Genomic DNA, 456,483 nt, shown 5'->3' with positions numbered 1-456,483 from the left:
CCGAGCGTCGGGGCATCGGTGAGCTCGGCGACGTCGTCGAGTGACTTCACCCGGGTGTCGAGGAGCTCGCGCACCACGGCCAGGGCGAAGCCCAGCAGCAGGCCGGCCACCAGTCCGAGAGCCAGGTTGCGGCTCGGCCGTGGGGACACCGCGGAGGTGGGGAGCGAGGCCGCGTCGACGATGGTCGCCTTGATGGGGGCCTGGGTCTGCCCGGCCGGCGTCTCCAGCTCACGGACGAGGTCGGTCAGCTGCTCGGCGTACGCCTGGGCGACCAGCTGGGCCTGGCGCGGATCCGGGCCGGTGACCGTGACCTCGAGGTTGACCGTCTCCAGCACCACCTGGGCGCTCACCGCCGCGGTCAGCACGGCCGGCGTCACCTCGATCCCGGTCTCCTCGATGACCCGTTGCGCCAGCTCGCGGCTGCTGATCAGGTCGGCGTACGACTTGACCCGCTGGGCGGAGAACTGGCCGCCCTGCAGCAGCTGGCCGTCATCGCTCTGCGAGGTGGTGACGAACAGCCGGGCCGTCGAGGCGTACTGCGGCGTCTGCACCGCCGTCAGCACTCCCGCCACCGCGGTCGTCACGACCGCGATGACCACGATCGACCGCCACCGCCGGCGCAGCACCTTGAGGTAGTCATGCAGGTCCACGGACAGCTCCCCCGGCAGTCGTCGGCACTCTTCTCACCATCACCCGGCACATGCGCTCTCCACGGCGCGAGCGCCGTTCTTCCTCTCGATCGTCGGTGTCACCTGGACCTGGGTCGGGCCGTCCTGACCGGGTCCGCTCTCCATCGCCCAGGCCAGGTCCACGCTCTGGCCCGGCGCGAGCTGGACGTAGGTCATCGCGACCGGGCGTCCGCCCTGGTCGGCCTCGATCACCTCTGACGGGACCCCGTTGAACTCGACGTCGGTGACCGAGCCGTCGGTGGGCCCGAAGACGCGCACCGCCATCAGCTGCGTCCCCGGGCGGGAGCCGTAGGCGCCGCCGCCGGTGACGTAGTCGGGCAGGGATCCCGCGTCGGGCGGGGCCACGGACCGGATCCGCGCCTTCGCGAGGTAGCGCTGGGTGGACCCCCGACAGGTCGTCGCGGTCACGTCGACGTCGTAGCGCAGGTAGTAGGACATCTTGGCGCCGGTCATGTCGTCGACCGTCACGCCGACCTGGGGGCTGCGGACCCGCGGATCGGTCACCAGCTCGCCGGCGATCGTGGTGCCGGCGAGCTGCTGCTGCACGGCCGCGTCGAAGGAGTGCACGAACACGCGCCGCTCCCGCACGGCGCGGGCGAGGGCACGCAGGATCGCGGTCGGGTCGTCGGCACCGGCGGTGAACCGGTCGAAGGTGGCGGCCGCGACCGCCGCGAAGAAGGCGTCCTGCGCGGCCGGGTCCGGCACCCGGAGGTAGGTGGCGTGCAAGAGCTGCTCGACCGCGTTGTCGCCGGTGATCTCGATGCCGTCGACCACGACCGGACCGGTCGCCTCCAGGAGGTAGCCGATCCCCACGGCGTCGAGCAGCACCACGCCGTCGACCGGTCGGCCGGGGAACCGCTGCTCCCACCGGGCTCGCAGCAGGTCCGCGGCCCGCGGGACGTCCGGCGTCATGGTGGCGTTGACGAAGTAGGTGCCGAGCACGTCGCCGTAGAGCGCGTCCTCGGCGGCGGTCAGGGGAAGCACCGGTTCCGCGGTCTTGCCCAGGGCCGCGCCCGCCACCTGGCGACCGAGCCGGAGCACACCGTCCGTCGCCTCCACGGAGCTGACGGCACCGGCCAGGCCGCCGGTGCTGCGGATCTCGGCGTTGTTCTCGAAGACGACCAGGTGGCGCCGGGCGCCCTGGTCGCCCAGCATCGCCGGCAGCACCCGGGCCGCTGTCTCGGCCGAGGCGAGCGCGTCGGAGGCGCGAGAGACCTGGTCGCGGAACCTGCGGAACCGCTGCTCGAGGCGGCCGACGAAGCCCGACGGATCGACCTGGGCGAGATCGTCGTCCGCGGAGCCGAACGCGACCCGGGCCTGGTGCACCGGCTCCGCGACGTCCGCGACCGCCTGCTGGTCGACGGCACCGCCCCGGGGCAGCAGCTGCTCGAAGCGGTCCGAGGCCGCCACCAGCGGCTCCACGCCGTCGTCGGCCAGGTCGGCGAGTACGACGCTCGTCGTGCGGACGCCGGCGGCGTCGTCGCCGACGAACGGGAGCCGGGTCAGCAGACCCCAGGTCGGGCCCGACGTGCGCTCGGCCGCCTGTCGGCTCGACGTGCGCAACCCGGCGACCTCACGCTCCATCGCGTCGCTGTCGCGGGCGACGACGGCGGACTGGATGCGCTCGGCGTGCCGGACGGCGTTCGCGAGGTCGGCGTTGACCTGCCAGGCCGTCCAACCGGCCCAGAGCAGTCCGAGCACGAGGATCGCTCCCGCCGCGAGCAGCACCGCTCGCGGGCCGCGCAGCCGCGACATCCGTCCACCTCCTGTCGTCCGGGCATGGGTGAGGGTCCCGGCCGGTGTGGCCCGGGACCCTCAACCTGAGTTCAGCTACGCGCGGAGCGCGTCACTTCACCTTGACCTTGAACTTCTTGGTGGTGTCCTTGAAGACGCCCGTGCCGTCGACGGTCGCGGTGCACTTCCACTTGCCCTTCTGCGCCAGCTTCGGGCCCTTGAACTTGCCGTTGGCCTGGATCGCACCGAGCTTGACCTTCTTGGTGCCGGCGCTCTTGCACACGACCTTGACCGTGCCCTGCGGCACGACGTTGCCGGTCGCGGTGACGACGACCTTGACCCTCTTGCCCTTCTTGATCGCCTTCTTCACGGGCGCGGCCTGGACGTCGACGGTGCCCGGATACGGCGCGGCCTGCGCCGGAGTGGTGGCTCCCACGAGTCCGAGCGTCATCAGTGCGGCGGCCAGCAGGCTCAGCACGATCTTCTTCATTGGGAGGCTCCCCCTCAAGCAGTTGTGGACAAAGCAGTGAGACCCCGTCCTGTGCGGAGCCGATGGCAAACGTGCCACAGGGCGGCGGGGGTCAGCGCGCTCGTTCGGGGCGGCGTTCGCAAATCGTCGAGCGGGGTCGCGGCCGGCTGCGGGAACGGCCGGAGCGGTCGCCGAAATGCGAACTGGCTCCGTATTTTTGCGCAGTTCTGGATCGCTCCGACGGAAAACCGACAGCGTGACCGAACGCCCACCTCCAGCGACACGCATCGACATCGAGGGCCTCGACGCCTGGACGGACGCCTGCGCCCAGGCCTACGTCCCGCTGCGGATCGACGCCATCGGGGAGGACTTCCGGGGGGCCATCCGCGAACGCGCCCTCGGCAGCCTCGGCATCACCCAGGTCGCCTCCACCCCGGTCACCGTGACCCGCACCGCTCGCTCGATCGCGAGCGACCCCCGTGACACGTTCATGCTCGGCATCTTCCTCCGGGGCGCCGGGACCATCGTCCAGGACGGCCGGGTGGCGACCTACACCGGAGCCGGCGGCTTCCTGATCGACGGCGACCGGCCCTACAGCATGCGCTACGAGCACCACAACGACCTGCTGGTGCTCCGGCTCCCGCGCCCACGGATCGGCCTGCGCGACCGCGACCTGCGCGAGCTGACCAGCGTCCACATCCCCCGGGACTCCAGCGGCCTCAACGTGCTGCGCCGCTATCTCGCCGGACTGGTCGCGATGAGGACGCCGCTGACGGACGTCGAGGAGCACCAGGAGGTCGCCGTCGAGCTGACCCAGGCCCTGCTCCACCCGATGGTCTACACCGAGCGGTCCCGCGCCCTGCTGAGCGGGGCAGCGATCCTGGCGAGCGCGCGCTGGTTCATCGAGCAGAACCACACGGATCCGCGGCTGACCGTCGACGACGTCGCCCGGCACTTCATGATCTCCCGGCGCTACCTGGAGATGCTGTTCACGAAGACCGACGGCGGCGGCCCCGCGACCTACCTGCGCCGCGTCCGGCTGAGCCGCGCCGCCACCCTGCTCGCGAGCCAGCCCCACCTGAAGATCCGGCAGGTCTCCGCTCAGGTCGGCTTCAGCGACATCAACACCTTCACCCGCGCCTTCAACCGGACCTACGAGGCCACCCCGAGCCGGTGGCGGCGGGTGCAGCTCGTCCAGCCCCAGCCGCGGCTGCCCCACCGCCCGCCGGACCTGCTGACCGACCTCGACCACCACGACTGGACGTCGCCGACCTTCCGCAGGTGACGACGGGGCCCGAGTCCGGATCAGGAGATATCAGGGAGTCTCGTGACCGGACCCGGGCCTCTCGCTCACCGCCCCCCAGGCAGCGAGCCGGCACGAGCGCTCGACGTCGACGCGTGCTGGCCGACCCGGACCCATCCGAGGAGGTCGAGATCGACAGCTGTTGTGGGGACGTCGCGTCGGAGCGTCGAGCGTTCGGCCGCGTCGTCCCGAAATCTAGGGAGCGCACGCGGGATGTCCACCTCCTCGCCGCGCATCCGTACGCGAATCGTCGACGCGCAGGTCTCCGTCGGCTGCGAATCGACGTTCTGCGAAGTGGCGTCGACGATAGGCGAATACCGCGACACGCTGTCACCTACACTTCCGGCCAGTTGGTTCTGGATCTTTGGGGGGATCGGATGACCGCGACCAGCCGACATGTCGTCACCGAGATCGACGAGTGGGTCAGCCGCTGCAGCTCTGCCTACGTACCGCTGCGGGTGGATGTCGCCAAGCCCGCGTTCCGCGGTGCGATCCGCGAGCGGTCGATCGGCGACCTGAGCGTCTGCCAGGTCGCGGCGACCTCGTCGGTCGTCAGCCGCACCGCCGCCCACGCCTCCGCCGATCCCCGCGAGTCGCTGATGTTCACCGGGGCCCTCGCCGGGACCACGGTCGTCGTACAGAACGGCCGGGTCAGCGAGCTCGGCGCCGGCGGCTTCTACCTGATCGCCAGCGACCTGCCCTACGGCCTGCGGATCCCACGCCACAACGACCTCGCCAGCCTGCGCATCCCGGTTTCGGCGCTGCAGCTGCGCCCCGACGAGCTCGGCGTCCTCGGCGGCGCCACCCTGCACGGCGGTGTCGAGCAGGCCCGGATCCTCGTGTGCCGGATCAGGGAGCTGGCCGCCGCGCCCGCCCCGGCCACGGCCGAGGACGAGCGGGTCACCGTCGAGCTGGCCCGGGCCGTCCTCCACGTGCTGCGCTACGGCGAGACCTCCCATCCGGTGCTCAGCGGACCCGCGATCCTGGCCAGCGCCCGGTGGTTCATCGACACCCACCACGCCCGGGCGAGCCTGACCATCGACGAGGTCGCCCAGCGGTTCGTGGTGTCCCGGCGCCACCTGGAGAGCCAGTTCGCCCGGACCGACACCACGCCCGCCGCCTACCTGCGCGAGGCCCGGCTCCGCCACGCGTGCGACCTGCTCTCCCAGGAGCCGTCGACCAGCGTCACCGCGATCGCCGCCCGGGCCGGCTTCTCCGACGTCAACACCTTCATCCGCTCGTTCCGCCGCGAGCACGGCGCCACTCCCGCGCAGTGGCGGCGCGACGACCGGACGCAGGAGCAGGACCCGGGGCTCGCGGCGACCGGGTGAGCCGCGCCGCCCCTCGGGTCGGCCGGTCGCTGGTGAGGGTCTCCCACGTCGGCGCCGTCGCGGCGTGTCCGGGTGGGGGATTCACCACGGGATGTAGGTGAATGACCACTTCTGTAGCGGAACCCCGCTACAGAACCACGGGTTCGCCTACATCCCGTGGTGAATACCCACCCGGATCAGGAAGCAGGGTCGACGACCCGACCCCGACGGCCGGGTGCACCTAGCCGATCGTCGCGGCGTCGATCACGAAGCGGTAGCGCACGTCGGAGGCGAGCACCCGCTCGTACGCCTCGTTGACCGCCTCCGCGGAGATCACCTCGATCTCGGAGCCGATCCGATGCTCGGCACAGAAGTCCAGCATCTCCTGGGTCTCCGCGATGCCGCCGATCATCGAGCCGGCGAGCGTGTGGCGGCCGTAGATCAGCGACATCGGCGCGACACTGAACGGGCGCGGCGGGGCGCCGACGTTGACGATCGCGCCGTCGACGGCGAGCAGCCGCAGGTAGGCGTTCGCGTCGAGGCTGACGCTCACCGTGTTGACGATCAGGTCGAACTCGCCGGCGAGCACCTCGAAGGTGGCCGGGTCGGAGGTCGCGTAGTAGCGGGCCGCGCCGAGCCGCTCGGCGTCCTCCTGCTTCTTCAGCGACTGCGACAGCACGGTGACCTCGGCTCCCATCGCGGCGGCGATCTTGACCGCGAGGTGCCCCAACCCGCCGAGGCCGAGGACGGCCACCTTGCGCCCCGGGCCGGCGCCCCAGCGCTTCAGTGGTGAGTACGTCGTGATCCCCGCGCACAGCAGCGGCGCCGCCGCCGCGGGGTCGAGGCTCTCGGGCACCGACAGCACGAAGTGCTCGTCGACGACCACGTGGGTGGAGTAGCCGCCCTGGGTGGTGCTGCCGTCGCGGTCGGTCGCGGCGTAGGTGCCGACGCTGCCGTTGAGACAGAACTGCTCGTCGCCACCCAGGCAGTTCACGCACGCGCGGCACGCGTTGACCAGGCAGCCGACGCCGACCCGCTCGCCGACGCGGTGGCGGGTCACCTCCGCGCCGACCTCGGCGACGATGCCGACGATCTCGTGGCCCGGCACCACCGGGAAGGGCTGCGGACCCCAGTCACCGCGGACGGTGTGGATGTCGGAGTGGCAGATGCCGGCGTACTCGATGGCGATGAGCACGTCGTGGGCACCGACCGCGCGGCGCTCGATCGCGGTCCGCTCGAGCGGGGCCTTGCTGGCCGGCGCGGCCCAGGCGGCCACGCGGGTGCGGTCGTAGGTCATGGTCTTCTCCTCGTCAGGGTTTCTTCTTGAGTGAGTCCGCGAGCGCCAGCGCGTCATCGGACAGGCGGCGCGCGCGGGCGTCGTCGCCGTCGGCCACGGCCTGCCAGTAGTCGATCTTGAGCTGCACGTAGCGACGGCGTACGGCGAGCTGCTCGGCCTCCGCCGCCAGCCGGTCCCGCTGCGCCGCGAGCAGCTCGATCTGCTGTCCCGCCGCCGCCCGGCCCGCCGCTCCGTTCTCGACGTACTGGCGCATGTCGCTGATCGACAGCCCGGTCGCGTTGAGGCAGGCCACCCAGGTCAGCACGTCGAGGTCGCCCTCCGTGTAGACCCGGTGCCCGCTGCTCGCCGAGCGGCCGACGGGTGACACCACCCCGACCGACTCGTAGTAGCGCAGCGTGCTCGCCGGGAGCCCGGTCAGCGCCGCCGCCTCCTTGATCGAGAAGGTCCGGCCTGCGGTTCGCGTGCTCACTTCGTCGAGGCTAGGAACTTCGAGTACTTGAAGTCAAAGGTGGCGTGGGACACCCCGCACCGGAGGCCGGGCGCGGGTCAGGCGGGGTCGACCACGATCACGAGCAGCCGGCGCGGGCCGTGGACGCCCTCGACCCGGTCGAGCTCGATGTCGGAGGTCGCGCTGGGTCCGCTGATCCACGTCTGGGGGCGGTGGGGGTCGAGCAGCGCGAAGGCGTCGGGTACGTCGGGCACCACCTGGCCGGCGTCGACCACGCAGACGTGGTGGTCGGGGACGAGGGTGATCGCGCGGCGGCCCTGGTCGGGCTCGTGGTCGAGCACGATGGTGCCGGTCTCGGCGATGCCGACCCGGCAGCGGGTGACGACGGCGTCGACGGCGTCCAGCTCGGTCGCGGAGAGGCCGGTGTCGGCGATCGGGTCGGGAATGCCGGCGCGGACGTCGTCCGGCAGTCCCGCAGGCACGACCACCCGGGCACCGGCGGGGAGGGCGGCCGCGACCGCGGCGGTCAGGTCGTCGGGCGAGCAGCGCACCACGGTGGCGCGGTAGTCGGCGACCCGCTCGGCGAACAGCGCCACGAGGTCGCCGGGGGCGGCACCAGCACCAGCGCCGGCGGGCGCGACGACGGGGGCGTCCGGGAGGTCGCCCCCGACGTCGAGCAGCGCGGCGCGGACCCGGCCGAGGATCTCGGCGCGGGCGCTGTTGTCGGCACCGTTCTCGGCGCGGTTCACGGGCGCTCCCCTCCGTCGGTGCGTCGCCACCAGTCGCGGAACGACTCGGTCGGCGGGGCGGGCAGGTCGCGGGCGTCGGTCCAGGCCGAGCCGGGGCCGGGGAGCCGGCCGAGCGACGTACGCCCGCGGCGGCGGAGCAGGCGGCCGGCGAGCGAGGACAGCCGCTCGGCCCGGTCGAGGCGCCTCGCGTCGCCGAAGGCCCAGCCGGCACCGCGGAAGGCGACCGCCTCGGGCTTGGGGACGCGGTCCTCGCGGTGTCCGTCGACGACCTGGGAGCGCAGGTGGACCAGCACCTCGGGGATGTCGATGCGGACCGGGCAGGCCTCGAAGCAGGCGCCGCAGAGGGAGGAGGCGTAGGGCAGCGCGTCGGTCTGCGGGTCGCCGGTGCCGCGCAGCAGCGGGTTGAGGATCGCGCCGATCGGCCCCGGGTAGACCGAGCCGTAGGCGTGGCCGCCGGTGCGCTCGTAGACCGGGCAGACGTTGAGGCAGGCCGAGCAGCGGATGCAGCGCAGCGCCTGGCGGCCGACCTCGTCGGCGAGCGCGCGGGTGCGGCCGTTGTCGAGGAGCACGACGTGCACCTCCTGCGGGCCGTCGCCGGGCGTGATGCCGCTCCAGGTCGAGGTGTAGGGGTTCATCCGCTCGCCGGTGGAGGAGCGCGGCAGCAGCCGGAGCAGCGGGTCCAGCTCGGCCCAGGTGGGGACGACCTTCTCGATGCCGACGATGCTGACCAGGACCTCGGGCAGGGTCAGGCACATCCGCCCGTTGCCCTCCGACTCCACGACGACGAGGGTGCCGGTGTCGGCCACGGCGAAGTTGGCGCCGGAGACGGCCATCCGGGCGCGCAGGAACTTCTCGCGCAGGTGCTCGCGGGCCGCGCCCGCCAGCACCGCCGGCTCGTCGGTGAGGTCCGCGGGCGCGGGACGGCCCACCTCACCCATCCGCCGGGCGAAGATCTCGCGGATCTCGGCGCGGTTGCGGTGGATCGCCGGTACCAGGATGTGGCTCGGCAGGTCGCCGCCGAGCTGGACGATCAGCTCGGCGAGGTCGGTCTCCCAGGCGGCGATGCCGGCGGCCTCGAGCGCCTCGTTGAGGCCGATCTCCTGGGTGAGCATCGACTTGACCTTGACCACCTCGTCGACCTCGTGGGCGCGGGCCAGGCCGACGACGATCCGGTTCGCCTCCTCGGCGTCGCGGGCCCAGTGCACGACGGCGCCGTGGGCGGTCAGCGACTCCTCGAGTCGCACCAGCTGGGTGTCGAGCGCGAGCAGCGCCCGCTCCTTGACGGCCGCGCCGGCCAGGCGCAGCTCCTCCCAGTTGTCGACCTCGCCGACCACGGCGGCCCGCTTGCCGCGGATCACGCCGGTGGCGTGGGCCAGGTTGTGGCGCAGCTGGGTGTCGGCGAGCGCCGCGCGGGCGGCGGAGGGGAAGGCGGGCATGCCGACGAAGGTTCCGGTCATGCGGGCTGCTCCTCGGTGGAGGCGAGGATCTCGGCTAGGTGGAGCACCCGGACGCCGGCCCGCCCCCGCCCGAGCACGCCGCCGATGTGCATCAGGCAGGAGTTGTCGCCGGCGACCAGCACCTCGGCGCCGGTCTCCCGGACGTGGCGGGCCTTGTCGGAGCCCATCGCCACGGAGGTGTCGGCGTTCTTGAGGGCGAAGGTGCCGCCGAAGCCGCAGCACTCCTCCGCCTTCGGCAGGTCGACCAGCCGCAGGCCGCGGACCCGCTCGAGCAGCCGGCGCGGCCGGTCGCCGACGCCGAGCATCCGCAGGGAGTGGCAGGTGGGGTGGTAGGTCACCGAGTGGGGGAAGTAGGCGCCGACGTCGGTCACCCCGAGCACGTCGACGAGGAACTCGCTGAGCTCGTAGGTCCGGGGCGACGTCTCGGCGACCGCGGCCGCGAGCCCGGGGTCGCCGGAGCGCTCGGCGACCAGCCGGTGCTGGTGGCGCGCGGACCCGGCGCAGGAGCCGGACGGGGTCACGACGGCGTCGTAGCCCTCGAAGGCGCGGACGAAGGAGCGCACCGCGGGCACCGCCTCGTCGAGGTAGCCGGTGTTGACCATCGGCTGCCCGCAGCAGGTCTGCGCCTGGGGGAAGTCGACGTCGACGCCGAGCCGGCGCAGCAGGCGGACGACGGCCTGGCCCGTGCCGGGGAACATGGCGTCGTTGACGCAGGTGACCATCAGCGCGACCCGCATGCCGCCCACTCTCCCACCTCTTGGCTCTTGAAACGATTCATACCGTACCGCCGAAACGGCCCAACCGCGAGTCACGCGGTTGGGCCGTTCCGCCGTCGTGGCGCTCGGAGATCAGCGCCGCTTGACCTTGGCGGTCCTGGCGCTGGTCACCGTCGCGGTCTGGTGGCCCGGGAGGGACACCGTCACGCGCACGCTGATCCGCTTGCCGCTGAGCTTCGCGGCCAGCCGCAGCGAGCTCGCCGTCGCGCCCTTGACCGCCTTCTTGCCCGCGAACCACTGGTAGCTCACCGTGGCTCCGGCCGGCACCGCCAGGCTCGCCGTCAGCCGCTTGCCCACCCGGGCCTTGCCGGAGACGACCGGGGCGCCGAGGGCCAGCTCGGCCGCGGTCACCGGACCGACGGCGGCGGAGTCGGCGACCCCGCTCCCACCGGCCTTGCTGGCCGTGACCCGCACCGAGAGCCGGGTGCCCAGGTCCGCCACCCCGACGACGTACGTCGAGCCGGTCGCGCCCGGGATCGGCTTCCCGTCCCGCAGCCACTCGCGCGAGAGGTCCAGCCCCTTGGTGTTCCACGAGCCGTCGGTCGCGGTCAGGGTGGCGCCGTACTGCGCGAGCCCCGTCACCTGGGGAGCCACCACCGCGGCGATCTGGTCGACGTCGGCGAGGGTCACCGTGGTGCGGTGCACCGCCTCGGTGTTGCCGGCGAGGTCGGTCGAGGCGTACTCGACGACGTGGTCGCCGTAGCCCTCGACCTGGACCGGGCTGTCGTCCGCGCGCTGCCACGCGCCGCCGTCGATCCGGTAGCGGGTGGTGGCCACGCCGCTCAGCGCGTCCTCCGCGGTGAGCGCGAGCCGCGCCCGGTCGGACCCGTCCACGCCACTGCCCCGCTCCATCGTGAGGACCGTGGTGGGCGGCGTCAGGTCGATGCCGACCTTCAGGGTGCCGACCGGCGACCGGTTGCCCGCCGCGTCGGTGGCCCGGTAGGAGACGGTGTGCTCGCCCTCCGCGGCGATGCCGACCGGACCGGCGTAGGCCTGCCAGCCCGCGTCCTGGCCGACCTCGACGGCCGGCGCCGGGTCGCGACCGTCGGCGGCCGCCACCTCGACGGTGACCGGCGAGGCGTACCAGCCGCCCGTCCCCGGCACACCGCCGGTGACGGTGGCCGAGACGTCCGGCGCCCGCGTGTCGTCGCCCAGCGGCAGCACCCACATGTCGGCGATCGACGGGTCGAAGTAGCCGGAGGCGTCGAGCGGGTACTCGTACTTGATCCGCGCCGTCCCGTCGGCGGGCAGCACCGCCGGGTCGTCGACGAGCAGGTCGTAGACCTTGATCCCGGCGCCCGGCTCGCTGCGGGGCACCAGCTGGGTCTTCACCAGCACACCGTCGACGTAGACGTTGTACTTCTTGGTCCGCGCGCCGTCGTAGGTCTCCAGGTTGCGGATCACGAACGGCTCACCGGCCGGCACGCTCACCTCGACGGAGTACCAGGAGCCGGGGTAGGCCGAGTGCGCGTAGCGCCGGGTGTAGCCCGCCTCGCTGTTGGTGCCGCTGCTCGCCGAGGCCTGCAGCCCGTGCGCCTGCTCCGACGCCGAGGCGCCGAAGTCGACGTGGTCGACGGCCTGCGCCGTGGGCGGGTGGGGCAGGTCGACGGTCACGCTCGTCGCCTTGGACACCGTCGTCCGGCCGGCCTGCCGGACGTCGACCGTGAGGTCGACCTTCCCGCCGACCAGGTCGAGCGGCACCGCCACCGGCACCTTCGCGGTGACCGTCTCCCCGGCGGGGACCACCGTCTCGGCGGAGGGCACCGCCCGCCAGCCGGCGGGCAGGCCGCGCACCGCGGCGGACACCCGGGTGTCGCGGTCGCCGGCGTTGTGCACCGGAACGTCCAGGACGACCCGCTCGACCGGGTCCTCGCCGGTGGGCTCCGCCGTGATGTCGCCGATGCCGAGACCGGAGTCGACCCGGACCCAGTCCGCGGTGGCGTCGTCGACCGTGTAGTCGTGGCCGTCCAGGGTGAAGGAGACCTGCACCGTGGCGTCATGGCCTCCGGCGGCCGCGTTCGCCGGGACCCGCAGGGTCACCGGGAGCTCGGCGCTCGCGCCGGGTGCGAGGTCGGCGAGCGCGACGCTCGCCGGCGTCCAGCCGTCGACCTCGACGGTCGCGGTCAGGTCGGAGACCTCGGCGTCACCGTCGTTGGCGACGACGACGGCCCCGGTCACCTCGCTCCCCGCCGCCACCGGTGCGTCGACCGGCGGCAGGCTGACCGCCAGGCCGTTGGTCGACATCACCAGGCGGGCGAGCGCCTGCTCGACGGCGGCCAGACGACGGTCGACGTCGCCGCGGACGGGTCCGTCCACCTCGCTCCCTCCGAGCCAGGTGCGCAGGTCGCGGATCGCGTCGAGCGCGGTCACCAGGTGCTCGGCGACGGCATCGCCCTCGGCGGTGCGGGCCGCGAGCACCTCGTCCCGGGCCTCGTCGAGGCCCTCTGTCAGGTGCGTCCCGTCGGCGTCGGCCAGGTCACCGGCCGACACCGTGTCGCCGACGTGCTCGCGGGCGGCCGCGATCAGGTCGAGGACCGTCCCCAGGGGCGCGTCGGACGCGGTCACGGTGAAGTCGTAGCTGCCCGACCCGACGGTCACGACGACCTCGCCGTCGGCGCTGCTGACGTCCTGGACGCCCGTCACGTCGGGGAGGAGGTCACCGCCCTCGGTGACGGCCCAGGTGTTGGCCGCGGGCAGCACCACCTCGGCGGTGGTGTTGACAGGTACGTCGACCGCCAGGGTGAGGTCGTCTCCCTGCCGCTTCCAGTCGGTGGCGATGGTGCCGTAGACCGAGTCGTACTCGCCACGGGCGTCGCTCAGCGCGCCGTCCACGGCCGGGGCGACCCGGAACCTGCGATAGCCCGGCTCGAGCGGGCTGATCCCGCCGATATTCTGGTACATCCAGTCGCCGACCGCGCCGTAGGCGTAGTGGTTGAAGGAGTTCATGCCGACGTCGCCGAAGGAGCCGTCCGGGTTGATCGAGTTCCACCGCTCCCACATGGTCGTGGCGCCCATCGCGACCTCGTAGCCCCACGAGGGGTAGTCCTCGTGCAGAAGCAGCTCGTAGGCGAGGTCGTCGCGGTCGATCGAGGTCAGCGCGGGGAGCAGCCACGGCGTCCCGAGGAACCCGGTGGTCAGGTGGTTGTCGCTCGCGGCGAGCTTGGCCACGAACTTCGCGGCCACCGCGTCCCGCAGCTCGTCGGGCACCAGGTCCATGCCCAGCGCCATCGCGTAGCCGGTCTGGCTGTTGCCGGTGACGGTGCCGTCGGCCGCGACGAACTCCGCGCCGAACGCGGCCCGGACGTCGGCCGAGAGCTGCGCGAACCGCGCGGCGTCGGCGTCCTCGCCGATGGCCGCGGCCATCTCCGCGAGCATCCGGGCGTCCTCGGCGTAGTAGGCCGTGCCGAGCACGCCCACCGGGGTCGGGTCGTCGAGGTTGAGCCAGTCGTTCCAGTTGCCGCGCGCGGTGTCGATCAGGTCGGCACCCGCCCCGGCCTCGACCAGGTCGAGGTACTTGGTCATCAGCGCGTAGCTCTGGCGCACGATCGCGGTGTCGCCCTGCGCCTTGAAGACGGCGTACGGCACCGTGATGCCGGCGTCGGACCAGCCGAGCCCGGTGCCGAGGTCGATGCCCGGCGGGACCGGGGCGATGCCCGGCAGGTTGCCGTCGTCGTACGCCGCGTCGCTCAGGTCCGTCATCCACTTGGAGAGGAACGCCCGGGTGTCGCGCAGGTAGCTCGCGGTCGGGGCGAAGACGTTGATGTCACCGGTCCAGCCGAGTCGCTCGTCGCGGGCGGGGGTGTCGGTCGGGATCGAGACGAAGTTGCCGCGCTGGCCCCACGAGATGTTGCTGAGGAGCTGGTTGAGCATCGGGCTGGACGTCTCGAGGTCGCCGGTGGCCGGCAGGTCGGAGCCCCACACCACGCCGGTGACGTCGCTCGCGGCGGGCGGCGTGCTGGCGCCGGTGATCTCGACGTAGCGGAAGCCGTGCTGGGTCAACGCCGGCTCGTAGGTGACCGTGCCGCCGGCGCCGAAGGTGTAGTAGTCCGTCACCTTCGCGGCGCGCAGGTTGGCGGTGTAGAGAGTGCCGTCGGGGTTGAGCATCTCGCCGTAGCGGACCTTGACGGTGGTCCCGGGCTGGCCGGTCAGCACCATCCGCGCGACGCCGACCATGTTCTGGCCGAGGTCGTAGACGAAGGTCCCGGGCGTCGGCTCGGTGCGCTCGACGACGTCGAGCTCCTGGGTCGTGCGCACCGGCTCGTCGGGCTGGGGTACGACGAGCGCCGTCGCCGACTCGCGGGCAACCGCGGGCGTCCAGCCGCTGTCGTCGTAGCCGGGCTGGTCCCAGCCGGGCTGGGCCAGGCGGGCGTCGAAGGTCTCGCCGTCGATGTTGTCCGCCGCGAGGTACGGGCCGGCGTGGGTGGTCCAGCCGTCGCCCGAGTCGACCCACTGGCTGGTGCCGTCGGTGTAGTCGATGCGCAGCCGGGCGAGCAGCGAGAGCCGGTTGCCGTAGACGCCCGGTCCCCACATGCCGACCTTGCCGCCCCACCAGCCGTTGCCCATGGTGGCGCCCAGCCCGTTGTCACCCTCGCGGACCTGGTCGGTGACGTCGTAGGTCTGGTGCTGGAAGCGGGTGTTGTAGTCGGTCCAGCCCGGGGCCAGGTGCTGGTCGCCGACCGGCTCGCCGTTGAGCGTCAGCTCGTAGATGCCACGGGCGGTGGCGTAGATCCGGGCGCGCTCGATGGTCTTGCCGCTCTCGGTGGCGAAGTCGGTGCGCAGCAGCGGCAGGTTGTCGTCGGGCGAGCGCCAGAGGAACTCCTGGTTGCCCTTGACCTCCAGGCCGTCGCTCACCAGGGTGCCGCCCTTGAACGGGTTGCCGTCGGTGAAGTCGGTGTCGAGCAGCACGGTGCCGTTCTTGGCCTGCACGTGCACGGCGTGGACGGTGAACGCCTCGGTGCCCTCGGTCGCGACCGAGGTCCGGAAGCCGACGAAGCCCTGGGCGAAGTTCGTCCGGGTGCGGGAGTCGATCTGCTCGCCGTCGATCGAGGTGGTGATGGTGTTGCCGTCGACGGTCACGCTCATCCGGTGCTCACCGGTGCGCAGTTCGTCGGCGGTGATGATCGAGCTGATGTCGACGTCGCCGAGCGAGGCGTAGCTGCCGTTGATCTTGGTGTGCGGCCGGAACAGGGCCTGGTTGCCGACGGCCTTGACCTGCCACATGTAGCCGTTGTTGGTGTTCGCGCTGCGGATCATCGCCGCGAAGACCAGGTTGTCGAGGGTGAAGTCGAAGTCGGCCGTGTAGTCGGTCCACTTGGCGGCCTCGACGTCGGCGGGCGCGCCGACCCACTCCGCGTCGCCCCAGTCGCTCGCGTCCAGCAGGCCGGTCTCGAACCAGGTCGGGTCGCTCCACCCGCCGGCCTGGCCCGCGCCGTCCCACACCCGCACCCGCCAGCTGTAGCGGGTCTGCGAGGCGAGCGTCGGGCCGCCGTAGGCGATGTCGAGCTGGTCGTCGGAGTCGACCTTGCCGGACGACCAGACCTTCGCTCCCCCGTCGGCCTCCGACACCTCGAGCTCGTAGGCGCTCTGCACCGCGCCGCGGGCCGCGGACGTGGAGCGCCAGCCGAAGACCACGTCGTCGGCGCCGACGCCCAGCGGCGTGGTGCGGCCGTTGGTCTGCAGGCCGGTGACGGCGAGGCCGTCGTCGACGGCGGCCGGCGCTGCCACGGCGGGCGCGGTCCCGGCGAAGGGCGCTCCCGTCAGCATGCCGAGGGTGAGGGTGGCTGCCGCGACCGTGGAGGTCAGGAGCCGGCGGCGTGGGGTCATGGGGGGGTCCTCCTGGTTGAAACGTTGCAATCCGCAACCTAGAAGGGATGTGACCGTCGCCACAAGGCCGTTGTCCGGATCCGGACGGCCGACTTTGCTGGCCGGGTCGGCTCAGCCTGGACCCAGGCTTGGACATCGCGCGGACAGGTGACGTCTGCTGCCTGTCATGACACGCACGCTGACGGGGTGGGTGTCGTTCGATGGGCGAGCGAGCAGGTCTTCGCTCCGCGGTCTTGCCTCGGTCGCGATGTAACACGTTGTTCGCGGGGGTGGTGGGTGTGCGACCGCTGTAACACGTTGTCGGCTGCTCCTCATGACGCGCGTCGCCTGTAGCGGACCCGTACGGCCCCCATTGCGCGACGTCCCGGGTCCGGAAGGGCAGCGGACACCGTGTTACAGCGCGCCCCATCCGAGCCGCCGAGCGGCCCCTCCCCCGCACACCGTCGCCGTACGACGTCTCGAGACGCTCGCGTCGATCTCATCCGTTCGCGCGATCTCCCCGTTCAGATCAGGCCCAGCCGGACGGCGTGCACGACCGCCTCGATCGACGAGTCGACGCCGAGGTCGTCCGCGATGGTGCGGATCCGACGGCGCACCGTCCGGTCGGACATGCCGAGCCGGCGGCCGATGGCGTCGATGGTCAGCCCGTGCGCGAGCAGGCTCAGGATCTCGAGGTCGAGGTCGGTGGGCGCCCACTCCTCGTCCTCGCCGCCCGCTCGCCGCACGGCGACCATGTCACCCGACTCGTCGCTCGGCCGCGTCCCAGTCGAGCCCGTCGCGCGGCTCGAAGCGCCTGACGTCGTACGAGCGGCGGATCAGGTCGCGCATCGCCGGCAGGTCCGGCAGGTCGGCGCCCAGGGCCCGGCCCTGGACCAGTACGTTGCCGAGCGCGGCCGCCTCGACCGGTCCGGCGAGGACCGGCAGGCCGCAGGCGTCGGCGGTGAGCTGGCAGAGCACCTCGTTCTGGGAGCCGCCGCCGACCACGTGCACCACGGTGGGCGAGCTGCCGGCCAGTGCGGCGGCCGCGCGGACGTGGCGGCGGTACGCGACGGCGAGGCTGTCGACGATGGTGCGGGTGATCGCGACCGGCGAGTGCGGGACGACCTCGCCGGCCTCGGCCGCCAAGGTCGCGATCCGCTCCGGCATCGGGTCGGCGGCGGTGCTCGGGAAGAGCAGGCGCGGGTCGTTGATGTCGACCACCGTGCGCAGCGGCTCGAACTCGGCGGCGGCCGCGATCAGCGAGCGCAGCTCGACGTCCTGGTAGCGCCGCTCGGCCCACGAGCGCAGCGACTCCGAGAGGACCCACAGGCCCATCACGTTCTTCAGGAAGCGCACCGTGCCGTCGACGCCGATCTCGTTGGTGAAGTCGGCCCGGCGCGCCTCCTCGGTCAGCACCGGCTCGGTCAGCTCCAGGCCGACGAGCGACCAGGTGCCCGAGGAGATGTAGGCGAAGTCCCCACTCTCGGCGGGTACGCCGACCACCGCCGAGGCGGTGTCGTGGGAGCCCACCGCCACCACCGGCACCTCGGCCGGCACGCCGAGCTCGGCGGCGACCTCGGGCAGCAGCGGCCCGAGCAGCGAGCCGGGATCGCGCAGCGGCGGGAGGATCCCCCACGGCAGCCCGAGCTCGCGGCACAGGTCGACCGCCCAGGCGCCCGTGCGGACGTCGTAGAGCTGGGTGGTGGAGGCGTTGGTGCGCTCGGCGCCGACGGCGCCGGTGAGCCAGTAGCCGAGCAGGTCGGGCAGCAGCAGCAGGCTCTCGGCCGACTCCAGCGCGGCGCTGCCGCGGGCGGCCACCAGCTGGTAGAGCGTGTTGAACGGGAGCTGCTGGATGCCGGTGGTGCCGTAGAGCCGGGCCGCTCCGACCTCGGCGACGACCTTGTCGGCGACCCCGTCGACCCGGGCGTCGCGATGGCTGAAGACCTGGCCGAGCAGCTGGCCGTCACGGTCGAGCAGGCCGTGGTCGATCGCCCACGAGTCGATGCCGATCCCGTGCAGCGGCCCGGTCCGGGCCACCTCGCCGATCCCCTTGAGCACCTCGCGGTGGATGCCGAGCACGTCCCAGAACAGCGAGCCGCGGACCCGCACCGCTCCATTGGGGAAGCGGTGCAGCTCGTTGATCTCGACCCGCTCGTCGCCGATCCGGCCGGACATCACCCGCCCGGACGTGGCGCCGAGGTCGACCGCGGCGACCCGGACCGGGCCGCTCATCCGCGCGACCTCATCGCAGGAAGGCGGCCGCGACCCCGGCGTCGACCGGGATGTGCAGGCCGGTGGTGTGGGTGAGCTCGGGACCGCAGAGCACGAACACCGCGTTGGCGATGTGGTCGGGCAGCACCTCGCGCTTGAGGATCGTGCGCTGGGCGTAGAACTTGCCCAGGTCCTTCTCCTCGACGCCGTAGACCGCGGCCCGGTTGGCGCCCCAGCCGCTGGCGAAGATGCCGGAGCCCTGGACCACGCCGTCGGGGTTGACGCCGTTGACCTTGATCCCGTGCTCGCCGAGCTCGGCGGCCAGCAGCCGGACCTGGTGCGCCTGGTCCGCCTTCGCGGCGCCGTACGCGACATTGTTGGGGCCGGCGAAGATCGAGTTCTTGCTGGAGATGTAGACGATGTCGCCACCCAGCTGCTGCTCGATCATCACCTTCGCGGTCGCCTTCGCGACCAGGAAGGAGCCCTTCGCCATCACGTCGTGCTGGAGGTCCCAGTCGCGCTCGGTGGTCTCGAGCAGGGAGCGGGAGAGCGAGAGGCCGGCGTTGTTGACGACCAGGTCGATCCCGCCGAAGGCCAGCGCCGCGGCGTCGACGGCCGCCTGGACGGCCGCCTCGTCGCTGACGTCGACCTGGACGCCGACGGCGACGTCGGCGCCGCCCAGCTGGGCGGCGGCCTCCTGGGCCTTCTCCAGGCTGAGGTCCGCGATCACGACGCACGCGCCCTCGGCGGCGAGCTTCGCCGCGGTCGCCTTGCCGATCCCGGAGGCGGCGCCGGTGACGAACGCGACCCGGGTGGCGAGCGGCTTCGGCTTCGGCATCCGCTGGAGCTTGGCCTCCTCGAGCGCCCAGTACTCGATCCGGAACTTCTCCGCCTCGTCGATCGGCGCGTACGTCGAGAGCCCCTCGGCCCCGCGCATCACGTTGATCGCGTTGACGTAGAACTCCCCCGCCACGCGGGCGGTCTGCTTGTCCTTGCCGAAGCTGAACATCCCGACGCCGGGGATCAGCACGATGAGCGGGTCCTTGCCGCGGATCGCCGGCGAGTCCGCCACGGCGTTGCGGTCGTAGTAGCCCTGGTAGTCCTCGCGGTACGCCGCGGCCAGCTCGTGCAGCCGGGCGATGCTGTCCTCGACGCTCGCGGTCGGGGGCAGGTCGAGCACCAGCGGCTTCACCTTGGTGCGCAGGAAGTGGTCGGGGCAGGACGTGCCGAGCGCGGCCAGGCGCGGGTGCTCGCTGCTCGCGAGGAAGTCGAGGACCACCTCGGAGTCGGTGAAGTGGCCCACCATCGGACGGTCGGCGCTCGCGATGCCGCGGATCGTCGGGGCCAGCGCGGCGGCCCGGGCGCGCCGCTCGGCGTCCGGCAGGGCGGCGTACCCGTCGAGGGCGGGACCGAACGGCTCGGCCTTGGCGTGCTCGGCGATGTAGGCGGCGGCGGTGTCGATGATCCACAGCGAGTTGGCCTCGGCCTCCTCGCTGGTGTCGCCCCACGCGGTGATGCCGTGGCCGCCGAGGATGCAGCCGATGGCCTGCGGGTTCTTCTCCTTGATCTCGGCGATGTCGAGGCCGAGCTGGAAGCCCGGCCGGCGCCACGGCACCCAGACCACCTTGTCACCGAAGACGGTCGTGGTCAGCTCGGGGCCGTCGGCGGCGGTCGCGATCGCGATGCCGGAGTCGGGGTGGAGGTGGTCGACGTGCGCGGCGTCGACGAGGCCGTGCATGGCGGTGTCGATCGACGGCGCCGCACCACCCTTGCCGTGCAGGCAGTAGTCGAACGCGGCGACCATCTCGTCCTCGCGCTCCACGCCCGGGTAGACGTCGACCAGGCTGCGCATCCGGTCCAGGCGGAGCACCGCCAGGCCGGACTCGGTCAGCGTGCCGAGGTCGCCGCCGGATCCCTTGACCCAGAGCAGCTCCACCGGCTCGCCGGTCACCGGGTCGGTCTCAGTGCCCTTGGCCGAGGTGTTGCCACCCGCGTAGTTGGTGTTCTTGGGATCGGCGCCGAGGCGGTTGGAGCGCGCGATCAGGTCAGCTGCTGCGGGGTTGGTCATCGTCTCTCTCAGTTCCACGAAAGCTGGGTGCCGCCGACGCGGGCGGCCTCGATCTGCGCCTGGTAGCCGGACTCGGCGTACGCACGCATCGGGTCGGCCGGCAGCCCGCGCTCCTCGCGCCAGGCGGCGAGGTCGGCGCGGACGTCGGTGTAGAAGGCGTCCATCAGCACGCCGTTGGCGCCGAGCACGTCGCCGGCACTCTGGGCGGCGTCGAGCGCCGCCCGGTCGACGAGCAGCGCGCGGGCGGTCATCTCCTGCACGTTGAGGACCGAGCGGATCTGGCCGGGGATCTTGTCCTCGATGTTGTGGCACTGGTCGAGCATGAACGCGACCTCGCTGCGCCCGTCGGGGTTGGCCGGGCCGTAGCCACCGCCGCGGATCACCTCGACGAGGATCCGGAACAGCTGGAACGGGTCGGCCGCGCCGACGATCAGGTCGTCGTCGGCGTAGAAGCGCGAGTTGAAGTCGAAGGAGCCGAGCTTTCCGAGGCGCAGCAGCTGCATCACGATGAACTCGATGTTGGTGCCGGGGGCGTGGTGGCCGGTGTCGAGGCAGACCACCGCTCGCTCGCCGAGCGCGCTGACCTGGGCGTACGACGTACCCCAGTCCGGGACGTCGGTGTGGTAGAAGGCCGGCTCGAAGAACTTGTACTCCAGCACCAGGCGCTGCTCGGCGCTGAGCCGCTCGTAGATCGCGGCGAGAGACTCGGCGAGCCGGTCCTGCCGGCCGCGGAGGTCGGCCTGGCCGGGGTAGTTGCTGCCCTCGGCCAGCCAGATCTTCAGGTCGCGCGAGCCGGTGGCGTTCATGACGTCGATGCACTCGAAGTGGTGGTCGATCGCCTTCTGGCGGACCTTCGGGTCGACGTGGGTCAGGGCGCCGAGCTTGTAGTCGTCGTCCTGGAAGGTGTTGGAGTTGATCGTCCCCAGCGCGACGCCCTGCTCGGCGGCGTAGGCGCGCAGCGCCGCGTAGTCGTCGACCTTGTCCCACGGGATGTGCAGCGCGACCGTCGGCGCGAGGCCGGTCAGCCGGTGCACCATGGCGGCGTCGGCGATCTTCTCCTCGACCGAGCGCGGGGTCCCCGCGCTGCCGAAGACCTTGAAGCGGGTGCCGGAGTTGCCGAACGCCCAGGAGGGGAGCTCGATGGCCTGGCCCTCGAGCTGAGCCGCGATGGCGGCGAAGTCGGTCATGAGTGGTGGCTTTCTGCGCGTGCCGTGGTGAGCTGGTCGTCGAGGTTGAAGACCTCGTGGAGCAGGACGAAACCCTCGTCGGGCGCCCCGTCGAGCTGGGTGAAGTACGGCGCCATCTCGGCCTGCCACCGCGCGTTGACCTCGGTGGCGGCCATGGCGGCCTGAGCGGCGACCAGGTCGTCGGCCTCGACGTACCCGATCAGCAGCCCGTCGTCCCGCAGGAACAGGGAGTAGTCGCGCCAGCCGGTCTCCTCGAGCGCGGCGAGCATCTCGGGCCACACGGCCCGGTGGCGCTCGGCGTACTCGTCCATCCGGTCGGGACGGACCTGGAGGCTGAAGCAGTAGCGGGGCATGGTGGGCCCTCTCCCTGTTCCTGCGGTGGCGGGATCAGAAGTGGAACTGGTCGATGTTCTCGGCGTTGAACCGGAACGGGTCGCCGAGCAGGACGGTGCTGTCCTCGCCGACCGTGAACTCGCCCAGGTCGCCGGCCTCGAAGGTGTCACCCTGCTTGCCGGTGATGTCGCCGTCGGCCAGCGCCTTGCCGGCGTACGCCGAGAGGTAGCCGAGCTCCTCGGGGTTCCACAGCGCGAACTCCTTGACCGTGCCGTCCTTGACGTAGTCGCGCATCTGGTCCGGGGTGCCGAGACCGGTCAGCGCGACCTTGCCCTTGGCGGCCGAGGTCGACAGGTAGCGGGCGGCGGCGGAGATGCCGACGGTGGTCGGCGAGATGATGCCCTTGAGGTTCGGGTGGTCGGCGAGCAGCGCGGCGGTCTTGTCGAACGACGTCTGGTCGTCGTCGTCGCCGTAGACGGTGTCGACGAGCTTGATGTTCGGGTGGTTGGCCTGCAGGTCGGACTTGATCAGGTCGATCCACGCGTTCTGGTTGGTCGCGTTGGCGGCGGCCGACAGGATGGCGATCTCGCCGCTGTCGCCGATCTGCTCGGCGATCATGTCGACCTGGACCTTCGCGATGCCCTCGGCGGTGGCCTGGTTGATGAACAGGTCGCGGCACTCCGGGTCGGTGTCGGAGTCGAAGGTGACGACCTTGGTGCCGGCGTCGCGGGCGGCGTTGAGCGAGTCGCACAGCGCGGTCGGGTCGTTGGCCGAGATGACCAGCGCGTTGACGCCCTGGGCGGCCGCGGTGTCGATGTAGGAGACCTGCGCGTCGGGGCCCGCGGTGTCGGGACCGACCTCGGCGTACTTGCCGCCGAACTCCTCGACGGCCTTCTTGCCGCCGGCGTCGCTGGTCTCGAAGTAGGGGTTGCCGAGGTTCTTGGGCAGGAAGGTGACGGTGGTGGCGTCGCCCCCGCCGCCGCCCGAGCCGCCGTCGTCGTCGCTGCTGCCGCATGCGGCCAGGCCCAGGGTGGCGACCAGCGCCAGCGCTGCACCGGCAGCGAACCGCGTGGAGTGGATCCTCATTGAGCTACCTTTCGGGTGTGGTCGCCGTTGTCCGGCGTCTTCGTGGTGACCTCGGGGGACACCGCCCGCCGCGGAAGCAGAGCCCGGATGCGCGGCAGGAAGTTGGAGGCGATCACCGAGCCCACGAGCAGCAGGCCGATGATGATCTGGATGACCTCGGAGCCCTGCCCGTCGAGCTGGAGCGCCGAGTTGAGGACGGCGATGAGGAGCACGCCGGCGATCACGCCGTGCAGGGCCCCGCGGCCGCCGAAGATGGAGACGCCGCCGAGCAGCACGCCCGCGATCACCTTGAGCTCGAAGCCCGAGCCGGTGTCGGTCGCGACGGAGTTGGACTTCAGCGCGACGTACACGCCGGCGAGCGCGGCGACCGCGCCGCTGAGGGTGAACAGGATCAGCTTGGTGCGGGCGACGTTGACCCCGGAGAAGCGGGCCGCCTCGTCGCTCAGGCCGATCTCGAACACGCTGCGGCCGAAGCTGGTGAAGTGCAGCAGCAGGCCGAAGAGCACCGCCAGCACGATGATGACGAGCACGATGTTGGGGTACTGCGTGCTGCCGATCCGGTCGGTGGGCCAGGTACGCAGCGCGCCGGGGAAGCCGGAGATCCGCTTGTCCTGGATCAGTCCCTCGGCGAGGCCGCGGTAGAGCGCCAGGCTGCCGATGGTGACGGCGAGCGACGGCAGACCGACGTAGGCGACGAAGAAGCCGTTGAGCGCGCCGAGGAGGGCGCCGACGGCGATCGCGACCAGGGCGGCGGCGGGCACCGAGAGGTCGTGGTCGACGACGAGCACACCGGTCACGGCGGCGCTGGCGCCGAGCGTGCTCGCCACCGACAGGTCGATCTCGCCGGTGATGATGATGAGCGTCATCGGCAAGGCCATCAGCAGGATCGGCGCGTACTCCTTGAGCAGGTTGTAGACCGTCAGCGGGCCGTCGAAGTACTGCACGTTGCCGAGGGCGTACACGAACACCACGACCAGCGCCACGATCACGGCGGCCTCGCGGTTGAGCAGCAGCCGGGCGAGCGGGCCGCGGGAGTACGCCGGGTAGGTGCGGGTGGCCCGCTCGGCCTGCGGCGCGTCGGGAGTCAGGGTGGTCATGCGTGGTCCCTCGCTTCCACGAGCTGGCGGGTGCGGCGCAGGCTGAGCACGCGGTCGAGGACGATCGAGCCGATGATCAGCGCGCCGACGACGGCGCCCTGCCAGAACTCGCTGATGCCCAGGATCGGGAGCGCGCGGTTGATGGTGACGAGGAGGAAGGCGCCGATCGCGGCGCCCCAGACCGTGCCGCTGCCGCCGAAGATCGCGACCCCGCCGATGACGACGGCGGCGACGGCCTGCAGCTCGATGCCGGAGCCGGTGCCGGAGAACGCGGTCGCGTAGCGGGCGGCGGAGAACACTCCGGCGAGTCCGGCCAGCGCGCCGCAGAGGACGAAGGCGCCGAACACCCGGCGCGCGGCGGGCAGGCCGTAGAGGTCGGCGGCGTCGGGGTCGGAGCCGATCGCGTAGAGCTCACGGCCGCCGCGGGCGGTGTGGAGGTAGTAGCCCACGGCCGCGACGACGAGGACCGCGATGACGGTCAGCACCGGGATGGTCAGCACCTGCTGGGTACCGAGCTTCTCGAAGTGGGCCGGGTAGTCCTGCGCGTTCATCCGGTCGCTGCCGACCTCGTGGGTCAGCGCGCCGCGCAGGACGTACATCGTGCCGAGCGTGATCACCAGCGCCGGCACCTTGAACAGGGTGACGAGCAGCCCGTTGAGGGCGCCGATCACGGCACCGACGGCGAGCCCGGCCAGGAAGACGACGATGACCGGGGTGTCGGGGTTGGCGACGAAGATCTTGCCGGTGACGTACGCCGTGATGCCGAGCGTGGAGCCCACCGACAGGTCGACGTTGCGGGTGACCACGACGACCATCTGGCCGACCGCGAGCAGCAGCAGGATCGACGGCGCGAGCAGGGTGTCGCGCCAGCCGTCGGCGCTCAGCACGAACGAGCTGCGCCGGGTCGTGGCGAGCAGGAGCAGCAGAGCCAGCACGATGACGATGGCGAGCTCGCGGGAGCGGAGCACGGTGCGCACCGCCCGGGTGACCGCGCTCTCCTGGGAGGGGGCGAGGGTGGACGTGCTCATGCGGCCGGCTCCTTCGTCGCGGTCGTGGAGCGGGTGGCCGCGGCCATCACGTTCTCGGGGGTGGCCTCGGCGCGCGCGATGTCGGCGGTGATCCGACCCTCGCAGACGACGAGCACCCGGTCGGCCATGCCGAGCACCTCGGGCAGCTCGGAGGAGATCATCAGGATCGCGACGCCCTGACCGGCGAGGTCGGAGAGCAGGCGGTGCACCTCGGCCTTGGTGCCGACGTCGATGCCGCGGGTCGGCTCGTCGATGATGAGCAGCTTCGGGTCGGTGGCGAGCCACTTGGCGATGACGACCTTCTGCTGGTTGCCACCGCTCATGGTCGCCGCGCGCATGTCGAGGGCGCTGGTCTTGACCTCGAGCCGCGCGGCCCACGGCGCGCTCGCCCGGTTCTCGGCGCGCGCGGTCAGCAGGCCGGCCTTGGCGAGCCCGCCGCGGATCACCGAGGCGATGTTCTTGGCGACCGAGCCGTCGATGACCAGTCCCTGCTGGCGACGGTCCTCGGGGACGAAGGCCATGCCGGCCCGGATCGCGCGCCGGGGGTCGCGGCGCGGCACGGGACGGCCGGCGAGGGTGACCCGGCCGGCGTCGTACGCGTCGACGCCGAAGACCGCGCGGGCGATCTCGCTGCGGCCGGCGCCGACCAGTCCGGCCAGGCCGACGATCTCGCCGGCGCGGACCTGGAAGGAGATGTCGTGGAACTCGCCGCGCGCACTGAGGCCCTCGACGTCGAGGACGACCTCGCCGATCGGGGCCGGGGTCTTGGGGAACAGCTCGGCGACCTCGCGCCCGACCATCTTCGCGACGATCTCGGACTCGGTGGTCTCGGCGATCCGGGAGGTGGCGACGTAGGCGCCGTCGCGCATCACGGTGACCGTGTCGCACAGGTCGAAGACCTCGTCGAAGCGGTGCGAGATGAAGACCAGGGCCCGGCCCTCGTCGCGCAGGCTGCGGGCGACCGCGAAGAGCCGGGCCACCTCGTTGCCGCTGAGCGCCGCGGTCGGCTCGTCCATCACGAGCAGCTTCGCGTCGAGGGAGATCGCCTTGGCGATCTCGATCAGCTGCTGGTCGGCGATCGAGAGCCCGTTGGCGACCCGGCGCGGGTCGATGCTCACGCCGAGCCGGGCGAAGAGCGCCTCGGACTCGGCGTACATCCGGGGGCGGTCGATGCGCCGGCCGCCGCGCAGCGGGTGGCGGCCCATGAAGATGTTCTCGGCGACCGAGAGGTCGGGGAAGAGCGTCGGCTCCTGGTAGATCACCGCGACGCCGGCGGCCTTGGACTCGGCCGTCGAGGCGAAGTCGACCGGCCGGCCCTGGAGCTCGAACTCCCCCGCGTCGCGGCGGTGGACGCCCGCGACGATCTTGACCAGGGTCGACTTGCCGGCGCCGTTCTCGCCGACCAGCGCGTGGATCGAGCCGGGGTCCACCTCGAGCGTCCCCGAGCGCAGGGCGACGACCGCGCCGAACGACTTGGCGACACCCCGCAGCGCGAGCGTCGGGACGACGCCGGGCTCGGGCACGGCGCGCTCCTCGTGGTCGGACATCTCACTCCTCGTTCTCGGCATTCGACTATTGAAAGGTTTCAATAGCGAATGCCCCGACGCTAGGTGACGACGCTCACAGGCGTCAAGACATGACTCGCAACTTTCTTGAAACGAATCAATAATGAGACGTGCGGGCCGTCGGAGGTCCTAGGGTGAGGCCAACCCACCAGGAGGAAGCCGTTGAGCACGAGCGAGGTGCAGCGCAGCGTGTCCGTCAAGGACGTCGCCTCGGCCGCCGGAGTCTCGGTCGGCACCGTGTCCAACGTGCTCAACCGGCCCGAGAAGGTCTCCCCCGCCACCCTCGAGCACGTCCAGGAGGTGATCGCCGAGCTCGGCTTCGTGCGCAACGACGCCGCCCGCCAGCTGCGGGCCGGCACCAACCGGGCCGTCGGCATGGTCGTGCTCGACGTCCGCAACCCGTTCTTCACCGACGTCGCGCGCGGCGTCGAGCTCAGCCTCGGCGAGCACCGCCGCCCGCTCATCCTCGGCAGCTCCGGACAGGACGCGCAGCGCGAGTCGACCTATCTCGACCTGTTCGAGGAGCAGCGGGTCAGCGGCCTGCTGATCACCCCCGTCGGCAAGGTGCTCCCCCGGCTGCGCCGGCTGCGCGAGCGCGGTACGGCGGTCGTGGTGGTCGACCGGCGCACCGGAAGCCGGGAGTTCTCCTCCGTCGCCGTCGACGACCTGCGCGGCGGCCGGCTCGCCGCCCGGCACCTGCTCGACTCCGGGCGCCGGCGGCTCGCGCTGCTCGGCGGCCCCCGCGGCCTGAGCCAGGTCAAGCACCGCCTCCGCGGCGCCCAGGAGGCCGTCGACGCCGTCGCCGGCGCCCGGCTGGACTTCGTCGAGACCGCGACCATGGACGCCGCGGCCGGGCGTCAGGGTGCCGAGCAGCTGATGTCCGGCTCCCGCCGGCCCGACGCGATCTTCGCCGCCAACGACCTGATCGCCCTCGGCGTGCTCCAGGCCCTCACCCTCGCGGGGCTCCGGGTGCCCGACGACGTCGCCATCCTCGGCTACGACGACATCGACTTCGCCGCCTCCGCCGCCATCCCGCTCAGCTCGGTCCGTCAGCCGCGGGAGGAGATGGGAGCGGTGGCCACCGGGCTGCTGCTCGACGCCATCGCGGACCCCACCGCGCAGGTGCGCGACATCGTGCTCGAGCCGGAGCTCGTCGTACGCCGGTCGACGGGGGGCTGAGCGACACTCAGCGGAAGGCGGCCTCACCCGTCAGCGCGCGGCCGATGACCAGCTGGTGCACCTCGCTGGTGCCCTCGTAGGTCAGCACCGACTCGAGGTTGTTGGCGTGCCTCATGATCGGGTACTCCAGGGTGATCCCGGCGGCGCCGAGGATGGTGCGGCACTCCCGCGCGATCGCGATCGCCTCGCGCACGTTGTTGAGCTTGCCGAGGCTGACCTGGTCGGGGTGCAGCCGGCCGGCGTCCTTGAGCCGGCCCAGGTGCAGCGCGAGCAGCATCCCCTTGCCGAGCTCCAACGACATGTCGGCGAGCTTGGCCTGGGTGAGCTGGTAGGCCGCCAGCGGCTTGTCGAAGATCTCCCGGTCCTTCGCGTACGCGATGGCTGTGTCCAGGCAGTCGCGGGCCGCGCCGAGGGCGCCGAACACGATCCCGAACCGGGCCTCGTCGAGGCAGGAGAGCGGACCGCGCAGCCCGCGCACCTCCGGGAAGGCCGCCGAGTCGGGGAGGCGGACCCCGTCGAGCACCAGCTCGGAGGTGACCGACGCGCGCAGCGACATCTTCCTCTTGATCTCCGGCGCCGAGAAGCCCTCGGTCGACGTGGGGACGACGAAGCCGCGGATCCCCTCGTCGGTCTGCGCCCACACCACGGCGACGTCGGCGACCGAGCCGTTGGTGATCCACAGCTTGTTGCCACTCAGCACCCAGCCGTCGCCGTCGCGGACCGCGCGGGTGCGCATGCCGGCCGGGTTGGAGCCGAAGTCGGGCTCGGTGAGGCCGAAGCAGCCGATCGCCTCGCCGGCGGCCATCCGCGGCAGCCACTCCTCCTTGTGCTCCTCCGAGCCCCACTTCCAGATCGCGTACATCGCCAGCGAGCCCTGGACCGAGACCAGCGAGCGCAGGCCCGAGTCGGCGGCCTCGAGCTCCAGACACGCCAGCCCGTACGCCGTCGCGCTGGTCCCGGCGCAGCCGTAGCCCTCGAGGTGCATCCCGAGCACGCCCAGCTTGCCGAGGTCGCGCGCCAGCTCGCGGGCGGGGATCGTCGCGGACTCGTACCACTCGGCGAGGTGCGGCTTGATCCGCGCCTCCACGAAGGAGCGGACGGTGTCGCGCATCGCGATCTCCTCCTCGTCGAGCAGGTGGTCGATGCCGAAGAGGTCGAGCGGCGCCTGGGCCATGGAGGTCACTTCCTGTCGGGTCGAGCGGTTCAGAGGAATGCGGAGATGCCGGTCTCGGCCCGGCCGATGAGCAGCTTCTGGATCTGGCTGGTGCCTTCGTACAGGGTCATCACCCGAGCGTCGCGCATGTACTTCTGGACCGGGTACTCGTCGACGTACCCGTAGCCGCCGAGGGCCTGGATCGCCAGGTTCGCGGCCTTGACCGCGGCCTCGGACGCGAAGTACTTCGCCTTCGACGCCTCGGTGGCGAAGGGGATCCCGCGCTCGATCAGGTCGGCCGCGCGCCAGGTGAGCAGCCGGGCGGCGTCGGCGTCGACCGAGATCTCGGCGATCATGTCCTGGATCAGCTGGAAGGACGCGAGCGGGCGGCCGAACTGCCGGCGCTCCTTGCTGTAGGACACCACGGCCTCGAGGCAGCCCTGGATGATGCCGACGCAGCCGGCGCCGACCGAGACCCGGCCCTTGTCGAGCGACTGCATGGCCAGCTTGAAGCCCTGCCCCTCCTCGCCGACGAGCGCCGAGGCGGGCACCCGCACCCGGTCGAAGCCGAGCTCCGCCGTCGCCTGGCCGCGCAGGCCGAGCTTGCCGTGGATCTCGGTGCGGGTGAACCCCGGGGCGTCGGTAGGCACCAGGAACGCCGACACGCCCCGCGGGCCGGGCTCCCCGGTCCGGGCGAAGACCAGGCACACATCGGCCCAGGTGCCGTTGGTGATGAAGATCTTGCTGCCGGTGATCAGGTAGTCGTCGCCGTCGCGGACCGCGCGGGTCTTGAGGTTGCCGGCGTCGGAGCCGGTGTCGGGCTCGGTGAGGCCGAAGCAGCCGAGCCTGGTGCCGGTCGCGATGCCGGGCAGCCACTCCTGCTTCTGCTCCTCGGTGCCGTGCTCGAGGACGATCTTGCCGAACAAGCCCATCGAGACCGACACGATGCCCCGCACCGCCGAGTCGGCGCGGCCGAGCTCCTCCATGCCGATGCAGTAGGTGATGTAGTCGCCGCCGATGCCGCCGTACTCCTCGGGGATGGTGAGGCCGAAGAAGCCGATCTCGCCCAGCTTGGGGATGATCGCGGTGTCGACCGACTCCCGGCGGTCCCACTCGGCGCGGTACGGCACCACCTCGTTGTCGAGGAACTCGCGGGCCAGCTTGCGGAAGCCGAGCTGGTCCTCGGTGAGGGTCAGGTCCATCAGTCGTCTCCCTGCTCGTGCTGCTGGTCGTAGGTGTAGAAGCCGCGGCCGGTCTTGCGGCCGAGGTGGCCCGCCTCCACGAGCGCCCGCACGGTCGCGGACGGGGCGTCGGCGGGGTCGCCGGTCTCGGCGTACCGAGCCTGCTTGGTGAGGAAGCCGATGTCGATCCCGGTGAGGTCCATCAGCTCGAAGGGGCCCATCGGGTAGCCGAGGGCGGTGCGGCAGGCGGTGTCGATCGCCTCGACGGAGGCGTAGCCGCCCTCGAGCAGCCGGATCGCCTCGTCGCGCACGGCGTTGACGATCCGGTTGGCGACGAACCCGGGGATCTCCTTCTCCAGGACGACGGGCAGCTTGCCGATCCGCTCCACGAAGCCGACGGCGGTGGCCAGGGTCTCGGGCGACGTCTCCGGACCGCTGACCACCTCGACGCACTTCATCACCAGCGCCGGGTTGAAGAAGTGCAGGTTGCAGAACCGGTCGGGGCGCGTGGTGGCCGCGGCCATCGCCGAGGGCACGAAGCTCGACGAGTTGCTGGCCAGGATGGTGCGCTCCGGACAGAGTCGGTCGAGCTCGGCGAACAGCTCGCGCTTCACGTCGAGCTTCTCGACGACCGCCTCGACGACGAGGTCGACGTCGGTCACCGCCGGCAGCTCGGTGGCGAAGTGGAGCCGCGCGAACGCCTCCCCCACCTCCTCCGGGGTACGCCGGCCCTTGACGATCTGGCGCGCCATCCGCTCGCGCAGCTCGCGCTCGGCCCGGGCCAGCGAGGCGACCTCGATGTCGTGGAGCGCGACCTGGTGCCCGGCCAGGGCGGCGACCAGCGCGATCTGGGCGCCCATCGCGCCGGACCCGACCACCAGCACCCGCTGCGTGCCGCTCATCGCGCGCTCCAGCTCGGCGTGCGCTTGGCGAGGAATGCCTCGGCGCCCTCGCGCTTGTCATCGGTCGTGTAGAGCAGCGCCTGTGCCAGCCGCTCGACGACCAGCCCGGTGCGCTGGTCGGCGTCCATGCCGGAGCGGATGACCAGGGTGGCCAGCCGGACGGCGAGCGGACCCTTCGCGAGGATCGTCCGCGCGACCTCGCGCGCGGTGTCGAGCAGGGCGTCGGGCTCCGCGACCCGGGTCACCAGCCCCGCGGCCAGCGCCTCCGCGGCGGTGAGCATCCGCCCGGTCAGCACCAGGTCGATCGCCAGCCCGGTCCCGACCAGCCGGGCCATCCGCTGGGTGCCGCCGGCGCCCGGCAGCACCGAGAGGTTGGTCTCCGGCAGGCCGAACCGGGCGGAGGTGGCGGCGATCCGGAGGTCGCAGGCCATCGCGAGCTCGCAGCCGCCGCCGAGGGCGTAGCCGTTGACGGCGGCGATGGTCGGCTTCGGGTAGGCCTCCACCTCGTCGTACAGGCGCTGCATGTCGGACGCGAGCCCGGTGTGCAGGTCGTAGTCGCGCAGCTGGGCGATGTCGGCGCCCGCGACGAAAGCCCGGTCGCCGGCGCCGGTGAGCACCAGCGCACCGACGGCGTCGTCGTCGCGGAAGGCGTCGAGCACCCGGCGCAGGTCGTCCTGCACCTGGCGGCTGATCGCGTTGCGCACCTCCGGCCGGTTGATCGTCACCAGCGCGACGCCGTCGGCGACGTCCACCAGCAGGGTCTCGAGCTCCATCACGCCTCCTCCGGGAGCAGGGCGACGCCCTGCCCCACTCCGATGCACATCGTCGCAAGTGCCCGTCGCACGCTCACGAGCCGGCCATCCGGTCGCGGAGCTGGAACTTCTGGATCTTGCCGCTCGGCGTGCGGGGCAGGTCCTCGAGGACGACGAGCCGCTCGGGCCAATACTGCTTGGCCACGCCCCGTCCGGCCAGGAAGCGCTGCAGGTCCTCGAAGCTCAGCTCCGTCCCCGGCCTGAGGACCACGCACGCGCAGGCCCGCTCCTGCAGCCGCGGGTCCGGCGTGGCCACGATCGCCACCGCGTCGACCGCGGGATGCTCGTAGAGCGCGTTCTCGACATAGGCGACCGGGATGTTCTCGCCACCGCGGATGATGACGTCCTTGGTGCGACCGGAGATGCGCAGGTAGCCGTCCTCGTCGATGTACGCGAGGTCGCCGGTGTCGAACCACGCCTCCCCGCCGTCGTCCGCGGGCACCAGCAGGCTGCGGGTGAGGTCCAGCCGCTCGGCGTACCCGACGAAGAGGAAGGGCCCCCGCACCTGCAGCGCGCCCTCGGTGCGCGCGGGCACGACGGCGCCGTGCTCGTCGACGACCCGGATCTCCATGCCCGGCCAGGGAAAGCCGTCGGTCTCCACGATCTTCTCCTCGGGGTCGCCCGGGATCCCGATGGTCACCAGGCCCTCCTCGGTCTGGCCCCAGCCGCCGACGACCACCAGGCCGGGCAGCGCCTCCCGCGCGGCGCGGACGACTGCCGGCGGGATCGGGGCGCCCATGCAGCAGAACCGGACCAACGACGAGAGGTCGTGCTCGGCCAGGTCCGGCACGTCGAGCAGGTCGTGCAGGAACGGCGTCGCGGCGGAGGTGTAGGTGATCCGGTGCTGCGCGACCAGCTCGACGAAGGCCGCGGGGTCCCACACGTCCTGCAGCACGCAGGTCGCGCCGTTCTGCACGTTGAGCCGGGCGCCGTAGAGGAAGCCGGTCAGGTGGGCGAGCGTGGAGGCCATGTGCAGCACGCTGTCGCCGGTGATGCCGAGCCGGACGGGCAGCGGGTCGTTCGCGGCGACCATCGTGTTGTGGGTGTGCATCACCCCCTTGGGCTCGCCCGTCGTGCCGCTGGTGAAGATGAGCAGGGTGACGTCGTCGGCGTCCGGCCGCAGCGGCGCGAGGACCGCGGGGTCGGCCCGCTCCTCCCAGGCGGTGTCCACCAGCTCGTCCCACGACGGCTCGCCGACCACGAGCAGGTCGACCGGCTGCTCCCAGCCGGGCCGCAGCCGCTCGATCATCTCCGGGTAGTCGAAGCCACGGAACTCCCGGGGCACGACGACCATCCGCGACCTCGCCAGGCCGACCATGTAGCCGACCTCGCGCTCGCGGTAGATCGGGATCAGCGGGTTGCTGATCGCCCCGATCCGGGTCGCCGCGTAGTGCAGGACCACCCACTCGATCCGGTTGGGGAGCTGGAAGGAGATCACGTCACCCGGACCGACACCACGCTCGAGGAGGCCGAGGGCGACCCGGTCGACGAGCCGGCGCAGCTCGGCGTACGTGATCGAGCGGCGGCTGTCGACGAAGGCCACCTTGTCCGGGCTCGCCGCGGCGTGCTCGTCGAGGAAGTCGGTGATCGTGCGGCCGCGCCAGTGGCCGGCGGCGGTCTCCCGGGCGATCCGCTCGGGGGTGAGAAGGGTGTCGAACACGACGGGCTCCCTGGTCAGGAACGGATCAGGACATGGTCAGGCCGCCGCTGACGCTGACGGTCTGGCCGGTGATGAAGGCGGCCTCGTCGGAGGCGTAGAAGGCGACGGCGTTGGCGAGGTCCGCAGGGAGCCCGAGACGGCGCATCGGGATCGCCTTGGCGAGCGCCTCGCGCAGCCGCTCCCCGCCCATCGAGGCGAACAGCGCGGTGTCGGTCGGGCCGGGGCACACGCAGTTGACCGCGACGCCGGCCCGCGCGACCTCGCGGGCGGTCGCCTTGGTGAAGGCGATCACGCCGCCCTTGGCGGCGGAGTAGACCGCCTCGCCCGACGAGCCGACCCGGCCGGCGTCGGAGCCGAGGTTGACCACGCGGCCGCCACCCTGGGCGATCATCAGCGGCAGCACCTTCTTGGAGGTGTTGAGGACGCCGTACAGGTTGATCGCGATCACCCGGTCCCAGGTCTCCGGCTCCGAGTCGACGAACGGCTCGGCCTTGTCCCAGCCGGCGTTGTTGACCAGCACGTCGACCCGGCCGAAGCGCGCCACGACCTGGTCGACCATGGCGTCGACCGACGTCCGGTCGGTGACGTCGGTGGCGATGCCGATCGCGCCGGCGCCGATCTCCTCGGCGGTCTCCTTCGCGCTCGCCTCGTCGATGTCGGTGACCACGACGGTCGCGCCCTCGGCGGCCAGCTTGACGGCGATCGCCTGGCCGATGCCCTGACCCGCGCCGGTGACGATCGCGATCTTGCTCTCGAGCTTGCCCATGGTTGGCTTCCTTCCGATCAGGGTGCGTAGGCGCGGCCGAGCAGGCCGCGGGAGATGACGAGCTTGGAGACCTGGGCGGTGCCGTCGCCGATCTCGAGACCGATGACGTCACGCAGCCGCTGACCGACCTTGTGCTCGGTCGAGTAGCCGACGTGGCCCAGGGTGAGCAGGGCCTGGTGGATGACCTCGGTGGCGAGCTTGGGCGCCCAGAACTTGGCCATCGCCGCCTCGGCGCTGTGCTCGAGGTCGTGGTCCTTGAGCCAGAGCGCCTCGTAGCAGACGTGGCGCGCGCCCCTGAGATAGGTCGCGAACTCCGCCAGCGGGAAGCTGACCCCCTGGAACCGGCCGATCGGCTGCCCGAACGCCTCGCGGTCCCGGGCCCACTGGGCGGCCTCGTCGAGCGAGACCTGCGCGGCGCCGAGGCAGAGCAGGCCGATGATCGCGCGGGAGTAGTCGAAGCCCTGCATGACCGACACGAAGCCGTCGCCCTCGGCGCCGATCAGCTCAGTCCGGGTGACCCGGACGCCGTCGAAGTGGACCGAGGCCCGGCCGATGGCGCGGCTGCCCAGGTCGTCGAAGGCGCTGCGGGTGACGCCCGGGGTCGTCAGGTCGACCCAGAACGCCGAGACGCCGCGGGCGCCGGGGCCTCCGGTGCGGGCGAGGACCACGGCCCGGTCGGACGCCATGCCCAGGGTGATCGAGGTCTTCTCGCCGCTGAGCAGCCAGGCGTCGTCGCCGTCGGGGACGGCGCGCAGCTCCAGGCTCGCGGCGTCGGTGCCGTGGCCGGGCTCGGTGATCATGATGCACGGCACCGTCGCGCCGGACGCGATCCCCGGCAGCCAGGCGGCCTTCTGCTCGGCGCTGGCGTTGCGGACGATGATGTCGCTGATCAGCGCGGTGTTGATGATCAGGTAGCCGGCGTTGAAGTCGGCCCGGCCGACCTCCTCGGCGGCGATCCCCGCGACCACGGCGGTGGCGTCCTGGCCGCCGTACTCCTCGGGGATGCGGAGTCCGGTCAGGCCCATGCCCGCCATGTCGAAGGCGAGCTGGGGGCGGAACTCCGCCGCCCGGTCGTCGGCCTGGTAGTGCGGCGCGAGCACCTTCTCGGCCCACCGGCGCAGCTCGGCGCGGAAGGCCTCCTGGTCTTCGTCGAGTCCGTAGTGCATCTCAGTGCCAGTTCACGTGCGGCGCGAAGTCGGCCGGGCGCTTGTCGGCGAAGGCGGTGGCGCCCTCCATGCCCTCGGGCGAGACGCCGAAGATGTCGAGCGCGGTCATCGCCATGTTGGAGAAGCCGGCCTGGTGGTCGGTGTCGGCGTTGAAGGACTGCTTGAGGAAGCGGATCGCGGTCGGGCTGAGCACGGCGACCTCCGCGACCCACGCCTTCGCCTCGGCGAGCAGGTGGTCGGCGGGGACCACCTTGTTGACCAGGCCCATCTCGAGCGCCGCCGCCGCGTCGTACTGACGGCACCAGAACCAGATCTCCCGGGCCTTCTTCTCCCCCACCACCCGGGACAGGTACGCCGATCCGAAGCCCGCGTCGAACGAGCCGACCCGCGGCCCCGCCTGGCCGAAGCGCGCGCCCTCGCTGGCGATCGAGACGTCGCAAAGCACGTGCAGCACGTGACCGCCGCCGACCGCGATGCCGTTGACCGCGGCGATGACGGGCTTGGGGATGTCGCGCATCACCTTGTGCAGCTCGCCGATCCGGAACCGGCCCAGCTCACCGGGTCCGTAGTCGCCGGTCTCCGCGCGCTGCTTGACGTCGCCGCCGGTGCAGAACGCCTTCTCGCCCGCGCCGGTGAGCACGACCGCGCGCACCCGCTGGTCGGACCAGGCCAGGTTGAAGGCGCTGATCAGCTCGTCCACGGTCTGCGACCGGAAAGCGTTGTAGCGCTCGGGACGGTTGATCGTGACGATCGCCGCCGCGTCCTCGACGACGTAGGTGATGTCGCCGAACTCGTGCTCCATCAGGTCGCTCATGCCGACCCCTCCTCGCAATGTGAATGTTCGTTCATCTGCGATGAACGTAGGTTCATTTTCCCCGGATGTCAACGCCTCCGCCCCGATCGGCCGTGATTGAATGAACCCACGTTCACTCGACCGACCCGGAGGCCGTGACGATGACCCAGGCACTCGACCCCGACGCCGCGGCACGCGAGGCGCGCGCCCAGCAGCGCAGCGAGCAGCTCCTCGACGCCGCCGCGCGGCTGATGGAGCGCGAGGGCTCCCACGGTGTGTCGATGCAGGCGCTCGCCGCCGAGGCGGGGGTCAGCGTGGGCCTGATCTACCGCTACTTCGGGAGCAAGGACGAGATCCTGCTGGCCGTCATCGTCCACGTCCTCGACGACTTCGCCACGACCGTGCCCGCGGCGATGACGACGGTGGGCGACGACCCGGTCGAGCGGCTGGCCGCCGCCTTCCGCGGCTACTGCGAGGTCATCGACCGCCACCGCCACGCCGCCGTGCTGACCTACCGCGAGGGCAAGTCACTCGACGAGGCCGGGCGCCAGCGGATCAAGGACCTCGAGGTCGAGACCACCGAGCCCCTGCGCCGCGCCATCGCCGACGGGATCGCGGCCGGCGTGCTGCGCCAGGTCGAGCCCGAGCTGGTCTCCGCCAACCTGGTCCTGCTCGCCCACGCGTGGGCGCTCAAGCACTGGTACTTCGAGCGCACCCTCGGCTTCGACGACTACGTCCGCCAGCAGTTCGCGCTCGCGCTGCACGGGATCGTGGAGCCCCGGCAGAAGCGGAGGTACGCCGCACTGCTGCAGGGCTGATCGCTCGCCCCCGACCACTCATCCCACGCCGAGGTCGCGCAGCTCCCGCCGGCTCGTCAACCCCAGCTTGGCCAGCACGTTGCGGATGTGGAAGGCGACGGTGGGCTGGGCGATCCCGAGCCGGTCCGCGATCTCGCGGTTGGTGTGCCCGACCGCGGCGAGCCGGGCGATCTCGCGCTCCCGCGCGCTCAGTGACGCGAGCGCGCCGGAGGACTCCGACTCCGGCTCCCGCTGCAGCAGCAGGTGGGCCGCGTCGGCGAGCCGGGACCTGCCGAGGGCGGCGAGCTCGGTGGCGGCGCGGCGCAGCAGCCGGCGAGCCGCCGGGCGGCTGCCGCCGGACTCGAGGAGCAGCCGGCCGGCGTCGTACGCCGCCAGTGCGGCGGTGTGTCCGGGCGGGCCCGCGGCTGCCCGGCGGTAGCCGCGCAGCGCCTGGTTGGTGAGCCCGTAGGCCTCCGCCACCCGGCCCTCCAGCCAGTCCATCGACGCGTAGACGGGATGGAAGCCGACGCCGGCGAGACCGCGGAGCTCGGCCAGCTCGGCGTCGGCCTGCTCCGCGCGGCCGAGCGCGCACAGGGCGGCCACCCGGTAGGACCGGATCGACTGGCTGGCCAGGCGCAGCCCGGCCAGCCGCTCGGGCGCCAGCAGGTCGACGATCAGCTCGGGCTCACCCGTGGCGAGGGCGTGCTCGACGCGGTGCAGCAGGTCCAGCTCGGCGCCGAAGGTGTCGTAGTCGGTGACCGTCACCTCGGCCATGATGGCCAGCTCGCGACGGTAGGCGTCGTGGTCGCCGCGGGCCGCGGCCAGCACGGCACGCAGCTGGTAGTAGAGCGGCCGGGCGGAGACGTCGGTGTCGTCGAGGATGGTGGCCTGGGTGTCGTCGACGATCGCCCGCGCCTCGGCGTACCGGCCGAGCAGCCAGCGGGTGTAGGCCGCCATCACCTGGCCGTGTCCGATCGACCAGCCCACCACCCCCGATGCCTGCAGTCGCAGCACTCGCGCGAAGTCGGCGTCGGCCTGCTCGATCTGCCCCATGCCGACCAGGACCGAGCCGCGGCAGACCAGCGCGTCCGCGAGCGCGGGACCGTCGGCGGCGACGTCGATCTCCCGGTCGAGGAGCACGTAGTCGTCGAGCAGGCGCTCGATCTGGCCGGTCATGCCGGCCGCGATGACCGAGAGCGCCCGGCAGCGCAGCGCGACCTCCTCGGCGCTGGGCAGCACCGCGAGGCGGCGGTCGGTCGGCGGCTCGTCGCCGGGCCCGATCGCGCACGCCGCCGTCAGGGCCTGGTCGACCAGGCCGAGCAGGGGCGCCGGATCGCCCGTGGTGAGCTGCACCAGCACCGCCAGCATCGCGGTGTGCATCCCGATCAGGGCGGCGTCCGGGTGCTCGGCGGGCGTGGGCGGGTCGGCACGCAGCTCGGCGACGAAGTCCCGGGCCCAGCCGACGTCGCCGGTGATCTGGCGGGTCTGCAGGAGGGCGAGGTCCCGCACCGGTCCCGGCGGCATCGCCTCCAGCCGCGGGATCAGGTCGATCACCAGCGGCGACACGACCAGACCGGCGGCCAGCACGCACACCTCCTCCACGAGGCCGTCCGCGAGCGCCGGGTCGCCACCGGCGTCGGCGACGGCCAGCGCGGCGCGGAGGTAGGACACGGCCCGCGGCCCCTGGCGCGCGGCCACCGCGTCGGCCACGGCCCGGCGCACCTCGGCCAGCAGGACGTCGCTCAGCCCGGTCGCGGTCACCGCCGCCGCCTGGAGCCGGCAGGTCAGCGCCCGGTGCGGGTCGGCGAGCCGCTCCGCCGCGGCGACCAGGATCTCGGTCTGCCGGGCCGGGGCGAGCTGGGCGACGACATCGGCCGCGAACAGGTCGTGGAAGGGCGCGACGGCCGGATCGCCCCCGGCGTCGGAGGCCACCAGCAGGCCGGCGCGCACGGCGTCGTCGACGACCCGCGCGGGGACCACGTCGCCGGGCAGCACCGCGGCGAGCACCTCCTCGAGCTGCGTGGCCCGGATCGGGTCGCGCAGCGTGGCCGCCACCTCGACCGCCGCCATCAGGTCGGCGGGCTGCTCGGCGGCAAGGCCACCGAACGGGTTCTCCGGGAGGAAGCGGAAGCTGACGTCCTCGTCCCAGTGCGAGCGGTGGGTGCGGCGCAGCGCGCTCGCCAGCTGGTCGACCAGCACCGGCAGCCCACCGGACAGCTCGCGGAGCCGGTCCGCGAGCCGCAGCGAGACCTCGATGCCGTGCACCTGCGACAGGTAGGCCCGCAGCGAGGCACCGCCCAGCTCGGGCATCCGCAGCCGGCGTACCTCCTGCCAGCCGGCGGGGTCGCCGCCGGTGATCCGGTCGGCGAGCGCGTCGGTCGCGCCCGGGTGCCCGGCGAGGACCACGACGATGCCGGCGTGCGCGAGCCGGCCGAGGACGAACCGCAGGACCCGGACCGACGCCTCGTCGACCCACTGCGCGTTGTCGACCACGATCACCTGGCGCCGCCGCGGACCGGCCGCGTCGCCGAGCGCGGCCACCAGCGCTCGCGCCACGTCCAGGAGGGAGGGCTCCTCCCCCGGCCGGGCGATGCGTACGCCGGCGGCGTGCCCGAGCTTGTCGGCCAGCGCATAGGGCATCGGCTGCTCGAAGGCGTCGGCGGAGACGACGATGGCCCGGGCCCGGCTCGCGGAGGCGACGAGCTGGCGCAGCCAGACGCTCTTGCCCGCACCCGAGAGACCGGTGACCGCGATCAGGACCGACCGGTGCTCGACGTCGGCCAGCGCCCGCCGCGCGCTCTCCCAGGCCGCGCTCGGGTAGTCCGAGGCGGCGAGCGCGGGCAGCACCGACGCCGGCACGTCGCGGCCGGCCACGGTGAGACTGCGTCCCAGCCCCGCGGAACGACTCATGACGGTCCCCTCCGGACCATGCGCTCCCCTCCCTCCCCCGGCGTCGAACCTATCCGAACCGGATGGGTTTTCCGGCCGAGCCCGTCCCGACGACGAGGTCCTGCCTAGCGTCCCTGCCGGGACGACCCGCGGTGGCGGGCGGGGAGGAGTACGTCGATGAGCAGGTCGAGCAGCGCCGGGATCCAGGCGCGCGTGGGCTGGCGGAGCCGGGTCGTCGTCGTCGGCGCGCTGGGGCTGGTGGGCTCCGGCGCCGTGGTGGCCGCGCTCACCGAGCCGGCCCGGGCCGCGGCCATCCAGCAGTCGTGGACGACGGCCGGGCACCACGAGTTCGTCGTACCGAGCGGCGTGACCACGCTGACCGTGACCGTCTCCGGTGCTGGCGGCGGACGGGGCGGCAACGGCCACGGCGGGTCGGGCGGCCAGGGCGGGCCCGGCGCGCTCGGGACCTTCACGATCACCGTCGCCGAGGGCGACGTGATCGGCGCCGACCTCGGCGCGACCGGCCAGCGCGGCGGCGACTCCGACAAGGACGACGCCGGGTCCGGCGGCTGGGGAGCCAACAGCCGCGGCGGTGCGTCCGGCGGCACCGGCGCGACCGTCGCCGGCGCCGACAACGCCCGAGCCGGCGGCGGCGGTGGCGGCGCCTCGACCCTCACCGTCAACGGCGTCGACGTCGTGATCGCCGGTGGCGGCGGTGGAGGTGGCGGCGGCGCCGCCGACGGCGCCACCGGCCACGAGTCCGGAGGGCAGGGTGGCCCCGGCGCCGGCAACGGCCAGTCCGTCCCCTCTCCCGGCGGCGGTGGCGGCAGCGCCGGCAGCAACGGCGCCGGCTGGGGCACGGGCGGCGGCGACGCCAGCTCGGGCTCGGGCTCCGCGGGCGGCGGTGGCGGCGGCGGTGGGTACCGCGGCGGCAGCGGCGGGAACGGCGGCACCTTCGGGATCGGCGGCGGCGGCGGGGGCGGTGGCGGGAGCAACTGGTCCGTCGGCAGCGCCTCCGTCACCCAGGTCGGCGGCTGGAGCGTCCAGGACGTCGTCGCCGACGGCACGGTGCGGATCCTGGCCCGGCAGCTCTTCGCGACCGGCATCACCGTGACCGCGCCGCAGGGCGTCGTCACCGGCCAGTCCTTCACCGTGCCGGTGAGCGTCGCGGCGGCGGCCGGCGGCCAGGGCCCGACCGGCAGCGTCACGCTCGACGCGATCGGCAACGGCGGCTCCACGCCGCTCGGCACGGTCACCCTCGCCGGCGGGGGCGCCACCGTGCTGGTCCCCGCGGGACTGCCGGCCGGCGACTATACTCTCGCGGCGAGCTACACCCCCGACGGCGCCAGCGACTCCTACCCGTCGACCGGGCAGGCCCAGCTGAGCGTCGCCCGGGGCGCCACCACGGTCGACCTCGGCGTCCCGGACGAGCCGGTCGTCGTGGGCAGCCCGGTGACCTTCACGGCCCAGGTGCGGCGCGCGGCGCCGAGTGTCGGCGTACCGACGGGGACGGTCAGCATCCTGGCCGACGGCGTCCCGCTCGGGAACCCGGTGCCGATCGACGCGACCGGGGCCGCGACGTACTCCACCCGCGGGCTGGCCGCGCAGGTGCACCAGATCACCGCGGCGTACTCCGGGGACGACCGGTTCGACGCCTCGACCAGCGCCCCCAAGGCGATGGCCGTCAACCGTGGCGCGGTCACGATCACCCTGTCGTCGCCCTACAACCCGGTGGTCGTCGGCGCGGACGTCGTCGTCCGGGCCGCGGTCGCGCAGGCCTCGACCAGCGCCCCCGTCCCCACCGGCACCCTGCGCCTGTACGACGGCACGACCGCCACTCCCCTCACCGATGCGGTGGCGCTGGACCACCAGGGCGTGGCTCGCTTCACGGTCCCCGGGCTCGCCGTCGGCGAGCACCGGCTGTTCGCGGTCTACTCCGGCGACGGCAGCACGCACCAGGAGGTGTCGTCGTTCCTGACCCAACAGGTGCTCCAGCGCACCGGCACCCCCACGCTGAAGATCTTCACCGGCTCGCTGATCGTCGCGAAGGGCAGGTCCGTGCTCATGAAGGCCCGGCTCACGCCCGACGGCGGCGACCTCCCGCTGCCAGCCGGCACCGTCACCTACTACGACAACGGCAAGGCGCTGGGCGCTCCGTCACCGGTCTCCAGCACCCGCTGGGGTGGCGCGGTGCTCCGCAAGCTGCGCCCCGGACCGCACCGGATCACGGCCCGCTACACGCCCGAGGCCGGGTCGCCGTACCGACCGACGACGAGCAACGTCGTGGTGCTCTCGGTCCGGCGCACCCCGCCGGCCGTCGTCCTGGACGCGAAGGTGCGCGCCCTCGGCGGGGACCGCTACCTGGTCCGGGTGGCCGCCGAGCGTCGTACGACGGGGCGCGCGGTCGGCGGCCTGGTCCGGGTCCGGCTCGGCGACGACGCCGTCGTCGCGCGGGTGTCGCTGCGCCACGGCCGGGCCCGGTTCGTGGTGACCGCCCCGTCGGCGGACGCGGGCTTCGTGCTGCTCACGCTGCGCGGTCGGCACGGTGGGCTGCGGGCGGAGCGGGCGCTCGCGCTGCGGTGAGGCTCACGCTCACCGGCCCGAGACCGCGATCCTCGCGTCGAGGATCGCCTGCTCGATGCTGCGCGGCGCGTAGGCGTCGCCGACGGTGAGCACCGGGAGGCCGGCCTCCGCCAGCGCCGCCCCGAGCTCGCTGACCGGCAGCGGCGCCGCGATCCAGACCAGCGTGTCGACCTGCTCCAGGACCCGCGTCGAGCGGGCATACCCGCTGCGCACCACGAGCCCGCCCGGGGTGGACCCGACGACGCGGGTGACGGGCAGGAACTCGACGCCGAGGTCGCTGAGCGCCGCGTACTCCAGCCGCCAGTTCGTGACCTCCAGCGCGGCGCCCGGGTACTGCTCGGGCGTCAGGTAGCGCACCCGGCAGCCGCGTTCGGCCAGCACCCGGGCCACGTTGAAGCCGGGCCAGTCCGCGACGGCGTCGTAGACGACCACCTCACCGGAGCCCACCGCTCCGTCGAGGACCTCCGCGAGCCCGACCAGGGGAACGTCCTGCTGGAGCCGGGCGAGCGCCGAGGCGGTGAGCTCGGCGTCGGGGCTGGGCACAGCCGGGTGGACGGAGCCGGTCGCGACCACGACCAGGTCGGGGTCGAGCGCCGCCACGTCAGCGGTCCGGGCGTCGACGCCCGTGCGGATGTCCACTCCGTGGTCGGCGCACTGGCGCTCCAGCCACTCCACGACGGAGCCGAGCTCGCCGCGGTCGGGCGTGCGCGCGGCGGTCGCGGCCTGGCCACCGACCTTGGTCCCGCGCTCGAGCAGGGTGACGCGATGCCCACGGACAGCGGCGACCCGTGCCGCCTCGAGGCCCGCGGGACCGCCGCCGACCACGACCACGCGGGCGCCACCGGCGCCCGCCGGGACCTCCTCGGGAAGGTCGAGCTCGTGACCGACACGGGGGTTGTGGATGCACCGGATGCCGTGGCCCTTCTCCAGGCTGTCCATGCAGTTCATCGCTCCGACGCACGGCCGGATGTCGGCGGTGCGCCCGGTCCGCGCCTTCTCGGGGAGGTGGGGGTCGGCGATGAGCGCCCGCGCCATCACGACGGCATCGCACGCGCCGGCCTCCAGCAGGTCCTCCGCGGTGCGCGGATGGTTGACCCGGCCGACCATGAAGACGGGCACGTCGACCACGCTCCTCACCTGACGGCCGTACTTCTGCCACAGACCGGGAGCGAAGGTCATGTTGGGGATGTTGCGAGCGGTGTTGAGCGCGTCCGAGTAGTGGCCCATGGTGAGGCTGACGTAGTCGAGGCAGTCCCAGGTGCCGATCGTGCCAATCACCTCGGCCATGTCCATCGCGTCGGGCTCGCCCTTGTCGAGGCCGGCCGCTGTCAGCCGCGCACCGACGGCCAGGCCGGGACCGGCGGCCTCGCGGACCGCGCGGGTGATCAGCTCGGCGAAGCGCAGCCGGTTGTCGAGCTCGCCGCCCCAGTCGTCGGTGCGCCTGTTGGTCGTGGGTGAGATGAACTGCTCGACCAGGTTGCCGTGGGCGAAGTGCAGCTCGATGCCGGACAGCCCGCCCTCCCGGCACCGCCGCGCGGCCGCGGCGAAGGCGTCGACAATCGCCAGGATCTCGGGCTCGGTCAGCTCGTGGGCGACCCGCCAGCGACCGCCGAGGTAGCTGGCCGGGACGCTGGACGGGGCGACGTACACCTCGGCGCCGCGACCGGTGTACTCCCCCTGGCTGCCCGGGTGGTAGAGCTCCGCGCTGTAGTGCGCGCCGTGCTCGCCGACGGCCTTCGCCACCGCCCGGTACGCCGGGACGACCTCCTCGTCGGCGTTGTAGAGGTCGAGGTAGTCGCCCGTGACCGAGGTCGCCTGCGACACGATCAGCGCCGCTCCCCCACGAGCCCGCTCCCGGTGGTACTCGACGAGCTGGTCGGTGTAGCGGCCGGACCGCGCGAAGCCGGTCTGGTGGGCGGAGTTGACGATCCGGTTCCGCAAGGTGAGCGGGCCGACGCGCAGCGGCGAGAACAGGATCGGGTATTCGGGGTGGCGCTCGTCCACGGGTCACCTCGGGTGCTGGTCGTCGGGCCGCGGGGGCCGCACAGATCACACTGAATGCAATAGTGCATTCAGTGAGACATACAGTAGGCTTCAGCAGCCCCGACCGCAACTCGCCCGAAAGGCGCAGCCCGATGACCGAGCCTCCGCTCTCCCTCACCGAGGAGGCACACCGTCGCATCCGGTCCGACATCATCGAGGGCCGGATCCGGCCGAACGTCCACCTCGTCGCCAACGACCTCGCCCAGCAGCTGGAGATCTCCCGCACGCCGATCCGCGAGGCGCTGCAGCTGCTCGCCAGCGAGGGACTGGTGGTCGCGACGCGGCGCGGGTTCGTCGTCCGCGAGCACTCCCCCGAGGAGATCCGCCACATCTACGAGGTACGCGCCGCACTCGAGGAGATGGCGGCCCGGCTCGCGGCCGAGCGAGCCACCGCCGACCACATCGCGACTCTGGAGCAGCTCGGCGCCCACACCAAGGCGACCGCCGGCGGCCCCCGCGAGGTCATCGTCGACCTCAACGACGCCTTCCACGAGGCGATCATGGTCGCGGCCCGCAACCCGCGCCTGCGCAACATCAACCAGCGCAACTCCGAGCACTTCTTCAACTACAACATCGCGAAGCTCTACTCGCACGAAGAGGCGGCGCAGGCGATCGCCGAGCACGCGACCATGCTGAAGGCGATCAAGAAGCGCGACGGCGACGCGGCCGCGAAGGCCTCCCGCGAGCACGTCATGAACGCCCTTGAGGTCACCCTCCAGAAGCTGCGGTAGGCCGCCTCACGCGGCGCCCAGGTAGAGCCGGCCGACCGTCGGGTCGTCGAGGATCTCCGCCGCCGGTCCGTGCATCGCGAGCTCACCCGCGACCAGCACGACACCGAAGTCGGAGATCTCCAGCGACTGGACGGCGTTCTGCTCGACCAGGAGGACCGTCACGCCGTGCAGGTCCCGGGTGTCGCGGACGGCGTCGAACATCGAGTCCATCATCGCCGGCGACAGGCCCGCGGAGGGCTCGTCGAGCAGCAGCGTGGTCGGGCTCGTCATCAGCGCCCGAGCCAGCGAGAGGAGCTGGCGCTGGCCTCCCGACAGCGACTCGGCCCGCACCCGCCGCCTGGCCGCCAGGTCGGGATAGGTGTCGAGGAGCTCGGCGATCCGCTGGCGACGCTGCCGGCGCGGGAGCCGGGCCCCGCCGACCTCCAGGTTCTCCAGGATGCTCAGCGGGCCGAAGACGTTCGCCACCTGGGGCACGAACGCCACCTTGTGCTCGCTCACCCGTCGGTGCGCGGACACGCCGCGAACCTCGGCGCCGTCGACCACGATCGAGCCCGTGGTGTGGGGCGTCTGCCCGATGACGGACCGCAGGAGGGTGCTCTTTCCCGATCCGTTCGGCCCGATCACGGTGGTGATCGCCTTCGTGGGCACGTGCACGTCGACATCTCGTACGACGGGCACGTCCTTGACGTAGCCGGCGGTCACGCCGCGCAGGTCGATGCTCATCAGGCTTCCTCTCGTTCCGCGTGGCCGGCCATGGCCCGGCTCCCGCTGCGGCCCAGGTAGGCCTCCAGCACCTCGGGGTGGTCGGCCAGCTCGCCCGGTGCGCAGCAGGCGATCATCCGGCCGCGGTCCAGGACGTAGACCCGGTCGCAGGTGTCGGCGATGAACCGCATGTCGTGCTCGACGGTCAGCAGCGTGACGCCCTCGGCCTGGATGGTCCGCAGGTGCTCGGCGAGCTCCACGCGCAGGGTGGGGTTGACGCCGGCGGTGGGCTCGTCGAGCAGCAGGATCTCCGGCTCCCCCATCAGCGCCATGCCGAGGCTGAGCAGCTTCTGCTGGCCACCCGACAGCTTGCCACCCGGGTGGGACGCGAGCCGGTCGAGCTTGATCCGCTCGAGGATCGACCAGGCCCGCTCCGTGGCCTCGGCCTCCTCGGCCCGGACCCTGCCGCGGGCGAACAGCGAGCTGCGGATCGTCTCGCCGACCGCGAGCCGGCCGCCGACGAGCATCAGGTCCAGCACGCTCATCCGGGTCGGCAGGTGGGCGTGCTGGAAGGTGCGCACCAGGCCGAGCCCGGCGACCTCCCACGGCTCCTTGCCGGTCACCTCGGTGTCGCGCAGCCGGACCCGACCCGCGTCCGGCCGCTCGAACCCGGACGCGACATTGAGCAGCGTGCTCTTGCCCGAGCCGTTGGGTCCGACCAGTCCGACGGACTCGCCCGCCGTGACCTCGATGGAGGCGCCGTCGAGCGCGGCGATGCCGGCGAAGTGCTTCTTGACTCCGTCAACGACGAGCATGGGCTGCCCTCACCTTCTCCGGGACGATGCCCTCGGTCCGCACGAGCAGGAAGCCGAGGAGGACGACGCCGATGACCAGGATCCGGATGCCCGCTGCCTGGTCCGGCGAGACGTCGATCCAGTCGCGGACGAAGCGGGTGCCGTCGTACAGGACCGTGATCAGGACCGCGCCCACGACGGCGCCGGTCGTGTTTCCCAGCCCGCCGACCACGACCATCGTGAAGATCAGGAAGGTGGCGAACGGCAGCAGCTGGCTGGGACCGATGAAGGAGATGTACATCGCGTAGAACCCGCCGGCCACCGAGGCCAGCACAGCGGACAGCGCCATCACCCGCGCCTTCGCGCTGACCACGTTGTGGCGCAGGCTCGCCGCCAGGTCGGGGTTCTCGCGGATCAGCACGAGCACCCGCCCGTACTGGCTCATCCTCACCCGGCGGGCCACGACATAGCTCGCGGCGAGCAGCGCCAGCACCGTGGCGAAGGTGGCGGCGTCCCGCGCGGTGCCGGACAGGCCGGTCCAGATCCCGGTGACGGCGCTCAGCCCCTGCGCCCCGCCGGTGAGCCCCTCCTGGTTGAGCGCGACCAGGCGGACCAGCTCGGCGAGGGCCAGGGTCGCGATGGCCCAGTAGTCGCTGGCGAGGGTGCGGCCGAGCCGGCCGACCAGGGCGCCGGCGAAGGCCGCCAGGACCGCGCCGACGACGAAGCCCACGAACCACGGGACGTCATGCCGGTCGAGGATGGCCACGCTGTAGGCGCCGATGCCGACGAAGGCGACCTGGCCGAAGTTGAGCAGGCCGGTGACCCCGACCTGGAGGTTGAGACTGAGGGCGTTGATCGAGTAGACGGCGGCGAGGATGCCGACGCCGAGCAGGTAGTCAACCACGACGGACGGTCCTTCCCATCAGGCCCTGGGGGCGGAGTGCGAGCATGAGGACGAGCAGGACGAAGCCGACGGCGGGCCGGTAGCTCACCTCGAGGTGGTAGCCACCGCCGAACAGGGCGCCCCAGTCGACCTGCAGCACGACCGACTCCGCGCAGGCCAGGGCGTACGCCGCGATCATGGCGCCGGCGATCGAGCCGAGACCGCCGACGATCGCCGCGGCGAAGACCGGGAGCAGCAGGTTGAAGCCCAGCTCGATGCCGACGGCGGAGTCGATGGCGAGCAGGATCCCCGCCACGGCGGCCAGGCCCGCGGAGAGCAGCCAGACGACGTCGACGACCCGCCCGCGGTTCAGGCCGGACACGTCGGCCAGCTCGGGGTTGGCGGCGACCGCGCGCACGGCCCGGCCCAACGAGGTGAACTTCAGCAGGAGCAGCAGGCCGGCCAGCAGCGTCACGGCGATGACGACCAGGCGGATCTGGCTGGGAGTGATCAGGACGCCGTGGACGTCGATGCCTCGTTCGAGCGGCGCCGGCAGGTACTGCGGCCGCGAGCCGTAGACCAGCTGGAGGACCGCCCGGCTGACGATGGCCAGCGCCAACGACCCGATGAGGGCGATCATCGGCCCCGAGCCGAGGAGCCGGCGGAACAGCAGTCGGTACAGGACCACTGCCAGGACCGCCACGATGGCGACGCCGAGGACGGCGCTGGGCAGCAGGCCCAGGCCCGCCCCGGTCAGGGCGACGACGGCATAGCCGCCCAGTGTGGCGAACTCGACGTGCGCCACGTTGGCGAAGCGCAGCGTGCCCTGGACCAGCGTCAGCCCGACGGCGAGGAGGGCGATGATGCTGCCCCGCACCGCGGTGTCTAGAAGTACTTCAGCCATCGTTGCTCCTCAGCTCGGTGGTCGGTCGTCCCCCATCACTGGGGGACGATCTCGCCGTCCTTGACCTCCGCCACGACGTACGGCTGCTCGGACCGCTGGCCGTCGGCGTCGAACGCGATCGGGCCGGTGGCACCGTCGTAGGTCTTCGACACCTCGGTCAGGGCCGCGGCAATGGCCTTGGCGTCGGTCGAGCCTGCCTGGTCGATGGCCGCCGCCAGCAGCATCACGGCGTCATAGGCGTAGCCGTTGAACGAGGAGATGAACTTCTCGCCGTACGCGTCCTCGTAGTAGTCGGAGTAGTCCTTGCCGTCCGCCGACGTGGAGTTCACGTCCATGCCCAGGCGGCCCTCGACGGACTTGGGGTCGGCGTCCGGGACGTCCTGGGACAGATAGATGTCGAAGACCGGCTTCTCGGTCATCCCGAGCTCGTACATCTCCTTGTTGATGACCGTGCCGTCCTTGCCGTACGTCGTCACGACGTACGCGTCGGGCTTGGTGTCCTTGAGCCGGCCGAGCTCCTGGCGGTAGTCGGCCTGGCCCTCGGTGTAGAGGCCGGTCGTGGTGACCGTGCCGCCGAGCTCCTCGAAGGCGTCGGAGACCGAGGAGACGATGCCCGTGCCGTAGGAGTTGTTGGGCGCGAGGATCGCGATCGAGTCGTAGCCCTTGTCGCGCAGCGCGCCGGCGGTGAACGCGCCCGCGACGTCGTCGAGGCCGATGGTCGAGAACTGGAGCTCACCGGTGGTGCGCAGCTCGATGGAGGAGCTGCCGGGGTTGACGCCCACGACGCCCTGGCTCTCGAGGTACTGCTGCATCGGGATGGAGTTGCCCGAGGAGTACTCGCCGATCACGGCCGGGACCTTGCTGACGCTGACCAGCTTCTTGGCGGCCTGGATGGCGGCGTCGGCGGTGCCCTGGGAGTCCTCGATGTCGACGACGAGCTTCTTGCCCAGGACGCCCTCGCCCTCGTTGATCTTCGCGACCGCCAGCTCGATGCCCCGCTGCTGGTCCTTGCCGATGGTGGCGTTGGTGCCGGTCAGGGGAAGGACGGCGCCCAGGGTGATCTCGCCCTGGAGGGCGTCATTGGCCGTGGGCAGCTCGGCCTTCTTCGTGCTCTCGTCCGACCCACAGGCGGACAACGAGAGCGCCAGCGCGAGCGGGACCACCAGGCCCAGGGCTCGAGCCTTGGTTCGGCGACGGTGCATCTCTCCTCCTTCGTCGAGAATGCAGAGGCTCTGCATTCGCTGCGTGCGAGTCCCTACTGGGCGGACCCGTCTTCCCGAGTGCTCAGGGGCAGTCGCCGTTGACGGTGAACCCACCGTCGACGGGGAGTACCTGCCCGGTGATGTACGACGCCGCGTCGGACGCCAGGAACACCGCGACCGCGGCGATCTCGTCGGTGCTCGCGAGACGGCCCATCGGGATCCGGCCGACCAGCGCCTGCTGGTCGAGGCGACCGGAGTCGAAGCCGGACCGGACCATGTCGGTCATCGTCCAGCCGGGGGCGATCGTGTTGACCCGGATCCCGCGCTTGGCCCACTCGAGGGCCAGGGTCCGGGTGAGACCGGACAGCCCGGCCTTGGCCGTGGTGTACGACGCCCGGCCCGAGATGCCGGCGAAGGCCGCGACCGAGCCGACGTTGACGATCCGCCCCCGTCCCGCGGGCAGCATGGCACGGGCCGCGGCGCGCGAGCACCAGAACACTCCGTTGAGGTCGGTGTCGATCACACGCAGCCAGTCCTCGTCGGCGTAGGTCTCGGCATCGCCGCGCACGATCACGCCGGCACAGTTGACGAGGACGTCGGTCGCGCCGAGGGTGGCGTGGATGTCGTCGAACGCGGCGTCCACCGATGCCGGGTCGCTCACATCCAGCTGCCGGGCGTGCGCCGCGAGTCCCCTGTCGGTGAGCACGGCGACCTCGGCGTCCAGCGCCGCTCGGTCCCGGCCGGTGAGGACGACCTCGTGGCCGGCGTCGGCGAGTTGGCGGGAGATCGCCCGGCCGATGCCCTTCGCGCCACCGGTGACGACCGCGACGGAGCTCATCGCCCCTTCCTCCGGGTACGCACCACGAAGGGCCGCATCTCCAGGGCCGGCCGCCGGCCGGCCATCAGGTCCGCGAGCAGCAGGCTCGACCCGCACGCCATCGTCCAGCCCATGTGACCGTGACCGGTGTTGTAGTACAGGTTGGCGTGCCGTGGCCCGCGCCCGATGATCGGCGGGCCGTCGGGGGTCATCGGCCGCATGCAGGACCGGACCTGCGCTGTCGACCAGTCGGCCGCGCCCGGGAAGAGCTCCCGGGCGGTGGCGAAGATGTTGTCGAAGTCGCTGGTGACATAGCTGCGGTCGTAGCCGTCGAACTGGGCCGTCGAGGAGATCCGCAGGCTGTCGCCGAGCCGGGACCACGCGACGAGCGTCTTCTCGTCGACGCCGCCGACGGTCGGCGTCGCGGAGTCGTCCTCGACCCGGGCGGTGATGGAGAAGCCCTTCGCGGGGAAGACCGGGATGCTCTGGCCGATCGTCCGCGCGAGGATCGGGCTCTGGATGCCGGCGGCGAGGACGAACCGGTCCGCGGCGATCTCGCCCTGATCGGTCACCACCGCCGTGATCCGGTCGCCGCTGCTCAGCAGCCGCTGGACGGTGACGCCACTGCGGAAGCGCACGCCGTACTTCTCCTCGCAGACGGCGGCCAGCTCGGCGGTGAACCGCTCGGAGTTCCCGCTCCCGTCGCCGACGCCGTGGATGGCGCCCGTGACGACCTCGGCGGCGCTCTTGAACGCGGGGTCGAGGGCGACCAGCTCGTCCGGGCTGAGACGCTTGACCTCCTGGCCGTGCTCGGCGAGCAGCGCCATCCGCTCCAGACCGAGCTCGAGCTCGCGCTCGTCGCGGTACAGGTAGACCGCTCCCTTCTTGACCACGTCGTACGCGAGCGACTCCTCCTCCTCGAGCCGGTACATCTCGGCCTGGCTGTACTGGGCGAGGCCGAGCTTCACGACGGTGTTGGCGCGCGCCCGCCTGCTGGTGCACTCCCGCATGAACTGCAGGCCCCACCACAAGAAGCGCGGGTCGAGGCTCAGCTTGACCCGGATCGCGGTGGCCTCGCCCATCAGCGACCTGACCAGCATCCTGGGCGCCTGCGGAGAGGCCCAGGCGAAGGAGTGGCTGGGCGCGATCAGGCCGGCGTTGCCGCCGGTGGCGTCGGTGCCCAGGTCGGCTGCCTTCTCCAGCACGGTGACGTCGTGCCCGTCGCGCGCGAGGTAGTAGGCCGTGGTCACGCCGACCACGCCTCCTCCGATGACGACTGTCTTCATGGTGTCGCGTCCCGCCCCGTGCTCAGCCGCGGGCGATCGCGGTCGCCTGCACCTCGACGACGAGGCCGCCGAGGAGCAGGCCGGCGACCACCGCGGCGCGCGCGGGCCGGTGCTCGCCGAACCGCTCGGCCCAGGCCCGGTTGAACGCGGGGAGCTGGTCGAGGCCGGTCACGAAGACGGTGGCGGTGGCGATGTCGTCGAGCGTGCCGCCGACCTCGGCCAGGATCCGCGCCATCCGGTCCAGGACGACCAGGGTCTGCTGGTAGGCGTCTCCGTGGTGGACGACCTGGTTGTCGTCGTCGAGCGCCACCTGGCCGGCGAGGAACACGAACCCATTGGCGACCGTGGCCTGGGAGTAGGGGAACAGGGCCGGGCCGAGGCCGGCGGGGGTGACGATCTGGATGTCGCTCATGGGTCTTCTCCTGGTGTCGGTTGGATGGCTTGTCAGTAGGCGCCGGTGTAGGTCCGCGGCGCGACGGCGTGGTGGACGTAGTCGATGAAGGACGCCCAGTCGTAGACCGGAAGCCCGGTGGCGGCGCGGATCGCCGCGGAGTAGGCAGGCAGGTCGGAGCATTCGACGACGATCGCGCCGACGTCGGGGTGCTCCTCCTGCAGCCGGCGCGCGCCTTCGACCACCTCGGCCGCGAAGCGGGCCGGCTCCATCCGGCCGACCTCGTCGAAGATCACCTCGCGGAAGTGGGGGAAGTCCTCCAGGCCCTGGACGACGATCCGCCGGTGGTCGGCGAACCCGACGTCGGCGAGCAGGTCCTCGGTGACGGCCCGTGAGTTGGCGGCCAGGACGCCGACACGTCGGTCGCGGCCGACCAGGTGGGTCACCAGGTTGAGCTGGAGCAGGCTGGAGAGGAAGACCGGGATCCGGACGGCGTCCGCGACGACGCCCTGGTACCCGGCCATGAACCCGCAGTTGGACGTGATCGCGCGCACCCCCTCCGCCTCGAGCGCGCGGGCGGCGTCCACCATGAGGTCGGTGAACTTCGCGCCGTCGCCACGCAGGATGTCGGCGCCGATCAGGCCGTCCACCTCGACGTAGCGCATCGGGAAGTCGAAGGTGGCCGCGTGGTTGAGGTCGCCGGGGACGAACGGGATGTTCCACTGGGCGCAGAGCATCCCGATCGGGTAGCCGTTCGCGACCGTCCCGGGACGGGCGTGCACGACGGCGGGAAGCGGCTCGGTCATGACCGGTCCCCGTTCGCGGCGGGGCGCCGGGCGCCCGGGACGTGCACGGGCCGGCCGAGCCCGACCAGGGCCGCCTCGTGATGCATCTCGGCCAGGGTGGGATGGGCGTGGATGGTGCCGGCGAGGTCCTCGAGGTGGGCGGACAGCTCGACCGCGAGCGCGGCCTCCGCGATCAGCTCGCTGGCGTGGGGACCGACGACGGTGGCCCCGAGCACGATGCCGGTGGCCTCGTCGTAGACGTACTCGAGGAAGCCGGCACCCTCGCCCAGCGTGCGCGCGCGTCCGGACGCGGCGACCGGGAAGGTCGCCGTGGCCACCTGATGGCTGGCGGCGGACGCCGAGGCCGCGGTGTGGCCGGCCTGGGCCACCTCGGGATCGCTGAACACGACGGCGGCGATCGTCGTCGGGTCGAAGGCGTCGGGGTGACCGGACAGCACGGCGGCCGCGACATGTCCCTCCGCACTGGCCTTGTGGGCGAGGGCGGGGCCGGGAGTGATGTCGCCGATCGCCGCGACCCGCGGCGTCAGGAGCAGGTCGGCCCCGACGGCGAGGCGGCCGTCGGCTCCGGGGCTGACGCCCAGCGCCGCGAGGCCGAGGTCGTCGGTGTTGGGTGTCCGGCCGACCGCGACGACGACCAGCTCGACGTCGAGCTCGACCGCGCCGTCGACGGTCCCGACCTGCAGCGCGCTGCCGGTGTCGCCGGTGACCTTCGCGCCGGTCAGGACCCGGACGCCGAGCTCCTCGACCCGGTGGGCGACCAGTCGTCCGATCTGGGGATCCATGGTCGGCAGCAGCGTCGGCTGCGCCTCGACGATGCTCACGTCGGCGCCGAGCTTGGCCAGAGCCGTGCCGAGCTCGAGCCCGATGTAGCCGCCACCCACGACCGCGACCGACCCCGGGACCCGGGTGAGGCCGAGCGCCTCGGTCGAGGAGACGATGCGGACGCCGTCGAAGGGCAGCAGCGGCAGCTCGATCGGACGCGAGCCGGTCGCGACGATGCACGACGTGAACTGCAGATGCGTGGGCGGCCGGTCGGCGTCGGTCACCAGCGCCCCCTGGTCGGGCCGGGTGAAGCGGAACCAGCCGCGCCGCACCTCCACGCCGGCGCGCCGGAGGAGCCGACGTACGCCGTCGTTGAGGCCGTCCACCACCTCCTGCCGCCACTCCTGGAAGCTCGCCAGGTCGACGGGATCGGCGGTCACGGCCGGTGCGCCCCGGGCGGCCCAGGCCGGTTGGGCGTGCACGTGGGCCGCCAGCTCGATCAGCGCCTTGGACGGGATGCAGCCGACCCGCACGCACACGCCGCCGAGGCCGTCCTCGCCGTCCGCGTCGACCAGCACCACCTTGCGGCCCAGCTGGGCCGCGGCGATCGCGGCGACGTAGCCACCCGGTCCGCCGCCGACGACGAGCAGGTCGACGCCCTCGGGCATCTCTCCAACAACCATGGGTCCGGATCTCCTAGGACAGCAGCAGCAGGGGCTGGGCAACCGCGTCGGCGACTGCGTTGACGAACGCGGCGAGGTGGGCGCCGTCGTTGATGCGGTGATCGGCCGCGACCACGATCGGCAGCACGGGCCGCACGACGGGCTGGCCGTCGACGGCGACGACCTTCTCGGTGATCCGGCCGAAGCCCGCGATCGCGACCTCGGGCGGCCGGATCACGGGATTGCCCAGCCAAGTGCCGAACGAGCCGAAGTTGGTCACCGTGAACGAGCCGCCGGTCAGCTCCTCCGGCGTCGCCGTGCGGCTCCGGGCCCGCTCCGCGAGCCGTTCGACCTCGAGCGTGAGCTCGGTCAGGCCGAGCCGGTCCGCGTCCCGGACGACCGGGACGATCAGCCCGTCGTCGGTGGCCGTGGCCATGCCGAGGTGGACCCCGGCGTACGTCGTCAGGGTCTCCGCGTCCGCGTCGTAGGTCGCGTTCATCGACGGCTGGATCGCGAGCGCCCGGATCACGGCCTTGAGGAGGAGCGGGAACACGGACAGGCGCACCCCCTGCGCCTCGAACCCGGGCTGGAGCGCCGCGCGGGCGGCGAGGAGCTGGGAGGCATCGACCTCCCTGAACTCCGTGACGTGCGGGATGGTGAGCGCCGCGGTCATCGACCGGGCGATCGAGCGGCGCAGGCCGCGCAGCTCGACCACCTCGTCGGCGCGGGTGCGGGCCGGACGTCCGGTGGCGGCGGCCGGCCGGGTCTGCTCCTGCCGTGCGGCGTCCAGGTCGGTGGCGAGGATCCGGCCGTGCGGACCGGTGCCGACGACACCGGCGAGGTCGATGCCGCGGCGCACGGCGAGCCGGCGGGTGTGCGGGCTGGCCAGCGGGCGACGGTGGGGTGCGGCGGGCCGGGCGGGCTCGGTCGGGGCGGTCGGCGCGCTCGGGGCGGTCGGCGCGATCTCGGCCGGGTCGCCGATCACGGCGAGCAGCTCGTCCACCTGGGCGATGCCGCCGGCCGGGACGCACTGCCGGAGCAGGGTGCCGGTCGCGGGCGCGGGGATCTCGACGATCGACTTGTCGGTCTCCACCTGGACCATCGGCTCGTCCTCGGTGACCCGAGCACCGACCTCGACGAACCAGGAGAGCACCTCGGCCTCGGCGATGCCCTCGCCGACGTCGGGCATGCGGAACTCGACCGGTCCGGTCACGGGGCCACCTCCATCAGCGCCCGGACCTCGCGGACCACGCGGGCCCGGCTCGGGACGTACGCCTCCTCGATCCCGGCGAGCGGGTAGGGCGTGTCCGGGGCGGAGATCCGGTGCACGGGGGCGAGCAGGTCGTAGAAGCACTCCTGCTGGATGGTGGCCGCCAGCTCGGCGCCGAAGCCGCCGGTCAACGGCGCCTCGTGGAGCACGACGGCCCGCCCGGTGGCGGAGACGGCCGCGGCGATGCCCGCGACGTCGAGGGGGACGAGCGAGCGCAGGTCGAGCACCTGCGCGTCGATGCCGCCGGCCGCCAGGTCCTCGGCGGCCTGGAGCGCCAGCTGGACCGCGGCGGACCAGGCGACGATGGTGAGGTCAGCGCCCTCGCGCACGACCCGCGAGCTCCCGAGCGGCACGACGTACCGCTCCTCGGGGACCTCGTCGCGCTGGAGGCGGTAGCCCTTGAGCGGCTCGAGGTAGAGGACCGGGTCGTCGGTGTCGAGCGCGGCGTTCAGCAGGCCCTTGGCGTCATGGGCGCTGGCGGGCGCGACCACCTTGAGTCCCGGACAGTGGGCGTAGAACGCCTCGAAGGCGTCGGAGTGCAGCTCGGGGGTGCGGACGCCGCCGCCGAAGGGCGCGCGGATCACCATCGGCACGGAGTGCCGGCCCGCCGAGCGATAGCGCAGTCGAGCGACCTGCTGGCCGATCTGGTGGAAGGCCTGGTGGCCGAAGCCGAGGAACTGGATCTCGACGACGGGACGCAGGCCGCTCAGTGCCAGCCCGAGCCCGGCGCCGACGATCACCCCCTCGGCGAGCGGCATGTCGACGACCCGGTGCTCGCCGAACTTCGCCTGCAGGCCCTCGGTGGCACGGAAGACGCCGCCCAGGGTGCCCACGTCCTCGCCGATGACCATGACCCGCTCATCGCGCGCCATCTCGTCCGCCAATGTCTCGCGGATCGCCTCGACCATGGTCTTGACGGGCATCGCTCAGGCCTCCTGCATCTGGAGCCAGGCGGCGCGCTGCTGCTCGAAGCGCGCGAACGGCTCGGCGTACACGTGGTCGAAGAGCGCCTCGGCGCCCGGCGCAGGCGTCGCCTGCGCGACACCCAGCGCGCGATCGACCTCTGCGACGCACCGGGCCTGGATCTCGGCGTACCCGGCGTCGGCGAGGGCGCCCGTACGCCGCAGGTAGGACTCCACCCGCGCGAGCGGGTCGGTGCCCTCCCAGGCGGCGTGGTCGGCGTCGGTGACGTACTTGGTCGGGTCGTCCGCGGTGTTGTGCGCCCCGGCACGCCAGGTCAGCGACTCGACGAGGGTCGGCCCCTCCCCCGCCCGCGCCCGCGCCACGGCCTCGACCATCACCGCGTTGACCGCGAGCAGGTCGTTGCCGTCGACGTACGCGCCATGGATGCCGTACCCCGCGGCGCGGTCGGCGAAGGTCCGCGCCGCCGTCTGCTTGGCCCGGGGCGTCGAGATCGCCCAGCCGTTGTTCTGCAGGAAGAACACGACCGGGGCCTTGGTGACGCCCGCCAGGTTGAGCGACTCGTGGAAGTCGCCCTCCGAGGACGCACCGTCCCCGACGAAGGTGGTCACCACACCGTCGCGTCCCTGCTGCCGCAGCCCCCACGCGACGCCGACCGCCTGCGGGAGCTGAGCGGCCAGGGAGATCTGGATCGGGAGGATGTTGACGTCGTCCGGAATCACGCAGCCGCGCGGATGACCCATGAAGTAGAGCGCGAAGTTCTCCAGCGGCATGCCGTGGCGCAGGATCGCCGGCAGCTCCCGGTACTGGGGCGCGATCCAGTCCCGCGCCGGGTCGAGCGCCGAGGCCGCACCCACCACGGACGCCTCCTGACCACGCACCGACGAGAACGTCCCGAACCGACCCTGCCGCTGCAGGCTGGTCGCCTTCTGGTCGAAGGTCCGCGTCAGCAGCATCCACTCGAAGGCCTCGAGCACGGCCGCATCGCTCATCGCCGTCTCCCCGAGCAGCGCCCCCGAGCTGTCGAGGATCCGCAGCGGCTCGACCGGCTCGCTCGGCGGTGTGAATCTCGTCATGCATGCACTGTTGCATGCATTGCTGGATGTAGGCAACCACCTGACCGAGAGTTTTCGTGCCGGAAACATGCGGTCGCACGGCGGCTCGGCCCCTGCCCGGAGCAGCGGGAGACGCGAGAACCGGCGGGCCGGAGGCGACCTGCCGGTTCTCGCTACGTGGTGGTGGAGGGGGCTCGACTACCTCTTCCCCGGCGTCGGATCAGCCGCGCTCAGCGGCGAGATACCCGTCGAGGTTGCTCAAGGTCGAGGCGAAGGCGGCGGCGTGATCCTCGGACGAGATGCCGTCCGGCACGTCCGTCGCCGTGATGGTGACGAGGGTCCCGTCCGGCGCGGGCTCGAGGGTCCAGGTCATCGTCATCGTCCCGGCCAGCGCGGGATCACCGGAGACGAAGTCCGCCTCCTCGACGAGCCGGTACGGCTCCTCGACGCTGACGAACCGCACGTCCACCACGTCGGTGTTGGCCGCCGACTTCCCCTGCTGCGCGGGGTCGTCGTACGCCAGGACCATCCGGTAGCCACCGCCCGCTCGGGCGTCGAACCAGGTGAAGCGCCCGGACATCCCGTCCGGCGGCAGCCACTCGACCCGCGCCTTCTCATCCACGAGCGCGGCGAAGACCCGGGAAGGCGGCGCGGAGACCACCGCCCGCGCGACGTCGGTGTGGCTCATCCCGGCAGTGTAGGTGGCACCGTGCCACGGACCGGTGGCATCGTCTCCGCCGACGGATGGACCACATCGAGGGAGAGAGGCACGACAGGTCGACATCGGCGACCGACTTGCCCGCTGACGCATTGGCCTGGTCATAGGCGATCTGGGTGCCGCCGGCGTCGAGCTGTTACAACACCTCGGGGGTCTGCTGCAGCAGGCCCCCGACCAGCTGATTCAGAACGCTCGTGCTGCCTCGAGCAGCAGACGAATCGCGGGACGCGCAGCGCGTGGGTAGTCGTCGGGCCGAACAAGAAGCTGGGCCTGTCCAGCGGCAACATCTTCCTCCATCACCGCCAGGACGCCGCGGGCCCGCTTCTTCGCGTCCGGATCGTTCCATTCGTTATAGGCGATCCGTGCGCGCCGCACGGCAGCCGCTGCATCGTCGATGTAGACATACTCGTCGCCAATCGGGAGCCGTTGCCTCGTCAAGTCGATGCCCGTTCGAAATGACACGTCGACCAACTTGGCCCGCGCGAAATCGTTGCCCTCGAACTCGTTGATCCGTCGGCCCGCGATGGCCTGCTTGTCGGCAGGAACAGCACCGTTGAAGACGGCCTTGGCTAGCCGGCCCGAGAAAGTACAGCCCACCAACTGCACGGCGAAGCAAAACCAATGCTCGATGCGGGTGTTCTCGAAGGTGCAGTCAACGAACCGGGCATTTCCACCAGCACCCATCGACAACTTCGCACCGTCGAACCTGCAGCCCACGTACTCAGACACGATCCGGCCTGCACCGAAGGACGCCGAATCGATTACCGCGCGATCGAAGATGCAGCGATCGAACCGCGACCCCTCGGCAGAGAACTGCGTCAGGTGTCGTCCGCTGAAGTCAGCTTCAACGAGATGCTGGTTGGCCAACACCACGCGGTCAGCATCGACAATGTCGACGTGGCCGGTTCTTCGAACTCGAAATTCCATATCAGCAGGTCGGGAGGATACAGGTGCAGATGGTGACGTTGGCATAGCCGGGTCTTGCTAGGTGAGCGCCGACCTGGCCAGGTGGTAAGGGTCCCTGGGAGTGGTGGGGTTTGAGGGACCACGGCGGGGCTGTCTGACGTAGGCGGCCATCGGCGGGATCTTCGGTGTGTAACGGCTAAGCACGCACTGAAGGAGAACCACCGATGGCCTTGCCCCAGTCTGCCCTGTCCGAGCTCCTCGAGGCGTTCCGCACCGGCGACGGCGTGGACCTGATCCGTGAATCGGTCCGCGTCGCGCTGCAGGAACTGATCGAGATCGAAGCGACCGAACGCATCGGCGCCGCACCCTACGAACGCACCCCTGACCGCGTCACTGACCGCAACGGCCACCGCCCACGGATGCTGACCACCAAGGCCGGCGACGTCGAGCTGCGCATCCCCAAGCTGCGCAAGGGCTCGTTCCTACCCGTCATCCTCGAACCCCGCCGGCGCATCGACCAGGCCCTGTACGCGGTCGTGATGGAGGCTTATGTCCACGGTGTCAGCACGAGGAGTGTCGACGACCTGGTCGAAGCGATGGGCTCCGACTCGGGGATCTCCAAGTCCGAGGTCTCTCGGATCTGCGCCGGCCTGGACGAGCAGGTCGGTGCGTTCCGGACCCGACCGCTGGACCACATCGAGTTCCCCTACGTCTTCCTCGACGCGACCTACCTCCACGTCCGCAACACCACCTCCCAGGTCGTGTCCATGGCCGTCGTGGTCGCCACCGGGATCGCCGCTGACGGCTCACGCGAAGTCCTCGGGCTCGACGTCGGTGACAGCGAGGACGAGACCTTCTGGCGGGGGTTCTTGGCCACCTTGAAGCAACGCGGCCTGTCGGGTGTGAAGCTCGTGATCAGCGACCAGCACGCCGGCCTGGTCAAGGCCCTCAAGCGCTCGTGACAGAGCCCCGCGGGGTGGTGGGCTTTGAGGTGATCCTCGGTGCCTACTCGCCGCTATCGATCGCGGCGATGGGTCCAGTATCGCTGTCGGGGTAGAGCAGCGCCATGGATCCTTCGGACAGGTAGCGCCGATCGCCGGCTTGCCACTCGTCGTGCATGTCGGCCAGGACCGCTCCGACGAGCCTGATCACCGCGGCGGGGTTGGGGAAGATCCCGACCACGCGGGCGCGGCGCTTGATCTCCTTATTGACCCGCTCGAGTGGATTGGTCGACCAGATCTTCTGCCAGTGCGCGCGCGGGAACGTGGCGAAGGCGAGGACTTCCGGCTTGGCCTCGTCCATCAACGGCCCGATCTTGGGGAACGACTTCGCGAGCTGGTCACGGACCTCGTCCCACGCGGTGGCGACCGCGTCAGCATCGGGTTGCGCGAACGCGGTGCGGAACACCGCGGCGACCATGTCGACGTGTGACTTGGGCACGTGGGCCAGCAGGTTGCGTGCGAAGTGCACCCGGCAGCGTTGGTGGCCGGCGCCTTGGAACGACCGCTTGAGTGCCTTGACCAGGCCGGCGTGCTGGTCACTGATGACCAGCCGCACGCCGTGCAGGCCGCGTTGCTTGAGGCTGGTCAGGAACCCGCGCCAGAACGTCTCGTCCTCGCTATCGCCGACATCAAGGCCGAGAACCTCGCGTGAGCCGTCAGCGGCGATCCCGGTGGCGACCACCACCGCCATGGACACCACTTGGGAGGTGGTGTTGCGGACGTTGAGGTAGGTCGCGTCCAGGTAGACGTAGGGGAACTCGATGTGGTCCAGCGGCCGGGTCCGGAACGCGCCGACCTGCTCGTCCAGCCCGGCGCAGATCCGAGATACCTCCGATTTGGAGATCCCCGAATCGGAGCCCATCGCTTCGACCAGGTCGTCGACGCTCCTCGTGCTGACGCCGTGGACGTAGGCCTCCATCACGACCGCGTACAGGGCCTGGTCGATGCGCCGGCGGGGTTCGAGGATCACGGGCAGGAAAGAGCCCTTGCGCAGTTTGGGGATACGCAGCTCGACGTCGCCGGCCTTGGTGGTCAGCATCCGTGGCCGGTGGCCGTTGCGATCAGTGACACGCTCAGGCGTGCGTTCGTAGGGTGCGGCGCCGATGCGTTCGGTTGCCTCGATCTCGATCAGTTCCTGCAGCGCGACGCGGACCGACTCACGGATCAGGTCCACGCCGTCGCCGGTGCGGAACGCCTCGAGGAGCTCGGACAGGGCAGACTGGGGCAAGGCCATCGGTGGTTCTCCTTCAGTGCGTGCTTAGCCGTTACACACCGAAGATCCCGCCGATGGCCGCCTACGTCAGACAGCCCCGCCGTGGTCCCTCAAACCCCACCACTCCCAGGGACTCTTACTCGTTCCAAGGCGCTGGGCACCAACGGTGCCGCGTGCACTTCGCCCGCAACCTGTTGGCTCACGTACCCAAGTCGCACGTCGACATGGTCGCCGCGGTGTTCCGGACCGCGTTCGCCCAACCCGATGCTGACGCGGTCGCCACCGCGTGGGACGAGGTCCGTGACCAGCTCGTGAAGTCGTTCCCCAAGATCGGGCCGTTGATGGACGAAGCCAAGCCAGAGGTCCTTGCCTTCGCGGTGTTTCCGCGCGCGCACTGGCAGAAGATCTGGTCGACCAACCCGCTCGAGCGGGTCAACAAGGAGATCAAACGCCGGGCCCGCGTGGTCGGGATCTTCCCCAACCCCGCCGCGGTGATCCGGCTCGTCGGAGCAGTGCTGGCCGACATGCACGACGAGTGGCAAGCAGGCGATCGGCGCTACCTGTCCGAAGGATCGATGGCGCTGCTCTACCCCGACAGCGATACTGGACCCATCGCCGCGATCGACAGCGGCGAGTAGGCACCGAGGATCACCTCAAAGCCCACCACCCCGCGGGGCTCTGTCCCCACGAAACTCTTGCCCAGTCTCGCGGGGTCCGGAATCGCCGACTTCGCTCCGCTCCAGGGGTCATATCCAGGTGATTCCTCCCCAACGTGGGAAACCCATGCGCCGCGATTTTCCGGTTCAGGAGTGAGGACGGTCCCCGAGACCGAGGTCGCGGTCTTCGTGACTCCGCATCCCAGGTCGTCCTGACACGCCGGCCGGGCCGTCGGGGTCGGTCATATTGACCGGGTTGCCGTTGACGTATGTGTGGGTGTTGGCGGTCAACGGGTCGGTCCCGACCGACAGGTCGGTCGAGGGCGAGGCAACCCGGTAGGAGTCGGGGGTGGTGAACGCTGCGATGTCGGGTTCGTAGGTCCGGGTGCCCATCTGGTAGGTCCCCGTCGACCCGTCACGGGTCAGACCGCGGGCCCGCTTCTTCGCGTTCGGATCGTTCGATTCTTTGTAAGCGATCCGTGCGCGCCGCACGGCAGCCGCTGCATCGTCGATGTAGACGTACTCGTCGCCAGTCGGGAACCGTTGCCTCGTCAAGTCGATGCGCGCTCCGAATGACACGTCGGCCAACTTGGTCTGCGCGAAACCGTTGCCCCCGTACTCGTTACAGCTGGGAATTAAGGGGCAGCATCGGCGAGACGACGACCTCCCGCCTCTGCATCTGCTCTCAGTTGTTGCACGTCATAGGAGCCTGTTGCGACTGCGTCCAGCGCTATTTCAATCGCTTGCAAAGCGTCTTGAACGAGGTCGGATCCTAGAATGCGGAGATCCGCGCCAGAAGCACTGGGGTCGAGATCTGGGTTTGCCTGAAGCATCGCGTAGTCAGCGATTTCGTAGACCTGTCGCGCCGCCCAGCCGGCCTCTTGAGGATCGTTCGTGAGCCAGGTCCGGATCGCGTATGCCGCCGCTGCGGCGGCGTTCTGTCCGTAGCCCAATTCTCGAGTCCAGGAGTCCTCGTCGCTGGGAACCATGTCCTCGGCTTCCGCCTGCAGGGAAAGCAGGTCTGTCCGTGCGACCTCTCCAGATGCGACTGCCCAGGCAGCGTCAACGATTCTTGCGAGCCTTGGGCCAACCTCCGGCGTCGCCACAGAGCTCGAGTAGCGTTCAAACATCTGCAAGAGACGCTGGGCGCACGCGGCGGCAAAAGCGGTCTTCGATCGTCGGTCCAGGCCTGTGAGCCGGCCGATTAGGTCGCGCTCGTCGTAGATCCGCACCGTCACCTCTTCCACCATGCTGTCGTCAGGCTAGTGACTGTCGCACCTGTCGACTTCAAGTACTCGACACACACGCCGCGCAGATCGGGCGGTAGTGACCTGGAGTCACGTACGCCATCGCGTCGTTGGAGCAGAGCAACCTAGGTCCAGGTTGCGTCGCTCGGCTCATGGCCCAGCTAGATCGCGTGCCTCGTCCCATCCCATTCCGCCATCCATGAGCTCGGCTTCTGGAGTGGATCCGGCAGTCAGGTGCGACCGCAGCCAACGCAAGGTGGTCAGAGTCGCACTGTGGTCGGATCAACAGTCTCCGCGTCCCACACGACCCCGTCGCCGTCGAGCAGCCAGGTCGGCGCCTCAGTAGTCCGCGCGACCGCATCTGAGAGACGGATGGCGAGGTCTGGCCAGCGACATTCGAAGGGGCAAGCCGTCACGTTTCGCATGTCAGGGAGCTCCACACCCGTCGCCGCACTGAACTCCCCCTCATGGACCTCCCACTCAGTGCCCTCTGAAACCCGGTCGTACAGGGTGAAGAGACGACCTTCGTCTGAGACCTGCACGAGACGATTCCCGTCCCCGTCGACTGCTTCCACTCCACCCAGCATCACGAGAGCAGACGATGCGCGGATGAATAGACCATCGTCTAGCGCTATCAAGAAGCCGCCTCTCATCCGAACTCCTTAAGGTAGGCGATCAGTTCATCCTGGGATCTCAGGATTACGATTCCTTCGCTGGCGGCGTTACGCCAACCTGCGTCACTGATCCCTGGAGCGTAGCCAATCGTCGGAACTCCGGTTGTCCTCTGAGTCTTGTCGATCTGCCCCGTGAGACCTCGTGCGTTCCCGCTCTTGACTTGCACCAGGAGGTTGCCCAAGTCGATGTCAACCTCTCTGGAAAGGCCGTTCGACATCGGCCGCATGCCGTTGACACCGACCACTCGTCCGGGAAAAACGGCCTCGATCGCGTTCGCCGTACCGGCGACGTAGGGGTCCTGCGAGGCGAATAGGCGACCTGCGCTAGCGCCATTTTTGATACTCGTCTTGGCGACGGTCTTGGTGCCGCCTTTGACGATGGCCTTCGTCACAGCCCGACGCACGACGCCTGCAACGAGTCCGGGCCCCCAGCTGCAAAACCATTCGCACGTCTTGGTGACCGCCGAGTCCGGGTTGGCACCCGTCGCGTCGTAGAACTTGTCCTTCAGGGATGTTCTGCCCAGTTCGAACCCCGGGAAGGGGACTGACAGTCCGGGGGCCATCTGGACGTTCGACACCGTCATGCGCGGGACAAGCGCTTCGAGTTCCAGGAGGCCGCCGATTGTTCCTGACGCCGCGTTGTTCAAGAATCCTCCGACCCCGTGGTCGAAGAAGCCCTCATTGGTCTGAATAGTCCCGTGGATGGTCTTCGCCATCCTGTACCGGTCGGCGTTCCGTGCGTCTGTTTCTCGGACGACGAGTTCCTTGTGGGCGGCCGCTTCCTTCGCGACGCCTACGGAGCTGCACGACTTCGAGTTCGGGTTCGAGACGCACGGAGAAACGTCGTTGCCCCAGGGATCGACGGCGCCGTGGCCATCGGGGTCGATCATGTTGACCGGGTTGCCGTTGACGTAGGTGTAGGTGTTGGCGGTCAGCGGGTCGGTCCCGACCGAAAGGTCGGTCGAGGGCGAGGCGACCCGGTAGGAGTCGGGGGTGGTGAAGGCTCCGGTGTCGGGGTCGTAGGTCCGGGTGCCCATCTGATAGGTCCCCGTCGACCCGTCGCGGGTCAGGCCGCGGTACCAGGCGGCGTTGCCGGTGGTGTTCTTCTGACTGCCGTTCGCGCAGATCCCGTTGCCGCCCGAGTCCGGCTGGTACGGGTTGCCGTAGGGGTCGTAGACCACCCCGCAGCCCAAGACACCCGTGCCGCCGGTGCCGCTGGCGGGGGCGGTGGTGATCGCGGTGACGTTGCCGTGACCGTCGGTGTCGAGGAATGCCTTGCCCGCCGACGCGTTGGCCTGGTCGTAGGCGTATTGGTTGCCTCCGGCGTCGAGCTGGTACAACACCTCGGGCTGGGTGAACGCGCCGTTGACCGCGTTGTACTGCCCCACCACCGTGGTGGTGAGTCCGTCGTAGACGTCCTTCGTGGTCGTGTTCTGCCCGGCCTCGTCGGAGCCGGTGACGGTGATGGCTCGTTGCCGGTCCAGCCCGTCGTAGGTGTAGCTGGTGGTCGTGTCCTCCCCCGCGGGGCATGGGGTGGTGGTCGAGTCGACGGTGACCTGCTTGACCCGGTCGAAGGCGTCGTAGGTGTTGGTCACACAGCCGTCGGTGTGGAGCAGACCGTCGTCGTTGTAGGTGTAGGTCCGCTTGTCCCCATCCCCCGATACCGGGCCGTTGACGAAGTTGATCGAGTTGTCGAGCCGGTAGTCCCAGATGGTCGGGTCGCCGGAGTCGACCTTCTGAGAGGTCCGGTTGTTGTTGCGGTCATAGCCGTACGTCGTGACCTTGGCCGTGCCGGGTGAAGGCGCGTAGGTCCACTTCGTCAGCTGCTGGGCGGGGCTGTACTCGTAGTTCGACGCATAGGTCCCGACAGTGCCGGAGACCGCTTGGGTGACGATGTTGCGGTTGTTGTCGTAGACGTACTCGTAGTCAGCGATCTCCGTGTCGGTCCCGCCCGAGGAGAAGACCGTTCGGGCCCGGGCGAGCGCGTTGTTGGGATGCCAGGACCACTCGTTGACATGGGCACCCGACCCGGATGGCGTCGAGGCGTTGAGGAGCCGGCTGGCGGTGTCATAGGTGTACGTCGTGGTCTCGCCGAGGACCTGGGACGTCATCGACTGCGCCAGCCCGGCCTGGTTGTAGGCGTACGACGTGGTCTTCTTGTTGCCTTCGGTGGCACCGTCTGGTCCGGTCTGGTCCGAGCGGACGGTGACCTGTCCGGCGCCGTCGTAGGCGTAGGTGTTGGTGTTCGCTCCGGCAGAACCGGTGCCGGAGTCGGTGACGGTGCGGACCTTGCCGTCGAGGTAGTAGCTGACGTCGGTGGTGACGTCGCTGATCGGGTCGGTGACCTGGAGCAGTCCTCCGTGCTGGGCGTAGCTGCTGCGGATCGTGCGTCGTGCGCTGCCGGCGCGGCCGGTCTGCTCGCGGACGCGGCCGTTGTCGCCGTACTGGATCCGCATCGCGCCACCGGAGTGCCAGTTGGGGCTGCCGCGGTAGCAGTCATCGACGTCGATGTCGCCCAGGGTGCTGGAGCACTTCGCGGTCTCGGTGACGGCCTTCAACCCGGCCGGCGTGTACTTGTACCGCACGGATCGGTAGGCGCCGTTGTTGATCGGGGTGTGGGTGTAGGCGATGAGGTTGTCGTCGGTGAAACTGTTGATGACGGCCCGGGTGCCGTCCTTCTCGGCGTTGGGGTTGAGGACCTTGATCGGGTTTCCGGCGTCGTCGTAGGTGTAGACGGTGGTCGCGAAGTCGCTGGCGTCCGGGCCGGGGGCGTCGATCGAGGCCAGCAGGTCGTCGGTGGTCCAGGTCTGCAGCGTGTGGTCGCCCTCGGGGTTGAGGGTGTCGACCAGGTTGCCGTTGGCGTCGTAGGTGAATGTCGTGATCTCGGCGACGGTGTGGACACCGTCGGTGTAGCCCTGGCCGGTGGTCTGTGCGACGAGGCCGTCTCCGGTGTAGCTGGTCTGCGGCCCGTAGCCCTTGGCGTTGACGGTCTTGGTGGTGCGCCCGACACCGTCGTAGGTGGTGGTGGCGACGTCGACCCGGCCGCTGCCGCCGGTGTTGGTCGGGTCGGGGCCGGTGACCTTCGCGACCAGGTTGTCGCCGGTGTAGGTGTACTCGAGGTAGCGGTTGTCGCCACCGGTCGAGGTGGGCAGGTACTGCCGCAGGACCTTGCCGACCGGGTTGTACGTCGCGCGGGTCGAGCAGACCCCGACCGTCGAGGCGTACGCCGAGAGCCCGCGAACCTGGTCGGTCGTGGGACCTGTCGGGCACTGGGTGGTCTGCTGGTTCCCGCCGATGCCGCCGTCACCACCGGCGCCGACAGCCGAGATCGACGCGGTGGGGCTGCCCGCGGCGCTGTCGTAGCGCGGCGAGTAGGTCGCGACCGGGTTGCCGTCGAGGTCGTAGTCGATGCGCCGAGCGGTGTTGGCGTTGGGTGCGGTCAGGGACGCGACGTCGCTGAACGCCTGGGGCGGCAGCACCGCGGTGATCACGCCGTCGGCGTTGTACAGCGCCCGGGTGCGGGTGTTCGACATGCCGTCGAGACCGGGGGCGGCCCAGGCGGTGTGGTCGCGGGCGGGGTCGGCCTGGGTGGTCAGGGCGCCCTCGAGGGTGTCGAGGGGCCGGTTCGCGGCGTCGTAGGAGATCGCGGTGACGGAGGCGCTGTTGCCGCGGAAGGCCTCAGGCGGAACGCTGCCCGTGCCGTTGGTGAGGGTGCCGGCGTCGATGCGGATCCGTCCGTCGGCGCCGTTGCCGCCGTTGCGGTTGTTCGCGCCGGGACCCCCGGTGCCGCCGCTGACGTTGAACACGGCGGGTGAGGCGAGCTCGACCTCGTCGGCCTCGACCCAGATCCCGCCGCCGGCGCCACCGCCACCACCGGCGGAGTTGGCTCCGGTGGGTGCCGAGCCGTTGGCTCCGGCGACGGTGATGGTGCCGTTGACGACGAGCCTGTCGGCGACGATGCGGATGTAGCCGCCGCCGTTGCCGCCGCTGCCCCCGACGCTGAGCGCGCCGTTGCCGCCACCGCCGCCGCCACCGCCGGAACCCTCGAGGTAGTCGCCGCCGACGCCGGAGAGGTCAGCGGTGCCGGAGGCGAGGCCGGGAGCGCCGACGGCCGAGCCGGTGCCCATGCCCGGCGACCCATCGGTCTTGTGGCCGCCGCCTCCGCCGCCGGTGCCGGCGAGCGCCAAGTTGGTGGTGCCCCGCTTGCCGCCGTGGCCGGGGTTGGGGTTGGCCGCGTCCTGGTTGGCCGCGCCGCCGGTGTCGCCCTTGCCGGCCATGGTGATCACGCAGCTCGAGCAGACCGTGACGGTGCCGGAGGCGGAGAAGACCAGGCCGCTGCTCGTGCCGGTCGTGGTGACGTGGGCGCCGTTCTGCAGGGTGACACTGCCGTATTGCGCGCCGTCGGGGATCTGGAACGGGTTGCCCGCTCCGTGCGCGACGCCGTCGGTCGAGCCCGCGCCCGTGATGCCGTCGACGACGAGGTCGCCGTCGGCGCCGGTGCCGGTGTTGGTGAATCCCGGGGCGTTGATCGCGGTGACGTTGCCGGAGTCGTCGTAGGTCCAGGTCGTGGTGTTCGACTGGGTGGCGCTGCGGGGAACGGTCTGGCTGGTCCGTCGCCCTTGGAGGTCGTAGGTCGTGGTGGTCTCGTGACCGTTCGGGTCGGTGACGGAGACGGTGTTGCCGTCGGCGTCGTAGCGGTAGCCGGTCTGGATGGACTTCGCGGTGGCGCCGTCCATCCGGTACTTCGTCGCCGAGACGGTGCGCCCGGCCCGGTCGATGACGTAATGGGTCGAGTACCGACCCGTGCTGGTGCAGCTGCCGCCCGCCGCCTGCTCGCGGGGGCTGCAGGCGTCGAGGACGTTGCCGTCGCGGTCGTTGTTGAAGCGGCTGGTCAGCACGACGCCGCTGGCACGCGGGGCGTCGACCCGCAGGGTGCGGCCGGCGGCGTCGAACCAGGTCCGGGTCGTCTGCGAGGCACCGTCGGTACCGGTGATCGGGCGGTCGACCCCGTCATACGTCGTCGAGGTGATGCACACCCGTTCGCCGGCCTGTGCGGTGGTCCAGTCGGTTCCCGACGCGGTGCCCGTGCACTGGCCGGTCGTGGCGGTGTCGCGGGTGATCTTGGTGGTGAGTGGCCGGTTGACGGCGTCGAAGGTGGCCAAGGATGCGATGCCGCGGGCATCGACGGTCTTGACCGGGTTGCCGAACGGGTCGTAGCTGATCGAGGTCACCGTGGCGGTGGATCGGTGCTGGGCGCCGCTGGTCCAGACCGGGCGACCGGAGGCGTCGTAGCCGGTGGTCTTGTCGTAGGCGGCGGTGAAGGTCTCGTTGCCGCGACCGGAGCGGACTCGTCGTACCTGGTTGAGGGGGTCGGTGGTCTGGGTGGTGAGGTTGCCGGTGGCGTCGCGGGTGCCGCGCATCGCCCAGCCGGGTTGCGTGTAGGGCGAGATGATCAGCTTCGAAGGGGCCGGTGTGGTGGTGGTGATCGGGTTCTGGCCGTCGGCGCGTTGCCGGTTGAAGGTCGATCCCCAGACCTTGATGGTGCCGGCGCTGTCCGCGGCGGCCCAGGTGGACCAGCCGCCGGCAAGCGCGACCTGTCCGGTGAGGGTCGGGATGGCGACGGGGTTGGTGGAGGTGCCGATGACGGCGCCGCCGAGCTGGGCGGATCCGTTGGTGCCCCAGCCGCGGACGGTGCCGTCGGCCATGAGCGCGGCGGCGCCGCCGTTGGCGCCGACGATCTGCTTGACCGGGCCGGCGGGGGTGCCGTCGCCGAGGGTGGTGATCCGGGTCGGGCTGGTGCGCTGGGTCATGTCGCCCAGGCCGAGGTTGCCCGAGGCGTTGGCGCCCCAGGACCAGGCCTTGCCGTCGCGGGTCAGCGCGTAGGAGGTGTTGACGCCGCCGGAGACGGCGCGGACGCCCTTGATGCCTGAGGTGATCTCGGTGGGGGTGTTGCGTGCGGTGGTGTCGCCGTGGCCGAGCTGGCCGTTGCCGTTGGCGCCCCAGGTCCAGAGGCTGCCGTCGGTCTTGACGGCCAGGGAGTGCTGGCTGCCGGCGCCGATGGTGGCGACGTTGTCGAGGACCTTGACCGGGGTGGTGACATCCGAGCCGCCGGTCGTGCCCTTGCCGATCTGTCCGGTGGCGTTCGATCCCCAGGCCCAGACGCGTCCTTGGGCGTCGAGCGCGAGGATGTGGCAGCCGCCGGCGGCGATCTGGATGATGTCCTTCAACACGCTCGGGGCGAGCTGCACGGGTGTGGACTGGCCGGGACCGGCCCACCACACCGCGCCGGAGCCGGTGAGGAAGTAGCTGCGGGCGCACCCGAGCTGGGAGCCGGTCGCGCTCTGGGCGACCTGGACCACATTGCTCAGCCCGACGGCCGGGACTGCGCTGGGGCGCGTGGTGGTGGTGCCGTCGCCGAGCTCACCGGAGGTGTTGACGCCCGAGCCGGACACCGTGCCGTCGGGCATGACGGCCACCAGCGCGGTGTTGGACACGCTGAGCGAGTCCGAGGTCACCGGGGTGGCGTTGACCTGGTCGATGTACGCCGGTGAGGGCGGCGCGTCGGCACTCGACCAGGTGGCGCTCAACGGCAGGCCGTTGGTGGCGTTGCGCTCCCAGGTGCGGGCGACATTGCCGGCGGCGTCGTAGGCGAAGACGGTCTTCTTGCCGGTCGGGTCGATGACAGCCTTGAGCCAGCCGCCGGCCGACACGGAGCCGGACAGGTCGCAGTTGGCTCGGGCGGTTGCGGTGTCGCAGGCGGTGGTGTCGTCGTAGTAGCGGTACTCGGTGACCTCGGAGAGGTTGCCGGCGTTGGCCTTCGGCGACTTCATGAGCGTGCGCTGACCGGCACTGTTGTACTCGTAGGTCGTGCAGGCGTGGGTGTAGCCGGAGCTGGTAGGCGCGGCCGGGCTGCCGGCCGGCAGGCCGGAGGTCGGCGACTGGCAGGCGCCCGCCGACACTCCCGCCGACGATGGGGCGTCTACCTCGCAGACCAGACCGGTGTTGCCCTTGGTCGCGGTCCCGCAGATCGTCGTGTCGGCGGGCTTGTTGGTCGAGGCCAGGGTCCCGTTCGGCGGCAGGTCGCGGCGGATCGTGGTCAGGTAGTCGCCCCAGCTGTCGTTCGGGTTCTCCGCGGCGGGGGCGTTGCCGCGCGGCGAGAGCTCCTGGATCTGGTCGGTGGTGGCGTAGAGGGTGTCGGCTTCGACGGGATCGCCACCGCCGAGGCCGGCCTTGAAGTGGTTGACGATCCGGCCCGCGGGCAGGACCGAGGTGTACAGCGCGAGCTCGTCGAGGCTCGACCCGGGCCCGCCCCGTCCGGTGGAGCCGGCCGAGGACGCAGCAGCGAACGGGCCGGTGAGGTCGTCGTCGACCACGACGACCGACTGCTTGACTCCGTCGACCCAGATCGCCATCCCGGTGGTGGAGCCGGAGCCGTCGTAGGTGTACACCACGTGGTGCCACTCGCCGTCGGCGATCGAGGCGTTGCCGGCGATGGCTGCGGCCTTGCCGTTGGCGGTGTCCGAGCTGAGGTACATGATCGGGCGGCCGCCGTAGTTGCGGCCGACCTCCGCGTACGCCGCCAGCGTGCCCCAGGCGAAGGTGCGTTGCGGCTGGGTCGTGTCGGTCGTCTTCTGCCACGATTCGACGCTGAACGCCGAGGAGGTGCCGGTGCCGTTGGCGAAGCCGTTGAGCGGGTTGACCACGGCGCCGTTGCCGGTCGTGGACTCGTTGATGGCGGGGTTGCCGGCGATCATGCCGGGCGCACCGAGGGTGACGCCGGCCTGGTAGACCCCGTTGGGGCCGGTGCGCGCCGTCATCGTGGTGCCGGAGGTCTCGCCGAGTCGCCAGTAGGCATACGGGTTGTCGGCGTCGACTGCGGCGACGTACTGCGATGCGACACCGCTGGAGTCGATCTCGCCGTTGCCACGCACGTAGTTCGTGACGACTCGCTGGTCGCCGTTCGCGTCGAAGTACTGGTCGTGGGTGCCCCAGGTGGTGATCGCGGAGTTCGCGTCCGTCCACGGCTGCCCGGCATCGAGCAGGGCCTTCTTGCGCAGCGGCTGGCCCAGGGTGCCGTAGGTGTACGCGATCGCCTCGTCCTGGACGGAGACGCCGTCCACGGTGGCGGTGCCGGCCTCGCCGGGAACGAGGGGCGCGTTGCTGGGCTTGGCTCGGCGGACGGTCTGACACAGGTTGTGGTTCATCGGCGCATTCGCCGGCAGGCTGCACGACTCGATCCCGCCGTCAGCGCCCAGACCGTCCCAGAAGTAGCCGCTCTGGCGCAGGGTGAGCCCGCCGGAGTCGCCTTCGTCGATCTCACCGACTCGTCCCCACTCGTCGATGCCGGTGTACCTGATCCGCTGACAGCTCGGGTCCGTGCCGGTGGCGCAGGCGTCTACCTGGTCGGGGCTGCCGATGTCGGCGGTGACCTGCAGCGGCGGCGCGTCGTCGTCGCTGGAGTGGTTGGTCCAGGTGTACCGGGTGGCGAGGCCCTTGCTGCCGCCGCCCGAGGCGTTGCCGCGACGGTCGGTGACCTCGAGGACGCGGTCGGGACCGATGGGAGCGGCGGTGTAGGCGAAGGTCGTGGTGTTGCCCAGCGCGTCGGTGGCCGAGCAGAGCTGTCCGGTGGTCTTCGCGTTCGCATCGGAGCCCGGACATGCCTGAGTGGCGGTGGAGTAGGTGTAGCTCCACGACGGCCGAGCCGCGGTGCTGCTGCCCGGGGCGCCGTTGAACGGCGGCAGCGGGTTGCCCGGTTCCCAGACCTGCGCGAGATAGGGGGTGGGTCCGTCGTGACGGATCAGGTACGACGTGACGCGCTTGGCGGAGTCGGTGACCGTGACGAGCTGGTAGCCCGTCGGTGCCGCGCTGTTGTACTTGATCGTCAGGGACGGGCACGTGGTGCCCTCACACGGGTCGCCGTCGAGCTCGGTCGTGTAGATCTTGGTCGGGCCGTGGAGGTCGCCGTTGTACCGGTACCTGAGCTGCTGGCCGGCGGGATCGGTGACCGAGATGATCCGGCCGAGTGTGTCGTAGTCGTAGCGGACCCGGTCGGGGCGGACCAGGGACCAGCCGACCTGGATGAACCCGTCCGAGGCGGGGTTCGCGCAGCCGCTGGCGGCGGTGCCGATGTAACGGAACAGGTACATGTTCGACCCTGGAGGCCCGGTGTACGCCTGGTCGATGCAGAGCTTGTCGTAGCTCTTGCCCGGCAATGTCGAGACCAGGTCGTGCAGCAGGGTCTTGGGGTTGAGCAGCTTGAGGATCTGCTGCAGCAGGCCGCCGCTCGTGCCGTCTCCGCTCTGGGTGAGGTCGATGGGCAGGTTGACGTCACCGATGGTCGCGCCGAGGGAACGCAGCTTGAAGGTGTGCCGGGTGCCGTCGCGGTCGAAGTAGGGCATCGACAGGGGCTGCAGGACGGTCTGGATGTTCGGCAGGATCGGGATCCCGCCGACGCCGAAGCCGCCCGCGAACGCGCCCGTCTCGCCGAGGTCGAACTGCCAGCCGATGCCCAGCGGGTCGCCCAGGGAGTCGCCCTGGTGGCCCTGGGAGTTGTAGAACCGGTTGACTCCCAGCGCGAGCCGGCCGCGCGCCTGGACCGGGGCCGCGTCGGTCTGCTGGACCACGAGGTTGCCATTGGCCACGTTGACGCTCGCGACGCCGCCGTTGCCGAGGTCGGTGGAGTCATAGGTCCACCAGTCCTCCAGGCCCAGGCCACCGCCGCACACGGTGATCTGGGAGTAGACCTGGGCGGAGGCGCCGGTGAGGTCGGAGGCGATCGCCGGGATGTCGATGAGGTCGCAGCCGCGTTGGGTGCCGACCACGGAGGCCAGGAAGTCACCGACCCGGCTGCCGCCGATGGGGATGTCGATCTGGTTGATGGAGGCCGTCAGGTTCTCAACCACGCCGCACAGCACCGTCACCACGGGGGGACAGGCCGCCACCGGGCTGCCGTCGACCTTGATCAGGGTGCCGACCGCGAGCAACGTGCTCTGCAGCGCGGAGGTGAGCGTGAAGCCATTGATGGGCGCAGTGCCGGTGTTGACAGCGGTCACCTCGATCTCGGCGACATCACCCGTCCAGAAGACCGGGTCCTCGCCGGCAGCACTGGGGTCGTCGGAAGCGCTGGTCACCTCCATCTCGAGCACCGGAAGCCCGGTGTCGTAGGCCCAGGTCTCGTCGAGGAAGGTCGTTGCGGTCGTTCCGCCGAGACCGCCGAACATCACCAGCTGTCCCTGGCCGTCGGAGGCCATCGACATGCCGGCCCGGCCGGTCGGGGAGGCGATCCCCACCGCCGTGGCCCAGTCGTCGCCGGTCCACGCCCAGGTGTCGTGATGCAGGGTCGGGGTCGTGCCGTCGTAGGAGAGACCGCCGAACATCACCACGGCGCCCTTCGACGGGTCGACCCCGGACCCGGCCGGAACCACGCCGAGTCCGGCGTCCAGCGTCATCGCCATCGAGGTGCGCGCCGAGGGGTGGTGGGTGGGGCTCTTCGCGGTCCACGTCGACGCTGTCGGTCCCAGGATCCAGGTGTCGCCGACCGTCGCGCAGGTCCCCGAGCCGCAGCTGGTGGCGCCGCCGAAGAGCAGCAGCTGGTTGGTCGACGCCGAGTACCCGAGGCCGCCGTCGAAACGGGCTGCCGGCGCGCCGGTGACCCCGTGTGCCTGGACCTGCGTCCAGGCCGTGGTCGTGGTCGGCGGGGTGCCGGTGGTCTTGAGCTGGAAGGTGTCGTTGCGCGCACCGGAGGCGTTGACGCCGCCGAACACGACCAGTGCCGCGCGGGCAGCGTCGTACGCCATCATCGCGCCGGCCCGCGCGGTCGGCGCGGTGCCGGTCGGGGTGACCTGCGCCCAGGTCGTGCCGTCCCACGCCCAGACGTCGTTGAGCCACCCGCTGGCGCTGGACTGGCCACCGAAGAGCACGAGCTTGCCGAGGTTCGCGTCCCACGCCATCGTGGCGCGGTAGCGGGCCGGCGGGCTGGTTGCTGGAGTCTTCTGGACCCAGGTCGTCCCGTTCCACACCCAGGTCTGCGCCAGCGCGGTGCCGCTGCCGTTCCGGCCGCCGAAGCGGACGATCTGCTGGCGGGTCTTGTCGTAGGCCATCGACGCCTCGGTCGAGGCGACCGGCTGGCTGGCCGGGTGGAGCTGCACCCAGTTCGGCGACAGGTACTCCCCCGCCCCCGGCGCGGCAGCGGTGCGCGCTACTGCGGGGACCGCGTTGGCCGGAGCATCGACCACCACGTCGCCGCTGGTACGCCGAGCACGTCCCGCCGGCGCCGGCGTTGCCGAGCCCTGCTCGGACGCCTGGGGATCGGGCGTCTCGGCCCCCTCCGATGGGTCGACCGGGTCCGATGGGTCGACCGGGTCCGATGGGTCAGCCGAGGGCTGACCGGACGGATCCCCCTCCGGTGCAGCGCCGGGGTCGCCGGTCGGACCATCCGCGGGGCCCTCGGGCGTCTTCGGCTCGGGGACAGACTCGTAGCCGTCGGCCAGGGTCAGCGGATCGACCGCGGGAAGGTCGTCCGCCTGGCGGGTCTCGGCGTACACGCAGACCTCACGGTCCCCCTTCTTGCCGTCGCCGAGCAGCAGGTCGAGCGGACTGGCGCCCTCGTTCTCGGCACCGTCGACGGCCTGGCCGGAGCCCGCTGCGGGCTGCTCCTCACACACCTTCTTCGACTTCGCGCCCGGGCGCCTCGCCTCGTCGGACGCAGGCTCGACCGGGTCGTTGAGCCGCACTCCCCGGTCGGCCTTCGGCCGCTTCATCGCGTCCAGGGCGTCGAGCTCGACGTCGTAGGCGTCCCCGGCTCCGGTGAGTGGGGCTCGGTCCGCAGGCGGGTTGTCGGTCACCAGGACGACCGTGACCACGCTGCCCACCAGGACCGCCGCGGCGGTCGACGCCACCGCGATCCGCCTGCCGACGGTCGCGCCGGCCGGACCGAGAGCGCGCCGCAACGCATGCGCTGCCGAACGCAGAATGGCGATCAGAAGCCGAACGATCTCACTTGTACGAGCAGCCATGGGGGTGGTCCCCTCCCGCGGCCCCGGCCCCACATCGCACTCGCCCGAGCACAACCGGCGTCACATCAGGGCAGAGATGTTCATAGGGCCTACAAAAAGTGTCAATGACCCAAATTGACTAGGACCGTTCCGGCGTGGCCGAGACGGCAGTGTTCTCCGCGGACCGAGATCCCGTGGCCGAAACCCCCTAGATTCGGGGCGATTCGCGATCGTCGTACGTCGCGCACCTTGACAAGCCCCGTGTTCATGGGCGTTCCTTGATGCTCGGAGCGACGAACGTCGACATGGGGCTCCGCCTCGAGGAGGAACCCATGTCACGAGGGCCGCGACGCACGTGGGCCCGCTCGGAGCAGCGCACGATCCGCCAGAGCGTGGCCCTCGCTGTACTCAGCGCGGCCGCGATCACGATCGCGTCCGTGGCGGCCGCGACCGTCACGCTCGGGTCCGTCGATTCGTCCGGAACAACCGCGCATCCGACCGATCACGGGAGTGATGCGTCATCACCCAGCAACGAGGTTCTCGCCGCGCTGCCGACGACAGCCACCGAGCCACTGGCGAACAGCGTGGCCTGGGTCAGCGTCAGGGCGCGGCGGCACACCACAGCGCTGGGCGCCGAGATCCCGCCCGAGGCAACCGCCGCCTACCGACGCGCCGAAGCCGTGATCGCCAGCGCCGCCCCGGCCTGCGGCCTCTCCTGGACCCTGCTGGCGGCAGTCGGGCGGGTGACCACCGAGCACGGCAGAGCCGAAGCACCCATCGTCGGACCACTCGTCCGCGACCGAGACCGAGCCCCCGTCTCCGACACCGACGCCGGCCTCCTCGACCACGACCCGGTCCACGACCGTGCCATCGGCCCGATGCACCTCACCCCCACGATGTGGGCGCAGGTCGGCGTCGACGCGGACGACGACGGGGTTCGCGACCCGCAGGACCTCGACGACGCCGCGCTCGCCGTGGCCGTCCTGCTCTGCAGCTCCTCGACCGACCTGAGCAACGCCGCGAACCTGCAGGCAGCACTCTCGAACCTCAACCAGAACCTCGCGTTCGCGCGGCGGGTGCTCACCGCCCAAGCGGCCTACCAGGCAGCGGAAGCCACGCAGCAGGAGCCGACCGTCCTTGCGGTCGAACCGCCCGGCGTCGTGGAGCCCACACCGGAGCCGACCGTCCGCGCCGTCGAGTACTGGCTGGAGACAGTCGACCATCGCCACTGGTCGGAGCTGCGCCAGTCCCACGACCCCGTCCCGCCGACCCCGCCGACCGCACCGACCACACCGACAGCAACGACGACGCCGACGGCGGTGCCGACCGCAGAGCCGTGCGAGCCGGTCGAGCCCGCGACCCCCACCCTCCCCCCATCGGACGGACCGACCGCCTTGCCGACGAGCGCGTCTCCCTGCATCGAGGCTCCGCTCGACGTCGGCCCTCGGCCTACGCTCCCGACACCGGGAGCGCGACGAACACCTTGGTAGCGGGCTCCACGGTCTCCCAGGTCCCGGCGAAGCCCCGCGGGACGAAGAATGCCTCGCCCGCGCGGAACTCCCGCCGCGCGCCCGAGAGGTCGACGAGCGCGACGACACCGGTGAGCATCACGCAGACCTCGTCGTACGGATAGTCGTCGAGCCGCAGGGAACCCGGCCGGCCCTCCCAGGCGCCGCCGAAGGGCCGTGTCTCGTCGTCGCCGAAGGCCCGCCACTCGGTCTCCTCCCAGCCGGGTGAGGCGGCGCCCACCTCCCACTCGGGTACGACGGCCGAGCCGGTGCCGACGGCGATCGTGCGGATGTCGGCGACGGTGCGGGGCTGGGTCATCGGTCCTCCTGGCGTCCGGCGAAGCGGCGCAGCACGTTGTGGGTGATCTGCTCGGTGAACGGGTCGCGGTGGATGAGGCCGCTGACCCACTCGGTGGTGCCGGCGTTGAAGACCTCGCCGGCGCCGCGGCGGAAGGTGGCGACCATGCCGGCGCCGTATCCGCTGCGGAAGCGCTCCGGGACGTCGTCGCCCCAGACCGCCCGGAGGAGCTGGTGCATCTCGTCCATCGGCGCGCCGATCGGGACCTCGCCCGCCCACCGGTCGATCTCGCCGAGGACGGCCGGGGTCATCGCGACGATCTCGAGGTCGGCGGGCGCGCCGTCGGCGCCGGTCGGGTACGGCAGACCGTGGCGGAAGGTGTAGTCGACGCCGTCGACCTCGAAGGCGGCCACGCAGACCGGGGCCGCGCCGAACACGTCGCCGTAGAACAGGTCGGTGCCCTCGAGCGCCCAGTGCTCGGGCCGGTAGACGGTGTAGCCGCCGCTGCTGCGCGGGGTGGTGGCGCCATACCGCGCGTAGGCGCCGCCGAGGCCGGTCAGGCCCATCGTGGACGCCGCGGGACGCCCGACGAACGGCGCGTCCCAAGTCGTGGTGACGCGGGTCGGGTTGATGGCGAGCAGTGGGTCGAGGTTCGGGTCCTTGTAGCAGGTCTGCCGGCCCTCGTCGTCGAGCCGGACCTGCCAGACGTAGTTGCCGGCGAACCGGGCGAGGTGACCGCCGGCGTCGACGAAGCGGTCGACGACGTCGCGCATCTCCCAGGTCCAGTACTCGTCGTGGCCGACGAACACCGCGCATCGGTAGCCGTCGAGCGCCGTGGGGTCGTCGTGCAGGTCCTGCTGCGTGAGGTGGTCGAGCCGGTAGCCGTTGCGCTCGGCCCACACCACGAACGGCCGCTCGTAGGTCGCCCAGAAGGCGTCGCTGTGATGGCGCGAGTAGCCGTGCGTGATCGCCCACTCGTAGGTGGGATGACGGGGACGGTAGCCCGGCCCGGGCGTCGTCGGGTTGGCATTGCGGGGCGCGCCGTCGGGCAGCCGCAGCATGCCCCGCGCGACCGGCCGCCGGCTCGACAGCACGGGGGCGGGGACGTCGGCGTACGGGTCGTCGCCGAGGCCGCGGTAGTGGTTGGCGCCGCCCCAGTCGTTGTACGCCGCCAGCGTCCCGGTCGTCAGCACGAGTGCGATGTCGGCGCTCGGTCGCGCCGCTCGGACCACGAAGAAGCCCTCCCGCTCGTGGCGACGCCCGTCGACCTCACACCCCACGACGACCAGGTAGAAGCCGCTCGACCAGTGCGCGGCGACGGGGATCCGCACCGCGACCGGCCATCCGCACCCCACCGCGTAGGCGTCCTCGGGCGTCGGATGCGCGACGCCGGGGAGGTCCGCCGCCGACCACACCTCGACCGGGTCCGCGCCGTCGCGCAGCACCCGGACGTCGTACGTCGGCGCGGTGGTGTGGACGCTGAGACCGACCTCGTCGCCCGGGAGACAGCTGTAGCGGTCGGCGTAGCACCAGATCTCGGGGGTCGTCGGATCCGCCCCGGGCCGCTCGACCGGGAAGCCGGGGATCGACCAGGCGTAGCGGGCGACACTCATCGGGCAGCCACCACCCCGCGGACGAGGCCCGCGACGAAGGCGACCGCCAGGGGCAGGTTGATGAGCAGGTTGTCGCGAGCCCCGAGGCCGGTGAGCAGGCCCATCTTGGAGCAGACCAGGTAGAGGACGACTCCGAGCACCACCGTGGCGAGAGCCGGTGCGACCAGGCGCTGCCAGATGCTCTCGTCGCTGTGGTTGCGGGCGAAGAAGCTGATCACCGCCACCGACGTGAGGATCTGCAGGAAGAGCACGCCGACGAGGGTCGGGGTGTTCGTCCAGATCACGACCTGGGTGTAGGGGTCGAGGTCGGAGAGCCCGAAGCCGATCAGGGCGAGGAGCACGATCGCGGACTGGACGACGACCGCCCGCGACGGGCTGCCGTTCTCGCCTGTCGTGCCGAGCGAGACGGGCAGCAGCCGGTCGCGGCCCAGCGCGAACAGGTACCGGGCGCCGGCGTTGTGCAGCGCGAGCACACCCGCGACGAAGCTGGTCACGATGAGGACCTGCATCACGTCGGTCAGGAAGCCGCCGAGGAAGGCCTGGTTGACGGCGAAGACCAGCTGGGACGGGTCGCCGGCCAGCGCGGCGCCGAGCGCGCCGGGACCGATGGCCATCAGCAGCACCCAGGACACGACGGTGTAGGTGACGGCGAGCAGCCCGACGGCGAGATAGGTCGCCCGGGGCACGGTCCGGCGTGGGTCGCGCGCCTCCTCGGCGTACACGGCCGTCTGCTCGAAGCCGATGTAGACCACGAAGGTGATCACGAACAGCGACCCCAGCACGCTGGCGTCCCAGGTCGACGGGTCGAAGCCCCGCAGCGAGAGGCCCTCCGGAGTGCCCTTCGCGAGGATCGCGACCACGAGCGCGAGGAGCAGCCCGAGCTCGCCGGCCAGGAGCAGGGCGAGGACGCGGGCGCCGACGTCGACCCGGCAGTACGACACCACCGAGACGATCGCACCGAGCGCCACCGCGCACACGCCCCAGGAGAGCCGGATCCCGGCGAGGTCGTCGAGCGTCGTCGATGCGAACAGACCCGCCGCGGCGCAGAAGCCGATCTCGCCGAGGGTGTAGGCGACGTACGCGACGAGGGCGGAGCCGGCGCCGACGGTACGGCCGAGCCCTCGGCTGACATAGGCGTAGAACGCCCCGGCGTTGCGCACGTGGCGCGACATCGCGCAGAAGCCGACGGCGAAGAGGGCGTAGACGAGGCCGGCGGCGAGATACCCGACCGGCGCGGTCTGGCCCCCGACGAGGAACGCGAGCGGCGCGAAGCCCGCCATCACGGTCAACGGTGCCGCGGCCGACACCACGAAGAACACGAGGTGCCGTGCACTGACGGCGTCGCCGCGGAGCCCGCCACCGGTCTCCGCGGCTGCTGTGGTCGATTCCATGGGTCTCCTTGCCGGCCGTTTGCCTATCGATCGATAGGCGACGGCGACACTGTAGGACCACCGCTCCCGCTTTGTCTATCAGTCGATAGACTGAAGCCATGGCGCGCTCGAAGGTCACCCCGGAGCAGATCCTGCGCGAGGCCGCGCGCCTGTTCGCGACGAAGGGATTCCACGGCACGTCGACGCGCGAGATCGCCGACGCCGTCGGCGTGCGCCAGCCGTCGCTCTTCCACCATTTCGCGACCAAGCACGACATCGCCCGCGCTCTCTACGCGTACGACCACGAGCGCTCACCTGGCCTGCGCGGCGCCCGCGAGCTCCCCGAGGGCACGCCGGCGTCCGTCGAGTTCTACCAGTCCGTCCGCCGCGAGATCCTGGTCGAGATGACCAGCGCCTACGACCTGCGCGGCCTCTACCTGAGCGCGCTGATCGACGAGCCCGAGTTCCGCGAGTGGCGCACGGCGTACGACGCCGCGATGGCCCGATCGCGCGACGTCATCGAACGCGGCGTGGCCGACGGGGAGTTCGTCGCGACCCGAGCCGACGTCGTGATCGAGATGCTCGACGCCACGATCAACCAGGCCGTCCGCTGGTCCGGCCGGCCCCGCGACCCCTCCGCGCCCGACGACGTCGCCGTCCTCGCCCTGCGCCTGGTCATCGCCCGCCCCAGCCGGATCCCAGCGATCCGCCGTCAGGCCGATCGACTGCTCGCCGCCGCCGGGACGCCCTGGGCCGACCAGCTCGCGACGCAGCTCGGCTGAGCGCGACCCGGGTCCGCCACCCGCGCCGGGGCGTAGGTTCATGACATGACATCACCGGTCACCGATGCACAGATCCAGGACCTGGCCGCGACCGCGACCCCCGCGAGCGTCTGCGTGCTCACCTGGACCGCCGACCGACACCAGCAGGGCGCCGACGCGACCGAGCTGGAGCACCAGCGCCGCATGGTCACCCTGCGCGCCGACGGCGTCATCGCCGTCCTCGTCCCGGTCCTCTCGGACACCCTCGCCGGCATCGCGGTGCTGACCATCGGCGTCGAGGAGGCCGACGCGCTGTTCGCCGAGGATCCCTGCGTGCGGGCCGGAATGATGACCTACGAGGTCCACGCCTGCCTGACGTTCCCCGGTGATGCGGTTCCTCGGCCTGCTTGACGTGTCTGGGCGCCGAATGCCCGTGGCATGCTTCCCCGCCCGGCGGGCCGGGACGTGGAATCCTGCTGCCATGTCCTTCCCGACGGCAGTCGAACCAGACAAGGTGGGCACCTATCCGGCCACCGCTCACGCGGGCGGCGGCTATGTCTGGGACGAGGTCCTCGAGTACCGGGTCTGGTGTCACCCTGATCAGGGTGCCGACGACACCTCCGATGGTGACGACTACTTCTACGCGTTCAGCACCTACGAAGATGCACTGGCCCATTCCGAGGCCACAATCGGGGCCGAACCGCCCCTCGCGCTCGTGCGTCAACGGGAGTACATCGACGAGACCGGCGACGGCGCCTTTCGGCATGTCGAGCGGGAGCGAATCACCGAGTGGCCCGTCCCGTTCCTGTCCAGGCCGAGGCGCGACGATCGCACCATCCCAGAGTTCCTCGCTCCCGATGCGCCGGAGAACAAGTTGGCCATCCTGCGGGGCGAGGCCCCACGTCCGCAGACGGGTTAGGTTCGCAACATGGCTGACAGCCACCGAGTAGTCGCCGGACGCATCGCGACCTTGCTTCGCGAACGCGGACAGATCCCTTCAGAGCTGCAGTCAGTGGTCGGCGACCTGTGCGCGGCTTGGGAGGCCGGGATCCCGGACGATGCCTTGCTGACGAGGTCGAAAGTCGCCCTTTGGAGATACCTGGATCGCGGGGACGGCGGGTCGACCGCGATCGGAGACTCGGCGGATCGGTCGGTGCGCGCGGCTCTGTGTCTCGCCGAGCCAGCGGGGCGGAACGACCCGAAGGATCTGGAGGAATGGGCACACGCGATGCTCGATCCGAGGTAGGCCACCTAGACCTGCCGCTATCAGTTCCTGCACTCCGCTGCGTGTGGTGGATCAGGCGCACCCCACGCAGCGATCTCCTGCAGCGCTGAGGTCAGCCATCGCCTAGCCTTCTCCTCGTGGCGACCCGGAGCTCTCTTGCCGCCTTCATCGCGGCCATGGTCGCCTTCGCGACGGCTGGTTGTACCGGATCGGTGGAGGCGAAACACACTCAGGAGAGCACATCGGACGACGCGCGCGTGACGGCGACTCCTCGAGCCTTGGCGGCGTCCGTGCTGTCACACCTCGAGCCGGAAGACGTCGCTGACGTGCGCGGGAGTGTGGACGACTCCGGCCTGCGGGCCTCGATCACCACCCACGACACGGCGGTGGAGTCGATCTTCGTCCAGGTGAGTCATCCCTTTCCTGGAAGCGACTCCTGCGGCAACGACTCTGGGTTCGAGCAGGTCGCCTGCGCCGAGGGCGCGGAGTTCAGCGAGATCGTCGTCAGCGACCGAGTCCGGCCCCACTCCCCCACCTACATCGCGCGAGCACAGTCCGAGACGAGGGGCCACGTGTTGATCGAGGTGTGGGGAGGACCGGGACCTGAGGTCGAGCAGCTCGTCCGAACGCTCGTCGACGATCAGCTGATCGGCTTCACGACGTCTCCAGAGCTGATCGCGGAAGGGGACGCGATCTCAGAGTTCGATGATCTGGAGATCGTCACGGAGCTGAAGATGCTCTCCTGAGCGGGCGCAACAAGGTGCCCTCGTCGGGCATGTCGCCCTCCACCGAAGAGCCAGCCAGGTCCTAGCTGGGACGTTTCAGTCGTTCCCCGCGGTCGTCTCACCGAGCGCGTGAGCGAGGCGGGTGACGACCTCGCTCACAGCGAAGTCCCAACCAGTCAACCGCGACCCACTCCAGTTGATGCCGACCCGAAACCCACCTCGATCGAGGTCGGGCAACTCCACGCTGCGCCAGTGGTCCAGAGGCATCGACAATGCCCGAAACTGCGAACCCCACAGCGTCGCGGCCCGCCGCGCCCGCGCTTCACTCGACCAGTACGGGAACGCGCGCTGCCCGGACTCGGAGATTGGCGCTGGACTGCCGTCCTCGTCCCGCACCCACCAGACCAGGTTGGTCCGAGCCACATCACGGAAGAAGGCCGCCGCTTGGGCGCCGCTTGTGCTCATGCCGGCAGTCTGCCTGAGACCGACCACCGGCTCCTGCCGCGACCTGCACGGACGCGGTGAGCCTCGGTTTCTAGGGGGACCGGGAGACCGATGCCGCTGAGGCCAAGTCCTCGATGCGCGATCGGACACCGGAAAGGGCTGTCGAGTAGTCGGAGAGCCACACGTCTGCCCGGGCCCAGTCAGCCACGCTATCGATGACCCACTCGCCCGCCTCGTTCCCGGACTCCCCGGCCGCCTGCTGCAGGAAGTACAGCAGGTCCTGGCACGCCGCAAGAGCAGACACGAGCCAGCGCTCGTCCCGAGTACGGGCGCAGCGGAGTCCGAACTGAAGAACGTTCAGAAGGTCTGATCGCCAAGACTCAGGCACGTCGAGGTCGACACCGACCAGCTCGTCGCGGTCTCTCACCCGCAGCTCCAGATCGCGGGCGTCATCATCAGTGCCTACTACCTGCCACGTCTCCGCTACCAGTTGCTTCACCTCGGAAGCGGCACGTCGACCTATCGGCGAAGTGTCTAACGAAAGAACCGGCTCCAGGGCCCAAGCGAGCCCCGTGCAAAATGTCAGACGTCGCGCTTCCGGGATCGTTGCACTGACAACGGCGAGGTCCACGTCGGGATTCTCGTCCGCTCCCTCCGTCCGCGCCAGTCGTCGTTGGCACGGATAGCATCGGCCCGTGCGGATGAGGGGCTTACCGGGCGGTCCCCGGTGGCGGCGGGGTCGCGTCGTCGGCTTCGTCACGGGCGGTGAGCCGGCGGAGGGCTGCGACTCGGTGGCGCTGTTGGTCGCAGGTGACGCAGTCTCAGACCTGGAGTCACGGGCGGCGATGCTCGGTGTCTGGCATCCGCACCTGTGGCCGCAGGGGACTCCGTCCCGCGCAGAGGCCGATCGAGCATTGGACGATCCACGAGGCTTCATCTGGCGCATCGGCGCCGAGCGCTCCTGGCAGTCGTCAGCGTCCTGGCCCGCCACCATGTAGGACCGCGCAGTGCACTCGACGTGCCCGCTCCTATCGCGGTCCCCGCGGTCATGCCGATTACCGCACCTATCTCCCAGGTGTCGAACTGCTCAGACCCGCGGACTACAGGGTGGACGAGCGAACGACGTAGCGGCCCGGAGACACCACGACGGGGCATGATCACCTGTGTGGGTGGCGCGCGCCGGTTGCTGTCGATGACCAGAGAATGGCCCTGGGGTCTCGCGGTGCTCGGCGATCCTGGTTCCGTCGAGGGACTACCGACGACGCTCGACCAGAACGGGATCGCGGCCGGCCGCTCGGTGGTTGCCGTGGGCATCCAGCACGCCGTCGACGGTGAGGCGATCGCAGAGGTGTGGGTCGACTACGCAGATGAGGACATGGTGTGCATCCACGACGACGAGTTCGTGGCTGCCAGTGGCACCCTGATCCTGTCGGACGCTGGCAACGAGGAGCAGCGCGCAACCGGGATCGCCACAGGACCACTCCGACTCAGGGTCCTCGTCGACGAACCCGGTTCCCCCGGTCGGGTCGTGTTCGTCTTGGGCGAGCCGGGGTCTCGGTGACGCCGTCGCGGGCGGACCGGGCCGCATCGGCCCCGAACCGCGCGGTGATGCCGAAAGACGGATCTTCGCACGACACTGGTCAGGTGACTCAACGGCCAACCGACGATGCAGAGAGGGCCGTGCCCTGCGTACGGTGCCGATGTCGACCACGGCACTGAGCCGACCGACACGTCTCGGATTGTCTGCTACTGCGGAAACCCGCGCTTCTACGACTACAAGCACGCCGAAGGCACCTGCCCCTGCCAGGACTGATCGATCGCACGTGCCGGAAACGCGAGAACCGGCAGGTCAGAGGCGACCTGCCGGTTCTTGCTTGCTGGTGGAGGTGAGGGGATTCGAACCCCTGACCTTCTCATTGCGAATGGCTTTCCGGGCCTTGACGGGTCGGATTCACGCCTACAGAGCAGGCGAATCAACGCATGAAACCGCACGGATTGCACCCGCGGGGTACGCCGGGGGTAAGCGCCTTCGCCCGATCAGCTCGCCGAGGGTGGATCCTGTAGCCGGGTCAGCCTCACCGTCAGGCTGGCACCGCGATCAGCGCATCTCCTCGGCCTCAAAGACCCGAGACTGATCCGGGCGACCGCGCCGACGCAAACGGAGTTGGCCAGCGATGACACTCCCTCTTGGCCACCATTCCCGTCAGCTCGGCGGCAGAAGTGGGATCCCCACAACAAAGAAGACCATGGTGGCCAAGACCATCACGCCGACGACAACGCCGACTGCGCGAGCAGACCGTTCGCTCATGACGCACGCTCCGACGATTCGGCCCCATGCTCGGCGAGAACAGCTCTCGACCTCCACCTCCGAGCGCAATCCCGATGATTCAACGTCGTGCTCATGCTGCATCGACCGCGCCCAACTTCACGATGTGACACCCACGGGTGACCTGTCCGCTCATCGAGCGACGATGCACGAACTGGCCTGGCTGCCGACTCAACGGGATTGCATCACACCTGCGGTCGCTGTCCGGTCGAAGAGGACGTGAACCACAAGGAGACGATGAGACCGGCACGCCAGCGCACCCGCGCGGGCGGCCCGTCGGGCGCACTGACGACGCCATCAGCAGGCCCCGAGAGCCACGGGGACATCGAGAAGTCTGTCGTTCGCCGGCGGTCCAAGAACCGGCGCGCTGGGGCCCTACTCTCGACGGTCGGCTTGAAGCTCGGGATGGCAATCAGCGGGGCGCTGTTCATCGCGTTCCTGCTTGCCCACATGTACGGCAACCTCAAGGCGTTCAACGGCCACAGCGCGTACAACTCCTACGCCGAGCACATTCGAGAGATCGGCGAACCCCTGGTCCCCTACGGCGGACTGTTGTGGCTGCTGCGCATCGGCCTCGCGTTGGCACTCGTGGTCCACGTCAGCGCAGCTGTCGCACTGTGGCGTCGCGCCCAGCGGGCCCGTCCCGTCGCCTATGTGCATCGGCCCCGTCGCACGTCAACTCTCTCGTCTCGCACGATGCGGTGGGGCGGCGTCAGCATCTTAATCTTTCTCGTCTGGCACCTTGCGAACTTCACGATCGGCAAGGTCAATGTGACAGGTGGTACGACGGACGACCCCTACGTCCTCCTCGTGGACACCTTTCGGACCTGGTGGCTGACGCTGATCTACCTGCTTGCTCTCGCGGCTCTTGCCATGCACCTCTGGCACGGGACGTGGTCGGCGGCTCAAACCTTGGGTCTGACCAACACCGGTCGGGCGCGCTTCGTCGCTCAACTCATCGCGGCGGCAAACGCGACGGTCGTCGTTGGTGGCTTCTCCCTCTCGCCGATCTTCATCATGGTTGGCGTCATCCGATGAGCGGGCGCGCCGCCGTAGCGAACGGGTGATCAGAAGACGTCGCCGTGGTGCTCGGCGTCCTCAGCGTTGCGTACGCCGGCCACCGCTGCACGAAGGGCTTGAAGGCGGACCTCATAGGCGTCACGAATGGGCTCGTCCGCCCCAGCAGGATCCGAGCTGACCTCGACCTCAGCCAACTCAGCGTCGATATCTTCTTCAATGCGGGCCAGCGAGGTCTGGTCCGCATTTGTTTCGTCCTTCATCACCTCTCCCATCTGCTCGACCGCCACCCGGTCGCCCGTAGCCGGTCAGGCGAGTGACCTCGCCTGAGTAGCCGACCGAACAGCGTCGTCACCTGTGACATCAGGCTGCGATGACATGGCTCACAGTGGACGGCACTTGTAGACGACGCTCAGTGCCAAGATCACTCTGCGAGAACAGATGCGATGTCCCGACGAGATCGAATGCCGAGCTTCGTGAATACCTTTCGAAGGTGAAATTCGACGGTGTGCGCGCTGATGAACATCTGGCCACCAATCTCGGGGTTGGTCAGGCCCGCTGCAGCTAGCTTCGCGATCTGCAGCTCCCGGACCGTCAGTGGCACGCCCGTGGCCGCTACCCTGCCGCCGTCCCTCGTCGAGACTCCCACCGCGGCGAGCCCATGTCGAGCGCGTTCCGCGAACCCAGACGCACCCATCTGACTCATGGCGGCGTGGGCGTGCAGCAGGCGGATGCGTGCGTCCGTACGGCGGCCCTGACGCCGTAGCCACTCGCCGTACGACAGGTGTGCACGTGCGGCCAGCATGCGCACCTCCGTACGCTCCATCTCTGAGACCGCCGCGGCGTAATGCTCATCGGCTCTCGTGGCGTCTTGGCTCATCATGGCGCTCACGAGATGAGAGGTTCCTCGGGCCCAAGCAGTCCCACTGTGATGGGTCACCTCCAAGAGGTGCGCCGCGGCACCCGTCGCATCCTCGAGTCTGCCCAGTCGAGTTGCTGCTTCGACCAACTCGAACATCGACCACGTGGACAATCCCATCTCGCCGGGGTTGGCCACGCCCCGTCGCGCAGCGGCAAAGGCACGATCGAAATCACCCATGCCGTTGTACAGGACAGCCGCGGCCCACGCCGTCGCTGTCGAGACCTTGCCTTCTCCGTCGAGACGGACGTCGTGGGTCACCGCGTCGATGACCGAACGTGTCTCGCTTTCGTCTCCCCGCCACGGCGCTGTGACTAGGGCGCCGTAGTTTGCGAAGAAGGAACTCCCCGTGACCTCCCCCAGCGTCACCGACTGCTGGACCAAAGCCTCCGCAGTGCCGAGGTCTCCAGCAAAGATGCGGTTGGAGAGCCGTAGCAGCAACGCCGACGGAAGAACGGCGAGCGCCCCTGCCTCGTTTGCCACGTCAAGGAGCTCTCGCGACAGTGACGACCATGCCTCGAAATTCCAAGAGTCGTGGGCCATCCGACATGCCAAGGGGTACCAGCCAAGCTTCTGGTCGACAGTGAGGCCGCCACGTTGGTGACCATCCAGGCCTTGACGTAGGAAACTCACCCCATCGCCGTACCCCTTGACGACGACGCGAGCCAAACCCTCGAGCATCGAGGTCGCACCCGGAGGCCCGTCGATCGCTGGCATGGCCAGAATAGCCGAGGCGACGTCGCGCAGCCCGGCGTCACCACCGATGGTTCCGGCGGTCAGCGCAGCATGAATCGCATCGCGGTAGGTCTCGGTGGCGAGGGCGGCGTCCGAACGTTCTAGCCGCTTCGCCGCTGCCAGGAGAGTTGGCAGTCCGGTAGCTGCGCTTTGCGAAGCGAAAAGGATCCGTCCCCTCACCAGATCCGCCTGGGCGCGGTCATGATCAGACAATGGTTCGAGTTGGATGCCGTCGAGCAAGTCGATCGCTTCGTCGTATTCGCCCGCTTGGCTCTTCGCCTGAGCAGCGGACAAGGCACGCGAGCCACGGCGCCGTGGATCTGGCGTGAGCTCAGCCGCCCTCTTGAGGAATGCGGCAGCGGCAGCGACACCTCCCCTGCTTCGGGCCCGGGTGGACGCCTGTTCCAGCGCTGCGGCCACCGTCTCGTCAGGCCCCGGCGCGGCATTCGATAGGTGCCACACTCGACGATCGGGATCGAGGTCAGGGTCCGTCGCGTCAGCGAGGGCCCGGTGGACGAGTTGGTGCTCCTGCTGACTGCCAGACCGGAGCGCCGCCGAGCGAACCAGCGGATGTCGAAACCGGATCAACATGCGGGTCGAGACGAGGTCCGCTTGTTGTGCCTCTGCGCTCGCCTCGTCGAGGTCGACATCGATCGCCTGTGCTGCGCGGCGGAGCAGCGCCGTGTCACCGACCGGCTCCGCAGCAGCGAGAAGCATCATGAGTCGCGCATCCGAGGAGAGGGCTTCCAGCCGACGCTGGAACTCGTTCTCCAGCTGGCTGGCCAGAGGGATCTCGGCAGAGCGAGGAGACGAATCCAGATTGCTGACCAGTCCGCGCGGCAACTCCAGGAGGGCGAGCGGATTGCCCCTTGCTTCAGCGAGCACGCGTTCGCGCACCTGGGGGTCCATGCGTCCTGGAGCCGAGGAGGCCAGGAGCGTTCGCGAGTCCCGATCGTTCAACCCACCAATCTCCAACCGCGGCAGGTCCTGCAGGGGATGCCCGTCCACTGGCTCACGCATCGCGAAAAGGATCAGCAGCCCTTCGGCCAGCACTCGTCGAGCGACGAAAGCCAGCGTCTGTGCCGAGACTTGGTCCAGCCACTGCGCGTCGTCGATCAGGCAGACGAGCGGACCGTCATCAGTGGCCGTTGCGAGAAGGTTCAAGACAGCGAGGCCGATCAGGAATCGGTCGGGCGGGTCGCCGGAGCTGAGGCCGAACGCCACCTCGAGCGCGATCCGCTGTGGAGCAGGCAGTGTCCGATATCGGTCAGAGAAGGGCGCACAGAGCTGATGGAGACCTCCGAAGGCCAGCTCGGACTCTGCCTCCGACGCCGTCATCCGCGCGACGCGACAATCAGAGGCCTGCACACCGACATACTCCAAGAGGCTGGTCTTGCCTATACCCGCCTCGCCGTGCAGAACCAGCACGGAGCTACGCCCCGCGCGGGCATCGGACAACAACTTGTCGAGGTCGGCGCGTTCCGCTCGTCGACCAATGAGGCTGCCGGGCTCCGGGCTCAGGGGCTTGGTGCCGCCGGTACCAAGCCGGTCCGCGTCACAACCTGAACGCAAGCCGTTCAGCGCAGTAGGCCCTCGGTCGGTCATGCCGCGCTCGAAATCGCGCCGCTGGCCGCACGGGACCGGGATTCAGGTTCCGTCCGACTCAATTGGTCGAACAGCTGTTGCTCGAGTCCTGCAAAGTTGCCGAACCGGGCTGCTACGAGGAAGGCGGTCACCAGGCGAGCATGCCTGTCGGGATCAACGTCGCGCCTCTGCCCGCCTCCGATGCGGACCTGGGCTCGCCGTATCAGCTGTCGCACGTTGACCAGGCTGGTTCCCAGGAGGTCGGCGAGGTCACCGTATTCGTAGTCGAAGCTCTTGCGCAGAACGTATGCCGCCAGCTCCGCCGGCGTGAGCCTCGACATCAACAGTTCAAGTGACTCCTCGACGGCGCTGCGCTGCCTGAGCTGCCACTCCATGTCGTCCCCGACCTTCAGCTGACCCTCCATCGGTGAGTCACACGGACGCTCGTGCCGCTGCCGCGCCGATTGGATCACGTTGATCGCGAGACGGGTGGTCGCCGTGGTCAGGAATGCTGCCGGGTTGCTGATGACCGTCCGGTCGGTCCGCTGCCATCGCATCCAGGCCTCCTGCACCACGTCCTCTGCCTCGGCAACGTCTCTCGTCACCCGCAACGCAATGCTGAACAGACCAGGCCGCACTGCCATGAAGGATTCCAACGCCTCGCGCAACTCAGCGGCGCTGGCGTCCCCGAAAGGTGATTCGTCCAAGTTCGGTGCAGACATCGGGTGCTCCTTGATAGATCCAGCGACGCCCAAGAGGGCTTGGATCCACCTTCTGTTCCATCGCCTGCGACTCGCGCCCCGCAAGTCCGTAGTTGCCACCGTGGTCTCAATGGCCTGGACCCCCTGGGGCCGCGGGGTCGCTGACCGGTCGCCCCGAGACTCGACCGACTGCACCCTGCACCCGCTTCCCGCGTGCCCTCAGCCGTGGGATCCAACGGCTGCAGCGACGTCCGCCGGACCAGGGTCGAGCCGTCCTCTGCGCGACGATGCTCGGCGAGTGCCGCTGCCATCGTCCGGCGATTGAGGCGCCTGCCCGGTGACGCCACCAGCCGACAGGCTCGAAAGCCCTGCTCCGAGCATTGATGGAAGCTCTCGGCGCGAGCCGATGCCCAGTTTCGTGTACACCTTTCGGAGATGCCACTCCACGGTGTGCGTACTGATGAACAACTCCGCGCCGATTTGCGGGTTCGTCATTCCCGATCCTGCAAGAGACGCGATTCGCAGCTCCTGGGGAGTCAGAAAGCTTATAGGCGACATGTCGCGGACCTGCACGTGCTCGCCTGTCGCTTCCAGTTCGCGTTTGGCTCGTTCTGCAAAGGCTCGTGCGCCCATCCTGTCGAACATCTCGTAGGCAATCCGCAACTGCTCCCGGGCGCGGGCCCGCCGGCGAGATCTGCGGAGGTGTTCGCCGAACAGGAGGTGGGTCCGAGCCACCTCCACCATGACTTGATCGCGCGTAAGTTCGTCGATGGCGATCTCGTACAACTCGTCTGCTCGCAGCTCCTCGACAAGGGCGCGGCTGCGCGCGCCGATTCCTCGCGCCCAGCCCGAGTTGGCTGCGTCCGTCAGCTCGGCGAGGCGGGCGAGCGACGCCCGTGCCTGTTCCATCTCACCGCAGCGGACAGCAGCTTCGACGTGTTCCACGAGGGAGAGGCCGGTGAAGTTGAACCCGTCGTGCTCGATACCGATGCGAGCAGATTGGAGAGCCAGCTTGTACTGCGCCAAGCCGTTGTAGAGCACTCCTTGCACGTAGCCGGTCACACCGAGGAGAGACACCTCTCCGCGTTGTGCCGCGTTCGTTTGGGCCTCACGCACGATGCGGGCCGCCGCGTCTTCGTCGCCCTTCCAAGCTGTGAGGACCAGTGCCGCGTAGATGTGAGGAGCATTTCCGGTCGCGAGGGCCAATGTGTCAGCTTCATCGATCATCCGTGCCGCTGCCGCGAAATCGCCGCGATGGATCTGCACCCCGCCGGCATAGATGAGGGCAGGAGGAAGTACGCCGAGGGCACCCGCATCGCGCGCCAGACGTACGGCGCGGGAGGCGAGCGCATCCCAGGTCGGAAGATCCCAGCCGTAGTGGATGAACGACTCGAGCGCAACCGGCACCAGCAGCAGCCAACGCAACGTCTCTTCACGCGTGGTGAGGCTCTCGCTCAGGAAGGGTTCGCGGGATCTCTGCAGAACTGGAACTCCCACCCGCGGACCGTCAGACAGGAGGGAAGATATGCCGTCGAGCAACAGGTCAGCCGGCTTCGACCCGGAGGACGGCGCGCCAGAATCCCGTGCGGCGACGGCCGCAGCACGTGCCCCCGACGGCCCGTGCACTCGTCCGGCGAACACGGTCGCGCTGATTGCCTCGAGGTAGGTCTCACGGGCCGAGTGGGACGAAACTGCCGCAAACTGTGATGCTGCTTCGAGGAGCAACGGCGCTGCTTCGTCGCTCCGGCTGCGCGTGAACAGCACGCGAGCACGCAGGCGTGCCAGGCGAGCGCTGTCGAGAGGACTCAGCGGACACATGTCCGCCAGCGCAGCCAAGTCCGTGGCACTCTGAGGCGCTGCCGCGGAGAAGTGTGCCTCCGCCGCCGCCAGAGCACGGCGGCCGCGAGCCCAGGGCTCAGGTGTGAGCTCAGCCGCACGCTCGAGAAGTGCGGCCTCGGCAGCCATGCCACCTCGCTGCCGTGCACGCTCAGCAGCGTGCTCCAACCCGGCAGCCGCCTCTTCGTCCCACCCGTCAGCTGCTTGGGCAGCGTGCCACGCGCGGCGGTCCGGGTCGAGGACAGGGTCGGTTGCTTGCGCCAGCGCGCGATGGGCGGCGCGGCGCTCCGCCGGGCTGGCTTGATGGTAGACCGCGGACCGAGCTAGTGGATGACGGAACCGAACGAAGTCGCCGAGCTCGATCAGGCCCGCCGCCCGCGCGGGCGCAGCGTCCAGCGGAACCTTCATCGCCTCAGCCGCCCGAACAAGCAACCGCGGGTCGCCCACTGGCTCCGCTGCGGCGATCAACAGCAGCGTCCTCGTCTCCGATGGGAGGGCTTCCATCCGTCGGACGAAGTCACGCTCGACACGGGCAGAAACGGATCCCTGGGCCTGGCCACGCGAGCTCGGGTCGAGACCGTAGGCGAGTTCTGCGGCGTTGCGACCGCGGGTGAACTCCAGCAGTGCGAGGGGATTGCCCGACGCTTCCGCGACCAGACGGTCCCGCACCTGCGGGTCCAGCCGGCCCCCGACTGAGGCCTCCACCAGCGCTCCGGCCGCGCCGGGGTCGAGGCCGTCGATGCGCAAGGCCGGTAACGCCGAAAACGCCGCGCCTCCGTCAGGGTCCCGGACCGCGAACACCATCCCCACAGACTCGGCGAGGAGGCGCCGTGCAACGAATTCCAACGTTTGTTTGGACACCTGATCGAGCCACTGGGCATCGTCGATGATCGCCAGAACCGGCCCGGACTCCGATGCCCGCGTCAGAAGGCTCAACACCGCCAGTCCTACGAGAAACCGATCTGGCGGTTCGCCCGCCGCGATGCCGAACGCAACCCTGAGGGCGTCGCGTTGAGGTGCCGGGATCTCGTCGACGTCTGAGAGGAACGAGGCACACAACTGGTGGACACCGGCATACGCCAGCTCCATGTCAGCTTGGACACCACTCGCCCGAACGAGTGTCATCCCGGCAGCGACGGATGTCGCGTACTCCAGGAGTGCAGTCTTTCCGACACCCGCCGGCCCACGCAGCACCTTGACCGCGGACCTGCCGTCCTTCAGGTCGGCTAGAAGAGCATCCAAGTCCGCACTTTCATCCTGCCGTCCGAAGAACAACGGCGACGGGCTGGCGCGCACCGGGCACCTCCTCGCGGATGATCAGCGTGCCCCGACCCGCTCGGCGACCGCTTCGTCACAACGCTAGCCCGAAAAAGCAGAAACTGCGACATTTCTTAGCGCAGTTTACGCCAGCGGTCAGGCCCGCGAGAGCGGGAGGTCGCGAGCGGAGTCGCTCCGACAAGCGCTACCCGGGCCCCGGCACCCGCCTGCGAGGATTGATCGCAGCATCCGCAGTCGCCGCGGCCACCGCGACCAGCGACACGAGAAAGATGGCGCAGGTCATTCCCAGGTGGGACGAGCCAACCACGGCAGCGCCGAGCACAACCCCGACGAAGACGGTCATCAGCGGGGCCCACCGGCTCCTTGTCTGAGGAACTCGCAGCAGTTCCACTGTGGCGATGACGACACCCACTGGCACCGCCACGGACGCGACGGCGACGTTCGCAGCAATCGCTTCGCCATGGGCTGCTCCGGCAGACACAACGACCTCGAGACCCGCACCAAGTGCGGCCAGCCCGACGAACGGCAGGTAGTACCCGTATCCCCAGATGAACGACCAGTGGCGTCTTTCCTGAAGCCCCTCCCCTGCCGACGCCGCGAAGCACAGCGACCACAACGCGGCAATGATCACCAGGCTGCAGCCTGAGACGCCCGCCAAGCTGGCGTCCCCCGTGCGGTCTATGACAGGCACCACGGCGTTCGTCGCCGCGAAGACGCTTTCGCCTAGCAAGATGATCGTGAACAGTGAGTACCGCTCGGCGATGTGGTGCGGGTGCCAGTTCGTAGGCCCCGCCCGCTCTGCCCAAGCTGGGACGAGCATTTCCAGAACAACGAGTGCGCAGAACGTCCAGAGCGCACCATCGCCCGTAGCCAACCGCGTCAACCAGAGCACTTCCAGAGCGGCGATGCCGACGGCATAGCGAAGTGCCGTAGAACGGCCTTCGGCGTGTTGCACGGCAGCTCTCAACCACAGGCTGAGCAGGCCGACTCGCATGATGACGTACCCGAAGGAAACAGCCGCGTAGTCTCCATCGAACGCGTGCCCCACCCCTGCCGCGAGAACGAGGACCCCGCCGATCTGGAAGAAGACCGCCAAACGGTAGGGGAGATCGTCGGTGTCGTAGGCCGACGCGAACCAGGTGAAGTTCATCCAGGCCCACCAAATAGCGAAGAACACCATCAGGAAAGGGAGCACGGCCGAGAGTCCATGCCCACCGAGCGTCGCGTGCGCGAGCTCGCCCGCCGCCTGTCCGACGGCGACGACGAATGTCAGGTCGAACAGCAACTCAAGCGGCGTGGTCGTCCGGTTGGGTTCGTCAACGGCCCGCGCGCGCATCGGGCGGTGGATCGCAGTTGCCTTGTTGGACACACTTCTCCTCTCGAACCGGGATGAAGAAGCCGATGCCCGACTGATTGGCGGGCACCGGCTTTGGCTCCGCTCGGGGTGCGAGTTTCGCGAAACCGAATCAGGTCACTTCTGCGCCGCGACCCAGTCGGCGTAGGTGGTCGTACCCACCTGCGAACCGGGGCCAGGAACAAGGCTCTCGTCGGTCAGGGTCGTGCCGAAGTACCTTGCGCCGGCATCGGGCACGACCTGCCGCGAGTCGCCGACACGCTTGAGACCAGCCGCGATGAAGTCACTCATCCGGACCTTCTCGGGCCCGCCGATTTCCATCACGCCCTTGGTCGCCTCCCCGGCAGCATGACGCGCCACGGCAGTCGCGACGTCTTCCGCCGCCATGGGCTGGAAGTATGCGGTCGGCAGGTGCACCTGGCCGTCCACCGTGGCCGAGTCAGCAATGGCCTTGGCGAACTCGAAGAACTGCGTGGCACGAACGATGCTGAACGCCACGCCCGATTCAGTGATCAGCTTCTCCTGAGCGACCTTCGCCCGGAGGTATCCGCTCTCCGGGAGCCGGTCGCACCCGACGACCGACAGCGCAACGTAGTTTGCGACGCCAGCGTCCTTCGCGGCCGCGAGCAGATTCGTCGTCGACGTCGTGAAGAAGTCGAGGACGTCCTGATCCGCGAAGGACGGCGAGTTCGACACATCCACCAGCACGTCTGCGCCAGCAACAGCCTCCGCAACACCCTCGTTCGTGATGGTGTTGCACCCGGTCTGGGGAGCGGCCGCAACCGCATCGTGGCCGTGCGCCCTCATCTTCTCGACGACCTTCGAGCCGATCAGTCCCGTTCCGCCAATGACGACTACCCTCATTGGATTACCTCTTTCTGTCTGCCGAGTCTCATCGGGAGAACCCGAACACCCGGACGACCGACCGATCCGAGGCTTTGTGACAGCGGATCCATTCCAGAGACCGAACGCCGGCCGTTCGGCTCGCGATAGTTGCTTGGAGATGGGCGAAGGCGACGAGTGGGTCCAATCGCTCTCTGCTTCCGGCCTGGCCGCATCCGCTGCCCCGGTGAAACCCGGTGAGTCTCGTCCTTACCGGCGACTCGACCTTCGACCATCACCGGGTCTCGACCGCCAACGACCCCTCGGTTGTGACGGGAAGCTGCTCAGCGACCGTCACACCAGCTCAGGGACGCCGGTCGGTGCTGATGAAGCGTCGTCGCCCGGCACATGGAAAGCCACTCCGTGACCAGGACCATCGAAACAACATTCAGGAGAGCCAACGTGCATCCATCACTCAGCCCGGGTGGGACCTTCCCGGACTACCAGCTCCCGGACCACACAGGGGTCCGAAGGCGTCTCAGCGAGATCCAAGGCGACGACCCCATGATCCTCACCCTCGCTCGCGGCGGCTACTGCCCGAAGGAGCACCAACAGCACCTCGATCTCGCAGCCTTCTATCCGAAGATCGCCGTCGCCTACACCAAGGTCGCGACGATCACACCAGACCGTCCTCGGGCGACACAAGAGTTCCATGACGCGGTGGGTGCCCAGTGGCCATTCCTCTCAGATCCCCACCGAACCGTCCAGAAGGATCTCGGCATCGAGGAGTACACCGATGCCGCAGACAATCCGATGATCCCGCACACACTCGTACTGAGCCCTGGGTTGGTCGTCCACACGAGCTACAACGGCTACTGGTTCTGGGGCCGTCCGTCGACCACTGAGCTCTGGCAGGATCTCCGAACGGTCACGAGGAACATTCGGCCCGATTGGGACTTGAACGCTCCAGGCTTGCGCGAGCAATGGGAAGCGGGCGATCGGTCTTCGTTCTATGGCTGGACGCCACGATCCTGAACGATTCGGGACTGCGCCACGGCGTCGCACGCCGCGTCACCCGAGGCGCATCCTCCACGCGGCTCCACGTGGCTAGCGGCCTCCGAGCCAGCCGCGCATGCTCTCTAGAGCAGAACCCGCCGTTTCCACATCAAGTCGCTTCGCCAGATCAGCAATTGTCACCGATGCCAACGAGTCGCGCCAGGCGTCCTCGGCCGCCGCCATGACGCGAGCAATACCGCACGGCCGAAGGCAGGCCTCTTCCGGAACCGCCAGTGGCCCTCTCTGGCGCACCTCGGTGCACTGGAAGGCAGGGTCCTCGCCCTCGATCGCCATCACGATCTGCAGAACGGTGATTTCTCCAGACCCGCGGGTCAGCTCATAGCCACCCACTCTGCCTTCTGTCGCCCGCACCAGCCCCGCGCGGGACAACTGCTGAAGGTTCTTTGCCAGGTAGGTGCGGGAAACCCCGTGAAACTCAGCCAACCGTGCCGTCGGCACCGGTCGGTCGGCCTGGCTGAGCACGACGCAGCAATGCACGGCCCACTCAACGCCGCCCGACATCTTCACCCCAAGAGGGTACCCGGATCACGGATGTCCGGGTTCACTACACGCACGGCGCAACTTTCAATCCGCGGGTTGACTCTGGCGCCTTGACTCAGAATCGGACCTGCCCGCCATTCGGTTCGGGGCCCAGGCCATCGTTCAGACGCGAAGGTCAGGGGCGACGTACTCGAAGGTCGGCGCGGCGTAGGTCCCGTCGCCGAGCGGCATCGTCATGAGTTCCTGGGCCTGTGCCTTGAGACCGAGCATCGCCTTGGTGGCTGTGCCCAGCATCGAAGGATCCCCGTTGAACGCCTGCTCCAGCATCCAGAGCAACGTGCAATAGGCGTCATTGAAGCGGTGCTGGGCCTGCTTGACGTCGTCACTGACACCCGCGTCTGCCACGCGCTGGTTGGAACGAAGCGGGCGGATGCCGTCCCAGTCCACATCGAGGAGCGGACCTGTCGGCCCAGATTCCGGGGTGTCGCCCAACTGGTACTGACGCGCCTGCCTCAGCTCTTCGAATCGGTACTAATGCGCCACTTCGTCGCGGTCGGGATGGAACATCTGACGGTCGTTGTCCCAGACGCCCCGGGCAGATGAACCTTCCCCCTGCTCGACGATCTCTGCCAGAGCATCGAGCGCAGAATCCAGATCTGAGACGGGGACGACTCTGCCTGCGCCGCCGTAGGGATAGGACGACCCGATCTGCCGAGAGAGCTCCCCAGTGAAGACCGTATCCTCACCCAAGCTCTCACAGAGGTAGCGCAGCCCAACCTCGATCGCGGCGTAGAACTGTCCGATGGTCTCGTATCGATCTGCCTCGGGTACCGCTCGTGGCGGGGAAGGGTGCTCGATCATCAAGAAGTCCTCGAGACCCTGAGGCCCGAACGACCTCAGCTCCAGAGTGAGCGCCGGGGCACCATGCGGCAACGTCCGTGGATACCCCGGCACGAGACGAGCCGCGTCGAGGACCGGGGCCCCACCGACAGCGTTGAGCAGGTTCGCCGCCAAGGTGAGGTGCAGCATCTCTTCGACGACGACACTCTGCACGACCTCTGCTGCGTTAGCGTTGCGCGCAACATCGAGCGAGTAGAGGGCGCAGAGGTAGGGCGGAATCGTGGCGTGCTCGAGCTCGATTGCCCACTGCACATGCTCACGCAAGTCGTGGAGCGAGCCGATCGGCCGCACTTCGGCATCACCGCGCGTGCCACCGCGCAAGTCCGTACTGTCCATGGTCATGAATCTCCAGCCGGTCGAGGGTCAGTACGTCCGACCGACGGAGTGACAGCGATGTGACAGCCCGAATCGGTCACTCTCCGCGTTGGAGCCAGCAACCCCTTCACACCGGTCAAGACACGCGTGCGCTGGGACCACTGGCGCGCCGTCACCAGGACATCTCGTGCTGGCGAGCCTGGCGCTCATGAGTCGCTGGCGTGCAGATCTCGGAGAACTGACGTGAGAAATGGACCAAGGGTTGCGAATCGGCGCGATGCCCACAGTCGACGACGTTCCCGACCATGATCGTGTGGTCGCCACCTGGCAGAGCCGCAGCAAGGTCGCACACGAAATAGGCGATGGCCTCGCGAAGCACCGGGACGGGGTGGCCGCCTACCAGCGGCACGCCGGCGAACTTGTCGGCAGAGGGCGTGGCGAACTTGATAGCGAGGTCCTCCGCATGTGCGCCGAGGACGTTGACAGCGAAGCGGCCCGAGAGCTCGATCGCCGATCGAGTCGGCAGTTCGGTCCGGAGGCAGGTCAGCAACTGCAAAGGGTCCAGGGACAGGGACGTGACGGCGCTGGCGGTCATGCCGGCATGACCAGATTCCGTCGTCGTGGTGATCACGGTGACGCCGGTGGCGAAATGCGAGATGGCATCACGGTAGGAAGACTCAAGGCGCAGGGGCGCCTTCTCGAACATCGACATTCGACTACTCCTTGCTGATTGGTAGGGGCGAGGCCAGGTCGCGGCGCTCATCAACAAAAGACGGGCAGCCATCGTCGAGGCGGCGTCGGCTGCACTTGCGCCTCGTCTCCGCGTTGGTTGGCGTGGCAAGGCGGTTGGTCGAGGGGGTCCGCCGTCCCGCCCGGGCGGACCCCCTCACTCGGCATCGCTGTCCCTAGCTGGCGGAAGGGGCGAGAACCAAGTCGAACTGCACCTGCAGAGGCGGGTCGTCCTGTTCCGTCGGCTTGACGGTGATGACGAGGGACTCGTCGACGCTGAACACAGTGTCCGAGTCCAGGTACGGACTCTCAGAGTCGAACAGATGCGTGACCAGCGTCTGGTAATCAGGCGCCGACACCTTGATATGGATGTGCGCCGGTCGCATCGGGTGTCGGCCGAGGTGCTCGAGAAGGCTCCCAACCGGTCCATCATCGGGAATGGCGTAGGCCACGGGACGAACAGTGATGAACGAGAACCGGCCCGCGTCATCAGTGCGGAAACGACCGCGAAGGTTCTGCGGATCCTGTTCGACGTCCTGGACGGCATACAGCGCGTTGGTCGCGTTCTGCCAGACGTCCACCACCGCGTCGGCGACCGGCGTGCCATCCGGCCGACGCACGACGCCGTCGACTCTGAGCCGCGCGCCGGCGTCTGGAGACTCCACGATCGAGTCACCATATTCGCGCCACTTGGAGCCCTCGACGTAGAAGGGACCCAGGACGGTGTTGGCGGTCGCACTGGCGTCGCCGGATGTCAGCTCGGTCTGGCTCGAGACGCCCAAGACGTCGGACAGCAAGATCATCTCCTGCCGCTCACTCGTGCTGATCTTCCCCGCCGCCGTCAGGAACTCGATCCCCACCTCCCATTCGTGATGGGTCAGACCGACCTCTCGCACGAAACTGTGGAGGTGGCGGATCGCTGCAGTGATGAGTTCGTGAAGGCGCGGATCACTAGGTGCGAGTGACTCCAGAACTCGCTCCGTGAGGCGTTCACTACGGTCGTTGCTCATTGCTCTTCCTCTCGATCGTGTCCAGGCCCCGACGCCGCGCCGATGCCCCGAGGGAGGCGATTCGGGTGCCCGAGCAACTCATGCCGGTCAGCGGCGTTGCTGACCGGCATGAGCGTGGTGGGTCAGCGACTGGCCACTGCCGCCTCGGTGTCGAGCGCGTCGCCGATGTAGCCGTCGTGCACGTCCTGTCCCCGTGCATACTCGGGCTGGTAGCGAACACTGGCGTAGTTGGACTTCTGCTCCGCCTCGGCAGCCCGCCGGCCGAGCTCAGCGGTGTCTCCGAGATCGAGGACCTGGCGGGCCAGCTCGGTGAGCGGGCCGTCGACGTGGTACTCGGTGCGCTGCATCGTCAGCATGTTGATCAGATAGATCGGGGTGCCGTTGAACTTCTCGAACATCTCGTGCCGCGCGCCCCACTCGGTGAGGAAGCGCTCGCTGATCTGGCGGAAGATCTTGATGCGATCCCGGGCACTGATCTCCGCGCCCTTGAGCGCCTCCTCGAGCTTCGGGCCGATGTAGGGGTCGTCCAGCTCGCGCTTGGTCGGCTGGATGACGATTCCGCGTCCACAGAAGTCGATCAGCTGGTTCACCATCTCGTGCTGGTGCTCCAGGTAGTGTGCCCGACCGAAGTCGATGAAGATGTTGTTGGGCTTGTAGAGGCCACCAGGAGTGGCGAAACCGGTCTCCTCGGCAGCCAGCATGAACGCCCGGCAGGTCTCGCGGTAACGGATCATCTCCGCGAGCTGCGACTGCACCACCGGGTTGTTCTGCGTGCCCAGCGCCTGGGTGATCAGCAGGGCAAGACCCACCATCAGCTCGGCGTGAACCGTCTGGCGGATCTGGGTCTCCAGGTGTACCCAGTCGAACTGGCGCTGCGGGTACCACTTCGAGTGATCGGGGTTGCCAATGTGCTGCACCTGGTCCCAGGTGATGAGAACGTCGTCGAAGTACACCATCCCGTCGAGCTCGTCGCCGATGGTCGCCAGGGGCCGGTCGTAGGGGTCGGCATCGGGCTGTGCCCGAGATTCCCGCGCAACGATCGATACACCCGGCGTCGCCACGGGCAGCAGAGCGTAGATGGTTTGCTCCGGCGTCTGCCCCGGGCGCCAGAGGTTGCCCACCAGCAGGTAGTTGACGAAGGGCAGAGAGGTTCCGATCGCCTTCCATCCGCGCACGACGATGCCCTCGTCGTTCTCCTCCACGATACTGAGCATCGGGGTCTCGCCGAGGGCGTCCTCACGCCCGCGGTCGTACTGCACGTCGACGAACATCGGAGACAGTGCGAGGTCCTGCGACGTGACCATGTCCCACTGCCGCTGGATGTTGCCCGACAGGTCACGGTGGCCGTTCTTGAAACGCGAGTTCTCGGCCCACGGAGCCTGGTCATCGACCTGGGTGAACATTACGACGTTCATCCCCATGGGCGGCCGAGTGAAAATGCCGCCCTTGAAGTGCCGGAACATGAACTCGGCGTACTTGCGACGGCGGACGGCGCCCTCCTTGTCGCGAGGAAGGAACCAGTGCATCGACTGCCGGTTCCCGGCCTCGTCGATAAAGGTCGTGATGTCCTGATGCTCCGGGTCGAGGTGGAGGTCGTAGTACTCCGCGATGGCGTGCGCGTACCCCTTGGTCTTGGGATGCGTGGTCACGTCGTCGATCAGCTCGCCGCCCACGTAGACCTTCCGGCCGTCGCGTAGCGACTCCAGGTATTCCTGCCCTGTCCTCACTGTGAATCTCCTTGCTGCTCAGTTGCTGTTTTCATCTGTCGCTGGAAGGTGGCCAGGTCCCAGTAGTCCTCGGACTGCTCGATCTGGCCGTCACGGGTTCGAAGCACATGAACCCCTCGGAGTTCGAGCCGCTGGCCATGCGCCGGCAGGCCTCCGAGTGCTCCTTGGAGCGTCCCGGTCAGCACGTACTGCCCGAAGACGACGCCGTGGTCGCTCGCGACTCCCAGACACCGCCAGTGGGCGTCGGGAAAGGCGTCGAGAAAGCCACGGAGCCCTACCGCGATCGCTTCCGGCGAGCGCTGAACGCGCTGCGTGGCCACGTCCTCGTGATGACCGCCGGCGGTGTAGAGCGACGCTGCCGCATCGGCGTCGTGACCGTTGTAAGCGCGGTAAAGCGCCTCAAGGACCTGGTGTTCTCCTGCCATGAGGTGAACCGTGCATGGCTGGAGTTAACGGTCGCGAAAACACTCAGCGACGAAGGCGATCGAACAGCTGCGTGGTGGTTTCGGACGGCTCGACGCCGAGCTCCTCCAGGGCCTGCCGGCACCGCCGGTATGCCGCTAGGACTCGATCGGCGTCGCCGAGCGCACTGCCGACCTGCATCAGGAGCCGCCAAGCGCTCTCCTGGTAGGGGTCACGCTCTAGCAACGTCTCGATCAACATGTCAGCTTCTCGGTAGTTTGCGTCCGCGTAGGCCAGCTGCGCTGCCTGCAACCGCGCACGGTTTGCGACGCCGGCGATCTCCTCGCGCCGTCTCAAGACCCATGAGGCGTCAACTCCGGGCAGATAGACGCCGCTGTCTACCGTCCTCAGCGCACGTTCGAGGGCAGCACGCTTGTCAGACCCACGCAGACGCGAAGCCTGGGCCAGCTCCAACTCGAGTGTCGCCGACTCCGTCGTGAGTCCGACCGGACTGGAGAACCGCAACCGTTCGCCCGTGAACGTCGGGCCCACACCCTGTGGAAGTACCTCACGGAGCCGGTGGACAGCCTGCCTCAGGTAGGACTTCGCGGAATCGTCGTCACGTCCGTCGAACAGCACGTCCAACAGCTCTTCGCGGGTTGCGGTATGACCGACGCGCGTGGCGAGATAGGACAGCAGAAGCAGACTCTTGGCGATCCGGGGGCGTACCTCCCGGCCGTCGACGAGCAGCTTGACCTGACCGAACTCTAGGAGACTGACCGAGGGCCCCGAGTCAGGAGACACACGGACCTCGGCCTCCCCCAGTGCCGCCGCGATCTCTTGCCATGGAGACTCCCCGACCACGTCGGCGTCGAGTCGCCGGCTGGCGACAGCCGGGTAGTCGGACAACGCGGTGAGCAGCTGATGGTTCGAACCCTGCAGCACCGACGCCGAAAGAGCCCGGTCAGCAGCTTGGTCGGCAGCGTCGGGGTTGTCGAGTCGCCATTCGGCCTCGGCCAGGTAGACCGCTGCAGTAGGAAGGTCGAGCAGCCGTTCGGCTGCGCTCATGCTCGCAACCGCCCGCCGAAGCATTGAACGAGCACTGGCGGCGTCGCCCGCCTCCAGGTCAGCTAGACCGCTCCACAGGTCGATGGCTTCGGCGATGAAGGAGTATTGGCGCGCGCCAACCTGGTCAAGCTGCTGAAGTAGTCTGCGCGCAGCAGCCACGTCGTGCGCGAGTCGCAGCTCGAGTTTCACCTCGATAAGCATGCTGAGCCACTCGAAGACGACCGAGCCGCTTGCCCGAATGTGTTCGCGCCCCCGCGTCAGGGCTGCTCGAGCTTCATCGGGCGAACCGAGATCGATCATCAGCTCGGGGGCGACGATCCCGTGAAGCCAAGCCGGAGAACGCCGGCCACCCTCTGCGGCGCGGTAGAGCTCCGAGGCCTCTCGTAGACGTCCCATGGCACGAAGCGCGCCGATCGTCCAGGGCGCCGAGATTGCGGCCGCCCAGGACGATCGCTGCACGTCCAGCACATGACGAAAGCGGCCGTGGGCGTAATCAACTCTCATGACCAGTCCATCGAGCGGCCCCCCTGTGAGGTCAGGAGAAGAGAAGGAACCAGCTCCCGGTCGATCGACCAAAGCCATCAGGTACTCGACAGCCGCAATGTCAGTCGTGGGCGGCGCGGCAGCGATGACTGAACGGGCATCGTCGACACGTGCGAGGTGCCAGTAGGACCACGCCATCATGCTCGCGGCCCTGGATGACCGGCTCGCCAGCTCGTCGCGGTAGCCCTCAGCCGCGGCTCGGTCAGCGACGGCGACGGCATTCTGGTAGTTCTCTCGGCTGATGGCGAGCATGAGCTCGCCTTCGACCAAATGCTTCGTTCCCTGGCCTCCAGGCCCAGCCAGAACTGAGATCCAACGATCGGCAACCCAGAGGTCCAGTCGATCGATGACCGCGGGCAGGGCAGCCTCAGCCGCCGCGACCGCGCGCTTCAGGTCACCGACCGCAATGAATTGGTCGACCGCCTCCTCTGGGTGCCCTTCGGCGTCGAGCAAAGCTGCATAAGCCTTGCGAGCATCGGCTACGCGAGCGGGATCGAGGCGGTCAAGACGCGTAGCCAGGTACTCGCGAAAGCGCGGATGGCACCGCATCCGGTAGGTACCGGGGAGCCAACTCACCGGGAGATGTTTCGAGCGTAAGTCGACCAAGATCTGCGCGGCGCGCGTCTCACCTAATGCGACCGCGCGGTCGGGCGTGACCTCGTCTAGAAGCGAGGTGATGGCGAGAAACTCCCGCTGATCCGACGTCAGTCCTGCCAAGATCTGCGACGCGAGGTACCCGTGCAGCGGATCGACTTCACCTCCAGTCCCGCTCACATGCTCGCGAGACCGCCACGCCTCGAAGAGAACACCCGTCACCCAGCCGCCAGTCGCTTCGACTACACGATGAGGATCGGCAACCGTAGAGCCTGCTCTCTCGAGCGCGAGAGCTGCTTCCTCGGGGGTGAAGGCAAGAACTTCCTCGCCTACGAACGCAACGTCGTCATAGCCCGCAACGGCGGCGAAGTCGAGGGGCAGGTCAATCCGGCTGAGCAGAATTACGCGCAGCGCTTGTGGCGCGTAGCGGAGGAACGCCGCCAGCGCCGCAAGCGCCGTCTCCGCATCGTCGCCCGCCAAATGCTCAAGCCCGTCGACGACGAGTAGGACGGGTCGGTTCAGCGAGTCTGCGAGCAGTCCACCGGCTTCCACATGAGTGAGTCCCGCAGCAAGTGCCCCCGAGGCGACGCCCGCAGTTCCCGGAGCGGCTTGCTGCAAAGCTGCCTCGAGGTACACCAGCAAACGGCCGGCGGCCTTCTCACTGGAGTCCAGCGTCAGCCATGCCAAAGGTCGCGACGACCTGGCTGCGGTTTCCGCCACAGCTGTCGTCTTGCCAGATCCGGATGTCGCACTGATCAGGACGACGCGATGCGACTCGCTGAGCTCAGCAAAGAGCTTTGAGATCCTGGGACGCGGCACCACCCGATCCCCTACCGGTGGGGGCATGAGCTTCGTGCGGATGATCCCCTCAAAGGGTTCCACGCGCCCGACCTTAGTGCCCCTGAGGCCTTTCGGGTCGGTTAACACTTTCGCATCATGGTCGTCGCATGCGGTTCGTTCTTGACCTCGACACTCCCCGCGTCGTCTTCGGACAGGGCACTCTCGAACAGACAGGTACAGAGGTGGAGGCCCTCGGCGGAACTCGGGCAATGCTCATCGCGGGAGCTCACGCGACCGACGCTCGATCCCGACTGGTTGATGCGCTCAACTCGACCCTGGTCGGAGTGTTCGACGAAGTCGTTGAACACGTCCCCGTCGACGTCGCCCGCCGCGCGATCGAGCGCGCCGGTTTCCTCGGCGCCGATCTGATCATCGCGCTCGGCGGAGGTTCGGCCATCGGCACAGCCAAGGCGGTAGCACTCAACACCGGAACTCCGGTCTTGGCGATCCCGACGACGTTCGCAGGCAGCGAGATGACATCGATTTGGGGGATGACCGAGAACGGTGCCAAGCGAACGGGGCTCGACGCCAAGGTCCGCCCGCGCACGGTCATCTATGACACGGACCTGGTGCGCAGCCTGCCCCAACGCCTCGCTTCGCTGAGCGGCATGAACGCACTGGCGCATTGCGTGGAGGCCGTCTACTCCCCGGACGTGTCGCCCTTGGTCCGGATGGCTGCCGTCGAGGGCGCGGGGGCGCTTCTATCCGCCCTTGACTCGGCGAGTGCTGATGGCCGGGCGACCCTCTTCTACGGATCCTGTCTCGCTGGGCTCGCGCTCAACAACTCCACGATGGGACTTCACCACAAGCTCGCGCACGTCATCGGGGGCCAGCAGAACTTGCCGCACGCAGGGCTGCACTCGGTATTGCTTCCTTATGTCGTGGCGTACAACGCCTTCGCCGCACGGGACCAGCTAAGGCCGCTCATGAAGCTCGTCGCGACGCCGGATCTCGCCGGCGAGATCTGGACTCTCGGCCGCAAGGTCGGGAACGCCCGAGGCCTTGCAGAGATTGGCTTCGATGAGGCACTGACCGACGATGTGGTTCGTGCGGTACTGGCGAACCCGCCGATCAATCCGCGACCTGTTGACGAGACCTCTCTACGTGAACTCCTGGCGGCCGCGGCGAACGGCGCCGCCCCCACGGAGATGCAGTTCATGCCCTGAGCCGCGCGTGCAGCGCAGCGTTGGCGGCCGGCGCGCATTTTCCGGCACTGCCGCCGCCCCGGGGCGGACACCCAGAGCACCCCGGCGTGCCATCTCCGGCGAGTCAGAGCTCCTTGTTGAAGGAGATGTAGTTCCGGTGGCCACAGTCGAACGCCGCCGGCAGATCGACCCCACCACCGTCGCCAACGGTGACGACCACTGGCTTCCGCTGGACGCGCGCGACGTAGATCCCGGGCGGCGGCGTGACGAAATCGTCCGAGATCATGACGTTGCGGGAGTCCGTCCTTGAATAGGGAAGGGTCAATGGCGCACCCATCAGCGACCGTGCCTCGACGATGGACCCGCCTTCGACCAAGTCTCGAATCCGTGTCGAAGAAACAGCGGCGTTGTGATGCACACGCAGGCCGACGGAGTCGACCGCCAGCGCTCCTTCCTCGAAAGTCGCCGGCGTTCCGGTTCCACCACGCCCGAAACGGAAGTTCTCGCCCACTCTCACAGACCTGCACCCAAACTGCTCTCGCAATGTCGATGCGAAGTCTCCGGCGCTCACCGTCGACCATGCCCTGTCGAACTCGATGAGTACCACCCGTCGAACCCCCAGCCGCTCCATCCGGCGCAATCGCGTGGGCAGATCGCTGATCAGCTTCTTCGGGTTCTTCGTGGACAGCACGTTAACGGGAGGCTGGTCAAAGGTGACCACGGTGCCGCAACCACGGATGACACTTTGATGCCCAACGTGAACCCCGTCGAAGGTACCGATAGCAACCCGGCTCAACGACTCGCCAGAATCGCTCGACGGTAGGCATTGGAGCTCCCATGCAACAGCCTCGCCGTCGCTCGGTGGCGTCGAGAACTTTCGCACCTCCATGCCGTCCTCCTCGTTGATCCGGGAGCACTGACTGTCGCGCCTGACCGTTAACCGCGCGCAAATGCTCAGACGCAGCGATGACGTGGCTTCGACGCGCGTCGTAAGTGGCACACACCTCTTGCATTCTCGGCGCGGAAACGTCCGGCGTATTGCCCTGCAGCGTCCGAAGCTGCCGCGTCCCCCTCCGCCAGAGGAAGTTCCCGTCGCGTCCCTGATCGCTCGAGCAGCTGACGGTGCCTTAGGAGACCAGGAGGGGTGCAACCAGCACCCACTGGATCAAGACGGGCAAGCGATGAGCAACAACGAGCACTATCCGGAGCAACCAGCCCTGTGGGACGAATCCACACCGGACTCAGCGCCGATGCGCAGACGCACGCGACCACGCCCGGAGGCCACTCCCCCGCCCCAGCCGACTGCTGCCCCGGACTCCCCACGCCACCCCGGTGGCGAGCGCCTGTGGACGGCGGCCGACGTGGCGGCGTACCTCGGCGTGCCCGTCAAGACGGTCTACGCCTGGCGCAGCCGAGGGCGCGGGCCGAAGGGATTTCGCATCGGCAAGCACCTCCGCTGGCGGGTGGCAGCGGTCTTCGAATGGTCCCTGGACCAGGAGCGGAACCAGTGATCATCGAGAAGGCCTGTCCCCGATGCGGCCGGCCGTTCTTCGTCTCGGATCGACCCAAAGCCGGACGCCCTCGTCGCTGGTGCAGCAGCGCTTGCCGGAGGCTCGCCTCCGAGGAACGTCGAGCTGCTCAAGCGGGCCACACGGCGATCACCTATGTCACCGAACCGGTGAGCATCGAGCAGCATGTCAGCGCCGTTCTCGACTCCCCCAGCGCCTGCCGACGCGTCCTCCGCGAGCTCAACGACCGCAGTGCTCGCGGTGAGCTCGCGGACGCGAAATGGAGCTCAGTCGCAGACGAAATTGCTCGCCTCCGTCGGCCGAACGCCGGGAGCCGCTGGGTTCGTTGAAGCAAACTGCCGGACGTTTCGCGCGGCGCGATTGGCTTCGCACGGCCACGCTCACGCGCGCTCCGCCGCCCGAAGTTCCGCTGCTTTGAAAGCCGTCGCGCGGTACGCCGACAACTGCTCAAGCAACTCCCTGGCCGCGTCCGGCGGCACTGGCGGCCCTTCGAGCTGGCGGAGCCAGTCGACAAGCTTGCGGCCATCCACGAACTGCACCCCGTCCATCTCCCGACCGTCGTTCACCAGCTCCCGCGCCGCACCCCAGAGAACCACGGCGGCATCCACCGTTACCGGTTGCGCGCGTGCCCGATGCTTCGCTCCGCGCTCTGCCTTGAGCATGGACCTGGCGAGTCCCTGCGCCCTGATGGCAGCCTTCTTCGCGGATGCGGTCATCTCCGCAACGGCGTTCGCGTCGATCGAGCTGCGCCACTTGGAGTCGAGTACGACGATGCCACCCGATCGCGTGACGACCACGTGGTCGAGGTCGCCACCCTGCAGCGTGATGCTGTCGACCCAGCCCCAAACGAGCCGCCGTCGCTTCGCCTTCTGCAGCTCTGACCGCGTGTTGTCCTCGCCCCATGCACCCCTGAGCTGCCATATCGCCGCAGCCTCGTGCGCCATGAATGCCGAGTTGACGAGGTGCAGAGCCGCAGCGACAAGCCCGGCATGGAGGAGTCCGATGACGTACCACCGGACGGGTAGGTCGCTGGTTGCTAGGGGCACTGAGATCAGTGCCGCCGCGAGGACGAACCCCGCCAAGAGGAACGCGACGATGCCGAGATTGCGGCGCAGCCATCGGCGCCGCAGCCTCTTCAGTTCTCGTCGCGGGAACGGCTGGAACGAGCGCATCTGACCTCCTCGGCCTTTCGATCATGGAACCCGATGCGCTTACTGCTCGTCCGGAGAATTGGTCAGGACGGCGGCGCTTGATGCCGACGCGCGGCCGTATCGGCGGCGACTCGATGCTCGGCGCACAGCACCTCGACCAAACCACGGATCGCCCTCCTCTCGCCAGGTTCCCCGCAGACCTCACGGGGCTCTGGCCGCTACCAGCACGGGCAATGGCGGCGGTAAGACGCACCTCTGGGGAGCGCGCGATCAGCCGCTGCATTTCCGGGCACCACTTTGGCGGAGTACGTGACGACGCTAAATCCCGCGACGACCAGTCCGGATCACAGGAGAATGGACGAATGCGCGACGTACTCGACCACGATGAGATCACTAAGCTGCTGAGCCGAATCATGCGCGGCTCCAGGCGGGTAGAGCGCTCCTCTGACGATTGGTTGGCCCCCATCGGCATGCCGCGCTTCAAGGGACCCGGCGGTTCGGGGGAGCCGGTCTTGTTTAGCATCGATCGCGACTTCGACATTGAGTTCGACCAATCCGCCCAGGAGACCACGCGGGTGCTCGCGCTCCTGCTCCAGAGTCAGCTTGCGGCTCCCGAGCAAGCCGACGCCCACTATGTCGAGCGAGAGATAATGTCGGCGATCGGGGAGGTCAAGTCCGGTGCTGCGAAGGACAAAGGGCTTGGTCAGCGACTCGCCGACCGAGTCGCGAAGCGCTTTGCTCGTTCGGTCACGGTTGTGCCTGTGGGTGGCCTCGACTTCCTCGGTGTCGAAGAAGTCGCGAAACTGCGTGACCGGGTTCTGTTAGGCCCGTTCAACGACGCCACCGAGTCAGTATTCGACTCCTTCGCCAAGGAGTTCACTGGGCACTCCTTTCACTTCACCTCTGACGTCTGGTGGACCGAGAACGTTCTCGCGTTCCGCAGTGAACCGGCCCTCTTCGAAGACGGCCCACCAGGCGAGGGCATCGGACTCATCGCTGTCGCCATCGATTCCGTCGACGTCGGCGCCGGTATCCGGGCCATGGAACTGGTTGAAGCCCTGCTGGGTGCCATGTGGATCATCGATCAATGGCCAGAGCCCTTCGCGTCGGCGCCGCCGTGGATCCTTGGCACGCCATCCACCACTGAGTACCCCCGTGAGCCGACTTCGCATGAGGACGGCTCCCTGCCGGTCAGCCTCATCCAGGTGAGCACCAGGGCGACTCGCGTCGACGCCATTGATTTCGACACCCCACAGCCTCACGTCGACGTGGCTGCGGTGCTTGCGCAGCCCACCACCCTCGTGGATCTCGTTGCTCGCGCCGAGGCTCCGGTCGCCGAGCAAGGACTAGCCCGCAGGCTGGCCGCAGCATGCCGCCTCGCACGCCTAGCCGGCCAGGACTCCGCTCGGGATGTCGAGATCCTTCACCTTGTGGTCGCCCTAGAGGCGCTTGTCAGCGACCACGCGACCGGGCCTGGGGTCACGGCGCGTTTCGTCAAGCGCGTTCTCGCCCTCCTCCCGGCCGACCGACGCGACGCCGCGGCTTTGGAGGCGCTTTACAACCTGCGCAGCGAGGTCGGTCACCAAGGCTTCAGCGCCGACTCTCGCACGAGGGTTTCCAAAGCTGCAGCGTTCGGTCAGAACACGCTCTATCGCTGCATACTCGCCTTCGCGGAACTGGTAGATCGTCACCAGTTCCGGTCTGAGTCGGACCTCTTGGCATGGCTTGACCGCACCGCGCCGGACGCCAAGGACCCGTTCGCCTGATCCCGGATCGACAGACCGCACTAGTCGCCACGGCGATGCAGATCTGAGGCGCGACATGTGCGAGTCGGCCCCCTCGTGATGATTCTCGAGCAGCTCAGTCTGTTCGACACTACTCACGAGGGACGGTCATCCGGATGAGTGCGTTCAAGTGCGCACCGAAAGGCGGCGAACTGACCGGATCTAGGTCGATGCGGAGGGGTGACTGCTGGCTGCACGTACCGTTGGCCCGTGGTCAGTCGAGTACGTCGTCAGCACGTCATCTCGCAGTTCTACCTGAAGGGGTTTGCCAACGAGTCGTCCCGGATCAAGCGCATCGAGCTGCCTGGAGACGAGCCGATCGTCCTTGCTACTTCAGATGCGTCGGTCATCAAGGACTTCTACACGGTCGAGCTACTAGATGGGACTCCCTCGGACATGTTCGAGGAGTTCTTCGGCACCTTCGAGGGACCGGCCGCGACGGCTTTGCGTGCTGTAGGTCATGGGACCTGGCCGCTTCAGCCGGTTGATCGTGAGGCGCTGGCGGCATGGGTTGCACTGCAATATCTCCGCGGCGAGGAGATCCGTCACGGCCAGACTGCGTTGGACGCCTTCCACATTCGGATTCTCGTGGGGACCTCTGGCAAGGAGTCGTTGCGGCGCCTGATCGAAACCCGTGAGGGGGTGAGGCTAAGTGAGGAGCAACTCGACTGGGAGTGGACGGATCTGACAAAGCCGGGCGGACCCACTCTTGAACCCGACCCCGGGGACCATATGGACTTCCTGCTCCGCACCTTGCCGGGGCTGACTGCGCACCTCATGTCGTGGCACTGGACGCTCCTGAAGTTCGAGGACGTCGCCCTCGGTACCAGTGACCATCCAGTCTCCCTCGTCGCTGGCGACGACCATCCGGCCGGGATGGGCTTGGGCATCATGACCGCCGCTCTGTTCTACATTCCGTTGACCCAGAGCCTTGGGATGACGATCCAGCCGCGAGATCGATTCCCCGCCGCCCTGGGCTTTGTGCCTGACCAAAAACACGTTGCCGACCCCGAGCACGCCAAATCGTTTAACCAGCAGACCGCCTGGAGCGCCCGGCATTACGTCTACTGCCACCCCGACGCGGATCCGTTCGCCGCTCCCGTCGTGTTGCCCTCACCGCGGCGGCATGGTTGGACTGACGCCGGGGCGGATCGCATGATCCGCGAGGAAGGACTCTTCGGCAGACTCTCCGACGAGCAGCTTGCGGCAATGCCGAAGGTGCTGTCCGAAGACGACGGTCCGGAGCGCGAAGGAATGTCGCTAGGCGATCTGACCTGGCCGATCCCGCGCCGACTCGGATCTCGGCCCGAGACCGTTGTGCCTGCGGCGGGAGATGAGAACCTGCCCGGGGGGTGAGGCGCTCCACACGACCGCATCGATGTGACGGTTCGGCTCAGGACGGAGCAAGCCGTCAAGGCGCCGGCGCGGCATGAGGTTGCGTTCTTGGTCGACCTAGTCCGAGTCCAGCACATCGCCAGGCGCGCACGCGTACATGGGGCATCCCTTGGGGGCGAGCGGATCGCGCTAGACCGGTGCCCCATCGCACGCGCCGCTCAGCGAGAGTCCGGGCTCCGGCCGAGCCGCATCCGATTGGCGCCTGGACGGTTGTCGCCGCCAACATCTCGGAAAAAGCCGTTAGCCTGCTGGCTGCGTGAGGCACACTGGCACCGTGTCGAACACGTGTTCGAACAATGGAGGGTGCGGGTGGCCACGAACAGTGCGATCGAGTGGACCGAGGTCACCTGGAACCCGGTCACCGGGTGCGACCGGGTGGCTGCTGGCTGTGACAACTGCTACGCCCTGGCGCTGTCCAAGAGGCTCAAGGCCATGGGTGCCGAGAAGTACCAGAACGACGGGGATCCCCGCACCTCGGGGCCGGGCTTCGGCGTCACAACGCACCCGGGCTCGCTCGAACAGCCCTTCAAGTGGAAGTCGCCGAAGCTCGTGTTCGTGAACTCAATGAGCGACCTGTTCCACGCCAAGGTGCCGATCGCGTTCGTGCGCGAAATCTTCGACGTCATCCGTGAGACACCTCAGCACACGTACCAGGTCCTCACAAAACGAGCGCACAGGATGGCGCGCTTCGCCGACAAACTCGACTGGCCTGACAATCTCTGGATGGGCGTCTCTGTCGAGTCGTTCGATGCCGTCGACCGAATTGACCACCTCCGGGCCACGCCAGCTGCGGTCAGGTTCCTCTCCTGTGAGCCGCTCATCACTGCGCTTCCCAACCTCGACCTCACAGACATCGACTGGGTCATCGCCGGCGGCGAGTCTGGCCCTAACGCCCGAGCGATGGACCCCGAGTGGGTTACGGACATCCGCGACCAGTGCATCAATGCCGACGTCGCCTTCTTCTTCAAGCAGTGGGGCGGGCGCACGCCGAAGGCCAACGGCCGCGAGCTCGAGGGTCGCCTATGGAGCGAGATGCCGACTCTAACTACGATTTGAGTGCGGTCCCGCGGCGGATTACGTGCCCGTGCGGCTTGCTGGCCTTGGTCACGAACTCGACCTCCTCATCCTTAACGAGCTGACGCAGCGCAGCCGAGAACGCGGTCTCCTTGGCTTCGCCGTAAACCTCGCCGAAGATCAGTTCCACGCGCTGCACGACGGGATGATCGGCACCATCCGCGCACAGGGTGCGCAGATTTTTGGTGATCGTGGCGATCGCCTTTGCGTGCTCGCGCTCGAGTTGATCGGCGACGGTGTCGAACAACATGCCCTCAAGTTCATCCTCGTCCGGGCCGATGAAGGTCAGCCACTTCTCTCGCGCTTTGGCAGCCGCCGCGCCGAAGACCCAGAATCCGTGAGGGTTGGCCGTGAGAAAAATGAGGAAGTACACCGGCTGGTGATGCACCTGACGTCGCACCGGCGCAACGGCCCAGGCGAAGTTCGTTCCTGCGGTGAGGCGCTTGGCGTACTCCACCGCAACAGCCTCGGCAGCCGCCTCCCATGTCTTTCCGCCAGACTTAATGTGCGCCTCTAGCGCGACCTCACGCCACCATTCTCCTCCGCAGACAAGATCTGCCTTGGCCACGCCTCCGAGGTCCAGTTGGCCCTTTTTGTACTGCCCGCCGGCGCGGCGAATCAGGTCGGCGTTGAAGTTCATCAAGAACTCGGTGGCCGGCCACCGACCTCGCTTCCGGAGCAGAGGTTCGAGCGTCGTGAACGGCAGGACGGCGCCACACGGGTCGAGGAACATGAAGAGACTGGCGCCAGCCGCGTGCTGGTACACCTCGTCGAGAAAATCCTCGCAGTCGCCGTGCCGCGTCTCGATCTCGATCCCTCTGGCGCGGTACTCGTCGGCCACGCCGTCGAGCTTCTCCCAGTCCGCGTGATTCTGCTCGACGAGGAAGATGTCGATCTGCGTCGTGTTCTTGACCTTCTGGGCGCCGACCATCATGTGCTCGGCCGAGGCGGCCTTGCCGCCATCGAATCGTCCCCGCCCGGCGAACCCATCGAAGAGGACCGACCTCTTGGGATGGAGCTTGCTAGCCGTCATCGTGGCGAACCTGATGGCGTACTGCTCCAGGATCCCGTGCTTGTAGACGGATTGCGGCTTTGGCTGGTCGAGCAGCCCGGCGTCAGTGCCCTTCGACATCGTCTCCCCTTTGCCCAGGCGCCCTCATGGGCGTCGCTGGTGCTCGTCAGGTTAAGGCGAAGGTATGGGGCTCCGCAGACATTCTCGTCGGGTGGCTTTCCAGATGCAGGACACACGCCTACCTCCTCGATGAGAAGTCCGTCGGGGGAGCAATGCAAGCGCTGGGCGCCGGCTTCCGCGGCCTAGCTGGAATCGGTTGCCGACCCTGCGTTGCAACTAGGACAGAGGCCGGTGACCTGCGCCGGCGTCCCCTGTGCGGCTCGATGAATACGGCGGCTACAAGACTCAGGCTCGGGACCAAGGGCGTCTACCCGCCCATGCGCGAGGTCGCGCTCGAGGTGAACGCGGAGCGCCGGATCAAGGACTCCGGCAGCCTGGCTGACCCGAGCGCTTAGTACCTGCACGTGCGACTTTGCACTGACCCGAAGTGCGTCACGCACACCAGCGAGCGCTCGGCCAACACGCTCGTCTGAGAAACGGAAGGCCCACCGAAATGGCCGACCAGTACCAAGTCGGGGTCAAACACAGGAGTCCTGAGCGTGCCCCAGGCAAGAGTCGAGCCCGGGACCTTTCGCTTAGGAGGCGTCACGTCGACGACTAGCGTCTTAGTGGGCGGAAAGCCCGCAGCGCATCGGCGACCGCCCAAACTCCCATTCGCGCACTTCGTGCGTACCAGGGACCTGTTCTGCGCTTCGGTGGTCCGCAGCGGCGTGGAGCATTGCAGGAGATTCACCGTCGGCATCTGATCGCTCGAGCCCCGATCGCTTCCTTAGGTGACTGTCAGATGTCTCGGGCGGCGGTCGTCGCTCTCGGAGTCGGAGGTGACCAGATGGAGACGGTGGAGGAGATCCTCACCAGCAGCGAGGTGGCCCGGTGGATCCGGGTGTCGGAGTCGACGCTGTGCCGGTGGCGGCAGCGCGGGATGGGACCGCGGGTGACGTGGATGACGTCGACCTGTCCGCGATACCGTCGCAGCGACGTCGAGCAGTGGCTCGCGCGGGCGTCCTGAGCAGCAGACTGCGAGAGCGGTCATGATCGAGAAGACCTCGGGCGGTCGGTTCCGGGCGCGGTTGAAGAGCGGAAGACAGTTCGTCGCGAGCCGGACGTTCGACACGAAGCGTGAGGCGACCGACTGGCTCGCCCGGGAGAAGGCTGCACTCGACGGCGGGATGGATCCACGTGCCGGGCGCCGGCCCGTCCGGACGTTGCTCGAGGAGTGGTTGGCCGTCCGGGAGTTCACGGTCGCGGCGAAGACCTACCGCAGCGACCAGGCCCTGCAGCGGCTGGTGCCGACGAGCATGCAGGCAATGCAGGTCGGCGCCGTCTCGGAGCGGGAGATCGCGCGGTCGTTCGAGACGCTGACCCAGCGCGGACTCAGCGAGCGCTCGGTGATCCGCTATCGCGCCAGCCTTTCCACGTTCTTCGCCTGGTGCGTGCGGGAGAAGGCGGTCGTCCGCAATCCGGTGACCGCGACGAAGGTGCCGCGGTCCTCGGAGGAGCCGACGGAGATGCGGCCGTGGACCGAGGCCGAGCTCGAGGCCACCTACGACCGGTGGAAGGCGCGGGATCCGCACCTGGCTGATGTGCTGCTCGTGTTGGGCTGGACCGGGATGCGCTGGGGCGAGGCGCGCTCGGTTTTGGTCGAGGACGTAGTCGACGTACCCACGCCTGGGTTGCTGGTGCGTCGCTCGCAAACCGAGGGTGGCGCGGTGAAGGCCACCAAGGGGCGACGTGGGCGGCGGGTGCCCGTCGCCGATCGCGTCCTCCCGATCATCCAGCGCATGGCCGAGGGCAAGGAGCCGACCGACCTGCTCATCACCACCGGTGGGGGCGCTCAGCTGCATCGCACCGCGGTGCTGCGCACGGTCAAGTGGGACCAGACTGCCGGCGGCCGGCGCATCCACGACCTGCGCCACACGGCAGCGTGCCTGTGGCTGGCTCGGGGCGTGGACCCCGGCACCGTCCAGGCATGGATGGGGCACGAGTCGATCGCGACCACGAACCGCTACCTGCACTTCCTCGGCACCTCGGCTGACCAGGCCGGTCTGGACCGGCTGAACGACCCCACCCGTGGCCCCGCCCTGAACCCCGAGCCCGAGACGGAGGCGACTGACCGCCTCGGCCGAAGCATCCGGGAGGCCCTTCGCGGCTCCCCCGCCGGCCGGGGGTACGCCGGGGGTAAGCGAGACGGCCCAGCGCGGTGAATCCCGTCCGTGGAACTCCAAGCCCAACAAACCCGAAAACGCGAGAACCGGCAGGTCAGAGGCGACCTGCCGGTTCTTGCTTGCCGGTGGAGGTGAGGGGATTCGAACCCCTGACCTTCTCATTGCGAACGAGACGCGCTACCAACTGCGCCACACCCCCAAGCGAGGAGCAACGCTAGCACCCACGTCCCGCGCGCTCCGAATCGGGATGCTCAGTTGCGGTCCTCGTCGGCGTGACCGGCGGGCCGGGGCTGGTCGTCGCCGTGGGCGCCGTGGTCGACGTCGGAGCTGCCGCGCGGCTTGGGCGGGTCCTCGAAGGTGGTGGCCTGGCCGCGGGCGGAGTCGCCGGAGAAGGGGCTGTCCGTGATGGCGCGCTCGGGGTCCGGGTTCTGGGTGTCGGGCGAGACGGCGGTGGCGGAGTCGGCCTGCCTCTTCTCCTGCTCGCGCGTCTGCTGGGCCGCCTGGCGGTCGGCGGCGGTGCCCTCGTCGGGGGTGCCTTCGTCGTGGTGGCTCATCCCCGGGCGTTACCCGCGGGCGGAGCGGGCAACCGGGAGGTCAGCTGCCGGTGGCGCGGCGCCGGTCGGCGTCGGCGGCGGCCGCGTCCTGGGCGCGCTGGGCGTCGGCCTCGCGGGCGAGCTGGGAGTCGGCCTCGTTGCGGCCCGAGCTCCACACGCCGGTGGAGTCGAGGTCGATGGTGCGCACGGTGCGGCCGGCCGGCGCCTTGGTGACGTACGTCGGCAGCGGGGCCGGGACGGGCGTCCAGCCCCCCGCGGGGGTGTCGGGGGTGCCGGGCTCGTCGAGGAGCTCGGCGGTGACGACCGGGATCTCGTCGGTGTCGTCGCGGGTCTCCTCGACCTCGTCGACCTGGTCGGTGGCCTCGTCCTCGGCCGCGATCGCCTCGTCCGCGAGCGTCGTACGACGGCGCCGCACCGACGCGCGGGCGGCGCGCTCGCGCTTGACCATGAGCCGGCAGGCGACCAGCCAGGCCGCCATCAGCGCGGCGGGGGCGGCGAGCCAGGGCCAGGCGACGACCTTGCCGATGGCGAGGGCGGCGACGACCACGAGCGCGAGCAGGAGCAGGTTGAAGACCCGGCGGCGGCGGGCGGCGGCCCGGCGCGCGGCCGGGCGGTCGACGGGACGGGCGGGACGGGCGGCACGCGGCGCAGGGGTGGGCGCCGCGGGCTCCTCGACCCGCGCCGACGACTTCCCGGACGACTTCCCGGACGACTTCTCCGGGCGGCCGGTCGCGACCAGCTCGGCCTCGGTGGACGACACCGCGTCCCGCCGGGCGAGCACCCGCAGCCGGTCGGAGAAGCCGTCGACCGAGCGGCTGGAGGCGTCCTCCTCGTGGCGCCGCAGCGCCATCGGGATGAGGTAGACCGCCCACGCCACGAACAAGGCGACGAAGATCAGCGAGCTCAGGTCCACACCGAGAGGTTAGGAGCGCTACCTCAGTGCGGGGCGCATGTCCATCGGTGTGTCACAGATTGATTCGTGTGACTCATGTGATTTCGCGGTCCAGCCGGACCAGGACCCCCCGGGGCGCCTCCTCGCGGGTGACCGCGAAGATCCGGTGGTCGCGCCACTCGCCGTCGATGTGGAGGAAGTACGGCGCGTAGCCGACCTCGCGGATGCCGAGCTTCTCCACGACCCGCAGCGAGTTGGAGTTCTCGGGGCGGATGCAGATCTCGATGCGGTGCAGGCCGCCGAGGAAGAAGCAGTGGTCGATGACCATCGCGACGGCGCGGGGGATGACGCCGCGGCCGGCGAACTGCTGGTCGATCCAGTAGCCGACCGACGCGAACTGCGCCGAGCCGCGCACGATGTTGTTGACGCTGACCTGGCCGGCGAAGACGCCGTCGACCTCCACCACGAACGGGTACGTCGTCCCCCGCCGGGCGGCGCGCCGCAGCCGCTTGACCAGGGCCCGGAAGGAGGTCGGGCGGGCGTCGGAGCCGGGGGGCGCGGTGGCGTCCCAGGGCCCGAGCCAGGTGGCGTTGCGGCGCCGGGCGGTGCGCCAGGCGCGGGCGTCGGAGCGGGCGATCGGGCGCAGCCGGACGACGGGGTCGGTGCCGGAGATCAGCTCGTTGGGCCAGGCCCGGCCGGGGACGGCGACGGTCATCCGCTCGCGGGGCGGCTCGCTCAATGGTCACTCCCGACGATCTGCTCGACGGCGTGCACCAGCACCGGCTCGAGGACGGCGAGGGCGTCCTTCACCCCACCGCGCGAGCCGGGCAGGTTGACCACCAGCGCGCGACCGGCGACCCCGGCCAGCCCTCGGGAGAGGACCGCGGTCGGGACGCCCTTGGCGACGCCGGCGGCGCGGATCGCCTCGGCCAGGCCGGGGACCTCGCGGTCGAGCAGCGGCCGGGTGACCTCGGGGGTGCGGTCGGTGGGGGTGAGCCCGGTGCCGCCGGTGGTCAGCACCACGCGGGCGCCCGAGGCCACGGCCTCCGCGATCGCCTCTCCCACCGGCTCGCCGTCGGGCCGGACGACCGGCTCCCCCACCGCGAAGCCCCAGGAGCGGAGCGCGGCGACGATGAGCGGACCGGTGGTGTCGTCATAGACGCCCGCGGCGGCGCGGTTCGACGCGACCACCACCACGGCCGGGAGGGGGGCGCTCACCGCGACCAGTCCCCCGACTTGCCGCCCGTCTTGGTCTCGACCCGGACGTCGGTGATCACCGCGCCCTTGTCGACCGCCTTGACCATGTCGACGACGGTGAGCGCCGCGACCGAGACGGCGGTGAGCGCCTCCATCTCGACGCCGGTGCGGTCGGTGGTCCGCACCGTCGCGGCGATCTCGACGGCGTCGTCGGCGACGCTGAGCTCGACGGTCACCCCGGAGATCGACAGCGGGTGGCACAGCGGGATCAGGGCGGGGGTCTGCTTGGCGCCCATGATCCCGGCGATCCGGGCCACGGCGAGCGCGTCGCCCTTCGGCACCCCCTCGCCACGGAGCAGGGCGACCACCTCGGCCGAGACGAGCACCCGGCCGGACGCGGTGGCGACCCGGTGGGTCACGTCCTTGGCCGACACGTCGACCATCCGCGCGGCGCCGGAGGCGTCGACATGGGTCAGGCGCGGCTCAGCCATCGAGGCCCTCCTCGGGTCGGGGATGCAGGGCGAGCACCTCGACGAGGGTGCCCGCGGGCAACAGCCTCCCCGAGGGCGGTACGACGAGCAATCCGTCGGCCGCGGCGAGCAGCCGCTGCGAGTGGCCGGCGTGCCCGGGCAGCGGCGCCACCGCGCCGGAGGCGTCGGCCAGCACGGCGGGCAGCAGCACGGTCCGATCGCCGGCCTGGACCGGCTCGGCCAGAGGTGCGCGACCAGGCAGCCAGGGGATGCCGCCGAGCGCGTGGATGAGCGGGTCGACGTAGAGCCGGAAGGCGGCGTAGGCGGCGATCGGGGTGCCGGGCAGGGTGACGACCGGGACCCGGCGCCCGTCGGAGGCGACGACGGCGCCGCAGCCCTGGGGCCGGCCGGGCTTCATCGCGACCGGGCCGAACCAGAACGCCGGGTCGTCGCGGAGCGCGGCCTTGACGACGTCGTGGTCGCCGGCGGAGATGCCGCCGGTGGTGACCACGACGTCGGCCGCCTCGGCGGCGGCGGCGAGCAGGGCACGGAAGCCGGCGAGGTCGTCGGGCGCGGGGCCGAAGGCGACGGCCTCGGCGCCGGTGGCGCGGGCGGCGGCGACCAGGGTGGGCGAGTTGCTGTCGGGCACCTGGCCCGCCACCAGCTCGGCGCCGGTGGAGAGCACGGCCAGCCGGGGGCGCGACAGGACGGCGACCGAGGTCGCGCCGACGGAGGTGAGCAGGCCGAGCTGGGCCGGGCCGAGACGGGCGCCCGCGGCGAGCGCGACCTCGCCGGCGCGGACGTCCTCGCCCTCGCGGCGGATGTGGCGCCCGGCGTCGGCCCGCCGGTCGATCTCGACCGGATCGGTCCCCGACGTCCACTCGAAGGGCACGACCAGGTCGGCTCCGGGCGGCACGGGGGCGCCGGTCATGATCCGGACGGCCGTGCCGGGAGCCAGCGGCGCCACCGCGTCACCCGCCGCCACCACGCCCGACACCGGCAGCGACACCGGTACCGCGGCCACGTCGGCGGCGCGCACCGCGAAACCGTCCATCGCGGCATGGTCGAACGGTGGCACCGACAGCCGGGCGACGACGTCCGCGGCGAGGAACCGGCCCTGCGCGTCGGCGAGCGGCACGACCTGCGGCGCCAGCGGAGTGACACCCGCGAGCACCCGCGCCCGGTGCTCCTCGACCGAGGAGGCCGGGTCAGTCATCCGACCCCGACAGCACCTCACCGGCCGGGACCCGCTGCGCGCCCTTCGCGTCCAGCTCGACCTTTCCGACGACCTGGACGCCGTGACCGAAGGTCCAGTCGCCCTCGACCTTGAGCGCGGTGGCCTTGGCCAGCGACGGCGCGCCCTCGGGGAAGCGCTTGTCGAACTCGCCGACGACCTTGTAGTGGTCGGCGTCCAGCTCGACGTACGGCACGTCGGCGGCGACCTGGGTGAGCGCGAAGTCGGCGCCGATCTCGTAGACGTCGGAGCGCAGCACCAGCAGGTCGTTGGTGGTCTTGACCGGGATGAACCGGTCGCGGCCGACCTCGATCAGCCGGGCGCCGTCGAACACCTCGATCGCCGCGCCCATCGCGGTCTCGATCTGGACCACCTCCGGCGAGGCCGGGTCCGCGGGGTCGACGTGCTTGACGTTGCGGATCAGCGGCAGCCCGAGGATGCCGTCGCGGCCGTCGAGCACGGACTTCATGGCGTGCAGGTCGAACCACAGGTTGTTGGTCGAGGTGAACCGGTGCCGGTCCAGGTCGGCCAGGGCCGCGCGGTCCTCCGGCAACGTCTGCGCCGTCTCGCGCAGCACGATCCGGCCGTCGGTCCGGCGCCGGGCGAAGTGACCGCCCTTGCGGTCCGAGGCGGTACGCCGCACCGCCTCGATCGCGAACGGCGCCCCGCTCGCCGCGAACCAGCCCGCGACCCGCGGGTCGGGAACGGCGCCGAGGTTGTCGGAGTTGGACACGAAGACGTAGCGGTAGCCCTGCTCGATCAGCCGGTCGAGCAGGCCGGTGCCGCGCAGCGCGGTGTAGAGGTCGCCGTGCCCGGGCGGACACCACTCCAGGTCGGGCTCCTTGGGCCAGGTGACCGGGCTCAGGTCGGAGGTGAGGAGCTTGGGCTCCTTGTTCTGCAGGAAGTCGAGCGGCAGGCCCTCGACCGCGAGGTCCTCGTAGCGCCCGAGGGCGTGGAGGGTGTCGGCGGAGGTGCGGAAGGAGTTCATGAAGATCAGCGGCAGTCGGGCGTCGTAGCGCTGGCGCAGGTGCAGCGCCTGGCGGGCGATGATGTCGAGGAAGGACAGCCCGCGCCGCACGCACAGCAGGGACTTGGCCCGCTCCATGCCCATCGAGGTGCCGAGCCCGCCGTTGAGCTTGATCGCGACGGTGCTGCCGATCGCGTCGGCGGCGACCTCGTCGGAGACCTCGACGTCGGCGAGGCTCTCGATGTCGACCGGCTCGATCGTCGACTCCGGGATCATCCCGGTCTCGCCGTGCTCGAGCAGCCGGTAGTAGTGCGCGAACGTCTCGATCGCGACGGGATCGACCCCCGCGTCGAGCATCTTCGCCCGCGCCTTCTCGAGGCCGCCACTGCGACCACTCATACCCATACTGCCGATCGTAGGCTTCCTGCGTGACAGGTCCACATCCGCTCCAAGGAGCGGCCAAGCTCGCCCTGCGCGACCAGCTCCTCACCGCCCGCCGGCGCCGCGCGCTGAGCGAGGTCGGCGCCTCCGCGCGGGCCGTCGCCGACCACCTCCTCGCCAGCCCGGAGGTACGCCGGGCGGCCACCGTCGCGGCGTACGTCTCGGTCGGCACCGAGCCCGGCACCACCGCCCTGCTCGACCTGCTGGTCGACGCCGGGAAGCGGGTGCTGCTGCCGGTGCTGCTGCCCGACAACGACCTGGACTGGGCGGCGTACCACGGCCCGACCTCGCTCGCCCCCGCCCGCCGCGGACTGCTGGAGCCGGTCGGCGACCCGCTCGGGGTGGAGGCGGTCGCCACCGCCGACGTCGTGCTGGTGCCCGGCCTCGCGGTCTCCCGCACCGGGATGCGGCTGGGCCGCGGCGGCGGCTCCTACGACCGCGCGCTGGGCCGGGTGCCGGTCGGCACCTTCACCTGCGTGCTGCTGTACGACGACGAGGTGCTCCCCGACGTGCCCGCCGAGCCCCACGACCGGCCGGTGACCGCGGCCGCCACCCCCGCGGGCGTCGTGCGGTTCAGCCCTCGGGGCTGAGCACCAGCACGTCCTCGGCCGACGCCTCGACCGCCTTCTCGGAGAAGGCCCAGGGCAGCGTCTCGCCGCGCGCCCACAGGTCGGTCTGGTCGGTGTAGTGGGGGTGGAAGGCGTGGCCGGAGACGCCGGTGAGGTTGATCCACCGGGCCGCGTCGAGGTCGTCCAGGGGCACGACCATCCGCATCGAGGGCGCCGTCGCCACCTGGTAGCCGGTGCGCGCGTCCCAGGACGTCGCGTTGACCAGCGAGCCACCGCCGCCGACCTCCCAGCCGCCGCGGTTGAAGAGCCGCTCGACGATCCCGATGCCCGACTCCCCCAGCGTCGAGGAGCGCAGCTCGAGCTCGTGCAGCGCACCCCAGGTCCACTCCTCCGCGTTGGGCGACTCCAGGGCCGTGAGCTCGTCGCGGGCCGCCATCATCGCGTCCCGCAGGATGTCGGAGCGCCGCTCCACCTTGTCGTCGGTGCGCACGTCGTCCCACCACGGGTTCTTGCCCCGGGGCAGCAGCGCGCTGACGACCGCGAACCACCGGTCGCCACCGTCGGGCTGGATCACCGACGGCAGCTCGTCGGAGAACGTGCGGGCCAGGACCTCGCGCCACACCACGTTGAAGTACGCCGCGGCGGCGCTGTCGGCGTCCTGCTGGTAGTTCCAGGACTTCAGCAGCCGCTGCCCGTCGGAGTAGTAGCCGCGCGGCAGGTCCACGTCGAGGAGGTACGGCGTGAGTGCCTCCCCGATCGCGCTGCGGTCGTCGAGCTGGATCGCGGTCATCCCCTCGACGCTCAGCTCGTCGTCGGCGGCGAGCAGCCGGTTGATCCGGTCCGAGCGGTAGCCGAGGTCCCAGTCCGAGGTGAGGTACGGCGGGTAGCGGGTCGGGTCGATCACCGCCTGGTTGGCGGTGGCGATGATCCCGGAGTCCGGGTCGAGGACGCTGGGCAGCGCGTCGTACGGCACGAACTCGCCGGTCCAGTCGGTCTCCTTCAGCCAGCCGGCCGCCGGCAGCCGGCCGTCGTTGCCGGGCCGGCGGACCGGGACCACGCCGGTCGCCTGGTAGCCGATGTGGCCCTCGGTGTCGGCGTACACCACGTTCTGGCCCGGAACGGCGAACGAGGAGAGCGCCTTGCGGAAGGAGGTCCAGTCGGAGGCCCGGTCCAGCGCGAGCAGGGCATCGGCGGTCGGCCGCGGCGTGAGCGCGGTCCAGGCCAGCGAGATCGCGGGGTCGCCCTCGTCCTGCGCGGCGGCGACGTCGTCGACCTGGTCGAGCAGGCCGTCCTCGGTGATCTCGAGGCCGTCCTCGTCGGCGAAGCGGGCCAGGTCGGACAGCAGCGGGCCGTGACTGGTGGAGCGGACGGTGAGCTCGACGTCCTCGCCGTCACGCACCTCGATCCGCTCGGTGCGCCGGGTCAGCGGGAGCTGCTGGCCGTCGTACTCCCAGGTGTCGCCGGTGACCCGCTCGACGTACAGGTCGGTCACGTCGGGGCCGAGGTTGGTGAAGCCCCAGGCGATGTCGCGGTTGTGGCCGATCACCACCCCGGGCACCCCGGAGAAGCTGAAGCCGGCCACGTCGTAGGGACACTCGGACGACAGCGTGCGGCAGTGCAGGCCGACCTGCGTCCACACGCCCGGCAGCGAGATGCCGAGGTGGGGGTCGTTGGCGAGGATCGGCGCGCCGGTGTCGGTGTGGTCGCCGTCGACGACCCAGGCGTTGCTGCCGATGCCGTCGCCCTGCCCGAGCAGCGGAGGCACGCCGGCGAGCACCGCGCGCACCCCGGCGAGGGCGCGCACCGTCGCCGGGTCCCCGAGCGGCGGCCGGCCGAGCGAGCCGCCGGCGCCGGTCGCGTCCTGCGCGAACACCCCGCCGACCAGGCCGCCCTCCTGCACGATCGGGGCGTGCTCGGCGTACGGGTAGCCGGGATAGAGGTCCTTGGCGCGATCGGCGCCGACCGTCGCGGTCGCGACCGCGCGCCCGATCTCCTCCTCGAGGTTGCCGCGCAGGTCCCAGGCCATCGCCTTGAGCCAGGCGACCGAGTCGACGGCGGTCCACTGCTCGGGCTGGTAGTCGAGGCCGGTGATGCCGAGCAGGCTGTACTCCAGCGACATCTGGGACGTCGAACGGCCCTCGAGATAGGCGTTCACGCCCTCCGCATAGGCGTCCAGCGCGCTGCGCGTGGCCGGGCGCAGCAGCGCCACCTCCTTCTCGGCGACGTCGCGCCAGCCGAGGGTGCGCACCACCAGGTCGGTCTCGAGGCCGGACTCGCCGAAGAGCTCCGAGAGCCGGCCGGCGGTGGCGTGGCGGCGCACGTCCATCTCGAAGAAGCGGTCCTGGGCGTGCACGAAGCCCTGCGCGAGCATCAGGTCGTGGGTCGAGTCGGCGTAGATCTGCGGGATGCCGTGGTCGTCGCGGAGCACCCGCACCTCGCCGTCGAGGCCGCTGATCGACAGCTCGCCTCCGGTCTGCGGCCACGAGCGGCGCACGCCCACCACCGCGGTGGTGAGGCCGGCGACGAGCACGAGGACGAGGAGTACGCCGAGGGCCACCGTCCAGCGCAGCCACCGGGGCCAGCGGGCGCGGGCCGGGGAAGGAGAGTCGAGGTCCGCCATGGTGGGCGCCATTGTGCCGTGCGGTTGCCTCCTGACGTAGCATTGGCACTCGCCCGGCAAGAGTGCTAGGGCGAGAGTGCCAAGCGAGGAACGTCGATGCCCACCTACCAGTACCTGTGCACCGAGTGCGGTCACGCCTTCGAGCAGGTCCAGAAGTTCAGCGACGACGCCCTGACCACGTGCCCCGAGTGCAGCGGCAAGCTGCGCAAGGTGTTCAACTCCGTCGGCGTCGTGTTCAAGGGATCCGGCTTCTACAAGACCGACAGCAAGTCGTCGAGCAGCACGTCCACGCCGGCGAGCGCGCCCGCCGCGTCGTCGAGCGAGTCCGGCGGCTCCTCGTCGGGCTCGTCGGGCTCGTCGGGCTCGTCGGGCTCGTCCTCCGCGAGCGCGCCCTCCGGCTCGTCCAGCTCGAGCTCGGCCGCCGCCTCCGCCTGATCCCGGCCGAGCCTGTGGAGGGCGCCGGCGGCCGGCGCCCGGGCGGCCTACGGTCGCCCGCATGGACTCCCCTGCCCGTCCGCCTGCCCGTGCGCCGCTGCGGCGGCTGCGTGACGCCCGCGACCGGCTGCGCCGCCGGCTGCTGCGCCGCCGGCGGCTGATCGCCGCGGTGCTGCTCGGCCTCGCCGCCGCTGTCACGGTGCGCTCGCTCGCGCCGCCTCCGCCCGCGCTGGCCACCCTCGTGGTGGCGGCGCGCGACCTGCCGGCCGGCCGCGCGCTCGCCGCGGGCGACCTGGTCGAGGTCGCGGTGCCGCCCGACGTCGTACCGGACGGGACGGCGCGGCACCCGGTCGGGCGCCGGCTCGCGGCCCCGCTGCGCGCCGGCGAGCCGGTCACCGATGTGCGGCTGGTCGGTCCCGGCCTGGGCGCCGCGCAGCCCGCCGGCACCGTCGTCGTACCGGTCCGGCTCTCCGACGCCGGCCAGGTCGCGCTGCTGCGTCCCGGCGACCGGATCAGCCTGCTCGGCACCGACACCCAGGCCGGCACGACGGAGCTGCTGGCCGCCGGGGCGACCGTGCTCGCCGTACCGGATCGCTCATTTGCGAACGACGGCGCGCTTCCGGGACGACTCGTCGTCCTGGCCCTAGATTCGAGTGTCGTGTACCACGTGACGGCCGCCTCCGCTGCCGAATACGTGACTTATACATGGAGTCGCAGTTAGTTTCTGGGGCCAAGAGAGCGTTCCCACCTCCACCATCACTCTCGGGAAAGAGGAGAGACACATGTCCGGGTTCAAGAAGTTCATCCTGCAGGGCAACCTGGTCGACCTGGCCGTTGCCGTGATCATCGGTGCCGCGTTCGGCACCGTCGTCAAGACCTTCACCGACGTCCTGCTGGCCTTCATCGGCAAGGCCGCCGGCGCCAAGGAGATCGGCGCGATGTTCATCGCCGAGGTCGACGTGGCGCCCTTCATCAACGCCGTGATCGCCTTCCTGATCCTGGCGGCCGTCGTCTACTTCCTGGTCGTCGCGCCCTACACCAAGGCGAAGGAGCGCTTCTTCCCCGACCCCGAGCCCGGCGAGACCGAGCTCGACCTGCTCACCCAGATCCGCGACTCGCTCGCGGCCCGCGCCTGAGCCGCAGCACCGACAGGCCGAGGGCCGGTGGGGGCGTCCCCACCGGCCCTCGGCGCGTCCGTCGCCGGGCCCGGCCGATCGCTCAGCCGGCCACCGCGAGCGACGCGCCCCGCCCGGCGACGCGCTGCATCCGCAGCATCAGCGCCGCCGACGGCACCGTCCCGCCGTTGACGTACGCCGAGAGCCGTGACGGCGAGGTACCGATCCGGTGCGCGAACTCGCGCTGGGTCAGGCCGCTGCGGTCGACGTACCCACGGACCATCTCGCTCACCACGCGCCGCTCGTTCGACACCTCGATGACCTGGCGCACCTCCTGGATGCACCGCACGGCGTCGGCCGCCTCGGCGCCGAGCAGGTCGACCGCATCGGCCACCAGGTCGTCCTGGTCGCCCCACGGGCGGGCCAGCAGCGGCGCCAACGCGGCGCGCAGGGTGGTCAGCTCGCCGGCGATCCGCGGGCCGTCGTGCGGCTGCAGCCCGATGGCGACCAGCCACGCGGCGTACTCGTGCAGCCGGAGCACGAGGGTGTCGGCAGCCCGTTCGCCGCGCGCGAGCAGGCGACGCAGCCGGGGCTCGTCGCGCAGCAGCTCGAACAGCGCGTGCACCCGTCGCGCGCCGGTGCTCCCGGCCCGCTCCAGGCGCAGGTGCCGGCGGGCGAGGCCGTGCTCGCCCAGCTGCCGGACCAGGCCGTCGAGCTCGCGCAGCCCGGCGGCGTCCGGGTGCCGGGCCAGGCGGTCCAGGTTGGTCGTCACGGCGTCCGCGACCCCCACAGGCCCGGTCGTCTCGGTCATGGTGTCCCCTCGGAGAATGCAACACCCGAGAACGTGCGACGCAGGAGCGTCGCAATCCTACAAAGGCGTAGCATCGTAGGTGAGGTCACCCTAACCCACGCCGCCGGAGCAGTCGCGAGGGGGTCCGGATCACGTCGGCACGGGCAGGTCGTCACCGCTTCCACACGCCGAATACGGAGCCGGCGGACGAATGGATTGCCTCAGCGCGCGACTGTGGCGCGGCTCACGTCGGCCCCGGAGTCAGTCGCCGTGGTGCGGCGGCACCTGGGCCTTGAGCCAGCGCTCGCTCGCGCTCTCCCGGGACGCCGGCGCGTCGTCGTCGCGCTCGTCGGAGGTCACCGCCGGCTCGACGTCGCCGAAGATCTCGGCCAGCCGGCGCCGCCGCTCCCAGTCGGTCTCCCGCTGCTCGCCCACGACCGGCCTCAGGTGCACAGGCCGGCGGCGGCGCGGCCGGAGCTGCTCAGGCCCTCGGACACCGGCGGGGCAGGAGTGCCGTCGGTGGCGGTGTCGCTCGGCGTACCGCTGGGGGTGCCGGTCGCGCTCTCCGTGTCGGACGGCGAGGTGGTCTCGGACGGGCTGGTGGTGCCCGTCGCGGACGCCGAGCCGTCGGGCTTGTCGCCGGCGCTCAGCGCATCCTTGAGGAACTCCGGGGTGAGCCGCTTGTCCCTGCGGACCAGCTGCCACAGCTTGTCGACCTCGGGGGTCCACTCGATGCCGGAGCTGACCTTGTCGGAGTAGACCCACGGCGTGGTGATGAACTTGATGTTGTCGGCGCCGATGCCCTGCGCGGTGACGGCGAGGTCCGCCATCTGCGCGATGCCCTTGAAGTCGGTCTGCAGGCCCGTGGTCGCGGCGTTCATGAAGCCGACCAACCGGTCCGGACGGGCCAGCATGCCGGCCGTCAGCGCCTTGTTGATCATCGAGCCGATGAACGCCTGCTGGCGACGGGTGCGGTTGGGGTCGGTGCCGTCGCCGATCCGGTAGCGGGCGCGCACGTAGGTGAGCGCCTCGTTGCCCTTGATCTCGCGGGTGCCGGCCTTGAGATGGATGTTGCGCACCTCGTCGTCGATGTCGTCGGGGATGCACACCTCGACGCCGTCGAGGGCGTTGACCATGTCCTTGAACTGGCCGAAGTTCACCACGACGTAGTTGTCGAGCGGGATGCCCGTGACCTGCTCGAACTGCCGGATCGTGCACGCCGGGCCGCCGTAGGAGAACGCGGCGTTCCACTTGTCGTACGCCGTCGCGGCCCGGATCTCGGAGCCGTCCTCCTTGTAGCAGGTGGGCCGCATCACCGCGGTGTCCCGCGGGATGGAGATGCCGTAGGCGAACTTCCGGTTGGCCGAGAGGTGGAACAGGATCGTGGTGTCGGAGAGCCCGTTGGTCGACTCGCCGTCGACCGCGCAGCCGTCGCAGTCGCGGCTGTCGGAGCCCATCACCAGGATGTTCATCGGCTCCTGCGGACCCGCGACGTCGACCTTCTCCGGCCGGTCGTCGCCGAGCTGCGCGGCCAGGTCCTGGCGGTCGATGTTGCCGTTCCAGTTGTTGTAGATCAGCACCACGCCGACCCCGGTCGCCAGCCCCAGGGAGAGCAGGCTCGCGAGGATGACCTTGAAGACCACCTTGCCCGGCTGGGGCGCCTTGCGCCGCCCGGCCACCCGGCGGGCGCCGCCGCTCCTGCGCGCCGGCCGCTCACCCCGCGGTCGGCGCCGGTCGCGATCGGCCCGCGAGGTCGGCACCCGGCGCGCACGGCTCCCGGGCGCGCTCGCGCGCCTGGTCTCATCGTCCAACGTCATGGATCACCTGGTCGTGTGGCCGCTCGCAGCGGTTGGTCTGTTCTCGACGCTGCCGAGTCAGCGGCCGATCGGCACCCGGTGGTACCACGCCCACCGTACGGTCCGCATCAAGTGCGGCGGCGAGTCGGCCCCATTCTCACCACTCTCCCCCACGACGACCCAATCCGGGCCGGCGCGGGCGGACCTGACAAGATGGCTCCCACGCCCCAGTAGCTCAGTGGATAGAGCAGCCGCCTCCTAAGCGAAAGGTCGCAAGTTCGACTCTTGCCTGGGGCACCCTTCCGAGCCGTTCCGGCCGGGAACCCGACCTCGCCCGGGCTCTCAGGGCCGTCGGTGGAACCGGACGTCGCCGCTCGGCAACCGCTCCGCACGGTAGGCCCGGTCATGGATGCGGTGATGGTGGTGCGAACACAGACTGACCGCGTTGCCCAGATCGGTCCGCCCACCCCACGACCACGGCTGAAGATGATGAGCCTCGGTCCACACCGCCGGTATCGTGCAGCCCTCGGCCCGACACCGCCGATCCCGCACCCGCAACGCCCGCCGCTGCGCCCGCGAGAACAACCGCCGACGCCGCCCCAGGTCGAGCACCTCACCCCGACCACCCAACACCACCGGCACGATCCCCGCCCCACACGCCAACCGCCGCGCCTGCGCCGCCGAGATCGACTCCACCCCATCACCGCCGATCACCTCAGCGGACCCGAGCTCGGCCCACAGCGCGGCCAGGTCGATGGTGACCAGCACCGTCGTCGCGTCCCCACCATGCTCGGGCAACCGCGCCGGATCGAGCCGCTCCAACAACGCCGCGAACGCATCCGCGTAGGCACGATGCCGCGGCAGCCGCTCAACACCGCGCCCAACACCAGGGCCGTCACCAGGGTCTTCACGGCCGGTCCGGCGCGGTGAGGTGAACGCCTGCAGGTAGTGCTCCAGCCGCTGGGTCACCGGCGTGGGCAACACTCCCGCGACCCGGGTCCGGCCATCACCCAGATCATGGAACCGCAACGACGCCGTCTCCCGCGCCCGACGCTCCTCATCCTCCAACCGGCGCCCCTCCTCGGCCTCCACCACCTCCGGCGCCACCACCTCCAGGATCCGGCGCCCCAGCCGCTTCAGCTCCCGCGGCGGATGATGCGCGGCATAGCCCACCAACGTCGCCTCCGCCCGCGTAGCCAGCTCCGGACCCAGACCCGCCGGCAGCTCCTCGACCGCCCGGGCGATCACCCGCGCCTGCGCCGCCGACACCGTCCCCTCACGCATCCCGGCCGCCACCACCGCACGCTGCTCCAGCGCCCGAGCGAGATGGACCTCGGCACGCGCGGCCCGCGGATCCGTCCGCGTGGCATGAGCCCACCACGCCGCCACATCCCGAGCACCGCGCTCGACCGCCACATCACCAGCGACCGCCAGCACCCGCGCCTCGAGCTCGGCCAACTGCGCCCGCGCCCCGGCCAGATCGACCAGCACCCGCTCCTTCTCCGCCACCGACAGATACGCCGGCTGCGCGTCAGCGACCTCCGCCAACGCCTCCCGAACCCGGGCAGCGCACACCACCAACGGATGGGACGGGGCAAGAACAGCAGTGGACATCAACACTCCCGAGCAGGCGCGACAACACGGTCTCGCCCTGCACGGAGGAACCCCTCGGGCTCAGCGGTCGTGACGCACCACACAGGTGCGCGCCCTGTCCGGCAACGCTCGGCCTCAGGTCCCCGGAACCACTCGAAGCATCCCGCCGTACGGCCTGACGCCACCCTACCACAGACTCGAACACCTGTTCTAGTCCACGACGAACGGGCATCGCAGATCACGCGAGGTCGAAGCCCTCATCGAGCCGCCAGCACCGTCACGTGGTTCGCGACGGCCAGCCCGCCCATGTTGTGCACCGCGCCGAGCCGGGCGCCGTCGATCTGCACGCCGGGGAAGGTCCCGGTGAGCTGCATGGCGACCGACACGTGCTGCGAGACCCCGGTCGCCCCGACCGGGTGGCCCTTGGACTTGAGGCCGCCCGAGGGGTTCACGGGCAGCACTCCCCCTGGCAGCACCAGGCCGTCGGCCAGGGCGCGGTGCCCGGAGCCGCGCGGGGCCAGGCCGAGCACCTCGTACATCTGCAGCTCCGCGATCGTGAAGCAGTCGTGCAGCTCCACCAGGTCGAGGTCCGTCGTGGCGACGCCGGCGTCGCCGAGCGCGCGATGCCAGGCGAGCTCGGTCGCGGCGAACGCGAGCGGGTCGCGCCGCGCCCGCGGCAGGTGGTCGCTCGCGAACGCCCAGCCCGCGACCCGGACCGCGTCGTGCCGCGTCGACGTGGGCTCGAGGCCGAGCACGAGGGCGGCGGCGCCGTCCGACACCGGCGAGCAGTCCGTACGACGCAGCGGCGCGGCCACGACCGGGTTGCGGTCCGAGGTGGTCGAGCAGAACTCCTCACCGAGATCCTTGCGCAGGTGGGCGAACGGGTTGGCCGCACCGAGCCGGTGGCTCTTGGCCGCGATCGCGCCGAGGGTGTCGGCGACCGGCCCGTAGCGGCGCTCGTACTCCAGCGCCACCTCGGCGAACAGCCCGGCGAAGCCGGTGCTCGACTCGCCGCCGGCCAGGTCGTAGTCGGCGCCCAGCAGCGCGGAACCCACCGTGGAAGCCGGGATCCCGGTCATCTTCTCGACGCCGACCACCAGCACCCGCCGGGCCCGACCGGCCAGCAGGTGGGCGAGACCGGTGTGCACCGCGGCGGACCCGGAGGCGCAGGCGTTCTCGGTCCGCAGCGCCGGTACGCCGAACAGCCCGTCGTCGATCTGCAGCGCCAGCGCCGAGGGGAAGCCGAGCGGGTGCATGCCCGAGTTGAAGTGCCCGAGCACGACGAGGTCGATCTCGCCCGGCGCGACGCCGGCGTCGTCGAGCGCGGCCCGGCCCGCGTCGACGACGAGCGACTCCAGCGTGGCGTCGGGCTGCTTGCCGAAGGCCGTGTGGCTCCAGCCGAGGATCAGCGGCTCCATCGCGGTCCTCAGTGCCCGGAGCTGAGCGGGTGACGGGTGACCGGCGCGGCGATCCGCACGTCCATCCGCCCGATCAGGTCGACCTCGAAGGTGACCACGTCGCCCTCCTGCAGCCAGCCGCGGAAGCCCTCGGGGTCGAGCGCGCGGTGCTCGAACAGGCAGCCCCGGCCGACCGTCCCGGAGCCGAGCACGTCGCCGGTGACCAGGTGCGTGCCGCGCGAGGTGTAGGCGACGACGTCGTCGAACGACCAGTCGATGGTGGCCCAGTTGCCCGCACTGACGGGCTCCCCGTTGATCGCGACCGACATCGCGACGTCGAAGCCCTTGTCCTTGCGCAGCGGCTCGAGCTCGTCGGCGGAGACGAGCACCGGCCCCAGCGTGGTGGCGCCGTCCTTGCCCTTGGCCGGGCCGAGGCGCAGGGACATCTCCTCGAACTGCAGGTCGCGCGCGCTCCAGTCGATGTACGTCGTGTAGCCGACGATGTGCTGGCGCGCGTCCTCCGGGCGGATGTTGCTGCCCGGCCGGCCGATCACGGCGGCGACCTCGAGCTCGTAGTCGAACTGCTCGCAGCCGGGCGAGATCGCGGCGTCGTCCTCGGGGCCGATGACGGCCGCGTGGTTGGACAGGTAGAACGCCGGGAACTCGTGGTGCAGCGGGTCGACCTCCCCCATGCAGTTGACGATGTGCTCGTGGAAGCACATCGAGTCGCGCAGCGACGGCGGGCGCAGCGGCGCCTCGAGCCGGACGGTCTCCACCGCCACCGGTACGGCGGACGCGAGCGCCGCGCGGCCGTGCTCGAGCAGCGCGTCGAGGCCCTCGCCGATCAGGTCGAGCACGCTGGCCGCGCCGGGGACGGCGTACAGCCGGCCGTCCTGGAGCACCGCGGCCCGGGTCTCCCCCGTGCCGTCCGAGTAGGTCGCGAACTTCATGATGCTTCTCCGTTCCTCACCTGGGCCCGCAGGGCCTTCTTGTCGACCTTGCCGACGGCGGTCGTCGGCAGGGACGCGACCAGGACGACGTCCTTGGGTCGCTTGTAGCTGCTCAGCTCGTCGCGCGCGGCGGCGAGGATCGACGCGGCGGTGACGCCGTCGTCGGTGGGGATCACGAAGGCGACGACCGCCTCCCCCCAGTCCGGGTGCGGCACGCCGGCCACGGCGACCTCCTTGACGCCGTCCAGGCGGGCGAGCGCCTGCTCCACCTCGCTGGAGTAGACGTTGAGGCCGCCGGTGATGATCATGTCCTTCTTGCGATCGACCAGGTGCAGGTAGCCGTCCGCGGTCAGGTAGCCCAGGTCGCCGGTGTGCAGCCAGCCGTCGCGCAGCGCGTCGGCGGTCTCGGCGGGGCGGCCGAGATAGCCCTCCATCGTGTACGGCGAGCGCGCGGTCACCTCGCCGACCTCGCCCGCCGCGCAGGCGGTCCCGTCCTCCCGGACGACGCGCACCTCCGCCATGAGCACCGACTGCCCGCAGCTCGTCAGCCGGCCGCCGGCGACGTGGTCGTCGCGACGCAGCCGGGTCAGGAAGTTGGGCGCCTCGGACTGGGCGAAGAGCTGGACGAACACCGGGCCGAACAGGGCCAGGCCCTGCTCCAGCCGGTCCGGCGTGATCGGCGCGGCGCCGTAGAGGATCGTGCGCAGCGCGCTCGTGTCGACGTCCGGCCGGGCCACGGCCGCGTCGAGCAGCCGGTAGATCATCGTCGGGACGAGGAAGAGATAGCTCGCGCCGTCCTGCTCGATCCGGTCGAGCACCCGCTCGACGTCGAAGCCCTCCTCGACGATGACGCGCGCCCCCTTGGCGAGCGCGGTCTGCAGCAGGAAGCCCGCACTGTGGGGCAGGGGCGAGGTGAGGAGCAGGACGTCCTCGGCGGTGAGCTCCATCTCGACCAGGTGCGAGAGCAGGTTCATCGCGAGCCCGCGCTGGCGGTGCAGCACGCCCTTGGGGAGACCGGTGGTGCCGCCGGTGTACATGACGAGCGCGCGGGCGTCGGGGGGAACGGGCGGCAGCTCGGCGAGCGGGGTGCGGCCCAGCGCGGCCGACCAGCCGTCGTTCGGGCCGCCGACGACGATCACCTGAGGGGCGGCGCCGCGCTCCGCGGCGAGGTCGACGGCCGCCGTCCGGTCGTGCCGTACGACGACCACCTCGGCGCCCGAGTCGGTGAGGATGTGGGCCTGCTCGTCGACGGACAGCATCAGGTTGAGGGGGACCTTCGCCGCGCCCAGCAAGGCGATCGCGAGATCGGTGACGACGTACTCGGCGCCGTTGGGGAGGATCAGCGCGACGGCACTGCCGGCGGTGACGCCGCGGGCGGCCAGCTCCGTGGCGACGGCCCGGGCGGCACGGTCGAGCTCGGCATAGGTCCAGGTGCGGCCGCCGGCGACGAGCGCGGGGCGCGCGGCGTGCCGGGTGAGCGCGGGGGCGAGGAGGTCCCGGAGCACGGGATCGGGGGACAACGCGGTCATCCTTCGGAGGTCGGGTCGGGGACGCGCGCGACGCGCTGCGCGGTCGCGAGCGAGCGGTAGTGGCCGACGAGCCAGACCAGCTCCTGCAGCCGCGGCCAGCCGAGCGCGCGGACGGCGCGGTCGAAGGACGCGTCGGTCAGGTCGCCGGTCCGGCACAGCTCGGCGGCGACGTCGTGGACGTCGCGCCAGCGAGCGTCGGGCAGATCGGCCGGGAGTTCCGCGGAGGCGCGGATCGCCGCCACCACCGAGGCTTCAACACCCGCGGCGACCGCGAGCGGCTCGTGCCCGGCCCGCATGTAGGGGCTGTCGTCGAGCGCGGCGACCACGAGGATCGCCACCTCCCGCTCGGCCGTGGTGAGCAGGCCGTCGCGGAAGGCGCCGGCCAGCGCGAGCACCGCGCCGCCGACCACCGGCGAGGCCGCCATCAGGTCGAACGGCCCGGTCAGCCGGCCCTCGGCGTCCACGGGGGAGACGCCGAGGCCGGCGTCTCCCCACGCAGAGGCGATCATGTCGATCAGCGCCCGCTGGGCGGCGTCGACCTCGCCCGCACTGGTCCAGGGCGCGCGGCCCAACAGCGGCACGGCGGCGGAGGCGGTCACGACTCCCCCAGGTACGCCGTACGGACCCGGTCGGACTGGAGCAGCTCGCTGCCCGTCCCCTCGAGAACCACCGAGCCGTCGGCGAGCACGTACCCGCGGTCGGAGAGGCCCAGCGCGCGGTGCATGTTCTGCTCGGCCAGCAGCACGGTGACGTCCTGTGCGACGACGGTCTCGATCACCTCGAAGACCTGTGCCACCACGATCGGCGCGAGGCCGAGCGACGGCTCGTCGAGGATGAGCAGCCGCGGCCGGGAGACGAGTGCCCGGCCCAGCGCGACCATCTGCTGCTCGCCGCCGGACATCGTCCCGCACAGCTGGCGGGAGCGCTTGCGCAGCACGGGGAACAGGTCGTAGGCGAGGTCGAGCCCGCCGGACGAGCGCTCGCGCGCGGCCGCGTCGTGCAGGCCGAGGCGCAGGTTGTCCTTGACCGACATCTCCTTGAAGAGCCGCCGGCCCTCGGGGACGATCGCCATCCCGAGCCGGGGCCGGTCGGACGCCGCCCGCCGGGTGATGTCCTCGCCGTCGAGCGTGATCGAGCCCGACGTCACCGGCTGCATGCCCATGAGCGCCTTGACGAGGGTGCTCTTGCCGGCGCCGTTGGCGCCGATCAGCGAGACCGTCGCGCCCGCGTCCACCGTGAGGTCCACACCGCGCAGGGCGGCGGCTTCGCCGTAGTTGACCACCAGGTCACGTACCTCAAGCATCGACCGGTCCTCCCAGGTAGGCCTCGACCACACGGACGTCGTTGAGCACCTCGTCGGGCAGCCCGTCGGCCAGGTTGCGGCCCTGGTTGAGCACGTACATGCGGTCGGCGAGGGTGGAGACCGCGCGGACGTTGTGCTCGATGTAGATCACCGACATCCCGCGGGTGCGCAGCGACGCGATGAGCTCCATGCCCAGCGCGGCCTCGCTCGGGTTGAGCCCGCCGAGCACCTCGTCGAGCAGGATGAGCTGCGGGTCGAGCGCGATCGCGCGGGCGATCTCGAGGAACTTCCGCTCGTGCAGGGTCAGCTTGCCCACCTCGGAGCCCGCGTGCTCGGCGAGCCCGACCAGCGCGAGCACCTCACGCGCCCGCTCCAGGGCGGGATTCCGACCCAGCCCGTCGCGGCCGAACATGCACGCGGTGGCGACGTTCTCCTCGACGGTGAACGAGCCCAGCGGGCGCGGCACCTGGAAGGTGCGGGAGATGCCGGCGTGCGCACGGCGGTGCGGCGTCGCGCGGGTGATGTCGCGCCCGGCGAACTCGATCGTGCCCGCGGTGACGGGCAGTGAGCCGGCGATCGTGCTCAGCAGCGTGGTCTTGCCCGAGCCGTTCGGGCCCACCAGACCGACGATCTCTCCCTGGTGGACCTCGAGGTCGACCTCGGCGAGCGCGGTGACGCCGCCGAACCGCTTGGTGACGCCGGTGCAGCGCAGCAGGCTCATCGGTGCGCCCCTTCCAGGGAGGCCGCCCGGCGGCGGCGGACGGACAGCGAGCGCGGCAGCGAGCCGGAGATGCCGTGCGGGAGCAGCGCGATCACGAGGACGAAGACGACGCCGAGGATGATCTGCGAGAGCTCCGGCGAGCCGATGTCGAGCAGCAGCTCGCGGACCACGACGACGGACGCCGCGCCCACCAACGGCCCCCACCAACGGGTGATCCCGCCGAGGATCGTCATCATGATGACGAGCAGGGGGATGTTGAGCGTGAAGACCGCGCCGACCTCGACGTACCCGAGGAAGATCGCCTGCGGCGCCCCGGCCAGGCCGGCCAGACCGGCGCTCGCGGCGAACGTCAGCACCTTGTAGCGGTACGTCGGCACGCCCAGCGACTCGGCGACGCCCTCGTCGTCGCGGATGGAGCGCAGGGCCGCGCCCCACCGGCTGCGCGACGCGGCGAGCGCGACGAGCGCCGTACCGGCGGCGATGAGGGTGCCCACCACGAACAGGTGTCCGGTCGACGAGCCGATCCACGTCCCGACCGCCTGCTCGCGGACGAAGACGCCCGTCCCGCCGTCGAGGAAGGCCAGGTTGGACACGACGGTGATCACGATGAACGCCATCGCCAGCGTGATCAGCCCGAACAGGTCGCCCGCGAAGCGGGGCGAGGAGAACACGGCCAGCCCGACGACGACCGCCAGCAGCGCGGCGGCCAGGCCCGCCACGACGAGCGTGACGACGAACGGCGCGTCGGTGTGCCGCAGCATCGCGGCGGTGGCGTAGGTGCCGATCCCGAAGAACACGCCGTGCCCGAAGCTCGCGTAGCCCGAGTTGCCGGAGAACAGGCTCCAGCTCAGAGCGAGCGCGATCCAGGTGACGAGCTGGAACCCGAAGGCGATCACGAAGTCCGAGCCCACGGTCGGGACCAGGGCGATCGCGACCAGGGCGGCGACGACGATCGCTCCGGCGTTCCCCGCGAGGACGCGGTCCACCCGGGCGTTCATGCGAGCCTCCTCGCGGTCAGCGACTCGCGCACGAGCCGGATCGCCGGCTGCGCGCCGAGGAAGAGGAACAGGACACCGAACGCGACCGCCGGCGACCACTGCGGCGGGAACCACAGCGACCAGGCGTTCTGGATCATCATCACCGCGACCGCCGCCAGCAGCGCACCGACCGGACGGCCCAGGCCGCCGAGCATCGTGGCCACCACGACCACGCCGATCCACTGCAGCGGGAGCGAGGGGCTGAGCGGCATCCGCAGCGCGACGACCATCCCGGCGACGGCGGCGGTGGCCGCCGCCAGACCGGAGACCAGCAGCGTCAGCGGGACCACGCGGACGCCGAGCGTCTGCGCGATCTCGCCGTCCTGGCGCATCGCCTGGACCGCCCGACCGGAGCGCGTGTGCCCGAGCGCGTACGCCGACACCCCGACCATCACGACCGCACAGCCCAGCGCCAGCAGGTCGATCGGCTGCACCGCGAGCTGCGGCAGCGGCTCCGGCAGCCGGATGCTCGTCGTGAAGCCGTCGGACAGCATCGGCCGCAGGTTGAGCAGGTCCGGGCTCCAGATCTTGGAGACCGCGCTCTCGGTGACCATGAACAGCGCGAAGGTGATGAGCAGGGACGTGAACGCCTCCGCCTCGAGCACCAGGAAGAGCCACTGCACGCCGACGCCGATCAGGAAGAACGCCGGCACCGTGACGACCAGCGTCAGGAACGGGTCCCAGAGCTGCTCGGACACCAGGCTGTAGGTGACGTAGGCGCCCAGCAGGGTGAGCGACAGGTGGAAGAAGTCGGCCACCCCGAGATGGCCCCATTTGACGCTCAGGCCCAGCGCGATGCTCCCGAACAGGCAGCCCAGCAGGGCTCCGTTCAGCAGCGTCTGGGCAAGCGCCATCGACGATACGGACATGGTGGGTCTCCGGTCAGGACGGTCGGGCGACCGTCAGTGCTTCTCGACGAGCTCGGCGTCCGCGACGTCCTTGGGCCACACCAGGACCCGCTTGCCGTCCTGGATCTGCGCCACCCGCGTGAAGTCGGTGCCGTAGTTGTTGTAGCCGTCGAAGTTGACCGTGCCGACGAGCGTGTCGACGTCGTGGGCGTTGAGCCACGCGATGACGGCCTTGTTGTCGACGCCGGCCTCCTGGATGCCGGTCAGCAGGATCTGCCAGGCGCTGAAGCCCGCGGCGGCCTGGGTCTCGACCAGGGGGAACAGCTTGTCCTTGGCCGCGACCTCGCTGTAGGCCTTGGCGAAGTACTTCGCCACCGCGGTGTCCCCCAGCGGCGGGTGGTTCTCGTAGATCGACGAGATCAGCAGACCCTCGGCCTTGTCGCCCAGGCCCTGGACGGCGGCCGGCGCGGGCAGCGCGACGTAGATGCCCTTGGGGGTGTAGCCGATCGCGTCGAACGCCTGGTAGAGGTTGGTGATGTCGGCACCGAGGCCGCCGACGTAGACCAGGTCGGGGTCGGCGTTCTGGATCCGGATCGCGATCGAGCTGAAGTCGGTCGTGCCGAGGTCGTACTCGACGTCGCCGACCGTCTCGGCGCCGGCTTTCTCGAGCGCGGGACGGGTCGCGGCGGCGTAGCTGAGCGTGGTCGGGAACTTGGCCGTGGCGTAGAACACCGACTTCGGCGGGTTGCCGCCGGACTCGAGCGCGTCGACGAAGGTGGTGGCCTGGGCGTCGAACATCCTGGCCGGGTCCGTGACGCCGCCGCCGATCTGCCAGGACGGGAAGTGGTTCTCGCCGATCAGCTTGTCGGGCGCGCCGTTGGTGGCCGTCGGGTATGCATAGCCGGCGCGGGTCACCGGGCCGGCACCGGCGAGAGCCGCGGCGCCGCCGTAGGGGCCCATGACGAAGTCGACCTTGTCGCCGATGAGGCGCTCGTAGTTGGAGGTCACCGTCCCGGGGGCGCCCTGGTCGTCGAGCACCTTCCACTCGAGCGGACGGCCGTCGATTCCCCCGCAGTCGTTGACCCAGTCCACGACCAGGTCGGCCACCGCGTCGTGCAGGGTCGCGGTCGGGGCCAGCGGGCCGGTCAGGCTCAGCGAGCCGCCGACCACGATCGGGTCGCCGGTCGGCTCGGTGTCGGTCGTGCACTCCATGCCGGCGATCGGCGCGACGATCTCGGCGTCGGGCAGGTCGGCGGCCGGGTCGCTGTTCTTGCCGTCCTCCTTGACCACGCCGCCGCAGGCCGAGAGGAGGAGCGCCGCGCAGGCGCTGACAGCGATGCCGCGGACGGCGGACTTCGAGGTGGTGCGGGACATCTGGGCTTCTCCTGGTGCTCGGGTGGTGCGGGGGTCAGTTGTCGAGGAAGGCGACGACGCGGCAGGGCGACGCGCTGGTCTTGGGGAGCTTGATGGGGAAGAAGCCGACGGTGAACCCGGTCACCGGCACGGACTTCAGGTTGTCGAGCTGCTGGATGATGAACGCCTCCTTGTCGGCGATCGCGAAGTGGCCGTCCCACAGCTCCTTGGGGTCGCCGGTCGCCTCGTACGCCGCCTTCATCACCGGGAACGGGCGGTCCCAGGCCATCGCGTCGGTGCCGAGGATCGTGGCGCCGAGGCCGGTCAGGTAGCGGGTGCCGTCGCCGCTCATCCCCGGGTAGTTGAAGAACTCGGGGTCGGCCGGCGTGTAGCGCTCCTGGCCGGTGCGCAGCAGCAGCGCGTCGCCCTGCTGGACCTCGCGGCCGGTGGCGGCGATCGCCTTCTCCAGGGCCTCGATCGGCAGCGCCTTGCCGGGCTCGGCCCACTCGCGGACGTCGAGGACCAGGCCCGGGCGGTAGAGCTCGGAGAGGTCGATGTCGCTGATCGTGCGGGCCTGCTTGCCCTCGATCAGGCTGCCGCTGTGGAGCGGGGCGTCGACGTGGGTGCCGCAGTGGGTGTTCATCTCAGTGAGCCAGTCCTCGCCCCAGCCCTCGCCGTTGGGGAGCTCGTGGCCCTCGCAGCCGAAGATCTCGGTCATCCGGTCGCGGCCGCGGTCGCTGGGGTGGAGATACTCGATCTTGGGCGCGAGCACGGTCTCGAGCGCCTTGTAGGCCTCGGGGACGAGCTCGCGGTTGGCGGGGTCGAGGGTGCGGGAGAGGTCGACAAGCCTGGTCATGGTGCTGCCTTTCGTGGCCTTCGGTGGATGGTCGGTCAGGGGAGGATCTGGATGCGGTTGCGGAGGACGCCGAGGCCGGTCACCTCGAGCTCGATCTCGTCGCCGTCGCGGAGCACGCACTGCCCGGGCGGGAGGTCGGCCGTGAGGTCGACCACGACGAGCTCCCCGGCGCGCAGCGGGCGGATCGCGCCGAGGCCGGCGAACGCCCGGTCCAGGTGGCCGCGGGCGTCCGGGACGGCGGACCGTGCGTGGTGGACACCGTTGACCCGGACCTCGACCACGCGGGCGAGGTCCGGGTCGAGAGCATCCACCGTGACGACGAACGGTCCCTGTGCTCCACCGAGGACGGTGCAGCCGAAGATCCGGGCGGAGGAGTCGACCACGGCGGCGATCGCCACGGCGACGCGGCCGTCGGCGTTCGGGGTGACCGGGTCGCCCGGGCCCTTCGCCGGCGTGTCGGGAGCGGCGGCCTCTGCCGCGCCGGTCCGGGTCCAGTGCCGCACCCCGGTCGGGACGGGCAACGGCGCCCGCACGGTGACGTCGTCGACGTCGTACGCCGCCCGCACCGGGTGCGAGACGGCGAGCTCACGCGCATCCGCCAGCGCCGAGTCGCCGCCACGGACGAGAGCGAGAAGGCTCGCGAATCGCGGGTCGCCGCCGGAGGCCAGTCCGAGACTGACCGCGACACCGGCGTCCACCACGCCGGTGTGGCTGGTGCCGCCGCTGCTGAACGTCGTGAGCCTCATCGGTGCTGGTCCTCCTTCCTCGTCGGCTCGTATCGGTCGGTGGGCGGACGTTCGGTCCGCGTCGTGACCACCTTCACGGGCTGTGACGGCGGTCACCAGAGCGCCGCCCCACAGAAAGCGCGCCCTCCGCTGTCACGCCGTGACAGCCCCGGGCGCGGGCCTAGGCCCGGTAGCCCTCCAGATCGGCGATGCGCCGGATGACCTCGAGGGTGTCGACGCGCTCCAGGCCGGGGTCCAGCTCGTAGTAGACGGCGAGCACGTTCTGCGCGATGCGGCCCTTCTCGTCGAGCGCGTCGAAGCGGCCCAGGGCGATGTCCCGCATGGCGTCCTCGGGCGACATGCCCGCCTCGTAGCGCCGGGTGGCCTCGTCCTCGACGAAGACCAGGTAGTCCCGCACCTCGTGGATCCGCGCCGCGGGGATCACCGGGCCGTGTCCGGGAACGACGGCGACGGGGTCCAGGGCGAGCATGCGGTCGCACGCGGCGACCCACCCCGAGATGGGCCCGGCCCAGCTGATCGGCGTACCACCGATGAAGAGGAGGTCGCCGGCGTACAGCACGCGGTCCTCCGGGACGAAGACGACGCTGTCGCCCTCGGTGTGGGCCGGGCCGAGCTTGATGACCCGGACCTCCTTGCCCCCGACGTCGAGACGCAGCTCGTCCTCGAAGGTGCGGGTCGCCGGCGTCGGCGTGATGTCGTCGAAGCGGAACGGCTCGAAGATGTGTCGCGCGAAGTCTCCGGCGGGTCCCTGCTGGGCGAGCAGGCCGGTGATCAGGTCCGGGCCGTTCGACGACATCTCGTCGGCGGTCTGGGCCGAGGCGATGATCTCGGCGTCGGCGACCAGCTCGTTGCCGAACCAGTGGTCACCGTTGGCGTGGGTGTTGACGAGGTAGCGGATCGGGCTCTCGCGGGTGACCCCGGCCAGCCCGGCCAGCATCTCCCGCGTCAACGCGAGGTCGAACAGCGTGTCGACCAGCAGCGACTCGCCGTCACCGACGACGAGGCCCGCATTGCTCCATCCCCAGGTCCCGTCGGGCACCAGCCACGCGTGGCAGTGGTCGGTGAGTCGGTGCAGTCCGCGGGTGTAGGGGATCTCGGCCATCGCAGGGCTCCTTGCTCGGTGGGTGGTGAGCCCACCTTCCGGCCCTGTGACGGCCGTCACCCAGATCAGCCCCCGACAGAATCCGGGCCCGACACTGTCACGGCGCGACAGCGCCGACCGCGCGCGGGCGCCCACCCGGAGCCGCGTCGCGCACCGAGTCGCGCACCGAGTCGGGCACCGTGTGCCCGAGCGCCTCGCTGAGCGCATGCATGCGCAGCGCCGTCTCGAGCCGGAACCGGTCGTCGACGTCGCGCATGTCGACACCCAGGGTCGCCTCGATCCTGGCGATCCGGTTCCGCACGGTGTTGTAGTGGACATGGAGGGCGGCCGCGGTGTCCGGGAGGTGCCGGTCGTGGGCCAGGTAGGCCCGCAGGGTCAGCAGGAAGTCGGTGCCGCGGCGCGCGTCGAGCTCCAGCACCGGGCCGAGCACGTCGAGCACCGTCGTCCGCAGGTGGGCCGCCGGCAGGCTGGCCATGCCGAGGATCCCCAGCTCATGAGCCGTGACGACCGGACCGTCGACGTCGCCGCGGATCATCAGCTCGCAGGCCGCGCGGGCCTCGTCGTACGACGTCGAGCAGTCGAGCAGCTCGACGCACCCGCGCCCCAGGCCGGCGATCCACGCGCCCTCCGCCCGCTCGAGGACGGAGCCGATCCGTGCGCGGAGGTCGCCGGCGGGCCGCCCTGGAGCGGGGACGATGGCCACCAGGCGGTTGCCACGACGCGCCGTCACGACGCCCGGGACCGCGGCGCGCAGGGGGCGCTCCAACCGCTCGGGGCGGACCAGGTCGTCCGGGCTGTCGCGCAGGCCGGCCACGACCACATGGGCACCCGCGGCCACGGCGATCCCCATCAGGGCCATCCGCTCGCGGAACGCCTCGGGCTCGCCCACCCGGCCCTCGAGCAGGTCGTCGAACAGGCCGCCCCGGAGCCGTTCGGTCGTCCTCTCGCGTTCGCTGACCCGCAGGAGCTGCAGCCGGAAGAGGCCGACGCACAGGTCGATGAACGCCCGGGCGTCCTCGTCCGGCTCGCGGGTGTGGACGACGACCACGGTCAGGTCGTCGCACTCGGGGAGGACGGCGCGCACGATGACCCGGGGGTTGCCGTCGCCGAGCTCACCCGACGTGCGGATCAGCGTCCCGTCCGGCTGTCGCAGCTCGACGCAGCCGCCGACCTCCCGGGCGAGGAGGTCCAGCGCCAGCCCGGCATCGGCATGGTGGGCGAGATTGCCCGCGAGCCGCGCGGACGCCTCCATGTTGAGCCTGGCCAGCGACGAGCGACGCTCCGCGCGGTCGGCCAGCCGTTGCCTCCCGCCGTCGACGTCGAGCTGGCGCAGCCGGACCCCGAGGTCGTGGGCGATCTGCTCGAGGGCGTCCTGCTCGGCCTCGGTCCACGGGTAGGGGTGACGATGCGCGGCGTACAGCACTCCCAGCGTGGTCTCCGCGACCAGGATCGGCACGATGAGGGTCGCCTGGATGCCCTCGTTGTCGATGAGGCGCTTCATCAACGGCACCCGCCGCGAGTCATGCCGATAGTCGCGGCTCATCTGCGGCCGGCGCTCGAGGGCGACCCGGCCACCGATCCCCTCGCCCACCCTCAGCCGCCAGGCGGCCGCCATCTCCGTCGACTCGACGCCGTGGTGGGCACCCATGACCAGGTAGTCCCCTTCGACCAGCCCGGCCCAGGAGACCGGACATCCCAGCAGCCTCGCCACATGGTCGGTCGCGATCTGCAGCGCCTGGGTGACGTCGCGGGCGGCCAGCAGCCGTCGGAGGTACAGCTCGCCGGTCAGCGCGGGCCGCGCGGGGGTCTCGAGAGTCACGGCCCCACCTCCCTGCTTTGCATCCACAGCCAAGTTTGAACCGGAGTTCAAGTTCTGGCAGCATACGCGGCACGTACCTCGGCTGTCACCAGGAGGCGAGAACCGATGCCCGCGCACAGGGCGGTCCCGGCAGACGCCGCCGGACCCACCGAGACCGCGCGCGCCCGGCGCCGCGGCCAGCGACGCGACCGCGTCTTCGAGGCCGCCATCGAGCTCTTCGTCGAGCAGGGCTACGAGTCCACCACCATGGAGGACATCGCGGTCCGCGCCGACGTCGCCCGGACGTCGGTGTTCAACTACTTCGAGCGGAAGTCCGCCTTCCTCGACGAGTGGTCCGCCCGCCGCCGGAAGCGCGCCTTCCACGCCCTCGCGCCGACGACGGCCGACGGCTCACTGCGCGACGAGCTCTGCGCGATCATGCAGGAGCTCGCCACGATCAGCGCGACGTCGCGGCGGGAGACCACCGCCCTCATCGGCGCCGCGGTGGTCGCGCTCGACCTCCTCGACGACCACCCGTTGACCCATGAGTTCACCAGCGTCCTCGACCGTCGGCGCGCCGAGCTCCGGCCCGGCGTCGAGCCCGCCCTGGTCGGCATGACCATGGCGACGAGCTACTTCGCGATCGTGCGAGCCTGGATCGGTCCGGGGAGGCCGCCGTTCGACCTGCGCGAGCGTCTCGTCGACCTCGTCGATCTCCTCCTCCGCGGCGCCGCGCGCTGATCTCTCGCCCCGGCCTCGTTCCGTACGCCGGAGCCGGCCGGCTCAGCCCTCGAGCTCGTACCTCGTGAACGCGGGCGCGCCGGCCGCCACCGTGGACACGTACGCCGACCACTCCTTGGTGTGCTCGGCCTCGGTGTGGGCGAGATAGCTCGCCTCGTCCTCCCAGATCTCGAGCAGCCGCAGGCTCGCCGACGGGCCGACCCGCCAGGAGAGCTGGTACTCGACGCAGCCCGCCTCGGCGCGCGAGGCGGCCTCGAAGCCGACGGCGACGCGGGCCACCTCGTCGACGTGGTCCGGCTCGATGAGGACTCCCCCGTGGATGACGATCATGGTCGTTCTCTCTTTCGTTCAGGCGTCGAACTGGGCGCGGAGTGCGGGCAGGACCTTCTCGCCGATCAGGCGCAGCGCGCCGATCGGGTCGGTGCCCATGGGTGGGCCGAAGGAGATGTGGCGGACGCCGGAGTCGATCAGCTGGCCGCACTGCTCGATCACGTCGTCGACGCCGCCGACGATGCCGAGGCCGAGCATGGCGTCGGTGACCGAGTCGATCGCCTCCTCGACCCGGCCCTGGTCCATCAGGGACTGGGTGTGCTCGAACTCGGCGACGTCGAGGCCGTTGGCAGTGAGCGCGGCGGGGGCCAGCGAGCCGCTGTACTCGGCGATGTGCGCGGCCAGGATCCGCCGGGCGGCGGCGCGGTCGTCGGAGATCGAGGCCCAGACGCAGGCCGCGAGGTCGAAGTCCGCCATCGTGCGCCCGGCGGCGGAGTTCGCCTCGGCGATCTGGTGGGTGACGGCGCGGACGTGGCGCGGAGGCAGGCACAGCGAGAGCGCGCCGTCGGCGTGGGCTCCCGCGACGGCCAGCATCCGGGGGCCGAGGCCGCCGACGTAGATCGGCGTGGGGTGCGCGTCACGCAGCACGGCCTGCGCGGACCAGCCCTCGGCGGCGTACGGCGTGCCGAGCGGGCTGCGGCCGGCGAGCAGCTCGCGGATGGTCACCACCGCCTGCCGGGTGCGAGGGGCGGCCTTGAGGGCCGGGGTGATGCCGGCGCGCGCGAAGTAGACGTCGGAGCCGGCGCCGATGCCGAGCAGGAACCGGCCGCCGGAGAGCTCCTGCAGGCCGGTGGCGATCTGCGCGATCTGGCCCGGATGCAGGCTGACCGGGTCCAGCACGCCGCTGCCGAACTTGATCCGGGTGGTCCGCATCGCGATCGCGGCGAGGGCGACGACGCCGGGCTCGCCCAGGAAGTCGTTGCCGGTCCAGACCTGGTCGAAGCCCGCCTCCTCGGCGGCGATCGCCTTCTCGACGACCCCGAGCACGCCGGGCGCTCCGGTCTGGCCGCCCACGCGGGCGCTGAAGATCGGGGTCATGAGGGCTCTCCTGTCGGTGGCGTCGGGTCGACGACCTCGACCCGCATCCGCAGCTCCTCCGGTGTGTCGGGACACATCACGAGGGGGCGGGCGGCGAGGTAGGCGTCCGGTACGTCGGCGCCCAGGCTGGGCTGGACGGCCGCGATCGCGTTGGTGATGGCGAAGTAGCAGAAGGCACGGCCCTCGGGCACGGTCACGCCGGTGGCGGACAGCTCGAAGCTGTCGCCGACCGCGAGGCCGCAGGCCGAGTAGTTGAAGCCCTCCACGGTGCAGCGCACCCGCAGGCTCATCGCGGGTCCTCCCCCAGCTCCTCGATCCGCAGCACCACGCGGTCCTCGGCGTGCGGGCAGGACAGGTAGGGCTTGCGGACCAGCCAGTCGTCGACCGGCAGCGGGTACTGGCGGGCGGCGAGCACCGGCGCCACGGCGGCGAGCGCGGCCGAGCAGAACTCCCGACCGTCCGTCGCGATGGTGGATCCGTCGATCACGACCGCGTCTCCGACGCGCAGTCCGCACCGCGGGCTCTCGGCCCGGTCCACCACCACCCGCAGCCGCGGGGCCGGGGCGGTGAGCCGAGGCTCGGTCATGATCCGGCGCCCCGGAGCGGCCCGGCGCCGTACGTCGGGTCGTCGGGCAGGGTGAGTCGGTGCTGCTCGTCGGCGAGGGCGGAGGCGGCGAGCGGGGCCAGCAGCATCCGCCGGGTGCCGGCGTGCGCCAGGGCGCCGTACGCGTCGCGCAGCACCCGCTGCACCGGGCTGCGGTCCAGGATCAGCTGCCCGCCGAGGAGCTCGGTCGTCAGGTCCACGACCCGGCGCAGCGCCACGGCCGCCGCCGCGTTCGCCGCCGTCATCCGCGCTTCGTGCACGGGCGCCAGCGCGTCGCCACCGAAGATCACCTCGTCGACCAGGTCGGCGACCGCCCGCACGCCGGCGTAGGCGAAGTCGACCTCGGCCATGGCCAGGCCGAGGGTCTGCAGCGCCGCGGAGTCGGGATTGGCGGCGCTGCCCGCCGGGACCCGGCGCCCGACCACCGCCGCCGCCTCGTGCACCAGGTGCCGAGAGACGCCCAGGGCGACCCCGGTCAGGGCGTAGTGCGCCAGCCGGACACTGCGGTTCAGCGGATCGCGGGACTGGTCGTACTCGGCCTCCCGGTCGAAGGAGTGGTGCTCCGGGACGAAGACCGGCTCGACGATCTCGTACGACGTGCTGCCGGACCCGCGGACGCCGAGCGTCTGCCAGTTGTGCAGCACGGTGAGCCGGTCCTTCGGCAGCCACAGCCCGAGGTGCATCTGCTTGCCGCCGGAGCCGATGACGGGGGTGTCGCCGTCGAAGACCTCGGCGCTGCCGACGACGTGGTCCGCGGTGTAGCTCCCGCTGCCCCAGTCCCAGTGGCCGGTCACGAGGAAGCCGCCGTCGACGCGCTGGGCCCGGCCCCGGGGATGGAAGGACCCACTGGTCGGCCGGTCGCGGGTCGGGTAGAGCTCGGCGTACGCCTGGTCGCCGAGCCGGGCGGCGTAGTAGCCGCCGGCGTTGAGGACGGCGACATTCCAGGCGGCGGACGCGTCCACGGCGGCGATCTCGGCCACCACCTCGGTCTGCTGGGCCAGGGTCATCTCCAGCCCGCCCCGGAAGGCGGGGAAGGCCATCTGGAAGACGCCCGCGGCGCGGAAGGCGGCCTCCAGCCGCGGGGTGAGCCGGGCCGCCTCCTCGACGGCATCGGCCTCGGCGGCGACCAGCGGCAGCAGTGCGCGGGCGTTGGACAGCACCGCCTCGGCCGACTCGGGCGCCCGGAGGTCGACCCCGAGGTCGGGGGTGGTGGTGGAGGCGGAGGTGGTGGTGGTGGTCACGACGAGAGTCCTTTCGAGGGCGCGGCTAGGCCGTGATCGGCTCGCCACCGGTGACCCAGAGGGTCTGGCCGGTGAGCGCCGGGGAGGCGACGAGCAGGCGCACGGCGGCGGCCACGTCGTCGGGGGACGGGAAGGTGGGCAGGGCGAGACGCCGGGCGAGCTCCTGGCCCAGCGCGGCGGCGGACGCGGACGGCTCGCTCGCCGACTCCGGATCGAGGACCCGGCCGGGCGCCACCACGTTGGCGGTGATGCCGGCCGTGCCCTCCTCGAGCGCGAGCTGGCGGGTGAGCGCCGCGCCCGCGGCCTTGGCGGCGGCGTACCCACCGGCGCCCGGGAGGGGGCGGGCCATCGACGCGCCGGCCACGTAGACCACCCGACCGCGACCGAGCCGGCGCATCCCGGGCACCACCCGGGCACAGAGCGCGGCATGGGCCGCGGCGCCTGCCAGCTGGGCGGCGAGCACGCCGGGGTCGAGCTCGGCGACCGGCGTACCGAACCCGGCGGGCGGGTGCGCCGCGTTGACCAGGATCTCGACCGGGCCCGAGCCCGCCTCGACCGCACTCAGCGCGGCGTCCAGCGCCGCCGGGTCGCCGAGGTCGCAGGCGAGCGCCTGGACACAGCCGTCCACCCGGTCGCCCGAACGGGACAGGGCGGCGACGCGGGCGCCGTCGGCCGCGAGCGCGCGCACGACCGCCCGGCCGATCGGCCCGGTCGCGCCCGCCACGAGGGCGACCGGTCCCCCGGCCGTCACCGCAGCACCGCCGAGAGGAAGCCGCGGGTGCGCTCGTGCTGCGGGTCGTCGAGCACCTGGCCGGGCGAGCCCATCTCGACGATGACGCCCTGGTCCATGAACACGACGCGGTCGGCCACCTCGCGGGCGAACCCGATCTCGTGGGTCACCACGACCATGGTGATGCCGCCGGTCCTGGCGAGATCCTGCATCACGGCGAGCACCTCGCCGACCAGCTCGGGGTCCAGGGCCGAGGTCGGCTCGTCGAAGAGCATCACGTCCGGGCGCAGCGCCATCGCCCGGGCGATGGCGACCCGCTGCTGCTGGCCGCCGGACAGCTTCGACGGGTAGGAGTCCTCCTTGCCGGCCAGGCCGACCCGGCCGAGGAGCTCGGCCGCGTGGGCCCGGGCCTGCGCGGGCTTGTCCTTCTTGACCCGGATCGGCGCGAAGGCCACGTTCTCCAGGGCCGTCATGTGCGGGAACAGGTTGAAGTGCTGGAAGACCATGCCCACCCGCAGCCGCTGTTGGCAGGCCGCGGACTCGCGCAGCTCGTGGAGCCGGCCGGCCCGCTCCTCGTAGCCGATCAGGCGGCCGTCGACGCGGATGGTGCCGGCCGAGATGTCCTCCAGGTGGTTGAGGGTGCGGAGCAGGGTGCTCTTGCCGGACCCGGAGGGACCGATGATGCAGACGTTCTCGCCGCGGGCGACGTCGAGGTCGATGCCGTGTAGGACCTCGACGGAGCCGTAGGACTTGCGGACGCCGCGGATGGCGATCATCGGGCCGTCGTACGCCGACGGCGCGGTCAGGGTTTCGGGCGCGCGCCTCACTTCTCGGCCGCCTTTCGCTCGAGGAAGTACTGGCCGACCGAGAGCACCGCGATCACGGTGAGGTACCAGATGGTGCCGACGATGAGCATCTCGATGGTGCGGAAGGTGACGCCGGAGATGCCGAGGACGGCGGTCATCAGGTCGCCACCCGCGATCACCGAGACGATGGCCGACGCCTTGAGCATCCCGATCAGCTCGTTGCCGAGGGGCGGGATGATCACCCGCAGCGCCTGCGGCAGCACGATGTACCGGAGGGTGCCGACCTGCGGGAGGCCGAGCGCCATGGCGGCCTCGTGCTGCCCGCGACCGACGGAGAGCAGGCCGGCGCGGACCACCTCCGCCATGTAGCCAGACCCGGCCAGCGCCAGCGCGGTCACCGAGGCCCAGAAGGGCGTGACCACCTCGCTGACGGGCGCCGACCAGAGCTCCACCCCGGTCAGGGGGATCGCGATCGTGAGGTTGTCGAAGAACAGGCCGAGGTTGCCCACGAAGATCAGCAGGACGACGAGCGGGATGCCGCGGAAGACGAAGACCCAGACCGCGGCCGCGCCGGCGACGATCCGGCTGGCCGAGGTCCGCATCACGCCGACGACGACGGCCAGGACCAGCCCGGCGACCATGCCGAGCGCCGTCATGGCCAGGGTCAGGCGCAGTCCCCGCAGCACGTTGGCGTCGAAGAGGTAGTCACCGACGACGCTCCACTCGAGGTTGTCGTTGGTGGCGACCCCCTTGACCGCCCCGGCGACGAGCAGCAGGACGACGGCCGCGCCGATCCCCCGGCCCCAGTGCCGGACGGGAACGACCTTCGGGACCGGGGCGGCGTCGGCGGGCGGTGCGATCACCGTCCGGCCGGCCACGGCTGGCTTGGTCATCAGCGCGGCCGCTACTTCTCGCCGACCGGCGTCGAGGTGATCGGGTTCGCGACGACCTCGTCCACGGTGATGGCGGCGGCCGAGGAGTCGTTCGCGGCGAAGATCTCGTCGTACCGGCCGCTCTCGATCAGCGCGCGCAGCGCCTCCACGAGGGCCTTGGTGAGCTCGGGCTTGTCCTTGCCGACGGCGATGCCGTTGTAGACGGGCGCGATCTCGTCCTCGGGGACCTCGACCGCGGTGAGGTCGCCGTCGGCGTCGGCGGCGACGACCTGGCTGGCCGTCGTGTCCAGCCAGGCGTCGATCGAGCCCGACTTGACCGCGCTGATCGCCAGCGTGGCGCCCTGGAACTCCTTGATCTCGACCGGCTGGGAGGCGCACTCCGCCGCGCTCACCCGCTCCAGCTCCGCGACCGTCTCCGAGCCGACCGGGGCGCCGATCGTCGTACCGCACATGTCGCCGAGCTTGGTCACGCCGTCGGCGTCGGCGGCGGGAAGGAGCAGGGCCATGGTCGTCTTGTAGAACGGCACCATGTCGACGATGCTCTGCTCCCGCTCCTCGGTGACGTTGACCTGACCGAAGAGCGCGTCGACGACGCCGGACTGGACGCCCGGCAGCTGCGCCGGCCACTGCATGTTCTGCCAGGTGGCCTTCACCCCCAGCTCCTCGCCGAGCGCGGCGGCGAGGTCCGGGGCCAGGCCGACCGGCTTGGTGGTGTCGGAGGCGGTGACGCTGATGATCGGTGGCGTCTCCCAGAGCGCGCCGAAGCTGACCTCGCCCGAGTCCTGGTTCGCCTTCGGCAGGGTCTTGAACAGGGCCGTGCCCCCGGTGGCGGCCGGCTTGTCGCCGTCGTCGTCGGAGGACGAGCCACAGGCGGTCAGCGAGGCGGTGGCGGCGAGGGCGGCGACCAGGCCGATCGCCCGGAAGCGGTGGGTGAGAGGAGTCATGACGGGTTCTTTCTCTGGGGCGCGGACAGGGACGCGCGGGGAGGGGAGGGTCCCGAGAAGATCGAGGCTTCGGTGGACGGGTCGGTGGACGGGCGGGATGGTCGGAGCGGACGGGGTCAGACCAGGACCAGGGCGCACCCTGCTCGGTCGGCGGCCAGCCTCACGGCGGTCTTGTCGGCGCGATCGGCTCCGCAGAGCACGACGGTGTACTCGTGGCCGAAGCGGTCGAGGAAGTAGACGATCTCGTCGTCGGTGGTGTGTGCCGCCCCGGGGCGGGGCGCGATCGTGGCGAGTCGGCGTACCCGCTCTTCGCCGTGCTCGGCCAGCACCCGGGCGGCCGCGTCGGCGGCCTCGGCCGGCACCTCCGGCAGCAGGCAGATCCCCCGCCGCCACCCGGTGGGCCGGTGCAGCGCGCGGAGCCGGAGGTCCCAGGCGTCCGGGCCGGTCGCCGCCATCAGCTCGGCTCCTTCAGCCGGCGGAAGGCGGAGCCGTGGAACACGAGCGGCTCGCCCGCGAGGTCGCCGACGGTGTCGCCGTCGACGTCGAGCACCTCGAGCAGGACCATGGTGTGGTCGCCGGCGGGGAACTCGTCGTGGATGCGACACCACAGCCGCAGCGGGGTGTCGGGGACGATCAGCGCCCCCGAGTCCATCCGCCGCAGCGGGTCGTTGACCAGCCGGGCCTCCTTCTCGCGCGAGGCCAGCTGGCGGCAGAGCTCGCCGTGCTCGGCGCCCAGCACGCTGACGCCCAGCGATCCGGCGCGCTTCAGCACCGGCCAGGTCCCCGACCCGTTCTGTACGGCGAAGGCCACCAGCGGCGGGTCGAGCGAGACCCCGACCGTGAAGGAGGACACCACCAGCACCTGCGGGGCGCCTTCGACGACGGCGGCGAGCACCGCGACACCGGAGGGGAAGCGGGCGAAGGCCTCGCGGAGGCGGCCCTGGTCGAGTGCGGTTCCGGTCATGCTGACTCCTGGCCTCGGTGCTGGGCGGCGCGGGCGGCGGGGGCGGCCACGACCGTGTGGACGTACTCGGCCGCGGGGAGGCTGAGCGCGTCGCGCAGCTCGAGGAAGGCGGGGATGCTCCTCCTGCCCGGCCAGTCCTCGGGCAGGAGCGACAGCGGCAGCCCGGGGTCGACGTACGGGATCGGGCGCCAGGCGTCGAGGGCGAGGATCCACCGGCGGAAGGCGTCGCGCGGTCCGGGGTCCGCCCGGTAGGCGGCGAGGGACGCCCCGTGGGCCGAGAGGAAGGCCTCGTGGCGGGCGGCGATGGCCGGCAGGTCCCACCAGCGCGCGACGGCGTCGGCGGGGGCGGTCGCGCCGCGGATCTCCTGGACGACGAAGAGGGTGACCTGGCCGGTGAGCCCCAGGTCGGCCACGATCTGCTCCGCCTCGTCGATCAGGAAGCCGGGGCCGATCCACAGCGCGCCCGCGACCGAGCCGCAGCCGATCCAACTGAGCCGCCGCTTGAGCTGGTGGCGCAGCTGGCGGTCGTCCTCGGGGACGGTGAAGGAGATGACGAACCAGTCGTGGTCGTCGTCCATGAACCGCGGCTGGTGGATGCGCCGGTCACCACGCTCGAGCATCCGGCGGGCGGCGTCGGTCAGCGAGTAGCCGGCACTGCCCGCCCGCGCCTCGAGGACCAGGATCCCCTTGGCCTTGAGCCGGGTCAGCGCGGTGCGGGTGCGCCCGGCCGGGACGCCGAGCTCGTCGAGCAGCGTGACGAACGCCGAGGAGGACAGCCAGCCGCCCTCGGCGCGGACGCTGACCCCGATCACGGTGCGCAGCAGCGAGGTGGTGCTGCCGACCCGCGCGTCGAGGTCGTCCATGACACCGCTCATGTGCCCTCCCTCGACCTGGTCGCCTTGCGGAACAGATATTTCATGACTGTTCCGTACGTCACATTTGTGAATGTAGTCCGGCTTCGTCACGTTCGTCAACGAATTGAAACGTCAGTTCTGTTAAGCCTCGTGACAGGCGCGTTACGCCGGCCCGCCGCGCGGTCGCCTAGGATCCGGGAGTCACACCGCCGGCAGCAGCGCTGAGAGGGATCGACTCGTGGAGGAGCTCGTCGACGAGTTCGACGCCCGGCCGGGGAGCGCGACCTCGCTGCTGCGCACCGTGCTCGGCGTCTCCGTCGCCGCCGGGGAGCCCTGGCTCACCTCCGGCTCGCTCGTCTCCCTGATGGAGGCGGTCGACGTGAGCGGTGCGCGGACCCGGACGGCCCTGACCCGGCTGAAGGCCAAGGGCATCGTCACCACCGACGTCCGCGAGGGCGCCTCCGGCTACGTGCTCACCCCGCGCGCCGAGGCGACGATCCAGCGCGACATCCAGCGGATCGTGGCGCCCCGCTTCATGACCGTGGACTCGCCCTGGTGCGTGATCTCGTTCTCGATCCCCGAGGAGCAGCGCGACCTGCGCCACCAGCTGCGCCGCCGGCTCACCTGGGTGGGCTGCGGCTCCGTGGCGGCCGCCCTCCTCATCGCGCCCGGCTTCATGGTCGACGAGATCGAGCAGATCGTCGCCGACCTCGGCGTGGCCGACCGGGTGACCCTCTTCCTCGTCGACTCGATCCGGGGCGCGACCGAGCCGCCGGTCGCCGTCCAGCGCTGGTGGGACCTGGAGTCGGTGTGGGCGCTCCACGACGTCTTCCGCGAGACCGTCGAACCCGACGTCGCGGCGTTCCGTGCCGGCCGCGAGCCCCGCGCGGCGTTCCGCACCTGGATCCGGGCGCTGGACACCTGGCGACCCATCACGTACGTCGACCCGGCGCTGCCCGCCGAGTTCCTGCCCACGGACTGGCCGGGGAACCAGACGCTGCCGCGGTTCCTCGAGCTGCGGGACCTGGTGCGCGAGCCCGCCGCGGCCTATGTGGCCGCGGTCGTGGGGCGAGCGGCGGGGGCGGCCCGGCCGACATCCTCGCCGCACCTGCCGAAGAGACCGGCGACTGGGGACCAAAGCCCCTCGTGACCGCCTCGCTCGGGCCCTGGAATGGAGGTGACCCATCGGCCCGCAGTGCAGGAGAGAGACAGCCATGAGAGCAGCAGTCGTGACGGGGTTCGAGAGCCCCCTCGTCATCGAGGAGCGGCCGGTGCCGGAGCCGGGCGCCGGCCAGGTCGTCGTACGGATGGAGGCCTGCGGTCTGTGCCACACCGACATCCACGCCGCGCACGGCGACTGGCCGGTCAAGCCGACACCACCGTTCGTTCCGGGCCACGAGGGCGTCGGCGTCGTCAGTGCCGTCGGCCCCGGCGTGACCCAGCGCGCGGTCGGCGACCGCGTCGCGATCGCCTGGCTGGGCCACGCCTGCGGCCACTGCGACCACTGCGTCAGCGGCTGGGAGACGCTCTGCGAGCAGCAGCAGAACAGCGGCTACTCCGTCGACGGTGCCTTCGCCGAGTACGCCGTCGCCGACGCCGCCTACGTCGTGCCGGTGCCCGACGGGGTCAGCTCCTTCGACGCCGCGCCACTGACCTGCGCCGGCGTGACGACCTACAAGGCGATCAAGGTCGCGCGCGTCGTCCCCGGCGAGCGCGTGGCCGTGTTCGGTGTCGGCGGGCTCGGGCACCTCGCGGTGCAGTACGCACGGCTCGTCGGCGCGGAGGTCATCGCCGTCGACCTCACCGACGAGAAGCTGCGACTGGCTCGCCAGCTGGGCGCCGACCACACCGTGAACGCCGGCACCACCGATCCGGTCCAGGCGATCGCGGACCTCGGCGGCGCCGATGTCGCGATCGCGCTCGCGGTCACCCCGAGGGCCTTCGAGCAGGCCTTCGCCGCACTGCGCCGCGGCGGCCGGCTGGTGTGCGTCGCGCTGCCGCCCGAGGGCGACGGCCCGATGCACCTGCCGATCTTCGACACCGTGCTCAAGGGGATCTCGGTGATCGGCTCGATCGTCGGAACTCGTCAGGACCTCGCCGAGGTGTTCCGGCTGCACGCGCTGGGGCGCACCAGGGTCATCGCGGAGGCGCGCAAGCTCGAGCAGGTCAACGAGGCCATCGGCGACGTGCTGCACGCCCGTACGGCGGCACGGCTCGTCTTCGAGCTCTGAGCGCCGCGCGCCGCGCGCCGCGCGCCGCGGCTAGTAGAGCGCCTTGCCCCCGTCGAGGCGGATCACCGTCCCGTTGAGGTACGACGAGCAGGTGGCCAGGAACAGCAGCGTCTCCGCGACGTCGTCGGCGTCACCGTTGCGGAACTCGTAGCGCGAGCCGACCCGGTAGGTGTCGCCGTCGACGAGCGGCTCACCCCGGTACTCGCGCAGCGCGTCGTTGGTCCCGTCGTCGGAGCGGAAGAACTGGGTCGGCGCGACCGCGTTGCACTGGACGGTCGGCGAGAGCGCGACGGCCAGCTGCTCCATCAGCCGGATCAGTGCGGTCTTGGACAGCCCGTGCGGGATGAGGTTGGGCCAGGCCTCGTTGGTGGAGTTGCCGACCAACGCGATGATCCGGCCATGGCCCTGTCGCTTCATGACCTCGGCCGCGGCCTGGCTGAGGAAGAACGGACCGCGGATGTTGATGCCGAAGGAGGCGTCGAAGTCCTCCTCGGTGACGTCCTCGAACTCCTTCGAGCGCAGCGAGCTGGCGTTGTGGATCAGCACGGACAGGTCGCCGCGCCACGCCACCGTCTCCGCCACGAGGCGCCGGGCGGCCTCGGTGTCGGAGACATCCGCCTCGATGGCGCGCGCCCGGCCACCGTCGGCGTGGATGAGCGCGACGGTCTCCTCCGCCAGGTCGGCCTGGCGCCAGTGGTTGACCACCACGTTCGCACCCTCGGCCGCGAACCGGCGGGCGAAGACGCGGCCGGCCCGTTCGGCCGCCCCGGTGATGAGGACCGTCTTCGCGGTGATGTCGGCTGTCATGTTCTCTCCTGATCGATCGTCGTGAAGGACTTGCTCAGACCACGCGGACGCCCGCGCGCCAGACCGCGCGGGTGAGCGGTACGCCGGGCCGGTAGGCCAGGTGCGTCACCGACGGCGCGTCCAGCAGCTGCAGGTCGGCTCGGGCGCCGGGCCGGATCGCGCCGACCGGCGGCTGGGTCCGGCCGCGCGGGTCGACCCACTCCCCGTCCGCGATGCCGAGCGCCATCGCCCCGCCGTAGGTGGCCGCTCGGACCGCCTCCGCCACGGTCAGCCCCATCTGGAGCACCGCGGTGGCGACCGAGAAGCCCACGGAGGTGGTGAACGAGGTGCCGGGGTTGCAGTTCGACGCGATGGCGACGACGGCCCCGGCGTCGAGCAGGCGGCGGGCCGGGGCGAGCGGCATCCGGGTCGACAGGTCGCAGGCCGGGAGGACCGTCGCCACCGTCCCCCGCCCGCAGGTCCACGAGTCCGCGATGGCAGCGACGTCGGCGTCGGCGAGGAAGCCGAGATGGTCGACGCTGAGCGCGCCGAACTCCACCGCGACGCGCGCGCCGGGACCGGGCCCGAGCTGGTTGCCGTGCACGTGGCTGGCGAGACCCTGTGCCCGCGCGGCCTCCAGCACCGTCCGGGTCGCGCTCTCGTCGAAGGCGCCGACCTCGCAGAAGACGTCGACGGCCGAGACGTGCGGCGCCACCGCCGCCAGCATGGGACCGGTCACCAGGCCGAGGTAGTCGTCGAGCGCCTCGCCCGACGGCAGGACATGGGCGCCGAGGAAGGTGACCGCGTCGACGTGGCGCCCCGCGATCCGGGCCGACCGGAGCTCGTCGGCCACGGTGAGGCCGTACCCGGTCTTGGTCTCCAGGGTCGTCGTTCCGCCGCGCCGCGCCTCCGCGACCAGCCGCTGGAGGTTGCGTTCGAGCTGCGCGTCCGACGCGGCGCGGGTCGCCTCGACCGTGACGTTGATGCCGCCCGCGGCATAGGACTCCCCCGCCATCCGCGCCTCGAACTCGGCGGTCCGGTCGCCCGCGAAGACCAGGTGGGTGTGCGCGTCGACCCAGCCGGGCAGCACGGCGCGACCGTCGGCGTCGTACCGGCGATCGGCCGGGGGCGCCTTCCGGCGGGGGCCGACCCACGCCACCCGGTCCTGATCGAGGATCACCGCCGCGTCTTCGATCCGGCCGCGGTGGGCGGCGTCGTTCGTCGTGAGCTCGCCGATGTCGTCGATCAACAGCGCGCCGGAGGCGGCGTGCCTCTCGCTGTCGCTCATCCGCGGGCCTGCCCGACCCGCGGCTCCCGGAGACGGGAGAACTGCTCGGTGGCATAGGACCGGCCGCTCGTCGGGGCGACGAAGGGCACCGTCGTGTGGTCCCGCCCCTCGAGCTCGCTCTCGATCACGTGGCGCAGCAGCTCACCCACGACCGGCGAGGTCTTGAACTGGGTGCCCGACGTGGCCATCGCGACGAACAGTCCCTCGACGCAGGTGCGGTCGTAGATCGGGAGCCAGTCCTCCGCGGCGTCGTACAGGCCGACCACACCGGTCCGCGCACGCGGGATGCCGAGGTCCGGTATCCGGCGGGCCAACCGCAGCGTCGTCCGCTCCCAGTTGGCCGCGCTCACCCGCCGGTCGAACCGATCGGGGTCCTCGACGACGGTCTGCTCCTCCGGCAGATCGCCGTTGCTGCCGCCGAGGAAGGCGTTGCCGTGCTCCGGACGGAAGTTGAGGTTGAGGTCGCCGTCCACGAGGTGCACCCCGTCGAGGGCGGTCTCGATGCCCGGCGGCGCGGGCACGTGCACCAGCTCCTCGCGGATCCGCCGGGTGGCGATCCGGAAGTCCGACGTGGCGCCGACCGAGCGGAGCAGCGCGTCGGAGTGCGGGCCCGCCGCGACGAGCACCGCCGCGGCACTCAGGCGGCGGCCGTCGGCCAGGGCGACGCCGACGACGCGCCCGGCCCGCAGCTCGAGCCGGGCGACCTCCGTCGAGAGCCGGACGTCGGCTCCCGCCCGGCGCGCGGCGTCCATCAGGTTCACCGCCGCGAGAGTGGGATCGCCGACATAGCCGGACTGCTCGGTGTAGAGGGCCCCGGGCAGGTACTCGGTCGGCTCCGACCAGAAGGCCTCGTCATCGATCGGGACCGGCGGCCCGAAGCGCCGGAAGTCGAGGTACGGCAGACGTTCGGCCATCTCCGCCAGGGTCCACGCCTCGAACGGGACGACCGCCGCGCGCATCGACTCCGCCGCACGGTCGGTGAAGCCGTTGCCCGCGTCGAGGATCAACGAGCCGCACCGCACGAAGCGCGCGAGGTGCTCGTCGGGGCCGGCGTCGAGGAACCCGGCCCAGTCGTTCCACACCGCCACGGCGTCCGCCGCCATCGCGACACTCTGCTCATCGCTGGCATGGACGCGGATGATGCCGGCCGAGGAGCCGGTGGAGCCGTCCCCCACACCGCTGTTGCGCTCGATGACGACCACGTCGTGGCCGGCCCGGGCGAGCGCGAGGGCCGCGCTCGCGCCGATCACCCCGGCGCCGATGATCAGGATCTCCGCTGAGTTCTCCATGGCTGCGTCCGTCGGGGGCGACGGCTCACAGACCCCAGCCCTCGTGCGGCTCCAGGGCCCCGGCCTGCTTGACGAACGACTCCCGCAGGTCGGCCACCCGGTCGCCCTCGAAGGTGAGCAGGAAGTTGCCCGCCAGGGTGAACGGCTCGCCGTTCGAGCGCAGCGTCGCCCACCACTCGACGCCCACGCGATCGCCGTCGATCACCGGCACGCCGTACCGGAAGTCCACGTCGCTCACGCCCTCGAGCGCGGCCTCCCAGAAGCCGGCGATCGCCCGGTGGCCGACGTAGGGCTGCTCGAGGAAGGGGCTGTTGCGGTAGCTGCCGTCCTCGGTCATGACGGCGACGGCCCCCGGCACGTCCGCTTCCCGCCACACCCGGCCGAACTCCGCCAGCCAGGCGTCGACGACCTCGACCGAAACACTCATCGCTCGTTCCTCACTCTCGTTGGGCGCCGCCGGAGCGGCTTCGGCACAACTGTATGCGAATTCTGGAGATTCGAATAGCATTATGCGAAACCGATGCGGACCCACCCCGCCGCGCGCATCCCGCGCAGCGTCCCGGCTCGTCCGCCGGGACGAGAGAGGACTTCCAGATGGCCCCCACTCCTGCGACCGCGTCCGACGCGACGAGCCGGCTCGACGACCTGTACGACGTCGCCAGCGCGGAGCCGATCGTCGAGGACGACGCCTTCCTCGAGCGCGTCGTCGCCGACGCGGAGCTCCCGGTGCTGCTCGCCGCCCTGGCCGCGGCGCTCGGCGACACCTCGATCCTGCGGGCCGACCTGCGCCCGCCCCTCACCCCGATCGACACCCAGCCCCATCCGCACGGCGGGATGTCCGCCGCACAGCAGGAAGCGGCTCGAGCCCTCGCCCTCTCGGCGCTTGCCACCGTGAGGGACAAGGGGATCACCGAGGTCGGCCTCCTCCCCGACGAGACCGTCCGCGCGATCCTCGCCTTCCTCAGCGCAGGCCAGGAGTCGTGGATCCCCATGCTGAAGCACGAGCTGGACCTGGCCGCGGACAAGGGCGGACGCCCCTCCTGGTCCTTCGCCGAGGTGGCCGCAGGACGCGACTTCCCGGTGCTGATCGTCGGCGCCGGCGTGGCCGGCATCGCGGCCGCGCATCGCTACGCACAGGCCGGCGTGCCCATCACCGTCATCGACGCCAACTCGGCCGTGGGCGGCACCTGGGCCAAGAACACCTATCCGGGCGTGCGCCTGGACACCCCCACCTTCGGCTACTCCTACTCGTTCGCCCAGCGGGGCGACTGGCCCCATCAGTTCGCCCAGGGCGGCGAGATCCTCGACTACCTGCGCGACGTCGCCGAGCGCGCCGGCATCGCCGACCGGATCGAGTTCTCGACCCGGCTCACGCGGCTGCGCTGGGACGAGACCGACGCCCGCTGGGAGGCGACGACCCGCGGCCCGGACGGCGCGGAGCAGGTGCGCCGCTTCGCCGCCGTCGTCAGCGCCCTCGGCCAGCTCGACCGCCCCCACATCCCCGACTTCGCGGGCCAGGAGCTCTTCACCGGCGTCACCATGCACTCCCAGGAGTGGGACCACTCCGTCGACCTGACGGGCAGACGGGTGGCCGTGATCGGCACCGGCGCCAGCGCCTACCAGATCGTGCCCGCGATCGTCGACGACGTCGCCGCGCTGACCGTCTTCCAGCGCAGCGCGCCCTGGATGCTGCCCGCGCCGAACTACCACCACCAGGTGAGCGACGGCTTCCGGTGGCTGCAGCGCAAGGTTCCCCACTACGCCCAGTGGTACCGGCTCTGGGTCATCCTGACGGGCATCCCGGGACGCGCGCACACCGTCACGGCCGAACCGGGCTGGACCGGCGCGCCGCTGAGCATCTCGCGCAAGAACCAGGAGCTGCGCGAGCACCTGGTCGCGCGGCTCGAGCGCCAGTTCGGGAGCGAGCCGGAGCTGCTGGCGCACGTGATCCCGTCCTACCCGCCGGGCGCGAAGCGGATGCTGCGCGACAACGAGGTCTGGGCCGCGGCCCTGCTCGCCGACAAGTCGACCCTGGTGACGGCCGGCATCGAGCGGTTCACCGAGCGCGGGATCGTCGACGCGTCGGGGGTCGAGCACGAGGTCGACGTCGTCGTCTTTGCGACCGGTTTCAAGCCGTCGGACTATCTCGAGGGAGTGGAGGTCGTCGGGCGCCACGGCACGGAGATCCACGACTTCTGGGACGGCGACACGCGTGCGCACAACGGGGTGACCGTGCCCGGCTTCCCCAACCTGTTCCTGGTGTACGGGCCCAATGTCGGCGGAGTCGTCGCCGGCAGCCTGCACTTCATGCTGGAACGCGCGGTGGAGTACTCCCTCGACGCGGTGCACGAGGTACTCCGCCGCGGGGCGGCCGCGATCGACGTCCGCCGCGAGGCCCTCGACCGGTTCGTGGCCTGGGTCGACGAGGGCAACCGGAGGATGGCCTGGGGACAGCCCTATGTCCACACCTGGTACCAGAACCGGCACGGGCGCGTCTCCCAGATCTGGCCCTACACGAACGTCGAGTACTTCGACAGCACCGCCGCGGTCACCGAGTCCGACCACGAGTTCCTGTGACGAGAGGCGAATCCACCGTGGAGATCACCACAACCAGCACCACCACCGACCCGTCGACCGCGATCCGGACCGTCCGCCGTGCGCAGGTCGACCTGGGTGGCCTGACGACCAGCTATCTCCGGGCAGGGGCCGTCGGCTCGCCCGTGCTCGTCCTCCTGCACGACGGCGCCTGGGGCGGGTCGGCCGAGGCGAGCTGGTCGCGCATGCTGCCCCTCCTCGCCCGCGACCACGACGTCATCGCGCCCGACCTCTACGGCTACGGGTCGTCCAGCAAGATGGTCCAGCTCGACGTCGCACCCTACGAGTTCCGGCTGCGCCAGGTCGCCGCGCTGCTGGACGCCCTCGGCCTCCACGACGAGCCCGTGCGGCTGGTCGGGAACTCGTTCGGCGGCGCGATGGCCCTGCGGGCGGCGACCCTGCCGTGGTTCGCGTGGCGGCTCGCGGCCGCGGTCTCCATCGCCGGCACCGGGGGGCCCTACCGCACCAGGGAGGCGCTCGCCGCGCTCTCCCACTTCGACGGCACGGCCAAGGACATGCTCCGGATCGTGACGCTGCTGACCGGCCGGTTCCCCGGGATCGACGACCATGTCGCGCTCCGGCTCGAGGACGCCTGCGACGTCGGCCACTACCGCGCGGTGAGCGCGGCCGGTCTCGCTACTCCCTTCCCAAGCGGCCCGAAGGCCGACGACGACTATCCGCGCAGCCTGGCGACGGTCCAGGTGCCGCTGGGGCTGGTGACCGGGCGGCAGGACACCCTCGTCGAGCCCGGATGGGCCGATCGGATCGCGGCGCACGGACCGACCTGCCGGGTCTGGGAGATCGACGCCCGCCACTCGCCGAACATCAGCGCACCGGAGTCGACCGCGCGGCTGCTGCTCGAGATCCTCGCCGAGCTCACCGACCAGGCCGACCAGGCGGCGCGGCGCTGACGTAGCGCGACGAGGGGGCTTGCCGTCGCGATGACGGCGAGCCCCCTCAGGTCGTCCCGGCGGTCACCGGGGACGCGTCAGGCGGCCGTGGACGACCGTGGCCCGCACGTCGGCCGCACGCGCCACCAGCGGCAGCTGCCACGCGTCGGCGCCACGGGTCCGCACCGAGCGCACGTCCAGCTCCACCGCGTCGCAGAGATCACCGACGCGGAAGCCGGGCGCGCGCCCGGTCGCGCTCGCCAGGCCCAGCGACTCGTAGCCGCGCACGCCGCCGGCGGCCCAGAGCAGGTCCGGCCCGAAGACGCCCCGACGCTGGAGGCGCAGGCGCTGGTCGAGCTCCAGGCGGCTCAGCTCCTCGAGCGGGTCGATCACCACGTGCTGGTCGGACCCGATCGCGATCCGCGCGCCGGCGGCCGCGAGCTCGGGCGCCGGCCCGATGCCGTCGCCGAGATCCGCCTCGGTCGTCGGGCACATCACCACGGTCGCGTCCGCGGCGGCCAGCAGGGCGATGTCAGTGGCGGTGAGATGGGTGGCGTGAACGGCGGAGAAGCGGCTCGAGAGCAGCCCGCATTCGGCCAGGAGTCCCACGGGGGTGAGGCCGTGGGCCTCGAGACAGGCGGCGTTCTCGGCCGGCTGCTCGGAGACGTGGGCGTGCAGGGGCACGTCGGACGGTAGCCCCTCGGCGATCACCCGGAGGTCGTCCCGGCTGACCGCACGCACCGAGTGCACGGCCGCGCCGAGCGTGACGGTCGGGTCGTCGGGCAGGGCGCCGCGCAGCCGGTGCCACCGATCGAGCCAACGATCCGCGCTGCCGTCGCCGAAGCGCGCCTGCTCCGGCGAGAGGGCGGCGCCCACGCCGCCCCTCAGGTAGCAGGTGTCGAGCAGGACCAGCCGGATCCCGGCCGACACCGCCGCCGACGCGAGCGCCAGCTCCATGTCGTGGGCGACGTAGGGAGTGCCGTCGAGACGGTGATGGACGTAGTGGAACTCACCCACCGCGGTGTACCCGGCGTCGCGCATCTCGCCGAAGACCGACCGCGCGAGCTCGTGATAGGTGTCGGGCGTGAGCCGCTGCGCCACGTCGTACATGCCCGTCCGCCACTGCCAGAAGTCGCCTCCGTCGGCGTGCGTGCGACCGCGCAGCGCGCGGTGGAAGGCGTGGGAGTGGGCGTTCGCGAAGCCCGGCACGACCACGCCGAGCGCGAGGTCGTCGGCCGCGACCGGGACGCCGCTCTCGATCGCGGCGATCGAGCCGGCGCGCGCAGTGATCCGGACGTCGGCCACCATCCGTCCCCCGACGAGTGCGAGAGCGCAGTGGAAGGACCGCGACGGAGCGCTCATCGGACCGGCGTCCCCGCCAGCTCCCGGAGGACCGCGGCCAGGGCTCTGGCACCGGCCTCGCAGTCCTCGTCCCGGGCGGCCTCCTCGGGTGCGTGCGACACGCCCGTGGGATTGCGCACGAAGATCATGGCGCACGGCAGGTAGGCGGAGAGGACGCCCGCGTCGTGTCCCGCGCCCGTGGGGATCGCCGGCAGGTCACCCAGGGTCGACGCGACCCGTCGGGTGAGCGGCTCGTCGAAGGCGACCAGGGAGGAGAAGGACTCCTCCTCGACCTCCAGCCGGCAGCCCTCGTCGGCAACGCGGGCGCGGATCAGCTCGAGGGTGACGTCGAGCTGCTCGCGCACCTGGGCGTCCGATCCTCCACGGATGTCGAGCCAGGCATCGACCCGGGAGGCGATCACATTGGTCCCGTTCGGCGTGACGGAGACGCGCCCGACCGTCCCGCGCGCGGCCGGCCGCTCGAGGGCGACCTGCCGCACCGCCAGGATCGCGGCGGCCGCGGCGACCACGGGATCGCGACGGCCCGCCATCGGCGTGCTGCCCGCGTGGTTGCCCTCACCGTGGACCGACAGGCGCCAGCGGCCGTGCGCCAGGATGGACGAGCTGACCGCGAGCGGCAGGCCCCGGTCCTCGAGGTCACGCCCCTGCTCGACGTGCAGCTCCACGAAGACGTCCAGGGCCGCGAGCCGACCGGCGTCGGGCCCCAGCGACGAGACCGCGAGCCCCGCCTCTCGCCAGGCCTGCTCGAGGGTCGTGCCGTCACGGTCGGCACGACGCAGCGCCTCGGCCGGCTCGATCTCCCCGACCATCAGCCGCGATCCCAGGCAGGGCATGCCGAACCGGGAGCCCTCCTCCTCCGCGAACGCGCACACCACGACCGGCCGGGCGGGCGACCAGCCCTCCGCTCGCAAGATGGCGACCGCCTCGAACGCGCTGACCACGCCGAGGGGGCCGTCGTACGCGCCGCCGCCGGGGACCGAGTCGAGGTGACTGCCCGTCGCGACCGCTCCGGTGCGGTCCTCGCCCCACCACGCCCACAGGTTGCCGTTGCCGTCCACCTCCACCGACAGCCCGAGATCCTGTGCCGTGGACCGGAACCACTCGCGCAGCCGCAGGTCCGCGGGCTCCAGCAGGTGCCGGGAGTATCCGCCGCGCGCGTCGTCGCGACCGATGGCGGCGATGGCGGCCAGGCGCTCGCTAACGGACACGGCGCGGGCTCCTCGCCGGTGCGCACGGCACCCTCTCGCCGAAGGGGGTGCTCGGTGTCCGGGTCGTCCTCGTCATCAGCTGGATGTGCCTTTGCTCCTGGGGGAAGGGAAGGTGTCGAGCAGGTCCGCGACCGCCTCCGGCTGCTCGAGCGGCGCCGCGTGCGCGGCTCCGGAGACGCTCGCGAGGGATCCGTGGCGGACCGCGGCCGCGAGCTCGGCCGACTTCGGCTCGGGCACCAGCCGGTCGTGCTCGCCCCAGACCGCGAGCAGGGGCACGTCGACGGCGCCGAGCCCACCCGTGGCGTCGTACGCCGCCAGCGCCCGGCAGGCGAAGGCATAGCTGGCGTCGTCGGCGGCCCGCAGCGCCGCGATCAGCTCGGCCACGCGGGAGGGGCGCCGCGCGTGGGTCGTGGGAGCGAACCACCGCTCCAGCGAGCCCGCGACGAGCTGGTCGGTACCGCCGGAGACGACCGCGTCGGCGCGCTCGACCCACGCGCCGGGCGCGTCGACGCTGATTCCGGACGAGATCACGGTGACCGCCCGAGCCCGGTCGGCGTGCCGGACGGCGAGGTCGATCCCGACCGTGCCGCCGAGGGAGACCCCGGCGTAGCGGAAGTCGTCGATCCCGCGCTCCCGCAGGCCGTCGACCAGGGCGTCGGCGAGGTCGCCGACGGTGAACGGTCCGGGCGCCGGCGCGGACCGCCCGTGGCCCGGCAGATCCCAGGCGACGGTGCGGAAGCGGTCCGCGAGGAGGGCACGGACCTCGGTCCACAACGCGGAGGACGTGCCGAGGGAGTGCCCGAGCACGAGCCACGGGGCGTCCGTCACCTCCGGGGGCGTGCTGACATCGAGATGCAGGTGCATGGCGGCGCTCATTCGACGTGGTTGAGGAAGAACCGGGTGCGCTCCGAGGCCGGCGAGTCGATCAGGCTCTTCGCCTCGCCGATCTCCGCGATCCGCCCCTGGTCCATGAACGCGACCCGGTCCGCGACGTCCCTGGCGAACCTCATCTCGTGGGTCACCACGATCATGGTCATCCCCCGCTCGGCAACCCGGCGCATCACCGACAGGACCTCCCCCACGAGCTCCGGGTCGAGGGCGCTGGTGGGCTCGTCGAAGAGCATCAGCTTGGGCTCCATCGCCAGTGCCCGCGCGATCGCGACCCGCTGCTGCTGGCCGCCGGAGAGATGGCGGGGGTAGGAGTCTCGAAGGTGGTCCAGCCCGACATCGGCGAGCGCCGCCCGGCCGCGTTCGACTGCCTCCTTCTTCGCGATCCCGCGGACCTTCCTCAGGCCGATCGTCACGTTCTCGAGTGCGGTCAGGTGGAGGAACAGGTTGAAGTGCTGGAAGACCATGCCGATGTGCTGGCGGTAGTGCGCGATCTCGGCCTCACCGGCCTCGTGGAGCTCGCCGTTCTTGACGGTCGCGCCGGCGTAGTCGCCTTCGACCTCGATGTAGCCGCCGTCGATCCGCTCGAGGAAGTTCACACACCGCAGGAGCGTGCTCTTGCCCGAGCCCGACGGCCCGATCAGGCACAGCACCTCCCCTGACAGCACGTCGAGGTCGATGCCCTTGAGCACCTCGACGTCACCGAACCGCTTGCGTACGTCGCGGATGGTCACCAATGGGCGCTCGTTCACTTCGCCGCCTCCTCGGGTCGCGCCTTCCCAGGCTTTCGTTGGGGTCCTCGCGACAGGGAGTACTTCCGCTCCAGGAAGTGCTGACCGAGGCTCGCCAGCATCACGATCGTCAGGTACCAGAAGCTCACGACGATGAGGAGCGGCATGACCTTGAAGTTCGAGCCGTAGATCTGCTGCGCACGGGTGAGCAGGTCGCCGCCGCCGATGACGGCGACCAGCGAGCTGGCCTTGAGCAGGCTGATGAACTGGTTGCCGGTGGGCGGGATGATCACGCGGACCGCCTGGGGGATCACGATCGTGCGCATCATCAGGCCCCTCCTCATGCCGAGGACCTGCGCCGCCTCGCGCTGGCCGGGCGGGACGGACATGAACCCGGCCCGGATGATCTCGACCATGAACGCGCCCTCGTGCAGCGAGAGCCCGATGATCGCCGCGGTGAACCCGGTGATGAGGGTGTTGGTCTCCCAGCTGGCCCCGGCGATCGAGATCCTCGGGATGAACAGCGCCGCGTTGAAGCAGATGAGCAGCAGCACCAGCAGGGGCAGGCCCCGGAACAGCCCGACGTACCCCTTGACGAGGGCGCGCAGGACCGGGTTGCGCGACTCGCCGAGCAGGGCGAGCAGGCAGCCGATCAGGACGGCGATCAACTGTGCGATGAACGAGAGCTTGATCGTCATCCAGAGGCCCTCGAGGATGGGGTCGGCGAAGAGGTAGTCCCCCACGACGTCCCATTCGAGGTTCTCGTTGGTCGCGAGACCCTTCACGACGAGGCCGAGGACCGCCAGCGCGACGAGGCCACTGATCCAGTAGCTCGGGTGCCTGCGCGGTCGTGGCTTCGCGAAGGGGTCGCGCACCTCGGCGTCAGCTGCCGTTCGCGTCACTGTGCACCTTCTTCTCGGTCCTCGGGTGGGGCCGGCTCGCTGGTCGCGATCAGGAGTCGCACGAGCCGCAGGTCGTGGGCAGCTCGAGGGGACGCTGCGTCGCCAGGTTGATGCCGGGCTCGTCGAGCGCGATGTCCTGGAGGTCCCACTCCGCCATGATCTTGTCGTAGGTGCCGTCCTCGATGATCGCCTCGAGGGCTCCGAGGAGGGCCTGGGCGGTGTCGTCGGCGTCCTTGTCGACCACGATGCCGACGTAGGTGCGCGACAGCAGCGGGCTCGGGATCACCTCGAAGTCACCGTCGCTGCTCTTGGCCTGCCACACACCCGTCGCGGTGTTGGTGAAGGCGAAGTCGATGCGTCCCGACTGGAGGGCGGTGTTCTGGTCGCCGGCCGTGGGGAAGTTGGTGATCTCCAGAGGCGCCTCGCCCGCGGCCACGCAGTTCTTGGTGAACAGGTCGGCGTCCTCCACGAACTCGGTGCCGGTCTGGACGCCGGCCTTCAGACCGCAGGTCGTCAGCGGGTTCTCGGCGATGTCGTGCTTGTTGTCGGCGGTGGTGATGACGCTCTTCGTCGCGTAGGCGTAGTCGACGAAGGTGACCGTCTCCTGGCGCTCGAGGTTGTCGGTGATGCACTCCATCGCCCCGTCGAAGCGGCCGCTCTGCACGCCGGGGAGCAGGCCGTCGAAGGCGATCGCCGTCTGCTTGATCTCGACTCCGAGCCGCGGGGCCATCGCCATCAGGATGTCGTGGTTGAACCCGTCGATCTCGCCGGACTCGTTGGTGAAGTCGCACGGCGGGTACTGGGGGTCGGTGGCGATCGTGAGGACGCCGGAGTCGCGGACCTTCTGCGGCAGCAGGTCCTTCAGCTCACTGATGACCTGGCCGCTGTCCGCCGAGTCCTTCTCGTCAGCACCGCAGGCGCTCATCGAGAGAGCGATCGCGGACAGGATGGCGGCGGTTGCGGTGACTGCACGGGTACTGCGCATCTGAGGCTCCTAGAGGGCAATCCGAGACTGAGATTGAAAGAAATCATTCAGCGCTGGCGAGAAACGTATCCCTTTCCATACAGAGGGGGCAAGGGTTTCCGGCAGTCGGCCGGAGATGTTCCACGGCCGTAACACGACGGGGCCGGCGCCCGGCGCCCCACGGCTGCTCGCGGTGCCGGAAAAACGCCGCGCGGCGGGCACAGGAGCGTGCCCGCCGCGCTGTGGGTTCCGGCTAGCCGGCCGTCTCGAGGACACCGCCCACGATGTCGACGAAGGCGCCGTCGAGGACGTCGGCGGCGATGGCCTCCATCTCACCGGCCATGATCCGGTCGTCCTCCAGGAAGTCCGCCCGCGAGCGGACCAGGTCGTACGTCGGCCGGCTGGCGGGAGCGGCCTTGCCACCGTTGCGGAGGTCGAGCCCCTGCGCGGCCGACATCAGCTCGATGGCGACGACATAGGCGGCATTGCGGACCATTGGCCCCAGGCGGACCGCGGCATGGGTCGCCATGCTGACGTGGTCCTCCTGGCCGGCCGAGGTGGGGATGCTGTCCACGCTGTTCGGCATCGCCTTGGCCCGGTTCTCGGCGACCAGTGCGGCGCTGGTGACCTGGGCCATGATGAAGCCCGAGTTCAGTCCCGCATTGCCCACCAGGAAGGGCGCCAGGCCGCTCATCGAGGCGTCCATGAGCATCGCCTGACGCCGCTCCGAGATCGAGCCGACCTCGCACAGCGCCATGGCGATGATGTCGGCGGCGTACGCGACGGGCTGACCGTGGAAGTTGCCGCCCGAGAGCACCACGCCGTCGTCGGGGAACATCAGCGGGTTGTCGGAGACGGCGTTGACCTCCTGCTCGATGGTGCGCGCGGCGAACGCGAGCAGGTCGAGCGCGGCGCCCATCACCTGGGGCTGGCAGCGCAGGCAGTAGGGATCCTGGAGCCGCCGGCCCTCGAACTCCACGTCGAGGACCTCGCTGTCGGCGACCAGCCGGCGCAGCAGGGCGGCGACCCTGATCTGGCCGGCGTGGCCGCGGATCTGCTGGATCCGGTCGTCGAGCACCACCTGGCGACCGGCGGTCGCCTCGAGGGTGAGCGCCCCGGCCGCAAGGCCGGCGTTGAAGACGGCCTCGGCGCCGAAGAGCCCGCGCAGCGCGATCGCGGTCGAGGCCTGGACGCCGTTGAGGAGCGCCACGGCCTCCTTGGGACCGAGCACCACCGGCGCCAGGCCCACCGTGGCCAGCCCCTCCACCGCGTCATAGGTCTCACCGGCGATGCGGACCCGACCCTCGCCCATCAGCGCACCGGCCAGGTGCGCGAGCGGCGCCAGGTCCCCGGACGCGCCCACCGATCCCTGGGACGGGACGACCGGGAGCACGTCCGCGTTGATCATCGCGACGAGGAGGTCGGCGATCTCGACCCTGATCCCCGAGTGCCCGCGCGCGAGGCCGATGAGCTTGATGACCATGATCGCGCGCACCGTCTCGTCGGGCAGCGGATCGCCGACGCCCACCATGTGCGAGAGCACCGAGCGACGCTGGAGCTCCTCGAGATCGGCCGGCGAGATCCGGCGGTCGGCGAGCTTCCCGAAGCCGGTGTTGACGCCGTAGACGACGTCTCCGCGCTCGATGGCGTCGACGATCACCTGATGCGCCCGCCGGAGGTTCTCCAGCGCCGACGGCGCCAGCTCGACCTTCACGGGACCGCGGAACAGCGGCCTCAGCACGTCGAGGCTCAGGCGCTCTCCAGTGATGACGATGGGGGTCACGATGCTCAATCCTCCTGGGGTTGGGGTCGCCGAAACGCAGGTCCGATGGGCGCATCGGCGATGACGACACCGCCTCGATCACCGGCCCGGTCCCCCGTTCGAGTGGGGGCGGCGCGGCCAGACTGCAGAAATCCATTCATTTCTGTCGCGACCGTATCGCGGGCTATACAGAGGCGGCAACCTCTCGTTATGTTGGCGCGGTGAACCAGACCCGCGCCGTCGTCCTCGCCTCGCGACCCGTCGGCGAGCCCGGCCCGGAGAGCTTCCGGCTCGAGGACCGCGAACTGCCCGCCCTCGCCGACGGCCAGGTCCTGCTGCGCACGATCTACCTCTCCCTCGACCCCTACATGCGGGGCCGGATGAACGCGTCGCGCTCCTATGCCGCTCCCGTCGAGGTCGACGCGGTCATGGAGGGCGGCACCGTCAGCGAGGTCCTCGAGTCTCGCTGCGACGACCTCGCGCCCGGCGACCTCGTCGTCGCCCACGCCGGATGGCAGACCCACGCGGTCATGGACGGCACCGCCGTGCGGAAGGTCAGCGTCGGCTCAGCGCCGGTCTCCACCGCGCTCGGGGTCCTCGGCATGCCCGGCTTCGCGGCGTACGCCGGACTCGCCGAGATCGGCCGGGTCCAGCCGGGCGAGACCCTGGTGGTCGCCGCCGCGTCCGGCGCCGTCGGCTCCGCGGTGGGACAGATCGCCCGGATCCGCGGGGCCCGCACCGTCGGCATCGCGGGCGGCCCCCGGAAAGTGGCCTGGCTGACGGAGATCGGGTTCGACGTCGCCCTGGACCACCGCGACCCACGCTTCGCCGACCGGCTCGCCGACGCGGTCCCGGGCGGGATCGACGTGTACTTCGAGAACGTCGGCGGTGCGGTCTGGGACGCGGTCTTCCCCCATCTCAACGACTTCGCCCGAGTGCCGGTCTGCGGGTTGATCTCGCAGTACAACACGACGACTGCGCCGCCCGGGCCCGACCGGCTGCCCGCCCTGATGACGGCCATCAACGTCAAGCGGCTGGTGGTGCGCGGCTTCACCCAGCGCGACCTCCTCGCGAGCCACTACGAGGCCTTCCAGCGGGAGATGACGTCGTGGGTGGCCGAGGGCCGGGTCGCCTACCTCGAGGACGTGGTCGACGGACTCGAGAACGCCCCTCGCGCCTTCCTCGGACTGCTGCGCGGCGAGAACTTCGGCAAGCTCGTCGTGCGCGTGGGGCCGGAACCCACGCTCTAGTCCTCGAAGACGGCGAGCTCGGCGGCGTACCGCTCGAAGAGCTCCAGCCGCTCCTGCGACCTCCCGGGACGGGAGTCGGCCATCGCGTGCAGCAGGGCGGCCGAGGCGATGTTCATCGCCGCGGTCGTGTCGAAGAGCAGCCCGCTCCCGAGTCGCACCCCGATCAGCTCGTCGGTCTCGTGGGCGAGGGTCGCGAAGGACTCGTCACTGAGGACGGCCACCCGCAGCCCGGCCCCGCGCGCGTGCCGGACGAGCTCGCACGCCTCGCGGGGATAGCGGGGCAGGATGAAGGCCAGACACCAGGTCGCGCCGTCGGCGGCCGCCCTGGACAGGGCCTCCTTCGCCTGGCTGTCGCCGTGGTCGATGACCGAGATGCCCGGATGGACCTTCGCGCCGAGATAGGCGAAGTGCTGGGCGAAGGACCGCGAGATGCGCAACCCGATCACTGGCAGGGAGGTCGACGACATCAGCGCCCGGCCAACGCGGGAGACCTGGTCACCGAGACTCGGAGACTGGCTCAGCCACTGCAGGTTGGAGATCTCGGCCGCGATCGCCCCCGCGAGCGGGCTGGTCGTGTCGTCGGACGGCGTGGGCGCCGACAGCTCCGCGCGGGCCCAGGTCTGCAGCGCGCGCTTGAAGTCGGAGAACCGCGCATAGCCGAGAGCCGCCGCGAAGCGCGACACCGACGGCTGGCTCACGCCCACCTGCTGCGCGATGCTCTCGCTCGTCGAGAAGGCGGCCGCATCCCGGTGGTCGATCACGTAGCGGGCGATCCGTCGCTGCGCCGGTGAGAGCCGAGCGCTCGCGAGCCGCTCATGGACGTCATCAGGGGCCGTCGCAGCATCCGTTGCCATGCCGGCCTCCCCACGCTTCAACGGCCCACGAGGTCGGGGACCGGAGGATGCCAGGCGGCGGAGTCGTCCCCCTCGCCGGCTTGAATGGTTTCCTTCATGCTACTAGACACAGAATGGAAATGTATCGAGCCGTGATGATTCCGCGAAACCCTCTCCACTCTTCACCCGGGGCGGGTGTGCTTCTGGCGCGTCGGGCGGAGAGCCGGTCGACCGAGGGTGAAGACTGACGCCATGTCGAGAGAGTTCGTGGAGTTCTTCGCCGGGTTCCGGCTGACGCCGGCGCAACGCCGCATCGCCCAGACTCTCGTCGAGCACTCCAATGACGTGCCGTCGATGTCCGCGACCGAGGTCGCCGAGCTGGCCAACGTCAGCCAGCCGTCGGTGACCCGACTCGCCGCCGCGGTCGGCTACAGCGGCTACAAGGAGTTCCGGTCCGCGCTCATCGAGCTGCTGCGCCGATCGCCGGCCGGCTCGGAGCTCGAGGAGCCGAACGAGTACCAGCGGGCCGTCAACAGCGAGGTCGAGAGCCTTCAGGCCCTCGGTGCGCGGCTGGTTGAGCGCGCGCCGATCAGGAGCGCCGGCGCGCGGATCATGGGCTCGCCGGTCCTCACCGTGGTCGGACACCGCGCGGCGGCGCACCTCGCCGGCTACTTCGCCCACTACGCCGCCAAGGTGCACCCCGACGTACGCCTGGTCACCTCGGCGGGATCGGAGATGACCGACACCCTGCTCGCATCGCGCGCGGTCGGCGCCGAGGTGATGGTCGCCTTCGTGCTGTCGCGCTACCCGGTCGACACCGCGCAGACCCTGGAGTACGCCCAGCAGCTGGGCTTCACCCTCATCCTGATCACCGACTCCGAGGCGGCTCCGGGCAGCCAGTGGGCGGAGGTGCTGCTGCGGGCGGCTCCCTCCTCGCGGCTGATCTTCGACACCCACGCGGCGACCCTGCTCACCGCCTCGATGCTCGTCCAGGCGATGTGCGACGAGGCGCCCGCGCTCGTGCAGCGCCGGCTGGAGGACCTGGAGGCATCGATCAAGGGACGCCGGGTCTATGTCAACCAGACCGGCCGCACGCCCAGCAGCCGGCGCATCGTCTCGTCCTGAGCGCCGCGCATCTGACGAACGGGCTGTGAATTCGCCGAATTCGGAGCCCATTCGTCAGATGCGCGACCCCGACCGGACCCTCAGTCGTTGGTGCTGAACGCCGCGTCGAACGCGGCGGCGGGGGCGTCGAACGCGAGCCGGCGGACGAACTCGAGCGCCTCGGGCGCGCCGACCAGGCGGTCCATGCCGGCGTCCTCCCACTCGACGGAGATCGGGCCGTCGTAGCCGATCGTGTTGAGCATCCGGAAGGACTGCTCCCACGGTACGTCGCCGTGGCCGGTGGAGACGAAGTCCCAGCCCCGGCGCGGGTCGGCCCACGGGAGGTGGGAGCCGAGGCGGCCGTTGCGGCCGTTGCCGGTCTGCCGCTTCGCGTCCTTGCAGTCCACGTGGTAGATCCGGTCCTTGAAGTCCCACAGGAAGCCGACCGGGTCGAGGTCCTGCCACACGAAGTGGCTGGGGTCCCAGTTCAGGCCGAACGCCTCGCGGTGACCGATGGCCTCCAGCGCGCGGACGGTGGTCCAGTAGTCGTAGGCGATCTCGGAGGGGTGCACCTCGTGGGCGAAGCGCACGCCGCACTCGTCGAAGACGTCGAGGATCGGGTTCCACCGGTCGGCGAAGTCCTGGTAGCCGGCGGCCACCATCTCCTCCGAGGCGGGCGGGAACATCGCGACGTACTTCCAGATCGACGACCCGGTGAAGCCGACGACGACGTCGACGCCGAGGCGCTGCGCGGTGCGCGCGGTCAGCTTCATCTCCTCGGCCGCGCGCTGCCGCACGCCCTCGGGGTCGCCGTCGCCCCAGACCTGGGAGGGCAGGATGGCGCGGTGCCGCTCGTCGATCGGGTCGTCACAGACGGCCTGGCCCTTGAGGTGGTTGGAGATCGCGTAGACCTTGAGGCTGTACTTCTCCAGCAGGTCGAGCTTGGCCTGCACGTAGGCGTCGTCCTCGGCGGCCCGCCAGGGGTCGAGGTGGTCGCCCCAGCAGGCGATCTCCAGACCGTCGTAGCCCCACTCCGACGCGAGGCGCGCCACCTCCTCGAAGGGCAGGTCGGCCCATTGGCCGGTGAACAGCGTGATCGGTCGGGGCATCGGGGGTTCCTCCTGTTACGGGCGCTCGTACGAGCAGGGTGGGTGGATGGGTGCGGACCGGCGCCGGGACGGAGCGCTGTCCCAGCGCCGGCCGCGGGAGCGCGGCCTGGCCGCGCCCCCCGCCCGATCAGGGGACCCGTCCTCCCGTAGCCCAGCAGAGCCGAACCTGCCGGGCAACGGGCGCCGCCAGCGCGGTGCGGTGACGGATGGACGGATCCCCATCGGCGGACGTCATTCCTCTCTCTCGGTGGTGCTTGTCGGCGTGATCTCGCCGCCGGCCTAGAGCTGGCGCTTCAGCTCGCGGGCCAGCCGCTTCAGGGCCGCCTTGGCGTCCTTGTCACCGGCCTTGCCGGCCTGCGACCGGAACCTGGCCAGCGCCTTCTTGGCCGCCTGGGTGTTGCCCGCGCGGTCCGCCCGCTCGGCGGCGGCGAGGTGCTTGCCCAGCTGCCGCACGACCGCCGCGCTCGCCCGCTTCTCCCGCTTGAGGCGGTCGAGGAGCTTCTTCCCGCCCTTGTAGGAGACCCGGACCTCGAACGAGATGGTCTGCACGGTGGCGTTGCCCGCCCGGTCGGTGACGGTGACGGTCAGCTGGTGCTGCCCCGGCTTGAGCAGCACCGCGTCGACCACGGGCGAGGTCAGCGCCCGGCCGTCGAGAGCGAGCTGCTGACCGGCCACGCCGGACGTCGCGTCCGACGCGGTGACCCGGATCCGCTTGCGGGCGGCCGGCGAGAGCTTCTTGCCCTCACGCAGGCCCTGCACGCTCACCGTCGGCGCGGTCGCGTCGATCCGCACCGTGGTCGACCGGGTCTCGGACACCACGCCCTCGGCATCGGTCGCCCGCACCTGCACCTCGTGGGTGCCGTCCGCGGACAGCACGACCGGGGCGGCGTACGCCGACCAGGGGCCGGCGTCGCCGCGGCGGTACTCGAGGGCCAGCTCACCGGTCCCACCCGAGGCGACCGCGGTGACGGTCACGGGTCCGGTCCACCAGCCGCCGGCACCCGGGGCGGGTGACGTGGTCAGCTCGACCTTCGGCGCCTCCGGGTCCACGTCAGGCTCCGGTACGACGACCTTGAACGATCCCGAGGTCTCGTTGCCGGCCTCGTCGGTGGCGAGGTAGCGGACCGTGTGGCTGCCCGGCTCGTCGATGACGACCGGACCGTCGTACTCGGTCCACGCGCCACTGCCGACCCGGTACTTCACCTGCTCGAGAGCGGTGTCGTCCGTGGCGTCCAGCACGACCGTGCCCGGTCCGGTGAGGTCGAGGGTCGCACAGGCCACCATCGCGCCTTCCTTGTGGACCACGATCGCCCGGCCGTTGGTGCGCGGCGCCCAGGGCACCGTCGCCTCGGCGTGCGAGGTGCCGGCCGCGTCCGCGACGATCCGCGGACCCGAGCTCCACCCGGGGTTGGTGGGCCACAGCTCGTTCGGCGGGTTGCCCGGCCCGGCGGGGTCGTTCAGGTAGTGCAGGCCGAGCGTGTCGCAGGTGCCGACGTGCAGGTGCGACTCGTAGCCCGCACCCGGCTGGAGGCCGGTGAGGTCCAGCTTCGCGGTGGCGGTGCCGGTGCCGTCCTCGTCGATGGCCGAGGTGAGCGTCGCCTCGCCGCCGATCGGGGTGTCGATCAGGCTGGTGACCTCGCCGGCGTAGTCACCGGTCACCGTGGTCTTGACCACGGGTGCGGTGGTGTCGCCCTCCTCGTAGCACGGGATCGCCGTGTCGTCGGGAGTGATGTGGAAGGAGTCGAAGTGAGCGGTGATGTTCGCCCCCGCCGCCTGGTTCGCGAGCGCGAGCAGGCCCACCCTCGGCTCGTTGATCGAGGTCAGGTCCCGAGCGGCCCCGGCCGAGGTGAAGGTCGTGCCGTCGGAGCTGTACGACGCCGAGACGGCCAGGCCGTCCGGGCTCGACAGCCGCAGCCACACCGTGTCGGGGAACGCCGCGCCGAGGTTCGCCGAGTTGGTCTCCGTGGCGGTGCCACCGACCTCCTTGGCGAACTGGATCACGTTGTTCGCCTTGTTGTCGGTCGAGCTGCGTCCCGAGTAGACGAGCTTGAGGTAGTTGTCGTCGTCGCCGTACACGACCAGGCCGGCCTGCTGGTAGGCCCGGACCGCGGCCAGCGAGACCTTGGTCGTGACCGTGAACGCCCCTCCGGGGAGGTGCTGGAGCACGATGTTCGGCAGGTTGTTGGTCCCCGTCCCGTAGAGGTCGCTCGCGGTCAGCGGGATGTGCAGCTGTCCGTCGGAGACCGTGGCCGCGCCGTCCCACCGCACGTTGGAGTCCCACCGCGTGGTGTCCAGCGAGGTCCCCTCGAACCCGTCGGACCTGCCGTTGAGGCAGTCCGGCACGTCCGAGACCACGACCTGGATCGTCTTGGTGCCGCGGGCGCCCCGGCTGTCGGTCGCGTTCACCTTGACCTGGTAGGTGCCGGGCTCGGTGAAGGTGTGGGTCGGGTTCTGCTGCACCGAGGTGCCGCCGTCGCCGAACACCCAGTCGTAGTCGATCGGGGTGTCACCGTCGGGGTCCGTGGCCGAGGCCGTGAAGCGGACCTTGAGCGGCACCGTGCCCGTGACGATGTCCGCCGAGGCGGTCACGACGGGGCGGCGGTTCTCGGTGATGCCGTCGCCGACGAAGTCGATCCAGTTGAGGTTCGACCCACCCGCGGTCTGCACGAAGTAGAGCCGGCCGCTGTCCGCCGTGGCACCGGTCACCGGGGCCGAGACGTCCTGGTAGCTCTGCCAGTCGCCGGTGTTGGGCACCTGGATGGTCGCGACCGTCGGACCGTCGGGTGCGCCCTGGCGCACCTGCCAGACCGCCCCCGCGTTGGGCGAGGCCACCCGCATGGAGATCTCGGTGATGTTGGTCAGGTTCATCACGTCCCACGCGATCCAGTCACCCGGGTCGACGTAGCTGACGTTCTGGCCGCCACCGGCACTGTCACCGGTCTCCTCGGTCGTCACGCCGGGGTCGCCGGTCGTGCCCGAGCCGACGCGCCCGGTGGTGTCGAAGAACTCCGCCTCCTTGCGCTTGGTGTGGACGACGATGGTGTCGCGTCCCTCGAGGCTCGACGCGCCCGGAGCGCCCTTGTCGGTGTAGCTGGCCGTGATCGTGCCGAAGATGTTGGCGCCGACATGGCCCTCGTCACCGGGGAGCGGGATCACGCCCTCACAGCCGTGGTACTGCTCGTAGCCGTGGTTGTGCTCGTCGTGGCCCAGGGCGGGCTGGACGACCACGTCGTCGCAGTCGATCTCGCCGTCCTCCGGGTCGGTGACGACGACCTTGTAGCGCATCGTGTCGCCGAACTCGAAGAAGCCGCCGTCGCGGGGCAGCTGCAGCTCGACCTGCGGCGCGGTGTTGCCGACCACGATGTCGAGGTTGGACACGGCGGTGCGGCCCTCCGGGTCGGTCACCGTCAGCCGGGCGGTGTAGTCGCCGACCTCGGTGTAGACGTGGCTTCCCGTCGCCTGCGTGCTGTCGGTCGTGCCGTCGCCGTCGAAGTCCCACTCGTAGGTGATCGGCGAGCCCTCGGGGTCGGACGACTCGGAGCCGTCGAACTGCACGGTGAGCGGCGCGGGCCCGGACGTCTTGTCCGCGACGGCCTTGGCGATCGGCGCCTGGTTGCCCTCGACGTAGTCGATCCGGTAGATGCCGGAGTCGGTGTTGTTGCCGTTGAACCCGCTGCCCCACTCGATCATGTAGAGCGCGCCGTCCGGCCCGAACTGCAGCGCGTGCGGCCGGGTCATCGGCAGGTCGGGGAGGAACCGGCTGACGTCGGTGTACGCCGTGTGCGCCTGGTTGAGCTGCACGGTGAACAGCCGGCTGTTGTTCCAGTCCGCCCAGATCGCCTTGCCGTCGAAGTAGCCCGGCCACTTGCGGTCCGACACCAGGTCGGGGTCGTAGTCGTAGGTGCCCGAGGTCATCGGGGCACCGCTGGCGCCGATCTCCGGAACGCCGGTGAGGCTGGCGTTGTTGCTCTGCCACATGGTGGCCGGCTTGGCCGGCGGCAGGTTGGTGAGTCCGGTGTTGTTCGGCGAGTTGTTGACCAGCGCCGCGCAGTCGAACGCCGCGCCCGAGGTGCTGGTCGCGAAGTCGTAGTCGTTGTACGGCGTGTTGTTGCCGACGCAGTACGGCCAGCCGTAGTTGCCCGGCTCGGCCAGCACATTCCACTCGACCCGGCCGTTCGGGCCGCGGGTCGCGCTCACCGAACCGGCGTCAGGGCCGTAGTCGGCGACGAGCAGCTTGTTGGTCTGCTCGTCCAGACCGATCCGGAACGGGTTGCGGAAGCCCATCGCGTAGATCTCGGGCCGCGTCTGCGCGGTCCCGGCCGGGAACAGGTTGCCCGTCGGGACGTCGTACCCGCCGGCGTTCTTCGGCTTGATCCGCAGCACCTTGCCCGAGAGGCTGTTGGTGTTGCCCGCGGTGCGCTGCGCGTCCCAGGCCGAACGACCGGCGCGCTCGTCGATCGGGTTGTAGCCGCTCGAGTCGAACGGGTTGGTGTTGTCACCGGTCGCGATGTAGAGGTTGCCGTCGTGGTCGAACTCGATCGCGCCACCCGCGTGGCAGCACTGGTCGCGCTGCGTCGGGATGTCGATGATCACCGTCTCGTTGGCGGTGTCGAGCACGTTGCCGTCGAGGGTGAACCGCCCGACGCGGTCGCGCGGTGTCGCGCCCTGCGGCGAGTAGTAGAGGTAGACCCAGTGGTTGGTCTCGAAGTCCGGGTCGAGCGCGATGCCGAGCAGGCCGAACTCCTGGCCGGTGTAGACGTTGACGTGCCCGGCCGTCACCACGTTGCCGTTGGCGAGGATCAGCTTCACGTCGCCGTTGCGGTCGATGTAGGCGACGCGACCGTCGGGCGCGATCGCCAGCTCCATCGGGTTGGACGTGTTGTCGTCGAGGGTGACCTTCTGGAAGCTCGACTGGAGGGTCGCCTTGCAGTCGGCGTCCAGGACGCCGGCCGCGGTGCGGATGCCGCCGAGGATGTGGTCGAGGAACTGCGGGTCGGCGAAGGACTGGTCGGTGTGGCCCATGCCGGTGTACCAGGAGCGGCCACCGTCGTAGTCCTGGCACCAGCTGATCGGGTGCTCGACGCCCATGTTGCCGCCGGAGTAGGTGGTCTCGTCGAGCGAAGCGAGCACGTGCACGGCGCCGCGCGGGTTCGTGCGGTAGTTGTACCACTCGTCGGTGCGGTTCCAGGTCGGCGCCATGCCCTCGGTCGAGGGGTGCGCGGGATCCTCGACCTTGACGGTCGCGTTGGGCGTGCCCGGCGGGTGTCCCTGGAAGTAGGAGCCGACCAGCTGGCCGTACCAGGGCCAGTCGTACTCGGTGTCGGAGGCCGCGTGGATGCCCGCGTAGCCGCCCCCGCCCTGGATGTAGCGCTCGAAGGCGCCCTGCTGGGCCTCGTTGAGGACGTCACCGGTGGTCGACAGCCAGATCACGACGTCGTACTGCGCCAGGTTGGCGTCGGTGAACGCGCCCGCGTCCTCGGTGGCGTCGACGGTGAAGCCGTGGTCGACGCCCAGCTGCTGGATGGCGGTGATGCCCGTGCCGATGTTGCCGTGCCGGAACGCCGCGGTCTTGCTGAAGAGCAGGGCCTTGAACGGATCGGTGTCTCCATGGTCGTCGTGCGCCCGGGCCGGGGCGACGAACGTCATCGCGCTGACGGGCAGCGCGACGAGCGTGGCCAGCAGCGCCAGGAGCGCAAAGCGCACCCGGCCCCGTAGCCGCGTGATGACGGTGTGCATCACGTACTCCTTCGTGTTGGCGGTGCGCTCCACTGGGTCCGGGGCGGGTCCCCGGGCGTTCGGCCCTTGTTCCTAGCTGGTGCTGCAGGTCCCCCAGAGACTGCTCAGCGAACGCCGAGCAGGTGCTCCATGGCGAGCTGGTCGAGCGCCTCCATCGCGACGCTCCGCTCGGCCAGCGCGACGAGGTCGTAGTCGGCCGCGCGCAGGTCGGACAGCGACTCCCCCGACCCGAGCGTGGGCTGCGCGAGCTCGCCCACGCCGGCGGCGTCCATCGCGGCGGCGACCTCCGGGTCCGCGCGGAAGGCCTGGACCTTCTCCCGCAGGATCAGGTAGTTGCGCATGCAGGTCCGCGCCGACTCCCACACGCCGTCCTCGGCCTCGGCCCGCGGCGGCTTGTAGTCGAAGTGGACGTAGCCGTCATAGCTGTTGCTGGTGCCGCTGCCCAGCAGCGTGTCGACGGTCCAGAAGGCCCCGCGCAGGTTGCCGGCGCCGAAGCGCAGGTCCTGGTCGAAGCGCGGGCCGTGCTGGCCGTTGAGGTCGACGTGGAAGAGCTTGTCGTGCCACAGCGCCTGCGCGATGCCCTGGGCGAAGTTGAGCCCGGCCATCTCCTCGTGGCCGACCTCCGGGTTGAGCCCGACCATCTCGGGGTGCTCCAGCTCGGAGATCAGCGCCAGCGCGTGCCCGATGGTCGGGAGGAGGATGTCGCCGCGGGGCTCGTTGGGCTTCGGCTCCAGCGCGAAGCGCATCGGGTAGCCGTTGTCGAGGGCGTACTGGCACAGGATGTCGAGCGCCTCGACCATGCGGTCCAGGGCCGCGCGCACGTCCTTGCTCGCGCCGTGCTCGGCGCCCTCGCGGCCGCCCCACAGCACGAAGGTCTCCGCGCCGAGGCTCGCCGCCAGGTCGACATTGCGGAGCACCTTCGCCAGGGCGTAGCGGCGGACCTCGCGGTTGTTGGCCGTCAGGCCGCCCTCCTTGAAGACAGGGGGGCTGAACAGGTTGGTGGTCACCATCTCCACGCGCAGGCCGGTGTCGGCGAGCGCCTTGCCGAAGCGCTCGAGGGTCTTGTCCCGGGTCGCGTCGTCGGGCACCAGGTCGTCGTCGTGGAAGGTGACCGCGGCCGCGCCGAGCTCGGCGAGCTTGTACGTCGACTCGACCGGGTCGAGCGGCTTGCGGCTCGCGGGACCGAAGACGTCGACTCCTTCCCAGCCGACGGTCCAGAGCCCGAACGAGAACTTGTCGTCGGGTCGGGGGAGGTAGTCAGTCACGGGGAATCTCCTGCCAGGTTCGGGTGTCGGCGCTGGTCTCGACCGCGGCCAGCACGCGCTGGACCCGCAGACCGTCGTCGAAGGTGGGATGGGGTGGGACGCCGTCCGCGATGCCGCGGACGAGGTCGACCACCTGGTGGGTGAAGGCGTGCTCGTAGCCGAGACCGTGCCCGGCCGGCCACCAGGCGGCGACGTAGGGATGACCGGGCTCGGTCACGAGGATCCGGCGGAAGCCCGCGGTGTCGTCGGACTCGGTCGCGTCGTGGAGCTCGAGGACGTTCATGTCCTCGAAGTCGAAGGCGAGCGAGCCGCGCGAGCCGTTGAGCTCGATCCGGATCGCGTTCTTGCGCCCGGTGGCGAAGCGGGTGGCCTCGAACGAGCCGACGGCTCCCGAGCCGAACCGGGCCAGGAACAGGGCCGCGTCGTCGACGGTGACCGGACCACGCTCCGTGCTCGCCGTACCGGACAGCCCGGCGTGCTCCGTGGCGAGCGGGCGCTCCTTGACGAAGGTCTCCATCAGTGCCGACACCTCGGTGATGGTGTCGCCGGTGAGGTACTGGGCGAGGTCGATGATGTGGGCGCCGATGTCGCCCAGCGCACCGGACCCGGCGCGCTCCTTCTGCAGGCGCCAGGACAGCGGCGCCTCGGGGTCGGCGATCCAGTCCTGCAGGTACTGGGCACGGACGTGGCGCACCTCGCCGATCCGCCCGTCGGCCACCAGCCGGCGCGCCAGCGCGATGGCCGGCACGCGGCGGTAGGTGAAGCCCACCATGGCCTGGACGCCACGTTCGGCGGCCGCCCGGGCCGCCGCCGCCATCTCCTCGGCCTCGGCGACCGAGTTGGCGAGCGGCTTCTCGCACAGCACGTGCTTGCCGGCGGCGAGCGCCGCGACGGCGATCTCCGCGTGGCTGTCACCCGGGGTGCAGATGTCGACGAGGTCGACGTCCGGGCGCTCGACCACGCGGCGCCAGTCGCTCTCGACCTGCGCCCAGCCGAGGCGGTCGGCCGCCTCCTGGGCCCGGCCCGGGTCGCGCCCGCACAGGACGTGCATCGACGGGGTGAGGGGCAGGTCGAAGAAGCGCGGCGCGGTGCGCCAGGCCTGGCTGTGGGCGGCCCCCATGAAGCTGTGGCCGATCATCGCGACCGCGAGCGTGCGGTCGCCGTCGATCGTCTGGGTCATGTGTCATCGGGCTTTCTGTTCGGCGCGAGGGCGCACTCCGCTCGCCCTCCTCCGGCCCGGTGGGCCGGAGGAGGGAGGTGGTGACGCTGCCCGCGGGGGAGCCGGAGGATCAGGACTCGAAGGCGGTACCGAGGTACAGGTCCACGTTGTCCTTGGTCACGACGGGCGCGAAGAGCTGGATGGTGCGCGGGACGCCGACCTCGACCAGGTCACCCATCGCCTTCTGCTGGACCAGGAGCCGCGCCAGCTTCACGCCGTCGGCGCCCTGGGTCGAGGGGTAGATGACGGTGGCCTTGAGGACGCCGTCGCCGGCCTCGATCGAGCGCATCGCGTTGGCGGAGCCGGCGCCGCCGACCATGAAGAACTCGTCGCGGCCGGCGTTGTCGATCGCCGCCAGTACGCCGATGCCCTGGTCGTCGTCGTGGTTCCAGATCGCGTCGATCTTGGGCGCGGCCTGCAGCAGGTTCGCCGCCGCCTCCTCGCCACCCTCGACCGTGAAGTCCGCCGCGACCCGGTTGTCGACGTCGAGGCCGCACTCGTCCAGGGCGTCCTTGAAGCCCTTGCTGCGGTCCTGGGTCAGCGGCAGCGAGTCGATGCCGGCGATCTCGGCCACGACGGCGTCGGGCTTGTCGCCCAGCTGCTCGCAGATGTACTGGCCCGCCGAGACGCCCATGCCGTAGTTGTCGCCGAGCACGGTGACCCGCGCCGCGTTCGGGTCGTCGAACTCGCGGTCGACGTTGATGACCGGGATCCCGGCCTCCATCGCCTTGAGCGCGATCGGGGTCATCGCGGCGCCGTCGAAGGGCAGCAGCACGATGGCGTCCACCTTGTCGTTGATGAACGTCTCGACCTGGCTGATCTGCAGGTTGACGTCGTTGGTGCCTTCGGCCACCCGCAGCTCGACGTCGTCGTACTGCTCGGCGACCTTGCGGGTGGACTCGGTGATCGAGGCCATCCAGCCGTGGTCGGCGGCCGGGGCGGAGAAGCCGATCACGACCTTCTCCCCGGACTCGTCGTTCGAGCCGGACTTGGCGTCGGACGTGCCGCCGCCGAGCTCCTTGTCGCCCGCGTCGGCGTCATTGCTGGTGCACGCGGAGAGCGCGAAGACGGTCAGCCCGACGGCGAGGCCGGACCCGATGCGCTTCGTGATGGGCCGCAGGGTCATGGAGGGTGCTCCTTGTACTCGGATGGTGAGGGGTGCGCCATCCCGGCATGGCGCGGCCTGCCCAGGTGGCTGGGTGGGCGCGAGCGGACGCGGGGGACGCCCGCTCGGGGAGAGTGGTGGAAGGGGGTGAGGGTGGGGGATGGGGGCTGGGTGCTGCTCGGTGGTGCTAGGTGTTGCTGTTCCGAGACGCCAGCCGCTGCTGGAGGAGCACGGCGGCGACGATCATGGCTCCCTTGAGCAGGGACTGCTCGGAGATGGAGCGGTTGTTGAGCGTGAACACATTCGTGAGGGTGGTGAAGATCAGCACGCCGAAGACCGTGCCGACGATGGTGCCGCGCCCACCGGACAGGAGGGTGCCGCCGATCACGACGGCCGCGATGGCGTCGAGCTCGTAGAGCGTGCCGTGGGTCGAGCTGCCCGTCGTGGTGCGGGCGACGATCATCAGCGCGGCCACGCCGCAGCACACGCCGAGCAGGACGTAGAGGTAGACGGTGTGCCGCTTGACGTTGATGCCGGCCAGCCGCGCGGCCTCGGGGTTGCCGCCGACGGCGAGCGTGCGTCGGCCGAAGGTGGTGCGGTTGAGCACGACCCAGCCGGCGATCGCCACCAGCACGAAGATGATGACCAGGAGCGGGATGCCCACGACCTCGGTCGCGAAGAAGCGGGTGAAGCCCGGGACGTTGACGATCTGGGTGCGCCGCTCGCTGATGATCTCGGCGAGCCCGCGCGCGCTGGCGAGCATGGCGAGCGTGGCGATGAACGGCACCACCCCGCCGTACGCGATCAGGAGTCCGTTGACCAGTCCGCAGGCGCCGCCGACCAGCAGCGCGGTGCCGACCATCACGATCCAGTGGGTGTCGTTCGCGAGGTTCTGGGTCGCGAGGGTCGTGCACCACACCGAGGAGAGGGCGAGGATCGCGCCGACCGACAGGTCGATGCCGCCTCCGGTGATCACGAAGGTCATGCCGATGCTGACGACGCCGACGACCGAGGCCAGGCGCAGGATGGTCAGCAGGTTGTCGCTGGTGACGAAGCGGTCTCCGGCGGTGGCGACGCCTACGCCGCACAGCAGCGCGAGGGCGACCAGCAGGCCGAGATTCCTGCCCAGCCCGGCCGAGCGCAGGCTGCCGGCGATCCTGCTGCCCACGGGGGTGGTCTCGTCGGCGTGCCCGCCCCCCGCGTTCGGGGCATCGGGGGCCGCGGTCCGCGGACCCGCCACCTCGATCTGCCTCTCCGTCATGCGACTCTTCCTTCCATGACCAGGTCCAGGACCTGGGACTCATCGATCTGGTCCGCCGCCGCCTCGTGGACGACGGCTCCTTCCCTGACGACGAGGACCCGGTCCGCGAGCCCGAGCACCTCCTCGACCTCGCTCGAGACCACGACCACCGCGACTCCGGAGTCGGCCAACGAGCGGATCAGCTGGTAGATCTCGGCACGGGCCCCGACGTCGACGCCCCGGGTCGGCTCGTCGAGCAGCAGCACGCGGCAGCCGCGCAGCAGCCACCGGGCGAGCACGACCTTCTGCTGGTTGCCGCCCGAGAGCATCCGCACCGGCCGGGTCACCCCCGGCGGCCGTACGTCGAGGGAGCGGGTGAGCTCGGCGGCCCGGCGGCGCTCCTCGGCGCCGTTGAGGAAGCCGGCCCGGGCGAACGCGCCCATCGACGAGACGGTGATGTTGTCGGCCACCGGGTGGTCGAGGAGCAGCGCCTGGCTCTTGCGCTCCTCCGGGCACAGCCCGACTCCGGCGCGCACCGCGGCGGTGACCGAGCCCCGGCGCAGCGCCCTGCCGTCGACGCTGACCCGGCCGGCGCTGGCCTTGCGGGCGCCGTAGATCGACTCCAGGATCTCGGAGCGACCGGAGCCGACCAGGCCGGTGAGGCCGACGATCTCGCCGGCGTGCACGGTCAGGTCCACGTCGCGGAAGTGGCCGTGGAGGCTGAGCCCGGACACCTCCAGGACCACGTCGGCCCGCTCCGGACCGTGCTCCGGTCGGGGCGGGAAGACGTACTCGATCGCCCGGCCGGTCATCAGCTGGATCAGCTGCTGGGTCGGCGTCTCGTCGACGGGCAGGCCCGTGGCGACGGTGCTCCCGTCCTTGAGGACGGTGATCCGGTCGCCGATCTCACGGATCTCCTCCAACCGGTGGGAGATGTAGACGACGGCGACTCCGGACTCGGTGAGGCCGCGGATGACGCGGAACAGGTTGGCGACCTCCTCGGCGTCGAGCACCGCGGAGGGCTCGTCGAGGATCAGCAGCCGGGTGTCGTGGGAGAGCGCGCGCGCCATGCTGACGATCTGCTGGCCCGCCGGCGAGAGGCTGCCGACCGTGCGGGTGGGCGAGATCTCGGGGTGCCCGAGCCGGGCGAGCAGGCCGCGGGCGATCCGGTTGGCCCGGCGGCGCTGGGTGAACCCGGCGCGCGACTTCTCGTGGCCGAGCAGGATGTTCTCCGCCACGCTGAGGTCGGGCACCAGGTCGAGCTCCTGGTAGATCGTGGAGATGCCCGCGCGGATCGCCGCGATCGGGTGGGTGAGCCGGACCTCCTGGCCGTCCCAGTGGATGGTGCCCGCGTCGGGCTGGTACGAGGCGGCGAGCACCTTGATCAGGGTCGACTTGCCGGCGCCGTTCTGGCCCAGCAGGCAGTGCACCTCGCCGGCCCGGACGTCGAGGTCGACGCCGCCGAGGGCGCGGACGCCGGGGAACTCCTTGACGATGCCGCGCATCTCGAGCAGCGGCCGGTCCGTGGCGCCGGGCGCGGGCGTCGGGTCGGTCATGACAGGGCTCCTGAGGTTCGAGGGACCTCGCCGCGCACCGGGGCGAGGGTGGGGTCGTCGAGGACGGCGTGGGTGGCTCGCAGCGCGCCACCGCGGACGGCGGCGGAGAACCCGAGCGTGGACAGCTCGACCCGGCAGCCGCCCGAGTCGGGGGCGAAGACCTGCCGGCCGAGGTCCTCGCTGAGCCGGGCGCCGAACCAGCGGCCGAGCACGGCGAAGTAGCCGCCGAGCACCAGCACCTCGGGGTTGAAGATGTTGACCAGGCTGCCGCACCCGGCGGCGAGCCAGCCGCACACCTCGTCGATAGCGGACAGGGTGCGGTCGTCCCCGGCCTCGGCCCGGGCGCGCAGGTCCTCGAGGCGCTGCACCACGTCGACGGACGGGTCCCGCACCGGGTCGTCGCTGTCGGCGGCCAGGCCGAGCAGGGCGTTGAGCCCGACCACGGTCTCCCAGCAGCCGACCCGTCCGCACCGGCACGGCTGTCCGGCGCGGTCCACCTGCAGGTGGCCGATCTCGCCGGCGAAGCCACGCAGTCCGCGCAGCAGCCGCCCGCCGCTCACGATCCCGCCACCGACACCGGCGGCACCGGTGAGCAGGAGCAGCTCCTGGGCACCGTCGGGCCCACGGACGTCGAGCTCGGCGAGCGCCGCCAGGTTGGCCTCGTTGTCGAGGAGGATCGGGAACTCGGGATGGCCGAGCAGCTCCCGCATCGGCTCGGTGACCGGCGTCTCCTGCCAGCCGAGGTTGGGGGCGTCGTACACGATGCCGGTGGCGGGCTCGACGATGCCGGGGACGGCGAGGGTGAGCCCGACCGGGCTGGCCCCGCCCTCGACGAGCGGGTCGAGCAGCGCCTTGGTGACCGCGCCCATCCGCTGCAGCAGCTCGCCGGGCGCCATGTTGGCCGTGTCGAGCGGCACCCGGCTCTCGGCGACCGCCTCGCCGCGCAGGCTCATGGCGAGCACCGAGACGTAGTCGATGTTGACCTCGACCCCGAGCGCGACGTAGGTGGTGGCGTCGAGCTGGACCGCCCGACCGGGGCGTCCGACGGCGCCGCGCTCGGTGTCGCCCTCGGTCACCAGGCCCCGGTCCACGAGCTCGGCCACCAGGCTGGAGACGGTGGCCTTGTTCAGGCCGGTCTCGGCGGCGACCCGGGCCCGCGACCGCGCGCCGTGGAGGCGCAGGTGGTTCATCACGACGGCCAGGTTGTGCCGCCGGACGGCGACCTGATCGGCCGTGAGGGCGCCTCTCAGGCTGCTGGTCGTTCGCTCCACCGGGACTCCTCGTCGCTCTCGGGCGACCTGTGGTTGTGACTCGCGTCACTGGCTAGTACGTTGGGCCAACAAACTAAGTCCCCCTTCGAAGTGATGTCAACCACACATTTCAAGAAGGTTTCCTTCAGCGGAGAGCCCACGTGACCCTCGTCCTCGGCATCGACTCGTCCACCCAATCCACCAAGGCCCTCCTGGTCGACGCGACCGACGGCACCGTCGTCGAGCGCCGCCAGGTCCCCCATCCGCCGGGCACCGAGGTCGATCCGCGCGCCTGGCTGGCGGCGGTCGACGACGCCACGGCGGACCTGCTCCCCCGCGCCGCCGCGGTCGCCGTCGGCGGTCAGCAGCACGGGATGGTGGCCCTCGACGCGGACGGCGCGCCGGTGCGCGACGCGCTGCTGTGGAATGACGTCCGCTCGGCCGGCAGCGCCGCCGACCTGGTCGCGGAGTGGGGCGGGCCGCAGGCTTGCGCCGACCTGGTCGGCAGCACCCTGGTCAGCTCGTTCACCGCCGCCAAGCTGCGCTGGACCCGGGACCACGAGCCCGCCGCGGCCCGCCGGGTCAGCTCGGTGCTGCTCCCCCACGACTACGTCTCGCGCCACCTCTCCGCACCCGGTACGCCGGCGTTCACCGACCGCGGCGACGCCTCCGGCACCGGCTACTTCTCCCCGCGCGAGGACCGCTGGCTCCCCGAGCTCGCGGCCTCCGCGCTCGGCCACGAGCCGGCCCTCCCCCGCCTGGTCCCGCCAGGGCTCCCGGGCGCCGAGACCACGGCCGGCGCGGTGGTGGGCGCGGGCACCGGCGACAACATGGCCGCGGCGCTGGGCATGCAGCTCACCCCCGGCGACGTGCTGCTCTCGGTCGGCACGTCCGGGGTCGCCTCGATGGTGAGCGCCTCGCCGACCGCCGACGGCAGTGGCGCGGTGACCGGCTTCTGCGACGCCACCGGACGCTTCCTGCCGATGACGGCCACCCTCAACGCCGCCCAGATCCTCGACCTCCAGTGCCGCTGGCTCGGCGTCGACCACGACACCCTGTCGGCGCTCGCCCTGGAGTCGCCCAGCGGCGCCCAGGGCGTCAGCCTGCTGCCCTACTACGGCGGCGAGCGGACCCCCAACCGGCCCGAGGCGGTCGGCACCTGGACCGGCCTGCGCACCCACACGACCCGGGCCGACCTCGCCCGCGCCGCGTTCGAGAGCCTCGCCTGCTCCCTGACCGAGGCGGTCGGGCAGATCACCGGCCGCCTGGAGGGCGAGCCCGCCCGAGTGCTGCTCGTCGGTGGCGCGGCCCGCAGCGAGGCGCTGCGGGTGATCCTGGCCGGCGTCCTCGGCCGGCCCGTGCTGGTCGCCGAGCCGGCCGAGTACGTCGCGATCGGCGCCGCCCGCCAGGCCGCCTGGACCCTCGCCGGCGCCACCGAGCCGCCCCCGTGGCCGGCCCCGCGGGCGAGCGAGGTGGTCGCCCCGGCGACGCCCGAGGTGCTCGAGCGGTACGCCCTGCTCCGGGAGCGGACCCGGGACTGGGAGCCCGGCGCGCACGGCCGTGCGGACTGACCCGGACGCCGCGCCGGCCCGCTCGGCGGGGCGGAGCAGCACGCCCACGCTGCTGCGCTCGGTGCGCACCGGCCGCGGGCTCCGTGCGGCGGACCTGGCCGCCGAGATCGGCGTCCACCCGATGTCGATCCTGCGCTGGGAGCGCCGCGAGCGGCTCCCCGGCCCGGCCCACATCCACGCGCTGGCGCGGGTGCTGGACCTCGACCCGACCCGGGTCGCGGACTTCTTCGACGACGCCCGCGCCGCTCCCCCACCGCCGGCGGCCCCCGGCTACCGCGGCTGCGCGCTGCGGCCGCTGCGCTGGTCGGCCGGCGTCTCGGCCGCCGCCGTGGCCCGCCGGGCCGGCGTACCCGTCGCGACGGTCTACAACTGGGAAGGCGGCCGCGCGCGGATCCCGGCGCACCGGATCCCGCCCATCGCCGAGCTGCTCGGCGTCCCCCACGACGACCTGGTCTCGGCGTTGGCGACCCCGACCCCGATCGCCTCCCGGCCCGCCGCGCCCGCCGGTCCGCTGCGCCGGCTGCGGCACGGCAGCCGGCTCAGCCAGTCGCGGGCCGCCCGGCTGGCGGGCGTCGACCGGCGCTCGCTCGGCAGCTGGGAGCGCGGGGAGGCCCGCCCCTCGCTCGCCGCGGTACGCCGGCTGGCCCGGGCCTATGGCGTACCCGTCGCCACGGTCGCGCGGGCCGCCGGGATCGAGCCACCGCCTCTGCTCGACCACCGCCGGTGGCGCCCGGGAGATCTGCCCCGGGTGCTGCGCACGCTGCGCGCCTGGGCCGGGCTCACCCAGGCGGAGGTGGCGCGGCGGTGCGGCTGCAGCAGCGCCGCGGTGCGCACCTGGGAGTCCGGCCGGACCACCCCGAGCGCCCGGCTCACGCAGCGCCTGGAGCAGACCTTCGGCCTGCGCGCCGGCGCGCTCGACGAGATCCGCTGACGCTCCGCCACCCACCTCGGGGTCGGGGCCAGTGGTCCGCGCGCATCTGACGAATGGGCTGTGAATTCGCCGAATTCACAGCCCATTCGTCAGATGCGACGCCCAGACGGAACCCTCAGGCGTCGGCGCCCACGTGCGTGATCAGGTCGGCGAGGCGGTTGGAGTAGCCCCACTCGTTGTCGTACCACCCCGCGACCTTGACCTGGTTGCCGATCACCTTGGTCAACGGCGCGTCGAACACGCACGACGCCGGGTTCGTCACGATGTCCGACGACACGATCGGATCGGTCGAGTACACCAGGAACCGGCCATCGGCAGCCGCCTTCACGATCGCGTTGACCTCCTCCACACTCGTCTCCCGCGACGCCTCGAACGACAGGTCGGTCAACGACCCCGTCGGCGTCGGCACCCGCAACGCATAGCCGTCCAGACGACCCTTCAGCTCCGGCAACACCAACCCGATCGCCTTCGCCGCCCCCGTCGAGGTCGGGATGATGTTCAGCGCCGCCGCCCGCGCCCGCCGCAGGTCCTTGTGAATGTTGTCCTGCAGGTTCTGGTCCGCGGTGTAGGCATGCACCGTGGTCATCAGCCCCTTCACGATGCCCAGCCCGTCGTTGAGCGCCTTGGCCATCGGCCCCAGACAGTTCGTCGTGCACGAGGCATTCGAGATCACCGTGTGCGCCGCCGGGTCGTAGACCTCGTGGTTGACCCCCATCACGATCGTCACGTCCTCGTTCGACGCCGGCGCAGAGATGATCACCTTCTTCGCCCCACCGCCATCGACGTGCGCACGGGCCTTGGTCGCATCGGTGAAGAAGCCGGTCGACTCCACCACCACGTCCACCCCCAGGTCGCCCCACCGCAGCGCCGCGGGATCGCGCTCCGCGGACACCTTGATCTCCGTCCCGCCGACCACGATCGCGCCCTCGGTCGCGCCCACCTCGGCGTCGAGCGGACCCAGGATCGAGTCGTACTTCAGCAGGTGCGCCAGGGTGGCGGTGTCGGTGAGGTCGTTGACCCCCACGATCTCGATGTCGGCGCCGCTCGCGCGCACCGCCCGGAAGAAGTTGCGACCGATCCGGCCGAACCCGTTGATGCCTACGCGAACAGTCACGGCTCTCCTTGGGGTTACTTATGCTTTCCAGATGCAAAAGTAGGGGATGTCTACGGCATTAGCAATGACCGCAACCGGCCAGGCGGCCGGCCGGGAACCGCCTCACCCGACGGCGCGGGCCGCGTCACGTGCCGCCGCCGGGCTCGGCGCGGCGAGCGCCGCCCGCGCCATCTCCTGGCACTGCGCCAGGGTGACCGTGCCGAGGCGAGCTCCGACGGCACGCACCGCCGCGACCGCCATCGACAGCGAGGTGACGCCGAGGCCGACCAGGACGCAGGCCAGCAGCGGGTCGGCCGCCGCCTCCCCGCAGACCCCGACCGGCTTGCCGACCCGCTGCCCGGCCGCCGCCGTGAGCGCGACCAGGTGCAGCACGGCCGGCTGCCAGGGGTCGGTGAGATGGGCCAGGTCGGTGCACATCCGGTCGGCGGCCATCGTGTACTGGGTGAGGTCGTTCGTCCCGATCGAGAGGAAGTCCACCTCGGCGAGCATCCGGTCAGCGAGGAGGGCCGCGCTCGGCACCTCCACCATCACGCCGGCCCGCAGTCCGCGCGAGCGGACGGCGGCGGCGAAGTCGCGCGCCTCGTCGACCGTCGCGACCATCGGGGCCATGACCCAGGTCGGCGTACCCGCCCGCCGGGCCGCGTCGGCGATCGCGTCGAGCTGGCGCTCGAGCAGGCCGTGGTCGGTGAACGACAGCCGCAGGCCGCGCACCCCGAGCGCGGGGTTCTCCTCGTCGGGATGGGCCGCGAAGGCGATCGGCTTGTCGGAGCCGGCGTCGAGCGTGCGGACCACCACATGCCGCTCGCCCCACGGATCGCCGGCGGCGAAGGGCGCGAGCACGTCGGCGTAGATCGCCGCCTGCTCCGCGACGCTCGGCTCGCTGGTGCGGTCGAGGAAGCCGAGCTCAGTGCGGAACAGGCCCACGCCCTGCACCGGGCCCGCGGCGGCCGCCGCGGCCGAGGCCGGGTCGGCGACATTGGCGAGCAGGGACACCGGGTGGCCGTCCGACGTACGGCCCGGCCCCTCCCACGCCGCGAGGTCGGCGCGCGCCGCGACATCCCGGGCGACCCGGCTCTCGGCCGCCACGGGGTCCGGGTCGAGCTCGATCACCCCGGTGCCGCCGTCGACCAGCAGCCGGCGCCCGGCGGCCGCCGCCACGATGCCGGCGGCCCCCACGACACAGGGGATCGCGAGCTGGCGGGCGATGATCGCGGTGTGGCTGGTCGGCCCGCCACGCTCGGTGACCAGGGCGATCACCGTGCGCGGGTCGAGCCCCGCGGTGTCGGCCGGCGCCAGGTCGGAGGCGACCAGCACGGTCGGCGTCGCCGGCAGGCTCACCCCCGGCTCGGGTACGCCGACCAGGCGGGCGACGATCCGGCCGCGGATGTCGCGCAGGTCGGTCACCCGCTCGGCCATCAGGCCGCCCATCCCGGTGAACACGGTGACGAACTGCTCGACCGCATGGTCGACCGCGGTCAGCAGCGGCTGCCCGGCCCGCAGGTTCTTGCGCACGGCCGCTCGCAGGCCCCGGTCGGTCGCGAGCCCGGCGCTGGCGGTCAGCACGCCCGCGGTCGCCCCGTCGGCGGCCGCCGCCTTCGCCCGGAAGCCGTCCGCGACGGCGGCGACCGCCGCGTCGTACGCCGCGAGCGCGGCCTCGTCGTCGGCGTGGGCGCCGTCGCCGTAGCGCTCGATCGCTTCGTCCGGCACGCCCGTGGCGACGACGAGAGCCGGCGCCCAGGCCAGTCCGGGGACGACGGGAGTGCCGCTCAAGGTGGTGACCATGGTCACACGCTAGACCGGTCACCTCTTGACATGCAACACAAACGGGCATAGAACAACACAAACACAGATTTGTGAGGACGGTCACACCGCATGTACGCCGAAGAGCGCCACCAGGCCATCGCTCGCCGAGTGGCGACCGAGGGCCGGCTGTCCGTGGCCCAGATCGCCGAGCAGTTCGCCATCACGACCGAGACCGCGCGTCGCGACCTCACCGCACTCGAGGCGCTCGGCCTGGTCCGGCGGGTCCACGGCGGCGCCGTCCCCGGGGCCGCGCTGACCACGCTCGAGCTGGCCCTGAGCGAGCGCGACTCCGCGAACATCGAGGCCAAGACGGCGATCGCCCGGGCCGCGGCGGCCCAGCTGCCACCCGAGGGCGCCTCGGTCCTGCTCGACGCGGGCTCGACCACGGCTCGCCTCGCCGACGCCCTGCCCAGCCACCTGCGGCTGGTCGTCTACACCCACGCCGTCTCTATCGCCGCCCGGCTGGCGGCCAACCCGGCCGTCGAGCTGCACCTGCTCCCCGGCCGGGTCCGCCCCGAGACCCAGGCCGCCGTCGGCGCGGCCACGGTCGCGGCGGTCGGCGCGCTGCGCGTCGACGTCGCCTACGTCGGCGCGAACGGGATCTCCCCGCGCCACGGCCTGTCCACCCCCGACAGCGAGGAGGCGGCCACCAAGCGCGCCTTCGTCGGCGCGGCCGAGCGCGTGGTGGCCCTGGTCGACTCCTCGAAGCTGGGCGTCGAGGCCACCGTCCGGTTCGCCGAGCTGAGCGAGGTCACCACCGTCGTGACCGACGCCGGCATCGGCGCCGACGCACGGCGTGAGCTCGAGGGCGCGGGCGTCGAGGTGGTGGTCGCGTGATCGTCACCGTCACCCTCAACCCCAGCGTCGACCGCACCATCGCCCTGCCCGGACCGCTGGCGCGCGGCGGCGTGCTCCGCGTCGCCGACGCGGTCGACGAGCCGGGCGGCAAGGGGATCAACATCTCGCGGGCGTGCGCGGCAGCGGGCCTGGCCACCCGGGCGGTGCTCCCCACGGCCGACGCATCCTTCCTGGGCGACCTGGCGGACCTCGGGATCGCCTGCGCCGCCGTCCCGGCACCCGGCCGGATGCGGGTCAACCTCACCCTCACCGAGCCCGACGGCACCACCACCAAGCTCAACGCCGCGGGCGCGCCACTGCCCGCCGACCTGCTCGCCGCGCTGGCGGAGCGGGTCCTCGACGAGAGCGGCGACTGGTTCGTGCTCGCCGGCTCGCTCCCGCCCGGCGTACCCGACGGCTGGTACGCCGAGCTCACCGCGCGGCTGCGCGGGCGCGGCCGCCGGGTGGCGGTCGACACCAGTGACGCGGCGCTCTCGGCCGTCGTCGCCGGCCTCGCCGCCGGCACCGCGCCGTCCCTGCTCAAGCCCAACGCCGACGAGCTGGCCGCCGTGGTGGGCGCGGCCCCCGGCTCTCTGGAGGGCGACCCCACGCTGGCCGCGGCCGCGGCCCGGACCCTGGTGGAGCGCGGCGCCGGGGCGGTGCTGGCCACCCTCGGCGCGGCCGGAGCCGTCCTCGTCGACGGCGAGGGGGCCTGGCACGCCACACCACCGCCCGTCCGGGTGGTCAGCACGGTCGGCGCCGGCGACAGCAGCCTGTTCGGCTATCTCGCCGCCGACCTGCGCGGCGCGAGCGGTCCCGAGCGCCTCGCCTCCGCCGTCGCCTACGGCAGCGCGGCCGCCGCGCTGCCCGGCTCCACCGTCCCCTCCCCCGCCGACGCCCGGGTCCACGAGATCCGGGTCCTCCCGCTCGACGTCCCGTCGAGCACCACCGCATCCGAAGGAGTGCCGTCATGGCAGAACTGATGACCAGCAGGCTGGTCGCCCTCGACGCCGACCTCGGGCGCGACAAGGACGACGTGATCGCCGCCCTCGCCTCGCTCGTCGTCGAGGCCGGACGAGCCGACGACGTCGAGCGGCTGCGCGCCGACCTGCGCGCGCGGGAGGCGAAGTCGGCGACCGGCATGAAGGACGGCATCGCCATCCCCCACTGCCGCTCCGCGGCGGTCAGCGAGCCGACCCTCGCCTTCGCCCGGCTCGCGCCGACGGTGGACTTCGGCGCCAAGGACGGTCCCGCGGACCTGGTCTTCCTGATCGCCGCGCCCGAAGGCGGCGGCAACGCCCACCTGCAGATCCTCGCCAAGCTCGCGCGCTCGCTGGTCAAGCCCGCCTTCACCGACGCGCTGCGCGCCGCGAGCGGGCCCGAGGAGGTGGTCGCGATCGTGCGCGAGGTGGTCGCCCCCGCTCCGGCCGCCGACCAGCCGGTCCCGGCCGCGCCGCCCGCCCCGGCCGGCCGCCTCGTCGCGGTCACCTCCTGCCCGACCGGGATCGCGCACACCTACATGGCCGCCGAGGCGCTCGAGGCCGCGGCGGCGCGCGCCGGGGTGGAGATCGCCGTCGAGACGCAGGGCTCGGCCGGGGCCAAGCCGCTGCCGCAGGCCACGATCGACGCCGCCGACGCGGTGATCTTCGCCGCGGACGTGGGCGTGCGCGACCGGGGCCGGTTCGCGGGCAAGCCACTGGTCGCCACCGGGGTCAAGCGCCCGATCGACGACGGCGACGCGGTCATCGCCGAGGCGCTGCGGGCCGCCTCCGACCCGGCCGCCGCCCGGGTCGAGCGATCCTCCGGATCCGCCGACGCGGGTACGACGACGGGGACCGGCCGGGGCGGCGAGATCCGCCGGGTGCTGATGACCGGCGTCTCCTACATGATCCCGTTCGTGGCGGCGGGCGGGCTGCTGATCGCGCTCGCCTTCCTGCTCGGCGGCTACGAGATCGCGCTCGGATCGACGTACGACGGCGAGTCGGTCAACACCGCGCAGCACATCGTGCTCAACAGCTCGCTGTTCCACCTGCCCGATCCGGCGGCCTACGACCTCGGGTCCGCGGAGCTGGTGCGCAGCCCGTTGCTGACCTACCTCGGCGCGCTGCTCATGGTGCTCGGCGGCGCCGCCTTCGGCTTCCTGGTGCCCGCGCTCGCGGGCTACATCGCCTACGCCATCGCGGACCGGCCCGGAATCGCGCCCGGCTTCGTGATGGGCGCCATCTCGGTGGTGGTCGGCGCCGGCTTCCTCGGCGGCATCGTCGGCGGCGTCCTCGCCGGCCTGGTCGCCCGGTGGGTGGCCGGTCGTCCCGTCCCGGTCTGGGCCCGCGGCCTGATGCCCGTCCTGGTCATCCCGCTCGTGGCGACCCTGGCGTCCGGCTTCGTGATGCTGGCGATCCTGGCCCAGCCGCTGAGCTCGCTGATGGACGCGATGAACGACGGCCTGGCCGACATGAGCGGCGGCTCCGCGATCATCCTCGGCGCGCTGCTCGGCATGATGATGGCCTTCGACATGGGCGGCCCCCTCAACAAGGTGGCCTACAGCTTCGCCACGGCCGGCCTGTCCGCGGCCGGCGCCGCCACCGACGCTCCGCAGCTGAAGATCATGGCCGCGGTGATGCTCGGCGGCATGGTCCCGCCGCTGGCCCTCGCGCTGGCCACCGTGGTCCGGCCCCGGCTGTTCACGACGCCCGAGCGTGAGAACGGCAAGGCCGCATGGGCGCTGGGAGCGTCGTTCATCACCGAGGGCGCCATCCCCTTCGCCGCCGCCGACCCGTTGCGCGTCATTCCCGCCATCGTGCTGGGCAGTGGCGTCACCGGCGGTCTCGCCGAGGCCTTCGACGTCAGCCTGCGCGCACCCCACGGCGGGATCTTCGTGCTCTTCGCCGTCGACGGCGTGGTCGGCTTCGTGATCGCCCTGGCCGCCGGCGTCCTCGTCGCCGCGGCCGCCGTCATCGCTTTGAAGTCCCTCGGCCGCACCGCGGCCGAGACGCCCGTCCCGGCACCCGCCGCCCTGTGAGAGGAAGCCCCATGCCCACCATCACCGTCACCGTCGGCTCCGCCATCGGCCTGCACGCCCGCCCGGCCCAGATCATCGCCGAGGCCGCCGCCGAGCTCGACTCCGAGGTGCTCATCGGCGTCCCAGGCGACGAGGCCGTGGACGCCAGCTCGGCCCTGCTGATCATGACCCTCGGCGCCGGCAACGGCGACACCGTCGAGGTGTCCGGCGAGGCGGAGGCCGACGTGGCCGCGATCGCCGCGCTCGTCGAGCAGGACCTGGACGCCGAGTAGGGCGCTGCTATCCCGCGCTCGCCCGCTCCCCGACCTGCTCGGCGTGATGGTGCACGATCAGCCACTCCTGCCCGTGCCTCTGCAGCACGTCGGTCACGCGGAAGGACGACTCTCCGTCGGCGGCCTCGGCGTGGAGCACGTACCTGATGACGGCGGTCTCCTGCCAGCGGTCGACCACCGGGTCACGCACCTCGACCACGGGAGGCGGACCCGCAGGCGCCACCGGGGCCGCGGGCTCCCCCGGCGCGGACGTACGACGGTCGCGCAAGGCGTCGAGCTCGGCGAGCCCGATCAGCCCGCCGGGCTGGTCGGACTCCCAGATCGTGACGTCGGGGTGCAGGTGGGCGTCGAAGCCCGCGCGGTCGCCGAGTCGTGCGTACATCGCCCGGGTGGCCCGGACGATCTCGCCGTCGGTCTCCCTGATCGCCGTGGTCACGCGTGGTTCTCCTTCGCCAACGTCTCGCGCAGCGGACCGAGCCCCATCGGGCCGAGTCCCAGCGCCGTCATGTGGAACTGCTTGAGGTCGAAGGCCGCTCCCGACGCCGCGGCCCGGGCGTCGCGGGCGGCGGTCCAGAGCCGGGCGCCGGCCTTGAACGCCAGCGCCTGGCCGGGCCAGCCGAGATAGCGCACGACCTCCCAGTGCGCGGTCGCCGGGTCGATCCCGGCCACGCGGGCGAGGAACTCGGTGGCGACCGCGGGGTCCCAGCGCTCGGCGGCGAGCAGCGGGTTGCCGGAGGGGACCGGGTAGCCGAGGTGCAGCCCGATGTCGATCACGATCCGGGCCGCGCGCCACAGCTGGGCCTGGTAGATGCCGAGGATCTCGGCGTCCTCGTGCACCAGGCCCCAGTCCATCGCGAGCTGCTCGGCGTAGTGCGCCCAGCCCTCGGCGTAGCCGTGCACCTGGCACAGGTAGCGCTGCCACGGGTGCAGCTCGCGCTGGCCCATGGTGACCGCGAACTGCAGGTGGTGGCCGGGCAGGCCCTCGTGGTGCACGGTGCTCACCTCGCGCCAGGTGGCGACGCGCTCGGTGCCCGGGGGCACCGACCACCAGACCCGACCGGGCCGGGTCAGCCCCGGGTCCGGGGGCGAGTAGTACATGACGCCGGAGCCGGCGGTGACCATCCGGGCCTCGACCCGGCGGGTGGCGGCGGGGATGTCGAAGAACTCGCCGTCCAGCCGCTCGCCGAGCTCGTCGAGACGGCCCTGCAGCCAGGCCACGAGCTCCGGGCCCGGGCGCACCGAGGCGCCGGGACGCGCGTCCAGGGCCAGCCGGGCGGCGGCCGGCTCGCGCTCGCCCGTGAGGCGGTGCCCGAGGGCCGTCGCGGCGGCGTGCAGCCGTGCGAGCTCGGACCAGCCGTAGTCGTAGAGCTCCGCGGGGTCGATCTCGGCGCCGAGGAAGGCGCCCGCGGTCACCTGGTACAGCTCGGCGCCGACCGCGTCGGTCGGGGTCGCGAGCGGGGCCAGCTCGGTGCGCAGCAGGCGCACCAGCCCGTCGGCCGCGGCCGATACCCGGTCCGCCCGCTCCCCCAGCTCGCGGTGCAGCGCCGGGTCGCCGACGTGCCGGGCGGCCAGCGCCCGGTAGAAGTCGGTGCCCGCCGGGTCGATCCAGGAGGCCACCTGGTCGGCGACCGTGCTCACCTGGCGTACGGCGGCCCGCCCGCCGGTCCGGGCGGAGCGGAGCAGGGTCCGGCCGTAGTCGGCGTACCCCTGCGCGGCGGCCGCCAGGTGGGTGGAGATGCGCACCCAGTCCTGCTCGGAGTGGTCGGGCAGGTCGTCGAAGACCTCACGCAGCCGGTGCACCGGCGTCGCCAGGGGTGCCAGCAGGGTGGTGGTGAACCCGGCGTCGTAGAGCGCGATCTCGGAGTCGAGGCGTTCGGCGAGCGCCCGGCCCAGGGCGTCGTCCGGCTCGGGGCCGAGGGCGGTCCGGCCGGCGCGGTCGGCCGCGTCTCGGGCCGCGAAGCCGTCCCAGGTCAGGTCGGGGAGGAGCAGGTCGACGTCGTCGCCCCGCGCCTGCGCCGCGGCGGGATCGACCTCGGCGCGTGCGTCCAAATAGGCGTCGGCGGCGGCCCAGGAGCTGGACCCGCTCATCCGGCGGCGCCCGCCGTCAACGCCCGCAGCGCCGGCAGCACCTCGGTGCCGAGCAGCCGGATGCCGCCCAGCCCGGTCAGTCCGTGCGGGGTGCCGAACTCGACCCGGGTCGCCCCGGCCGCGACCAGCGCGGCGGCGTGCTCGGCGACCTCACCCGGCGTCCCGCAGAGGCTGAACAGGTCGAGGACGTCGTCGGGGATCAGCCGGCCGGCCGCGTCGTGGTCGCCCTCGGCCAGATGGCCGCGCAGCCGGTCCAGCAGCTCGGGGTCGACGGTCACGGTGCGGTCGAAGCCCGCGACCACGTCGAGGTACATCGCGACCTCCGCACGTCCCAGCCGGCGGGCGAGCTCGCGGTCGTGGTCGACCACGGTCACGGCGCCGGCCACGACGCCGACGGCGTCGGCGGGACGCCCGGCGGCGGTGGCCGCCGGCGCCAGCCAGGACGCCATCAGGCCCACCATCGCCGGGTTGGCGCAGCCGCCGAGCTTGACCTCGTCGGCGTACCGGCCCGCGATGGTGGCGCCGCGCGGACCCCAGACACCGAGCAGCAACGGCGGCGGACGCTCGGGCAGCCGGTAGCGCAGCCGGAAGCCGGGCTCGATCCGGAAGTGCTCGCCCGCGAAGCCGGAGTCGTCGCCGGCGAGCAGCAGCCGCACCACCTCGATCGCCTCGGCCATCGCCGCCATCGAGGACGGCGCCGCCAGGCCGATCTGGCCCAGCCAGGCGCCACGGGTCAGCCCCCAGTACGCACGGCCGGCCGACGCCTCGTCGAGCACCGCGACCTGTCCGGCGATCTCCACCGGGTGCAGCAGGGTGCTGTTCAGGCAGGCGGTGCCGAGGGTGAGCCGGTCGGTGACCCGCGCCGCGGCGAGCAGCGACGGCAGCGGCGGCTGGAAGCCGAGGTCGGCGAAGACGCTCACGCCGTCGAAGCCGAGCCCTTCCGCGACCCGGGCGATCTCCTCGTACTCCTCCGGCGACTTGTCGGTCTGGATGCCCAGGCTGAACCGGGCCCCCGGCGAACCGGTCGTCATGTCGGTGCTCCCATCGATGCGATCTCCTCGGCCCGCCAGCAGGCCACGACGCTGTCCACGGCCGGCCGGAGCACCGGCTCCGTGCGGCACTGGTCGGTGCTGTGGACGCAGCGCGGGCTGAACCGGCAGCCGGCGGGGATGTTCGCGCCGTCGGGCACCTCGCCCATCAGCGCGAAGGGCAGGCTCGGCTCGGCCGAGATCTGCGGGATGGCGCGGACCAGCGCCTGCGTGTAGGGGTGGCGCGGCTGCGCCATCAGCTGCCGGGTCGGCCCGGTCTCCACGATCCGGCCGAGGTACATGACCGCCGTACGGTCGGCGATCTCGTGGACCAGGGCCAGGTCGTGGGAGATGAACAGCAGGCCGACGTCCAGGTCCCGCACCAGCGACAGCAGCAGCGAGACCACCTGGGCCTGCGCCGAGGCGTCGAGCGCGGTCACCGGCTCGTCGGCGATGATCAGCCGCGGCTCCGCCGCCAGCGCCCGGGCGATCGCCAGGCGCTGGCGTTGGCCGCCCGAGAACTGGTGGGGGAAGCGCCGGGCCGCGTCCGGCGACATGCCGACCCGGGACAGCAGGTCGGCCACGCGCTCCGCACGCTGCGCTCCGGTCACCGCCGACGGGATCCCGTCGAGGATCTGCGAGCCGACGGTACGCCGCGGGTTCAGCGAGCCGTACGGATCCTGGAAGACCATCTGCAGGCGGGTCTGGCTCTCCGCGCGCCGCCGCCAGCGCACCGGCTGCACCGGCTCGCCGTCGAAGCGCACCGTGCCGCCGCTCGGCACGGCCAGGCCGGCCGCGGCGCGGGCCAGTGACGACTTGCCGCACCCGGACTCGCCGACCAGGCCGAGCACCTCGCCGGCGGCGACCTGCAGGTCCACGCCCTCCACCGCGCGCACGGTGCCCCGCGACGGCGAGCGGAACTCGACCGACAGGTCGGCCACGTCGAGCAGGCTCACGGCGCCTCCTTCCTCACGTGCCATCTCAGGCCCCCGACTCGACCAGGCTCGGCGCCACGGGACAGGCCAGCTCCCGGGTGGCCGAGGTCGCCACCACGGGCGGCAGCGCGGTGTCGCACTCAGGGGTGCTGAAGCCGCAGCGCGGGGCGAACGGACAGCCGGGCGGGAACTGGCCGGGGACGACCGGCGAGCCGGGGATGGCCTTCAGCGTGCGGCCGCCGGCCAGGCCGTGCGGGCGCGCCGCGAGCAGGGCGGCGGTGTAAGGGTGCTCCGGCGCGGTCAGCATCTCGGCGGTCGGGCCGCTCTCCATCACCCGGCCGGCGTAGAACAGGTAGGACCGCCGGGTCAGCGAGGCGAGGACGCCGAGGTCGTGGGTGATGAACAGGACCGAGAGGTCGCCCTCGGCCCGCAGCTCGTCGAGCAGGGCGAGGATGCCGGCCTGGACCGTCACGTCCAGCGCGGTCGTCGGCTCGTCGGCGATCAGCAGCCGGGGCCGGCAGGCCAGCGCGACCGCGATCGCGATCCGCTGCCGCATGCCACCGGAGAACTGGTGCGGATAGGCCTTGAGCACCCGCTCCGCCTGGGGGATCCGGACCCGGTCCAGCAGCTCGACGGCCCGCTTGCGCGCCGCCGCCCGGTCCAGGCCGAGGCCCTGTCGCATGTGCTCGGTGAGCTGGGTGCCGATGGTCAGCATCGGGTGCAGGGCGGCGCTGGAGTCCTGGAAGACCATGGCGATCTCCGAGCCGCGCACCTGCCGCCACGACCTGTCGTCGAGGCCGACCAGCTCGCGCTCGCCGAACCGGATCGAGCCCTCCACGACCGCGCCCGGCGGCAGCAGGTTGAGCAGCGTCGACGCGGTCAGGCTCTTGCCGGACCCGCTCTCGCCGGCGACGCCGACGATCTCGCCGGCGTCGACGCGCAGGTCGACGCCGCGGATCACGTCGACCGGCCCGGCCGGGCCGGGCAGGGTCACCCGCAGGCCGGAGATGCGCAGCAGCGGTTCTCCCGTGGAGCCGGTCATCGGGCACTCCGGTTTCTCGGATCCAGCCAGTCGCGGATCGCGTCGCCGAGCATGTTGAACGCGAGCACCGTGGTCAGGATCGCGATGCCGGGGATGATGCTGACCCACCACTTCGACAGGTCGGTGGATCCCGCCGCGATCATCGCTCCCCACTCCGGTGCCGGCGGGCGCGGGCCGAGACCGAGGAACGACAGCGACGCCAGGAGCAGCACCGCGTTGCCCAGCTCGAGGCTGCCCAGGACGACCGACGGGCCCACGCTGTTCGGCACGACATCGCGGCGCAGCGCCGTCCACGGCCCGACGCCGAGCATCCGCGAGGCCTGGAGGAAGTCCGAGCCCCGGATGGACAGCACCGCGCTGCGCACCACCCGGGCGTAGATCGGCCACGAGACGATCACCAGCGCCAGCACGGCGTTGCGAGTGCTCGGCCCGAAGGCAGCGGACACCGCCATCGCCAAGATGATCTGGGGGAAGGCGAAGACCAGGTCGGTCAGCCGCATCAGCGCCTCGTCGACCCCGCGGCCGATGTAGCCGGCGATCAGGCCGAGGGTGCCGCCGAGCGCCAGCGCGAGGGCCACGATCACCACGGCGAGCGGCAGGGAGAGGCGGGCGCCGTAGATCACCCGGCTGAGCACGTCCCGGCCCAGCTGGTCGGTGCCGAACCAGTGCGCGCCGGAAGGCGGCGCGTAGTAGGTCCCGACCTGCTCGAGCGGGTCGTAGGGCGCGATCACCGGCGCCAGCAGGGCGGCCAGGGTCCAGCCGGCGAGGATCACCGCGGCGAGCAGGGTCAGGCCGCGCCACCGGGGACGCCGGGCCGTCGCTCCGGCCGCGCCCCGCCTCAGCCCGAGCCAGCGCCGCGGCGCGAGCGCGGCGTCGCTCGCCGGGTCCGCCAGGGCCGCCGGGCTGGGGCTCACGGCGTCCGGCGTGGGATCGGGAAGCGTCATAGCCGGATCCTCGGGTCGATCACGCCGTAGAGCAGGTCGACGAGCAGGTTGACCAGGGTGTAGACGAGCGCCACGAACAGGCTCACGCCCATGATCGCCGGGAGGTCGAGGTTGACCGCGGCGCGATAGGCGTACTGGCCGACTCCGGGCCAGCTGTAGATCTGCTCGATGAGCACGGTGCCCGACAGCAGCGAGGCGAAGGCGAGACCGCCGACGGTCACCACCTGGACCAGGCCGGCGCGCAGCACGTGGCGGCGCAGCACGGTCCACCGGGACAGGCCCTTGGCCGTCGCCGCCTTGACGTAGTCCTGGTCCAGCACCTCGAGCATCGCCGAGCGCACGAATCGGATCAGGGCCGACACCGTCAGGCAGGTCAGCACCAGCACCGGGAGCGCCAGGTGGGCGACCGCGTCCCAGAAGACCTCGGGCCGGCCGGTCAGCAGCGCGTCCACGGTGTACATCCCGGTGATCTTGTCCGGGGGCACGTACTGGACGCTGAGCCGGCCGCCGTTCGGCGCGATCCCGAGGACGTAGAAGAAGACGTACAGCGCCAGGATCGCGAGCCAGAACGACGGGGTGGAGAGGCCCACCAGGGCCACCCCGCGCACGGTGTGGTCGGCGGGCCGGTCCTTGCGGACGGCCGCCCACATGCCGACGACCACGCTGATCACCAGCGACAAGGTCATGGCCGGCAGCGCGATCTCCAGGGTCGCCGGCACGTAGCGGCCGAGGTCCCCGGCGACGGTGTTGCCGGTGCTCTGCGAGATCCCCAGGTCGCCCTGGAGCAGGTTGCCGAGATAGGTGAGGTACTGCACGACCATCGGCTGGTCCAGGCCCCACTTCGCCCGGTAGGCGGCCACCACGGCGGGGTCGTTCTGCGCCGACTCCGAGAGGTTCGTCGTCGTCGGGTCGCCCGGGACCAGCTGCACCAGCAGGAAGGTCACCACCGTGACGCCGAGCAGCAGGCCGAGCGTGATCAGCAGCTTGCGTACGACGAACCGGGCCAGCCGACCACGGTGCCGGTGGACGACCACGGTCCTGGTCGTCGTGGCGGCGCTCTCCCCCGTGCTCGGAGGCGCCGCCCGTCCGCCTGCCACCTACTTGCGCCCGATGTCCGCGACGTCCAGGGTCCAGCCCGCCGCGGTGAAGGTCGCGTCGGACAGGTCGGGACTCGCGACCACCACACCCGAGTTGTAGGCCAGGGTGATGAACGGCGAGTGCTGCAGCATCAGCCGCTGCCAGTCCTGGATCGCCGTCGCCTGCTCGGCCGGGTCGAAGGTGGACAGCGCCTTCTGGGCGGCCGCGACCGTCTCGGGGTCGGCGTTCTCCTCGGTCCAGCCGGCGGCCTCGGCCGCGCCGCCGCCCGGCATCAGGTCGGAGACCTCGACGGTCGCCACCGGGTAGTCGAAGGACTGCGGGCTGAAGCTCAGCGCGACCTTGCCGCCCTTGCGCTGCTCGAGGAAGGACGCGATCGGCGCGGGGTCCAGCTCGATCTTGATGCCGGCCTTGGCCGCGTCGGCCTGGACCTTGGTCGCGATCGTGCCGAGGTCGACGCCGCCGAAGGTCAGCGCCGGGTAGAGCAGCTTGACCGGGGTGTCACCCACGCCCGATGCGGCCAGCAGCTCCTTGGCCTTGGTCAGGTCCTGCTTCTGCGCCTCCGAGGCCGGCAGCGCGCCGGCGAACGCGGTCGGCACGTCGCCCGCGGCCGGCTGGCCGCCCTCGCCGAAGATGGCGGCGATGCCGTCGTAGTCCATCGCGGCGCGCAGCGCCTGGACGAAGTCGTGGTTGGACGTCACCTTGCTGACCGACGGGTCCTGGCTCAGGCGCAGCTGGTAGTAGGTGTTCGGGCTGCTGGTCTGCTGCAGCTCACCGGGCAGGCCGTCGAGCGAGCTGCCCGACAGGTCCATCGCGACCGAGGCGTCCGGCTTCTTCGACATGGTCAGCTTCTGGTTCTGCACGTCCATGTTCTGGAACACCACCCGCGGGAACGCCGGCTTCTCGCCCCAGTACTTCGGGTTCGCCGACAGCACGATCCGGGAGGCGGCGTCGAACGACTCGATGACGTACGGTCCGCTGCCGGCCGCGGTGTTGTTGAGGTAGCTGGTCAGCTTGTCGGTGCTCGCGGCGTCGGCGCTGTCGTCGCCGCCGTGCTCCTTGGCCACCTTGGAGTTCAAGATGCCGGTCGCCGGCATGGTGAGCATCGAGGGCACGCTCGGGTCCGGGACCGAGCTGGTCACGACCACGGTGCGCTCGTCGGGCGCCTCGAAGCTGAGGTTGGTGACGATCGCCGCGGCGCTGCCCTTGAGGTTCTTGAGCCGGTTGAGGCTGAAGACCACGTCGGCGGAGGTGACCGGGCTGCCGTCGGAGAAGACCGCGTCCTGGTCCAGCGTGAAGGTGAAGGTCGTCGCGTCCGGGGAGGCTTCGTAGGACTCGGCCAGGTCCGGGACGGGCGTGGAGACGTCGTCGCCCTCGAAGGTGACCAGGGTGTCGTAGAGCGCGTGCACGACGACATTGCCCGTCGGCTCGTAGACCGCACCGGGATCCAGGCTCTTCACGACGAACGAGGTGTTGACGGTCAGGGCCGAACCGCTGCCCGCCTCGGACTCGCCGCCTCCGCAGGCCGCCAGGCCCGAGACCACGACGACCCCGATGACGGCTCCGATGAGCCGCCGAGGGGTGAACGTGCGCTTCATGGTCTTCCTCCCAGCTGGGCAGAGGGGCATGGCCCACCGTGGCCCGGGTTGTGGTGCAGTGAACAGACTTTTGCGTCACTAAACACCGTGATTCGTCTCACGTCAATGGTTCTCACCGTGCAGACGGTCCACCTGCGGCGCGCATGACCGCGGCCAGCAGGGCGACGGGCGGCGAGCCGTGGGAGAGCAGCTCGTCGTGGAAGGCCTGCAGCCGGAACCCGCCCCCGGCCCGCGCCCGCGCCTCGGCCCGGACGGCGTGCAGCGCGTCGCGGCCCAGGACATAGCTCGAGGGATAGGTCGGGTTGTCGTGGCGCAGGTAGCGGCGCACCTCCCCGGCGGCCAGGTGCTGCTCCATGCCGGCCCGCTCGACCAGCAGCGCCACCGCCTCCGGCTCGCTCAGGGTCCCGGTGTGCAGCCCGACGTCGATGACGATCCGCAGCGCTCGCCACAGCGCGTTGCGCCGCTTGAACAGCCGCACCCCGTCGTCGGCCATGAAGCCCGACTCCTCGAGCAGGTCCTCGACGTACAGGCCCCAGCCCTCGACGAACTGCGGCGACTGCACGAAGCGCAGCACCGAGCCACGCTCGGTGCCGAGCTTGTGGTGGACCGCCTGGAGGTGGTGGCCCGGATAGGTCTCGTGCCCGGCGATCGAGGCGATGAAGACGTGGCTGTTCTCGCGCGCGTGCCCGCGGCGTCGCTCCGCCGAGAGGCGCGGGTCGGTCGGCGTGATCCGGAACTCGCTGCGCAGGCCGGCGGAGTACGGCGCGCTCGGCGCCATCTCGCCGAGCGGCAGGCTCTCGCGGCGGTATGCCGGGACCCAGTCCAGCACGCACTCCTCGCCCTCCGGGAGGCTGAGCAGGCCCGCCTCGGCGGTGTGCCGCCGCACCGCGCGCGTCGCGGCGCCATAGGCGTCGAGGAGCCCCGCCGACTCGGGGTGGTCGTCCTTGATCGCCTCGATCTGCTCGCGCCAGTCGCGGCGCGGGTCCCGGGCCGCGGCGAACGCCACCAGGGCCGCCTCGTCGGAGTCCACCCGCTCGCGGCCCAGGGCCATCAGCTGCGCGGCGTCGAGGTCGAGATGGTGGACCTCGCGCAGCAGCAGGTCGACGTACGCCGTCCCGGCCTGCCAACGGCCGGTGGCGCGCTCGGCCAGGGCGCCGGAGAAGTCGGCGAACTCCTCGACCGCGGGCCCCGCGGCCAGGGCGGCCGCGGCGACGTCGCCGGCCAGCGCCGGCGGCAGGCCCACGGCGTACTCGGGGACCGCGGTCGCGAGGAAGCCCGCCAGCCCCCGGGCGGCGGTCTCCCCCATCTCGGCCCACACCCGCGGCACGTCCTCACCCAGGTTGGCGCGTGCCGCGTCGAGGTGGCCCGGGATCCGGCGCAGCCGGGAGAGCAGGGCGTCCGCGGCGGACGCGTCGCCGGGGACCATCACCGTCGACAGCGCCGAGCCGAGCCGCTCGGCGTACCAGTAGGGCACCCGGGACGCCACCTGGATCCGCTCGTCGGTCGCGGCTCCCCGGCGCAGCTCGGCCAGCAGCACCTGGTGCTCCAGCCAGGCCCGGGTGCCGGGGTCGGGCGGCGCCGCCCGCTCGGCCTCGGCGAGCAGTCGCCGCCGCGCGGCCCGCTGGTCGGCGAGCGCGTCGCGGTCGACCTCGCCCAGCTCCCCCTCGCGGCGCCGGTCACCCGCCTCGCTCGCCGCGATCGGGTCGGCCGCGAAGGCGAGCTCCGCGACCGGGTGCGGCTCGTCGGCCTCGCTGATCGGCACGACACCTCCCAGCGGCTCGACGGGTCACATCCAGTACTGTGATCCAGGTAACAAGTACAGTACCATCAAACAAGAGTTTGATGGTCCCAAGAAGTTCTGAGACAACGAGGGCGAACGGAGCACCCGATGGTCGAGCGCACCCGCATCGACAGCGCGCCGGAGCCGGCGGCGCCGGCCGACCTGTCCGCCGTGATCGGCCGACATGTGCGCGCCTTCCGCACCCAGCAGGGGCTCACCCTGCGCGCCCTGGCCGCCCGCAGCGGCCTGTCGGTCGGCTTCCTGTCCCAGCTGGAGCGGGGGCTCACCTCGATCAGCCTCACCACGCTGCGCGACCTCGCCGACGACCTCGGGCACCCGATCACCGCGTTCTTCGAGGACGGCCCGGCCGCCGAGTCGCCGGCCACCGCCCCGGCCGCCGCCGCAGCCCCCGCCACTCCAGCGCCGCCGGCCGCCCCGCTCGCCGCGGTCCCCGCCGACGCCACCTCGCCCGCCGCCTCCCCCGGGCCGTACTTCACGCTCACCCGCGGCAGCGGCGAGCACTCGTCGCAGTTCGTCAGCGGGCTGCGCACCTACCGCCTGCTCTCGCAGCGCGCGCCCGGGCTCACCCTGGAGCCGATGCTGGTGACCATCGAGCCGGGTGGTCGGCGCGCGGGCGCCGAGGTCCACGAGGGCGAGGAGTTCGCGTACGTGATCTCCGGTGAGCTGACCTTCATCGTCGACGGGACCAGCCACGTGCTGCGCCAGGGCGACAGCCTGCACCTGCGCTCCAACATCCCCCACGAGCTCAACAACGAGGCCGAGGAGCTCGCCGTCGTCGTCTCCGTGGTGACCCCGCGGCTGTTCTGACCGGCCCTCCTCCATCGCATCGCCCCCACGAAAGCGAGACAACGAACGTGACCGAGCCGACCGAGGACGTCGTCCTGCACCACTGCCACGTGGTCGACGGCGTCGCCGACCAGCCCCTGCGCGATCACGCCGTGTGGGTGAGCGACGGGCGGATCCGGGCCGTCGGGCCCGAGGACGCCGTGACGGCGCAGGCGCCGGCCGGCGCGCGGCGGGTGGACCTCGGCGGCGCGTACGTCACCGCGGGCCTGCTCAACATGCACACCCACTTCTCGCTGTCCCTGCCCGGGCCCGCGGGCGACGCGCTCAAAGACCTCAACCCGCACGCCCTCGCGCTGCACATGGCGTCGGGCGCCCGGCGTACCCTGCTGGCCGGCGTCACCACCGTGCGGTGCGTGGCCGAGAAGTCCCACGCCGACTTCGCCCTCCGACGAGCCATCGAGGCGGGGCAGGTGGCCGGGCCGCGGATCTTCACCGCCGGACGCGCGCTGGTCTGCACCGGCGGCCACGGTCACGAGGGCACCGACACCCTCGAGTGCGACGGCGCGGACGGCTTCCGGCGCGGCGTCCGATCCCAGGTCTCGGCCGGAGCCGACCTGATCAAGATCATGATCTCGGGCGGCATCGCCGGCGAGCACGAGCAGATCGACACGCCCCAGCTGACCCTCGACGAGATCGACGCCGCGATCGAGACGGCCCACGCCTGGGGCCGCAAGGTCACCGCGCACGCCGGTCCGGCGCCCGTCATCCAGGCCGCCGTCGAGCGCGGCCTGGACTGCGTGGAGCACGGCTACCAGCTCACCGAGGAGGTCGCGGCGGCGATGGCGCAGGCCGGGACCGCGCTCGTTCCGACCCTGATCGTCACCCGCTGCGGCGACTTCTTCGACCAGCTCGGCGTACCGGCCTGGATGCAGGAGCGCTCGCTCTCGGCCGGTCCGCGGCACGTGGAGAGCTACCGGATGGCGCTGGCCGCCGGCGTCGAGATCATGCTCGGCAGCGACATGCCGCCGTTCTGGCCCACGGAGGGCACCACCGGCACCGTCCGCGAGCTCGAGCACATGGCCGAGCACGGCCTGGCGCCCCTGGCGGCGCTGCGGGCGGCCACCATCGTGCCGGCCCGTTGGCTCGGCGCGGACGCCGACATCGGCACCGTCGAGGCCGGCAAGTGGGCCGACCTGATCGCGATGGACGACGACCCGACCCGGGCGACCAGCGCGTTCCGGTCGCTGCGGTGGGTGATGAAGGGCGGCGACGTCGTCCGCGACGACCGGGCAGGGGTGACGGCATGACGACGGCGGACCAGCCGGACATGGAGCTCTACGACCTGCGCGTGGTCGTCGAGCGGATCGAGGGCCGGTCGGTGTGCGGGCTCTCGGTCGGCGACTACTTCGAGGTGGTCAACAGCTCGCAGATCCGGATCCCCGAGGGCGGCCACATGTGCATGTTCGCCCTCCAGTCGGTGCTGCCGCTGCTGCCCGCCAAGATGCGGCAGCTGCCCGCCAACGACTGGCTCGAGCGCGACTCCCACGTGTGCTGCCCCGACCCCGAGGAGGGCCTGGTGCTGCGCATCGAGCGGATCGGGCTGCAGCAGCTCAGCTCGTCCGACCTGACCTGAGCCCTCGCTCTGGACCGGCAACACCCGGGCCGCCGGGTCACGCCGGCGCCGCTCGCCCTCGGCCTGGATGACCTCTTCATTCGTCCTCGATGCCGGCCGGGTCGCTGCGGTGGCCATGCGCGAAGCCGCTGTAACACGTTGTCCGCTGCCCTACCCGACCTCGGTCGTATGTCCCGGACCCGCACAGACACCGTTTCGCGACGTCCTGGGTCCGGAACAACGGCGAACTGCGTGTTACAGCGCCGAACGGACCCGCCCACCGGATGGACGCGGCGGGAACCGCTGTAACACGTTGTCCGCCGGCCCACCCGACCTCGGTCGTATGTCCCGGACCCGCACAGACACCGTTTCGCGACGTCTCGGGTCCGGAACAGCAGCGAACGACAGAGCCCCGCGGGGTGGTGGGCTTTGAGGTGATCCTCGGTGCCTACTCGCCGCTATCGATCGCGGCGATGGGTCCAGTATCGCTGTCGGGGTAGAGCAGCGCCATGGATCCTTCGGACAGGTAGCGCCGATCGCCGGCTTGCCACTCGTCGTGCATGTCGGCCAGGACCGCTCCGACGAGCCTGATCACCGCGGCGGGGTTGGGGAAGATCCCGACCACGCGGGCGCGGCGCTTGATCTCCTTATTGACCCGCTCGAGTGGATTGGTCGACCAGATCTTCTGCCAGTGCGCGCGCGGGAACGTGGCGAAGGCGAGGACTTCCGGCTTGGCCTCGTCCATCAACGGCCCGATCTTGGGGAACGACTTCGCGAGCTGGTCACGGACCTCGTCCCACGCGGTGGCGACCGCGTCAGCATCGGGTTGCGCGAACGCGGTGCGGAACACCGCGGCGACCATGTCGACGTGTGACTTGGGCACGTGGGCCAGCAGGTTGCGTGCGAAGTGCACCCGGCAGCGTTGGTGGCCGGCGCCTTGGAACGACCGCTTGAGTGCCTTGACCAGGCCGGCGTGCTGGTCACTGATGACCAGCCGCACGCCGTGCAGGCCGCGTTGCTTGAGGCTGGTCAGGAACCCGCGCCAGAACGTCTCGTCCTCGCTATCGCCGACATCAAGGCCGAGAACCTCGCGTGAGCCGTCAGCGGCGATCCCGGTGGCGACCACCACCGCCATGGACACCACTTGGGAGGTGGTGTTGCGGACGTTGAGGTAGGTCGCGTCCAGGTAGACGTAGGGGAACTCGATGTGGTCCAGCGGCCGGGTCCGGAACGCGCCGACCTGCTCGTCCAGCCCGGCGCAGATCCGAGATACCTCCGATTTGGAGATCCCCGAATCGGAGCCCATCGCTTCGACCAGGTCGTCGACGCTCCTCGTGCTGACGCCGTGGACGTAGGCCTCCATCACGACCGCGTACAGGGCCTGGTCGATGCGCCGGCGGGGTTCGAGGATCACGGGCAGGAAAGAGCCCTTGCGCAGTTTGGGGATACGCAGCTCGACGTCGCCGGCCTTGGTGGTCAGCATCCGTGGCCGGTGGCCGTTGCGATCAGTGACACGCTCAGGCGTGCGTTCGTAGGGTGCGGCGCCGATGCGTTCGGTTGCCTCGATCTCGATCAGTTCCTGCAGCGCGACGCGGACCGACTCACGGATCAGGTCCACGCCGTCGCCGGTGCGGAACGCCTCGAGGAGCTCGGACAGGGCAGACTGGGGCAAGGCCATCGGTGGTTCTCCTTCAGTGCGTGCTTAGCCGTTACACACCGAAGATCCCGCCGATGGCCGCCTACGTCAGACAGCCCCGCCGTGGTCCCTCAAACCCCACCACTCCCAGGGACTCTTACGCAGCGGAACTGCGTGTTACAGCGCCGAACCGACCCGCCCCCACCGATCGAAGCCACGAACCCTCGCCTGCAGTACGCCGTCCGGTGGGGCCGAAACGATCAGGACGCCCGCGGACTGCCGGGCCCGGCCGGTGCCGCCGGTGGTCTGGTCGGCCGGCAGCGCCCCCCCGCCACGACCGACCAGGTCACACGCGCGCCCCCGCCACGACCGACCAGGTCACGCGCGCGCGCCCGCCTCCCCGAGGAACCGGAGCGCGTTGCCGCGCAGGATCAGCTCGCGGGCGGCGTCGTCGAGGAAGTCCGCCCGCCGTACGACGTCGGCCACCGGCCGCTCGCCCAGCGGGTACGGGTAGTCGCTGCCGACCATGACCTGCTCGGCGCCGAGGGTGTCGACCAGCAGCCGCAGCGCGGCCGGCTCGAAGACCACGGAGTCGACGCTGAACCGCCCGACGTACGCCGACGGCGGCTGCTCCGAGGTGGCGATGATGTCGGAGCGGCGGTGCCAGGCGTTCTCGACCCGCCCGAGCCAGAAGGCGAAGGAGCCGCCGCCGTGGGCGAAGCAGATCCGCAGCGAGTCCGGCACCTGGTCGAAGGTGCCGCCGAGGATCATCGCGAGGATGGAGAGGTGGGTCTCGGCCGGCATGCCGGTCAGCCACTGCGCCATCCACCGGTTCAACCGGGGCGAGCCGGGCAGGTCCCACGGGTGCACGAACACGGGTACGTCGAGCGCGGCGGCGTGCTGCAGGAAGGTGACGATGCCCGCGTCGTCGAGGTCGCGGTCCCCCACGTGGTTGCCGATCTCGACGCCGCGGTGGCCGGCGGCGACGGCGCGCTCCAGCTCGCGACAGGCCGCGTCGGTGTCCTGCAGCGGCACCTGGCAGAACGGGATGAGTCGGTCACCGGCCGGGGCGCACACCTCGAGCGCGAGGTCGTTGAAGACCCGGGAGATCCGCTCGGCCTCGCCCGCCGGGGCGTCGTACCCGAAGAAGACCGGGGTGGGCGAGACGACCTGGATGTCCACGCCGTCGGCGTCCATGTCGCGCAGCCGCACCTCGGCGTCCCAGCAGTCCGACTGGACCCGGCGGAACTCGCGGGAGCCGACCATGATCACCGCCTCCCGCTCGGAATCCACCCGCAGCCACGGGAAGCCCGCACCGAGGTCGGGCCAGCCCCGCGGCACCGAGTGGGTGTGGACGTCGATCGTCCCCACGCCGCTCAGCCCTTGCCGGGGTGGACGGCCCCACAGTTGGGGCAGGTCCGCTCCGCGTCGGACGAGGCGTAGAACTGGGAGAAGACGGGCGGCAGGTCCTCGACGATGTCGCGGACCTGGAGCTGGACCTCGTGCACCTTGGTGTGGCACTCCAGGCAGAACCACGCGAAGTTCTCGAGGGTGCCCTCCTCGCGGATCCGCTCGATCACGATGCCGATCGAGCCGGCCTCGGGGCGCTGCGGCGAGTGGTAGGTGTCGCGCGGCAGCATCCACATCTCGCCCTCGCGGATGTCGACCCGCTGCGGCCCGTCGTCGGTCATCAGGTCGACGTGCATCGCGCCCCGGTACTGGTAGAACCACTCCTCGTAGGGGTCGAGGTGGAAGTCGGTGCGCTGGTTGGGGCCGCCGACGACCTGGACGATGAAGTCGCCCATCGGCACCCACATCTGCTTGTTGTTGACCGGGGGCTTGAGCAGGTGCTCGTGCTCGGCGATCCAGGCCTCGAAGTTCACGACGGGCGGGATGGTGGTCATCGGCTTTCCTCCTGGGGTGCGGGGCGGGCCGCCAACCGGGCGACCGCCTGGATCTCGATGAGTAGGTGGGGATGGGGAAGCTGGTGGACCGCGACGGTGGTGCGGGCCGGTCCGTCCTCGTCGAAGTACTCGGCCCAGACCTCGTTGTAGCCGCCGAAGTCGTTCATGTTGACCAGGTACGTCGTCACCTGGACCAGGTCGGCGAGGCTGCCGCCGACGTCGGCGAGGATGTCGCCGATGTTGTCGATGACGGCCCGGGTCTGCGCCCGGATGTCGAGGTCGGTGACGCCCATCGCGTCGACCGCGACCCCGGCGAAGGTGTTGTCGGGACGCCGGCTGCTGGTGCCCGACACGTACGCCGTGTCGCCCACCACCTTGACGTGGGGGAAGCGACCGCGCGGCGTGGCCTTGCCGGCGACCACCCGGGCGTCGCGGCGGTCCGGCTCAGTCATCGTCGCCGCCCGAGGTCGTCACCCGGACCGGTCCGAGCCCGCCGACCACGGCCTCCACGGTGACGCCGGGCGTGAGCGCGACGGCGGCCGTGGCCGCGCCGGCCAGGATGATCGAGCCCGCGGGCAGCGCGAGACCGTGCTCGCGCGCCATCCGCTTGACCGCGGCCAGCGCGAGCACCGGGTCGCCGAGGATGTCGGCGCTGCTGCCCTGGGCGACCTGCTCGCCGTCGACGGTCAAGGTCACGTCGAGCGCCGCGAGGTCCAGCTCGGCCCGCGCCTCTGCGAAGGGGCGCCACGGCCCGATCACGAAGCTCGACGCCGAGGTGTTGTCGGCGACGACGTCGGTGAGGCTGAACCTGAAGTCGCGGTAGCGGCTGTCGATGATCTCCAGCGCCGGCGCGACGGAGACGGTCGCGGCGAGGATGTCGGCGTCGTCGTCGAGCGGGTCGACCGCGGCGCCGAGCCGGAAGGCCACCTCGGGCTCGACCCGGGGATGGACGCCCGCGGCGAGGTCGACGCGGCCGCCGTCGGGGACCTGCATGCCGGCGTGGAGCACGCCGATGATCACGTCGGAGACGCCCATCTGCTCGGCCTTGGCGCGCGAGGTGAAGCCCAGCTTGGCGCCGACGACCGCGTCGCCGCGGGCCTCCCGGAGCCGTACGCCGGCCGCCTGGACGGCGTACGCCTGCTCCAGGGTGAGCTCGACCTCGGCGCTGAGCTGGCGCACGGCGGTGGCGGTGCGCACCGCCTCGTCGAGCTCGCGCGCGAGCGCTTCGATGTCAGGCAAGGGTTTCCTCCCGGTCACAGCTGGATGCAGACGTTGGTGGGCTCGGAGTAGAAGTGCAGCGAGTGCCGGCCGCCCTCGCGGCCGATGCCGGACAGGCCGGTGCCGCCGAAGGGCGAGCGCAGGTCGCGCAGGTACCAGGTGTTGACCCACGCCATGCCGACCCGCATCCGCTGCGCGACCCGGTGCCCGCGCTCGAGGTTCTGGGTCCACACCGCCGCCGCCAGGCCGTAGTCGGTGTCGTTGGCCAGCCGCACGGCCTCCTCCTCGTCGTCGAACGGGATGAGCGCGGCGACCGGCCCGAAGATCTCCTCGCGCACGGTGCGGTGGGTGTTGTCGAGGCCGGTCCACAGCGTCGGCTCGATCCACGCCCCGCCGTCGAGGTCGGCGCCCAGGTCGGGCACGCCGCCGCCGGTCAGGACCTCGGCCCCCTCGGCGACGGCGAGGTCGAGATAGGACCGGACCTTGGTCCGGTGCCCGACGGAGATCAGCGGGCCGGTGGTGGTCGCCGGGTCCTCCGGGCGTCCGAGCCGCAGCTTCCGCGCGCGCTCGGCGAGGCCGGCGGCGACGTCGTCGAAGATCGGGCGCTCGACGTAGATCCGCTCGGTGGCGAGACACACCTGGCCGGTGTTGAGGAAGGTCGAGCGGGCCAGCCCGTCGAGGGTGCGCTCGAGGTCGGTGTCGGCGAAGACGACCGCCGGGTTCTTGCCACCGAGCTCGAAGGACACCGGCCGCACGCGGGGCGCGACCGCGCGCATGATCGCCGAGCCGGTCGAGGTCTCCCCGGTGAAGGTCACCGCGTCGATGCCGCGATGGGTCGTGATCAGCTCGCCGGCCGAGCCGGGACCGAAGCCGTGGACCACGTTGTAGACGCCGTCGGGCACGCCGGCCTCGGCCATGATCTCGGCGAGCAGGGTCGCCGAGGACGGCGTCTCCTCCGACGGCTTGACCACGACCGCGTTGCCGCACGCCAGCGCGGGCGCGACCTTCCAGGTCAGCAGCAGCAGGGGCAGGTTCCACGGCACGATCACCGCGACCACGCCCACGGGCTTGCTGACGGCGTAGTTGAGGGCCTTGCGGCCGTCGGCGAGATCGGTGAGATAGGAGTCCATCCCCTCCGCCGCGATCGTGTCGGCGAAGGAGCGGAAGTTCATCGCGGCCCGGGCGACGTCGAGCTCGCGGACGAGCGACAGCGGCTTGCCGGTGTCGCGCATCTCGGCGGCCACCAGGTCGTCGAAGCGCTCGTCGATGCGGTCGGCGATGCGGCGCAGCAGCGCGCCGCGCTGCCCGACCGGGCTGGTCGCCCAGCCCGCGTCGAGCGCCCGTCGTGCGGCGGCGACGGCGGCGTCGACCGTCTCCTGGCCCGCCTCGGTCACGGTGGCCACGAGGGAGCCGTCGACCGGGCTGATCTTGTCGAAGCTCGGGCCGTCGGTGACCTCGCGCCCGCCGACCCAGCAGGGCAGCCGCGTCACGTCACGGCTCTGCTCGCCGGTCATCACGCGGACACCTCGATCCCGGCCAGGCTCAGGGCATGGGCGGCGATGAGCGGCCAGGCGCCGCCGCGGGTGTCGACCATGTCGAAGTGGTTGGCCCCCTCGAGGAGGTCGAAGGTGACCGGGCGGCCCGCGGCCTCGGCCTCGGCGACGTAGGCGCGGGACTGCTCGATCATGCCCGGGTCGTCGAGGCTGCCGATGACCAGTGCCTGCGGCACCGAGACCGCGCCACCCCGGACGCTGGGCGAGATCTCCGCCAGCCGGTCCTTCCAGGCCGCGGCGTCGTCCGCTCCCTCGGCGCCGACGAGCCGGCGGACGTGGATCGACGGCTCCGGCTCCTCCTCCAGGAAGGCCTGGAGGTCGAGCATGCCGGCCAGGGTCACCACGCCGCTCAGCGGGAGCGGATCGGCGACGTGGACCTCGCTGCCGGCGGGGATCGTGGCCCGCCCGGCCGCCCAGCTGCCGAAGGTGCCGCCCGCCGAGTGGCCGACGACGACGACCCGGGCGAGGTCGAGCGGGTGCTGCTCCGCGATCACCCGCAGGTGGTCGAAGGCGGCCGCGATGTCGAGCCAGGTGCCGGGCCAGCCGCCACCGCTCTGGCCCGGCTTGCGGTACTCGATGGTCCAGGTCGCCGCTCCCGCGGCCGTCAGGTCCTCGGCGATCGGCGCGCAGTGGTCGTGCGGCCAGTTGGGGGAGTAGCCACCGCCGTGGATCACCACGATCACCGGGTGACCGGCCGCGGGCGCCGGGGTCGACGGGAGCCGCAGGTCACCGAACTGCTGGGCGTCCTCGCCGTACCGGATCCGGTGGTCGGCGACGGTCGCCGGCAGCCACTCCACCATGTCCTGGGCGGTGGGGTTCAGGTACGTCGCGCTGGTGGTCGGGTCGGCTGAGGTGGTCATCATTCGTCCTTCAGATCGGCGATCACATGTCTTAGTATCGTGACCTCGGTTGGGAAAATGCAATAGCCTCAGCGACCAGCGGACCGCGCGCCGAGCAGCCCGACCACCCCCTCGTCCCAGGAGCGCCGATGACCGAGAGCAACGACAACACCCGCGAAGTCGAGCAGGGCATCGTCACCGACCTCCGCGACACGATGAGCTACGGCAGCTATCTCAGGCTCGACCAGCTGCTCTCCGCCCAGGTCCCGGTCAGCGTGCCCGAGCACCACGACGAGCTGCTGTTCATCGTGCAGCACCAGACCTCCGAGCTGTGGCTGAAGCTGATGCTCCACGAGCTCCGCTCGGCCCAGCGGCACCTGGCCGCCGACGAGCTGCCGCCCGCGCTCAAGCAGCTCGCGCGGGTCAAGCACGTCCAGAAGCAGCTGACCGAGCAGTGGTCGGTGCTGGCCACCCTCACCCCCACGGAGTACGCCGAGTTCCGCGGCTTCCTGGGCAGCTCCTCGGGCTTCCAGTCCTGGCAGTACCGCGCCGTGGAGTTCTGCCTCGGCAACAAGAACGCCGCGATGCTGGCGGTCTTCGACCACGATCCCGAGGTCCGGCGGATGCTCGAGGAGATCCTGGAGGCGCCGAGCATCTACGACGAGTTCCTGCGCTACCTCGCGCGCCAGGGCCACCCGATCCCCGACGAGATCCTGCACCGCGACGTCACCCGGGCGCACACCTTCACCCCCGCCCTGGTCGAGGTCTTCAAGCACATCTACGAGGACGCCACCCACTACTGGTCGGCGTACGAGGCGTGCGAGGAGCTGGTCGACGTGGAGGAGAACTTCCAGCTGTGGCGGTTCCGGCACCTCAAGACCGTCGAGCGCACCATCGGCTTCAAGCGCGGCACCGGTGGCTCCAGCGGCGGCGCCTTCCTGCGCCGGGCGCTCGACCTCACCTTCTTCCCCGAGCTGTACGCCGTGCGCACCGAGATCGGGAGCTGAGCCGATGGTGACCGAGGAGCTGGACGACCTCTCCGTCCGGCCCCACAGCGCCAGCTCGGTGCTCCGCACCTTCATCGGCCTGCACCTGCGCCGGATCGGGGGCTGGATCTCGGTCGCCGACCTGGTCGACCTGTGCACCATCGGCGGCAACCCCGGCGGGACCCGCTCGGCGCTCTCCCGGCTGAAGTCCAAGGGCCTGGTCGAGCCGCAGGTCCGGGACGGCCGTCCCGGCTACCGGCTGAGCGCCGCGGCGGTCCCGATGCTCGAACGCGGCGACCGCCGGATCTTCCACCACCACCGACTCGACCCCGAGCGGGAGGGCTGGCTGCTCGCGGTGTTCTCGATCCCCGACGCCGAGCGCCACCTGCGCCACCAGCTGCGTCAGCTGCTGACCTGGCTGGGCTGCGGGACGATCACACCCGGCACCTGGGTCGGCCCCGGCCACCTCTTCGACGAGGCCACCGGCCTCCTCGAGCAGCGCGGCCTGCGCGACTACGTCACCCTTGCCCGAATCGTCGACCTGCACCCGCCCGGGGGCCTGGCCGCCGCCGTCGCCGAATGGTGGGACTTCGCGGACCTGACCGAGCGCTATGCCGCGTTCCTCGAGGCCCATCGCGACACCGAGCGTGCGTGGGACGGCACGGACAAGAGGGCGTTCGACGAGCACCTGCGCCTGGTCGACGACTGGCGCGCCCTCCCCTATCTCGACCCCGGCCTGCCGGCCGCGCTGACCCCGCCCGACTGGAACGGCCATCGCGGCGTCGAGCTCTTCCTCCGACTCCAGTCCCTGCTGTCCGGGCCGGCCGCCCGGCACGTGGACGCAACCATCGCCTCAAGGACAGGAACCACTCCGTGACCACACCCGACATCTCCGAGCAGCGCGCACGCGACCTGGAAGCCGCGGACCCGGTGCCGAGCCGCCGCGACGAGTTCCACCTGCTGGCCGCCGAGGCCGGCGACCACCCCGAGGTCGCCTACCTGGCGGGCAACTCGCTGGGCCTGCAGCCGCGCTCGGTCCGCACCATCCTCGACGAGGAGCTGGCCGAGTGGGCCCGCCTGGGCGTCGAGGGCCACCTCGAGGCCGAGCGCCCGTGGGCGCCGTACCACGAGTTCCTGCGCGAGCCGGCCGCCCGCCTGGTCGGTGCGCTGCCCCGCGAGGTCGTGGTGATGAACTCGCTGACGGTCAACCTGCACCTGATGATGGTCAGCTTCTACCGGCCCACCGCCGAGCGGCACGCCATCGTGATCGAGGACTCGGCCTTCCCCTCCGACTCGTACGCCGCCCGCAGCCAGGCGGCCTTCCACGGCTACGACCCCGACACCGCGGTGATCCGGCTGCGTCCGCGTGCCGGCGAGGACGTGCTGCGCACCGAGGACGTGGTGGCCTTCCTGGCCGAGGAGGGGCACCGGGTCGCGATGCTCATGCTCGGCGGCGTCAACTACCTGACCGGTGAGCTGATGGACATCCCGGCCATCACCACGGCCGCCCGCGAGGCGGGGATCGTGGTCGGCTGGGACCTGGCCCACGCCGCCGGGAACGTCGAGCTCGCACTGCACGAGTGGGGCGTCGACTGGGCGGCGTGGTGCACCTACAAGTACCTCAACGCCGGCCCGGGCGCGCTCGCCGGCTGCTTCGTCCACGAGCGCCACCTCGCCGACCGGTCGCTGCCCAAGCTGCAGGGCTGGTGGAGCACCCGCTACGAGACCCGGTTCCAGATGCACCCGGTCGTCGAGCCGGTCGACAGCGCCGACAGCTGGCAGCTCTCCAACCCGCCCATCCTGGCGATGGCGCCCGTGCTGGCCTCGCTGCGGATGTTCGACGAGAGCGGGATGGCCACGCTGCGCGCCAAGAGCCGGCGACTGACCGGCTACCTCGCGGAGATGCTCGACGCGCAGATCGGCGAGCTCCCCCTGCAGGTCATCACCCCCACGGACCCCGACCGGCGCGGCACCCAGCTGTCCGTCCGGATCGGCGGCGGGCTCGCGGCCAACGACGTCGCGCGCTGGCTGCGCCACGAGCACGGCGTGATCGCGGACGCGCGCCAGCCCGACGTGATCCGGCTGGCACCGGTGCCGATGTACTGCACCTTCCACGATGCCTGGCGCGCCGCGCGGGCCCTGGTCGAGGTGGTGCGCAGCCATGGCTGAGGAAGTCTTCACCGGCATCGGCGGCCAGCCGGTCCGCCGCGTCGCGGTGGTCGGCGCCGGGCTCGCGGGCTGCCTGATGGCCGTGCTGCTCGCGCGCCGCGGCCTCGAGGTCGACCTCTACGAGCGCCGCTCCGACCCCCGACTCGTCGGCGCCGAGCGCGGCCGCTCGATCAACCTGGCCATCTCCGCCCGCGGCCTCGACGCCCTGTCCCGGGTCGGGCTGGACGAGCAGGCCCTCGCGGCGGCGCTCCCCATGCACGGACGCACCCTGCACGGCACCGACGGCAAGGTGGGCTACCAGTCCTACAGCGCCGACGGCACCCGCGCGATCAACTCGATCAGCCGCTCCGGCCTCAACGCCTCGCTGCTGGACTGCGCGGAGCAGACGCCAGGCGTCACCCTCCACTTCGGCCACCAGCTGCGCACCCTCGACGCGCGCACCGGCGACCTCGTGCTGGGCACCGACGACGGGGAGGTCACCGCCACGGCCGACATCGTGATCGGCAGCGACGGCGCGTACAGCGCCGTACGCCGGGCGATCCAGTTCGCGGAGGGCTTCGACTTCAGCCAGAGCTTCCTGCCCCACGGCTACAAGGAGCTCACCATCCCGCCCACCGCCGACGGCGACTTCGCCCTCGACGAGCACTCCCTGCACATCTGGCCGCGCGGCTCGTCGATGATGATCGCCCTGCCGAACCTGGACCGGTCCTTCACCTGCACCCTGTTCTGGCCCAAGACCGGCGCCGACAGCTTCGCCGCCCTGGAGCGGCCCGACCAGATCGACGCCTACTTCCGCACCCACTATCCCGACGCCCATCCGCTGATGCCCACGCTGGTCGAGGACTTCCAGCACAACCCCGTCGGCTCCCTGGTCACCGTCCGGGCCTACCCCTGGGTGCGCGACCGGGTGGCCCTCCTCGGCGACGCCGCCCACGCGATCGTGCCCTTCTTCGGCCAGGGCGCGAACTGCTCGTTCGAGGACTGCATCGAGCTGGACCGGTGCCTGACCGACAGCGCCGGCGACTGGTCCGCCGCGCTCCGGCTCTACCAGGAGCGCCGCAAGCCCAACGCCGACGCGATCGCGGAGATGGCGCTGGAGAACTTCGTCGAGATGAGCGACAAGGTCAACTCGAAGGTCTTCCAGGCCGTCACCAGCACCCGCCACTTCCTCGAGCGGCGCCTGCCCGAGCGGTACGTCTCGCGCTACGAGCTGGTCTCGTTCACCACCACGCCGTACGCCCAGATCAACGGCCGGATCCGGCGCCAGGACACCATCGCGGGCGCGGCGGCGGCGGTCGCGCTCGGCGGGCTCGCGCTCGGCGTACGGCGGCTCCTGCGGCGGGGCTGAGCGAGCCGACAGAGCGGACCGGTTCGCCGAGCGAGCACGGCAACGCACGCACCGACGCGATCGGGATCAGCCGATGGTGTTGGTGTGGAAGTACTCGCAGCCGCCCAGGACATGGTCGAGGTTGGTGGTCACGAAGCAGTGGTCGTTGCTGCCCGTGCCGCCGTCGAGGTAGTCAGCGACGAGATCATCCCAAGCGACCACGGCATCGTCGTCCGCGCCACCGTAGAGCCAGTCCACCTTGTCACCGCCGGCGACCAGGTCGGTGCCGGACTTGCCGTCGATGACGTCCTCGCCGTTCTCGCCCATCAGGCCGATCGACGTGCCGTTGAGCGCAAGGGAGTCGTCTCCTTGGCCACCGCCGATGGTGTCCGGACTGCCGCCGCCGTACACGATATCGGTGCCCTCCCGCCCGGCGACGTCGTCGGAGCCGCCATAGGCATAGATCGTGTCGTTGTAGCTCGACCCGGTGATGGTGTCGTTGTTCGCCGTGCCGGTGCAGGTGCCGCCCGTGCAGTTGACATTGGCCGCCTGGGCGGCGCCGAGCCCAAAGCTGAGGCCGATGCCGAGACTCAAGCCGACCAGGCTGCCGACCGCGATCGCGGTCGTACGGCGCCTCACGGGATCAGCCCCTGCTCGACCCGGTCCTGCGCGGCGCGGTAGTCCCGCTCGAGCGTCGCGATGTCGGGGCAGTCACCGTCGACGAAGTCCTTCGCTGAGAGCGAGTATCCGAAGTGCTCTTCGCTGAATGCCTTGACGTCTGGCCGCTGATAGAAGGCGAGCGCGACGTCACACTCGCTCAGCGGGGTTCCCATCTCGAGCTCGGACAGATCGAGGCGTCGGCCCTCCTTCAGCGGGTCCACACCCTCGACGAGCTTCTCGAGGTCGTCCCCAGGGCGGGGGACCGAGATGGTTCGGTTGCCATCCGCGGCTGGACTACCGTCGTCGGTTGCTACCGCCTGGGCGATGCCGAAGCCCGCTGGGATCGTGAGAGCCGCGGCAGCAACCGCGAGCCACCTGTGTTGCTTCCGTGCCATGGTCCCATCCCCCCTCGCCCCGATCGCGACCCGGCGCCAGCAGTCGGTCGCTTGATCGTCGGTCGGCGCCCAGGCAAGGTCAACGAGTGAGCGGGAGCGGTGCGGAAACCGGCGAACTCAGCGGCGACAGCAGACAGAACGGCCGGCAGTTCAGTGCCGAGCAGCGCCACCTACGAACCGTGATGAAGCCGTAGGCGCTCACGGGTAGGCCTGGCGCGCCCCAGCTCGCCCTAGCCCGCCCCCCCGTCAGCCCAGCTGCCGCAGCGCCAGCTCCAGGTACGGCTCCACCGCCTCGCCGGCGGTGTCGAACCCGGCCCCCGAGCCGGATCCCGCGCGGCGGCGGTGGTCGATCCCGGCCGAGATGACCGCGACCTTGAAGCAGGCCAGCGCGTGGTGGAAGTCCCACTGGTCCAGGGCCACGCCGCCGAGCCGCTCGTAGCCGCCCGCGAGCTCCTCGACCTCGGGCAGGCGCGGGCTGGTCCAGGCGCTCGGCGCACCGACCACGAGGTCGAACGACGGGTGCCGGTAGGCGCACATCATCGCGACGTCGGCGACCGGGTCGCCGATGGTGGAGAGCTCCCAGTCGACGACGGCGGCGACCCGGTCCTCGCCCGCCGTTCCGGGCCGGCCGAGCAGGGTGTTGTCGACGCGGTAGTCGCCGTGGACGACCGAGGTGGCCCGCTGCTCCGGTACGACGGCGCCCAGCCGGGCGACGACCTCGCGGGCCAGCGCGCCGAGGCGCTCCTCGCCGACGGTCTCCCACTGCCCCGACCAGCGCCGCAGCTGGCGTTGGGCATAGCCGTCGGGACGGCCGAAGGACTCCAGGCCCGCGGCGACGTGGTCGACCCGGTGCAGGGCGGCCAGGGTCTCCAGCAGGCTCTCGACGACGGTGCCCAGCCGCTGGTCGTCGTACGCCGCGAGGTCGGCCTGGGTGCGGATCGCGGCCCCGTCGACGAAGCCGCTGACGGTGAACGGCACGCCGAGCACGGTCTCGTCCGCGCAGAGCAGCACCGCGTCGGCGACCGGGACGCCCGACGACATCAGCGCGGCCGTGACCCGGTGCTCCCGGGCGACGTCGTGGGCCGAGGCGGTGCGACCGGCGCGGGGTGGGGTGCGCAGCACCCAGCGGGTGCGTCCGTCGGTGATCGCGTAGGTGAGGTTCGAGCGACCGCCCGCGATGAGGTCCGACGTGAGCGGACCGGCCGACGCGACGCCCGCGGCGGCGAGGCGGTCGGCGACGGCGGCGAGCTCGGGCTCGGTCAGCTCGCTCACCGCTCGCCCCCCGCCAGCCGGCGTACGGCACGCTTGGCGATCGACCAGCGGTGCACCTCGGACGGACCGTCGTAGATGCGGAAGGGCCTGATCTCACGGGCGATCCGGGCCACGGGGAGGTCGCTGGAGACGCCCAGCCCGCCGCACATCTGGGTCGCCCGGTCCACGACCCGGTGCAGCGCCTCGGCCGCGAAGGTCTTCGCGATCGAGGTGGCCTCCGACGCCCGGCCACCGTCGTCGAGCTCGCGGCAGGCCGCGAGCAGCAGGGCCCGGGTCGCCGCGAGGTCGATCTCGTTGTCGGCGATCAGCTGCTGCATCATCCCGAGGTCGGCGAGCCGGGCGCCGAAGGCCTCCCGGCCGGCGACATGGCGGACCGCGACCTCGTGGGCCCGGCGGGCCGCGCCGGACCAGCGCATGACATGGGTCATCCGGGCCGGCCCGAGCCGCACCTGGGCGTAGCGGAAGCCCTCGTCCACGCCGCCGAGCACGTCCTCGTCGGGGACGAAGACGTCGGTGAACCTCATCTCGCAGTGGCCGCCGAGCATCGAGCGGTCCATGGTCCCGATGTGGCGCCCGACCTCGATCCCCGGCGCGTCGGCGGGCGCGAGGAACATGGTCGCTCCGCCCGCGCCGCCCGGCTCGCCGCTGGTGCGGGCCATCACGATGAAGAAGCCCGCGCCGTCGGCGCCGGTGATGAACCACTTGTGCCCGTTGACGACCCAGCCGCCGTCGACCCTCGTGGCCCGGGTGGTCAGCATCGACGGATCCGCCCCGGCGCCGGGCGCCGGCTCGGTCATCGCGAACGCCGAGCGCACGGTTCCGGCGACCAGGGGCCGCAGGTAGCGCTCGCGCTGCGCGGCGCTCGCGACATGGTCGAGCAGGTGGATGTTGCCCTCGTCGGGGGCGTTGATGTTCAGCGCCATCGGCCCGAACAGCCCCCGGCCCGCCGCCTCGAAGACCGGCGCGCGGTCCACCATCCCCAGCCCGAGCCCGCCGCAGTCGACCGGACCGTGGGGCGACAGCAGCCCGGCCGCGGCGGCCTTGGCCTGCAGCTCGCGGCGCAGGCTCTCGCCGCCGGCCGCCTCCACGTCGCCGTCGTGGGCGTCCTCGATCGGCAGCACCTCACGGCGCACGAACTCCTCGGTCTCGGCGACCAGCGCCCGCTCAGCCGACACTGGCGCCGCCGTCGACGTAGAGGGTCTGTCCGGTGATGTACGACGCCTCGTCGCTCGACAGGAAGGTCACCGCCGCCGCGATGTCGGCCGGCTGGCCGACCCGCTTCACGGGGACCGCCTCGGCGTTGAGGCGGCGGAACTCGTCGACGTCGAGCTTGAGCCGGGCCGCGGTCGCGTCGGTCATCTCGGTCGCGATGAACCCCGGCGCCACCGCGTTGACGTTGATCCCGAACGGACCCAGCTCGATGCCCAGGGTCCGGGTGAAGCCCTGCACCCCCATCTTCGCGGCCGAGTAGTTGGCCTGCCCCCGGTTGCCCAGCGCCGAGATCGAGGAGATGTTCACGACCTTGCCGTACTTCTGCTCCACGAAGTGCCTCTGCGCGGCCTTGGTCATCAAGAACGCACCCTTGAGGTGGACGCCCATGACCAGGTCCCAGTCCTCCTCGGTCATCTTGAACAGCAGGTTGTCGCGCGTGATGCCCGCGTTGTTGACCAGGATGTGGATCCCGCCCAGCTCCGTGACGACCCGCTCGACCGCGGCGTCGACCGACGCCCCGTCGGAGACGTTCGCGCCCACGCCGACGGCCTTCGCGCCCTCGACCAGGGGCAGCTTCGCCGCGGCCTTCGCGGCCGCGGCCTCGTCGAGGTCGACGATCGCGACCGAGGCGCCCTCCTCGGCGTACCGGCTGGCGGTGCCGAACCCGATCCCTCGTGCGGCTCCGGTGATGACGGCGACTCGCCCGTCGAAACGACCCATGACTCTCCTCGTTCTCGTTGTTCTCGTTCTGGTTGTCTCGTTCTGGTTCCGGGCTCAGACCCGGCGGAAGAGGGCGGCCAGCGCCTGGCCCCCACCGATGCACATCGTCACCACACCCAGCTCCAGGTCCCGCCGCACCAGATCCCGCGCCACCCGCAACGACAAGATCGCACCCGTCGCCCCCACCGGATGACCCAACGCGATCGCACCCCCATAGGGGTTGACGCGGTCCGGATCCAGACCCGCATCCCGGATGCACGCCACCGCCTGCGACGCGAACGCCTCGTTCAGCTCCACCGTCCCGATGTCCGACGGCGACGTCCCCGTCCTCTCGAACAACCCCTTCAACGCCAGCACCGGCGCATAGCCCATCAGCTCCGGCTCCATCGCCGCCGTCGCCACCGCCTCCACCACCGCCAACGGACGCAGCCCCCGCTCGACCGCAACCGACTCCCGCGCCAACACCACCACCGCCGCACCATCATTGATCCCCGACGCATTGCCCGCCGTGACCGTGCCATCGCGCTGGAACGCCGGACGCAGACCCGCCAACGTCTCCACCGTCGTCCCCGGCTTCGGATGCTCGTCCTCGGTGACCGTGACCGGCCGCCGACCACCCACCTCGACCGGCACGATCTCCTCGGCGAACACCACCCGCGCCCGCTCGGTCGCGGCCCGACGCTGCGACTCCGCCGCGAACTCGTCCTGCTCGACCCGCGAGATGCCGTACCTCTCCGCGACCCGCTCCGCCGTCACCCCCATGTGGAAGCCGTGGAACGGGTCGGTCAACATCATCACCGTCCCGTCCACCAACGACCGGTCCCCCAGCTTGTAGCCGGCCCGGGCACCGAAGTCATAGAACGGCATCCGCGACATCGACTCGTCCCCACCCGCCAACGCGAAGTCCAACCCGTTCCACCGCATCTGCATCGCCGCCGACCAGATCGCCTGCAGACCCGAGCCACACAACCGGTTCACCGTGTACGCCGGCACCCGCATCGGCAAGCCCGCCGCGAGCGCGACCCGCCGTGCGTTGTAGGCGTCCGGGCCGACCTGACCGATGCAGCCCATCACCACCTCCTCGACGTCGTCCGCCTCGACCCCGGCGCGCGCCAACGCACCTCGGACCGCGACCGCACCCAGCTCGAAACCCGGCACCTCCTTGAACACCCCACCGAAGCTGCCCACCGGAGTCCGCGCCCCGTCGACCAGCACGATCCTGTCGTCCATCATCTCCACCTTCGTCTCGGTTGATCCGTCGCGGCCCGATCAGAGCCGGACGAGCGTCTTGCCGACCGTGCGGCCGGCCAGCATGTCGGCCATCGCCTCCGGGGCGCTCGCCAGACCGTCGTACACGGACTCGCGGTAGACCACGCTCCCGTCGCGCAGCCACTGCCCGACCCGCTGCTCCAGCTCGGGCAGCAGGTCCAGGTGGAGGCTGCCGCGGAAGCCCTGGATGGTCAGGTGCTTCGCGGTCGCGAGGAAGATGTTGCGCGGCCCGGTCGGCTCCGACTCGTAGTCCGAGACCGTGCCGCACATCGCGATCCGGCCGTGCGGGCGCAGCGCGTCGAGCGCCGCCTCGAGATGGTCGCCGCCGACATTGTCGAAGTAGACGTCGATGCCGTCCGGCGCGAGACGGGCCAGGCCCGCGCGCAGCGGCTCGTCGCGGTAGCTGAACGCCTCCACCCCGGCCTGGTCCCGGAGCCAGGCGACCTTGTCGGGCGATCCCGCGGTCGCGATCACGCGATGTCCGAGCTCGCGCGCGAACTGGGCGACCAGTGAGCCCACCGCCCCGGCGCCGGCCGACACCCACAGCACGCCTCCGCCGTCGAGCGCGTCGACGACGGCGAGCCCGCTGTAGGCCGTCAGCCCCATCGGCCCGAGTGGACCGAGGTACCACTGCGGCTGGGTGCTGGTGACGTCCAGGCGGCGCAGCGTCCCGATCCCGTTCATCGCCTCCTCGCCGGCCCGCACGACGGCGTGCTCGCGCCAGCCCAGCGAGTGGCTCACGGTGTCGCCGGGCGCGAACCCGTCGGCGCGGGAGGCGACCACCTCGCCCACGGTGAGGATCCCGTCCATCGCCTCCCCCAGGGGGAAGGCCGCGAAGTAGCCGTCGGGAGCCGCGGCGCGCAGCCGCAGCCGCAGGCCCGGGTCGACCGAGGTCCAGGTGTTGCGGACCAGCACCTCGCCCACGGCGAGCTCGTCGGGGCCGGGCAGGTCGACCTGCGCGACGACGAACTGCTCGGGGCCGACCGGACCGGTCGGGTACGTCGTGACGTGCAGCTGAGCACTCTTCATGGTGCGCCTCCTCGGTGCTGGACAGGGCCACCCTACCTGAACTAACTTCAGTTCATGCCCCCTGAGCAGATGTCGGCATGGCAATGGACCGGAACCGGGCGCCCGCTGCGGCTGCACCAGGTGCCGGTCCCCCGGCCGGGCCCGGACGAGGTCCTGGTCGCGGTCCGCGCGGCCGGCCTGTGCCACTCCGACGTCGGCGAGCTGGACGAGCCGTCCTGGGCCGAGAACATCACGCGCAACCCGATCACCCTCGGCCACGAGATCGCCGGCGAGGTGGTCCTCGTCGGCCAGGACGTCCGGGACTGGACACCGGGCGACCGGGTCGGCGTCCACCCGCTCGGCAGGACGGTCCCCGGCTACGGCCGCGACGGCGGCTACGCCGCCTTCCACGTCGCTCCGGCCGTCGATCTCGTCGCGGTCCCGGACGGGCTGTCCGACGAGCTCGCCGCCGTCGGGACCGACGCCGGGATGACCTCCCACCACGCGGTCGCGGTGGTCGCCGGCGTACGTCGCGGCATGCGGGTCGGCATCATCGGGCTCGGTGGCCTGGGCCAGCTCGGCGCCCAGCTCGCCGTCCACCTCGGCGCCGAGGTCCATGCCGCCGACAGCAGTCCCGCAGCTCTGGAGCTGGCGGCGTCGTGGGGCCTGGCCGCGACCTATCCCGCCGCCGAGGACCTGCGCGGTCTCGGCCTGGACGCCGTCATCGACTTCGCCGGCTTCGGCACGACCACCGAGGCCGCGGTGCACGCCATCAAGGTCGGCGGGGACGTCGTCCTGGTCGGCCTCGGCGCGACGCTCACGACGCTGACCACGGCCGACGTGGTGCACCAGAAGGCCCGCATCCACGGCTCCTCGGGCGGCACCCGGGCCGATGTCGAGGCGGTCTACCGGCATCTCGCGGAGGGCGTCCTGACCCCGGTCCTGGAGCGGATCGACTTCGCCGGCATTCCCGCCGGGATCGAGCGGCTGCGCGCCGGCGACGTCCGCGGCCGCCTGGTCGCCGACCTGCGGGGACGGTGACGACGGTGCCCGGCGCGCACCATCCGGACCATCCCGGCGCTCGGGCCCGCTGGCCCGCCGGCGTCTACGGGACCGGCGCCGAGCCTGACTACCGGTTCTCCCTCGCCAACGAGCGGACCTTCCTGGCCTGGCTGCGCACCTCGATGGCGCTGGTCGCGGGGGCGGTCGCCCTCGACACCTTCGCGGGCGACGACCCCCGACCGGGCGTCCGGACGCTGACCGCGGCGCTGGTCGCGCTGGGCGCCGCGGGAACGGTCGCGGCCTGGCTGCGCTGGCGCGCGAGCGAGCGGGCGATCCGACGCGGTGAGCCGCTGCCCGGCTTCGGCGTCGGCGCAGTGGCCTGTGGGGCGCTGCTCGTGGTGGCGAGCGCGGTCGCCGCGCTGGTTCTCACCCGTGGCTGAGCCTGACCCCGGACTCCAGGCCGAGCGGACCCGGCTCGCCCACCGCAGGACGACGCTCAGCACCGCGGTCGCGGCGCTCGCGTTGGTCCATCTCACCCCGACCCCGACCGGCGTGGCACTCGCACTCCTGGCCGTCGCCGCGATCGCCGTCGTGACGGCGCTCCTGCCGCGGCTGCGCGACCGGGGCGGCGTTCAGCTCGCGATCCTCACCGGCCTCGCCCTGAGCGTCGCCCTCGGCGCGCTCGCCGGGATCCTCACCGGCTGACGGCATCCCTGCGCTGGACCGCACCCGGCGTCCAGACGCCGTCGAGCGCCTCGGGCAGCGGCTCGTACATGCGCAGGGCCAGGAAGAACCGGCCCCGAGGCGCCGGCAGCCAGTTCCCCTCGGCCGGCCGGTCCGGGCTGATGGCGATGCTCACCCCGCCGTCGGGGTCGACCACGAGCCCGGGCGTCGCGCTGCCCACCGCGTAGCGGTCGATCGGGTTCGCGACGAGGAGGCCCTCGCCGTCGTACATGGTCACGCTCCAGAACGCGCGGGCGGGAGGCTGTCGGTCCAGGCGCAGCAGGTAGTCGGAGGTGGCCCCGTCGAGGAAGACGCCGTCGACGTCGACGTAGGTGTTGTAGGAGGTGTTCTCCTCGACCACGTTGGCGGCGAGTCCGACGAGGTTCATCACCGACCGGCTCAGGTAGTTGACGCCGTGCGCGCCCTTGTCGCACACCTTGGTCCAGCCGGTGGCCACGCGCTCCCCGAGCTGGGGCCGGCAGGCGTCCAGCACGCCCATCGCGTCCGCGAAGCCCTGGGCGGCGCCCTCCTGGATGGCGGCGTCGAGCCGGTCCGGATCGACCGGCGCCTCGCCCGCGAGGCCCAGCAGGCCGAACCGGCTCACCAACGCCTGCTCCATGTCGGGGACGCCGCCGAGCCGCAGCGCGCCGTCCATCGCCCGCAGGAAGGCCGCCCAGGAGGTCTCCACCTCGGTCGGGTCGACCCGCGGGCCGAAGCCCCTCCCCCGGTCCGCCGGGCGCGGCTCCGCGCCGAGGCTCGGCGCGCGCAGCACGACGGCGTCCTGGAGCGCGTGCACCTCCGGCTCGTCGCCGCTCACCTGGATCCGCATCAGCACCCAGACCACCCGCGCGGCCGCGGCGATCCGGGCCGCGCCGGCCGGGACCCGGACCTCGTCACCGGGGGCGACCAGCCAGATCTCGCGCGCCGTTCCGATCGTCCGACGGCTGAGGTTGGCTCCGTTGCCGAAGAAGTCGAGCAGGTGCAGCGTGAAGTAGCGCTCCCCGAAGTCCGGCAGCTCGATCACCGCCGGCCCCTCGCGGAGGTCCAGCCAGGCCGTGGAGTAGAGGGTGTCGACATTGGGCGCCCGGAACACGGCGAAGCCCGGCGCGGCCAGGCGGCGCTCATGGACGAACCGGCCGAAGGCCCGGCCGTCCTCGGCGTGCTGCCGGCACAGCTGCGCGTACTCGAAGGCGGGCGTGAGCCCGTAGACCACGGCGTCGAAGGCGACCTGCCGCGCGAGCGTACGCCGGGCGGCCGGGTCCCGGGGGACCAGGTCGGGTCGCCGGGACGCCTGGATCTGGTCCGCGGAGCCGAGGTCCAGCGCGACATAGCTCATCGGGTCATCCTCCGGATCACGGGTGGCGGCTGCCAGGACGGGTCGCACGGCCAGTACAGGCGGAGCATGAGACGGAAGGGTCCCCGCGGCGCGGGCAGCCAGTTGGCCGCGCCCCGGTCGGGGCGCCGGGCGCTGATGTCGATCTCCAGCGAGCCGTCCGCCGACCGCTCGAGGCCACGGGTCCGGTCCCCGATCGCGTAGCGGCCGAGCTCGTTCGCGACCAGGTTGCCGACGCCGCGGTACATCGTCAGCGACCAGAAGCCGCGCACCGGCGGCGTCCCGGGCGCGAAGGCGATCCGGTAGTCGGCGTCGCGGCCGTCGAGCGCCCGGCCCTCGGCATCGACCTCGCAGACCGGGTAGCTCGCCTCCTCGGGCGGGTTGACGTAGATCTGGGAGTGCGCGACCGCAGCGCGGCTCAGGTGGTCCTCGCCGAACGACGCCACCTTCTCGTTCAGGGCCCAGCCGGCCACCGCGCCGCCGAGCGCGCGGACGTGCGCCCTGACCGCGTCGTAGCCGTCCCGCAGCCCGTCGGCCACCGCCGACCTCAGCTCCTCGTCCCCGTGGTCGCGGGCGAGCTCGTCGAGCCGGACGGCCTCGAGCAGGGCGTCGCGGCGCTCCCAGGCGACGGACTCCCCTCCGGTCGCGAGGACGCGGCGCAGCGCCCGCGCGAACGCGCCGGGATCCAGGATCTCGTGGTCCCGCTCGACCGCGGCGAGCGCGACGTCGACCTCGTCGGCCTCCCCGTCCACCGCGGTCGTCTCGTGGTGCGGGCCACGGAGCGACAGCGCGTCCTGGACGGCGTGCGCCGCGGCGAGATCCGCCGGGTCCTCCGGCTCGACGCCCGTGCGTCCGACGAGCATCAGCCAGCGGTCGCGCGTCGTCACCCGCACCTCGCGCGGGTCCGCCACCACGCCGGGCGCGCCGCGCTCGACGACGAGCTCGGGGAAGCCCTCGGGATGGGAGCGGCGGCTGATCACGACCGGGCTGGTGGTGTCGGCCTTGCCGACCTGCAGGCTGAGATATCGGTCGGTCGCCGTGGGCAGGACGACGCGGTGCGGCCCGCGTCGTACGTCGAGCCACGCGACGGAGTAGAGCGTGTCCACGTTCGGCGCCACCCCGACCCGCAGCGCGGGATCAGCCAAGCGTCGGGCATGCCCGAAGCGACCGAGCGCCGCGCCCGCGGACACCGGCGGCCGAGGGGCGAGCGGATCCGCGGGCTGGGTGAAGTTGAACCGCAGCCGCTGCGCGAGGATCAGCGGATAGGCCCACACCTGCAGGTCCGCGGCGGCCCGGCGCACCGCGGCCCGGCGCACCGCGGGGCGGCGCGCCTCGGTCACGGCGTCGCGACCAGCTCGGGGGTGGGCTCCGTCGTACCGCCGTCGGCGAAGACGTGCATCGCATCCGGCTGGAAGCTGATGACCACGGGCTCGCCGTCACGGGCAGCCCGCAGCCAGGTGCCGTGGGTGGCGGCGTCGGCACGCAGCCGGAACTCCTCGCTGCCCGCGGCGACCGTGACGTCGTAGTGGCGCCCGCCGAACTCGGAGGCCAGCAGGGTGGCGGCGAGCCGCACGGCGTGCGCCGGGGCCTCCTGCTCCGAGCGGTGCAGCTGGACGTCCTCGGGCCAGATCCGCGCGATCAGCGCGGGTACGTCGGGCAGCGCGCGCTCGACCGAGATCGCGACGCCCTCGCGAGTCTGCCAGCCCGCCCCCGTCCGCTTGAGCTCGAGCCGGTTCGACATCCCGATGAACTCGGCGACGTAGTCGGTGGCGGGGGCGTTGTAGACCTCGACGGGCGTGCCGAGCTGCTCGATCCGCCCGGCGCGCATGATCGCGATCTTGTCGCCGAGGGCGAACGCCTCGGACTGGTCGTGGGTGACGAACACCGCGCCGAAGCCGAGGCTCTCGTGCAGCCGGTGGATCTCGGTGCGGACCTGGTCGCGCAGCCGCGCGTCGAGGTTGCTCAGCGGCTCGTCGAAGAGCACCAGGTCGGGCTGGGCGGCGAGCCCGCGGGCGACGGCGATGCGCTGCTGCTGGCCACCACTGAGCTGGGACGGGTAGCGGTCGAGAAGGTGGCCGCAGTGGACCATCTCCGCCGCGTCCTCGACCCGCCCGGCCGCCAGGGCCTCCTTCATCTTCCGCACCTTGAGCGGATAGGCGATGTTCTTGCGCACCGTCATGTTCGGCCACAGGGCGTAGGACTGGAACACCATGCCGATGCTGCGCTTGTGAGCGGGCACGTTGAGCCGCTGGTCCGCGTCGAACACCGGCTGGCCCTTGAACTCGATGCGACCGCGCTCCGGCGTCTCCAGGCCGGCGAGGCAGCGCAGGGTCGTGGTCTTGCCGCAGCCGCTGGGGCCGAGCAGGACGAGGAACTCGCCCTGCTCGATCTCGAGGTCGAGGTCGTCGACGATGACATTGGAGCCGTAGGACTTGGTGAGGCCGGAGATCCGGAAGCTGGCCATCATGCACCTCTCGGGTGGTTCTGGTGGGTCTGGGACGGGGACATCAGAGGTTGTCGAGCACGTTGCGGCCGCCGACCATCATCGCGACGGCGACGCCGGCGGTCGTCACGGCCGACATCAGGATCGCCATCGCCGCGACGAGCGTGTACGAGCCGTTGCTCCAGTGGTCGTACAGCACGGTGCCCATCACCTGGGTGGTGGCGGAGCGGACCATCAAGGACGCGGCGAACTCGTGGGTCAGCAGGATGAACATCAACGCGACCGCGCTCAGCACCGCAGGCTTCAGCATCGGCAGGGTCACGCGCAGCGAGGTCACCAGCGGGCTGGCGCCGCTGACGGCCGACGCCTCGGTGTAGGTGTTGCCCATCGAGATCAGCGCGGTCATCTGCATCCGCGTCGCGAACGGGATCATCAGCACGATGTAGACCAGGATGATCACCCATTTGGTGCCGTAGAGGATGAACGGCGGCTGAGTGTAGGTCAGCAGGAAGCCGACGCCGAAGATCACCGACGGGATGCCGAGGGGCAGCGCGCTGATCACGTCGCCGAGCGTGCGGATCACCTTGAGGTGCTGGTTGCGGACGACCAGCATCGCGATCGCGAGTCCGACCGGCACGCACACCGCCACCGCGGCCAGCGAGGTGCCGACGCTGGTGGTGACCGACTCGATGATGCCGGGGGTGTCGACGAGCTTTCGGTAGTTGTCGAGGGTGAACAGGTCCCAGCTCAGGTTCTCCGACCAGTACGGCGAGAGCGACACGATCAGCACGCCGAGCAGGGGCAGGACCAGGGCGACCAGGCCGTAGCCCGCCACGAAGGCCGCCGCCCACCAGGAGCGACCGCCGACCGGGGCGAAGGACTTGCCGCCGTGAGTGACGAAGCGGCTCTGGTTGCCCAGCAGGAAGCGCTGGCCGAAGACCACGAGCAGGCCGAGGATCACCAGCGGGGACGCGGCCGCGGCCGCGGCCGCGTAGTTGACCGGCGACTCCGACGTGCGCCGGTACATCTCGGTCGTCAGCACCTTCATGCCCTCGTTCTGGCCGAGCAGCAGCGGACCGGTGAACTGGCCGAGCCCGAGCAGGAGGGCGACGCCGCCGCCGTACACGAGCGAGGGGCGGAGCAGCGGAAGGACGACCTTGAAGAACACGCCGAGCTGCGAGGATCCGCTCGACTGGGCGGCCTCGAGGTGCTCCGAGCTGATGTTCTGCATGCCGGCGCTGACGAAGAGGTAGACGAACGAGGTCAGGCCGAAGCCGGTGATGATGATGATCCAGGTCGATGAGTAGACGTTGACCGGTCCGGAGTCGAGGTGGTCCCACCACGGCAGCTGTCGCAGCAGCGCGTTGAGATAGCCCGGCCCCGGCGAGAGCAGGAAGGCCCACCCGACGACATTCGCCACCGAGGGCATCACGATCGGCAGGACCGGGATGATGCGCAGGAAGCCCGCCCGATGGGGCAGGCGGGTGACCGCGAAGGCGAGCAGGGTGCCGAGCACCATGGCTATCGCCAGGGACGCCAGCGCGAGCACGACGGTGGTGCGCAGCGTGTCGCCGATGTCGGAGCGACCGAACTGCGACTTGTAGCCCGCGCCGCCGTCGTCGAAGGCCAGCGACTGCAGCCGCCAGACCGGTACGACGATCAGGTACGCCAGCGCGGCGACGATCGCTCCGTAGAAGAGCCGGCCGCGCCACACGCGCGCGTCGACGCCCATCAGGGGGACTGCCCGGATCGGGGCCATCTCGTTCACCTCTGCGAATCGGGCCGTGGTGGCAGGTCGTCGACCTGCCACCACGGTGGGGCTTGAGCGGGGAGGGGGTTCCTCAGCCGAGGAACTTCTTCTCCCACTCCTGCTGGTAGGCGGCGACCGAGTCGCCGGACAGCTCGTCGGGGTCGCCGAGCGGGATCTCCTGCGCGAGCACGTCGGTCCCGGCCACTCCGGTGCCCTCGATGTCGGGCAGGACGGGGATGAAGTCGTGCGAGATCGCGGCCTGCCCCTCGGGGGTGACCAGGAAGTCGGCGAGCACCTGGGCCGCGTTGGGGTGCGGCGAGGACGACAGCACGTGGCTGTACCACGGGACGCCGAACGGCTTCTCGGGGATCATGAACTCCACGGGCGCGCCATTGGCCTTCTCGGTCAAGATGGTGCTGCCGATCGTCGGCGACGCCCAGATCTCACCGGACGCGATGGCCTGGCCGACGGCGACCGCGCTGTCGTAGACCCGCGGCTTCTGGGCCGCCAGCTTGTCGACGAAGCCGGGACCCCAGTCGTCGTTGATCTGGCGGTACATGTCGACGTACGTCGGGATCCCGGACGGGTTCGTGACGCCGATCTTGCCGCCCGCGAGGGCAGGGTCGAGCACGTCCGCGGGGGTCTTGATCCCCGTGGGCAGCTTGTCGGTGTTCCAGGCCATGCCGAACACCGTCGCACTGGTCAGGAACCACTTGTCGTCGATGACGCTCTTGGCCTTGTCGTAGGCCTCGTCGTCGAACGAGGGCCCGACGATGTCGACGGAGGAGTCGGTGTCGAGATTCCGGTCGATCCACCCCGCGTCCGTCGTCATGTGCACGTCGGCGGTGCCCCGGCCGGTCTGGTTCTCGATCTCGACCTTGGGCAGCAGGTCTGCGTCGGTGCCACGGACGTAGGTGAGCTTGATCTTGGGGTACTTCTTCTCGAACGCCTTCTTGAGCAGCTCGAGGTTGTCCGGGGCGACGGTGCCGTAGATGACCACCTCGCCCTCCTTGTCGGCCGCCGTCAGGATCTCGTCCCAGCTGCCGGCAACCTCTCCACCGCCCGAGTCACTGCCGCATCCGGCGAGGGCGGCAACGGAGAGAAGACCGCCGGCCATGGTCGCGGCCAGTCGCTTCATTCTCATGAACACTCCTTGGTACGTGCGGCGAGCCGCTAAATTGAAGTTGGTTCAGTTGAACCTTATGACGCGCGTCACGCCGACAGCAAGTGGTTCAGGCCATCTTTTTGAACTGACTTCAGTACAGGTGTGTCTTCACCATCCCGGAGGTATCGCCATGACCATCGTCTTCGCCGGCCCCGCCGCCTTCGCCGCCGCCGGCGGCACCGACCTCGGCTCCGGCCCCTGGCTCACCATCACGCAGGAGCGGATCGACGCCTTCGCGGACGTCACCGAGGACTGGCAGTGGATCCACACCGATCCCGAGCGGGCCGCGGACAGCGACCTGGGCAGCACCATCGCCCACGGCTACCTGACCCTGAGCCTGGTCCCCCGACTGAGCTCGGGCATCTTCGACTTCACCGACATCGGCCGCGCGGTCAACTACGGCATCGAGCGGGTCCGCTTCCCGGCGCCCGTCCGCCCCGGCGATCGGATCCGGGCCCGCGCCGCGCTGGTCGAGACCTCCGCCGCGGGCCCCGACGGCGCCGGGGTCCTGGGCCGGGTCCGCTACACGATCGACATCGAGGACGCCGAGCGGCCGGCGTGCGTGCTCGACGCCCTGATGCTGGTCCTGCCCGCCGAGACGACCCGAGCCGAGGATTGAACTGACTTCAATTCCATGCCAGGGTGACGACATGGATCGCTACACCGACCGCCGCGTCCTCGTCACCGGCGCCGGCGGCGGCCTGGGTGCGGAGATCTGCCGCCGCCTGGCCGCCGAAGGCGCCCGCCTCGCCGTCGCCGACCTGCCGGGCACCGCCGTGGACGAGCTGATCGCCGAGCTGCCGGCCGGCCGGCCCGGCGCGCACCTCGCCGTCGACCTCGACGTGAGCGACGAGAGCGCCTGGCAGGCGGCGGTCGGCCGGATCGAGGAGCACCTCGGCGGGCTCGACGTCCTGGTCAACAACGCCGCGATCGGCTCCATCCGCACGGTCGAGGACGAGGAGCGCGAGCACTGGGACAAGGTGCTCGCGGTCGACGCGACCGGCGTCTGGCTCGGCATGAAGCACGCCGGCCCCCTCATCGAGCGCTCCGGGGGCGGCGCGATCGTCAACGTCGCCTCGATCCTCGGCAGCACCGGCGGACTCGGCAACAGCGTCGCCTACCACGCCGCCAAGGGCGCCGTGCGCACGATGACCAAGAACGCCGCGCTGCACTGGGCCACCCGCGGCGTGCGGGTCAACTCGCTGCACCCCGGGTTCATCGAGACCCCCCAGCTGCTGGAGCGCTACGCGGGGACCGAACGACACCGCGCCATGCTCGCGAACACGCCGATGGGGCGCCTGGGCCGTCCGGCCGAGATCGCGGGCACGGTCGCCTTCCTGGGCAGCGACGACGCCGGATACCTGACCGGCACCGAGGTGTACGCCGACGGGGGCTGGACCGCGCGCTGACGGCCCGTCCCCGCCGGCCGTCAGCGCGCGGGCTCAGGCCTGCGGCACCATCACCCGCTCGTCGCCGGTGACGATGATGCTGCGTCCGCCCATCGAGCCGACGTGCGCGACGGCACGCTGCCACTCCTCGCTCGCCAGGGCGGCGTCCAGCGCCTCCTTGTCGTCGAAGCTGAGGACGGACATGCCGTCCCAGCCGGCCGAGCGCTTGTCGTCCATCGCGCCGAGCACCTCGGTGTGCAGCCAGCGCCGCAGGCCGGGCAGCGGATAGGTCACGTCGGCGTGCTCGCCGCGCCACCAGGTGATGAACTCGTCGTGGGTCCACTCCGACGGCTTCGAGGCGAGGACGATGAGGTTGTACATGGGCGTCTCCTGACTTGAATTCGCTTTAGGTGATGAGGTGGCGACGAAGCGGCCCGCGGAGGGCGCTCCGCGGGCCGTGGGTCAGCTCCGGATCAGGGGATCAGGCGAGCACAGGAGTCGACGACGACACTCGAGATCTCGTCGAGGGTGTGCGCGCCCTGGGGCCGGTACCAGCGCCACACACTGGTGATCATGCCGAGCATCAGCCGGGCCAGCACGATCTGGTCGTCCTTGCGCCGGCGTCGCGCGGGGGTGGCGGCCCGGATCAGGTCGGCCCACTCGTGCTCGATCTCGCGGACCAGCTCGCGGGCCCGCTGGCGCTCGGCCTCCTCGCGCTTGGAGGAGCGCTCACCGACGAGCAGGTCCTGGTGGCTCATCAGGATCCGGGCCTGGAGTGCCTCACGCGGCGTCACGTCGAAGGCCGCGGTCACCGCGACCCGGATCTTCTCGTCGGGGGCCTCGATGCCGGCCGTGACCGCGCGGGTGCGCTCGAGCGAGCGCTCCAGCTCGGTGCTCATGATGGTGAGCAGGCAGTGGACCTTGGACTCGAAGTAGTGGTAGAGGGCGGTCTGGCCGATGCCGACCTCGTCGGCGATCGTCGCCCACTTGGTGTGCTCGAAGCCCACGCCACCGAAGTTGTCGATCGCCGCGTCGAGGATCATCCGCCGCTTCGACCGGGGGCTCTCGGTCCGCTCCTGCTCGTCTACCGTCATCAGGCCCGTCCTTGATTCCAAGTGAATTCAGATCAGAGTATCCCGAGAGCGGGCCTCGGCTCAGCCGACCGCGCCGGACCCGGGTGCTGCGAGCTCGCTCGCCAGCGCCACGGCGCCGTTGCGGTCGAGCTTGCCGACCCGGTTCTGCGGCAGCGCCGGCACGGCGTAGACGAACTCGGGCCACTTGAACTTGGGGAAGTCGGCCGCGGCGAGATGACTGCGGACCGCCTCCAGGTCGAGGACCGGTCCGGTCGACACCACCAGGGCCGCGGCACGCTCGCCGAGCAGGTCGTCGGGCACCGGTACGACGCACACCTGGGCCACGCCCGGGATGGCCGCGACCGCGGCCTCGACCTCGTTGATGTCGATGTTGCGTCCGCCCCGGATGATCACCTGCTTCTCGCGGCCCAGGATGTTGATGGTGCCGTCCGCGTTGATCCGCGCCAGGTCGCCGGTCGGGAAGAAGCCGTCGGCGGTGATGTCGGGCGGCAGCGGCGCGCCCTCCCGGGCGTAGCCGACGAACAGCGAGGGCCCGCGGACCTGGGCGTTGCCGACCTCGCCGTCGGGCAGCGGCCGGCCCTCGGCGTCGACGACGCGGACCGTCGTCCCCGGGAACGGCCGGCCGTCGCGGCCCAGCCGGGTCGCGACCGGCTCCGAGGGCAGCGGCGTGGTGTGGCCCAGGCACTCCGACATGCCGAAGACCCGCAGGAACCGGGTGCCGAGGTGCAGCTCCGCGGTCTCCAGCGCATGGGTGTTCATCGGGCCGCCGCCGACGGTCATCGCCTTCAGCGAGCTCAGCGAGCCCTCGGATCCGGCCACCAGCGAGAGCTGCAGCGCCATCGTCGGCACCAGCATGGTCCAGGCGACCCGGCGCTCACGGAGCAGCGCGACGGCATCCTCGGGGCTCCACTTGTCGAGGCAGACCATCGGGCCGCCGAGCATCGCGGACAGGTGCATGCCGAAGCAGAACGCCGCGACGCTGGACAGCGGCACCAGCGCGCCGACCGGGTCACCGGGCACCAGGCCCACCGCGTCGATCGTCGCCTGGCCGGCGTAGCGCAGCGCGGACTCCGACTGCACCACGCACTTGGGCCGGCCCGTCGACCCCGACGTCATCGCGATCACGACCCCGCCGTTCCAGCGCTCGACGCCGGTGGTCCGGCCGCCGGCGGCCGCGCGCAGCGGCCAGCCGTCGAGCACCTCGCCGGCGACGGGCATCTTCGCGGCGTCCGCCTGCCAGGTCGCGATCGCCTGCGGCGAGGCGATGACCGCGTCGGGCTGGATGTCCTCGAGCGCGAGCTCGTACTCCGAGCGGGCGGCGTGGCCGCTGATCACGGCGATCAGCCCGCCCCGCAGGCCGACCGCGACCGCGGCGGCGAGGGTGCGCCAGGAGTTGTCGGCCTGGACCAGCACGGTGGGCGCGCCCGCCAGCGACCGGTCGAGCAGGTCGGCGACCTCGTTCGCCCGGGCGACCACCTGGCCCAGCGTGTGCACGCCCGCCCCGTCGATCACCGCGACGGCGTCCGGGTCGCGCTCCGCGCGCTCGACCAGCTCCTGCGCCAACTGCCTCATGTCCCCGCCTCCTGCTTCACGTTGATTCTGCTCACCGCGCCGGTACGACGACCGCGCGGCCCTGGATCTCGCCCGCGCGCAGCCGCGCGTAGGCGGCCGGCGCCTCGGCCAGGCTGAAGGTCTCGGTCTCGGCCCGCACCGCCCCGGAGGCGGCGAGCGCGACGACCTCCTCGAGGTCGCGCCGGGTGCCCCAGAAGGGCGCGGTGACGGCGAAGCCTCGCGGCAGCCGGCCACCCTTGGCCGCCTCGACACTGCCCCCGGCGGAGCCGACCACGACGATCCGGCCCCCGGGAGCCAGCAGGTCCGCCGCGGCGTCCAGGGTCTCCGGCGAGCCGACGAAGTCGAGCACGATATCCGCGCCCTGGCCGTCCTCACGGTCGTCGAGCCACTCCGCGGCGTCCTTCGCCGACGCGGTCACCGCGTCCGCGCCCAGCCGGATGGCGAGCCGGCGCGCCTCGGACCGCGGGTCGACCGCGACCAGGCAGGCGAGCCGGGCCGGTGCGAGCAGTTGGAGGGCGAGATGGCCGAGTCCGCCGACGCCGACGACCACGGCGGTCGCGCCGTCGAGGTCGGCGCCGAGCGAGCGCACCACGTGCTGGGCGGTCAGCCCGGCGTCGGTCAGCGGGGCGAGCCGGACCGGGTCGCTCCCCTCGGCCGCGACCAGGTGCCGGACGTCGGGCACCAGCAGGTAGTCGGCGAGCCCGCCGTCGTACCCGATGCCGCAGCCGATCGGGCCGGTCAGGGCGAAGCAGTAGTTCTCCCGCCCCCGGCGGCAGGCCCGGCAGCGGCCGCACGACCACACGCCGTGGACGGCGACCAGCCGCTCGAGCCAGGCGTGGTCGACCTCGGCTCCGGTGGCGACGACGGTGCCGACGACCTCGTGGCCCAGGGTGAACGGCAGCTCGTAGGGCATCCGCCCGGCCGGCGCGTCCATGATGTGCAGGTCGGAGTGACACAGCCCGGCCGCCTCGACGCGCAGCAGCACCTCGCCGGCCGCCGGCTCGGGCACGGGCAGCTCGACCAGCTCGGGCGGTGCGCCCCACGCCGTCAGGCGCAGGGCGCGCATGGTCCGCGGCAGGCTCATCGCGCGGTCCAGCCGCCGTCGACGGCCAGCACCTGGCCGGTGACATAGCTCGACGCGTCGGAGGCGAGGAAGAGCAGCGCGCCGTCGACCTCGCCGTCACGGCCACCGCGGGCCAGCATGGTGTTGCGCCGCACCCAGCCCGCCGACTTCTCGTTGGTGAACAGCCCCTCGGTCATCTCGGTATCGAACCAGCCGGGCACCAGGGCGTTGACGCGGACCCCGCGCCGACCCCACTGACCGGCCAGCTCGCGGGTCACGCCGATGACGGCAGCCTTGGACGCGGCGTATCCGGCGCCTCCGATCGGCGCCGTGGAGACCAGGCCGACCACGGAGGAGATGTTGACGATCGACGCGCCGCGGTCCTCGGGCAGCGCCCGGACCACGTCGACGGCGAGCCGGACGCCCGCGGTGAGGTTCAGGTCGAGGATCCGCCCGAACTCCTCCTCGGTCTCGCTCAGCGCGTCGGGCGGGCCGGGGATGCCGGCATTGTTGACCAGCACGTCGACGCCGCCGTTGATGTCGGTGGCGGCGGCCACCAGCCGCTCGCGGTCCGCGGCGACGGTGACATCGCAGGCGAGCGGCACCAGGCCCGGTACGTCGGCCGCCAACGCGTCGAGGCGGTCGGCCCGCCGGGCCGCGGCGACCACGGTCGCGCCGGCGCCGGCGAGGGCGCGCGCGAAGCCGGCGCCGAGCCCGGAGGACGCACCGGTGACGACGGCGACCCGCCCGGTGAGGTCGAAGGCGGCGAACGGCTGCGGAGCGGCCATCAGTACACCGCCGTCCGGCCACCGTCGACCGGGATCAGCGCACCGGTCGTGTAGCCGGCGACGTCGGAGGCGAGGTGCACGACCAGGCCGGCGAGCTCACGCGGGTCGCCGAGCCGCCCGGCGGGCAGCCGGTGGGTGACCAGGCCGATGAACTCCTCGTCCCACTCGCTCGCCATGTCGGTCGCGAAGGCGCCCGGCATCACGCAGTTGACCCGCACCGTCGGGCCGTACTCCTGGGCGAAGGCCCGGGTCAGGGCGTTGAGCCCGTTCTTGGAGGCCGCATAGGTCGCCTCCGGCGGGCTGGGCCGCTCCGCGCCGATGCTGGAGATGTTGACGATCGAGCCGCCACCGGCGGCGTGCATGTGGGCGCCGGCGACCGCCATCAGCCGAAATGGTCCCTTGAGGTTGACGTCGATGGTCTTGTCGAACAGCGCCTCGGTGACGTCCTTCGCGGACGGAGCCAGCGGCGCGATGCCCGCGTTGTTGACGAGCACGTCGATCCGGCCGTGCTCGGCGACGATCGCGTCGACCGCGGGCTCGATCGCGTCCCAGTCCCCGACGTGGAGGGGCAGCGGGTGCGCGGGGACGCCGCTGGCCGCGCTGATCTCGGCGGCGACCCTTTCGCAGGCGTCGGCCTTCCGGCTGGACACGACGACGGTCGCGCCGGCCGCGGCCAGCGCGTCGGCGATCGCCCGGCCGAGGCCGCGGGTGGCGCCGGTGACGAGGGCGACCTTGCCGTCGAGGAGCCCGGTCACGCCACGCCCGCCTCGGCGTCGTACTTCTTCAGCTCGCGCAGGGCGATGCTGCGCAGGTGGACCTCGGTCGGGCCGTCGGCGACCTGGAGCGCGCGGGTCAGCGAGAAGAGGCGGGCGAGCACGGTGTCGTCGCTGACACCGGCGGCGCCCCAGGCCTGGACGGCGCGGTTGACCACCTGGTGGGCCACCTCCATCGCCGCGACCTTGATCGCCGCGACCTCGGTGCGCGCCGACGCGTTGCCCGTCGTGTCCATCAGCCAGGCGGCCTTGAAGGTGTAGAGGCGGATCTGGTCGATCTCCATCCGGCTGCGGCCGATCCACTCCCGGACCACGCCCTGCTCGGCGAGCGGGCCGCCGAACGCCTCGCGGGTCTGCGCCCGGCGGCACAGCAGCTCGAGCGCGCGCTCGGCCATGCCGATCGCGCGCATGGCGTAGTGCATCCGGCCCGGCCCGAGCCGGCCCTGGGCGATCGCGAAGCCGTCGCCCTCGGCGCCGAGCATGTTCTCCGCGGGGACCCGGACGTCGGTGAAGGTGACCTCGCCGTGGCCGAGCCGGTCGTGGTAGCCGAACATCGGCAGGTCGCGCACCACCTCGACGCCGGGGGCGTCGGTCGGGACCAGGATCATGCTCTGCTGGCGGTAGGTCGGCGCCTCGGGGTCGGACTTGCCCATGAAGATGATCAGCCTGCAGTCGGGGTCGAGGACGCCGGAGGTGTACCACTTGCGCCCGTTGAGGACGTAGTGGTCGCCGTCGCGGCGGATCGTCGAGGTGATGTTGCGGGCGTCGGAGCTGGCGACCGCGGGCTCGGTCATCGCGAACGCCGAGCGGATCTCGCAGGCCAGCAGCGGGTCGAGCCACTCCTTCTGCTGCTGCTCGGTGCCGTACATGGCCAGGATCTCCATGTTGCCCGTGTCGGGCGCGGAGCAGTTGATCGCCTCGTTGCCGATGATCGAGCGTCCGACGATCCCGGCGAGCGGCGCGTACTCGAGGTTGGTCAGGCCCGCGCCACGGTCGCCGTGGGTCATGAACAGGTTCCACAGGCCCTGCTCCCGCGCCGTGCGCTGCAGGTCCCGCATCACCTGGGGCTGCTCGTGCGGGTTCGCGTTGGCGGCGATCTGGGCGTCGTAGACCGCCTCGGCGGGGTAGACGTGCTCGGTCATGAAGGTCTCGAGTCGCGCGGCCAGGTCGGCGGTGCGGGGGGTGGGTGCGAAGTCCACGGAGGATGCCTCTCGCGTCGGGGTGCGGGTTGCGGCGGTCAGGTGAGCCGGTCGGTGCCGGTCTCGATCAGGCGCGCGATGGTCGCGGGCAGCAGCTCCTGGGCGGGATCGTGGTGCCGTCCCTCGCGGTGCCGGCGCAGGTTGTGGCCCATGATCGCCGCCATCTTGAACCGGCCCAGGGCGTCGAACCAGGTGAGCTCGGCCGGCGGCGTGGCGCCGTCGGCGTACCGCTCGACCAGCTGCTCGGGCGTGGGCAGGCCGGGCACGATCCGGCCGACGCCGGGGAAGTTGGCGCCGTCGGCGAAGACCAGGAACCAGCCGAGCTCGACCCGTGGGTCGCCGGGGCTCCAGATCTCCCAGTCGATCAGGGCGGCCGGCTCGGTGCCGACCGAGAGCAGGTTGCCGAGTCGGTAGTCGCCGTGGACCAGGACCGGCGCGACGGCGGCCGGCGTCGCGTCGGCGAGCAGCCGCTCCAGGCGGTCCGCCCCGGGCACCAGCTCCGGCGGCACCGCGCCCAGGGTGCGGCTCCAACGGGCCAGCTCGTCGGCCGGCGAGAGCGGGTCGGCGTCGACCGGCAGCCGGTCGAGCGGCACCCGGTGCAGCCGCGGCAGGATCTCCGCGGCCCGGAGCATGCGGGCCGCGGCGAGCGCCGGCTCGACCGCCGGGTCGTCGAGCACCGGCTCCAGCGACTCCCCCGGCACCAGGCTCATCGCGAACCAGCCGGGCTCGGTCTCGTCGGTGGCGCAGATCCGGGGCACGGGCACGTCGGTGTCCGCCAGCGCCGCCATGATCCGCGCCTGGCGCAGCATGTCGTGACGGCCGATCGCACGCTGACCCGGCGGGACCGCCTTCACCACGAAGGACTGCTCGCCCAGGGTGATCCGGTAGGTCAGGCCGGAGTGGCCGCCCAGCATCGGCTCGAGCGCGGTCGGCGCGCCGTCGTACCCCTGGGCGCGGAGGCCGGCGACGACCCGGTCCTGGAGGTCGAGGGCGTGCAGCTCGGCCGGGGTGGGCCGGGTCTCGGTGGCCATCAGCGCGGCTCCCTGGGCAGGCCGAGCACCCGCTCGGCGAGGATGTTGTGCTGGATCTCGTCGGTGCCGCCGGCGATCCGGTAGCCGGGCGCGCCGAGCACGTGCTCGGTCCAGGCCCAGGCGCCCCACCGGTCGCTCTCGACGGTGAGGTCGGGCCCGAGCAGGGTCCGCACCACCTCGGAGGTGCGGGCCATGGTGTCGGTCGCGAGCAGCTTGCCGACCGATGCCTCGGGGCCGGCGTCGTGCCCGGCGACCACGGCCGCCGCGACCCGCATCCCGGTGAGGCGCTGGACGTAGCTGCGGGTGACCAGGTCGGCGACCTGGTCCCGCTCGAGCTCGGTGAGCGGCCGGCCCAGGTTGCGGGCCAGCTCCACGGCCTGGTCGGCGTTCTCCAGGCCGAGGTTGCCCGAGTCGAGCCGCTCGGACGCGAGCACGGTCAGCGCGACCTTCCAGCCCTGGCCCTCCGGGCCCAGCCGGTGGGCGTCGGACAGCCGGACGCCGTCGAGGTAGACCTCGTTGAACGAGCTGCCGCCCGTCATCTGCCGGATCGGGCGCACCTCCACCCCGGGCGCGTCCATCGGGACCAGGAAGGCGGTGAGGCCGGCGTGCTTGGCCACCGTGGCATCGGTCCGGGTGATGGCGAGGCCGTAGTCGGCGATCCGCGCGCCGGAGGTCCAGACCTTGTGGCCGTCGAGGACCCAGGCGTCGCCGTCGCGGACCGCGCGGGTCCGCACCGCGGCCAGGTCGGAGCCGGCGCCGGTCTCCGAGAAGAGCTGGCAGGCGATCAGGTCGGTGCGCACCATCGCCCGGACGTACGTCGCCCGCTGCTCCTCGGTCCCCCACTGGGCGATCGTCGGGGCGATCAGCTGCTGGGTGACCGGGAACATCTCGGTGCGCCGGGGGACGTCGTACTCGGCCTCGACCCGGCGGAAGGCGAGCAGGTACGACGTGGGCAGGTCGCGCCCGCCGTACTCCGCGGGCCAGGTGATCGCGCCGAAGCCCGCGTCGAACTTGGCCTGCTCGTAGCCGCGGATCCGGTCGGTCTCGGCCCGCTCCTCCTCCGCCGTCCAGTTCTCGAAGACGGCCACGGCGTCGGAGCCCTCGCCCCAGGGCCGGCGGGTGCGCGGCTCGGCCACGGTGGCGAGCCAGGACCGCGCCTCGGCGACGAAGGTGTCGATGTCGGGTGCGCTCATCTCAGACCCCCAGCACGGTGCAGGCGCTGATGCCGGGCGCGCCGTAGACGTGGGTGAAGCCGAGCCGCGGGCCGTCGGGGACCTGCCGGGCCCCGGCCTCACCGCGCAGCTGGGTCACGATCTCGTGGACCTGGCGCAGCCCGGAGGCGCCGATCGGCTCGCCGTTGGCGATGCAGCCGCCGTCGGTGTTGACCGGCAGCCGGCCGCCGATCTCGGTCTCCCCGGCGCCGATCCACTTCTCCTGCTCGCCGTGCTCGCAGAAGCCGCACTCGGCCAGGTGCATCAGCTCGGCACCGGCCTCGGTGTCCTGGAGCTGGGCGACGTCGATGTCGCCGGGACCGACGCCCGCCTGCTCGAACGCCGCCCGGGCGGCGGTGGTGCTGACGCTGGTCGGTGCGCCGGCGCCCTGGATCGAGGGACTGAACACCTCGAAGGTGCCGAAGGCGCGGGTGCGCGGCGCGACGGCGAGCACCTTGACCGCCCGGGCCTCCAGCCGCTTCGCGGCCGCGGCGCTGGCGACCACGATCGCGGCGCCGCCCTCGCCGGGCGAGCAGAACATGTACTGGGTGAGCGGGTCGTTGACCATCGCGGAGGAGGCCACCTGCTCCTCGCTCATGGCCTCGCGCCGCCAGGCGTTGGGGTTGAGCGCGCCGTTGCGGTAGGCCTTGGCGGCGATCTGCGCCAGCAGGCTCTCGGGGAGGTCGTGCTCGCGCAGGTAGCGCGCGATCTTGATCGCGAAGAACTGGGTGGTGACCATCAGGCCCGCGTCGCCGTAGCCGGCGGGCAGCCCCCAGTCCTCGGGACGCGGGTCGAACGCGCCGCGGGGGTGCTTGTCGAAGCCCACCGCGAGCGCGATCTCCGCGGCGCCCGAGCGGATCGCGTTGACGGCGGCGACCAGCGCACTGCCCCCGGTCGCGCAGCCGTTCTTGACGTTGGTGAAGGGGATGCCGGTCAGGCCGAGCTCGGCGACCAGGGTGTCGGCCAGGCCGGCCCCGTCGCTGCCGCCGAAGGCGACCTGCACGTCGGGCCAGGCGATGCCGGCGTCGGCCAGCGCGGCGTGGATCGCCTGGACGGCCATCGCCCGCCCGGTCACCCCGGGCTGGCGCCCGAAGCGCGAGAGCCCGGCGCCGATGATCGAGACCTCGCTCATCGGCCCTCCCCCTCGGCCCGGTGGGCGGCCAGCCACTCCGCGGTCGCGAACCGCGGGACCGGCTCGGTGGCCACCAGCGTGACCGTCGCACCGGTCAGCTCGGCCGGGTCGTCGACCGTGGTGGCGTCGAGGACGGCCTCCACGCGGACGCCGTCCGGGAGCTCGACGTACCCCACGGCGAAGGGCGTGAAGCCCTCCGCCGGGGGCACGTACGGAGGAGACTTGGGCGCGAACCGCTGCACCGTGTGCGCCCACACGGTCCCGCTGTCGGCCAGGGCCACGGCGGTCAGGTCGGCGCTCCCGCACCGCTGGCAGCCGGTCGCCTCGGGAAAGGCGACGTTGCCGCAGTCGCGGCAGCGACTGCCCGTCAGGTGGGCGGCTTGGGACGTGGCCGGCACGGCGGTCATCTCCTCGAGTGGATATCCAGCGCGGACAGGGTCGAACGGGTCAGCGACCGACCCACTTGGGCTCGCGCTTCTGGAGGAAGGCCTGGACGCCCTCCTTGCCGTCCTCGGACTGCAGCGCGTTGCCGACGGCCAGGTGCTCCATGATCATGAGCGACTTCACGTCGGCGTCGAGGCCCTGGTTGATGGCCATCTTGGTCAGCTTCATCATGAACGGCGACTTGTCGGTCAGGGTGCCGATGAACTCCTCGACCCGCTGGTCGAGCTGGTCGGCCGGCGCCGAGTCGTTGATCAGGTCGAAGTCCTTGGCCTCCTGGCCCGACAGGAGCTTGCCGGTGAGCATCAGCTCCTTGGTCTTGCGCAGGCCGATCATCCGCGGCAGGCGGTAGATCGGGCCGGCGCCGCCGAAGAGCGCGCGGCGGATGTGGAAGTCGCCGATCTTGGCGTCGTCCGAGGCGATCGCGAAGTCGCAGGAGATCATCAGCTCGAAGCCACCGGCGGTCACGTAGCCCTCGAGGACCGCGACCGACGGGGTGTTCATCGAGTAGAGGCGGTCGCAGACCTGGGCGCTGAGCACCGCGACGTCCATCGCGGTGGTGGTGCCGATGAAGTCGGAGAGCAGCTCGTCGAGGTCGAAGCCCGAGCAGAACTGGTTCTGCACGCCGCGGAGCACGAGGACCTTCAGGTCGGGGTCCTCGTCGACCTCCTTGATGATCTCGTCGAGGCGGTGCAGCAGCTCCACCGTGACGGCGTTCTTCTTGTGGGGGCGGTTGAGCCACACCCGGGCGACGTCGCCGTCCTTCTCGAGAAGAACGTGGTCGGTGTCCACCATGGTCATTAGTCCTTTCAGAACCGAACTGGATTCAGTTTAGTTTGAAGTGAGTTCAGTACACCTGTCAAGGGGCAGCGCCGCCGAATGCGCTCGGGACGCCGTCGTCGTGCTCAGATGCCGGCGCCCACGCGGTAGCCCTCCGCGATCGCGTGGCCGATCCGGCGCGGCGCGACGCAGTCACCGATCACACTGAGCTCCGCACCGGGCCCGTCCGACGGCCAGGCGCCCGGGAGCACCGGCACCCGGGGCTGATGCCACACCAGCACCGACTCCGGCACGGGGCTCGCGGCGCCGCTGAAGACGTCGCGCAGCACGGGCGCACCGTCCTCGGGCGCCACGAGCTCGCGGCCGACGTGGAGCTCGACGCCGGCCTGTCCCAGCCGGGTCAGCAGCGGCCCCGCGCTCTCCGCGGGCACCCGGGTCGCCAGGCCCGTGAGCGGCGTGGCGAAGGTGACCTGCCAGCCCTGGTGCGCCAGCGCCTCCGCGGCGCTGTAGGCCGGCCAGAAGCCGTCGCTCTCGTCGTAGACCAGGGCCCGCCGGTCCGGGAGATCCGGGATGCGGCCGAGGATCGCGTCGTCGACCGACACCACCGCGGGTACGCCGGACACCACCGGCGCCGGAGCGGGCCGGGCGCCGGTCGCGAGCACCACGTGGTCGGCCATCGACCGGATCTCGGCCAGGTCGGCCTCGTCGATCGCCGCGCCGAGGTTGACCTCGACCTTCAGCCGCCGCAGCTCCCGCTCGAGGTAGTCGACGATGTCGATGAGGGTCGCGCGCCGGGGCGCGGCGGCAGCGACCGCGACCGCACCCCCCAGGACCGGGGCCTGCTCGAACAGGGTGACCCGGTGCCCCCGTCCAGCCGCGACCCGGGCCGCCTCCAGGCCGGCCGGTCCCCCGCCGATGACGTAGACCTCCCGGCTGCGCGCCGCCCGCACCCCCACGCCCGGGTGGCGTCCGCGGCCGATCTCGGCGTTGACCGCGCAGTGCAGGTGCGGGTCGAAGGCCCGGCAGTCCTGGTTGACGCCGAGGCAGCCCCGGATCTCGTCGAGCCGTCCGGTCGCTGACTTGACCGGGAGGTCCGGATCGGCGATCAGCGCTCGCGCCATGCCCACCAGGTCGGCGTGCCCGGCCTTCACGATGTGGTCGGCCGTGGCGACGTCCCGGATCCGCTGGCCCACCAGCGTCGGGATCCCCGTCGCGGCCCGGACTCGCGCGGCGGACGGCACGGCGACCGCGTCGGGATGGGTCGAGTCCTTGACGTACCTGCCGCGGGTGCCATGGGTGATGCTGAAGTAGTCCACACCCAACGGGGCGAGATCCTCCGCGATGCGCACGCAGTCCTCGATCCCCATCCCCCCGGGGATCTCCTCCTCCCCGCTGAGCCGGACACCCAGCGCGAAGTCGTCGGGCATCACCGAGCGCATCGCCTCGATGACCAGGTGCGCGAAGCGCATCCGCCGGTCGAAGGAGCCGCCGAAGGCGTCCGTGCGCCGGTTGGTGAGCGGGGAGAAGAACTGGGCGACGAGATAGCCGTGGGCGGCGTGGATCTCCACCCCGTCCAGCCCGGCCTTGACCAGGTTCTCGGTCGAGACCCGCCAGCCCTCGACGATGTCGTCGATCTCGCGCACGCTCAGCTCGTGAGGCGGATAGGCGTCCCGGGGCGTCTTGATCGCGGACGGCGCCATCGGCGGGGCGTCCGACTCGCCGCCGATGAACTCGCGCCCGAGGTGGACCAGCTGGCCCACGAACTTCGCGCCGTGGCGGTGGATCACGTCGGCCTTCTCCCGCAGCGCCGGCACGACCTCGTCGACGTAGGCCTCGACCAGCTTGCGCGAGCGCAGGGTGGTGGTGGGGTGGACGACGATCGCGCCGCCCACCACCAGGCCGACCCCGCCGGCCGCGAGCCGCTCGAAGTGCTCCACGTCGCCATGCGTGGGCACCCCGCGCTCGACCAGGCTGGTGCCCGCCGGCAGCGCGACCAGCCGGTTGCGCAGTGTCATCGGGCCGACGGTGAACGGCGAGAACGCGTGCGGGAAGGCGTCGTGGCCGCTCACGAGACCGTGAACCTTCCGCCATTGCTCAGCAGCACCGCGCCCACGACGTTGGCGGCGCCGGGCGAGGCCAGATAGCAGATGTTGTCGGCGAGCTCCTCCGCGCTGGCGTAGCCGATCGCGCCGGTCGCCTCCATCGCCGCCCGGACCGAGGCCGGTGTCCGCCCGGCCATGGGGGTGTCGACCGGCCCTGGGGCCACCGTGTTGACCCGGATGCCGTAGGCGATGGCCTCCTTCGCGACGGACTGGCTCAGCGCGTGGACCGCGGCCTTCGAGGCGGCGTAGTGGGGATAGCCGACCAGGGTGTCGAAGGCGGCCGACGAGCCGACCGTGACGACCGCCCCGCTCCTCCGGGGCCGCATCGCCCGCACCGCCGCGCGCAGCACGTGGAAGGTGCCGTCGAGGTTGATGGCCAGCACCCGGCGCCACTGCTCGTCGCTGAGCCGCGCGATCACGTCGACCGGTGCATCGCCCTCGCCGGCCTCACGGATCCAGGCCTTGGCGACCGGGTCGTCGACGCCGGCGGTGTGGACCACCACGTCGAGCGGGCCCTGCGTGACGATGCCCTCGACGAGCGCGTCGACCGCGGCCGCGTCGGTGACGTCGACGCCGTACCCCGTGCCGCCCACCTCCGCGGCCACCGCGGCGGCGTTCTCGCCCACCACGTCGGCGACGTGGACCGCCGCCCCCTCCGCGGCCAGCCGGCGGGCCACGGCGGCGCCGATCCCCGACCCACCGCCACTCACCAGCGCGGTCCGTCCGGCGAACCGGGCCGCGGTCAGTGCGTTCTCGTTCATGCATCTCCTCCTGATCGATCCGGTCCCGTCGACGTCAGCAACGGGCCGATGGCCTGGGCACTGAGGGCCCGGACGGCGTCGCGCAGCCGCCTCTCGGGCACGGTCAGCCGAGTGGTCTCCTGCTCGAGCAGGAGCGCGCGGTCGCGCACGCGGTAGCTCTCGACCTGACGACCGGTGGCGTCCGGGTCGGGATCGAGGCGCCAGGCCCGCGCGCCCAGGCGCAGCCGCGACAGCCGCAGGTCGGCCATCGCCGCGCCGAAGGCGGCCTCCTGGCCCGGCGGGACCAGGTACTCGTAGCGGACCAGCAGCTCGCCCTCCTCGGCGCGCTCGACCAGCGCGGGGATCGCGGCGTCGGGCGTCGCGAGCACCGGCTCGATGCCGGCGCTCGAGCTCAGCCCGCCCAGCGCCAGCCAGCCGGCGTACCCGAGGAGCAGGATCGCGGCGATCCCGAGCGCCAGGTCGACGCCGACGGCATCGGCGACCGCGCCCCACAGCAGCGCGCCGAGCGCCTGGGCTCCCTGGAAGAGCATCAGCACCAGCGCGATCACGCGGGGCCGCACCCAGTCGGGCAGGGCCTGGTGCGCGAGCATCATCCAGGTGCTCTGCACCGCGACCCAGCCGACGCCGGCCAGCACCAGGAAGGGCGCCAGCAGCCACAGCTCCCGGACCAGGCCCAGCGCGAGCAGGTTGACGGCGTACGCCGAGGCGAGCAGGGCGACGAAGACATGGGCGGGCAACCGGGCCCGCACCCGCCCGAGGGCGAGCGCGGCGGTGACCGCGCCGACGCCGAGCAGGCCCATGGCGATGCCGAAGCCCGCGGCCCCGAGTCCCATCAGGTCGTGCACGGCCAGCGAGACCAGCGCCCACAGCGCGCTCGCGGGCAGACCGAAGAGCACCATGCGCACCAGCAGTCCGCGGGTCCACGGCGAGTGCCGGACGAACCGGAGCGCGCCGCCCACCGCGGCGCCGATGGACTCGGTGCGCGGCGCGTGGCCGTCGCCTCCCGGGCCGGCGAGAACCAACAGCAGCACGGCGCCGGCGAACAGCGCGGTGACCGAGCCGAAGAGCACGAACGGACCGCTGAGGCCGAGGAGGATGCCGGCGGTCAGCGGACCGACGGCGCGGGCGATGTTGAACACCGCGCCGTCGACCATGGCCGCCGAGGGCACCGCCGCCCGGGGCACCACCTCCGGCAGCAGCGACTGCCAGGCCACCCCCACCACGACCAGGGCGCCGCCGATCACGAGCACCGTCAGGAGCAGCGGGGCCGCGCGGTCGGCGCCGGAGAGCACGAGCAGGGACGCGGCGACCGAGGCGATACCGGACAGCGCGACCGCGCCCCCGATCAGCCGCTGCCGGCGCGCGTGGCTGACGACGACGCCGACGGGCAAGGCGAGCGCGATGAACGGCAGCGACATCGCCGCCGGGGCCAGGGAGACCACGACCGCGGCCTCGCCCCGCTCGGTGAGCAGCCACTGCACGCCGACCACGTGGACCCAGACCGCGATCGCGTTGACCAGCTGGACGGCGATCAGCAGCCGGAAGGTGCGCACCCGCAGCGCCGCCCCGGGTCCGGTCGACGCGGCGGTCCGGCGTACCGACTCGGGGACCATCTCCCACCATCCTCTTGAACTGAAGTGAGTTTAGTTTAGAGTAACGAGCATCACTGACGGAAGGGACGACTGCGAGATGGTCGAGACGGATCTGCTGGTCATCGGCGCCGGGATGGCGGGACTCACCGCTGCGGCGCGCGCCGCGCGCGAGGGCCGCCGGGTGGTGGTCGTCGAGGTCGGCGACGACGTCGGCGGGTCCGCGCGCTTCGCGGGCTACGCCTGGACCGCGCCCAGCCGCGCGGTCATGGACGAGGTCAACCCGCGCGGCGACGTCCGGCTGCGGCACGCACTCGTCGACCGCTTCCCGGACGGGGTCGAGTGGATCCGCTCGGTCGGCGTGGAGGCGCGCGACGCGGTCCCGATCCTCGGCTTCGGCAGCGGCCACCAGTTCGACACCAACCAGTACGTCGACCTTTGCCGCCGGGTCGTGGTCGACGCCGGCGGCGAGGTCCGGCTGCGCACCGAGACCACCCGCCTGCTCACCGACGGCGCACGGGTGGTCGGCGCCGAGGTCACCGGCCCGGACGGCCCCGAGGAGATCCGGGCCGGCTGGACGCTGCTGGCCACCGGCGGCTTCCAGGGCGACCCGGACCTGCTCGCCGAGAAGGTGCACCCCCGGGCCGGCGAGATGCAGCTGCGCGCCAACCCGCACAGCTCCGGAGCGGGCTACCGGCTCGCCACGGCCGTCGGCGCCGCGACCGGCCCCGAGGACGCCGGCTTCTACGGTCACCTGATCCCGAGCGGAGTCCCCTTCGCGGACCCGGCGGACTTCGTCGACCTCTCCCTCTACTACAGCGAGCACGCGCTGCTCTTCAACCTCGACAACCAGCGCTTCACCGACGAGACCCTGGGCGACCACCTGACGACGGTCGCGCTGCTCGAGCAGCCGGAGTCGCGCGGACTGCTCGTCTGCGACGCCCGGGTGCATCGCGAGTGGATCGTCGCCTCGTACGTCGAGGGCGCGGTCGCCGTCGACAAGTACGCCCTGGCCAACCGGCGCGGCGGGCGGGTCGGCCTGGCCGAGACGCTCGACGAGCTGGACTACCTGCCCGAGGAGTGGGGCTACGACGGCGCCGCGATCCGGGCCGCGATCGAGGAGTTCAACCGCACGGCCGCCGCGGGCGAGCCCCTGACACCGGGCCGCGCGAAGGACGCGGCGGCGCTGACCGAGGGCCCCTGGTATGTCGTCGAGTGCGTGCCCGCCGTGACCTTCCCGTTCCACGGGATCCGGATCGACGACCAGGCCCGGGTCCTCGACCCCGCCGGTGCGCCGATCCCCGGCCTGCTCTGCGCCGGCTCCGACACCGGTGGGCTCTACCACCGCGCCTACGCCGGCGGCCTCGCCTCGGCCCTGGTGTTCGGGCTGACCGCCGCGGCGACCGCCGCGGCCCCGGTCACCGCCTGACGGTCTGCGACGCGGGAGTCCAGACGCGCGAAGGGGCGCCCGGCTCGGCCGGGCGCCCCTTCGTCGTCGTTGCGCGGGATCAGACGCCGACCAGGTCGGCGACCCGCGCCCGCTGGGCCCGCGACGAGCCGAACAGGCCCTCGTCGCCGAGCACCCGGCGTACGTAGTAGTGGGCGTGGTGCTCCCAGGTGAAGCCGATGCCGCCGTGCAGCTGCACCGCCTCGTGCGCCGTCCGCATCGCGGCGTCGCCGCACACGGCGGCGGCGATGGTCGCGGGGAGCGCGGCCGCGGCCGGGTCGGCGTCGTAGGCGAGCGCGGCGTAGCGTGCCGCCGACCGGGCGCGCTCCTGGTCGACGAGGACGTCGGCGAGGCGGTGCTTGACCGCCTGGAAGGAGCCGATGGCCCGGCCGAACTGCTCGCGCTGCTCGACGTACTCCACCGTGCTCCGCAGCAGCTCGCCGACGATCCCGGCATGCTCGGCGGCGACCGCGAGGGCGGTCAGGGTCCGCAGCCGCTCGAGCGCCCGCGGCGCCCGCTCCGGGCCCACGACGCAGCGCGCCGGCGCGGCGTCGGCGGCGAGGTCGGCCTGCCGGCGGGTCGGGTCGATCGTGGTCCGCGCGGCGACCTCCAGGTCATCGGTCCGCAGCACGAACAGCGCGCTCCCCTCGGGGGTCGCGGCGTCCACGACGACGAGGTCGGCGGCGGCACCGTGCGGCACCCGCTCGCGGCGACCCCGGACCAGCCACCCGTCGCTCGTCCGCTCGGCCGTCAGCTCCGCGCCGCCCTGGGACACCGCGACGACGAGCTCACCGGCGAGGGCCGGCTCCAGCAGGTCGCCGATCCCGGCCGGCTGGTCCGCGGCGGCCAGCGCCTGGCAGCCGAGCACCGCCGAGCCGAGCACCGGCTCGGGCAGCAGCGCGGCGCCGCACTCCTCGAGGACGACGGCGAGGTCGGCGATGCCGAAGCCGTGCCCGCCGACCGCCTCCGGCACCGCGAGCCGGCCGATCTCGAGCTCGGCGTTGAGCCGGCGCCAGAGGTCCTCGGAGTAGCCCACCGCCGAGTCGGCCGAGGCGCGGACCTGCTCGTGGCCGGCGTCCTTGCGCAGCAGGTCGCGCACCACCTCCCGCAGCTGGTCGCGCTCGGCGACGGGCGCCATGAGCGCGGGATCGAGTTCTGGCCAGGGGTGGACCACGGCGCCCTCCAAAGAATTGGATTGAGTTCAGTTCAATTGAGGGTAGGCGCCCGCGCCGTGCGGGGCAAGCGCTGGACAGGGAGGCGCGAATTGAACTAGGTTCAGTCCATGTCCAGCACGACGCTCGTCCGCTACTACGCCGCCGTCGACGATGGCGACCTCGACACCGCGATGGCGTTCCTCGCGCCTGACGTGCGATCCGCGATCCTGCTGCCCGGCAAGGCCGTCCGCGGCACCCGTCGGGAGGACCTGCGCGCCTACCTGTCCGGTCGCGGGGACGTGGTCCGGCGTCATGTCCCGCTCCGCGAGAGCGTCGCGGGCGACCTGGAGTTCGTCTACGGCAAGGTCGTCGAGGACGAGCGCACCACCACCGGCCACTTCCTCGCCTCGGTGCGCGTCGGCGACGACGGGCTGATCACGGCGTACCAGGTGTCGTTCGACACCGAACTGTCCCTGCTGCCCGATGCCTGAGGAGCCGACCCCGATGACCGCGACCCCGCTGCTGCGCGACTGGTTCGAGATCATGGACTCGACCACCCCCGAGCGGGTGCTCGACATGATCACCGACGACTTCCGGCTCTCGATCCTGTTCTCCACCGGCGACCAGGCGGCCGAGTTCGAGGGCGACCGGGCGGGCCTCGAGGTCTACCTCGCCCAGCGCGAGGTGAGCGTGCTGACCCACCACATCCTCGGCGGCGCCCGGGTCGACGGCACCGAGCTGGTGCTCGGCGAGACCCGTCGCGACGGGGCGTTCGAGGCCTCGTTCAACGCCAGCGCGCAGCTCACCGACGACGGCGCCCGGGTCCGCCGCCTGCTCATCTGCCGCAGCCCCAAGGTGCGCTTCACCGACCGCTGAGGAGCGGCCCGCCGCTCGTCGTACCCTGGCCCGGTGACCCACCAGTCCAGCACCGGCTTCGAGCTCGGGCGTGACGGCACCGCCTGGATCGTGGCCGGCGTCGACGGCAGCGTGACCTCCGAGCGCGCGGGAGCGTACGCCGCCGGACTGGCCCGGCGCCAGGGCAGCCGGCTCGCGCTGGTCCTGGCCCGCGACCTGAGCACGGAGGCCTCGCTCGGTCAGGAGCAGGCAGTCCGGGCGGCGATCGAGGGCCAGGACGAGGTCGAGCGGAGCCTGCGCGCGGCCATCGCGCAGACCCAGTGGCCGGTCGACGTGGAGCTGTTCGTGCGTACCGGTCCGCCCGCGCGGGTGATCGCCGAGGTCGCCGAGGAGCTCGCCGCCGGCCTCATCGTGCTCGGCTCGTCGCGCCAGCACGCCTACCTGCGCCCCGGCGGTCCGCTGCCGGTGCAGCTGATGCGGCTGCGGCGGTGGCCGGTGCTGGTGGTGCCGTGAGCCCGCCGGTCGAGGTGCGCGACGCCCGCCCCGAGGACCAGGCCGCCCTGGCCGTCCTGTTCGACGCCTACCGGCGGTTCTACGACTGCCCCGCCGACCTGCCCCGAGCTCGCGCGTTCGTCGCCGACCGGCTGCGCGAACGGGACTCGGTCATCCTGGTCGCCGAGCGCGACGGCGAGCTCGGCGGCTTCGTGCAGCTCTACCCGACCCTGTGCTCGGTCGAGGCCGGGCCGATCTACGTGCTCTACGACCTCTTCGTACGACCCGACCGCCGCGGGCAGCAGGTCGGGCGGACGCTGATGCGCGCCGCCGCCGACCGCGCCCGGCGCGACGGCGTACTGCGGATGGACCTGTCGACGGCGACGACCAACACGGCCGCGCAGGCGCTCTACGAGTCGGAGGGCTGGCGGCGCGACGACGAGTTCCACCACTACTCGCTGACGATCACCCCGAACGCCTGAGCTCGTCCCACGGCCGGCACCGGCTCCGGAAGAAATCCGGGCGGGTTCGCGTCACGAACGCCCGCGCCCGCTGTCTCCTCCACGAGGGAGCACGGGAGCCGGGCCGGATCCGGCAGGAGGAGGAACGATGAGCCGAGCACCGGGAACCACCACGGGGGCGCTGCTGCCGTGCAATGTGCTGCCCTTTCCGACCCACCTCGAGCAGCGCGCGTCCGCCATGGAGCGGACCCTGGCGCGGATGGTCGAGGAGGACGTCCGCGCGGAGCTCCGGGGCCCGCACCTCGTCATCGCGCACGGCCCGACGGGCGACCGCTACTTCGGCCCCTTCGCCAGCCGCGCGGAGGCGGTGGCCGTGGCAGACTCCGAGAGCCGGGAGTGGGCGAGCGAGTTCCCCGAGTCGCCGGTGACCTTCGCCGTCGCGCCGCTCGTCCGCGGCGACCAGCTGGGGGCGCACGACGCCTCCCCCGCCTACCGCCGGCACTGAGCCGGTCCCTTCGCTCGCGCGACGTGCGAGCCGAGCATCGAGGAGCAGCCATGACCACGCAGGTACCCGAGCCCGTCGCCTCGCTCATCGCGGCCGTCAACGGTCACGACGAGCAGGCCTTCCTGGACGCCTTCACCGCCGACGGGTACGTCGACGACTGGGGCCGCGAGTTCCGCGGGCGCGAGGCGATCGACGGCTGGAGCAGCAAGGAGCTGATCGGCGCCGAGGGCACGCTCACCGTCCAGGAGGTGAGCACGACCGACGCCGGCGAGGTGGTCGTGGTCGGCGACTGGCGCAGCAACTACGCCAACGGCCTGAGCCGCTTCACCTTCGCCGTGGCCGGCGAGCAGGTCGCCTCGATGACCATCCGGGAGGGCTGAGCCCGCCCACGCCACGGAGCCCGGGCCGAGGATCGCTCCTCGCCCCGGGCTCCGTGGCGTTCAACCGGGTGGCCGGTCAGGCGGTCAGCCGGTCGTTGCGGGCCGCTGTAACACGTTGCCCGCCGCTCTTCCCGACCCCAGACGTCGCCCGAGGGGCGCTGTGCGGGTCGCCCACATCGGACACGGGTCAGCAAGGGCAGCGGACAACGTGTTACAGCGCCGCCTTCACGCCGCCCTCACGCCGCCCTCACGCCACCCTCACGCCACCCGCCGCCGCATCGCCAGCACCAGGCCGGCGCCGGCCAGCACCAGACCGCCGCCGAGCGGCAGCAGCCAGCCGGCGGGACCGCCGGTGTTCGGCAGGCCGGTGGCGGCGGTGGCGCTGTCGACCTCGCCCTCGCTCGCCTTGCCCGGGTTGTGGGTCTCCTCGACGCCACCCACCGTGCAGACCACGCCCGAGTCGGTCGGGGTCGCCGGGAGGTTGTAGACGTACGTCGGCTGGTCGCCCGCGAACACCTTCCCGAGCTTGCCGATCAGGGTGATCACGCCGTTGACCACGCTGACGGTGTAGTCCGCGGTCTCCGCCGGAACGACCCAGGTCGCGTTGGACGTGACGCCGGCCGGGTTGCACGGGTCGTTCGGCGCGATGGCCGGCGCGACCAGGCAGGCCGTGCCGGAGTCGGTCGGCGTTGCCGCCACCTGGTAGGTGTACGTCGTCGCGTCGCCGTCGAAGCGGTAGTCGTCCTTGGCGGTGAGCACGATCTGCCCCTGGACGATCGCGACGGAGTACTCGTCGGTCTCGGCCGGCAGCACCCACGTGGCGTTGTTCGGGCCACAGGGGTCCTTGGTGTCCAGCGGCGGGACCACGATGCACGCGATGCCGCTGTCGGTCGGCGCCGGGATGGTGACCTGCTTCTGCATGTTCGGGAAGTAGGCGTTGCCGGTGGCCGTCAGCGTGATGCTGCCGTCCGGGTTGGACGTCACGGTCCACGGCCCCTGCGGTACGGCGCCGAAGACGGCGTTGCCCGGCCCGCACGGGTCGATCTTGGGCACGGTCGGCACCGTCGCCGCCGATGGACACTCGGCCACGTCGACGTCGTGCGCCTGCTCGTTGGGCTCGGCGAACCGGATCGCGATCGAGTTCTGCTCGTCGTTGAACGGGACCGGGAAGGACGTGTTGTCCGGCCACTGCGCCGCGTTGACGCTGACGATGATGATGTGGTCGAGCACGCCCGGCGGGGTGGAGACGTACTTGCAGACCACGATCTTCTTCGGGCAGGCCGTTGTGTTGGTCTCCGTCGGCTTGGGCAGCGTCACCTCGGTGTCACCGCCGGGGAAGGTGGTGTTGGGGCCGGCGGTGATGGTCACCGAGCCGTTCGGGTTGAGGACGGCCGTCCACTCCCCGTTGGGCGCCGTCGGCAGCGGGGTGCGGAAGGCGGCGTTGCCGGACCCGCACGGGTCGTCGGCCGGGATCTGCGGCACCGGGATCTCGCCCTGGGCGCACGCCTGGATGCTGTCGGCCGGCTTCGGCACGTTGACCGAGGTCTGGCCACCCGGGAAGGTGACGCCCGCCCCCGGCTTGACGGTGAAGGTCACCGAACCGTCGGGTTGGACGGCGCCGTCGTACTCCGCGGTCGCGGGGACCGGGGTGCGGGCATGGATGTTGCCGGGTCCGCACGGGTCGTCCCACTGCACGGCCGGGACCGGGATCTCGACCGGACAGGCAGCGGTGTAGGTCTCGGTCGGCTTCGGCAGGGTGACCGTGGTCGAGCCGCCGAAGAAGAGGTAGCCGGCGTTGGCGACCAGGGTGATCGAGCCGTCGCCGTTGCGCACGACCATGTAGTTGCCGGCCGGCACCTGACCGTAGACGGCGTTGTTCGCGCCGCACGGGTCGTCGACGGGGACCGTCGGCACGGAGATCTGCTGGGGGCACTCGGACAGCGCCACGTCCTTGGCCTGCTCGCCGTCGTTGGCGTAGCGGATCGCCACCGAGATCTGCGCGTCGGCGAAGGCCCAGGGGAAGGTGCCCGGGAAGCCCGGCAGCGAGTTCACGCTGGGGATCACGATGTGGTGCAGCACGCCCGGCGGCGTCGACACGTACTTGCAGACGACGACCTTCTTGGTGTTGACCGCGGCGGCCGCGGCGGCGAAGGAGGTGCTCGGCGCCTTGTTGGCCACGGGCGGCTTCGCCACCTCGGGCGCGGGCTGCGCGGCAGCCTCGGTCGGCTCGGCGGTGGCCTCGTCGGGCAGCGCGGACTCGTCGTCGTCGCTCTTCGGCGCGGGCTTCTCACCCTCCTCGGAGGGCTGGTCGGACGGCGTCGGCTGGTCGGACGGCTTCGGCTCCGGCTTCGGCTCCGGCGCGGGCTTCGGCTCCGGCGTGGGCTTCGGCTCCGGCTCGGGGCTCGGCGTCGGGTCCGGCGTCGCCGTGGACTGCGAGCTGTCGGGCGCGGCCGGCGCCGGGTCCACGTCGTCGGCGCGCGCGGGCCCAGTGAGCACGGTGCTCACCATCACGACCGTCGGCAGCAGCAGTGCCCAGGTGGTCGGGCGCCAGATTCGGCGCGGAGAGTTCGTCATGTGCGGGATACCCCCATTGCGCCGCGTCGAGGGGGGCCGACGCGACCAATTGCAAGGTGAGAACACGGGCGGTCCGCGGACGCACGACGACGGTGGGCGCCTGATGTCCACGCCCCACCGCGAAACCCAGGCCCCTACAGAGCCGCTCCGGTCGTCCGCGCCTTCCCGAGCAGGAAGGGGCGATCGGAACCCAAGTAGGGAGCATAGGCAGGACCAAGGTCCCGGGGGCCAGGTTTTCGGTGAAATCCGGCGTACAGGCGGCCTCAGATCTGATATTTAACCTTCGCGGGTGACCTGAGCCACACAAGATCCGGTCGCCGACTACCTCTGCAGCGCGAGCGCGGCGCCGTAGCCCTCCGGTACGACGACATCGCGCACCGTCCACGACCCGAGGCTCCGACCGGGCGCGCCGTCGGTGCCGAGGTAGTCCAGGTGGGGATCGCGGCCGAGCCCGATGCCGATCCCCTTCAGATATGCCTCGGTGCGCGACCAGGCGCGGGTGAACCGCACCGTCGCCCGGCCGCCGTCGAGGGTGCCGTGGGCAGCGGCCTCGATCTCCTCGAGCTCGCGGGGGTGCAGCAGCTTGGCGAGCGCCACCGGGTCGTCGGGGTGGCGCTCGACGTCGATGCCGACCGCTCCGTCGGCCACCGCGACCAGCACCTGCCCGGGGGTGTGGCTCAGCGAGAACTCGACCCCGGCGCCCTCGGCCCGCGGGCGGCCGTGGGGCTCACCGCACCCCGGACAGGGATGCCGTCCCCAGACCACCTTCTCGGGCGGGGTGTCCGACACCGAGCCGACGACCAGGCGCGCGGCGGCGTGCGCGATCTCGTAGGCGCGGCGCAGCTCGGCCCGGACGTACGACGACGCCTGGCGCCGCTCGTCCTCGTCGAGCCAGTCGCGGGCGACCTCGAGCTCCTCGTCGCCGAGCGTCTCGGTCGGGACGCGCCAGACCGCGACTCCCTCCGCACCCCGGGTCACCGAGGTGTTGAGCAGGGAGTCGAGGACGTCCGGGGTCACCGGCTCGGCCTGCTGGTCCGGTACGGCCTTCGCCACGTCGCGCGTCATCACTGCCGAGGCTAACAAGACGGTGTGAGCGGGCTCACCGCGCGGTCGGGCGCCACGCTCAGAAGCCGGTCTTGCCGCGCCGCGCCTTGGCGATCGTCTCCTCGACGATCGAGTTGAGCCGGGCGCCCTGCGGCCAGCCCGCGTAGTGGCTGAGGAAGACCACGATCTCGCGCAGCGCGTCGTCGTCGAGCTCGCCGGCGGCATGAGCGGCCGGGACCTGGATGCCGAGCACGTCGGCCGCCCCCTGGCCGGCGAGCATGCCGATGAGCAGCAGCCGGCGGTCGCGGTCACTCAGCCCGGGGCGCTCCCAGATGTCGGCGAACAGGTGGTCGGCGGTGTAGCGGAAGAAGTCGCCGTCCCCGTCGCTCATGTCGAAGCCGTAGACCTGCTCCATCTTGCGCAGCCCCCTGGCCCGCACCTCCGGCAGGTCGTCGAACTTGTCGCTCATCGCAGTCCCAGTCCCTTCGCGAGTCGTGGCAGCGCCTCCCGCGCCAGTGGTACGTCGACCCCGAGCTCGTCCGCGAGGGCGATCGCGAAGCCCAGGTCCTTCTCCCCCAGCGCGGCGACGTGGGAGAAGACGCCGTGCCAGAAGTCGTCCTCGGCGAGCGGCGCCGTGGTGTCGCGGTACATGATCGCGCCCGGACCGCCGGTGATCGCGTCGGTGTGGCGGACCACCTCGCCGAGCGTCGCGAGGTCGAGGCCGGCGGCCTCCGCGAGGCGCTGAGCCTCGGTGACGGCGGTGAAGGCGACGAAGTGGATCAGGTTGCGGGCCAGCTTCATCCGGGTGCCGGCGCCGATCGGGCCGGCATGGACCACCCGGCTGCCCATCGCCTCCAACGCGGGGCGGGCCACGGCGAAGGCGTCCTCGGGGCCGCCCACCATGATCGCCAGGCTGCCCTCGGCCGCCCCCATCGGGCCGCCGCTGACCGGCGCGTCGAGCACCCGGCGTCCGGCGGCGGCCAGCTCGACCGGCGTCGTCGGCGCGACCGTCGAGTGGACGACCAGCACCACCTCGACGGGCAGCTCGGCCGCGACCGCCCGCACCTGGTCGTCGTCCCGCACCATCACGCAGACCACGTCGGCGTCGAGCTCGGCGACGGCGGACACGGCCGTGGCCCCGGCGGCGACCAGCTCGGCGACGGGATCCGGGGCGACGTCGTACACCCGCAGGTCGATGCCCTCGGTGGCGGCGAGGCGCAGCGCCATCGGCTTGCCGATGTTGCCGAGACCGACGAACCCGACGACGGTCGTCATCAGAGCCGGAAGGTCTGGCCGCCGTCGACCGCCAGGATCTGGCCGGTGACCCACGACGCGTCGTCGGAGAGCAGGAACAGCAGCGCACCCACCATGTCGTCGACCGAGCCCATCCGCTTGATCGCGAGGCTGGTGCGGACGATGTCCTTGGCCGCGTCGCCCGCCTGGGTGCGGGTCGCCTCGGTGTCGGTCGGCCCCGGCGCGATCGCGTTGACCCGGATCCGCTGGCCGCCGAGCTCGTGGGCGAGCTGCTGGGTCAGGCTGTTGATGCCGGCCTTGGCGAGCCCGTAGAAGCCGGAGTAGAGGTACGCCGCCGTGCTGGACTGGTTGACGATCGCGCCCCCGCCGCGCCTGGCGATCTCGGGGTAGACCGCCCGGGTCATGACGAGGGCGCCGTCGAGGTTCACCGCCATGAACTGCTTGTAGTAGTCCCAGTCGACGCTGATCAGCAGGTTGAACTCCATGCTCCCGTAGATCGCGGCATTGTTGACCAGGTGGTCGATGCCGCCGAAGCGCTCGACGGTCCTGCTGACGAGGGCCGCGGCCGACTCGGCGGAGGAGACGTCACAGGGCACGAACAGCGCCTGGCCACCGTCGGCCTCAATCTGCTTCGCGACCTGCTCCCCGGCCTCGGCGTTGAGGTCCGCGACCACGACCGCCGCGCCCTCCCCGGCCAGCGCGCGGGCGTAGGCCTCCCCGATGCCCTGCGCCGCGCCGGTCACGACGACGATCTTGTTCTGGAAACGCATGTTCACTCCTGTCACTCTGGTGCTGCGGAATCACCGGTTGACCGGTTGTTCCTGCACTTGTCGGCCGTTGCAACGCACGTCAAGTGCAGGAACCGCCGGTCGACCGGCGATTCCTGCACCCCCCTCACGCCGGCTCCGCCACCGTCTTGATCTCCAGGTACTCCTCGAACCCGGCCACGCCCATCTCCCGTCCGAGACCGGACTGCTTGTACCCGCCGAACGGCGCGTCCGGGCTGAACCACACACCCCCGTTCACCGCGAGCGTCCCCGTCCGGATCCGCGCGGCGACGGCCTTCGCCCGGTCCAGCGACGCCGAGTCGACCGACCCCGAGAGCCCGTACGCCGAGTCGTTGGCGATCCGGACCGCGTCGTCGTCGCCGTCGTGCGCGATCACCACCAGCACCGGCCCGAAGATCTCCTCCTGCGCGAGCCGAGACGAGTTGTCGAGGCCGGCCACGACAGTGGGCTGCACCCAGAAGCCGGGCCGGTCGATGAACGAGCCGCCGGTGGCGAAGCTGCCCCCCTCCTCCAGCGCCACCGAGAAGTACGCCGCCACCCGGTCGCGCTGCGCCGCCGAGATCACCGGGCCGCAGATCGCGCCCGGGTCCCGCGGATCGCGTGCGCCGATCGACTCCATCGTCGACGCCGCGACGGCGACCGCCTCGTCGTACCTGTCGCGGGGGACGATCAGCCGGGTGGTGATGGCGCAGCCCTGGCCGGCGTGGATGCAGGCGGCGAAGGCGGTCGCGCCGGCCACCGCGCCGACGTCCGCGTCGTCGAGGGCGATCGCCGCCGACTTGCCGCCGAGCTCGAGGAAGACCTTCTTCAGGGTGGGCGCGGCCGCCGCCATGATCGCCCGGCCGACCACCGTCGAGCCGGTGAAGGACACCATGTCGACGCGGGGGTCGGTCGACAGCACCGACGCGACCTCGTTGGACCGCGGCGTCACGACGTTGAGGACGCCCGGAGGGAGGTCGGTGTGCTCGGCGGCCAGCCGCCCCAGCTCAGCGGCCACCCACGGGGTGTCGGGGGCGGGCTTGAGGACGACGGTGCAGCCGGCGGCCAGGGCCGGACCCACCTTGGCGAGGTTGATCTGGGTCGGCACGTTCCACGGCGTGATCGCGGCGACGACACCCACCGGCTCCCGGTGGACGGTCCGCCGCGAGGGGATCCCCATCGGCGCCGCGACGCCGAGGTCGGTGGCGAACGCGTAGGTCTCCAGCAGGTCGGTGACCCACCGCAGCCCGTCGACGGGTACGTCGAACCCGGCCGCACCCATCATGAAGCCGGGCATGCCGACCTCGGCCGTCGTCAGCGCGCGGAAGGCGTCGGCGTTCTCCAGCAGCGCGGCGTGCAGCTGGCGCAGGCACCTGACCCGGAGCGCGACGTCGGTCGACCAGTCGCTCTCGTCGAAGGCCCGGCGGGCGGCGGCGATCGCGGCGTCGACGTCGGCCGCCGTACCGTCAGGTGCGACGCCGATCTCGGAGCCGGAGGCGGGGTCGAGGATCGGGTAGGTCTCGCCGGACGAGGCGGCGACCAGCTTGCCGTCGATCAGCTGCTGGGCGGCGGGAGGCAGCGCCGTCACGACGACACCCCCGGAGCGGCCTGGGTGACGTACCGACCGGCCTCGACCGGCGGCGGCCAGAGCGTCGAGGGCAGGTCCTCGTAGTGGTAGTGCCCGGGAACGCCGTGCCCGGTGACCTCGAGCCGCTTCATCAGGGTCTCGGGTGCCTTGCCGGACTTGAGGATCTCGACGAAGGTGTGGCCGGTCGACGGCAGGTCGAACCAGTCGCGCTGCCAGTCGATCTTGATCTGGCCGGCGTCGGCGCCCTCGGTGACCCGCTTGAGCCCGAACCACGAGCCGCCGATGCCGAGGATCTCGAACTCCTTGCCGGTGGCGTCGTCGATGATCCCCGCGCGCTGCTTCCAGAAGCCCAGCACCATCGACTTCTGCTCGTCGATCATGGTGCAGACGTAGTCGTAGTGCCAGCCGTCGAGGCCGTCCATCTCGATGCCGATCGCCCAGTCCCGGATCTGGTCGCGGCCGACGGCCATGAAGTGCTCGTCGGGGTGGTACATCCAGCCGTACGTCGCGTCCTCGGCGTACCACTCGGCCATCGGCCGCCAGTCGCCGGCCGCCTCGACGTCGCGGTTGATCTGCAGCCAGGAGTCCCAGAACTCCTCGATCTCGGCCCGGGTCAGGTCACTCATGGTCAGTCCTCTTCGATCGACAGCGCGAAGGCGGGGCAGTACTTCACGGCCGTGGTGACGTCGGTACGACGGTCCTCGGCCGGGTGCTCGTCGAGCACGGTCACCACGTCGGCGTCCGCGTCGAAGCCGAACACGTCGGGGGCCTCGCCCTGGCAGAGCTGGTGCCCCTGGCACAGGCCGGTGTCGGCGACGACCCTCATCGCGTCTCCCTCACCCGACGCCGGTACCGGACGCGCGCGGGCTGGGCGAGCTGGATGACCATCTTCGTGAAGTCGTCGCGATAGGAGTCCAGGTCCTGCACCGGCTCGAAGGTGAAGTCGCGCAGGATCACCGAGAAGATCGCCTTCATCTGCATCATCGCGAAGGCGTTCCCGACGCAGCGGTGCTTGCCCGCACCGAACGGGATCCAGGTCCAGCGGTGCTGCAGGTCCTCCTGGCGCGGGTCGACGTACCGTCCCGGGTCGAAGGAGTCGGCCTTCGGGAAGTCCTCCTCGATCCGGTTCGACACCCGCGGCGAGGCGGCGAGCACGGTGCCGGCGGGGATGGTGTGCCCGAGCAGCTCGAAGTCCGCCTGCACCAGCCGCATCAGGATGACCAGCGGCGGATGCAGCCGCAGCGTCTCCTTCAGCGCGGCCTCCAGCACCGGGATCGAGCGCAGCGCCTGGAAGGAGACCTCGCTGCCGTCGGCGTAGAGCACGTCCAGCTCGGCGACCACGTCGGCCATCACGTGTGGGTTGCGGAGCAGCTCGATCATCGCCCAGGAGGCGGTGCCGGAGGAGGTGTGGTGCCCGGCGAACATCATCGAGATGAAGATGCCGGTGATGTAGTCGGCGTCCATGCCGACCGCGATCAGCACGTCGAGCAGGTCCCGCTCCTCCTTGGGCACCTCGCCCCGCGCCAGCCGCGCGTCGAGGATCGCCTGCACCTTGGCGACCAGCTCCTCGCGGGCCCGGTCACGGACCCGGAAGCTCTCGATGTCGGCGTACGGGTCGACGTACGCGATGGCGTCGGTGCCGTGCTCGAGCCGGTGGTAGACCTCGGCGAAGGATCCGTCGAGCTGGTCGCGGAAGGGCTTGCCGATCAGGCACGACGAGGTGGTGTAGATGGTCAGCTCGGCGAAGAAGTCGAGCAGGTCGATCTCACCCTCGTCGCCCCAGTCGGCGACCATCCGGCGGATCTCGGCCTCGATGGTCCGCGCGTGCCCGCGCATCATGTCGCCGCGCAGCGCCTGGTTCTTCAGCATCTGCTGGCGCTCCTCGGGTGAGGCGTCGAAGACCACGCCCTTGCCGAAGATCGGCGTCATGAAGGGGTACGCCGCCGCCTGGTCGAGCACGTCGTCGGGCGCCCGGAAGAACGCCTCGTTGGCCTCCGCGCCCGTGACCAGCACGACCTGCTTGTCGGCGAGCCGGAACCGGCCGACGTCGCCGCACTCCTTGCGCACCCGGTGGAAGAGCGCGATCGGGTCGACCCGCATCTCGGGCAGGTGACCGGTGCCCTTGATGATCGCGGGTACGTCGGCACCCTGGTCGTCGAGCACCGTCGAGACCTCGGGGATGTCGGCGAGCGTCACGACTCCTCCTTCGCGATGGGGGCTTCGGGGTTCACGTCGACGGGGCTGATGTGCACGCCGCGGGGCGCGCTGACGACCGTCGTGATGGCCGCGGCGATCGCGGTGGCCTTGAGGAAGTGGGAGTGGCGCGCGTGCCCCCACTTGACCCACTCGGTGAGGACCCTGGCGCCCGCGTCGGCGTCCCAGTCCGAGCCCATCTCCGACCAGGTCGGCCCGGGTCGCACGACCGAGGCCCGGACGCCGGAGCCCTCGAGCTCCATCTGCAGCGCCTCGACCAGGCCCTCCAGGCCGGACTTCGTGGCGCTGTAGCCCCGCATGAACGGGCGAGCCCGCAGCGCGGTGTCGGAGGAGACGAAGACCAGGTCGCCGCGCTGCCGCTCGACCATCCCCGTACCGAAGGCGCGGACCAGTCGATGCGCTCCCAGCACGTTGACGTCGAACTCGGCCGCGAGCTCCTCGGTCGTCGCGTCCACGATCGCCCCGGGCGCCAGCAGCCCGGCATTGCTGACGACGACCTCGATGTCGCCGAGGGCCGCGGCCGCAGCGGTCGCGAACTCCTCGACCGACGCCGTCGAGGCCACGTCGAGCGGGTGCACGAACACCTCTCCCCCGGCGTCGCGGATCTCGGCGGCCAGCTCCTCGAGCCGGTCCACGCGACGGGCCCCGAGGGCGACCGGGAAGCCGGCGGCGGCCAGCGCGCGGACGGTCTCGGCGCCGATCCCGGAGGAGGCGCCGGCGACCACGGCCGGCCGGCGGTCGGGGTGGACGGGCTTGCGCGAGGCGGCCATCAGGAGCTCCGTTCGGTGAACGTGACGGGCAGCGACGCGAAGCCCCGCACGCTGGTGGAGTGCACCCGCACCGCGCGCTCGGCGTGCACCTCGAAGCCCGCGACCCGCCGCACCAGCTCCTCGAGCACCACCCGCGCCTCGAGCCGGGCCAGGTTGGCGCCGAGGCAGAAGTGCCGGCCGGTGCCGAAGCTGAGGATCTGCGACAGCTCGGCCTTGTCGCGGTCGATGTCGAAGACGGTGGGCTCGGTGAACACCCGCTCGTCGCGGTTGGCGCTGCCGAGCAGCACGAGCGCCTTCGACCCGCCCGGGATCAGCACCCCGCCGACCTCGACGTCCTCCACGACGTACCTGGCCAGCATCTGGCTGGACGTGTCGTGACGCAGGGTCTCCTCGATCCACGCCGGCACCAGGGCGCTGTCGGCGAGGACCCGCGCCTGCTGCGCCGGGTTCGCGGCGAGGTGGAGGAGCGCGTTGCCGAGCAGCTTGGTGGTGGTCTCGTTGCCGGCGACCACCATGAGGAACAGGAAGGCCATGATCTCGCCGTCGGTGAGCCGGTCGCCGTCGACCTCGGCGGCCACCAGCGCCGAGGTGAGGTCGTCGGTGGGCGCCTTGCGGCGCTGCGCCACCATCTCCCCGTAGTAGCCGAAGAGCGCGAAGGACGCCTCCACACCGGCCTCGGGCACGTCGCGCACCCCGTCCTCGCGGTGCACCACCAGGTCCGCGAGTCGTCGTACCTCGTCGCGGTCGGCCACCGGCACGCCCATCATCTCGGAGATGACGTCCATCGGGAGCTTGCCCGCGAAGTCGGCGATCCAGTCGGCCTCGCCGTGCGCCGCATTGGCCGCGAAGGTGCGCGCCAGGTAGCGCTCGGTCAGCGCCTGCACCTCCGGCGTCAGCTCTCGCACCCGGCGCGGGGTGAACGCGGCGGAGACCAGCCGGCGGATGCGCGACTGCTCCGCGCCGTCGAGGCCGAGGAAGCTCATCACCCGGTGTGCCTCGGGGTTCCACGCCGACGCGTCGAGCGAGACGCCCATCCGGTTGGAGAACACCACGTCGTCGCGCAGCACCTCGAAGACGTGCTGATGGCGCGAGATCACCCACAGGTCGTCGGTGGCCGCGTGGAAGACGGGCGCCTCGTCGCGCAGCCGTTGGTAGGTCGGGTACGGGTCCTCGTGGAAGGCGTAGTCGTAGGGGTCGAAGACGAGCCCGGCGGCGGTGGTCATCGGTTCCCTCGCATGATCACGTCCACGGCCGCGACCAGCCGCTCGGCGATCTGGTCGTAGGTCAGCAGCCCCATCCCGGCCTGCAGCAGCGCGCCGGAGAAGGTCAGCACCAGCACCTCGAGCACGGCCGGGTCGGCCTGCTCCCCCAGCGCCGCCTCGAAGCGGGCCAGGAACGCGCCGCCGATCTTGAGCCGCAGTCGCGCGACGTCGGGATCGGAGCCGAGCAGGGCGGGGGTGACCGCCGCCGCCAGCTCGGGCTCCTCGACGATCCGCGCGGTGAGGGCGCGCATGGTGGCCTGGAGCCGCTCGGTCGGCGTACCCGTGGCGGCCTGGGCGATCTCGGCCGAGGTGAGGTGGCGCCAGAAGAGCTCGGCGAAGAGGTGGTTCTTGGAGGCGAGATAGGTGTACGCCGTCGCCGGCGAGACCCCCGCCCGCTGCGCGACCGTGCGCACCGTCAGCGCCTCGTGACCGACCGCCCGCAGCTCCTCGAGACCGGCGGCCAGCAGCCGCTCCACCGTCTCGGCCTGGCGCGGGTTCAACCCCTGGCGCGGCGCCTCGAACACCTGACTGGACACGTGTCCAAGATAGGAGACGTTCCCGGCAGGCGCAAGACATTTCTTAGAACTCGTTCTAGTTTGTGGCCATGCGCAACGGGATCGTCCTCTTCACCTCCGACCGCGGCATCACGCCGGCCCGACTGGCCCAGGCGGCCGAGGAGCGGGGCTTCGACACCATCTACGTGCCGGAGCACACCCACATCCCGGTCCGCCGGGACGCCCTGCACCCCACGGGCGGCGAGGACCTGCCCGACGACCGCTACCTGCGCACCCTCGACCCGTGGGTCTCGCTCGCCACCTGCGCGGCCGTCACCAGCCGGATCGACCTGTCCACCGCCGTCGCGCTCCCGGTCGAGTCCGACCCGATCACGCTCGCCAAGACCCTCGCCACCCTCGACCACCTCTCCGGTGGCCGCGTCACGATCGGCGCCGGCTTCGGCTGGAACACCGACGAGCTCACCGACCACCACGTCCCGGCCGCCAAGCGCCGCACCGTGCTCGCGGAGTACCTCGGCGCGATGCGGGCGCTGTGGACCGAGGAGGAGGCGTCCTACGACGGCGAGTTCGTCTCGTTCGGGCCGAGCTGGGCCTACCCCAAGCCCCCGCAGGGCCGGATCCCCGTCATCATCGGCGCCGGCGCCGGCCCGAAGACGATGAAGTGGATCGCCGCCCACGCCGACGGCTGGATGACGACGCCCACCACGACCGGCGTCGCGGCCGGCGCGGAGCTGCTGCGCAAGGAGTGGGCCGAGGCCGGGCGCGAGGGCCAGCCCGACGTCCGGGTGCTGGTCGCGAAGCGCCCGACCGAGGAGGACTTCGCCGACTGGGGCGCGTCCGGCGCATCCGAGCTGATCTGGGGCGTACCCGACTCCGACGAGACGGCCGTCCTCGGCTATCTCGACAAGCTCGCGGGCCGGCTGGGGCTCGGGTCGTGAGCGACGCATCTGACGAATGGGCTGCGAGTTCGGCCGCAACAGAGCCCGTTCGTCAGATACGCGACGAGAACCCGAGCCGGTACGCCGACCTCACCCGCGACCAGCTCGCGACGCTCGTCCCCGAGCTGCTGCTGATCGGGCAGCTGATCGACCGGTCCGGGATGGCGTGGTGCATCGCGGCGTTCGGGCGCGAGGAGATGCTGCAGATCGCGATCGAGGAGTGGGCGGCCGCGTCGCCGATCTACACACGTCGGATGCAGCGCGCGCTCGGCTACGCCCCCGACGTACCGGGCCAGGGTGACGTGGTCACCGTCTTCAAGGGCCTGCAGCTCGACATCGGCGCACCCCCGCAGTTCATGGACTTCCGCTACACCGTGCACGACCCGTGGCACGGCGAGTTCCGCCTCGACCACTGCGGCGCGCTGATGGACGTCGAGCCGATGGGCGAGGACTACGTGCGCGGGATGTGTCACGACATCGAGGACCCGACCTTCGACGCCACGGCCATCGCGACCAATCCCCACGCCCAGGTCCGGCCGATCCACCGACCCCCGCGCACGCCGGCCGACCGGCACCCCCACTGCGCCTGGACCGTCACCATCGACCCGGCGCACCCCGAGCCCGAGCCGGTCCCCGCCCTCGCCGTCAACGAGCTGTCCCGGGCCGCCCGGCTCGAGCTGGCCCCGATCGACCCCGCCGACGAGGGCCTCGCCGACTACCGGGGGCCGCTGCTCTCGGACGTCGACTTCGGCGCGTTCTCCCACTCCGCCCTGGTCCGCATCGCCGACGAGGTGTGTTTGCAGATGCACCTGCTCGACCGCGCGTTCGCGCTCGCCGTCGCCGAGCGGGTCGAGACCGGCGACGAGCTGGTCCGGCTGCGCCGCAAGCAGCTGGTCGGCATCGCCGGCCTCGGCGCCGAGCGGCTCGCCCGCGCCCTCGACCTGCCCCACGACACCGCCGGGGCGCTGCGCACCCTCTGGCTGCACCCGTTGCTGAACCCGGCCGCCTACGTCCCGGCCTCCGGCGGCGCCGGCTCGATCACCGTGGCCCCGGGGCCCGCCGACGAGGACGGGGCGTGGATCTCGCTGTGCGGCCCGCACTGGCCCGACGCGCTGCGCGCGATCGCGGGAGCGGTGTCCCCTCACCTGGACGCCCGGGTCACCGAGGCCCCCGGAGCCGGCTGGCGGGTCGAGGTCGTCGCGGGCGAGGTCCGCCCCGAGGCCGAGGAGGTCGCGGTGACCCGGTTCAGCACCGGAGCGTCGTTCGCCTTCGAGCCACGACGGTCGATCCCGATCACTCCGGTCTGATCGGCATCACCTCCAGTCCGTCGAGGAACGCCACCGACCGCTCCAGGACGACGGCGGCCGCCGCGGCGTCGTAGGTCGGCAGCGAGCTGTCGGTGAACAGGTGCCCCGCGGCGGGGTAGAGGAACAGCTCGGCCCCGGCCACCTCGACCAGCTCGCGCGCGGCGGGCAGGTCCTCGGCGAAGAACTCGTCGCCCTCGGCGCCGTGGACCTGCGCCGGCACGCCCGCCGGCCACGGACCGAACGCCCACTCGCCGGTGACCGGGATGCAGGACTCATAGAGCAACGCGCCGCGGGCGCCGGCGCGGGTCTGGGCGAGGCGTTGGGCGGCCGCCTCGCCGACGGAGAAGCCGGCGTAGACCAGGTCGGCGGGCAGCGCGGCCACCGCGCGGTCGGCGCGCGCGTCGAGCTCGTCGCCGAGCTCGCGGATCAGGGCCAGGCCGGCGTCGAGGCTGTCGGGGAGGACGCCCTCGAACAGGTCGGGCGTGTGGACGACGTGGCCCGCGGAGCGGAGCGCGTCGGCGAAGGCGCGGACTCCGTCGGTGAGCCCGCGGGCGTGGTGGAACAGGACGACCTCGGCCATCAGCTTCCTCCTGCGGTGGTGAGGGGACGCTGAGCACGCTAGCCACGACCTCCGACACAAAGTCACCCCGGAGAATCTGCAAGGTTCGGCAATCCCGGGCGCTCACATCTCCGTGTCCCTACGATCTGGCCATGACTGTCTCGGGCCCGCCCGCGGACGACGCGACCCTCGTGGCCGGCGTCCTCGCGGGCGACCGGCACGCCTTCGCCGGTGTCTACGAGCGGTACGCCGACCGGCTGCACGACTTCGCCTACTCCCTGCTGCGCAACCGCGAGGAGGCGGCCGACTGCGTGGCGGACTCCTTCGTCGTCCTGGCGGAGAAGGTCGGCCAGCTCCGGGACCGGTCGCGGCTGCGGCCGTGGCTGTACTCCGTGGTCCGCAACGAGTGCCTGCGCACCCTGCGCGGCCGGGCCCGAGAGGCGCACGACGACGAGTGGCTGGCCGCCATGCCTGACCTCGGCGGTGGGCCCGAGCAGCAGGTCACCGACGCGGCGGTCCAGGACGAGCTGCGCGAGCTGGTCTGGGCGGCGGTCGAGGGGCTCAACGACCGCGACCGGGCGCTGCTCGACCTGCACCTGCGCCAGGGGCTGGAGGGCGCGGAGCTCGCGGCGGCGATGGACGTCACCCCGCAGAGCTCGTACGTCATGCTCAGCCGGGCCCGCGACCAGGTCGAGCGCGCGCTCGGCGCGCTGCTCGTGGCGCGACGCGGCAGCGAGCTCTGCGCGGACCTGAGCGGCATCCTCGACGGCTGGGACGGCCGGTTCTCACCACTGATCCGCAAGCGGGTCTCCCGCCACATCGACGGCTGCGAGGCCTGCGAGACCCGGCGCCGGCTCATGGTCAGCCCACTCGCGCTGCTCGCCGGCGTTCCCGCGTTCGCGGCCCCCGCCGCGCTGCGCGACCGGGTGCTCGAGGACGAGCGACTGGTCGCCCACTACATCGACGACCCGGTGCTCCCGCCCCCGGGCGACGCGGGCCACCAGAGCACGCCACGGCGCCCGCTGCTCGTCGTGGGCCTGGTCCTGCTGCTGCTCGCGCTCGGCGGCGCCGCCGCCCTCACCTGGTGGCCGGAGGACACCGCACCCGCGGTCGCCACCGACCCGGCGACCACCGCCACCGCGCCGTCGCCCACCACCGTCGCGACGAGTGCCCCCACCCCGAGCGAGCCCGCGCCCACGACGGCGGCCGAGCCCTCCCCACCCACCACCCCGACCGCCCCGACCGCCCCGACCGCCGCTACCGAGCCCACCTCGACCGGCGCCACCGTGGCCGCGCCGGGCGAGCTGCAGGTGTCGACCCGCACTCTCCGGCTGGGCGCTCGGTCCGGCGGCTCGGTGCGGCTGAGCAACACCGGCGGCACCGCCCTCTCGTACGCCGTGCGGTCGCGGGTGGCGTGGCTCTCGGTGTCGCGTACGTCGGGCTCGCTGGAGCCGGGCGCCGACTCCGGACTCACCGTCACCGTCGACCGCTCCACCCTCGCCGAGGGCAGCAGCACCGGCGCCGTCGCCGTGTCCTGGTCGGGCGGGACGGTGCTGGTGTCGGTCCAGGCCGCCGTCGACCGGCCGCCGGTGATCGGCGCCCTGCAGATCGGCGGCCCGACCGACTGCACCGGCCGCACCGTCACCGCCACCGCCTCCGACACCACGCTCCGGTCGGTCCGGGTCGCCTGGAGCGGCCCGAGCGGCAACGGGCAGCAGGCGATGTCGGCCTCCGGCGGCGGCTGGACCGCGAGCATCGGCCCGTTCCCGATCGGCGGCAGCGTCACGGCCACGGTCACCGCCGTCGACCGCGCCGGGCACACCAGCACCCGCTCGACCAGCTTCGACGTGGATCCCTGTCCCGGCTGACCGGAGCCGTGCTCACTCGGCCAGGCGTGGCGTGCCACAGTCGACCTTCGGCACCGCGGTGACCGTGCCGCCGGCGACGTCCGCGCCGAGCGCGGTGAGCAGCGGGCCGAGCAGCCACTTGTCGAGACTGTTCTTGAGCGGGTTCACGATGCCCTGGAGGACCAGGTCGACCACCCACTGCAGCAGGCTCGGGATGCCGAGGAAGGTCAGCAGGTCGGACAGCGGTCCGAGGCCGCCGAGCAGCTTGAGGCTGTTGACCGACACGAACAGGTCGGGGACGCCGAGCCCGCCCTGCCGGATCGGCACGCTGACGTCGTAGTCGTCGTCGACGATGTCGAGCTGCTCGGCGCGCACCGGCCGGTTCGGGTTGCCGCCGCTGGCGAGCGCGACGGTGCCGCTGACCACCTCGACGCCGTTCCAGCCGGGGATGCCGAGGCCGAGCAGCGAGACGCTCAGCTTGGGCGAGGCGGGGTCGTCGGCGCGCTGCCCGAGTCGGACGTCGACCCCGAGCAGGCCGCTGTCGACGAGCATCTTGATCCGCCGGCCGGCCGGCAGGCACTCCACGGCGGTGACCGTGGCGCTGGCGTCGGCCACGGTGAGCCGGATCGTGAGCGGGGCCCGGACCGCGATCACGCCGAGGTCGAGGGCCAGGGCGTCACCGGCGAGGGTGATCTCGACCTGCGAGCTGGTCGCCGTCGGGCAGGCCACGACCGGCTTCTGGCCGACCTTCACGCTCGCCTTCAGGTCGACCAGGCTGGTGCCGCCGGGCCCGATCGGCAGCGGCAGGCGTACGGCGAGCGGCAGCCGGACCACGTTGGTGCCGTTGGCGATCGCCAGCGACCCGGCGACCAGGTCGAGCAGGTCGAGGTCGAGGTCGGCCGCGGCGTCGTCCGCGGTCGCCAGCCGGACCAGGTCGCCGAGCTCGATCCCGACGGCGGGCAGGTTGGCCTGGATGCCGCCGTAGACCTCACGGAGCAGGTCGACCTCGGCCAGCCGGTCGCTCTGCCGCTCCAGCACCTTCACGGCCGCCAGCATCAGCTCCGCGAGCCCCACGCTCACGCCGGCCGCCTGGGTGAAGGACGCGGCCGAGATGTCGGCGCTCACGAGCGGGTCGAGCTCGTCGATCAGGTCGAGCAGGTTGAGACCGACCCCGGCCAGTCCCGCCTGCGGGTCCAGCACCTTCAGCGCGAGATCGGAGCCCAGCAGCCCGCCCAGCAGCGGGTTCAGCAGCCAGGACTGCCCCGTGTCCAGCTGCGCGGCGTAGGACCCGACCCGCAGGCACGCGCTGGTGCGGGTCGCGGCCACGGCGGTGCGCTCGGCCCCGCCCGACTCCACGCCCGTGAACCCGCCGAAGGCGAAGGCGACGTCGGAGCGCGCGGTCACCCGCACCCCGCCGGGGATCTCGCTCGCCGCGGCCGGCCGCCACTCGCCGTCGGACAGCACCACCAGCTCCCACCGCACGTCGGCAGCCGGGACCTCGCCGCCCACCAGATCGCGGTTGCGGTGCAGGCTCGCCGCCTTGGCCGCGTCGATCGTCGCCCGCTCGGACGCGCCGTAGTCCCCCGCCTTCCGGCCGGTCAGCTCCCTGGCCAGGTCGAGGGCGACGACGTCGACGACCGACTGCAGGTCGCGACGCAGCACCCGCTGCATGCCGAGGTCGACCACGAACGCCGCGACCACCATCACCACGGCCAGCACCATCGCGACCAGGATCGCGGTCGCGCCACGCTCGTCGCGGGCGGGACGCAGCGGACGTGACGGGGTACGACGCAGGGCGCGCGCCATCGACGGCTCTCCTCCCACCGGGCCCGCGCGGCCGTCGTACCCCCTGCGCCAACGCACGGACTCACTTCAAGACGCTCCCCGCGTCCGGGGAGAGGGTACCGAAGCGGACGCTTGGTCGGCCAGCGGCCGGTCAGCGCCTCTCGAAGGCGATCCCCGCGCGCTCCAGGCGCCGCAGCAGCGCATCCCCCATGGCGGTGGCGGTGGTGACCTGCCCGGCGACATTGGGGTTCTCGTCGAGCGCGAGGCACAGTGCCGACTCGGCCAGCATCTTGGCGGTCTCGGTGTAGCCCGGATCGCCCCCGGAGACCCGGGTGCGGACCTCGTGCCCGGCGGTCTCGGCGACGAAGTCGACGGTGAACCACGACTTCTCGCGGCGGCTGGGCGAGGGCCCCTCCCCCTGCGGCACCCGCTTCAGCAGCGCGTTGCGCAGCGGCGGGACCTGGGCGGCGAGGGTCAGGCCGGTGACGCCGACCGCTCCCCCGGCGGCGTACCGCAGGGTCTTGGTGCCGGCGAAGTGGGAGTAGCTGAACGCCGGTCCGTACGCCGGCAGGTGGGCACCGCTGCGAGCGACGACGAAGGGGTCGATGGTGGGCAGCGGCAGCAGCCAGTAGCCGAGCTCGTGGTCGCGGCGCGGCCGGCCCGCCACCGCCCGCGAGCGGCGGCCCTCGGGACGCGGCTCCAGCCGGCGCCGGGCGCTCGCCGCCTCCTTCATCTGCCGGGCGCGGGAGAACGCGGTGAGCGCGGAGTGGAAGGTGCCGCCCGAGAAGCCGGCGCCGGCCCGCACCACGCCCCGCATCGTGACCGGCGTGGTGATCTCGCCGCCGACCTCCTCGGCGAGCTGCTGGATCGTGAAGTAGGCACCGAGGTCGTGGGGGATCGAGTCGAAGCCGCACGAGTGCACCAGTCGCGCGCCCGAGCCCTCGGCGGCGGCGTTGTGCTCGACATAGGTGCGGTCGACGAACTCCGGCTCGCCGGTCAGGTCGACGTAGTCGGTGCCGGCGTTCGCGCAGGCCGCGACCAGCGGGCCGCCGAACTCGACGTACGGCCCGACCGTCGTGGCGACCACCTTGGTCGTGGCGGCCACCTCCGCCAGCGCGTCGGCGTCCGCGGCGTCGGCGACGAGGAGCGGGAGGTCGACGCCGAGCCGGTCCCGCACGGCCCGCAACCGGGACTCGCTGCGGCCGGCCAGCGCCCACCGCAGGTCGGCCGGCGCGTGGGCGGCGAGGTAGTCGGCGGTGAGTCCCCCGGTGAAGCCGGTGGCTCCGAACAGGACGACGTCGTAGGGGCGCGCGCTGTCTGCCATGGCCCCCACTCTTCCATCGGTCGCGAACCCGATGGAACCCTTCCGGCCATCGCGTCCGTCATAGGCATGTGGAACCCGACGCCGAGGCGAGCTACGCCGAGTACGTGCGGCACAGCTGGCCGTCCCTCGTACGGGCGGCCGTCTTCCTCGGCGCGCGCCCCCACGAGGCCGAGGACCTGGCCCAGGCCACGCTGGTGCGCTGCTACACCGGCTGGGGCAGGGTGAGCAGCGCCGACAACCGCGACGCCTACGTCTACCGGATGCTGCTCAACTGCCTGCGCGACGTGCGCCGGACCCGCTGGTGGAAGGACCGGCAGTACGACGACCCGCTCGACGGGCCGCGCACCGCCCAGCCCGACGCCGCCGACCGGGTGGCCGTCGCCGACGCCGTGCACCGCGCGCTCGGCGGGCTGAGCAAGCCGAACCGCGAGGTGGTCGTGCTGCGCTACTTCGTCCAGCTCACCGAGCGGCAGACCGCCGAGGTGCTCGGCGTCCCGGCCGGCACGGTCAAGAGCCGGCTGTCCCGCGCGCTCGCCCACCTCGCCGCCGACGACCACCTCCTCGACGTCACCGGAGGCACCCCGTGACCGACCTCGAACGACTCTGGGACGACTACCCCGCCGGTCCCGCGCCGGTGGGCGCGATCCTGGCCGCCTCCGCTCCCCCAACGCGCCAGCGGCGGGTGCTGGTCCGCCCGCTCCTGACCGCGGGCGCCGCGACCGCGCTGACCGGCGCCTTCGTCGCCGGCACCCTGGTCGGCGGCTCCGGCCCGGCCGGTCCCGCCGCCGCACCGGGCGGTCCCGGCGGCCCGGACCGGCTGCCGCGCCATGTCGCCTTCCAGGCCGACCTCGAGCCGGCCCGGTCCTGCGCCGACCTGCGGGCGTCGTACGTCGAGCGCGGCCTGGCGCTCGTCGGCCCCTGGGGCTGGGGCCTGGAGCTCTTCGAGCAGGCCGACACGGCCGCGGCCGGGAAGGACCTCTCCGCGACGCCGGCCGCCCGTGCCCCCCGGACCGAGCGGCGGATCAGCAGCGAGACCGGCACCAACGTGCAGGAGGCCGGGGTCGACGAGCCCGACACGGTCAAGACCGACGGCTCGACCATGGTCGTCGTCCGAGGCGCCCGGCTCGACGTGTACGACGTCACCGGCGCCTCGAGCGTGAAGGTCTCCTCCGTCGACCTCCCGGGTGTCGACGACCCCGAGATCCTGCTGGCCGGCGACACCGTGGTGGCGCTGGGCCGCGACACCGGCTCGCCGCCCGACGCACCCGGCACCCGGGTGCTGACCGTGTCGCTCGCCGACCCGGCCACGCCGGACCTGGTCGCCGACGTGGGCTACGACGCCGCCCAGGCCTCGGCCCGCCAGCACGGCGACACGGTCCGCCTGGTCCTCGCCCGAGGCCTGCCCGACCTCGACTTCGTCGAGCCCACCGGCAAGCGCAGCCGCAAGGAGGCGCTCGCCCACAACCGGCAGGCCGTGCGCGACAGCACCCTCGAGGACTGGCTGCCCACCGTCACCTCCGGCCCCTCCGACGACCGCACGTCCCGTCAGCTGCTCGACTGCGACGACGTCGCCCTGCCCACCGACGAGCTCGCCCTCGGCACCACCAGCGTGGTCGGCTTCGACGCCGCCTCCGCCGACCGGCTCGACGCGATCGGGCTCGCCGGGCTGACCGACATCGCCTACGAGTCGGCCGACCACCTCTACCTGGCCGGCTCGGGCGGGGGGCGGGTGTGCGCCGACTGGTGCGACGACGCCGGCGGGACGTCGTACCTCTTCGACTTCGCGCTCGACGGCACCCGCGCCACCCACGTGGCCTCCGGCGAGGTGGAGGGTGCCCTGCGCGACCGGTGGTCGCTCGACGAGGCCGGGGGCGTGCTCCGGGTCGCGGTCGGGCCGACCAGCGAGACCGGCAACTTCAGCTCGGTGCTCACCCTCCAGCAGCAGGGCCGCGACCTGGTCGAGCGCGGCCGGCTCGACGGGCTCGGGCACGACGAGGAGATCCAGTCGGTGCGCTGGTTCGACGACCTCGCGATCGTCGTCACCTTCCGGCGCCGGGACCCGCTCTACACCGTCGACCTGACGGATCCAGCCGCCCCGCGCCTGCTCGGCGCGCTGAAGATCCCCGGCTTCTCGGCGTACCTCCACCCCCTGGGCCGGGCCCGCCTGATCGGCGTCGGCGAAGGTCCCGGCCCCGGCGGCTGGGGAGCCCAGGTCGGTCTCTTCGACGTCCGCGACACCCGGCGGGTCACCCGGCTCGACGTGCTGCCGTACGGCTCCCGCACCACCGCCCTCGCCGGCGCCGACCCCCGCGCCTTCACCTGGCTCCCCGACCAGCGCACGCTGCTCACCGTCATCGAGAAGTCGAGCAGCCGCCGGGTCGGCTACCTCTCGATCCTCCGCCTCGCCGGCGGCCGGCTGCACGAGCGCCGGATCAAGGTGGAGTACGGCGCCGACGTCGATCGGATCCGGACCGTGCCGCTGCCCGACGGGCGGGTGGTGCTGGTGACGGGTGAGGCGGCGCAGTTCCTGGAGCTGTGAGTCGGGCGGCGGGGGGGGCTGCCTGCAGCGGTGGGGCGGGCGGGGGCTGTTTGCCGCTGTAACACGTTGTCCGCTGGCCTACCCGACCCGAGACGTCGATCCGAGGCGTCTGTACGGGTCCGCTACAGCAGACCCGGGGACAGAGCCCCGCGGGGTGGTGGGCTTTGAGGTGATCCTCGGTGCCTACTCGCCGCTATCGATCGCGGCGATGGGTCCAGTATCGCTGTCGGGGTAGAGCAGCGCCATGGATCCTTCGGACAGGTAGCGCCGATCGCCGGCTTGCCACTCGTCGTGCATGTCGGCCAGGACCGCTCCGACGAGCCTGATCACCGCGGCGGGGTTGGGGAAGATCCCGACCACGCGGGCGCGGCGCTTGATCTCCTTATTGACCCGCTCGAGTGGATTGGTCGACCAGATCTTCTGCCAGTGCGCGCGCGGGAACGTGGCGAAGGCGAGGACTTCCGGCTTGGCCTCGTCCATCAACGGCCCGATCTTGGGGAACGACTTCGCGAGCTGGTCACGGACCTCGTCCCACGCGGTGGCGACCGCGTCAGCATCGGGTTGCGCGAACGCGGTGCGGAACACCGCGGCGACCATGTCGACGTGTGACTTGGGCACGTGGGCCAGCAGGTTGCGTGCGAAGTGCACCCGGCAGCGTTGGTGGCCGGCGCCTTGGAACGACCGCTTGAGTGCCTTGACCAGGCCGGCGTGCTGGTCACTGATGACCAGCCGCACGCCGTGCAGGCCGCGTTGCTTGAGGCTGGTCAGGAACCCGCGCCAGAACGTCTCGTCCTCGCTATCGCCGACATCAAGGCCGAGAACCTCGCGTGAGCCGTCAGCGGCGATCCCGGTGGCGACCACCACCGCCATGGACACCACTTGGGAGGTGGTGTTGCGGACGTTGAGGTAGGTCGCGTCCAGGTAGACGTAGGGGAACTCGATGTGGTCCAGCGGCCGGGTCCGGAACGCGCCGACCTGCTCGTCCAGCCCGGCGCAGATCCGAGATACCTCCGATTTGGAGATCCCCGAATCGGAGCCCATCGCTTCGACCAGGTCGTCGACGCTCCTCGTGCTGACGCCGTGGACGTAGGCCTCCATCACGACCGCGTACAGGGCCTGGTCGATGCGCCGGCGGGGTTCGAGGATCACGGGCAGGAAAGAGCCCTTGCGCAGTTTGGGGATACGCAGCTCGACGTCGCCGGCCTTGGTGGTCAGCATCCGTGGCCGGTGGCCGTTGCGATCAGTGACACGCTCAGGCGTGCGTTCGTAGGGTGCGGCGCCGATGCGTTCGGTTGCCTCGATCTCGATCAGTTCCTGCAGCGCGACGCGGACCGACTCACGGATCAGGTCCACGCCGTCGCCGGTGCGGAACGCCTCGAGGAGCTCGGACAGGGCAGACTGGGGCAAGGCCATCGGTGGTTCTCCTTCAGTGCGTGCTTAGCCGTTACACACCGAAGATCCCGCCGATGGCCGCCTACGTCAGACAGCCCCGCCGTGGTCCCTCAAACCCCACCACTCCCAGGGACTCTTACGACCCGGGCCCGCAACAGCGGCGGACACCGTGTTACAGCGCCCAACCTGACTCCGGGCCGCTGTAACACGTTGTCCGCTGGCCTACCCGACCCGAGACGTCGACCCGAGGCGTCTGTACGGGTCCGCTACAGCAGATCCGGGCCCGCAACAGCGGCGAACACCGTGTTACAGCGCCCAACCTGACACCGGGCCGCTGTAACACGTTGTCCACTGGCCTACCCGACCCGAGACGTCGACCCGCGGCGTCTGTACGGGTCCGCTACAGCAGACCCGGGCCCGCAACAGCGGCGGACACCGTGTTACAGCGCCCAACCTGACACCCGCCCCGGCGTACGGTGGAGCCATGTGCCGCAACATCCGCCCGCTCAACAACTTCGAGCCCCCGGCGACCCGCGACGAGGTGACCGCGGCGGCGCTGCAGTTCGTCCGCAAGGTCAGCGGGACGACGAAGCCCAGCCAGGCCAACCAGGCGGCCTTCGACCACGCGGTGGCCGAGATCGCCCACATCACGCAGCATCTCCTCGACGACCTGGTGACCACGGCGCCGCCGAAGAACCGGGAGGTCGAGGCCGAGAAGGCGCGCGAGCGTGCGCGGCTCCGCTACGGCTGAGCGTCGGATCGACGAGGCGTTCGCGGCGGTCCCGCGTGAGCGCTTCCTGCCCGCCGACCAGCAGCGGTACGCCGGCGCCGACCGGGCCCTGCCCCTCGGCCACGGCGTCACCTGCTCGCAGCCGACCACGGTCCGGCGGATGCTCACCCTGCTCGGCGTCGAGCCCGGCGACCGGGTGCTCGACGTGGGCTGCGGATCCGGCTGGTCGACGGCGCTGCTCGCCCGGCTGACCGGGCCCGCCGGGTTGGTGGTGGGGGTGGAGCTGCTGCCGGAGGTGCTGGCGCTCGCCTGGGCCCACCTCCCCGATCCGCACCCCACGATCCGGCTGCACCTGGCCGAGCCGGGCGTGCTCGGGCGGCCGGCGGACGCGCCGTACGACCGGGTGCTGGTGTCGGCCGACGCGGTCGCCCTGCCCAACGAGCTGGTCCGCCAGCTCCGGCCGGGCGGGGTGCTGGTCGGGCCGGTGGCCGGGGAGATGCTGCGCGTGGAGCGGCACGGGCGCTACTCCTTCGTCCCGCTGCGTACCCTGGACCGGTGACCCTCGCCGGCGACCCCGCGCTCCAGCGGTGTGCGTCCGGCGCCCTGGTGGTGCTGACCGGCGCCGGCCTGTCCACCGACTCCGGCATCCCCGACTACCGCGGCCCGGGCGCGCCGGCGCGGATGCCGATGACCTACCAGGAGTTCGTCTCCGGGCCGGCCGCGCGACAGCGCTACTGGGCGCGCAGCCACCTCGGCTGGTCCCGGATGCGCCGGGCCTCCCCCAACGCCGGTCACCTCGCCGTCGCCGCGCTCGGCGCGGACCTCGTCATCACCCAGAACGTCGACGGCCTCCACGAGGCGGCCGGCACGCCCTCGCTGGTCGCCCTCCACGGCCGGATCGCCGACGTGATCTGCCTCGACTGCCGGCGTACGTCGCCGCGCGCCGCGCTCCAGCAGCGCCTCGAGTCCGCGAACCCGGGGTGGGCGGCGCGGCATGCCGACGTCGCCGTCCGGCCGGACGGGGACGTGGACCTCGACGACACCGCGGACTTCGTCGTACCCGACTGCGAGGAGTGCGGCGGCCGGCTCAAGCCCGACGTCGTGTTCTTCGGCGAGAACGTTCCCAAGCCCCGGGTCGAGCGCTGCTACGCCGCCGTCGAGGGGCTGGCCGGCGACGGGACGCTGCTGGTGGCCGGGTCCAGCCTGACGGTGATGAGCGGGCTGCGCTTCGTGCGGCGCGCCGCCCAGCGCGGGATCCCGGTGGTGGTGGTCAACCGCGGCGCCACCCGGGGCGACGACCTGGCCGCCCACAAGGTGGAGACGGGGGTCGGCGAGTGGCTGAGCGCGCTGGCCGCCGCGCGGAGCGTGAGCGTGCCCGCGCCCGTGGCGATCGGCGGCGACGCACGCGTCTGACGAGAGAACCGCGGCCCAGGAAGGCTCGCGGGCCGGCTCAGAGCCGCTTGACGAAGATGTGGTCGGCCGCCTCGGGGAAGATCTCGGCGGTCTCGCCACCCGCGCCGACCAGCACCCCGTCGGCCGTGGCCTGGATGGTGATCGTCTTGTCGGGCAGCGCACCGACCCGGCGCATCGCGCTCATCAGCGCGTCGTCCTTCTGCATCTCCTCGGAGATGCGGCGGACGACGGCACGGGCCGACTCGGTGCCGGCGGCCTTGGAGAGCGGCTCGACGCCGGTCATGAACTGCTCCCCCAGGGCCTCCTGGCCGAGCTCGCCGAGGCCCGGGATCGGGTTGCCGTACGGCGACTCGGTCGGGTGGCCGAGCAGCTCGATGAGCCGGCGCTCGACGGTCTCGGACATGACGTGCTCCCAGCGGCACGCCTCCTCGTGGACCAGCTCCCAGTCGAGGCCGATGACGTCGGTGAGCAGCCGCTCGGCGAGGCGGTGCTTGCGCATCACGCGGGTGGCGAGGCGGTGACCCTCGTCGGTGAGCTCGAGGTGGCGGTCGCCCTCGACGGTCAGCAGGCCGTCGCGCTCCATCCGGGCGACCGTCTGGGACACCGTCGGCCCGCTCTGGTGCAGGCGCTCGGCGATGCGGGCCCGCAGCGGGACGATGCCCTCCTCGATCAGCTCGTAGATCGTGCGGAGGTACATCTCGGTGGTGTCGATGAGATCGCTCACCCGCCTATTCTGACCCATTAAGAGAAAGGCCGCACACCAGTGCCTGCAATGCTTGGGCGGGTGAGCACGCTGCCGCCCCTGATCGTCCCCCACCGCTTCAACGGCCCCCCGCGCTCGGGCAACGGAGGCTGGACCTGTGGCGCCCTCGCCGCCACGCTCCCGGCCCAGGCCGTCGGCACCGCCGTGACCGTCACCCTGCGGCTGCCGCCGCCGCTCGACGTACCGATGCCGGTGCTCGCGACCGCGGCGGGCGCGAGCCTCACCCACGACGGGCAACCGGTCGCCGAGGCGGTGTACGCCGAGGCCCGGCCGGTGCCCGTGGCGCCGGTGTCGGCGCTGGTCGCCGCCGAGGCCGAGGCCCGCTTCCCCGGCCACCGCTCGCACCCGTTCCCCAGCTGCTTCGCGTGCGGCCCGGACCGCCGGGTCGGCGACGGGCTGCGGATCTTCGCCGGCGCGGTCGCGCCGGGCGACGCCGAGGACGCGCGGGTGGCGGCCACCTGGACGCCGTACGAGAGCGCGGTCCCGATCGCCTGGGCGGCGCTGGACTGCCCGGGCGGCTGGGCCAGCGACCTGGAGGGCCGCCCGTCGGTGCTGGGCCGGATGACCGCGGAGGTGCGCAGCCTGCCCCGCACCTCCGAGCGGTACGTCGTGGTCGGCGAGCTGCGCGGCATCGAGGGCCGCAAGACCTTCACCGCGGCGACGGTCTACGGCCCCGGCGACGAGGTGGTCGCGACCGCCGAGCACACCTGGATCACCGTCGACCCGGAGTCCTTCCGGTGAGCGCCGCCCACCCGTGGTGGTACGACGCGGTCGTCTACCAGGTCTACGTCCGCAGCTTCGCCGACGCGATGCCCGTCCCCGGCGACGGGATCGGCGACCTGCCCGGCATCACCTCGCGGCTGCCCTACCTGCGCGAGCTCGGCGTCGACGCGCTGTGGATCACGCCGTTCTACACCTCGCCCCAGAAGGACCACGGCTACGACGTCGCCGACTACGCCGACGTCGACCCCCTGTTCGGCACCCTCGCCGACGTCGACCGGCTGCTGGAGACCGCCCACGGGCTGGGCCTGCGGGTGATCGTCGACCTGGTGCCCAACCACACCTCCGACCAGCACGCCTGGTTCCAGGCGGCACTCGCCGCCGAGCCGGGCTCGCCGGAGCGGGCGCGCTACCTGTTCCGCGACGGTCGCGGCCCCGACGGCGCCGAGCCGCCGAACAACTGGGACTCGGTCTTCGGCGGCCCCGCCTGGACTCGGGTGCCCGACGGGCAGTGGTACCTGCACCTGTTCGACACCTCGCAACCGGACCTCGACTGGCGCAATCCCGAGGTCGGCGACATGTTCGAGGGCGTGCTGCGGTTCTGGCTGGACCGGGGGGTCGACGGCTTCCGGGTCGACGTCGCCCACGGGCTCTACAAGGAGGCCACGCTGCGCGACCAGGTCCGGCCGAAGAAGCCGAAGAAGGCGGCCGAGTCGATGGTCGAGCGGGTCCTCAACGACGAGCCGATGTGGGACCAGCCCGAGGTCCACGACGTCTACCGGCGCTGGCGCAAGGTGCTCGACTCCTATCCCGGCGACCGGATGGCCGTCGCCGAGGCCTGGACCCAGACGGCCGCGTCGATGGCGATGTTCATCCGCCCCGACGAGCTGCACCAGGCCTTCAACTTCGGCTGGCTCGGCACCCCGTGGTCCGCGACGGCGTTCGCGGAGGTCATCACCGACTCGATCGCGGCGGTGGCCGCCGCCGCGTCCGCCCCGACGTGGGTGCTTTCCAACCACGACGTCGAGCGGCACCCGACGCGCTACGGCGGCGGTCCGGTCGGGCTCGCCCGGGGGCGCGCGGCCACGCTCGCGATGCTCGCGCTGCCGGGGTCGGCCTACCTCTACCAGGGCGAGGAGCTCGGCCTCGAGCAGGTCGACGTGCCGCCCGAGGCGCGCCAGGACCCGTCCTGGTTCCGCACCGGCCAGCCCGGGCGCGACGGCTGCCGGGTGCCGCTGCCCTGGTCGGGCGAGGCGCCGCCGTACGGCTTCGGGGGGCCGGACGGCGCGCAGCCGTGGATCCCCCAGCCCGCCGACTGGGCCGACCTCACGGTAGCCGCCCAGGACGCCGACCCCGGCTCGACCCTGGCGTTCTACCGGCGTGCCCTCGCCGCGCGCCGCGCGGTCTTCGCCGGCGCCGACGAGGCGACGGTGGCGAGCGCGGAGGGCGGCCTGCTCGTCGTACGCCGGGCGGGGGTGACGGTGGTCCTCAACGCCGGCTCGACGCCGGTGCCGCTGCCCGAGGGAGAGGTCCTCATCAGCAGCGCAGCGGTGCCCGGCGGACTGCTGCCGCCGGACACCGCTGCCTGGATCCGCTGAGCCCCTTGCGATAGTCCCTGCTCGAAAGCACCGTTCGACACCGGTTCTCGGTGCTTTTGAGCAGGGACTATCGCAAGGGGCCAGAACGCTCAGCGGTCCGACGGGATCCCGAGCGCGTCGTTGTAGCGCCGCAGGGAGACCGCGAACTCCTGGAGCTCGGCGACATTCCAGTCGCCGAGCCGCTCGGCGAGCTGCTCGCGCCGCTCGGCGGCGACCGCCTCCATTCGGCGCGCGCCCTCCTCGCTCACGCTGAGCAGGGTCGCCCGGCCGTCCTCCGGGTCGGGCGCCCGGTCGACCAGGCCGAGGTCGATCAGGTGCTGCACCTGGCGGCTGATCGCGCCCTTGTCGATGTCGAACACCGCGCACATCGCCGAGGCCCGCAGCGGCCCGTTCTCCAGCACATAGCTGAGCATCAGGTACGACGCCGGCAGCAGGTCCGGGTGCACCGCCCGGGCCCGCTCGCCGATCACCCGGCGTACCCGCCGGATGAGCACGCCGACCTCGGCCTCGAGGTCCTTGAGCGCGTCGCCACGGGTGAGCGTGGCGGTCATCGCCGCTCGCCCTCCCGGACCGCGGCACCCTCGACGTCGTACGCCGGGTAGTCGGCCGGCTCGCCGGACGCCACCAGGGCGGCCTCGACCTCGGTCTCGGCGACGCTGGGGCCGGTGGACGTGCGCAGCGGGACCTCCTTGATGAACAGGATGCAGAGGAAGGCGGCGATCGCGAACGGGACGGCGACCAGGAACAGGTGGCCGACGGCCTCACCGAACGAGGCCTCGTAGAGCGAGCGGATCGGGGCGGGCAGGTCGGCCAGCTTGGGGATGTCGCCGGTGGAGTGCTGCATCGCGGCGAGCTGCTCCTGGCTGATCTTGCCGGCCCGGACGAGGGCCTCGATGCCGCTCTTGACGCCACCGGTGACCTGGTGGGCCAGCACCGCGCCGAGGGCCGCGACACCGGCGGAGCCACCGATCGAGCGGAACATCGCGACGACCGAGCTGGCCGCGCCGAGGTCCTCGACGGCGACGTTGTTCTGCACCGAGAGGACCAGGTTCTGCATGGTCGCGCCGAGGCCGATGCCGACCAGCGCCATGTAGCCGCCCACGACCACCAGGGGCGTGGTGGCGTCGATGGTGCCGAGCAGGCCGATGCCGGCGATGACGAACAGCATGCCGCCGACCAGCCACCGCTTCCACAGCCCGGTCTGGGTGATGATCCGGCCGCTGATGATGCTCGAGACGAGCAGGCCGCCGACCATGCAGACCGACATCAGGCCGGCCTCGGTGGGGCTCATGCCGCGGGCGAGCTGGAAGTACTGGCTGAGGTAGACGGTCGCGCCGAACATCGCGACGCCGATCATCACCGAGGCGGCGGTGGCCAGCGCGGTGGTGCGGTCGCGGAACAGCCGCAGCGGGATCACCGGCTCGGTGGCGACCTTCGCCTCGACCCACAGCGCGCCGCCGATCAGGACCAGGCTGCCGACGACCAGCGCGGCCGACGTAGCGGAGATCCAGTCGAAGTTCGTGCCGGCGAGGCTGACCCAGACCAGGATCAGGCTGATGCCCGCCATGATCAGGGTGGCGCCGAGGTAGTCGATCTTGACGTCGCGCTTGATGGTCGGCAGGTGCAGGGTCTTCTGCAGCACGACGAAGGCGATCGCGGCGATCGGGATGCCGACGATGAAGCAGCCGCGCCAGCCCATCGGGCTGTCGACGATCAGTCCACCGAGCAGCGGGCCGCTGACCGTCGCGGTCGCGAAGACCGCGCCGATGTAGCCGCTGTAGCGGCCACGCTCACGCGGGGAGACCATCGAGGCGATGACGACCTGGACCAGGGCGGTCAGGCCGCCGACGCCCAGGCCCTGGAACGCGCGGGCGCCGATCAGCACGCCCATGCTGGGCGCCACCGCGGCGACGACCGAGCCGGCCGAGAAGATCACCAGGGCGACCTGGACGAGGAGCTTCTTGCTGAACAGGTCGGCGAGCTTGCCCCAGATCGGGGTGGTCGCCGTCATGGTCAGCAGGGTCGCGACCACGACCCACGTGTAGCCGGTCTGGCTGCCGTGGAGGTCGGTCACGATCGCGGGGAGCGCGTTGCTCACCACGGTGCTGGAGAGCATCGCCACGAACATCGCGAGCAGGAGCCCGGTCAGGGCCTCCATGATCTCGCGGTGGCTCATCTGGCCCGGTTCGGCGGTAGCCGACGGAGCGTTGGTCATCGAGTCGTCATCTCTTCTCGTCATCACCCGAATGGTTGTCGTAGATCAACCATATGCGGGATGGTTGACGACGGCAACTTTCTGTGACGCGGGAGACAGTTCTCGCGCGCATCTGACGAATCGGCTGCGATTCCGCCTCGCTCACAGCCCGTTCGTCAGATGCGCGGGTGCCGCGGCCCGAAAAATGCAGCGACCCGCAGGTGCGGTCCTCGGACCGGGCCGGGGGACGATCCCGGTTTCACCTGCGGGTCGGGTGGCTGCGTTGGTTTCGCGCGCAGCCCGTCGGAACTGCATGGGCTGCTAGCGGGCAGCCACCTCACGCGTCCTGGAAGAACTCATTCTTCGGACCACCTCCTTTCCCGTGTGCCCCTACGGTAGGTCGCCGATCCGCTCCGGACAACGCATTTCTCCCGACGCCCTGTGACCGAGACAACGCCCCCGTCCGGGAATGTCGAGCGGTTTGGTGGCATTACGCCAGGCATGTCCGACCAGACTCCCCTCATCGAGGCCCCGAAGTCCCGGCTACCGCTGGTGATCGGTGCGGCCGTGGCCGTGCTCGCCGTCATCGCGGCGGCGATCTTCTTCCTGACCCGCGACGGCGACGACACCCGTCGCGCGACGGGCAGTGACAGCAGCACCGAGCTGTCGGAGAGTGACCCGGTCAAGGTGGTGCTCGGGACCGTCGGCGCCAGCGACCCGTACTGGAAGACCTTCGAACAGGCCGCGAAGGACGCCGGCATCGAGCTGGAGATCCGCGACTTCGCGGAGTACCCGCTGCCGAACCCGGCGCTGGCCGAGGGCGAGCTGGACGCCAACCAGTTCCAGCACATCGTCTACCTGGCCGAGTACAACGTCGCCAACGACGACGACCTGGTGCCGCTGGGCGCGACCGCGATCTACCCGCTCGGCCTCTACTCCCAGAAGTACGACGACGTCGCCGACATCCCCGACGGCGCGACGGTCGTCGTCCCCGACGACGACTCCAACCAGGCCCGCGGCCTGCTGGTGCTGCAGTCGGCCGGCCTGATCACGCTCAAGGACGGCGGCTCGATCTTCTCGACCGTCGCCGACGTCGACGAGTCCGCCTCGCGGGTCAAGGTGAAGGCGCTCCAGGCCGACCTCACGCCGACCTCGCTGCCCGACGTGGCCGCGGCGATCGTCAACAACGACTTCGTCGAGGACGCCGGGCTGACGTTCGACGACGCCATCGCCGTCGACGACGCGAGCGACCCGAAGGCGATCCCGTACGTCAACATCTTCGCCGTGCGCGCCGAGGACAAGGACAACCCGGCGCTGAAGAAGCTGGTCGAGGTCTACCAGCAGACCCAGGCCGTGCTCGACGGCGTCGACGAGGCGGCCGGCGGCACCGCCGAGTTCGTCACGATCAGCCAGGCCGACCTCGAGCAGAGCCTGCACGACGTCGAGAACCAGATCCGCGAGCAGAAGTGACCGAGCCGCGGGTCGAGCCGCTCGTCGAGCTGCGCGGCGTCGTCAAGGAGTTCCCCGGCGCCCGCCGGGGCGACCCGGCGCACCGCGCGGTCGACGGCGTCGACCTGCGGGTCGAGCCCGGGGAGATCTTCGCGATCATCGGCTACTCCGGCGCCGGCAAGTCGACGCTGGTGCGGCTGGTCAACGCGCTCGAGCCGGTCACCTCGGGGAGCGTGGTCGTCGACGGCGTCGACGTCACCACGCTCTCTGAGCGGGGCCTGCGCGACCTGCGCCGCGGCATCGGCATGGTGTTCCAGCAGTTCAACCTGATGGAGTCGCGCACCGTGTGGGGCAATCTCGCCTTCCCGCTCACGGTCGCCGGCGTCCCCCGCGGCGAGCAGCAGCGCCGGATCTCCGAGCTGCTCCACTTCGTCGGCCTCGCCGACAAGGCGCACGCCCGGATCAGCGAGCTGTCGGGCGGCCAGAAGCAGCGGGTCGGGATCGCCCGGGCACTCGCCACCGAGCCGCGCCTGCTGCTCGCCGACGAGGCCACCAGCGCCCTCGACCCCGACACCACCCGCGACGTGCTCGACCTGCTGGCGCGGGTCAACCGCGAGCTCGGGATCACCATCTTGCTGATCACCCACGAGATGGACGTCGTACGACGCATCGCGCACCGGGTCGCGGTGATGGAGGACGGCAGGGTCGTCGAGCAGGGCCGCGCGGTCGACCTGTTCGCCGACCCCCAGCACCCGGTGACCCGGCGCTTCGTCGGCACCGTCGTCGACGACCTGCCCGCGCCCGACGTCGTCGCCGCGCTGCGCGAGCGCCACGACGGCCGGTTCGTGCGGCTGGCGTTCCGCCGACAGGAGGTCCGCCAGTCCGAGGTGTTCGCGACCTTCCTGCGCCACGACGTGGCGTTCGAGCTGGTCTACGGCGGCATCGAGGAGGTCCAGGGCACCACCTTCGGCAACCTCACCCTCGCCCTGTCCGGTGACACCTCCGCGGTCGACCGGGCCCTGGCCGAGGTCGCGCCCCTCGTCGAGTGGACGGAGGTCGCCTGATGACGACGTACGCGATCGACACCCGCCTCGGCGACCTGCAGCCGGAGTTCTGGCAGGCGGCCGGCGAGACCCTGGTGATGGCCACGAGCGCGCTGCTGCTCGGCGGCCTGCTCGGCCTCGCGCTCGGCCTGGGCCTCTACCTCACCCGCAAGGGCGGCCTGTACGCCAACCGCCCGCTGCAGGTCGTGCTCAACGTCGCGGTCAACTTCTTCCGCCCGATCCCCTTCGTCATCTTCGTGGCCGCGCTGCAGCCCCTGGCCCGGGTGGTCGTCGGCACCGGCATCGGCACGCCGGCCGCCACCTTCGCGATCGTCGTCGCCGCCACCTTCGGGATCAGCCGGATCGTCGAGCAGAACCTGGTCACCGTGAACCCCGGCGTGATCGAGGCGGCGCGCGCGATGGGCGCCGGTCGCGCCCGGATCACGTTCAGCGTGCTGGTGCCCGAGGCGCTCGGTCCGCTGGTCCTCGGCTACACCTTCGCCTTCGTCGCGATCGTCGACATGACCGCGATCGCGGGCGTGGTCGCGGGCGGCGGCCTGGGCTCGTTCGCCCAGCGGTTCGGGTTCCGGCAGTTCGACGACGTCGTGATGTGGGCCTCGATCCTGGTGCTCGTCGCCTTCGTGATGGTGATCCAGCTCGGCGGGAACCTGCTGGCCCGCAAGGTGCTGCGCCGCTGACGGCATGGGGCCGCGCCGGGCGGGTAGGTGCACAACATGGCCCGCCCGCTGCTCGTCGCCGTCGCCCTGCTGCTCGCGCTCACCGGCTGCTCGTCCGACGATCCCCCGCTCGACACGACTCCGACGCGCCGGACCACGCCGACCACGACGCCGACCACGACGCCGACCACGACGCCGACCGCCCCGACCGGCGTACCCCGAACCCCGGCGCCCAGCACCGCGCTCCCGGCCCTGGTGATCCGGCCGGGCGCGATCGGCGACGCCCGGGTCGGGATGAACCGCGACGAGTGGACGGCGACGGGCCTGTTCGCCGACGGTGCGGCGATCTGCGAGGGCGAGCTGATCCACTGGAAGGACGACCCCGACGGCGCCGGCCTGCGGGTGCTCACCGACGAGGACGCCACGATCACCCAGCTGTGGGTGACCGCACCCGGGCCGGTCACCGCCACCGGCGACCTGCAGGTGGGCTCGACGTACGGCGAGCTGCTGGCCGCCTTCCCGACGCTCACCCAGCCGGTGGACGACGGGTTCGACCAGTCCTCGGTCTATCCGCCGGGCGAGGAGGACGGGCTGCCCTACTTCGGGTTCCTGCTCGACGCCCCGGCCTCCGACGTCGCCGAGGACACCCCGATCGCCGCCATCGCGGTGACCGGCGGCGAGCCGGCCTACTTCCAGTTCGACTGCTGACCCGCCCCGCCGGTCACACCGCCGCGGCCGCGAACTGCGCGGCGTGCAGCCGCGCGAACGCCCCCTCGCGCTCCAGCAGCTCGGCGTGCGAGCCCTGCTCGACGATCCGGCCGTGCTCCATGACCAGGATCAGGTCGGCGTCGCGGATCGTGGAGAGCCGGTGCGCGATCACGAACGACGTGCGGTCGGTGCGCAGCGCGGCCATCGCCTGCTGGAGCAGCAGCTCGGTGCGCGTGTCCACCGACGAGGTGGCCTCGTCGAGGATCAGCAGCGCCGGCTGGGCCAGGAACGCCCGGGCGATGGTGATCAGCTGCCGCTCGCCGGCCGACAGGTTGGAGCCCTCGTCGTCGACCTTGGTGTCGTAGCCCTCGGGCAGGGAGTGCACGAACCGGTCGACGTACGTCGCGCGGGCGGCCTCGCGGATCTCCTCCTCGGTCGCGTCGGGCCGCCCGTAGGCGATGTTGTCGCGGATCGTCCCCTCGAACAGCCAGGTGTCCTGGAGCACCATCCCGATCCGGCTGCGCAGCTCGGCGCGGTCCATCGCGGCGATGTCGCGCCCGTCGAGCAGGATCTGCCCGCCGTCGAGCTCGTAGAACCTCATGATCAGGTTGACCAGCGTGGTCTTGCCCGCACCCGTCGGCCCGACGATGGCGACCATCTGGCCGGGCTGGGCGACCAGGGAGAGGTCCTCGATGAGCGGCTCGTCGGGGTCGTAGGAGAAGGACACGTGCTCGAAGCGCACCTCACCGCGGGTCGCGGCGTCGCGCCGCGGCGTGGCGGACAGCGAGGACGGCGCGACCTCCTCGTCGGCGTCCAGCAGCTCGAAGACCCGCTCGGCCGAGGCCACGCCGGACTGCAGCAGGTTCGCCATCGACGCGATCTGGGTGATCGGCTGGGTGAAGGTGCGCGAGTACTGGATGAACGCCTGCACCTCACCGAGGGTCAGCGAGCCCGAGGTGACCCGGAGCCCACCGACGACGGCGATGACGACGTAGTTGAGGTTGCCGACCAGCATCATCAGCGGCATCACCAGGCCGCTGATGAACTGCGCGCGGTACGACGACTGGTACAGCTCCTCGTTGGCGGCGTCGAACTCGTCCTCGACGGCCTTGCGGCGGCCGAAGACGGTGACCAGCGCGTGGCCGGAGATGGACTCCTCCACCTGGGCGTTGAGCCGGCCGGTCTGGCGCCACTGGTTGATGAACTGGCTCTGCGAGCGCTTCATGATCCGCCCGGTCACGAACATCGCGATCGGGACCGAGACCAGCGCGATCACCGCCAGCAGCGGCGAGACCCAGAACATCGCGCCGAGCACGCCGACGACCATCAGCAGCGAGGTGAGCAGCTGGCTCATGGTCTGCTGGAGGTTCTGGGCGACGTTGTCGATGTCGTTGGTGACCCGGCTGAGCAGCTCGCCGCGCGGCTGCTTGTCGAAGTAGGCCAACGGCAGCCGGTGGATCTTCTCCTCCACGTCGGTGCGCATCTGCTTGACCGTCGCCTGGACCACGTCGTTGACCAGGTAGCCCTGCAGCCAGCCGAGGATCTGGCCGCCGACGTAGATCAGCAGGGTGACCAGCAGCAGGTGACCCACCTTGTCGAAGTCGACCCCCTGGCCGGGGACCACGCCCTCGAGCCCACGCAGGAAGTCGGCGAGGCCGCTGTTGCCGCTGGCCTCGGCCTGGGCGACCGCCTCGGCCTGGGTGTGGCCCTCGAGCCGGCCGCCGATGAAGCCGGTGAAGACGGCGTCGGTGGCCTTGCCGAGCAGGTAGGGGCCGGCCACGACGGAGGCGACGCTGCCGATCCCGAGCAGCAGCACGGCGACCGCCTTGCCGCGGGCCGGGCGCAGCAGCGACAGCAGCCGGCGCGCGGAGGCGCCGAAGTCGTCGGCCTTCTGGCCGACCATGCCGCCCATCGGGCCGCGCCCCGGGCCGCCCTGCTGGACGATCCGCTCGGTCTGCTTCATGGTGCCGTTCTTGCGGTTCTCGCTCATGCCAGGACCTCCTCTCCCTTGATGCCCTGCGAGGCGGCGATCTCCTGGTACGTCGGGTTGTCGCGCATCAGCTCGTCGTGGGTGCCCTGGCCGACGACCTCGCCGTCCTCGAGAACCAGGATCACGTCGGCGTCGCGGATGGTGGCGATCCGCTGGGCGACGATGAGGACCGTCGCGTCGCGGGTCACCGGCTTCAGTGCTGCCCGCAGCCGGGCGTCGGTGGCGACGTCCAGCGCGGAGAAGGCGTCGTCGAAGAGGTAGATCTCGGGTCGCCGGACCAGTGCCCGGGCGATGGCGAGACGCTGCCGCTGGCCGCCGGAGACCGTCGTACCGCCCTGGGCGACGGCGGTCTCGAGCTGGTCGGGCATCGCCCGCACGAAGTCGGCGCCCTGCGCGATCTCCAGCGCCGCCCACAGCTCCTGGTCGGTGGCGTCGGGGCGGCCGTAGCGCAGGTTGGAGGCGATCGTGCCGGAGAACAGGAAGGCGCGCTGGGGCACCAGCCCGATCCGGGACCAGAGCAGCTCGGGGTCGAGCTCGCGGACGTCAACGCCGTCGACGCGCACCACGCCCTCGGTCGCGTCGAGCAGCCGCGGCACCAGGTTGACCAGCGTCGTCTTGCCGGCCCCGGTGGAGCCGATCACCGCGACGGTCTGTCCCGGGCGGGCCGAGAACGTGACGTCGCGCAGCACCGGCGCCTCGGCGCCCGGATAGGTGAGGCCGACGCCCTCGAGGTCGAGGTGGCCGGCGACGCCGACCTCGGTGACCGGGCGCGTCGGCGGCAGCACGCTGGTGTCGGTGTCGAGCACCTCGCCGATCCGCTCCGCGCTGACCGAGGCGCGCGGGATCATCATCAGCATGAAGGTGCCCATCATCACCGACATCAGGATCTGCATCAGGTAGGACAGGAAGGCCGTCAACGCACCCACCTCCATCTGGCCGGTGTCGACGCGGTGGCCGCCGAACCAGATCACGCCGACGCTCGCGACGTTCGAGACGGCCATGACGAGCGGGAACATCAGCGCCATCCAGCGCCCGGCCCGCAGCGACACGGCGGTGAGGTCCTGGTTGGACCGCTCGAAGCGGCGCGCCTCCTGCGGCTCGCGGACGAAGGCGCGGACCACGCGGATGCCGGTGATCTGCTCGCGCAGCACCCGGTTGACGTCGTCGAGCCGCTCCTGGACCTGCCGGAACGCCGGCACCATCTGCGAGACGACGACGCCGATGCAGACGAAGAGCACGGGTACGACGGCGACCACCAGCCAGGACAGGCCGAAGTCCTCGCGCATCGCCATGATGACGCCGCCGACCATCATGATCGGGATGGTCACCGCCATCAGGCAGGTCATCATCGCCAGCATCTGCACCTGCTGGACGTCGTTGGTGGCCCGGGTGATCAGCGACGGGGCGCCGAAGGTGGAGACCTCGCGCGCCGAGAAGCTGCCGATCCGGCCGAACACGGCCTTGCGCAGGTCGCGGCCGAACGCCATCGCCGCCTGGCCGCCGAACCAGGCCGAGCTCATCGAGCAGGCCGCCTGGACGAGAGCGACGCCGAGCATGATCGCGCCGAGCTCGACGACCTTGCCCGTGTCGCCCCGGGCCACGCCCTGGTCGATGATGTCGGCGTTGAGGCTGGGCAGGTAGAGCATCGCGGCGGTGCCGGTGAACTGGAGCACGACGATGGCCGAGAGCCAGCCCTTGTAGGGGCGCAGGTAGCTGCGCAGCAGCTGGGCGAGCATCAGGAGTCCCTCCTCTCGACGCCGTGCAGCACGGTGTCGACGATCCGGGTCGGGGTGAGCAGGTCGTTGTCGGCGATCTCCCGGTGGGAGCCGGCGAAGGTGAGCAGGCGCCACACGTGCAGCACCTGCTCGGGGGGCAGGGTCAGCTGGTCGGCGTCGGGCTCGATCAGGGCGAGCAGCCGGCGGCGTACCTCCTCCAGGCCCGCGACGATCTCGGGGCGGTCGTGGAGGTGGCGCGGCGGGCCGACCGCGCCGAGCGCGCGCATCAGCTCGAAGATCGCCAGGAAGCGCTGCTGGAGGATCGACGTCATCGCCACCATCCGCTCCCGCAGCGGCAGCGCCGGGTCGATCTCGTCGAGACGGTGCAGGACGTCACCCGGCTCGAAGGCGCGGGCGATGGTGGTGTCGACCAGGTCGTCCTTGGAGTCGAAGACCCGGAAGATGGTGCCCTCCGCGACCCCGGCCGCCTCGGCGATCAGCCGGGTGGTGACGGCCCGGCCGTGCTCGTAGAGCAGCGGTCGGGTGGCCCGGATCAGCATCTCGCGACGGTCCTCGGGCGAGAGCGGGGCGGCACGGGGTGGCATGCCGGCCACTCTAAATGAGTGAGTGCTCACTCACAACTTGATTTCGCGGTGTCCTTCCCCGCCCGAAAAGAGGATGCGGGCGCACCCGAGGCCCCGTAGGTTCGCGGGCATGAGCTGCGTGTTCGTGATGGTGCGTCGTGTCCGGGCAGCGGACGCGACGGGACTGGGGCTGGCATCCGCTTCGTCCTGACTGGGCGCGCCGGGTGGTCGCCGAGAGCCCGGTGGCCGCGGGCGACCTGGTCCTCGACCTCGGCGCCGGGCACGGCGCCCTGATCGGACCCCTGCTCGACGCCGGGGCCCGGGTGGTCGCGGTCGAGCTGCACCCCGGCCGAGCCGCCCTCCTCCGGGAGCGGTACGCCGAGCGCGGCGTCCGGGTGGTCCGCTGCGACCTGCGGGACCTCCGGCTGCCCTCCCGGCCGTTCCGGGTGGTCGCCAGCCCGCCGTACGCGCTGTCCACGGCCCTGGTCCGGCTGCTCCTCGGCACCGACCGGCTGCTGTCGGCGGACCTGGTGCTGCAGGTCTCGGCCGCGCGCCGGCTCGTGACGGAGCCACCCCGCGCTCGCCACGCCCGGCGCTACCGGCTGACGCTCGCGCGGTCGGTGCCGCGGGGAGCGTTCCGCCCGCCACCGCGGGTGGACTCGGCCGTGCTGCGGATCGAGCGGTGAGCCGCGGGGCGAGTCACGGTGCTCAGCGCAGCGCGGCGCCCAGGTCGCTTCCGGGCAGGACGGGCACTCGCAGGACCGCGCCGCCGGTCCCGCCGAGCCGGATCGTGTGCAGGCCGGGCAGGCTCGGCAGCGAGGCGGCCGACGTGCCGACCAGCTGGATCCGGATCCGGTGCCCGGCGCGGAACCGGTTGCCGACCGGCCACAGCTCGACCTGGTAGCGCCGGAACTGGCCGACCGGGGCGAGCGAGCGGTGGGTGTAGTCGCCGTACGGCTGGACCACCCGGCCCTGGTCGTCGCTCAGCGACCGCCCGGGCACCAGGCCGGGGAAGCTGGTCGAGAGCCGGCCGACGGTGAGCGGGTTCGAGGTGCCGTCGGGGGCGACGTCGGAGAGGACCGCCCAGATGCCGGAGCCCGGCGTGGTGGTGGCCAGCGCGAGGTCGAGGGCGAGCGGACCGGCGAGGTCGACGTCGGCGGTGAGCGTGTCGGTCGTGTAGGTCAGCCCGGTGACCCCGTCGATGCCGGCGAGGTTCGTCTGCGCGAGCAGCGGCAGCGCCCCGGTGAGCGCACTGGCGCCGCCGGCCTCGAGGATCGCGGCGTTCGGGACGTCGGTCATGGTCGGCAGCGACGGCACGGTGAGGTACGACGCCGTACGCGGCGCCGCCGGCGGGTCGAGGGTGAGCGCGCGGCCGGGGCCCAGCGCGAGGTCGGTCCAGGTGGTGCCGGGGACCGGCCAGTCGGCGGCCTCGCGGCGCACGTGCTCCCCGGCGAGGTAGGCCGCCCGGGAGCCCTTCGCGAGCAGCAGGCTCACCCGCGGCGTGGCCTCGATCCCGTTGTCGACGCCGCGCACGTAGTGGTCGAGCCAGGCGTGCGCCTCGCCGACGGCGCCGTCGCTGCCGACCGGGACGCCGTCGTGCCCGCCCTCCATGACCAGATGCGCACCGTCGTCCTTCAGCGCCTGGTAGGCCTGGAAGGCGCCCCGCGACTCGACGTCGTAGAAGCCGTTGACCATGAGGACGGGGATGTCGTTGGCGTCGCCCCGCCAGCCGCGCTCGGCCCACCAGGAGTCGAGGGTGGGATGGGCGAGGACGCCGGTGCCGCTGGCGAACAGCCCGCCGACCACGTCGAGCGAGGAGGCCGGGTCGCGCCGCAGCCGGTCGACGCCCTGGAGCAGCGCCGGCGCGCCGATCATGCCGATCACGCCGGCTCCGGGGACCAGGTTCAGGATGCCGCCGGGCACCAGCAGGTCGCGGTACAGCTCGTGGGTGCCGGACTTCATGATCGCGGCCTTCACGCACGGCAGCTGCTGGTGCCAGGAGTTGTAGAGCACGATCGCGCTCGCCGAGAAGCCGTTGAGCGCCAGCCGGCCGTCGCTGAACGGCTGGTCGCACGCCCAACGCAGCACCTCGACCACGTCGCGCTGGCTGGCCGGCCCGAGCGCGTCGAACGAGCCGTCGCTGTCGCCGGTGCCGCGGATCTGGACCAGCAGGTAGTTGTAGTCGGGCGTGACCTCGAGCGTCTGGCTGCCGTCGCCGTAGGGCGAGAACTCGACCACCGTCGGCCTGGCGGTGACCGGGCCGGTGCTGGTGAGCGTGGTCTGCAGCTGCACGCCGTCGGAGGTGGTGAACCGCTGCTCGACCACGACCGGCGCCGGCCCGTCGGCGCGGGCGGGCTGCGGCCAGGCCCCCAGTCCGGCGACGGCGAGGCAGAGCGCGAGCACGAGGCGACCCATGTGAGCACAACGACATGCCCCGTCGCGGGCTATGTCGCGGGTCCCGACCCACAATGGAGGCATGGCACGCGTCGCACTGGTCCTCGGCTCGGGCGGCGCCCGCGGCTACGCCCACCTCGGTGCGGTCCAGGAGCTGCGCGAGCGCGGCCACGAGATCGTCGCGGTCTCCGGTACGTCGATGGGCGCGGTCATCGGTGGCCTGGTCGCCGCCGGCAAGGACGCCGAGTTCGCCGCCTGGGCCTCGACCCTCACCGGGCGGCGCGTGGTCCTGCTGGCGGACCCGACCTGGGCCGGCGGCGGCGCGGCGACCGCCGAGAAGCTGATGGCCGCCCTCGACGACATCGTCGGCGACGTGCTCATCGAGTCGCTGCCGATCCCCTTCACCGCGGTCGCCACCGACCTCGCCGCCCGCCGCGAGGTGTGGTTCCAGCGTGGCCCCCTCATCCCGGCGATGCGCGCCTCCTTCGCGATCCCGGGCCTGTTCACGCCGGCCGTGGTCGACGGCCGGGTGCTGGTCGACGGGGGCCTGCTCAACCCGCTGCCGCTCGAGCCGACCGCGGCCGCCACCGCCGACTTCACCGTCGCCGTCTCCCTCCAGGGCCCCCGCGAGCCGCACGAGCCGACCTCGCCCGCCCGCGGCTTCTCGGTGCGCCGTGCCGAGTGGGCGGCCGACCTGCGGCGCAGGTTCCGGCGCGGGGAGGAGGAGCTGGGCGAGACCGCGGCACCAGAGGCGCCCGCGGAGGCGCCGCCGGCCGAGGCGGTCGACGTACGGCCGGACATGCGGACCGCCGAGGTCGTCTCGCTGTCCTTCGACGCGATGCAGAGCCTGATCACCCGCTACCGCCTGGCCACGCTCCCGCCCGACGTCCTGGTCACCGTGCCGCTCAGCGCCGCCCGCACCATCGACTTCCACCGGGCCGCCGAGCTGGTCGACCTCGGTCGCACGCTCACCAAGGAGGCGCTCGACCGCGCCGGGCGGTGAGCAGCCCGGTGGCGGGGTGGGTGCGCTGGCTCGGCGGGCGGGGATTCATCACGGGATGTAGGCGAAAGCCTGCTTCTGTAGTGGAACTCCGCTACAGAAGCGCGTGCTCACCTACATCCCGTGGTGAATCCGCACCCGGATCCCCCAGCCCCAGCTGACTATCCTCGTCGCCATGCCTGCTCTCGGCCCCCGCGCCCTGCGGATCCTCGGCACCGGCGCCGTGCGGCCCGACGAGGCGCTCCCCAGCGCCGCGGTGGACGAGCGGCTCGGTCTGGCGCCCGGCACCGTCGAGGCGCGCACCGGCGTCCGAGTCAGGTACGTCGAGCGGGGCTCCGCCGCCGAGCTGGGCGCCCGCGCGGCCCGCAAGGCCCTCGCGGCGGCCGGGCTGGGCCTCGCCGACGTCGACGTGATCATCGGCGCCAGCGCCACGCCCGACCAGCCGCTGCCGTGCAATGCCGCGCTGCTCCACGAGGAGCTGGCCCCGGAGCGACCGATCGCGGCGTGGGACGTCAACGCGAGCTGCCTGAGCTTCCTGGTGGCGCTCGACCTCGCCGCCACGCTGGTCGACGCGGGCCGCCACGAGCGGATCCTCATCGTGTCCAGCGACCTGGCCTCGGTCGGCCTGGACTGGTCCGACCTCGGCGCGTCCGGGATCTTCGGCGACGGCGCGGCCGCCGCGGTCGTCGGACCCGCCGGCGAGACCGGGTCGGCCGTCCTGGCCGCCGACTTCGCCACCCACAGCGAGGGGGCGCACACCTGCGAGATCCGGGGTGGCGGCTCGCGGTTCGCCCCTGACCGGGTCGACGGCGCGTACGCCGACTGGGGCCGGTTCCGGATGGACGGCGGCGCGGTCTTCCGGCTCGCGGTCAAGCACCTGCCGCCGTTCGTCGACCGGCTGCTCGCCGCGGCCGGCACCGACCTGGCCGACCTGCCGGTCGTCGTACCGCACCAGGCGAGCCATCACGCGCTGGCCTGGCTGCGGCACCGCTTCGGGATCGAGGAGGACCGACTGGTGGACATCTACACCGACCACGGCAACCAGGTCGCGGCCTCGCTCCCGTCGGCGCTGCACGCCGCGATCGAGTCCGGGCGGCTGCGCCGCGGCGACCATGCGCTCCTGCTCGGCACCGGCGCCGGACTGAGCCTGGGCGGGGTCGTCCTGTGCTACTGACCGACCAGCCCGAGGTCGACTTCCACTGGCTGCGCGTGGGCCACTGCAAGGGCCCCGAGGCGATGGCACGCCAGGGCGGCCGGCTGCGGATCATCGAGTTCCCGTCGTACGTCGGCGCGCTGCGCCACCCGACGCACGGCTGGACCCTGTTCGACACCGGCTACTCCCAGCACTTCCTGGACGCCACCAGCCGGCTGCCCGAGTTGCTCTACCGCTCCACGCTGCCGGTGACGCTGCGGCCCGAGGAGCACCTGCCGCGCCAGCTCGCGGCGCTCGACATCGACCCGGCCGAGGTGCGCCGGATCGTCGTCTCCCACTTCCACGGCGACCACGTCGGCGGCCTGCTCGACCATCCGCGGGCCCGGATCATCGCCGGCGCCGCGGGCGCCGAGCACGCCCTGTCCCTGCGCGGGATCAACGCCGTGCGCCACGCGATCCTGCCGGCCCTGCTGCCCGCCGACCTGCGCGACCGGCTCGACCCGGTCGACGCCTTCCCCGCCGTCCAGGTGGGCGGACTGCGCACCTGGGACCTGCTCGGCGACCGCAGCCTGCTCGCCGTCGACCTGCCCGGGCACCTGCCCGGCCATCTCGGCCTGCTGTTCACCTCCGGCGGCCGGCAGGTGCTGCTGGTCGGCGACGCCGCGTGGACCACGCGCTCGTTCCGCGACCTCAAGCCGCCGTCCCGGCTGGCCAAGGGGGTCATGCACGACTGGGACGCGGCGGTGCGCACCCTCGGCGTGCTCCACGTGCTCGACGCCACCCATGACGACCTGCTGATCCTCCCGGCGCACTGCCCCGAGGGTCACGCGGCCTGGTCCGCCGGTCGCTGATGGCCGGCTCCCCGGCGGCGGTGGCCGCCGCCTTCGCCCGCGAGCGCTGGCTGCTCCCCCGTCGGTACGACGCCGCGCGGGCCCGTGCGCTGGACCGGTTCCTGCGCGTCGAGCTGCCGAAGGCCCGGTTCTACGCGCCCTTCGCGGGCCGGCCCCTGACGGAGCTGCCGGTCGTCGACAAGCGGACGGTGCTCGCCGACTTCGCCGCGTTCAACCGGCACGGCATCTCGCTGGACCGCGCGCTGGCCGTCGCCGAGGCGGCCGAGCGGTCCCGCTCCTTCACCGACCGGCTGCCCGGCGGGGTGACGGTCGGGCTGTCGTCGGGCACCTCCGGGACCCGTGGAGTCTTCCTGGTCTCGGAGGCGGAGAGCCGCCTGTGGGCAGGGATCCTGATGGGTCAGCTGATGTCGGCGGAGTCGCTGTGGACCCTGGCCCGGCGGCCGCTGCGGATCGCGCTCTTCCTGCGCGCCAACAGCAACCTCTACGAGACGCTCGACAGCCGCCGGGTCGCCTTCTCCTGGCACGACCTGACCGCACCACTGGCCACCCACCTGCCGGCGCTGCCCGGGACCGACGTGCTGGTGGCGCCGGCGAGCGTGCTCCGCGGCATCGCCGAGGCCCGGCCGGCCGGGCTGCGGCCACTCCAGGTGATCTCGGTCGCCGAGACCCTCGAGCCCGACGACGCCACCCTCGTCGGGGCGGCCTTCGGGCGCCCGGTCGAGCAGATCTACCAGGCCACCGAGGGCCTGCTCGCGCTCAGCTGCCCCGCCGGCCGGCTGCACCTCAACGAGGGGCATGTCCACATCGAGCCGGAGTGGCTCGACCACCAGCGCTTCCACCCGATCGTCACCGACTTCACCCGGACCACCCAGTTCGTCGTCCGGCACCGGCTCGACGACGTCCTCCTCGCCGCGCCCGGTCCCTGCCCGTGCGGCCGGCCGGGGCGCTCGGTCGCGGCGGTGCTCGGGCGGGCCGACGACGTGCTGACGCTCGGCCCGGTCCCGGTCTATCCCGACGTGCTGCGCCATGCCGTCGCCCTCGCGGGCGAGCTCGGCGACTACCGCATCGAGCAGCACGGGCCACAGTGGCGGCTGGCGACGACGACCGGTTCGTCAGGCACGACGGCGAGAGTGGCCGCGGAGATCGGGCGGCTGGCCGCGCGGTTGGGCGCGGCTCCTCCCGAGGTGGTGCCGATGGCGTGGCCCGACGAGGCGCCCGGCGCGAAGAGACGACGGATCAGGAAGGTGTCATGAGGCTGCTGGTGACCGGTGCGTCCGGGTTCGTGGGCGGACGGCTGTGGGAGCGGGCGACCGCGGCCGGGCACGAGGTGGTCGGGGTCGGCCGGCGCCGGCTCGACCGGCCGGACTACCTGAGCGTCGACCTCGGGCGGACCCCGTCCGAGGAGCTGCCCGCGCTCCCCTGGCGACCCGACGCGGTGGTCCACTGCGCGGCCCGCGCGACGCCGTACGCGAGGCGAGCCGACTACGACCGCGACAACGTGATCGCGACCCGGACCGTGCTCGACTGGTGCGCGGCGCTGGGGAATCCGCGGCTGGTGCACGTGTCGTCCTCCTCGGTGCTCTACCGCGACGGCGACCAGCTCGACCTCACCGAGGAGACGCCGCTGCCCGACACCTTCGCCAACGACTACGCCCGCACCAAGGCCGACTCCGAGCGGATCGTCCGCGGCTACGCGGGTTCGTGGGTGATCGCCCGGCCCCGCGCGGTCTTCGGCCCCGGCGACACGGTGCTCTTCCCGCGGATCATCGCCGCCGCGAAGGCGGGCCGGGTGCCGCGGCTCACCGGGCGCGCCACTCCCGCCGTGGGCGACCTGGTCTACGTCGACAACCTCGCCGACTATCTCCTCCAGCTGGCGGCGCGCCCCGACCTGGGCGGCGTCTACCACCTGACCAACGCCGAGCCGGTGGAGATCCAGGCGCTGCTGCTCGAGGTGATCGGGCGGCTCGGCTTCGACCCGCCGTCCCGCGAGGTCGGCCTCACGGCAGCGATGCGGGTCGCGACCGTGCTGGAGCGGGCCTGGCGGCTGCTGCACCTCCCGGGCGAGCCGCCGATCACGCCGTACGGCGTGGGGGTGCTGAGCTGGTCGAAGACCTTCGTCCCCGACAAGATGCTCCGCGACCTCGGTCCACCCGCGGTGTCGGTGGCGCAGGGCGTCGAGGAGTTCGTGGCCTGGCAGCGGGAGCAGCTGTGAGCCGGTGGCGGTGGTACGCCGCGGCGGGCTACCTGGCCCTGCAGGGCGGGAAGGGCGTGGCAGCGCTGCGGGCGGCGGCGGCCGCTCCCCCAGCGGTGGAGCCGCCGGAGGAGGCCGTGGCACGGGTCGTCGTCGTGCAGCCGATCCTGTCCGGCGACCCGGGCCTCGAGGACGCGCTGCGCGACAACCTGCTCTCGCTCGCCGGCGCCCGGTTCGTGTGGCTGGTCGACGCCGACGACGCCGAGGCGCAGCGCGTCGTCGAGCGGATCGGCCCCGCACCCCGGCTGGAGGTCCGCCTCTGCGGACCGGCACCCGACGGGATCAACCCCAAGCTGGCCAAGCTCCAGCCCGCGCTCGACGACTGCGCGGGCGACGAGGTGTTCCTGGTCCTCGACGACGACACCCGCCTGCCCCGCGCCAGCCTGGGCGCGCTCCTCGGGGGACTCGACCGGGCGACGCTGGCGACCGGGCTGCCGGCGTACCTGCCGGGACGCACGCCGTGGGCCCGGCTGGTCGAGCAGTTCGTCGACAACAACGCGGCCCTGACCTACCTGCCGATGGCGCCGGTCACCATCAACGGGATGTGCTGGGCGATGCGGGTCGCGGACCTGCGCGCAAGCGGCGGGTTCACCCCCATCCTGCGCAACCTGACCGACGACCTGGCCGTCGCGGGCGCGGTCCGGCGCGCGGGCGGCACGATCTGCCAGACCGCGTCGCCGCAGTGGATCACCACGACCGTCGAGTCGCCGGGCCACTACGTGCGGCTGATGCACCGCTGGATGCTGTTCGCCGACCTGCTGCTGCGCCGCCAGCCGCCCGGCACCGTCGCGGCGATCAGCGTGCTGCACGGCGTCCACCCGAACCTGCTCTGGGCGGTGCTCGCCGGCTCGGTCCGCACCCGTCGGCCCGGCCCGCTCGTCGCGCTCCTCGGTGGGCGCTGGCTGCTGCTCCGGGTCGTGCAGCGCCGCGTCTACGGGCGTTCGCTGCACGCTCCGCTGGCCTCGCTGGTGTCCGAGCTGGCGCAGCCGGCGCACCTCGGGCACGGCGCCGTGCAGCGCACCATCCGCTGGCGCACCCGCACCTACCGGGTCCGCGCCGACGACGACTTCACACCGGTCCGATGAGCGTCCAGGTGCTCCACCTCACCGGGCAGAGCGATCCGCGCTCGTGCGCGCTCTCCCCCGCCCAGCACGCCTTCCTCGACGACCTGCCCGTGCCCGAGTCGGCCAAGGTCCGGCTCAACTTCCCGTACGACGACCGGCTGGCGCCGTACCGACCGGTGCCGCTGTGGCTCGGCAGCCTGCGCCACCTGGTGCTGTTCTGGCGGATCCGGTTGCGCCGGCGGTCGTGGGCGGCCCGGGTCACGCCGTCGGTCACCCGACAGCTGCTCGCCGCGGACCGGACCCTGGTGCTGGCCGGGTCGATCGGACTGGACCTGCTGGGGCGGCTCTCGTTGCCCGCACCGGTGCTGGACCGGCTGGTCGTGGTGGCCTACGGCGCCGTCGCGACCCGGCCGCCCGACTGCCGGGTGATCCGGGTGGGCAGCCGGAGCGACCACCTCGCGCGCTGGTGGCCGGCCGACGTCCTGGTGGACGCCGGACACCTCGACTATCTCGCCGCGCCCGAGCTGGCCACGCTGTGTCGCTCGCTGCTGGCCGAGCTGGAGGCCGCGCCGTGAGGCGGGTCGACCTGGTGGCGCCGCCGATGGCCGGCCACCTCCACCCGATCCTGGGCATCGCCGCCCGGCTGGCCGCCGAGCCGGGCCTGGAGGTGCGGGTGATCAGCACCGCCGCCGCCCTCCCCGCGATCGCCGCCTCCGGCGTGAGCGGACTCGCGCTGCTCGCCGGCGCCGACGAGGTGATCGAGACGGTGGTCGACCCGCCGTACCGGATCGGCAGCAGCCCACGCCTGCTGTTCCGGCAGTTCCGGGCCGCCGTCGCGCTGCAGGCCGACTTCCGCCGCGAGCTGCTCCACGCCTGGGCCGGGCGCCGCCCCGACCTGGTGATCGCCGACTTCACCATGGGTGCCGTCGGCACCGCCGCCGACGAGATCGGCGTGCCCTGGTGGACCACCCACCCCTCGCCGTGCGCGATCGAGGGGCGCGCCGGGCCGCCGGCGTACCTCGGCGGCTGGCGGCCCGGCCGCTCCGCCGTCGGCCGTGGCCGCGACGCCGCCGGGCGGACCTGGGTGCGCGGGTTCAAGCGGCTCGCGCCGCGCCTGGCCGGGGTGCGCCTGGCCGAGGTCGGCATCACCCGGCAGTACCGCGCGGACGGCTCGGAGAGCATCTACTCCGCCGAGCGCGTCTTCGCGCTGACGCCCGAGGTCATGGAGTACCCGCGGGCGCTGCCCACCGCCGTCCGGTACGTCGGGCCGGTGCTGCACACCCCGCCGTCCGCGGCGCCGCCGCCGGTGCTCGCGCCGGGGAGGCGGGCGGTGCTGGTCACCGCGGGCACCCACCTGCCCTGGCACAAGACCACCCTGGTGTCCTGGGCGGCCGCCGCCGCCCGCGCACTGCCGGACGTCGAGGTCCACGTCAGCCTGGGCGGCACCGGCCCGGTGCCCGACCTCCCGCCGGGCGTGGTGGTCCACGACTACGTCGACTACGCCCGCGACCTGCCGCGCTTCGCCGCCGTGGTCCACCACGGCGGCGCCGGCGTCCTCGGCCACACCCTCGCCGCCGGGCTGCCGGCCGTGGTGTGGCCGGTCGACTACGACCAGTTCGACCACGCGGTCCGGCTGGTCGACGCCGGCGTGGCGGTGCGGCTGCGCCGTCGGGACCGCCCGGACGCGCTGGCCGCCGCGCTGCGCCGGGTGCTCGACCAGCCGTCGTACCGGCTCCGGGCGCGGGCCGTCGCCGCCGACCTCGCCCGCCGGCCCGCCGTCGAGGCGATCGCCGCGGAGGTGCGCGACCGGCTGCTCTCCCGCGCCGCTCGGGGTCGGGTGCCCGAGAACCCGGAATAGCGGGTTCTCAGGCACCCGACCCGAACGGCGCCGAGATCCGCGAGGATGTCCCCGTGGCAGCCGACGACCCCACCGAGCCCCGCCCCGACCAGCGAGCGCGCGAGCACGCCGAGTTCCGCTCGCTGCTCATCCCGTCCCGCGAGGTGCCGCGGTTCGACCCGCTGACGGAGGCCGCCGACGACGGGGACGCCGCGGACGGGGACGCCGCGGACGGGGACGCCGCGGACGAGGCGCCGCACCCGGTCGTGGTGACCGGGCACGCCGTCCCCCGCTTCGAGCCGCTCGAGGGCGCCGGTGAGGTGCCCGGCCTCGGCGACCACGTGGTCCACCGCCGACGCAGCAGCCGGCGGCGGCGACGGCGGCGCTCCGCGGTCCATCGCCCCGCCGTCGCGTCCGAGCCGGCACCCGAGCCGGAGCCGACCCGCGAGCCGACCCCCGGCACCGGTCGCCGGGAGACCCTGATCGTCGTTGCCGTGCTGGCGGTGCTGATCCTGCTCGCCGCGATCTACGCCGCCGTCGAGCAGGCCGACCAGCCCTCCGACAGCGGGCTGCCTCAGGGAGCCAGCCGGGTCGGCTCCCAGCCGGCGGTGGTGCGGGCGTAGCGGATCCGGTCGTGCATCCGCCCGGCCCGCCCCTGCCAGAACTCGAAGGACGCCGGCCGGACCCGGTAGCCGCCCCACATCGGCGGCACCGGCACGTCGACGTCGCCGAAGCGCTCCTCCGCCTCGGCGTACCTGTCGTCCAGCTCGGCCCGGCCCGCGACGACCTGCGACTGGGGTGAGGCCCAGGCGCCGAGCTGGGCGCCGCGCGGCCGGGAGGCGAAGTACGCCGCGACCTCCGCTTCGCTCAGCGGGGATGCCGTGCCCTCGACCCGGACCTGGCGCTCCAGCGGGTGCCACGGGAACAGCAGCGCGCAGCGCGGCTCCGCCGCCAGCGCCGCACCCTTGCGGGACGCGGTGTTGGTGAAGAAGGCGAACCCGGCGTCGGGACCGTCGGTCGCGACCCCCTTGAGCAGCACCATCCGGGCCGACGGCGAGCCGTCGGCGTCGACGGTCGCGACCACCATCGCATTGGGCTCGTGGACGCCGGCGGCGACGACCTCGTCGAACCACAGCTGCCACAGGGTCCACGGGTCCGCGGGCAGGTCGGCCTCGACGAGCCCGTGCTCGCCGTACTCCCGGCGCAGGGCGGCCAGGTCGGGTCGGGTGCTCATGGGGCCACCTTAGGGACCGGGGCCGGAGGGGCGTGGGGCAGAATGCCGGGTGGCCCGCGGACCGCCCGGCTCGGAGCGTCCGCACCGTCCTACGAAGGAGTACGCCGATGCCTGAGGTACACCACGGACTGGAGGGCGTGATCGCCTTCGAGACCCAGATCGCGGAGCCCGACAAGGAAGGCTCGGCGCTGCGCTACCGCGGTGTCGACATCGAGGACCTGGTCGGCCGGGTCCCCTTCGAGAACGTCTGGGGCCTGCTGATCGACGGTGCCTTCACCCCGGGCCTGCCGCCGGCCGAGGCGTTCAGCCTCCCGGTCCACACCGGCGACGTGCGCGTCGACGTGCAGGCCGCGATCGCGATGCTCGCGCCGGCCTTCGGCTTCGGCCAGACCTACGACATCACCGACGAGCAGGCCCGCGCCGACCTGGCCCGGGTCGCCGTGATGGTGCTGTCGTACGCCGGCCAGTCGGCCCGCGACCTCCACCTGCCCGTCGTACCGCAGCGGCTGGTCGACGAGGGCAAGACCCTCGCCGAGAAGTTCCTCATCCGCTGGCGCGGCGAGGCGGACCCGAAGCACGCCCACGCGATCGACGCGTACTGGTCCTCCGCGGCCGAGCACGGCATGAACGCCTCGACCTTCACCGCCCGGGTGATCACCTCCACCGGCGCCGACGTGGCCGCCGCCTTCTCGGGCGCGATCGGCGCGATGAGCGGCCCGCTCCACGGCGGCGCGCCCTCCCGGGTGCTCGGCATGATCGAGGAGGTCGAGCGGTCCGGCGACGCCGACGCCTACGTCAAGGGCCTGCTCGACTCCGGCGAGCGGCTGATGGGCTTCGGCCACCGGGTCTACCGGGCCGAGGACCCGCGCGCCCGGGTGCTGCGGCGTACCGCCCGCGAGCTCGACGCACCTCGCTACGAGGTCGCCGAGGCGCTGGAGAAGGCGGCCCTCGCCGAGCTCCGCGCCCGTCGTCCCGACCGCGTGCTGGAGACCAATGTCGAGTTCTGGGCCGCGATCGTCCTCGACTTCGCCGAGGTCCCGGCCCACATGTTCACCTCGATGTTCACCTGCGCCCGCACCGGCGGCTGGTCGGCCCACATCCTGGAGCAGAAGACGACCGGTCGCCTGATCCGCCCCTCGGCGATCTACACCGGCCCCGCCGCCCGGCCCGCCGACGCCATCGAGGGCTGGAACCCCGCCTGGGGGAAGTGAGCCCGGGCCGGTCCTGGGCACCGTCTCCTCGTCGCACCCGGCAGTCCGGTCGCGGATCCACCGATCCGACGACCCGGATGCCGGGTGCGTCGCGTTCCCGGCCTACAGCCGCCCGGCGTACCAGGACAGCTCACCCCGCGCACCCTCCCGGGTGAGCGAGATGTGCACGTGGTCGCGGTGCCGCAGGGTGCGCGAGCACTGACGCTTCGAAGGGCAGGCGGCGTTGAGGTACGGCGCCGGGGCGAACCGGCGCCAGGAGGACCAGGTGGTGTCGTCCCACAGCACGTACATCACCCCCATCCGGCGGGCCAGGGCGGCCGGGTTGCCGGCGGCGTCGGGGGCGAACAGCGCGGCGAGCAGCCGCCGGACCCGACGCCGGTCCACCGCCCGGCGCACGTCGACCGTCCAGTCGAACGCGCGCCCCTCGTCGTGCTCCGACGGGCTGGAGCCGCAGGCCCGGGAGATCCCCCCGAAGGCGCCACCGAAGCGGCGGACGGTCCACCGCGCAAGTGCGCGGGTGCCGACCCGGTCGTGCGGCGAGCAGCGGGTGGGCGGCTCGTACGGCGCGTAGTCCTCGATCGGCGCACTGTCGGCGCGCGCCGCCGGCGCGGGCAGCAGGGTCAACGCCGTCGCCACCAGGGCGACGGCGAGCAGCGCGCGGACGACGGACACGCCGGTCCATCGGCGGGACCGGGCGGCACCTGAGGATCAGACCGTGACGCCGATCTGCTCCAGGAACACCGCGGCGGCCGGCGAGGGCCCGAACGGGCTCCACACGACGTGCTCGGTGCGCACCGGTGCCCGGGTGACGGGGACGGCGACCAGTCCCGGCAGCTGCTCGACGAAGGTCGAGGCGAGCAGCGCGACCGCCAGCCCGGCGCGCAGCAGCCGCCCCATCAGCAGCATGTCGGTCGTCTCGAAGCTCACCTCGCGCCGCAGCCCGGCGTCGGCGAAGGCGGCGTCGGTCTGCAGCCGGCCGGTGGAGCCCGCCGGGAAGTCGACGAAGGTCTCGCCGGCGAGCCGGGCCAGGGTGAGCCGCGAGCGCCCGGCGAGCGGGTGGTCGGGCGCCAGGACCGCGCGGTGGTGGTCGCGGGCGAGCTGTCGCCCGGCGACGCCGCCGACCTCCCAGCCGTCGGGCAGGCCGAGGAACGCCAGGTCCAGCGCCCCGTCGGCGACCCGCTGCACGTGCAGGTCGCTGTTGCCGCTGGTCAGCCGGACCTGCACCTGCGGATGGCGCTCCCGGAACTCCCGCAGCGCGGCCGGTACGTCGACCGCGGCCACCGTCGGGATCACGCCGATCGACAGCGGTCCCCGGACCTCGCCGGTCGCGGCGGCGGCCTCCGCCCGGGCCCGGTCCGCGGCGTCGAGGCACTGCCGGGCCACGGGCACGAACGCCTCTCCGGCGGCGCTGAGCCGGACCCGGCGGCTGGTGCGGTGGAACAGCCGGACGCCCAGCTCCTGCTCCAGCTTGGCCACCTGGTGGCTGAGCGCGGACTGGACGACGAAGCAGGACTCCGCCGCGCGGGTGAAGCTGCCGTGCTCGGCGATGGCGATGACGTACCTCAGCTGCTGCAGCTCCATCCATCCATCTTGATCCACGATCAATTCGATGAAAAGCATGTGTTGGACTCATTGATAGTGGAGGGCTGACCCTGGATGCATGACCACCACGCTCGACCGGTTCGCACCCGCGGCTCCCACCAGCACCCGCACCGCCGGCCTCACCACCCTCACCGCTCTGGCACCGGCGGTCTGGGGCACGACCTACCTGGTGACCACGGAGCTGCTCCCGGCCGGACACCCGCTGTTCGCCGGCCTGCTCCGCGCCCTGCCGGCCGGGCTGCTCCTCCTGGCGATCTTCCGCCGGCTGCCCGAAGGCATCTGGTGGTGGCGCGCGCTGGTGCTCGGCACGCTCAACATCGGCGCCTTCTTCCCGCTCCTGTTCCTCTCCGCCGAGCGGCTGCCCGGAGGAGTCGCGGCAACGGTGGGCGCCGTCCAGCCGCTGCTCGTGATCGCGCTGGCCCTCCCCCTCCTCGGCGAGCGCCCGACGGCCGCACGGGTCGGCTGGGCGCTGGCGGGCGTCGGCGGGGTCGCGCTCGTGGTGCTCGGCCCCGACGCGAGCCTCGACCCGGTCGGGCTGCTGGCCGGGCTGGGCGGCGCGCTGTCGATGGCGGCCGGCGTTGTGCTAACCAGGCGCTGGGGCCGGCCCGAGGGGGTCAGCTCACCGGTGCTGGTGAGCTGGCTGCTGACCGCCGGCGGCCTGGTCCTGCTGCCGACCACCTTCCTGGTCGAGGGTGCCGCGCCGGCGATCGACGCCCCGGCGGTCGGGGGCTACCTGTGGCTCGGCGCGGTGGGCGGGCTGGCGGCGTACCTGCTCTGGTTCCGCGGCCTCGGCTCGCTGCCGGTCGTCGCGACCGCGCTGCTGGGCCTGCTCTCCCCGGTGGTGGCCGCCGCCCTCGGCTGGCTGGTCCTCGGCGAGGCGCTGCGGCCGCTGCAGCTCGCCGGGTTCGCGCTCGCCCTCGCCGCCATCCTGGGCGGCCAGCTCAGCCAGCTCGGCCGGCGCTGAGGGCGTCGCCGGGCCTCAGGGCACGACGTGGTCGAGCAGGTCGGCGCTCGCGGCCGCGGCGCGCGCCGGGTCGCCCGCGCGGACCGCCTCGAGCACGGCCTCGTGCTCGTCGGCGAGGACGTCGGCGGAGCCGGGGTGCTCGATGCTGGCGCGCAGGGTCTCGACCAGGCCGTCGTACAGCTCGACGAGCAGGGGGTTGTGGGCGGCCGCGACGACGGCGCAGTGGAAGTCGACGTCGGCGTCGATGAAGCCCGGCCCGTCGCCGCTCGTCACGGCCTCGCGGCGGCGCGCGATGATCGCGTCCATCGCGTCGAGATCGGCGTCGGTACGACGTTCGGCGGCCAGCGCCGCCGCCCGGACCTCGATCGCGTGCCGGACCTCTAGCAGGTGGACGATGTCGACCCGGTCGAGCTGCTTGCGCATCAGCGCCTGCATCTCGGTGGTGGCGGCGACATAGGTGCCGTCGCCGCGCCGGACCTGCAGCAGCCCGAGGTGGGCCAGCGCCTTGACGGCCTCGCGGACGGTGTTGCGGCTGACACCCAGGGCCGCGGCGAGCGCGGGCTCGGGCGGGACCCGGGTGCCGACCTCCCACTCACCGCTCTCGAGCAGCGCACGCATCCCCTCGATGGCCTGGTCGACCAGGGAGGCGGGCGTGGTGGGGGCGAGCGGCATGGAATTCCTTCCGGTTATTCGTCCAATGATCGGATGTCTGCGTATCCTAGGCGACATGTCCGCCGTGGTCCATGATGCCGCCGCCCGGTCGCCGCACGCATCCACCGGCCCGCGCGGCGCGCGCGGGCGGGCGGGCATGGGCCTGACCGTCGCGGTCCTCCTCGTCGCGTTCAACCTCCGGCTCGCCATCACCAGCCTCGGCGCGCTGCTCGACCGGCTCGGCGACGCGGGCGTCTCCCCCGCCACCCAGGGCATCCTGACCTCGCTGCCCGTGCTGTGCTTCGCCGCCGTCGGCGCCACCGCGATGGTCGTCACCCGCAAGGTCGGCGTCGACCGCGGGCTCGAGGGCGCGCTCGGGCTGCTGACCGTCGGCCTGGTGCTGCGCATCCTCGACGGAGCCCCCGCCCTCGTCGCCGGCACCGCCGTCGCCACCGCGGGCATCGCGCTCGCCAACGTGCTCATCCCGGCCATCGTCAAGGAGCACTTCCCCGAGCGGGTCGGCCTGATGACCGGCGCCTACACCGCGATCCTCTCCCTCGGCTCGGCGAGCGGCGCGGCCGCGAGCGTCCCGATCGCCGACGCCGCCGGCTCCTGGCGGGCCGGACTCGGCGTCTGGGCCGTCTTCGCCGTCGCCGCGGCGCTCGCGTGGGCGCCGTACTGCCGCCGGCACGACCCGGCCCGCTCCGCCGTCCGCGGCGCCGCCATGTGGCGCAACCCGACCGCGTGGGCGGTCACCGTCCTGTTCGGCACCCAGTCGCTCTACGCCTACGTGATGATGAGCTGGCTCCCTAGCCTGTACGCCGACGCCGGGTTCAGCGACGCCACCGCCGGCGTCCTGCTCGCGATCAGCATCACCCTCGGCGTGCCCTTCTTCTTCCTCGCCCCCAGCGTCGCCGCCCGGCTGCGCCACCAGGGCCACCTGGTGCTGCTCCTCACCGTCCTCACCGCGGCCGGCTGGGCCGGGCTCTGGCTCGCGCCGCACGCCGGCGCCTGGGTCTGGGCGGCGCTGCTCGGCGCGGGCGGCGCGGTGTTCCCCGTGACCCTGTCCTTCTTCGCGATGCGGACCACCTCCACCGCCGACACGGCGTCGCTGTCGACGATGGCCCAGAGCGTGGGCTACGCGCTCGCCGCCGGCGGCCCGCTGCTCGTCGGCATCCTGCACCACAGCTCCGGCGGCTGGGCGCTCCCCTGCGCCCTGCTCGTGGGCCTCGGGGTCGTCCAGGCGAGCGCGGGCTACCTCGCGGGCCGGCCGGTCAAGATCGGCGAGCCGAGGAGCTGAGCGCCCGCACCAGCACGTCCAGCGCCCGGTCCAGCTCCTCGTCGGTAGGCCCACCGAAGCCGACGACCAGGCCGCTGAGCCGGGCCGACCGGCAGTAGTCGCGCAGCAGGTTGACCAGGAAGCCCGCGTCCTCGGCGGCGGCGCGCACCCGCGCCGCGCGGGCGTGGGGCAGCAGCCAGGTGGAGTACATCCCGGCGACCGGGCCCGCGAGCTCGGCGTACGGCGACAGGGCCGCGACCACCCGGGGCGCCCGCTCGGCGTACACCCGGCGGGCGGAGCGGACCACGGCGTCGACGTACCCGTCGCGCAGCAGGGTCACCAGCGCCCGCTGCACCGGCCAGGGCGGTGCGTCGTGGGTGAGCGAGCGGTGGGCGTCGTAGGCGTCGAGCAACCGGTCGGGTACGACGGACCAGCCCAGCCGCAGCGACGGCAGGATCGCCTTGGAGGCGGTGCCGAGGTAGGCCACCCGGTCGCGGTCGAGCGAGGCGAGGGCAGGCACGGGCGCGACGTCGTAGCGGAACTCGGAGTCGTAGTCGTCCTCGATCACCAGTGCCTCGTCGCGGCGCGCGGTGGCGAGCAGGGTGAGCCGGTCGGCGGCGGGCATGACCCGACCGAGCGGGTGCTGGTGGGCGGGCGTCACGTAGGCGGCGGCGCAGCCGGCCAGGTCGGTGACCGGCCCGAGCGCCGGCAGGTCGAGGACCGCACGACCCGACTCGCGCACCGTCGCGACCGCGGCCCGGTAGCCCGGATCCTCGACCGCCACCGCGTCGCGCGGCAGGACGGCGAGCAGGTGCCGCAGCCCGGCGCCGGTGCCGCCCGTGACCCGCACCCGCTCGGCGTCGACCGCGAGGCCACGCGTGCGGCCGAGCCGCTCGGCGAGCAGGGCACGCAGCTTGGGCAGGCCGCGCGGGTCGTCGTACCCCCGCGGGGGCGTGGCCACCGACACCTCCCGCCAGGCCCGGCGCCAGACGGCCTGGTGCCGGGGGTCGATCCAGGGGGTGCCCGCGTCGAGCAGGACGAGCGGCCGCTCCTCGACGGTGGTACGACGGCGGGGCGGCGCCGCGGGCCGGCCGGTCGTGCCGCCGGCGACCCAGGTCCCGGACCCCTGCCGGGCCTCGAGCCAGCCCTCGGCGAGCAGCTGGTCGAAGGCCTGCTCGACGACGGACCGGGACACGCCGAGGTCGGCCGCGAGCCGCCGGGTGGCGGGCATCCGGTCCTCGCGGGCGAGGGCGCCGTCGAGCACCAGCTGCCGAACCTGGTCGGCGAGCTGGGTGCCGAGCGGTCGGGGGTCGGTCCGGTCGAGGCGAACGGGCAGCATCGGAATTGGCCTGTCGATCTATCGGGGAACTGGCCCGTGCGCACAGGCCACTTCCGATCCACGATAGTCCCATGAGCGTCGTCATGGAGCCCACCGACCGCACCCGGATCCGCCGCGGGCGCAACCGCGCCGTCACCGAGCGGGCCGAGCTGCTCGCCCTTCTCGCCGACGCCTTCGTCGCCCACCTCGGCGTCACCGTCGGCGAGCATCCGGTCGTCCTCCCGACGGCGTACGCGGTCGACACCGACGGCCCCGACGAGGGCGGCACGCTCTACGTGCACGGCTCGGTCGCGGCCCGGTGGCTGCGCGAGTCCGCGGACACCACCGTGTGCGTCACCGTCACCGAGCTCGACGGCCTGGTCGCCGGGCGCTCGGCCTTCCACCACTCGATGAACTACCGCTCGGCCGTCGTCATCGGCCGGGCCCGGGTCGTCGAGGACCCCGCCGAGCGCCAGCGCGCCCTCGACCTGATCGTCGACCACATGATCCCCGGCCGGTCCGCGACCCTGCGCCCCAGCACCCGCAAGGAGCTGGCCGCGACCGCGGTGCTCGGCGTACCGCTGGCGGAGGCGTCGATGAAGGCCCGCGCCGGGGCCCCGGTCGACGAGCCCGAGGACGTGGCGGCGGGGATCTGGGGCGGCCACGTGCCGGTCCGGCGGGTGCTCGACGTACCGGTCCCGGCTCCGGACAACCTGCCGGGGCTCGACGTACCGGACGATGTTCGTGGCCGGTCTCGCTGATCGACCCGGCAGAAAGTGGGCCTCAGATCCCGCCGACCCGGCAGAAAGTTGCGCGCAGGATCCGCCGACCCGGCAGAAAGTGGCCCGCGCGCGAGCTAGTTTCTGCCGGGTCGGCGCGAATCCGAGACCAGTTTCTGCCGGGTCGGCGGATCAGGTACGCCGCAGCCCGGACTCGATCGCGAAGACCACCAGCTGCGCCCGATCCCGCGCCTGGAGCTTCACCATCGCGCGGCTGACGTGCGTGCGGACGGTGTCGGGGCTGACCACGAGCGCCTCCGCGATCTCCGCATTGGAGCGGCCGGTCGCCACCCAGCCGAGGATCTCGCGCTCGCGGTCGGTGAGATCGCCGATCCGCGGGTGCGGGCGCTCGGCGCGGCCGGCGCCGAAGTGGTCGATGACGGTGCGGGTCACCGACGGGGCGAGGAGCGATCCGCCCTCGGCCACCACCCGGACCGCGTCGAGGATCGCGGTCGGCTCGGCGTCCTTGAGCAGGAAGCCGCTGGCGCCATTGCGCAGCGCCTCGAAGACGTACTCGTCGAGCTCGAAGGTCGTCAGCATCACCACCTTCACCGCCGCCAGGGCCGGGTCGGCGGCGACCTCGGCCAGCAGGCCGAGGCCGTCCAGCACCGGCATCCGGATGTCGCAGAGCACCACCTCGGGCGTCGTACGACGGAGCAGGGCCAGCCCCTCGCGTCCGTCCGCCGCCTCGCCGGCCAGCTCCAGGTCCGGCTCGGCGGCGATCAGGGTCGCCAGGCCCATCCGGACCAGCGGCTGGTCGTCGACGAGCGCGACCCTGATGGCCGCGGTCATGCGGGCAGCACCGCACTGACCTCGAAGCCGCCGTGCGGAACCGGGCCGGCCCGGAAGCTGCCGCCGAGCGCCTCGACCCGGGTGCGCATGCCGCTGATGCCCATGCCCTCATCCTGCACCGCGCCGCCGTGCCCGTCGTCCGAGACGCGCAGCGCGACCGTGTCGGTGCCCCGCTCCCAGACCACGGTGGCGGTCGAGGCGGCGGCATGCCGCAGCACGTTCGTCAGCGCCTCCTGGAGCACGGCGTACGCCGCCGCACCGGACGCCGGGGTCAGCTCACCAGGCTCGCCGATCACCTCCAGGCGCAGCCCCGCGGAGCGGACCCGCTCGACGAGGGCCGGGATCGCCTCGACGCCGTACGCCGGCCGGCGCGGGGCCGGCTCCCCCGCGATCGTCGCGAGCTCGGTGCGCAGCGCGTCCAGCGCCTCGCGGCTGGTCGTCCGGATCGCCTCCAGGCTGCTGCGGGCGGCGGCCGGGTCGCGGTCGAGGACGTGCAGCGCCACGCCGGCCTGCATCGCGATCACGGCCAGCCCGTGCCCCACGCCGTCGTGGAGGTCCTGCGCCATCCGCAACCGCTCCTCGGCGGCGGCCCGCGAGGTGCGGTCGACCCAGGCGGAGCGGCCCTGCCGGAGCATGGTGCCGATCGCGGCCGCCGCGGACACGAGCGCGCCGATGCCGATCGCCTGCCACGCCCCCACGGCGAGGTGGTCCCACCGAAGGCCGCGCACCAGCAGGCCCGCCCAGATCAGCACCGCCGCGGCGAGCAGCAGCGGGAACCAGGTGGGGACCGGACGTCGGGTCGCGAGCACGAACGAGGCGACGATCAGGGCGAAGAAGATCGGCCCGTTCTCACCGCCGACGGCGAAGTACCCGCCGCTCAGCGCGCCGGTCGCGACCAGCAGCAGGGGGAACCGGTCGAGCAGCAGCAGCGAGCACGCCGCCCCTGCCGCGAACCCGACGGACAGCACCCGCCCGAGCACGTCGGCGTCGACCTCTCCACCGTGCCCGAGGTTCACGGCGAACGAGCCGCCGGTGATGATCACCGCGACCGGGATCAGCCACCAGCGCCGGGCCAGCCAGATGTTCGTGTCCATGCAGCGAACCTAGGCGAGCATCGACCCGTCGTCGTACGACGACGAGCGCCTCGTCCGTACGCAGTCCTGCGTACGACGCGGCCGCCTCCGGGCGGACGCGTCGGGGCCGCCGAGCGGCGAGCGTGGAGCCATGAACGCAGATCGAGACACGGTGGCCGCCACCGACGAGCTCACCAAGGTCTACGGCGACCGGGTCGCCGTCGACAAGGTCACCATGACCGTGCGGCGCGGCGAGGTCTACGGCTTCCTCGGCCCCAACGGTGCCGGGAAGACCACGACCCTGCGGATGCTGCTCGGCCTGATCCGGCCCACCTCCGGGTCGTCGTACGCGTCGACGTCGGTGGGTGCGCTGATCGAGGGACCGGGCTTCTTCCCGTACCTCTCGGGACGCGCCAACCTGCGCGTCCTGGCCCGGCACCGGGGCCTGCCCGACGCCGAGGTCGAGCGGGTGCTGGAGCGGGTCGACCTCGCCGCTCGTGGGGACGACCGGTTCAAGGGCTACTCCCTAGGCATGAAGCAGCGTCTCGGCGTCGCGGCCGCCCTGATGGGCGACCCGGAGCTGATCGTGCTCGACGAGCCCACCAACGGACTCGACCCGGCGGGCATGGCGGACATGCGGGCACTGGTCGTCGACCTGGCCCGCGGCGGGCAGACCGTGCTGCTGTCGAGCCACCTGCTGGCCGAGGTACAGGAGATCTGCCACCGGGTCGGGGTGATCGACGACGGCCGGCTGCTGCGCGAGTCCACCGTGGCCGAGCTGCGCGGCGGCGTGTCGCTGCGGGTCCGGGCCACGCCCGAGCCGACGGCGCTGGCCGTCGCGATGCGGCTGGCCGGCGACGACGGCGTACGACGGGGCGCCGACGGCGGCCTGCTGCTCACGCTCCCCGCCGACCGCGCACCCGACGTGACCCGGGCCCTGGTCGGCGCGGGCGTCGACGTCCACGAGATCACCGCTGCCGAGCGCAGCCTCGAAGAGGTCTTCTTCGAGATGACGCAGAAGGAGTCCGTCCGATGAGCACGCTGACCGCGACCACCCGCGACACCACCCGCAGCGCCCGCGCCGAGCTGGTCCGGCTGCGTGCCTGGCCGGCGGTGTGGATCACCCTCGGCGCCTGGCTGGTGCTGAGCCTGCTGTTCGGCTACCTGTTCACGTACCTCTCCTACACCAGCGGCGAGCCGGGCTTCGCCGACGAGGGCACCACCCGGGCCGAGCAGCTCGCCCAGATGATGCCGGACGCCGTACCCGATGTCTTCTTGCAGGGCATGCCGATGTTCGGCGGCGCGCTGATGATGGTGCTCGGTGCGCTGGTCGCCGGCAACGGCTACGGCTGGGGCACCTGGAAGACCCTGTTCTCCCAGGGCGTTCGTCGTACGCCGGCGCTGGTCGGCTCGGTCCTGTCGCTGACCACGATCGTCGTCGGCACCCTCGTCGTCACCTTCGTGGTCGACCTCGGCGTCTCGCTGCTGATCGCCTCGACCGAGTCGCAGGACGTCGTCCTGCCCTCGGCCGGCTCGGTCGTCCAGGCCTTCGGCGCGGGCTTCCTGGTCCTCGAGATGTGGGCCCTGCTCGGCTTCCTGCTCGGCACCCTGGCCCTCGGACCGGCGCTGTCGGTCGGGCTCGGCCTGGTCTGGGCGCTGGTCGTGGAGAACCTGCTGCGCGGTGTCGGCCGGCTCCTCGGCTGGGTCGAGAGCCTGACCGAGGTGCTCCCCGGCACGTCGGCAGGCTCGCTGATCGGCTCCATCGTCGGCGTCGGCACCGGCGACGGCACCCCCGGCGTCGTCGACACCGTCCCCGGCACCCGGGCCGCGCTGACGGTCGCGGCGTACGTCGTCGTCGCGGTCGTCGCCAGCATCGTGTTGGTCCGGCGGCGTGACGTGACCTGACCCGGCAGAAACTGGCTCCCGTAAGGGCGCGACCCGGCAGAAACTTGCTCGCAAACCGGGTCGACCCGGCACAAAGTGACCCGCGAAGAGCCACTTTCTGCCGGGTCGACCTAAACCCCGAGCCACTTTCTGCCGGGTCGGCGCAAACCCCGAGCCACTTTCTGCCGGGTCGGCGCACAACCCGAGCCTCACACCTGGTCGTGGAGGCGCAGCTGGAGGGCGAGGAGGAGCCGGTCGTCGGGGTCGGCGAGGTCGTAGCCGGCGAGCGACTCCAGCCGGCCGATCCGGTAGCGGACGGTGTTCTGGTGGGTGGTCAGCGCCTGGGCGGCCGGACCGTACTCACCGTGGACGCGGAGCCAGACCCGGGCGGTCTCCAGCAGGTCGATGCTGCTCCGGCCGTCGTACTCGACCAGGGTGCGGAAGCGCTCGTCGTCGAGCAGGGCGGCGCGGGGCAGCGCCTCGAGGCACTCCGCGAGCAGGACCGCGGTCCGGTCGCTGTCGAGGGTGACCACCGGGCGGGCGGCCGAGGGCGCGGTCCGCGCGCACACCCGCTCGATCTCGGCCCGGGCGGCGCGCACCGAACCCGCCGAGGCCGAGGAGCTGACGGCGGCCCGGAAGCCGGCGTGCCGCTGAGCCCGCAGGTGGGCGAGGGTCCGCTCCGCCCAGGCGACGTCGCGGGCCGGGTCGACGGGGCCGGGCGCGAGGACGTAGAGCCGGGCACCGTACGGCGCCACCAGGGCCTGCTCGGCCAGGGACACCGCGCGCATGCTGAGCAGCGCGACGGCCTCGGAGGACAGCAGCCACTCGGCGGCGTGGTCGTCGTCGACGGCCTCGATGCCGATCAGGGTGAAGCTGGCCGGCTCCCGCACCCGCAGCTGAGGTACGTCGTCCCCGGGCCCCGGTCCCTCGGGCGCGAGCAGCCGCTGCACCAGCTCGGTGCTGACCGAGTGGATCTGCCGGGCCTGGCTGACCAGGCGGGCGGCGTACCGCGCGGCGCCGATCAGGTGGTCCTCCAGCTCGGGCCCGAACGGGACGTCGGTCTCCTGGGCCCAGATGGTGCCGAGGTAGACCCCGGTGGTCGGGTCGGCCATCCCGATGCCGAGCCGGCGGCGCACCTCGCCCGCCTGGGGGAGCTCGACGGTGGCGCCGGGGACCCGGAGCCGGTCGTAGACCCGCTCGGAGCGCAGCTGCTCGACGTGCCACTGCGGTGGCTCCCGGCCGAGGATGGCCAGCCGGCGGATCGGGTCCGCCTGGTCGCTGTAGGGCGAGAACGCCATCACCCGGGCCCGCTCGTCCTCGATCGAGATGAGCGTGCCGGTCGCGACGCCGAGCGCCTTGGCGACGTCGAAGAGGTCGGTGTGCTCGGCGAGGGCGCGGTTGAGCCGGGCGCTGCCGACGTCGTGGCGGCGCGGCTCGACCACCACCCGTAGCGCCTCGGCGAGCAGCGCGGACCACTCCGGCCCCCGAGGTACGACGACCACCGCGCCCGCGAGCAGCGCCTCGGGGACCGGAGTCCCCGGGTCGCGGACCAGGAGCGCGCCGGGCGCCCGAGCGGCGAGGTCGGCGGCCAGCGCCGTCAGCTCGCCGGCGGCGTCGCCGGTGAGGACCAGCAGGCCCGCGCCGACCTCCTCCGGCAGCGGCTCGGCGCCCAGGGCGGCGGCGTCGACGAGCAGGTGCGTGCGCAGCGCGAGCTCGGGGTCGGCGGCGCCGAGCAGGCGGACGTCGGTGATCAGCCGCAGCGCGTGGACGAGGTCGCGCAATGTCGCCGACATCGTCGCGGACGGCTCGCCGGCCTTCGGAAACACGTCCGATACGGGCATGGAGAATCCTCAAAGGCAGCCGGCATTTCTTTGAAGGATCCTACATCGACTCCGCCGATCGGCGGTCCCTACGGTGGGTGCACCCGGCCAGCCCGACGCCGGACCGAGACCCCACGGAGCCCGCCATGTCGAACACCCCCACCCTGCGCCGCCGGATCAGCGGGATCGCCCTCCTCGCCCTCGCCACGACCGGGACGCTCACGGCCTGCTCCTCCGGCGACGACGCCGGCAAGGACGGCGGCAGCGGCGACGCGAAGACGCTGGTGATCCCGCAGCAGGTCGGCGTGCCGCCGTACAGCTATCTCGACGACAAGGGCGAGCTCGCCGGACTGCTCCCCGACCTCTCCACCGCGCTCGGCGAGGCGATGGGCTTCGAGGTCGACAACGAGCAGGCCTCCTTCGAGAACGGGCTGCTCGGGCTGCAGCGGGGCACCTACGACTGGGTGCCGGGCGTCGACGTCACCGCCGAGCGGCTCGCGAAGTTCGACTTCGCCACCAACCTGGTCGAGAGCTACGGCTTCCGGGTCAAGGACGGCGGGATCGACATCGGCGACACCATGGAGGACCTGTGCGGCCTCTCGGTCGCCGTGACCGCGGGCTCCAGCCCGGTGCCGGTGCTGCAGGACCTGTCGAAGACCTGCAAGGGCGACGGCAAGGACCCGATCGACGTGCAGACCTTCGCCGACCAGGCGACCGCCGACCTCGCGGTCAAGAGCGGGCGCGCCGACACGGTGACCGCCACGAGCAGCGGGCTGGCCTACCAGGTGACGACCGAGCCCGGCGTCTGGAAGATCACCGGCCCGATCTACCAGGCGATCGACATCGGCTTCGCCGTGATGAAGGGCGACGACATGGCCGAGAAGCTGGTCCAGGCCACCGACGACATCATCGCGGACGGCACCTACGCCGAGATCCTGGCGAAGTACGGCGCGGAGAAGATGGCCGTCGAGAAGTCGGTGCTCAACCCCGAGCCGGCGTCGTGACCGAGACGATGGCGGACCGCACCGGGGAGCGCGCCGCGTGGGACGAGCACCTCGCCGAGCTCGCCGCGATCCCCCATGCGCGACGACTCCACCTGTTCCGGATCGTGCTCGCCGTGGTCCTCCTCGCCGCGGCCGTGCGGCTGGCGTGGAGCATCGTGGAGAACCCGGCCTTCGAGTGGGCCACGGTGCGCTCGTACTTCTTCTCCGACCCGGTCCTGACCGGCCTGAAGAACACGATCACGCTGACCGCGCTGTCGATGGGCCTGGCGCTCGTGGTGTCGGTGCTCATCGCCAACCTGCGGCTCTCGGACAACCCGGTGCTGCGTGCCGCCGCCGGCGTCTACGTGTGGTTCTTCCGCTCGGTCCCGCTGCTGGTGCTGCTGATCCTGTGGTTCAACATCTCGCTGATCTACCCGACCTTCAGCATCCCGCTGCCCGGCGGCGGGTGGTCGTGGGAGACCCGGGACCTGATGACGGCGTACTGGTCGGCGGTGCTGGCGTTCGGGCTGCAGCAGGCGGCGTACACCTCGGAGATCATCCGGGCCTCGCTGCTCGCGGTGCCGGCGGGGCAGCGGGAGGCCGCGCTCGCGCTGGGGATGCCGCCCGGCCGGATCTTCCGGCGCATCGTGTTCCCGCAGGCGATGAAGATCGCGGTGCCGCCGGTGAGCAACGACCTGATCAACCTGCTCAAGGCGACCGCCCTGGTCGCGTTCATCTCGGTGCCGGACCTGCTCTACTCCGTGCAGCAGATCTACAACCGCACCTTCGAGGTGGTGCCGCTGCTGATGGTGGCCACGGTCTGGTACATGATCCTGGTCAGCATCCTCTCGCTCGGCCAGTTCTATCTCGAGCGGTGGCTCGGCCGATCCGCGAGCGCCCGGGTCAGTCCGCGGGCCCGGGCAGCGAGGAGCGCGACATGACCACCCTGGCGACGACCGCGGTCGACCGGCCGCTCGACGGGCCGCTGATCAGCGCCCGCGGCATCAGCAAGTCCTTCGGCGGCCATCAGGTGCTGCACGACGTCTCGCTCGACGTACGCCGGGGCGAGGCGGTGTGCCTGCTCGGCCGCTCGGGCAGCGGCAAGAGCACCTTCCTGCGCTGTCTCAACCTGCTCGAGCGTGCGGAGGAGGGCATCGTGATGCTCGACGGCGAGCTGCTCGGCCATCACGTACGACGCGGCCGGATCCACCGGCTGCCCGCCCGCCGGGAGGCCGCCCAGCGCCAGCACCTCGGCATGGTCTTCCAGCAGTTCAACCTCTTCGCCCACAAGACCGTGCTGGAGAACGTGATCGAGGCCCCGGTCAAGGTCGCCGGCCGCTCCCGGCGCGAGGCGACCGCGCACGCCGTCGAGCTGCTGGAGCGGGTCGGCCTGGCCGAGAAGGTCGGCGCCTACCCGGGCCAGCTCTCCGGCGGCCAGCAGCAGCGGGTCGCGATCGCCCGGGCGCTGGCGATGCGCCCGAAGGCGCTGCTCTTCGACGAGCCGACCTCCGCGCTCGACCCGGAGATGGTCAACGAGGTGCTGCAGGTGATCCGCGACCTGGTCGTGGGCGGGATGACCACGATCATCGTCACCCACGAGGTCGGCTTTGCCCGCGAGGTCTGCGACCGGTTCGTCTTCCTCCAGGACGGCCGCATCGTCGAGGAGGGCCCGGCCCGCCGGCTCACCGAGGGTGCCGAGCACCCCGCCACCCGGGACTTCCTCAGCAAGGTCCTCTGACCCTTCCCCTTCAGCCAGAGAGGCACCAACCCATGTCATCGGGAGGCGCGAGCATGCCCTCATCCAGTCCCACCGGCTTTCGGGTCGCCGTGATCGGCGGCGGCTTCGCCGGCATCGCGGCCGCCCGCGAGCTGCACCGGCGCGGCTACGCGGTCACGATCTTCGAGTCCGGCGACGGTCCGGGCGGCACCTGGCGGGCCAACCGGTTCCCCGGCGTCGAGGTCGACACCCCGGCCGTCATGTACTCCTACTCCTTCGCGCCCGGCGAGTGGAGCCGCGAGTTCCCGGGCGGGGCCGAGCTGCGCCGCTACCTCGAGCGGGTCGCGCGCGAGGCCGGCCTGCTGCCGCTGTTCCGCTACGGCCGCCGGGTGACCCGGCTGGTGTGGGACGAGCGGTCCGCGACCTGGTCGGTGACCGCACGGGACGTCGCGACCGGCGAGGAGGAGAGCGCGGACTTCCGCGCCGTGGTGTCGGCGGTCGGGCTGCTCAACGTCCCGCGCCACCCCGAGTGGCCCGGCCGCTCGACGTACACCGGCGAGATCTTCCACACCGCCGAGTGGCCGGCCGACCTGGACCTGACCGGACGCCGGGTGGCCGTGGTCGGCACCGGCTCCACCTCCGCGCAGGTGGTCGCCGAGCTCGCTGGCGTGGCCAGCCAGCTCACCGTCTTCCAGCGCCAGCCCGGCTGGGTGGACCCCAAGGCCGGCCGGGTGTACGACGACGCCGAGCGGGCCCGGCTGCGCCACCCCGTGCACCGCCGGATCGCCCGCTGGCGGCTCTTCCTCGCCCTGGAGCGGCGCTGGCTCGGGGGCCGGATCATCCGGCCCGGCAGCGACGTCGACACCTCCCTGGTCGACGCCTGCCGGCGCTACCTCGACGAGGTCTTCGCCGACCATCCCGAGCTCAAGGCGCAGCTGACCCCCACTTCGGCGTACCTCGGCAAGCGCGCGGTGCACTCCTCGACCTTCTACCCGGCGCTGCTGCGCGAGGACGTGACCCTGGTCCCGCGGGCGGTGGTCGGCATGCACGAGAAGGGCCTGATCGACGCGAGCGGCGAGGAGCACGTCGCGGAGGTCGTGGTCACCGCGACCGGCTTCCGCGCGGCGGAGTTCCTCGCCGGGATCGAGGTCGTCGGCCGCGGCGGCACCGTGCTCGCGGAGAAGTGGGGCGAGGACCCGATGGCGTTCCTCGGCATCACCGTCGACGAGATGCCGAATCTGTTCCTGCTCTACGGCCCGAACACCAACTGGTACGCCCCGGTGTTCGGCATGGAGAAGCAGGCGCTGTTCATCGGGCGCACCCTCGACGAGCTGCGCCGGCGGGGCGCCCGCTCGGTCGAGGTGAAGGCGTCGTACGTCGCCGCGCTCAACCGCTGGCTCAAGCGCCGCCTCGACGCCAGCTCCTTCGCGCAGACCCCCAACTACTTCCGCTCGCCGTCCGGACGGGTCGTCACCCAGTGGCCCGACGGGGCCTCGGTGTACTGGCTGCTCACCCGGCTGCTGTGGAAGCGCTCGGCGCGCTTCCAGTGACCCCGTGCGGCCGGCCCCGGGCCGCTCACACCAGCTTGGCGAAGCACCGCGAGAGCGGGGCGTCGCGGTAGAACCCGAAGCCGGGGACCGGCTCGTAGCCGGCGCTGCGGTACAGCCCGATCGCCTCGGGCTGCCGCAGCCCGGTCTCGAGCACGACCAGGTCGTGACCGGCGTCCCGGGCCGAGTCCTCCAGCGCGGCCAGCACCGCCCGCGCGAAGCCCCGTCCCCGGTGCTCGGCGACCACGAACATCCGCTTGACCTCCACCGCGCTGGTGCCGCCGAGCGCCCGCACGCCGGAGCGGCGCCAGGCCCCGGTCGCGACCGGCTCGGCGCCGTCGTACCCGACCAGGAAGAGGCCCTCCGGCGGGTCGAACACGGCCGGGTCGACGGGGCTCTCGTCGGGCGAGCCGTAGCGCTCGACGTACTCCTCCTGGACGCGGGCGACGAGAGCCGCGGCGTCGGGGTGGAGATAGCCGACGGGACGCAGGTCGAGGGAGGCTTGCATGGCGAAACCGATTGAACAGGGCGATGCGGGGGCTGTCACAATGGGGGCATCTCTGACAGCGTCGTCAGCCTGTCTCTGCCTGTGCCGATCGAAGGTTGACCCGTGACCGACATCCAGATCCCCGCCGAGCTCAAGCCCGCCGACGGCCGCTTCGGCGCCGGTCCCTCGAAGATCCAGCCGAGCCACCTGAGCGCCCTGGCGGCCACCGGCGACACGCTGATGGGCACCTCACACCGGCAGGCCCCGGTCCGCAAGGTCGTCGGCCGCGTGCTGGAGGGCCTCGGCGAGCTGTTCGCGCTGCCCGAGGGCTACGAGGTGGTGGTCGGCAACGGCGGCGCGACGGCGTTCTGGGACATCGCGGCGTTCGGGCTGATCGAGCAGCGCTCGCAGCACCTCGCCTTCGGCGAGTTCTCGAGCAAGTTCGCCTCCTCGGTGAAGGCGGCGCCCTGGCTGGACGCGCCGTCGGTGATCGCCGCCGACCCCGGCTCGCGGCCCGAGGCCGTCGCCGAGGACGGCGTCGACGCCTACGCCTGGGCCCACAACGAGACCTCGACCGCCGTGATGGCGCCGGTCGTGCGGCCCGCCGGCACCGACGGCGCCCTGGTGCTGATCGACGCGACGTCGGGTGCCGGCGGCCTGCCCGTCGACCTGACCCAGAGCGACGTCTACTACTTCGCGCCGCAGAAGTGCTTCGCCTCCGACGGCGGCCTGTGGTTCGCGATCTTCAGCCCCGCCGCCCTCGAGCGCGCCGAGCGGATCGCCGCCACCGACCGCTACATCCCGCCGTTCTTCGACCTCAAGACGGCCATCGACAACAGCCGCCTCAACCAGACCTACAACACCCCCTCGGTCGCCACGCTCTTCTTGATGGCCGAGCAGCTGGACTGGATGAACGGCCAGGGCGGCCTCAAGGGCATGGTCGAGCGCACCACTGCCTCCTCCGACGCGCTCTACGGCTGGGCCGAGCGGACGTCGTACACCACGCCCTACGTGGCCGACCCGAGCCACCGCTCGCTGGTCATCGGCACCATCGACTTCGACGACGCGATCGACGCCGCCGAGGTGGCGAAGGTGCTGCGCGCCAACGGCATCGTCGACACCGAGCCCTACCGCAAGCTCGGCCGCAACCAGCTGCGGATCGCGATGTACCCCGCGATCGACCCGGCTGACGTGGAGGCGCTCACCACCTCGATCGACTACGTCGTCGAGGCGCTTCGGGCGTAGGAGGCTGCTGAACAGGTCGGGTTTCTTCGCGCCTGCTTCGTGGTCGGGGTGGGGATTCACCACGGGTTGTAGGCGAACCCGTGGTTCTGTAGCGGAGTTCCACTACAGAAGCGGTCACTCACCTACATCCCGTGGTGAATCCCCAACCCAGACCACCCCGCTCGCCACGACGCCGACTCGAGCGACACGCCCTAGCGACTCAGGCGTAGAGGTCGACCCGGCGCGCACCGAGCGCCACGAACAGCTCGGTGCGGCCGGGACCGCGGACGGCGCCCGGGGTGGCCAGCACCTCGGCGACGGCGCGCTCGAGGTCCCGGTGCTCCTGGAAGTGCCGCAGCGCGGCCGAACGCCACTCCTCGATGTCCGGCCCCATGCCCGGCATCGAGGTGGCCGCTCCACGCGAACGGGCCAGCCAGCCCGCGCAGACGACGGCGAGCGCCAGCAGCAGGACCGCGGTGGTGAGCTCCATCGACATCTCGTCGCCTCCTCGTCGGCTTCGGTGGATCGGTGCCTGACCAACGACGACGGGTACGCCGGGTGACGACGCCCCGCGAGAATCGGGACCGGGTCCCGGGTGGTCGAGGAGCGGCGGCCGCCCGCCTGGTCGCCCTGGGCGCCGGCCGGATCGACGCCATGGTCCTCCAGCACAACGACCTCGGCCAGACGATCTGGCGGGCCGCCGGCTACCGCCGCCAGGACGAGTGGCGGCGCTGGGTGCGCGAGCAGGCTCCTACAGCCGGCCCGCGATGAGCTCGTACGCCGAGCGCCCGAAGGCCACCAGCCGGGCCTGCTCGACCGCGGTCGGCGTCGCGCGCAGGGTCTCCAGCGCCGCGTCGACGGCGTCCTCCTTCGGCCACCCGTAGGCACCGGCGCTGATCAGCGGGAAGGCGACCGAGCGCGCGCCCAGCTCGTCGGCGACCTCGAGCGCGCGGCGGTAGCACGAGGTCAGCAGGTCGCGGTCGGTCTCGCCGGCGTTGCGGTTGGGTCCGACGACGTGGATCACCCACCGCGCCGCCATCCGGCCCGCGGTGGTCCAGCCGGCGTCGCCGGTCGCCAGGCCCCGCGGGAACCGGCGGCGGCAGTCGGCCAGCACCTCGGGCCCGCCGGCGCGGTGGATGGCGCCGTCGACGCCCGCTCCCCCGCGCATCGCGCGGTTGGCGGCGTTGACCACCGCATCGACCTGCTGGGCGGTGATGTCGCCCTCGACGACCTCGATGTCCATCACTCGACCGTACGGAGCCGGACCGTGCACCGTCCACCTTCGACCAGGCCCTCGGCGGCACGCACCGCCTTCTTCACCGGGAGCACGAGGGTGCGCTCCTCGACGCTCGGGAACACCGACGTGCGCCAGGTGCTCGCACCGACCGTCACCTCCACCCGGACGCTCCCGAAGCCCCGGCGCGGGCCGGCCTCGTCGATCTGGTCGGTGACGTCGAACGGCAGGCTCACGAAGAACCACGCCCCGCCGGACTGCTCGTCGCGGGCCCGCCAGCGCCACAGCTCGGCGGTGAACTCGTGCTCGGTCACGCCCCGATCGTGTCACCGACCGCCGACCAGGCGGAGCGTGGCCCGCTCCAGCTGCTCGCGGGTCGCCCCCGGGCGCACCCGGATGGTGCGGCCCTCCTCGTAGGCGTCGACCACCCGTGGGTCGACGTACGCCGAACGGGCCAGCGCGGGCGTGTTGCCCAGGAACTCGGAGACCTCCCGCATCGCCGCCGCGACCGCCCGCTTCCGGGCGGTCTTCGACGCCTCCGGTCCGGGAGCTCCCGCGAGCGCGGCGGCGGCCAGCACGGTGCCGTGCCAGGTGCGGAAGTCCTTGGCGGTGACCTCGATCCCACTGACCTCGCGCAGGTAGTCATTGACGTCGGTCCCGGTGACGTCGAGCAGCCGGCGGTCGGACCGGCGCCGCCGGCGGCGCCGGTCCAGGGCCCGCACGGCGACCGGGTCGTCGACCTCGACGTGGTGCTCGATCCCCGACTTCCCGGTGAACTCGAAGACCAGCGCGTCCCCCGAGCGCCGGACGTGCTGGCGTTCGAGGGTGGTCAGGCCGAACGAGCCGTACTCGGCGGCGTACACGTCGTTGCCGATCCGGAAGCAGCCCAGGTCGATCAGCCGCACCGCGAGCGCGCAGGTCGCGCGCGGGCCCAGGTCGTCGTCGGCTAGGTCGGCCTCGACCCGCTCGCGCAGCCGCGGGAGCCGCCGGCCCAGTCCCAGCACCCGCTCGTGCTTCTCCTGGGCGCGCCGCGCCACCCAGTCCGGGTGGTAGAGATACTGCCGCCGGCCCGCCGCGTCGACGCCGACCGCCTGCAGGTGCCCGTTGGGGCGCGGGCAGATCCACACCTCGGTCCACGCGGGCGGGATCACCAGCGCCCGGCACCGTGCCGCGTCCTCCGCCGGCAGCGGGCGCCCGTCGAGGCCGAGGTGGACGAAGCCGCGCCCGGCCCTCCGACGGGTCCAGCCCGGCTCGTCAGGTGAGGTACGACGCAGCCGGGCCACGACGGAGGAGGTAACCGGGTTCGCCCGGCTCAGTCCCTCGGCCGCAGCGAGCGCAGCAGCACCGCCACGATCGCGAGCCCCGCGACCCCGCCGATCGCCCACGGCCACCAGGACCGCTGCTCGGCCCGGACCGGTGCCTGCTCGCCGCCCGCAGCGTCCGGCGCGGGGGTCGGGGTGGGCGTGGCGGTGGCCGTGGGCTGGGGCGGGGGCACCGGCAGCTCGACCCGGAGCACCTCGGAGCCCGCTCCCTCGGAGCTGAGCAGCACCTCCCCGGACTCGCTGATCGCGAGCCCCTCCCCCTGCGGCTGGCGGGGCAGGTCGACCTGCGCGACCCGCCGCAGCTCCGGCCAGGTGTAGACCGCCGCCTGCCCGTAGTTGCGCAGCACCAGGTGCGACCCGTCGGGCAGGAACGAGCCGTCGGTGGCGATGCCGAGCACCTCGTCGACCAGGGTCAGCCGGTTGGGGCCGTCGGGGTCGAGCTGCTCCGGTGCGGCGTAGAGCCGGCCGATGAACTCCTTGGCGACGACGTAGAGCCGGCCGGTCGCCGGGTCGGCGAGCAGGGTCTCGGCGTCGTGGGGGCCGTCGGGGTAGACGAGCCGGTAGGTCGGCGCCCGGACCGTCCGGTTCCCCCGGCCGAAGGGCACCCGGGCCACCTCGACGTGGTCGCGCGCGCCCAGGTTGTCGCCGATGTCGCCCACCCACACCGCGCCGTCGCCGGCCGGGGCGAGCGCCTCGACGTCGGTGGCGTCGCCCTGCCAGTGGGTGACCCCGACGGTGTCGCCGGTGGCGGGGTCGACGGTGAAGATCCGGTTGCGGTCGCCGGAGTCGTTGACGGTCACGACCAGGCCGTCGCGCGCGACCAGGCCGCTGGACTCGGTGATCTCGCGGTCGGTGAAGGCGAACACCGGCTCCGGCTCGGGCTCGACCGCGGCGCCGGGCGAGAGGAAGCCGACGACGAAGGGCACCAGCAGCACCAGGCCGAGCAGCCTCCTCACCCGAGCAGCTCCCCGAGCCGCGGCCGGATCCCCCACGCGGCGACCAGGGCGTCGTACTCGCCGTCGTCGGTGCCGGCCCCGGCGCCGGCACCGGTGCGCACCGCGCGCAGCAGCGTGTTGCGTGGGGTGTGCCGGCTGTCGACGAACTCCATCACGTCGACCCGGTAGCCGGCCCGGCGCAGCAGCAGCGCCCGGAGCGTGTCGGTGAGGGTGTCGGCGAACCGCTCGCGCAGGATGCCGTCGCGCACCAGCGAGGCGTACGGCGCCGGCGGCTCCGCGCCACGCAGCTGGGCGGCGATGTCGTGGTGGCAGCAGGGCGCGGCCAGCACGAGCGGCGTCCGCCACTCGACGGCCCGGGCGAGCGCGTCGTCGGTGGCGGTGTCGCAGGCGTGCAGGGCCAGCACCACGTCGGGTGCCTGCGCGAGCTCGGCCTCGCCGATGGTGCCGGCGACGAAGGTGGCCTCGATGCCGAGCTCGCGCGCGACCGCGGCGTTGTGGTCGCGCGACTGCTCCTTCACGTCGACGCCGGTGACCCGGACCGGGAGGCCGCGGCGCTCCTGGAGATAGCGCTGCGCGGCGAAGGTGAGGTAGCCGTTGCCGCAGCCGAGGTCGACCACCCGCAGCGGGTCCTCGGGCGTCGGCCGGCGCAGCCGGCTCTTGGCGATCGCCTCGGTGACCGAGCGGTCCAGGATCCGCAGGAAGTCCTCGACCTGGCGGTACTTCGCCATCCGGCTCGGCTTGATCCGCCCCTGCGCGTCGGCCAGGCCGAGCGCGGCGAACACCGGGTCGTCCTCGGGCAGCAGCCGATCCTTGGCCCGGTCGTGGCTCCGGTCCGCCGGCGCCTGCTGCCTCCCGGCGGCGACATGCACGGCCGCGTCGCCCCTCTTGGTGACCCGCAGGCTGAGCTGCTGCTCCGCCGTCTCCACCGTCCAGTTGCCGAACGGCTCCGCGAGCAGCGCGTCGACCGCCTGCTCGGCCGCCTCCCCGCGGGGGTGGTTGGCCGTGTGGGCCTGGGTGGCGTCGTACCTGACGACCTGGAGGCTTCGGCCCGCCTTGAGGTCGACCCAGCGCAGCTCGACCCGGCGCCACGGGGGCACGGCGGCCTTCCGCCGCCCCGACGCGACCGCCCGCACCAGGCGCTCGTCGGCCAGCAGGTCCGCCCGGACCCGCGCCAGCGCCTCGTCGAGGGAGGTGGTGCTCACTTGACCAGCGACGTCACGAGGACGATCAGCAGGAGCGCGACCAGCGCGGCCGGGATGATCAGGCGGCGGTGGCGAGGGTTCACCCGTCGATCGTAGTCACGCGGTGGTGCCGTCCCCACGTCGCACCGGACGAAATGGCTGCGATCGAAGCCGATCCACGACCATCCCGTCCGGTACGACGCACACCCGGGCGACCACCGAAACCGCGCGGACACCTCGTTGGAACAAGCCCTCACTAGTTTCGGCGAGCGTTCGACCGAGATCCGGCCGAGCAGGCAGAGGAGACCCCCCGTGACATCCCACCCCCACCAGCCACGACCACGCGCCCGCCGCCGGCTGCTCCCCGGCCTCGCGGCCGGGGCGATGACCGCCCTCACCGCCGGCCTGCTGGCCGCCGTCCCCACCCCCGCACAGGGCTGGAACTCGGTGCCCACCAGTGGCGGCGACACCTGGGGGGTGCACGACGCCGCGAATCCCGGGCTCGACACCGGCAGCGTCCGCAACACCGCCGGCAACGCCCTGCAGGGCTACGGCGGCCTGCGGATCGAGGTCGAGGACGGCACCAGCCGGCTCAACGGCGTGCTGCTCCGCGGCTTCGGGCTCACCTACGACGGTCACCAGACGTTCACCACCACCCGCGGCGTCGACGTCGACGGCGTCGTCGTCCGGCGCGAGCTCGTGGTCCCGGCGGGCGAGAGCTACGGCCGCTTCCTGGACACCTTCACCAACACCACGCACGAGGACGTCACCTTCGAGGTCGCCTTCGGTGGCCAGCTCGGCTACGACACCGGCGAGAACCAGAGCGAGATCAGCAGCACCGGCAGCGGCGACACCACCATCGACAGCGCGGACGGGTGGGCCTCCTGGTCGACGCCGACCACGGCCGCCGGCGCACCCAGCCAGAACGGCCCCTCCGCCACCGTCTTCGGTACGCCGGACCGGCCCGAGGCGCTCGACCGGATGGGCAGCTTCCTGCTCGACCCGTTCGCCACCCCGCTCGCGACCGAGGGCGACGCCGCCAACCATCCCGGCTTCGTCAACACCGTCACGGTCGCGCCGGGCGACAGCGCCTCGCTGCTGCACTACGTCGTGACCGGCCTGCCCGAGGGCCGCGCGGTGCTGGGCGCGACCCGGCCGGCCGGCTCGGAGGTGAGCCGGGTCGAGGCCGCGGCCGCCACCCTCGCCGCGCTGCCCGATGTCGCCGGGCTCAGCACCGCCGAGCTGTGCTCGGTCACCAACTTCGACGCGGGCGCGCTCGGCCTCGGCGGCGCGGAGTGCGACCAGCGGGCGCGCAACGAGCTGGTCAACCAGGCCCGCGGGGCGACCGCGGCACACACCCCGCCGACCACCTCGCCGTACGACGTCGTGGGCAAGTCCATCACCGAGCTGATCGCCGACATCAAGGCCGGGCGGACCAACTCCCAGCAGATCGTGCGGGCCTACCTGGACCGGATCGCGGCCTACGACCGCGGCCCGCTGGGCCTGAACTCGGTGATCACCGTCGCGCCCGACGCGATGGCCCAGGCCCGGGCCGCCGACCAGGCCCGCAGGAACGGCGACACCCGGCCGCTGCTCGGCATCCCCGTCCTGGCCAAGGACATCATCGACACCAAGGACCTGCCGACCACCGGCGGCTCGCGGGTGTTCGACGGCTACCAGCCGCCGACCGACGCCTTCCAGGTCGGCCTGATGCGCGAGGCCGGTGCGATCATCCTCGGCAAGGCGAACCTCGCCGAGTTCGCCAACGACGGCCACTACAGCCCCAACGGCTACGGCATGGTGTGGAACGCCTTCGACCCCTCGCGCAGCCCGATCGGCTCCAGCGGCGGGTCGGCCGTCGCGGTCGCGTCGAGCTTCGCCGCCGCGGCCTGGGGCACCCAGACCGGTGACTCGCTGTGGGGTCCGTCCGGCGCGGCCAGCCTGTACTCCCTGCGCGGCACCGACGGCATGCAGTCCAGCGCGGGCACCATGCCGCTCACCTTGATCCAGGACTACGTCGGCTGGATCGGGCAGTCCCTCGAGGACCTCGCCCTGCTGCTGGACGTGACGGCGGTCGACAACCCCGACGACGTGCTGGACGACGTCGCCAACGGCCACCGACCCGACGACTGGTCGGCGTACCTGAGCGCCGACGCGCTGCAGGGCAAGGTGATCGGCGTCCCCGCGACCGCCTTCGACGACCCGTTCGGAACCAGCGAGGTCAGCGACGCCCTCGAGGCCCGCTTCGCCGACTTCGAGGCGGCCGGCGCGACGGTCCGGGTGATCCCCGACTTCGCGAACGCCCCCACCCGCGGCAACTACGGCAACACCGGGTACGAGGGCTGGCTGCAGTGGCTGGCCGCGCACCCCGACGCGCCGTACACCCGGCCCGAGCAGATCACCAACAACCCGCTGCGGGTGCCCTACCAGTACCCGGGCCCCTACACCGGCGACGGAACCGGCATGACCGAGCAGCAGCAGCGCGACTTCGAGGCGTACCGGGCGCTGTACCGCGACAACCTCGCGGGCTGGATGGACGACAACGGCGTGGACGCGGTGCTCTACCCCGCCGAGCTCAGCGAGATCCACCTCAACGACTCGATCCAGCCCAGCTTCGGCCGGAAGGACCCGCAGTCCTCCGCGGCCGGCGTGCCGACGGTCATCTTCCCCGCGGGCGCGACCGAGAACGGCAACCCGGTCGGCTTCCAGCTCCAGGGCAAGGCGTTCCAGGACGCCGAGCTGATGGGCTTCGCCTACGCCTTCGACAAGATCGCCAACGGGCGGATCCTGCCGACCGACGTCACCCCGCGCCTGGCGTACGACGCCGACGCGGTGCCGGGCGGCGTCGACCCGCTCGTCCCGCTGCCCGAGCCGCCGGTCGTCACGCCGGCCGCCGCGAAGCGGCTGACCGTCCTCGACCGCTCCGCCAGGGCGGCGCTGCGCAAGGGCAAGGCCCGGGTGGCGCTCAGCATCGGCTGCGCGAGTGTCGCGGACGACTGCACCGGGTCGGTCCAGGTGCGGGTCGGCAAGCGCGTGTTCACCGCACCTGCCGTCGTCGGGGCGGGCGGCCAGTCGACCGTCAAGGTCCGGCTGAGCAAGGCGGCGTCGGCCACGCTGCGCAAGGGCCGCAAGCTGACCGTGTGGGTCACCTTCGCCGGCACCGACACCACGGCCAGCACCACCACGCCGATCAAGGTGAAGGTGCGCCGCTGACCTGAGTCCCCGTCGTACCGGACGAAATGGCTGCAATCGTGGCCGATCCACGACCATTTCGTCCGGTACGACGCCCGGACCCGCTCACCAGTGCTCGAGGGACGCGGTGATGATCGTGGCGAGGTCCTCGCCGGCCACGTCCTTGGGCGCGGTGGCGAGCAGCCGCTGCTGCTGCAGCGCGCCCTCGACCAGTGCGTCCACGTCGCCGGCGCCGTAGCCGACCTCGGCCAGGCCGTTGGGGATCCCGATGTCGCGCATCAGCGCCGCGATCACGCCGGGCAGCACGGAGGCGTCGGAGCCCGCGACACCCGGCGACAGCAGCTGCGCGGCCCGCAGGTGCCGCTCGGGCGCGGCGTCGAAGGTGAACCGGAACGCCTCCGGCGCGGTCAGCGCGACGGCCATGCCGTGGGGCACCATCGCCTCGTCCTGGGGATAGTCGGCGGGCCGGAAGTCACGGACCCGGCCGGCGATCGGGTAGGCGTTGGCGTGAGGGATGTGGACGCCGGCGTTGCCGAAGCCGAGGCCGGCGAAGGTGGCGGCGAGCGCCATCTGCTCGGCCGCCTCGGCGCCCTCCTCCCCCTCCCGCGCCGAGCGGACGGCGGCCCGGAAGGCCCCGGACAGCATCCCCAGCGCCCGCTCCGACCACAGGTCCGCGATCGGGTTGGCGCCGCAGTAGGGCACCCGCTGCTCGGCCTGCTTGGCCGGGAAGTCGGCGTACCAGCGGGCGGTGTAGCTCTCCAGCGCGTGGCACAGGATGTCCATCCCGGCCGCCGCGATCACGCCCGCCGGCTGGGTCGCCGACAGCGCCGGGTCGACCACGGCCAGGCGCGGGCGCAGCGCCGGGTGGCTGATGCCGGTCTTCACCTTCAGCGCGAGCACGTCCAGCACGCAGATCGTGGTCGACTCGGCGCCGGTGCCGGTCGTGGTCGGTACGGCGGCCAGCGGCAGCACCGGCTGCTCGGGCGCGCGCGCCTTGCCGATCGGCGCGTTGACGTAGTCCATCAGCTCGCCCGGGTTGGTGACCAGCAGCGCGACCGCCTTCGCGGTGTCGATCGCGGAGCCGCCGCCCACCGCGACCACCGCGTCGAACCGGCCCGCGCCCCGGGCGAAGGCCACCGCCTCCTCCAGCGACGCGTCGGTCGGCTCGACCCGGGCGCCGGCATAGGTGACCACCTCGATGCCGTGGCCGCCCAGCGACGCGGCGACGGTCTCGGCGTGTCCGGCGGCCAGCACGCCCGGGTCGGTCACGAGCAGGGCCCGGCGCGCGCCCCAGCCGCGGACGTCGTAGCCGACCTCGGCGGCGGCGCCCCGGCCGAACTTGAGTGCGGGCGCGGCGTAGGTGAAGACGGTCTCGGTCACCCGGCGACAGTATCGCCGGCGGCCTCGATCGCGGCCCGGACCGAGCCGTAGACCTTGATCCGGCGCGCGGCCACGTCGGCGAGCGGCACCCACGCCGCCTCGTCGGTGGTGCCGTCCTCCTCGACGACGTGGGGCTCCCCGGGGCCTACCTCGGCGTGGTAGATCACCCCGATCGCGTGGAAGTCCTCCTCGCGACCATTGGGCGCGGTGCCGGTGAAATGGTGGTCGAGGACGGTCAGCAGGTCACCGGCCTCCCCCTCCAGCCCGCACTCCTCCCACAGCTCGCGCCGGATCGTGTCGCGCGGCGACTCGCCGTGGTCGATCCCACCCCCGGGCAGGTGCCAGGTCCCGGGGTCGGGCGCCAGGTCCGAGGTCCGGGTCAGCAGGATCGCGTCGTCGCGCACCACGTAGGCGTAGGCGGCGGTGCGCTGCCGCTGGCGCACGGCGTACGACGCCAGCGCCTCGGTCACCAGGCCGACCGTCGGCACGCTGCCATCGAGCACCGCGGCGATCGGCTTCCAGGCCGCCTCCGCGGTCGAGCCGTCGACCTCGGTGACGTGGGGCTCGGGCGCGTCGGCCGGCACCCAGCCCTCGTAGACGATCCGCACCGAGTGCGCGTCGACCCGGCGCCCCCGGCGCCACGAGTCGGCGACGTGGAGGGAGTAGACGTGGGCCGTCTCGCCGACCTCGGCGTGCAGCCCGGTCTCCTCGTAGACCTCGCGCACCACCGCGTCGCGCGGATCCTCGCCGTGGTCGACGCCGCCGCCCGGCAGCGACCACAGCTCCCGCTTGGTCACCCGCTCGGCCAGCCGGGAGAGCAGGATCCGGTCGCCGCGGACGATGACGGCGTACGCCGCCAGCCGCTGCACCCGCTGCCCCATCGCCCGACCTCCTCTGCCGTCCACCCTAGGGGGTGGGCATCAGGAGAAGGGCGGGCGGCTGTCGCGGGCCAGGGAGTGCCGCCCGGCCCAGCGCCACACCCGCGCCGAGCGGTCGCGGTCCTCGTCGGTCACCAGGTTGCCCATCCAGCGCAGGGCGAGGGTCATCAGCAGGTCGGAGCGCATCCCGACCGGGCCGAGCGCCGGCAGCAGCCGCGGCACGGTCACCAGCCCGGCCAGGCGCCGGGCGATCGAGAAGGACTCGCCGTAGTGCTCGCGCAGGATCTCGGGCCAGACCGCACCCAGGTCGGCGTCGGGCCGCTCGGCGAGCAGCTCGGCGACCACCCGCCCGGTCTCCAGGCCGTAGTCGATGCCCTCGCCGTTGAGCGGGTTCACGCAGGCCGCGGCGTCACCGATCAGCGCCCAGTTGCGGCCGGCGACGTGGGAGACGGCGCCGCCCATCGGCAGCAGCGCCGACGTCGGGGCGCGCAGCTCCTCGCCGAGCCCGAACTCCGCACGGAGCCGGTCGGCGTACAGCTTCATCAGGGGTTTGATCGCCACGTCGGCGGGCCGCTTCGCGGTGGCGAGGGTGCCGGCGCCGAGGTTGACCTCGCCGCTCTGGCGGCCCAGCGGGAAGATCCAGCCGTAGCCCGACAGGATCTCGTCCTGCTCGCCGCGCAGCTCGAGGTGGGAGCTGATCCACGGGTCGTCGGCGCGGGTCGAGGTGACGTAGGAGCGCCCGGCGACGCCGTAGACCGTGTCGCGGTGCCACTCCCGTCCCAGCACCTTGCCCAGCGGAGAGCGCACCCCGTCGGCGACCACCAGCCGCCGGCAGGCGATCTCGCGCCCGTCCTTGAGCACGACCGCGGCGACCCGCGCCCCGTCCATCCGTACGTCGACCGCCCGGGCCCCGTCGAGCCCGGTGGCCCCGGCCTTGAGCGCGGTGCTGCGCAGGTGGTCGTCGAGCTCGGTGCGGGCGATCGCACTGCCCCAGTCGGGCAGGTGGCCGCCCGGCCACGGCAGGTGCAGCGTCTGCCCGAACCCGTGCGCCCGCAGGCCCTGGTTGACCGTGTGGGAGCGCACCCAGTCGCGCAGCCCGAGCCGCTCCAGCTCCCCGATCGCCCGCGGCGTCAGCCCGTCGCCGCAGGTCTTGTCGCGCGGGAACACCGCCGCGTCGGCCAGGACCACGTCCAGCCCGGCACGGGCCGCCCAGGTGGCGGCCGCGGAGCCGGCGGGACCGGCACCGACGACGAGGACGTCGGTGCTCAGGGAGGGCGCGCTCGTCATGCCCGCCATTCTCGCAGCGCGCGCCTCAGCGACCACCTTCCGGGCCGACCAGCTCCGACGGCACGACCGTCACCGCGAACGGCTGCCTCGCCGTCCACGGCTCGTCACCGGCGCGGTCCAGGACCTCGACGTAGGCGCCCTCGCGCAGCTCCCACACGATCAGCCGGCCGCCCAGCGGGTCGACCACCCAGTACGACGGGATCCCCGCCCGCTCGTAGCGCTTGAACTTGGTGTTGAGGTCGTAGAGGGCGGTGCTCGGCGAGAGGATCTCGATCACCAGCAGCGGGTTCACCTCGATCGGGTCCGACCCGACCACGTGACTCGGATCGACGACCAGCACATCGGGCTGGACCACCGTGTCCGGAGACAGGACGTCGACCGGCGCGGCCCAGGTCTCCAGATGCGGGGGCGCCGCCGCGAAGAGCAGCTTCAGCAGCCGCATCTGGGTGCGCTGGTGCGGGATCGACGGCGAGCTCATGACGGTCAGCACCCCGTCAATCAGCTCGAGCCGGCGATCGGGCTCCCACAGCTGCGCGACGTCGTACGCCGTCAGCGTCTGCCCCTGCGGCAGGTCGAGGTCCAGCGTCATGGCCTCCATTGTGCATCGTCCTCCCGAGATCGGTCATCCGTCGATCCTGGGTACCACCCGGGTCCGACGCAACCGGTCCTCCACAGGCCCGCACCGTCCCGGGAACTCGGGCCACCGAGCCCTGGAACCCGGGTCGCGCCCCCGGCCACTGTCACTCCATGCGACCACCCCTGCGCCTCCTCCTCCCCCTCGTCCTGGCCCTCGTCGCCGGCGTCCTCGGCCTGCCCGGCGCGGGCCCGTCCCCGGCCGCCGCCGCCCCGTCGAACGCGGGCACGATCGTCTATCTCAAGGGCTATGACATCTACGTGGCCCGTCCCGACGGCACCGGCGAGCGCCGGCTGACCACCGACGGCACCCTGAACAACCCGTGGCGCTCGCCGAGCAGCGCGGACGACGGGACCGTGGTCGCGGGGCGGGGGCCGCTGGTGGTGCGGATGGACCAGTGGGGCACCGTGCTCAACAGCTTCGACCCGCCGGACCTGTGGGACTCGGCGGGCGAGACCATCGGCGGCACCATCCAGCACGTCCAGGTCTCCCCCGACGGATCGCGGGTGGCCTACACCTTCGAGCACCACAGCTGCCCGCCGCGCGGCGCCTGCCGGCTGCGCTGGACGACCGCGATCAGCGCGTCCACGGCACTGACCTCCGCCCTCCCGTACGGCTTCGCGTTCTTCCCGGACCCGTCCTGGGTCACCGGTTCGCGCCTGGTCACCGGGGGCAACACCGACGACCTGCACATGTTCGACCCCGGCGTCAGCGAGAACCTCTGGTTCAACGACGCCCAGCCCAATGTGAGCGACCAGCACGACCTGTTCGAGCCGGCGATCTCGCGCGACGGCTCGATGATGGCGACCGTCCGCGGGGTCGGCCCGGAGCAGCACATGGGGATCTGGCAGCTCAACGGCAACATCCTCACCGGCCCGATCCGGGCCGGCGTCCCCGCGATCTGGCCGACCCTGATCTGCAAGTGGATCGAGGCCAGCTTCTCCAGCCCCACCTTCGCGCCGGACAGCTCCTCGCTGGCGTGGGCCGAGGGCGACGGGATCTGGGTGCTCGAGGACCCGCTGGGCTGCGACATCCCGCCGTCGCTGGTGGTCCCGGGCGGCTACGCCCCGCACTGGAGCGCAGCGGCCCTGCAGTCGGTGCGGCCGACCTACCCGACCCCGCCGGGCGGCGGCGCCGGCAGCGGCTTCGCGCTCACCGCGGCGCCCACCGTCAAGGCCAAGGGCACGGCCCGGGTCGGCACCCGGCTGCGGGCGACCGCCGGCACCTGGCGGCCGGCACCGAGCGCGGTGCGCTACCAGTGGCTGCGCGACGGCAAGGCGATCACGAAGGCAACCAAGGCGTCGTACCGGATCAAGAAGGTCGACCGGAAGCACCGGATCAGCGTCCGGGTGACGGTGAGCCGGGCCGGATACGCCGACGCGGTGGCGACCAGCCGCAAGGTCAAGGTGCGCCGATGAGGCGGGCCGCGGTCCACCTGCTCGCGGGCGTCGCGCTGGCCGTGTCCGCCACCGCCTGCGGCGACGACACCGCCGACCCGCCCGGCGCGGACGCCCCCGGCGCCGACACCGCCGACCCGCCCGGCGACACGGCTGCGAACGTCCCCGAGGAGTGCCGCGCCGCCTTCCCCCAGGCCCTGGAGCAGCCCGACCTCGGCGAGATCGCGCTGCTGCCGGACGGCTTCCCCGAGCCCCCGGTCGACGCCACGCTGTGCGTCACCGCCGAGACGGTGGGCGGCGCCCAGGAGACGGCGTCCTATGCGAGCCCCGCGAGCGCGGAGGAGGTGCTCGCGGGCTACGAGACCGCCCTCGCGTCGTACGGCGCCGCCCGGGACCGGGACGGCGTCGGGCGGCCGATCGTCACGGCGAACGCCGGCGAGGTGGTCATCCAGGTCACGCCCCAGGAGGGCGGCTTCGTGCTGGCCTTCGCGCGCTGAGGCCGAACCCGCCCCATCGGGCAGGCGAAGCAGCGATGATGGCGACCGTGTCCGCATCCGACGTCTCCCGCCCGGTCGCGGCGGGGCTCGGCGTCGGCCAGGCCCTGGTCGCGGCCGCCACCCTCGCGGTGCTGCTGACGACCGGCGACGTCGCGGACCCGCCGTACCAGGTGCGCCGCGAGCTGGCCCCGCTCGACCTGATCGCGAGCCTGATGTACGGCCCGCTTGGGGGGCTGATCGTGGTCCGCAGCCGCCATGCCGTGGGCTGGGCCTTCCTCGTCATCGGCGGCGGGTACGGCGCCACGTCGGCCGCGATCGCCTGGACGGTGCTGTGCGTGGACCGTCCGGACCTGCCCGGCGCGGGGCTGGCGGCACCGGTGCTGCTGACCGGCTGGACGACGGCGACCCTGGTGTCGCTGCTCGTGCTGCCCTTCCTGCTGACCCCGGGCCCACCTGTCGGCTGGGCGCGCCGGTTCGCCGTCCTCGGCGCGCTCGTGGTCGCGGGCGCGAGCGGTCTGCGGCTGCTCATCCAGACCGAGGGCGCGCCGCCGAACCCGCTGACGGGCGGCGCGGTCGCCGACTTCGCGTACGACGCCGACGCCGCACTGATCCCGATCTACTTCCTGCTCGGCCTCGCGGTCGTCGGGTGGCTGGGCCATCGGCTCCGCACCGGCGGCCCGGAGCAGCGCCGGGGCCTGGTCTGGCTGCTGCTCGCGCTGTTCGCGGTCGCCTGGGCCTACATGACCTTCGAGATCGGGGTCAGCCTCGACGGCACCTGGTTCGTGGCGGGCATCGTGCTGCTGTCGCTGGCCGAGGTGATGCTGCTGGCGGCCGTGTTCGTGTTGATCCGCAGCCAGCCGTCGTGGCGGGTCGACCTCGCCATCTCCCGCACCCTGGTCGGGCTGCTGCTGACGGCGAGCCTGGTGGCGGCGTACGTGCTCGCGGTGTGGGCGCTCAGCATGGTGCTGCCCTGGGGCGCCGAGTCGACCGGCCTGGTCGCCGTCGCGGCCCTGGCCCTGGCCGTGCTCCCGCTGCGCGACTGGCTGCAGGGTCAGGTCGAGCGCCTGGTCTTCGGCTCCGGCGCCGACCCCTCGGCGCTGCTGGAGCGGATCGCCCAGGCGATCGACGCCGGCGACCCGGACAGTCCGCAGCTGAGCAGCCTGGTCGAGGCGCTACGGCGAGCGCTGCGGCTGGCGCGGGTCGAGGTCAGCCTGCACCAGAGCACCGTCGCGTCCGCGGGCCGCCGCGACGCGGACGACGACGACCGGGCGCTGCACCTCGACCTGCATCCGCGCGGGCGCACGGTCGGGGTGCTGAGCGTGGTCCCGCCCCGGGGCGAGCGCCTCGACCCCCGTACCGTGCGCCTGCTGCGCCAGATCTCAGGTCTGGTCGCGGTCGCCGCCCAGCTCGACGACGCCAACCGGGCGGTGGAGGAGGCGCGGGCCCGGGTCGTGGAGGTGCGCCAGGAGGAGCGCCGGCTGCTCCGCCGCGAGCTGCACGACGGGCTCGGCCCCGCACTGTCCGGCACCGCCCTCGCCCTCGCCGCCGTCCCGACCACCTCGGCGCTGAGCGACGCCGACGCGGTGCTGCTCGGCCGGCTCGTGGAGGAGCTGAGCCGGCGTGCGGACGACGTGCGCCAGATGGCCCGGGTGCTGCTGCCGCCCGTGCTCGACGAGGGGCGCCTCGGCGACGCGCTGCGGCTGTTGGCCGAGCGCTACTCGATGCCGCGCTTCTCGGTCACCGTCGACGCGCCGTACGCCGACGGCCTCGACGGGATCCACCAGATCGTCGTGTACCAGGTGGCGGCCGAGGCGGTCCGCAACGCCGCCCGGCACGCCGGCGCCCGGCACTGCGCCGTGCGGCTCGGTCTGCCCGCTACCGGCGGGGTGCGGCTGGAGGTGTCCGACGACGGGCACGGGATCGGGGACGCCGCCGTTCCCGGCGTCGGGATGGCGTCGATGCGCGAGCGCGCCGCGGAGCTCGGGGGCACCGTCGAGGTGCACCCCGGTGAGGAGAGAGGGACCTGCGTGGTCATGGTGCTGCCGTGAACGGGACCGAGCCGATCCGGGTGCTGGTCGTCGACGACCATCCGGTCTTCCGGATCGGGATGGGCGCGCTGCTGCGCTCGCTGCCCGACGTCGAGGTGGTCGGCGAGGCGGCCGACCGGGCCGAGGCGCTGGCGGCGGTCGAGGAGCACGCGCCCCACGTGGTGCTGATGGATCTCGACCTCGGTGACGACTCGGGCGTCGAGACCACCCGCGAGCTGTGCCGCCGCGACCCGACCCTCGGCGTCCTGGTGATCACCATGCTCGGCGACGACGACTCGCTCTTCGCCTCCATCCGCGCCGGCGCCCGCGGCTTCCTGCTCAAGGGCGCCTCCCCCGACGACGTGGCGCGAGCGGTGCGCTCGGTCGCCAACGGCGACTTCCTGCTCGGACCTCAGCTCGCCCAGCGCGGCGCGCTCTACCTCTCCGGCGCCCGGACCCGCGGCACGCTGCCGTTCCCCGAGCTGACCGACCGCGAGCGCGAGGTCGTCGACCTGGTCGCCCGAGGCTATGACAACGCCACGATCGCCCGGCGCCTGGTGCTGAGCAGCAAGACCGTGCGCAACTACGTCTACGGCGTGCTGGCCAAGCTCGACGTACCCGACCGCGGGCAGCTCATCGTGCGGGCCCGCGAGGCCGGGCTGGGCGCCGAGGAGAGCTGAGCGGAGCCGATGTCCCGGCCGATGTCCCGAGGCACGGCCCGACAGGTCAGGACGCGATGACCTGACGCCCGGGCCGTCGACCTGCCGAGTCTCGGAGCATGAACGAAACCACCCCCCGACCCCCGTCCGCCCCCGCGCCGGAGGCCGCGCCGGCCGCCGGCGGCTTCACCGCCTGGCCGCTGCTGATCTCGCTGTGCGGCCTGCTCGGCATCGTCGCGCTCTTCCTCGAGGGCCGCCCCGACGCCAACGGCAGCGACTTCGACTACCCGGTCACCGCCGAGGACGTGCTCGGCCTGGACCATGTGCCCTACCGCCTCTCGGGCGCGGTGGGCTACGTCCTCGCCCTGCTCCTCATCGCGGCCGCCGTGCTGTGGCGGCACCGGGTCGAGCGTCGCTTCCCCGGCTCCTCCGGCGCCACCGCCGTGTCGTACGGCGTGCTGGCCACCGCGGCCCTGGTGACGCTGACCTACGGCTGGCGCGGCGCGGTCGGGAACTACCTCCCGTCCGGCGCGGAGGGCGACACCTACGACGCGGCCGGCGTCTACAGCTACTACATCATGACGGACTTCAGCCCCTACATCGCCTTCATCCCGCTGCTCGCTTCGGCCTACGGGCTGGCCTGGATGGCCTTCCGCGAGCGCCTGGTCTCCCGGGGCCTGGGCGCCCTCTCGGCGCTGCTCGCCTCCGCGCTGTTGGTCGCGGTGTTCCTCACCGGCGTCCCCGGCCTGCCGTCGATGATCATCGTCGGCCTGGTCGTCGCCGGCATCTGGCTGGCCGTCGGCCGCAGCCCGATCACGGCGGCGCAGTCATGAGATGCCGTGCCGTCGCCGCCGCGGTGGTGGCGACGGCCGCGGCCGCGGCCGCCACCGCGACCGCCTCCCCCGCCCGGGCCGAGCCGACGGCCTTCGACACCACTCCGCCGACCATCTTCATCGAGGTCGACGAGAGCCCGGGCACCGGCGCCTGGGCCGGCTGGTACGCCGAGCCGGTGACGGTGCACGTCTACGCCACCGACAACCTGGGCGTGGTCACGGTCGACTACGAGCTCACCGGCGCCCAGACCGGCACCGGCCAGACCGACCAGCACGGCGTCGCGCTGACCGTCGACGCCCAGGGCGTCACCACCCTCGACGTGGTCGCCACCGACCTGTTCGGCAACACCGCGGCCCGCACCTACGGCATCGGCGTCGACCTCACCAACCCGACGATCGCCTTCGGCGGCAGCGCCACCGACGGCCGCACCATCCGGCGCGGCGAGAACCGGCCGCTGACGATCACCTGCACCGACGTGCCCACCGCGATCAAGTCCTGCCAGGCCCGCATCGGCCAGGAGCGGTTCGGCTTCGGCGAGCCGGTGCCGACCCAGGCCAACGGGACCTACGCGGTCCAGGTGACCGCGATCGACGCCGTCGGTCGCTGGAACGAGCGGACCTTCACCTACACGGTGGCCGACCCGCTGCTCCAGGTGACCGGCAACCCGTCGATCACCGGGAACCCGACCACGGCCCGGGTGGGCCAGACCCTCACCGCGACCGGTGGCACCTTCGCGCCCAAGGCGACCCGGGTCGACTACCACTGGCAGGTGGGCGGAGAGTCGGTCGGCGAGGGCCCGACCTACGTCGTGCGAGCCGCCGACCTCGGCAAGCGGATCTCGATGTACGCCGTCGGTGTCCGCGCGGACCACGACGACGGGACGACGCCCACGGTCGGCAGCGTGCTGGCCGTCGCCGGCGCGCTCGAGGTCGACGGCCAGTCGATCGTGACCGGGACGGCACACGAGGGCGGGGTGCTGAGCATCGCCGGACCGCGGGTGACGCCGCAGCCGCAGAACATCGCCAACCTCTGGACCATCGACGGCGCCGTCGTCGAGACCGACGCCCCCCGGCTGGCCCTGACCGGCGAGCACGTCGGGCGGCGGATCAGCTGCGAGCAGGTCCACACCCGGCCCGGGTACGCCGACGTGCGCACCCCCTGCCGGTTCGCCGACGGCCGCACCGAGGTGAGCGTCACCGGGAACGCCTGGACCGTGCAGGCGCCCGCCGGGCTCACTGGCCGGGCGAAGGTCCGCAAGGTGCTCCGCGCGGTCGTGCCGCAGCTCTCCGGCCCCGCGACGACGCACACCTACCAGTGGCTGCGCAACGGCAAGCCGATCGCCGGGGCCACCGGGTCGACGTACAAGGTGCGCAAGGGGGACGCCAAGCGCCGGATCAGCGTGCAGGTGACCGCCTCCACGCCGCACCGGCCGGACGTGGTGTCCACCTCCGCGGCGAAGAGGGTTCGGCGCTGATGCACCACCGTCCACGGAGCCGCCGGCTCCTCGCGACGCTCGCCCTGGCTTGCGCCGGGGCGAGCGTCGCCGGCCCGGCCCACGCCGCCGACACCACTCCACCCACGATCCACATCACCGTGCCCGACAGCCCGGGGCGGGGCGCCTGGGTCGGCTGGTACGCCGGCCCGGTCGACGTCGCCATCAATGCCGTCGACGACGACCGCTGCCTCACCGCGCTGCTCTACCGGCTGACCGGCGCCGAGACCGGGTGGGGCGGCAGCGGCGGCGCGCCGACCGGGCACACCGTCACCCACGAGGGTGTCACCACGCTGACCGTCACCGCTCGGGACTGTGCCGGCAACGAGGCGACCCGGGCCTACGGCGTCGGGCTCGACCTGAGCGACCCGACTATCGCCTTCAGCGGGAGCGCGACCACCACGCTCGATATCGGCCGAGGCGAGGTACGCCCGCTCGTCTACACCTGCGCCGACCAGCCCACCGCGGTCATCTCCTGCGCCGGCCGGATCGCCGACACCCCCTTCACCTCCGGCGACCTGGTGCCGACCGAGACCAACGGGCCACGGACGGTCACCGTCACGGCCGTCGACGCCGTCGGACGCCGGGCCGAGAGGTCCTTCGCCTACACCGTGGTGGACCCGAGGTTGGAGGGAGTCGAGCCCCCGCGGATCGAAGGCCATCCCGACCATCTCCGTGTCGGCCAGACCTACACCGTGGTACCCCCGACGTTCCATCCCGCCGCGACGGGCGTCACCTACCGCTGGACCGACGCGTGGGGCAGCACGGTCCACGAGGGCCGCACCTTCGTGGCCCGCCGCGAGCACCTAGGCGTGGACATCAAGGTGGTGGCCACCGGAACCCGGGACGGCTATGCCCCGACGGAGTACGACCAGACGGACACGGTCCGCGTCGTTGCGGACCTGAGCGTCACCGGCCGCCCTTCCGTGACCACCGCGCCGGTCGAGGGCGCGAGCCTCCGCGTCGCCGCCCCTGCCAGCGTCGACCCCGCGCCCGAGGTCACGAGAACCATCTGGACCGTCGGATCCCGGAGGGTCGATGCCGAGCAGATCACCCTGACCGGTGCCGACGTGGGCCAACCGGTCGGCTGCGAGCAGGTCTACCGCCGAGACGGCTATACCGACGTCCACGCGCCGTGTGTCTTTCCCGGCGGCGCCACCACCGTGACCGTCGCCGGTCACGCCTGGACCGTGCTCACAGCAGCAGCACTCAAGGGCAGGGCGAGGGTCGGTACGAGGCTGCGCGCCGTCCTCCCCGTGCTCTCCGGTCCCGCCACGTCCTACTCCTACCGATGGCTGCGCGGCGGCAAGCCCATCAAGAGCGCCACCGGCGCCTCCTACAAGCTCCGCAAGGCCGACGCGGGGCGCAAGGTCACCGTGCGCGTCACGGCGTCGACCGCGCACCGCGCCGACACCGTCTCGGTCGCCACCCCGAAACGGGTGCACCGATGACGCGGCGCCGGCCCTGCGGACGCCCACGGCTCGCGATGCTCGCCCTGGCCCGCGCCACGGCGGGCATCGCGGGCCAGGCACCCGCCGCGGCCGCCCGATGTCCCGGCCCGATGTCCCGAGAAGTCGGGCAAGTCTCATCTGTCGTCCGGGCCGTGGCAGCGCCGAGGCTCGGCCCATGACGGTCACCACGCCCCTGCGACAGCGCGCCCTGTCCATCGCCGTCCGGGCCCGCCTCTTGGTCGCACTCCTCGCCTCCTTCGCTCTGGCGCTGACCGCGGCCGGAGCGGCGCAGGCCGACCCCGCCCCGGACACGACGCCGCCGGCCATCTGGGTCGAGATCGCCCCCAGCCACGGCACCGGAGCGTGGGTCGGGTGGTATCGGTCCTCGACCGCGGCGACCATCCGGGCCTCGGACTCGACCGGCATCGCCTTCCTCTACTACCGGCTCGACGGCGCACAGACCGGCGTGGGGAGCACCACCTCGCCACCCGCGAGGCTGGAGACGGTGATCGGGACGGAAGGCCTCACCACGATCGTCATCGATGCGAGGGACAGCTCCGGCAACGTCGCCCAGCTCAAGTACGGCGTCGGCATCGACCTCACCGACCCGACGGCCGCGATCACCGGTCTCACCGACGGCACGACCCTGAAGAACGGGGAGCTCCGGCGAGCCGAGTTCTCCTGCACCGACCCGGGCGGCGCCATCGTGTCGTGCACCGCCACCAACGACGGCGCTCCGTTCACCTCCGGGGGTGCTCTCGCCACGGGGACCGCGGGCCCGCACCAGCTGAAGGTCACGGCCGTCGACCGGGTCGGTCGGCGCTCCGAGCGCATCCTCGGCTACCAGGTCGGGCGCAAGGAGCTGAGGATCGTCAGCCCGCCGGTGATCACCGGCAACCCGACCGTCGTCCGGGTCGGCCAGCAGCTGAGGGTCGAGGGCGGGACCTTCGAGCCCACGCCGGACTCCATCAGCTACCAGTGGTGGGACGGCGCCTTCGTCGTCGCCCACGGCACCACCTTCACACCCACGACGGAGCACCTCGGCAGGCGCATCTCCGTGCGAGCCGTCGGCTCGGGATCCGGCAGTGAGTACGGCGAGACCGTCACGGTCGCGGTCGGCAGCGTCCTGGTCCGTCCAGCCCTGTCCCCGATGGTCGTCGTGGAGCAGCCCACCATCGGGGGCAATCCCGTCACCGTCGCGCCCGGCGACGTACTGCGCGCGAACAGCGGCACCTTCGCCCCGGAGCCGGAGCAGGTGACCTACCTGTGGTTCGTCGGCGACGAGCTCGTCGGCACCGACCCCACGTGGACGCCCGGCGACGAGCACGTCGGCGCCTCGGTCCGGCTGATGACCGTGGCCACCCATCCCGACCACTTCGATACGCCGAGCGCGAGGACCGCCGCGGTCCGCGTCGTCCCGCGGGCTCCCGCGCCGGGCGGCCCCGGTCCGGGCGGTCCCGGTCCGGGCGGTCCCGCCGCCGGCTCCTGGAGCCTGCTGAGCGCCGCGACGGTCAAGGGCAAGCCGGCCGTGGGCAGGAGGCTGCGTGCCGTCCTGCCCCAGCTCTCCGCTCCCGCCCAGACCTGGACCTACCAGTGGCTGCGCAACGGCACGCCGATCAAGGGCGCCACCACGAAGACCTACCGGCTCCGGAAGACGGACCGGCGAGACAAGGTCACCGTCCGCATCACCGCCACCAGCGCCACCGGCGCGGTCGTCGTCTCGACCGCGAAGCCGAAGCGCATCCGCTGAGACCCGCGCCGCACCCATTCGAGGACCCCCCCGTCATGAGACATCGCCTGCTGACCACCTGCGCCCTGACCCTGGCCGCCGCGCTCGCCGTCGCTCCCGGACCGCGCGCTGACGCGCTCACCGCCGCCACGCCACCGGTGATCACGGTCGACGTCAGAGCCAGCGACGGTCAGGGGGCCTGGGTCGGCTGGTACAAGGACAACGTCTCTGCCGTGTTGAGAGCGACCGACGACGACGGCATCGCCCGCCTGTCCTACCGGCTCACCGGCGCCCAGACCGGCGACGGCAGCATCGTCGGAGCGCTGCTCCCGGTCACCATCTCCGCCGAGGGACTGACCACCATCGAGATCACCGCCACCGATACCGCCGGCAACACCGCCACCCGCAGCTACGGCGTCGGGATCGACCGCACCGATCCCACGGCCGGGGCCGTCAACCTCAGTCGGGAAAGTGGCGTACCCCGCAACGAGAACCGTGCCGTCGACTACTCCTGCGCCGATCCCGGAGGCCCCGCCAGCGCGATCGTCTCCTGCACCGCCACCCATGACGGCATCCCCTTCACCTCCGGCAGCCGGATCGACACCTCCCAGGCCGGGACCCACACCCTCGTCGTCACCGCGAAGGACCGGGTCGGCCGCACCGCCCTGGAGACGGTCACCTACCAGATCACCCGCTACGCCCTCACCAGACCGCCGATGATCGAGGGCAACCCCACCGTCATCAAGGTCGGCCAGCAGCTGCGCGCCAGCGTCGGGTTCGAGCCCACCCCGGGCGCGCTCAACTACGCGTGGTACATCGACGGCGTTCACGCCTCCAATCAGGCGACCTTCACACCAGCCGGTTCGCATCGCGGCAAGCGGATCTCCCTCCGCGTGGTCTGCTCGGACGGACCGCCCGACTTCAGCAACACGACGCGTCCGCTACCCACCGCCGAGATCCTCGTCCAAGACGACCTGCAGGTGACCAGACAGCCCACCATCACGGGCGATCCGGCCACCGTCCGCCCGGGCGCCGTGCTCACGGCCACCGATGCCACCTTCACCCCCATCCCCAGCAGCATCACCTACCGGTGGTATGCCGACGGCCAGCAGGTCGGCACCGGCAGGGAATACCGGGTCCAGCCGGTCGACGCCGGCAAGACCATCGCCATGGACGCGTTCGCCGTCTCAGCCGACGCGAACTACCTGGACACCGTCAGCGCTCGCGTCGGGTCCGTCAAGGTCGGGCCGAACTCCTTCGATGACCAGACGTCCCCCGTGGTCGCCGGCATCGCCGACGTCGGCGGCACCCTGACCATCACCGACGGCACCGTCAGCCCGACCACCCCGCCCGCCGGCAGTCACTGGACCGTCGACGGCGCCGTCGTGGCCACCGGCAACCGGTTCACCCTCACCCGCGCCCACGCCGGCCGCGTCGTGGCCTGCAACCAGCTCTTCACCAGACCCGGCTATGCCGACCTGGTCCTCCCCTGCACCTTCCCCGGTGGCGCCACCAGCGTCACCATCCCCGGCACCCGTGCCGGCGGCCCTGGCAGCGACACCGCGTGGACCGTCACGAGCCCGGCCAGGATCAAGGGCAAGGCCGAGCCCGGCAAGACTCTCCGCGCGGTCCTCCCCCAGCTCACCGGGCCCGCCGCCTCGTACTCCTATCAGTGGCTGCGCAATGGCAAGGCCATCAAGAAGGCCACCACGGCCACCTACAAGGTCCGCAAGAACGACCGGAAGCGGAAGGTCACCGTGCGCATCACCGCCACCTCTCCCACGGGCGGCGTCGTCGTGTCCACCGCCAAGGCCCTCCGGGTCAGCCGCTGACCGACGCCGCATCCGCTCTCGAACCAAGGAGTCCCCGTGAAGCGCCGCCTCATGACGATCTTCGCCCTCGCGACGGCGCTGGCCGCCCTCTGCGCGGTCCCGGCTCGGGCCGGGGCGCCCGCCATCACCGCACCGGTCATCGGCGTGGAAGTCGGCCCCAGCCAGGGCACTGGTCCCTGGATCGGCTGGTACGACGGCCCGGTCGCGGTCACCTTGAGAGCGAGTGCCTCGAGCGGCGTCGCGACCCTGTCGTACTCCCTCAGCGGCAGCCAGACAGGATCGGGCAGCGTCAGCGGCTCGACGCTCGCGCTGCGGATCGAGGCCGAGGGCAGCACCATGATCTCGATCACGGCGACCGCGAAGGACAACTCGTCCGCGACTGCCAGGTACGGCGTCGGCGTCGATGTGACCGACCCCGTCCTCACCGTCGGCGGCGTCGCCCACCAGGACGTACTGGATGTCGGGAAGAGCTATCCGCTCCAGTTCTCCTGTGACGATCCCGGGGGCGCGATCGTCTCCTGCGCCGCCACCGACAATGGCGTCCCGATCACCTCCGGCAGCTCCGTCGACACCTCCCAGCCGGGCTCGCGCCAGCTCGTGGTCACCACGACCGACCGAGTCCGACGAGTCGCCAGGCGGACGATCAACGTCGAGGTCGTCCGACCGCTGAAGGTCGTCGGCCAGCCCGTCATCGAGGGCTCTCCCACCCACGCCAGAGTCGGCCACCAGCTCCGCGTCTCGGGCGCTGTCTTCGACCCCGCTCCGTCGACCTCCTTCGGCTACACCTGGATCGTCGATGGTGAACGGGTCGGCCGGGGTCCTGTCTTCGCCCCGGGACCGGAGCTCCTCGGCAAGCGGGTCTCCGTGTATGCCTGGGGCTGGGTCCTGGGCTATCGCGAGACCCAGACCGATCGGGTCGGCGACCTGCTCGTCGAGCCCGGGCCGCTGCAGGTGAGCCGTCAGCCCGGCATCGAAGGCGATCCCGTCACCGCCCGCCCGGGCGACCGGCTGCGCATCGTCAGGGCCGAGATCACTCCGGAGCCGCACAGCGTCACCTATCGGTGGTACGCCGACGACGAGCAGGTCGGCGACGGCGAGTTCTACACCGTCCATCCGACCGACGTCGGCAAGACCATCGCCGTCGACCTCGTCGCCGTCGCGCAACGCACCGGCTACCTGGACGTCACCAGCGAACGGAGCGGCGCCGTCCGGGTCGTGCCACCCGCTCTCGAGGTCGACAGCCCCCCACGGGTGAGCGGCGCTGCGAGGGTCGGCGGCACCCTGACCCTCGCCGACGGGACAGTCACTCCCACCGCGGCCCCCGCCGCTACCCGCTGGGTCATCGACGGCGACACCGTCGCCACCAGCAACCAGCTGACCCTCACCCGCGCCCACCTCGGGAGGACCCTCTCCTGCCACCAGGTCTTCGTCAGGACCGGCTACTCCGACCTCGCCGTCCCCTGCACCTTCCCCGGCGGCGCCGAGAGCGTCACCATCGCCGACGCGCCCACCGACGGCCCGGACCCCGGCAGCGAAGCCGCCTGGAGCATGACGACCGGCGCCGGCCTCAAGGGCAAGGCCAAGCCCGGCAAGTCCCTCCGTGCGGTCCTGCCCCAGCTCACCGGTCCCGCCGCCTCGTACTCCTATCAGTGGCTGCGCAATGGCAAGCCCATCACGAAGGCCACCAAGGCGACGTACCAGGTCCGCAAGGCCGACCGCGGACGCAGGATCGCCGTCCGCATCACCGCGATCTCGCCAGGACGGCCCGACCTGGTCTCCCACAGCCCGGCGAGACGAGTGCCCCGATGACGATCCACCGACGACCTGCACTGCTCCCTCTCCTGCTCCTGAGCTGTGTGCTCACGACCACGGCAGGTCAACAGAGCGCGGCGGGAGAGGACCTGAAGGACTTCTACTACTACGGCCCCCATCCCTCGGTGCCGGAAGTCCCCTACGTCGGCGAGGCCTTGACGGTCACTCGCGCCGGCCTCCTCCCCGACCCCCAGTACGTCGAGACACTCTGGACGATCGACGACACCACGCGGGGCGACACCGGCCACCAGCTCCTGCTCACCCCGGAGCTGCTCGGGTCCCGGATCTCCTGCGAGCAGTCCTACAGACATCCGGGCTACCGCCCCGTCACGCTGCCCTGTGCGTTCAACGCAGGCAACGCCGGCCTGCCCTGGGTGATCGTGCAGGCCCGTCCGGGCGGACCGACCACCCCCACCCCGACCACGCCCACCCTGCCCGCACCGACGACCGGTTCGGGGTGGACGGCGACGACGACCGCCGGGCTCAGGGGACGGGCCGAGGTCGGCGCGAGGCTCCGCGCCGTCCTGCCCCAGCTCACCGCGTCCGCCAGCACGTACTCCTACCAGTGGCTGCGCAACGGCAAGCCGATTAAGCGGGCCACCGCGGCGTCGTACCGGATCCGGAAGGCGGACCGCGGCCGCCGCCTCGCGGTCCGGATCACCGCGAGCGCGCCCGGCCGGCCCGATCTGGTCTCGGTCTCGCCCGTCCGGCGAGTCCGGCGCTGAGCCCACCCCCACGGGGCTCCTGAGAGGAAAGGGCGCGGGGCCGTCCGGGCCACAGGCCCGGGCGGTCCCGCGGCGCCGGGGCTCACCCCCGCTTGCGGTAGGCGCGGTGCGCGATCAGCTCCACCGCGGGGTTCAGGCAGCCGGTGGTGGGGTGGGCGACGAACTGCGAGCGGGTCGCGTTCGGGACGTAGATCCGGAACCCGTCGACCGGGTGCGGCCGGCAGGTCGCGGGGGCGTAGTTCTCCGCGACGCTCTCGTCGACCCGGCTCACGGCGCGCTGCCCGGGGGCGAGCACGAAGCGCCGCGCGGTCCCGTCCCGGGTCGCGGGCGCGCCGATCTCGGTGCCGTTGCCGTCGCCGACGTACGACAGGCCGCCGAAGCCGCCGGTGCGGCAGCGGTGGCCGGAGACGTTGGTGAGGACGATCTTGCCGAACCGGTGCCCGGCGCCGGCATCGGTGGCGCGGTAGCGGGCGCGCAGGTCGGCGTCATGGCAGCGCGGCACGGCGGCGCGCACGGTGGCTGCGGTGTCAGCGGTGTCAGCGGTGTCAGCGGTGTCAGCGGAGGCCGGCACGGAGAGCGACCCCGCCGCCACCAGGAGCGCGGCGGCGGGCAGAAGCAGGAACCTGTTCATATACGTAGGACGAACGGCGGCGGCCGGAGGTTGCCGGCCGCGTCTCCTAGAGTCGGTCCATGACCGATTCCTGCCTGTTCTGCGGCATCGTGGCCGGTGACGTGCCGTCGGTGAAGATCGCCGAGGACGCGACGACCTACGCCTTCATGGACATCCGGCCCGCCTCCGAGGGCCATCTGCTGGTGATCCCCAAGCGGCACAGCCGCGATCTCACCGAGATCGAGCCGGCCGATCTCAGCGAGGTCACCCTGGCCGCCCAGCGGATCGCGAGGACGGTGCTGAGCGAGCTCGGCGCCGACGGCGTCAACCTGCTCAACTGCTGCGGCGCCGACGCCTGGCAGACCGTCTTCCACTTCCACCTGCACGTCATCCCGCGCTACGTCGACAAGACCCGCGACCGGCTCACCCTGCCCTGGCAGCCCGGGGTCGAGGGCGACGCCGACACCATCGCCGCGGTGGGCGCGCGACTCGCCGGCGCCCTCGCCTGAACCCTGACTGAGCGCCCCCGCGAACGCCCGAGGGCCCTCCCGAGCAGTGCTCGGGAGGGCCCTCGGTGACCGGCCTCAGTTCTGGTAGGAACCGAAGTCGAAGTCGTCCAGCGCCACGGCCTGGCCCTGGTTGCCGAACTCGTAGTCGTAGGACTCGTAGCCCGTGACGGCGTACGCCGCGGCGCGCGCCTCCTCGGTCGGCTCGACCCGGATGTTGCGGTAGCGCTCCAGGCCGGTGCCGGCCGGGATCAGCTTGCCGATGATCACGTTCTCCTTCAGGCCGCGCAGGCTGTCGGAGCGGCCATTGATCGCGGCGTCGGTGAGCACTCGGGTGGTCTCCTGGAAGGAGGCCGCCGAGAGCCACGACTCGGTCGCGAGCGAGGCCTTGGTGATGCCCATCAGCTCCGGGCGACCCGAGGCCGGCTTGCCGCCCTCGGAGACCACGCGGCGGTTCTCCTCCTCGAACCGGACCCGGTCGACGAGGTCGGACGGCAGCAGGTTGGTGTCACCCGACTCGAGCACCGTGATCCGGCGCAGCATCTGCCGCACGATGATCTCGATGTGCTTGTCGTGGATCGACACGCCCTGCGACCGGTAGACCTCCTGGACCTGGTCGACGAGGTGCTGCTGGGTCTTGCGCACACCCAGGATGCGCAGCACCTCCTTCGGGTCCTCGGTGCCGGCGGTGAACTTGTCGCCCACCTCGACCCGGCCGCCGTCCTCGACGAGCAGGCGCGAGCGACGGGACACGGGGTACTCCTTGACCTCGCTGCCATCGTCGGGGGTGACCACGATGATCCGCGCCTTGTCGGTCTCCTCGATCTGCACCCGGCCGGCGGCCTCGGAGATCTGGGCGTGACCCTTGGGGGTGCGGGCCTCGAAGAGCTCGACCACGCGGGGCAGACCCTGCGTGATGTCGTCGGCCGAGGCCACACCACCGGTGTGGAAGGTACGCATCGTCAGCTGCGTGCCGGGCTCACCGATCGACTGGGCCGCGATGATGCCGACCGCCTCGCCGATGTCGACCAGCTTGCCGGTGGCCAGCGAGCGGCCGTAGCACTTCGCGCAGGTGCCGGTGCGGGCGTCGCAGGTCAGCACCGAGCGGACCGTGACCTCCTTGATGCCGGCCTCGATCAGCTCGGCGATCTTGACGTCACCGAGGTCCTCACCCGCGGCGGCGAGCACCTCACCCGTCTCGGGGTGGGTGATCTCCTTGGCGGCCGAGCGGGCGTACGCCGCGGTCTCGGCGTTCTCGTCCTTGATCACCACGCCGTTCTCGTCGTCGACGCCGATGGTCTTGGGCAGGCCGCGCTCGGTGCCGCAGTCCTCCTCGCGGATGATGACGTCCTGCGACACGTCGACCAGACGACGGGTCAGGTAGCCCGAGTCGGCGGTCCGCAGCGCGGTGTCCGCCAGACCCTTTCGGGCGCCGTGGGTGGAGATGAAGTACTCCAGCACGGAGAGACCCTCGCGGAAGTTGGCCTTGATCGGCCGCGGGATGATCTCGCCCTTCGGGTTGGCCACCAGACCACGCATCGCGCCGACCTGGTTGATCTGGTTGAAGTTACCCGAGGCACCCGAGTGCACCTGCACGTAGATCGGGTTGGTCGGGTTGGCCTCGAAGGTGGAGCGCAGGGCCTTGCCGACCTCCTGGCTCGCCTTCGTCCAGATCTCGATGAGCTCCTGGCGGCGCTCCTCGTCGGTGACCAGACCACGCTCGTACTGCTTCTGGATCTTGGCCGCCGACTCCTCGTGCACGGCCAGGATCTCGGCCTTGTTGGGAGGCGTGATGACGTCGTCGATCGACACGGTCACACCGGAGCGGGTCGCCCAGTGGAAGCCGTTGTCCTTGAGCGCGTCCAGGGACGCCGCGACGACGACCTTGGGGTAGCGCTCGGCGAGGTCGTTGACGATCGCGCCGAGGCGCTTCTTGCCGACCTCCTCGTTGACGTAGGGGTAGTCGGCCGGGAGCGCGTCGTTGAAGATCGTGCGGCCCAGGGTGGTCTCGACCAGGGTGGCCACACCCTCCTCGACGCCATCGAGGGCGACATTGGTCAGCCGGATGCGCACCCGGTCCTGCAGCGCGATCTCGCCCCGGTCATAGGCCATGATCGCCTCGGCCGGAGAGGTGAAGGTGCGCAGGCGGGTCTCGCCGTCGACCTCGACCGTCGCCTCGCCACGCTCGGTGGTGAGGAAGAACAGGCCGATGATCATGTCCTGGGTCGGCATGGTCACCGGACGGCCGTCGGACGGCTTGAGGATGTTGTTGGTCGACAGCATCAGGATCCGCGCCTCGGCCTGGGCCTCGGCGGACAGCGGCAGGTGCACGGCCATCTGGTCACCGTCGAAGTCCGCGTTGAACGCGGTGCACACGAGCGGGTGGAGCTGGATGGCCTTGCCCTCGATCAGCTGCGGCTCGAAGGCCTGGATGCCGAGGCGGTGCAGGGTGGGCGCCCGGTTGAGCAGCACCGGGTGCTCGGTGATGACCTCTTCGAGGACGTCCCACACGACCGGGCGGGCGCGCTCGACCATCCGCTTGGCGGACTTGATGTTCTGCGCGTGCGACAGGTCGACGAGACGCTTCATCACGAACGGCTTGAACAGCTCGAGCGCCATCTGCTTGGGCAGACCGCACTGGTGCAGCTTGAGCTGCGGCCCCGACACGATGACCGAGCGACCGGAGTAGTCGACGCGCTTGCCGAGCAGGTTCTGACGGAAGCGACCCTGCTTGCCCTTGAGCATGTCGGACAGCGACTTCAGCGGCCGGTTGCCCGGGCCGGTGACGGGACGACCACGACGGCCGTTGTCGAACAGCGAGTCGACGGCCTCCTGGAGCATCCGCTTCTCGTTGTTGACGATGATCTCGGGCGCGCCCAGGTCCAGCAGCCGCTTGAGGCGGTTGTTGCGGTTGATGACGCGGCGGTACAGGTCGTTGAGGTCGGACGTCGCGAACCGGCCACCGTCGAGCTGCACCATCGGGCGCAGGTCCGGCGGGATGACCGGGACGGCGTCGAGGACCATGCCCTGCGGCTTGTTCCCGGTCTTGCGGAAGGCCTCGACGACCTTGAGCCGCTTGAGGGCGCGGACCTTGCGCTGGCCCTTGCCGGTCGCGATGGTCTCGCGCAGGCTCTCGACCTCGGCGTCGAGGTCGAAGGACTGCAGGCGCTTCTGGATCGCCGTGGCGCCCATGTGGCCCTCGAAGTACTTGCCGAACCAGTTCTTCATCTCGCGGTAGAGGACCTCGTCACCCATGAGGTCCTGCACCTTGAGGCTCTTGAACGTGTCCCACACCTCGTCGAGGCGGTCGAGCTCGCGCTGGGCGCGGTCGCGCAGCTGCTTGAGCTCGCGCTCGGCACCGTCGCGGACCTTGCGGCGCTGGTCGGCCTTGGCCCCCTCCGCCTCCAGGGCGGCGAGGTCCTCCTCGAGCTTCTTGGTGCGGTCCTCGAGGCCGGCGTCGCGGCGCTTCTCGATCGACTCGCGCTGGAGCTGGATCTTGCCCTCGAGCGAGGTCAGGTCGCGGTGGCGGGCGTCCTCGTCGACGGCGGTGATCATGTAGGCCGCGAAGTAGATGACCTTCTCGAGGTCCTTCGGGGCCAGGTCGAGCAGGTAGCCGAGGCGGCTCGGGACACCCTTGAAGTACCAGATGTGGGTCACCGGGGCGGCGAGCTCGATGTGGCCCATCCGCTCACGGCGGACCTTCGAGCGGGTCACCTCGACGCCGCAGCGCTCGCAGATGATCCCCTTGAAGCGGACCCGCTTGTACTTGCCGCAGTAGCACTCCCAGTCCCGGGTGGGACCGAAGATCTTCTCGCAGAAGAGGCCGTCACGCTCGGGCTTGAGCGTGCGGTAGTTGATGGTCTCCGGCTTCTTGACCTCGCCGTGGCTCCACGTCCGGATGTCGTCCGCGGTGGCCAGGCCGATCTGAAGCTGGTCGAAGAAGTTAACGTCGAGCACGGTGGCTGCTGTCCTTCGTTAGTTCTGTGAAAGGTGAGGCTGGGGACTGAGGGAGGCGGTACGACCCGTGGGCCGTACCGCCGTCACGCTCAGACTTCTTCGACGGAGGGGTTCTCGCGACGGGACAGGTCGATGCCCAGCTCCTCCGCGGCGCGGAAGACGTCCTCGTCGGCGTCGCGCATCTCGATGGTGGAGCCGTCCTGGGACAGCACCTCCACGTTGAGGCACAGCGACTGCATCTCCTTGACGAGGACCTTGAACGACTCCGGGATGCCCGAGTCGGGGATGTTCTCGCCCTTGACGATCGCCTCGTAGACCTTGACGCGACCGGGCACGTCGTCGGACTTGATGGTCAGCAGCTCCTGCAGGGCGTAGGCGGCGCCGTACGCCTCCATCGCCCAGACCTCCATCTCGCCGAACCGCTGGCCACCGAACTGGGCCTTACCACCCAGGGGCTGCTGCGTGATCATCGAGTAGGGGCCGGTCGAGCGCGCGTGGATCTTGTCGTCGACCAGGTGGTGGAGCTTGAGGATGTACATGTAGCCGACCGAGACCGGGCTCTTGAACGGCTCGCCGGAGCGACCGTCGAAGAGGTGGGCCTTGCCGTTCTCGCCGATCATCCGGACGCCGTCGCGGTTGGGCAGCGTGGCGCCGAGCAGACCGGTGATCTCGTCCTCGCGGGCACCGTCGAAGACCGGCGTGGCTAGCTTGGAGCCGGCCGGGGCCTCGGCCGCGCCGATCGCGGTGAGCCGCTTCGCCCAGTCCTCGTCCTGCAGGTCGGCGTCGATGTGCCAGCCCTGCTTGCCGAGCCAGCCGAGATGCAGCTCGAGGATCTGACCGATGTTCATCCGTCGCGGCACGCCCAGCGGGTTGAGCACGACGTCGACCGGCGTGCCGTCCTCCATGAACGGCATGTCCTCGATCGGCAGGATCTTGGCGATGACGCCCTTGTTGCCGTGACGGCCGGCGAGCTTGTCGCCCACGGAGATCTTGCGCTTCTGCGCGACGTAGACGCGGACCAGCTGGTTGACGCCCGGCGGGAGCTCGTCGCCCTCCTCGCGGTCGAAGACCCGCACGCCGATGACCGTGCCGGACTCGCCGTGCGGCACCTTCATCGAGGTGTCGCGGACCTCGCGCGCCTTCTCACCGAAGATCGCGCGGAGCAAGCGCTCCTCGGGGGTCAGCTCGGTCTCGCCCTTGGGCGTGACCTTGCCGACGAGGATGTCACCGGTCGACACCTCGGCGCCGATCCGGATGATGCCGCGCTCGTCGAGGTCGGCGAGCATCTCCTCGCTGACGTTCGGGATGTCGCGGGTGATCTCCTCCGGGCCCAGCTTGGTGTCGCGGGCGTCGACCTCGTGCTCCTCGATGTGGATCGAGGTGAGGACGTCCTCCTGCACCAGGCGCTGGCTGAGGATGATCGCGTCCTCGTAGTTGTGGCCCTCCCACGGCATGAACGCCACGAGCAGGTTGGTGCCCAGCGCCATCTCGGCCATGTCGGTGCACGGACCGTCGGCGATCGGCGAGCCGACCTCGACCCGGTCGCCCGCCTCGACCAGCGGGCGCTGGTTGATGCAGGTGCCCTGGTTGGAGCGCTTGAACTTCGCGAGGCGGTACGAGGAGTACGTGCCGTCGTCGTTCATGGTCTCGACGAGGTCGGCGGAGACCTCCTTGACCACACCGGCCTTGTCGGCCACGACCACGTCACCGGCGTCGACGGCGGCGCGGAACTCGATGCCGGTGCCGACGATCGGGCTGTCGCTCTTGATGAGCGGCACGGCCTGACGCTGCATGTTGGCGCCCATGAGCGCGCGGTTGGCGTCGTCGTGCTCGAGGAACGGGATCAGGGCGGTCGCGACCGACACCATCTGGCGCGGCGAGACGTCCATGTAGTCGACCTCGTCGCCGGGGATCTCGGAGACCTCGCCCTGGCGCAGGCGCACCAGCACCCGGTCCTCGACGAAGTTGCCGTCGGCGTCGAGCACGGCGTTGGCCTGCGCGATGACGTAGCGGTCCTCGTCGTCGGCGGTGAGGTAGTCGATCTGGTCCGTGACCCGGCCGTTCTCGACCTTGCGGTACGGCGTCTCGACGAAGCCGAACGGGTTGATCCGTCCGTAGGACGCGAGCGAGCCGATCAGACCGATGTTGGGGCCTTCCGGCGTCTCGATCGGGCACATCCGGCCGTAGTGCGACGGGTGGACGTCACGGACCTCCATGCCGGCGCGGTCGCGGGAGAGACCACCCGGGCCGAGCGCGGACAGGCGGCGCTTGTGGGTCAGACCGGCGATCGGGTTGGTCTGGTCCATGAACTGCGAGAGCTGTGAGGTGCCGAAGAACTCCTTCAGCGCCGCGACCACGGGGCGGATGTTGATCAGGGACTGCGGCGTGATCGCCTCGACGTCCTGGGTCGTCATCCGCTCGCGGACCACGCGCTCCATGCGGGCCAGGCCGGTGCGGAGCTGGTTCTGGATCAGCTCGCCGACCGTGCGCATGCGACGGTTGCCGAAGTGGTCGATGTCGTCGGCGGAGACCGGCAGGTCCTTGCCGTCGGCGTCCTTGAGCACCTCGCCGCCGATGGCGGTGACGTGCTGGTCGCCGTTGTGGAGCTGGACGATGTACTTGATGGTCGCGACCATGTCGGCGATCGTCATCGTCTGCTGGTCGAAGGCCTCGTGCGAGCCGAGCTTCTTGTTGACCTTGTAGCGACCGACCTTGGCCAGGTCGTAGCGCTTCGGGTTGAAGTAGTAGTTCTTCAGCAGGGTCAGCGCGGCCTCACGCGTCGGCGGCTCGCCCGGGCGCAGCTTGCGGTAGATGTCGAGCAGCGCGTCGTCGGGACCCTGGGTGTTGTCCTTCTCCTCGGTCAGCTGGATCGACTCGTACTGCCGCAGGTCGGCCATGACGGCCTCGTAGTCGTACTCCTCGCCGGTGTCCTCGGCGATGGCCTGCAGGGCCTTGAGCAGGACCGTGACGTTCTGCTTGCGCTTGCGGTCGAGGCGGACGCCGACCATGTCGCGCTTGTCGATCTCGAACTCCAGCCACGCGCCGCGGCTCGGGATCAGCTTGGCGGTGAAGATGTCCTTGTCGGACGTCTTGTCGGCGGTGCGCTCGAAGTAGACGCCCGGCGAGCGGACGAGCTGGGAGACGACGACGCGCTCGGTGCCGTTGATGACGAAGGTGCCCTTGGGGGTCATGAGCGGGAAGTCGCCCATGAAGACCGTCTGGCCCTTGATCTCACCGGTCTCGTTGTTGGTGAACTCGGCCGAGACGTAGAGCGGCGCGGAGTAGGTGAGGTCCTTCTCCTTGCACTCGTCGACGGTGTACTTCGGGTCGTAGAAGACCGGGTTCTCGAACGAGAGCGACATCGTCTCGGAGAAGTCCTCGATCGGGGAGATCTCCTCGAAGATCTCCTCGAGGCCGGACTTGAAGGTGGCGTCGATGCCGGATGCGATCCGGGCCTCGATCCGGGACTTGTGCGCCTCGTTGCCGATCAGCCAGTCGAAGCTGTCGGTCTGGAGCGAGAGGAGCTGCGGGAGTTCCAGCGGCTCGGTGATCTTCGCAAAGGAGATGCGGGACTTACCGGGGGTGGTGCGCGCGGCCAAGAGTTGTCCTTCGACGGGTTCGACTCTTCGAGAGCGCCCTGACCCACCACGTCATCGGCCACCGGGCAGGCCGAAGCGCATCTGAGGGCAGGCGCAAGGAGCCACGATACACGACACCTGAGCGCTCCACAATGTCGACTGCGCAACACTCACGCAGTCGAGGAGCGGTCCCATCGGCGGCCGGTGGAATCCGGTTCGCCGATCATGCTCGGCGCGGGCCGCGAGGTCAAGCAGCGGGGCCGGGGCGAACCCGCGGTGCTCCCGGCGTCGCGGGGGCTCGTCGGGTGCGGGGGGGTCGTCGGCCGCGGGGTTCGTCCGGTGCGGGGCTCGTCCGGTGCGGGCCGACCGACGCTGTAACACGCTGTCCACGCGACTGGGCGCCAGTTGTCAGCAGATAACGGCCCGTACAGGCCGCATTTCTGCTGACAACCGCCAGGTGGTCAGGTGGACAGCGTGTTACAGCGGCACGACGCGACCCGGCACGACGCGACCCGGCACGACACGACCCGGCACGACCCGGCACGGCGCGACCCGGCACGACGCGACCCGGCACGACGCTGCTACCACCGCTGGCCGGCGGGGTGCGCCGGATCACTCCTCGCAGCGGTCGTCGGTGCACAGCTTGTCGAGGAGCCAGCGCGCGTCGCTGCCGGCCGCTTTGACCAGGACGAGCGTGGCCCACATCCGGAGCACGAACGGATCCTGGTCGGCCTTGGTGACGTACTGGTCGATGAACACCACGACCGTGGCCCGACGACCGTTCGCACTCACCCGGGTCAGCGCGGTGCCGGCGGACTTGGCCTCGACCACGACCTGCTGGGACTCGGCCTCCTTGGTGAGCGCGGGCCAGCCGGCGGCTTGCTTCTCCGCCATCCTCTCGGTCATGTAGCCACGCAGTCGCTCGAGGTCGGCGGCCATGGTCTTGTGGTCGTACGACAGCACCGGCCCGACCATCTGCTCGGCCGCGCCCTCGGCGGCGATCGCCGCGCTCTCGACCCGCTGGTTGGCCTGCGCGATCTGCTTCGCCGACTGCTTCCCGCTGGCCCCCGGCGTCAGCACCAGGGTCACCGCCAGGGCGACCGCCAGCACCGCCGCCACCGCCGTGACGATCAGCGCGACCTTGCCCGGGCCCGCGGCCCGCGCGCCGGGGGCGTCCGCGGCGTCCGCCGGCGCGGCGGCTGCCAGGGTCGGGGCGGACGCGGCCGGGACGTCGGCCGGCACCTCCTCGACCGCCTGCTGGGCCGCCTGCTGGGCCGCCTGCTCGGCCGCGCGCTCGGCGGCCAGCTCGGCGTCGTACGCCGCCCGCTTGTCGCGGTCGAGCAGGACGCCGGCGGCGTCGCTGTAGGCGCGGAACCGGCGCTCGGTCGGGTCCAGGTCCGCGATCGCGCTCTTCCACGCGGCCCGGATCTGGTCCTCGGTGGCGTCCTCCTCCACGTCGAGGAGGTCGTAGAGGTTGGTGCTCACTGCCCCTCCCCCGTGCTCGCGGACGGCTGGCCGCTCGACTCCCCGCTCGACTCCCCGCTTGGCTGGCCGCTGGGCTCCCCGCTCGGCTGGCCACTCGGCTGCTCGGTGGGCGTGCCGCCCGTGCCGCCCGTGCCGCCCGTGCCGCCCTCGGGGATCGACGCCTCGCCGAAGGAGGGCAGTTCGTCGTCGAGGTCGTCGAGGTCGTCGACCAGCCACGTGCCGTGCTGCTTGACCAGCGAGACCTCGTAGCGGAAGCGCAGCGGCTCGAGCTGGACCTGCTCGCTGCCGTCGGCGGGCGAGGGATAGGCGAACTGGACGATGCCGGCGACCAGCAGCTCGGCGGAGTCGTCGTCGATGCTGGCCACGCCGACGGCGTACGGCGTGCCCTTGCGGTCGATCTGGGTCTGCTTGACCGTCTCCTCGGCGTACCCGACGTTCTTGTCGAAGACGGTGCGGAACTTCGCCGTCATCAGCTCGCCGACCGCGGCGTAGTCGGGCATCTTCCCGGCGCTGTCGAGCAGGTCGGGGCCGTAGGTGTTGAACCGCTGGACGAAGACGCGGCCGGCGGCCAGCGCCTGCTCGCGGTCGGCGGACTCGTCGCGGGGCGGGTCGAGCAGCGAGTCGAGCTTCTTGCCCGGGTTGCCGGGGACGCCCTTGTCGACGAGGGTCCACCCGCTCACGCCGAGCGCGGCCACGACGACGCCGAGCAGCAGCCCGATCACGCTCCAGCGGAGCGTGGCACTGGAGCCCGTCACGCGCTGCGCCTGAGCGTGCTCACCGGGTGGACGGGTCGAGCAGCGGTTGGAGGTAGAGCCACTTCCACGAATCCTTCCCCAGCGACGGCGGCGCCACGTTACCGCGCGCACCGGACCACTCCTGGTCCTGGGCCGTCGTCCCCCACTCCAGCTCGCCGGTCGTCGGGTTCAGTCGGACGCCCACGTCGTAGCCCTGCACGCCCGGCGCGACCCGCGGGAGGTTCTGGGGACCACGCGGGTTGCTCTTGGTGATCGGCTCGGTGCAGCCGACGTTGTCGGGCATGGGCGCGTTGCCGCGGTCGGACTCCGGGTTGCGACGGGTCTTGAGGTAGCCGGCGTAGCAGGGGGTGCTGGTCGGCGCGAGGATGAGACCGAAATGGGCGTCCCAGAAGCCGCTGCCGCCCTCCGCCTTGGACTTGCGCCCGACGACGACCTGACCGGCGCCGACGGCGTAGGGGTAGACCACCAGCATCTGCTTGAGGGCGTCGAGGTGCTGGACGACGACCTCGCCGGTCGCGACCAGGTTGGCGAGCAGCTCGCTGAGCTCGACGCCGTTCTGCTCCAGGAAGGTCCGCAGCTGGGTGGCGGCGACCGAGCCGGAGTCGATCACCCGGCGCAGCGCCGGGTCGGCGCCGGCCAGGGCCGAGCTGAACAGGGAGAGCTGCTGGGCGAAGGTCCGCAGCGAGGACTCCGAGGCGACCTGGCCCTGCAGGACGGTGTTGCTGTCGCGGATCAGGGCGGTGGTCAGGTCGAAGTTGGCGTCGGCGGTCTCGATGAACGAGTTGCCGGTGTCGATGATCCGCTGGAGATCCGGTCCGGTGCCGGCGAAGGCCTCGCCGAGCTCGTGGACGGTGGTGCTCAGTGCCTCGCGGTCGACGCTCGACACGGTGGCCGACAGGTCGCCGAGGAGCTTCTCGGTCGCGATCGGCGTCGCGACGTCGGAGATCTGCGAGCCCTCACGCAGGTACGGACCGCCGTCGACCTGCGGCTGCAGCTCGACGTACTGCTCACCCACGGCGGAGCGGTTGCCGACCAGCGCGCGGGAGTCGCTGGGGATCTTGTCCCACTTCTTGTCGATGTCGAGCTTCACGTCGACGCCGTCGTCGGTGAGCACCAGCTCGCCGACCGTGCCGATCCCGACCCCGCGATAGGTCACCTCGGCGCCGGTGAAGATGCCGCCGGACTGCGGGTAGTGGGCGGTGACGGTGTAGCTGCGGTCGACGACCAGGCGGTCGAGCTTGGCGTAGCGGGCGCCGACGAAGGTGACGCCGAGCAGGGTGATGATCGCGAAGACGATGAGCTGGATCCGGGTACGACGGGTGATCACTGCGCCGACCTCTCCTTCTGCTCGACCACGTGGCTCGCGACCAGGGGCGCGGCGTACAGGCTGACCAGACTGGTGTCGTAGGTCTCGTCGAAGTCGCGCCACAGGACGTCGGCGTCGCTGTCGCCGCCCGGGGCCGGACGGCCGAGCCCGCCGCCACCGAGCACGGTCGAGAGCAGGGTGCCCAGCGGGTTGGCCGCGGTGTTCGGGCTGCTGGCCGGCGCTCCGGCTTTGGCCCCGCCGGTCCCGCCGCAGAGCAGCTTGACCGCCTGGCAGACGTTGTCGACCAGTGCCCCCGGGAGCTTCAGGCAGGCCTGCAGGTCGGGCGGCGTCTTCAGGCAGGTCTGCAGGGTCTGGGTCGCCGCCGGGCACAGCGTCTTCAGGTCGATCAGCACGTCGAGCGGGAGGTCCGGCAGCTGGTCGGTGGCGATGCAGACCAGGTCGGGCAGCCGCAGGTTGCCGATGTCGAGCGCGAGGTCGATCGACAGGTTGACGTAGTCGCCCATGTGGAGGTTGCGGGCGACCTGGGGGTCGCGGCCGACGGCCTCGTCGATGAACGGGTAGGTCAGGAAGGTGCTGAAGCCCTTCGCGAAGTCGTCGCCGGCCTGCGCGATCTGGAAGAGCACCGGGTCGAGCGACTTCAAGGTGTCGATGGTGGCGGTCTTCGTGGTCTTGATGACCCGCACCCCGACGTCGCTGAGCTGGGTGAGCCCGTCGAGCATCTTGACCAGGTCGGCCCGCTGCCGGTCGAGCGAGTCGAGCGCGCTCGGCAGCTCCTCCAGGGCCCGGTCGATGCTCGCCTGGTGCTGCTTGGCGGTGACCGCGAGCCGGTTGACCGACTCGATGGCGTCGACGATGTCCTGCTTGCGCTGGTCGAGCTGGCCCATCAGCGAGGAGACCTGGGTGAGCACCGACTTCGCGGAGTCCTCCCGGCCCTCGAGGGCGAGGTTGAGCTCAGTGGAGATGGTCTTGAGCTGGGCGATGCCGCCTCCGTTGAGGACCAGGCTGAGCGCGCCCAGCACCTCCTCGACCTCCGGGTTGCGGCCGCCGTCCTTGATCACGTCGCCGTCGGAGAGCCGGCCCTGCGCGCCGGAGGCCGGCGCGGCGAGCGAGACGAACTTCTCGCCGAGCAGGCTGGTCTGGCGGATCGAGGCGACCGGGTTGTCGGGCAGGTCGACGTCCTTGCGCAGCTCGAGGGTGACCACCGCCTGGTAGCCGTCGAGCTTGACGTCGGTGACCTGGCCGACGGCGACGTCGTTGACCTTCACCGACGACTTGGGGACCAGGTCGAGCACGTCGTCGAAGCGGACGCTGACCGTGATCGGGTCCTTGCCGGTGTCGGCGCCACCGGGCAGCGGCAGCTCGTAGACGTCGAAGTCGCAGCCGGAGAGCAGCAGCGCGCCGGCGAGCAAGGCGACGCCGGCCCGCAGGCGGGTGCGCAGGCGGGTCATCGGTCCACCTCCACCAGGCCGTTGAGGGTCGGGTCGTAGGCCTGGCCGTACCAGGAGCCGGTGCCGAACGGGGCGCTGCGCGGGAGCAGCTTCTCGATCAGCTTGCAGATGTCGCCCTTGGCGTCGGCGCCGGACACCAGGGCGCACACCACGGCCGACGGGTTCGAGGTCAGCTCGTGGAGGATGTTGCCGAGGTTGGCGTTGGTGTCGAGCGTGGCGTCCTTCGGGTTGTACGTGTGGTACAGGTTGGTGATCGCCAGCGGGCCGGCCTGGAGCAGCTCGTCGAGCGCGCCGCGCTGGCGCACCAGCACCTTGGCGACCCGGTTGATGTCGCGGATGTTGCGCCCCAGCACCGCGCGGTTGCGCTTGACGAACCGGGCGACCTGGTCGAGCGCCGTACCGAGGTTCGACAGGGCCGTGGTCAGCTCCTGGCGCTCGTCGGCCAGCAGGGTGGAGACGTCGCCGAGCGACTTGTTGAAGTCACGCACGGTCGTGTCGTTGTCGGCGAGCGTCTTGAGGAAGGACTCGAGCTGCTGGGCGGACTCGAAGAGCTCGTCCTTGTTGTTGTCGAGCGTCTCGCTGAGCCGGCCGAAGTCCTCGATCGTCTGGTGGAACTGCGCGCCCTGGCCGCCGAAGTTCTTGGCGGTCTGCACGAGCAGGTCGCTGAGCGCGCCGTCCTTGTTGGCGCCCTCGGGGCCGAGCGCGACGGTCAGCTTGTCGATGCTGCCGTAGATCTCGTCGAGCTCCAGCGGGATCGCGGTCTTGGTGGCGTCGATGACGGTGTTGTCGGCCATCACCTGGTCACCGTCCTCGAAGGCCGGCGAGAGCTGGATGTAGCGGTCGCCGACCACCGACGGCGACACGATGACGGCGTCGGCGTCGGCCGGCACCTTGATGTCGGAGTCGTAGGCCATGACGACCTTGACCTTGGTGCCGGCGGGCACCACCTCGCGGACCCGGCCGACCGGGATGCCGAGGATCCGGACCTCGCTGCCCTCGTAGACCGAGACCGCCCGCGGGAAGTACGCCGTCACGGTCTTCTCGTTGCCGCCGCCGCCGAACATCCAGACCAGCCCGGTGACGACCAGGAGCCCGATCACGGCCAGAGGCAGCCAGCGCCGCGCCCCGGTCACTGTCCCACCGTCCCGGGCACCGGAGGCAGGTTGAAGATGTAGGTGTCGAACCACGGCCCGTTGCCGAGCGTGCTCGCGAACACCCGATAGAACGGCGCCATCAGGTGGATCGAGTCCTCCAGGTTGTCCTCGTTCTTCTTCACGACCTGCAGCACCGAGTCGAGGTGGTCGAGCGCGGGCTTGAGGTCGGCTCGGCTCTCCTTGATCAGGCCGGTGAGCTTGGTGCTCAGCGTGCTCGTCGACTCCAGCAGGCGATGGATCTGGGCCTTGCGCTGGAGCAGCGCCGTGAACAGCGAGTCGGCGTCCTTCATCAGCGCCACGATGTCCTCGTCGCGGGAGTCGAGCACGGTCGAGACCCGGTTGAGGTTCTTGAGCAGCGAGTTGATCTCGCCGTCGCGCGAGGCGACCGTCTCGGCGAGGGCCGAGAGGCCGTCGAGCGCGGAGCGGAACTCCTCGGGCGTGTTGCGGGTCAGGTCGGCCAGCGTCGTCAGCGCACTGGCGAGCTGGTCGGTGTCGATGTCGGCCGAGGTCTCGGCGAGACCGGAGAAGGCGTCGACGACGTCGTACGGCGAGCTGGTGCGCTCGACCGGGATCACCGCACCCTCGGCGAGCTGGCCCTGGCCGGCCGGGTCGAGGGCGAGGTACATCGAGCCGAGGATGGTCTTCACCTTGATGTCGGCACGGGTCTGGTCGCCGAACGGGGTGTCGGTCTTGAGCTTGAACGCGACCTTGACCGAGTTGCCGTCGAGCTCCATCGAGGTCACCTGGCCGACGCGGACGCCGGCGATGCGGACCTCGTCCTTCGGCTTGAGCCCGCCCGCCTCGGAGAAGGAGGCGTAGTAGGTGTCGCCGCCGCCGATCAGCGGGAGGTCGTTGGCACGGAAGGCGGCCACCAGGCCGAGCAGCAGCACGGCGATGCTCACCGCCCCGATGACGACGGGGTTGCGCTCGCGGAAGGGCTTCATGTCAGTCGTCCTCCCCTCATCCGAGCGTGCAGCGGTCGGCGGTCGCGCCATAGGTGGCGCTGACCGGGTTGTTGAGTCCGGGGACCTTGATCGTGGCCTTGAAGTGGCACAGGTAGAAGTTGAACCACGAGCCGTAGGTGGCGGTGCGGCCGATCTTGGTGAGCTTGATCGGCAGCACCTGAAGCGCGCGGTCGATCTCTTGGCGGTTGTCGTCGAGGGTCCCGGCGACCTTGCGCAGCTCCTTGATGTCCTTGATGAACGGGTCCTTGATGTCGGTGACCAGCGCGGCGGTCTGCACCGACAGCTCCGAGATCGAGTCGAGGGAGCCCAGGATCGCCTCGCGGTCGTCGTTGAGGCCGCCGATCAGCGAGCGGAAGCTGTCGATCAGGTTGGTGAGCTGCTTGTCGCGGTCGGCGACGTGGTCGAGGACGTAGTCGAGGTTGCTCAGCAGCTCGCCGATCACCTGGTCGCGATCCGCGAGCGTCTGGGTGACCGAGGCGGTGCTGGACAGCAGTCCCTCGACGGTGCCGCCCTCTCCCTGGAAGACCTGGACGATCTCGTAGGACAGCTTGTTGATGTCGTCGGGCGAGAGCGCCTGGAACAGCGGCTTGAAGCCGTTGAACAGCACTGTCAGGTCGAGCGCAGGCTTGGTGCGGTCGACCGGGATGGCGGCGTCCTCCGCCAGCCGCTGCCCGCTGTCGCCCTCCTGGGTCAGCGAGATGTAGCGCTGGCCGATCAGGTTGCGGTACTTCACCGTCGCGTGGGTGGCCTCGTCGAGCCGGGTGTCGGCGTCGACGGTGAAGGTCACCCGGGCCCGGTCGGCGTCGACGATCTCGACCTTCTGGACCGTGCCGACCTTGACGCCCGCGATCCGGATGTCGTCGCCCTTGTTGACTCCGGTCGCGTCGACGAAGTCGGCGGCGTACTCCTTGGTCGAGCCGAAGGAGAGGTTGCCGATGGTGATGATCAGGACGCTGGTCGCGAGGGCCGTGGTCACCATGAACACCACCAGGCGGATCAGGTCGCCGCTGGTCTTCTTGTCGAGTCCGCGCACGCTCATCGGGCGGCCTCCGCGACGAGGGGGCCGGCGAGCAGCACGGTGAGGTCGGTCCGGGCGTCGTACTCCTGCTCGAGCGCGCCCCGCAGGGCGGTGACGTCGTCGGGGCTGCCGGTGTAGCCGGTCGGCGCCGGGCGCAGGTTGCCCTTGCCGGTGTCGCCGTTCATGCCGTCGTTGAGGTGCGGCAGCGGCGGGAACGGGTTGTCCTGGCTCCACGGGATGTCGGGCAGGCCGAGGCAGTCGGGGCCGCGGTCGTCGCCGAACTTCGGCCGGTCGGCCGGGGTGTACTTGCGGGGCTGGTCCTGGAGCGTCTCGAGCACGATGTGGAGCTCGAAGCCGCGGAACGCCTCGGCCAGGCGGCCCTGGGCCTTGACGATGCCGGCCGACATGCAGGGGATCGTCGGGGCGTAGCGGGCCGCGACCCGCAGGATGTCGGTGCTCAGCTCGCCGGCCCGCTTGAGCCGCTCGGCGTTGGCGTCGAGGAAGGAGCGCGCGGTGTCGGAGAAGCTGCGGATGTCGCGCAGCGTCGCGGTCAGCGCCGCCTCGCGCTCCTCGATGGTGCCGGTCGTCTTCACGGTGTCGTCGAGGATCTGGGCCACCTGGGGCAGGATGTCGGCGTAGGTGTCGGAGACCTGCGCGGTCAGCTTGACGTCCTCGAGCAGCGCCGGGATCTCGGGGTTGAGCCGCTTGAGGTAGCCGTCGAGGGTCTCGAGGTTCTTGCCGATCAGCTCACCGCGGCCATGGAGCGCGGTGGCGATCGCGGTCAGCGTCGCGTTGAGGTCGGCGGGCTGGACCGTGCGCAGCAGCGGGTAGAGGTCGGAGAGGACCTCCTCGAGCTCGGTCGAGACCTCGGTGCGGTCGATGGTCGCGCCGGCGCGCATCGTGCCGCTGGGGCCGGCGTCGGGCACGACCAGGGAGACGTACTTCTCGCCGAACAGGGTCTTCGGCACGATCGAGCCGGTCACGTTCGCCGGGATCACGCCGATCTTGTCGGGGTAGATGCCGAGGGTCAGCTCGGCGCCGCTGGCGCCGGAGCGGGCGTCCAGCACCTCCCCGACGATCACGCCGCGGACCTTGACGTCGGCGCGGTTGGGCAGCTGGAGGCCGATCGAGGAGGTCTTGAGGGTCACCTCGTCGTAGGCGGTGAACTTCTTGGTGAAGGTCGCGTAGGTGAGCCACACGCCGAGCAGCAGCAGCGCCACGAAGATGACGCCGAGCGCCTTGTGGGCGGACAGGATGCGGTCCATCAGCCGATCACCCCGCGAGCCTGACGGTGGTCGAGGCACCCCAGATGGCCATCGACAGGAACAGGTCGATCACGTTGATCGCGACGATGCTCGTGCGCACCGCCTTGCCCACCGCGACGCCCACGCCGGCCGGGCCACCCGAGGCGGTGTAGCCGTGGTAGCAGTGGATCAGGATCACGACGACCGCGAACACCAGCACCTTGCCGAAGGACCACAGCACGTCGCCGGGTGGCAGGAACTGGTTGAAGTAATGGTCGTAGGTGCCTGACGACTGGCCGTAGAACTGGGTCACCACGAGCCGGCTGGCGACGTACGACGACAACAGGCCCACGACGTACAGCGGGACGATCGCGATCAGGCCGCCGATCACCCGGGTGGTGACCAGGAACTGCATCGACGGGATCGCCATCACCTCGACGGCGTCGATCTCCTCGGAGATCCGCATCGCACCGAGCTGGGCGGTGAAGCCGCAGCCGACGGTCGCCGCGAGCGCGATGCCGGCGACCAGCGGCGCGATCTCGCGGGTGTTGAAGTAGGCGGACACGAAGCCGGCGAAGGCGGCCGTGCCGAGCTGGTTGAGCGCGGCGTACCCGGACAGGCCGACCTGGGCGCCGGTGAAGAAGGTCATGCCGATGATGACGCCGACGGTGCCGCCGATCACCGCCAGCGCGCCGGAGCCGAGGGTGACCTCGGCCAGGATCCGCAGGATCTCGCGGGGATAGCGCTTGACCGACCGGGGCAGCGCGAGGAGGACCTTGAGGTAGAAGGACAGCTCGTGGCCGAGGTTGTCCAGGCCCTTCATCGGCCGGTCGTAGATCGCCTTGATGCTCGCCATGTCGTCTCCTCCCCTAACCCGTCTTCGGGGGCACGACCTGCAGGTAGATCGTGCTCAGGGTGAAGTTGACGACGAACAGGAGCAGGAAGGTGATGACGACGGACTCGTTGACCGCGTCGCCCACGCCCTTGGGGCCGCCTCCGGCGTTCATGCCCTTGTAGGCGGCGACGATGGCCGCGATCAGACCGAAGACGAGCGCCTTGATCATGCCGATCCAGACGTCGGGCAGCTGGGCGAGGGCGGTGAAGCTCGCGAGATAGGCGCCCGGGGTGCCGTCTTGGAGGATGACGTTGAAGACGTAGCCGCCGCCCACGCCGACGACGCTGACCATGCCGTTGAGGAAGACCGCGACGAGCATGCAGGCGAGCACCCGCGGCACCACGAGGCGCTGGATCGGGTCGATGCCCAGCACCATCATCGCGTCGAGCTCCTCGCGGATCTTGCGCGCGCCGAGGTCGGCCGCGATCGCCGAGCCGCCGGCGCCCGCGATCAGCAGCGCCGTCGCGATCGGCCCGGCCTGCTGGATGACCGCGAGGACCGACGCGGAGCCGGTGAACGACTGGGCGCCGAACTGCTTGATCAGGCCACCCACCTGGAGCGCGATCACCGCGCCGAACGGGATCGCCACGAGGGCGGTCGGGATGATCGTCACCGACGCGATGAACCAGGCCTGCTGGATGAACTCGCGACCCTGGAAGGGGCGACGGAACAGCCCGCGCCCCACGTCCAGCGCGAAGGCGAACAGCTTGCCCGCGGTCCCGAGCGGGGCGACCACGCGCGCAGCAGTGAGCGACACCTACCGCCCCTTTCCTTCGTCCTAGTGTGTCGTGCCCCCGGGTGTCCTGCTGCTCAGCCCTGCTGGCTGCCCGATGCGTGCTCGGCCTCGCGGGTGAAGGACCCGGGAGGCGGGATGACGCCGTTGGCCCGGCACCACGCGCCGGGCTCGGCCTGCGCCCGCCGCGGGATGCCGTTGGAGGGCTCCATCTGCAGCGGGATCGGCGGCAGCGGCGGCAGGTCCATGTCCTTCTCGGCCGCGAGCTGGTCGGCGTCCTTCTCCTCCGACATGCCGATCGGCCCGATCGTCTGCGCGTTGAGGAACTGGCGCACGACGGGCTCGTCGGACGACAGCAGCATCTCGCGCGGGCCGTACATGGCGAGATGCTTGTGGTAGAGCAGGCCGATCTGGTCGGGGACCACGCGCACGCTGTGGATGTCGTGGGTGACGATCAGGAAGGTCGCGTCGATCTGGGCGTTGAGGTCGACGAAGAGCTGGTTGATGAACGACGTGCGCACCGGGTCGAGACCCGAGTCGGGCTCGTCGATCAGCAGGATCTCGGGGTCGAGCACCAGGGCGCGGGCCAGGCCGGCACGCTTGCGCATGCCGCCGGAGATCTCGCCCGGGAGCTTCATCTCCGCACCGAGCAGACCCACCATGTCCATCTTCTCCATGACGATGTCACGGATCTGGGACTCGGACTTCTTGGTGTGCTCGCGCAGCGGGAAGGCGACGTTGTCGTAGAGGTTCATCGAGCCGAACATGGCGCCGTCCTGGAAGAGCACGCCGAACAGCTTGCGGATCTCGTAGAGCTCCTTCTCGGAGCAGGAGGCGATGTCGGTGCCCTCGATGACGATGGAGCCCTCGTCGGGCTTGATCAGGCCGATCAGCGCCTTGAGAAAGACGGACTTGCCCGTACCGGAGGGGCCCAGCATCACCGAGATCTCACCGGCCGGAAGGGTCAGCGTCACGCCCTTCCAGATCAGCTGCTTCCCGAACTGCTTCGTCAGGTTGGTGACCTGTACGTCGACGCCCATGTTGAACCCTCTCCCTACGTCGGCTCGCCGCCCCGGCTGCGAAGGATCAACGCAACCGCGTGGCGCACGTTACGCGGCAACCGTGGCACGCGTCACGCATACTCTGCCATCGAGACCGGGAACCTACTGGTCAGTAGGACCTAGCGTCCAACTCGCGAGTAGTGGTAGCCGTCGGCACCGGCCCTCCCAGCACGGCCCTCTCGGCGCTGCCCGCTGTAACACGTTGTCCACCCGACTACCCGGCACTTGTCAGCACGCAGGGGCCTCGATATCGCGATCTGACGCGGAGAACCGGCGACCAGTCAGGTGGACAACGTGTTACAGCCCCGCCAGGAACGTGGCCGGCGGCAGGCCGCGGCGACGACGCGGGCCTAAAAATGGCACGAGGCCGGCAGAGCATCCGCTCTGCCGGCCCCGTGACCGAGTGAGTCGTCTCAGCGACGGGTCACTTGAGGGTGACGGTGGCGCCGGCGCCCTCGAGGGCCTCCTTGGCCTTGTCCGCGGCCTCCTTGTTGACCTTCTCGAGGATCGCCTTCGGGGCACCCTCGACGAGGTCCTTGGCCTCCTTGAGACCGAGGGAGGTCAGCGCGCGGACCTCCTTGATGACGTTGATCTTCTTGTCACCAGCGGCCTCGAGGATGACGTCGAACTCGTCCTGCGCGGCGGCCTCGTCGGCACCGCCCGCGGCACCGCCGGCGGCGGGAGCGGCGGCGACGGCGACCGGGGCGGCGGCGGTGACGCCGAAGGTCTCCTCGAACTGCTTCACGAACTCGGAGAGCTCGATGAGGGTCATCTCCTTGAACGCGTCGAGGAGCTCGTCAGTGGTGAGCTTCGCCATGGTGGCGGTTCCTTTCTCAGGTGGTCCGACTGCGTACGTCGAGCAGCCGGGCCGGGGTTTCAGGTGGTGGTGACGCCGGGGCCTCAGGCCTCGGCGGTGTCGCCCTCGTCAGAGGCGGCCGCGTCCGCGTCGTCCGCGGCGGGAGCCTCGTCAGCGGGGGCCTCGGCAGCCTCGTCGGCAGCCGGAGCCTCCTCGGCGGCGGCCGGCGTACCGGCACCACCTGCGAGGATCGAGGGGTCCTCCTGCGCCTTGGCCTCCAGGGCGCCGGCGAGCCGGGCAGCCTGGGCGAGCGGGGCGTTGAGGAGGTAGACGGCCTGGCTGAGCGAAGCGAGCATCGCGCCCGCGAGCTTGCCCAGGAGCACCTCGCGCGACTCGAGATCGGCCAGCTTGGCGATCTCCTTCGCGTCGAGGAGCGCGCCGTCGAGAACGCCACCCTTGATGACCAGGGTGGGGTTCGCCTTGGCAAAGTCACGCAGACCCTTGGCGGCCTCGACGACGTCGCCCTTGATGAAGGCGATGGCGGTCGGGCCGGTGAGGAGCTCGTCGAAGCCCTCGATGCCCGCCTCCTTGGCGGCGAGCTTGGCCAGCGTGTTCTTGACCACGGCGTAGTTGGCGTTCGCACCGAGGGAGCGGCGAAGGTCCTGCAGCTCCTTGACGGTGAGACCGCGGTACTCGGTCAGCACAGCGCCTGCGGACTCGCTGAAGGACTCAGCGATCTCCGCGACGGCGGCCTGCTTGTCTGCCCGCGCCATGGGTCTCCTTCCGGATGGAAGACCGCCGCGAAGTCTCCGCCGAATGACGGACGCCCCGAGCGCAGGCGCTCAGGGCGTGGACCTCGCGCTCACGCGCTCGGCAGTGCTCTGATCCCCTGCGCAGGCCGTCCGCCTCTCGGCGGAACCTTCGGTCAGGGCTCGGAGCCCGGACGACCGGCGGTCTAAAGGTTTCAGTCGACAACGGTACGGCGGGTGGCCCGCCCCGGCCAAATCCTCGCCGCCGGCCCCGGGACGTCCGGGTCAGCCCTCCGCGGCGAGCCGGCCGGCGAGCTCGGCCCGGGACCGCACGCCGAGCTTGGCGTAGACCCGGGTGAGGGTCGCCTCCACGGTCGAGACGCTGATGAACAGCTCGGCCGCGACCTCGCGGTTGCGGCGGCCGGCGGCGGCCAGGCGGGCGACCTGGTGCTCGGCGTCGGTGAGCCGCGAGCCCGCGGCCCGCCGTCCGCCGAGCCGGCCGAGCTCGGCGGCCGCCCAGCGGGACCAGCCGGGGCTGCCGAGGGCGTCGAACGCGGCGACCGCCTCCTCGAGGTGCGCCCGCGCCTCGCGGACCCGGCGCAGCGCCCGGCGAGCGGCGCCGGCGTAGGTCAGGCAGCGGGCCCGGTCGAAGGCCCAGCCGAGGTCGCCGTACCTGCGCGCCGCCTCGTCGAAGTGCGCGACGGCGTCGTCGGCGTCGTCGGCGACCGCGAGGTGGCCGCGGGCGCGGCAGGCGGCGGCCGCGGCCCACGGGTGGTCGACCACGGCCGCGAGGGCCGCGGCGACCTCGGCGGCCGCGTCGCGACGCTCGGTCGCCACCAGCGCCTCGACCAGGTCGGGCGCCAGCGGGAAGGCCCCGGGATCGGCGAAGCCGGCGCGCCGGAGGTGCTGCCACACCGGCTCCAGGAGCGCGACCGCGGCCGCCGAGTCGCCCTCGAGCAGCGCGACCAGCCCCCGCACCCGGGCGATCTCGAAGCGCGGCCAGCGCAGCACGTCGGGGTCCCCGCCGGTCGCCTCCGCCTCGTCGGCACGGGCCCGGGTCCGCTCGCCGTCCCCGCGCCCGGCGGCCACGGCCGCGCCGAAGCGCGGATCGGAGAGCGCGCCGGACTGGTAGCGGGTCACGCCGCCCATGGCGGTCAGCAGCCGCTCGACCTCGTCCCAGCGACCGGCCCGCAGCTCCAGCTCGCAGCGCTGCGTCAGCAGGACCTGGGTGGCCTCCTCCTCGCCGCGCGCCTCGCAGAGCGCGGCCATGACGTCGTACCGGCGCCGGGCCTCGGCGAGCTCCCCGCGCCACATCTCCCGGATCGCCGCGGCCCGGTCGACCGAGAACGCGAACGACGGCGAGGCGCCCGGCAGCCCGGCCTCGACCACCAGCAGGTCGTCGACCGGCAGGTTGCGCTCGATCCGGGTCCAGGCGAGCTCGTAGAGCGCGAGGCGCTGGACCATCGGGTCGCCGGTGGCCAGCTCCATCGCCTCCTGCGCCCAGCCGGCCGCCGCGACCGTGCGGCTGAGGGTGCCGCGCACCTCGAAGGCGGTGCGCTGCACCAGGACCCGGGCCCGGGTCACCGCGTCGTCGGCATTCTCCAGGGCGAGGTCGAGATAGCGCTCGAGGACCGCGAGCGGCACCAGCTCGACGTCGGTGCGGACCAGGTATGCCCGGGCCCGGAGCCGGCCGGCGGGCAGCTCCTCGGGCGCGGCCAGCAGCCCGGTGCAGCGCTGGGTGTCGCCCGCGGCGGCGTGGTACTCGGCCAGCGTCACCCGCCGCTCGTGCCGGGCCGGCGAGGCCGGCGGCGTGAGGCGGAGGGCGTGCTCGCCGAGCTCGCAGGCCGTACGACGGTCGTGTCGGTGGGCGGCGAGGTCGGCCGCGGCGGCGACCTCCCCGGCCAGCTCCTCGTCGGGCCGCTCCGCGGCGAGGGCGCGATGCCGGGCGCCGCGCAGCGGCTCGGCGACCACCCGGCCCAGCTCGGCGTGCAGGCGGCGCACCTCGCGGGGCCCGACGTGCGCGAGCACCGCCGGCGCCAGCAGCGGATGACTGGCCCGGGGCGGACCGTCGCCGGTGCGGACCAGGTCGGCGTGCACGGCCTCGTCGACGGCGCCCGCGCCCACCACGCTGAGCAGCTCGGCGTCCTGGAGGCCGGGACCGACCGCGACCGCCGCGAGCGCGCGCACGGCGGCCGGCGGCGCGGACTCCAGCCGGGCGCCGAGCAGCGCGCCGATGCCCGGCGGCAGCGCCGACGGGTCTCCGGCGCGGGCCAGGTGGCGGCCGAGCTCGATGGCATAGAGGGGGTTGCCGGCGGCTCCGGCCACCGCGGCGGCGAGCTCGGCGGGAGCCAGGCCGACGACCCGGTCGGCCACCAGCCGGGCGACCGCGTCGTCGCCCAGCGGGCCCAGCGTCAGCACCGTGGTCCGCTCGCGCAGCCCCGACTCGACGACCGCGGGCTCCTCGCCGCGGCGGGTCATCAGCACCCGCACCGGCGTGCCCGCGAGCCGGCGGACCGCGAAGCCGAGCGCCGTCGCCGACGACTGGTCGAGCCACTGGACGTCGTCGACGGCGATGAGCGTCGGGCCGACGAGGGACCGCAGCAGGGTGAGGAGGCCGGCGGCGACGGCGCGCTCGTCCGGGCCGTCGGCGACCGGGTGCAGCACCCCGTCCCGCAAGGCGTCGCGGGCGGCGGCGGGCAGCCGGTCGACGTCGCGGTCCAGGCCCCCGAGCAGGTCGGCGAGGGCGGCGTACCCGAGCTCCGCATCGCCCTCGAAGGCGCCGGCACGCAGCACCCGGTCCGGACCGGCGGGATCGCGCAGCACCTCGCGCCACAGCGCGCTCTTGCCGATCCCCGCCGGGCCCGCCAACACCACCACCGCGCCGGGGCCGGCCAGCCCCTCCACCGCCGTCCGGACCTCGGCCCGCCTCCCGAGCAGGATCGCCTCGGCGTCGTCTCCCTCTGCGCCCACGGCGTCATTCTTCCGGCGTACCGGGGCATATCGAGGGGTTTCCCCAATCCTGGAAGCCCCGGGTACGACGAGGCTCGAGCCCGCCTCTGCCCCCTCTGCCAGGAGATCCCATGTCTCGGCTCGTCGCGATCCCGGTCGCCGCGCTCCTCACCGTCCTCGCCGTCGTCCTGACCCCCACCCCGGCACCGGCCGACGCGGGCGAGTCCCTCCGCGACCCGCTCGCCGCCGCCTCGTTGTCGAGCGGCGGCCACCACACCTGCGCCATCGGCGACACCGGTCAGCTGCGCTGCTGGGGCGCGAACTTCGACGGCCAGCTCGGCATCGGCAGCAACAACGGCACTCGGGTCAACATCGGCGACGACGAGGCGATCACCTCGGTCCCGGCGGTCGACCTCGGCGCCGGGCGCACCGCCGTCGCCGTCTCGGCCGGCGGCCAGCACACCTGCGCCATCCTGGACACCGGCGCGGTGAAGTGCTGGGGCTTCAACGTCCACGGCCAGCTCGGCATCGACACCGGCGGCGCGGACGCCGGTGACAACGAGTCCGTCGCGAGCCTGCCCGCCGTCGACCTCGGCCCCGGCCGCACCGCCCGCGCCATCTCCGCCGGTGGCAACCACACCTGCGCCATCCTCGACACCGGCCGGGTCCGCTGCTGGGGCAGCAACGGCAACGGCCAGCTCGGGCTGGGGACCACGACCACGATCGGCGACGACGAGTCGCCCGCCTCGGTCGACCCCGTCTACTTCGGACCGAACCGCACCGCCGTCGCGATCGCGACCGGATCCGACCACAGCTGTGCGCTGCTCGACACCGCCCAGCTGCGCTGCTGGGGACAGGCCTCCGACGGCCAGCTCGGCCTCGGCGACACGGTGAACCTCGGCGACAACGAGGCGATCATCGGGCGCCTCCCCATCGACTTCGGCGTGGGGCGGACGGTGCGGGCGCTCAGCGCGGCCGAGGACCTCACCTGCGTGGTCCTGGACACGGGCCAGGTGCGCTGCTTCGGGCGCAGCAACGTCGGCGCGCTCGGCACCGGCTCGACCGATCCGCTCGGCGACGACGAGGCGGTGACCTCGGTCGCTCCCGTGTTCCTCGGCCTCAACCGGACCGCCGTGGGCGTGGTCGCCGGCCCGGCCAACTCGTGCGCCCTGCTGGACGACGGCGCACTGCGCTGCTGGGGCAGCGACCAGTACGGCCAGCTGGTCCTCGCCGGCTCCGACAGCATCGGCGACGACGAGCCCACCCTGCTGCCCAACATCCCGCTCGGCGCCGGACGCACCGTCCTCGCGGCCAGCGTCGGCGGCCTGGGCTGGATCTGCGCCGCGCTCGACACCGCCGCCCTGCACTGCTGGGGCCGCAACCTCACCGGTCAGCTCGGCCACGGCGACACCGAGAGCCTCGGCGACGACGAGCTGCCGACGGCGGCCGGCCCGGTCCCCCTCGGCCGGCCGCTCCGGCTCACGCCGCCCGTGGTCCCCCCGGGAGCGAACCCGCCGGGGGCCGGACCGGTCACCGGCACCCTCTCCGCGAGCGCGGCACCGGCGCGCGACCGCCGGCGGCCGTACCGGTTCACCGTCTCCGGCTCGCTCGCGGGGACGAGCAGCTGCTCGGGGACCGTCACCGTCACCGTGACCGGCAAGGCCCGGGTCGTCGGGCAGCGGCGCAAGGTCGCGGTGCGCGGCCAGGGCTCCGGCGTGCTCACCGGCACCGCCGCCGACTGCCACTACACGGTCGCCGTGAAGGTCGTCGCCGCGCGCAAGCGCTGGGCCCGCGCGGCGTTGACCGGCCGCCCGACGGCGGGCGTGCGGTTCGCCGGGAACGCCGGCACCCACCCCGCCGAGACGACCCTGCGACTGCGCCTGGGGTGACCAGGCCGCGCGCCGCGCGCGCGGACTTGGCACGATGGTCCCGTGACCACCACCGCGACGCCACTGTCCTCCCTGTCCGCCGACGAGCTCGCCGCGCGCCTGACGACGGTGCGCGCCGCCTACGACGAGCTGAAGGCCCGCGACCTCAAGCTCGACCTCACCCGAGGCAAGCCGGGCTCCGACCAGCTCGACCTGTCGAACGCGCTGCTGGACCTACCGTCGACGTACCGCGACCGGTCGGGGACCGACGTCCGCAACTACGGCGGACTCGACGGCCTGCCCGAGCTGCGCGAGATCTTCGCGGACCTGCTGGGCGTCGACGCCGCCGACGTGGTGGCCGGCGGGAGCTCCAGCCTCACGATGATGCACCAGGTGCTGACCTCGCTGCTGCTCAAGGGCGGTCCCGACTCGCCCCGGCCCTGGTCGCAGGAGCCGGTCGTGAAGTTCATCTGCGCGGTGCCCGGCTACGACCGCCACTTCATGATGCTCGCCGAGCTCGGCATCGAGATGGTCACCGTCCCGATGAACGCCGACGGCCCCGACGTGGCCGCGGTCCGCGCGCTCGTCGACGACCCGAGCGTCAAGGGCATGTGGCTGGTGCCGACGTACGCCAACCCCACCGGCTCGGTCGTCTCCCCCGAGGTCGCCGCCGAGCTGATGGCGATGCCGACCGCGGCGCCGGACTTCCGGATCCTCTGGGACAACGCGTACGGCGTGCACCACCTCACCGACGAGGAGACCAAGAGCGCCGACGCGCTCGGGCTGGCGGCCGCCTCGGGTCACCCGAACCGGCCGATCGTGTTCGCCTCCACCTCGAAGATCACCTTCGCCGGTGCCGGCGTCGCGGCGCTCGCCGCCTCCCCGGAGAACCGGGCCTGGTACCTCCAGCGGCTCGGCTTCGCCGCCATCGGCCCCGACAAGGTCAACCACCTGCGCCACGTCGAGTTCTTCGGCGACGCCGACGGCGTGCGCGCCCACATGCGCAAGCACCGCGAGCTGATCGCGCCGAAGTTCGCGGCCGTCGACGAGGCCCTGACCTCGCGCCTCGCCGGGCTCGGGATCGCCGAGTGGACGGTCCCCACCGGCGGCTACTTCGTCAACCTCGACGTGGTCGACGGCACCGCCTCGCGCGTGGTCCAGCTCGCCAAGGAGGCCGGCATCGTGCTGACCCCCGCCGGCTCGGCGTTCCCCCACGGCAAGGACCCGCGCGACCGCAACATCCGCCTCGCGCCGACCTTCCCCAGCCTCGCCGAGGTGCAGACCGCGATGGCCGGCGTGGCGGTGTGCGTCGAGCTGGCCGCGTTGGAGAAGCTCACGGCCTGACGACGGCGTCGGAATCGCCGGTCGACCGGCGATTCTGGCACTTGTCGGGCGTTGCAACGCCCGACAAGTGCCAGAAGAACCCGTCAAGTCCCGCCCCGGGACGCCGAAAAAACCGCGACGCCCGCCGTCCCGAGGGAGCGGCGGGCGTCGTACGACGAGCGGGAGCCTTGACTCAGGCCTCGTCCTCGACCGCGACGTTCTTGATGCGGTTGGGGTCGACCTGGACGCCGGGGCCCATGGTCGTGGAGACGGTGACCTTCTTCAGGTAGCGGCCCTTGGAGCTGGCCGGCTTGAGCCGCAGCACCTCCTCGAGGGCGGCGGCGTAGTTCTCGGCGAGCTGCTGCTCGGAGAAGGAGGCCTTGCCGACGATGAAGTGGAGGTTGGCGTGGCGGTCGACGCGGAACTCGATCTTGCCGCCCTTGATGTCGGAGACGGCCTTGGCCGGGTCCGGCGTCACGGTGCCGACCTTCGGGTTCGGCATGAGGCCACGGGGACCGAGCACACGGCCGAGGCGGCCGACCTTGCCCATCAGGTCCGGGGTGGCGACCACGGCGTCGAAGTCGGTCCAGCCGCCGGCGACCTTGTCGATCAGGTCGTCGCTGCCGACGAAGTCGGCGCCGGCCTCGCGGGCGGCGTCGGCCTTGTCACCGTTGGCGAACACCAGGACGCGGGCGGTCTTGCCGGTGCCGTGGGGCAGGTTGACGGTGCCGCGGACCATCTGGTCGGCCTTGCGCGGGTCGACACCCAGGCGCATGACGACGTCGACGGTCTCGTCGAACTTCTTCTTGCTGGCGGCCTTGGCGATCTTGATCGCGGCCAGCGGCGCGTAGAGCTCGTTCTTGTCGAACGTCTCCGCAGCCGCGCGGTAGGTCTTGCTGCGCTGCATGAGGATTCCTTAAGTCGGAGAGGAGGTGTGGTCAGCGGGCCAGCGCGGCCCTTCCACGGTGATTCAGTCGACGGTGACGCCCATGGAGCGCGCGGTGCCCTCCACGATCTTCATCGCGGCGTCGATGTCGTTGGCGTTGAGGTCGGGGAGCTTGGTCGTCGCGATCTCGCGCACCTGGTCCTTGGTCAGCTTGCCGACCTTCTCCTTGTGCGGGACGCCCGAGCCCTTCTGGAGGCCCGCGGCCTTCTTGATCAGCTCGGCGGCCGGCGGCGTCTTCGTGATGAAGTCGAACGTCCGGTCCTCGTAGATGGTGATCTCGACGGGGATGACGTTGCCGCGCATGGACTCGGTCTGGGCGTTGTACGCCTTGCAGAAGTCCATGATGTTGACGCCGTGCGGACCGAGCGCGGTACCGACCGGCGGAGCCGGGGTGGCCGAGCCGGCCTGCAGCTGCACCTTGACCAGTGCGGCGATCTTCTTCTTGGGAGGCATTGCGTTGTCTCTTTCTTCTCGTGGTCATGACGAGGCGTACGTCGTGCGCCTCTGCCACCTGCGTCGCCGGCTCGGGGCCGGGCAACCTTGACATTCTCCGTGCCGAAGCCCGGAGAAGGGAAATTCAGACCCGCTGGATCTGGGAGAACGACAGCTCGACCGGGGTCTCGCGGCCGAAGATCTCGACGAGCGCCTTGACCCGCTGGGCCTCGGCGTTGATCTCGGTGATCGTCGCATGCAGCGTGGCGAACGCGCCGTCGACGATGAGGACGGAGTCGTTGACATCGAAGTCGGCGACCTCGATCGGCTTCTTGGCCGGCGTGGCGGCGGCACCGGGGGTGCTGGCCGCGGCAGCCTCGGCCTCGGCGGCCGCGGCGGTGACGACGGCCGGGGCGAGCATCTTCTCGACCTCGTCCATGCTCAGCGGGACCGGCTGGTGGCTGTGGCCGACGAAGCCGGTGACCGACGGGGTGTGCCGCACGGCGGCCCAGGACTCGTCGGTGAGGTCCATCCGGACCAGGACGTAGCCGGGGAGAACGGTGCGCTTGACCATCTTGCGCTGGCCGTTCTTGATCTCGGCGACCTCCTCGGTGGGGACCACGATCTCGTGGATGTAGTCCTCCATGTTGAGGGAGTGGATCCGGTTCTCGAGGTTCTGCTTCACCCGGTTCTCCATGCCGGAGTAGGTGTGCACCACGAACCAGTCGCCGGGCTTGGCCCACAGCTCGCGGCGGAACGCCTCGAGCGGGTCCTCGTCAGCGGCCTCGGCGGGCTCGTCCTCAACGTCCTCGTCAGCGTCGTCCTCGACGGCGGCGATCTCGTCGGCTCCCTCGACGTCGACGGTCTCGTCGACCTCGACGTCCGCGTCGAACTCGTCGTCCAGGTCGCCCTGGAGGCTCTCCTCGAGGGCGGTGTCCTCCGCGTCCTCGACGTCGGCGACGTCGTGGGCCGCCTCGGCGAGCGCCTCGTCAGCCTGGGCCGGGTCGTACTGCTCGGACACGTGCTGCTCCATCAGTTGTCGAAAACAAGGTCAGCCGACGCGGGTGCGCGGCGGTGCTCAGATGTCGTCGGCGCCGGTGAAGATCTCGAACGCGAGCTTTCCGAGCGCGAGGTCGAGGACCGACACCAGGGCGATCATCACGAGGACGAAGGCGATGACGACGACGAAGTAGGTGCCGAGCTGCTCCCGGGTCGGCCAGACGACCTTGCGGAGCTCGGCGACGACCTGGCGGTAGAAGGTCACCGGCCCGGTGCGGTTCTCGGACTGCTTGCCACCCGAGGAGTCCTTGCGGCCTCCACGGACTGCCGGAGCATCCGCCACGCTGCTCACCTTCTCCTTGTCAGCAGCCGACCGTCCGGCCGGCTGGTCGTCACGTCTTGCAGGGCACGAGGGACTTGAACCCCCAACCTTCGGTTTTGGAGACCGATGCTCTGCCAGTTGAGCTAGTGCCCTCCGCGGCCTCTGTCACCCAGTGTGCCGATCGCCCCAAGGGCGCGACTCACCATGTGGCAGAACCACCAAGCGGGGAGTCTACGGGTTCGCGCCCGGCGGAGTCGAACCGGCGTCGGCCTGGATCGCGTCGAGCAGCCCGAGCACGTCGTCGACCACCCCGCGCAGCACCGGCAGCCGACTCATCCGGACCAGCCGGTCGACCAGCGGTACGACGCCCGCCACCAGGGTGCGGGAGCGCCGCTGGCCGGGGCTTGCGTCGTACACCCAGAACAGCACGATCCCCATCTGGAGCAGCCAGAGCAGCTCGGGCAGCCGTCCCTCGAGCCGGCGGGAGACCTTGGCGTCCGACCCGGCGAGCAGGCGCCGCATCAGGGCGATGCTGCCGTCGCGGGCCGGCGCCGACTCGGGGCTGAACGGCGACAGCGGGCTCGCCGGGTCCGCGGCGTTGCGGAAGAACTGCGCCGCGAAGGCGTGGTGCGGCTCGGCGACGTCGAGCCAGGCCTCCAGGCTCCCCCGCAGCCGCGCGGCGAACCCGGACTCGCGCGCCAGCACCGCCTCGACCGCCGCCTCGTGCTCGGTGAGCAGCTCGTCGTAGAACGCCTGGACGAGGTGCTCCTTGGAGGCGAAGTAGTAGTACGCGCTGCCGAGCGAGACCCCCGCGCCCTTGGCGACGGCGCGCATGGTGGTGCGGTCGTAGCCGTCCTCGCGGAACAGCTGCAGCGCCGTGGCGAGGATGCTCGCGCGGGTCTGGGCGGCCTTGGGCGTGAGCGGGGAGTCCGGCACGGTGCCCACCCTAGAGACCTCAGCGCGGCGGCGTCGGGTACGCCGGCCCGGCGTACGGCATCGCCGGCGGGGCCGGCGCGAGGGCCTGGAGCTGCTCCATCCGGTGGCGGCGGCGCAGCCGGTTGAAGACGTAGACGTTGAGGAAGTGCAGCACGCCCAGGGTGAGCAGCACGACCCCGACCTTGACGCTCAGCACGTTGAAGACGTCCTCGGCGCTGCGCGAGCCGCCGCTGCGCAGGTAGAGCGAGACGAAGCCCAGGTTGAGCAGGTAGAAGCCGACGACCAGGAGGCGGTTCACCGCGTCGGCGAGCGCCTCGTCGCCGCCGAAGACGTCGGCGAGGAAGACCCGGCCGTTGTGGGCGAGCGTCGTGGCGACCCAGATCGTCAGCGGGACGGTGATGGCGAGGTAGCCGACGTAGCCGGCGATGGTCCAGCTCATGGCGGACCCCTTTCTTGAACACGTTCAAAACCTGACAGTGCGCACTCTAGGCCAGGTTTTGAACGTGTTCAAGTTCGTGCTTTCGGGGTCCGGCCGGACCTCCTCCTAGGATGGGCCCGTGCGGGATCTCAAGGCGTTGCCCAAGGCGCACCTCCACCTGCACTTCACCGGCTCGATGCGCCACGCCACGCTGCTCGAGCTGGCCGCCCGCGACCGGATCCACCTCCCCGACGCGCTTGTCGAGCACTGGCCGCCCCAGCTCACCGCGGCCGACGAGAAGGGCTGGTTCCGCTTCCAGCGCCTCTACGACGTGGCCCGGTCCGTGCTGCGCACCGAGGCCGACGTACGCCGGCTGGTGCTCGAGGCCGCCGAGGACGACGTCGCCGACGGCGGGCGCTGGCTGGAGATCCAGGTCGACCCGAGCGGGTACGCCGCCCGCTTCGGCGGCATCACCGCCTTCACCGACCTCGTCCTCGACGCCGTCCGCGACGCCTCCACGCGCACCGGCCTCGGCATCGCCGTCGTCATCGCCGCCAACCGCACCCGCCACCCACTCGACGCCCGCACCCTGGCCCGCCTCGCCAGTCAGTACGTCGACCGCGGCGTCGTCGGCTTCGGGCTCTCCAACGACGAGCGCCGCGGCCGCACCTCCGACTTCGCCGGCGCCTTCGCCATCGCCGAGCGCGCCGGCCTGCTCCTCGCACCCCACGGCGGCGAGCTGCGCGGCCCCGAGCACATCCGGGTGTGCCTCGACGACCTGCACGCCGGGCGCCTCGGCCACGGCGTACGCGCGGCGGAGGACCCGGACCTCCTCGCCCGGATCGTCGACGCCGGCGTGGCCCTCGAGGTGTGCCCGGTCTCCAATGTCGCGCTCGGGGTCTACTCCGACCTCACCTCGGTCCCTCTCCCCACCCTCCTCGACGCCGGCGCCACCGTCGCCCTCGGAGCCGACGACCCGCTGCTCTTCGGCTCCCGCCTCGCCGGCCAGTACGCCACCATGCGCGCCGCCCACGACCTCGGCGACGAGCAGCTCGCCGAGCTGGCCCGGATGTCGTTCCGCGCCAGCCGGGCGCCCAAGGACGTCGTCGACGCCGGGATGGCCGGCATCGACGACTGGCTGGCTCGAGAAGCGTCGTGACGCACTGCGGGCCCGGCCGAATGGCCGGGCCCGCAGCGTTCAGGCGGAGATCAGGCGATCAGGAGCAGGCCAGGTAGGACCTGGTCACCGTGACCTTCTTGCCGTTCTTGAGCTTGATGGTCGCCTCGACGGTGGCCTCCGCGGCCGGCGCGGCCGGCAGGACGAGCGCCCGCTTCTTCAGCTTCTTGCCCTTGAACTTCGCCACCTTCGCGCCGTTGACCTTGATCAGGACCTGCTCGGCCTTCTTCTTGGCCTTCTTGGTGATCGCTGCCGCGACGTTGCTGGTGCCGCAGTCGCGGGCGCCGAACTGGACGTAGCCGCTTCCCTTGCCGGCGACCGCCGACGCGGCGCCCATCGGCTGCAGGTCGATCTTCACGGACGCGCTGATCGACGAGCTGCGCTGCGCCGGGACCTCGCCGTGCGCGTCGACCCACCAATCGAAGTCGAGGTCGACCGCGCCCGCCGGGAGGTAGGCGGTGACGGTGCCGTTGGAGCTCCCCGCGCCATCCAGCCGCACCTGACCGTCGGGGAGGTTCAGCGTGAGGGACGTTCCGGTCGAGCCGGTGCCGACGACCTTGACCGCGAGCGTGGCCCACATCGGCTGGGCGAGGGTGAAGTCGCTCTCGACGCCACCGGATGCGTAGGCGTGGCCCTTGCAGGCCGACGCGGGCAGCGCGGGGGTCGACTTCGCCGCACCGTTGGCCGTGAGCTGGATCGTGGCCGGGCCGCTGCCAAGCGGGCTCGCGGTGACCGTCGTCGCGCCGGACGAGGAGAGAGCAGTGACATCGCCGGGAGCACCGGTCACCGTCCCGCTCGCCGCCACGGACTGGCTGATCGGGACGCTGTTGTCCGTCCACGGAACCCCGCCCGGGTCCTGTTCGGTGCCGACCCACGTGCAGGAGGCGTCGTCGTGGCTGCCCGCACTCGCGTACACCGTGGTGTTGGTCACGACCGCCTGCGCCGGCGCCGCCACGCTGGCCAGACCCGTGGCGGCGAGCGCGCCCAGGGCGAGTCCGACCGCACTGCGCCGGACGAGAAGGTTCTTCATGTGTATGTACTCCTCGGGGGGAGGGGGACGGCGCCTCCGAACGGCGCCGTCACTGAGAGTCGTCTCGCGACGTTAGTGATCCCTCGGCCCCGCGTCCGGCACTTCGCAACTCCTTTACCTTCCGCACCCGAAGGTCGACGGGGTCGGTCGCGCCCCACTCCTCCGCGACCGGCCCCGCCGACTCATCGCACCGCCGTACGCCTCAGGCGCAGGCGAGGTACGACCGGGTGAGGGTCGCCTGCTTGCCGTTCTTCAGCTTGATCCGGACGGCGACCTCGGAGTCGGCGCCGCGGGCGGCCGGTACGGCGAGGGTGCGGGCCTTGAGCTTCTTCGTGCCCTTGAGCTTGGCGACCTGCGCGCCGTTCACGCTGATGGTGATCTGCTTGGCCTTCTTCTTCGCCTTCTTGGCCAGGTCGACGGAGACATTGCCGCTCGCGCAGTCCCGGCCGCCGAGCTGCACCAGGCCCTTGCCGTCGCCGGTGGGCGTCGACGCGGTGCCGAGCGGCTGGAGGTCGATGGTGACCGAGCCGGCGTAGCTGCGGCTCAGGACGGCGTCGGTGGCGCTGACGTCGGCCCGCGCCTCGATCTGGACCTGAACCTCCCCGGCGGGGATCAGGATCGAGCTCGAGCCGTGGCCACGCGGGCCGAGGACGAGGCCACCGCCGCTGCCGTTCCCCAGGAACACCACGGCCTGGGCGACCCCGGAGCCCTCGCCGGTGCCGCTGATGGTCGCCCACATCGGCTGGGGCAGGGTGAAGTCGGCGCCGAGCCCGGGCGATCCGCTCACCGAGGCCCCGCAGTCGCTGTCGGCGCCACGCGGGCTCGCGCTGGCGGTGGCGGAGAAGGTCGCCTTGATCGTGGCCGGGCCGGCGCCGATCGGGGTGATCGAGCCGGTGATCTGGCTCGACGCCGCCAGGTCCGCCACCACGGCGTCGGTCGTGGTGTCGACGACGGTCGCCGTGGCGCTCCACGACTGCGACACCGGCACCCCGTTGTCCTGGAGGTCGAGCGCGTCGGCGCCGCCTCCCCCGACGACCTGGCAGTGGAGCGGCGGCGCCGACCACGTGTTGAAGTCGACGCCGGCGCTGACCTGGCCCCAGTCGACGGCGGCCCGGGCCGGGCTCGGTACGCCGGCCAGGCCGGCCAGGGTGAGCGCGCCGGCGACCAGGCCGAGCGCGCCACGACGGATGACAGGGTGCTTCATGGGGGCTCCTCGAGATAGGGGACACCCCCGCAACGGGAGCGGGCCCGGTCGGTTTCGACCAGGCCCGCTGAGACGCCGAATGTCGCCCGGCGAATCACCCGCTCAGCGACAGGGGAGGTACGACCTCGTCGCCTGCACCCGCCGGCCGTTCGCCAGCGTGATCTTCACCTTCACCTTGGTCACGCCGGAGGCGGACGTCGGCACCAGGAGGGTCTTCGCCTTCGGCTTCTTGCCCTTCAGGCTCTTGCCCTTGAGCACCTGACCCTTCGCGCCGTTGACCCGCACGGCCACGCGCTTGGCCTGCTTCACGGTCTTCTTGGTGAGGTGGATCGCGACGTTGCCGCTCGCGCAGTCGCGCTCGCCGAACTGGACCTTGGCCGCGCCCTTGCCGGTGACGGGGGAGGCCGTGCCGGGCTTGGAGAACTCGACCTTGAAGCTGCCGGAGGTCGTCGCGCTGCCGCCGACCGCGTCGCTCGCCGCGGGCTGCAGGCCCGCGACCTTGCGAACGGGCAGGTCGCTGTCGGTCCCGGCGAAGGCGATGGAGCCGAAGAGCACGCCGTAGGTGCCGGCCGGGAGCAGGGTGCTCGAGGTGGCGGTGCCGCGGTCGCCCGCCGAGATCATCAGGCCGTCGCCGCCGACGCCGGCGAACAGGCCCTCCCAGGAGCCGAAGAACGAGTCGGCGCTGCCGATCCCGACGATGCTGGTGCCGGCGGACTGACCCTGATGCTGGCCCTTGCCGGTGGCGCTCACGGTGACCCAGGTGGGCTGGGTGAGCGTGAAGACACCCGAGGCGATGGCGAAGGACTGCGTGGTGACAGCGCAGTCCGTCTCGGCGCCGGACGGGAGTGCGGAGGCGGTCGCGGCGGCGGTGCCGGTGATGGTGGCCGGGGCAGCGCCGAGCGGAGAGGCGGTGATCGACGCGGTGGTCGACGACGTGGCGGCGACCGTGTCGTCCTCGCCGCCGGTGAACGTCGTGGAGTGCGACGTGCTCTTCGAGACCGGGACGTTGTCGTCGGCCCACGGGACCGCGTCCTGCTCGTTCCAGTTGCTGCCCTCGCCTTCGCAGTTGTACGAGTAGACGGTGTTCAGACCGCCGATCATGGCCTCCTCGACGGCGGCGTGCGCGGCAGTGGGTACGCCGACCAGGCCGACACCGGCCAGCGCAGCGAGCGAGAGACCGGCGACGGCGCGCCGGACGGAGAGATTCTTCATCCGAGAGAACTCCTCGAGAGAACGACGGCATGCGGGGGGAGCGCCGTCTGGGTCTCTCGCAGGCTAAGTCCAAAAACCACTCTTGGGGACAGGTTGGCGAAATTCTCGCCCGCCGGTTCACCCGCGCGTCACGAGCACGGCAGGTAGGACCGGGTCACGGTCGCCTTCTTGCCGTTGGCGAGCTTGATCGCGGCGCTCGCCGTCACGGGGCTCGCGGATGCGGCGGGCAGGACGACGGCCCGGGGCTTGACCTTCTTGCGCTTGAACGTGGCGGCCTTGGCGCCGTTGACCCGGAACACCACTTTGGCGGCCTTCTTCTTGGCCTTCTTGGTCAGCGCCGCGTTCACCTGGCCGGTCGCGCAGTCGCGCGCCCCGAAGACCACCATCGCCTGGCCCTTCCCGCTCGGGGCGGAGCCGGCGCCGGCCGGCTGGAGCCGGACCGAGAGACTCGCGGTGTAGGACTGCGCGCCGACGCCCGTGCCGCCGCCGACTCGCGCGGCGAGGTAGACGTCGAGCTGACCCGGCGGCATCAGCGTGGTCACGCTGCCCGACCCGCGCTTCCCGAGGTCCAGCTCGAGGGTGCGGTCCACTCCGGTGAGGTACGCCGTGGCACCGCCGGACCAGCCGTCGGGGTCGAGCGGTCCGTCCCCGGACCCGGCGACCGTCACCCAGGTGGGCTGGGTGAGCGTCACCTTGCCGCTGGCTTCGGCCGAGGCGCTGACGTCGGGCGCGCACGCCGAGGCGGCCTGCGCGCGCACCCGGTTCATCGCGACGTTCGCGGAGAAGGTGATCGTCCCGGTCCCTCCCGTGAGCGGGGCTGCCTGGACGGTCGCGGACCCGGACGTCGTGACGGTGTACTTGTCACTCGCCTGGTCGGGGTTGGTGACCGTGGTCGTGCCGTTGAAGCCCTGGGTGACCGGGACGCCGTTGTCGGTCCACGGCACCCAGGTCGCGGGCTGAGCGCCACTCAGGGTGCACCTGTCGTCGGTGGTCCAGCCACTGCCGCCGACCTGGGGCTCGGCCACGTCGGCACCCGCCGGGGCGGGGAGGGTGGCCAGGCCGCCGGTCGCGAGGGCGGCGAGGGCGAGCGGGACGGCGGCGTGGCGCAGGGCACGGGTGATCACGGGAACCTCGGTATCACCCGAACCCGTCGTGCGCGCCGGACCTGGCCCCGCCCGTTCGGAGATCGTCGATCAGAGGGCGCAGCCGACGAGCACCGGCTCGTTGACCAGCGCGACGCCGAACCGCGCCGCGACCCCGTCGCGGACCTCGCGGGCGAGATCGAGGAGGGCCGCGGTCGTCGCGCCACCGCGGTTGGTGAGCGCGAGCGTGTGCTTGGTCGACAGCGACACCCGGGCGCCGGGTCGGTCCAGACCGAAGCCCTTGCCGAAGCCGGCGTGCTCGATCAGCCAGGCGGCGCTGGTCTTCACCCGCCCGTCGGGCTGGGGGTACGACGGCGCCCCCGCCGGCACCCGGTCGGGGTCGACGAACGGGTTGGTGAAGAACGAGCCGGCGCTCCAGGTGTCGTGGTCGGCGGCGTCGAGGACCATGCCCTTGCCGCGGCGCAGCCCCAGCACCGCCTCCCGTACGTCGGCCAGTGGGGCCCGCTCCCCCACGGCGACGCCGAGGGTGCGGGCCAGCTCGGCGTACCCGACGGGCGCGGAGAGCGCACCGCGCTCGAAGCCGAAGGTCACGTCGAGGACGAGGTGGCGGCCGGGGTCGGCCTTGAACCGCGAATGGCGGTACCCGAAGCGGCACTCCGCGCCGGAGAACGTCCGCGACCCCCGCAGCACCCGGTCCCACACGGTGACCGAGGTGATGGCCTGGGCGACCTCCTGGCCGTAGGCGCCGACGTTCTGGATCGGGGTGGCTCCGGTGGTGCCCGGGATGCCGGAGAGCGCCTCGACGCCGACCCAGCCCTCGGCCACCGCGCGGGCGACGAAGCCGTCCCAGGACTCGCCGGCGGCCACGGTCACGGACACGCCGTCCTCGGTGTCCTCGACCCGGACGCCCCCACCGGTCAGGTGGACGACGGTGCCGGCGAAGCCCTCGTCGGCGACGACCAGGTTGCTGCCGCCACCCACGAGGAGCACCGGCTCGCCGGCCCGGTCGGCCTCGGTGACGGCGGCGACCAGGGCGTCGGCGTCGGGCGCGGCGACGTAGCGGCGCGCGGGCCCGCCGAGGCGGAGGGTGGTCAGATCCGCGAGAGCGGGATCAGGCACGGACCAGGACCTTGGGCGCGCCCAGCACCTTCGTGCCGTCGGCGGTGATCTCGAGGGCGAGGGCGAGCCCGGCGTCGGTGCGCTCACCGACGGTGCCCGCGACGGTGACCCGCGCGGCCCCGTCCGCGGGGACGACGACCGGGGCGACGAACTTCGCGCCCAGCTCGACGACCTCCGCCTCGCCGGTCCAGGTCGCGACGGCGCGACCGACCAGCGCGAGGGTGTACATCCCGTGGGCGATCACGCCGGGCAGGCCGACCGCGAGCGCGATCTCCTCGTCCTGGTGGATCGGGTTGTGGTCGCCGCTGGCGACGGCGTACGCGACCAGGTCGGCGCGGGTGATCTCGTAGGTGAGCGGCTCCAGGGCGGTGCCGGGGGTCAGCTCGGTCATGCGGCACCTCCGCGGTGGACCAGGGTGGCGGTGGCGGTGCAGACCACGGCGCCGGTGGCGTCGGTGATCTCGCTGGACGTGGCGATGATGTCGTTGCCGCCGATGGAGCGCACCCCGGTGACGGTGAGCGTCGCGGTCAGCTCGTCGCCGACGACGACCGGCCGCGCGTAGCGGAAGCGCTGGTCGCCGTGGACGATCCGGGACAGCTCGATCTGCTCGGCGGCCAGGAAGTCCTGGAGCGCGGCGAAGGTGACCACGATGGGGAAGGTCGGCGGGACGCTGGCCACCGCGCCGCCGCCGACGGCCGTCGCGAAGGCGGTGACCGCCTCCGTCGTGACCGGAACCGGCGAGGTGGGCGGGAAGGCACGCCCGACCAGGGACGCGTCGATCGGCATGCGGCGAGTCTAGGGGGTCCGGTTGTCATACTCGTCGCCATGTCGATCCGGGGGGACGTGCTCGCCATGGTCGCCTGCCTGGCGCTCGGACTGAGCGCCTGCAGCGGCGCCGCCGGCGACGAGCCGGCCCCGCCCGACCGGGCAGCCACGATCGACGGCTGCGGACCGATCCGGTACGACGACGTGGCGGGCCGGGCGCCGTCGTACCTCCGCCCTCCGCTGGCGAGGACCCCCAACGAGCACGCCCTGTGTCGCGGCCGGTGGCTGCCGGCCACCGGCCCGGCCTTCGTCCCCCAGGGCCTGGTCGTGCGCGGCGATCGGGCCTGGGTGAGCGGCTACAACCACCGACGCCCCCAGGCCGGCGGCGACAGCTGCCGGGTGATCGTGGTCGACCTGCGCACCGGCGCCGAGATCGCGCACCGCGCGGGTGTCGCGCGGGACTGGTCGCCCGCCGCCCCGAGCTGCCAGCACGCCGGCGGCCTGGCCCTCGACCCGCACGGGCTGTGGCTGGCCCAGCGCGGGAAGGCGTGGCTGCTCGACCCGGAGACGCTGGAGGTGCGCCGGGGCTGGCGGCTGACCGGCGCGCTGCGCGGCTCCTACCTGGTCACCGACCCGGCCGGCCGGATCGGCTTCGGCGGCTTCCATCCGCGGCGGAGCCGGCCGTTGCGCTGGTTCGAGCCCGCGCTGCTGCTCGAGCCGGGGCGGGTCGAGCTCGCCGCGCGGGAGGCCGTGGACCGCCAGCCCGGACCGCCGGGGGTGCAGGGCGCGGTGTGGGCCGACCTCGGCCCGGGCCCGGCGCGGGTCTGGTTCACCCGCTCGACGACCCGGTGCGGCGAGCTGTGGGGCGGCCGGGACCGGCGGTACGGCTTCCTGCCCGGCGCGGAGGGCATCGCCCACCAGGACGGCCGGGTGTGGGTGGTCAGCGAGGCGACCGCGCCGCGCTACGTCCGCCAGGGCGGCCGGCCCGTGGTGCCCACCCTGGCGCAGTACGACGTCGGCGAGCTGGCCCGGTGGCAGCGCTCGACCTGCGGGGGCGGGGCATGACGAAAGCCCGCCTCCCAGGGGAGACGGGCTGTCGTGGTGCTTCGGGGAACCGCCGCGTCAGCGGGTCTCGCGGTGCGCGGTGTGCTTGCGGCACCGCGGGCAGAACTTCGACAGCTCGATGCGGTCGGGGTCGTTGCGGCGGTTCTTCTTGGTGATGTAGTTGCGCTCCTTGCAGTCCACGCACGCGAGCGTGATCTTGGGGCGAACGTCGCTGCTCTTGCTGGCCACAGGAAGTCCTTCAGTTGCTGGTGGTGGTGCCGGGTACTCGGTAGCGGGAACGGGGATCGAACCCGTGACCTCACGATTATGAGTCGTGCGCTCTAACCGTCTGAGCTATCCCGCCACGTGAGGAGGGCGCCCTCCGCGTCTCCCGCGGGTGGCGCCCCATCTCAGAGCCCCTTTACGGAATCGAACCGTAGACCTTCTCCTTACCATGGAGACGCTCTGCCGACTGAGCTAAAGGGGCAACGACGCAGAACGATACACGCGCCGTCCTGCCGCCAAAAATCGGCGTCGACTTTCTGGGACCGGGCCCGGTCTCAGCCCTGGATCCGGGCGAACGGACGGGCCTGCTCGAGCTCGTAGGCGAGCTCGATGAGCACTCCCTCCTGGCCCGGCGCGGCGCCCAGCATCATCCCCTGCGGCAGTCCCCCGGCGGTGGTCGCGAGGGGCAGCGAGATCGCCGGGGCGCCGGTCACGTTCTGCCAGGGAGTGAAGGCCACCCAGTCGAGCAGCCGGTCGATGATCGTGGCGTAGTCCTGGGTCGGGTCGAGGTGGCCGACCTTGGGCGTGGCGGTGGCGAGGGTGGGCGTCAGCGCGACGTCGTACTTCTCGTAGTAGAGCTCGGCCTGGGCGTTGGCCCGCTTGAGCCGAGTGATCGCGGCGGGCAGGCGGTGCAGGTTGCGGCGCGCGTGCCGGGCCAGGCCGAGGGTGAGGTTGTCGTGCTTCGAGGCGTCCCAGCTGCGGCCGTGGAGCGGGCGGCCGGTGGTGAGCATCACCTGCGCGAGCAGCGCCCAGTAGAGCAGGAAGTCGTCGACGAAGCTCGGCGCGACCGGAGCCTCGGTCTCGGTCACCGAGTGGCCCAGGTCCTCGAGCAGGCTCGCGGTCTGCTCGGTCAGCGCGCGGGTCTCGGCGTCGGCGCTGCGGCCGACCCCGCTGGTGTTGAGCGCGATCCGCAGCCGCCGCTTGATCGGCCGGGTCAGGTCGCCGATGGGCGGCAGGTTCAGGTTGCGGTAGTGGCGCTCGGCCTCCCGGTAGAAGGCCGCCGTGTCGCGCACCGAGCGGGTCACGACGCCGTCGGAGATGATCCGGATCGGCATGTCGCGGAACATCTTGTCCTGGGCCAGCCGGCCCCGGGTGGGCTTGAGGCCGACCAGGCCGTTGACCGCGGCGGGGATCCGGATCGAGCCGCCGCCGTCGTTGGCGTGCGCGATCGGCACCGCGCCGGCGGCCACCAGCGCCGCCGACCCCGAGCTGGAGGCGCCGGCCGAGCGCTCGGTGTCCCACGGGCAGCGCACCGCGCCGAGCCGCGGGTGCTCGGCGGAGGCGCTGAAGCCGTACTCCGAGAGCTGGCTCTTGCCGAGCGGCACCAGGCCGGTGGCGAGGTACATGTCGGCGAAGTCGCCATTGCGCTTCGCGGGCCGCGGCGTCCAGGCGTCGGTGCCGGAGCGGGTCGGCATGCCGGCCACGTCGACGTTGTCCTTCACCAGGGTCGGTACGCCGGAGAGGAACCCGGGGCGCGGGTTCCGGGCGTCGCTGCGGGCCCGGTCGACGTCGGCGTACGCCATCGCGTTGAGCTCGCCGTTGACCGCGTCGACCCGGGCGATCGCGGCCTCGGTCGCCTCCGTCGCGGAGACCTTCCCGGCGGCGAGTCGTTCGGCGAGGCCGACCGCGTCGAGGTCGGCGAGGGCGTCGTCGGTGAAGGCGTGCACGCGCATGGAGCGAACCTAGCGTCTCGCTCGGCCACTGACCTCCGACCAGGGTCGGAGATCCCCGTCAGAACAGGACGAGCGCCAGCACCGGCACGAGCAGGCTGATCGCGAGCGCGGACAGGCCCATGCCGAGACCCGCGAAGGCGCCCTCCGTCTCGTCCTCGCGCAGCATCCTGGACGCGCCGATGCCGTGGGAGACCGCGCCGACCGCGAGCCCGCGGGCCCGGCGGTCCCGGATCCGCAGCAGGGTGAGCGTGGCGGGAGCGGTGATCGCGCTGACGATGCCGATCACGATCGCGAACACCGCCGCCAGCGGCGGGATGCCACCGAGGCTCTCGGTCAGCGCGATCGCGACGGGGGTGGTGGCGGCCTTGGTCGAGAGGGTCTTCTGCAGCGCCTCGTCCGCACCGAGGGCCCGCGCGATCAGGACCGCGCTGACGATCGAGGTCGTCGCGCCGACGACGATCGCCACGAGGAGCGGTACGACGAAGCCGCGCAGCCGGTCGGCCTGCCGGTGCAGCGGGATCGCCAGCGCGACCGTCGCCGGCCCGAGCCAGAACGCGATCAGCTCGGTGGCGCTGCGGTAGTCGGCGTAGTCGACGTCGAGCACGGTGATCGCCGTACCGGCCACGGCGATCGCGACCAGCACCGGCTGGGCGAGCGCGTGTCCACCGGTGCGGGCCTGCAGCCAGCGACCGGCCTGGTACCCGGCCAGGGTGACCAGCAGCAGCGCCAGCGGGGAGCGCGCCAGCTCCAGCAGGTCGTCCCTCACCCGGCCTCCCCCGGGGCCGCCAGGTCGCCCAGGTCGTCCAGGTCGTCGCGGGGCTTGCCGAGGAGCCGCTCGAGGCCCACCGCGGTCCAGCCGACCACGGCGAGGCCGAGCAGCCACGAGCCGAGCAGCGCGGCGGCGATCGGCAGCGCGTGGTCACCGAGCAGGCCGAGGTAGGCGACGATCCCCACGCCGGCCGGGATGAAGAAGAGCTGCAGGTGGCGCAGCAGCGCGCTGCCGGCCCGGACGATCGCGCCGTCGTCGCCGTAGCGGCGCACCCGGAGGTAGACGAAGAGCAGCAGCATGCCGACGACCGGGCCGGGCACGGTGACGTCGAGGACCCGGACCACCACCTCGCCGAGCACCTGGAACGCCAGCAGCCAGGTCAGGCCAGCGATCACCGGCGCTCCCGGAGGCGGGCATTGGGCAGGCCCGGTGCGGGGATCGGCGGCAGCGGCTGGTCGGGTACGACGCCGAAGCGGCCCGGCGCGACCTGCCGGCTGTCGGGGACCACCCCGCCGTCGGCGCCGGTGATCTGCTCCTGCCAGGCGGCGCGGTAGGCCACCACCTCCTCGTGGGTGCGGCCCACGAAGTTCCACCACATCACGATCGACTCGCCGAACGGCGGCCCGCCGAGCACCAGCAGCCGCGCGCCCTCGTCGCCGGCGGCCAGCACCAGCTCGTCGCCGCCGGGTGGGACGAACGCCAGGTCGGCGACCTTCGCGGAGACGCCGCCGACCGTCACCGAGCCGAGGTCGACGAGCACGCCCAGCTCGAAGTCCGGGTCGACCGGGACCCGCAGCGTCGTACCGGGGTCGAGGACCAGCTCGGCGCCCAGCAGCGGCGTGAAGGTGGTGACCGGCGAGCTGTCGCCGAGCAGCGAGCCGAGGAAGACGTGCGCCCGCCAGCCCTCGCCGCTCACCTCGGCCGGGGCGTAGTGCTGGAAGCCGGGGTCGGTGTCGCGGTCGGCGTCCGGGAGCGCGACCCAGAGCTGGGCGCCGTGCAGCACCGTGGTCTCCGGCGTGGAGACCTCCGAGTGGCTGATGCCGCGGCCCGCGGTCATCAGGTTGACCTCCTGGGGCCGCACCATCGCGACATTGCCCGCGCTGTCGCGGTGCTCGATCTCGCCGGTGAACAGCCAGCTCACCGTCTGCAGGCCGGTGTGGGGGTGCGGCGCGACCTCCATGCCACCGCTCTCGCTGACCAGGTCCGGGCCGTAGTGGTCCAGGAAGCACCAGGCGCCGATCAGCGAGCGCTGCCGCTGGGGCAGGGTGCGTCGTACCGGCATCGCCCGGGGCCCGCCCAGCGGGACCTCGCGCGGCTCCATCAGCTCGACGCCGGCGGCCTGCCGACCCTCGCACACGACTTCGTCGGGACGCGCCTCCGGGTTGCTCATGTGCTCATCCTTCCCCGCCCGTCAACCGCGCCGTGGGGCCGGGTTCATCCACTGCGGGGATGGTGTGCCCGTGCGGATCGCCCAGCTGGCCAACTTCGTCGGCGCGACCTCGGGAGGCATGCGGACTGCGATCGAGCAGCTCGGCCAGGGGTACGTCGCCGCCGGGGCCGAGCGCCTCCTCGTCATCCCCGGACCGGTCGACGCCGTCCGCTCGACGCCGTTGGGAGACGTGGTGCAGGTGCGGGCGCCGCGGGTCGGCGGCGGCTACCGGCTGATCGTCGAGCCGTGGCGGGTCACCGACGTACTGGACCGCTTCGCGCCGACGAGCGTGGAGTGGAGCGACAAGCTCACCCTGCTGCCGGTGGCATGGTGGGCGCGGCGCAACGGGGTGCGCTCGGTGCTGCTCTCGCACGAGCGGATGGGCGACATGTTCGCGATGCGCACCGGGCTGGAGACCACCTCGAAGGTCTCGATCGGGCTGCTCAACCGGCTGGTCGTGCGCAGCTTCGACGAGGTCGTGGTGACGTCGGCGTACGCCGAGGGCGAGTTCCGGGCGATCGCCGACGCCGCCGGCTGCCCGGTGTCGCGAGTCCCGCTCGGGGTGGACCTCGCGACCTTCCGGCCGGCGTCCGGAAGTGGCGGTCGGGGGCGGGCCGGCCGCGAGCTGCGGCTGGTCCACGCCGGCCGCCTCTCCCGGGAGAAGTCGCCCCACCTCGCGGTCGCGACCGCCGTCGAGCTGCACCGCCGCGGGATCCCGCTGCGTCTCGACGTGTACGGCGAGGGGCCCCACCGCGCCGAGCTGGAGGCCGTCGCCGGGGACGCCCCCGTCGTCTTCCACGGATACGTCGACGGCCGGGCCGCCCTGCGCGACCGGCTCGCCGCCGCCGACGTGTCCCTGTCGGTCTGCCCCGGTGAGACCTTCGGCCTGGCCGTCCTCGAGGCCCTGGCCTGCGGCACCCCCGTCGTCACCGCCGACCGAGGCGGCGCCCGGGAGCTGGTCGACGCCACCTGCGGCGCCTGGGCCGCCCCCTCCCCCGGCGCCCTCGCCGACGCCGTGCTCCGGCTGCTCGCGCTGCCCGAGGCGCGTCGGCGTACGGCCGCGCGGTGGCGGGCCGAGCAGTACGGCTGGGACCGCACCGTCGCCCGGATGCTGGCCCTCCACGCCGGCGACCGGGTCGGCGCGCTCAGCGCCTGACGGCCTGGTGGCCGGTGGGCGGGTCCGTTCGGGCGCTGTAACACGCAGTTCGCTGCTGTTCCGGACCCGGGACGTCGCGAAACGGTGTCTGTACGGGTCGGGGACATACGACCGAGGTCGGGTACGCCGGCGGACAACGTGTTACAGCGCCTCCCGACCAGCCCACCCCACCACGAGCCCCTGGTCACCCTCGGAGCGCGCGACGTGGATTCCGGCCAGCCCCTCCACCCGCGCGCTGCGACAGCTACCCGGGCGTCGTCGAACCGGTTCTCGTGCCGTAGCCCCTGGTTGCAAGCGGCGGGGCGAGGGGGGCGACGATCCGGGCCAGCCGCTCCCGGGCGGGCGGGGTGAGCAGCAGCACCGGCATGAGCAGGGCGACCGTCATGCAGCCGATCACGATCGCGTAGTAGGCGCCGTGCAGCGAGGAGTCGAGCGGCGCGACCAGGCCGAGCAGGACGGACACCGCGACGAAGGCGCCGGTGGCGTGGCGTGGCAGGCGCTGGGCGGCGAGGAACGGCGGGAGCATCAGGAAGTACCACAGGTGCACCACCGGCGAGAGCAGCACGAAGGCGGCGCCGACGGTGGCGACGGCCGCGATCGCCGTACGCCGGGAGCCCGTCTCCCAGCGCAGCGCGACCCATCCGCCGACGAGGAGCGAGGCGAGCAGGCCCAGGCCGCGGACCAGGTCGCGGAAGAGCGCGGGCTCGGTGCCGAGGCCGAGGTGGAGGGCCAACCAGTCGAGGACGCCTCCGACCAGGGTGGTGGCCGAGAGCGGGGTGTTGACCTCGCCGGGGACGGTGAGTGCGCGCAGCCAGCCGTTGCCGATCCCGGTGAGGACGCCGACCCCGACCAGGGTGCCGACCGACACCGCGCCGGCGGCGCCCAGCCGGCGCAGCCGCGCGCCCAGGCCCGCCGCGGCGGGCAGGGAGACCAGCACGATCCCCACCGCCACCAGGCCGCCGGGCACCTTGACGCCGGCGGCCAGGCCGGCGACGGCGGCGCCCCACACCCAGCCGCGGTCGACGGCCACCACGAGCGCGGCGGCCATCAGCCCGACCATGAGCAGGTCGTTGTGCAGCCCGGCGACGCCGTTGGCCATCATCAGCGGCGAGACGATCACCAGCGCGGTGGCGACCGCCGGGTTCGCGCCTCCCCAGGCCGCGAGCCGCGGCACCGCCCACGCCAGCAGCACCAGCCCGACCAGCGCGAAGCCGCGATGGGCGATCACCAGGATCCACGGGTTGCCGGTGATGTGCGCGACGAGCGCCCCGAGGAACACCGGCACCGGTCCGTACGGCGTCGCGGTGTCCCACCACAGCGGGTCCACGGCCTGCACGATGGGCGGTCCGGTGATCCAGCCCGGCAGCGGCAGGAAGGTGTCGGGGGCCAGCGCACCCGGCCCCACGACGTACGGCGAGAGGCCCACCTCGGCGAGCTTGCCCTGGGCGGCGTAGGACCAGCCGTCGCGGGAGAACAGCGGCGGGGCCAGCAGCAGCGGCGCGGTCCACACGGTCGCGGCGAAGCGCGCCAGCGCCACGCCCTCGACCGGGTCCTCGGTCTCCCGGTCGCCGACGGCGACCGTGCGGCACAGCCGCAGCCAGGCGTTCGCCAACAGCCCGAGGCCGACCAGGACCACCACCAGACCGGTCATCCGGCCGACCTCGTGGGCCCGCAGCGCGCCCAGGGCGCCCAGGCGCAGCACCGGCGTCGAGGCCGGCAGGGTGGCGGTGACGAGTCCCCCGAGCAGCACCAGCAGGCTGCCGAGCGTTCCGCGAGCGATCACGGTCGGAAGGTAGGGGGATCCGGCGTCAGCGGGTTGAACGGGCGGGCAACGGGGCAAGAACGCTCGCAATGCCGTCTCGGAGGCGCATTTCGGCACTACATTGCTGCCACCCCCGGGTGCGCACGCGCACCCCATCACTCGAGGAGCTCTCATGTCCTACAACCAGCCGCCCCCGCCGCCTCCCCCGGGCGGTACGCCGCCGCCCCCGCCGGGTGGGTACAGCGGTCCGCCGCAGCCCGGGTTCGGCGGTGCGCCGACCGGCGTGCCCCGTCCGGCCGAGCTGCTCAACCGCTTCCTCGCCCGCCTGATCGACCACGTCCTGCTGGGGGTCGTGTTCGGCATCCTGTGGGGCGTGCTGTCGGCGATCTTCCTCACCGGCTTCACCTACTCGGTGGGCGAGTGGTTCCTGTTCTACCTGTTCCTGTCGGTCATCTCGGTGGCCGTCAACCTGGCGTACTTCGGGCTGATGGAGTCCAACCGCGGCCAGACCGTCGGCAAGATGCTGCTGAAGCTGCGTACCTACGGCCCCGACGGTGTGTCGAACCCGACGCTGGAGCAGGCGCTCAAGCGCAACGGCTACCTCGCGCTCAACATCATCAGCGTGATCCCGATCCTCGGCGCGTTCGTGGCCGGTCTGGCCGAGCTCGCGGCGGTGATCTACATCGCGGTCACCCTCAACAGCGACGTGCCGAACCACCAGGGCTGGCACGACAAGTTCGCCGGCGGCACCCGGGTCATGCAGATCGGCTGACCCGTTCGTCGCACCGGGGGAGAACAGGTTCTAGGGTTTCGCCCATGGGCCTGTTCACCCCCGTCGCGATCAAGCTCGGCTCCCAGCCGTGGATGCCGAAGCTGCTCCCCCAGATCACCTGGACCGACACCCACCTGCAGCAGGTGACCCGCGGCCGGGTCAGCATCCTCGACGTCGCGGGGCTGCCGAACCTGATGCTCACCGTGGTGGGCCGCAAGAGCGGCGTCCCCCGATCGACGCCACTGCTCTGCGTGCCGTGGCAGGGCGGCTGGCTGATCGCGGGCTCCCATTTCGGCGGCCCGAAGGCGCCGGTGTGGACCCACAACCTGCGCGCCGCGGAGACCGCCGAGGTCCGCTACCGGGGCCGGGCCCACACCTGCGCCTGGCGCGAGCTGACCGGCGCGGAGAAGGAGCGGGCCTGGGCGCACATGGTCACGGTGTGGCCGAACTACGACAAGTACGTCGAGTGGACCGACCGGGTCATCCCAGTATTCCTGCTGACTCCGCAGTAAGGGCAGGCTTGCTTTAGCCTTCCGTTCATGGTGGAAGGCACAGCGAGCGCACAGGTCGTCGCGCGCCTCGCCGACGGCCTGGCCCGCCACGGCGAGCGACCCGCCCTGCGCACCACCACCGAGACGCTCACGTACGCCGCCCTCGACCAGCGGGTCGCGATCGCGCGAGCCGAGCTCGCGGCGCTGGGCGCCGACCAGCTGGTCCGGCTCCGGCCGGACCCGAGCGTCGGGTTCGTGGTGTCCTGGCTGGCGGCGCTGAGCGGCGGGCACGCCACGCTGCTCACCCACGACGACGGCCTGGCCCGGGCCTACCACGCGTCGGTCGAGCGGGCCGGCGACCACTGGCGGACCACCGGCACGCCCGCGCCCGCGCTCCACCCCGACCTGCGCCTGCTGCTCAGCACCTCCGGCTCGACCGGCTCGCCCAAGCTGGTGCGGCTCTCGGCCGCCAACCTCGACAGCAACGCGAGCGCCATCGCGTCGTACCTCGGTATCACCGGCGACGACGTCGCGCTCACGACGCTCCCCCTCGACTACTGCTACGGCCTCTCCGTGCTCCACAGCCACCTCGTGGCCGGCGCGAGCGTGGTCCTCGACGACCGCTCGGTGACGGACCCGGCGCTGTGGGAGCGGGCCCGGGCCGAGGGGGTCACCTCGTTCGCGGGGGTGCCCTACACCTTCGACCTGCTCGGCGCCGCCGGCTGGCCGCGGCTGCCGAGCCTGCGCCAGGTCACCCAGGCCGGCGGCCGGCTGGCCCCGGACCGGGTCCGGGCGCTGGCGGAGCAGGGCGCGCGCGAGGGCTGGGACCTGGTGGTGATGTACGGCCAGACCGAGGCCACCGCGCGGATGGCGTACCTGCCGCCCGAGCTGGCCGCCACCCACCCCGGCACCGTCGGGGTCGCGATCCCGGGCGGCGAGCTCCGGATCGACCCGGTCCCGGACGCCGGGCCCGGAGTGGGCGAGCTGGTCTTCCGCGGCCCCAACGTGATGCTGGGGTACGCCGAGTCGCCGGCCGACCTAGCCAGCGCCGCCGGTCCCGACGAGCTGCGCACCGGCGACCTGGCCCGGTTCACGCCGGAGGGACTGGTCGAGATCGTCGGGCGCCGCTCCCGCTTCGCCAAGCTCTTCGGGCAGCGGATCGACCTGGACCGGGTGCAGACCCTGCTCGGCCTCGGCGGGCACGACACCGGGTGCGCGGAGTCCGCCGACGGCACCCGCCTCGTGGTCGCCGTCCCCGGCTGCCCGGACGCCGCGACGCTCGCCGAGGTGACCGCGGCGGCCACCGCCGCGACGGGGCTCCCGGCCCATGCCGTGCTCGCCGCACCGGTGCCGGCGCTGCCCCGCCTGCCCAACGGCAAGCTCGACCAGCAGGCGGTCGGCCGGCTCGGGCTGGCCCCGCCCCCTCCGGTCACCGCCGACCCCGTCGCCTCGCTCACCCGGCTCTACGCACGGATCCTCGGTCGGCCCGACGTCGGCCTGGACCAGTCCTTCGTCGGCCTCGGCGGAGACTCCCTCTCGTACGTCGAGCTCTCGCTGCGCCTCGAGAGCCGGCTCGGCCGGCTGCCCGCCGACTGGCCGAACCGCACCGTCGCCGAGCTGGCCGCCCACCTCGACCCGGCCGATCCGGCGCCCCGGCGCCGCCCCCGCTGGGCGCGGGTCGACACCACGATCGCGCTGCGGGCGCTGGCGATCGTGCTGGTCGTCGGCTCCCACACCGACCTGTGGGTGGTGCTCGGCGGCGCGCACGTGCTGCTCGCGGTCGCGGGCGTCAACTTCGCCCGCTTCCACCTCGCCGACGAGGGGCCCCGCCAGCGGGTACGCCGCGTGGCCCGGGCGGCGGCCCGGGTCGCCGTGCCGTCGGTCCTGTGGATCGGCGCGGTCGCCCTGCTCACCGGGGAGCCCGGGTGGCGCAGCGTGCTGCTGCTCAACGACCTCCTCGGCTCCCGCGACTGGTCCGAGCCCGACTGGTACTACTGGTTCGTCGAGGTCGTGCTCCTCCTCGCCGTCGGCGCCGGCCTGCTCACCGCGCTGCCGCGGGTGATGGCCTTCGAGCGACGACACCGCTTCCCGCTGGCGCTCGGCCTGGCCACGCTCGCGCTCGCGCCGCGCTACGCCGCCCAGGTGACGTCGTACGACGGCGACGTCATCCACTCCACCCTGTTCGTCGGCTGGCTGTTCCTCGGCGGCTGGGCGGCCGCCGTCGCCGGCGGGCCGCGGGACCGGGTGCTGGCGACGGCGGTGCTGGTCGCCGGCTGCTGGGGGTTCACCGACAGCAGCCCACGCAACCTGGTGATCATCGCCGGCGTACTCGTGCTGGTGTGGGTGCGGACCGTGCCGTGGCCGCGGGTGCTCGTGGGCCCCACCGGCGTGATCGCGAGCGCCTCGCTCTACGTCTACCTGACCCACTGGCAGGTCTACCCGTGGTTCGAGACCCGCTGGCCGCTGGGCGGGCTGCTCGCCTCGCTGGCGGTCGGCGTCCTGGCCTGGCAGGTCGTCAACCACGTGTCGGCCCGGGTGCCGTCCCGGCGCCCGACCCGTCTCACTACGCTCCCGTCCAACCGAGTCGATGAGGAACCCCGATGAACAACCGCCTGGTCCGCACCGGCCTGCGCCCCCTCCTGGGCGTCGCGGCGCTCACCCTGGTCGCCCCGCTCCTGGCCGCCTGCGGCAGCGACGAGCCCACCCTGGTGATCTACAACGCCCAGCACGAGCCGCTGCTCAAGGAGCTCGCGCCGGAGTTCACCAAGGAGACCGGGATCGAGGTCGAGCTGCGCAACGGCAAGGACCTCGAGATGTCCAACCAGATCATCGCCGAGGGCAAGGCCTCGCCCGCCGACGTCTTCCTCACCGAGAACTCCCCCGCCATGTCGCAGGTCGAGGCGGCCGGGCTGTTCGACGAGCTGCCGAACGACATCCTCGACGTGATCCCCGAGCAGTACCGCCCGCACAGCGGGCTGTGGACGGGCTTCGTGGCCCGCTCGACGGTCCTCGTCTACAACACCGACCAGGTCCAGGAGTCGCAGCTGCCCGCCTCGCTGCTCGACCTGGCGAAGCCCGAGTGGCAGGGCCGGATCTCGTTCTCCCCCACCGGCGCCGACTTCCAGGCGATCGTCGCCGCCGTCCTCGAGCTCGAGGGCGAGGAGGCCACCAAGGCGTGGCTCGAGGGGATCAAGGCCAACGGCAAGGTCTACGACGGCAACAACCTGGTGCTGGAGGCGGTGAACTCCGGTGAGGTCGAGGTCGGCATCGTCTACCACTACTACTGGGAGCGCGACCGCAAGGAGAACGGCGACGTCAGCGACCACTCGGCCCAGCACTACTTCACCGGCGGCGACCCGGGCGCCTTCGTCAGCGTCTCCGGCGCGGGCGTGCTGAAGTCGAGCGACATGAAGTCCGAGGCCCGCGAGTTCGTGAAGTTCCTCGTCGACCGCAAGGGCCAGCAGATCCTCGCCGACAGCTACGCGCTGGAGTACCCGCTCAACCCGGAGGTGCAGCTCGAGGGCGTCACCCAGCAGTTCAGCCAGCTCCAGCCGCCGCAGGTCAACGTGTCCGACCTGGACGCGAAGAAGGTCGTCGACCTCCTCGAGGAGGTCGGCTTCCTCTGAGCCGCTCCACGTCGACCCGCTCGACCCCCGCGCTCCTCCTCGTCGGGCTGGCGATCGCCGCTCTGGCGCTGGTGCCGCTCGGCTACGTCCTGTGGACCACCGCCGAACTCGGCCGCGCCGAGGCCGTCGACTTCCTGTGGCGACCCCGGATCGGCGAGCTGCTGTGGAACACCACCCGGCTGCTGGTCGCGGGAGTGGTGACGAGCGTCGTGGTCGGCGTCGCCGGCGCCTGGGTGGTCGAGCGGACCGACGTGCCGGGACGGGGGTGGTGGCACGGCCTGCTCTGCGCGCCGCTCGCCGTCCCCGCGTTCGTCAACGGCTTCGGCTGGGTGTCCACCACCCACGCCGTGCAGTCCTTCCCGGGCGCGGTGATGGTCGTGACCCTGTCCTACTACCCGCTCGTCTACCTGCCGACGGTCGCCGCGCTGCGCCGGCTCGACCCGGCCGTCGAGGAGGTCGCGACCGCGCTCGGCAAGGGGCCCTGGCAGGTCTTCCTCCGGGTCACCCTGCCCGCGATCAGCCCTGCCGTGCTGGGCGGCGCGCTGCTCGTCGGGCTGCACCTGCTGGCGGAGTACGGCGCGCTGCAGCTGCTCAACTACCCGACCCTGACGACCGCGATCCTGCAGCAGTACGCCACCGTCTTCAACGGACCGTCGGCGACCCTGCTCGCGCTGGTGCTGGTCACCTTCTGCCTGCTCCTGCTGGGCCTGGAGCTGCTGCTGCGCGGACGCCGGCCCCGGTCCCGGGTCGGCGCGGGCACCAGCCGGCAGGTCACCCGGGTGCGACTCGGGCGGCGCCGGCCGCTGGTGCTCGCGGGGCTCGCCGGGCTCGCGATCTGGGCGCTCGGCGTACCTCTGGGCGCGCTGGTGCGCTGGCTGGTCCGCGGCACCTCCACGGGCATCGAGGGCGGCGAGCTGGTCAGCGCGCTCGGCAACACGCTGCTCCTCGCCGTGCTCGCCGGCGCGGTCACCACCGCCGCCGCGGTCCCGGTCGTCTGGCTGGCCGTGCGGCACCGCGGCTGGGTCACCACCGCCATCGAGCGCAGCGTCTACACCGCCAGCGCCATGCCCGGCATCGTGATCGCGCTCGCCCTGGTCACCGTGTCCATCCGCGTGGTCCCCGACCTCTACCAGACCCTGGCGCTGCTGCTGGTCGGCTACCTCATCCTGTTCCTGCCACGGGCAGTGGTCAGCGTGCGCGGCACCTTCGAGCTGGTGCCGCCCGGCCTCGAGGAGGTGGCCCGCAGCCTGGGCTGCTCGGGACCCGAGGTCGCCCGCCGGGTGACCCTGCCGCTCGTCGTACCGGGACTGTCGGCGGGCGCCGCGCTCGTCGCCCTCGCCGTCTCGACCGAGCTCACCGCGACCCTGCTGCTGGCGCCGCTCGGCACCGAGACGCTCGCCACCCGGTTCTGGTCCGACGCGTCCTCGATCGCGTACGGGGCCGCCGCGCCGTACGCGCTGGCCCTGATCGTCCTGTCCGTCCCGTCCACCTGGCTGCTGGCCCGGCTGAGCATCAGGAGCCGCTGATGACCGCACTCGAGATCCGCGGCCTGAGTGCCGGATACGGCCGCACCCCCGTGCTCCAGGGCCTCGACCTCGCCGTCACCACGGGCGTCACCGCGATCCTCGGCTCCTCGGGCTGCGGCAAGACCACCCTGCTGCGCGCCGTCGCCGGCTTCGTCGAGCCCAGCGCCGGCACGATCTCGGTCGCCGGTCGCCCGGTCGTGGGCGGCCCGCGGACGGTCCCGGCGCGCGAGCGCGGCATCGGGTACGTCCCCCAGGAGGGCGCGCTCTTCCCCCACCTGACCGTCGCCCGCAATGTCGCCTTCGGCCTGCCGCGCGCCCAGCGCCGCGCCGGCACCGCCCGGGCCGTGGTCAGCGAGGCACTCGGCCTGGTCGAGCTCGACCCCGCCCTCGCCGAGCGGTACCCCCACGAGCTCTCCGGCGGCCAGCAGCAGCGGGTCGCGCTCGCCCGAGCGCTCGCTCCCCGCCCCGCCCTCGTCCTGCTCGACGAGCCGTTCTCCTCCCTCGACGCCTCCCTGCGCGAGGAGACCGGCCGCGCCGTCGTCCGGGCGCTGCGGGCGGCCGACGCCGCCGCCGTCCTCGTGACGCACGACCAGGGCGAGGCGCTCTCCCTGGCCGACCAGGTCGCCGTGATGGTCTCCGGCCAGTTCCTCCAGGTCGCCGCCCCCGCCGACGTCTACCTGACCCCCGCCGACCCCCGCGTCGCCGCCTTCATCGGCCACGCCTCCCTGCTGCCCGGCGAGGTGCTGCCCGGCGGCCGTGCTCACTGTGCGCTCGGCGAGGTCGCGGTCCGCACCGACGGGACCCCGCCCCCGCCTGGGGCGGCCCGACTCGCCGTACGGTCCGAGCAGGTGCAGGTCCGCCCCGCCGGCTCCGCCGACGGCGTACCTGGTGAGGTCGTCGACGTCAGCTTCTTCGGCCACGACGCCACCATCCGGGTCCGGCTGGCCTCCGGCGAGCAGGTCACCGCCCGCACCCCCAGCGACTCGGTCCCGGCGGCCGGGGACCAGGTGCGGGTCACCGTCGTCGGCGAGGTCACCGCCTTCGCGGGCTGACCTGCCGCCGCTGTAACACGCTGTCCGCCCGTCTGGTCGGCGGTTCTCCGCACGAAACGCCGCCACAGCGGCTCCGAACTGCGGAGAACCGCCAGGTAGTCGGGTGGACAGCGTGTTACAGCACCGCCCGGTGGCCACGCCCGGGCCCGCACCGCTACCCCACGAACCACCCCGACGGCGCCAGCTGCTCGTTCATCCGCGGCACATACTGCTCGAAGTACACCCGCGCGATCAGCTCCCGCCGCGAGCGCACGCCCGCCTTCTCGAACACCGCCTTGAGGTGGTCCTGCACCGTGTACGCCGACAGGTGCAGGCTCCCGGCGATGGCCTTGGTGTCGGCCCCCTGGAGCACCAGCTGGGTGACGTCGCGCTCCCGCGGGGTGAGGCCGAAGGCGGCGACGACCAGGGAGACGATCTCGGGTGGCCGGGCCTCCTCGATGGTGATCACGACCTGACCGGCGGCGTCGCCGAGCCCGCTGAGGGGGCCGGCCTGGAGGATCAGCCAGCGGCCGGTGGTGGCGCGGATCCGGCAGCGGGGCAGGTCGGTGGACTCGCCGCGGGCGAAGCGGCGGGCGGCGCCGACCAGGCTGGAGACGACGGCGGGCGAGATGCCGCGGGGGCCGAGCTCGGCGAGCCGGCGCTCGGCGGCTCCGGTGGTCTGGGTGACCCGGTCGTCGCCGCCGACGATGATGACGGCGGGACCGAGGTCGAGCGGCGAGTCGGAGTCGGAGTCGGCGAGGGTGGCCAGCAGTCCCAGCCGTACGCCGCGGGCGAAGGCGGGGGCGAGCGAGGCCAGGAAGTCGACCTCGGCCTCGTCGAAGGGCCGGTCGTCGGGCCCGCGCATGAGGCCGAGCCCGCCCCAGACGTGTCGGCCGTCGCGGAACATCAGCCGCACCTCGTCGTGGTAGCCGAAGTGGTGCTGGTGGTACTCCCGGATCCGCAGCGAGCTGGTGATGTCGCCGCCCGTGCTGAGGTGGACGCCGGCCGCGGGCCGCTCCGCGCGGGCGAGCACGGCGAACGACGTGGGCTCGGGGCTGCCGTACTCCAGCAGCCCGAACTGGTCGTCGTGCATGTCGTCCTGGAGGCCGAGGTCGCCGAACTTGCGGTCGCTGGTGAGCAGCAGCGTCTGGGGATCGTGGGTGCCGACGCACGCGCTGACCCACGGGACCGCGCGGCGTACCGACTCGATGGCCTCGGCGAAGAAGGACTCGAGGTCGAGGCCGGCCTGGGCGACGACGCCGACGTCCTGGCGGACCCGTTCGCGCAGCAGGGTGCTGGCCATCAGGCGAACCACCCGGACGGGGCCAGCTCGCCGCCCATGCGGGGCACGTACTGGTCGAAGTAGACCCGCGCGATCAGCTCGCGCCGCGAGCGCACCCCGGCCTTGTCGAAGACCGACTTGAGGTGGTCCTGGACGGTGTACGCCGAGAGATGCAGGGTGCGCCCGATCTCCTTGGTGTCGATGCCCTGGAGCACCAGCTGCGTGACGTCGCGCTCGCGCTGGGTCAGCCCGAAGGCGGCGACGACGAGGGCCACGATCTCGGGCGGCCGGGCCTCCTCGATGGTGATCACGACGTCGCCGTCGCGGTCGCGGAAGCTGCTCAGCGGACCGGCCTGCAGCACCAGCCACATGCCGCCGGCGGTGCGCAGCCGGCAGCGCGGTGGGGCGGTGACCTCGCCGCGGGCGAAGCGGCGGGCGGAGCCGATCAGCGCGGCGACCGGCGACACCGGGTCGGGGTGGGTGGGGCTGTCGACCAGCTCGCCGAGCCACTGCTCGGCGGTCGGCGTCATCTGGGTGACCCGGTCGTCGGGACCGACGATGATCACCGCGGGGCCGGGCCCGGGCGTGGGCGCGACGACGTCGGCCATCCGGGTCAGCACGCCGGCCCGCACCCCGCGGGCGAACAGTCCGGTGAGGGAGGCGAGGAAGTCGATCTCGTCGGCGTCGAACGGGCGGTCGTCGGACCCGCGGAAGAGCGCGGCCGCGCCCCACAGCTCGCGGCCGTCGCGGAAGGCCACCCGGGCCTCGTCGCCGATGCCGAAGCGCGGCACCATGAACCGCTCCATCCGGGGCGAGCGCTCGACCTGGCCGCCGTGGACCAGGTGGACGCCGGCGGCGTCGGTGTGGGTGCGGGCCAGCTCGGTGAAGGCGGTGGCCTCGACCTCGCCGTACTCGATGAGCGCGAACTCGTGGTCGTGCTCGCTCTCCCCGGCGAGGGCGCCGTACTTGCGGCCGCTGGTGAGCAGGTGGGTCCCCGGGTCGTGCGTCGCCACGCAGGCGCTCTCCCACGGGACCGCCCGGCGCAGCGAGTCCATCGCCTCGGCGAGGAAGGTCTCCAGGTCCAGGCCGGCGCGCGCGACCACGTCGACGTCCTGGCGCACGCGCTCGGCGGTCAGTCCTCGGGCCATGTCAGCAGTGTGACCGATCCGCCCGGGGGTGCGTATCCCACTTTTCTGGGGAAGTCCGGGTCCCAGCGCCGGCGGGGCTGGAGAGTACGCGGATCGGGGATGGTGGCGGCCGCCGCGCCGACCAGAGGCTGGGCGCCATGACCACCACTCCTGACCTCACTCCCCTGACCCGGCTCGGCTCCGGGTGCGAGATCCACCTCCCGGGCGATCCCGGGTACGACGCGGCCCGTACGCCGTGGAACCTGGCCGTCGACCTGCGACCCGCCGCCGTGGCCGTGCCGCGCACGCCGGCCGAGGTCCAGGCCGTCGTCCGGGCGGCCGCCCAGGCCGGCCTCCGGGTCGCGCCGCAGAGCACCGGTCACGGCGCCGCGGCGCTCGCCGAGGGCGCGCTCGACGACGTCGTCCTGCTGCGCCTGCACGCCCTGACCGGCGTCACCGTCGACCCGGCCGCCCGCACCGCGCGGGTGCTCGGCGGCACGCTGTGGGAGGACGTCGTCGCCGCCGCGGCGCCGCACGGACTCACCGCGCCCCACGGCTCCGCGCCCGACGTCGGCGTGGCCGGCTTCCTGCTGAGCGGCGGGCTGTCCTTCTACGGACGCCGCCACGGCCTGTCGGTGAACACGCTCCGCGCGGTCGAGATCGTCACCGCCGACGGCACCCTGCGCCGCGCGAGCGCCACCGAGGAGCCGGACCTGTTCTGGGCGGTGCGCGGCGGCGGCGGCAACCTCGGCGTCGTGGTCGCCCTCGAGCTCGACCTGCTGCCGTACGCCGACGTCTACGCCGGCATGCTGCTCTGGGACCGCGAGCGAGCCCCCGAGGTGGTCCGCGCCTGGGTCGAGTGGAGCCGCACCGCACCCGACTCCGCCACCACCTCGCTGCGGGTGATGAGCTTCCCGCCGCTGCCCGAGCTGCCGCCGTTCCTGTCCGGGCGCGATCTCGTCGTCGTCGACGGCGCGGTCCTCGAGTCCGACGCCGACGCCGACGCGCTGCTCGCACCGCTGCGGGCGCTGCGACCCGAGCTGGACACCTTCGGCCGGATGCCGACCACGGCGCTGCTGCAGGTGCACATGGACCCGCCCGGGCCGTCGCCGGCGGTCGGCGAGCACAGCGTGCTCGGCGCGCTGGACGAGTCCGGGATCGAGGTCTTCCTCGAGCAGGTCGGTCCCGGCACCCGGAGCGGGCTGCTGTTCGCGGAGCTGCGGCACCTGGGTGGCGCGTTCGGCGTACCGGCTGCCGGCGGTGGGGCGCTCGCCCACGTCCCGGGCGAGTACGCGCTGCTCTGTCTCGCCATGGCGCCGACGCCCCAGGCCGCCGTCGCCGGCCGTGCGGCCGCCTTCTCGGTCGTGCGCGCGCTCGGCGCGTGGTCGCGGACCGGCCTGGTCCCGACCTTCGCGGAGTCGAAGGTGGACACCAGCCGCTTCTACGACGGCGAGGACTGGGTGCGGCTGTGCCGGGTCCGCGACGCGGTCGACCCCGAGCGGCGCTTCGTCGCCAACCACGGGATCTGAGCCGGGCCCGGGTCCCAATCCGGCCGATCCGGCCCCGGATCACCGACGGCTCCCCACAATGGAGGCATGACGGCGCACCTGGGGGGCCGTCGGGACCGCGACCCCTCGGGGTCGCCAGCCCGGCGGTGGATCCGCCGCGATGGGCGCCGGGCGACGCGCTCGTCGTGGTGGTGGATCGCCGCGGTCGCGGGACTGCTGCTCTATCCCTACCTGGTGGTCGGGATGATCGGCGATCCCCGTGGCGACCGGGTGGTCCTCGCCGGGCACGCCGTGATGCTGCTCTCCGACCTGCTGCTGCTGGGCGCCAGCGTCGCCCTCGCCGTGGACGCCCGGCTCATGTACGACGGCCTGCGCGGCGCGATGGCGGTCGCCGCGGCCACGGTCGCCGTCCAGGACGCGCCGCTGGTCGTGCTCGGCATGATCGACCGCTCGATGAGCCCGCTGTCCTTCCGGCTCACGAACGGCCACCTGGTCACCGTCCTCGTCGTGCTGGTCGTGATCCATCGCGGCCGGCGCGCCGCCGTACCGGGCAAGCACCTGATCGTGACGGGCATCGCGCTCGGGCTGGGCGCCGCGTCGCTCACCCTCGGACTGCACCGGCTGGTCAAGCGCTTCGAGTCGGACGCGGGAGTGCTGCGGGTCGGCGACCCGGTCGATGTCGTCCTGATGGTGCTGATCGGCCTGGTCCTGGCGGCCGTCGGCCTGCAGCTGGCGCTGTCGCCGTTGCCGGCGTGGGCCTCGACCCGGATCGGTGTCGGGATGCTCGCGATCTTCGCCGCCCGGCTCTACTCGACCCTCGTCGGCGCGATGACCCCGCCGCCGGTGGCCGTGGTCGGCGTCGCCCTGTTCAGCGCGCTGACCGCGACCACCGCGGCCTCGCTGCTCCGGACCGCGCTCGAGCACCTCGACGCCCGGGTGGCCCGGTACGCCCACCTGGCCGCCGAGGCGGAGGCCGAGGTGAAGCAGGACCGGGAGGTCGCCCACGAGGTCCGCTCCGCCGCCGCCGGCCTGGCCGCCGGCGCCCGGCTGCTGGCCAGCGGCCAGATCCCGGCCGGCCCGCGCCGCGACGCGTTGGAGCGGATGGTCGACATCGAGGCGGCCCGGCTGCGCCGTACGGTCAAGGCGCAGCCCGGCCCGCTCACCACCGTCTCCGTCGACGCCGTGGTGTCGCCGTTCGTGGTGGCGCAGGCGGCGCTCGGGCACCAGGTCGCCTGGACGCCCGGCGGCCACCGGGTCCGGGCCCGCCAGGACGACCTCGCCGAGGCACTCGGCACCCTGATCACCAACGCCGCCGACCACGCCGGCGGCCAGGGCACCACGATCAGTTCGCGCCGGGTCGGCGAGCACATCGAGATCCTGGTCTCCGACGACGGGCCGGGCCTGGACCCGGCGGTGCGCGATCGGCTGTTCTCTTGGGGCAGCCACGGCACGGCGTCCGGTGGGCAGGGCATCGGGCTGCACCGGGCCCGGCGCATCCTGCTGGAGCAGGGCGGCACGCTCGAGCTGGGCGAGCGGGAGGGCCCGGGCACGACCTTCGTGATCCGGCTGCCGCGGGCCAGGCTCCCCGAGGAGGACTAGCGCGGGGCGTCGTCCACAGCATTGAGAGAGCTCACTGCCGGGCCCGCGGGAACACCTCCAGCGACCGGCGGTACAGCGCGACGGCAGCGAGCTGGGAGTCCACCCCGAGCTTGCGACGCAGCGACTTCACCTGGCTGCGCACCGTCGCCTCGGCCACCCCGGACGCCTCGGCGATGCGGCGTACCGAGAGTCCGTCGTACAACGCGCCGAGGACCTCGTACTCGCGGTGGGTGAGCAGCTCCATCCGTCGCACCAGGTCGCGCTGCTCCTCGGCCACGCTCTCCCACTCGCGCAGCGCCCGCTCGCGGAGCACGCCCGGCGTGGGCGAGCCGCCGGCTAGGGTCTCCCGGACCGCGTTGGCGAGGCCGACGGTGGTCGTGGTGGTGGGCAGTACGCCGGTGGCGCCGGCCCCGAGCACGGTGCCCCAGCGCGGACCGAACTCGCTGTCGGTGAGGACCAGCCAGCGGATCGGGCCGCGGCTGACGAGGAGCTCGACGTCGTGGAGCAGGTCCGGGGTGCGCAGGTCGCAGAGGATCACGCCGACCGAGGCTCCGCTGCGGGCCAGGCCCTGCCGGAAGGACAGCCGTCCGCCGCGCTCGGGCCACTCGAACAGCACCGGGACCAGGCCCCGGCCGCGCAGCGCGGCGGCGATCGCCTGGCCGACGAGCCGACGCTCGGCGACCAGCGCGATCCGGCGGACCGGCTCCTCAACGGACATCGAGGACGACACGGTCGATCGTTCCGTGGAACTGGTCGGCGGAGCCCGGGGCGATCCGGCCGTGGTCGGCGAGCTTGGCCCCGATCGACAACGGCACCCCGTCGAAGGTGATCGTCCCGGGGTCCGCGGTGACGGCCCACTCCCGCGGGTCGGTGCCGCCGTCGAGGTCAGCGAGCCGCATCCGCACCGCGCCGGCGGAGCGGGTGCAGGTGAGCCGATACCAGCGCTCGGGGGTCACCGCCTGGTCCGCCTGGACCAGGACCTCGCCGAGGGTGCCGGCGAGGCGGCACGACGCGACGCCGTGGTCGAGCTGGAGCTTGAGCTGGGCGGGCTGGCCGAAGCGGCCGCGCTGGACCAGGTTGTCGCCGTCGTCCTCGGCCCGGCCGGCCGTCGCCGGGTCGGCCCGGAAGTCGACGCCCACCACGAAGTCGGCGGCGCCGGGATCGAGCGGGTCGGGTGCCGAGGGGTCGGTGCGCACCACCAGCGCGGCGGCCGGGACCGGTCCCTCGGCGACATAGCCCGGGGTCCGTACGGCGGAGCCACCGGCGCGCCCCGGGGTCCAGGTGAGCCGGCCACCGGCCTGGGTGGCGACCGTGATGTCGACGGTCGCGGTGCCGTCGTTGGTCGCGCCCGGGACCATGTCGCCGGGCACCACCACCTGGTCGAAGCCGAGCCCGAGGTCCAGCTTGGCGAGGCCCTTCCCGGGGTGCCGGCCCGGTGACGGCGGCGCCGCGCCCGCGCCGTCGCTCACCGCGCAGCCGCCCGCGGCGCCGATCACGGCGCCGATCAGGGCGCCGATCGCCGCGCCGATCAGGAGCCGAGGCACCAGGGTCGGGGTCGACACGGCTCAGCCTCCCCGCCGTGCCGGTGGCCCCGCGAACACCACGCCCGGTCCCCACCGGACCCCGTCGACCTTCGGGCCGCCGACGTCGCTCGCCTCGCCGCTCGGCTCGGCGGCCTGCGCGGTCCGCAGCCACCCGGTCCGGCGCAGCCGGCCGGAGCCGGTCACCCAGTAGAGGTGCCGACCCGCGACGAACATCCCCCGCACCCGCCGCGGCGCGAAACCGCCGACCCGGCGCGAGGCGACCAGCCGGTCGGCGCCGACGATGCCGCTCTGCGGGTTGAAGTACCGGTAGTGCAGGGCGCGCGAGCCGGCCAGGGTGAAGTAGATCCGGCCCCCGTCGTAGAACAGGCCGGTCACGGTGGCGAGCTCGGCGCGCCAGGCGAGCAGCGGGACCAGGCCGTCGGCGGCGGCCACCGGCTCGGGCGGCCCGTAGGTCATGCCGTCGAAGGCCCGCCGGGTGAACGAGCCGTCGCGCCCGGCGACGTAGAGCTGACCGCCCAGCAGGAAGGCGCCGGCTACGCCGGTCCAGTCCGGGCCGCCGGGGACGGTCGAGGGCGGTCCCGCGCGGCTGGCGCGATGGCTGCGGCGGACCAGCTCGCCGCCGCGGGCGCTGTAGACGGTGGCGAGGCGCCGCGGGGGCGCCAACGCCGCCGGGTAGGAGAGTCCGCCCGCCGGCAGCAGGGCGATCCGGGCGCGCACCTGGCCACCGATCCGGTCGGTGTCGGAGCCCACCCAGAGTCCCGCGCCGGTCGCCAGCAGGTCCCCGACACCGACGCCCTTGCTGCGCCCCGGATTCCAGGTGAACGGCAGGCCGTTGACCGGGCTGAGCGCGGCGATCCCCTCGCGGACCACCGCCCCGGGCCCCGCGGTGTTGGCCCCGAACGGGTTGTTGAGCCAACGCTGGTGGCCGCCGACGTACACCGCGCCGGCGGTCACCTCGACCGCCTGGAGGGTGTCGCCCCCGGTCGAGGCGATCCACGACGGCCGGGCCGCCCGGTCGGCGCCGCGGGTCTCGAAGCGGGCCACGCTGTCGCACGGCGACCCGGGCCCGCCGGGTCCCCCGGAGGTCGCGACGACGAAGTACGAGCCGTCCGGCGCGAAGTCGACGTCGCGGACGTAGCTGTAGTACTGGGCCTGGCAGGTGGCCGCGTAGAAGCGGGTGCGGAAGGACGTCACGGCGGCGCCGTGACGCAGGTCGAGCACGGCGAGCTGCGCGCGGCGCTCGCGCTGGACGGAGCGGAAGTTCCCCACCACGGCGAGATAGCGGCCGTTCGGGCTGAGGTCGATCCGGGTCACGGCGGTGCGGCCGAGGCCGTGGCGCGCCTGCCCGGCGAGGCGCACCTGCGGGGTGCTCCGGGTCCGTCCGGTGCGCGCCGCGAGGACCGCGAGCGCGCGCTGCTTGCGCCCGCCGATCCGGGTGAAGGCGCCCGCGACCCACAGCCGGTTGTGGCGCAGTCGCAGGTCCCGGACCGGGCCGTCGACCCGACCGGGGTCGAACGCCGGCACGACCGCACCACCCGCGAGCGCGACCTGCGCGAGGCCGGCGCGCGGCAGCCCGCCGATCGAGGAGAACTCCCCGCCGACGTACACGCTTCCGGACCGGCCCACCGTGACCGCCTCGACGACGCCGTCCGGGTCGGGGTGGAAGGCCGGGTCGATCCGGCCGGTCGCGGCGTCGAAGGCCAGGAGTCCCCGGCGCGGGAGCTCCACGTCGCTGCCGTCGTCGCGGGCTCGGGTGAAGCTGCCGCCGAGGACGATGGTGCCGCCGACCTGGGCGATGGCGAACACCTCGCCGTCGAGCACCTGCGGGGTGCCGGCGACCGGCTGCTCGCCGACCAGCACGCCGCCGCTCTCGGAGCCGGCCACGGCCGACCCGACCGGCGCCACCAGGCCCGCGGCGCCCGCGAGGGCGGCGACACAGGCCAGTGCGGCTGCGGTCCTCCTCATGGCGGCCTCCCCTCACCACGTGCCGGATCCGGGCGTTCAGGCGACAGTAGGACCGTCCCCCCGGGCCCTGGCCGGGTGCGCCATTAGTCCCCCAATATTGGTGAGCCGCCGCGAGCGGACGCCGGGTTCGCTTGGCCCATGACGTCCACCACGTCACCGGGTGACCGGCCCGGACGGGGACCGGAGGGCCGAGCCGAGCGCTGCTTCGTGGTCGGCATGGTCGGCCTGCCGGTGTGGTGGCTGCTGGGCCTGGCCTCGGTGGTGCCACTGCTGGTCGCCGTGGTGCTGCTGCTCGACCTGCGTCGGCGCCGGCGGGTCCTGGTGCCCAGCGGCTTCGGCTGGTGGCTGCTGTTCCTGGCCTGGGTGCTGCTCGGCGTGGGGACGCTCTGGGCCGCCGCACCGGGTGCCGTCGACGGCGGCGGCACCGGGCGCCTGCTGGTGTTCGGCTACCGGTTCTGCTGGTACGCCGCGTCCACCATCGTGCTGGTCTGGCTGGGCAACACGCCGGTCCACCGGCTCCCGGACCGGGTCGTGCACCGGGTGATGGCGACGGTCTTCGTGGTCGCCGTGGCCGGCGGCCTGCTCGGCCTGGTCGCCCCCGACCTGTCGATCACCACCCTCGCCGAGCGGGTGCTGCCCGGCGGCCTGCGCGCCAACGGCTTCGTGAGCACGCTGGTGTCCGCGCGGGCCTCGGACGTGCAGACGGTGCTCGGCGTGCCGGAGCCCCGGCCGAAGGCACCCTTCCCCTACACCAACACCTGGGGCAGCGTGATGTCCCTGGGCCTGGTGTTCTTCGTCGCGACCGTCGCCCGCTCCCGCTCGCGGCTGCGCCTGCTGGCGCCCGTCGTCCTCGTCCTGGCGGCGATCCCGGTCGTGTGGAGCCTGAACCGCGGCCTGTGGCTGGCGGTCGGCGGCTGCTGTGTCGGCCTGCTCGTGCTGCTGGCCACCCGGCGCCACCATGCCGCCCTCGCCGGGCTGGCCGTGGTCGTGATCGTCGGCGGCGTGGCGCTGACCAGCACCCCCCTCGGTACGACGATCGGCGAGCGCCTCAGCCACCCGCACAGCAACGAGCGCCGCTCCCAGCTGCTGGTCGCCACGGTCGACTCGATGACCTCGGGCTCGCCCGTCGTCGGCTTCGGCAGCACCCGCGACGTCGCGGGGACCTTCACCTCGATCGCCGGCGGCGCCAAGCCGGACTGCCCGGCGTGCGGCGTGCCTCCGCTCGGGACCCAGGGCCAGCTCTGGCTGGTGCTGTTCTCGCAGGGCTGGCTGGGCACCCTGTTCTTCCTGGCGTTCTTCGTGCTCGCGCTGCGCCGCACCTGGCGATGTCGCACGCTGAACCAGACCGTCGCGACCTTCGTGATCGGCGTCTTCCTGCTCCAGCTCTCGGTGTACGACACCATGGAGCTGCCGATGATGCTGGTGATGACGGCCATCGGCCTGGCCTGGCGCGAGCACGGCCAGGGCCACCGCCTGCAGCCCGCGGGCGCCCGGACCCTCGCGGTCGTGGCCGGCGCGGGCGTCCTCGGCGGCCTGGCCGGCGGCGCCGTCAGCCTCGGGCAGCAGCCGCAGCGTGCCAGCACCGCGACCGTCGCGCTCACCCCCTCGCCGACCTACCTCGACGTCGGCGAGTTCGCGCGGGAGGCCACGATCGGCGCCCGGGTCGACCAGCCCGTCGTCCAGCCGGTCGCCGCGACCGTGGACACCGAGGCCGCCCTGGTCCGCTCCGAGCGGGCCCTGGTCCGGGCCGGGCGACGGGTCGGGATGCCCGCGACCGAGCTGCGTGGCGACATCACCGTGGCCGCGCCGCCGCTGTCCACCGTGCTCGAGCTGACCCTCACCACGACCGCGGACCGCGATCCAGCGGCGGCGGCCCGCGCGGTGGCGCACGAGTACCTGACCGAGCGCCGTACCTACCTGGAGGACCGGCGCACCACCCTGGTCGCGCGGCTCCAGGAGCGGCTGGCCGCGATCGACCCCACCGATCCCGCCTGGGCGGCCACCCGGACCTACCTGCGGGCGGCGATCGACTACCTGACGACGCACCGGCCCGAGGCCGGGACCCTGATCCGGCTGGATCCCCCGCACGCGGTCGGCGCCCACCGTGGGGTCCCGGTCACCAGCGGGATCGCCCTCGGCGGGCTGGCCGGCCTGGTCGTCGTCCGGCTGCCGCGCCGGCGGGGCCGGCCCGAGAGGCCACGGAGAACCGAACAGCCGGCGCTCGGCCCGCCGGCCCCCGCAGAGGAGGTGCTGGTCCATGCAGGATGACACGTGGTACGACGGCTGGCCCGACGTCGACGTCGTGATCGCCACCCACGACCGACCGGTCATGGTGCGCGAGGCGATCGCCGCGGTGCTGGAGCAGGAGTATCCCGGCCGGATCCGGGTGATCGTGGTCTTCGACCGCTCCGAGCCCGACCCGCTGCTCGTCCGGACCACGGTCGAGCGCCGGGTCGACGTGGTGCGCAACACCCGGACCCCGGGGCTCGCCGGCGCGCGCAACAGCGGCATCCTCGCCGGTGACGGCGAGCTGGTCGCGTTCTGCGACGACGACGATCTCTGGCTGCCCACCAAGCTGCGCCGACAGGTCACCGCCCTGGCCGCCGGCGACGCGCCGACCTCGGTGACCGGCATCGAGGTGACCTACCAGGGCACCACCACCCGCCGGGTGCCGGCGCCCGCCGAGCTGGAGCTGCGGCACCTGGTCCGGCATCGCACGATGGCGGCGCACCCGTCCTCGGTCGTGGTCCGCCGCCCCGACCTGCTGGACCGGATCGGCCTCGTCGACGAGGAGATCCCCGGCAGCTACGGCGAGGACTTCGACTGGATGATCCGGGCCGCCCAGCAGGGCGGCTTCGCCCTCGTCGAGGCGCCGCTGGTGCGGGTCCGGTGGGGCGGCTCGCAGTTCTCGCAGCAGTGGGCCACCATCGCCGCGGCCATCGACTACGGGCTCGCCAAGCACCCGGTCTTCTTCGACGACCGGCGGGCGCTGGCCCGCGAGACCGGCCGGAAGGCGTTCGCCCTGGCCGCCCTCGGCCGGCGCGACGCGCTGCCCTGGGCCGCCCGCACCGCCTGGAGCTCTCCGCTGGAGCCGCGCGCGTACCTCGCCGCGGCCGTCGCCCTGCACCTGGTGAGCGCGGAGCGACTGCTCCACCTCGCCCACCGACGGGGGCACGGCATCTGAGCGCCGTCGCCCTGGCCCCGGCCGGCTTCCGTCTCCCCACCTTCCCGGCACTCCCGGCACGGCCGGGTCGGCTTACCCCAAATGGGGGAGGATATTGGCCCCGTTCCCTGGTCCCGGTTCCAATCGAGCCGAAGACAACAGAGAACGAGGGCCGTGGCTTCGCTCGAGCGGCCCCGGACATCCGGGGAGGTGGCGTCGTGCAGGACGCCGAGAAGACAGCAATGAAGAAGACCGGCCTGAGCCGATGGCTCTGGCTGCCCGTCCTGGCGGCGGTGCTGATGACCAGCGCCGTCGCGGCCGTGCCGACGTCGGCCCAGGTCGGCGCGAGCACCCAGGAGGCGGTCCCCACGGGGACCTTCGAGTCCCACCTGGACGGCTTCGCCGGCGTCGCCGGCAGCCGGGTCAAGCTCTCCCGCACCGGCGCGGGACGCAACCACAGCCGGGCGCTGGTCGTGCGCACCACGAAGCACGGACCGGCCGCGGCGGTCGGCAGGCACGAGTTCGGCGGCGCCCACGCCAAGGGCACGGCGTACGTCATCCGCGCCTGGGTGCGCAGCACCGGCCAGCGCCCCGTCGCGCTGCGGGTCCGCGAGGTCAAGAAGCACACCCTGCAGACCAAGACCAAGCAGGTGAAGGCCCAGGGCCGGGGCTGGACCCGGATCAAGGTGCGGATGACGGCGAAGGCCGCGGACTCGGTGTTCAAGCTCCGCTTCCGCACGCCCCTGTTGAAGTCCTCGCAGCGCCTGCTCGTGGACGACCTGCGGGTCACCCCGCGCGGGGGCAAGGGCGGCAAGGGCACGGCCGGCACGCTGAGCAACGGCTGCAGCCGCACGGCGCGCGGCATCCCGTCGTGCGGCACGTACATCGGCGCCGCGCACGGCGGCAACACCGACCCGACCGCGCTCGAGCAGCAGCTCGGCAGCAAGCTCGCGGTCCGGCGGACGTACTACACCGGCACCGGCGTCGCCAGCGCCGTCAAGAACGCCACGACCGACCTGGCGGCCGGCCGGCTGCCGTGGATCAGCTTCAAGCCGCCGTACAGCTGGACCGAGATGGCCGACGGCAAGGGCGACGCCTGGGCGACCGACCTGGCCCAGCGGCTGGCCGCGCTGAACGGCCCGGTCTGGGTGGCCTTCCACCACGAGCCCGAGAACGACGGCGACATCCAGGAGTGGCGCCGGATGCAGGAGCACCTCGCTCCGATCCTGCGCGACAACGCGCCGAACGTGGCGTTCACGGTCATCGTGACCGGGTGGCACCAGTTCTACGGCGACCCGCAGTACAGCCTGGCGAACATCTGGCCGCGGGGCGTCAAGGTCGACGTCGCGGGCTTCGACATCTACCAGGAGTACGGCTCGGTCAAGAACGGTAAGCAGGACCTGCGGTGGGTCGACATGCCCGGCTACTTCCAGAAGATCGCGGCCTGGGCCCGCACCGTCGGCGTCGACTGGGCGCTCGGCGAGACCGGGATCACCGACAAGGCGGCCATCGACCGGCCGACCGAGATCGCGAACACGGTGCGGAGCATGGAGGACTTCGGCGGGATCGCCTACTCCTACTTCGACAGTGAGCTCAACAGCACCGCGCCGTGGACGCTCAGCACCCCGGAGAAGCGCAACGAGTTCGCCCAGGTGCTGGCCGGGTCGCCCCGGCTGCGCTGACCGCACGCCCTCGCGAGCGCCTGGCCCCGATCAGCTCGGGGTCAGGCGCTCGAGCGCGACCAGGGTCTGCATGGCGCGCGGCGAGATGTGCTCGCCGCCGGGTACGTCGACCAGGCGCAGGTACCGGGTGAGGATCGCCACCAGGTAGAGCAGGCTGGTGACATGCGGCCCGCCCCCCAGGCTGCGGTCGCGGTACGACGCGAAGCCGAGCGCCCGGAGCACCCCCTCGGTCGAGGCGGGCACGCCGGCGTTGAGCGCGTTGACGACGTAGTGCAGCGCGTCGAGACCCAGCGGCACGCCGGTCTCGAAGCGCTCCCAGTCCCACAGCAGCACCCGATCGCCGGCGACGGCCATGTTCCACGGGGTCCAGTCGCCGTGCCAGGCGCCCCAGCTCAGCTCGCGGCGGCCGACGATCGCGTCGACCCGCTCGAGCGCCCGGCCGAACCGGCCACGCAGCACGGGATCGGCCAGCGCGCCGGTCGCCTCCCACTGCCGGTGCCACCAGGCGGAGTCGCCGAGCCGGCCGTCGGGCGAGGCGAAGGTGCTCGCGAGCTCGCTCATCGCCTCCTCGGGCGGCGTCCAGGAGCGCCGGCGGCGGCGCCACGGCGAGGGCTGAAGGGGGCCGATGAGCAGGACCGGGTGCCCGGCCCACGACGTCCGGGCCAGCAGCGGCGGCGGCACCAGGTGCCGGTAGTCCACCGCGGTCACCGTCGCCAGCGCCCGGCCCTCGGCGGTGACGTCGGCGCAGGTGTTCTCCGACCAGCCGACCTTGGCGAACGCCCGGCACCGGCCCTCCTCGTCGAAGACCTGCAGCACCGGCTTCCGGTTCACCCGGGCGGTGCCGATGCTGATGCTGAAGCTCACCGGCGTCCCCAGCACCTCCGAGAGGTGCTCGGCCAGCCCGTCCTGCCCTCCGCGGACCTCGACCCGCTGCCGGAGCAGCCCGGGCACCGCCCGCACCGCGGCGCCGGCGGCCACGCGGGAGGTCGTCTCCCACCACGACGAGGCGGTGCTGAACCGCCGCAGCGACGCCCCGGCGGCCGTCGCCGACTCGACGGGCACCAGGACGGTGGGCGCGTCGCCCCGGCTGAGCAGGGCGTAGCGGGCGCGGACCGGGCGGCCATCGCCCGCTGTCCCCGCCGGGACCAGGTCGGCACCGGGCCACAGCTCGGCCGCGGTCTCCAGCAGCTCGCTGGGCGCCGCCCTCACCGGTGCTCCCGGTCCTCGGCGCGGGTGCAGACGAACAGGTGCCGCCCGTAGTTGTCGGCGTACGGGCCGACGGCGTCGCGGTCGGGACCGAGGTCGAGGACCTGGTCGAAGGTGGTGTGGGTGCGGAGGAACTCGCGGATGTGGTCGGGATTCCAGCCGCGCAGCGACTTGCGGAACCAGTGCTCGTGCTCCTGGCCGGTGTCGAGGAAGAGCACCCGCCGCGTCGACTTGTCGAGCAGCCGCACCAGCTCGACCTCGTCGCAGGCGCCACGCCCGAGCACGAAGTGGTGCAGCAGGCTGAAGCAGGACACCACGTCCCACTGCTCGTGGGTCCCGCGCAGGACGTCCACGACGTCACCGATCCGGATCCGGCCCGGGTCCACGCCGTACACCAGCCGGCCCAGGGTCGCCCCGAGCGGGTCGCGCTCGATGCCCTCGGCCGCCATCCCGCGCTCCGCGAGCTGGCCGACGAACCAGCCGTAGCAGCTCGCGACGTCGAGGTAGCTGCCCTCGAGGAGGCCGCGCGGGCGCAGGTAGCTCTCCATCGCCTCCAGCCGGTCGACGCAGCAGCGCACGACCGGCCATTGCGCCGCGAGCTCGGGCGAGTCGACCGGCTGGTACAGCTCCCGGCCGCCCTCGAGCCACGACATCTGGTGCAGCAGGTCCTGCAGCGGCGTGCTGACCTTCCCGCGCCGCACCCGCACCGGCACCGTGCTCTCCCCCGCCGCCCCGGCGAGCGCGATCCGGTGATGGCCGTCGATCACCTGGAAGCAGCTGGAGTCCGCGACGGGTACGACGAGCACCGGCTGGCCCGGCGGGGAGTGCATCACCCCCGTCGGCACCGCCGTCGGCTCGCCGGCCGCGCGGGCCAGGAACTGCCGGGCGTGGGCCAGGATGCCGGCGTCGTCCACCGCGGCAAAGTAGACGCCGGTGTGGCGGATGCAGGCCCGCGCCATCCGCGCGTAGGGAGAGCCGAGGATGTCGCGGTCCGACTGCTCCGGGCCCCGGGCGAGGAGCTGGGCGTGGGGTCCCTCGACCACCCGGCGCGAGGGCCACAGCGGGTCCATCAGCGCCGTGGCGAAGGCCTGCGCGGTCATCCCGTTCTGGCCGCCGAGCAGCAGGTGCGAGAGCCGCACCTCGCGGATGCCCGGATGCCAGCGGGTGCCCCGGGCCAGTCGGTGTCGGGCGGGGGCGGAGAGAACGGTCATCGGGGTGCTTCCTTTCGCCAGCTGGGCACTCGGCCGAGGAGCTCGGCGAGGGAGGCGTCGTGGTCGTCGTAGTGCCGGCGCAGCCGCTCCTCGAGCTCCGGCGGCAGCGGCGCGCCCGGCCGCTCGTTCCACCGGCCGACCCGCTCGGGCCGGTGCACCGGCAGGCCGAGACGGCGCTGCAGGTCGACGTACACCGGGACGGGGTCGGCGAACAGCTCGTCGGCCTCGACGACGTGCACCCGGTCCGGGCCGAGCGCGGCGACGAAGCGGCGCAGCTGCGCGGCGTACTCGCCGCGTTGGAGGTAGGCGTGGTGGCGGTGCGCGAAGCTCACCGCGCCCGGGTCGGCGGCGAGCAGCGCGGTGGCGTCGGCCGTCCGCTGCTCCTCGCGCTCGACGGCGTCGGCGAACGACAGCGTCTCGAACCCGCGGGCCAGCTCGTGCCGGTGCGCGGAGTGAGCCCGGGCCACCGGGTCGCGGACCATCGCCACCACCTGGACGCCGGGCAGGTCGCGGGCGATCCGGGCCGCGGCGAGCGGGTGGAAGAGGTAGTAGCCGCTGCACTCGAAGCTGGTCCGGCGCCACCGGCCGGGGCGGCGCAGCGGGAAGTGGGCCCGGTACCAGCGCCGGCCGTGCGCGTAGCCGTCGTCGAAGTAGCCGGTCCCCTTGTCCACGGTGGGCCGGCACAGCCGGGGATGCTCGCTCAGCAGCCGGAACAAGGTGGTGGTCCCGGCCCGCTGGGCGCCGACCACGATGACGCCCGGCTCCTCGCGCAGATCGGCGGTCAGCCAGCCCCAGCCGAGGAGGACGGCCCGGGCCGCGCGCACGGCCGGCTCCGGGAGCCGCTGCCTTGCCCGCCCGGCCAGGGTCCGTACGCCGCTCATGCCGCCGCCACTCCGCCTCGCCGGCCGGCGAGGAACAGGTCGACGGCGAGCCGGGTCCGCAGTCGCCACACCACGGCGGCGTAGCCGAGGCCGACGAGCGCCGACGCCAGCAGCCAGCCGGGCGACGAGAGTCCGCCGACGAGCTCGAGGGCGGCGAGCGGGAGTCCCACGCAGGCCAGCGGCACCACCGCCGCCAGCAGCAGCTGGCGGCGGCCGGGCAGCAGGCCGATGTCGCCCCGGACCTGGACCACCGCGAGCGCGCAGCGGACGACGACCGCGACCGCCCAGGCGAGCGCCGCCCCCGCGATGCCCAGCCGCGGGACCAGCAGCAGGCACCCGCCGACGTCGATCGCCAGCGCGGTGAGGGTGTTGCCGAGGCTGCGGGCGCTGCGCCCGGTCATCAGCAGCAGGGTGTCGACGGGCCCGGAGGCGACGGCGACCAACATCCCGCCGGCCATCACCAGGGCGACCGTGCGCGCGTCCCCGGTCGTGTACGCCGACCCGAACCAGCCGAGATAGGCCAGGGGTGCCGCCGCCACGCACAGGTACACCGGCCACGCCAGCAGCACGCTCCAGCACGTGGTCACCGCGAACACCCGGCTGAGCAGCGCCCGCCGAGCGGTGCTGTCACCCTCGGCGTCGGCCCGCACCAGGATCAGCGTGAACCGCGGCTGCACCACCGAGGACACCGCCTGGTTGGCGAGCTGCCCGAACACCACGAACCGGGTCGCCACGGTGTAGACCGCCGCGTCCGCGGGCGAGAGCAGCCACGCGACCAGCACGATGTCGAGCCGCTGCACCCCGACCTGCGCGACCCGGGCCGCCGCCCGCGCCCAGGTGAACCCCCAGAACTCGCGGGCGGTGACCTCCGCGCCCGGGCCGCTCGCCGCGGGGCTCGCCCGCAGCACGCGGTGCAGGGCGCGCACGGCGAGCACCGCGCTCAGCAGGTACGCCGACCCCCAGGCGAGCGCCAGCGCGGCGCCGGGCAGGCCGGCGACGACCACGGCGCTCACCAGCACGATCTGCACGGCGGGACGCACGATCCGGTCGATCAGGACGGCCGAGCGGAAGGTCGCGTGCGCCTGGACGGCGGCCACGCACAGGTCGGAGGCGGCCGCGAGCGGCAGCGCCCAGACCAGCCACCGGGTGTCCGGCCACCAGGCCGCCAGGGCCAGCGCCAGCCCGCCGGCCACCGCGAGGACCGGCAGCGCCGCCATCGCGACCAGCCGCCGGACGACGGCCGGTCGGTCGGTCCGCAGCACGAAGCGGGCCAGGCCGGTGTCGGTGCCGAGTCCCGCGGCGGCGAGGGCGACCAGGAAGATCGCGGTGGCCGCGAAGAACCGGCCCGCGGGATCCGGGGCGACGCCGCGCGTGACCACGAGCACCAGCCCGAAGCCGGCGACCGTGCTGAGCACCGCGCCGGCCAGGGTGGCCGTGCTCCCCCGCGCGACCGCGCGCAGGTGGTGGGCCTCGAGCTCCCGAAGGCTCGGCGCGCTCAGGTCCGTCACGACTCGTCCTCGCGGCCGTGGGTGAGGATCAGCCCCGCCACGACCGACCCGGCCCGCTCGACGTCGGCGGCCAGCGTCGCGAGGTCGGCCTGCGTCGCCGTCCCCTGCGTCACCTCGGCCACGACGACCGTCGAGGCGGCGAGGACCGCGCGGCCGACCGTCGTACCGAGGCCGGGCGAGCGGAGCAGCACCAGGTCGGCGCGCTTGGCGAGCTCGGCGAGGCTGCGGCGCATCTCCGCCGAGGCGGCGAGGTCGTCGAGACCGTCGGGAGGCGCCGCGTCCGGGCCGTCGGTGGGTACGTCGAGGGGCCGCAGCCGGTTGCGGAAGTGCCCGTCCTCGACCAGCACGTCGGCGACGACCGCGTCCTGGAGGACCAGCTCGGCCATCGCCTGGCGGTCCGCCCGCCGGGTCAGGTCGACGGCGACCACCTCGTAACGGGCCCGGACGAAGGAGTCGACCAGGGCCGGGAAGGCGATCGAGGTGCCGCCCGCGACCGCGCCCACGGCGACGACGGGGGGCCGGTCCGAACCGACGGCGAGCACCACGGACCGCGCGTGGGCGATCACGTCGCTGTCGGCCCGGACCGGGGTCCAGAGCTCACCGAGGACGGTCGGTCCCGCGGTGTCGAGGTCGTCGAGGTGGCGCACCACGTCGGGGGCCGCACCGGTCCTGCGGACCACGGCGATCGCCAGCACCAGCACGGCCGCGAGGGCCCCGGCGAGGCCGCCGACGCGTCCGGGTGAGCCCCACAGCCCGGCTCCGACGACCTGGCCCGGCGTCACCACCTGCCCGGGGTCGAGCGCCACCGCCTGGGCCGCGGCCAGCTGGGCCCGCAGCGAGCTGATCTGGACCACGACCTCCTGCACCTGCTGCTGGATCAGCGCCCGCTCGGGCGCGTCGCTGCGGAGCTGGTCGAGATGGGCGACGGCCGCGTCGCGCTCGTCCTCGCGGTTCTTCACCAGCTCCTCGAGCCGGGAGGTCTGCTCGTAGACGGCCGACTCGGTGCGCGAGCGCCGGAACTTCAAGAACACGTCGCCGAACGCCGAGGCCCGGGCCACCGCGGTGGCGTCGTCGGGCCCGCGTGCGGTGATCTGGAGCAGCTGGGTGTTGGGCGGGACGCTCACCGTCACCGCCGCGAGCAGGTCGGCCGGCGTACCGCCCTCGTGGAGCTGGTCCAGGACGGCGCGCGCGACGGTGTCGGAGCGAAGCACCTGCGCCTCGGTCTCCAGGTTGACCAGGTCGTCGCCGCGACCACCGGGGCTGTAGGCGTTGCCCTCCAGCGGGTGCAGCATGATCGTCGCCGTCCCGAGGTGCTCGTGGCTGCGGTGCTGTGCCCAGCCCCACGCCGCGGTCGCCGCCAGCAGCCCCGCGAGCAGGGCGAGGGCGACGACTCGCAGGGGGACGATGCGGCGCTGCTCCACGTCCACCTCCCCGGTCTCGGTCCAGCCGTCGGGTCGGCCCAGCCCTGATCCCACCGGCCGGTCCGCTCGATGACCGGTTCATCATGGGCGCCTCCGGGCGGTCCGGAGGGCGACGTGGGCAGATACCCCCAATTTGTGGGATGGGTCGACTGACGGCTCGCGAAAGCCCCGAAAGTACGGGCGATTCCTGCCCAATATCGGTCATGCCGTCGTCATGTGACCGTTGACACGATCTGGGCTCGCCCTCAGGACCGAGGGCACATGCGAGTGCGGGGACGGTGAGGCAGATGCGTTCAACCACCACCAGTCGGCGTCAACCGGTCCCCAGCCGACGATGGCGTCGCATCGCCCGGGCGGTCGTCCCCATCCTTACCGCCTTCGTGGTCGTCCCCGCACTCGCGCCACTCAGCCCGCTGGTCCCGCCCGCCCAGGCGGCACCGGGAGTGGTCTCCTTCGTCGACGCGGCGAGCACCGCCGGCAACCGGACGGCTCACGTCGTGCGGATCCCGAGCACGGTCCAGCCCGGTGACCTGCTGCTCCTCGAGCTCACCACCAACACGACCGAGACGATCCCGGACCTGACCGGCTGGAGCCCGCTCGCCAGCCGCGACGGCAACGCGATCCGGGCCCGGCTGTGGTCGCGGACCGCGGTCGCCGGCGACGCCAACACCAATGTGACGGTCACGACCACCACCGCGGCCAAGTCCGTCATGTCGGTCGGCGCCTACCGCAGCACCGGCGTCACGCCGGCGGTCACGGCCCTCGCCGGCGGCTCCGACACGTCGAGCACCAGCGTGGACGCGCCGGCGATCGCGGTCGCCGACGCCGGCTCCTGGCTGGTCGGGGTGTGGACCGAGAAGTCCTCGACCGACAGCACCTGGACGGTCCCGGCCGGCACCACCAGCCGCGGCACCGCCGCCACCACCGGCAGCGGCAAGGTCAGCGGCGTGTGGGGCGACTCCAACGGCCCGGTCGCCACCGGCACCGCGCCCGTCCGGACCGCCACGCTCAGCTCCGCGGCCTCGCGGTCGGCCACCTTCTCCGTGGTGATCAGCCCCGGCCAGCTCGGCGACACCGCGCCCCAGGCCTCGTTCACGGCCGGCTGCAGCGGGCTCACCTGCTCCTTCGACGGGTCCGGCTCGAGCGACGCCGACGGCGACCCGCTGACCTACGCCTGGGCCTTCGGCGACGGGCAGAGCGGCACCGGCCGCACGCCCAGCCACACCTACGCCTCCGCCGGCCCGCGGACGGTGACCCTCACCGTCAGCGACGGGAGCCACCAGGCGACGACCACCCGCCAGGTCAGCCCGGACGTGAGCGTGACCGCCGGCCAGATCCAGTACGTCGGCTCGGCCAGCACCGCCGGCAACGCACCCGGCCGCTCGGTCACCATCCCGAGCACGGTCGAGCCCGGTGACCGGCTGCTGCTCTTCTTCGTCGCCAACACCACGACCGTGCCCGTCGACGACCCGGCCGGCTGGACGCTGATCCAGACCCGGGACGGCAACGGCATCCGCGGCCGCGCCTGGACGCGCAGCGCCACCGCGGCCGACGCGGGCCGCGACGTCACGGTGTCGTCCGGCACCACCTACCTGAAGTCCGCACTGACCGTCGCTGCCTATCGCAGCACCGGACCGGCTGTGGTCGGGGCGTCCGCGCTGGGGGGTGTGGACGCCCCGGCCACCAGCCACACCGCTCCCGCGGTCAGCGCCGCCCACGCCAACTCGTGGCTGGTCAACGTCTGGAGCGAGAAGTCCTCGACCGACACCGTGTGGTCGCTGCCGGCCGGCGAGCAGACGCGGACCCAGGCCGCGGCGTCCGGGACCGGCAAGGTGAGCGCGATCCTCGGCGACTCCGACGGCGCCGTGGCCGTCGGTCCCGTGCCCGGCCGGACCGCCACCACCAGCACGTCCGTCTCGCGCGACATGCTGCTCTCCGTCGTCATCGACCCCGGCGTCGACGCGACCGGCACCAACGAGCCTCCGGTCGCCGACTTCTCGACCGGATGCGCCGGCATGACCTGCGAGTTCGACGCCGCGCACTCCTACGACCTCGACAAGGACGCGCTGAGCTACAGCTGGCAGTTCGGCGACGGCCAGACCGGGTCCGGGGTCAACCCGTCCCACACCTATGCGACCACCGGCACCCGCACGGTCACCCTGACGGTGAACGACGGGCACGGGCACACCGACCAGACGACCGGCACCGCGACGGCGGTGCCGCTCGACCCGGCACCGGGGCACACCCGGCTGGTGCCGGACACCCCGCGCACCGACCAGCCGACCATCACCGACGGTGAGATCTGGGACATCGAGGTCGTCGGCAACCGGGTGTACATCGCCGGCACCTTCACCTCGATCCGGCAGCCCAACAACGGCGCGATCGTCAACCAGGCCGGGCTGGCGGCCTACAACTGGAGCACGGGACAGGTCGACACCAGCTTCCGGCCGACCTTCACCAACGGCGGCGTGGACGCGGTCGAGGCGACGCCCGACGGCACCAAGCTCTACATCTCCGGCACCTTCGGCACCGTAAACGGCCAGACCAGGAAGGCGATCGCCCGGATCGATCCCGCCACCGGTGCGCCGATCGCCGGCTTCGTCGCCAACGCCAACGGCAAGGTCAACGAGCTCGCCGTCACCAACACCACGGTGTACGCCGGCGGCCGCTTCAGCACGATCAACAACGTGCCGCGCGGGGCTCTCGCCGCGCTCGACGGGGTCACCGGCGCGGTCCGCGGCGACTTCGTCAACAACATCACCGGCGGCATCGGCACCAACGGCGACCTCGCCGTGCAGCGACTGAAGCTGAGCCGCGACGAGGGCCGGCTGCTGGTGGTCCACACCGGTCGCCAGGTCAACGGCCAGGACCGGTACGGCGTCGCGATCATCAACACCCGCACAAACCGGCTGACACCGTGGAAGACCACGCTGTGGCAGGACAACCTGCAGTTCGTGGGCGGCATCCAGCGCGCCTACGGCGGCGACATCTCGCCCGACGGGTCCTACTTCATCGTGACCAGCGGCTCGGGCGGCGACCGCCCGCCGATCAACGACACCGTGATCAGGTTCGACCTGAACGACGACCCGAACGCCCAGCCGGTCTGGATCACCCGGCAGTTCGACTCGACGTACTCGGTCGCGATCACCGAGGCCGGCATCTACGTCGGCGGCCACTTCCAGTGGTCGGAGTCGGCGACCGCGCCGCTGCCGTGGCCCGGTCTCGACGACGTCGGCTACGGCACCGGACAGGGGCTCTCGGCGTACGCCCTGGGCGACGCGGTGGTCAAGCGCGCCCACCTCGGCGCGCTCGACCCGGTCGACGGGCACGCCCTGGAGTGGTTCGTGTCGTCCAACTCCAACGAGGGCGACAAGCACCTCGAGGCGACCCCGCGCGGGCTGTTCGTGGGCGGCGACGGCAACACCAAGGGCGGCTACAACGTCGGCCGGATCGCCTTCCTCGACTTCAACAGCGTGCCGGCGCAGAACGGCACCCAGACCACGATCACCGCGCCCATCGAGGGTCGGATCGAGCCGGTGAACACGCCGTACGAGATCACCGGCACGGCGACCGCGGCCTCCGGCATCAACCGGGTCGAGGTCGAGATCCAGGACCGCAACTCCAACCGCTACCTCAACGACGACCTCACCACCTGGGGCACCACGACGCTCAACACCTTCAACGCGACCCTGGACCCGGGCACCGGTCCGAACCGCACCTGGCGGCTGCCGGTCACGATGACCAACAACCGCGAGCTGCTGGTCCGGGCCCGCGCGGTCGCGAGCAACGGCACGGGCGACAACACCAAGGCGTCGAAGAAGTACGAGACCTTCGGGACCGCGGACGCGCCGCCGACGACGAGCATCACCGGTCCGCCGAGCCCCCAGGCCCAGACGACCTTCACCATCACCGGCAGCGCGGCCGACGACATCGGCGTCAACGGGATCAGCCTGACCCTGCGCGACACGCAGAACCGCTACCTGCAGGACGACGGCACGGTGTCCTTCACCTACAACTCCTTCCAGATCACCCCCGACGTGGTCGGCGCGACCTCGACCACCTGGTCCTACGAGGTCACCGTGCCCTTCGAGGACGAGTGGTGGGCGCAGGCCCGCTCCTCCGACACCGGTGGCCAGTCGTCGCTCGACACGGCCGACCGGCGCTGGATCGTGACGACCACCGGACAGGCGCCGACGGTCTCGATCAGCCAGCCGGTGTCGATGGTGCCTCCGACGACGGTCCAGCCGGTCGCGGTGACTCCCGGCAGCCCGATCACGTTCGCGGGCTCGGCCAACGACGACCAGTCCCTGCACCAGGTGTGGGTGACGCTGCGCAACAACTCGACGGGTGAACGGCTGGCGGCCGACGGCTCGTGGGGCACCAATGTGATCGCCGGCTCCTACCGGATCTCGCCGGTCAACATCAACCAGGGCAGCTACAACTGGAGCTACACGACGCCGTTCAATCTCAGCCCCGGCAGCTACACGTTCACCGTCAGCGCCGACGACAACATCGGGCTGTCGACGTCGTCGGCCAACCAGGGCCGGCTGACGCTCAACGCGACCATCCCGGGCGACAGCCCGCCCAACGCGACGATCACGCCGACCGGGACGATCACCGGCCAGCAGGTCCTGCTGCTGAACCTCTCGGGTGCGGCCACCGACGACAAGGGCGTCGCCCGCGTCGCCGTGTCGCTCCGCGACGCCGACACCAGCCGCTACCTCCAGCCGGACGGCACCCTGTCGGCCTCGCTCGCCTACCTCGACGCCACCCTGGCCAGTCCCGGGGCGACGAGCACCACCTGGTCGCTGAACCGGGCGCTGCCGACCCAGGGCGACTGGAATGTCACGGCCTACGCCTGGGACAGCGCGGGGCAGCAGGACCCGTCGACCACCGGAGCGACCTCGCGCTACCCGATCTATCCGGGCGACCAGCCGCCGGTCCTGACCGACGCGCTGCTGAGCCCGACCGAGGGCGCCGCGTTCCCGGACGGGAAGATCTTCGTGAGCGGCCGAGCCGAGGACGACCAGGCGATGCAGCAGGTACAGGTCGGGATCGTGAACTCCGCCGGGCAGTACCTGAGCTCGACGGGCACCTTCACCAGCACCACCCCGAGCTGGCGCACGGCCTTCCTCAACAGTCCCGGCACCCCCGGCTCGAACTTCTCCTACACCACACCGGTGATCCCGGCCGGGGCCTACACCGTGCAGGTGCGGGCGATCGACCAGCACAACTTCGTCAGCGCGGTCTCCGAGCGGCACGCGACGGTCACCCACCCGCCGAACAACCCGCCGGTGGCGAGCTTCACGGTCAGCTGCACGAACAACGTCTGCACCTACGACGCCCGTGGCTCCACCGACGAGAACGCCGCGACGCTGACCTACTCGTGGAACTTCGGCAACGGCACCGGCACCGGGCCGCTACCGACCCGCACCTACGCCACACCCGGGACCTTCACGGTCACGCTGACGGCGCGGGACGAGTGGGGTGACACCGGCACCGCGACGCAGACCGTCACGATCACGACGCCGCCCGGAAACCGGGCACCGGTCGCCGTGCTGAACCCGCCGGCGTGCTCGACACTGGTCTGCAACTTCTCGGCCGTCGGCTCGAGCGACCCCGACCCGGGCGACACGATCACCTACCGCTGGGTCTGGGGGGACGGCACACCGAACGCCACCACGAGCTCGGTGTCCCACACCTTCGCCGCGGCGGGCACCTACCCCGTCCAGCTGACCGTCACCGATGGCTGGGGAGTGGCCACCACGACCACCCGCCAGGTCACCGTGACCGGTCCGTGAAGGATGGTGAGGGCCTGCCGACAATACGAGCGGAACGAGCCAAAATTGGGTACGTTGCGGCCAACCTCGACCGGGAGCCGGACAGCCGCGCATAATCGCATCCATGACGCGTCCGCACCCGGGCCGTCAGTCCCGGCACCCTCATCCGGTGCTCTCTCGGGCGGTCACTCGACGGTCACTCACCTCACCCCGAGCTGCTGACCGCGCGCCCCTGTGGTGGGCCCTGCTCCTCGCGTGCCTCATGCTCCACCCGTACGGCGTCCTGCTGCTGGAGGACCCGTCCCGGCAGTCCGTGGCCGCGGCCGGCCACCTGTGCATGGTGCTGTCCGACCTGGTGCTGCTCGCCAGCGCCCTGGTGCTCTCCTTCGACGTCAGCATCGGGCACAGCCTGGTCCGCGCCCGGATGGCGACCGCGGCCACCCTGGTCGCCGTCCAGGACCTGCCCCTGGTGATGATGTCGCTCGGCGACGCGGCGCACGGCGGGCACAGCTACCGCCTCACCGCCGGTCACCTGGTGACGGTGCTGGTGCTGCTCGCCGTGCTCTCCGTCGGTCTCCGCGACCAGCACCCGCCGCGGGTCAACCCGATGCTCGGCGGGCTGCTGCTCGGACTCGGCGTCCTGGGTGTCCGGCTCGGGCTGATCCTCACCGATCCCTCACCCTTCCTGTCGGTCGACCGCTGGCCGGACCTGCTGGTGCTCGCCGCGATCACCGCCGTCACCGTGCTGGTCACCGTGAGCCTGCTCAGCTCGCCGCTGCCCCGCTGGGCGGCGGTGCGACTGGCGTGCGGCGTCTTCGTGCTCTTCGCGGCCCGGGTGGCGGCGACGCTGACCGAGGCGACCTCGCCGCCCCCGGGCGTGATCGCGGGCATCGTGCTGTGCGACGCGCTCTTCGCGACCACGGTCATCGGGCTGCTGCTCTCCTCGCTGCGCGAGCACAGCTCGCTCGAGGCCAGCCTGGTCCTGCGGGCGGCCGAGGCCGAGGCGACCGTGCAGCACGACCGCGAGGTGGCCCACGAGATGCGGGCCGCGACGGCGGGGATCGTGGCCGGCGTCCACCTGCTCACCAGCGACCAGGTCCCGCCCGGTCCGCGGCGCCTGGCCCTCAAGCACATGGTCGACGCGGAGGCCGCCCGCCTCGGTCGCACCTGCATCGACGACGGTCCCGACCAGGTGACCGAGATCGCGGTCGACGACGTCGTCGAACCGCTCGTCATCGCCCAGGAGGCACTCGGCCACCGCGTGCACTGGCATCCGGACGGGCACCGCGTGCTCGCCCGTCACGACGCTCTCGCGGAGGTTCTCAACGTGCTGCTCACCAACGCCCATCGCCACGCCCACGGCCGAGCCACCACCGTCGTCTCCCAGGTGACCGGCGAGTGCGTCGAGATCCGGGTCTCCGACCAGGGACCGGGCGTCGAGCCGGAGCTGGAGGACCGGCTCTTCCAGTGGGGCGCCCGCGGCGTGGCCTCCACCGGTCAGGGCATCGGCCTGCAGCGGGCGCACCGGCTGATGCTCGAGCTCGGCGGCTCGCTCCACCACGAGCGGTCCGCCGCCTCCCGCGGGGGCGGCGCCACCTTCGTGGTGACCCTCCCCGCCGCACGGACGGCGGCCGGTCCCGTGCCGAGGCCGCACGTGTCCGCGGCCGCCCCACCGGCGCACGTCGTACCGACGACGGCCGTGGCGGGGTGACGACGATGTCGACCGGACGCCCCCGCCCGATGCGGATCACGATCATCGACGACCACGCGCTGTTCGCCGAGTCGGTCTCCCTCACCTTGGAGTCCGAGGGCTATGTCGTACGCCGGATCGACCTCACCGACGCGCACGCCACCCTCGCCACGGTGCTCGCGACCGCCCTGCGCAGCGCGCCCCGGGTGATCCTGCTCGACCTCGACCTGGGGCGCGTGGGCGACGGGATGCGGCTGATCACCCCGCTCGCGGCGGCCGGCATCGCGGTCGTGGTGGTCACCGGCAGCGGGGAGAGCGCCCGCCGTGGCGAATGCCTGCGCCGGGGCGCCAAGGCGGTCCTGGTCAAGACCTGCCCGCTGCACGAGGTGGTGGCCACCGTCCGCCGCGCCCGCGACGGGCTGCCGCTCATGAACGCCGAGGAGCGCGGCTCCCTGATCGAGCTGGCGCTCCACGATCGCGACGAGGTCCGCGACATCCGGACCCGGCTGGACCGGCTCACCCGGCGCGAGATGGAGGTGCTCGGCGCGCTCATGCGCGGCGCCCCGGTCCGCGAGATCGCCCGTACCAGCGTGGTCTCCGAGGCCACCGTCCGGACCCAGGTGAAGTCGATCCTGGCCAAGCTGGAGATGAGCTCCCAGCTCGCCGCCGTCGGCGCGGCGTACAAGGTCGGGTGGCATCCGCCCTCGTAGCGCTCCCTCGGACGTGGGGACCATCTGTCTCCCAACGGATCGCGAGACGGTTCTGCGGTGAAGGAGAGCCAGGCACGGAGGCCCGGGAAAGGTCCTCCGGAGCCCTGGCGATTCGAACAGATGTTCGATACAATGAGCCATGATCTCGGACCTCTCGGAAGCCACACCGGAGCAGCTGCTCCAGGCGGCCGAGGACGGCGTCCGGATGGCCCGCCAGGTCGAGGTCGACAAGCTCGAGCTGTTGCTCGCCTGGGCCGACCTGCATTCCGGTGACCCGCAGGCCGAGCCCGACGCGGTGCCTGCCAGGTTCGGCGGGCCGCGGCTCATCGCGCTCGGCGGTGACGGCACGCCACAGGTCCAGGACCTCGCGCTGGTCGAGATCGCGATCGCGCGCCACGAGGCCGTGATGACCACCCGCCGGGCGCTGGCCGACGCCCTCGACCTGCGCCACCGCCTCCCCCAGGTCTGGGCCGGCGTCGGTGAAGGCCGGTGCGAGGTGTGGGTGGTGCGCAAGGTCGCCCGGATGGCGCGTCGCCTCGACCGGCACCAGATCCGCATCGTCGACACCGCGGTCGCTGCTGCGTTGGACGCAGCACCCGCGCGGGTCCTGGCGATCGCCGAGGCCAAGGTCATCGAGGCCGACACCGCCGCCCACACCGAACGGATCAAGGCCAACCAGGACAAGAAGGGCGTCTGGTTCTCCCGACCCCGCTCCGGTGACCAGGTCGACGACCCCGACGCCAACACCGACGGCAACACCGACAGCCAGGCCGGGATCGGGACCGTGTTCGCCCGCCTCGACGAGGCCGACGCCCTCGAGTGCGCCCGCACGGTCGAGGACCTCGCCACCGCACTGGCCGCGCACGCCACCCCACCTCTCGACGGGCAGGACCCGTTGCCGATGGACCACTGGCGCGCCGAGGCCTTCGCGATGCTCGCCGACCCCGCCGCCGTGCTCGCGTTCTACCGCTCGATCGAGGCTCCTGACGAACACGAAGCCGACGCCACGACTGGGGGCGCGGCGGAGATCGTCGTCCACGTCGCCCAGCAGGCCGACGGCACCCTCGGCCCCCTCGCCCGCGTCGACGACCTCGGCCCCCGACTCCTCGACCAGGTCCGCGACCTGTTGCGCCGCCAGACCGCCGTCACCCTCACCCCGGTCATCGACCTCCACACCGGCCGCTCGGTCAACGGCTACGAGCACCCCACCGACGTCAAGCACCGCACCGAGCTCAGGACGCTCGGCGACGTCTTCCCCCACGCCACCGGCCTCTTCACCAGACACGGCCGGACACCGGACCACGACCACACCACGCCCTACGACAACAACGGACCACCCGGCCAGACCGGCGACCACAACGACACCCCACTCACTCGACACCACCACCGAGCCAAGACCCACCTCGGCTACACCGTCCTACAGCTCGGACCCGACCGCTGGGTCTGGGGCACACCCCACGGCCTCTACCGCCTCGTCACCGGCGGCGGCACCCGACCCATCACCCGAGCCGAGTACCACCTCCACGCCCAGCAGGCGATCGTTCTGGCCGACGGCTGCGCCGCCTGAGCAAGGCCCAGACATGCCGTATTTGGGGCATGTCAGGCCCACGGAGGCTCCCTAGGGTCGGGGGATCGCCGTCAGCCGCCAAGCTCCGGGAGTCGTCATGCGGGTGCTTCTCGTCTCCTCCTCGGGGGGCCATCTCGCCCAGCTGATGTGCCTGCGTCCCTGGTGGGAGAAGCACGACCGGCACTGGGTCACCTTCGACACCGCGGACGCCGTCGCCAAGCTCGAGGGCGAGAGCGTGACCTGGGCGCACCACCCGACGACCCGCAACCTGGTCAACCTGGCCCGGAACTCGGTGCAGGCCCACCACGTGCTCGACGAGTTCGGCCCGGACGTCGTGGTCTCGACGGGGGCGGCCGTGGCGGTGCCGTACTTCTGGCTGCGGCACCGACGGCGGACCTCGTCGATCTACCTCGAGGTGTACGACCGGATCGAGACCCGCACCCTCACCGGCAAGCTGTGCCGGCCGGCCAGCGACCTCTTCCTCGTGCAGTGGCCCGAGCAGCAGCACCTGTACCGGTCCTCGGTCCTGGTGGGCGAGCTGTGGTGACGCCCGCGCGGCCGCCGCTCGTGGCGGTGTTCCTCGGCACGGACCACCACCGGTTCGACCGGCTGCTGGGCTGGGTGGGCCGGCTGGTCGAGCAGCGCCGGTTCGTCTTCCACGTGCAGCACGGCGCCACCCCGCTGCCGGCGGGCCTGACGGGCGAGCGGCTGATGGGACCGGCCGCGATGGCCGACCTGCTGGACCGGGCGGACGCGGTGATCACGCACGGCGGACCGGGCTCGATCATGGACGCCCGCGAGCACGGGCACCTCCCGATCGTGGTGCCCCGCGACCCGCACCAGGGCGAGCACGTCGACGACCACCAGCAGCGCTTCGCCCGCTTCGTCTCGCGAACCGGCCTGGTCGTGACGGCGTACGACGAGGCGGAGCTCGCGAACCGGCTGGCGCTCGCCGTGCTCACCGGTCGTCGCCACCCGACCGAGCACCGGGTGTCGCCCACGCTGGCCCGGTTCGAGGCCCTGGTCGAGGATCTGGTGCACCGATGACCGTCCTGTCGGCCCGCACCACCGTCACACCCGCCGAGCACGGGGGCTCCCGGGCCACGGCGCCGCTGCACCGGGCCGGGCGGATGCGCGCCGCCGCCGACGCCCTGGCCGCGCTGGTCGTGGTGCTGGTGGCGAGCCTGGTACCCGACGCGATCGCGCGCGTGGGGCCGGCCCTGCTCTTCGTCCCGATGTGGGTGGCCGCGGTCTGCGCGACCGGCGACTACCAGCTGCCGGGCCATCTCGGCGCCCGCTGCCGGCGACTCGCCGTGGCGGCGCTGGTGCTGCCCACGGGTGCGCTGCTGGTGGCCGACCTGGTCGGCTATCCGCTCTCGGCCGGCACGGTCGCCGCGGTGTGCGCGCTCAGCGCGCTGCTCGGTGGCGCGGCCCGCGGCACGATGGCCGTCCTCGCCCGCAGCGGCGTCCGGCTCAGCGGCGTGACCCACCGCGTGGTCGTCGCCGGCACCGTCGTGACCCTGCCCGCGCTGGTGGAGCGGCTCGGGAAGTCCCCCGCCCAGCGCTTCGAGGTGGTCGGTGCGTGCGACCTCGCGTCCTGCGTCGCCAGGGCCGCGGACGACAGCGCCGACGCGGTGATCCTCGCGCCGGACCCGACCGTCTCGGCCGCCGACCTGCAGCGCCTGTGCTGGTGCCTGGAGGACGCCGGCGTCGCGATCTTCGTCTGGACCGGGCTGCTGACCTCGCCGGCCGGCCGGACCCGACTCGACCTCGGCGACCAGCTCCCGCTGCTCCACCTCGGCGCACCCCGCCGGCTGGGCCCGTCCCACGCGGTCAAGCACCTCCTCGACCGCGTGCTCGCCACCCTGGCACTGCTCCTGCTCGCCCCCCTGCTGCTGGCGCTGGCGCTGGCGATCCGCCTGGACTCGCCCGGCCCGGCCTTCTTCCGGCAGACCCGGATCGGCCGCGCCGACGCGCCGTTCACCATCTGGAAGCTGCGCACCATGCGCTGCGACGCCGACCTCGCCGAGCCCGACCTGGTCGCGCTCGACGAGGGCAGCGGGCCGCTGTTCAAGATCCACCGCGACCCCCGGATCACCCGCGTGGGGCGGTGGCTGCGACGTACCTCTCTCGACGAGCTGCCCCAGCTGATCAACGTCGCGCTCGGCCAGATGTCCCTGGTCGGCCCGCGCCCGGCGCTGCCGTCGGAGGTCGCGGCCTACCTGCCCGACGTACGCCACCGGCTGGTGGTGCGGCCCGGGATGACCGGGCTGTGGCAGGTGTCGGGTCGCTCGGACCTGTCCTGGGACGACACCGTCCGCCTCGACCAGCAGTACGTCGACAACTGGTCGCTGCTGCTCGACGCCAAGATCCTGCTCCGCACCGCCGGCGCCGTCCTCAGCGGCCGCGGGGCCTACTGAAGGGGACACTCGATGGGAACCGTGACCACCCGCAGCACCACGGCGCTGATGGCTGTCGGGGCGGTCCTCGCCGCCCTGCTGACCGGCGCCCTCTCGCCGCCGGCCCACGGCGCCGACACCGGCAACGCCGCACCCCAGAACGGCCGGATCGTCGACTCCGACCCGGTCGGGTTCACCCCGCACGTGATGGACGGCGCGGTCTACGCGATGACCCGCGTCGGCGACCAGGTCATCGTCGGCGGCACCTTCACCCGGGTCCGCAACGCCGGCAGCTCCGTCGACATCCCGCGCACCAACCTGTTCGCCTTCAACGCCTTCACCGGCCAGGTCAGCACCACCTTCGCCCCCAACCCCAACGACCGGGTGTACGCGCTCCAGCCCGCCTCCGACGGGACCTCGGTCTACATCGGCGGCGCCTTCACCAGCGCGACCTCCGGCGGCGTGAGCGTCGCGGTCAGCCGGCTCTACAAGGCCGACGTGACCACCGGCGCCCGGGTCGCCGCCTTCCAGCCGGGCACCGTCAACGGCCAGGTCCGCGACCTTTCCGTCACCGGAAACCGGCTGTGGGTCGCCGGCAAGTTCACCCACCTGCAGGGCCGGCCCAGCCTCGCCCTCGGGACCCTCGACGCGACGACGGGAGCCCGGGATCCCTACTACACGGGGGTGATCGCCGGCGTCCACCGCGGCACCACCACCAACGTGCAGAAGATCGCGACCGACCCGGCCAACGGCCGGCTGGTGCTCATCGGCAACTTCGACACGGTCAACGGCGCGCACCGCCACCAGTTCGCGGTGCTCGACATCTCCGGGCCCGCGATGGCGCTGGCGAACTACTACACGACCCAGTACGAGTCGCCGTGCAGCGCGTCCTTCGAGACCTACATGACCGACGTCGAGTTCTCCCCCGACGGCAGCTTCTTCGTGGTCTCGACGACGGGCGCGTTCGGCGGCAGCGCCAGCGTCGCCGGCACCAGCGGCTGCGACGTCGTCGCCCGCTACGAGTCCGCCGCGGCCGGCACGAGCGTGCGGCCGACCTGGGTGGCCTACACCGGCGGCGACACCACCTGGGACACCGAGGTGACGGCCGACGTGGTCTACGTCGGCGGCCACATGCGCTGGCAGAACAACCCCACCCGCGGGGACGCCGCCGGGCAGGGCGCGGTGTCCCGGCCCGGCATCGGCGCCCTCGACGTGGCCAACGGTCTCCCGTACTCTTGGAACCCGACCCGCACCCTCGGCGTCGGGGTCAAGGACATGGTCGCCACGCCCGAGGGTCTCTTCGTCGGCTCCGACACCGACGTGTTCGCCAACGAGACCCACCGCAAGGTCGCCTTCGTGCCGCTCTCCTCGGGAGCGACCCTCCCCACCCGCCAGGTGACATCGCTGCCCGCCACGGTCTACCGGGTGGCCAGCGGCGGCTCCCAGCTGGTCGACGTCGGCTTCGACGGGACCACGGCCACCGCGCCCGTCGACGCCCCCAACGGCACCGGCTGGGGTACGACGGTCGGCGCGTTCATGGTCAACGGGACCCTCTACACGGCCTACGCCAACGGCACCCTGACCCGGCGTGCCTTCGACGGCACGAGCTATGGCGCACCGACGACGGTCAACGCCGCCGACCAGCTCGTCTTCCAGTCCGACTGGCACAACGGCGACGTCCCGCTCCTCACCAGCCTGTTCTACGACCGCGGCTGGATCTACTTCACCAAGGCCGGCTCGGCCCAGCTGTTCCGCCGCGGCTTCGAGGTCGAGTCCGGGGTGGTTGGCCAGCAGCTGTACTCGTACCCGTCGGTCGCCGGCGTCAGCTACAGCGGGGTCCGCGGCGCCTTCGTCGCCGACGGCCGGCTGTGGTTCGCCGGTGCCAACGGCTCGCTGACCCGGGCGGACTGGACGCCCACCGGCGCGCTCGCCGGCACCGCCGCTCCCATCGCCCCGGCCGGCTCCGGCTGGGCATCGCGGGCGCTCTTCCCGTACCAGGGCCAGCCGTAGGGGGAGGTATGCGCCTCGGCCGGCGGGGTACCCACGGTGGGTACCGTCCGGCAGCGGCGGTGTCTCATGAGCGCCGCTCCCGGCGCCCGGCAGCAGGAGTCGGCCATGGCCCACGACATCAAGAGATCGCGCGAGGAGGACCGGGCGGCGGTGCACCAGTTCATCCGGCTGGTCGGCCGCGCCCCGAGCGACGAGGAGCTCGCCGCGTTCCTCCGCGGCGACACCGGCCCCACGCCCCGCACGTCGCCGCGTCGGCTCCGGCTCCGGCACCTGGGCGCCCGACTGATCGTCCGCCTGTGAACGCGCAGGCGAACGCCGCGCCGAGCACCTTCGACCAGGCGCGGAGCATCGTGGAGCAGCTCGAGTCGGCGGTGGTCCACGTCGAGGACCTGACCGCACCCGGCCCGGAGAAGGCGGGCGCAGTCCGCTTCACCGAGCCACCCGACTGATCCGGCGGCCGGTGACCCGGTGGCCGGCCGGATCAGTCCTCGCCCAGCACCGCCCGGCGCAGGACGAGGACCGGGTCGCTCCCGTCGCGCCGGCCTCGGGGACCCTCGCCCTCCGGGGCCAGGAGCCGGCCGGCGTCGCTGCGGGTCCACTCCCGGACGGCGAACCGCTCCCGGATCCGCCAGCCGGCCGGCGTACGGACGAAGTGGTCGACGTACCGGAAGCCGGTCGTGAAGTTGAGCCGCGCCTCGCTGGCCGGCGTGCCCCAGTGCACGGCCGTGCCATAGGTCTCCGCGACCGCCTGGTCGCCCACGACCTCCGCCAGATGGTTGCCGACGATGTGCATCGTGCCGTCGAGCCGCGGCAGCACCTCGCGCAGCCACGCGACGTAGTCGTCGGCCGGCCCGGTGAAGCCGGTGTGGTGGTCGACCCCGTCGTCGGCGTACACCGCCCGGATGCCGGCGTAGTCGAGCCGGTCGACCGCCCGGCAGTAGCGGAGCACGGTGTCGTGGATCTCGCGGCGGTCGGTGTCGGTCACCGGGGCAGTAAAGCAAACGCCGCAGTCACCACATCAGGCGGTGATCAGCCGGAGCCCCTCGTACTCGGCGAAGTCGCCGAAGTGACCGACGTTGAGGGTCGCGAGGGGTACGTCGTGGACGAGACAGCATGCCGCGATCCATGCGTCGTTCGCCGGCCGCGGCCGGCCCCGCTTCTCCGCATAGGCCATGATCTCGCCCCACTTGCGCGCGACGTCACGACCGCCGGTGATGATCGGGCCGGCGACCCACCGGTCGATCTCCGCCCTGCGGCGCGGTCCTGATCAGACCCGAGATGACGTCGGTGTCGAGGACCACGACAGGCATTCGTCAGGCGATGTCCTTCTCGCGCTCATCGCGAACCCAGGCGACGAACTCCGCCTGCTCGGCGTCGCTCGCGAAGAAGTCGGGAATGGCGTACTCGTCGCCCCCGGAGTAGGGCTTGACCCCCTTGACGAGATCGGCGAGGTCTTCCTTGTCGCTGATCCATTCAGGAGGCAGGTCGGACTGCGGAGACGTCGTCATGTGTCCCTCCCGGCCGGTCGGTCGTGGTGCCAGTGTGCCACGGCGCGCGGGTCGGGGCGGAGATCAGGACGTACGGCCGGCAATGCGGAACGGCCCGCTCCCAGCGCTGGCGCTGGTCACGGGCCGTTCCTTGTGCCGTGGCAGGTGAAGGATTCGAACCTTCGAAGGCAAAGCCGACGGATTTACAGTCCGCTCCCATTGGCCGCTCGGGCAACCTGCCTCGGTGTCGTCCGACCGCTTTTGGCGACCGGACCACTACGCGGAACAATAGCGCAGCAGGACTGACCCCTCCGAATCAGCAGGTGACACCCATGGCCGACTCCTCGTTCGACATCGTCTCCAAGATCGACCGCCAGGAGGTCGACAACGCGCTCGGGCAGACGGCGCGCGAGATCTCGACCCGCTTCGACTTCAAGGGCACCGGCGCCACGATCGAGTGGAAGGGCGAGCACGCGATCGAGATCAGCGCGTCCGCCGACGACCGGGCCAGCGCCGTGCTCAGCGTCTTCCAGGACAAGCTGATCAAGCGCAACCAGTCGCTCAAGATCCTCGACGCCTCCGAGCCGCGCCAGTCCGGCCAGGTGTCCAAGATCGGGATCACCCTCAAGGAGGGGATCAGCTCCGAGGACGCCAAGAAGGTCTGCAAGCTGATCCGCGACGAGGGCCCCAAGGGCGTCAAGGCCCAGATCCAGGGCGACGAGCTGCGCGTGTCGTCCAAGAAGCGCGACGACCTGCAGGCCGTCCAGGCGCTGGTCAAGGCGCAGGACTACGACTTCGCGGTGCAGTTCACCAACTACCGCTGACGCCGCAGGTCAGGCACGTCGTCGGGCCGCTGAGTCCGCACAGAGTCCGCACGAGCCCAGAGCGAGGCCGCTGCGGCCCGCGTGCGGTCCTCTGACTTGGGCCACAGGTGCGAATACGTGTTGAGCGTGATCGTGGGCGACGAGTGCCCGAGCGCGTGCTGGACCGTGACGACGTCGCAGCCGGCGGCGATCAGGCCCGACGCATAGAAGTGGCGCAGGTCATGCAGCGTGAAGGCGTCCATGCCGAGCGGCTGCCGAGTCTGCCGCCACAAGTGGCCAGCCGAGTTCCGGTTGAGCAGCGTCCCGACGCCGAACAGCCAGCCCTCGTCACCCCAGGTGCCGATATCGCGGACATGCTTCGACAGCAGCTCGACCAGCTTGTCGTCGATGTAGATCGTGCGAGCCGATCCTGCCTTGGGCGGCACGACCTTGGCGGTCGCTGCCGCCTGCCCCTGGACCTGGCGGCGCACGCGGATCTCGCGACGCAGGAAGTCGACATCGCCGACCTGGAGCCCGGCCGCCTCGCCGAGCCGGAGACCGGCGTAGGCGCACACGGCAATGAAGCCGACGAACGCCGGGTCGGGGCAGGTCTCACGCGCGGTCGCGACCTGCTCGGCTGTCGGGATCATCATGGTGACCTCGGCCTTGGCGACCTTGGGGAGCGCGACGCCGTCCGAGGGCGCCTCCCGGATCACCTTGTCGCGGACGGCGGCCCGGAACGTCATGTGGACGAAGTTGAAGCGCATCTTCGTGGTGCTCGCGGCGAGCGGCTTCCTTGCACCGTCAGCGCTGCCGGAGCTCATCTCCTTGACCCACGCCTCAACGTGCGAGCGGAGGATCTTGCGCATCGGGAGAGCACCGAACGTCACCGATGCCGCCGCCTGCTGTGCGGCCTCGAGCGTGCCGTCTGCCCAGACTTGGCGACCAGACCAGTCGGCGAACCATTGGTCGAAAGTGATCTTGCCGTGCCGCGGGTCGATCCAGTCGCCCCGGACCAGGCCGGCGGTCTCGTCGTCGAGCCACCGCTGGGCGTCTAGCTTGCGGTCGAAGTGGCGGGCGTGCTCCTTGCCGGCGTCATCGCGGTACCGGGCGCGCCACTTGCCGTTCGGCCGCTTCGCGACGCTAGCCATCACGTTCCGCTGAAGACTCAGCCTCGCGCCCAGGATGAATCGTGAAAGGCTGCTCTTCTAGTGTCCGAACCGCATCACGCAGTCCGTCCCATGCCTTCATGACCACATCGAATGCCGCAAGCGCATCTGTGATCCGCGTCGCGAGGACGGATCCGCCGGCAACCGCCTCATCGAGGCTGGCCCCCTGAGAGTGCGCCCGCTCATACAGAGCGCGGGCAGCTCTAGAGGGGTCGTCGAACTCGGCCTCGAAGTCCGCCAGCGCCCCGCTAAGCCCACTGATCTCGCTATAGAGGACGTCAAGGAACAGGTCCAGATCTTCATCTGACCCCTCCTCCGCGACCATCGCGTGGACCGTCGTCCCCAGTTCCCTCGCAATGAACGGTGCCTCTCCAAGCCGGACCGGCCGATCGCCAGCTTCAATCCGCGCGATCGTCGGTTGATGCCCCAGCTTCAGAAGCGGGTACTCCGACAACTCTCTGGCGAGATCGGTCTGAGTCATCCCCTTCGCCTCTCGCAACTCCCTCATGCGCGTGCGAAATCGGAAGTCCCACTCATTCTCATCAGCTTCCGTCCGGCTCACGCAGAGCAGGCTAACCCAGTTGCTGACGACCGTCTACGTCTCGGTATATGCTGGTCCGCAGACATCCATCTACAAAGGAGGATTCGATGGGAGATCGGGAGCGCCTGCTCCGCATCGCGCAGGTGGCCGAGTGGATCGGCGTCTCAGAAAACACTCTTCGCTACTGGCGCCAGCTCGCGCAGGGCGATCACCCGCAGTCCGTCGGACCGCCCTCGGCGAAGTTCGGCAAGCGGATCGTCTACCGCGAATCCGACGTCCAGGCATGGATCGACGCCCAGTTCGAGAAGGCCACCGGATGACGAAGCGAGGGGCCCATCCCGCCAAGAACCGGCCCCTCGCCACGCACTAACCACGCCCCCCCCTATTGAAAGGACGACGCATGTCCAAGCGTCACACCAGCAGTGACCCGACGGCAAACGCAGCCGTCGGAAAGATCAACCGCGACGGCCAGATCGCCAACGACCTGCGAGACCGTGCCCGCCTCCGCGAAGAGGCCGACGCAGCCCGGAACGCTCGCCTCCGCCGCCAGCGTGAGCAGCGCGACGCCAGCCACCGGGATGGCATCTGATGGACGCCAGCAACTTCATCGTGACAGACGACTGTGGCTCCCCGCTCGGCGTCATGAACATCGACCTGATCCAGGCCGAAGGTACGGCGATGTCGTACTCCCTGGCCGCTGCTGCCGGGGACAAGGACGCCCTGGACCAGATCGCCGCGGCAACCCTGGCTCGGATCGGCGCCGCTTCGTTCGGGTATGTCGCCGCCGTCGCAGCCAAGCAACTGGCCGAGGGTGTCGTCGGCCCGCTGCTCGATGTCATCGACGCGACGAGGGATGCGACGGGGGTGCCGGCACAGGATCTTCGCGCCGGCCTCGCTGAGGCCCGTGACTTCTCGATGGCAGTCGCCGCGACCCTCGCCATGGATGCGAAGGAGGGTCGGTCCCGGTGACCTCGAAGACAGGCATGGGCGTCTTCCAGCCGATGCCGCCACTGACCGACGACCAGATGGCGGCGTTGCGCGAGGACGTCGCGGAGCACGGCGTCCTCGTCCCGGTGACGGTCGACCAGCACGGCCGGATCATCGACGGCCACAACCGGTCGGCGATCGCCGACGAGCTCGGCATCCCCTACCCGACGATCACGGTCGACGTCGCCGACGACGACGCCGCGATGGATCTCGCGGTCACCCTTAACGGTGCCCGCCGCCACCTCAACCAGGAGCAGAAGCGAGCCCTGATCGAGCACGAGCTGATCCGGCGCCCCGACGACTCGGATCGCGCGATCAGCCGGCGGGTGGGGTGCTCCCCGACAACCGTGGGCACGGTCCGGTCTGAACGGCGAACGCAAGCCGAGGAGCTCACGCGTCGATGGCAGGAGGCCATGCGACAGGGCTATCGGTCCCTGTGGAAGGTGCTGCACGAGCTGTTGCTGTGCGGGGCGCCGATCGACGAGATGCTCACCCGGGCCGAGGCCGCCAAGGACCGCAGTGTCGCCACGATCGATGATCTCGCGGCGGACGCGTTCGACCTCGTCAACCGCCAGGCGCTCGTCGACTTCTACGTCTACACGACCCTGTTCAACGACTTGAGCGACATCCGATCGATGCTGCCCGACGACCTGGTGATTCCCTGGCGCGTCGATCAGGAGGATGCGCGGAAGGTGCTTGAGCACGCGTTCTCCGGGATCGCCGAGCTGTCCAAATTGGACACCTCCACGGTCTCGTTGGCCGCCATCGACGCACTCGGCGCGGCTGCCCGATGACCGGCTGGCAGTCGTTCGCCTTCTCGGTCCTGGGCGTCGTCTTGTTCGCGGTCGCGATGCGTCGGGCTGAGCAGGCTGTGGTGTGGCCGTTGCAGGTCGCCTGGGTGTTGGTGGCGCTGTTCCCGATGGCCGCGCTCCTGGCCCTGGCGATCGCGTCCCGGCTGGCCGTGGTGGTGGTCCGGTGAACGGGGATCAGAAGCTGCGTGCGATCGCGGTGATCGCGGTGTGCACGATGTGCGCGGTCATCGTGTCGGTGATGGCCATCGCCGCGGCGGTCACGGGTGATCTGCGGTGAGCGGGGAGGTCCAGTCGACCTGGGTCGACGGGGTCACCTTCACGTTCCGCCGCTGCTGGGTCGACGGCGTGGAGGTGCCGCCTCGGGTCGCGACGTTCAACGACCGCCTGGTCGCCGTGGTCGATCCCGAAGACCACCAGGTCGCGGAGCGGCTGGTCGATGCCTTCTTCGCCCAGTTTGAGACCAACGACCCGGCCGACTACACGGCCGAGAGACAGGCCGAGGCGATGCAGGAGGCCATCCGAGGGTTGGTCGCGCCACCTGAGCCGGTCGAGGTGTTCGAGCACCTGGTGGTCGGGATGCCCGCCCCGAATGGTGCCGTGACGGGCCTGTGCGGCAAGACGTGGAAGCCCGGCCGCGGCGGGACTGTCGCGACCCAGCGGTGCCCCGAATGTGTCGCGATCATCGAGGCCGGGTGGTCGAAGTGAACGCCGACGTCGTGGACCTGCTGGAGCGGGCGGCGGCAACGCTGCGCGAACTGGCGCAGGCTGCCACGTCCGGCCCATGGGAGGTCATCGAGGACGTCCACCGCGGGTACCCCGAGCCAGCCCGCGAGATCAGCGTCTGGTCGCAGCCAGAGGACCGCTACGTCACCGAGGACGTCACGAACGCGGGCAGCCTCGACCGCTGGCGGGCCAACGCCCAGCACATCGCCATCTGGTCGCCCACCAACGCCTTGCTCGTCGCGGACTGGCTCGAAGGCGAGGCCGCGACCGTCGCCGCCATGGAGCCGCTCGCGGACCTCATCGGCGTGACGATCCAGCACACCTCGGGCAACTCCTCGCACGTCGACGTCGGCCGAGCGGAGACCGGCTCTTGGCGGATGCACGCCAGGACCGACTCGTTCGCCCTCGCTCTCGCCCGCTCGATCCTTCAGGAGGACACATGAGCAAGATCAGCTTGACCCCGATCACGGTCAACATCACCGGTCCGGACGGGGACACGACGCAGCTCCGGTACTGCACCATGGGCCGCCATGCCCTGTGGCTCGAGAGCAGTCTGCGGGGTCGGGAACTCCGCCGCCGCCTCAGGGAGTCCACCGCCCTCGACAGGCGGCAGCGTCGCCGGTTCATGCGTCTCTTCGGCCGTGGGTGGGAGATGCCGGAGGTGGCGGCGTGAACGCGATCCTGTTCGACCGGATCCGCGAGCAGCTCGACGCCCCGTCTCCCGACAGCAAGGATGTCGTGCCCTGGGCCGAGGCAGCGGGTCGCTGTCGTGCCGCCGGGCTCGTCGCGGTCATGACCGCCGAGGCGCTGCTGGAGGCCGCCCACAAGGCCGCTGACGAGCTCGACGAGTGGGACGGCTACGCCTCCTCGGTCCTCGGCGGCATGTCGCCCGGCGGTGTCGTCCGGCACAAGGCCCACAAGGCCGCAGAGGTCGACGTGGACACGTGCCCGGCCTGTCAGCGGCGGACAGAGGAGCCGACCGCCGAGAGGGCGTCCACCGTCATGGACGTCCCCGACGAGCCCCTCCCGCCCGGCGCCGACCCGGTGTTCGGGCTCACCGACAACGAGGTGCCGCTGTGACGTACACACTCACCTCGTCCTGGTGGGACATCGACGACGTCACCTACGCCGAGGTCACCATCGACGCGGGTGTCCAGCGGTTGGTCGCGCACGCCGAGAACACCGACCGCGACCAGCTCGTCGCCGACCTGCGGCAGCTCTCTGCCCGTGCCCTCGACCTGGCTGGCGAGATCGAGCGCGAGACCGACATGGCCTCCCTGCGACGGCTGGCCCCCTCCATGGCACCAGCGTCCGATCCGATGTTCGGCCCCCACCTCGCCACCGCCGATGACGTCATCGCGGGCCGTGCCCGGTACGCCGACACGCCTGGTGGTCACGCCGATCGACGCGCCGGCCGCACCTCCGGAGAGATGCCGGGGTGGGACGGATGACCGGCTCGGCCGAACAACTCACCATCCCGACCACAGAGAGCGAGACCGCTATGACCGACACGACCGCCACCGCCCAGGCCGCCACGCCCGAGGACAAGCCGAAGGACGACTGCTGGAACCCGCCCGACAACGAGCTCGGCTACCTCTCGGAGTTCATCCACAAGAGGACCGAGTCGGACCTCGATCACCACATCGCATGCCACCTTCACGAGACGGCCTTCCAGCACGCCCACTGGTCGAACGACTGCAAGGAGACGCACATGTTCACGGACTACCCGTGCGACGACTACGAGCGCGGCCTGCATCTCGGCATCGCGTGGCTCAAGTCCCGGATCACCGACCTCGAGCAGCGGGCGTGACCCCGGCCAGTCAGCCCACTCCACCCAGCTCACACGAAGGAACGCCATGGCCCGCCGCACCAAGCTCACGTGGATGAAGGATCTCCGCGGCGCCGCCGACCTGAGCAACGCCGAGTTCCGGATCTTGGTGATCCTCGCGACGTACAGCGACCAGGCGCTGCTGAACGCACACCCCGGCACGAAGCGTCTCGTGGAGGACACCGGCCTTGCTCGGTCGACGGTCATCACCGGCCTGAAGGCGCTGCAGGAGAAGGGCTGGATCCGGATGACCGAGGAGGGCGGACACCAGCACGGATGGGGCATCGCGCACGCGTTCTCGATCCACACTCCTCCGGATATCCACAAGGGTCC

410 protein-coding genes, 6 tRNA genes and 2 pseudogenes (2 of these 418 cut by a window edge) are annotated in these 456,483 nt (G+C 72.0%); 148 read left to right on the top strand and 270 right to left on the bottom strand.

The window, feature by feature from the left end; translation table 11 throughout:
- The 3 genes from JOD66_RS18535 to JOD66_RS18525 all read right to left on the bottom strand — a co-directional run.
- Window positions 1–650, bottom strand: the start of a protein-coding gene (locus JOD66_RS18535; protein WP_204838301.1) for a tyrosine-protein kinase domain-containing protein. It extends 730 nt beyond the left edge of the window; the window shows 650 of its 1,380 coding nt (coding positions 1–650); the start codon lies at window positions 648–650; its stop codon lies off the left edge, out of view.
- A 39-nt stretch (window positions 651–689) separates the two neighbouring features.
- Entirely contained in the window at window positions 690–2,444 is a 1,755-nt protein-coding gene (locus tag JOD66_RS18530; RefSeq protein WP_204838300.1) for a DUF4012 domain-containing protein, read from the bottom strand.
- A 91-nt stretch (window positions 2,445–2,535) separates the two neighbouring features.
- Window positions 2,536–2,913: a hypothetical protein gene (locus tag JOD66_RS18525; RefSeq protein WP_204838299.1), complete on the bottom strand. Its 378-nt coding sequence runs from the start codon at window positions 2,911–2,913 to the stop codon at window positions 2,536–2,538.
- A 235-nt stretch (window positions 2,914–3,148) separates the two neighbouring features.
- On the opposite strand from JOD66_RS18525, the gene JOD66_RS18520 reads away from it, so the two are divergent.
- Window positions 3,149–4,177 (top strand): AraC-like ligand-binding domain-containing protein, encoded by a 1,029-nt coding sequence (locus JOD66_RS18520; RefSeq protein ID WP_204838298.1) that lies wholly within the window; start codon window positions 3,149–3,151, stop codon window positions 4,175–4,177.
- Window positions 4,178–4,572: 395 nt separating this feature from the next.
- Window positions 4,573–5,526, top strand: coding sequence for a helix-turn-helix transcriptional regulator (locus JOD66_RS18515; RefSeq protein ID WP_204838297.1), 954 nt, complete (start codon window positions 4,573–4,575; stop codon window positions 5,524–5,526).
- Window positions 5,527–5,746: 220 nt separating this feature from the next.
- On the opposite strand, the gene JOD66_RS18510 is transcribed toward JOD66_RS18515, so the two are convergent.
- From JOD66_RS18510 to JOD66_RS18440, 15 genes are all read right to left on the bottom strand, one after another.
- The gene (locus tag JOD66_RS18510; protein ID WP_204838296.1) at window positions 5,747–6,802 is read right to left on the bottom strand and encodes an NAD(P)-dependent alcohol dehydrogenase; all 1,056 of its coding nucleotides are present in this window, start codon (window positions 6,800–6,802) and stop codon (window positions 5,747–5,749) included.
- Between the two features lie 13 nt (window positions 6,803–6,815).
- The gene (locus tag JOD66_RS18505) at window positions 6,816–7,271 is read right to left on the bottom strand and encodes a MerR family transcriptional regulator (protein ID WP_204838295.1); all 456 of its coding nucleotides are present in this window, start codon (window positions 7,269–7,271) and stop codon (window positions 6,816–6,818) included.
- A gap of 77 nt (window positions 7,272–7,348) precedes the next feature.
- Complete coding sequence (locus JOD66_RS18500) at window positions 7,349–7,999, bottom strand: LutC/YkgG family protein (RefSeq protein WP_204838294.1); 651 nt, start codon at window positions 7,997–7,999, stop codon at window positions 7,349–7,351.
- The gene (locus JOD66_RS18495; RefSeq protein WP_204838293.1) at window positions 7,996–9,456 is read right to left on the bottom strand and encodes a lactate utilization protein B; all 1,461 of its coding nucleotides are present in this window, start codon (window positions 9,454–9,456) and stop codon (window positions 7,996–7,998) included. The genes JOD66_RS18500 and JOD66_RS18495 overlap by 4 nt, the downstream gene beginning before the upstream one ends.
- Entirely contained in the window at window positions 9,453–10,193 is a 741-nt protein-coding gene (locus JOD66_RS18490; RefSeq protein ID WP_204838292.1) for a (Fe-S)-binding protein, read from the bottom strand. The genes JOD66_RS18495 and JOD66_RS18490 overlap by 4 nt, the downstream gene beginning before the upstream one ends.
- Window positions 10,194–10,304: 111 nt before the next feature.
- On the bottom strand, window positions 10,305–16,055 hold the full coding sequence (locus tag JOD66_RS18485) for a family 78 glycoside hydrolase catalytic domain (RefSeq protein ID WP_204838291.1): 5,751 nt from the start codon (window positions 16,053–16,055) through the stop codon (window positions 10,305–10,307).
- Window positions 16,056–16,558: 503 nt separating this feature from the next.
- Window positions 16,559–16,789 (bottom strand): helix-turn-helix domain-containing protein, encoded by a 231-nt coding sequence (locus JOD66_RS18480; RefSeq protein ID WP_204838290.1) that lies wholly within the window; start codon window positions 16,787–16,789, stop codon window positions 16,559–16,561.
- A 1-nt stretch (window position 16,790) separates the two neighbouring features.
- Entirely contained in the window at window positions 16,791–18,266 is a 1,476-nt protein-coding gene (locus JOD66_RS18475; protein WP_204838289.1) for a rhamnulokinase, read from the bottom strand.
- A gap of 10 nt (window positions 18,267–18,276) precedes the next feature.
- Window positions 18,277–20,313, bottom strand: a complete 2,037-nt coding sequence (locus JOD66_RS18470; protein ID WP_204838288.1) for a bifunctional aldolase/short-chain dehydrogenase — start codon at window positions 20,311–20,313, stop codon at window positions 18,277–18,279.
- Window positions 20,314–20,321: 8 nt separating this feature from the next.
- Window positions 20,322–21,500, bottom strand: a complete 1,179-nt coding sequence (gene rhaI / locus JOD66_RS18465; protein ID WP_204838287.1) for an L-rhamnose isomerase — start codon at window positions 21,498–21,500, stop codon at window positions 20,322–20,324.
- On the bottom strand, window positions 21,497–21,853 hold the full coding sequence (locus tag JOD66_RS18460; RefSeq protein ID WP_204838286.1) for an L-rhamnose mutarotase: 357 nt from the start codon (window positions 21,851–21,853) through the stop codon (window positions 21,497–21,499). Before JOD66_RS18460 ends, rhaI begins: the two co-directional genes overlap by 4 nt.
- A gap of 34 nt (window positions 21,854–21,887) precedes the next feature.
- Window positions 21,888–22,919, bottom strand: coding sequence for a rhamnose ABC transporter substrate-binding protein (rhaS, locus tag JOD66_RS18455; RefSeq protein WP_204838285.1), 1,032 nt, complete (start codon window positions 22,917–22,919; stop codon window positions 21,888–21,890).
- Window positions 22,916–24,016: an ABC transporter permease gene (locus JOD66_RS18450; RefSeq protein WP_204838284.1), complete on the bottom strand. Its 1,101-nt coding sequence runs from the start codon at window positions 24,014–24,016 to the stop codon at window positions 22,916–22,918. The genes rhaS and JOD66_RS18450 overlap by 4 nt, the downstream gene beginning before the upstream one ends.
- Window positions 24,013–25,044 (bottom strand): ABC transporter permease, encoded by a 1,032-nt coding sequence (locus JOD66_RS18445; RefSeq protein ID WP_204838283.1) that lies wholly within the window; start codon window positions 25,042–25,044, stop codon window positions 24,013–24,015. Before JOD66_RS18445 ends, JOD66_RS18450 begins: the two co-directional genes overlap by 4 nt.
- Window positions 25,041–26,591: a sugar ABC transporter ATP-binding protein gene (locus JOD66_RS18440; RefSeq protein ID WP_204838282.1), complete on the bottom strand. Its 1,551-nt coding sequence runs from the start codon at window positions 26,589–26,591 to the stop codon at window positions 25,041–25,043. Before JOD66_RS18440 ends, JOD66_RS18445 begins: the two co-directional genes overlap by 4 nt.
- 180 nt (window positions 26,592–26,771) lie before the next feature.
- Here JOD66_RS18440 and JOD66_RS18435 point away from each other — a divergent pair, with 180 nt between their 5' ends.
- A complete protein-coding gene (locus tag JOD66_RS18435) occupies window positions 26,772–27,788 on the top strand; it encodes a LacI family DNA-binding transcriptional regulator (protein WP_239545318.1) in 1,017 nt (338 codons plus the stop codon).
- A 7-nt stretch (window positions 27,789–27,795) separates the two neighbouring features.
- Here JOD66_RS18435 and JOD66_RS18430 read toward each other — a convergent pair whose 3' ends face one another.
- The 8 genes from JOD66_RS18430 to JOD66_RS18395 form a co-directional block, all read right to left on the bottom strand.
- Window positions 27,796–28,962: an acyl-CoA dehydrogenase family protein gene (locus JOD66_RS18430; protein ID WP_204838281.1), complete on the bottom strand. Its 1,167-nt coding sequence runs from the start codon at window positions 28,960–28,962 to the stop codon at window positions 27,796–27,798.
- 29 nt (window positions 28,963–28,991) lie between these two features.
- Window positions 28,992–30,143 carry an acyl-CoA dehydrogenase family protein gene (locus tag JOD66_RS18425; RefSeq protein WP_204838280.1) on the bottom strand — a complete coding sequence of 384 codons (1,152 nt, stop codon included), beginning with the start codon at window positions 30,141–30,143 and terminating at the stop codon, window positions 28,992–28,994.
- Complete coding sequence (locus tag JOD66_RS18420) at window positions 30,143–31,024, bottom strand: 3-hydroxyacyl-CoA dehydrogenase family protein (protein ID WP_204838279.1); 882 nt, start codon at window positions 31,022–31,024, stop codon at window positions 30,143–30,145. Before JOD66_RS18420 ends, JOD66_RS18425 begins: the two co-directional genes overlap by 1 nt.
- Window positions 31,021–31,797: an enoyl-CoA hydratase/isomerase family protein gene (locus tag JOD66_RS18415; protein ID WP_204838278.1), complete on the bottom strand. Its 777-nt coding sequence runs from the start codon at window positions 31,795–31,797 to the stop codon at window positions 31,021–31,023. Before JOD66_RS18415 ends, JOD66_RS18420 begins: the two co-directional genes overlap by 4 nt.
- A 73-nt stretch (window positions 31,798–31,870) precedes the next feature.
- On the bottom strand, window positions 31,871–33,496 hold the full coding sequence (locus JOD66_RS18410) for an AMP-binding protein (RefSeq protein ID WP_307823600.1): 1,626 nt from the start codon (window positions 33,494–33,496) through the stop codon (window positions 31,871–31,873).
- Window positions 33,497–33,521: 25 nt separating this feature from the next.
- Window positions 33,522–34,262 carry an SDR family NAD(P)-dependent oxidoreductase gene (locus JOD66_RS18405; protein ID WP_204838277.1) on the bottom strand — a complete coding sequence of 247 codons (741 nt, stop codon included), beginning with the start codon at window positions 34,260–34,262 and terminating at the stop codon, window positions 33,522–33,524.
- Between the two features lie 17 nt (window positions 34,263–34,279).
- Window positions 34,280–35,428: an acyl-CoA dehydrogenase family protein gene (locus JOD66_RS18400; protein ID WP_204838276.1), complete on the bottom strand. Its 1,149-nt coding sequence runs from the start codon at window positions 35,426–35,428 to the stop codon at window positions 34,280–34,282.
- Between the two features lies 1 nt (window position 35,429).
- Entirely contained in the window at window positions 35,430–36,242 is an 813-nt protein-coding gene (locus JOD66_RS18395) for an enoyl-CoA hydratase-related protein (RefSeq protein ID WP_239545316.1), read from the bottom strand.
- Between the two features lie 140 nt (window positions 36,243–36,382).
- Here JOD66_RS18395 and JOD66_RS18390 point away from each other — a divergent pair, with 140 nt between their 5' ends.
- Window positions 36,383–37,039: a TetR/AcrR family transcriptional regulator gene (locus JOD66_RS18390; protein ID WP_239545314.1), complete on the top strand. Its 657-nt coding sequence runs from the start codon at window positions 36,383–36,385 to the stop codon at window positions 37,037–37,039.
- A gap of 18 nt (window positions 37,040–37,057) precedes the next feature.
- Here the strand turns inward: JOD66_RS18390 and JOD66_RS18385 are convergent, their stop codons facing one another.
- Window positions 37,058–39,928 (bottom strand): helix-turn-helix transcriptional regulator, encoded by a 2,871-nt coding sequence (locus JOD66_RS18385; protein WP_204838274.1) that lies wholly within the window; start codon window positions 39,926–39,928, stop codon window positions 37,058–37,060.
- A 156-nt stretch (window positions 39,929–40,084) separates the two neighbouring features.
- On the opposite strand from JOD66_RS18385, the gene JOD66_RS29200 reads away from it, so the two are divergent.
- The gene (locus JOD66_RS29200; protein ID WP_204838273.1) at window positions 40,085–42,490 is read left to right on the top strand and encodes an Ig-like domain-containing protein; all 2,406 of its coding nucleotides are present in this window, start codon (window positions 40,085–40,087) and stop codon (window positions 42,488–42,490) included.
- Window positions 42,491–42,499: 9 nt separating this feature from the next.
- Here JOD66_RS29200 and JOD66_RS18375 read toward each other — a convergent pair whose 3' ends face one another.
- Window positions 42,500–44,494, bottom strand: a complete 1,995-nt coding sequence (locus tag JOD66_RS18375; protein WP_204838272.1) for an oxidoreductase — start codon at window positions 44,492–44,494, stop codon at window positions 42,500–42,502.
- A gap of 131 nt (window positions 44,495–44,625) precedes the next feature.
- Between JOD66_RS18375 and JOD66_RS18370 the strand changes: the two genes are divergently transcribed.
- Window positions 44,626–45,264, top strand: a complete 639-nt coding sequence (locus tag JOD66_RS18370) for a GntR family transcriptional regulator (protein WP_204838271.1) — start codon at window positions 44,626–44,628, stop codon at window positions 45,262–45,264.
- Between the two features lie 6 nt (window positions 45,265–45,270).
- On the opposite strand, the gene JOD66_RS18365 is transcribed toward JOD66_RS18370, so the two are convergent.
- From JOD66_RS18365 to JOD66_RS18295, 15 genes are all read right to left on the bottom strand, one after another.
- Window positions 45,271–45,987, bottom strand: coding sequence for an ABC transporter ATP-binding protein (locus JOD66_RS18365; protein WP_204838270.1), 717 nt, complete (start codon window positions 45,985–45,987; stop codon window positions 45,271–45,273).
- The gene (locus tag JOD66_RS18360) at window positions 45,987–46,781 is read right to left on the bottom strand and encodes an ABC transporter ATP-binding protein (RefSeq protein ID WP_204838269.1); all 795 of its coding nucleotides are present in this window, start codon (window positions 46,779–46,781) and stop codon (window positions 45,987–45,989) included. The genes JOD66_RS18365 and JOD66_RS18360 overlap by 1 nt, the downstream gene beginning before the upstream one ends.
- Window positions 46,768–47,664: a branched-chain amino acid ABC transporter permease gene (locus JOD66_RS18355; protein ID WP_204838268.1), complete on the bottom strand. Its 897-nt coding sequence runs from the start codon at window positions 47,662–47,664 to the stop codon at window positions 46,768–46,770. Before JOD66_RS18355 ends, JOD66_RS18360 begins: the two co-directional genes overlap by 14 nt.
- Window positions 47,657–48,547: a branched-chain amino acid ABC transporter permease gene (locus tag JOD66_RS18350; protein ID WP_204838267.1), complete on the bottom strand. Its 891-nt coding sequence runs from the start codon at window positions 48,545–48,547 to the stop codon at window positions 47,657–47,659. The genes JOD66_RS18355 and JOD66_RS18350 overlap by 8 nt, the downstream gene beginning before the upstream one ends.
- Before the next feature lie 35 nt (window positions 48,548–48,582).
- Entirely contained in the window at window positions 48,583–49,749 is a 1,167-nt protein-coding gene (locus JOD66_RS18345; RefSeq protein WP_204838266.1) for an ABC transporter substrate-binding protein, read from the bottom strand.
- 82 nt (window positions 49,750–49,831) lie between these two features.
- Window positions 49,832–50,587 (bottom strand): SDR family NAD(P)-dependent oxidoreductase, encoded by a 756-nt coding sequence (locus JOD66_RS18340; RefSeq protein ID WP_204838265.1) that lies wholly within the window; start codon window positions 50,585–50,587, stop codon window positions 49,832–49,834.
- Window positions 50,584–51,852 carry an FAD-dependent oxidoreductase gene (locus JOD66_RS18335; protein WP_204838264.1) on the bottom strand — a complete coding sequence of 423 codons (1,269 nt, stop codon included), beginning with the start codon at window positions 51,850–51,852 and terminating at the stop codon, window positions 50,584–50,586. Before JOD66_RS18335 ends, JOD66_RS18340 begins: the two co-directional genes overlap by 4 nt.
- 22 nt (window positions 51,853–51,874) lie before the next feature.
- The gene (locus JOD66_RS18330) at window positions 51,875–52,264 is read right to left on the bottom strand and encodes a RidA family protein (RefSeq protein WP_204838263.1); all 390 of its coding nucleotides are present in this window, start codon (window positions 52,262–52,264) and stop codon (window positions 51,875–51,877) included.
- Window positions 52,265–52,296: 32 nt separating this feature from the next.
- Entirely contained in the window at window positions 52,297–53,049 is a 753-nt protein-coding gene (locus JOD66_RS18325) for an aspartate/glutamate racemase family protein (protein WP_204838262.1), read from the bottom strand.
- Window positions 53,046–54,494, bottom strand: coding sequence for a dihydrolipoyl dehydrogenase (lpdA, locus tag JOD66_RS18320; protein ID WP_204838261.1), 1,449 nt, complete (start codon window positions 54,492–54,494; stop codon window positions 53,046–53,048). The genes JOD66_RS18325 and lpdA overlap by 4 nt, the downstream gene beginning before the upstream one ends.
- A gap of 13 nt (window positions 54,495–54,507) precedes the next feature.
- Complete coding sequence (locus JOD66_RS18315; RefSeq protein ID WP_204838260.1) at window positions 54,508–55,686, bottom strand: dihydrolipoamide acetyltransferase family protein; 1,179 nt, start codon at window positions 55,684–55,686, stop codon at window positions 54,508–54,510.
- Window positions 55,683–56,666, bottom strand: a complete 984-nt coding sequence (locus JOD66_RS18310; protein ID WP_204838259.1) for an alpha-ketoacid dehydrogenase subunit beta — start codon at window positions 56,664–56,666, stop codon at window positions 55,683–55,685. Before JOD66_RS18310 ends, JOD66_RS18315 begins: the two co-directional genes overlap by 4 nt.
- 3 nt (window positions 56,667–56,669) lie before the next feature.
- Window positions 56,670–57,740 (bottom strand): thiamine pyrophosphate-dependent dehydrogenase E1 component subunit alpha, encoded by a 1,071-nt coding sequence (locus tag JOD66_RS18305; RefSeq protein WP_204838258.1) that lies wholly within the window; start codon window positions 57,738–57,740, stop codon window positions 56,670–56,672.
- A gap of 199 nt (window positions 57,741–57,939) precedes the next feature.
- Window positions 57,940–58,407 carry an SRPBCC domain-containing protein gene (locus JOD66_RS18300; protein WP_204838257.1) on the bottom strand — a complete coding sequence of 156 codons (468 nt, stop codon included), beginning with the start codon at window positions 58,405–58,407 and terminating at the stop codon, window positions 57,940–57,942.
- A gap of 213 nt (window positions 58,408–58,620) precedes the next feature.
- Window positions 58,621–59,310: a pentapeptide repeat-containing protein gene (locus JOD66_RS18295; protein ID WP_204838256.1), complete on the bottom strand. Its 690-nt coding sequence runs from the start codon at window positions 59,308–59,310 to the stop codon at window positions 58,621–58,623.
- Window positions 59,311–59,567: 257 nt separating this feature from the next.
- On the opposite strand from JOD66_RS18295, the pseudogene JOD66_RS18290 reads away from it, so the two are divergent.
- Window positions 59,568–60,293, top strand: a pseudogene (locus tag JOD66_RS18290) (IS256 family transposase); the annotation flags it as partial.
- 55 nt (window positions 60,294–60,348) lie between these two features.
- Here the strand turns inward: JOD66_RS18290 and JOD66_RS18285 are convergent.
- Complete coding sequence (locus tag JOD66_RS18285) at window positions 60,349–61,578, bottom strand: IS256 family transposase (RefSeq protein WP_204838074.1); 1,230 nt, start codon at window positions 61,576–61,578, stop codon at window positions 60,349–60,351.
- Window positions 61,579–61,700: 122 nt separating this feature from the next.
- Between JOD66_RS18285 and JOD66_RS18280 the strand changes: the two are divergent.
- Window positions 61,701–62,195, top strand: a pseudogene (locus tag JOD66_RS18280) (transposase); the annotation flags it as partial.
- 165 nt (window positions 62,196–62,360) lie between these two features.
- Here the strand turns inward: JOD66_RS18280 and JOD66_RS29195 are convergent.
- From JOD66_RS29195 to JOD66_RS18265, 3 genes are all read right to left on the bottom strand, one after another.
- The gene (locus tag JOD66_RS29195) at window positions 62,361–62,792 is read right to left on the bottom strand and encodes an RHS repeat-associated core domain-containing protein (protein ID WP_204838255.1); all 432 of its coding nucleotides are present in this window, start codon (window positions 62,790–62,792) and stop codon (window positions 62,361–62,363) included.
- A gap of 56 nt (window positions 62,793–62,848) precedes the next feature.
- Window positions 62,849–63,463 carry a DUF416 family protein gene (locus tag JOD66_RS18270; RefSeq protein ID WP_204838254.1) on the bottom strand — a complete coding sequence of 205 codons (615 nt, stop codon included), beginning with the start codon at window positions 63,461–63,463 and terminating at the stop codon, window positions 62,849–62,851.
- Between the two features lie 646 nt (window positions 63,464–64,109).
- Window positions 64,110–76,031 (bottom strand): RCC1 domain-containing protein, encoded by an 11,922-nt coding sequence (locus tag JOD66_RS18265; protein ID WP_204838253.1) that lies wholly within the window; start codon window positions 76,029–76,031, stop codon window positions 64,110–64,112.
- Window positions 76,032–76,564: 533 nt separating this feature from the next.
- Between JOD66_RS18265 and JOD66_RS18260 the strand changes: the two genes are divergently transcribed.
- A complete protein-coding gene (locus JOD66_RS18260) occupies window positions 76,565–77,617 on the top strand; it encodes a lysozyme family protein (protein ID WP_204838252.1) in 1,053 nt (350 codons plus the stop codon).
- Here the strand turns inward: JOD66_RS18260 and JOD66_RS18255 are convergent.
- The 3 genes from JOD66_RS18255 to JOD66_RS18245 are packed head-to-tail and all read right to left on the bottom strand — an operon-like array spanning window position 77,577 to window position 80,937.
- Window positions 77,577–77,954 (bottom strand): cupin domain-containing protein, encoded by a 378-nt coding sequence (locus JOD66_RS18255; RefSeq protein ID WP_204838251.1) that lies wholly within the window; start codon window positions 77,952–77,954, stop codon window positions 77,577–77,579. The two genes, JOD66_RS18260 and JOD66_RS18255, sit on opposite strands and share 41 nt — an antisense overlap.
- Window positions 77,951–79,546 carry a N,N-dimethylformamidase beta subunit family domain-containing protein gene (locus JOD66_RS18250; RefSeq protein ID WP_204838250.1) on the bottom strand — a complete coding sequence of 532 codons (1,596 nt, stop codon included), beginning with the start codon at window positions 79,544–79,546 and terminating at the stop codon, window positions 77,951–77,953. The genes JOD66_RS18255 and JOD66_RS18250 overlap by 4 nt, the downstream gene beginning before the upstream one ends.
- On the bottom strand, window positions 79,543–80,937 hold the full coding sequence (locus tag JOD66_RS18245; protein WP_204838249.1) for an APC family permease: 1,395 nt from the start codon (window positions 80,935–80,937) through the stop codon (window positions 79,543–79,545). Before JOD66_RS18245 ends, JOD66_RS18250 begins: the two co-directional genes overlap by 4 nt.
- A gap of 98 nt (window positions 80,938–81,035) precedes the next feature.
- Here JOD66_RS18245 and JOD66_RS29190 point away from each other — a divergent pair, with 98 nt between their 5' ends.
- The 4 genes from JOD66_RS29190 to JOD66_RS18225 all read left to right on the top strand — a co-directional run bounded on the left by JOD66_RS29190 (window position 81,036) and on the right by JOD66_RS18225 (window position 83,648).
- A complete protein-coding gene (locus JOD66_RS29190) occupies window positions 81,036–81,698 on the top strand; it encodes a TetR/AcrR family transcriptional regulator (RefSeq protein WP_204838248.1) in 663 nt (220 codons plus the stop codon).
- Between the two features lie 45 nt (window positions 81,699–81,743).
- A complete protein-coding gene (locus JOD66_RS18235; protein WP_204838247.1) occupies window positions 81,744–82,088 on the top strand; it encodes a YciI family protein in 345 nt (114 codons plus the stop codon).
- A 70-nt stretch (window positions 82,089–82,158) separates the two neighbouring features.
- The gene (locus JOD66_RS18230; protein WP_204838246.1) at window positions 82,159–82,596 is read left to right on the top strand and encodes a hypothetical protein; all 438 of its coding nucleotides are present in this window, start codon (window positions 82,159–82,161) and stop codon (window positions 82,594–82,596) included.
- A gap of 443 nt (window positions 82,597–83,039) precedes the next feature.
- Window positions 83,040–83,648, top strand: coding sequence for a hypothetical protein (locus JOD66_RS18225; RefSeq protein ID WP_204838245.1), 609 nt, complete (start codon window positions 83,040–83,042; stop codon window positions 83,646–83,648).
- Between the two features lie 75 nt (window positions 83,649–83,723).
- Here the strand turns inward: JOD66_RS18225 and JOD66_RS18220 are convergent, their stop codons facing one another.
- Entirely contained in the window at window positions 83,724–84,092 is a 369-nt protein-coding gene (locus tag JOD66_RS18220) for a DUF2750 domain-containing protein (protein ID WP_204838244.1), read from the bottom strand.
- Between the two features lie 70 nt (window positions 84,093–84,162).
- Entirely contained in the window at window positions 84,163–84,702 is a 540-nt protein-coding gene (locus tag JOD66_RS18215) for a hypothetical protein (RefSeq protein ID WP_204838243.1), read from the bottom strand.
- Between the two features lie 522 nt (window positions 84,703–85,224).
- Between JOD66_RS18215 and JOD66_RS18210 the strand changes: the two genes are divergently transcribed.
- Complete coding sequence (locus JOD66_RS18210) at window positions 85,225–85,632, top strand: hypothetical protein (RefSeq protein ID WP_204838242.1); 408 nt, start codon at window positions 85,225–85,227, stop codon at window positions 85,630–85,632.
- A 984-nt stretch (window positions 85,633–86,616) separates the two neighbouring features.
- Window positions 86,617–87,435 (top strand): succinate dehydrogenase cytochrome b subunit, encoded by an 819-nt coding sequence (locus tag JOD66_RS18205; RefSeq protein WP_307823599.1) that lies wholly within the window; start codon window positions 86,617–86,619, stop codon window positions 87,433–87,435.
- Window positions 87,436–87,464: 29 nt separating this feature from the next.
- Here JOD66_RS18205 and JOD66_RS18200 read toward each other — a convergent pair whose 3' ends face one another.
- The 6 genes from JOD66_RS18200 to JOD66_RS18175 all read right to left on the bottom strand — a co-directional run bounded on the left by JOD66_RS18200 (window position 87,465) and on the right by JOD66_RS18175 (window position 96,685).
- Window positions 87,465–87,704 carry a hypothetical protein gene (locus JOD66_RS18200; protein ID WP_204838241.1) on the bottom strand — a complete coding sequence of 80 codons (240 nt, stop codon included), beginning with the start codon at window positions 87,702–87,704 and terminating at the stop codon, window positions 87,465–87,467.
- A gap of 134 nt (window positions 87,705–87,838) precedes the next feature.
- Window positions 87,839–90,673, bottom strand: coding sequence for a helix-turn-helix transcriptional regulator (locus tag JOD66_RS18195; RefSeq protein WP_204838240.1), 2,835 nt, complete (start codon window positions 90,671–90,673; stop codon window positions 87,839–87,841).
- A complete protein-coding gene (locus JOD66_RS18190) occupies window positions 90,670–91,374 on the bottom strand; it encodes a sigma factor (RefSeq protein WP_204838239.1) in 705 nt (234 codons plus the stop codon). The genes JOD66_RS18195 and JOD66_RS18190 overlap by 4 nt, the downstream gene beginning before the upstream one ends.
- Window positions 91,375–91,572: 198 nt before the next feature.
- A complete protein-coding gene (locus JOD66_RS18185; RefSeq protein ID WP_204838238.1) occupies window positions 91,573–94,485 on the bottom strand; it encodes a helix-turn-helix transcriptional regulator in 2,913 nt (970 codons plus the stop codon).
- 166 nt (window positions 94,486–94,651) lie between these two features.
- The gene (locus JOD66_RS18180) at window positions 94,652–95,836 is read right to left on the bottom strand and encodes a low temperature requirement protein A (RefSeq protein ID WP_204838237.1); all 1,185 of its coding nucleotides are present in this window, start codon (window positions 95,834–95,836) and stop codon (window positions 94,652–94,654) included.
- 102 nt (window positions 95,837–95,938) lie between these two features.
- Complete coding sequence (locus JOD66_RS18175; RefSeq protein WP_204838236.1) at window positions 95,939–96,685, bottom strand: SDR family oxidoreductase; 747 nt, start codon at window positions 96,683–96,685, stop codon at window positions 95,939–95,941.
- 366 nt (window positions 96,686–97,051) lie between these two features.
- Between JOD66_RS18175 and JOD66_RS18170 the strand changes: the two genes are divergently transcribed.
- Window positions 97,052–97,678, top strand: coding sequence for a redoxin domain-containing protein (locus JOD66_RS18170; protein ID WP_239545311.1), 627 nt, complete (start codon window positions 97,052–97,054; stop codon window positions 97,676–97,678).
- A 72-nt stretch (window positions 97,679–97,750) separates the two neighbouring features.
- On the opposite strand, the gene JOD66_RS18165 is transcribed toward JOD66_RS18170, so the two are convergent.
- From JOD66_RS18165 to JOD66_RS29570, 8 genes are all read right to left on the bottom strand, one after another.
- A complete protein-coding gene (locus JOD66_RS18165; RefSeq protein WP_239546510.1) occupies window positions 97,751–98,221 on the bottom strand; it encodes an RrF2 family transcriptional regulator in 471 nt (156 codons plus the stop codon).
- A 141-nt stretch (window positions 98,222–98,362) separates the two neighbouring features.
- Complete coding sequence (locus JOD66_RS18160; protein ID WP_204838233.1) at window positions 98,363–98,647, bottom strand: hypothetical protein; 285 nt, start codon at window positions 98,645–98,647, stop codon at window positions 98,363–98,365.
- An 84-nt stretch (window positions 98,648–98,731) separates the two neighbouring features.
- The gene (locus JOD66_RS18155; RefSeq protein WP_204838232.1) at window positions 98,732–99,436 is read right to left on the bottom strand and encodes a ferritin-like domain-containing protein; all 705 of its coding nucleotides are present in this window, start codon (window positions 99,434–99,436) and stop codon (window positions 98,732–98,734) included.
- A gap of 151 nt (window positions 99,437–99,587) precedes the next feature.
- A complete protein-coding gene (locus JOD66_RS18150) occupies window positions 99,588–100,127 on the bottom strand; it encodes a flavin reductase family protein (RefSeq protein ID WP_204838231.1) in 540 nt (179 codons plus the stop codon).
- A 193-nt stretch (window positions 100,128–100,320) separates the two neighbouring features.
- Window positions 100,321–101,154 (bottom strand): dioxygenase family protein, encoded by an 834-nt coding sequence (locus JOD66_RS18145; RefSeq protein ID WP_204838230.1) that lies wholly within the window; start codon window positions 101,152–101,154, stop codon window positions 100,321–100,323.
- A gap of 122 nt (window positions 101,155–101,276) precedes the next feature.
- Window positions 101,277–102,881: a 4-hydroxyphenylacetate 3-hydroxylase N-terminal domain-containing protein gene (locus JOD66_RS29575; protein ID WP_204838229.1), complete on the bottom strand. Its 1,605-nt coding sequence runs from the start codon at window positions 102,879–102,881 to the stop codon at window positions 101,277–101,279.
- Window positions 102,878–103,306 (bottom strand): ester cyclase, encoded by a 429-nt coding sequence (locus JOD66_RS18135; RefSeq protein WP_204838228.1) that lies wholly within the window; start codon window positions 103,304–103,306, stop codon window positions 102,878–102,880. Before JOD66_RS18135 ends, JOD66_RS29575 begins: the two co-directional genes overlap by 4 nt.
- Before the next feature lie 43 nt (window positions 103,307–103,349).
- Window positions 103,350–106,370, bottom strand: coding sequence for an AfsR/SARP family transcriptional regulator (locus JOD66_RS29570; protein WP_204838227.1), 3,021 nt, complete (start codon window positions 106,368–106,370; stop codon window positions 103,350–103,352).
- A 65-nt stretch (window positions 106,371–106,435) separates the two neighbouring features.
- On the opposite strand from JOD66_RS29570, the gene JOD66_RS18125 reads away from it, so the two are divergent.
- Window positions 106,436–107,494: a maleylacetate reductase gene (locus JOD66_RS18125; protein ID WP_204838226.1), complete on the top strand. Its 1,059-nt coding sequence runs from the start codon at window positions 106,436–106,438 to the stop codon at window positions 107,492–107,494.
- 103 nt (window positions 107,495–107,597) lie between these two features.
- On the opposite strand, the gene JOD66_RS18120 is transcribed toward JOD66_RS18125, so the two are convergent.
- Window positions 107,598–108,362 carry an FAD synthetase family protein gene (locus JOD66_RS18120; RefSeq protein WP_204838225.1) on the bottom strand — a complete coding sequence of 255 codons (765 nt, stop codon included), beginning with the start codon at window positions 108,360–108,362 and terminating at the stop codon, window positions 107,598–107,600.
- Window positions 108,363–108,654: 292 nt separating this feature from the next.
- Between JOD66_RS18120 and JOD66_RS18115 the strand changes: the two genes are divergently transcribed.
- Entirely contained in the window at window positions 108,655–108,984 is a 330-nt protein-coding gene (locus JOD66_RS18115; RefSeq protein ID WP_239545309.1) for a helix-turn-helix transcriptional regulator, read from the top strand.
- Window positions 108,985–109,382: 398 nt separating this feature from the next.
- Here the strand turns inward: JOD66_RS18115 and JOD66_RS18110 are convergent, their stop codons facing one another.
- Window positions 109,383–110,174 (bottom strand): nuclease-related domain-containing protein, encoded by a 792-nt coding sequence (locus tag JOD66_RS18110; RefSeq protein WP_204838224.1) that lies wholly within the window; start codon window positions 110,172–110,174, stop codon window positions 109,383–109,385.
- 341 nt (window positions 110,175–110,515) lie between these two features.
- Between JOD66_RS18110 and JOD66_RS18105 the strand changes: the two genes are divergently transcribed.
- From JOD66_RS18105 to JOD66_RS18095, 3 genes are all read left to right on the top strand, one after another.
- Window positions 110,516–111,919 (top strand): hypothetical protein, encoded by a 1,404-nt coding sequence (locus JOD66_RS18105; RefSeq protein WP_204838223.1) that lies wholly within the window; start codon window positions 110,516–110,518, stop codon window positions 111,917–111,919.
- Window positions 111,920–112,147: 228 nt separating this feature from the next.
- Window positions 112,148–113,293, top strand: a complete 1,146-nt coding sequence (locus tag JOD66_RS18100; protein ID WP_204838222.1) for a DUF4238 domain-containing protein — start codon at window positions 112,148–112,150, stop codon at window positions 113,291–113,293.
- A gap of 348 nt (window positions 113,294–113,641) precedes the next feature.
- Window positions 113,642–114,388 carry a DUF5131 family protein gene (locus JOD66_RS18095; RefSeq protein ID WP_204838221.1) on the top strand — a complete coding sequence of 249 codons (747 nt, stop codon included), beginning with the start codon at window positions 113,642–113,644 and terminating at the stop codon, window positions 114,386–114,388.
- On the opposite strand, the gene tcmP is transcribed toward JOD66_RS18095, so the two are convergent.
- Window positions 114,378–115,538, bottom strand: a complete 1,161-nt coding sequence (gene tcmP / locus JOD66_RS18090) for a three-Cys-motif partner protein TcmP (RefSeq protein ID WP_204838220.1) — start codon at window positions 115,536–115,538, stop codon at window positions 114,378–114,380. The genes JOD66_RS18095 and tcmP overlap by 11 nt on opposite strands.
- 829 nt (window positions 115,539–116,367) lie before the next feature.
- On the opposite strand from tcmP, the gene JOD66_RS18085 reads away from it, so the two are divergent.
- Together JOD66_RS18085 and JOD66_RS18080 are read left to right on the top strand one after the other, a co-directional pair.
- Window positions 116,368–116,547, top strand: a complete 180-nt coding sequence (locus JOD66_RS18085; RefSeq protein WP_145724897.1) for a helix-turn-helix transcriptional regulator — start codon at window positions 116,368–116,370, stop codon at window positions 116,545–116,547.
- Window positions 116,548–116,569: 22 nt separating this feature from the next.
- Window positions 116,570–117,742 carry a tyrosine-type recombinase/integrase gene (locus tag JOD66_RS18080; protein ID WP_204838218.1) on the top strand — a complete coding sequence of 391 codons (1,173 nt, stop codon included), beginning with the start codon at window positions 116,570–116,572 and terminating at the stop codon, window positions 117,740–117,742.
- Between the two features lie 87 nt (window positions 117,743–117,829).
- Here JOD66_RS18080 and JOD66_RS18075 read toward each other — a convergent pair.
- The 8 genes from JOD66_RS18075 to JOD66_RS18040 form a co-directional block, all read right to left on the bottom strand.
- Window positions 117,830–117,902: transfer RNA gene (locus tag JOD66_RS18075), tRNA-Ala, on the bottom strand.
- Window positions 117,903–117,954: 52 nt separating this feature from the next.
- The gene (locus JOD66_RS18070; protein WP_204838217.1) at window positions 117,955–118,257 is read right to left on the bottom strand and encodes a hypothetical protein; all 303 of its coding nucleotides are present in this window, start codon (window positions 118,255–118,257) and stop codon (window positions 117,955–117,957) included.
- Window positions 118,258–118,297: 40 nt separating this feature from the next.
- The gene (gene sepX / locus JOD66_RS18065) at window positions 118,298–119,170 is read right to left on the bottom strand and encodes a divisome protein SepX/GlpR (protein WP_204838216.1); all 873 of its coding nucleotides are present in this window, start codon (window positions 119,168–119,170) and stop codon (window positions 118,298–118,300) included.
- A gap of 73 nt (window positions 119,171–119,243) precedes the next feature.
- The gene (locus JOD66_RS18060; protein WP_205126449.1) at window positions 119,244–119,864 is read right to left on the bottom strand and encodes a GNAT family N-acetyltransferase; all 621 of its coding nucleotides are present in this window, start codon (window positions 119,862–119,864) and stop codon (window positions 119,244–119,246) included.
- Window positions 119,865–119,884: 20 nt separating this feature from the next.
- Complete coding sequence (locus JOD66_RS18055) at window positions 119,885–120,367, bottom strand: MogA/MoaB family molybdenum cofactor biosynthesis protein (protein ID WP_307823598.1); 483 nt, start codon at window positions 120,365–120,367, stop codon at window positions 119,885–119,887.
- Window positions 120,364–120,837 (bottom strand): cyclic pyranopterin monophosphate synthase MoaC, encoded by a 474-nt coding sequence (gene moaC / locus JOD66_RS18050; RefSeq protein ID WP_204838215.1) that lies wholly within the window; start codon window positions 120,835–120,837, stop codon window positions 120,364–120,366. Before moaC ends, JOD66_RS18055 begins: the two co-directional genes overlap by 4 nt.
- Window positions 120,830–122,032, bottom strand: coding sequence for a molybdopterin molybdotransferase MoeA (locus tag JOD66_RS18045; RefSeq protein WP_204838214.1), 1,203 nt, complete (start codon window positions 122,030–122,032; stop codon window positions 120,830–120,832). Before JOD66_RS18045 ends, moaC begins: the two co-directional genes overlap by 8 nt.
- On the bottom strand, window positions 122,025–123,416 hold the full coding sequence (locus JOD66_RS18040) for a UTP--glucose-1-phosphate uridylyltransferase (protein WP_205126447.1): 1,392 nt from the start codon (window positions 123,414–123,416) through the stop codon (window positions 122,025–122,027). The genes JOD66_RS18045 and JOD66_RS18040 overlap by 8 nt, the downstream gene beginning before the upstream one ends.
- 29 nt (window positions 123,417–123,445) lie before the next feature.
- Between JOD66_RS18040 and JOD66_RS18035 the strand changes: the two genes are divergently transcribed.
- Window positions 123,446–124,048 (top strand): 5-formyltetrahydrofolate cyclo-ligase, encoded by a 603-nt coding sequence (locus JOD66_RS18035; protein ID WP_204838213.1) that lies wholly within the window; start codon window positions 123,446–123,448, stop codon window positions 124,046–124,048.
- Here JOD66_RS18035 and JOD66_RS18030 read toward each other — a convergent pair.
- The gene (locus JOD66_RS18030) at window positions 124,032–126,647 is read right to left on the bottom strand and encodes a penicillin acylase family protein (protein WP_204838212.1); all 2,616 of its coding nucleotides are present in this window, start codon (window positions 126,645–126,647) and stop codon (window positions 124,032–124,034) included. The genes JOD66_RS18035 and JOD66_RS18030 overlap by 17 nt on opposite strands.
- A gap of 96 nt (window positions 126,648–126,743) precedes the next feature.
- On the opposite strand from JOD66_RS18030, the gene JOD66_RS18025 reads away from it, so the two are divergent.
- From JOD66_RS18025 to JOD66_RS18015, 3 genes are all read left to right on the top strand, one after another.
- Window positions 126,744–127,082 (top strand): FmdB family zinc ribbon protein, encoded by a 339-nt coding sequence (locus JOD66_RS18025; protein WP_204838211.1) that lies wholly within the window; start codon window positions 126,744–126,746, stop codon window positions 127,080–127,082.
- A gap of 61 nt (window positions 127,083–127,143) precedes the next feature.
- Window positions 127,144–127,803 carry an SAF domain-containing protein gene (locus JOD66_RS18020; RefSeq protein WP_204838210.1) on the top strand — a complete coding sequence of 220 codons (660 nt, stop codon included), beginning with the start codon at window positions 127,144–127,146 and terminating at the stop codon, window positions 127,801–127,803.
- Window positions 127,804–127,864: 61 nt separating this feature from the next.
- A complete protein-coding gene (locus JOD66_RS18015) occupies window positions 127,865–128,218 on the top strand; it encodes an MscL family protein (protein ID WP_204838209.1) in 354 nt (117 codons plus the stop codon).
- Window positions 128,219–128,300: 82 nt separating this feature from the next.
- Here the strand turns inward: JOD66_RS18015 and JOD66_RS18010 are convergent, their stop codons facing one another.
- From JOD66_RS18010 to JOD66_RS18000, 3 genes are all read right to left on the bottom strand, one after another.
- Window positions 128,301–129,008, bottom strand: coding sequence for a helix-turn-helix domain-containing protein (locus JOD66_RS18010; protein WP_204838208.1), 708 nt, complete (start codon window positions 129,006–129,008; stop codon window positions 128,301–128,303).
- Window positions 129,009–129,248: 240 nt separating this feature from the next.
- On the bottom strand, window positions 129,249–129,422 hold the full coding sequence (locus JOD66_RS18005) for a hypothetical protein (protein ID WP_239547285.1): 174 nt from the start codon (window positions 129,420–129,422) through the stop codon (window positions 129,249–129,251).
- Between the two features lie 8 nt (window positions 129,423–129,430).
- Window positions 129,431–130,804 (bottom strand): LCP family protein, encoded by a 1,374-nt coding sequence (locus JOD66_RS18000; protein WP_204838206.1) that lies wholly within the window; start codon window positions 130,802–130,804, stop codon window positions 129,431–129,433.
- 203 nt (window positions 130,805–131,007) lie between these two features.
- On the opposite strand from JOD66_RS18000, the gene JOD66_RS17995 reads away from it, so the two are divergent.
- Window positions 131,008–131,080 (top strand) — tRNA-Arg (locus JOD66_RS17995).
- Between the two features lie 45 nt (window positions 131,081–131,125).
- Here JOD66_RS17995 and JOD66_RS17990 read toward each other — a convergent pair.
- From JOD66_RS17990 to JOD66_RS17925, 14 genes are all read right to left on the bottom strand, one after another.
- Window positions 131,126–132,397: an HNH endonuclease signature motif containing protein gene (locus tag JOD66_RS17990; RefSeq protein ID WP_204838205.1), complete on the bottom strand. Its 1,272-nt coding sequence runs from the start codon at window positions 132,395–132,397 to the stop codon at window positions 131,126–131,128.
- A gap of 236 nt (window positions 132,398–132,633) precedes the next feature.
- Window positions 132,634–133,794 carry a thiolase domain-containing protein gene (locus tag JOD66_RS17985; protein WP_204838204.1) on the bottom strand — a complete coding sequence of 387 codons (1,161 nt, stop codon included), beginning with the start codon at window positions 133,792–133,794 and terminating at the stop codon, window positions 132,634–132,636.
- Between the two features lie 8 nt (window positions 133,795–133,802).
- Window positions 133,803–134,723, bottom strand: a complete 921-nt coding sequence (locus JOD66_RS17980) for a fumarylacetoacetate hydrolase family protein (protein WP_204838203.1) — start codon at window positions 134,721–134,723, stop codon at window positions 133,803–133,805.
- On the bottom strand, window positions 134,720–136,243 hold the full coding sequence (locus tag JOD66_RS17975; protein ID WP_204838202.1) for a class I adenylate-forming enzyme family protein: 1,524 nt from the start codon (window positions 136,241–136,243) through the stop codon (window positions 134,720–134,722). The genes JOD66_RS17980 and JOD66_RS17975 overlap by 4 nt, the downstream gene beginning before the upstream one ends.
- 5 nt (window positions 136,244–136,248) lie before the next feature.
- A complete protein-coding gene (locus JOD66_RS17970) occupies window positions 136,249–136,851 on the bottom strand; it encodes a carboxymuconolactone decarboxylase family protein (RefSeq protein WP_204838201.1) in 603 nt (200 codons plus the stop codon).
- Window positions 136,848–137,555 carry an ABC transporter ATP-binding protein gene (locus JOD66_RS17965; protein ID WP_204838200.1) on the bottom strand — a complete coding sequence of 236 codons (708 nt, stop codon included), beginning with the start codon at window positions 137,553–137,555 and terminating at the stop codon, window positions 136,848–136,850. The genes JOD66_RS17970 and JOD66_RS17965 overlap by 4 nt, the downstream gene beginning before the upstream one ends.
- Window positions 137,548–138,276: an ABC transporter ATP-binding protein gene (locus JOD66_RS17960; RefSeq protein ID WP_205126446.1), complete on the bottom strand. Its 729-nt coding sequence runs from the start codon at window positions 138,274–138,276 to the stop codon at window positions 137,548–137,550. Before JOD66_RS17960 ends, JOD66_RS17965 begins: the two co-directional genes overlap by 8 nt.
- Window positions 138,273–139,274: a branched-chain amino acid ABC transporter permease gene (locus tag JOD66_RS17955; RefSeq protein ID WP_204838199.1), complete on the bottom strand. Its 1,002-nt coding sequence runs from the start codon at window positions 139,272–139,274 to the stop codon at window positions 138,273–138,275. The genes JOD66_RS17960 and JOD66_RS17955 overlap by 4 nt, the downstream gene beginning before the upstream one ends.
- Window positions 139,271–140,182, bottom strand: a complete 912-nt coding sequence (locus tag JOD66_RS17950) for a branched-chain amino acid ABC transporter permease (protein ID WP_204838198.1) — start codon at window positions 140,180–140,182, stop codon at window positions 139,271–139,273. Before JOD66_RS17950 ends, JOD66_RS17955 begins: the two co-directional genes overlap by 4 nt.
- 33 nt (window positions 140,183–140,215) lie before the next feature.
- Window positions 140,216–141,535 carry an ABC transporter substrate-binding protein gene (locus JOD66_RS17945; RefSeq protein WP_204838197.1) on the bottom strand — a complete coding sequence of 440 codons (1,320 nt, stop codon included), beginning with the start codon at window positions 141,533–141,535 and terminating at the stop codon, window positions 140,216–140,218.
- Between the two features lie 34 nt (window positions 141,536–141,569).
- Window positions 141,570–142,370, bottom strand: a complete 801-nt coding sequence (locus JOD66_RS17940) for a cyclase family protein (protein WP_204838196.1) — start codon at window positions 142,368–142,370, stop codon at window positions 141,570–141,572.
- Between the two features lie 35 nt (window positions 142,371–142,405).
- Window positions 142,406–143,116 (bottom strand): fumarylacetoacetate hydrolase family protein, encoded by a 711-nt coding sequence (locus JOD66_RS17935; protein WP_204838195.1) that lies wholly within the window; start codon window positions 143,114–143,116, stop codon window positions 142,406–142,408.
- Between the two features lie 160 nt (window positions 143,117–143,276).
- Window positions 143,277–144,218, bottom strand: coding sequence for an MBL fold metallo-hydrolase (locus tag JOD66_RS17930; protein WP_204838194.1), 942 nt, complete (start codon window positions 144,216–144,218; stop codon window positions 143,277–143,279).
- A 97-nt stretch (window positions 144,219–144,315) separates the two neighbouring features.
- Window positions 144,316–146,037: a helix-turn-helix domain-containing protein gene (locus JOD66_RS17925; protein ID WP_204838193.1), complete on the bottom strand. Its 1,722-nt coding sequence runs from the start codon at window positions 146,035–146,037 to the stop codon at window positions 144,316–144,318.
- A 105-nt stretch (window positions 146,038–146,142) separates the two neighbouring features.
- Between JOD66_RS17925 and JOD66_RS17920 the strand changes: the two genes are divergently transcribed.
- Entirely contained in the window at window positions 146,143–146,757 is a 615-nt protein-coding gene (locus JOD66_RS17920; RefSeq protein WP_204838192.1) for a TetR/AcrR family transcriptional regulator, read from the top strand.
- A gap of 42 nt (window positions 146,758–146,799) precedes the next feature.
- On the opposite strand, the gene JOD66_RS17915 is transcribed toward JOD66_RS17920, so the two are convergent.
- The 12 genes from JOD66_RS17915 to JOD66_RS17860 form a co-directional block, all read right to left on the bottom strand.
- Window positions 146,800–147,087: a putative quinol monooxygenase gene (locus JOD66_RS17915; protein WP_204838191.1), complete on the bottom strand. Its 288-nt coding sequence runs from the start codon at window positions 147,085–147,087 to the stop codon at window positions 146,800–146,802.
- 18 nt (window positions 147,088–147,105) lie between these two features.
- The gene (locus tag JOD66_RS17910; protein ID WP_204838190.1) at window positions 147,106–148,125 is read right to left on the bottom strand and encodes an LLM class flavin-dependent oxidoreductase; all 1,020 of its coding nucleotides are present in this window, start codon (window positions 148,123–148,125) and stop codon (window positions 147,106–147,108) included.
- Window positions 148,122–148,415, bottom strand: coding sequence for a hypothetical protein (locus JOD66_RS17905; protein ID WP_204838189.1), 294 nt, complete (start codon window positions 148,413–148,415; stop codon window positions 148,122–148,124). The genes JOD66_RS17910 and JOD66_RS17905 overlap by 4 nt, the downstream gene beginning before the upstream one ends.
- Window positions 148,412–148,711 carry a TIGR04076 family protein gene (locus tag JOD66_RS17900; RefSeq protein ID WP_204838188.1) on the bottom strand — a complete coding sequence of 100 codons (300 nt, stop codon included), beginning with the start codon at window positions 148,709–148,711 and terminating at the stop codon, window positions 148,412–148,414. Before JOD66_RS17900 ends, JOD66_RS17905 begins: the two co-directional genes overlap by 4 nt.
- Window positions 148,708–149,970, bottom strand: a complete 1,263-nt coding sequence (locus JOD66_RS29565; RefSeq protein WP_204838187.1) for an acyl-CoA dehydrogenase family protein — start codon at window positions 149,968–149,970, stop codon at window positions 148,708–148,710. Before JOD66_RS29565 ends, JOD66_RS17900 begins: the two co-directional genes overlap by 4 nt.
- Before the next feature lie 25 nt (window positions 149,971–149,995).
- Window positions 149,996–150,721 (bottom strand): SDR family NAD(P)-dependent oxidoreductase, encoded by a 726-nt coding sequence (locus JOD66_RS17890; RefSeq protein ID WP_204838186.1) that lies wholly within the window; start codon window positions 150,719–150,721, stop codon window positions 149,996–149,998.
- Window positions 150,718–151,476 carry an amino acid ABC transporter ATP-binding protein gene (locus tag JOD66_RS17885; protein WP_205126445.1) on the bottom strand — a complete coding sequence of 253 codons (759 nt, stop codon included), beginning with the start codon at window positions 151,474–151,476 and terminating at the stop codon, window positions 150,718–150,720. Before JOD66_RS17885 ends, JOD66_RS17890 begins: the two co-directional genes overlap by 4 nt.
- 47 nt (window positions 151,477–151,523) lie before the next feature.
- Window positions 151,524–152,399: an amino acid ABC transporter permease gene (locus JOD66_RS17880; RefSeq protein ID WP_204838185.1), complete on the bottom strand. Its 876-nt coding sequence runs from the start codon at window positions 152,397–152,399 to the stop codon at window positions 151,524–151,526.
- A gap of 11 nt (window positions 152,400–152,410) precedes the next feature.
- Window positions 152,411–153,343, bottom strand: a complete 933-nt coding sequence (locus JOD66_RS17875; protein ID WP_204838184.1) for a transporter substrate-binding domain-containing protein — start codon at window positions 153,341–153,343, stop codon at window positions 152,411–152,413.
- A 116-nt stretch (window positions 153,344–153,459) separates the two neighbouring features.
- Window positions 153,460–153,798 (bottom strand): hypothetical protein, encoded by a 339-nt coding sequence (locus JOD66_RS17870; RefSeq protein WP_204838183.1) that lies wholly within the window; start codon window positions 153,796–153,798, stop codon window positions 153,460–153,462.
- Window positions 153,798–154,307: a flavin reductase family protein gene (locus tag JOD66_RS17865; RefSeq protein ID WP_204838182.1), complete on the bottom strand. Its 510-nt coding sequence runs from the start codon at window positions 154,305–154,307 to the stop codon at window positions 153,798–153,800. Before JOD66_RS17865 ends, JOD66_RS17870 begins: the two co-directional genes overlap by 1 nt.
- Window positions 154,304–155,182 (bottom strand): PaaX family transcriptional regulator, encoded by an 879-nt coding sequence (locus tag JOD66_RS17860; protein ID WP_204838181.1) that lies wholly within the window; start codon window positions 155,180–155,182, stop codon window positions 154,304–154,306. The genes JOD66_RS17865 and JOD66_RS17860 overlap by 4 nt, the downstream gene beginning before the upstream one ends.
- A gap of 217 nt (window positions 155,183–155,399) precedes the next feature.
- On the opposite strand from JOD66_RS17860, the gene JOD66_RS17855 reads away from it, so the two are divergent.
- Window positions 155,400–156,311, top strand: a complete 912-nt coding sequence (locus tag JOD66_RS17855) for a PaaX family transcriptional regulator (RefSeq protein ID WP_204838180.1) — start codon at window positions 155,400–155,402, stop codon at window positions 156,309–156,311.
- Between the two features lie 64 nt (window positions 156,312–156,375).
- Complete coding sequence (gene adhP / locus JOD66_RS17850) at window positions 156,376–157,392, top strand: alcohol dehydrogenase AdhP (protein WP_204838179.1); 1,017 nt, start codon at window positions 156,376–156,378, stop codon at window positions 157,390–157,392.
- 30 nt (window positions 157,393–157,422) lie between these two features.
- On the opposite strand, the gene JOD66_RS17845 is transcribed toward adhP, so the two are convergent.
- From JOD66_RS17845 to JOD66_RS17830, 4 genes are read right to left on the bottom strand one after another with little or no spacing between them, the layout of a single operon-like run.
- Window positions 157,423–158,199 carry an SDR family NAD(P)-dependent oxidoreductase gene (locus JOD66_RS17845; RefSeq protein ID WP_204838178.1) on the bottom strand — a complete coding sequence of 259 codons (777 nt, stop codon included), beginning with the start codon at window positions 158,197–158,199 and terminating at the stop codon, window positions 157,423–157,425.
- 34 nt (window positions 158,200–158,233) lie between these two features.
- Window positions 158,234–159,466 (bottom strand): imidazolonepropionase, encoded by a 1,233-nt coding sequence (hutI, locus tag JOD66_RS17840; RefSeq protein ID WP_204838177.1) that lies wholly within the window; start codon window positions 159,464–159,466, stop codon window positions 158,234–158,236.
- Complete coding sequence (locus JOD66_RS17835) at window positions 159,463–160,755, bottom strand: NAD(P)/FAD-dependent oxidoreductase (protein ID WP_204838176.1); 1,293 nt, start codon at window positions 160,753–160,755, stop codon at window positions 159,463–159,465. Before JOD66_RS17835 ends, hutI begins: the two co-directional genes overlap by 4 nt.
- Window positions 160,756–160,780: 25 nt before the next feature.
- On the bottom strand, window positions 160,781–161,182 hold the full coding sequence (locus JOD66_RS17830; RefSeq protein ID WP_204838175.1) for a nuclear transport factor 2 family protein: 402 nt from the start codon (window positions 161,180–161,182) through the stop codon (window positions 160,781–160,783).
- A gap of 167 nt (window positions 161,183–161,349) precedes the next feature.
- On the opposite strand from JOD66_RS17830, the gene JOD66_RS17825 reads away from it, so the two are divergent.
- Window positions 161,350–163,332: a flavin-containing monooxygenase gene (locus JOD66_RS17825; protein WP_204838174.1), complete on the top strand. Its 1,983-nt coding sequence runs from the start codon at window positions 161,350–161,352 to the stop codon at window positions 163,330–163,332.
- 17 nt (window positions 163,333–163,349) lie between these two features.
- Window positions 163,350–164,261 (top strand): alpha/beta fold hydrolase, encoded by a 912-nt coding sequence (locus JOD66_RS17820; RefSeq protein ID WP_204838173.1) that lies wholly within the window; start codon window positions 163,350–163,352, stop codon window positions 164,259–164,261.
- Between the two features lie 63 nt (window positions 164,262–164,324).
- On the opposite strand, the gene JOD66_RS17815 is transcribed toward JOD66_RS17820, so the two are convergent.
- The 7 genes from JOD66_RS17815 to hutH all read right to left on the bottom strand — a co-directional run bounded on the left by JOD66_RS17815 (window position 164,325) and on the right by hutH (window position 172,078).
- Complete coding sequence (locus JOD66_RS17815; RefSeq protein WP_204838172.1) at window positions 164,325–165,602, bottom strand: formimidoylglutamate deiminase; 1,278 nt, start codon at window positions 165,600–165,602, stop codon at window positions 164,325–164,327.
- A complete protein-coding gene (locus JOD66_RS17810) occupies window positions 165,599–166,810 on the bottom strand; it encodes an allantoate amidohydrolase (protein WP_204838171.1) in 1,212 nt (403 codons plus the stop codon). Before JOD66_RS17810 ends, JOD66_RS17815 begins: the two co-directional genes overlap by 4 nt.
- A 75-nt stretch (window positions 166,811–166,885) precedes the next feature.
- Window positions 166,886–167,674, bottom strand: coding sequence for an alpha/beta fold hydrolase (locus tag JOD66_RS17805; RefSeq protein ID WP_204838170.1), 789 nt, complete (start codon window positions 167,672–167,674; stop codon window positions 166,886–166,888).
- Window positions 167,675–167,682: 8 nt separating this feature from the next.
- Window positions 167,683–168,450 (bottom strand): amino acid ABC transporter ATP-binding protein, encoded by a 768-nt coding sequence (locus tag JOD66_RS17800; RefSeq protein WP_307823595.1) that lies wholly within the window; start codon window positions 168,448–168,450, stop codon window positions 167,683–167,685.
- The gene (locus tag JOD66_RS17795) at window positions 168,447–169,331 is read right to left on the bottom strand and encodes an amino acid ABC transporter permease (RefSeq protein WP_204838169.1); all 885 of its coding nucleotides are present in this window, start codon (window positions 169,329–169,331) and stop codon (window positions 168,447–168,449) included. Before JOD66_RS17795 ends, JOD66_RS17800 begins: the two co-directional genes overlap by 4 nt.
- Before the next feature lie 49 nt (window positions 169,332–169,380).
- Window positions 169,381–170,316 carry an ABC transporter substrate-binding protein gene (locus JOD66_RS17790; protein WP_204838168.1) on the bottom strand — a complete coding sequence of 312 codons (936 nt, stop codon included), beginning with the start codon at window positions 170,314–170,316 and terminating at the stop codon, window positions 169,381–169,383.
- Window positions 170,317–170,548: 232 nt separating this feature from the next.
- A complete protein-coding gene (hutH, locus tag JOD66_RS17785; protein WP_204838167.1) occupies window positions 170,549–172,078 on the bottom strand; it encodes a histidine ammonia-lyase in 1,530 nt (509 codons plus the stop codon).
- 200 nt (window positions 172,079–172,278) lie between these two features.
- Between hutH and curA the strand changes: the two genes are divergently transcribed.
- On the top strand, window positions 172,279–173,307 hold the full coding sequence (gene curA / locus JOD66_RS17780) for an NADPH-dependent curcumin/dihydrocurcumin reductase (protein WP_204838166.1): 1,029 nt from the start codon (window positions 172,279–172,281) through the stop codon (window positions 173,305–173,307).
- Here the strand turns inward: curA and JOD66_RS17775 are convergent.
- Complete coding sequence (locus tag JOD66_RS17775; protein WP_204838165.1) at window positions 173,304–174,161, bottom strand: MurR/RpiR family transcriptional regulator; 858 nt, start codon at window positions 174,159–174,161, stop codon at window positions 173,304–173,306. The two genes, curA and JOD66_RS17775, sit on opposite strands and share 4 nt — an antisense overlap.
- 231 nt (window positions 174,162–174,392) lie before the next feature.
- On the opposite strand from JOD66_RS17775, the gene JOD66_RS17770 reads away from it, so the two are divergent.
- On the top strand, window positions 174,393–175,265 hold the full coding sequence (locus JOD66_RS17770) for a MurR/RpiR family transcriptional regulator (RefSeq protein WP_204838164.1): 873 nt from the start codon (window positions 174,393–174,395) through the stop codon (window positions 175,263–175,265).
- Between the two features lie 80 nt (window positions 175,266–175,345).
- On the opposite strand, the gene JOD66_RS17765 is transcribed toward JOD66_RS17770, so the two are convergent.
- From JOD66_RS17765 to JOD66_RS17730, 8 genes are all read right to left on the bottom strand, one after another.
- The gene (locus JOD66_RS17765; protein ID WP_204838163.1) at window positions 175,346–176,353 is read right to left on the bottom strand and encodes a sugar phosphate isomerase/epimerase family protein; all 1,008 of its coding nucleotides are present in this window, start codon (window positions 176,351–176,353) and stop codon (window positions 175,346–175,348) included.
- Window positions 176,354–176,632: 279 nt separating this feature from the next.
- Window positions 176,633–182,089, bottom strand: a complete 5,457-nt coding sequence (locus tag JOD66_RS17760) for a ThuA domain-containing protein (protein WP_204838162.1) — start codon at window positions 182,087–182,089, stop codon at window positions 176,633–176,635.
- Window positions 182,090–182,193: 104 nt separating this feature from the next.
- The gene (xylA, locus tag JOD66_RS17755; RefSeq protein ID WP_204838161.1) at window positions 182,194–183,354 is read right to left on the bottom strand and encodes a xylose isomerase; all 1,161 of its coding nucleotides are present in this window, start codon (window positions 183,352–183,354) and stop codon (window positions 182,194–182,196) included.
- The gene (locus tag JOD66_RS17750; protein WP_204838160.1) at window positions 183,347–184,534 is read right to left on the bottom strand and encodes a Gfo/Idh/MocA family protein; all 1,188 of its coding nucleotides are present in this window, start codon (window positions 184,532–184,534) and stop codon (window positions 183,347–183,349) included. The genes xylA and JOD66_RS17750 overlap by 8 nt, the downstream gene beginning before the upstream one ends.
- A gap of 109 nt (window positions 184,535–184,643) precedes the next feature.
- Complete coding sequence (locus tag JOD66_RS17745; protein ID WP_204838159.1) at window positions 184,644–185,699, bottom strand: substrate-binding domain-containing protein; 1,056 nt, start codon at window positions 185,697–185,699, stop codon at window positions 184,644–184,646.
- Window positions 185,700–185,865: 166 nt separating this feature from the next.
- Window positions 185,866–186,939 carry an ABC transporter permease gene (locus tag JOD66_RS17740; protein WP_204838158.1) on the bottom strand — a complete coding sequence of 358 codons (1,074 nt, stop codon included), beginning with the start codon at window positions 186,937–186,939 and terminating at the stop codon, window positions 185,866–185,868.
- Window positions 186,936–188,474, bottom strand: a complete 1,539-nt coding sequence (locus JOD66_RS17735; RefSeq protein WP_204838157.1) for a sugar ABC transporter ATP-binding protein — start codon at window positions 188,472–188,474, stop codon at window positions 186,936–186,938. Before JOD66_RS17735 ends, JOD66_RS17740 begins: the two co-directional genes overlap by 4 nt.
- The gene (locus JOD66_RS17730) at window positions 188,471–189,745 is read right to left on the bottom strand and encodes an ROK family transcriptional regulator (RefSeq protein WP_307823594.1); all 1,275 of its coding nucleotides are present in this window, start codon (window positions 189,743–189,745) and stop codon (window positions 188,471–188,473) included. Before JOD66_RS17730 ends, JOD66_RS17735 begins: the two co-directional genes overlap by 4 nt.
- Window positions 189,746–189,885: 140 nt before the next feature.
- Here JOD66_RS17730 and JOD66_RS29560 point away from each other — a divergent pair, with 140 nt between their 5' ends.
- Window positions 189,886–191,295, top strand: a complete 1,410-nt coding sequence (locus JOD66_RS29560) for an FGGY family carbohydrate kinase (RefSeq protein WP_204838156.1) — start codon at window positions 189,886–189,888, stop codon at window positions 191,293–191,295.
- A complete protein-coding gene (locus JOD66_RS17720) occupies window positions 191,285–192,226 on the top strand; it encodes a helix-turn-helix domain-containing protein (protein WP_204838155.1) in 942 nt (313 codons plus the stop codon). Before JOD66_RS29560 ends, JOD66_RS17720 begins: the two co-directional genes overlap by 11 nt.
- Before the next feature lie 115 nt (window positions 192,227–192,341).
- Here the strand turns inward: JOD66_RS17720 and gap are convergent, their stop codons facing one another.
- Window positions 192,342–193,340: a type I glyceraldehyde-3-phosphate dehydrogenase gene (gene gap, locus JOD66_RS17715; RefSeq protein WP_204838154.1), complete on the bottom strand. Its 999-nt coding sequence runs from the start codon at window positions 193,338–193,340 to the stop codon at window positions 192,342–192,344.
- A 102-nt stretch (window positions 193,341–193,442) separates the two neighbouring features.
- Window positions 193,443–195,122, bottom strand: coding sequence for a putative PEP-binding protein (locus JOD66_RS17710; protein WP_204838153.1), 1,680 nt, complete (start codon window positions 195,120–195,122; stop codon window positions 193,443–193,445).
- Window positions 195,123–195,212: 90 nt separating this feature from the next.
- Between JOD66_RS17710 and JOD66_RS17705 the strand changes: the two genes are divergently transcribed.
- The 4 genes from JOD66_RS17705 to JOD66_RS17690 are packed head-to-tail and all read left to right on the top strand — an operon-like array spanning window position 195,213 to window position 199,271.
- Complete coding sequence (locus tag JOD66_RS17705; protein ID WP_204838152.1) at window positions 195,213–195,980, top strand: DeoR/GlpR family DNA-binding transcription regulator; 768 nt, start codon at window positions 195,213–195,215, stop codon at window positions 195,978–195,980.
- On the top strand, window positions 195,977–196,963 hold the full coding sequence (locus JOD66_RS17700) for a 1-phosphofructokinase family hexose kinase (protein WP_204838151.1): 987 nt from the start codon (window positions 195,977–195,979) through the stop codon (window positions 196,961–196,963). The genes JOD66_RS17705 and JOD66_RS17700 overlap by 4 nt, the downstream gene beginning before the upstream one ends.
- Window positions 196,951–198,999, top strand: a complete 2,049-nt coding sequence (locus JOD66_RS17695) for a PTS fructose transporter subunit IIABC (RefSeq protein ID WP_204838150.1) — start codon at window positions 196,951–196,953, stop codon at window positions 198,997–198,999. The genes JOD66_RS17700 and JOD66_RS17695 overlap by 13 nt, the downstream gene beginning before the upstream one ends.
- 11 nt (window positions 199,000–199,010) lie before the next feature.
- Window positions 199,011–199,271, top strand: a complete 261-nt coding sequence (locus tag JOD66_RS17690) for an HPr family phosphocarrier protein (RefSeq protein WP_204838149.1) — start codon at window positions 199,011–199,013, stop codon at window positions 199,269–199,271.
- A 7-nt stretch (window positions 199,272–199,278) separates the two neighbouring features.
- On the opposite strand, the gene JOD66_RS17685 is transcribed toward JOD66_RS17690, so the two are convergent.
- The 9 genes from JOD66_RS17685 to JOD66_RS17645 form a co-directional block, all read right to left on the bottom strand.
- On the bottom strand, window positions 199,279–199,707 hold the full coding sequence (locus JOD66_RS17685) for a nuclear transport factor 2 family protein (protein WP_204838148.1): 429 nt from the start codon (window positions 199,705–199,707) through the stop codon (window positions 199,279–199,281).
- Window positions 199,704–201,359, bottom strand: coding sequence for a DUF885 domain-containing protein (locus tag JOD66_RS17680; protein ID WP_204838147.1), 1,656 nt, complete (start codon window positions 201,357–201,359; stop codon window positions 199,704–199,706). The genes JOD66_RS17685 and JOD66_RS17680 overlap by 4 nt, the downstream gene beginning before the upstream one ends.
- Entirely contained in the window at window positions 201,356–202,390 is a 1,035-nt protein-coding gene (locus JOD66_RS17675) for an LLM class flavin-dependent oxidoreductase (RefSeq protein ID WP_204838146.1), read from the bottom strand. The genes JOD66_RS17680 and JOD66_RS17675 overlap by 4 nt, the downstream gene beginning before the upstream one ends.
- Window positions 202,387–203,343, bottom strand: coding sequence for an ABC transporter ATP-binding protein (locus JOD66_RS17670; protein ID WP_307823592.1), 957 nt, complete (start codon window positions 203,341–203,343; stop codon window positions 202,387–202,389). Before JOD66_RS17670 ends, JOD66_RS17675 begins: the two co-directional genes overlap by 4 nt.
- A gap of 25 nt (window positions 203,344–203,368) precedes the next feature.
- The gene (locus tag JOD66_RS17665) at window positions 203,369–204,364 is read right to left on the bottom strand and encodes an ABC transporter ATP-binding protein (protein ID WP_204838144.1); all 996 of its coding nucleotides are present in this window, start codon (window positions 204,362–204,364) and stop codon (window positions 203,369–203,371) included.
- Window positions 204,361–205,308: an ABC transporter permease gene (locus JOD66_RS17660; RefSeq protein ID WP_204838143.1), complete on the bottom strand. Its 948-nt coding sequence runs from the start codon at window positions 205,306–205,308 to the stop codon at window positions 204,361–204,363. The genes JOD66_RS17665 and JOD66_RS17660 overlap by 4 nt, the downstream gene beginning before the upstream one ends.
- Window positions 205,305–206,342: an ABC transporter permease gene (locus JOD66_RS17655; protein WP_307823591.1), complete on the bottom strand. Its 1,038-nt coding sequence runs from the start codon at window positions 206,340–206,342 to the stop codon at window positions 205,305–205,307. The genes JOD66_RS17660 and JOD66_RS17655 overlap by 4 nt, the downstream gene beginning before the upstream one ends.
- Window positions 206,343–206,405: 63 nt before the next feature.
- Window positions 206,406–208,001: an ABC transporter substrate-binding protein gene (locus tag JOD66_RS17650; RefSeq protein ID WP_204838142.1), complete on the bottom strand. Its 1,596-nt coding sequence runs from the start codon at window positions 207,999–208,001 to the stop codon at window positions 206,406–206,408.
- A gap of 112 nt (window positions 208,002–208,113) precedes the next feature.
- The gene (locus JOD66_RS17645) at window positions 208,114–209,763 is read right to left on the bottom strand and encodes a DUF885 domain-containing protein (protein WP_204838141.1); all 1,650 of its coding nucleotides are present in this window, start codon (window positions 209,761–209,763) and stop codon (window positions 208,114–208,116) included.
- A gap of 126 nt (window positions 209,764–209,889) precedes the next feature.
- Between JOD66_RS17645 and JOD66_RS17640 the strand changes: the two genes are divergently transcribed.
- Genes JOD66_RS17640 through JOD66_RS17630 form a run of 3 tightly spaced genes read left to right on the top strand, consistent with a single transcriptional unit; the run spans window position 209,890 to window position 212,221 of the window.
- Complete coding sequence (locus JOD66_RS17640; RefSeq protein WP_204838140.1) at window positions 209,890–210,609, top strand: helix-turn-helix domain-containing protein; 720 nt, start codon at window positions 209,890–209,892, stop codon at window positions 210,607–210,609.
- A 47-nt stretch (window positions 210,610–210,656) separates the two neighbouring features.
- Window positions 210,657–211,895, top strand: coding sequence for an amidohydrolase family protein (locus tag JOD66_RS17635; protein ID WP_204838139.1), 1,239 nt, complete (start codon window positions 210,657–210,659; stop codon window positions 211,893–211,895).
- Window positions 211,892–212,221 carry a TIGR04076 family protein gene (locus JOD66_RS17630; protein WP_204838138.1) on the top strand — a complete coding sequence of 110 codons (330 nt, stop codon included), beginning with the start codon at window positions 211,892–211,894 and terminating at the stop codon, window positions 212,219–212,221. The genes JOD66_RS17635 and JOD66_RS17630 overlap by 4 nt, the downstream gene beginning before the upstream one ends.
- A 427-nt stretch (window positions 212,222–212,648) precedes the next feature.
- Here JOD66_RS17630 and JOD66_RS17625 read toward each other — a convergent pair whose 3' ends face one another.
- The 7 genes from JOD66_RS17625 to JOD66_RS17595 all read right to left on the bottom strand — a co-directional run bounded on the left by JOD66_RS17625 (window position 212,649) and on the right by JOD66_RS17595 (window position 219,371).
- Window positions 212,649–213,878, bottom strand: a complete 1,230-nt coding sequence (locus JOD66_RS17625; protein WP_204838074.1) for an IS256 family transposase — start codon at window positions 213,876–213,878, stop codon at window positions 212,649–212,651.
- A 336-nt stretch (window positions 213,879–214,214) separates the two neighbouring features.
- Window positions 214,215–215,207, bottom strand: coding sequence for an amidohydrolase family protein (locus tag JOD66_RS17620; RefSeq protein WP_204838137.1), 993 nt, complete (start codon window positions 215,205–215,207; stop codon window positions 214,215–214,217).
- Between the two features lie 5 nt (window positions 215,208–215,212).
- Window positions 215,213–215,740, bottom strand: coding sequence for a 3-hydroxyanthranilate 3,4-dioxygenase (locus JOD66_RS17615; RefSeq protein WP_204838136.1), 528 nt, complete (start codon window positions 215,738–215,740; stop codon window positions 215,213–215,215).
- A complete protein-coding gene (locus JOD66_RS17610) occupies window positions 215,737–216,192 on the bottom strand; it encodes a RidA family protein (protein WP_204838135.1) in 456 nt (151 codons plus the stop codon). Before JOD66_RS17610 ends, JOD66_RS17615 begins: the two co-directional genes overlap by 4 nt.
- Window positions 216,185–216,979, bottom strand: a complete 795-nt coding sequence (locus JOD66_RS17605; RefSeq protein WP_204838134.1) for a 2-keto-4-pentenoate hydratase — start codon at window positions 216,977–216,979, stop codon at window positions 216,185–216,187. The genes JOD66_RS17610 and JOD66_RS17605 overlap by 8 nt, the downstream gene beginning before the upstream one ends.
- Window positions 216,980–216,993: 14 nt before the next feature.
- Window positions 216,994–218,472, bottom strand: coding sequence for a 2-hydroxymuconic semialdehyde dehydrogenase (locus JOD66_RS17600; RefSeq protein ID WP_204838133.1), 1,479 nt, complete (start codon window positions 218,470–218,472; stop codon window positions 216,994–216,996).
- Window positions 218,472–219,371, bottom strand: coding sequence for an alpha/beta hydrolase family protein (locus JOD66_RS17595; protein WP_204838132.1), 900 nt, complete (start codon window positions 219,369–219,371; stop codon window positions 218,472–218,474). Before JOD66_RS17595 ends, JOD66_RS17600 begins: the two co-directional genes overlap by 1 nt.
- A gap of 128 nt (window positions 219,372–219,499) precedes the next feature.
- On the opposite strand from JOD66_RS17595, the gene kynA reads away from it, so the two are divergent.
- The 4 genes from kynA to JOD66_RS17575 are packed head-to-tail and all read left to right on the top strand — an operon-like array spanning window position 219,500 to window position 223,853.
- Window positions 219,500–220,357, top strand: a complete 858-nt coding sequence (gene kynA, locus JOD66_RS17590; protein ID WP_204838131.1) for a tryptophan 2,3-dioxygenase — start codon at window positions 219,500–219,502, stop codon at window positions 220,355–220,357.
- A 7-nt stretch (window positions 220,358–220,364) separates the two neighbouring features.
- The gene (locus JOD66_RS17585; RefSeq protein WP_204838130.1) at window positions 220,365–221,213 is read left to right on the top strand and encodes a PaaX family transcriptional regulator; all 849 of its coding nucleotides are present in this window, start codon (window positions 220,365–220,367) and stop codon (window positions 221,211–221,213) included.
- A complete protein-coding gene (kynU, locus tag JOD66_RS17580) occupies window positions 221,210–222,505 on the top strand; it encodes a kynureninase (RefSeq protein ID WP_204838129.1) in 1,296 nt (431 codons plus the stop codon). Before JOD66_RS17585 ends, kynU begins: the two co-directional genes overlap by 4 nt.
- Complete coding sequence (locus JOD66_RS17575) at window positions 222,498–223,853, top strand: FAD-dependent oxidoreductase (RefSeq protein WP_204838128.1); 1,356 nt, start codon at window positions 222,498–222,500, stop codon at window positions 223,851–223,853. Before kynU ends, JOD66_RS17575 begins: the two co-directional genes overlap by 8 nt.
- A 66-nt stretch (window positions 223,854–223,919) precedes the next feature.
- On the opposite strand, the gene JOD66_RS17570 is transcribed toward JOD66_RS17575, so the two are convergent.
- The 7 genes from JOD66_RS17570 to JOD66_RS17540 form a co-directional block, all read right to left on the bottom strand.
- Complete coding sequence (locus tag JOD66_RS17570; protein WP_204838127.1) at window positions 223,920–224,471, bottom strand: calcium-binding protein; 552 nt, start codon at window positions 224,469–224,471, stop codon at window positions 223,920–223,922.
- Complete coding sequence (locus tag JOD66_RS17565) at window positions 224,468–224,887, bottom strand: hypothetical protein (protein WP_204838126.1); 420 nt, start codon at window positions 224,885–224,887, stop codon at window positions 224,468–224,470. Before JOD66_RS17565 ends, JOD66_RS17570 begins: the two co-directional genes overlap by 4 nt.
- Window positions 224,888–225,133: 246 nt before the next feature.
- Entirely contained in the window at window positions 225,134–226,159 is a 1,026-nt protein-coding gene (locus tag JOD66_RS17560; protein ID WP_204838125.1) for a phosphotransferase family protein, read from the bottom strand.
- Complete coding sequence (locus JOD66_RS17555; protein ID WP_204838124.1) at window positions 226,156–227,334, bottom strand: acyl-CoA dehydrogenase family protein; 1,179 nt, start codon at window positions 227,332–227,334, stop codon at window positions 226,156–226,158. Before JOD66_RS17555 ends, JOD66_RS17560 begins: the two co-directional genes overlap by 4 nt.
- Window positions 227,324–228,091, bottom strand: a complete 768-nt coding sequence (locus JOD66_RS17550; protein WP_204838123.1) for an SDR family NAD(P)-dependent oxidoreductase — start codon at window positions 228,089–228,091, stop codon at window positions 227,324–227,326. Before JOD66_RS17550 ends, JOD66_RS17555 begins: the two co-directional genes overlap by 11 nt.
- 54 nt (window positions 228,092–228,145) lie before the next feature.
- The gene (locus JOD66_RS17545) at window positions 228,146–229,321 is read right to left on the bottom strand and encodes a thiolase family protein (RefSeq protein ID WP_239545295.1); all 1,176 of its coding nucleotides are present in this window, start codon (window positions 229,319–229,321) and stop codon (window positions 228,146–228,148) included.
- 39 nt (window positions 229,322–229,360) lie between these two features.
- Complete coding sequence (locus JOD66_RS17540; RefSeq protein WP_239545293.1) at window positions 229,361–230,389, bottom strand: NADP-dependent oxidoreductase; 1,029 nt, start codon at window positions 230,387–230,389, stop codon at window positions 229,361–229,363.
- 54 nt (window positions 230,390–230,443) lie between these two features.
- Here JOD66_RS17540 and JOD66_RS17535 point away from each other — a divergent pair, with 54 nt between their 5' ends.
- The 3 genes from JOD66_RS17535 to JOD66_RS17525 are packed head-to-tail and all read left to right on the top strand — an operon-like array spanning window position 230,444 to window position 232,075.
- Window positions 230,444–231,409, top strand: a complete 966-nt coding sequence (locus JOD66_RS17535) for a zinc-binding dehydrogenase (RefSeq protein WP_204838122.1) — start codon at window positions 230,444–230,446, stop codon at window positions 231,407–231,409.
- 5 nt (window positions 231,410–231,414) lie between these two features.
- A complete protein-coding gene (locus JOD66_RS17530) occupies window positions 231,415–231,810 on the top strand; it encodes a YidH family protein (RefSeq protein ID WP_204838121.1) in 396 nt (131 codons plus the stop codon).
- Window positions 231,803–232,075 (top strand): DUF202 domain-containing protein, encoded by a 273-nt coding sequence (locus JOD66_RS17525; RefSeq protein ID WP_204838120.1) that lies wholly within the window; start codon window positions 231,803–231,805, stop codon window positions 232,073–232,075. The genes JOD66_RS17530 and JOD66_RS17525 overlap by 8 nt, the downstream gene beginning before the upstream one ends.
- Here JOD66_RS17525 and JOD66_RS17520 read toward each other — a convergent pair.
- The 5 genes from JOD66_RS17520 to JOD66_RS17500 form a co-directional block, all read right to left on the bottom strand.
- On the bottom strand, window positions 232,065–233,429 hold the full coding sequence (locus JOD66_RS17520; RefSeq protein WP_204838119.1) for a DUF1254 domain-containing protein: 1,365 nt from the start codon (window positions 233,427–233,429) through the stop codon (window positions 232,065–232,067). The two genes, JOD66_RS17525 and JOD66_RS17520, sit on opposite strands and share 11 nt — an antisense overlap.
- Window positions 233,426–234,766, bottom strand: a complete 1,341-nt coding sequence (locus tag JOD66_RS17515; protein ID WP_204838118.1) for a DUF1214 domain-containing protein — start codon at window positions 234,764–234,766, stop codon at window positions 233,426–233,428. The genes JOD66_RS17520 and JOD66_RS17515 overlap by 4 nt, the downstream gene beginning before the upstream one ends.
- On the bottom strand, window positions 234,763–235,890 hold the full coding sequence (locus JOD66_RS17510; protein WP_239545291.1) for an ABC transporter ATP-binding protein: 1,128 nt from the start codon (window positions 235,888–235,890) through the stop codon (window positions 234,763–234,765). The genes JOD66_RS17515 and JOD66_RS17510 overlap by 4 nt, the downstream gene beginning before the upstream one ends.
- 43 nt (window positions 235,891–235,933) lie before the next feature.
- Window positions 235,934–237,628, bottom strand: coding sequence for an ABC transporter permease (locus JOD66_RS17505; protein ID WP_204838116.1), 1,695 nt, complete (start codon window positions 237,626–237,628; stop codon window positions 235,934–235,936).
- Between the two features lie 82 nt (window positions 237,629–237,710).
- On the bottom strand, window positions 237,711–238,763 hold the full coding sequence (locus tag JOD66_RS17500) for an ABC transporter substrate-binding protein (protein WP_204838115.1): 1,053 nt from the start codon (window positions 238,761–238,763) through the stop codon (window positions 237,711–237,713).
- Between the two features lie 151 nt (window positions 238,764–238,914).
- Between JOD66_RS17500 and JOD66_RS17495 the strand changes: the two genes are divergently transcribed.
- Window positions 238,915–239,403 (top strand): MaoC family dehydratase, encoded by a 489-nt coding sequence (locus tag JOD66_RS17495; RefSeq protein WP_204838114.1) that lies wholly within the window; start codon window positions 238,915–238,917, stop codon window positions 239,401–239,403.
- A 31-nt stretch (window positions 239,404–239,434) separates the two neighbouring features.
- Window positions 239,435–240,193: an SDR family NAD(P)-dependent oxidoreductase gene (locus JOD66_RS17490; RefSeq protein ID WP_204838113.1), complete on the top strand. Its 759-nt coding sequence runs from the start codon at window positions 239,435–239,437 to the stop codon at window positions 240,191–240,193.
- A gap of 33 nt (window positions 240,194–240,226) precedes the next feature.
- Here JOD66_RS17490 and JOD66_RS17485 read toward each other — a convergent pair whose 3' ends face one another.
- From JOD66_RS17485 to JOD66_RS17415, 15 genes are all read right to left on the bottom strand, one after another.
- Window positions 240,227–240,553: an EthD domain-containing protein gene (locus JOD66_RS17485; RefSeq protein ID WP_204838112.1), complete on the bottom strand. Its 327-nt coding sequence runs from the start codon at window positions 240,551–240,553 to the stop codon at window positions 240,227–240,229.
- A 92-nt stretch (window positions 240,554–240,645) separates the two neighbouring features.
- The gene (locus JOD66_RS17480; RefSeq protein ID WP_204838111.1) at window positions 240,646–241,266 is read right to left on the bottom strand and encodes a TetR/AcrR family transcriptional regulator; all 621 of its coding nucleotides are present in this window, start codon (window positions 241,264–241,266) and stop codon (window positions 240,646–240,648) included.
- A gap of 60 nt (window positions 241,267–241,326) precedes the next feature.
- Entirely contained in the window at window positions 241,327–242,838 is a 1,512-nt protein-coding gene (locus tag JOD66_RS17475; RefSeq protein ID WP_204838110.1) for a class I adenylate-forming enzyme family protein, read from the bottom strand.
- A gap of 31 nt (window positions 242,839–242,869) precedes the next feature.
- Entirely contained in the window at window positions 242,870–243,922 is a 1,053-nt protein-coding gene (locus JOD66_RS17470; protein WP_239545288.1) for an alcohol dehydrogenase catalytic domain-containing protein, read from the bottom strand.
- On the bottom strand, window positions 243,919–244,689 hold the full coding sequence (locus tag JOD66_RS17465; RefSeq protein WP_204838109.1) for an SDR family NAD(P)-dependent oxidoreductase: 771 nt from the start codon (window positions 244,687–244,689) through the stop codon (window positions 243,919–243,921). Before JOD66_RS17465 ends, JOD66_RS17470 begins: the two co-directional genes overlap by 4 nt.
- Window positions 244,689–245,444 (bottom strand): SDR family NAD(P)-dependent oxidoreductase, encoded by a 756-nt coding sequence (locus JOD66_RS17460; protein ID WP_204838108.1) that lies wholly within the window; start codon window positions 245,442–245,444, stop codon window positions 244,689–244,691. Before JOD66_RS17460 ends, JOD66_RS17465 begins: the two co-directional genes overlap by 1 nt.
- Window positions 245,441–246,661, bottom strand: a complete 1,221-nt coding sequence (locus JOD66_RS17455; RefSeq protein ID WP_204838107.1) for an acyl-CoA dehydrogenase family protein — start codon at window positions 246,659–246,661, stop codon at window positions 245,441–245,443. The genes JOD66_RS17460 and JOD66_RS17455 overlap by 4 nt, the downstream gene beginning before the upstream one ends.
- A 38-nt stretch (window positions 246,662–246,699) precedes the next feature.
- Complete coding sequence (locus tag JOD66_RS17450) at window positions 246,700–247,692, bottom strand: phosphotransferase family protein (RefSeq protein ID WP_239545286.1); 993 nt, start codon at window positions 247,690–247,692, stop codon at window positions 246,700–246,702.
- Window positions 247,692–248,885 carry an acyl-CoA dehydrogenase family protein gene (locus JOD66_RS17445; RefSeq protein ID WP_204838106.1) on the bottom strand — a complete coding sequence of 398 codons (1,194 nt, stop codon included), beginning with the start codon at window positions 248,883–248,885 and terminating at the stop codon, window positions 247,692–247,694. The genes JOD66_RS17450 and JOD66_RS17445 overlap by 1 nt, the downstream gene beginning before the upstream one ends.
- A gap of 1 nt (window position 248,886) precedes the next feature.
- Window positions 248,887–250,035: a thiolase family protein gene (locus tag JOD66_RS17440; protein WP_204838105.1), complete on the bottom strand. Its 1,149-nt coding sequence runs from the start codon at window positions 250,033–250,035 to the stop codon at window positions 248,887–248,889.
- Window positions 250,032–250,442, bottom strand: coding sequence for a Zn-ribbon domain-containing OB-fold protein (locus JOD66_RS17435; protein ID WP_204838104.1), 411 nt, complete (start codon window positions 250,440–250,442; stop codon window positions 250,032–250,034). Before JOD66_RS17435 ends, JOD66_RS17440 begins: the two co-directional genes overlap by 4 nt.
- Window positions 250,443–250,482: 40 nt before the next feature.
- Window positions 250,483–251,271: an enoyl-CoA hydratase/isomerase family protein gene (locus tag JOD66_RS17430; protein WP_204838103.1), complete on the bottom strand. Its 789-nt coding sequence runs from the start codon at window positions 251,269–251,271 to the stop codon at window positions 250,483–250,485.
- A 110-nt stretch (window positions 251,272–251,381) separates the two neighbouring features.
- The gene (locus JOD66_RS17425; RefSeq protein WP_307823589.1) at window positions 251,382–253,325 is read right to left on the bottom strand and encodes an oxidoreductase; all 1,944 of its coding nucleotides are present in this window, start codon (window positions 253,323–253,325) and stop codon (window positions 251,382–251,384) included.
- The gene (locus tag JOD66_RS17420; RefSeq protein WP_204838102.1) at window positions 253,322–254,119 is read right to left on the bottom strand and encodes an SDR family NAD(P)-dependent oxidoreductase; all 798 of its coding nucleotides are present in this window, start codon (window positions 254,117–254,119) and stop codon (window positions 253,322–253,324) included. Before JOD66_RS17420 ends, JOD66_RS17425 begins: the two co-directional genes overlap by 4 nt.
- Window positions 254,116–255,732 carry an MFS transporter gene (locus JOD66_RS17415; protein ID WP_204838101.1) on the bottom strand — a complete coding sequence of 539 codons (1,617 nt, stop codon included), beginning with the start codon at window positions 255,730–255,732 and terminating at the stop codon, window positions 254,116–254,118. Before JOD66_RS17415 ends, JOD66_RS17420 begins: the two co-directional genes overlap by 4 nt.
- A 76-nt stretch (window positions 255,733–255,808) precedes the next feature.
- Here JOD66_RS17415 and JOD66_RS17410 point away from each other — a divergent pair, with 76 nt between their 5' ends.
- A complete protein-coding gene (locus JOD66_RS17410; RefSeq protein ID WP_204838100.1) occupies window positions 255,809–257,137 on the top strand; it encodes an FAD-dependent oxidoreductase in 1,329 nt (442 codons plus the stop codon).
- 79 nt (window positions 257,138–257,216) lie between these two features.
- Here JOD66_RS17410 and JOD66_RS17405 read toward each other — a convergent pair whose 3' ends face one another.
- A complete protein-coding gene (locus JOD66_RS17405) occupies window positions 257,217–258,293 on the bottom strand; it encodes an acyl-CoA dehydrogenase family protein (RefSeq protein WP_204838099.1) in 1,077 nt (358 codons plus the stop codon).
- 144 nt (window positions 258,294–258,437) lie between these two features.
- Here JOD66_RS17405 and JOD66_RS17400 point away from each other — a divergent pair, with 144 nt between their 5' ends.
- From JOD66_RS17400 to JOD66_RS17375, 6 genes are all read left to right on the top strand, one after another.
- A complete protein-coding gene (locus tag JOD66_RS17400; protein ID WP_204838098.1) occupies window positions 258,438–258,800 on the top strand; it encodes a nuclear transport factor 2 family protein in 363 nt (120 codons plus the stop codon).
- A gap of 13 nt (window positions 258,801–258,813) precedes the next feature.
- A complete protein-coding gene (locus JOD66_RS17395) occupies window positions 258,814–259,185 on the top strand; it encodes a hypothetical protein (RefSeq protein ID WP_204838097.1) in 372 nt (123 codons plus the stop codon).
- Between the two features lie 33 nt (window positions 259,186–259,218).
- Window positions 259,219–259,677 carry a universal stress protein gene (locus JOD66_RS17390; RefSeq protein ID WP_204838096.1) on the top strand — a complete coding sequence of 153 codons (459 nt, stop codon included), beginning with the start codon at window positions 259,219–259,221 and terminating at the stop codon, window positions 259,675–259,677.
- Window positions 259,674–260,138: a GNAT family N-acetyltransferase gene (locus JOD66_RS17385; protein ID WP_204838095.1), complete on the top strand. Its 465-nt coding sequence runs from the start codon at window positions 259,674–259,676 to the stop codon at window positions 260,136–260,138. The genes JOD66_RS17390 and JOD66_RS17385 overlap by 4 nt, the downstream gene beginning before the upstream one ends.
- 127 nt (window positions 260,139–260,265) lie before the next feature.
- Window positions 260,266–260,622, top strand: coding sequence for a hypothetical protein (locus JOD66_RS17380; protein ID WP_204838094.1), 357 nt, complete (start codon window positions 260,266–260,268; stop codon window positions 260,620–260,622).
- A gap of 50 nt (window positions 260,623–260,672) precedes the next feature.
- The gene (locus tag JOD66_RS17375) at window positions 260,673–261,002 is read left to right on the top strand and encodes a nuclear transport factor 2 family protein (RefSeq protein WP_204838093.1); all 330 of its coding nucleotides are present in this window, start codon (window positions 260,673–260,675) and stop codon (window positions 261,000–261,002) included.
- Window positions 261,003–261,260: 258 nt separating this feature from the next.
- On the opposite strand, the gene JOD66_RS17370 is transcribed toward JOD66_RS17375, so the two are convergent.
- The 12 genes from JOD66_RS17370 to JOD66_RS17315 form a co-directional block, all read right to left on the bottom strand.
- Window positions 261,261–263,576, bottom strand: a complete 2,316-nt coding sequence (locus JOD66_RS17370; RefSeq protein ID WP_204838092.1) for a hypothetical protein — start codon at window positions 263,574–263,576, stop codon at window positions 261,261–261,263.
- A 321-nt stretch (window positions 263,577–263,897) separates the two neighbouring features.
- Entirely contained in the window at window positions 263,898–264,641 is a 744-nt protein-coding gene (locus JOD66_RS17365) for a 4'-phosphopantetheinyl transferase family protein (RefSeq protein ID WP_204838091.1), read from the bottom strand.
- A gap of 58 nt (window positions 264,642–264,699) precedes the next feature.
- A complete protein-coding gene (locus JOD66_RS17360; protein WP_204838090.1) occupies window positions 264,700–265,089 on the bottom strand; it encodes a carboxymuconolactone decarboxylase family protein in 390 nt (129 codons plus the stop codon).
- Window positions 265,086–265,895, bottom strand: a complete 810-nt coding sequence (locus JOD66_RS17355) for an NAD(P)-dependent oxidoreductase (RefSeq protein WP_204838089.1) — start codon at window positions 265,893–265,895, stop codon at window positions 265,086–265,088. The genes JOD66_RS17360 and JOD66_RS17355 overlap by 4 nt, the downstream gene beginning before the upstream one ends.
- Entirely contained in the window at window positions 265,895–266,644 is a 750-nt protein-coding gene (locus tag JOD66_RS17350; protein ID WP_204838088.1) for an SDR family oxidoreductase, read from the bottom strand. Before JOD66_RS17350 ends, JOD66_RS17355 begins: the two co-directional genes overlap by 1 nt.
- Window positions 266,645–266,768: 124 nt before the next feature.
- Window positions 266,769–268,229, bottom strand: coding sequence for an aldehyde dehydrogenase (locus tag JOD66_RS17345; protein WP_204838087.1), 1,461 nt, complete (start codon window positions 268,227–268,229; stop codon window positions 266,769–266,771).
- Entirely contained in the window at window positions 268,226–268,855 is a 630-nt protein-coding gene (locus JOD66_RS17340) for a nuclear transport factor 2-like protein (RefSeq protein ID WP_204838086.1), read from the bottom strand. Before JOD66_RS17340 ends, JOD66_RS17345 begins: the two co-directional genes overlap by 4 nt.
- Before the next feature lie 2 nt (window positions 268,856–268,857).
- Window positions 268,858–269,055, bottom strand: coding sequence for a ferredoxin (locus JOD66_RS17335; protein ID WP_204838085.1), 198 nt, complete (start codon window positions 269,053–269,055; stop codon window positions 268,858–268,860).
- Entirely contained in the window at window positions 269,052–270,425 is a 1,374-nt protein-coding gene (locus JOD66_RS17330; RefSeq protein ID WP_307823588.1) for a cytochrome P450, read from the bottom strand. The genes JOD66_RS17335 and JOD66_RS17330 overlap by 4 nt, the downstream gene beginning before the upstream one ends.
- Window positions 270,422–271,213, bottom strand: coding sequence for an SDR family oxidoreductase (locus JOD66_RS17325; RefSeq protein WP_204838084.1), 792 nt, complete (start codon window positions 271,211–271,213; stop codon window positions 270,422–270,424). Before JOD66_RS17325 ends, JOD66_RS17330 begins: the two co-directional genes overlap by 4 nt.
- Window positions 271,213–272,436 (bottom strand): cytochrome P450, encoded by a 1,224-nt coding sequence (locus tag JOD66_RS17320; protein ID WP_204838083.1) that lies wholly within the window; start codon window positions 272,434–272,436, stop codon window positions 271,213–271,215. The genes JOD66_RS17325 and JOD66_RS17320 overlap by 1 nt, the downstream gene beginning before the upstream one ends.
- On the bottom strand, window positions 272,433–273,011 hold the full coding sequence (locus tag JOD66_RS17315; protein WP_204838082.1) for a TetR/AcrR family transcriptional regulator: 579 nt from the start codon (window positions 273,009–273,011) through the stop codon (window positions 272,433–272,435). Before JOD66_RS17315 ends, JOD66_RS17320 begins: the two co-directional genes overlap by 4 nt.
- A 68-nt stretch (window positions 273,012–273,079) precedes the next feature.
- Between JOD66_RS17315 and JOD66_RS17310 the strand changes: the two genes are divergently transcribed.
- Both JOD66_RS17310 and JOD66_RS17305 read left to right on the top strand, forming a co-directional pair.
- Complete coding sequence (locus JOD66_RS17310) at window positions 273,080–273,928, top strand: LLM class F420-dependent oxidoreductase (protein ID WP_204838081.1); 849 nt, start codon at window positions 273,080–273,082, stop codon at window positions 273,926–273,928.
- Window positions 273,925–275,235, top strand: a complete 1,311-nt coding sequence (locus JOD66_RS17305) for a hypothetical protein (protein WP_307823587.1) — start codon at window positions 273,925–273,927, stop codon at window positions 275,233–275,235. Before JOD66_RS17310 ends, JOD66_RS17305 begins: the two co-directional genes overlap by 4 nt.
- Here JOD66_RS17305 and JOD66_RS17300 read toward each other — a convergent pair.
- On the bottom strand, window positions 275,222–275,815 hold the full coding sequence (locus tag JOD66_RS17300) for a dienelactone hydrolase family protein (protein ID WP_204838080.1): 594 nt from the start codon (window positions 275,813–275,815) through the stop codon (window positions 275,222–275,224). The genes JOD66_RS17305 and JOD66_RS17300 overlap by 14 nt on opposite strands.
- A 131-nt stretch (window positions 275,816–275,946) precedes the next feature.
- On the opposite strand from JOD66_RS17300, the gene JOD66_RS17295 reads away from it, so the two are divergent.
- Window positions 275,947–277,662 carry a sigma-70 family RNA polymerase sigma factor gene (locus JOD66_RS17295; protein WP_204838079.1) on the top strand — a complete coding sequence of 572 codons (1,716 nt, stop codon included), beginning with the start codon at window positions 275,947–275,949 and terminating at the stop codon, window positions 277,660–277,662.
- Window positions 277,663–277,674: 12 nt separating this feature from the next.
- Here JOD66_RS17295 and JOD66_RS17290 read toward each other — a convergent pair whose 3' ends face one another.
- Together JOD66_RS17290 and JOD66_RS17285 are read right to left on the bottom strand one after the other, a co-directional pair.
- Entirely contained in the window at window positions 277,675–279,447 is a 1,773-nt protein-coding gene (locus JOD66_RS17290) for a Tad domain-containing protein (protein WP_204838078.1), read from the bottom strand.
- A gap of 130 nt (window positions 279,448–279,577) precedes the next feature.
- A complete protein-coding gene (locus JOD66_RS17285) occupies window positions 279,578–280,750 on the bottom strand; it encodes a saccharopine dehydrogenase family protein (RefSeq protein WP_204838077.1) in 1,173 nt (390 codons plus the stop codon).
- A 68-nt stretch (window positions 280,751–280,818) separates the two neighbouring features.
- Between JOD66_RS17285 and JOD66_RS17280 the strand changes: the two genes are divergently transcribed.
- Window positions 280,819–281,337, top strand: a complete 519-nt coding sequence (locus JOD66_RS17280) for a SigE family RNA polymerase sigma factor (protein WP_204838076.1) — start codon at window positions 280,819–280,821, stop codon at window positions 281,335–281,337.
- Window positions 281,334–283,289, top strand: a complete 1,956-nt coding sequence (locus JOD66_RS17275; RefSeq protein ID WP_204838075.1) for a beta-propeller domain-containing protein — start codon at window positions 281,334–281,336, stop codon at window positions 283,287–283,289. The genes JOD66_RS17280 and JOD66_RS17275 overlap by 4 nt, the downstream gene beginning before the upstream one ends.
- Before the next feature lie 183 nt (window positions 283,290–283,472).
- Here JOD66_RS17275 and JOD66_RS17270 read toward each other — a convergent pair whose 3' ends face one another.
- Complete coding sequence (locus JOD66_RS17270) at window positions 283,473–284,702, bottom strand: IS256 family transposase (RefSeq protein WP_204838074.1); 1,230 nt, start codon at window positions 284,700–284,702, stop codon at window positions 283,473–283,475.
- Between the two features lie 463 nt (window positions 284,703–285,165).
- Between JOD66_RS17270 and JOD66_RS17265 the strand changes: the two genes are divergently transcribed.
- The 3 genes from JOD66_RS17265 to JOD66_RS17255 are packed head-to-tail and all read left to right on the top strand — an operon-like array spanning window position 285,166 to window position 286,824.
- On the top strand, window positions 285,166–285,432 hold the full coding sequence (locus tag JOD66_RS17265; RefSeq protein WP_204838073.1) for a DUF2277 domain-containing protein: 267 nt from the start codon (window positions 285,166–285,168) through the stop codon (window positions 285,430–285,432).
- Window positions 285,410–285,970 carry a protein-L-isoaspartate O-methyltransferase family protein gene (locus tag JOD66_RS17260; RefSeq protein ID WP_204838072.1) on the top strand — a complete coding sequence of 187 codons (561 nt, stop codon included), beginning with the start codon at window positions 285,410–285,412 and terminating at the stop codon, window positions 285,968–285,970. Before JOD66_RS17265 ends, JOD66_RS17260 begins: the two co-directional genes overlap by 23 nt.
- The gene (locus JOD66_RS17255) at window positions 285,967–286,824 is read left to right on the top strand and encodes an NAD-dependent protein deacetylase (RefSeq protein ID WP_204838071.1); all 858 of its coding nucleotides are present in this window, start codon (window positions 285,967–285,969) and stop codon (window positions 286,822–286,824) included. The genes JOD66_RS17260 and JOD66_RS17255 overlap by 4 nt, the downstream gene beginning before the upstream one ends.
- A 37-nt stretch (window positions 286,825–286,861) precedes the next feature.
- Here JOD66_RS17255 and JOD66_RS17250 read toward each other — a convergent pair whose 3' ends face one another.
- The gene (locus JOD66_RS17250; RefSeq protein ID WP_204838070.1) at window positions 286,862–287,548 is read right to left on the bottom strand and encodes an iron-dependent transcriptional repressor DtxR; all 687 of its coding nucleotides are present in this window, start codon (window positions 287,546–287,548) and stop codon (window positions 286,862–286,864) included.
- 60 nt (window positions 287,549–287,608) lie between these two features.
- Here JOD66_RS17250 and JOD66_RS17245 point away from each other — a divergent pair, with 60 nt between their 5' ends.
- Together JOD66_RS17245 and JOD66_RS17240 are read left to right on the top strand one after the other, a co-directional pair.
- The gene (locus tag JOD66_RS17245) at window positions 287,609–288,328 is read left to right on the top strand and encodes a hypothetical protein (protein WP_307823586.1); all 720 of its coding nucleotides are present in this window, start codon (window positions 287,609–287,611) and stop codon (window positions 288,326–288,328) included.
- On the top strand, window positions 288,325–289,905 hold the full coding sequence (locus tag JOD66_RS17240; protein WP_307823585.1) for a glycoside hydrolase family 13 protein: 1,581 nt from the start codon (window positions 288,325–288,327) through the stop codon (window positions 289,903–289,905). The genes JOD66_RS17245 and JOD66_RS17240 overlap by 4 nt, the downstream gene beginning before the upstream one ends.
- An 89-nt stretch (window positions 289,906–289,994) precedes the next feature.
- On the opposite strand, the gene JOD66_RS17235 is transcribed toward JOD66_RS17240, so the two are convergent.
- Together JOD66_RS17235 and JOD66_RS17230 are read right to left on the bottom strand one after the other, a co-directional pair.
- A complete protein-coding gene (locus JOD66_RS17235; protein ID WP_204838069.1) occupies window positions 289,995–290,456 on the bottom strand; it encodes a MarR family winged helix-turn-helix transcriptional regulator in 462 nt (153 codons plus the stop codon).
- The gene (locus JOD66_RS17230; protein ID WP_239545282.1) at window positions 290,453–292,120 is read right to left on the bottom strand and encodes an MDR family MFS transporter; all 1,668 of its coding nucleotides are present in this window, start codon (window positions 292,118–292,120) and stop codon (window positions 290,453–290,455) included. Before JOD66_RS17230 ends, JOD66_RS17235 begins: the two co-directional genes overlap by 4 nt.
- A 480-nt stretch (window positions 292,121–292,600) precedes the next feature.
- Between JOD66_RS17230 and JOD66_RS17225 the strand changes: the two genes are divergently transcribed.
- From JOD66_RS17225 to JOD66_RS17210, 4 genes are read left to right on the top strand one after another with little or no spacing between them, the layout of a single operon-like run.
- Window positions 292,601–293,569, top strand: coding sequence for a MetQ/NlpA family ABC transporter substrate-binding protein (locus JOD66_RS17225; RefSeq protein ID WP_204838068.1), 969 nt, complete (start codon window positions 292,601–292,603; stop codon window positions 293,567–293,569).
- A complete protein-coding gene (locus JOD66_RS17220) occupies window positions 293,566–294,612 on the top strand; it encodes a methionine ABC transporter ATP-binding protein (RefSeq protein WP_204838067.1) in 1,047 nt (348 codons plus the stop codon). Before JOD66_RS17225 ends, JOD66_RS17220 begins: the two co-directional genes overlap by 4 nt.
- A complete protein-coding gene (locus JOD66_RS17215) occupies window positions 294,612–295,289 on the top strand; it encodes a methionine ABC transporter permease (RefSeq protein WP_204838066.1) in 678 nt (225 codons plus the stop codon). The genes JOD66_RS17220 and JOD66_RS17215 overlap by 1 nt, the downstream gene beginning before the upstream one ends.
- Before the next feature lie 36 nt (window positions 295,290–295,325).
- The gene (locus tag JOD66_RS17210) at window positions 295,326–295,976 is read left to right on the top strand and encodes a hypothetical protein (RefSeq protein ID WP_204838065.1); all 651 of its coding nucleotides are present in this window, start codon (window positions 295,326–295,328) and stop codon (window positions 295,974–295,976) included.
- 13 nt (window positions 295,977–295,989) lie between these two features.
- On the opposite strand, the gene JOD66_RS17205 is transcribed toward JOD66_RS17210, so the two are convergent.
- The 3 genes from JOD66_RS17205 to JOD66_RS17195 are packed head-to-tail and all read right to left on the bottom strand — an operon-like array spanning window position 295,990 to window position 300,286.
- The gene (locus JOD66_RS17205; protein WP_275579827.1) at window positions 295,990–297,966 is read right to left on the bottom strand and encodes an ABC transporter ATP-binding protein; all 1,977 of its coding nucleotides are present in this window, start codon (window positions 297,964–297,966) and stop codon (window positions 295,990–295,992) included.
- A complete protein-coding gene (locus JOD66_RS17200) occupies window positions 297,963–299,702 on the bottom strand; it encodes an ABC transporter ATP-binding protein (protein WP_204838064.1) in 1,740 nt (579 codons plus the stop codon). Before JOD66_RS17200 ends, JOD66_RS17205 begins: the two co-directional genes overlap by 4 nt.
- A complete protein-coding gene (locus JOD66_RS17195) occupies window positions 299,702–300,286 on the bottom strand; it encodes a TetR/AcrR family transcriptional regulator (protein WP_204838063.1) in 585 nt (194 codons plus the stop codon). The genes JOD66_RS17200 and JOD66_RS17195 overlap by 1 nt, the downstream gene beginning before the upstream one ends.
- 137 nt (window positions 300,287–300,423) lie before the next feature.
- Here JOD66_RS17195 and JOD66_RS17190 point away from each other — a divergent pair, with 137 nt between their 5' ends.
- The gene (locus JOD66_RS17190) at window positions 300,424–300,951 is read left to right on the top strand and encodes an rRNA adenine N-6-methyltransferase family protein (protein ID WP_204838062.1); all 528 of its coding nucleotides are present in this window, start codon (window positions 300,424–300,426) and stop codon (window positions 300,949–300,951) included.
- A gap of 22 nt (window positions 300,952–300,973) precedes the next feature.
- Here JOD66_RS17190 and JOD66_RS17185 read toward each other — a convergent pair whose 3' ends face one another.
- Window positions 300,974–302,680, bottom strand: coding sequence for a CocE/NonD family hydrolase (locus tag JOD66_RS17185; RefSeq protein ID WP_204838061.1), 1,707 nt, complete (start codon window positions 302,678–302,680; stop codon window positions 300,974–300,976).
- 61 nt (window positions 302,681–302,741) lie between these two features.
- Here JOD66_RS17185 and JOD66_RS17180 point away from each other — a divergent pair, with 61 nt between their 5' ends.
- The 9 genes from JOD66_RS17180 to JOD66_RS17140 all read left to right on the top strand — a co-directional run bounded on the left by JOD66_RS17180 (window position 302,742) and on the right by JOD66_RS17140 (window position 311,438).
- Window positions 302,742–303,662, top strand: a complete 921-nt coding sequence (locus JOD66_RS17180; RefSeq protein ID WP_204838060.1) for a patatin-like phospholipase family protein — start codon at window positions 302,742–302,744, stop codon at window positions 303,660–303,662.
- Window positions 303,663–303,834: 172 nt separating this feature from the next.
- Window positions 303,835–304,833, top strand: a complete 999-nt coding sequence (locus tag JOD66_RS17175) for a 3-oxoacyl-[acyl-carrier-protein] synthase III C-terminal domain-containing protein (RefSeq protein WP_204838059.1) — start codon at window positions 303,835–303,837, stop codon at window positions 304,831–304,833.
- Entirely contained in the window at window positions 304,824–305,663 is an 840-nt protein-coding gene (locus JOD66_RS17170) for an MBL fold metallo-hydrolase (RefSeq protein WP_204838058.1), read from the top strand. The genes JOD66_RS17175 and JOD66_RS17170 overlap by 10 nt, the downstream gene beginning before the upstream one ends.
- A complete protein-coding gene (locus JOD66_RS17165) occupies window positions 305,663–306,916 on the top strand; it encodes a F390 synthetase-related protein (RefSeq protein ID WP_204838057.1) in 1,254 nt (417 codons plus the stop codon). Before JOD66_RS17170 ends, JOD66_RS17165 begins: the two co-directional genes overlap by 1 nt.
- Window positions 306,913–307,875: an NAD-dependent epimerase/dehydratase family protein gene (locus JOD66_RS17160; protein WP_204838056.1), complete on the top strand. Its 963-nt coding sequence runs from the start codon at window positions 306,913–306,915 to the stop codon at window positions 307,873–307,875. The genes JOD66_RS17165 and JOD66_RS17160 overlap by 4 nt, the downstream gene beginning before the upstream one ends.
- Window positions 307,872–308,999, top strand: coding sequence for a glycosyltransferase (locus JOD66_RS17155; RefSeq protein ID WP_204838055.1), 1,128 nt, complete (start codon window positions 307,872–307,874; stop codon window positions 308,997–308,999). Before JOD66_RS17160 ends, JOD66_RS17155 begins: the two co-directional genes overlap by 4 nt.
- Window positions 308,996–309,553: a hypothetical protein gene (locus JOD66_RS17150; protein WP_204838054.1), complete on the top strand. Its 558-nt coding sequence runs from the start codon at window positions 308,996–308,998 to the stop codon at window positions 309,551–309,553. The genes JOD66_RS17155 and JOD66_RS17150 overlap by 4 nt, the downstream gene beginning before the upstream one ends.
- Entirely contained in the window at window positions 309,550–310,836 is a 1,287-nt protein-coding gene (locus JOD66_RS29555) for a nucleotide disphospho-sugar-binding domain-containing protein (RefSeq protein ID WP_204838053.1), read from the top strand. The genes JOD66_RS17150 and JOD66_RS29555 overlap by 4 nt, the downstream gene beginning before the upstream one ends.
- A 53-nt stretch (window positions 310,837–310,889) precedes the next feature.
- Window positions 310,890–311,438 (top strand): hypothetical protein, encoded by a 549-nt coding sequence (locus JOD66_RS17140; RefSeq protein ID WP_204838052.1) that lies wholly within the window; start codon window positions 310,890–310,892, stop codon window positions 311,436–311,438.
- Here the strand turns inward: JOD66_RS17140 and pdxH are convergent.
- Entirely contained in the window at window positions 311,390–312,049 is a 660-nt protein-coding gene (gene pdxH / locus JOD66_RS17135; protein WP_204838051.1) for a pyridoxamine 5'-phosphate oxidase, read from the bottom strand. The genes JOD66_RS17140 and pdxH overlap by 49 nt on opposite strands.
- Before the next feature lie 107 nt (window positions 312,050–312,156).
- On the opposite strand from pdxH, the gene JOD66_RS17130 reads away from it, so the two are divergent.
- On the top strand, window positions 312,157–313,260 hold the full coding sequence (locus JOD66_RS17130; protein ID WP_204838050.1) for a citrate synthase 2: 1,104 nt from the start codon (window positions 312,157–312,159) through the stop codon (window positions 313,258–313,260).
- 102 nt (window positions 313,261–313,362) lie between these two features.
- Here JOD66_RS17130 and JOD66_RS17125 read toward each other — a convergent pair whose 3' ends face one another.
- Window positions 313,363–313,932 carry a VldE C-terminal domain-containing protein gene (locus JOD66_RS17125; protein ID WP_204838049.1) on the bottom strand — a complete coding sequence of 190 codons (570 nt, stop codon included), beginning with the start codon at window positions 313,930–313,932 and terminating at the stop codon, window positions 313,363–313,365.
- A gap of 36 nt (window positions 313,933–313,968) precedes the next feature.
- Complete coding sequence (locus JOD66_RS17120) at window positions 313,969–314,841, bottom strand: LysR family transcriptional regulator (protein ID WP_239545280.1); 873 nt, start codon at window positions 314,839–314,841, stop codon at window positions 313,969–313,971.
- 79 nt (window positions 314,842–314,920) lie between these two features.
- Here JOD66_RS17120 and JOD66_RS17115 point away from each other — a divergent pair, with 79 nt between their 5' ends.
- Entirely contained in the window at window positions 314,921–315,826 is a 906-nt protein-coding gene (locus tag JOD66_RS17115; protein ID WP_204838047.1) for an EamA family transporter, read from the top strand.
- Between the two features lie 15 nt (window positions 315,827–315,841).
- Here JOD66_RS17115 and JOD66_RS17110 read toward each other — a convergent pair whose 3' ends face one another.
- Complete coding sequence (locus JOD66_RS17110) at window positions 315,842–316,498, bottom strand: FadR/GntR family transcriptional regulator (protein WP_204838046.1); 657 nt, start codon at window positions 316,496–316,498, stop codon at window positions 315,842–315,844.
- A gap of 55 nt (window positions 316,499–316,553) precedes the next feature.
- On the opposite strand from JOD66_RS17110, the gene JOD66_RS17105 reads away from it, so the two are divergent.
- Window positions 316,554–317,777, top strand: coding sequence for an MFS transporter (locus JOD66_RS17105; RefSeq protein WP_204838045.1), 1,224 nt, complete (start codon window positions 316,554–316,556; stop codon window positions 317,775–317,777).
- Here the strand turns inward: JOD66_RS17105 and pdxR are convergent.
- Window positions 317,752–319,095, bottom strand: coding sequence for a MocR-like pyridoxine biosynthesis transcription factor PdxR (gene pdxR, locus JOD66_RS17100; protein ID WP_239545278.1), 1,344 nt, complete (start codon window positions 319,093–319,095; stop codon window positions 317,752–317,754). The genes JOD66_RS17105 and pdxR overlap by 26 nt on opposite strands.
- Before the next feature lie 71 nt (window positions 319,096–319,166).
- Here pdxR and JOD66_RS17095 point away from each other — a divergent pair, with 71 nt between their 5' ends.
- On the top strand, window positions 319,167–319,835 hold the full coding sequence (locus JOD66_RS17095) for a pyridoxamine 5'-phosphate oxidase family protein (protein WP_204838044.1): 669 nt from the start codon (window positions 319,167–319,169) through the stop codon (window positions 319,833–319,835).
- 150 nt (window positions 319,836–319,985) lie between these two features.
- Here the strand turns inward: JOD66_RS17095 and JOD66_RS17090 are convergent, their stop codons facing one another.
- On the bottom strand, window positions 319,986–320,645 hold the full coding sequence (locus JOD66_RS17090) for a response regulator (protein WP_204838043.1): 660 nt from the start codon (window positions 320,643–320,645) through the stop codon (window positions 319,986–319,988).
- Window positions 320,642–321,739: a sensor histidine kinase gene (locus JOD66_RS17085; protein ID WP_204838042.1), complete on the bottom strand. Its 1,098-nt coding sequence runs from the start codon at window positions 321,737–321,739 to the stop codon at window positions 320,642–320,644. The genes JOD66_RS17090 and JOD66_RS17085 overlap by 4 nt, the downstream gene beginning before the upstream one ends.
- Before the next feature lie 130 nt (window positions 321,740–321,869).
- Between JOD66_RS17085 and JOD66_RS17080 the strand changes: the two genes are divergently transcribed.
- Both JOD66_RS17080 and JOD66_RS17075 read left to right on the top strand, forming a co-directional pair.
- Window positions 321,870–322,754, top strand: coding sequence for an ABC transporter ATP-binding protein (locus JOD66_RS17080; protein ID WP_204838041.1), 885 nt, complete (start codon window positions 321,870–321,872; stop codon window positions 322,752–322,754).
- On the top strand, window positions 322,751–323,623 hold the full coding sequence (locus tag JOD66_RS17075) for an ABC transporter permease (RefSeq protein ID WP_204838040.1): 873 nt from the start codon (window positions 322,751–322,753) through the stop codon (window positions 323,621–323,623). Before JOD66_RS17080 ends, JOD66_RS17075 begins: the two co-directional genes overlap by 4 nt.
- Before the next feature lie 188 nt (window positions 323,624–323,811).
- Here the strand turns inward: JOD66_RS17075 and JOD66_RS17070 are convergent, their stop codons facing one another.
- On the bottom strand, window positions 323,812–325,443 hold the full coding sequence (locus JOD66_RS17070) for a helix-turn-helix domain-containing protein (protein WP_204838039.1): 1,632 nt from the start codon (window positions 325,441–325,443) through the stop codon (window positions 323,812–323,814).
- A gap of 125 nt (window positions 325,444–325,568) precedes the next feature.
- On the opposite strand from JOD66_RS17070, the gene JOD66_RS17065 reads away from it, so the two are divergent.
- Genes JOD66_RS17065 through JOD66_RS17050 form a run of 4 tightly spaced genes read left to right on the top strand, consistent with a single transcriptional unit; the run spans window position 325,569 to window position 329,672 of the window.
- Complete coding sequence (locus tag JOD66_RS17065) at window positions 325,569–326,426, top strand: transporter substrate-binding domain-containing protein (RefSeq protein WP_204838038.1); 858 nt, start codon at window positions 325,569–325,571, stop codon at window positions 326,424–326,426.
- Window positions 326,423–327,346 (top strand): amino acid ABC transporter permease, encoded by a 924-nt coding sequence (locus JOD66_RS17060; RefSeq protein WP_204838037.1) that lies wholly within the window; start codon window positions 326,423–326,425, stop codon window positions 327,344–327,346. The genes JOD66_RS17065 and JOD66_RS17060 overlap by 4 nt, the downstream gene beginning before the upstream one ends.
- Before the next feature lie 5 nt (window positions 327,347–327,351).
- Complete coding sequence (locus JOD66_RS17055; protein ID WP_443678823.1) at window positions 327,352–328,143, top strand: amino acid ABC transporter ATP-binding protein; 792 nt, start codon at window positions 327,352–327,354, stop codon at window positions 328,141–328,143.
- Between the two features lie 53 nt (window positions 328,144–328,196).
- Window positions 328,197–329,672 carry a flavin-containing monooxygenase gene (locus JOD66_RS17050; RefSeq protein ID WP_204838035.1) on the top strand — a complete coding sequence of 492 codons (1,476 nt, stop codon included), beginning with the start codon at window positions 328,197–328,199 and terminating at the stop codon, window positions 329,670–329,672.
- Window positions 329,673–329,697: 25 nt separating this feature from the next.
- Here JOD66_RS17050 and JOD66_RS17045 read toward each other — a convergent pair whose 3' ends face one another.
- Window positions 329,698–330,177, bottom strand: a complete 480-nt coding sequence (locus tag JOD66_RS17045; RefSeq protein WP_204838034.1) for a GNAT family N-acetyltransferase — start codon at window positions 330,175–330,177, stop codon at window positions 329,698–329,700.
- Window positions 330,178–330,279: 102 nt separating this feature from the next.
- On the opposite strand from JOD66_RS17045, the gene serC reads away from it, so the two are divergent.
- Entirely contained in the window at window positions 330,280–331,401 is a 1,122-nt protein-coding gene (gene serC, locus JOD66_RS17040; protein ID WP_204838033.1) for a phosphoserine transaminase, read from the top strand.
- A 199-nt stretch (window positions 331,402–331,600) separates the two neighbouring features.
- Here the strand turns inward: serC and JOD66_RS17035 are convergent, their stop codons facing one another.
- Window positions 331,601–331,876, bottom strand: coding sequence for a hypothetical protein (locus JOD66_RS17035; RefSeq protein WP_204838032.1), 276 nt, complete (start codon window positions 331,874–331,876; stop codon window positions 331,601–331,603).
- A 32-nt stretch (window positions 331,877–331,908) separates the two neighbouring features.
- On the opposite strand from JOD66_RS17035, the gene JOD66_RS17030 reads away from it, so the two are divergent.
- Window positions 331,909–332,151 carry a hypothetical protein gene (locus JOD66_RS17030; protein WP_205126608.1) on the top strand — a complete coding sequence of 81 codons (243 nt, stop codon included), beginning with the start codon at window positions 331,909–331,911 and terminating at the stop codon, window positions 332,149–332,151.
- Here the strand turns inward: JOD66_RS17030 and JOD66_RS17025 are convergent.
- The 5 genes from JOD66_RS17025 to JOD66_RS17005 are packed head-to-tail and all read right to left on the bottom strand — an operon-like array spanning window position 332,132 to window position 336,094.
- Window positions 332,132–332,623, bottom strand: coding sequence for an O-acetyl-ADP-ribose deacetylase (locus tag JOD66_RS17025; protein ID WP_204838031.1), 492 nt, complete (start codon window positions 332,621–332,623; stop codon window positions 332,132–332,134). The two genes, JOD66_RS17030 and JOD66_RS17025, sit on opposite strands and share 20 nt — an antisense overlap.
- The gene (locus tag JOD66_RS17020; protein WP_204838030.1) at window positions 332,623–332,928 is read right to left on the bottom strand and encodes a DUF1905 domain-containing protein; all 306 of its coding nucleotides are present in this window, start codon (window positions 332,926–332,928) and stop codon (window positions 332,623–332,625) included. The genes JOD66_RS17025 and JOD66_RS17020 overlap by 1 nt, the downstream gene beginning before the upstream one ends.
- 12 nt (window positions 332,929–332,940) lie before the next feature.
- Window positions 332,941–333,897 (bottom strand): DNA topoisomerase IB, encoded by a 957-nt coding sequence (locus JOD66_RS17015; protein ID WP_204838029.1) that lies wholly within the window; start codon window positions 333,895–333,897, stop codon window positions 332,941–332,943.
- 29 nt (window positions 333,898–333,926) lie between these two features.
- Window positions 333,927–334,892: a hypothetical protein gene (locus JOD66_RS17010; protein ID WP_204838028.1), complete on the bottom strand. Its 966-nt coding sequence runs from the start codon at window positions 334,890–334,892 to the stop codon at window positions 333,927–333,929.
- Window positions 334,889–336,094 (bottom strand): class I SAM-dependent methyltransferase, encoded by a 1,206-nt coding sequence (locus tag JOD66_RS17005; protein ID WP_204838027.1) that lies wholly within the window; start codon window positions 336,092–336,094, stop codon window positions 334,889–334,891. Before JOD66_RS17005 ends, JOD66_RS17010 begins: the two co-directional genes overlap by 4 nt.
- A gap of 291 nt (window positions 336,095–336,385) precedes the next feature.
- Here JOD66_RS17005 and JOD66_RS17000 point away from each other — a divergent pair, with 291 nt between their 5' ends.
- Window positions 336,386–339,286, top strand: a complete 2,901-nt coding sequence (locus JOD66_RS17000; RefSeq protein WP_204838026.1) for an amidase — start codon at window positions 336,386–336,388, stop codon at window positions 339,284–339,286.
- 84 nt (window positions 339,287–339,370) lie between these two features.
- On the opposite strand, the gene JOD66_RS16995 is transcribed toward JOD66_RS17000, so the two are convergent.
- The 4 genes from JOD66_RS16995 to JOD66_RS16980 are packed head-to-tail and all read right to left on the bottom strand — an operon-like array spanning window position 339,371 to window position 343,399.
- Entirely contained in the window at window positions 339,371–340,645 is a 1,275-nt protein-coding gene (locus JOD66_RS16995) for a hydroxyacid-oxoacid transhydrogenase (RefSeq protein WP_204838025.1), read from the bottom strand.
- The gene (locus JOD66_RS16990; RefSeq protein ID WP_239545276.1) at window positions 340,642–341,526 is read right to left on the bottom strand and encodes an NUDIX domain-containing protein; all 885 of its coding nucleotides are present in this window, start codon (window positions 341,524–341,526) and stop codon (window positions 340,642–340,644) included. Before JOD66_RS16990 ends, JOD66_RS16995 begins: the two co-directional genes overlap by 4 nt.
- Before the next feature lie 39 nt (window positions 341,527–341,565).
- Entirely contained in the window at window positions 341,566–342,810 is a 1,245-nt protein-coding gene (locus JOD66_RS16985) for a geranylgeranyl reductase family protein (protein WP_204838023.1), read from the bottom strand.
- 25 nt (window positions 342,811–342,835) lie between these two features.
- Entirely contained in the window at window positions 342,836–343,399 is a 564-nt protein-coding gene (locus tag JOD66_RS16980; RefSeq protein WP_204838022.1) for a Uma2 family endonuclease, read from the bottom strand.
- Window positions 343,400–343,557: 158 nt separating this feature from the next.
- Here JOD66_RS16980 and JOD66_RS16975 point away from each other — a divergent pair, with 158 nt between their 5' ends.
- The 11 genes from JOD66_RS16975 to JOD66_RS16925 all read left to right on the top strand — a co-directional run bounded on the left by JOD66_RS16975 (window position 343,558) and on the right by JOD66_RS16925 (window position 357,899).
- Complete coding sequence (locus JOD66_RS16975) at window positions 343,558–344,862, top strand: TolB-like translocation protein (RefSeq protein ID WP_204838021.1); 1,305 nt, start codon at window positions 343,558–343,560, stop codon at window positions 344,860–344,862.
- Window positions 344,859–345,338: a hypothetical protein gene (locus JOD66_RS16970; RefSeq protein WP_204838020.1), complete on the top strand. Its 480-nt coding sequence runs from the start codon at window positions 344,859–344,861 to the stop codon at window positions 345,336–345,338. Before JOD66_RS16975 ends, JOD66_RS16970 begins: the two co-directional genes overlap by 4 nt.
- Window positions 345,339–345,385: 47 nt before the next feature.
- On the top strand, window positions 345,386–347,386 hold the full coding sequence (locus JOD66_RS29550) for a sensor histidine kinase (protein WP_204838019.1): 2,001 nt from the start codon (window positions 345,386–345,388) through the stop codon (window positions 347,384–347,386).
- Complete coding sequence (locus tag JOD66_RS16960; RefSeq protein WP_204838018.1) at window positions 347,383–348,045, top strand: response regulator transcription factor; 663 nt, start codon at window positions 347,383–347,385, stop codon at window positions 348,043–348,045. Before JOD66_RS29550 ends, JOD66_RS16960 begins: the two co-directional genes overlap by 4 nt.
- Before the next feature lie 98 nt (window positions 348,046–348,143).
- Entirely contained in the window at window positions 348,144–348,857 is a 714-nt protein-coding gene (locus JOD66_RS16955; protein WP_204838017.1) for a hypothetical protein, read from the top strand.
- Window positions 348,854–350,332 (top strand): hypothetical protein, encoded by a 1,479-nt coding sequence (locus JOD66_RS16950; RefSeq protein ID WP_204838016.1) that lies wholly within the window; start codon window positions 348,854–348,856, stop codon window positions 350,330–350,332. The genes JOD66_RS16955 and JOD66_RS16950 overlap by 4 nt, the downstream gene beginning before the upstream one ends.
- On the top strand, window positions 350,332–351,801 hold the full coding sequence (locus tag JOD66_RS16945) for a hypothetical protein (protein ID WP_204838015.1): 1,470 nt from the start codon (window positions 350,332–350,334) through the stop codon (window positions 351,799–351,801). The genes JOD66_RS16950 and JOD66_RS16945 overlap by 1 nt, the downstream gene beginning before the upstream one ends.
- Before the next feature lie 175 nt (window positions 351,802–351,976).
- Entirely contained in the window at window positions 351,977–353,551 is a 1,575-nt protein-coding gene (locus JOD66_RS16940; protein ID WP_204838014.1) for a hypothetical protein, read from the top strand.
- A gap of 35 nt (window positions 353,552–353,586) precedes the next feature.
- The gene (locus tag JOD66_RS29165) at window positions 353,587–355,362 is read left to right on the top strand and encodes a hypothetical protein (RefSeq protein ID WP_204838013.1); all 1,776 of its coding nucleotides are present in this window, start codon (window positions 353,587–353,589) and stop codon (window positions 355,360–355,362) included.
- A 36-nt stretch (window positions 355,363–355,398) separates the two neighbouring features.
- Window positions 355,399–357,171 (top strand): hypothetical protein, encoded by a 1,773-nt coding sequence (locus JOD66_RS16930; RefSeq protein WP_204838012.1) that lies wholly within the window; start codon window positions 355,399–355,401, stop codon window positions 357,169–357,171.
- Complete coding sequence (locus JOD66_RS16925; protein WP_204838011.1) at window positions 357,168–357,899, top strand: hypothetical protein; 732 nt, start codon at window positions 357,168–357,170, stop codon at window positions 357,897–357,899. Before JOD66_RS16930 ends, JOD66_RS16925 begins: the two co-directional genes overlap by 4 nt.
- 82 nt (window positions 357,900–357,981) lie before the next feature.
- Here the strand turns inward: JOD66_RS16925 and JOD66_RS16920 are convergent, their stop codons facing one another.
- Complete coding sequence (locus JOD66_RS16920; protein WP_204838010.1) at window positions 357,982–358,530, bottom strand: DUF4232 domain-containing protein; 549 nt, start codon at window positions 358,528–358,530, stop codon at window positions 357,982–357,984.
- 59 nt (window positions 358,531–358,589) lie between these two features.
- Here JOD66_RS16920 and JOD66_RS16915 point away from each other — a divergent pair, with 59 nt between their 5' ends.
- The gene (locus JOD66_RS16915; RefSeq protein ID WP_204838009.1) at window positions 358,590–359,018 is read left to right on the top strand and encodes an HIT family protein; all 429 of its coding nucleotides are present in this window, start codon (window positions 358,590–358,592) and stop codon (window positions 359,016–359,018) included.
- Window positions 359,019–359,093: 75 nt separating this feature from the next.
- On the opposite strand, the gene JOD66_RS16910 is transcribed toward JOD66_RS16915, so the two are convergent.
- From JOD66_RS16910 to JOD66_RS16835, 16 genes are all read right to left on the bottom strand, one after another.
- Entirely contained in the window at window positions 359,094–362,972 is a 3,879-nt protein-coding gene (locus JOD66_RS16910; protein WP_204838008.1) for a DNA-directed RNA polymerase subunit beta', read from the bottom strand.
- An 89-nt stretch (window positions 362,973–363,061) separates the two neighbouring features.
- The gene (gene rpoB / locus JOD66_RS16905; protein ID WP_204838007.1) at window positions 363,062–366,571 is read right to left on the bottom strand and encodes a DNA-directed RNA polymerase subunit beta; all 3,510 of its coding nucleotides are present in this window, start codon (window positions 366,569–366,571) and stop codon (window positions 363,062–363,064) included.
- A gap of 591 nt (window positions 366,572–367,162) precedes the next feature.
- A complete protein-coding gene (locus JOD66_RS16900) occupies window positions 367,163–368,035 on the bottom strand; it encodes a J domain-containing protein (protein ID WP_204838006.1) in 873 nt (290 codons plus the stop codon).
- A complete protein-coding gene (locus JOD66_RS16895; RefSeq protein WP_204838005.1) occupies window positions 368,032–368,790 on the bottom strand; it encodes a hypothetical protein in 759 nt (252 codons plus the stop codon). The genes JOD66_RS16900 and JOD66_RS16895 overlap by 4 nt, the downstream gene beginning before the upstream one ends.
- A 19-nt stretch (window positions 368,791–368,809) precedes the next feature.
- Window positions 368,810–370,117 carry an MCE family protein gene (locus JOD66_RS16890; protein ID WP_204838004.1) on the bottom strand — a complete coding sequence of 436 codons (1,308 nt, stop codon included), beginning with the start codon at window positions 370,115–370,117 and terminating at the stop codon, window positions 368,810–368,812.
- Window positions 370,114–371,565 carry an MCE family protein gene (locus tag JOD66_RS16885; RefSeq protein WP_204838003.1) on the bottom strand — a complete coding sequence of 484 codons (1,452 nt, stop codon included), beginning with the start codon at window positions 371,563–371,565 and terminating at the stop codon, window positions 370,114–370,116. The genes JOD66_RS16890 and JOD66_RS16885 overlap by 4 nt, the downstream gene beginning before the upstream one ends.
- A complete protein-coding gene (locus JOD66_RS16880) occupies window positions 371,562–372,698 on the bottom strand; it encodes an MCE family protein (RefSeq protein WP_204838002.1) in 1,137 nt (378 codons plus the stop codon). Before JOD66_RS16880 ends, JOD66_RS16885 begins: the two co-directional genes overlap by 4 nt.
- On the bottom strand, window positions 372,695–373,663 hold the full coding sequence (locus JOD66_RS16875) for an MCE family protein (RefSeq protein WP_204838001.1): 969 nt from the start codon (window positions 373,661–373,663) through the stop codon (window positions 372,695–372,697). Before JOD66_RS16875 ends, JOD66_RS16880 begins: the two co-directional genes overlap by 4 nt.
- Before the next feature lie 16 nt (window positions 373,664–373,679).
- Complete coding sequence (locus tag JOD66_RS16870) at window positions 373,680–374,723, bottom strand: MCE family protein (protein WP_239545274.1); 1,044 nt, start codon at window positions 374,721–374,723, stop codon at window positions 373,680–373,682.
- On the bottom strand, window positions 374,720–375,967 hold the full coding sequence (locus JOD66_RS16865; RefSeq protein WP_204838000.1) for an MCE family protein: 1,248 nt from the start codon (window positions 375,965–375,967) through the stop codon (window positions 374,720–374,722). The genes JOD66_RS16870 and JOD66_RS16865 overlap by 4 nt, the downstream gene beginning before the upstream one ends.
- 7 nt (window positions 375,968–375,974) lie before the next feature.
- On the bottom strand, window positions 375,975–376,802 hold the full coding sequence (locus JOD66_RS16860) for an MlaE family ABC transporter permease (RefSeq protein WP_204837999.1): 828 nt from the start codon (window positions 376,800–376,802) through the stop codon (window positions 375,975–375,977).
- Window positions 376,803–376,815: 13 nt separating this feature from the next.
- A complete protein-coding gene (locus JOD66_RS16855) occupies window positions 376,816–377,598 on the bottom strand; it encodes an MlaE family ABC transporter permease (RefSeq protein ID WP_179729224.1) in 783 nt (260 codons plus the stop codon).
- A gap of 53 nt (window positions 377,599–377,651) precedes the next feature.
- Window positions 377,652–378,614: an ABC transporter ATP-binding protein gene (locus JOD66_RS16850; protein WP_204837998.1), complete on the bottom strand. Its 963-nt coding sequence runs from the start codon at window positions 378,612–378,614 to the stop codon at window positions 377,652–377,654.
- 445 nt (window positions 378,615–379,059) lie between these two features.
- Complete coding sequence (gene rplL / locus JOD66_RS16845) at window positions 379,060–379,452, bottom strand: 50S ribosomal protein L7/L12 (protein WP_151582088.1); 393 nt, start codon at window positions 379,450–379,452, stop codon at window positions 379,060–379,062.
- 83 nt (window positions 379,453–379,535) lie between these two features.
- Window positions 379,536–380,204 (bottom strand): 50S ribosomal protein L10, encoded by a 669-nt coding sequence (gene rplJ, locus JOD66_RS16840; protein WP_204837997.1) that lies wholly within the window; start codon window positions 380,202–380,204, stop codon window positions 379,536–379,538.
- A gap of 261 nt (window positions 380,205–380,465) precedes the next feature.
- Window positions 380,466–383,150 (bottom strand): helix-turn-helix transcriptional regulator, encoded by a 2,685-nt coding sequence (locus JOD66_RS16835; protein WP_204837996.1) that lies wholly within the window; start codon window positions 383,148–383,150, stop codon window positions 380,466–380,468.
- Window positions 383,151–383,260: 110 nt separating this feature from the next.
- Here JOD66_RS16835 and JOD66_RS16830 point away from each other — a divergent pair, with 110 nt between their 5' ends.
- Together JOD66_RS16830 and JOD66_RS16825 are read left to right on the top strand one after the other, a co-directional pair.
- On the top strand, window positions 383,261–385,018 hold the full coding sequence (locus tag JOD66_RS16830; protein ID WP_204837995.1) for an RCC1 domain-containing protein: 1,758 nt from the start codon (window positions 383,261–383,263) through the stop codon (window positions 385,016–385,018).
- 42 nt (window positions 385,019–385,060) lie between these two features.
- The gene (locus tag JOD66_RS16825) at window positions 385,061–386,341 is read left to right on the top strand and encodes an aspartate aminotransferase type Ic (RefSeq protein WP_204837994.1); all 1,281 of its coding nucleotides are present in this window, start codon (window positions 385,061–385,063) and stop codon (window positions 386,339–386,341) included.
- A 172-nt stretch (window positions 386,342–386,513) separates the two neighbouring features.
- Here the strand turns inward: JOD66_RS16825 and rplA are convergent, their stop codons facing one another.
- The 7 genes from rplA to JOD66_RS16790 form a co-directional block, all read right to left on the bottom strand.
- Window positions 386,514–387,227, bottom strand: coding sequence for a 50S ribosomal protein L1 (gene rplA / locus JOD66_RS16820; RefSeq protein WP_204837993.1), 714 nt, complete (start codon window positions 387,225–387,227; stop codon window positions 386,514–386,516).
- Window positions 387,228–387,290: 63 nt separating this feature from the next.
- Window positions 387,291–387,719: a 50S ribosomal protein L11 gene (rplK, locus tag JOD66_RS16815; protein WP_141004427.1), complete on the bottom strand. Its 429-nt coding sequence runs from the start codon at window positions 387,717–387,719 to the stop codon at window positions 387,291–387,293.
- Between the two features lie 124 nt (window positions 387,720–387,843).
- Window positions 387,844–388,731, bottom strand: coding sequence for a transcription termination/antitermination protein NusG (nusG, locus tag JOD66_RS16810; RefSeq protein WP_204837992.1), 888 nt, complete (start codon window positions 388,729–388,731; stop codon window positions 387,844–387,846).
- Window positions 388,732–388,776: 45 nt separating this feature from the next.
- A complete protein-coding gene (gene secE / locus JOD66_RS28505; protein ID WP_204837991.1) occupies window positions 388,777–389,040 on the bottom strand; it encodes a preprotein translocase subunit SecE in 264 nt (87 codons plus the stop codon).
- A 59-nt stretch (window positions 389,041–389,099) separates the two neighbouring features.
- Window positions 389,100–389,172, bottom strand: a tRNA-Trp gene (locus tag JOD66_RS16800).
- Window positions 389,173–389,250: 78 nt separating this feature from the next.
- Window positions 389,251–389,955, bottom strand: a complete 705-nt coding sequence (locus JOD66_RS29545) for a TetR/AcrR family transcriptional regulator (RefSeq protein ID WP_307823579.1) — start codon at window positions 389,953–389,955, stop codon at window positions 389,251–389,253.
- 19 nt (window positions 389,956–389,974) lie between these two features.
- Window positions 389,975–390,394 carry a hypothetical protein gene (locus JOD66_RS16790; protein WP_204837990.1) on the bottom strand — a complete coding sequence of 140 codons (420 nt, stop codon included), beginning with the start codon at window positions 390,392–390,394 and terminating at the stop codon, window positions 389,975–389,977.
- Window positions 390,395–390,512: 118 nt separating this feature from the next.
- On the opposite strand from JOD66_RS16790, the gene JOD66_RS16785 reads away from it, so the two are divergent.
- Window positions 390,513–391,532 (top strand): adenosine deaminase, encoded by a 1,020-nt coding sequence (locus JOD66_RS16785; protein ID WP_204837989.1) that lies wholly within the window; start codon window positions 390,513–390,515, stop codon window positions 391,530–391,532.
- A gap of 58 nt (window positions 391,533–391,590) precedes the next feature.
- Here JOD66_RS16785 and JOD66_RS16780 read toward each other — a convergent pair whose 3' ends face one another.
- The 7 genes from JOD66_RS16780 to JOD66_RS16750 form a co-directional block, all read right to left on the bottom strand.
- A complete protein-coding gene (locus tag JOD66_RS16780; protein WP_204837988.1) occupies window positions 391,591–392,580 on the bottom strand; it encodes a hypothetical protein in 990 nt (329 codons plus the stop codon).
- Window positions 392,581–392,782: 202 nt separating this feature from the next.
- Entirely contained in the window at window positions 392,783–393,784 is a 1,002-nt protein-coding gene (locus JOD66_RS16775) for a hypothetical protein (RefSeq protein ID WP_204837987.1), read from the bottom strand.
- Window positions 393,785–393,886: 102 nt separating this feature from the next.
- Window positions 393,887–394,996 carry a hypothetical protein gene (locus JOD66_RS16770; protein ID WP_204837986.1) on the bottom strand — a complete coding sequence of 370 codons (1,110 nt, stop codon included), beginning with the start codon at window positions 394,994–394,996 and terminating at the stop codon, window positions 393,887–393,889.
- Window positions 394,997–395,124: 128 nt separating this feature from the next.
- Window positions 395,125–396,120, bottom strand: a complete 996-nt coding sequence (locus JOD66_RS16765; protein WP_204837985.1) for a hypothetical protein — start codon at window positions 396,118–396,120, stop codon at window positions 395,125–395,127.
- A gap of 69 nt (window positions 396,121–396,189) precedes the next feature.
- Window positions 396,190–397,218 carry a UDP-N-acetylmuramate dehydrogenase gene (locus JOD66_RS16760; RefSeq protein WP_307823578.1) on the bottom strand — a complete coding sequence of 343 codons (1,029 nt, stop codon included), beginning with the start codon at window positions 397,216–397,218 and terminating at the stop codon, window positions 396,190–396,192.
- Window positions 397,211–397,609 (bottom strand): MaoC/PaaZ C-terminal domain-containing protein, encoded by a 399-nt coding sequence (locus JOD66_RS16755; protein WP_239545272.1) that lies wholly within the window; start codon window positions 397,607–397,609, stop codon window positions 397,211–397,213. Before JOD66_RS16755 ends, JOD66_RS16760 begins: the two co-directional genes overlap by 8 nt.
- Window positions 397,606–398,004: an FAS1-like dehydratase domain-containing protein gene (locus tag JOD66_RS16750; protein WP_204837983.1), complete on the bottom strand. Its 399-nt coding sequence runs from the start codon at window positions 398,002–398,004 to the stop codon at window positions 397,606–397,608. The genes JOD66_RS16755 and JOD66_RS16750 overlap by 4 nt, the downstream gene beginning before the upstream one ends.
- 39 nt (window positions 398,005–398,043) lie before the next feature.
- Between JOD66_RS16750 and JOD66_RS16745 the strand changes: the two genes are divergently transcribed.
- The gene (locus tag JOD66_RS16745) at window positions 398,044–399,048 is read left to right on the top strand and encodes a hypothetical protein (RefSeq protein WP_204837982.1); all 1,005 of its coding nucleotides are present in this window, start codon (window positions 398,044–398,046) and stop codon (window positions 399,046–399,048) included.
- A gap of 57 nt (window positions 399,049–399,105) precedes the next feature.
- Here JOD66_RS16745 and rpmG read toward each other — a convergent pair whose 3' ends face one another.
- The 7 genes from rpmG to JOD66_RS16710 all read right to left on the bottom strand — a co-directional run bounded on the left by rpmG (window position 399,106) and on the right by JOD66_RS16710 (window position 403,144).
- Window positions 399,106–399,276, bottom strand: a complete 171-nt coding sequence (gene rpmG / locus JOD66_RS16740; RefSeq protein WP_028654832.1) for a 50S ribosomal protein L33 — start codon at window positions 399,274–399,276, stop codon at window positions 399,106–399,108.
- Window positions 399,277–399,317: 41 nt separating this feature from the next.
- Window positions 399,318–399,391 (bottom strand) — tRNA-Met (locus JOD66_RS16735).
- 50 nt (window positions 399,392–399,441) lie between these two features.
- Window positions 399,442–399,514 (bottom strand) — tRNA-Thr (locus JOD66_RS16730).
- 73 nt (window positions 399,515–399,587) lie between these two features.
- Entirely contained in the window at window positions 399,588–400,985 is a 1,398-nt protein-coding gene (locus tag JOD66_RS16725) for an amidase (RefSeq protein WP_204837981.1), read from the bottom strand.
- Window positions 400,986–401,043: 58 nt separating this feature from the next.
- Window positions 401,044–401,751, bottom strand: a complete 708-nt coding sequence (locus JOD66_RS16720; protein WP_204837980.1) for an LrgB family protein — start codon at window positions 401,749–401,751, stop codon at window positions 401,044–401,046.
- Window positions 401,748–402,149 (bottom strand): CidA/LrgA family protein, encoded by a 402-nt coding sequence (locus tag JOD66_RS16715; RefSeq protein ID WP_204837979.1) that lies wholly within the window; start codon window positions 402,147–402,149, stop codon window positions 401,748–401,750. The genes JOD66_RS16720 and JOD66_RS16715 overlap by 4 nt, the downstream gene beginning before the upstream one ends.
- Window positions 402,146–403,144, bottom strand: coding sequence for a pirin family protein (locus JOD66_RS16710; protein ID WP_204837978.1), 999 nt, complete (start codon window positions 403,142–403,144; stop codon window positions 402,146–402,148). The genes JOD66_RS16715 and JOD66_RS16710 overlap by 4 nt, the downstream gene beginning before the upstream one ends.
- 70 nt (window positions 403,145–403,214) lie before the next feature.
- Between JOD66_RS16710 and JOD66_RS16705 the strand changes: the two genes are divergently transcribed.
- Window positions 403,215–404,339 (top strand): glycosyltransferase, encoded by a 1,125-nt coding sequence (locus JOD66_RS16705; protein ID WP_204837977.1) that lies wholly within the window; start codon window positions 403,215–403,217, stop codon window positions 404,337–404,339.
- Window positions 404,340–404,583: 244 nt separating this feature from the next.
- On the opposite strand, the gene mptB is transcribed toward JOD66_RS16705, so the two are convergent.
- Window positions 404,584–406,122: a polyprenol phosphomannose-dependent alpha 1,6 mannosyltransferase MptB gene (gene mptB, locus JOD66_RS16700; RefSeq protein WP_204837976.1), complete on the bottom strand. Its 1,539-nt coding sequence runs from the start codon at window positions 406,120–406,122 to the stop codon at window positions 404,584–404,586.
- Window positions 406,123–406,273: 151 nt separating this feature from the next.
- Here mptB and JOD66_RS16695 point away from each other — a divergent pair, with 151 nt between their 5' ends.
- The 6 genes from JOD66_RS16695 (at window position 406,274) to JOD66_RS16670 (ending at window position 413,568) form a co-directional block, all read left to right on the top strand.
- A complete protein-coding gene (locus JOD66_RS16695) occupies window positions 406,274–406,873 on the top strand; it encodes an RDD family protein (protein ID WP_204837975.1) in 600 nt (199 codons plus the stop codon).
- 44 nt (window positions 406,874–406,917) lie between these two features.
- On the top strand, window positions 406,918–407,385 hold the full coding sequence (locus tag JOD66_RS16690; protein WP_204837974.1) for a nitroreductase family deazaflavin-dependent oxidoreductase: 468 nt from the start codon (window positions 406,918–406,920) through the stop codon (window positions 407,383–407,385).
- A gap of 27 nt (window positions 407,386–407,412) precedes the next feature.
- Window positions 407,413–409,968, top strand: coding sequence for a non-ribosomal peptide synthetase (locus tag JOD66_RS16685; RefSeq protein ID WP_204837973.1), 2,556 nt, complete (start codon window positions 407,413–407,415; stop codon window positions 409,966–409,968).
- On the top strand, window positions 409,965–410,990 hold the full coding sequence (locus tag JOD66_RS16680; RefSeq protein WP_239545270.1) for an iron ABC transporter substrate-binding protein: 1,026 nt from the start codon (window positions 409,965–409,967) through the stop codon (window positions 410,988–410,990). The genes JOD66_RS16685 and JOD66_RS16680 overlap by 4 nt, the downstream gene beginning before the upstream one ends.
- A 71-nt stretch (window positions 410,991–411,061) precedes the next feature.
- A complete protein-coding gene (locus JOD66_RS16675; RefSeq protein ID WP_307823577.1) occupies window positions 411,062–412,516 on the top strand; it encodes an ABC transporter permease in 1,455 nt (484 codons plus the stop codon).
- Window positions 412,516–413,568, top strand: coding sequence for an ABC transporter ATP-binding protein (locus JOD66_RS16670; protein ID WP_239545268.1), 1,053 nt, complete (start codon window positions 412,516–412,518; stop codon window positions 413,566–413,568). The genes JOD66_RS16675 and JOD66_RS16670 overlap by 1 nt, the downstream gene beginning before the upstream one ends.
- 154 nt (window positions 413,569–413,722) lie before the next feature.
- Here the strand turns inward: JOD66_RS16670 and JOD66_RS16665 are convergent, their stop codons facing one another.
- Window positions 413,723–414,850 (bottom strand): helix-turn-helix transcriptional regulator, encoded by a 1,128-nt coding sequence (locus JOD66_RS16665; RefSeq protein WP_204837972.1) that lies wholly within the window; start codon window positions 414,848–414,850, stop codon window positions 413,723–413,725.
- A complete protein-coding gene (locus tag JOD66_RS16660) occupies window positions 414,850–415,977 on the bottom strand; it encodes a LuxR C-terminal-related transcriptional regulator (RefSeq protein WP_204837971.1) in 1,128 nt (375 codons plus the stop codon). The genes JOD66_RS16665 and JOD66_RS16660 overlap by 1 nt, the downstream gene beginning before the upstream one ends.
- A 137-nt stretch (window positions 415,978–416,114) precedes the next feature.
- Here JOD66_RS16660 and JOD66_RS16655 point away from each other — a divergent pair, with 137 nt between their 5' ends.
- Window positions 416,115–417,485 carry an FAD-binding oxidoreductase gene (locus tag JOD66_RS16655; RefSeq protein WP_204837970.1) on the top strand — a complete coding sequence of 457 codons (1,371 nt, stop codon included), beginning with the start codon at window positions 416,115–416,117 and terminating at the stop codon, window positions 417,483–417,485.
- Between the two features lie 66 nt (window positions 417,486–417,551).
- A complete protein-coding gene (locus JOD66_RS16650; RefSeq protein ID WP_204837969.1) occupies window positions 417,552–419,063 on the top strand; it encodes a sensor histidine kinase in 1,512 nt (503 codons plus the stop codon).
- Between the two features lie 31 nt (window positions 419,064–419,094).
- On the opposite strand, the gene JOD66_RS16645 is transcribed toward JOD66_RS16650, so the two are convergent.
- The 3 genes from JOD66_RS16645 to JOD66_RS16635 are packed head-to-tail and all read right to left on the bottom strand — an operon-like array spanning window position 419,095 to window position 422,572.
- Window positions 419,095–419,781: a helix-turn-helix transcriptional regulator gene (locus JOD66_RS16645; RefSeq protein ID WP_204837968.1), complete on the bottom strand. Its 687-nt coding sequence runs from the start codon at window positions 419,779–419,781 to the stop codon at window positions 419,095–419,097.
- Window positions 419,771–420,625, bottom strand: coding sequence for a hypothetical protein (locus tag JOD66_RS16640; protein ID WP_204837967.1), 855 nt, complete (start codon window positions 420,623–420,625; stop codon window positions 419,771–419,773). The genes JOD66_RS16645 and JOD66_RS16640 overlap by 11 nt, the downstream gene beginning before the upstream one ends.
- Before the next feature lie 3 nt (window positions 420,626–420,628).
- Window positions 420,629–422,572 (bottom strand): hypothetical protein, encoded by a 1,944-nt coding sequence (locus tag JOD66_RS16635; RefSeq protein ID WP_204837966.1) that lies wholly within the window; start codon window positions 422,570–422,572, stop codon window positions 420,629–420,631.
- Window positions 422,573–422,710: 138 nt separating this feature from the next.
- Between JOD66_RS16635 and JOD66_RS16630 the strand changes: the two genes are divergently transcribed.
- From JOD66_RS16630 to JOD66_RS16620, 3 genes are all read left to right on the top strand, one after another.
- Complete coding sequence (locus tag JOD66_RS16630; protein WP_204837965.1) at window positions 422,711–424,840, top strand: O-antigen ligase family protein; 2,130 nt, start codon at window positions 422,711–422,713, stop codon at window positions 424,838–424,840.
- Window positions 424,830–425,756 (top strand): glycosyltransferase family 2 protein, encoded by a 927-nt coding sequence (locus JOD66_RS16625; RefSeq protein WP_204837964.1) that lies wholly within the window; start codon window positions 424,830–424,832, stop codon window positions 425,754–425,756. Before JOD66_RS16630 ends, JOD66_RS16625 begins: the two co-directional genes overlap by 11 nt.
- Before the next feature lie 197 nt (window positions 425,757–425,953).
- Window positions 425,954–427,417, top strand: coding sequence for a carbohydrate binding domain-containing protein (locus JOD66_RS16620; protein ID WP_204837963.1), 1,464 nt, complete (start codon window positions 425,954–425,956; stop codon window positions 427,415–427,417).
- Between the two features lie 30 nt (window positions 427,418–427,447).
- Here the strand turns inward: JOD66_RS16620 and JOD66_RS16615 are convergent, their stop codons facing one another.
- Genes JOD66_RS16615 through JOD66_RS16595 form a run of 5 tightly spaced genes read right to left on the bottom strand, consistent with a single transcriptional unit; the run spans window position 427,448 to window position 433,644 of the window.
- The gene (locus JOD66_RS16615; RefSeq protein WP_204837962.1) at window positions 427,448–428,626 is read right to left on the bottom strand and encodes an aminoglycoside phosphotransferase/kinase family protein; all 1,179 of its coding nucleotides are present in this window, start codon (window positions 428,624–428,626) and stop codon (window positions 427,448–427,450) included.
- A complete protein-coding gene (locus tag JOD66_RS16610) occupies window positions 428,623–429,834 on the bottom strand; it encodes a class I SAM-dependent methyltransferase (protein WP_204837961.1) in 1,212 nt (403 codons plus the stop codon). Before JOD66_RS16610 ends, JOD66_RS16615 begins: the two co-directional genes overlap by 4 nt.
- Window positions 429,831–430,715 carry a sulfotransferase family protein gene (locus tag JOD66_RS16605; protein ID WP_204837960.1) on the bottom strand — a complete coding sequence of 295 codons (885 nt, stop codon included), beginning with the start codon at window positions 430,713–430,715 and terminating at the stop codon, window positions 429,831–429,833. The genes JOD66_RS16610 and JOD66_RS16605 overlap by 4 nt, the downstream gene beginning before the upstream one ends.
- On the bottom strand, window positions 430,712–432,223 hold the full coding sequence (locus JOD66_RS16600) for a lipopolysaccharide biosynthesis protein (RefSeq protein WP_204837959.1): 1,512 nt from the start codon (window positions 432,221–432,223) through the stop codon (window positions 430,712–430,714). Before JOD66_RS16600 ends, JOD66_RS16605 begins: the two co-directional genes overlap by 4 nt.
- Window positions 432,220–433,644, bottom strand: coding sequence for a YveK family protein (locus JOD66_RS16595; protein WP_204837958.1), 1,425 nt, complete (start codon window positions 433,642–433,644; stop codon window positions 432,220–432,222). The genes JOD66_RS16600 and JOD66_RS16595 overlap by 4 nt, the downstream gene beginning before the upstream one ends.
- A 380-nt stretch (window positions 433,645–434,024) precedes the next feature.
- On the opposite strand from JOD66_RS16595, the gene JOD66_RS16590 reads away from it, so the two are divergent.
- From JOD66_RS16590 to JOD66_RS16545, 10 genes are all read left to right on the top strand, one after another.
- A complete protein-coding gene (locus JOD66_RS16590) occupies window positions 434,025–439,445 on the top strand; it encodes a PKD domain-containing protein (RefSeq protein WP_204837957.1) in 5,421 nt (1,806 codons plus the stop codon).
- A 241-nt stretch (window positions 439,446–439,686) separates the two neighbouring features.
- A complete protein-coding gene (locus JOD66_RS16585) occupies window positions 439,687–441,135 on the top strand; it encodes a sensor histidine kinase (protein WP_204837956.1) in 1,449 nt (482 codons plus the stop codon).
- A 5-nt stretch (window positions 441,136–441,140) separates the two neighbouring features.
- A complete protein-coding gene (locus JOD66_RS16580; RefSeq protein ID WP_239545266.1) occupies window positions 441,141–441,824 on the top strand; it encodes a response regulator transcription factor in 684 nt (227 codons plus the stop codon).
- 139 nt (window positions 441,825–441,963) lie between these two features.
- The gene (locus JOD66_RS16575) at window positions 441,964–443,391 is read left to right on the top strand and encodes a hypothetical protein (protein ID WP_204837955.1); all 1,428 of its coding nucleotides are present in this window, start codon (window positions 441,964–441,966) and stop codon (window positions 443,389–443,391) included.
- Window positions 443,392–443,488: 97 nt separating this feature from the next.
- Window positions 443,489–443,938, top strand: coding sequence for a UDP-N-acetylglucosamine--LPS N-acetylglucosamine transferase (locus tag JOD66_RS16570; protein WP_204837954.1), 450 nt, complete (start codon window positions 443,489–443,491; stop codon window positions 443,936–443,938).
- Window positions 443,935–444,438 carry a glycosyltransferase gene (locus tag JOD66_RS29540; protein WP_204837953.1) on the top strand — a complete coding sequence of 168 codons (504 nt, stop codon included), beginning with the start codon at window positions 443,935–443,937 and terminating at the stop codon, window positions 444,436–444,438. Before JOD66_RS16570 ends, JOD66_RS29540 begins: the two co-directional genes overlap by 4 nt.
- The gene (locus JOD66_RS16560) at window positions 444,435–445,811 is read left to right on the top strand and encodes an exopolysaccharide biosynthesis polyprenyl glycosylphosphotransferase (RefSeq protein WP_204837952.1); all 1,377 of its coding nucleotides are present in this window, start codon (window positions 444,435–444,437) and stop codon (window positions 445,809–445,811) included. Before JOD66_RS29540 ends, JOD66_RS16560 begins: the two co-directional genes overlap by 4 nt.
- 12 nt (window positions 445,812–445,823) lie before the next feature.
- Window positions 445,824–447,800 (top strand): eIF2A family protein, encoded by a 1,977-nt coding sequence (locus tag JOD66_RS16555; RefSeq protein WP_204837951.1) that lies wholly within the window; start codon window positions 445,824–445,826, stop codon window positions 447,798–447,800.
- Between the two features lie 66 nt (window positions 447,801–447,866).
- Complete coding sequence (locus JOD66_RS16550; protein WP_204837950.1) at window positions 447,867–448,100, top strand: hypothetical protein; 234 nt, start codon at window positions 447,867–447,869, stop codon at window positions 448,098–448,100.
- Window positions 448,097–448,249 carry a hypothetical protein gene (locus JOD66_RS16545; protein ID WP_204837949.1) on the top strand — a complete coding sequence of 51 codons (153 nt, stop codon included), beginning with the start codon at window positions 448,097–448,099 and terminating at the stop codon, window positions 448,247–448,249. Before JOD66_RS16550 ends, JOD66_RS16545 begins: the two co-directional genes overlap by 4 nt.
- Before the next feature lie 32 nt (window positions 448,250–448,281).
- On the opposite strand, the gene JOD66_RS16540 is transcribed toward JOD66_RS16545, so the two are convergent.
- From JOD66_RS16540 to JOD66_RS16525, 4 genes are all read right to left on the bottom strand, one after another.
- The gene (locus JOD66_RS16540; RefSeq protein ID WP_204837948.1) at window positions 448,282–448,785 is read right to left on the bottom strand and encodes a nuclear transport factor 2 family protein; all 504 of its coding nucleotides are present in this window, start codon (window positions 448,783–448,785) and stop codon (window positions 448,282–448,284) included.
- A 33-nt stretch (window positions 448,786–448,818) separates the two neighbouring features.
- Window positions 448,819–448,974: a PIN domain-containing protein gene (locus JOD66_RS16535; RefSeq protein ID WP_204837947.1), complete on the bottom strand. Its 156-nt coding sequence runs from the start codon at window positions 448,972–448,974 to the stop codon at window positions 448,819–448,821.
- A gap of 139 nt (window positions 448,975–449,113) precedes the next feature.
- Window positions 449,114–449,308: a hypothetical protein gene (locus tag JOD66_RS16530; RefSeq protein WP_204837946.1), complete on the bottom strand. Its 195-nt coding sequence runs from the start codon at window positions 449,306–449,308 to the stop codon at window positions 449,114–449,116.
- Between the two features lie 138 nt (window positions 449,309–449,446).
- Window positions 449,447–449,528, bottom strand: a tRNA-Tyr gene (locus JOD66_RS16525).
- Between the two features lie 91 nt (window positions 449,529–449,619).
- Here JOD66_RS16525 and JOD66_RS16520 point away from each other — a divergent pair.
- Complete coding sequence (locus JOD66_RS16520; protein ID WP_204837945.1) at window positions 449,620–450,111, top strand: YajQ family cyclic di-GMP-binding protein; 492 nt, start codon at window positions 449,620–449,622, stop codon at window positions 450,109–450,111.
- On the opposite strand, the gene JOD66_RS16515 is transcribed toward JOD66_RS16520, so the two are convergent.
- Together JOD66_RS16515 and JOD66_RS16510 are read right to left on the bottom strand one after the other, a co-directional pair.
- On the bottom strand, window positions 450,102–451,241 hold the full coding sequence (locus JOD66_RS16515) for a tyrosine-type recombinase/integrase (protein WP_204837944.1): 1,140 nt from the start codon (window positions 451,239–451,241) through the stop codon (window positions 450,102–450,104). The two genes, JOD66_RS16520 and JOD66_RS16515, sit on opposite strands and share 10 nt — an antisense overlap.
- The gene (locus tag JOD66_RS16510; RefSeq protein WP_204837943.1) at window positions 451,234–451,821 is read right to left on the bottom strand and encodes a helix-turn-helix transcriptional regulator; all 588 of its coding nucleotides are present in this window, start codon (window positions 451,819–451,821) and stop codon (window positions 451,234–451,236) included. The genes JOD66_RS16515 and JOD66_RS16510 overlap by 8 nt, the downstream gene beginning before the upstream one ends.
- Before the next feature lie 86 nt (window positions 451,822–451,907).
- On the opposite strand from JOD66_RS16510, the gene JOD66_RS16505 reads away from it, so the two are divergent.
- The 12 genes from JOD66_RS16505 to JOD66_RS16450 form a co-directional block, all read left to right on the top strand.
- Complete coding sequence (locus tag JOD66_RS16505) at window positions 451,908–452,120, top strand: helix-turn-helix transcriptional regulator (protein ID WP_204837942.1); 213 nt, start codon at window positions 451,908–451,910, stop codon at window positions 452,118–452,120.
- A gap of 80 nt (window positions 452,121–452,200) precedes the next feature.
- Window positions 452,201–452,389 (top strand): hypothetical protein, encoded by a 189-nt coding sequence (locus tag JOD66_RS16500; RefSeq protein WP_204837941.1) that lies wholly within the window; start codon window positions 452,201–452,203, stop codon window positions 452,387–452,389.
- Window positions 452,389–452,769 carry a hypothetical protein gene (locus tag JOD66_RS16495; protein WP_204837940.1) on the top strand — a complete coding sequence of 127 codons (381 nt, stop codon included), beginning with the start codon at window positions 452,389–452,391 and terminating at the stop codon, window positions 452,767–452,769. Before JOD66_RS16500 ends, JOD66_RS16495 begins: the two co-directional genes overlap by 1 nt.
- 14 nt (window positions 452,770–452,783) lie before the next feature.
- Window positions 452,784–453,581, top strand: a complete 798-nt coding sequence (locus tag JOD66_RS16490; RefSeq protein ID WP_204837939.1) for a ParB N-terminal domain-containing protein — start codon at window positions 452,784–452,786, stop codon at window positions 453,579–453,581.
- Window positions 453,578–453,766 carry a hypothetical protein gene (locus JOD66_RS16485; protein ID WP_204837938.1) on the top strand — a complete coding sequence of 63 codons (189 nt, stop codon included), beginning with the start codon at window positions 453,578–453,580 and terminating at the stop codon, window positions 453,764–453,766. Before JOD66_RS16490 ends, JOD66_RS16485 begins: the two co-directional genes overlap by 4 nt.
- 106 nt (window positions 453,767–453,872) lie before the next feature.
- Window positions 453,873–454,304 carry a hypothetical protein gene (locus tag JOD66_RS16480; protein ID WP_204837937.1) on the top strand — a complete coding sequence of 144 codons (432 nt, stop codon included), beginning with the start codon at window positions 453,873–453,875 and terminating at the stop codon, window positions 454,302–454,304.
- Window positions 454,305–454,315: 11 nt separating this feature from the next.
- Window positions 454,316–454,765 (top strand): hypothetical protein, encoded by a 450-nt coding sequence (locus JOD66_RS16475; RefSeq protein WP_204837936.1) that lies wholly within the window; start codon window positions 454,316–454,318, stop codon window positions 454,763–454,765.
- Window positions 454,762–454,995 carry a hypothetical protein gene (locus JOD66_RS16470; RefSeq protein WP_204837935.1) on the top strand — a complete coding sequence of 78 codons (234 nt, stop codon included), beginning with the start codon at window positions 454,762–454,764 and terminating at the stop codon, window positions 454,993–454,995. The genes JOD66_RS16475 and JOD66_RS16470 overlap by 4 nt, the downstream gene beginning before the upstream one ends.
- Complete coding sequence (locus tag JOD66_RS16465; protein ID WP_204837934.1) at window positions 454,992–455,402, top strand: hypothetical protein; 411 nt, start codon at window positions 454,992–454,994, stop codon at window positions 455,400–455,402. Before JOD66_RS16470 ends, JOD66_RS16465 begins: the two co-directional genes overlap by 4 nt.
- On the top strand, window positions 455,399–455,773 hold the full coding sequence (locus JOD66_RS16460; protein WP_204837933.1) for a hypothetical protein: 375 nt from the start codon (window positions 455,399–455,401) through the stop codon (window positions 455,771–455,773). Before JOD66_RS16465 ends, JOD66_RS16460 begins: the two co-directional genes overlap by 4 nt.
- Before the next feature lie 50 nt (window positions 455,774–455,823).
- Window positions 455,824–456,132, top strand: coding sequence for a hypothetical protein (locus tag JOD66_RS16455; protein ID WP_204837932.1), 309 nt, complete (start codon window positions 455,824–455,826; stop codon window positions 456,130–456,132).
- Window positions 456,133–456,178: 46 nt separating this feature from the next.
- Window positions 456,179–456,483, top strand: the 5' end (the start) of a protein-coding gene (locus tag JOD66_RS16450; protein WP_204837931.1) for a helix-turn-helix domain-containing protein. The gene runs 436 nt beyond the window's last position; 305 of the gene's 741 nt are visible here — the first part of the coding sequence; its start codon is at window positions 456,179–456,181; its stop codon lies beyond the right edge, outside the window.

Origin of the sequence: Nocardioides nitrophenolicus, from assembly GCF_016907515.1 — a bacterium.
GTDB lineage: Bacteria > Actinomycetota > Actinomycetes > Propionibacteriales > Nocardioidaceae > Nocardioides > Nocardioides nitrophenolicus.
The sequence above is the reverse complement of the archived record's forward strand: the minus strand, read 5'-3'. Positions and strand labels throughout refer to the sequence as shown.

Excerpts from the sequence above, each read along its gene's own strand:
- JOD66_RS17325 (WP_204838084.1), bottom strand. The coding sequence starts at position 271,213 with ATGGCCGCCTCGCGCAAGCCCGTCCACCCCGACCGCCGGCCGGCCGTG.
- rhaS (WP_204838285.1), bottom strand. The coding sequence starts at position 22,919 with ATGAGGATCCACTCCACGCGGTTCGCTGCCGGTGCAGCGCTGGCGCTG.
- JOD66_RS17195 (WP_204838063.1), bottom strand. The coding sequence starts at position 300,286 with ATGCCACCCCGTGCCGCCCCGCTCTCGCCCGAGGACCGTCGCGAGATG.
- JOD66_RS17365 (WP_204838091.1), bottom strand. The coding sequence starts at position 264,641 with ATGACGCGCGACGTGGCGAAGGCCGTACCGGACCAGCAGGCCGAGCCG.
- JOD66_RS17920 (WP_204838192.1), top strand. The coding sequence starts at position 146,143 with ATGCCCGCGCACAGGGCGGTCCCGGCAGACGCCGCCGGACCCACCGAG.
- JOD66_RS17705 (WP_204838152.1), top strand. The coding sequence starts at position 195,213 with ATGTACGCCGAAGAGCGCCACCAGGCCATCGCTCGCCGAGTGGCGACC.
- JOD66_RS17070 (WP_204838039.1), bottom strand. The coding sequence starts at position 325,443 with ATGCCCGTATCGGACGTGTTTCCGAAGGCCGGCGAGCCGTCCGCGACG.
- JOD66_RS16490 (WP_204837939.1), top strand. The coding sequence starts at position 452,784 with ATGGGCGTCTTCCAGCCGATGCCGCCACTGACCGACGACCAGATGGCG.
- JOD66_RS16485 (WP_204837938.1), top strand. The coding sequence starts at position 453,578 with ATGACCGGCTGGCAGTCGTTCGCCTTCTCGGTCCTGGGCGTCGTCTTG.
- adhP (WP_204838179.1), top strand. The coding sequence starts at position 156,376 with ATGAGAGCAGCAGTCGTGACGGGGTTCGAGAGCCCCCTCGTCATCGAG.
- JOD66_RS17065 (WP_204838038.1), top strand. The coding sequence starts at position 325,569 with ATGTCGAACACCCCCACCCTGCGCCGCCGGATCAGCGGGATCGCCCTC.
- JOD66_RS18345 (WP_204838266.1), bottom strand. The coding sequence starts at position 49,749 with ATGCACCGTCGCCGAACCAAGGCTCGAGCCCTGGGCCTGGTGGTCCCG.
- JOD66_RS17775 (WP_204838165.1), bottom strand. The coding sequence starts at position 174,161 with ATGGCAACGGATGCTGCGACGGCCCCTGATGACGTCCATGAGCGGCTC.
- hutI (WP_204838177.1), bottom strand. The coding sequence starts at position 159,466 with ATGAGCGACAGCGAGAGGCACGCCGCCTCCGGCGCGCTGTTGATCGAC.
- JOD66_RS17095 (WP_204838044.1), top strand. The coding sequence starts at position 319,167 with ATGAGCGTCGTCATGGAGCCCACCGACCGCACCCGGATCCGCCGCGGG.
- JOD66_RS18175 (WP_204838236.1), bottom strand. The coding sequence starts at position 96,685 with ATGAGGGTAGTCGTCATTGGCGGAACGGGACTGATCGGCTCGAAGGTC.
- JOD66_RS17120 (WP_239545280.1), bottom strand. The coding sequence starts at position 314,841 with ATGGAGCTGCAGCAGCTGAGGTACGTCATCGCCATCGCCGAGCACGGC.
- JOD66_RS17765 (WP_204838163.1), bottom strand. The coding sequence starts at position 176,353 with ATGCCCCGACCGATCACGCTGTTCACCGGCCAATGGGCCGACCTGCCC.
- JOD66_RS18510 (WP_204838296.1), bottom strand. The coding sequence starts at position 6,802 with ATGACCTACGACCGCACCCGCGTGGCCGCCTGGGCCGCGCCGGCCAGC.
- JOD66_RS17615 (WP_204838136.1), bottom strand. The coding sequence starts at position 215,740 with ATGACCACCATCCCGCCCGTCGTGAACTTCGAGGCCTGGATCGCCGAG.
- JOD66_RS17640 (WP_204838140.1), top strand. The coding sequence starts at position 209,890 with ATGGTCGAGCGCACCCGCATCGACAGCGCGCCGGAGCCGGCGGCGCCG.
- JOD66_RS17475 (WP_204838110.1), bottom strand. The coding sequence starts at position 242,838 with ATGAGGCAGTTGGCGCAGGAGCTGGTCGAGCGCGCGGAGCGCGACCCG.
- JOD66_RS16585 (WP_204837956.1), top strand. The coding sequence starts at position 439,687 with ATGCTCCACCCGTACGGCGTCCTGCTGCTGGAGGACCCGTCCCGGCAG.
- JOD66_RS16625 (WP_204837964.1), top strand. The coding sequence starts at position 424,830 with ATGCAGGATGACACGTGGTACGACGGCTGGCCCGACGTCGACGTCGTG.
- JOD66_RS17885 (WP_205126445.1), bottom strand. The coding sequence starts at position 151,476 with ATGATCGCCATCCGCGGCGTCCGCAAGTCCTACGGCTCCGTCGAGGTC.
- JOD66_RS17985 (WP_204838204.1), bottom strand. The coding sequence starts at position 133,794 with ATGGAGCCGCTGATCCTCGGCTGGAGCCACACGGCCTTCGGCAAGCAG.
- JOD66_RS16955 (WP_204838017.1), top strand. The coding sequence starts at position 348,144 with ATGAACGAAACCACCCCCCGACCCCCGTCCGCCCCCGCGCCGGAGGCC.
- JOD66_RS17050 (WP_204838035.1), top strand. The coding sequence starts at position 328,197 with ATGCCCTCATCCAGTCCCACCGGCTTTCGGGTCGCCGTGATCGGCGGC.
- JOD66_RS18480 (WP_204838290.1), bottom strand. The coding sequence starts at position 16,789 with ATGGTCGCCGTGCGGCGAGCGGGCGGCGAGGACGAGGAGTGGGCGCCC.
- JOD66_RS17910 (WP_204838190.1), bottom strand. The coding sequence starts at position 148,125 with ATGACCCCGATCTTCAGCGCCCGCGTGGGCGGCCAGACCGGAGCGCCC.
- JOD66_RS17540 (WP_239545293.1), bottom strand. The coding sequence starts at position 230,389 with ATGAAGAGTGCTCAGCTGCACGTCACGACGTACCCGACCGGTCCGGTC.
- JOD66_RS16985 (WP_204838023.1), bottom strand. The coding sequence starts at position 342,810 with ATGACGAGCGCGCCCTCCCTGAGCACCGACGTCCTCGTCGTCGGTGCC.
- JOD66_RS18490 (WP_204838292.1), bottom strand. The coding sequence starts at position 10,193 with ATGCGGGTCGCGCTGATGGTCACCTGCGTCAACGACGCCATGTTCCCC.
- JOD66_RS16875 (WP_204838001.1), bottom strand. The coding sequence starts at position 373,663 with ATGAAGCCCTTCCGCGAGCGCAACCCCGTCGTCATCGGGGCGGTGAGC.
- JOD66_RS16515 (WP_204837944.1), bottom strand. The coding sequence starts at position 451,241 with ATGGCTAGCGTCGCGAAGCGGCCGAACGGCAAGTGGCGCGCCCGGTAC.
- JOD66_RS17835 (WP_204838176.1), bottom strand. The coding sequence starts at position 160,755 with ATGGAGAACTCAGCGGAGATCCTGATCATCGGCGCCGGGGTGATCGGC.
- JOD66_RS17415 (WP_204838101.1), bottom strand. The coding sequence starts at position 255,732 with ATGGTCCCCGAGTCGGTACGCCGGACCGCCGCGTCGACCGGACCCGGG.
- JOD66_RS18525 (WP_204838299.1), bottom strand. The coding sequence starts at position 2,913 with ATGAAGAAGATCGTGCTGAGCCTGCTGGCCGCCGCACTGATGACGCTC.
- JOD66_RS17875 (WP_204838184.1), bottom strand. The coding sequence starts at position 153,343 with ATGACTCCTCTCACCCACCGCTTCCGGGCGATCGGCCTGGTCGCCGCC.
- JOD66_RS17150 (WP_204838054.1), top strand. The coding sequence starts at position 308,996 with ATGAGCGTCCAGGTGCTCCACCTCACCGGGCAGAGCGATCCGCGCTCG.
- JOD66_RS16455 (WP_204837932.1), top strand. The coding sequence starts at position 455,824 with ATGACCGACACGACCGCCACCGCCCAGGCCGCCACGCCCGAGGACAAG.
- JOD66_RS17295 (WP_204838079.1), top strand. The coding sequence starts at position 275,947 with ATGACTGTCTCGGGCCCGCCCGCGGACGACGCGACCCTCGTGGCCGGC.
- JOD66_RS16970 (WP_204838020.1), top strand. The coding sequence starts at position 344,859 with ATGAGGCGGGCCGCGGTCCACCTGCTCGCGGGCGTCGCGCTGGCCGTG.
- JOD66_RS16520 (WP_204837945.1), top strand. The coding sequence starts at position 449,620 with ATGGCCGACTCCTCGTTCGACATCGTCTCCAAGATCGACCGCCAGGAG.
- JOD66_RS17630 (WP_204838138.1), top strand. The coding sequence starts at position 211,892 with ATGACGACGGCGGACCAGCCGGACATGGAGCTCTACGACCTGCGCGTG.
- JOD66_RS17575 (WP_204838128.1), top strand. The coding sequence starts at position 222,498 with ATGGCTGAGGAAGTCTTCACCGGCATCGGCGGCCAGCCGGTCCGCCGC.
- JOD66_RS17660 (WP_204838143.1), bottom strand. The coding sequence starts at position 205,308 with ATGACGCTTCCCGATCCCACGCCGGACGCCGTGAGCCCCAGCCCGGCG.
- JOD66_RS17230 (WP_239545282.1), bottom strand. The coding sequence starts at position 292,120 with ATGACCAACGCTCCGTCGGCTACCGCCGAACCGGGCCAGATGAGCCAC.
- JOD66_RS17965 (WP_204838200.1), bottom strand. The coding sequence starts at position 137,555 with ATGCTTGAGGTACGTGACCTGGTGGTCAACTACGGCGAAGCCGCCGCC.
- JOD66_RS18430 (WP_204838281.1), bottom strand. The coding sequence starts at position 28,962 with ATGGCCCAGGCGCCGCTCGACCTCTTCGGCATCGACCACCTGCTCGAC.
- JOD66_RS17160 (WP_204838056.1), top strand. The coding sequence starts at position 306,913 with ATGAGGCTGCTGGTGACCGGTGCGTCCGGGTTCGTGGGCGGACGGCTG.
- JOD66_RS16860 (WP_204837999.1), bottom strand. The coding sequence starts at position 376,802 with ATGGCGAGCATCAAGGCGATCTACGACCGGCCGATGAAGGGCCTGGAC.
- JOD66_RS18220 (WP_204838244.1), bottom strand. The coding sequence starts at position 84,092 with ATGAGCACAAGCGGCGCCCAAGCGGCGGCCTTCTTCCGTGATGTGGCT.
- JOD66_RS16915 (WP_204838009.1), top strand. The coding sequence starts at position 358,590 with ATGACCGATTCCTGCCTGTTCTGCGGCATCGTGGCCGGTGACGTGCCG.
- JOD66_RS18125 (WP_204838226.1), top strand. The coding sequence starts at position 106,436 with ATGCGGTTCGTTCTTGACCTCGACACTCCCCGCGTCGTCTTCGGACAG.
- JOD66_RS17075 (WP_204838040.1), top strand. The coding sequence starts at position 322,751 with ATGAGCACGCTGACCGCGACCACCCGCGACACCACCCGCAGCGCCCGC.
- JOD66_RS16635 (WP_204837966.1), bottom strand. The coding sequence starts at position 422,572 with ATGAGGAGGACCGCAGCCGCACTGGCCTGTGTCGCCGCCCTCGCGGGC.
- JOD66_RS16975 (WP_204838021.1), top strand. The coding sequence starts at position 343,558 with ATGCGACCACCCCTGCGCCTCCTCCTCCCCCTCGTCCTGGCCCTCGTC.
- JOD66_RS18300 (WP_204838257.1), bottom strand. The coding sequence starts at position 58,407 with ATGAGCCACACCGACGTCGCGCGGGCGGTGGTCTCCGCGCCGCCTTCC.
- JOD66_RS18015 (WP_204838209.1), top strand. The coding sequence starts at position 127,865 with ATGTCCGGGTTCAAGAAGTTCATCCTGCAGGGCAACCTGGTCGACCTG.
- JOD66_RS17980 (WP_204838203.1), bottom strand. The coding sequence starts at position 134,723 with ATGAAGTTCGCGACCTACTCGGACGGCACGGGGGAGACCCGGGCCGCG.
- JOD66_RS16575 (WP_204837955.1), top strand. The coding sequence starts at position 441,964 with ATGATCTCGGACCTCTCGGAAGCCACACCGGAGCAGCTGCTCCAGGCG.
- rplJ (WP_204837997.1), bottom strand. The coding sequence starts at position 380,204 with ATGGCGCGGGCAGACAAGCAGGCCGCCGTCGCGGAGATCGCTGAGTCC.
- JOD66_RS16655 (WP_204837970.1), top strand. The coding sequence starts at position 416,115 with ATGACCACCACTCCTGACCTCACTCCCCTGACCCGGCTCGGCTCCGGG.
- JOD66_RS18110 (WP_204838224.1), bottom strand. The coding sequence starts at position 110,174 with ATGCGCTCGTTCCAGCCGTTCCCGCGACGAGAACTGAAGAGGCTGCGG.
- JOD66_RS17480 (WP_204838111.1), bottom strand. The coding sequence starts at position 241,266 with ATGACGGTAGACGAGCAGGAGCGGACCGAGAGCCCCCGGTCGAAGCGG.
- JOD66_RS16470 (WP_204837935.1), top strand. The coding sequence starts at position 454,762 with ATGAGCAAGATCAGCTTGACCCCGATCACGGTCAACATCACCGGTCCG.
- JOD66_RS18325 (WP_204838262.1), bottom strand. The coding sequence starts at position 53,049 with ATGACCGAGCCGCTTCCCGCCGTCGTGCACGCCCGTCCCGGGACGGTC.
- JOD66_RS17085 (WP_204838042.1), bottom strand. The coding sequence starts at position 321,739 with ATGGACACGAACATCTGGCTGGCCCGGCGCTGGTGGCTGATCCCGGTC.
- JOD66_RS18365 (WP_204838270.1), bottom strand. The coding sequence starts at position 45,987 with ATGAGCATCGACCTGCGCGGCGTGACCGCCGGCTACGTCAAGGACGTG.
- JOD66_RS18070 (WP_204838217.1), bottom strand. The coding sequence starts at position 118,257 with ATGAGCCACCACGACGAAGGCACCCCCGACGAGGGCACCGCCGCCGAC.
- JOD66_RS16920 (WP_204838010.1), bottom strand. The coding sequence starts at position 358,530 with ATGAACAGGTTCCTGCTTCTGCCCGCCGCCGCGCTCCTGGTGGCGGCG.
- JOD66_RS17650 (WP_204838142.1), bottom strand. The coding sequence starts at position 208,001 with ATGAAGCGCACGTTCACCCCTCGGCGGCTCATCGGAGCCGTCATCGGG.
- JOD66_RS16580 (WP_239545266.1), top strand. The coding sequence starts at position 441,141 with ATGTCGACCGGACGCCCCCGCCCGATGCGGATCACGATCATCGACGAC.
- JOD66_RS18485 (WP_204838291.1), bottom strand. The coding sequence starts at position 16,055 with ATGACCCCACGCCGCCGGCTCCTGACCTCCACGGTCGCGGCAGCCACC.
- JOD66_RS17955 (WP_204838199.1), bottom strand. The coding sequence starts at position 139,274 with ATGAACGCCCGGGTGGACCGCGTCCTCGCGGGGAACGCCGGAGCGATC.
- JOD66_RS17950 (WP_204838198.1), bottom strand. The coding sequence starts at position 140,182 with ATGTCCGTATCGTCGATGGCGCTTGCCCAGACGCTGCTGAACGGAGCC.
- JOD66_RS18230 (WP_204838246.1), top strand. The coding sequence starts at position 82,159 with ATGTCCTTCCCGACGGCAGTCGAACCAGACAAGGTGGGCACCTATCCG.
- JOD66_RS17430 (WP_204838103.1), bottom strand. The coding sequence starts at position 251,271 with ATGGTGGACACCGACCACGTTCTTCTCGAGAAGGACGGCGACGTCGCC.
- JOD66_RS17185 (WP_204838061.1), bottom strand. The coding sequence starts at position 302,680 with ATGGGTCGCCTCGTGCTCGCGCTCTGCCTCGCCGTCGCCGGACTGGGG.
- JOD66_RS29200 (WP_204838273.1), top strand. The coding sequence starts at position 40,085 with ATGAGCAGGTCGAGCAGCGCCGGGATCCAGGCGCGCGTGGGCTGGCGG.
- JOD66_RS16980 (WP_204838022.1), bottom strand. The coding sequence starts at position 343,399 with ATGACGCTGGACCTCGACCTGCCGCAGGGGCAGACGCTGACGGCGTAC.
- JOD66_RS16645 (WP_204837968.1), bottom strand. The coding sequence starts at position 419,781 with ATGTCCGTTGAGGAGCCGGTCCGCCGGATCGCGCTGGTCGCCGAGCGT.
- JOD66_RS18475 (WP_204838289.1), bottom strand. The coding sequence starts at position 18,266 with ATGAGCGGCCCGGTCCGGGTCGCCGCGGTCGACCTCGGCGCCACGTCC.
- JOD66_RS17680 (WP_204838147.1), bottom strand. The coding sequence starts at position 201,359 with ATGAGCGGGTCCAGCTCCTGGGCCGCCGCCGACGCCTATTTGGACGCA.
- JOD66_RS17370 (WP_204838092.1), bottom strand. The coding sequence starts at position 263,576 with ATGACGAACTCTCCGCGCCGAATCTGGCGCCCGACCACCTGGGCACTG.
- JOD66_RS16610 (WP_204837961.1), bottom strand. The coding sequence starts at position 429,834 with ATGACCGTTCTCTCCGCCCCCGCCCGACACCGACTGGCCCGGGGCACC.
- JOD66_RS17745 (WP_204838159.1), bottom strand. The coding sequence starts at position 185,699 with ATGACCCTGCGGCCCATCACGAAGCGCATCGGGTCCGGCCTCGCCGTC.
- JOD66_RS17290 (WP_204838078.1), bottom strand. The coding sequence starts at position 279,447 with ATGGCGCGCGCCCTGCGTCGTACCCCGTCACGTCCGCTGCGTCCCGCC.
- JOD66_RS17550 (WP_204838123.1), bottom strand. The coding sequence starts at position 228,091 with ATGGGTCGTTTCGACGGGCGAGTCGCCGTCATCACCGGAGCCGCACGA.
- JOD66_RS18350 (WP_204838267.1), bottom strand. The coding sequence starts at position 48,547 with ATGGCTGAAGTACTTCTAGACACCGCGGTGCGGGGCAGCATCATCGCC.
- JOD66_RS16950 (WP_204838016.1), top strand. The coding sequence starts at position 348,854 with ATGAGATGCCGTGCCGTCGCCGCCGCGGTGGTGGCGACGGCCGCGGCC.
- JOD66_RS17115 (WP_204838047.1), top strand. The coding sequence starts at position 314,921 with ATGACCACCACGCTCGACCGGTTCGCACCCGCGGCTCCCACCAGCACC.
- JOD66_RS17610 (WP_204838135.1), bottom strand. The coding sequence starts at position 216,192 with ATGACTGAGCCGGACCGCCGCGACGCCCGGGTGGTCGCCGGCAAGGCC.
- JOD66_RS17360 (WP_204838090.1), bottom strand. The coding sequence starts at position 265,089 with ATGAGCGACAAGTTCGACGACCTGCCGGAGGTGCGGGCCAGGGGGCTG.
- JOD66_RS17740 (WP_204838158.1), bottom strand. The coding sequence starts at position 186,939 with ATGACGGAGAGGCAGATCGAGGTGGCGGGTCCGCGGACCGCGGCCCCC.
- JOD66_RS17380 (WP_204838094.1), top strand. The coding sequence starts at position 260,266 with ATGAGCCGAGCACCGGGAACCACCACGGGGGCGCTGCTGCCGTGCAAT.
- JOD66_RS17870 (WP_204838183.1), bottom strand. The coding sequence starts at position 153,798 with ATGGCGGCGACCGGCCCGGACGCCTGGGACCTCCGGCTCCGCGCGCTG.
- JOD66_RS18390 (WP_239545314.1), top strand. The coding sequence starts at position 36,383 with ATGACCCAGGCACTCGACCCCGACGCCGCGGCACGCGAGGCGCGCGCC.
- JOD66_RS18495 (WP_204838293.1), bottom strand. The coding sequence starts at position 9,456 with ATGACCGGAACCTTCGTCGGCATGCCCGCCTTCCCCTCCGCCGCCCGC.
- JOD66_RS18385 (WP_204838274.1), bottom strand. The coding sequence starts at position 39,928 with ATGAGTCGTTCCGCGGGGCTGGGACGCAGTCTCACCGTGGCCGGCCGC.
- JOD66_RS17815 (WP_204838172.1), bottom strand. The coding sequence starts at position 165,602 with ATGAGCGCTCCGTCGCGGTCCTTCCACTGCGCTCTCGCACTCGTCGGG.
- JOD66_RS17340 (WP_204838086.1), bottom strand. The coding sequence starts at position 268,855 with ATGAGTGACCTGACCCGGGCCGAGATCGAGGAGTTCTGGGACTCCTGG.
- JOD66_RS17595 (WP_204838132.1), bottom strand. The coding sequence starts at position 219,371 with ATGACCACCTCAGCCGACCCGACCACCAGCGCGACGTACCTGAACCCC.
- JOD66_RS17625 (WP_204838074.1), bottom strand. The coding sequence starts at position 213,878 with ATGGCCTTGCCCCAGTCTGCCCTGTCCGAGCTCCTCGAGGCGTTCCGC.
- JOD66_RS16505 (WP_204837942.1), top strand. The coding sequence starts at position 451,908 with ATGGGAGATCGGGAGCGCCTGCTCCGCATCGCGCAGGTGGCCGAGTGG.
- JOD66_RS18470 (WP_204838288.1), bottom strand. The coding sequence starts at position 20,313 with ATGACCAACCCCGCAGCAGCTGACCTGATCGCGCGCTCCAACCGCCTC.
- JOD66_RS18440 (WP_204838282.1), bottom strand. The coding sequence starts at position 26,591 with ATGTCCGACCACGAGGAGCGCGCCGTGCCCGAGCCCGGCGTCGTCCCG.
- JOD66_RS17830 (WP_204838175.1), bottom strand. The coding sequence starts at position 161,182 with ATGAGTGTTTCGGTCGAGGTCGTCGACGCCTGGCTGGCGGAGTTCGGC.
- JOD66_RS16660 (WP_204837971.1), bottom strand. The coding sequence starts at position 415,977 with ATGGCCCGAGGACTGACCGCCGAGCGCGTGCGCCAGGACGTCGACGTG.
- JOD66_RS18340 (WP_204838265.1), bottom strand. The coding sequence starts at position 50,587 with ATGAGCTCCGTCGCGGTCGTCACCGGTGGCGCGAAGGGCATCGGCCGG.
- JOD66_RS17760 (WP_204838162.1), bottom strand. The coding sequence starts at position 182,089 with ATGCACACCGTCATCACGCGGCTACGGGGCCGGGTGCGCTTTGCGCTC.
- JOD66_RS18330 (WP_204838263.1), bottom strand. The coding sequence starts at position 52,264 with ATGAGCGACATCCAGATCGTCACCCCCGCCGGCCTCGGCCCGGCCCTG.
- JOD66_RS17990 (WP_204838205.1), bottom strand. The coding sequence starts at position 132,397 with ATGTCCACTGCTGTTCTTGCCCCGTCCCATCCGTTGGTGGTGTGCGCT.
- JOD66_RS17130 (WP_204838050.1), top strand. The coding sequence starts at position 312,157 with ATGCCTGAGGTACACCACGGACTGGAGGGCGTGATCGCCTTCGAGACC.
- JOD66_RS18310 (WP_204838259.1), bottom strand. The coding sequence starts at position 56,666 with ATGCCCGTCAAGACCATGGTCGAGGCGATCCGCGAGACATTGGCGGAC.
- rplK (WP_141004427.1), bottom strand. The coding sequence starts at position 387,719 with ATGCCTCCCAAGAAGAAGATCGCCGCACTGGTCAAGGTGCAGCTGCAG.
- JOD66_RS17355 (WP_204838089.1), bottom strand. The coding sequence starts at position 265,895 with ATGACGACCGTCGTCGGGTTCGTCGGTCTCGGCAACATCGGCAAGCCG.
- JOD66_RS16530 (WP_204837946.1), bottom strand. The coding sequence starts at position 449,308 with ATGACGACGTCTCCGCAGTCCGACCTGCCTCCTGAATGGATCAGCGAC.
- kynA (WP_204838131.1), top strand. The coding sequence starts at position 219,500 with ATGACCGAGAGCAACGACAACACCCGCGAAGTCGAGCAGGGCATCGTC.
- JOD66_RS16745 (WP_204837982.1), top strand. The coding sequence starts at position 398,044 with ATGTCGATCCGGGGGGACGTGCTCGCCATGGTCGCCTGCCTGGCGCTC.
- JOD66_RS29190 (WP_204838248.1), top strand. The coding sequence starts at position 81,036 with ATGGCGCGCTCGAAGGTCACCCCGGAGCAGATCCTGCGCGAGGCCGCG.
- rhaI (WP_204838287.1), bottom strand. The coding sequence starts at position 21,500 with ATGACCGACTTCGCCGCCATCGCGGCTCAGCTCGAGGGCCAGGCCATC.
- JOD66_RS17225 (WP_204838068.1), top strand. The coding sequence starts at position 292,601 with ATGTCCGACCAGACTCCCCTCATCGAGGCCCCGAAGTCCCGGCTACCG.
- JOD66_RS16630 (WP_204837965.1), top strand. The coding sequence starts at position 422,711 with ATGACGTCCACCACGTCACCGGGTGACCGGCCCGGACGGGGACCGGAG.
- JOD66_RS18045 (WP_204838214.1), bottom strand. The coding sequence starts at position 122,032 with ATGACTGACCCGGCCTCCTCGGTCGAGGAGCACCGGGCGCGGGTGCTC.
- JOD66_RS17405 (WP_204838099.1), bottom strand. The coding sequence starts at position 258,293 with ATGGCGCCCGTCGCCGAGCGCGACCAGCTGCGGGAGGTGGTGCGCGAC.
- JOD66_RS18170 (WP_239545311.1), top strand. The coding sequence starts at position 97,052 with ATGGAAAGCCACTCCGTGACCAGGACCATCGAAACAACATTCAGGAGA.
- JOD66_RS18210 (WP_204838242.1), top strand. The coding sequence starts at position 85,225 with ATGATCACCTGTGTGGGTGGCGCGCGCCGGTTGCTGTCGATGACCAGA.
- JOD66_RS18010 (WP_204838208.1), bottom strand. The coding sequence starts at position 129,008 with ATGACCGAGACGACCGGGCCTGTGGGGGTCGCGGACGCCGTGACGACC.
- JOD66_RS16535 (WP_204837947.1), bottom strand. The coding sequence starts at position 448,974 with ATGGCCTATGCGGAGAAGCGGGGCCGGCCGCGGCCGGCGAACGACGCA.
- JOD66_RS16865 (WP_204838000.1), bottom strand. The coding sequence starts at position 375,967 with ATGGACCGCATCCTGTCCGCCCACAAGGCGCTCGGCGTCATCTTCGTG.
- JOD66_RS18190 (WP_204838239.1), bottom strand. The coding sequence starts at position 91,374 with ATGTCTGCACCGAACTTGGACGAATCACCTTTCGGGGACGCCAGCGCC.
- JOD66_RS16665 (WP_204837972.1), bottom strand. The coding sequence starts at position 414,850 with ATGGCCAGCACCCTGCTGCGCGAACGGGTCCGCCAGGACGTCGGCGTC.
- JOD66_RS17900 (WP_204838188.1), bottom strand. The coding sequence starts at position 148,711 with ATGACCGAGCCTCGGCTCACCGCCCCGGCCCCGCGGCTGCGGGTGGTG.
- JOD66_RS16850 (WP_204837998.1), bottom strand. The coding sequence starts at position 378,614 with ATGGGCGTCGACGTACAGGTCACCAACCTGACGAAGCAGTTCGGGAAG.
- JOD66_RS17310 (WP_204838081.1), top strand. The coding sequence starts at position 273,080 with ATGCGCAACGGGATCGTCCTCTTCACCTCCGACCGCGGCATCACGCCG.
- JOD66_RS17750 (WP_204838160.1), bottom strand. The coding sequence starts at position 184,534 with ATGACCCAGACGATCGACGGCGACCGCACGCTCGCGGTCGCGATGATC.
- JOD66_RS16775 (WP_204837987.1), bottom strand. The coding sequence starts at position 393,784 with ATGAAGCACCCTGTCATCCGTCGTGGCGCGCTCGGCCTGGTCGCCGGC.
- JOD66_RS18030 (WP_204838212.1), bottom strand. The coding sequence starts at position 126,647 with ATGGCGGACCTCGACTCTCCTTCCCCGGCCCGCGCCCGCTGGCCCCGG.
- JOD66_RS17285 (WP_204838077.1), bottom strand. The coding sequence starts at position 280,750 with ATGGCAGACAGCGCGCGCCCCTACGACGTCGTCCTGTTCGGAGCCACC.
- JOD66_RS18025 (WP_204838211.1), top strand. The coding sequence starts at position 126,744 with ATGCCCACCTACCAGTACCTGTGCACCGAGTGCGGTCACGCCTTCGAG.
- JOD66_RS18420 (WP_204838279.1), bottom strand. The coding sequence starts at position 31,024 with ATGAGCGGCACGCAGCGGGTGCTGGTGGTCGGGTCCGGCGCGATGGGC.
- JOD66_RS17110 (WP_204838046.1), bottom strand. The coding sequence starts at position 316,498 with ATGCCGCTCGCCCCCACCACGCCCGCCTCCCTGGTCGACCAGGCCATC.
- JOD66_RS18255 (WP_204838251.1), bottom strand. The coding sequence starts at position 77,954 with ATGACCCAGCCCCGCACCGTCGCCGACATCCGCACGATCGCCGTCGGC.
- JOD66_RS17880 (WP_204838185.1), bottom strand. The coding sequence starts at position 152,399 with ATGACCAAGCCAGCCGTGGCCGGCCGGACGGTGATCGCACCGCCCGCC.
- JOD66_RS17770 (WP_204838164.1), top strand. The coding sequence starts at position 174,393 with ATGTCGAGAGAGTTCGTGGAGTTCTTCGCCGGGTTCCGGCTGACGCCG.
- JOD66_RS16570 (WP_204837954.1), top strand. The coding sequence starts at position 443,489 with ATGCGGGTGCTTCTCGTCTCCTCCTCGGGGGGCCATCTCGCCCAGCTG.
- JOD66_RS17710 (WP_204838153.1), bottom strand. The coding sequence starts at position 195,122 with ATGGTCACCACCTTGAGCGGCACTCCCGTCGTCCCCGGACTGGCCTGG.
- JOD66_RS17690 (WP_204838149.1), top strand. The coding sequence starts at position 199,011 with ATGCCCACCATCACCGTCACCGTCGGCTCCGCCATCGGCCTGCACGCC.
- JOD66_RS18270 (WP_204838254.1), bottom strand. The coding sequence starts at position 63,463 with ATGGTGGAAGAGGTGACGGTGCGGATCTACGACGAGCGCGACCTAATC.
- JOD66_RS16770 (WP_204837986.1), bottom strand. The coding sequence starts at position 394,996 with ATGAAGAATCTCTCCGTCCGGCGCGCCGTCGCCGGTCTCTCGCTCGCT.
- JOD66_RS17825 (WP_204838174.1), top strand. The coding sequence starts at position 161,350 with ATGGCCCCCACTCCTGCGACCGCGTCCGACGCGACGAGCCGGCTCGAC.
- JOD66_RS17805 (WP_204838170.1), bottom strand. The coding sequence starts at position 167,674 with ATGCACCTGCATCTCGATGTCAGCACGCCCCCGGAGGTGACGGACGCC.
- JOD66_RS18405 (WP_204838277.1), bottom strand. The coding sequence starts at position 34,262 with ATGGGCAAGCTCGAGAGCAAGATCGCGATCGTCACCGGCGCGGGTCAG.
- JOD66_RS18120 (WP_204838225.1), bottom strand. The coding sequence starts at position 108,362 with ATGGAGGTGCGAAAGTTCTCGACGCCACCGAGCGACGGCGAGGCTGTT.
- JOD66_RS17320 (WP_204838083.1), bottom strand. The coding sequence starts at position 272,436 with ATGACCACCGCCGCCGGGCTCGTCTTCGACCCCTACGACTACGCCTTC.
- JOD66_RS18245 (WP_204838249.1), bottom strand. The coding sequence starts at position 80,937 with ATGGAATCGACCACAGCAGCCGCGGAGACCGGTGGCGGGCTCCGCGGC.
- JOD66_RS17210 (WP_204838065.1), top strand. The coding sequence starts at position 295,326 with ATGGCCCGCCCGCTGCTCGTCGCCGTCGCCCTGCTGCTCGCGCTCACC.
- JOD66_RS17435 (WP_204838104.1), bottom strand. The coding sequence starts at position 250,442 with ATGACCGCCGTGCCGGCCACGTCCCAAGCCGCCCACCTGACGGGCAGT.
- JOD66_RS17350 (WP_204838088.1), bottom strand. The coding sequence starts at position 266,644 with ATGCGTTTCCAGAACAAGATCGTCGTCGTGACCGGCGCGGCGCAGGGC.
- JOD66_RS17960 (WP_205126446.1), bottom strand. The coding sequence starts at position 138,276 with ATGAGCCTGCTGCGCTGCACCGGCGTCACCAAGCGGTTCGGCGGCGTC.
- JOD66_RS17665 (WP_204838144.1), bottom strand. The coding sequence starts at position 204,364 with ATGACCGGCTCCACGGGAGAACCGCTGCTGCGCATCTCCGGCCTGCGG.
- JOD66_RS17035 (WP_204838032.1), bottom strand. The coding sequence starts at position 331,876 with ATGTCGATGGAGCTCACCACCGCGGTCCTGCTGCTGGCGCTCGCCGTC.
- JOD66_RS17400 (WP_204838098.1), top strand. The coding sequence starts at position 258,438 with ATGTCCAGCACGACGCTCGTCCGCTACTACGCCGCCGTCGACGATGGC.
- JOD66_RS17420 (WP_204838102.1), bottom strand. The coding sequence starts at position 254,119 with ATGAACGAGAACGCACTGACCGCGGCCCGGTTCGCCGGACGGACCGCG.
- JOD66_RS16830 (WP_204837995.1), top strand. The coding sequence starts at position 383,261 with ATGTCTCGGCTCGTCGCGATCCCGGTCGCCGCGCTCCTCACCGTCCTC.
- JOD66_RS17200 (WP_204838064.1), bottom strand. The coding sequence starts at position 299,702 with ATGCTCGCCCAGCTGCTGCGCAGCTACCTGCGCCCCTACAAGGGCTGG.
- moaC (WP_204838215.1), bottom strand. The coding sequence starts at position 120,837 with ATGGCTGAGCCGCGCCTGACCCATGTCGACGCCTCCGGCGCCGCGCGG.
- JOD66_RS18400 (WP_204838276.1), bottom strand. The coding sequence starts at position 35,428 with ATGCACTACGGACTCGACGAAGACCAGGAGGCCTTCCGCGCCGAGCTG.
- JOD66_RS17520 (WP_204838119.1), bottom strand. The coding sequence starts at position 233,429 with ATGAGCTATGTCGCGCTGGACCTCGGCTCCGCGGACCAGATCCAGGCG.
- JOD66_RS16685 (WP_204837973.1), top strand. The coding sequence starts at position 407,413 with ATGGTGGAAGGCACAGCGAGCGCACAGGTCGTCGCGCGCCTCGCCGAC.
- JOD66_RS17175 (WP_204838059.1), top strand. The coding sequence starts at position 303,835 with ATGCCTGCTCTCGGCCCCCGCGCCCTGCGGATCCTCGGCACCGGCGCC.
- JOD66_RS16560 (WP_204837952.1), top strand. The coding sequence starts at position 444,435 with ATGACCGTCCTGTCGGCCCGCACCACCGTCACACCCGCCGAGCACGGG.
- JOD66_RS18195 (WP_204838240.1), bottom strand. The coding sequence starts at position 90,673 with ATGACCGACCGAGGGCCTACTGCGCTGAACGGCTTGCGTTCAGGTTGT.
- JOD66_RS16790 (WP_204837990.1), bottom strand. The coding sequence starts at position 390,394 with ATGAGCTGGACCATCGCCGGCTACGTCGGCTACCTCGCCATCACCGTC.
- JOD66_RS17205 (WP_275579827.1), bottom strand. The coding sequence starts at position 297,966 with ATGAGCGAGAACCGCAAGAACGGCACCATGAAGCAGACCGAGCGGATC.
- JOD66_RS17395 (WP_204838097.1), top strand. The coding sequence starts at position 258,814 with ATGACCGCGACCCCGCTGCTGCGCGACTGGTTCGAGATCATGGACTCG.
- JOD66_RS16650 (WP_204837969.1), top strand. The coding sequence starts at position 417,552 with ATGACGGCGCACCTGGGGGGCCGTCGGGACCGCGACCCCTCGGGGTCG.
- JOD66_RS18060 (WP_205126449.1), bottom strand. The coding sequence starts at position 119,864 with ATGACCGTCGCCGTCCCCGGCCGGGCCTGGCCCAACGAGCTGATCTCC.
- JOD66_RS16940 (WP_204838014.1), top strand. The coding sequence starts at position 351,977 with ATGACGGTCACCACGCCCCTGCGACAGCGCGCCCTGTCCATCGCCGTC.
- rplL (WP_151582088.1), bottom strand. The coding sequence starts at position 379,452 with ATGGCGAAGCTCACCACTGACGAGCTCCTCGACGCGTTCAAGGAGATG.
- JOD66_RS18150 (WP_204838231.1), bottom strand. The coding sequence starts at position 100,127 with ATGTCGATGTTCGAGAAGGCGCCCCTGCGCCTTGAGTCTTCCTACCGT.
- JOD66_RS17090 (WP_204838043.1), bottom strand. The coding sequence starts at position 320,645 with ATGACCGCGGCCATCAGGGTCGCGCTCGTCGACGACCAGCCGCTGGTC.
- JOD66_RS18145 (WP_204838230.1), bottom strand. The coding sequence starts at position 101,154 with ATGAGCAACGACCGTAGTGAACGCCTCACGGAGCGAGTTCTGGAGTCA.
- JOD66_RS18000 (WP_204838206.1), bottom strand. The coding sequence starts at position 130,804 with ATGACGTTGGACGATGAGACCAGGCGCGCGAGCGCGCCCGGGAGCCGT.
- JOD66_RS18250 (WP_204838250.1), bottom strand. The coding sequence starts at position 79,546 with ATGAGTGTCGCCCGCTACGCCTGGTCGATCCCCGGCTTCCCGGTCGAG.
- JOD66_RS18450 (WP_204838284.1), bottom strand. The coding sequence starts at position 24,016 with ATGACCACCCTGACTCCCGACGCGCCGCAGGCCGAGCGGGCCACCCGC.
- JOD66_RS17505 (WP_204838116.1), bottom strand. The coding sequence starts at position 237,628 with ATGGCCCCGATCCGGGCAGTCCCCCTGATGGGCGTCGACGCGCGCGTG.
- JOD66_RS17265 (WP_204838073.1), top strand. The coding sequence starts at position 285,166 with ATGTGCCGCAACATCCGCCCGCTCAACAACTTCGAGCCCCCGGCGACC.
- pdxH (WP_204838051.1), bottom strand. The coding sequence starts at position 312,049 with ATGAGCACCCGACCCGACCTGGCCGCCCTGCGCCGGGAGTACGGCGAG.
- pdxR (WP_239545278.1), bottom strand. The coding sequence starts at position 319,095 with ATGCTGCCCGTTCGCCTCGACCGGACCGACCCCCGACCGCTCGGCACC.
- JOD66_RS18155 (WP_204838232.1), bottom strand. The coding sequence starts at position 99,436 with ATGGACAGTACGGACTTGCGCGGTGGCACGCGCGGTGATGCCGAAGTG.
- JOD66_RS17860 (WP_204838181.1), bottom strand. The coding sequence starts at position 155,182 with ATGAGCGGTGTCATGGACGACCTCGACGCGCGGGTCGGCAGCACCACC.
- JOD66_RS17510 (WP_239545291.1), bottom strand. The coding sequence starts at position 235,890 with ATGGCCAGCTTCCGGATCTCCGGCCTCACCAAGTCCTACGGCTCCAAT.
- JOD66_RS17165 (WP_204838057.1), top strand. The coding sequence starts at position 305,663 with ATGGCCGGCTCCCCGGCGGCGGTGGCCGCCGCCTTCGCCCGCGAGCGC.
- JOD66_RS18460 (WP_204838286.1), bottom strand. The coding sequence starts at position 21,853 with ATGCCCCGCTACTGCTTCAGCCTCCAGGTCCGTCCCGACCGGATGGAC.
- JOD66_RS18115 (WP_239545309.1), top strand. The coding sequence starts at position 108,655 with ATGAGCAACAACGAGCACTATCCGGAGCAACCAGCCCTGTGGGACGAA.
- JOD66_RS18235 (WP_204838247.1), top strand. The coding sequence starts at position 81,744 with ATGACATCACCGGTCACCGATGCACAGATCCAGGACCTGGCCGCGACC.
- JOD66_RS16755 (WP_239545272.1), bottom strand. The coding sequence starts at position 397,609 with ATGACCGAGCTGACCCCCGGCACCGCCCTGGAGCCGCTCACCTACGAG.
- JOD66_RS17675 (WP_204838146.1), bottom strand. The coding sequence starts at position 202,390 with ATGACGACCGGTTCGCCGGGGGCCCGGTTCAGCCTGGGCATCCAGACC.
- JOD66_RS17790 (WP_204838168.1), bottom strand. The coding sequence starts at position 170,316 with ATGCGCAGTACCCGTGCAGTCACCGCAACCGCCGCCATCCTGTCCGCG.
- JOD66_RS17235 (WP_204838069.1), bottom strand. The coding sequence starts at position 290,456 with ATGACCGCCACGCTCACCCGTGGCGACGCGCTCAAGGACCTCGAGGCC.
- JOD66_RS16710 (WP_204837978.1), bottom strand. The coding sequence starts at position 403,144 with ATGAGCAACCCGGAGGCGCGTCCCGACGAAGTCGTGTGCGAGGGTCGG.
- JOD66_RS16555 (WP_204837951.1), top strand. The coding sequence starts at position 445,824 with ATGGGAACCGTGACCACCCGCAGCACCACGGCGCTGATGGCTGTCGGG.
- JOD66_RS18080 (WP_204838218.1), top strand. The coding sequence starts at position 116,570 with ATGATCGAGAAGACCTCGGGCGGTCGGTTCCGGGCGCGGTTGAAGAGC.
- JOD66_RS17695 (WP_204838150.1), top strand. The coding sequence starts at position 196,951 with ATGGCAGAACTGATGACCAGCAGGCTGGTCGCCCTCGACGCCGACCTC.
- nusG (WP_204837992.1), bottom strand. The coding sequence starts at position 388,731 with ATGGAGCAGCACGTGTCCGAGCAGTACGACCCGGCCCAGGCTGACGAG.
- JOD66_RS17300 (WP_204838080.1), bottom strand. The coding sequence starts at position 275,815 with ATGGCCGAGGTCGTCCTGTTCCACCACGCCCGCGGGCTCACCGACGGA.
- JOD66_RS17450 (WP_239545286.1), bottom strand. The coding sequence starts at position 247,692 with ATGGCCACCGAGACCCGGCCCACCCCGGCCGAGCTGCACGCCCTCGAC.
- JOD66_RS17410 (WP_204838100.1), top strand. The coding sequence starts at position 255,809 with ATGGTCGAGACGGATCTGCTGGTCATCGGCGCCGGGATGGCGGGACTC.
- JOD66_RS18020 (WP_204838210.1), top strand. The coding sequence starts at position 127,144 with ATGGACTCCCCTGCCCGTCCGCCTGCCCGTGCGCCGCTGCGGCGGCTG.
- JOD66_RS16885 (WP_204838003.1), bottom strand. The coding sequence starts at position 371,565 with ATGACCCGCCTGCGCACCCGCCTGCGGGCCGGCGTCGCCTTGCTCGCC.
- JOD66_RS17600 (WP_204838133.1), bottom strand. The coding sequence starts at position 218,472 with ATGACCGGCGAGCAGAGCCGTGACGTGACGCGGCTGCCCTGCTGGGTC.
- JOD66_RS17490 (WP_204838113.1), top strand. The coding sequence starts at position 239,435 with ATGGATCGCTACACCGACCGCCGCGTCCTCGTCACCGGCGCCGGCGGC.
- JOD66_RS16495 (WP_204837940.1), top strand. The coding sequence starts at position 452,389 with ATGGACGCCAGCAACTTCATCGTGACAGACGACTGTGGCTCCCCGCTC.
- JOD66_RS17445 (WP_204838106.1), bottom strand. The coding sequence starts at position 248,885 with ATGAGCGCACCCGACATCGACACCTTCGTCGCCGAGGCGCGGTCCTGG.
- JOD66_RS18395 (WP_239545316.1), bottom strand. The coding sequence starts at position 36,242 with ATGAGCGACCTGATGGAGCACGAGTTCGGCGACATCACCTACGTCGTC.
- JOD66_RS17180 (WP_204838060.1), top strand. The coding sequence starts at position 302,742 with ATGGCACGCGTCGCACTGGTCCTCGGCTCGGGCGGCGCCCGCGGCTAC.
- JOD66_RS17335 (WP_204838085.1), bottom strand. The coding sequence starts at position 269,055 with ATGAGGGTCGTCGCCGACACCGGCCTGTGCCAGGGGCACCAGCTCTGC.
- JOD66_RS17735 (WP_204838157.1), bottom strand. The coding sequence starts at position 188,474 with ATGACCGACCCGACGCCCGCGCCCGGCGCCACGGACCGGCCGCTGCTC.
- JOD66_RS17470 (WP_239545288.1), bottom strand. The coding sequence starts at position 243,922 with ATGAGCCTGCCGCGGACCATGCGCGCCCTGCGCCTGACGGCGTGGGGC.
- JOD66_RS18515 (WP_204838297.1), top strand. The coding sequence starts at position 4,573 with ATGACCGCGACCAGCCGACATGTCGTCACCGAGATCGACGAGTGGGTC.
- JOD66_RS16750 (WP_204837983.1), bottom strand. The coding sequence starts at position 398,004 with ATGCCGATCGACGCGTCCCTGGTCGGGCGTGCCTTCCCGCCCACCTCG.
- JOD66_RS16670 (WP_239545268.1), top strand. The coding sequence starts at position 412,516 with ATGACCGCACTCGAGATCCGCGGCCTGAGTGCCGGATACGGCCGCACC.
- JOD66_RS17495 (WP_204838114.1), top strand. The coding sequence starts at position 238,915 with ATGACCATCGTCTTCGCCGGCCCCGCCGCCTTCGCCGCCGCCGGCGGC.
- JOD66_RS18305 (WP_204838258.1), bottom strand. The coding sequence starts at position 57,740 with ATGACGAGATTCACACCGCCGAGCGAGCCGGTCGAGCCGCTGCGGATC.
- JOD66_RS17500 (WP_204838115.1), bottom strand. The coding sequence starts at position 238,763 with ATGAGAATGAAGCGACTGGCCGCGACCATGGCCGGCGGTCTTCTCTCC.
- JOD66_RS17045 (WP_204838034.1), bottom strand. The coding sequence starts at position 330,177 with ATGCAAGCCTCCCTCGACCTGCGTCCCGTCGGCTATCTCCACCCCGAC.
- JOD66_RS17565 (WP_204838126.1), bottom strand. The coding sequence starts at position 224,887 with ATGGCACGGAAGCAACACAGGTGGCTCGCGGTTGCTGCCGCGGCTCTC.
- JOD66_RS17105 (WP_204838045.1), top strand. The coding sequence starts at position 316,554 with ATGTCCGCCGTGGTCCATGATGCCGCCGCCCGGTCGCCGCACGCATCC.
- JOD66_RS18370 (WP_204838271.1), top strand. The coding sequence starts at position 44,626 with ATGACCGAGCCTCCGCTCTCCCTCACCGAGGAGGCACACCGTCGCATC.
- JOD66_RS17935 (WP_204838195.1), bottom strand. The coding sequence starts at position 143,116 with ATGAGGCTCACGACGTTCAGCAGCGGCGGCACCAGCCACACCGGCGTG.
- JOD66_RS17845 (WP_204838178.1), bottom strand. The coding sequence starts at position 158,199 with ATGACAGCCGACATCACCGCGAAGACGGTCCTCATCACCGGGGCGGCC.
- JOD66_RS17270 (WP_204838074.1), bottom strand. The coding sequence starts at position 284,702 with ATGGCCTTGCCCCAGTCTGCCCTGTCCGAGCTCCTCGAGGCGTTCCGC.
- tcmP (WP_204838220.1), bottom strand. The coding sequence starts at position 115,538 with ATGTCGAAGGGCACTGACGCCGGGCTGCTCGACCAGCCAAAGCCGCAA.
- JOD66_RS17535 (WP_204838122.1), top strand. The coding sequence starts at position 230,444 with ATGCCCCCTGAGCAGATGTCGGCATGGCAATGGACCGGAACCGGGCGC.
- lpdA (WP_204838261.1), bottom strand. The coding sequence starts at position 54,494 with ATGGTTGTTGGAGAGATGCCCGAGGGCGTCGACCTGCTCGTCGTCGGC.
- JOD66_RS16990 (WP_239545276.1), bottom strand. The coding sequence starts at position 341,526 with ATGGGGCAGCGGGTGCAGCGGCTGGCGGCGTACGCCGTCATCGTCCGC.
- JOD66_RS18415 (WP_204838278.1), bottom strand. The coding sequence starts at position 31,797 with ATGGAGCTCGAGACCCTGCTGGTGGACGTCGCCGACGGCGTCGCGCTG.
- JOD66_RS17545 (WP_239545295.1), bottom strand. The coding sequence starts at position 229,321 with ATGGACGACAGGATCGTGCTGGTCGACGGGGCGCGGACTCCGGTGGGC.
- JOD66_RS18360 (WP_204838269.1), bottom strand. The coding sequence starts at position 46,781 with ATGCTCGTCGTTGACGGAGTCAAGAAGCACTTCGCCGGCATCGCCGCG.
- JOD66_RS18425 (WP_204838280.1), bottom strand. The coding sequence starts at position 30,143 with ATGGACCTGACCCTCACCGAGGACCAGCTCGGCTTCCGCAAGCTGGCC.
- JOD66_RS18105 (WP_204838223.1), top strand. The coding sequence starts at position 110,516 with ATGCGCGACGTACTCGACCACGATGAGATCACTAAGCTGCTGAGCCGA.
- JOD66_RS17940 (WP_204838196.1), bottom strand. The coding sequence starts at position 142,370 with ATGACCAGGCTTGTCGACCTCTCCCGCACCCTCGACCCCGCCAACCGC.
- JOD66_RS17440 (WP_204838105.1), bottom strand. The coding sequence starts at position 250,035 with ATGAGCGAGGTCTCGATCATCGGCGCCGGGCTCTCGCGCTTCGGGCGC.
- JOD66_RS17915 (WP_204838191.1), bottom strand. The coding sequence starts at position 147,087 with ATGATCGTCATCCACGGGGGAGTCCTCATCGAGCCGGACCACGTCGAC.
- JOD66_RS16870 (WP_239545274.1), bottom strand. The coding sequence starts at position 374,723 with ATGAGCGTGCGCGGACTCGACAAGAAGACCAGCGGCGACCTGATCCGC.
- JOD66_RS17930 (WP_204838194.1), bottom strand. The coding sequence starts at position 144,218 with ATGGCCGAGATCCCCTACACCCGCGGACTGCACCGACTCACCGACCAC.
- JOD66_RS17465 (WP_204838109.1), bottom strand. The coding sequence starts at position 244,689 with ATGGCCGCTCCGCAGCCGTTCGCCGCCTTCGACCTCACCGGGCGGGTC.
- JOD66_RS18530 (WP_204838300.1), bottom strand. The coding sequence starts at position 2,444 with ATGTCGCGGCTGCGCGGCCCGCGAGCGGTGCTGCTCGCGGCGGGAGCG.
- JOD66_RS18085 (WP_145724897.1), top strand. The coding sequence starts at position 116,368 with ATGGAGACGGTGGAGGAGATCCTCACCAGCAGCGAGGTGGCCCGGTGG.
- JOD66_RS16925 (WP_204838011.1), top strand. The coding sequence starts at position 357,168 with ATGACGATCCACCGACGACCTGCACTGCTCCCTCTCCTGCTCCTGAGC.
- rplA (WP_204837993.1), bottom strand. The coding sequence starts at position 387,227 with ATGCAGCGCAGCAAGACCTACCGCGCGGCTGCGGAGACGTTCGACAAG.
- JOD66_RS18445 (WP_204838283.1), bottom strand. The coding sequence starts at position 25,044 with ATGAGCACGTCCACCCTCGCCCCCTCCCAGGAGAGCGCGGTCACCCGG.
- JOD66_RS16550 (WP_204837950.1), top strand. The coding sequence starts at position 447,867 with ATGAGCGCCGCTCCCGGCGCCCGGCAGCAGGAGTCGGCCATGGCCCAC.
- JOD66_RS17025 (WP_204838031.1), bottom strand. The coding sequence starts at position 332,623 with ATGGACATCGAGGTCGTCGAGGGCGACATCACCGCCCAGCAGGTCGAT.
- JOD66_RS18285 (WP_204838074.1), bottom strand. The coding sequence starts at position 61,578 with ATGGCCTTGCCCCAGTCTGCCCTGTCCGAGCTCCTCGAGGCGTTCCGC.
- JOD66_RS17215 (WP_204838066.1), top strand. The coding sequence starts at position 294,612 with ATGACGACGTACGCGATCGACACCCGCCTCGGCGACCTGCAGCCGGAG.
- JOD66_RS16690 (WP_204837974.1), top strand. The coding sequence starts at position 406,918 with ATGGGCCTGTTCACCCCCGTCGCGATCAAGCTCGGCTCCCAGCCGTGG.
- JOD66_RS16695 (WP_204837975.1), top strand. The coding sequence starts at position 406,274 with ATGTCCTACAACCAGCCGCCCCCGCCGCCTCCCCCGGGCGGTACGCCG.
- JOD66_RS17080 (WP_204838041.1), top strand. The coding sequence starts at position 321,870 with ATGAACGCAGATCGAGACACGGTGGCCGCCACCGACGAGCTCACCAAG.
- JOD66_RS16605 (WP_204837960.1), bottom strand. The coding sequence starts at position 430,715 with ATGAGCGGCGTACGGACCCTGGCCGGGCGGGCAAGGCAGCGGCTCCCG.
- JOD66_RS18040 (WP_205126447.1), bottom strand. The coding sequence starts at position 123,416 with ATGAGTGGTCGCAGTGGCGGCCTCGAGAAGGCGCGGGCGAAGATGCTC.
- JOD66_RS17905 (WP_204838189.1), bottom strand. The coding sequence starts at position 148,415 with ATGAGCCTGCGGGTGCGCTGCACCGTGGAGGGCTTCAACTACTCGGCC.
- JOD66_RS16945 (WP_204838015.1), top strand. The coding sequence starts at position 350,332 with ATGCACCACCGTCCACGGAGCCGCCGGCTCCTCGCGACGCTCGCCCTG.
- JOD66_RS17865 (WP_204838182.1), bottom strand. The coding sequence starts at position 154,307 with ATGACCGGAACCGCACTCGACCAGGGCCGCCTCCGCGAGGCCTTCGCC.
- JOD66_RS17945 (WP_204838197.1), bottom strand. The coding sequence starts at position 141,535 with ATGTCCCGCACCACCTCGAAGTCCGCCGTCCGCGGCATCGCTGTCAGC.
- JOD66_RS16780 (WP_204837988.1), bottom strand. The coding sequence starts at position 392,580 with ATGAAGAACCTTCTCGTCCGGCGCAGTGCGGTCGGACTCGCCCTGGGC.
- JOD66_RS16500 (WP_204837941.1), top strand. The coding sequence starts at position 452,201 with ATGTCCAAGCGTCACACCAGCAGTGACCCGACGGCAAACGCAGCCGTC.
- JOD66_RS18135 (WP_204838228.1), bottom strand. The coding sequence starts at position 103,306 with ATGGCAGGAGAACACCAGGTCCTTGAGGCGCTTTACCGCGCTTACAAC.
- JOD66_RS17375 (WP_204838093.1), top strand. The coding sequence starts at position 260,673 with ATGACCACGCAGGTACCCGAGCCCGTCGCCTCGCTCATCGCGGCCGTC.
- JOD66_RS16725 (WP_204837981.1), bottom strand. The coding sequence starts at position 400,985 with ATGCGCGTGCACGCCTTCACCGACGACGCCCTCGCCGACCTCGACGCG.
- JOD66_RS18335 (WP_204838264.1), bottom strand. The coding sequence starts at position 51,852 with ATGAAGACAGTCGTCATCGGAGGAGGCGTGGTCGGCGTGACCACGGCC.
- JOD66_RS18165 (WP_239546510.1), bottom strand. The coding sequence starts at position 98,221 with ATGTCGGGCGGCGTTGAGTGGGCCGTGCATTGCTGCGTCGTGCTCAGC.
- JOD66_RS29165 (WP_204838013.1), top strand. The coding sequence starts at position 353,587 with ATGAGACATCGCCTGCTGACCACCTGCGCCCTGACCCTGGCCGCCGCG.
- JOD66_RS17485 (WP_204838112.1), bottom strand. The coding sequence starts at position 240,553 with ATGTACAACCTCATCGTCCTCGCCTCGAAGCCGTCGGAGTGGACCCAC.
- JOD66_RS16680 (WP_239545270.1), top strand. The coding sequence starts at position 409,965 with ATGAACAACCGCCTGGTCCGCACCGGCCTGCGCCCCCTCCTGGGCGTC.